Origin of the sequence: Paenibacillus favisporus, from assembly GCF_040545415.1 — a bacterium.
GTDB classification, from domain to species: Bacteria; Bacillota; Bacilli; order Paenibacillales; family Paenibacillaceae; genus Paenibacillus_AQ; species Paenibacillus_AQ favisporus.
In genome coordinates, this window is sequence record NZ_JBEPLV010000003.1 from 1 (window position 1) to 461,373 (window position 461,373).

Here is a 461,373-nt window from a genome sequence, read left to right on the forward strand (position 1 = left end):
AAGATGACCCCCGACGAATTCAGAGGTCACCTGCTTGCTGGTTAAGCTTAGGGCTGTTTCTTTTAAACTGTCCACAATCCGGGTCACAGTTCAGAAGGGCGGGAGCGGCTGTTTTTCTTTATATTGGTGACCGTTATTCCTCGGACGGTCACAGATGAAACCGTTCAACCTGATCCCACTGCTTTTCTTTGCGCAAAATTTCGCGCTGTTTTGGCCCGATCAGGTCAAAATGGGGAAAAGGAGAGCGGTTGTGTATATATTTCGGTGAAAGTCCGTGGCTGACGCACCAGCCGGCGAGCCGGTCCAAATCCGAGCAGCCGACCTTGGTAACCGTCGTCATCCCGGGAAAACGCGGGTCCAGCCAGTAGTGCGTCAAATACGCGATTTCTCCCCGGCTGACCGTCTCCTTCCACCGGTTCAGTTCCATGCGGTTAATTCCAAAAGCCATCCTGTATTCATCCCCATCTATTTCGTCATTCGTCTTCGGATATGATTCGTACGTCTTCGCACATTTCCAGTTATTAGCCTGGCAAATTCCTGCTTGCCGATTAAGCGTCTGCCGTACGCTGCATCAGGCGCTTCAGCTTGGTTTCGGTCGGAGATCCGGCGCACGGCGTATAGATGCTGCAGCGCAAATCGCTGCCGCCCTGTACCTGCAGCGACGTTAAATCGAACAGCATCTTTCCGGCTTTGGCATGCCTGAACTCAATCAGCACCTCCGGCGCCGAGCTGACCTGGCTCTGTTTCCACAGCGTCAGGAATTCGGGGTCGGTATTCTCCATTTCCCGAAGAAACTGCTCATACCATTCATCATCGACGTACTGGCCGTAGTACGCGCGAAAAATCGACAGAAACCCCATAATAAAATGCTCCCAGTTAACCGCCAGCCTCCGCATCTCCTTACGGGTAAACAGAAGGCGGATCAGATTCCGCTCCTCGGGCGGAATCTGGGTAAAGTCGAGAAACACGTGGGCGGCCGCTTCATTCCAGCCGACAATCTGGAAACGCCGGTCGGAGATGATCGTTGGACAGTAGTGGAGCTCGTCCACGATTTTTTGCAGCGCCGGGCTGATCTGCGGGTGCTCCTGCTGAATCGGGGCGGCAGCAGAGCCGCTCTCCAGGGCGAGCGAAAACAAATACTTCCGCTCGTCCGCTGTCAGCCGGAGCGCGGACGCGACGCAGTCGAGCACCGAAGCAGACACTTTGATGTCCCGTCCCTGTTCAAGCCAAGTATACCAGGTGCTGCTGACCCCGGCGAGCTGTGCCACTTCTTCCCGCCGGAGTCCGGGCGTCCGCCGGCGGGTGCCCTGCGGAAGTCCGACTGTTTCCGGCTGCAGCTTGGCCCGCTGGTTTTTCAGAAAAGCGGAAAGCGCATTAAGCCGTGCCTGCTGATTCATCTGTTCTTGCACCTCTTTCAAAGTTAAGACCCATTTGCAGATCCAATTGTAGATCTAGATTCAGTTCTATTTGCAGATCTATTTGCAGATCTATTTGCACATCCAATGATAAGTTCCATCGTAGGTTCCTTCCCATTCGGGTGTTTCTTATGATGGTGTTCATTATGATGGTGTTCATTATGATGGTGTTCATTATGATGGTGTTGCTTATACTAGGATAAACTATAACTTGTAATAGGATAAATGCTATGGAAAGATAATATCATAATTTGAGTTTGGGAGGAATACCAGATGGAGAAGGTTGTCGTTACAGGAATGGGGCTGGTTTCACCGCTGGGCAGCACGGTACCCGGCTTTTGGAATGCCATGATTCGAGGCGAGTCGGGAATATCCCGGATCGATGCGTTTGATACGTCCCGCATGAAGGCTTCCGTCGCCGGCATCGTACGGGACTTTGATGCGGAGGCAAGGTTCGGCCGCAAGGAAGCCCGACGGATGGACCGCTTCTGCCAGTTTGCGCTGGCAGCGGCTGAAGATGCGCTCAAGGATGCGGAACTGGACCTGGACCGCCTGGATAAGGAGCGGACGGGTGTGTACGTCGGCTCCGGTATCGGAGGCATTGGGACATTGATGGAGCAGGGGGACGTTCTTCGTTCCCGGGGACCGGAACGAGTCAGCCCGGTGCTCGTCCCGATGATCATCTCGAATATGGCCGCGGCAACGATCAGCATCCGGTTCGGCTTCACCGGACCTACGATGTCGCCGGTTACGGCATGCTCGATCGGCAATACAAGCATCGGAGAGGCGTTCCGGCTGATCCGCTCGGGCGGTGCGGACGTCATGATCGTCGGCGGAACGGAAGCGGCCATTTCCGAAATTTCGATGGCTAGCTTCGGCAATGCTACGGCCCTATCGGCATGGGACGGGGATCCGAAGCTGGCAAGCCGACCGTTCGATGCTGGCCGCGACGGGTTCGTCATGGGCGAAGGCGCGGGCATCCTGGTGCTGGAGTCACTGTCCCACGCCCGCCGCCGGAATGCTCGCATATATGCGGAGGTAGCCGGGTATGGGGCGACTTCGGATGCCTATCATATTGTCGCTTCCCATCCGGAAGGCATCGGAGCCTACAATGCGATGAGGCTTGCCCTTCAGGAAGCCGCCGTCCGTCCGGAGGACGTCGATGTGGTCAGCGCTCATGCCACGAGTACGGAAGTCGGGGACAAGTCCGAGACGCAGGCCATCAAGCGCTTGTTCGGCGAAGCGGCTTACCGTGTGCCGGTGACGGCGAACAAATCGATGCTCGGGCATATGTTTGGGGCTTCCGGCGGCGCTCAAGCCATCGCTTTGGTACAGATGCTGCTGGAAGGCGTGATTCCGCCGACGATCAATCTGCGGGAAGCGGACCCGGAATGCGATCTGGATTATGTTCCGAATACCGCGCGCACCGCTGAAGTCAAGATCGGCATATCCAATTCCTTCGGTTTTGGCGGTCATAACGCCGTCATCGTTTTGAAGCGATTCGAAGCTTAACCAAGGGCGTATCCCTTCCCGGGCTTCTCTTTGGCGGCCAATCCCTCGAGTCCCGGTCCTCTGGACCGATATGGTATGATGGGGATATCTATCCATAAGTCAGAAACCCATAACTGGAGGGGATGAGAATTGGCCGTCAAAATTTGTCCGAAGTGCGGGGAATCCAATCCGGAGCAGGCGTGGACCTGCGTACGCTGCGGCAGTTCCCTGCAGAATGCCGAAGTGGCCGGAACTCCGGATGCCGACAAAGGGGCGGACATATCGCTCGGACGCGATGAGAGCATCTGCTCTGCATGCGGTGAACAGCTCGAGCCGGGGGCGAGAAAGTGCAAGTTTTGCGGGACGACGATCTATAAAAAGCCCGCTGCTCCGATTTATGAAGAACCGGAAGAAGATCCGTATAGACCAAGCGCGGTGTCCATCATTTTGCTGATTCTGGCGACAGTGGTGTTTCCTCCGGCCGGTCTCATCGTAGGCGGGGTGGCCGTCGTTCTCGGCGATCCGGATAAACGGATCGCCGGGCAGCTTTTGATGGTTCTCGGTCTGATCGTGATTGCCGTGAAGTACTTTCTTTAATGCGTGTCGCCATCATTTTCTAGAAGAAATTCGGCTGCCTGCCTGGTCGGGGGCTCCTTCCTTGGGTATATCTTAAGTAGAAGCTTGTTAACTAAGGAGGCTGGCCGATGACCAAAGAACATTTTGAAGCAGCGAGGGCTTCGGAAGCGGAGTACCATCAGCGCTTTTACGAAGATAACGATCTGTTTGAACAGGGTACCTGGATGGCTCAGCCGGGACCGGTCGTCATGGAAATGCTGGAGCGGCTGCTCCAGCATCGCGAGGATGCGCAGGTGCTGGATCTCGGCTGCGGCGTTGGCCGCAACACGATTCCGGTCGCCGAGCGGTTGCGCGGAACCCGGAGCCGGGTGGTCGGGGTGGATCTATTGGAGGATGCCGCTGCCAGGCTTAAGGAAAACGCAGTGGAATTCGGTGTACAGGAGCTGGTTGAATCTGAGGCCGCCGATGTGGAGCATTACGCGATCGAGGCGAATGCCTACGATTACATCATTGCGTGCTCGGCACTGGAGCATACGTCATCGCGTGACGCCCTGGAACGGGTGCTGGACCGGATGAAGCGCGGGACGCGGACCGGCGGGATCCACTGTATCACCATGAGCACGGACGTAGAGGAAGTCGACCGGGTAACCGGGGAAGTTCGGAAGGGATTAATCGAAACCAATTTGGCGCAGCAGGACGCTATGGCGTTACTTCAGGAGCATTACCGTGATTGGAATATCCTGATCGAACGCGTGGTACCGCAGAGCATCGAGGAAATGAAGGATGGGCGAAGCATCGACTTTCGCTGTTCCCTGATCACGTTTGCCGCACAGAAGATCCGATAAAACCGATGTGCGTGCAGCGGCAGCCCTCATACGCCAATTAACTGTTTGATCAAGATATGAGATCTATCAAATGCCCCATGACAGCCAGCGGCTGACGGGGCTTTTTTTCGCGCAAATACGCTAGGGTTGGAAACGCGATGACATGGAGACGTCAGGAGGGGTTCTGCTTGATCCTGGCCCACCCTGCAGTTTCGGTCCGGTTGAAATTTACGCGCAGACAAGGTACAGTAACGAAACAGAATTCTTTTTGCCATGATAGGGTAGAGCAGTGAATGTGAATTTACAGGAGGCAGAACCTATGCTGTTAAATATCAAAAATTACATACGCAAGCCGGAGACGATGGAGCTCATCTCCTATGCGGTTTTTCCCGATGACCGGTCGATTGAGCAGGCGATCCAGCAGTACGAGGCCAACGACGCCTGGCAGCTGTACGGTTTTGAAGACGGGGAACTTCTTGTCGGGTTGATCGGTTTTGAAAAGATGGATGATACCTTGCTGATCCGCCATATTTCGGTCATCCCCGAAAACCGCGGGCTCGGCTACGGAAGGGGCATGATCCTGGAAGTGCTGGCGCAGGAAAAGCCCGCCAGGGTCGTAGCGGAGACGGATGAGGAGGCGGTCGACTTTTACCGCAGCATCGGATTTGAGGTACACAGCCTGGGCGAACTGTTCCCGGGAGTGGAGCGTTTCCGCTGCGTTTACGAAGCCGAAGAGGAAGAGGAATAAAACTGCATATCGAATGAAAATAACGAGAGCCGGTTCCGGAAAGGGACCGGTTTTTTGGCGTTTTTCCTTTTTTTGCAACCAGAACGGGTTTGGGTGCATCTTTATAGTAGAGGGGAGGTAGCCGTACTGGACGTAATCGGGAGACTGAAGCAAAAAGATGAGGCGGCACTTCAATGGATTATGCGTCAATTCGGTGACGAGCTGTTGCGAACGGCGTTTCTTCTGCTCCGTGACAGGTATGATGCCGAGGAAGCGGTTCAGGACAGTTTTATTCAAGCCTTTCGGCATATCGAACAGCTTCAGGATGAGAGCAAGCTTAAGAACTGGCTGATCCGCATTGTCGTGAACAGATGCAGAATGAAGCAGCGTGCCTGGTCGTGGAGACGGTTCTTGCCCTCGCCGCGGATGGAGGAAATGATGGGAGGACTTCCTATCCCCGGCCCGGAAGAGAAGCTCCTGACGAAGTGGAGGAACGAGGGTCTGAGCCAAGCCATTCATAGGCTGAAATACATCTACCGCGAAAGCATTACGCTTTACTATTTTAATGAGATGAGCGTGTCCGACATTGCCGGTTACCTACAGCTTAGCGAGAACACCGTCAAGGCTCGATTGGCCCGCGGACGCCAACAATTGCAGCAGATGCTGGAACAGGAGGAGCTTGATGCGCAAAACAGAACAGCTTTTGATTAAACGGACTTTGGAGCAGGAGCTATCCGAAATTCGGTTTACCCAAGCTGCGGAAGTACTTAGAGCAACCCATCCACGGAGCTGGAGAGACATGGTGCGGGCTTTTTTGAACAAAGAACTGGAACTGCCGCTTGTCCCGCTGGGGACGGCTCCATTGTTCCTTCTGGCTGCGTTGTTCGTATACCATTTGGCCGAGCAGCCGAAAACTTATCCTGGTGGGCCACAGCAGCATCTTCGTGAATTGATCGAAGAAGGTGGAAGCTATTATTGGAAAGACGAATATGAGCGGAAGGTGAATAGGCATGAAGGTGACCATCAAAGTTAAGCATTTGATTTTGTCCACTGCTGTCTTTCTCCTGCTCGTAGCTGGATCTCTGGTAGCCCTTTCCCGTCAAAGCCCCCCGTCTCAAAACACTGATCAGGCGGTGGGGAGCAACTTGAACAAGCAGGAGGTTTTCAAGCGGATTCGGGAATCGGAGGGTGAACAGAAGTGGACGTATATTCGCAATTACCTGATCGGCAGGGAGGGTGCCGAGCTAACAAACAGCTACGACATATATGTCGGGCCGGGAACATCGGAATGGAGCTCGGTAACGGATGACGGACAGGGGCAGCTGCCCCCCATCACGTTGAAGGAAAAATTCCCCTATTTGGAGGCTTATGTAGAATCGGGGCCCGCTGATTTTCATTTGGCCGGAGCGGCGTTGCTTCTATCTTACTATTACGAAGGAGCGGGGCAATGGCAAAAAACGATCGAGCAGCTGGAACGTACCGAAGAACGGCTGCCTGCTTCACAGATGTATGCTGCTCAGAAGGTGAAAATAAGGATGGCCGAGGTCGCGGGAAACCATGGAGACATGGATCTTTTTCGGCAGATCAGCGCCGATTTATCACGCGAGCTTAAACAAAATCCAGACACTCGCATCGTGGAGAAGTTCAGCTGGCTTCAGGCCAGATATCTGGGCGGAAACGAAAGCATTCAGCAATATTTGAAAGCACTAAAAAAATGGGAAGGATCCCCGGTCGATGGAAGCGGGAAACAACCAACGATGATCTTGGAGCAGCCCGCTCTGCTGAAACAGGGATTACAAAAGCTTGCTGACTCAAGATCGGACCGGCTGCCTGAAGTGTCCGGTACGCTGAAGAGAAGCGACGGTTCACCGATCGCCTATGCTGGCGTTTATTTGCGGACGAAGGACAGTGTACAAGGAAGCCTCCAGTCGGACGAACCTTACCAAACGATGACCAACGGGAAAGGGGAATATATGATCAAAGGGGTGCTTCCAGGAAGCTACCAGCTGTATTTGGGGCTTGAATTGGACCAGATCAGCGGGTGGACTTGGCCTGCGGAATCCAATGAATGGATTCGTGTTGGACTTCAGGATGTAACCCGAGATGCCGTTTTACAGCCGCTGCTGGAATTGGCTTTCCCCGTTAACCAGACGACGGTCCGCGAAGATCGGATCACCTTTGCATGGGAGCCTGTACCGAAGGCAGCTTATTATGATGTATACCTCGGAGTGCAGATTCATTCAGGTTCGTTCAGCCAGCCGGTGAAGACGAAGGTTGACACGACCCGAACAACGATAAAGACCGAGGAACTCTATCATTTGATGGGCGGTATTTCATCCTATTCAGATCAGGACGGGAAGATGATCACGGATCCGCTGTCCCTGCTCGGGTTCTCCAATCCGGAGAACCGCTTCTTCTGGACCGTGAATGCGTATGACAAAGATGGCCATTTGCTCACCCGAAGTGACGGGTATCGCGTCGGAAACGATAAAATCGGAAACCTGCCATTCTTTTATCTGAAGGAGAGAGAATTGACACTGGCGGACCGCACGCTCCTGGCAGGGAATCTGGATCAGGCCATGAAACAATATGAGCAGGCATACAAGGACGATCCGGCCGATACGCACAGCCTTCATATGCTGATCGTAATGATTGATGCACAAATATCCGAACACCGATCCAACGGATCGGATTCCTTCGACCGAGAAAACGCCGAAAAACAGCAAGAGACCTATTTGAAGGAAATGGTTCTGCTTTATCCGACCTCCGGATATTTGTCGAGACTGACAGACTATTACTATAAGAAAAAGGATTGGCAGGCCTACAATGCCTATTTCAAACTTTATGAAAAAGTGGCGGCGGGAGACTCATGGGATGTTGATCTGTCGACCCATGCGATGGCCATGATGAGACAGGGGAAGCTGAAGGAAGCGGAGGCATTATTGGTTCAATCGATGGAGGATGATCCCTCGCATCGAAGGGTCGGACAGTACCTTTCCCTGATTCTGTACCGGGAAGGTTCCTTTAAAACGGCTAGGCAGCTAGCCGGTTCGTACCCTGACCTAGCTTCAAACGAGTCAAACGATTGGGAGCGTATGGTGGAAAATATGGAAGAAGAGGCCGCTTCCAATGCTGATTATGACAAAGCTATACACAAGTATCTTGGATGGTACCTTCAGGATCAGCAGGAACAGTTGGACGCATGGCTGCGAAAAAGGGATCCATCGTACCTGGCTTTGAGGGCATTTATTCAAGCCCTTCAGAACAGCGAGTGAAATATTCGGGGTCCCTTCTCCCTGAAAATCAAAATTCCCGCGCTTGGTCCCGTTTCGCTCCCAGGCCCGGATACATATACTGCAGTAAGCAGCTTATGAGTCAGAAGGGGGGCGAAGGCTTTGGTGTATTCATACACTGCGATAGGGGATTCATTGACCGTCGGTTTTGGAGCCTTGCCGGGAAACGGTTTTGTTCCAGTGTATCGGGGGATGGCGGAACAGCATGTAAGAGAGTTTGTAGCTTATGAAAATTTTGGTGTAAACGGGTTGACGACGTCAGGCTTGTATGAGCACATCTCCAGAAATGGGGCGATGCGGCAGGCGATCAAGCAGGCGGAGATCATTACGATTTCTATTGGGGGCAACGATCTGATCCGGGCGGCCAAGAGCGCACCGTTCGGCTCGAAGGCTTCCCAGCATTTCAACCAAGCGCTGAGCCAGTGCAAAACGAATGTGTCTGGAGTTCTTCGCACGATCAACCAATTAAAAGGCGGGGGCCAGCGCCCTTACATTATTCGCGCCGTAGGCTTGTACAACCCGTACCCGCAGGTTGAAGAGGCGGGTTACTGGGTACAGCAGTATAACCGTTTTTTAAACGGATACGCCGGCGGCAACCTGGGGGTCGCCAACATTTACGGTTCCTTTCAGGGAAGGGAACGGGAGCTGTTGTCGCTTGACCATCTGCATCCAAACGGCAGGGGGTACCGGGTGATTGCGGAACAGCTTAACGCGTTGGGGTACCGGCCTTTGGCCTAAGCAGCCCGGCACAAAAAACAGACCCGTCAATCGGGTCTGTTTTTTGCAGTTCTGGCCCCGCACTCACTTGCGAAACATGCTGAGGACGGCCCACTTTCGTTCTTGGCGCTTTTTGTACTTGGGCAGCGCCCGGTACAGATCGATCGATTCCTGGAACGCCGCTTTGGCATCATGGGTCCGGCCAAGGGATTTGTACATCATTCCGAGCAGGTAGTAGCCCTCACAGGAGGAGGATTGGATCTGCTGGAATTCCTGCACGTAGCTCACGGCCTTGGATTGGTCGGTGCTCTTATAAATATCCGCCAGCCTCAGATAAGGGCGGCCGTATTTGACGCGAGGGTTCAGCTCAAGCGCGCGCAGGATGTGCTGCTCACCCTCCTGAATGCGACCCAGCTTGAGCTTGACGGTACCGAGGTCATCCCAATATTCGGCGGAATCCTCGGACTGGGTTTCGATGGATTCCAGCAGGCGGAGCGCCTCAGGATACTTTTTCCGTTCGATCAGCAGGCGGGCGAGCTCGTGCTTGGAGGAGACATCGCTGGGGCTCATCGTCACGTGGGCTCTCAGCTTGGATATCCGGTTCATCCGTTTAAAGGGCTTGGTCACGCTCGGAAAAATGCCCACAAATTTTCTGTCCAGCAAGTAGACGATGATCAGCAGGACAAGGATGGCCAGGAAGGGGTTCCCGAGCAGCCGGGCCAGTATGAAAAACAGGGCGATTTTAATAAACATAAAGCCTCCTTATGAAAAACGCCGGGCCAGGCTGCAGCGAGCAGCCTATTGGCTCGACAATGCGCTTCGTACGCTTAAAATGTATTTCGATTGATCCAGCGGATTGACGCCCCGTCTCTGGCGGGCGGCATTGGTTTCCGGCGGGGCTTCCTGATATCCGGCAAAAGAGGAAGCCATCACGCCGCGGCCGCCGGTCATGGACCGAAGCTTCACCGGAAATTCGAGCGAAGTCGCCGCCGGAATGATGCCTTCGACCATAAAGCGTCCGTGCAGGATGGAAGGCGGCTCAAATTCCGCGCGCATCTGCACCAGGTCGCTGAGGATCTTGCCCCCGTATTCCTCGGGGGTGGTGATGCGGAACCGAAGCATCGGCTCCAGCAGGGTCGTGCCCGTCGCGGCCAAGCCGTTCATGATGCCCATCGGCGTGGCGACGACAAAATCGAGCGGGTGCGTATGCCATACATGATGCTCTCCTTCAACGAGGGTTACCCTGAGGTCGGTGACCTCCCAACCCAGGAGCCCCTGCTGCAGGGCCTCCGGCACGCGCCGCTCCACCTCGTTCTGGTAGCTCGTCAGAAGATCTTCGCTCCGTACCTGGGAGCTGTATACGAGGCCGCTCCCGCGGGGGAGCGGTTCGATCGTGAACCGGAGCACGGCCCAGCACGGCTTGGGCATCGTATAAGCGATAAAGCCTTCACCGGATTGGCTCGGCGTTTCCTTATAAATTACGGAAGGCTGGCCGAACCGGACCTTCAGGCCAAAACGGCTCTCCAGCTGGCTGGACAATATTTCGAGCTGGATGGAGCCCATCACTTTAAGATGGAGCTCCCGCTCGCTCGGAAGCCACTGCAGATCGAGCAGCGGATCCTCGTCGGTGAGCTCCTGAAGCGCCTCTACCAAGTCCTGATAGCGCGCTTCTTCCTCGGCCTGCACCTGAACGGTTAGCAGCGGTACGGCGATGGAAGGGGAAGGGGGGATGCGCTCGCTGCTGCCCAGAATATCGCCGATCTTGGATTGGGACAGGCCGTATACCGCGGCGATATCTCCAGCATGCAGCTCCCCCAAATCTGCGAATTTGCGCCCGTCCATTTTCCGGATTTGGGTTACCTTTTCCTGAACGTCCTGCGTCAGATTACGGACAGCGTCCCTGTTTTTCAGAGTGCCGTTATAGAGCCGGACGTAGGCGGCGCGTCCCATCGTTTTGTCCCGTTCGATTTTGAACACGACGCCCGACAGCTCGCCCCCATTATCGCCGGTTGGCCCGGGCAGATACGCTGCGGCATGATCCAGCAGCTCCCGGATGCCGATGCCCCTCTGTGATGAGCCGAAGAGTACGGGGAATAACCGGCCCTGACGGGTCAGCCGGGCGAGGATGCTTCGCAGCTCCTCCGGCGCAATCGGCTCCCCTTCGATAACCCGCAAAAGCAGCTCTTCATCCACATCTGCGCAGGCCTCCACCAACTGTACGTACTCCGGACGTTCAAGCTCCCCATCCTTGGCGGGTTCCAGAATGGAATGCATGCCGGCGAAGTCTTCTGCTTCACCTATCGGAGTTTGAAGCGGGACGGCGTGAGGAGAGAGGAGCCGTTTGATTTCATCCAGGACGGAAACGGCGGACACGCCGGTCCGGTCCATTTTGTTCACGTAAATTAACGTCGGGATGTTTAAGGATCGGAGCGCATGCCACACCGTTTCCGTCTGGGATTGAACGCCCTCGGCCGCGGATACGATGAGGATGGCCCCATCCATAACGCGCATCGACCGCTCCACCTCGGATAGAAAATCGACGTGGCCCGGCGTGTCGATGACGTTGATATGTATGCCTTTCCAATGGAGCGTGGTCGCGGCGGCACGCACGGAGATGCCCCGCTCCCGCTCGACTTCGAGCGAATCGGTCAGCGCTGTTCCTTGATCCACGCTGCCCAATGTGCGGATCGTGCCGCTCTCAAAGAGCATATGCTCGGTCGTGGTCGTTTTACCTGCGTCGATATGGGCAAAAATGCCGATGTTTCTCGTTTCTTTGGTCGTCATAGCGCTGATGCCACCCCGTATGCTTCGGATTATAGTGACTCTATTATAGCATGGGGGAACGATCCGCAGCCTTTTTCCCACGAATTCAAGGACTCCGAAAGATTGCAAGCCGTTTTATTTTTTCGAAATTTGAAAGGTGAATTTCCATATGGCCTGGTTTCCCGAATATCGGCCCCGGTTCTCTGTGACCGTCACCTTCATCTCCACCAGCTGGGTTTTCTTTGTCAGCGTGCTGACTTTGATCGATTTCTGGGCTTTGCCTTCGTCCGGGATCTTGTCCTGTTCTTCGGCGTATGCGTTCAGGTTGATCGAACTCACGTTTTTGAGGGTGACGGAACTGCCCTCCTCCACTTCCTTACCGTTCACAGAAGCTGTGTAATACCACTCATTGCCAACATGCTCGTTCTTAACTAACTGAACGCTCACCAGTTTGACATTCCAGCCGGAAGCGGATGCAGCCAAGGCAGGTGTGGCGCCGGCAACCACAAACAACAGAACGGCAGTGATCCATAAGCCTAATTTTTTGATGAATGAATCCATTGTGTACCGCCTTTCGCTCTAGTCCATATAGAACTTCTTTTAATAAGGTAGACCCCTATCGTACTATAACCCCTTTTGTTAAATTGTTCCATATGCAATTTGCGAAATTAGCGGTCAACGGTTTATACGCTGTTTCGTTATAGGCCGCCCTGGTTGGGGTAAGCATAAAAGGATGGAATTCCGCTGCTGAGAGTATGACATTGGCGGTGTATATGCAAAATGGGAGGAATGACGAATATGGAACGCGCGTGGTGGAAAGAAGCCGTCGTGTATCAGATCTATCCCCGCAGCTTTAAAGACAGTGACGGCGACGGGGTCGGCGATATTCAAGGGATCGTGTCGAAGCTGGACTACTTGCAGGAGCTGGGGGTAGACGTCATCTGGCTCTCTCCGGTTTACAAGTCGCCGAATGACGATAACGGTTACGATATCAGCGATTACTTCGAGATCATGGACGAGTTCGGCACGATGCAGGATTGGACGCAGCTGCTGGACGGCTTGCACGAACGCGGAATGAAGCTGCTTATGGACCTGGTCGTAAACCATACCTCGGATGAGCATGCCTGGTTTGCGGAGTCCCGCTCATCCCGGGACAACCCTTACCGCGACTATTATATCTGGCGCCCAGGTAAAAGCGGGAATATCCCGCCGAACAACTGGAGGTCCTTTTTCAGCGGGTCGGCCTGGAAGTATGATGACACGACGGGAGAATACTATTTGCACCTGTTTTCAAAGAAACAGCCCGACCTGAACTGGGACAATCCGAAGCTCAGGCAGTCGGTATACGAGATGATGACCTTTTGGTTGGACAAAGGCGTGGATGGCTTCCGCATGGACGTCATCAACCTGATTTCCAAGGTTCCGGGACTTCCAGACGACGGGGAGGACGGACTTGGAGACGGCAGCCCTTATTTTATGAACGGCCCGCATGTGCATGACTATTTGCGGGAGATGAACGAGCAGGTGCTGTCGAAATACGATGTGATGACGGTTGGGGAGACACCGGGCGTATCGGTGGAAGAAGCTCTGAAATATACCGGAGCGGACAGGAAAGAGCTGCAAATGGTGTTTCAATTTGAGCATATGGACGTCGATGCGGGAGACGGCGACAAATGGACCGTGGTCCCATGGACGCTGCAGAAGCTGCGCGGCGTACTGCATAAATGGCAGACCGGGCTGGCGGAGGACGGGTGGAACAGCCTGTATCTCAACAATCATGACCAGCCGCGGATGGTGTCGAGATTCGGCAATGACGGTGAATATCGGGTTCCTTCGGCTAAAATGCTCGCTACGCTGCTTCACACCCTTAAAGGCACGCCTTACATTTATCAGGGCGAGGAGCTCGGCATGACGAATATCCAATTTAACAGTATTGAGGACTACCGGGATATTGAAATTTTGAACATGTACGAGGAACGGGTCACGCAGGGAAATGCGGATCCGGGAACGATCATGGAGGCGATTCATGCCAAGGGAAGGGACAATGCGAGAACGCCAATGCAGTGGAACGCCGGGCCTAACGCCGGGTTTACGACAGGTACGCCTTGGATCAGGATCAATCCCAATTACAAGGAAATCAACGCGGAAGCGTCGATGAGCGATCCGGATTCGGTCTTCCGCTATTATCAGCGGCTGATCGCTTTGCGCAAGCAGAATCCCGTGATGGTATACGGGGATTACCAGCTCCTGCTGCAGGATCACGAGCAGATTTATGCGTATACCCGTACTTTGGGCGAGGTGATATGGCTTATCGCTTTGAATTTTTCGGAAGCGGCTGCGATCCTTGAATTTGACGACAGGTACAGCGGCATGAAACGGGAGCTGATCATCGGCAACTATCCCGAAGACGGAATGGAACCCGAGCAGCTGCGCCCTTATGAGGCAAGAGTTTACCGGATGTTCACGTAATGTCCGGTGGCTCAAAGAACTAACTTCTCAAAATATACTCTCGCGATGAAGGAAAGCGTCCCGGCCATGGCCGGGAACTTTTTTTGTTTAGGGGAGAAAAAAATGGCCGGGAATCCCGAAGCATGTCCGTTTTGTCATGGGCTGCTGGATATGATATGTTCGTCCTAACGTATAGGAGGTTGTTAGCCATGAATGAACGTTTGAACCGGCAGATCGAGTTTATCAGGGAAATCGACAAGCTGAAGAAGATCTACCGCCAGTCGTACCTGATGGACAAATCCCGGCACGAAAATGATGCGGAGCATACCTGGCATATTACGCTCATGGCCTGGCTGCTCGAGGAGCATTTGGATCAGCGCAAGGTAAACCTGCTTCGGGTCATGAAAATGCTTCTGGTGCACGATTTGGTTGAAATCGATGCAGGTGACACTTTCGCTTATGACGAGCAGGGCCAGGAGGGGAAATTCGAGCGGGAAATGGCCGCGGCCAAGCGGATTTTCGGGCTTCTGCCCGTGGATCAGCGTGATGAAATGCTGGCCCTGTGGCTCGAATTCGAGCAGAGGGAAACCCTGGAATCGCGCTATGCGGCGGCCATGGACCGGATTCAGCCGCTGCTTCACAATTATTTTACCGGGGGAAAAGCGTGGCAGGAACACGGAGTTACGGCAGACCGCGTCCGGACGCGGATCGTTTTTTTGCAGGAGGACCTCCCGGACCTGTATTCGCTGGTTCAGCACTTGATCGACGACGCGGTCAAACAGGGGTATCTCCGCCCCTGATACCGAATAGAATAAGGGACTTTTCGGTATAGACGGTCCCCGCCAATGTGATAGAATGATAGTAACTGCTAAGCGAACTGCGATCTACATATTACTTGCCTGAACGCAAAAAGGAGAGGGACTAAAGCGATGAAGCTGAGCCAAAATGATACATTACTCTTTATTGGGGATTCCATTACGGATTGCGGCCGCGTCCGGCCGGTCGGGGAAGGCGGCTTCGGCCAGCTGGGCAGTGGTTACGTCGCACAAGTCGACGCGCTGCTGAGCGCGGTATACCCGCAGCTTAACATCCGGGTGCTGAATACGGGAATCGGCGGGAATACCGTCCGCCATTTGAAGGAGCGCTGGGAGAGCGACGTGCTCGACCTGAAGCCGGACTGGCTTTCGATCATGATCGGAACCAACGATGTGTGGCGCCAATTCGACCGTCCGCAGAATCCGGATCAGCATGTGTATTTGGACGAATATGAAGCGACCCTGCGGGAACTGGTACAAACGACACGGCCGAAGCTGAAGGGGCTCGTCCTGATGACTCCATATTACCTCGATCCGAACGTGAACGACCCGATGCGGGCAACGATGGACGTCTATGGTGCCGTTGTCAAAAAAGTTGCCGAGGAATTTGACGCCATCTTCGTCGATACGCAGGCTGCTTTCGACGCGTTGTCGGAGCATGTCTACCTGTCTTCGCTGGCTACGAACTGGGACCGTGTCCACCCGGGATCCCGCGGACACATGACGCTGGCCAGAGAATTTTTGAAAGCGGTCGGCTTCAGCTGGTAAGTTAATATTGAAAAAGTTGCCCTGCCTTCCGATATATAGGTTGAGGTGATACGGATGGCCAAGAAGGGGCAAGTTTTTAGCTCATACAGCCTGGATACTAAACGGAAGGCCGTACATATGCGTCTTCAGGGGATGACCAAAAAAGAAGTGGCGGCCGCATTAGGCATCGCCGACATCGGCCGGTTAAAGGTATGGATGAGGAAATACCGCGAGCACGGGGAATCCGGGCTCATGGATCAACGAGGCCGCTCAAGGGAAACGCTGACGATCGATCGGCCCCTGGCGGAACCGATTCAGCATTAAATTTCGGGGAAGAAGCTCTGATTTGACGGGGCTTCTTCTTTTTTTCACGGGAAGGGCCGGGCCGGAGCACATTTTGCAAATGGGTCTGGATTGTCCATACGTTTGTGCATTTATGACATATGGATAAAATAACCTTACAATCAGCCATATATGCCGTAAAGGTAATCCGAATGGAGGTGTTGTCAGTGCAAAGCCGGAGCGCAACCCACGCCAAAGGCATAGATGTGTCGCATTGGCAGGGCATCATCGATTGGAAGAAGGTCCGCGGCGCGGGATATTCGTTTGCCTTTCTTAAAGCGACGGAAGGATCACGGATCGTCGACGACCGCTTCCGGGCCAACGCGCAGGATGCCAAAAACGCGGGGCTTCTCGTCGGGGCATACCATTTTACCCGTGCGGCCTCACCGGATGATGTCAAGAACGAAGTGGATCATTTTCTTCAGGTGATCGAAAGTGCCGGAGGGCTGTCCGCGTTCAAGCTGCCGTTTGTGCTGGATATCGAAACGAAGGAAGGCCAGACCAAGGCGCGGATCAGCCAGATCGTGAATACGTGGGGAACCCAATTCAAGCAGCGGACTGGCCGAACCCTGATGATCTATACGTTTCCAAGCTTTATCGATTCTTACCTGGATTCGTCGCTCGGTTCTTACCCGCTGTGGTATGCCTATTACAGCAGTGGTACGCCAGCCAACAAGGCGGGTTGGAAAGCTTGGGAATTTATCCAGTATACCAACAAGGGCAAAGTGCCGGGGATCAGCGGCGACGTTGACCTGAATGAGTATAAAGGAAGCGAGGCGGAATTAATGGCAGCATACAGCAATCCAACGCCGAACACCAGCGAAACGGCTCCGCAGTGGAAAGAGTCGGGAAGACAATGGCTGATCGACCAGGTGGGAATCAGTTCCGACTGGAAGGCCGAAGATCCGGTTGATATCGGGACGCTGGGCAGCATTTTGCTCAAGTATACCCAGAATGTCCTGGGCAAGAAGCAATCCTGATTGGTTTAACGTACCCTTCGCGTAAAATAGGCTGTGCTCTCGCCATGAAAATTGGGTCTTTGACCAGACCATGGGGAGCGGGCTTTCATACTATAAGAGTATGAACCCGGAGGGAGGGAATGAAATGAGCGGAGTCGTTGGAGGTTATGGCTGCGGCGTAAATCCTTTCGCATCGACAGGTGCAATTTTGGTCCTCTTTATTTTGTTGGTCATCATTACCCGTTCTTTCTGGATATAACGTCAACTGAAATATAGTTCGCTCACCTGTTTTCGGCGTCCTGCCGTAGACAGGTGGCTTTCTTTGGATGCTATAGCCTGTACATACTTTCAGGCGTGATTCATTTTTGGGCAGCCGGGTATTTGTACTCCAAGAGGTGATGAAACATGGACAAGGAGTACAAGGACCGACAGGAGCCCGTAAATCGTGATGAAAACGAAAAACATGCACGCATGGATCATCCGGAACAGTATGCCACCGAGCGCGAAAGCCTGTTCGACCGCTTCGAAAGCGAACGCAACGTGGATCCGATCCCCGTGGAGGATTTAACCGAAAATATGAAGGACGAGCAGAATAAAGAGCACACCAAAGATTCCTCCTCCAGCGAAAAGAAATACCGGCCGTAACAGTCCGGCTTTCCTTACGGACAGGATCAGAAAAAGAAAAAAGCGCAGGTTCCTCCCCTATAAATGGGACAAGCCTGCGCTTTGCTATGCTCTCGGCTGCAGTCATTTGCTCATGGTGCCTGGTGTTGGCTGATCTGGCTTTTATTTTTTAGGAAGAAAAAACAAGAACTTAAGTTGATTGTAACAAGGACTGTTCTAAGGTACGCGGATCCGCGGCTTTTCTGCTTCGGGTTTAATCTTTGGCACCCATCGTGATCAAATTGAGAAGCACCGTTACGGCACCAAGAATAATACTGGTCCATAATGCGCTTGTATCTACGGAATAAACGAAAGGGAATACGATGAACCAAACTCCGGCAAGAAGCGAAATCCAGTTTTGCCAGGAGCCCCATCCCGAACTGGAGAACGCCCACAATGAGGCGATCAGCTGAACGGCACCGATAATGACGCTGGTCCACAATGCGCCGTTATCGTCAGAGAACCCGAAAATCCAGGGAGCGATAATAAACCAAATGCCAATCAGAGCGACAATCGTGTTGTCTACGCTTCTGAGCTTCATACACACACCTCCGGTTATATATTGCCAACATCAGGATACGTAAAAATCATATGCAAATAATTCCAGTTCATGACCCGCTGCACAAATTAACATCTGGAGTCAATTGGATCCTGGAAAATGGTATCCTTACCCCGGACTCGTTCATTGGCTGAAAGGCGGGATGAAGGAATCGCTATCATCCTGCACACTGCCGAATGGTTCGCGATGGCCGCCAGGTCCCCCGCCGTGTCCTCCACCGGGGCCGCCATAGCCTCCGCCACCGTGATAACCTCCATGACCTCCAATGCCCGGGTAGCCTCCATGGCCGCCAAAACCGTCGTAGTGCCCGCCATGCCCGTATCCCCCGTACCCTCCGTAACCTCCGTATCCGCCAAAATAGGGATATCCGGCATAAGGATAGGGATATGGATAAGGAGAGTAGTATGGATAAGGATAGGGATAAGAATAAGGATAATAGGAATAAGGATAAGGATAATAGGAATAAGGGGATCCAGTAGTTATAGACATTCTAACGCCTCCCATTTTCAACTATGGAAACAGCGTATGCCGGAAGGCGAAAATCGTGATAAGTGCCCTGTAAAAATAGGCGCATGCCCCGTAACCAAACAGTCATCAAAAATTAATACTGGCATAATGCTGTTTTAATGTTTCATTCACAAATGGTTTGTATATTTATATATATAACCCCCTTTGATATATATAGTACGGAATGGACCCTGACAGCCTTGGCGCTGTGACAGGGTCATTTTTTTGCGTAAAACGGGAAATACAAAATATTCCATGGGATGAAATAGATACGGGCTGCGGACTGCATAGGTGATATCTCATTTGGGAAACTTACGATTGAAGTCTTATACCTGGAGGTGAAAATGATGAAGAAGCGTATCGCTGCAGCCCTGCTCACAGCTTGCATTTCCATGAGTGTTGCCGTACCTGCATTTGCGTATGGCAATGGTACTGGCACTGGCACTACGGGAACTACAGGAACATACAGCACCAACAACACAAACGGAACCTATGGCACCAACGGTATGAACAATACTTACGGCACCTACGGTACCAACAACGGATATAACAATACGATCCGTACCAACGCAGCTAATGACAACAACGACATGGACTGGGGATGGCTTGGACTTCTTGGCCTGCTTGGATTGATTGGACTCCGCGGAAGAAACCGCGAGCACTCCTAAGCGACTCGGCATCCCATAATCAAGCAAAAGCACCCTTGCAGATTCTGTGATCTGACGGGGTGCTTTTTTTGATTAGGAACAAACCGCACAAGTGCAGCGCGTTCTGATACAAATACAATCGGAATTTAACCAAATAAAATTGGGCGCCCCTTGCGGGACGCCCTCATGGGAGAGGAGAAACCGGACGAAGAGCTTATGGGGAAACGTAAGCTTACTCCGCGGTTGTCTACGACATTCGTTTGATGTCGATAATTTAAGCATTCCCAGGCAGATTGTTTTTATACATTGCTTTTCCAAAAAAGATGAAAAATCCCTCAAGGGCCATTTTTCAAACTTGCGGGGATTGTGGTACGATATCGTCATAATTGCGTATTCCGCAAAATTCGATATCCCTCGCGATATTCGGGCATGATATGACGCCATAGGATGAAGAATAACGGAATACGGACAAGATCAAGTGAAACTGAGGTTTCATCGATAGAATGGGTGAAAAGCAAGTGAGAGTTGTTTCGGGAAGAGCAAAGGGCAGACCGCTGAAGGCGGTGCCGGGCATGGGTACCCGCCCGACGACCGACAAGGTCAAGGAAGCGATTTTCAGCATGATCGGGCCTTATTTTGACGGAGGGACCGTTCTCGATTTATTTGCGGGAACCGGGGGACTGGCGATCGAGGCGCTCAGCCGGGGCATGGAACGGGCGGTGCTCGTCGACATGGACCCGAAGAGCATTGAGACGATTCGGGCGAACCTCAAGGCGACCAAGATGGAGGGACAAGCGGAAGTGTACCGGAACGATGCGGTCCGGGCGCTGAAGGCGTTGGAAAAGCGGGGGCTGGTCCTGGACGCTGTTTTTCTGGATCCGCCGTACCGGATGAAGAACGGGGACGAGCTCATGCTCCTTATGCAGGACAAGCATATGCTGCGGCAAGGCGCGGTCATTGTTCTGGAGCATGAGTCAGGCTACGAATACCCCGCCGAGTTCGGCTCGTTTACCTGCATCCGGCATGCGGTGTACGGTGAAACGGCCGTATCGATCTATAGATACGAAGAACATACAGCAGATTCGTCAGACGACGATCCGCGGGCAGGAGGGCAAGATGAGCGAAACGAATAGCAAGCAGCGCATTGCCGTATATCCGGGCAGCTTCGATCCGGTGACCATGGGGCATCTCGACATCATCCAGCGGGCCGCAAAGCAGTTTGACGTGCTGATCGTTGCTGTGCTCAACAACCGGAGCAAAAACCCGCTGTTTACGGTAGAAGAGCGGATGGATTTGATCCGGCAGGTAACCGGGCATATCCAGAATATCGAAGTGGACAGCTTCCGCGACCTGACGGCCAACTATGTGCGGCAGAAGAATGCCCAGGCTATCATGCGCGGCATTCGCTCCGTCACCGATTTTGAATACGAGATGCAGATGGCGTCGACCAATCATAAGCTGAACCCGGAGGCGGAGACCGTCTTTATGATGACGAATCCGAAGTACTCCTATCTCAGCTCAAGCATCGTCAAGGAGATCGCAGCCTATCATGGAGACGTGACGGATCTGGTTCCGCCGGAAGTGGAGAAGGCGCTGCGCAGTAAATTTTAACGCCGGACCGTTTTGGAACGACGGGGAACCACAATCAGAAGGACGATTAAGGCGCCGAGGATGGAGGCGAGCAGGAGTCCCTGCCACTTCAGCACCTGGGGCATCAGCACCCACAGATCCTCGATCGGGCCGCGGCTGCCGCTGAACGGGCCGCTCTCGGAATAGACGGGATGAATACGGCCCAACAATGCGGCGAGCGGAGCCCAGGCCAACCATGTCAGGGCAAAGGCATACGCCCCGTGTAGAAGCCGGGTCCAGACCATGGGCATAAGCGGAGCCCCGGTTTTGCGGATCAGGGACATGGACTGCAGCAGGGCGCTGATGCCGCTGAATCCGAGGAGAGCGGACAGAACGGACCACTGCAGCCTACCGGAAGCAAACGCGGCGGCACTGATGTCCCGGGCGCCCAAATGGACTTCGAAGAGGCTTGATAATGCGTAATCCGGAATCGGAAGACGGGCGGTCGTCACCCGGCCGGCAATTTGGATGACAACGGAGAAAATAATGATGTAGCCGCCGATCATCATCAGCACCTGGACGGCATGCGTGACGGAGTCGCCCAGCAGCCGGCCGAAGCTGCGTCCGTCTTTGGCGCGCGCTTCCTCCGCCGCTTGAAGAACGCGGGCAGGCAGCGGGGCAGGCTTGCCTTCAAGCCGCTGCTGCCGGGGCTTGTCTGACGCAGCGGCGGCTCCTTTCGTTCTGACGCGCCGGTGGACGGTCAGATAGGCCAGGATGCCGGCGATCCAATGAACGGCGATCAAGCCGTAGCCCAGGGCCGGATCGTGCATCAGACCGGTGGCTACCACGACGAGAATCATCACCGGGTTGCAGAAGTGGGATAAGGCGGCGAGCTTGCCCGCTTCTTCAGCCTGAAGATTGCCTTGGGCGTGAAGCTGCTGAACCGCCTGGGCACCGCCCGGAAAACCGGTCGTCAGCCCCATGGCCATGACCCAGCCGCCGGTGCCGGGCAGTCGGAACAGCTTCTTCATCAGCGGCTCCAGAAAAGCGCCAAGGGCGCTCACCCAGCCGTACGCGATCAGAATTTCCGACAGGACGAGAAAAGGCAAAAGCCCGGGAAACACGATTTTCCACCATAGGTTCAGGCCTTGAAGGGAAGCCTGAAAAGCGGGGGCAGGGGAACTGACGATACCGGCCACGAGAGCTGCTGCGCACGCTCCCAGCATAAGCGTCATGGCTTTGGGAGAAGGACGATGCGTCGTTTTTTTCATGATTTTCACCTCTTAAGAGTAAACATAGCTAGTACCCAATCTATGCGGGGAAGACAACCATAAGACCAGGGAGCAGGGATGGGAATGAAAGATGGCAACAATAAGAGACGGCCGCGCAGAAGAGAGGGCTTGCGCCTTCTGCTGTACATTTTCGTGGTGGCGGTCATGGTGTATGTGTGCGTATATATGCCGACACCATACATTATTTATCAGCCGGGCAGCGCCAACGAGGTGAAGCCGATGCTGTCGATTGCCAAAGGGGATACGGAGGAGCGCGGAACCTTCATGATGACGACGGTGGCGGCAAGTTACGCCAATATCGCCATGCTCGTCATGTCGGTGTTCAACCCGAACGATGAGGTAGCCAAGAAGCAGGCGAGACTCGGGGATATGAGCGAGGATGAGTATGCGGCGGAGCAGGTCTACATGATGAGCGACTCCCAGTCCTCCGCGATGGAGGCGGCTTACAGAGAAGCCAAGGTGCCGTTCAGCATCGTTCCTGAGTATTTGTTTGTGTTCTCGACGCCGGACGATTCGGTGAACAACAAATACTTCAAGCCCGGAGACCGCATTGAGGAAGTCAACGGCAAGCCTGTCCCAGACAATACGGCGCTCGCCGATATTCTGAAACCGATGAACGTGGGCGATGAGGTCACCGTCAAGCTGCTTCGGAGCGGCAAAACGCTGGAGCAGAAGCTGAAGCTGATTCCGATCAAGGATCAGAAAACGGGAAGCACCCGGGCCGGCCTCGGGGTCACCATAGCGACGATGCAGACGGTCAAGACGAAGGATCCGGGCCATCAGGTCCAGTTCAAGGATACGCGGATCGGTGGGCCTTCCGCCGGTCTTATGTTCTCGATGGAAATCGTCAACCAGCTGACGCCCGGGGATCTGACCAAGGGCTATCGGGTCGCAGGCACAGGCACGATCGACAAGAACGGTACCGTCGGGGCGATCGGAGGCGTCCAGCATAAGATTGTGGCGGCGGACCGGGAGAATGCGGATATTTTCTTCGTTCCGAAGGATAACTATAACGAGGCGAAAGCCAAAGCGGATCAGATTAAAACGAAAATGAAGCTGGTTCAGGTCAGCACCCTCGAGCAGGCGATGGACTATATGAACCAGCTGCAGGCTAAATCATGACCGGCGGCTGCATATAGTCGCGGTACCAATCGTCCGGCGACGGCGCGGCGTACGCGTTCGCATATGCCGCCGCCGCGCGGAGGTCCAGGTCCAGCTGGTCATGGGAGAAGGCGGACGGCTTCATTACCACCGGTAGGGAGGCCGTCCTTTTCATTTGCTTGAGCAGAGCCTGTCCCGTCTTGTTGAATCCCAGGATCCTTAAATAGCCGGGGCCTTCCGCAAGACGCGCAGGAGCGAGCTGCTCCTTCGAGTGCCGAAGCAAAATATGAACCAGCATCCGCTGCAGCTTCGTATGGGTGTAGCGCTTTGTCTTTAAGGCGGCGAGCAGGCCGGCCACATCGGCTCCCGTCAGGGCCGGCAGCAGCTTGCCCAGGCGATGCTCGAGCCCTTCCGTCACTTCGTGCAGGGCTGCGAGCTGCTCGGGAGGCGTGGTGAGCAGCAGATGCAGAAGCGGCTGCCGGAACGATTCCCAGGTGATCGGCCCGCGTCCGGCGGCAAATTCCCGCTTCAAAATGGCGAGCGTCGTTGCCGGCACATACGGAGCGGCCTCGTCAGGGGCCGGGCCGAGCAGCATGCGGCGCACCGCGGTAGCGCTGGCTATATACGTATGCCCCGGCACTTCATCGTGATATCCCGCGTGGATGCGCGGGATGGTGTAGGGGCGCATACGGCTGCCAAGGCGCTCGAGCGCGATCAAGTAATGCAGGCCGAGCGTATGGTTCGGCTTATGGAGCAGCTGGAGAATATCCTCCTTCCAGCCGCCGCTTCCCGCCAGAGCCTCGGCGGCTGCCGCGTAGGCGGAAGGATAGCTCATCCCCTGGCCCAAATAGTGCGCGATATGGCCTTGAAGCTCTTCGCTTTCATGCGCCAGCATGCGGGCCAGCGGCTGCAGCACTTCCAGCGTCCCGCTTTCGGTTCCGAAGCAGACGCTGTCGACGACACCGGTGGCGTTCAGCAGCGCGACGGCCCCGTAGGCAAACCATTCGGCGGGCTGAACGGCATATGCGGCCGGCAGCTCGATTACCAGGTCGGCACCCATGGCCAGCGCCATTTCGGCGCGGGCGTATTTGCTGACGATCCCCGGCTCACCCCGCTGCAGGAACGGCCCGCTCAGCACCGCGACGGCATGCTCGGCACCCGTCACTTCCTTGGCTCTGGTATAATGGTGGACGTGGCCGTTATGTAAAGGATTATATTCGACAATCAGGCCGACTGCGGACATGGTCTTCAGCTCCATCGTTTCATTTTGGGCACCCGTGGTTAACGGCTGTTATAAAATATATCATAAAACGAATGGCATCCAGTCACAATAAGGGGGAACGTAAGGTCAAGGTGAAACTATTGACAAAGTTCCCCGGAAATCGGTATAATAATTTTTGTTTGTTTGGAGTGATGTATATGCACTTTCAATTCAGGAAAATGGCAGCCAGCAGCGAGCCGCTGCAGCTCCGTCAGCAAGTGGATGTAAGTCCGCTGCTTAAGGGACTGGGTGACATTAAGGCCGACGGGCCGCTCACAGCGGAACTTACAGCCTCGTATGTCGGTCCCGATACAGTGGTTGTTCAAGGCGAGTTATCCGTACAGCTGGACATGTCCTGTTCACGCTGTCTGACACCGGTGCATGAGCATTTGGATATTCCATTCCACGAGCAGTTCAAGCTTAAGAAGCAGCCTGAGGAAGCCGAGGACGAAGAAGATGAAACCATATATGTGGACAACGAGACTGTGGAGCTCGTCCCTTATGTGGAGGAATCCTTTATCCTAAATCTTCCGATGACCGTCGTGTGCAAGGAATCCTGCAAAGGCCTGTGCCCTACGTGCGGAAGAGACTTGAACGAAGGTGCCTGCGGCTGTAATAATGAAGTGGTAGATCCACGGCTTGCAGCGCTAAAAGACTTTTTCAAATGAGCATGAATGCATTCCTCCGGGCCCTTCGGGACCCCGGTTGATTGAAATAAGGAGGTGGGAACATGGCAGTACCTCAACGGAGAACGTCCAAGACACGTCGTGACAAGCGTCGTACTCACTTTAAACTGGCAGTGCCGGGCATGGTGAAATGTGAACAATGCGGAGAATTGAAGCTTGCTCACCACGTATGCAAAGTGTGCGGAACGTATAAATCAAGAGAAATCATTTCGCAGTAATGCCAAAAACAATCAAGTAGTACTTCATCTTTGGTGAGGTGCTATTTTTTTTGTCACTTTCTTTTTAACCCGTCATGCTTTATACTACATTAGTACCAGGTTCTAATGAAAACTGTCCGGATTGATTCTTTTTTCCTGTGAATTCTATTGACGAACTTCATAGACTGTTTGTGTTCCACATTCATGGACGGACAAGACATGACAGGGAGGTGCCTCACATCGAACGGTTGCCCAAGAAGCAGCGGCATCAGCAGCTTTTGAAGATTATCGAACAAAATCCGTTTGTGACCGACCGCGAACTGACGCGGGAGCTGAAGGTCAGCATTCAGACGATCCGGCTTGACCGGATGGAGCTAGGCATCCCGGAACTGCGGGAACGAATGAAGCAGATGGCAGAGCACTCCTATGATCAAGTTCGCTCCTTGCAGCTTGATGAGGTTGTCGGGGATGTCGTGGATCTGCAGCTGGATAAGAGCGGCATTTCCATTTTTGAAATACGGGAAGAGCATGTGTTCACCCGAAACCATATCGCCCGCGGACATTATGTGTTCGCCCAGGCCAACTCACTGGCAGTTGCTCTCATTAACGACGAGATTGCCTTGACCGCATCGGCAGACATCCGGTTTCTGCGGCAGGTTCATCTGGGAGAGAAGTGCATCGCCAAAGCTTATGTCCGGTCTATGGCCGGCCAGAAGGGGAAGGCCAAGGTTGAGGTGTTCACGTATGTGGGCGAGGAAATGGTGTTCCAGGGGAACTTTCTGATATACAGATCGACGGGCGAGGATAACAGCGAAGGAGGAGTACAGTATGCGGATCGCCATTGATGCCATGGGCGGTGACCATGCGCCGGAGTGCAACGTGGAAGGAGCTTTGGCTGCCGCCGCCGAATGGAAAGATACGCAGATCGTTCTGGTCGGGAACGAGCAGCGGTTGCTGCCGCTCCTGAAGCAAGGCGGAGGGACGGTTCCCTCCAATCTGACGGTCCATCATGCGGGTGAAGTGATCGAAGCCGAGGATGAACCGGTCAAGGCCGTCCGGCGCAAGAAGGATGCTTCCATGGTCGTGGCGGGACGGATGCTGAAGGAGAAGCAGGCGGAAGCCATGATTTCGGCAGGCAACACGGGAGCGCTGATGACGACCGGATTGCTGGTTGTCGGACGGATGGAAGGGATTGAGCGTCCGGCTCTGGCTCCTATGATCCCGACGCTTGACGAAGCCGGCGTGCTGGCCCTGGATCTGGGCGCGAATATGGACGCAAAGCCCGAGCATCTGGCGCAGTATGCGCTGATGGGCAGCCTTTATCGCGAGAAGGTGATGGGCGTGAAGAATCCACGGGTCGGCCTGCTGAACGTGGGCACCGAGCCAGGGAAGGGGAACGAGCTCACCAAGCTGGCGTTCCCGCTGCTGCAGGAGCTTCCGATCAACTTCATCGGCAACGTGGAAGCCCGGGATATTATGCTCGGGAGCTGCGACGTCCTCGTGTGCGACGGATTTGCCGGCAATATCTTGCTGAAGGCTGTGGAAGGAACGGCCGGCGCGATGTTCAAGCTGCTGAAGGAGCAGTTCACCCAGAATATGCGCAGCAAGCTTGGGGCCGCCCTGCTTATGCCTCAGCTGCGTAATTTGAAAGGCAAGCTGGACTACAAGGAGCACGGGGGCGCCCCTCTGCTCGGCCTGAGCGGACTTGTCGTCAAGAGTCACGGCTCGGCGGACGGCAACGCCATCAAGAACGCGGTCCGGCAGGCCCGCGTTGCACTGCAGAATCAACTGGTTGAGAGTATATCCAAGGAAATCAGCGGGAAGTGAGTGACAAGAGAATGGAAAAATTACGTTCAGTAGGCATCATCGGCACAGGCAAATATGTTCCTGAGAAAATATTAACCAACAGAGATCTGGAAAAGATGGTGGAGACGAACGACGAATGGATCGTCTCCCGCACCGGGATCCGCGAGCGGCATATCGCTTCTCCGGAACAAGCGACTTCGGACCTGTGTTATGAAGCGGCCCTGAAGGCGCTGGAGTCCGCCGGGATGTCGGCTGAAGAGCTGGACCTGATCGTTGTCGCAACCATCACCCCGGATACGTTCTTTCCATCAACGGCCTGCATTCTGCAGGACAAGCTCGGCGCCAAGCAAGCCGCCGCGTTCGACCTGTCCGCTGCCTGCTCCGGCTTCGTCTACGGACTTGCGACGGCGAGCAATTTTATCAAGACCGGCATGTACAACAACGCTTTGGTCATCGGCGCCGACACGCTGTCGCGGATTACGGATTATACCGACCGCAACACCTGCGTGCTGTTCGGTGACGGCGCGGGAGCCGTCATCCTGGGCGAAGTTCCCGAAGGCCGGGGATTTCAGTCCTTTGACCTCGGAGCCGAAGGGGCCGGCGGTACGCTGCTGAAACTGGAAGCTGGCGGTTCCAGACTGCCGGCGTCCCAGGAGACGCTCGAAGGCAAGAAGCACTACATTTATATGAACGGGCGCGAAGTGTTCAAATTTGCGGTCCGTGTTATGAATACGGCTACGGAAGACGTCCTGCGCAAGGCCGGCAAAACGAAGGCCGATATCGACCTGTTCGTGCCGCACCAGGCGAACATCCGTATCATTCAGTCCGCCATGGAGCGCCTCGACCTTTCGCCGGATAAATGCGTCATCAACGTAGATAAGTACGCCAATACGTCGGCGGCTTCCATTCCGCTCGCGCTGGTGGAAGCGGCAGAGGAAGGACGGATGAAGGAAGGCGACTGCGTGCTGATGGTCGGCTTCGGCGGAGGATTGACCTGGGGCGCATCCGTGCTGATCTGGTAATCATATGATTCATCTTATGTGAATGATCAATCGATAGCTTACGAAGTGAATTGGCTTAGTCAAGCAATACAATAGAAGCTTTGCATCAAGAAGTATACGAGAGGAGCCTGAGCAATGGGGAAAGTTGCGTTTGTGTTTCCCGGACAAGGGGCCCAATCCGTCGGAATGGGTAAAGATTTCTATGATGCGGTTCCCACTTCCCGCCGCATTTTCGAAAGTGCGGACGAGGTGTTGGGATTCCCGATGACGAATATGATTTTTGAAGGTCCGGACAGTGAGCTGAAGAAGACCTTCAATACGCAGCCTGCGCTCCTGACGGCCAGCGTTGCGGCGTTCGAGGCGGTTCGCGAACAAGGCGTTACTCCTGACTTTGTCGCCGGACACAGCCTGGGCGAATACAGCGCCCTGGTGGCTTCCGGCGTGCTGAGCTTTGAGGATGCGGTAGGAACGGTCCGGGCGCGCGGCGAATTTATGGAGCAGGCGGTTCCGGGCGGACAAGGGGCCATGGCCGCCGTGCTCGGTGCCGAACGCGAAGCGCTGGCCGAGCTGTGCCGCAGCATCACGGCCGAAGGACATCTCGTGGAGCTGGCCAACCTGAACTGCCCGGGGCAGATCGTCGTCTCCGGCTCGAAGGAGGGCGTCGCCCTTGTGGGCGAGCGCGTGAAAGAAGCCGGAGGAAAAAGAGCGATTCCGCTTGAGGTAAGCGGACCTTTCCATTCCTCGCTGATGAAATCGGCTGCCGAGAAGCTGGGCGGGAAGCTTCAGCCGCTTCACTTCGATGAACCGGCCATTCCCGTGATTGCGAACGTGACAGCCCGTCCGGCCGCTTCTGCGGAAGAAATCCGCGGGTTGCTGGTGGAGCAGGTATACTCTCCCGTGCTGTGGGAGGATACGGTGACCTATCTCATCTCCCAAGGGGTGGATACGTTTGTCGAGATCGGTCCCGGAAACGTGCTGACCGGCTTGATCAAAAAGACGGATAAATCCGTCAAGCTGATTAACGTAAGCAGCCTGGACAGCCTGGAGACGCTCAAGGCCAGTCTTGAACAATGATTACGCAATAAACTTTGGGTATACTCTAGGAAAGGAGGAATGGGCATGTCTAAGCCTTTACAGGGACAGACAGCACTCGTTACCGGCGGCTCCCGCGGGATCGGCCGCAGCATCGCGCTTGCGCTGGCCGAAGCCGGGGCTAACGTAGCCGTCAACTATTCAGGCAGCGAAGCCGCCGCCAAGGAGGTTGCGGAGCAGATCCGTGCGCTTGGCGTGGAGGCGATCACCGTTCAAGGCAATGTCGGTAAAAGCGAACAGGCCGAGGATCTTGTTAAAGAGGTCGTTGCAGCGTGGGGCAAAATCGATATTTTGGTCAACAATGCGGGGATTACCCGGGATAACTTGCTGATGCGCATGAAAGAGGAAGAATTCGATCAGGTGATCGAAACGAATCTGAAGGGCGTGTTCAACTGCCTGAAGGCGGTCAGCCGTCCGATGATGAAGCAGCGCTACGGCCGGATCATCAACATTTCATCGGTCGTCGGCGTTCTGGGCAACGCCGGGCAGGCCAATTACGTCGCCGCCAAAGCGGGGGTAATTGGCCTAACCAAATCGTCTGCGCGTGAGCTCGCCTCGCGCGGCATCACCGTTAACTGTGTCGCACCAGGTTTTATTGATACCGATATGACACGAGAGCTGCCTGAGGATCTCCGGGCGAAGATGCTGGAAGACATTCCGCTCGCCCGCCTCGGACAGCCTGAAGAAATTGCCAAAGTCGTGGTTTTCCTAGCGACGGAAGGGGCATCCTACATGACAGGGCAGACGCTTCATGTGGATGGCGGTATGTATATGTAATACCGGAAATCTAGGAAAAACAGCGAGATAACCGTTTTCATTGCCTCTATGGCATTTTGAAAACTTTTCTCGTATAATACCAAAGAGGAGGTGAACCGGATGTCCGATGTATTGGAGCGTGTAAAACGCATTGTCGTCGATCGCTTGGGTGCTGACGAAGCCGAGGTTACACTGGAAGCATCTTTTAAAGATGATCTTGGTGCTGATTCTCTCGACGTTGTTGAACTGGTGATGGAATTGGAAGATGAATTCGATCTGGAAATCTCTGATGAAGATGCAGAGAAAATTACGACCGTAGGTGAAGTTGTAAACTACATACAATCTCATACCTAAGTCATTTGATAAGTCCCGTACTGCTCTTACAGGCGGGACTTCTCCTCATTTTCCAAGTGAATCGGCTTTACAAATAGGATAATTGATTTTGCAGATGCTGTTTATATAGAGGTGAACTTATTGATGCACAGAGTGGTTGTTACCGGGATGGGTGTTGTTACGTCACTGGGCCACGATTTGGACACTTTCTGGAATAACCTGATGGAAGGCAAATCCGGTGTGTCTCAGATCGAATCCTTTGATGTCAGCGACTACCCAACACAGATTGCCGCTTCGGTGAAAGACTTTAATCCCGAGGCGTTTATGGACCGGAAGGATGCGCGCAAGATGGACCGATTTGTCCAGTTTGCCGTTGCCGCCGGCAAATCGGCCCTTGAGCACAGCGGGCTGGATATTCAGAAGCACTCCGATCCGAACCGGGTGGGCGTATCCATCGGTTCCGGCATCGGCGGTCTCGGAACATGGGAAGACCAGCATAACGTTTTGCTGGAGAAGGGACCGAAGCGGGTCAGCCCGTTCTTCATCCCGATGATGATTGCGAACATGGCCTCCGGCCAATTGTCGATCATGCTGGGGGCCAAAGGCCCGAACACGACGCCTGTGACGGCATGTGCGACCGGATCGCACGCTATCGGCGACTCGTACAAGCTGATCCAGCGCGGCGATGCCGACGTGATGATCTGCGGCGGAGCTGAAGCGACCATCCGGCCGACGGGAATGGCCGGCTTTTGCGCTATGCGCGCCATGTCCACCCGCAATGACGAACCGGAGAAAGCGAGCCGTCCGTTTGACACCGGCCGTGACGGATTCGTCATGGGTGAAGGTGCAGGGATTCTCGTTCTGGAATCGCTGGAGCACGCGCAAAAACGCGGGGCCAACATTATCGCCGAAGTGATCGGCTATGGGCTGAGCGGCGACGCTCACCACATGACCGAGCCCGATCCGGACGGACCGGCGCGCTGCATGTCTATGGCGATGCGCGATGCGGGCATTCAGCCGGAGGACGTGGACTACATCAACGCGCATGGCACGTCGACGCCGGTTGGAGACCGTTCCGAGACGATCGCGATCAAGAAAGCGCTGGGAGACCATGCATACAAGGTTGCGGTCAGCTCGACGAAATCGATGACGGGCCACCTGCTGGGAGCCGCTGGCGGCGTTGAAGCGGTCATTTGCGGCCTGTCGCTGCAGAACCAGATGCTGGCGCCAACCATTAACTTGGACAACCCGGATCCGGAATGCGATCTGGATTATGTTCCGAACGTTGCACGAAAGGCTGATTTGGACGTTGTCATGTCTAACTCTTTTGGATTCGGCGGCCACAACGCCACTGTAATCCTGAAGAAATTCGAGCAGTAAGGGGACGATTTGTTGAGTGGAGATCTGAAGCAGTTACAACAGAAACTTCAAATCCAATTTCACAATCGGCTGCTGTTGAAGCAGGCTTTTACCCACGCTTCCTACGTCAATGAGCACCGTTTCAGCCAGCAGCAGGATAACGAGCGCCTGGAATTTCTGGGCGACGCCGTGCTGGAGCTGACGGTTTCCGAGTATTTGTACAACCTGTTTCCGAACCGGCCCGAAGGAGAGCTGACCAAGCTGCGTGCGGCGATCGTCTGCGAACCGTCGCTGGTGAAATTTGCCGAGCAGCTGGAGTTCGGGCAGTACGTTCTGCTGGGAAAAGGTGAAGAGCTGACCGGCGGGAGAACCCGCCCGGCCCTGCTTGCGGATGTGTTTGAATCGTTTGTAGGAGCGCTGTACCTTGACCAAGGCCTGGAAGCGGCGCGGGCGTTTCTGGACCGCTACGTGTTCCCGCTGCTGGAAGAGGGCGGCAAAGTGCACATGAGCGATTTCAAGACAGAGCTGCAGGAGCTGACGCAGCACCATAACATGGGCGTTCTGGAGTACCGGATTGTGGAGGAACGCGGTCCGGCGCATGAACGCGAGTTTGTCTCCGAGGTGTATATGGGGAATGAGCGTGTGGGAAGAGGATCGGGCCGCTCGAAGAAAGAGGCGGAGCAGCAGGCTGCGGCCGAAGCGCTGAAGCAGCTGAAGCTGGCCGGTAACGGCTCCCTGTAAAGCATGGACAAACAAAGAGCAAAGAGCAGTCGCCTTTCGGATGGATGGCAGGAAGAGCCTTCAGACTGCTTTTTGCTCTTTATTCATTGGGAATATGCTTGTCCTCGCAAGCTGCAATGTTGTGGTATTATTAGGTTTAGAGGTGATTGAGGGAATATGTTTTTAAAACGGATCGAATTAGCCGGTTTCAAATCGTTTGCCGACAAAACGGAAATGGAATTTGTCCGCGGGATTACGGCTGTCGTCGGTCCCAACGGCAGCGGCAAGAGCAACATTTCCGACGGCATCCGCTGGGTGCTCGGCGAACAGAGCGCCAAGTCGCTGCGCGGGGGCAAGATGGAGGATATTATCTTTGCGGGAAGCGATGCGCGCAAAGCCGTCAATTTCGGCGAGGTGTCGCTGACCCTGGATAATGAGGATCATGCCCTGTCCCTCGATTTCAACGAGGTGACTGTGACGCGCCGTGTGCACCGCAGCGGAGACAGCGAATATTTTATCAACAAGCAGTCCTGCCGCCTGAAGGACATCACAGAGCTGTTCATGGACACAGGCATCGGCAAAGAGGCATATTCCATTATCGGTCAGGGCCGGATTGAGGAGATTTTGAGCACCCGGTCCGAAGACCGCAGAGGTATTTTTGAAGAGGCATCGGGCATCGTTAAATATAAATCCCGCAAAAAGGACGCCGTCCGCAAGCTGGATGAGACCGAGCAGAATCTGGTTCGGATCCACGACCTGGTCGTTGAGCTGGAAGATCAGATCGGCCCGCTGAAGGAGCAGTCCGAGAAGGCGATCCACTATAAGCAGCTGCGGGAGCAGCTGAAGCATAAGGAAATTTCGCTCTACGTGTACCAGATCGAGCAGATTCATGCTGCCTGGAGCGAAGCGAACGCCAAGCTCGCCGTGCTGCAGGAAGAACAGCTTCAGCTGTCCACCGTCGTGTCGGCGCATGACGCCAAGCTCGAGAGCGACCGCGCCCAGCTCCGCAAGCTGGAGGAAGAGGTGGAGACGCTGCAGGGCGAGCTGCTTCAGTACAGCGAGGCTTATGAGAAAAGCGAAGGCTACGCAGAGGTGCTCCGCGAACGCAAGCGGAACCTGGAAGCGAACCGGGAGCAGCTGGCCGGGTCGCTGACGGCAGGGGACGAGAGATTCGAAGACCGCAAAGCGGAAATCGACCTGCTGAAGGCCAAGCTGGAAGCTTCGCGGGACGAGCTGAAGGCGCTTCGGGATCAGCTGTCGGCCGAAGAATCGAAGCTGGCCGGCGTGACTGGAGGCATCAGCCAGCAGCAGGAAGAAACGTTAAAGGGTACGCTGCTGGAGCTGATGAACCAGATGGCGCAGACCCGCAACGAGATCCGCTATGCGGACCAGCAGCAGGAGGCGCTCTCCCGCCGGATGAACCGCGCCGCGGAGGAAACCGGCAAGTGGGAAACCCAGAAGGAGGAGCTGCTGAAGCGCAAGCAGCAGCTGGATTCGGCCATCGAGAAGCTGGGCGGGGAAATCCGCGAGCTGCGCGGCGGGTACATAAGCGAGAGCGAGCGGTATCAGTCGCTGCAGCGGCTTCTGGACGAGAGCCAGGGCACGCTCCGCAAATGGGAGCAAAAGCGCGAAGCTCAGGTATCCCGCCGGGATACGATGAAAGAGATGGCCGATGATTTTGACGGCTTTATGCTGGGCGTCAAGGAAGTGCTGAAAGCGTCCCGGCGCTCCATTCTGTCCGGCGTGCACGGGGCTGTGGCCGAGCTGATCCGCGTGCCTGAGAAGCTGGAGCTGGCGATGGAAACCGCGCTCGGCGCATCCCTTCAGCATATCGTCATGGATAATGAAGCGGTCTCGCGCCAGGCGATCTCCTTCCTGAAGCAGCGGCAGCTCGGCCGCGCGACCTTCCTGCCGCTCGACGTCATCCGGCCCCGCAACATTTCGGGGGGTGACCGCTCGATGGTGGAAGGCGTGGAAGGCTTCGTCGGTATCGGGGCCGACCTGGTGCAGTTCGACGGCCGGTATGCACCGGTCGTCGGCAGCCTGCTCGGCAACGTTATCATCGCCGAAAGCCTGGAAGTGGCGAACCGGATTGCCGCCAGATGCCAATACCGCTACCGGGTCGTCACGCTGGAAGGCGACGTCGTCAATGCCGGCGGTTCGATGACAGGCGGCAGCCAGCATAAGAAGAACAGCAGCCTGCTCGGCCGCAAGCGCCAGCTGGACCAGCTCGATCAGGAGATCAACGATACGGAGGTTCAGCTGCGCAAGCTCCGCCAGAGCATTCAGGAGGTCAAGGTTCAGCTGACCGAAACACAGGCCAAGCTGGACGAGCTGCGCCAGTCCGGCGACGAGAAGCGCATCGAGGAGCAGCGCTTGTCCAGCGACCTGAAGCAGCTGGAGCATGAGCTGCGGCATGTGCTGGAGCAGGTGGAAGTGGCCGATCAGGAGAAGACCGGCTTTAACGAGGAGAACAAGGAGCTTGAGGAAGCCCGGGCGAATGCTGTCAAGAAGCTGGCCGAGCTGGAGGAAGAAGAAAAGGCGACGCATCAAGCCATCCAGGCTGCCGAATTTGCCCGCAAGGCGAGCGAATCGGCGAAGGAGGAGCTGCAGAGCCAGCTTACCCAGCTTAAAGTCAGGGAAGGCAAGCTGGATCAGGAATGCTTCTCCTTGGAAGAGCAGTTAAAACGAATGCAGAGCGAATTCAATTCGCATGATAAAGAGCTGCGCCAGACGAAGACGCTGCTCGCTTCGATCGAGGCGGATCTGGAGACGAACGCGAAGGAATCCATTCAGCAGATCGAAGATTTGAACCGGTACCGGCTCAAGAAGGAGCAGGCATCCGAGCAGCTGGACTTCAAGCGGGCGGCCCGGACGCAGCTGTCTAAGAAGCTGGAGCTGGAAGAGAGCGAAACGAAAGAGCAGCGGACGCGCCTCAAGGCCGTGGAGGATCAGCTGCGCCAGACCGAAATCGGCGTGAACCGGCTTGACGTGGAGCTGGAGAACATTCTGAAGAAGCTCAGCGACGATTACGAGCTGAGCTACGAGCTGGCCAAGCAGCGCTATCCGATTCCGGAGGACGTGCCTGCGGTCCAGACCGAGGTGCGCGAGCTCAAGCGGGGCATCACTGCGCTGGGCGATGTCAACCTCGGCGCGATCGAGGAATATCAGCGGGTCAACGAGCGGTACGAATTCCTGAATGAGCAGAAGCAGGACCTGGTTGAAGCGAAGACGACGCTCTATGAGGTCATCCGTGAGATGGATGAGGAAATGTCGAAGCGGTTCAAGCAGACCTTTGACGCCATCCGCCGCGAGTTCGGTACCGTCTTCGTGAAGCTGTTTGGCGGCGGCCGGGCGGATCTGGTGCTGCTGGATCCGGAGCATCTGCTCGAGACCGGCATTGACATCGTGGCCCAGCCCCCGGGCAAAAAGCTGCAGAACCTGCAGCTGCTCTCCGGCGGGGAAAGGGCGCTGACAGCGATGGCGCTGCTGTTTGCGATTTTGCAGGTCAAGCCGGTGCCGTTCTGCGTGCTGGACGAGGTCGAAGCCGCGCTCGACGAAGCGAACGTGACGCGGTTCGCACAGTATCTCCGTGAGTTTTCCGAGCAGACCCAGTTTATCGTCGTGACCCACCGCAAGGGAACGATGGAAGAAGCCGACGTCCTGTACGGGGTTACGATGGAAGAGGGCGGCGTATCGAAGCTGGTGTCTGTGCGGCTGGAAGACGACGAAGCGGAAATTGCTTAAGCATATTCAACCTTAGAGATGGAGGAGACCTATGAGCTTTTTCAGAAAGCTGAGAGAGAGCATTTCAAGCAAGACCGAATCCGTAACGAAGCAGTTCCGGGACGGATTGGAAAAAACGCGCAAAGGATTCGTGGAACGGGTCACCGACCTGATGACGCGCCGCAAAAAGATCGACGAGGAGTTCTATGAGGAGCTCGAGGAAATTCTGATCGGCGCGGACGTGGGCGTGAACACGGTCATGGAGCTGATCGACGATCTGCGTGCCGAAGTGAAGAAGCAGCGGATCGAAGACGCGGTGGAGCTGCAGCCGATCCTTTCGCAGAAATTGATGGAGCTGCTGCGCGGCGATGACGACAACGCGCTCCGCATGAACGAAGACGGCATTACCGTCATCCTGTTTGTCGGGGTCAACGGCGTCGGCAAGACGACGACGATCGGCAAGCTCGCCCACCGCTTCAAGCAGGAAGGCAAAAAGGTGCTTCTTGCCGCCGGCGATACTTTCCGTGCCGGGGCGATCGAGCAGCTCGAAGTGTGGGGCGAACGCGCAGGCGTAGAGGTCATCAAGCAGCATGCCGGCTCCGATCCGGCCGCGGTCATGTTTGACGCGGTTCAGGCTGCCAAGCAGCGCCAGGCGGATGTGCTGATCTGCGACACGGCGGGACGCCTGCAGAACAAAACGAACCTGATGGAGGAGCTGAACAAAATTTTCCGCGTTATTCAGCGGGAAATTCCGGGTGCTCCGCATGAGGTGCTGATGGTGCTTGACGCAACGACGGGACAGAACGCGCTCAGCCAGGCCAAGCTGTTCGGGGAGAAGAGCGGGGTCACCGGCCTTGTCCTGACGAAGCTCGACGGTACGGCGAAGGGCGGCATCGTCGTGGCGATCCGCCAGGAGCTCAACCTTCCGGTGAAGCTCGTGGGCCTTGGCGAGAAAATGGAGGATTTGCAGCCGTTTGATTCCCAGCAGTTTGTACATGCCCTGTTCGCCGGACTGATCCAGGAGCAGGAGGCGGAAGGCGCAGCGCAGGATGAAACGCATCACTGATCTGTATTGCGCGGATGTACGCCTAACAATAGAACGAAAAAAGAAGGGTGGCTGCATGCCATCCTTCTTTTTTTGCGTTGGGCCGAGCAAAATGACTCCAGCCTTGCCGCATTTTTAATCCGTCAACACTCTGACAAACTCGACCGACCGGAGCGGCACGATGGCCACATCCCCCGGTGGGCCGTACATAACCGGCGGAACCTTCAGCATCAATGAAGCGTCGTTAACCGAGATAAGCGTGCCGGTGATCATGTCGCCTGGCGTCATGACTTCGACTTCCGAGTTTGTGAAGCCGCGAACCAATTCTTTGAAATCCATGGTCGTTCTCCTTTCGAATCGTATTGATTGTCGTTGGTTACTGAACCGAAGTAATCCGGCTGAACGGAATGATCAGCAGGTCGCCGCCGCTCTCGCGGAGTTCGACCGCGTCTTCGGCTACCGTCAGCACGACGCCCTGCAGGGTAGCGCTGGCCGTATCCACCCGGACCTCGCTGCCGACTTTGCCTGCAAAGTAAGCGTGCAGCTCAGGATTGTCCGTGATGCCCGTCATGACTTCTTCTTCCAGTCTCGCAACGCGGTCCGCCAGCGACTCCAACTCCTCGATCCGTCGGGCCAGGCGTCTGATTTCCTCCTTAAGCTCCTTCCATTCCCATAAGTGCTCATTCAGCTTTGCTTCAATCTGACGCACGTCATCCTTCACATGATGCAGCTCATGGCTCAGATGCAGGATCTGATCATGCAGCTGTCGGATTCGGATTTTCCAATGCTTATGATTCCAGAAAAACATCATGGCTCCCATTCTCCTCCTTTAATTCATTGGCAGTTGCTTTCCCGAAAGGGACTATGATCGGTAAGACTCGATTTCTTCCTTCAGCCGACGCAGCTGATGCAGGCTTTCACGCTCCGCGCGGCGGATCGCCTTTTCCTGCAGCTTTATTTCTCTCGGACTTTCCTTCAGAAACGCGTCGACCCTGTTTTGCAAATCTTCGTAAGGCAGCTTGTAATCGCAGTAGTATTTTTTCATCCCGAACGCATCCAGCAGGCTCTCAACCTTGCGCATCTGGCTCAGGGCGAATACCGGTTTCCCGGCGCGCAGGGCGACCAGGGCGGGGTGGAGCTTGTAGGTGATCAAATAATCGACCGACTGGATATAGCTGTACGTCAGGTCTAATTCCATCAGCATAGGCAGCGTTTCAGCGGATGCCCCCGGGAGGGCCTCCTTGATCCGGTTGAGTATTTGCTGGCAGACCGTTAGGTCCGAGTAAATATTAGTGGGGTGGTTGATCACGGGGATAAACACAAGGTGGTAACCCTGTCGGATCAGGTGGAGCGACAGCTGCAGCATATTTTCAAACGGGAACGAAGGGTAAGCAAACAGGCACAGGCCGATGGTCGGCCGGCTGGAGAATCGTTTGACTGGGTAGTCAGGCTGCCTGTACGCAAATACGATATCGTGGGCCTGCTGAACATGCTGATGGAATCCGGCTCTTTGGGCGATATCGGCCGAACGGCTGTCCCGGAATACGGCCATTTGCGCCGTGCGGATATAATTCCTGTATTTCGCAACCTGGTCCGCAGGCCAGCTGGATTCCGGGTAGTTGTCCACGATGCCTACGCCGTACAGCCATTTGGGGTGGTTCTTGAGCGCATCCGGAAAATAATAAGGGTTAAACGAATACGGCGTGATCAAGTCCCCGCCCCCGATAATGACGTGGTCGGTTTGTGCCGGATCGAGACGGCTGGTCCACGGGTACACCACATGGCCTTCGAATACCTGCTGCAGCGTTCTCAAAAAAAGATCGTCACCGAAGTTGCCCATGCCGTAATAACCGCACACTCCAATGTTCAACGATAAACGCCTCCTTTCATTAAGACTTCGGCTCGCTCTTGCGCCGCAGCGTGTCCACAATGACCTGGTGCGCGGCTTCGCCCCGGTCTTCCCAGCGGTTGCTCCGCGCATATTCGATCCGAGCCAGCCGCTGTTCACGGGAGTCGGGCTCTTCCAGCATCCGGCCCAGCTTGGCGATAAAATCGTCGTGTGTGGTCGCCGTCGTGACATGGGGTTCCATGCGGATGCATTCCGGAAGCGCCGTCGACAGTACAGGCACACCTGATGCCATATATTCATAAGCTTTTACAGGATTGGTTGCCAGGGTAATGGGGTGATACTGAAAAGGGATTAACGCGACGTCGATATGCTGAAGATATTTTTTGAGCTCGGTGTGAGGCTTCTCGCCCAGCACATGAACATTCGGAAGCTTCGCATAGTCGGGGATATCGCCGTAGGCTGCACCGATGGACACGAAATGCACGTCCGGATAGTGCGACGCCATCTTCGCGAACAGATCGTGATCGAGCCAGTAGGCCCAGGCGCCAATATAGGCGGCGACTTTCCCCTGCGGCAGGTCATGAGGGCGCTGGGACGGGGCGGGATCGAAGAAGGAAGCATCAGCTCCGTTCGGGATCAGCGTTACCGGTTTATCAGGATAGGCCAGCTCCAGGCGCATCCGGATGGATTCGGCTGTGCATACCAAATGGTCGGAAGCATCCACCATCTTGACTTCATACTTGGCCCAGTGCGGAAACTCATCACAGCAATCATAGATGATGGCATCCGGACGGTAGAGGGAAGTCAGACGTGTGCGCTGTTTGGCCCAGGTGGTCCAGCCCACGACCGCATGGTCTTCGCGAAGCTTCTTCAGCTTCTTCATAAATGCGTGATGGTCGGTGAACAAAAACACGTTCGGCTCCACTTCTATGAATTCACGGTCCAGCGGCGCCAGGTTTTCAAAGAATACGAGGTGGCCCCTGGCCCCAAGCTGAGTCATGAGCTGCTGCGGTCGCTGCTTCATGTACTTCCAGTTCATCGTTTTCGGATAAATGATGATTGCCATAGTTTACATACCTCCTTTCAACCAGCCGCTTACAATATATGCTTTGATAGCTTTATAGAATTGGATGAAAGGACCAATTACAGCCGAAATGGGGAAAGAGCCCGGCCGACACGGATAACATGTCAGTACATCATGAGCCCCGCCATGGGATAAGCCCAGGGAAAGTGGAAATGCGGGCGGCTTGGAGGTTATAATGAGGAAAATAAAAGGATTGATGAAAGGGTTGTTTATGGCTAATACACACACTTACACCCGGAAGGAAGAAGTGGCGAACGCCATTACCCACGGCTTCGGGGCACTGCTCAGCGTTGCCGCATTGGTGCTGCTGATCGTATTTTCCACCATGAAGGGGACGGCATGGCATATCGCCAGCTTTTCGATCTACGGGACGACGATGCTGATTTTGTACATCAACTCCACCTTGGTACACAGCTTTAAGGAGGGCAAGGTCAAGGATCTGTTCGAAATTTTTGACCATTCCTCGATTTACTTGTTCATTGCGGGCTCGTATACGCCGTTTATGCTGGTTGCGATCCGGGGACCGCTGGGGTGGTCGCTGTTCGCTACCGTATGGGGGATTGCACTGCTCGGCTGCGTGTTCAAGGCATTTTTTACGAAGCGGTTTCTGTTTATGTCCACAATTTTCTACATTATTATGGGGTGGATGGTCGTGGTTGCCTGGGGGCCTCTGACGGCTGCTGTGGCTTCGGGAGGCATCTGGCTGCTGGCTGCCGGCGGGATCCTGTACACGCTCGGTACCATTTTTTACGTGTGGAGGGGCTTTCCGTATCACCATGCGATCTGGCATTTGTTCGTGCTGGGCGGGAGCGTGATGCATTTCTTTGCGGTGCTGATCTATCTGCTTCCTTGGTCGTAAAGATAGAAACAAGAAACTTTTCAAGATGACAAGGATATTTGCTTGACATCTTTCTTTGTTTTCTGTATGATAAGGAACGTTAAAGAACTGTAAAGTGTTTTTCCTTGACGAAGGGAGTGTCCCTCAGTGAGTCAGGAGAATCGGCTCGAGAAGACGAATCGAATCAACCTTTTGTTTGATTTCTATGAACAGCTGCTGACAGAGAAGCAGCAGACGTTCCTTAAATATTACTTTCATGACGATTTCTCCCTCGGGGAGATTGCAGCCGAGTTCGACATCAGCCGGCAGGCCGTCTATGAGCATATCAAGCGGGCTGAGCAGGTGCTGGACATGTATGAAGAGAAGCTGGGACTGCTGCAGAAGCATGAGCAGCGCAGCCAAGAACTTGAGCGGCTGCAGAGCATTACGGAGTCCAGCAGCATGACTGAATCCGATAAAACGAGAATATATCAAATCATAAATCAATTGCAGCAATTGGAATAAAGTGTTAGAAGGAGGTGGCGGTTCATGGCATTTGAAGGATTGACGAGCCGGCTGCAGAACGTATTCAGCAAGCTGCGCGGCAAAGGCAAGGTGTCCGAGGATGACGTTAACGAAGCGATGCGCGAGGTGCGTCTTGCGCTTCTGGAAGCTGACGTTAACTTTAAGGTCGTCAAGGATTTCGTCGCCAAGGTGAAAGAGAAGGCCATTGGTACTGAAGTGATGGAGAGCTTCACGCCGGGCATGGTCATCATCGACATCGTTAATAAAGAACTGACCGAGCTGATGGGCGGAAGCCAGGCGAAGCTGGCAAAGGCGAACAAGCCTCCGACCGTCATTATGATGGTAGGTTTGCAAGGGGCCGGTAAGACGACGACATCAGGCAAGCTGGCGAAGATGCTGCAGAAGCAGAACCACCGTCCGCTGATGGCGGCGGGCGATATTTACCGCCCTGCGGCGATCAAGCAGCTTCAGGTGCTGGGTGACCAGATCGGCGTACCGGTATTTACACTCGGCGACAAGACAAGCCCGGTGGAAATCGCGAAGCAGGCTTATCAGCATGCCAAGGATAACGGGAACGATTATCTGATCATCGATACGGCGGGCCGCCTGCACATCGATGAAGAGCTGATGGAAGAGCTGCGCCAAATCCACAGCGAGGTGAAGCCGGACGAGGTGCTGCTGGTTGTGGACGCGATGACAGGCCAGGATGCCGTCAACGTCGCGGATCACTTCAACAAGCAGCTGGATCTGACGGGCGTCGTGCTGACCAAGCTCGACGGCGATACCCGCGGCGGTGCCGCGCTGTCTGTTAAGGCCGTAACCGGCTGTCCGATCAAGTTTGCGGCGCTCGGCGAGAAGATCGATGCCCTGGAGCCGTTCCATCCGGAGCGGATGGCTTCCCGGATCCTCGGTATGGGCGACATGCTCTCGCTGATCGAGAAAGCCCAGTCGAATATCGACACGGAGAAAGCGAAGGAAATGGAACGTAAAATGCGCAACGCCGAGTTTACGTTCGACGATTTCCTGGAGCAGATGGAGCAGGTGAAGAAGCTTGGCCCGATCGACCAGATCATGGACATGATCCCGGGGATGGGCAAGCTGAAGCAGACCAAGGATCTGAAGGTCGATGAGAAGCAGATGGGCCGCATTGAGGCGATCGTCTTTTCGATGACGAAGGCAGAGAAACAGAATCCGGATATCATCAACCACAACCGCCGCAAGCGGATTGCGACCGGCAGCGGCACATCGCTCGCCGAGGTCAACCGGCTGATCAAGCAGTTTGACGAGATGCGCCGGATGATGAAGCAGTTCTCGGATATGATGGGTCCGAAGGGTCCGAAGGGCAAGGCTTTAAAGCAGCTGAAAGGATTGGCCGGCAAAGGCGGCATGAAGTTTCCTTTCCGTTAATCACTGCATTTCTATATAGACAGCTTTCCCTCCGCCAAGGCGGGAGGCTGTCCCCACACTTATTTTATTGAAGGAGGTGAATTTCGTGGCAGTACGTATTCGTCTGAAACGCATGGGTGCTCATAAAGCTCCTTTCTACCGTATCGTGGTATCGGATTCCCGTTCCCCACGTGACGGCCGTTTTATCGAAGAAATCGGTTACTACAATCCGGTCAACCAACCGGCTGACGTAAGAATCGATGAAGATAAAGCACTGGCGTGGCTGCAAAACGGTGCGCAAGCATCCGACACAGTCCGCAACCTGCTGAGCAAAGCAGGCGTGCTTAAAAAGTTCCATGAGCTCAAGCAGCAGAAATAATGACTGATCGTGAGGGTTATCTATGGAAGAATTAGTTGGTGTTATTGCTAAGGCTTTGGTGGATCATCCTGAAGAGGTGGCTGTGAAGACGGTGGAGAAGGATCACCTGGTTGTCTACGAACTGACCGTGCATCCCGAGGATGTCGGAAAGGTCATCGGCAAGCAGGGCCGGATCGCCAAGGCGCTTCGAACAGTCGTGACTTCTGCAGCAGTCAAAATGGATAAACGCGTGACCGTGGATATCATATCTTAAAGATATACGAAAGGGGGTTAGGATGCATGTCCTAGCCCTTTTTCGTACATGCTGAAGATTATATAACAGATCCGTGCAATACAAGCGCGCCGAAGCGCCGGCGCCACGAAGCTAGGAGGAGAACATGCCGGAAACACTTTATAAGGTTGGCAAAATCGTCAACACCCATGGCATCAAGGGGGAAATCAAAGTGTTGTCGTACACGGATTTTCCCGAGGTCCGTTTCGCCAAGGGGAGCGAGCTCATGATCGTTCCGGAGGACGGGGGCAAGCCGGTCGACGTGACCGTCCATTCTTCCCGCCTTCATAAAAATATGTACATCATCAAATTGGACGGCTACGACAATATTAATGATGTAGAGAAATTTAAAGGCAGCATGCTGAAAGTCGGCAAGGAACATCTCGTGGAGCTTCCGGAAGACGAGTATTACTTCCATGAAATTATCGGCTGCACGGTCGTGACCGATGAAGACAAGGAGCTTGGGGTCGTGACGGAAATTTTGACACCCGGCGCGAACGACGTATGGGTAGTCCAGCCAAAGGGCGGCAAGAGCATCCTCATTCCCGTCATTGATGATGTCGTCCTTGACGTAGACATTCCGAACCAAAAAATACTCGTTCATATTATGGAAGGACTGCTGGACTAATGAGAGTGGATGTGCTGACCCTGTTCCCGGAAATGCTGGATGGGGTTTTCCGGACAAGCATTCTCGGCAAGGCCCAGGAGAAAGGAATCATCTCGCTTCATACCGTCAATTTCCGGGATTACTCCGGGAATAAGCACGGTACGGTTGACGATACGCCTTATGGCGGAGGCGGGGGGATGGTTCTGAAGCCGGAGCCGATCTTTGCGGCTGTCGAGGATCTGCTGGAGAAAGCGGGACATCAGGCCAAGCCAAGAGTCATCCTGATGTGTCCGCAGGGGGAAACCTTTTCCCAGAAAAAAGCAGAGGAACTCGCGAAGGAAGAGCATTTGATCTTCATTTGCGGCCACTACGAGGGATATGATGAGCGGATTCGTGAGCATCTCATCACCGATGAGCTGTCGATCGGCGACTACGTCCTGACCGGAGGCGAGCTTCCGGCGGCGGTCGTGATCGATGCGGTCTCCCGGCTGCTGCCCGGCGTGCTGGGCAACGAAACGTCGGCCGTGACCGACTCCTTCAGCACCGGGCTGCTGGAGTATCCGCACTATACTCGCCCGGTGGAGTTCCGGGGCTGGAAAGTGCCGGACATGCTGCTGAGCGGCCACCACGCGAACATCGAGGCTTGGCGCCGGGAGCAGGCGCTGAAGCGGACGCTGGAGCGGCGGCCGGACCTGCTGGATGAGGTGGAGCTGACCGACCGGGACCGCAAGACACTGGAAAAGCTCCGCAGGCTGAAAGATACCGATGGCGGACTTGAATAACCGAGCTGTAAACCACGACCCCTGGGTTCTGCTAGGGAGTGGTTTTTTAGCGTCAGATGCGTTAGTCTGGATATAAGGTTGTCTGAATGTTGAGCATCAAGAACACGAGCACCAAAGTGAAATTTATCATGACAGGAGGATATTATGGATTATAAAGCATATTTTCAAACCCATCGCGATCAGCATCTGAACGAACTGAAGGAATGGTTGTCCATTCCGAGCATTTCTGCATTGTCCGAGCATAAGCCGGACGTTAAGCGGGCGGCAGAATGGCTGGCGGAGACACTCAAAAAGGCCGGCCTTGAAAACGTGAAAATCCACGAAACAAACGGCCACCCGATCGTCTACGCGGACCATCTGCATGCACCGGGACAGCCGACGGTTCTCGTCTATGGGCACTATGACGTGCAGCCGGTAGACCCGCTGAACTTGTGGGATACACCACCATTCGAGCCGGCCGAACGCGACGGCAAGCTGTACGCAAGAGGGGCAACGGACGATAAGGGGCAGATCTTTTTACATATTAAGGCGGTGGAAGCGATTCTTCAGCAGGAGAAGCAGCTTCCGGTCAACATCAAGTTTTGCGTGGAGGGCGAGGAGGAAGTCGGAAGCCCGAACCTTCCGAAGTTCCTGGAGGCTCAGCAGGAGCTGCTGAAGGCCGATGCGGTTCTCATCTCGGATACGTCCCTGCTGGAAAAAGGAAAACCGGCGATCTGCACCGGTCTTCGCGGTCTGTGCTCACTGGAAGTTCATGTCCAAACGGCCAATACAGATCTGCACTCCGGCAGCTACGGCGGCGGCGTACCGAATGCGCTGCATGCGATGGTCAGCCTGCTCGATTCCCTGCATGATGCCAAGGGCCGCGTGACTGTGGAAGGCTTCTACGAAGGCGTTCCGGAGCTTACGGAGGCCGATCATGCCGAGTTTGCGAAGCAGTCCGGAGACGAGAACAAGCTGAAGCGCGACCTTGGCCTTGACGAGCTGTACGGGGAAGAGGGATACACGTTCGCCGAAAGAACCGGCGCACGCCCGACCCTTGAACTGAACGGCGTCTACGGCGGATTCCAGGGCGAGGGCAGCAAAACGGTCATCCCGAAGGAAGCCCATGCGAAGATTACATGCCGTCTGGTGGGACATCAGGATCCGCAGGACATCTTGAACAAAATCGAAAAGCATATCTACAGCCACGTACCGACGGGCGCCAAAGCAACCGTCATCCAGTTCGAGAAGGGCAATGCATTTACGATTGATCCGTCCACGCCGATTCTGCAAAAGGCGGCGGAAGCCTACGAGGAAGTATACGGCACGCGTCCCGTATTTACGAGAGATGGAGGCTCCATCCCGATCGTGGAGACGTTCTCCCGTGTACTGGCCGCTCCGGTCGTATGCATGGGTTTTGGCCTTCCCGACGAAAACCTGCATGCGCCTAACGAGCACTTTAACCTGGAAAACTTCGATCTTGGCCTGCTGACCATCGTCGATTTCCTGAAAAGAGTGTAACGACCTCCTGAATAAGGAGTCTTGAAAAGGATTATAATGAATGAAATCGCCGGATCGAGAGCTGTCAGCTCGGATCCGGCGATTTTTATATTAGCCTTCAATAAGGAATAGCCTGGATCGAACCGTATGCTGATGAATTCCATGGTAATTCCACTTCACTACGGACAGTGAAACCTGATTATTCTCCATTGAAATTTTATAACACAAAAATTATAATTATTATGTAATAATATTTTATAACGAGACGTATGAATCTTTTTGCTGCAATCCTTATCCCGCTTGAAGAGCAGCAGCTAAAGACGAGTCGAGCTGACATGAAATATCCACCGAGGGACAAGATTTTTTGCAAAACTCGTTTGCATGTACGATTCACTGTAGAAGGAGGAGTTATATTGAAGATCATTCCGATGGATGCCGAATGGCTTGATGCGATGTGTGACCTTTGGAACGGGGAACTGGGCGGCCATTTTCCGATGCGCAGGGAACTGATGAAGCAAAATACTTTTGAAGATGTGAACGTGTATGGTCCCGCTTCCGGGCTGGCCGTTGACGGGGAGGGCCGTCTGCTTGGGTTCGTGATCGCCAAGAAGTGGCAGGAGCCGGCGCGCGAAATGCAGCTGGGTGACGGCGGCGGATGGATACAGGCTATCGTCGTCCGCCGCGATGTTCAGGGTCAGGGCATAGGGTCAGGGCTGCTCAGTCATGCCGAGAGTTTATTGCGCGAAGCCGGAGCGGTATCGGTCAGCATCGGGCGTGACCCGTGGCACTATTTTCCCGGAGTGCCGCTCGCACTGCCGGAGGTTAAGTCATGGTTCGCGCGCCGCGGGTACGAATACCTGTACGAGGTGTTCGACCTGGTGAACGAAACCTCGGACGATGGTCTAGAGCGGCCCGAGTATCGGGATGGTGCCTTCGCCCGCCTGCTTGTTCCGGGAGACCGCGAAGAGATGCTCCGTTTCTTCAAGCGGTGCTTTCCGGGACGCTGGTATTACGAGGCGCAGTGCTATTGGGAGCGGGGAGGGCAGGGACGGGAATTCGTCGGCCTGTTCCTTGGGGACGAAATGATCGGCTTTTGCCGCGTGAACGACGGCGAGTCCCCGCTGATTGCCCAGAATACTTATTGGGCGCCGCTGTTCAGTGAACCGCTTGGCGGCATCGGGCCGCTCGGCGTGGACGACCGGTTCCGCGGGAAAGGCTACGGGCTGGCGATCGTTCAGGACGGGGTCGCGGAGCTGACGGCCAGAGGCGTGAAGCACCTGGTGATCGATTGGACGGAATATGTGGATTTTTATGCCAAACTTGGTTTTCGGACGTGGACTGGATATAATATCGGCAAAAAAGCACTGATGTAGCCCCCAGAAGGAGGATGATGCATGAATCCGGCAAAAGCAATTTGGCGGTTCTTTTTTCCCAAGGAGCGGATCTTGATCTTCACATCTTTCGACGCAGACAGCTATGCAAGGGCCAAGTCCAGACTGCTGAGCGGAGGGATCCGCCACCGCTCGCGCATCGTGAGCCAGACGACCGGCCGGGGTGCCTTTACCGGCCGGGGGATGACGCAGTACGACTTGTACGTGGCCCAAGAGGATGAACATGCCGCAAGGCAGCTCTTGTAGCCCCAACGGATGGCCAGAACTGCGAAGAAGCGGTAACTGCCATTTTCGCAGCTCGGAGACAACCAGCCCCCGGCAAATGGCCGGGGGCTGGTTTTGGCTGTGGTGTATGGGCGGCTCTATTCGTCCAGCTTGGCAATCGTGGTAAATACGTCGTACAGCTTCTGATCCGGGTGCTGACGCTCGGTGTGCTTTTCCACAAACTCCGTCAATTGCTCAAAAAATGCTTTGGCTTCCTCTTCCGTCAAATAGACCTCGGAGTGGGACAGGTTCCCGGCAGGCTCCTCCTGGTTCTGGGCCTTCAGAAACTTACGCTTGCTCTCCTCATACAAGTCTTCCAGCAGCTTTTGCGTTTCGGAACGGAAGATTTTCTGGGCCGCCTCATCAATGTCCTTGCTGCGCTTAATCCGTACGGATCCTTTGAAGGCTTGATAATATTTGGCCGTGATTCCGTTGATTTGCTTGGTGTGCACGAGGACAATTAACCCGATGCTCTCCAGCTTTTTGGCATGATAGTAGACTTTGGCCGGAACCTCGCCGAGTTTGTCAGCGATATCTTTGATCGTCATTGGCTGGTCGGCCTTCTGAAAGCAGCTTAATATTTTCAAACGGTATGGATCGGAATAAATCCGGATCTCCTCGATCGTGCTCAGTTCTTTGGTCTCCAATGTTGTGCACCTCTACATTTCCCGTATCTTGTTTTCCGGATTGTTTATCCCCATTATAAGCCGAGATGGCTCCCGAGCACAAAATGTTTCCATCGCTCTAGATTTTCATAAACCCTTTCTGGCTCCACAGATAGACCCCCGGTATCAGCATCAGCAGGCCAAAAACGAGGTACAGCACGTGGACCCCGACGAATGCTCCGGCCCAACCGGCCAGCAGGCTTCCGACGGGAATGGCACAGGTGCAAATCGTGCTCGACAGCGCCCCGACCCGGCCAAGCATCGCTTTGGGGGTGACTTCCATCATATAGGTGGATACCGGCGTATTGATAAACGAAATGGCGAATCCCATGCCAAAGCAAAAGGCAGCCGCGGCATAGAGAGGATATTCCCTTAGAAGGGCGGGGACGTAGAGAAGGCTGTACGTAACCCCGAGCAGCAAAAATCCGAACACGATCAGACTGCTTTTGCGGTAAGCGGATCCCTTCTGGCTGATCCATAGGCCGCTGATAATCATGCCGGTAATCAGGGCGATGCCGATCAAACTGAGGCCGTATGGGCCCGAGTGGAGTATTTGTTTGACATAAACGGGCTCAAGCACGTTTTTAGGCGTGAGGCACAGATTCACGAATGCGGCCGAAAGCATAGTCATCATCATCAGCTTGTGGCCTTTAACGAACTTCAGGCCGGTCTTAAACTGGCTCCAGTAGGACAAGCTTTCCTCGGCCTGCATAAGACCTGCGTCGTTATCGACTTCCTGCCCTTGATCCCGGTCGATGCGGATCCAGACGTACATCAGGGCGGCCAGCAGGAAGGATAGCGCGTCGATCAGCATCGCTCCGGAAATGCCGAGCATGGCGATCAGGCCGCCGGCTGCGGCCAGACCGGCAAGCTCTGCGGTGCGGGAGGCAGACGACGTCAGCGAGTTGCCGCTGAGCAGCAGCTCCTTGGGCAAAATGCGGGGAACGAGGGACATCTCCGCCGGCGTGGAGAAGCATTCGAGCGTAGAGTTGATGAACGTAAAAATAAACAAGTGCCACGGCTGCAAGTCTCCTATGAAAAAGAGCAGCGCCGATACGGTTACCGTGATGCCCCGGCCGGCATTCGTCACGATCACGACCTTTTTCTTGGACCAGCGGTCGACCAGGACGCCAGTAAACATACTGAAAGCAATGCCTGGAACGAAGTTGATGGCGTAAAGTGTTCCCATTAGCAGCTCGGAGCCGGTAAGCAGGTAGACCATCCAGCTGTAGGCGATGGAATCCACGGAATCCCCGAATCGTGAAATAATCTTGGCGGTGATCATCATTAGATACAACTTGTGTTTCGCCAGCCTGCGCACACCTTGATTCTGCTGAAGCAATACGGTTTCACTCATGAAAGAGCATCTCCATTCAATTTTTATTAACGTTAAAATTATTTTAATGATAAATTTATTTTAACGTCAATTCCGATTTTGGCAAGAAGTTTTTTAAGATTATAGAATTAATAAATTTCAGCGAAGCTGAACCATTCTATAATCGCAAGAAAAACTTCCTTTTAAACGCGGTCTGTCTTCTTTGAAGGTACGTCGATAGACGTTTTTCTTACAATTGGGTCAGCCTATTTTTCGGTGTGCAGTATCTGTCTTTGGGAGAGCGAAGACTTTGCTATTTTTTTAACCGAGGGGCAGCGCAACAACTGGAAGATTTATAGTTGCAAAGGATGAAACAAATATGCTACAATAAATGCTGTTGTGTGGAATACGGTGGTCCGCTGCGGATGATGAAGGAAAACAGAGGGTTTTCCGGAAGAGGCAAGAACACCTGTACGGAAGGAGGAGTCCTAAATGAACATCCTACAAGAGATTACCAAAGAACAGCTTCGCACCGACATCCCTAGCTTTCGTCCTGGCGACACTTTGAAAGTGCACGTTAAGGTTATCGAGGGATCCCGCGAGCGTATCCAGTTGTTCGAAGGTGTTGTGATTAAGCGTCGCGGAGGCGGCATCGCTGAGACTTTTACAGTGCGTAAAATCTCTTACGGTGTTGGGGTAGAAAGAACTTTCCCAATCAACTCGCCAAAAATCGAGAAGATCGAAGTGGCTCGTTACGGTAAAGTACGTCGCGCCAAACTGTACTATCTTCGTGAACTGCGCGGTAAAGCAGCAAGAATTAAAGAGATTCGCCGTTAATCAGCGAACAACGCTAAAGGGCTTGATTTCAAGCCCTTTTCGTTTTAGGATAAAAAAGGCGTCAATAGATGAACGAACCAAGTTGACAGACCGCGAGAAGCGGAGATTTTTCTGGCGATCACGAATGCCTTTTCGCTTCGCTGGTCCAAAGAAAGCATACACGGCTCCGTAATGGGAGCTTTTCTTTTCGGCAAAACTAGGAGAGGGCGGTGGATATATGCAGCAGGACATTCAGAGCGATGCGGTGGAAGTGAAGGAAGAAGATCATAAACCACCTAAAAAAGGGAAAAATGAAGTCGTAGAATGGCTGAAAGCGATCATCATTGCCCTGATTTTGGTGGCACTGATCCGCTGGCTTCTCTTCAAACCGTTTATTGTGGACGGACCCTCCATGCAGCCAAACTTTCATACAGGCGAGCGGTTGATCGTCAATGAAATATTGTACGACATCCGGGCTCCGCATCGTGGAGAGGTTATCGTGTTCCATGTTCCGTCCGAAGGCAAGGATTTTATCAAACGCGTGATTGCCGTCGCAGGCGATACCGTCAAGGTGGAAGGCGACACGGTGACCGTGAACGGCAAAAAAGTCAATGAAACCTACATACAGGGTGCCATCGATGCAAGCCATAAAGCGGGCCAGATGTATAATGACAAAGATTTTCCAAACAGCGCGTTTCCGGATGGCAAGGTTCCCGAAGGTCATGTGTTCGTGATGGGGGATAACCGGTCCGACAGTACGGACAGCCGGATGATCGGTTATGTGCCGCTCGGGGATATCGTCGGACGGGCTGACCTCATCTTCTGGCCGGTGAAGGACATCCATTTGATTAACCATTAATGAACGTGGAATGAGGCTGTTTGCGGACAAGAGAATGAGGTGATGACGGTGACGATTCAATGGTTTCCTGGTCATATGACCAAAGCGCGCCGCCAAATACAGGATAAGTTAAAGCTGATTGACGTCGTGATCGAGCTGATCGATTCGCGTCTTCCGCTGTCCAGCCGCAATCCGATGATTGACGAGATTTTGCAGGGGAAGCCCCGGCTGATCATTATGAACAAGGCGGATTTGGCAGACCCTTCGGTAACGAAGCAGTGGCAGGATTATTTTAAAGAGGAAGGCCATACGGCATTTCCGGTCGATGCGGCTACAGGCACGGGCGTGAAAGAGATTCCTGGACAGCTGAAGCTGCTCCTGAAGGAGAAGATCGATCGCCAAATCGCCAAGGGGATGAACCCGCGGGCGATCCGTGCGCTGATCGTCGGCATCCCGAACGTAGGCAAGTCGACGCTGATCAACCGGCTCGCCGGGCGCAGCATTGCCGCAACGGGGGACCGGCCGGGCGTGACGAAAGGCCAGCAGTGGATTAAGGTAGGCGGAGAAATCGAGCTTCTGGATACTCCGGGGATTTTGTGGCCCAAATTTGAGGACGAGAACGTTGGCTACCGCCTCGCGGTAACCGGCGCGATCAAGGAAGAGATCCTGAACGTGGAGGATGTCGCCTTTTTTGCGGTCAAATACCTGGTCCAGTATTACTGGGACGCCTTCCGGGAGCGCTTCGAGATCGATGCGGACATGCCGCACAACCCGGACGAGAGCGACGAAATCGTCGCCATCATGGAAGCGGTGGGGCGTAAGCGCGGCTGCTTGATGAGCGGCGGACGGGTGGATCTGGAGAAAGCGTCGAAGACGCTGCTGCGGGAGCTTCGTGCCGGCAAAATGGGCCGGTTCTCGATGGAGGCCCCTTACTAATCGGAAAAGAACGCCGGATACGATCCAAGTGTCCCGCGTGTATCAAAGCGAGATGTACAGTATCATAGTGAACGAACAAGCCCAGTTCCGTTATAGGTACTGGGCTTTTTTTGCGTGTTGATTTATGGGAGAGGAAGGCCGTCATATGAAAAAAAGAATGATGGAAATCATGACGATCATCGCGGGGGCGTTTATTTTTGCGCTCGATATCAATCTGTTTGTCATTCCCCACGACCTTGGCGAAGGCGGTGTGACCGGGATTACGATCATACTGTACTACCTGTTTGCATGGTCGCCGGGATTGGTCAACCTGATTTTGAACGCGATCCTGCTGATCGTGGGTTATAAGTTTTTGGACAAAATGACGACGGTGTACACCATCGTTGCTGTCGTGTTTAACTCTTTGTTCCTCCATTTGACCGAAAATTGGACACTTACATCGAACGAACCGATCGTCAATGCGATTTTTGGCGGTGTATTGGCCGGTGTCGGCATCGGGCTGATCGTGAGGGCTGGAGGCACCACCGCCGGTACGGTCATATTGGCGCGGATTGCCCATAAATACTGGGACTGGAACATCAGTTACGCCCTGCTGTTCTTTGATCTGATCGTCGCGTTCTCTTCCTACTTTATCATTGGCGCGGAGAGCCTGATGCTGACGATCATTATGCTGTTCGTCGGCACGAAGGTGATGGAATTCATCATCGAGGGCCTGAACCCGAAGAAGGCGGTGATGATCGTATCGGAGCAGCATGCGGAGATCGCCGAGAAGGTTAACCGGGTCATGGACCGGGGAGTCACCGTGTTTAAAGGGTACGGCTATTACAGCAAGTCGGCTAAGGAAGTGCTGTACATTGTCATCAGCAAGCAGGAGGTGCCTGTCCTGAAAAAGATCGTCAAGGTAGCGGACAAGCAGGCGTTTATTACGATCCATGACGTTCGGGATGTGTTTGGGGAAGGATTTATCGACATATCGAAATAGTGTGTAGCAGAAGATAGACTTAGAATAGAGAATAGGAAAGCTCATGACCTGGGGTCATGGGCTTTTTTGTCGGGATCAATCGTAAGTACGGGCGGCCGCGCATGAAAATACAGCATCGTGGCAAAATAGGTGAAAACGGTTAGAGGAGGAAAAATGTGAGAAGCTGGCGGATTTATTGGGCAATCGTGCTGACGTTGATGCTGGCCGTGACGACGGCGTGCGGCGCAAATACGGGAACGAAGCCGCAGGAAGGGCAAACCGGGGGCGCCCAGGCGGGTAAAAACCTGCTTGAGACGATCAAGCAAAGCGGCAAGCTGCGTATCGGCACGGAAGGAACGTATGCACCTTTTACCTATCATGATGATAAAGGAACGCTGACCGGTTTTGACGTTGACCTGGGCCGGGAGATTGCCAAAAGGCTCGGCGTGAAGCCGGAGTTTATCGAAACGAAATGGGACGGTATGATCGCCGGCTTGGACGCCAAGCGTTTCGACGTGGTGATGAACGAAGTATCCATTAATGCGGAGCGGAAGGCTAAATACGACTTTTCGGACCCCTACATCGCCTCCAAGGCGGTATTGATTGTGAAGGACAATAATCAGGACATTAAAAAGCTGGCCGACCTCAAAGGCAAAAAAGCAGGGCAGTCGCTGACGAGCAATCTGAATCAAATTGCTAAAGACAACGGTGCCACGATCGTACAGGTCGACGGTTTCAACCAAGCGATCGACTTGCTGCTGTCCGGGCGCATCGATGCTACGGTGAACGACAAACTGTCCTATCTCGACTTCAAAACAAGACGTCCCGACGCGCCGATCAAGGTGGTGGACGAAACCGATACGGGCAGCACCAGCGCCGTACTGATGAACAAAAACAACAACGAGCTGCGGGACGCCATTAACCAGGCGCTGGCCGGCATGAAGAAGGATGGAACGTACCTTGCCATCTCCAAAAAATACTTTGGTACGGATGTATCGAAATAAGCGGCAAAAAGGGGGTTAACCGATGAATGACAGAACCGCCCATCTCACCGATATTTTTATCGACTCCTTTGTGCCGCTGCTCATGGCGGGGATCAAGTTCACGATTCCCCTGACGATCATTTCCTTCATTCTCGGTTTCGTGCTGGCGTTCCTTACCGCTTTGGCCCGATTGTCGCGCTGGAGCATTCTCCAGCGGGTCGCCTGGTTTTATGTGTGGATCATCCGGGGGACTCCGCTGCTTGTCCAGCTGTTTATCATTTTCTACGGGCTTCCGAGCATCGGCGTTGTCATCGACGCATTCACCGCTGCGGTGATCGGATTCTCGATCAGTGTCGGAGCCTATGGTTCCGAAATTATGCGCGCCGCGATCCAATCCATCGCCAAGGGGCAGTGGGAGGCGGCGTACTCGGTCGGGATGACCCGTTCCCAGGCGCTGCGCCGGATTGTTCTGCCGCAGGCGGCAAGGGTATCGCTGCCTCCGCTGGCGAACTCTTTTATCAGCCTGTTGAAGGATACGTCGCTGGCAGCGACGGTGACACTCACAGAGCTGTTCCAAAAGGGGCAGCAAATTACGGCGGTCGTGTATGAGCCTTTGCTGCTGTACAGTGAGGTAGCCTTGATCTACCTGATCTTCAGCACTGTCCTGTCGGCGGTCCAGCATCAGCTCGAACATCGGTTTGACCGTTATGCCGCAAGATAGCGAAACGAGGGATGCATCATGATTGAAATCAACGACCTGAGATTAAGCTTTGGCAGCAATGAAGTGCTCAAGGGAATCGACCTGTCGATCGAAAAAGGACAAGTGACGGTCATCATCGGACCCTCCGGTTCCGGAAAAACGACGCTGCTCCGGTGTATCAACCTGCTGGAAATCCCAACGGAAGGAACGCTGCGGATCGGAGACTCCGCCTTGTCGTTCAGGGAAGGAAACAAGCCGGGAAGGGGAGACATTCTGGCTTTCCGGAGGAAAACCGGTATGGTTTTTCAATCGTATAATCTGTTTCCCCATATGACGGCTCTGCAGAACGTGATGGAGGCGCAGGTCATCGTGCAGAAAAAGAGCAGAGCGGAAGCCAAGGCCAGATCACTGGAGCTTCTGGGCAAGGTAGGACTTGCCGCCAAAGCGGACTCCTATCCGCACCAGCTGTCCGGTGGACAGCAGCAGCGGGTCGGTATTGCCCGGGCAATGGGCATCGGTCCGGAACTGCTTTTATTTGATGAACCGACGTCCGCCCTGGACCCGGAGCTTGTCGGTGAAGTGCTGAAGGTCATCAAAGAGCTGGCTGTAGAAGGCATGACGATGGCCATCGTAACCCATGAGATGAAATTTGCGAGCCAGGTGGCGGACCGGATCGTGTTTATGGACGAAGGAATCATCATGGAGCAGGGCAGCTCGAATGAGGTGCTAAACCATCCGGCGCAGGAGCGGACAAGGCAGTTTTTGTCGCTGCTCAGCGAGCCGGTGTAGAATACTTGTGGGTGCTTGCGGGCACGGCGACGATAGCTGCATTGATGCAGCTATTTTTTTGCGTGGGGATCGTGGTGCACGGGTGTTTAACGTTGTAGTGCCTTCTCAAGCAGCTGAATAATCGCATTTGGAAATTTACGAATGGCTGATTGCGGTGGTGTCAAAAAGCTTGTGTAAGGTAGAAGTTGGTTGGGTAACATTCTTCAAAGAGTTTGGCCAGTTCGCGGCGGACTCCGGATTGCCAAAACCACGATGACCCATATTCAAGTCGTTCGATATAGCTGCATCCATGATCAGTCCTCGAAGTACATCCATCTCATCTCCTTACAGCACATTCACCTCATTGCAGTTACATTCTTTTCATTACCACACATTCTCCTCCTAGCTTCGTGAGGCCAGGTTTTTCACCGGTGAATGCTTTCGGACATATCGGCTCGGCACATCTTCTGCACTCCAGCAGTCCACACCCCGATTTTTGGAAGCGTGCCAGATGTCGTTTTTCGTTGGAATCCGCCGCCCGAACATAGTACAATAAAAAGGATAGATTGCGAGTTTGATAGACTTGCCCAGGGGAATGAGCGGGAACACCCCTTGGCTCTTGCAGCACGGAGGAGGAAAGACAGCATGGATACGGAAGAGATCGAGCAGTCCCCGAGGGACCTGCTAAAATATGAGCGCGAATACATAGAAAGAGATTACCGGTACATAGCGGGTGTGGACGAGGTTGGAAGAGGCTGTTTATTTGGCGACGTGGTGGCGGCGGCCGTGATCCTGCCGGAAGGACTCGTTCTGGAGGGCGTCGACGATTCGAAAAAATTGAGCGCCAAAAAACGGGACCTTCTGTACGACGTGATTATGGAGCAGGCGCTTGCCGTCAGTGTCGGGTACGTGGATGCTCGAACAATCGATGAAATCAATATTAAGCAGGCGGCCCGCCTGGCGATGAAAAAGGCGGTGCTTGGCCTGACGATCGCCGCGGATTTTTTGCTGGTGGATGCGGAGCATGTGGACGTGCCCATTCCACAGCTGGCGATCATCAAGGGGGACGCAAACAGCCAATCGATTGCCGCGGCTTCAATCGTAGCCAAGGTTAGCAGGGACCGGCTGTGTGAAGGTGAATGGGAGGCGAAGTATCCCGAGTACGGCATCGCGATCCATAAGGGCTATGCAACCAAACTGCACCGTGAGCAGCTGGCGGCTCTGGGACCGACACCGATGCATCGCCGCAGTTTTTTGAAAAATACGGAAGTTGTGCAGCAGACCCTGTTCTAGGGCTGCTGTTTTTTTGCCAGGTAAAATGGAAACACGGGTGTCGCGATGTAAACTTTTATAAGGAAAAAGATTTGCTGATCAGACTTTTGGAAGGTGCGTTTTCCTGGATAAGCATCTCCAAGCTTTGATTCAGAAAACAGACCAGCCTTAGGTGCAGGCTCGCCGTTTCGCGTCGTCTCTGTTCCTCGCGGACCAAACAGGACGTAACGATGACCCCGGCATCCGAAAAGCTTTTTTTCCAGATTCGTATTTTGTTGGACGGTATTTTAAATTTCATGTTTGAAGAGCCTGAGCATTTGCAGCAATTATGAAGATAAAGGACGATCTTTGGATGAAAAGAAACAACGGAGATCGTGATCGCAGATAGTCGGACTACAGCCCTTGGCTCTTTCGGCCGATAAATAAATAAACGAAGGAATACGGAAGGGGGAGAGGGACATTGAATATCGGTTCACTGCTGCGCAGCATGATGGGAGATACCAAAGCGGGCGATACCAAGCAGCTGGATTTGAAGGAAGGGCAAGTCGTGCGCGGCGTTGTACTGAGCGTCTCTGAGGACGGACAGGAGGCCGTCCTGCAGATCCAAGGCGTCAAAGTACGGGCGGCGCTGGAAACGCCGCTTCAGCCCGGCCAGGCAGCGGTCCTGCAGGTACAGCCGGACAATGGCGGCGGTCTTCCGGTATTGAAAGCGATGGAGGGTTCCTCCTATGGGTCCGGGACTCCGATGTCGCTTGCGGATGTGCTTCAATCGCTCGATCTGCCGGATACGCCGGAGAATCGGGCCATGCTGGAGGCGCTGCGGTCTTCGGGCGTATATGTGACAAAAGAAAACGCAGCCGTTTTCAAAGACGCGCTGGCGTTAAAACCTGCCGGTGTCAGCACAGAGCAGTGGCTTGGCGCCGCATCGATTGCCAATCAGCGCGGACTGCCGCTGACGGCCGAAAGCGTCCGCGGGCTGCAGCAGGCGGTATTCGGCCCGCCGGTGCACCAGCTGCTTCAAGTGCTGGAGGAACAGCTGAATGCGTTCACAGCGCAGGCTGGAGCGAGTTCGGAGGAAGCGGGGGCTGCAGTCAAAAGCGGACAGGGCGTCATTACGCCGCAGGCTTCGGTGCAGCAGCCGCCGACTTCGTTACCCGGAGCGGCTACGCAGTTGGGTGCTGGGAGCATAACGGCTCCCGAAGCGGAGCCAACGGCCGGTGCCCACAGCCCAAAGAGCACCGAGGCAGAGGGGGATGCCGGGAAGGCGGCGGGGCGCGCGGCTGACGGCACATCCGCGGCCGGCACGGCTGCCGCGGCGTCCCATCCAGCGGCGGCGCTTCAGCCGCTGGCTGCCAGGCTGCAGGCGCTGCTGCAGCAGCTGCGCGCGGCACCGCTCACGGGTGCCGCCGCACCAACGCCCGCCCCGGCTGAGCCGGCGGGCGGGCCTGCTGCCGGCGGCTTCGCCGCGCCGGCCGCGGAACCTGCGCCGCAGCAAGCGGCGCAGGGAGGCGAAGGCCCCGCAGGCACGGGGCCTTCGCCCAAGACACCCCTGTCCCACGGTGCGGAGCCGTGGGTGGGGCGTCTCTTGAAGCTGCTCGGTGCGGAGCACGAGCAGCAGGGCGTGCGCGCGGCGCTGCTGCAGCCCGCGCAGGAGGCCCCGCAGGGGCCGGGTGCCGCGGCGGGGAACGCGCGGCAGCCCTTGGCTGCACTGGCCGCAGGCCAGGGTGCAGCGGCAGAAGCAGGCCCGGCACAGCCGGGGCCTGCGCCGGGAGCGGCGAGCGCGGCAGGGGCCGCCGCCGCGCAGCCCGCTCCCCAAGCTGCGGACGGTCCGGAGTTGACCGTCCGGCCGCATGCGGTTCAGCAGCAGCCTCCCGGCCCGGCGCATCACGCCGTCCGGCCGGAGCAGCTGGCTGAGCCCGCTGCGCGGATGGAGCAGGCGCTGCAGGAAACCGGGCAGCGCGACACGCTGAAGGGGCTCCTCCTTCAGCTCGTCCAGGACGACGCTGCGCCGCCGGCCTTGAAGGAGGCGGCTCATCAGGTCATCTCGCAGCTGACCGGCCAGCAGCTGCTCCTGAACACGGACCGGACGGCGCCATTCGCCCAGGTCACGCTGTTCCTGCCCTTGAACGGGCCGGACGGTCAGGAGACGGCGTCGGTGAATGTCCAGTCCAGGCGCGGCCCCAAGGGTGAACTGGACGCATCCAACTGCCGCCTGTGGTTCGACCTTCAGATGAAGCATCTCGGGCAGACGCTGATCGACGTCCAGATCGTCGACCGGATCGTCAGTCTGAAGGTCCACAATGATCAGGAATGGGCTCAGTCCCTGGTGGAAGAGAGACGACCTGAAATCGCTGACGCCCTATCCTCCATCGGCTATCAGCTTCTGACGCTTAAAGCCGCCCCGCTGCCATCATCGGCCGCTGAACAGCCAGCTGGCTTGAGTGCGGTCATGGGCGGTCACCGTGTGGCGGACTTCGTGCCGCAGAGCTACAAGGGGGTGGATATGAGGGTATGAGCAGCAAGCCGCAGGAGCCGTCTCCAAGTTTGAAAAAGGCCGTCGCCCTCAAATACGCGCCCGGTGACAACGATGCCCCGGTCGTCGTGGCGAAGGGCCGGGGGAAAGTGGCGGATACGATTCTCGAGACGGCGAAGGAACACGGGGTTCCTGTTCAGGAGGACGCCGCGCTGGTGGAGGTCCTCTCCAAGCTGGACCTGGACCAGCAGATTCCGCCGGAGCTGTATCACCTTGTCGCGGAGGTTCTCAGCTACATTTACCGGGCGGACCGGCTCGCTCGGGAAAGGCCGTTCGAATGAACGGACGGCAAGGAAAAATGAAGGATAACCGCCGCCAAAAAGGAGCAGCCGCGGAGCATGCGGCCGCCGACCTGCTGCTCTCCACAGGTTACCGCATCCGCGACCGGAACTGGCGCTGCCGCAGCGGCGAACTGGACGTGGTCGCCGAGGACGGCAGCATCATTGTTTTTGTGGAGGTGCGCAGCCGGACCGCCGGAACCTCCTTCGGCACAGCCGCAGAATCTGTGAATTTCCGCAAAATCCGCCAGGTGCGCAGCACGGCCGAAGTGTATCTTCACGCACAGCGGCTGGAGGGCCGCGAGGTACGCTTTGACGTCGTCGCCGTGGAGCTGGGGCGCGATCTAAGCATTGCCGCGATTGATCATATACAGGGGGCGTTCTAGGACGAGCCCTAATCAAAAACTTCCAATACCATGCGATTGGAAGTTTTTTTATTACCCCATTTTCACTAAGTTAGCTCGATCCTCTCGATAGACAACTAACAGCAGCACGGCTTTATCTGAGAAGCGGAAAAGTGGATGTATTTTTTGTAATTATTTACCTTATGGTGAAGGTGATTTGAACTCATCATAGAATAATCTAAGTAAGAGTGGTGTGTGAACTTGCCTAAAATAGAATTTTTCCTAGGTATCAACATTAGAGGATGACAGTAATCATTTTATTGAGATTACCTCAACCCGTTCTTCATACATAAGGGAAACGGCTATTTCGTAGGAGGTATCATGAGGAATATTCTGAATTTTCTTGTTACCTTTTTGGTGTTCTGGATAGGCAATGAGTACTTTAATCCATATCTTTCGATCACAGATACTAAAACTTTGCTGATTGCATCACTTCTGATGTTCATCATTAGTCTTTTATTCAGTTTAGCCATGGTAATGTCGGTTATGCTGATCACTGTAGGGATTGGGTGTTTGACCACTCCGGCTTTAATGTTGGCTTCAATCGTGCTGACACCCATTAAACTTTGGCTTCTGGATAAATACCTGTATGGATTTGAAATACATGGATTGTGGACATATGTCATTCTTACTTTAGTTCTTAGCCTATTCACTGTGAAAGTAAAAGAGAGACGTGATTAATGATATGGCAAAAAGCCTGTGAGAACATTTACAAGGAGGAGCCTGTGTTTAAAAATAGACACTGGAAAAAGTATCTCATTCTGCTTGTCATTACTCTGCCCGTTTTCATTGTATTTATATTTATGCTTCCACATGATAAACGGCCTATTGCACTAGGGATTTGTCCATCAATATTCTGGATATTGTATTATTCATGGATCGCAGTGGAGAATAGAAAAAAGAGAGATAGAACAAATATTTAACTAGATAACGCGAAGTTCTATCCTGCCAATAAGGGCGTTTGACTGCCCGATGATTTACCCTGCCAAGTTTTAAATTAGATCCAGATGACTGGGTTTTAAAAAGAGAATGGATTGACGGAAATAACCTGCCTCAAATGGCAGGTTATTCTTTGTTGTAAACCCCCTTCGGCTTAGAGCGTAGATCATGAAGAAGGATGGCCGAAGGGGTCGAAGGGCAATCTGCCATATTTTATTTTCGTGATAGTACACAAAATATTGACTTAAACCGTGGATCACATTATTAGGGTTTATACCGCAAATTTGCTTCCTTTCACCCCACCCCCGTAATCTGCGGCCGGTCCAAATTCCTGTACTGGATCGCTTCCGCCACATGGTTGAAGGCGATATTCTCCTGGCCGTCCAGGTCGGCGATCGTCCGGGCCAGTTTCAGGATGCGGTCATATGCCCGCATGCTGAGGCCCAGGATTTCGATCGTCTGATGGAGCATGTCGGCTGAAGCGGAATCGAGCCTGACGAAGCGCCGGAGCGCACTGCCGGTCAACTCGCTGTTCCAGCCGCCGTAACCGCTGCCGTATCGTTGTTGCTGACGCGCATGGGCTTCAAGCACCTGACTGCGCATTTCAGCTGATGACAGGCTCGGTGCATCGGTGGACCATTCTTTAGGGCGGGGGACTTCGACTTGAAGATCGATCCGGTCGAGCAGCGGGCCGGAGATTTTGGCGCGGTATTGGGCGATCCGGTTGAAGCTGCATGTGCATTGATGTTCCGGGTGATCGCTTCCGAGGTATCCGCACGGACACGGGTTCATCGATGCCGCCAGCATGAAGTGCGCCGGGAAGGTGTGCACGGCACGCGCCCTGCTGATCGTCACCGTTTTGTCCTCCAGCGGCTGCCGTAGCACTTCGAGCACCTGGCGGTTGAATTCCGGCAGCTCGTCCAGAAACAGGATGCCCCGGTGGGCAAGGCTGACTTCGCCCGGCTTGGGTATCGTTCCTCCACCGATCAGTCCTCCGGAAGAGATGGTGTGGTGCGGGGAACGAAAAGGACGTCTGCGGATCAGGCCGGAGCCGGGTTCCTTCAATTTTCCGGCTGCGCTGAATATTTTGGTCGTTTCGAGCGCTTCCTGCTCGGTCATGAAGGGCAGGATGGTCGGCAGTCGTTTGATGAGCATCGTTTTGCCTGTTCCAGGCGGTCCGATCAGCATAATGTTGTGCATGCCGGCGGCTGCAATCGTGAGCGCCCTTTTGACATGGAGCTGGCCGAGCACGTCGGCATAATCTTCCGCAGGAAGGTGATCGGGTACGGATGTTGCGGCAACAGCCGGTGCCTTTAGCAGCGGGGACAAGTTTTGAATCCGGAGGGGCTGGTCTTTGCCGGGCACGTCAGCAGCCGAGTGTTCTGCGGCCAGCTCACGCAGCTCGTTCAGATGCCGGATGGCATAAATATTCATCTGATCGATTAAGGCGGCCTCACCGGCATTTTCTTCCGGCAGCAGAACGGCGGTGAATCCCTCGCGCTTCGCCCTGTCCACCATGGACAGAACACCGTTAACGGGCCTCAGGCTGCCGTCGAGCGCCATTTCTCCGATGAGAAGCAGCTTCTCACCCTGCGGCAGCAGAAGCTGTCCGCTCGTTACGAGAATGCCAAGGGCAATGGCGAGATCAAACGCGGAGCCTTCCTTTTTCAGATCGGCCGGTGCGAGATTGATCGTGACCCGCTGAAGGGGGAAGGTGAAGCCGCAATTTTTGATGCCGGCCCGGACACGTTCCACTGCTTCCCTGATGGCGGAGTCCGGAAGTCCGATAATGCTCGTCTGCGGCAGTCCGTTGGAAATGTCGACCTCCACCTGAATGATAACTCCGTCAATTCCGTATAAACATGTACTGTACATTTTTCCATACATACAATAAAGCACCCCTATTCCCGGCGGTTTCCCTGGACAAACGAGCACGGGATCGCCGTAGTTGACGGAAAAAAGGTGCTTCCTTATTTTCGCTTAAGTTTACAAAAATTGTAGGACCACTGCTGGCAAAAGTCAAGATGGAAGGCATTGGGGATGGGAAGTAGAGGTATGCTTGTAAGGGAGTGATTCAAGACCGATTTGTTGTTTAAAATTTAAAAGTATACAATGGAATTGTAGAACATCAGTTGCCACTGCAGAAAATATGACGCAATTACTATGATAATGTGACAAAATTATGATAATATTATGACAAGAAGGCAGGTGAAGACGAAAGTGATGAAACCAAGTGAAATGAATCCGCAGCTGCAGCTGGAAAATCAGCTGTGCTTTACCATCTATGCCTGTTCGCGAGAAATCACCAAGCTGTATCAGCCCCATCTGGAGAAGCTCGGTGTGACATATTCCCAGTATTTGGTCCTGCTTGTGCTTTGGGAGCGGGGGCAGTGTACCGTGAAGGAGCTTGGGGAGGCTCTTTTCCTGGACTCCGGCACCTTGACGCCCCTGCTGAAGAGACTTCAGGCCGCTGGTCTGATTCACCGCGAGCGCTCTGCCCAGGACGAACGGAAGGTCATCATCACGTTGACGGACGAAGGAAACAAGCTGAAGGAGAAGGCGCTGAACGTTCCGGCCGCCATGCAGCAGGAGCTGTGCCTGAACGAGAGCGAATTCGGGCATTTGCTGGGCCAGTTCAAGAGTCTGCTGAACCGCGTCCATCACAACAACGAACAGCAAGAGGGCAAGATGTGAAGTGAAGAGCGATTTTTGCAGAACATATCTGCAAATCTGTCGCTCTTTTTTCCCTTGTTATCCATAAAACCATGTTGGAACGATGCAAGGCTGCAATGGATTTAAATCGGACCTAAGAACGTTACTTAGAGGGCGGATTTTACCATCAAATCCCAAATATTCTCTCAAACGGATTAAACCGATATCAAAAAGCTGTCGATGGAAACGCAGTTTCTTAAGGTAAGCGTTTTAAAAACATGTTACAATAGCTTGGGTTTATATTATTTTCCAAGAGATATCAGAACCCGCCTTGTAGCAGTCATGTTGATAGGAGGATACCGTAAATGAATATCCATGAATATCAAGGAAAACAAGTGTTAAAGCAGTACGGCGTTACCGTTCCGAACGGAAAGGTGGCCTACACCGTGGAAGAGGCGGTTGAAGCCGCTAAATCCCTGGGCAGCCAAGTCACGGTTGTCAAAGCGCAGATCCATGCAGGCGGCCGCGGTAAAGCCGGCGGCGTCAAAGTGGCCAAGAACCTCGACGAGGTTCGTGCTTACGCGGAGGAAATCCTCGGCAAAGTGCTCGTTACGCATCAGACAGGCCCGGAAGGGAAAGAAGTCAAGCGGCTTCTGATCGAAGAGGGCTGCGATATCCGCAAGGAATATTACGTCGGCGTCGTTGTTGACCGCGCTACCGGACGTGTCGTGATGATGGCATCGGAAGAAGGCGGAACGGAAATCGAAGAGGTTGCCGCTGCAACGCCTGAGAAAATTTTCAAAGAAGTGGTGGATCCGGCCGTAGGCCTGCAGGTTTTCCAAGCACGCAGACTGGCTTATGCGATCAACATCCCTAACGAACTGGTCAACAAGGCGGTTCAGTTTATGATCGCCCTGTACACCGCTTTTGTTGACAAGGACTGCTCCATTGCAGAAATCAACCCTCTGGTTGTAACGGGTGACGGCAATGTCATGGCACTCGATGCCAAGCTGAACTTTGACTCCAACGCACTGTTCCGGCACAAAGACATTCAAGAGCTTCGCGACCTGGACGAAGAGAATGAAAAAGAAATCGAAGCTTCCAAATACGACCTGAGCTACATAGCTCTCGACGGCAACATCGGCTGTATGGTCAACGGCGCAGGCCTTGCCATGGCCACGATGGACATTATCAAGTACTACGGCGGAGACCCGGCCAACTTCCTCGACGTAGGGGGCGGTGCCACGAAAGAGAAGGTTACCGAGGCGTTCAAGATCATCCTGTCGGATGAGCAGGTCAAAGGCATTTTCGTCAACATCTTTGGCGGAATTATGCGCTGCGACGTCATCGCCGAAGGCGTGGTTGAAGCGGCCAAGCAGCTCGGCCTGACCCGTCCGCTGGTTGTGCGTCTTGAAGGAACCAACGTGGATCTGGGCAAGAAAATTTTGGCCGAATCCGGCCTGAACATCGTGCCTGCCGACTCCATGGCTGACGGCGCCCAAAAAATTGTCTCACTCGTAAAATAGAATCTTTAAAATACGATAGGGGATGTGAACAAACGTGAGTATTTTGGTCGATAAAAATACAAAAGTCATCACACAGGGCATCACCGGCAAAACCGCCCTTTTCCATGCGAAAGGCGCCCTCGACTACGGCACGCAAATGGTCGGAGGAACTTCTCCGGGCAAAGGCGGCACCAAGGTTGACATTACGCTGGAGAACGGCCAAACGGTCAGCCTGCCCGTATATAACACGGTTGTAGAAGCCAAGGAAGCGACTGGCGCGACTGCAAGCGTTATCTACGTACCGCCGGCATTTGCGGCCGATTCCATCATGGAAGCCGTCGATGCGGAAATGGAACTGGTCATCTGTATTACGGAAGGCATTCCGGTGCTGGACATGGTCAAAGTGTCCCGTTACATGGAAGGCAAGAAAACCGTCCTGATCGGACCAAACTGCCCAGGGGTCATTACACCTGGAGAATGTAAAATCGGCATCATGCCTGGGTACATCCATACTCCGGGCCATGTGGGCGTCGTATCCCGCAGCGGAACGCTGACCTACGAAGCGGTTCATCAATTGACGACCCGCGGCATCGGCCAGTCCTCTGCGGTAGGCATTGGCGGCGACCCGGTAAAAGGCTCGGAATTCATCGATATTTTGAGCCGCTTTAACGATGATCCGAACACCTATGCTGTGATCATGATCGGCGAAATCGGCGGAACGGCGGAAGAAGAGGCAGCGGAATGGATCCGCGCCAACATGACCAAGCCGGTCGTCGGCTTCATCGGCGGCGTTACTGCGCCTCCGGGCAAACGCATGGGACATGCAGGCGCTATTATTTCCGGCGGTAAAGGCACGGCGAAAGAAAAGATCGCCAAGCTCGAGGAATGCGGCATCAAAGTCGCTCCGACGCCTTCGGAAATGGGATCTACGCTGGTAAGCGTTCTGGAAGAACGCGGCCTGCTGGAAAAATGCACGACTCACTAATATAAACCGGCGTTATTTACGGTTCAAAGGTAAGCAACCTTTTATTTCTCCATCCGGGGGATAAAGGGTTGCTTTTTTGTGTTTTCAACACCATAAAACTGGAAAATATAAGGAAGGGCGGGATTGGCGTGAAGGACGAACGGTGGCTGTTGATCGCACTGCACGAGACCGAGGGGGTTGGGAGGAAGAGTATTGCCAGGCTGCGCGGGCAGCGTATGTTCTCCGGGGACATGCTCCATTATAATAGTAGAGATTGGGAGGAAGCAGGTTTTCCCGAGGAAAAGGCGAAGCTTTTATCTGAACGAATCACAACCGATTTGATCGAAGAGCTGAAATCCCGTAAGCTTGAGGGAGGCGCCGGCATCCTGACTTTTTTGGATGCGGATTACCCTGCGTATTTAAAGGAGATTGCGGAGCCTCCATGGGTATTGTACTGCACTGGAAAACGGGGATTGCTGCAAACGCCCGGCGTCGCCATGGTCGGGACAAGGGTACCGACGGCCTATGGCCGTAAGGTCGGCCAAGAGCTGGCGGAGGGCATCAGTGCGGCTGGATTCACGATCGTCAGCGGCATGGCCAGAGGCATCGACAGCGTGTGCCATGAAGCCGCTCTTGCCTGCGGAGGCAATACGATTGCGGTGATGGGGACCGGTCATGGCGTGATCTATCCGCCGGAGAACAGAGGGTTGTATGAGCGGATCGCCGAGGATGGACTCATTCTGACGGAGTATCCTTCCGGAACCAAATCGCATCCCGGTTTGTTTCCGCAGCGCAACCGTATCATCGCCGGCTTGACGCTTGGGACGTTGGTCGTCGAAGCGGACTCGCGCAGCGGTTCTTTGATTACGGCGGATCTGGCGCTCGAAGCCGGCAGGGATGTGTTCGCCGTACCTGGGCCGGTCACCTCGCCCAAGAGCCGCGGGGCGCTGAACTTGATTAAACAAGGGGCCAAAATGGTGCTGAATGCCGAAGACGTCATCGAAGAATATGATTCATGGTTGCCAAAAGGGTTTGAAGATACATACAATAGGGAGCGTCAGATGTTGGAGGACACGCGGCTGCCTGCAGATCATTTGACAATGGATGAGCTTGGGATATACCATATATTGGAACAAGGGCCGTCTACATTGGATGAGCTGCTGCAGCAGACCGGATGGGATTTTGGACATTTGCATTCAGTTCTGTTATCTTTAATCATAAAAAAGCAGATTACCCAATTATCTGGTGCTATATACAAGCTTATATAACAAGAGTCTATTGACTAACATTCACAGAATTGTTCGGAAAGGGGGATGAACCTATGGCTGACTCACTTGTCATCGTAGAATCGCCGGCCAAGGCGAAAACGATCGGCAAATATTTAGGCAGCAAGTATATCGTAAAAGCTTCGATGGGTCACGTGCGTGATCTCCCGAAGAGCCAAATCGGGGTTGAGGTTGAGAATGACTTTAATCCGAAATATATTACGATCCGCGGAAAGGGCTCCGTATTAAAGGAACTCAAGGACGCCAGCAAAAAAGTGAAAAAGGTTTATCTCGCAGCTGACCCCGATCGCGAGGGTGAAGCGATTGCCTGGCATCTTGCCCATGCCCTGGAGCTCGACGATACGGATAGCTGCCGCGTCGTGTTTAACGAAATTACGAAGCAAGCGGTCAAGGATGCATTTAAAACGCCGCGCAAGATCAATATGGACCTGGTTAACGCACAGCAGGCCAGACGTATTCTGGACCGGCTCGTCGGTTACAAGATCAGTCCGCTTTTGTGGAAAAAGGTAAAGAAAGGTCTGTCCGCGGGCCGCGTTCAATCGGTTGCGGTCAAGATCATCATCGACCGGGAGAACGAAATCAACGCGTTTATTCCGGAGGAATACTGGTCCATCACGGCCCAGCTCGCCAAGGGAGATTCCGTTTTCGAAGCGAAATTCCAACAGCTGAACGGCCAGAAGAAAGAACTGTCGCGCGAGGATGAAGTAAACGAAGTGCTCGCTGCCATTAAGGGAGCCACCTTTAAAGTCAGCGAAGTAAAGGAAAAGGAACGCCAGCGGCATCCTTCGCCTCCGTTTACGACAAGCTCCCTGCAGCAGGAAGCTGCCCGGAAGCTTAATTTTCGTGCCGCCAAAACGATGTCCGTCGCCCAGCAGCTGTACGAAGGCGTGGAGCTCGGGAAAGAAGGGACCGTCGGCCTTATCACTTATATGCGTACGGATTCCACCCGGATTGCCGGATCGGCACAGGAAGAAGCCAAGGAATTTATCAGCGGGAAGTACGGGGATCCGTTTGTCCCTGAAACTCCTCGGGAGTATTCGAAAAAATCGGCGAACGCCCAGGATGCCCATGAAGCGATCCGCCCGACCTCGGTCATGCGCGATCCCGACTCCGTGAAGTCGTTCATGAGCCGTGACCAATACCGTCTTTACAAGCTGATTTGGGAACGTTTCGTTGCCAGCCAGATGGCTTCCGCCATACTGGATACGCTTTCCGTTGATATTGCGGCAGGGCCTGCCGTATTCCGCGCATCCGGTTCGAAAGTCCGTTTCCAGGGCTTTATGAAGGTATACGTGGAAGGCAACGACGACGGCACGACGGAAGAAGAGAAGTTTTTGCCTGCCCTGGCCGTAGGTGATAAGCTGAAGAAGGAAGATATCGAGCCGAAGCAGCACTTTACGCAGCCGCCTCCGCGCTACACCGAAGCCCGGTTGGTCCGGGCGATGGAGGAGCTCGGCATCGGACGGCCAAGTACGTATGCGCCGACGCTGGAGACGATCCAAAAGCGCGGTTACGTGGCGATCGAAGAGAAAAAGTTCGTTCCGACAGAACTGGGTGAATTGATCATCGAGCAGATGGAACAATTTTTCCCGGAAATTCTTGATGTGGAATTTACGGCCCACATGGAAGACGATCTCGACCATGTCGAGGAAGGCTCGGAGGATTGGGTCAAGGTACTGGCCGAGTTCTATTCTTCCTTTGAAAAGCGCCTGGAAGTAGCCGAGGAAGAAATGAAGGAAATCGAAATCGAGGACGAGGTATCGGACGAGATTTGCGATAAATGCGGCCGACCGATGGTATACAAATTGGGGCGGTTTGGCAAATTCCTCGCCTGCTCCGGATTTCCGGACTGCCGGAACACGAAGCCGATCGTCAAAGATATCGGCGTCACTTGTCCGAAATGCAAGGAAGGGCATGTGGTCGAGCGCCGCAGCAAGAAGGGGCGGATTTTCTATGGCTGCGACCGTTATCCGGAATGCGATTTCGTATCCTGGGATAAACCGTCGCCGAAGCCTTGTCCGAAATGCGGCTCTCTGATGGTTGAGAAGCGCAACAAGCAGGGAGCACGTCTCCAATGCACGGCATGCGACCATACCGAGCCCCTGGAAGAGAACGAAGACAACGAAGAAATGATGTAATTGTAAACAGCAGGGGGTAATGAAGTTGACAGAAGTACAGCAGGTAACCGTCATCGGCGCGGGTCTGGCAGGCAGCGAGGCTGCCTGGCAGATCGCAAGCCGGGGGGTTCCCGTGAAATTATACGAAATGCGTCCGGTCGTGAAGACGCCCGCGCACCATACGGACAAGTTCGCCGAACTCGTCTGCACCAATTCGCTGCGTGCCAACGGACTTACGAACGCAGTCGGCGTCATCAAAGAAGAAATGCGGATGCTGGATTCACTGATCCTGAAGTCCGCCGATAAAAATGCGGTTCCTGCCGGAGGCGCTCTGGCGGTGGACCGCGACGGTTTTTCCGGGGATATTACGAGCACTCTCCATAACCATCCGCTGATTGAAGTCGTAAACGAAGAAATTCAGCATATACCAGAAGAAGGGATTGTCGTCATCGCCACAGGCCCGCTGACCTCGCCTGCGCTCTCCGCCGAGATCAAAGCACTTATGGGCGAAGAGTATTTCTACTTCTATGACGCTGCGGCTCCAATCGTAGAGAAAGACTCCATCGATATGAGCAAAGTATACCTGGCTTCCCGTTATGATAAAGGCGAAGCGGCTTACTTGAACTGTCCGATGACCGAAGAGGAATTCAACGCGTTTTATGACGCGCTGGTCAATGCGGAAGTCGCGCAGCTGAAAGAGTTTGAGAAGGAAGTATACTTCGAGGGCTGCATGCCGATCGAGGTCATGATGAAGCGCGGCAAGCAAACGGCGCTGTTCGGGCCGATGAAGCCGGTAGGGCTGGTCAACCCGCACACGGGTGAGCTGCCTTATGCGGTTGTGCAGCTGCGCCAAGATAATGCCGCCGGCACGCTGTACAATCTGGTAGGCTTCCAAACGCATCTCAAATGGGGAGAGCAAAAGCGCGTATTCTCCATGATTCCGGGGCTGGAAAACGCGGAATATGTGCGCTACGGCGTCATGCACCGCAATACGTTCATCAACTCTCCGAAGCTGCTCCAACCGACCTACCAGCTGAAAACGAATGAGAACCTGTTTTTTGCCGGTCAAATGACAGGGGTAGAGGGATATGTGGAATCTGCCGCATCCGGGCTTATAGCGGGTATTAATGCAGCGAGAAAGGCGCTTGGACAGGACCTTGTCGTGTTCCCTGACACAAGCACCCTCGGCAGCATGGCTCATTATATTACGACCGCGGATTCGGAGCACTTCCAGCCGATGAACGCCAACTTCGGCTTGCTGCCGAAATTGGAGAAGAAGATCCGCAACAAAAAGGAAAAGAACGAGGCGCTGGCCAATCGGGCTTTGGAGACGATTGCCGCGTTTATCAAGGAAGCCGGACTGGCAACCGAACATCAGGAAGTATAGATTAGGAGGTCTGTAGGTATGGATTTATCTTTTCATGCGACAACCATTTGTGCTGTGCGCCATAACGGAAAAGCGGCGATCGCCGGTGACGGCCAGGTGACCTTCGGTGAAAATGTCATTATGAAGCAGACCGCCAAAAAGGTGCGCCGCCTGTACAGAGGCCAGGTCGTTGCCGGCTTTGCAGGCTCTGTGGCGGACGCCATCACCCTTTTTGAAAAATTCGAAAGCAAACTGGAGGAGCATCACGGCAATCTGCAGCGTGCCGCCGTGGAGCTAGCCAAGGACTGGCGCCAGGATCGCGTTCTCCGCAAGCTTGAGGCACTCATGATCGTTATGGATAAAACCGGCATGCTGCTCATTTCCGGAGGCGGTGAAATCATCGAACCGGACGACGACGTGCTGGCGATTGGCTCGGGAGGCAATTTTGCGCTCTCCGCCGGACGGGCGCTGAAGCGTCATGCCCAGGACTTGGAAGCGAAGGATATCGCGCGTGAAGCTTTGAAAATTGCTTCGGAAATTTGCGTATACACCAATGGAAATATCATTGTGGAAGAGCTGTAAGGGTGGAGGAATGCATATGGATAACCAAAGTTTGACGCCAAGACAAATCGTGGCCGAACTGGATAAATACATTGTAGGCCAGAAGCAGGCGAAGAAATCCGTCGCCGTCGCACTGCGCAACCGTTACCGCCGCAACCGGCTTCCCGAGGATGTTCGGGATGAGATTGTACCGAAGAACATCCTGATGATCGGTCCGACGGGTGTGGGCAAGACCGAAATCGCCAGACGTTTGGCGAAGCTGGTCAATGCGCCATTTGTGAAGATCGAAGCCACCAAATTTACGGAAGTGGGATACGTCGGCCGCGACGTGGAATCCATGGTCCGCGATTTGATCGAAACGGCCATCCGCATGGTCAAAGCGGAGCGTACGGAAAAAGTAAAAGACCGCGCCGAGGAGCTCGCCAACGAACGAATCGTGCAAATTCTCGTTCCGCCGGCTGGCAAAAACAAGGCGCAGCGCAACCCGTTTGAAATGCTGTTCGGCAATGGCAACCAGAACGCACAGGATACGGAAGAGGATAAGGAGCAGGACAGCACCGTGACCGAACGCCGGCGCCAGGTGAAGTTTAAGCTTCAGTCCGGCAGCATGGAAGACGACATGATCGAAATCGACGTGGAGGACAACTCGCCGACGATGATGGATATGCTGGCCGGGCAGGGGAATGACCAGATGGGCATGAACATGCAGGAAATGTTTGGCAGCCTGCTGCCGCGCCGGACGAAGAAGCGGAAGCTGCCGATCCGGGAAGCACGCAAGGTGCTGACGCAGGAGGAAGCGACCAAGCTGATCGACATGGACGATGTCATCGCCGAGTCGATTCTTCGCGCTGAGCAGTCGGGCATTATCTTTATCGACGAAATCGATAAAGTTGCCAGCCAGGGCAAAGGCTCTGGGCCTGACGTGTCCCGTGAAGGCGTCCAGAGGGATATTCTGCCGATCGTGGAAGGGTCGACGGTCATGACCAAATACGGCCCTGTGAAGACGGACTTTATTTTGTTTATTGCAGCAGGTGCATTCCATATCGCTAAACCGTCGGACCTCATTCCCGAGCTTCAAGGCCGGTTCCCGATCCGCGTGGAGCTGAGCAGCTTGTCTCTCGACGATTTTGTGTCGATTCTGACCGAGCCGAAGAACGCTTTGACCAAGCAGTATACCGAGCTGCTCAAAACCGAGGACATCGAGGTCGAATTCTCATCTGAAGCGATCCGGGAAATTGCCAAAATTGCCGCAACCGTCAACCAGAATACCGAGAACATCGGTGCGCGCAGGCTGCATACGATTCTGGAGAAGCTGCTCGAGGATTTGTCGTTTGAGGCGCCTGAATTGACCTTGGAGAATATGACCATCACGCCGGAATACGTGCGCGAAAAGCTGGGCGACATCGCCCAGGACCGCGATTTGAGCCAATATATATTGTAAACCGACAACCGTCACGGCGGGGACATGTCTGAAGGATGAAGATCCTTCGGGCATGTCTTTTTTTGTTGTGCTAAGGAAGGGACCGCAGGAAGGAGAGTGCCGACATCGTAAGAACATCTCCGGGAGGTCTAACTACTATCCTGCGCGCGTATGCAAGGGAGAGGTTATTTTACGACACTTTCGCAAATCTGAAATTCTAGGACTATTCAGTCTGAGTTTTTATCGAATTGTGACAACAGGCCTGTCCTATGTAAGCCCACAAACCCTTATCCTGCAAAGATTTAGCAAAAATTTCAGAGAAATTAAGAACAAAGACCTTCTTTATGGTAAAAGATAGGGCTTTTTTCTTATTGTAATATGTCCCAATCTTTAAGAAACTTAGGATATACGACAATATAGTAATTTTTTCTACTTTAGACCTAGAATAAGAAATGTTTCTAAGGACTTTTGTCGAAAAAAAGTGAAAATGGGAAGAAAGTTCCCCACGGACAAATAGTAAAGTTATGGAAAATAAGGGGGATACGGAATGGATTTGCTGAACAGCGTCAGCTTTCAACGTTTGGAAGGCGGACTTCAGGCGGCAAACGCGCGCCAGAGAGTCATTGCGAACAACATTGCCAATGTCGACACGCCTTATTTCAAACGGTCCGAAGTGTCATTTGAAAGCCTGCTCCAGCAGGAAATTAATGGATCTGCACCTCAGCTTCGCGGCAGGGTCACCGATCCCCGGCACTTCGTCATTGGTCCTACGAATTCGGTCCCGGATCCAGTTGTAACGGAGGACCAATCGACAGCGATGAACAACAATATGAACAATGTGGATATTGACCGGGAGATGTCCGCACTGGCTGACAACCAGCTTCAGTACAACGCCTACATCCAGCAGATGAACGACCAGATCAAAATGATGCGGACAGCCATTGAAGGGAGATAATCGCGGGTGAACATGAACAGCAGCTTTGGGATCAGCGCTTCGGCGCTGACGGCACAGCGTTTGCGGATGGACGTCATTTCGTCCAACATTGCGAATGCGGAAACGACGAGAGCGTCGGTGGTTGACGGCAAAGCGGTGCCGTACCGCCGCAAAATGGTTGTGCTTTCGCCGAATGAATCGGATTTCTCCAGCATGCTGGAAGCACAAATGAACGGACAAAGTGCGGGGAAAGGCGTGAAGGTGGCTGCAATCCAGGAGGATCAGACGCCGCTGAAGCCGGTATACAATCCGACTCATCCGGATGCAGATGCGCAAGGGTATGTCTACATGCCTAACGTGGATATCGCCAAAGAAATGATCGATATGATTTCGGCCACGAGATCTTACGAAGCGAACGTCACAGCACTGAATTCCTCAAAAGCGATGATCACGAAGGCCTTGGAAATAGGTCGATAAGCCTAGTTTGAATAAATAAATGCAGGTAAGGAGGGACATTGATGATTCAAAACTCGATGTTTTCGACACAAAGCATCCAACCGCTCGACATGAAGCAAAGCGCATCAAGCGCAAGCAAGACGCCAGCCCAATCCCTTAGCGATTTCGGATCTTATCTGGAAAATGCGCTGAACCAGGTGGCCGGGCAGGAGAAAGCCGCCGAAGAAATGAGCAATCAGTTCATGCTCGGACAAGTTGATGTGGACCAGGTGATGGTTTCTTCGCAAAAAGCGCTTCTCAGCCTGGAGCTGACGACGCAGATTCGGAACAAAGCGATCGAAGCGTACCAGGAGATCATGCGGACGCAAATTTAAAGGCTGCAGACAAAAGAGTGAACGAAGGATTTGGCGGATCGCCTGAACCTATTCATTCATAGATTTATGCTAAGTTTTCGGGTGGGGTGGGTGACGTTGTGAACGAAAGAATCGTCCAGTATAAGGACAAGGTCGTTCAGTACTGGAATCAATTCAGCAAAAAACAGAAAATTTTATTCATTTCTACGATCGCTTTTATTATCATCGCCATTGTCGTGCTGACCATGCAGTTTTCCAAAACGGAGTATGAAGTGGCCTTCAAGGACTTAAATGCCAGCGACTCCGCAGGCATTATGAACTACCTTGATACGAACAACATCCCGTATAAATTGAGTCCTAACGGAACATCCATTTCGGTACCGAGTACGGAGGCGGCCCGCATCAAGGTCGATGTCGGCTCACAGGGACTCATTCAGAACGGATCCATCGGTTTCAAAACGTTCGATCAATCATCGTCGATCGGCACAACCGACAGCGAGTTTAACGTCAAGTACAACAACGCATTGAACGGAGAAGTTGAGCAGCTGCTCACGAGCATGAACGGCATAAGTAAGGCTAAAGTCCTAGTAAACCTGCCGAAAGAAAGCGTGTTTGCAAGCGAAGAAGACCAGGAGAAAGCAAGCGCCTCAGTCGTGCTTACCTTTAAGCCGGGTTATCATCCAAGCCAGCAAACGATCGACGGGTACTTCAATTTGGTTAAGACCGCCGTACCAAATCTGCCGGTAGAGAATATCACCATCACCGAATCAGAGGGCAATACGGAGCTGCTGTCGTCGGCCCAAGGCGGTTCGGGAACGCTGTCCTCGTCCGTCGAAGAAAATTTTGCGCTTCAGAAAAAGTTCGAAAGCGAAGTTCGCCAGAACGTCAAAGAATTTCTGAGCCAGTTCATGGGACCGAATAAAGTCGATGTCCTCGTCGTCTCCAAGCTGAATTTCGATAAAGTTCAGAGCAAGGAAAACATGGTGACACCGGTAGATACGGAGAACATGAAAGGCATTGAAATCAGCGTTCAGGAAATTTCGAAGAATTATACGGGTAAGAGCAATCCGGATAGCGGAGTGGCGGGCACGGGCCAAACCCAGGTGCCGGGGTATCCAAGTAACTCGTCCACAGGTGACGTAACTTCAGAGGATTTGTCTAAGACGATCAATTACGAGGTTAACCATATTACCAAAGACATCGTTGCCAGTCCGTATACCGTAAAAGATTTAACCATAAACGTAGCAGTTGAACCACCAACGGGACAAACCAGTGTAGATCAACAAACCAGAGATGCCATTCAGAATATCTTGGTAAATATCGTAAGGGCATCGCTTGCCGATTCCGGTATTACATATACAGACGCTGATTTGGCTAAAAAAGTTTCGGTTTATTCGCAACCTTTCAGTGGTAATGTTACCCAGCCGAGCGGAATCAAGCTTTCCCAAGGCATGCTGTGGGGAATCGGCCTTGCCGCGCTTGCGCTGCTTGCAGGTGGAGGTTACCTGATTTACCGCCGCCGCAAGAACAAAGAGGAAATCGAAGAAGATCTTCCGCTGCCGCCTGCGGCAGAGTTTCCTTCCATTAATCTGGAGAGCGTGACGAACGAAAGTCAGGTGCGCAAACAGCTGGAGACGCTGGCGAAGAGAAAGCCGGATGAATTCGTCAACCTGCTGCGCACATGGCTCGCGGATGAATAGGGGGTGGATTTATGGCAAAAGCAAACAGCCAGGCACTGAGCGGGCGCCAAAAAGCGGCCATCCTGCTCATTACGCTGGGACCGGAAGTGTCCGCACAAATTTTCAAGCACTTGCGTGACGACGAGATCGAGCAGCTGACGCTGGAGATCGCCAATGTGCGCAAAGTGGACAGTGTGGAAAAGGACCTCATTATGTCCGAATTTCATCAAATCTGTCTGGCCCAGGAATATATTTCGCAGGGCGGCATCAACTACGCCAAGGAAATTCTTGAAAAGGCGCTCGGCTCGCAAAAAGCGCTTGAGGTCATCAACCGTCTGACGGCGACGCTGCAGGTGCGCCCGTTCGATTTTGCCCGCAAAGCGGATCCGAACCAGATTTTGAACTTTATACAGAACGAAAATGCCCAGACGATCGCCCTGGTGCTGTCCTACCTGCAATTTGAGCAGGCGGCCGCAATCCTGTCCTCCCTGCCGCAGGAAAAGCAGGCGGATGTGGCAAGAAGAATCGCGGTTATGGACAGTACGTCACCTGAAGTTATCGCCCAGGTAGAGCGCGTGCTGGAGCAGAAACTGTCGGCGACCGTGACACAGGATTACACGAATGCCGGCGGCATCGAATCGATCGTACAGATTTTGAACGGGGTCGACCGGGGAACCGAACGAACGATCCTCGATTCGCTCGAAATTCAGGATCCGGAGCTGGCCGAAGAAATCAAGAAGAGAATGTTCGTGTTCGAGGATATTGTCAACGTCGACAACCGTTCCATTCAGCGGATCATCCGCGACATCGAGAACGCCGACCTTCAGCTTGCCCTCAAGGTGGCGAGCGAAGAGGTGCGGGACGTCATTTTCCGCAACATGTCCAAGCGGATGGCCGAAACCTTCAAGGAAGAGATGGAATATATGGGGCCAGTGCGGCTGCGTGACGTCGAAGAAGCTCAGACCCGCATCGTAGGCACCATCCGCAGACTGGAAGAAGCCGGGGAGATTATCATCGCCCGCGGCGGAGGAGATGACATCATTGTCTAATTTGATTAAGTCTTCGCAGTACGTACCGGTGGAAGCCCTCAAACGGCTGGATCTGGCAAGGCACTATGCGCTTCCTAAGCAGGATGAGGTAAACAACGAGGTAGAGATTGAAGAGATTCGGGCCCAAGCGGATGAAGAGAGTAAACGGCTCAGCCAGGAAATGCTGCAGGATGCCAAGGAGTTCGCGGAGCGTCACATCCGTGAGGCGTCTGAAGAGGCGCAGCGGATACTGGCCGAGAACGAGGAGAAGATCAACGCCTGGTGGCAGGAACGCAGGGAGCAGGACGAGCATCTGATCGAGGCCGTGAAGTCGGAAGGCTACGCCGAAGGATACCGGGAAGGCGCCGAGAAAGCGGAGGCGGATCTTGCGGCCAAGCTTCAGGAAATGATGGCCGAAGCCCAGTCGGTTTTGCGGCATGCCTATATGATCAAGGAGCAGATCATTCAGGAAGCCGAGCCCTTTCTCGTAGATCTGAGCTGTGCTATCGCAGAGAAGGTGATCGACAGGCAGCTGACCGTGGACCGGGATTATGCGATCGATCTCATCCGGAAGAACTTGTCCCGCAAACGGGAGCAGGGCGTGATTACGCTTTGTGTGGCGCCGGAGCATTTCGCTTTTGTGCAGGCGGCCCGGGAAGAGCTGAGCGTGGCGATCGATTCGCAAGCGGAGCTGCAAATCCTGCCGGATGCTACGGTCCATGATCACGGCTGCGTTATCCGCTCCTCGTTCGGCAGCGTCGATGCACGCGTGGAAACACAGCTGACCGAAATCAAAAAAGAGCTGATACGCATCGCTCTGGACGAAGGGGAACGGAGAGACCAAGATGAAGGTGCTTGACAGCGGACGGTATATGGAGCATTTGCGGAACATCGATCCGGTCCGGATCAACGGGAAAGTCACCCAGGTCATCGGACTGATGGTCGAGTCGGAAGGCCCGGACGCCAGCGTCGGAGACGTCTGCTACATTTATCCGAGCAAAGGAGCCAAGCCGCTGCAGGCGGAGGTTGTCGGTTTCCGCGACAACAAGGTTCTGCTCATGCCGCTCGGTGAGCTGCAGTCGATCGGACCGGGGTGCGATGTGGTCGGCACGGGCAAGCCGCTCAGCGTTCAGGTAGGCTCCGAGCTGCTTGGCAAGGTGCTGGACGGTTTGGGGCAGCCACTCGACGGTTCACTGATTCCGACCCGGATGCCGCACAGCTCAACGTACAACACGCCGCCCAACCCGCTGAACCGGCCCCGGGTGCTGGAACCGATCAGCATCGGTGTACGGGCGATAGACGGTCTGCTGACCATCGGCAAAGGGCAGCGGGTCGGGATTTTCGCCGGTTCGGGCGTCGGGAAAAGTACGCTGATGGGCATGATCGCGCGCAACACCGCGGCGGATGTCAACGTGATCGCGCTCATCGGCGAGCGGGGGCGGGAAGTGCTCGATTTTATCGAGCGCGACCTGGGCCCTGAAGGGCTGCAGCGATCGGTGGTCATCGTGGCCACCTCCGACCAGCCTGCGCTGATCCGGATCAAGGGAGCGCTGATCGCGACGACCATCGCCGAGTATTTCCGGGACCGGGGCATGAACGTCATGCTGATGATGGATTCCGTGACGCGGTATGCGATGGCGCAGCGGGAAGTGGGTCTGGCGATCGGCGAACCGCCGGCGATGCGCGGTTATACGCCGTCGGTGTTCGCGAGCCTGCCGAAGCTGCTCGAACGGGCGGGGACAGGGCCGCAAGGTTCCATTACCGCCTTTTACACCGTGCTCGTCGACGGCGACGACATGAATGAGCCGATCGCGGATGCGGTGCGGGGAATCCTGGACGGGCATATCGTGCTGAACCGGAGCATCGCGAACAAAGGCCATTTTCCCGCGATCGACGTGCTTGCCAGCATCAGCCGGGTGATGAAGGATATTGCGCCGCGCGAGCAGACGGACGCAGCGGATAATTTGAAGCGGCTGATGGCTGTCTATAAAGAGTCCGAGGATCTGATCAACATCGGCGCTTACCAAAAAGGCTCGAACGAGCAAATTGATGAAGCCATCGATTCCATCCAGGCCATCTGGGATTTTACCAAGCAGCGCGTAGACGAAAAAGTGACGCTGGAGCAGGTTCAAGAACGTTTGATTTCCGAATTTTCAAGGAGATGACCTTAAGGGATGAGATTTCAGTACGCGTTCCAAAAAATTGTCGACCTCAAAAGCAACGAACGTACCCAGGCGGAATGGATGCTGTCCAGCGCCATCGGCAAGCTTCAGGCGGAAGAAAAGTCGCTGGGAGAGCTGCTGGATATCCGGGAGAGCATGGTTAAGCAGCTTCAGGAAGCCGCCGGCCAATGCGTTCCTGTCTCCATGATTCAGGAAATTCAGGCGTATGTCGAATATTTGGACCAATGCATACGGATGAAGCATGTGGATGTGAATAGAGCCAATATGAAGGTTCAGATGCAGCAGAAGCATTTGTCTACAAAGATGCTGGATGAAAACGTCTGGTTAAAAGCGCGGGACAAAGCGAAGACAGCATTTCAGCAGCAGGCGCTCCTGCATGAGCAGAACGAGCTTGACGAGATGGCGACCGTACGGTTTGCCATGGGCGCTAGGGCGAGATGAGTGAACGTGATATAGAGCTGCTGGCTTGGGGGTGGAACAACTGTGGCAAGAACAGGTTTTGAAGAATTAGAGAAAGAATCAACAGGGGGATTTGAACGGTTTTTGTTTTTTGTTATACCAATCATCTTTACGGTGGTGCTTCTGGGTGTGCTTCTGATGCTGCTGAACACCAACGTGCGGAACGAAGTGCTCGGCGTTGCCAACAAAATTCCGGTTGTGAAAAACTGGGTCCCTGACCCGGTCAAGGATCCGGAAGCGGCCAAGCTGGACAAAACGAAAGCACAGGTGGAGAGCGCGACCGCTACGATCAAGGAGCTGAAAAGCCAGCTGGAAGCCAAGGAAGCTGATCTTCAGAAGGCAAAGGAAGACAAGCAGCAGCAGGACAGTAAAATCAAATCGCTGCAGACGCAGATCGATCAGCTCCAAGAGAGCAGCGCGCAGGCTGCGGATGCACAGACGGGAAATAACGCCGACGATTACGAGAAGCAGGTCAAAAACTTGGCAAAAATGTACGCCGGCATGAGCCCGAGCAAAGCGGCGCCGATTCTGCAGAATATGACCACGGAAGAGGTCGTTCAGCTGCTTAGCGCCATGGATGCCGACAGCCGAATGAACATCCTCGCCAAGATGGATCCGAAGATGGCAGCGGATATCACGCTGAAAATGAAGGATTCCGTATCGTCCAGCGATTTGGCGATCGCGGCGCTTCAGTCCAGAGTGAACAATGACAGCGCCGCGCAAGCGACACCGTCGTCAACCGGGCTCGACAAGGCTCAAATCAGCCAGACGTTCGGGTCGATGAACGCGGACAGCGCGGCCAATCTGCTGCTGGCCATGTACAAGATCAGTCCGGACAAAGTATTGACGATTCTGGGCGCCGTGGCAGATTCGACACGGTCAAGCATTTTGGATTCGATGAGCAAAACAGACCAGAAGACGAGCGCTGTCATTCTCAACAAGCTGCTAAGCAGCAAGTAGTGATTCTTTTCAACCAGAGCTTCTTTTCAACAGAGTACTTGAATGTAGTACTGCACGCGAAAGGAGGTGAAAACAAAGATGAGCCTGATATTTCAAAACATTTCCGCAGGTGCGTCAGCCGGAGCGAAGACAGCAGGAACAGGCGGCGGTGCGGCAAACGCCTCGGCGGGAACGGCGCTGGTACCGGCATTTGGAGTCTCGTTGACTCAGCTGATGACAGGTACAGCAGGCGGTTCGCAGGAAGCTTCGGCCATAAACGGCGTGGCGTCACTTTTGGAAGGGCTGCTGAAAAATGCTCAAGCGACCGCGGTTCAAGGGAACGGGGACAGTGATGAGCAGAACACCGCAGCTCTGCTGCAAAGCCTTCTTCTGGATGCCGATCAGCTGGATGAAGCGATTGCCGAAGACCCTGAAGTGCTGAGCGCCCTGCAAAGCTGGATTCAGCAGGTAACCACCTTGCTGCTGAACGTTCAAGGAAACGGCGAAGCACAGTCTGAAGGCACCCCGGCTAATGAAGGAGATCAAGCCTTGACGGCACTGGCCAGCCACCCGGCGACGGCACGGTTTGCCGCACAGGATGCATTGGCCCAGCTGATCACGGTGCTGCAGCAGCCTAGTACGGGGGCGGACACCACGGCGCAGGCAGCAGAACTGCTGGAAACGTTCCATAACCTGGTTCAGAACGCCACAGCTCCTGGGAAAAGCAAGCCGGCGGCTCTGGTCAAGGACTCGGATTCGACAGCACCACAGAATGCGGCCCCAATGTTCCAGCCTAAAGCGGAAGGACAAGCCAGCCGCATATCCGCGTTGCTGGAAGCGATCCGGCAGCAGCCGGCAGGCGGCGATACTGCATCCGCTGCAAGCGGCAAGGCCGTGCTGAGTGCGATCTTGACGAGACAGCAGCCGAATGCCGATGCGCAAACAGCAGCATCTGCTGCAAGCCCTTCTTCCGGAGAAGAGGTGGAAGCGGCGGCGAAGCCGGAGGATCCGCTTACCAGCCAGATGACGGTAACGGCAGGGCATCTCGTGATGAAAGAAGGCATTCAGTCGCCTCATAAAGCAGCGGCGCAAGCGGTGCCCGTTACGCAGTTTGCCAAAGAAATAAGCACATTTGTCGTAAACAAGCTGGAAATCGTGAAGCAAGAAGGCATCTCGGAAGCGAAAATATCGCTGTACCCGGAACATTTGGGCCAGGTCGACATTAAGCTGACGATGCAAAACGGACAACTCGTTGCCCAATTTACGACCGAGCACGCCGGAGCCAAGGATTTGCTGGAACAGCAGATGAGTCAGCTCCGCAGTACGCTGCAGTCGCAGGGTGTGCAGGTTGAGAAACTTGTGGTAACGCAAAACCCTTCGCTGCAGTCCCAAATGTATCACGACGGCCGTCAATCCCAATCGGGTCAGCAGCAGCCGAACCGCCGGCAAAAGGATAAGGACGCTTCCTCCGAAGATGCCTTGACCGTGGCTGAGCTGGGAGACGAACTGAATGAATGGCTTGCCCGTCAGCAGGCGGATCAAGGAAATACGTTTACAGCCAAAGCGTAAAAACGGAGGTGAACAACCATGTCAGATATCGTATCGACAAGCAACATTTGGCCTAACTACGCGGCTTCCAATGTGCAGAAGGCCAGCGCGAAGACGCAGACGCTCGGCAAGGACCAGTTTCTGAGCATTCTGGTGACCCAGCTTAAAAACCAGGACCCGATGCAGCCGATGGAGGACAAGGAATTTATTGCCCAGATGGCCCAATTCACCTCGGTCGAGCAGCTGATGAACATATCCAGCCAGCTGAACGCCATGAGTCAGTCCCTTGGCAACGTATCGGGACTGATCGGCAAACAGATCAGCTGGGTCGATAGCGGAAGCAGCTCCGATCAATCAGGCGAAAGTACGTCTGAGATCAAAACGGGCATCGTGGATTCGATTATCGTCAAGGACGGCGTTCAGTACGCTTCCGTCGGGTCGGTAGCGATTCCGATTACGAAGATCGTCGAAATCATGAATGCCAAGCAGGAAGAGGGCACTCCGCCGGCGGATACCGATACGCCATCAACTGACGGTGCGTCGAATGCGGACGGCGCGGCAGAAGGTTCTGCGGGCAGCGGCTCTGAAACCGGAGAGACAGGCGCCGGGGCAACAAGCGCAGCGGCAGGAGAAGGCACAACAGGCGGGAACGGGGAATCGGCATGAACGAACGGATGACGATCGGACAGCTCTATCCCGGAAGGATATATCCGGCCGCACCCGTCAAGACTTCGAAACCGGCCGCAACGCCGGACGCCTCGTCCCAGACGTCATTTGATGAACTGCTGCAGGGAAGCCTGCTCAAGTTCAGCAATCATGCGGCCAAGCGGCTGGAGCAAAGAGGGATCGAGATCAAAGGGGAACAGCTGGACAAGCTGAACCAAGCCGTTGAAAAGGCTGCCGCCAAAGGCAGCAAGGAATCGCTGATCCTGATGAAGGATATGGCGCTCATCGTCAACGTTCCTAACCGGACGGTCGTGACGGCGATGGACGGCAAATCCATGAAAGACAACGTGTTTACCCAAATCGACAGCGCGGTCGTGCTGTCGTAAGCTGGCTGGCCCGAACCGGAAAGCCAGGGAACTGCTGACCGACTGACGCAGTTCATTTCACAAACCTAGGAGGAAACAGACCAATGTTGAGATCGATGTATTCAGGCGTTTCAGGGATGCGCGGATTCCAAACCAAGCTCGACGTAATCGGCAACAATATCGCCAACGTCAACACGACGGGCTTCAAGGCAGGCCGGGTAATGTTTAAGGATGTCATGAGCCAAACCGTATCTGGCGTGACAGCGCCGGTTGAGGGTGAAAACGGCGGTGTCAATGCCAAGCAAATTGGGCTTGGCGTGTCGATCGGATCGATTGATACGTTGCACACCGGGGGAAGCGCGCAGACGACGAACAACCCGACAGACCTGCGAATTGACGGCGACGGCTTTTTTCTTGTAAGCATGACCGAAGATCAGGATCCACCGTTCCTTACCAGAGCCGGCGATTTTCATGTGGATGCGTTGAAGAATCTGGTCACATCAGACGGGATGTTCGTCTGCGATTCAGGCGGAGCTCCGATTAACCTTGGGGATGCCGTATCGTTCTCCATTTCTCAGGACGGGACCATCATCCAAAAGCTTGCAGATGGCGGAACCGATACGTCCCTTAAGATTGGCGTAGGTAAAGTCACGAATCCGGAAGGGCTCGAGAAAATCGGCGGAAACTTGTACCGTATTACGCCAAACGCTATCGCAGACGGGGACTTTGAACCAGGTGAAGCAAATGATGCAACCACAGGTACCGGTGCAATCGTTGCAGGGCAGCTGGAAATGTCCAACGTCGACCTGACCGGCGAATTTACCGAAATGATCGTCGCCCAGCGCGGCTTCCAGGCGAACTCGCGGATCATTACGACCTCCGACGAGGTGCTGCAGGAAGTCGTCAATCTGAAGCGTTAGTAGAGTGAAGTGACGGGGGAGGCCTGTCCTCCTCCGATTTCCATAGGAGGCCTGCTATGATTTTAGTTACCCGGTTAAACGGCTCACCATTATGGCTGAATGCCCTGCTTATCGAAACAGTGGAAGAAACGCCGGACACGTATATTACCCTGGTTACGGGCAAACGAATGATTGTTTTGGAAAAAGCGGCGGAAGTCATTTCCCTGGTGAAGCAATACAATCAGGAAATCGGCGTTCACAACGCAACTATTAAAGTGCAACAAACGGAGGAATCCCCATGAAAAAGATGCTGCCCTGGCTAATAACGATACTGCTGGCGATTACACTGATCGTGCTTGCCGCATTTTTGCTGATGGATAAATATTTCGGGAGCAGTTCAAACGAAACGAAATCGGCCGCCCAAACGATCGAGGCTCCAAAATTATCGGCAGACGAGCTTGTGGAAATCACTTCGGAGATTACGGATATCAAGACCAATCTCGCGGATCAGGATTATATCGTATTGATGAATTTTGCGTTCCAATTGAACGACAAAAAATCGAAGGAAGAATTCGATAAGATCAAAGAATTCGAAATCAAGCCCATCATTATTAAGACGCTCGCCGATACGAGACCCGAGGAACTTAAGGGCTCCAAAGGAAAAGACCAATTAAGCGCAAAATTGATCAATCTGATCAATAAAACCCTGACACGAGGGAAACTGACGCAAATCTCCATCACGAACTTTGTTTTGACGCCGCTGTAACATAACGACCGGAAACCGTAAGGGGGTGAGATGATTGGTTGATGTATTATCGCAAAATGAGATTGACGCCCTGCTCGCCGCACTGTCGTCCGGTGAAATGGATGCGGAGGAACTTAAAAAAGAAGAAACCCAGAAAAAAATCCGTTCTTATGATTTCAAGCGGGCCGTCCGCTTTTCCAAGGATCATATCCGAAGTCTGACACGGATTCATGAAAATTTCGCGCGTTATCTGACGACCTATTTTTCCGCACAGCTGCGGACGTTTGTTCAAATTAACGTCGTTCAGGTCGAGCAGCTTCCTTATGACGAATTTATCCGCTCGATTCCGAAGATGACGATTCTCAATATTTTTGAGGCGGAACCTTTGAAAGGAAGAATGGTGCTGGAGGTACACCCCAACGTGGCCTATGCCATGCTGGACCGGCTGCTGGGCGGAGTCGGAAACGCTCCTTCCAAAATCAACTCGCTCACCGAAATCGAAACGACGATCATGGAGCGGATTTTCAGCCGGGCGTTCGAGAGCTTGGCGGAAGCGTGGAAAACGGTGCTGGATATCTCTCCACGGATGGAAGCGATGGAGACGAATCCGCAGTTTATGCAGATCGTCTCACCAAACGAAACGATCGCCCTGATTTCGCTCAGCACCAAAATCGGCGATACGACGGGCATGATCAACCTCTGTATTCCGCATGTAGTGCTGGAGCCGATCATGTCGAAGCTCTCGGCCCATCAGTGGTTTGTATCGGAGAAGAAGTCCAGCGTGCCGGAGGAAGCCGAGTCGCTCAAAAACCGGATCAGCCAAGCCAAGCTGAGCATGATCGCCGAGCTTGGGGAGTCTTATATCTCCGTATCCGAGTTTTTGGGATTGAATGTAGGGGACGTCATCAGCCTGGCCAAGCCGGTACATTCGGGACTGAAAATCAAGGTTGGTGACCGGTTGAAGTTTATAGGAAGCCCGGGTACCGTCAAAGACCGCGTGGCCGTGCAAATCGACGAAATTGTCAGCGAAGGAGCTGAGGAACTTGACGAGTAAAGATTATTTATCCCAGGAAGAGATCGACGCCCTGCTGAAACAGACCGAAGCGGCCGACTTCTCCCGAAATGCGGGTTCGACGGTAGACGATTATTTAACGCCTCTGGAGCAGGATGCACTGGGTGAGATCGGCAACATTACGTTTGGCAGTGCAGCCACCGCACTTTCGACGCTGCTTGGCAAGAAGGTGGACATTACGACGCCAAAGGTGTCGATCATTACCCGCAGCCAGTTTGAGGAAGAGTTCCCCAAGCCCCATGTGGCTGTTCATGTCACGTATGTGGACGGTTTTGAAGGGATCAACTCTTTGGTTATTAAAACGCGTGACGCGCAGGTCATCGCCGACCTGATGCTGGGCGGAGAAGGTGATCCGCAGGATGCGGAGCTGAACGAAATCCATATCAGCGCGGTTCAGGAAGCGATGAACCAAATGATGGGCTCTTCGGCCACTTCGATGTCGACGATATTTAACCGGTTCGTCAATATTTCGCCGCCAGGCATCGACATTCTGGACATGGCCAACGGCGACGGGGTCAACAGCCTGCCTTCCGAGCAGACGCTGATCAAGATTTCTTTCCGGCTCAAAATCGGAGAATTGATCGATTCCACGATCATGCAGCTGCTTCCGGTCCAGTTCGCCAAGGATATGGTCAGCATGCTGATCCATGGTTCGGACGAGGCGGAGCAGTCGATGCAGCAGGCGGCTCCAGCGGTTGAAGCGCCTGAGCGGCCGGCATCTCAGCCTGAGGCCTCTTACCCGCCTCCGGCAGCCAGTCAGCCGGCTCCGCAGCAGCAGGATTACGGAATGCCGTCCGGTGCGCCGGGCTACGGTGCTCCAGCTGCCGGGATGCCCGCTTCCATGCCGGGGCAAGCGTACGATCCGAACATGCAGAATTCTTATGCGGCCATGCCGCAGCATTACGGGGCTATGCCTAACCGGAACGTCAACGTGCAGCCCGTGCAATTTGCGAATTTACAAGGTGGCTCGTTCGGCCAGGTCGATCAAAATAATTTAAACTTATTGATGGACATTCCTCTTAAAGTCACCGTAGAATTAGGAAGGACCCAGAAGCAAATTAAGGATATCCTGGAAATGTCTCAAGGTTCAATCATCGAACTGGACAAGCTGGCGGGCGAGCCGGTTGACATCCTGATCAACAACAAGCTGATCGCCAAAGGCGAGGTTGTCGTTATCGATGAAAACTTCGGGGTGCGTGTCACGGATATTCTCAGCCAATGGGACCGAATACAAAAATTACAATAGCAAAATTTAGGGAGGATTTTTAATCAATGGCAAATCGAATTCTTATCGTGGATGACGCTGCATTTATGAGAATGATGATCCGTGATATTTTGACTAAAAACGGTTTTGAGGTAGTCGGAGAGGCCCAGGACGGATCCCAGGCGATCGAGAAGTTTAAAGAGCTTCGTCCGGACCTGATTACGATGGATATTACGATGCCGGAAATGGACGGGATCGCCGCGCTGAAAGAAATCAAAAAGATCGACCCGGCTGCGAAGGTCATCATGTGCTCCGCCATGGGGCAGCAGGCGATGGTCATCGACGCCATCCAAGCAGGCGCGAAGGATTTTATCGTCAAACCGTTCCAGACCGACCGCGTTATTGAAGCCATCAATAAGACGCTGGGAGTTTAGGACGTTAGATGAGTAATCCAGATACGCCGCTTCCTGGCTCCGGTAATTACGCCCTCAGCCTGGTTTATGTCATCATCGTCCTGGCGGTGATTATTGCACTCATTATTCTTCTGATCCGTTTTCTCGGCCGGAAAAATAAAACTTGGTTCAGCAGCCGTTCGATCCGGACGCTGGGGGCTGTCGGGCTGGGGCCGAACAAATCGCTCCAGGTCATTGAAATCGGCAGCAGCGTATATTTGGTCGGCGTAGGCGAAGACATTCGCCTCGTCGATAAAATTACCGACCCTGACGAGGTCGCCGTCATCCTGGCATCGTTTGAACAGGATCCGGCATACTCGCAGAACGGGTTATCGCCATTGGTGGCCAAGCTTGCTGCAAAGCTGCGCAAAACGGGACCGGTATCCGAGGAGATCAGCCTGGAGGAAACGCCGGAATTTCATGAAGTATTTGACGAGAAGCTGCGCCGGATGTCAAACCGTAAAGAGAAGATGGAAGAGCTCCTGCGGGAAGACAATACTACAGATCGGTTGAGGGAGCCATGAAAAAGAAGGTTTTGTTCGTTTGTATCATCGTTACATTGATCAGCCTGCTCTCGGTGACGGCCGCCTTTGCGGATCCGATACCGAATATCGATATCCAGGTAGGGGACTCCGGAGGGAAGCCAAGCACCAGCTCGCTCTCGATTCTGCTTCTCATCACGGTCATCAGCATCGCGCCGGCGCTGCTTGTGCTGATGACCAGTTTTACGCGGATCGTGATCGTGCTCGGTTTTGTCAGAACGTCGCTTGGAACTCAGCAGATGCCCCCTAACCAGGTCATCGTAGGGCTGGCTCTTTTTTTGACGCTGTTTGTCATGACGCCAACCTTTTCCTCCATCAATGATGTGGCCCTGCAGCCGTATTTAAAAGGAGAACTGACACAGACGCAGGCTTTGGACAAAGCGGCGGAACCGATGAAAAAGTTCATGTTCTCCAACACAAGGGAGAAGGACCTGCTGCTGTTTATGAAATATACCAAGATCGAAAAGCCGAATACCTACAAGGACATTCCGCTCACGGTCATGGTGCCGGCGTTCGCGATCAGTGAGCTCAAAACGGCCTTTCAGATGGGATTCATGATCTTTATTCCTTTTCTCATTATAGATATCGTCGTATCCAGTACCTTGATGGCGATGGGCATGATGATGCTTCCGCCGGTCATGATCTCGCTGCCGTTTAAAATTTTGCTGTTTGTGCTGGTGGACGGTTGGTATTTGGTCGTCAAGTCGCTGCTGATGAGCTTTAATACCTGAATGAGTATGAAGAAGGGGCGGGATGCTCAGCCATGAATTCGGAATTTATTATCGGTCTCGCCGGCCAGGCGGTATATACCGTGCTGAAGGTCAGTGCGCCCATGCTGCTGCTGGGACTCATCGTCGGTCTGGTGATCAGCATTTTCCAGGCGACAACCCAAATTCAGGAGCAGACGCTGGCATTTGTGCCAAAGATCGTGGCCGTACTGCTGGCGATTCTTTTCTTTGGGCCATGGATTCTGACGACGCTGGTGGATTTCACTTTTAACATTTTGGACAACTTGTACAAATATATCGGATAGGCGGACTTATTCATGAACATGCTGCTGGAAAGTCTGCCGGTTTTTATGCTTATTTTTTGTCGAATTACAGCCTTTTTTGTTGTCGTTCCGGTGCTTTCTTCCAAAGGAGTCCCGAATATTTTCAAAATAGGCATCGCATTTTTCGTATCTGCGCTTGTGTACCTAACTTATGGCGTGCATCAGAGCGTTCCGGCAGATGTGACTTACGTTCTCTTGATCATCAGGGAAGTGCTGATCGGGCTGCTGCTCGGATTCGTCGCCTATGTGCTGTTTATGGTGATCCAGACGGCCGGCTCCTTCATCGACATCCAGATCGGCTTCGGGATCGCGAACGTACTGGATCCAATGACGGGCACCTCAGCGCCAATGCTGGGCAACTTCAAATACATGTTCGCCCTGCTGCTGTTTCTGACGATGAACGGGCACCACTATTTGCTGGACGGCATCATCCGGAGCTATGACTGGGTTCCGCTTTCCAACGAATTGTTTATGAGAATGGCGGACGGCAGCTTGTCGGAATTTTTGATCAAGACGTTCGGCCAATCGTTTGTCCTTGCCTTTCAAATGTCGGCTCCGCTCGTCACGGCGCTGTTCCTGACAGACATTGGGCTGGGATTTCTGGCACGCACCGCACCACAGTTCAACGTATTTGCCGTCGGGATGCCGCTGAAAATTATTGTCGGACTGATGATTCTGTTTTTGCTGGTACCGAGCTTTTCCTATATTTTCGGCGACTTGTTCGGGATCATGTTTGAGTCCATGCAGACGCTTCTGGGGATTATCGGTCACAAGCCTGCGTAATGTGAGGATGGAGGGAAGGAACGTGTCCTACAGGTATCCCCTGGATCTGCAGCTGTTTGGCGGAGAAAAAACCGAAAAAGCGACCCCGAAAAAGCGGCAGGATACCCGGAAAAAGGGCCAGGTCGCCAAAAGCCAGGATTTAACCGGCGCGGTCGTTCTGCTGGCTTCCTTTTTCAGCCTTCTCATGTTCGGTTCATCGTTCAAGGAGAGGCTTGTCGGACTGTTCAAGGACATTTTTCTGAACCGCCTGACCATGGATTTGTCGATTAACAACGTCATGAGCCTCGCCGTGGAATACGGCATCGACATTTTGCTGCTGCTGGCACCGGTGTTTCTTACCGTCGTCGTCATGGCGCTCGCCGCCAATTTGATGCAGGTCGGTTTCATGCTGACGGGGGAATCGCTGAAGCCCAAATTCAGCAAGCTGGACCCGATCAAAGGGTTTAAAAATATATTCTCGGTCCGTTCTCTGGTCGAGTTCGCGAAATCGATCTTAAAGCTGGTGATCATCGGCTTTCTCGTTTATCAAACGCTTAGAGGAGCCATCGCGGATATCGGCAAGCTGTCCGAGGTTAATATTGAGAAGACGTTTCATTTTGTGGCCAGTTTGACGATGACGCTCGGCCTAAAAATAGGGGCCGCCCTGTTTGTGATGGCCGCACTGGATTTTTTGTATCAAAAGTATGAGTTCGAGAAAAGCATTCGGATGTCGAAACAGGACATTAAAGACGAGTATAAAAAAATGGAGGGGGATCCGCTGATCAAGGGGAAGATCAGGGAGCGGCAGCGCCGGATGGCGATGCAGCGGATGATGCAGGAAGTGCCGAAGGCCGACGTCGTCATCACGAACCCGACCCACTTCGCGGTGGCCCTGAAGTACGAGGGCTCGAACATGGAAGCCCCGCAAATCGTAGCCAAGGGGCAGGATTTTGTGGCTCTGCGGATCAAGGAGATCGCCAAGGAAAACGGCGTGATTACGATGGAAAACAAGCCGCTGGCCCGTGCGCTGTTTCAAAGGGCGGAGATCGGGGACTCGATTCCCGCCGATTTGTTTCAAGCCGTGGCTGAAGTACTGGCTTATGTATATAAATTAAAAGGCAAAGTGAGATAAGGGATCGGAGGTAAGGAAGCTTTGAAATTAAAAGAGATAACGATACTGACCGGCGTCATCGGCATTGTAATGATGATGATTCTTCCGATCCCGTCCTGGCTGCTCGACGTGCTGCTGGTCATCAATATTTCGCTCGCACTCATTATTTTGCTCGTCGCGATGAATACGCAGGAAGCGCTGCAGTTTTCCATTTTCCCTTCGCTTCTGCTCATTACGACGCTGTTCCGGCTGGCGCTGAACATTTCGACGACCAAGCTCATCCTGTCCGAGGGCTTTGCCGGCGACGTCGTCAAAACGTTCGGCAGCTGGATCGCCAGAGGGGAAATCGCCGTCGGCTTTATCGTCTTTCTGATTCTGGTCGTCGTGCAATTTATCGTCATCACGAAGGGATCGGAACGCGTGGCGGAAGTCGCCGCCCGGTTCACACTCGATGCGATGCCCGGCAAGCAGATGAGCATTGACGCCGACCTGAACGCCGGCATGATCAATGAGCAGCAGGCCAGGGAGCGGCGCCGCAAAGTAGAACGCGAAGCGGACTTTTACGGCGCGATGGACGGTGCGAGCAAGTTCGTCAAAGGGGACGCGATTGCGAGCATCATCATCCTGCTGATCAACCTGGTCGGCGGTTTTATTATCGGGATCGCCATGCGGGGCCTGTCCTTCCAGGATGCGATGTCCACCTACTCGGTACTAACTATCGGGGATGGTCTGGTCAGTCAAATTCCCGCACTCTTAATTTCAACGGCTTCCGGTTTGATCGTGACGCGTTCTTCTTCGGAAGGCAATTTGGCGAATGATCTGACCAAACAGCTGCTGTCGTACCCGAAGCTGCTGTACATTGTGGCGGCGACGATTGCCCTCCTCGGGCTGTTTACTCCGATTCATCTCATCACGACGCTTCCGCTGGCCGGGCTGCTCGCTTTTGCCGCTTACCGGATGCAGCGGAACATGGACAAAAAGCAGATCGAGGTGGAACAGCTGGAAGAGGAACAGCAGATCGAAGAGGTGCGCAGTCCGGAAAGTGTCATCAACCTGCTGCAGGTGGACCCGATCGAATTCGAATTCGGTTACGGATTGATTCCTTTGGCGGATACACAGCAGGGCGGAGATTTGCTTGACCGGATCATTATGATCCGCAGGCAGTGCGCCTTGGAGCTGGGACTTGTGGTCCCGGTGATCCGGATCCGCGACAATATTCAACTAAAACCGAACGAATATGTCATCAAAATTAAAGGGAATACCGTCGGAAGCGGTGAATTACTATTAAATCACTACTTGGCCATGAGTCCCGGTTACGATGACGAATCGATCACGGGAATTGAAACTTTGGAACCAGCTTTCGGACTCCCGGCTTTGTGGATTGACGAAGCGACGAAGGATCGCGCGGAGCTTTCGGGCTATACGGTAGTGGATCCGCCGTCCGTCGTGGCGACCCATTTGACCGAGCTGATCAAAAAGCATGCCCACGAGCTGCTTGGACGGCAGGAGACGAAAACGCTGGTCGACAATTTGCGCGAAAATTATCCGGTTCTCGTCGACGAGCTCATTCCGTCGGTGCTGTCGATCGGAGATGTTCAGAAAGTATTGGGCAAGCTGCTTCGTGAGAAAATTTCGATTCGGGATTTGGTGTCGATCTTTGAAACGCTGGCCGATTACGGCCAATATACGAAAGACCCTGATGTGCTGACCGAGTATGTGCGGCAGGCATTGTCCCGCCAAATTACGCAGCAGTTCTCCAGGGAAGGCGAGACGCTCAAGGTCATTACGGTAGGGCCGACGCTGGAGAAAAAGATTGCCGACAGCGTCCAGCAGACGGATCAGGGGAGCTACCTGGCGATGGACCCGGTATCTACCCAGACGGTGTACCAGAAGCTCAGCGAGCAGATCAACCGCCTGCTTCAATCGGGACAACAGCCCATTTTGCTTGCCTCGCCGACCATTCGGATGTATTTGCGCCAGGTGATCGAGCGGACCATGCAGGATATTCCGGTTCTTTCTTACAGCGAGCTTGAACCCAATGTAGAAATTCAAAGTGTCGGAGTGGTGAACTTATGAGAGTAAAGCGATATGTGGTCGATACGATGCCTGAAGCTATGCTCCAAATCCGCAATGACCTGGGCAGCGATGCCGTCATTCTGAGCACGAAGGAGACCAAGCTGGGCGGCTTCCTGGGCATGTTTAAGAAGAAAAAAATCGAGGTCATCGCCGCGGTGGAAGCAGACGAACAGGCGAATACAGCAACGAAACAGCGGCAGGCGCAGAGCCCGGCTCCTCAAAAGGCGGCCGTCCCACAGAAGGCCGTGCCGCAGGCATACAAGAAGACCGCCGAGCTGACCCTTGCCGCAACCGGCGCCAAGGTTTCTGCTGATCAAGCCCAGCCGGAGGCAACTCCTGCTCGTCCGGAGCCTCGGGGGGCTGAGATGCCATCCGTTCAAGCCGGCAAGGCCGTGACCCAGACGGCAGGCTATGGGGAATCAGCAGCTGCGAACGAGACGCCACCTTCCAACGTAACGTTCCCTCTTTCGGAACGGGAGCAGATCACCGGAGGGCTCAGCCGCTCTGAACAGCCTCAGCCGGCAGAGGATAGAGAGCCGGAGGCGAGAAACAGCGTGGAGGCCAAGCTGCTGGAAGAGCTGCAGGAAATGAAGACGTGGATGGCCAAAATTTCCCGCCAGTCGATGATGAAGCAGCAGCTTCCGGCTGTGCTGGAGAAGCTGCAGGAGCGGTTGATCCAGCAGGAGGTCGACTTCGACCTGATCGAGGAGTGGATTACCTCCTCCTTCGATCATTGGGAAGAGAGCGGCCGGACGCTCGGGGATGCGGAATTGTTTACACATGTACGCAGCCAGGTGCTGGAGTTCCTTTCGGAGCGGTTTGGCGGAGGCATTTCCAATCGGACACGGATCGTCTATGTCGCAGGTCCTACGGGGGTCGGCAAAACGACGACCATCGCCAAGCTGGCTGCGGAACAGCTGCTGCGTTTTCACCGGAAAGTTGGCCTGATCACATCCGATACCTACCGGATATCGGCGGTTGACCAGCTTCGGACGTACGCCTCCATCCTGAATGTCCCGCTGGAGGTGGTACAGTCGCCCGGTGATATGCAGCGGGCGTTTCAGCGCCTTCAGGACTGCGACATCATCCTGATGGACACGGCCGGCCGCAACTATCGTAACGAACTGCTCGTCTCGGAGCTGCAAAGCCTGTTTTCCGCCATAACGGACCACAGCGAAACCTTTCTGGTGCTCAGCCTGACATCCAAGTGCCAGGATATGAAGAAGATCACAGAACACTTCAGCAAGTATGGGCTGGACAAGGTGATCTTCACCAAGCTGGATGAGACCGGAAGCTGCGGCTCCGTCTTTAACCTGATCCGGGAATACCCGCTGTACTTGTCCTACATGACCAACGGCCAGAACGTGCCTGAAGACCTTCTGCTTCCGGACAGCAAGAAGCTGTGCGGTATGCTGCTTGGAGAAGAGGCGCCATGATGGACCAGGCACAAGCATTAAGGGATTTGATCCGGCAGCAGGGATCCGGCGGGAGAGAAGCCGAAGCCGGAATGGAACCCAGGCTGACCGGGAAGGGGAAAACCGCCAAGCTGATCACCGTCACGAGCGGAAAGGGAGGCGTAGGCAAATCGAACTTTACGCTTAACTTTGCCCTTGCCCTGCAGGCGATGGGACGGAAAGTGCTGGTGTTTGACGCCGATATCGGTATGGCCAATATCGATGTACTGATGGGCATCTCGCCAAAATTCAACCTGTACCATTTACTCCAGCGTGAGAAGTCGGCGAGCGAAATCATCGAGAAGGGACCGCATTCGTTGTCTTTTATTGCCGGCGGCTCCGGGTTATCCGAGCTGCTGTCACTCTCCGAGCAGGATCTTGCTTATTTTACGGAGCAGATTGAAGGACTGGCAGACGAGATGGACTATATCATCTTCGATACCGGCGCGGGGCTGTCCAAAGAGAACCTGAATTTTATCCGTTCGGCGGATGAATGCCTGGTTGTGACCACCCCGGAGCCGACCTCGATCACCGACGCCTACGCTTTAATCAAGGTGGTCAGCGGCGCGGAACCGGGCGTTACCTTCAAGCTGATCATTAATCGGGCGGGCGATGAGAAGGAAGCGGCTCAAACCGCCGACAAAATCGCGATGGCGGCCCGGCGTTTTCTGGGTGTGGAAACGACCATGCTGGGTTACATCGCAGATGACAGTCATGTTGTACAAGCCGTGAAGAAGCAGGTTCCCTTTTCCCTTGCATACCCGAACTGCAATGCAGCGAAGGATCTGCAGCGGATCGCATACCGTTACTTGCTCGTACCGGCTCCCCCGGAACCAAGTGCCTTGACAGGAATCAAAGGGTTTATGCATAAATGGCTTCGTCGTACAAAATGATTTTCTGTACTAAGGAACAGAGGTGAACAAGCGGCATGTCGCCATACAAAGTCATAGTAGTGGACGACTCGGCTTTCATGCGGAAGATCGTATCCGATCTCATTGAGAAGGATCCCGCATTTCGGGTCGTTGATACGGCCGTTAACGGAAAGGAAGCCGTAGACAAAATTTTAAGCCAGCAGCCGGACATCGTCACGATGGACGTGGAGATGCCGGTGATGAACGGACTCGAAGCGCTTACGGTCATTATGCAGGCGCATCCGCTGCCGGTAATCATGCTGTCGGGCATCAATGAGGCCGGCATGAGGGAGACGATCAAGGCGCTTGAAGCCGGAGCGTTTGATTTTATCCGCAAGCCGTCCGTAGCGCATGCGCAGCAGATCGATGACGTTCGGGATGCCCTGCTTGAGCAGATGAAGGCAGCTATGGCGGCCAAGGAACGGAGAGCGCTGTGGAAAGCGGAGGAAGAGAAGCGGAAGAACAAGCCCGCCGCGGCAGCACCGGTTTCAACGCCAGTCCTGCCAAAGCTTGGGCGGAAGCGTCCGCTCCCGGACCTGGCGAAAGAACCCGGCGCTCGTAACGGGGCAGCCGCACAGGAGAGTGCTCCCGATAAGGAGATTGTCCTGCACAAGCCTGACAAGCCCAAGGCGACGAAGCTTTCCAAGCCTGGAGCAGGGAAGAAACATCAGGACTCCCCGAATAGCAGGACAACGCGCGAACTGACGCACCAGGTGCTGGAATCCGCTCCTTCGGCGGAAGAAGCGAAAACAACCAAGCCTGCGGGAACGGATGCCGCCAAGCCCAACCGGACAGCGGAGGGCAGGGCAGCAACAGCGTATAAGCAGCTTGTTGCGGTCGGCTGCTCCACCGGCGGACCGCGGGCGCTGAAGACGCTGCTTGAGGGCATACCGGCCGATTTTCCGGCACCTGTTGTCATCGTGCAGCATATGCCGCCCAATTTTACGAAATCCCTCGCCCAACGGCTGAATACGTTCAGCCCGCTGACCGTAGTTGAAGCCGAGCAGGGAATGGCATTGGAGCCAGGGTTCGCTTATATTGCCCCGGGCGGGTATCATACGAAAATCGTGCCGGATCAGAGCCGGGGCTTAATGATCTCGCTGACGGAGGAGAGTCCGGTGGGCGGCCACCGTCCGTCGGTGGATGTCATGTTCGAATCCCTGCTTGAGCTTCCATCCCTGAAACGCCACGTGGTGCTGATGACCGGGATGGGAAGCGACGGGGCAAAGATGATGAAGCGGCTGTACGATGCCGGGGTTACCAGCACGTTCGCGGAGAGCGAGGAGACCTGTATCGTATACGGCATGCCGCGTTCCGCAGTGGAACTAGGCTGCGTGAGTCATGTGTTACCGCTTCACAATATTGCCGCAGGGCTCGTCCAGGCTGTAGGCAACGGAAAGCAAACTTATTAGGAGGTGTCTCATAATGGACATGAATCAGTATTTATCCATGTTTATCGATGAGTCCAATGATCATCTGCAATCCTTGAATGAAAACATGCTGCTGCTCGAACAGACACCGAATGATCTCTCCATCGTCCAGATTATTTTTCGCTCGGCTCATACGCTGAAAGGGATGGCGGCTACGATGGGCTTCGAGGACCTTGCGTCGCTGACCCACCAAATGGAGAACGTGCTCGACCTGGTACGGAACGAAAAGCTGGTGATGCAGGACTTTATCTTCGACACGCTGTTTAAAGGGCTTGATGCACTTGAGGCCATGGTGGAGGATATTACCCAGGGCGGCGAAGGGAAAGCCGACGTGTCGGCAATCGTTGCCGACCTTCAGGCGATCGTTCGCGGAGAAGCCCCTTCCGCCGGCAGCGCGAAGTCCGCAGGCTCCGCTCCGGCCAAGCAAGAAACCAATACAGCCATCCAGCTTGATGAATTTCAATACTCCGTTTTACAGCAGTCCATAGGGGAAGGGCACCGCGTGCTGTATATTGACGTCGCCATTCGGGACGATTGCCAGCTGAAGGCGGTCCGCGCCTATATGGTGTTTGATTTGCTGGAGAAGTCCGGCGAAGTCATTAAGTCCCATCCAACCGTGCAGGATATTGAGCAGGAAAAATTCGAAAAAAGCTTCTCACTCTACTACATAACACAAAAAGATCCTGCCGAACTCAAACAGCAAATTTTGAACGTTTCGGAGATTGACCAAGCATCAGTAGTAGAACTCGATCACGAATCCCTGCAGCAAATGGCCGAGATGGGGGCGGCATCCGCTCAATCCGCGGCGGCTGTAGCCGAAGAAACGAAACCTGACACTGCCGCTCCGGCAGCCGCTGCGCCAGCGGCAGAGAGCAAGGACAACAAGCCAGCGGCAGCCGCCAAGCCGGCCGCCAAAACCGGCGGTGCCCCGGCCCGCACGATCCGGGTTGATATCGAACGGCTCGATGTGCTGATGAACCTGTTCAGCGAGCTGCTGATCGACCGGGTACGCCTGGAACAGCTGGCTTCAGAGGTGCAGAACCATGCTTTGACCGAGACCGTAGAACACATGAGCCGCGTCAGCTCCGATTTGCAAAATATCGTCCTGAAGCTGCGAATGGTCCCGGTCGATACAGTGTTCAGCCGGTTTCCGCGGATGGTCCGCGACCTGGCCAAATCGCTGGATAAAAAGCTGGAGCTGGTCATTACCGGCGCAGAAACAGAGCTTGACCGGACCGTTATCGATGAGATCGGGGATCCGCTCGTTCACCTTTTGCGCAATGCGGTCGACCACGGCATCGAGTCGCCCCAGGACCGGGTTGCCGCGGGCAAACCGGAGACGGGTACCGTACACCTCCGGGCTTTCCACAGCGGGAATCACGTCTTTATCGAAATTGAAGAAGACGGGCGCGGCATCTATCGCGACAACGTCCTGAAATCCGCGCTGAAGAAAGGCATCGTCACCGAGGAGGAAGCCAAGGGCATGTCGGACGAGCAGGTGCACCAGCTGCTGTTCGCGCCGGGCTTCAGCACCGCCGAAAAAATCTCCGACGTATCGGGCCGGGGAGTCGGACTGGATGTCGTGAAGGCAAAGATCACTTCGCTCGGCGGGCAGGTGACCATTTATTCGACACCGGGGAAAGGAACGAATTTCTCGGTGCAGCTGCCGCTTACCCTGTCCATCATCGCCGCGATGCTCGTGAAGATGGGATCCGAGAAATATGCCATCCCGCTCAGCTCGATCGTGGAAACCGGCATCGTCAAGAAGGAGCAAATCCGCCAGGCGCATGGCAACAAAATGGTGGATTTCCGCGGATCGATGATCCCGCTCATATCGCTGAGCCGCATTTTTGAAGTTCCTGACTTTAATGAAGAGGACGAAAGCGAAACCGAGATCATCGTCATCCATAAGGGAGACCGTTTGGCGGCTTTGGCTGTCGACGAATTTATCGGACAAAACGAAATCGTTCTGAAAAACCTTGGCAAGTATTTGCCGCAAATCAAAGGAATTTCGGGAGCAACCATTCTGGGCGATGGCCAGGTGGCCTTGATCCTGGATCCGAACGTCTTCATTAAATAGGTAGGTTTGCGGTAAAGGAAGGCTTGCGGCGACGATACAGAATTGCAAATACGCCGCATTTAAATAAGGAGGTTTAGGGCATGGGAGAAGATATCAAAGTCATTGTATTTAAGCTGGGCAGTGAAGAGTACGGAATCGAAGTCGACAAAGTCCAAACGATTGAGCGCATGCTTCCCATTACACGCGTTCCGAAGACTTACACGTTTGTTAGGGGCGTCATCAATCTGCGGGGCGTCGTCATTCCGGTGATCGACCTGCGGGGGCGCTTCGGCCTTCCGGAAACCGAATATACGGACCAAACGCGGATCATTATCGTGGTGGTAGGAGAAATGGAAGTCGGCTTTATCGTCGATTCGGCCAATGATGTCATCGATCTGAACAGAGACCGGATCGAGACTCCGCCGGAAGTCGTCGGAGGCATTAAAGCCAGATACCTGGACGGCGTGGCAAAAATCGGCGATGACCGTCTGCTCATCATGCTGAACTTGTCCGAGGTGCTGAAGAAGAGCGAAATTATTCAGCTGGAAAGCCTAGAGGAGTAGTTCGTGGAGGTCTTTAAGCATTTTAAGGAATTCAAAATGGATGTCCTGAAGGAAGTCGGCAATATCGGGGCGGGCAATGCGGCAACGGCGCTGTCCCGCCTGCTCGATAAGCCGGTCGATATGGCGGTTCCCAAAGTGCAGCTGCTTCCCTTTGAAGAGATTGCCGACAGGGTCGGCGGGGCCGAGCGAATCGTCATTGCTATTTTTCTGAGGGTGGAAGGCGACGCTCCAGGCAATTTGTTCTTTATTCTAAGCCCGGAAGCAGCCAAAAGCCTGCTGAAGAGGCTGGCCGGCATGCAGGTCGACCAGGACGGGATGTTCGATGAGATGGAGCAATCGGCACTCTGCGAGATCGGCAATATTTTGGCCGGCTCGTACCTGTCCTCGCTCGCCGACTTTACGAAGCTGGATTTGTCCCCTACGGTCCCTGGCCTGGCGATGGACATGGCCGGCGCCGTTCTGAGCTACGGACTGCTCCAGTTTGGCCAAATGGGTGACGACGCGCTGCTGATCGATACGACTTTTCTCGAGGGCGATCATGAGGTGGAAGGGAAGTTCTTTCTTATCCCCGATCCGGACTCGTTCGCGAAAATTTTTCAAGCCCTGGGAGTGCCTCTAGAGAATGATTGAAGAGCAAAGCATCGTTAAAGTAGGCATGGCCGACATGAACGTCGTGCGCGATCCCGGGGTCATCCGCACGCTGGGCCTCGGATCATGCGTCGGAATTACCCTTCACGACCCTCTGCTCAAAATTGCGGGTATGGCTCATATTATGCTGCCGTCCTCAGACATTGCCCGTGAAGGGCAGCTGAATATCGCCAAATATGCGGATACCGCAGTGCCTGCTTTGCTGGAGCGGCTGGTGGCCATGGGTGCCTCGCCTTCCAGAATTGTCGCCAAGATGGCCGGAGGATCGCAAATGTTCCTGATGGCCGGTACCGGGGATACGATGAGAATCGGCCCCAGGAATGTGGAATCATGCAAAATGATGCTGTCAAATCTTCATATCCCGTTAATCGCCGAAGACACGGGCGGAAGTCACGGACGAACCATTGAACTGGATTCAGGCAGCGGAATCCTGTCCGTGCGCAGTGTACAAATGGGTATAAAGGAATTGTAGCCATGAAAGGAAATTTGTTGTTTAACCTTGTGTTTGGTGCTGTCGGATTCGTGCTGACGCTGCTGATCTCGATGGGAAACAACCTGTTTATGACCAGCTTGATCAGAGGACTGATATCCTTTGTCATCTGGTTTCTGCTCGCCTTTTTGCTCCGCTGGGTATGGGGTGTGGTCAGCGTTCCCGATGCGGAGCAGGAGGCAGCAGCCGAACAGGAGCGGGGTGCCCGGTTCGATGTGACGACCCCGGATGAGAGCGATGAGTTAAATGATCTGTTGACGCCGAAGCCCGCCTCCGTTCAAGAAGATGGGGGAGGCTTTACACCACTCAATCCGCCGAAGCTGGTTTCGGCGAAAGATCCGGAAGAACTGGCGAAAGCCGTTCGACACCTGTCAGAAAAATAGGGGGTGGGGGAAATGAGCGAGCGCAAAGCTTCTCACCTGAATCATGCCGAGCTCTGGGAGCAATGGAAAGAACATGGAAATATTGAAGCAAAAAAGTCCCTGATTGAGAAACACCTCCACATTGTGGATTATGTTTCCAGCCGCCTTGCCATCGGCCTTCCAAGGAATGTTTCCAAGGATGATCTGGCCAGCAACGGCGTCATGGGGCTGATCGATGCTATTGACAAATTTGACTATAAACGCGGACTGCAGTTTGAGACCTACGCTTCTTTCCGGGTAAGGGGAGCTATTCTCGATTCTCTGCGGCAGGGGGACTGGGTGCCCCGTTCCGTCCGGGAGAAGGCAAAACGGATTGAGGACGCCTATCAGCAGCTCGAACAGAGGCACCTTCGGACGGTGACGGACTCGGAGATGAGCGAATATTTAAACGTGTCCGAGAAAGATTTTCACCAAATGCTCCAGGAAGTTGCCGTGATGTCGCTCTGCTCACTGGAAGACCCGATTCGCGAGGAGGAATCCGAGACGCGTCTCTCCGTGATGGTCGACGACAAGGCCAAAAATCCGGATTACAAAGTAAACGAGTTTTATTTGCGGGAGTCTCTCATTAAAGGAATTGAGAAGCTTACCGAGAAAGAAAGAACCGTCGTATCCTTGCTGTATTATGAGGACTTATCTTTAAGCGAAATAGCCGAAGTCATGTCACTTTCACCTTCAAGAATATCCCAGCTTCATTCCAAGGCCATTTTGCGGCTGCGCGCAACGCTGGAGAAGAACCGGGATTTACTGATGCAAAACGATTAACCGTTGCACGAGTAGAAAGGAGGAAAACGATTGACAGCTCCAATCGCGCTTGAAACCTATTTGGATATTACCTTTTCGGAGGATAAAAGCGTCGCCTATCTGCAGTTCTCCAAGCGTTCCGAGGATTTTGAGGTGACAGAGGAAGAGCTTCAGCTCTTTTTGAGGAGCCATCAAGTCCAGTTCGGCATGGACCAGGCAGTCCTGAGCCGGATTTGCAGCCATCCTCAGGAGTACATGTTTGGACGGACCGCGATTGCCTTCGGTGAGCAGCCGGTCAGCGGCAAGGACGGCCGGATCGAGTTTGCCTTCAACCTCAGAGATGACAAGGAGCACAGGCCGCTCGAGACCGAAGACGGCAGAGTGGACTATAAAGAACTGATCAGTCTCAACAATGTCATGAAGGGCCAGCTGATCGCCAAACGGATTCCGCCCGAGCCAGGCAAACCGGGACTCAGCGTTACCGGGGAAATGATTCCGTTCAAGCCCGGCAAAGAAGCCTATTTTAAGGTAGGAAAAAATGTGGTGGTCGACCCGGAAAACACAGCCATGTATGCCGCCATCGACGGCCTGATCGCCACGACGGATAAAGGAAAAATCAACGTTTTTCCCGTCTATGAGGTGAATGGGGATGTGGATTACAGCGTGGGCAACATCGACTTTGTCGGTACCGTGGTCATCCGTGGGAACGTTCTGACCGGATTCCGTGTGAAAGCGTCAGGGGATATCCGCGTGGTCGGCGGCGTAGAGGGCGCGGAGCTGGAAGCGGAGGGGTCCATTGAAATTACGAGCGGGATCATCGGTTACAACAAAGGTTATGTGAAAGCGGGCCAACATGTAAAAAGCTCTTTCATCCAGGACGGCAACGTTATCGCCGGGGAAGATGTCATCGTCTCGCAGAGCATCATGCACTCCAACATTCGGGCAGGAAGAAACGTATTGTGCAACGCTACCAAAGGGCTGATCGTCGGCGGCGTCATTCAGGCGGGAGAGCGGGTCATTGCCAGAACTATCGGCAACAGCATGTCCACCATGACGACGATTGAGGTGGGGGTTCTGCCGGAGCTTAGAAACGAGCTGGCCGACCTGCGTGGCAAGATCAGGCAGCTGGTGGAGGCGCAGGACAAGACGGACAAGGCATTGTATTTGTTGAATCAGCTGGCTGCTTCAGGACAGCTACCGCCCGACAAGATGGCGCTTAGGCTCAAACTGAACGCTACTAAGAAATCGAATGACCGTGAGCAGATGGAAGCGAAAGAACGTATATTGGAAATCGAGAAAACATTGGAAGATTCGGTGCGGGCCCGCGTCGACGTCGTGAAAGTGGTCTACGGAGGCTCTAAAATAGTTATCGGCAGATACACCAGATTTATTAAGGACCCGGCGGAACGGGTTTCATTTTATTACCATGATGGCGATATTACGATGGCTCCGTACATTTAATATAAAGTGCGAGTTCAAAAAGGTGTCAAAAGCGGTCTTTTTGAACAATCTCTAAAAAGAAGCAAAGTACTCTGGATACGATTCCTATCGATAAGAGGGGGAAGACGAATGAGTATGAAGGCGGTTGAAATGCAAATTGCGATCCCACGGACCAGCGAGGCCGGGAAGGTGCAAAACGAGCTCCAGCACCGGCCTGCACAGGATCAGCAGTTTTTGGCCGAACAGCAGCTTAAGAAAACGGCGGAAATGAGCAAGCGCAGTGAATCGGTGGACGAAGCGGCGGACGCCGCCGTTCGGGATGAAGGCGGACGGAACAGGCAACGGCGAAATCATACCGCAAGCACATCGGCAGAGGAGCATGAAGACCTGCAAAATGCGCAGCACCCTTTCAAGGGACATCATCTGGACGTGTCCCTATGATCCGCTGCCCCGTCATGAATATTACAGTCAAAGGAGAGCCGTTACTTGGAACCTTGGTTAATCGTCGTTATATTGGGCGCTGCCGCGTTGGTATATGCCATGATGCTTCCTAAACGGAAGGAGGAGCAGAGCCAGCAGGGCAGCGTGGTCAAGCAGGTCGAGGCTACACTGGAGCAATACATGGCCGAAATTGAAAATGAAAACGTCGAGCTTGTCGAGCTGGTTTCCCAAATGAAGCAGGATATGGCGGCCAAGCAGCTGTCCCAGCAGGAACAGCTGTCGGAGATGCGTCAGCGGCTCGTTTCGCTTGAACAGCAGGTTGCGCAGCAGGATGCCAGGCTTTTGCAAATGGAGAGCCTGCCTGCCGGACAGGCCACGGTTAGCCGTGAAACGGCCGCGGCCGTGGAGCCGGAAGTTTTCCTGGAGTCAGCAGCTGCGGCTGGTGCAGATTCAGAGGGCCAGGATGGAACGGAATCAACGCTGCCTGAGCAGCAGCCATCGATCAAGGACAGGTACCCGGAGCTGTTCGAGTTGTACAGCACAGGCAAATCCATTGATGCGATCGGAAAAATGACCGGCATGCACCGCGGCGAAATCCAGTTGATTCTTCAGCTTGCGAAACAGGAGGAGACGCTGTGATCAGAAATCGGACATTCATGATGGGACTTGGCCTCGGTCTCCTGCTTGGAGCCCTCCTGCTGCAGCTGATGATCCTTGGGCAGGGTACCGGCCGCCCGGCTGGAGAGGCTCCGTCAGCTGCCAGCCTGACGAAGGAAGAGCTTGAGCAGCAGGCGGAGAAGATGGACCTGAAGGTCGTCGGCAAGGAGGATAAGCTGATGACCGAGGAGGAATGGAAGCAGCAGATGGTTGAGCAGAGCTCGGTTCCCAAAGGAGACGCAGCGAAGGCGCCGAAGGCCGCGGACTCGGGTAAACAGCCGGCCCAGCCGGATAAGCCGCAGCAGCCTGCCGCTTCTAAGCAGCCGAAGTCAGTCACTCCGGGATCCGGCGAGGCTTCAACAGCCAAGCAGCCGCAAACGCCTTCTGTGCCGGCGGCCAAAGCGGTTGAAGTGAAAATCGCCAGCGGGAACAACTTGGAAGACGTCGCAGGCAAGCTGGAGAAGGCGGGGGTCATCGCCGACGCCGACCAATTCGTGCAAAAAGGCCGATCGCTCAAGATCAGCACGAAAATCCAGACCGGCCAATACACGTTTTCACCCGGCGAGGAATTCAGTTCCATCATCGCTAAAATTACGACAAAACCGTCACGCTAACGACAATCGGCTGGACGGTTTTTTGCATGTAAAAAAAGCCGTCCCTTAGGCGTTGCATCGAGCTTTTAGATATGGTATATTAAATGACGGTGTTAAAACACACGCTGTCGGATTTCGTAAAGGGTGCTTTCCATATGGAGAGTCTTGACGGGAAATGAAAGCAGCGGAGGACACAATAAAAAACCAAACTTAGGAGGTGTGTGAAGATGGCAGTTATCTCCATGAAGCAGCTTCTCGAAGCTGGCGTTCACTTCGGTCACCAGACACGTCGCTGGAACCCGAAAATGGATAAATATATCTTCACTGAAAGAAACGGAATTTACATTATCGACCTGCAAAAGACAGTTAAAAAGGTCGAAGAAGCTTTTAACTTCGTGAAAAGCGTGGCAGAAGAGAACGGAACAATTCTTTTCGTCGGCACGAAGAAACAAGCCCAAGACTCCGTCAAAGAAGAAGCAGAACGTTGCGGTATGTACTACATCAACCAACGTTGGCTCGGCGGAACGCTGACTAACTTTGAAACGATCCAAAAACGGATCAACCGTTTGAAAGAACTCGAAAAATGGGAAGAAGACGGCACATTCTCCGTTCTTCCTAAGAAAGAAGTCATCCTTCTCCGCAAAGAGAAAGATCGTCTTGAGAAATTCCTGGGCGGCATCAAGAACATGAGAGGCCTGCCAAGCGCCCTGTTCATCATCGATCCGCGCAAAGAGCGCATCGCGGTTGCCGAGGCCCGCAAATTGGGTATCCCAATCGTAGGTATCGTTGACACGAACTGCGATCCGGACGAAATCGACTACGTTATTCCTGGTAATGACGACGCGATCCGTGCCGTTAAGCTGTTGACTGGCAAAATGGCTGACGCTGTGGTGGAAGCTCACCAAGGCGAAGAAACTTCTGCCTAAGTTACAGTTACGTAATATAGACATGAATTAAATGAAAAGGGTGGTTGGTAGGTGGATAACCTCTCACTGCCCTTTTTTTAAGATGAAAACCAAGATCAGGTGTGACGCCTGGCTGAAAAATTAGCATCCTATTTGGAGGGAATATTCGATGGCAGTAAGTGCTAGTGCGGTAAAAGAACTTCGTGAAAAAACAGGCGCAGGTATGCTCGATTGCAAAAAAGCGCTGGAAGAAGCAAACGGTGATATCACCAAAGCAACAGAACTCCTTCGTGAAAAAGGTCTGGCTGCAGCAGCAAACAAAGCTGGACGCGCAGCTACGGAAGGCGTTGTAGAAGCTTACATCCACGCCGGCGGAAGAATCGGCGTTCTGGTTGAAATCAACTGCGAAACCGACTTCGTTGGTAAAACAGACCAGTTCAAAGAGTTCGCTCGCGACATCGCGATGCACATCGCAGCTTCGAACCCGCGTTACGTTTCCCGCGAAGAAGTGCCTCAAGCAGAAGTAGAGAAAGAAAAAGAAATTTTGAAAGCCCAAGCTTTGAACGAAGGCAAGCCTGAAAAAATCGTTGAAAAAATGGTTGAAGGCCGCATCGGTAAATACTACGAAGAGTTCTGCCTTCTGGAGCAATCCTTCATTAAGGATCCGGACAAAACGATTTCTCAGCTGCTGAACGAAAAAATCAGCACTATCGGCGAAAACATCTCCATCCGCCGCTTTGTTCGTTACGAACTGGGCGAAGGTCTTGAGAAAAAAGTCGACAACTTCGTTGAAGAAGTTATGGCGCAAGTTAAACAATAAGAGCCCTTTTTTTTGCGGCATCTATAACTAGAACAAGAGAAGAGCGGAACACGCAGTGTTCCCTCTTTTTTAAAAGAGCAGACGTTTTTTCTGAAGAGAATGACATCGGTTTGGTGTGGTGTTTACCGGATAGGGCCCGCCGAACGTTAGTTGCAGCAACTGGCGCCATATGGTGATGTCTTTAAAGTGGAGGGTAAACATTTGGAACAGCCTGTATTTAAACGAGTTGTCTTGAAGGTCAGCGGGGAATCCCTCGCAGGTCAGAACGGTTATGGTATCGATGCGGAAACGATCGGATCCATTGCAGAGCAAGTCAAAGAAGTGGTGGATCTTGGCGTTCAGGTTGCAATCGTCTGCGGCGGCGGCAACATCTGGCGCGGCATCGCCGGCAGTTCCAGCGGGATTGACCGCGCGACAGCCGACTACATGGGGATGCTCGCGACGGTCATGAATTCGCTGGCGCTTCAGGATGCCCTGGAGCAAATCGACGTGCCGACGCGCGTACAGACATCGATTGCCATGCAGCAAATTGCAGAGCCTTATATTCGCCGCAGAGCGATCCGCCACCTGGAGAAGGGCCGCGTGGTCATTTTTGCCGCAGGAACGGGTAACCCGTTCTTCTCGACCGATACAACCGCTGCCCTGCGTGCGGCTGAAATCGAGGCCGAAGTGATTCTGATGGCCAAAAACAAAGTGGATGGCGTGTACTCCGCCGATCCGTTCAAAGACAGTACGGCCGAGAAGTATGAACAGCTTACTTACATGGACGTGCTGAACAAGAATCTGGGTGTGATGGATTCCACGGCATCATCCCTCTGCATGGACAACAACATTCCGCTGATCGTATTTGCTGTTACCGAGCAAGGGAACATCAAACGGGTCGTTTTAGGTGAAAAAATCGGAACGATTGTTAAAGGGAGCGTAGACTAATGCCAGAAACGGTAAAAAAACACGCAGAAGAACGCATGGAAAAAGCTATCGGCGCTTTGAAGAGAGACCTCGCCACACTGCGCGCCGGCCGCGCCGCCCCGGCACTGCTTGACCGGATCCAAGTGGAGTATTATGGAGCGATGACACCGGTGAACCAGCTGGCCAACATCAGCACGCCGGATCCGCGCACGCTGCTTATCCAGCCTTGGGACAAATCTTCGCTGGCCGATATCGAAAGAGCGATTATGAAGTCCGACCTCGGACTTACGCCGGCCAATGACGGCAACATCATTCGTCTTTCGATTCCGCCGCTGACCGAAGAACGCCGCACGGAACTCGTGAAATTGACGAAGAAGTTCGGCGAAGAGGCGAAAGTGGCGATCCGCAACATTCGCAGAGATGCCAACGACGACATCAAAAAGATGGAGAAAACCGATATTTCTGAGGATGAATCGCACCGTCATCAGGAAGACATCCAGAAGACGACGGATAAATTTATTGCGGAAGTCGACAAGGTGCTCGTAGCTAAAGAAAAAGAGATCATGGAAGTATAAGAGACTTGCGGCCCCTCCTTTTATGGTGGGGTTTGTGTCTTTTTTGCAGAAACCCGCTTGGAGGAACTAGAATGATCAAACGAGTTCGATCGTGGTGGAAACAGAAGGACCCGCAGCTTTTGCCAGAGCGATCCATGGACAACGTTCCTGAGCATGTGGCCATCATTATGGACGGCAACGGGCGTTGGGCCAAAAGTCGCGGGCTGCCGCGAATCGTCGGGCACCAGACCGGGATGAAGGCAGTGAAGCGGGCAACCATTGCTGCCGACGAGCTGGGCATTAAATATTTAACGCTGTATGCTTTCTCTACGGAAAACTGGAAGCGTCCCAAAGACGAAGTCGACTTTCTGATGCGTCTGCCGCAGGAATTTCTGGCGATCGAGTTGGACGAATTGATCCAAAAAAATGTGCAGGTCCGCATGATGGGTGACCGCGATGGTCTGCCGCAGCACACGCTGAATGCCATGGAGGAAGCGATGCGCCGGACGGCTGGCAATGACGGGCTTGTCCTCAATTTTGCCCTCAACTACGGCAGCCGCAAGGAAATGACAGATTGCATGAGGGAGCTGGGTAAACAGATTCAGGAAGGCAGGCTGTCGCCTGACGAGATTTCCCCGGAGCTGATTGACCGTCATTTGCTGTCGGGAGGCATGCCGGATCCGGACCTCATTATCCGGACGAGCGGCGAAATGCGGCTCAGCAATTTCATGCTGTGGCAGCTCGCGTACAGCGAAATGTGGTTTACCGATATTTACTGGCCTGAATTTAACCGAAATCATTTATACGAAGCGGTTGCTGAATACCAGCGCAGAACGCGTCGATACGGCGGACTGACTTAGCCTGATGGGGGATGAATACCGTTGAAACAACGACTGATCACAGGAATTGTTGCGGGTGTCGTTTTTCTGGGATTTTGCCTGCTTGGCGGCCTGCCGTACCACATTCTAGTCCTGGCGATGGCAATGATCGGATATTATGAATTTGTAAAAATGACCCGGGTATCCCCGTTTAGCGGTACGGCCATGCTGGGATATCTGGGCGTGCTTGTGTTTATGTTCCCGTGGAAGTTGCTGGATATCAGCTTTCCGCTTCCTCTCGGGCACGTCATCTGGCTGCTTTTGTTCCTGTTCCTGCTGGTGACCGTCGTTACCAAAAACAAGGTGGGCATTCAGATGACCTCCCTGCTCTTTCTGGGAGCCGTTTATGTGGGCGTCGGCTTTTCGTACATTGCCGAATCCCGCAGTGCCCCGGATGGACACGGAGTGTTTTGGACGTTTTTGCTGCTGGTGTCGATCTGGGCGAGCGATGCAGGAGCGTACTTCGTGGGCAAATGGATCGGCAGCCACAAGCTGTGGCCGGCGATCAGCCCGAATAAAACGATCGAAGGCGCCCTTGGCGGTGTCGTGATCGCTATGTTGACATCGGCGGTCTTTGCGCTTCTGTCGGGCGGTCTCCTCACGTTTGGACGAGCGCTGGCGATCGGCCTGGCATGCGCGGTGGCCGGTCAGCTGGGGGATCTGGTCCAATCGGCGTACAAGCGTGTATACGGCATCAAAGATTCGGGAAATCTGCTGCCGGGTCATGGGGGAATCCTCGACCGCTGCGACAGCTGGATTATCGTATTTCCGTTCGTACATATCATGATGCTGATGCCTTATTAAGACGAGAGAAGGTTCAATATGAAGAAATTAAGCGTTCTCGGCTCTACCGGTTCGATCGGCACGCAGACGCTGGATGTCGTGTCGAAGCATCCGGAGCATTTTCAAATTGAAGGGCTTGCGGCCGGGTCGAACGTGGAGCTGCTGCTCCGGCAGGTTCAGCAGTTCAGACCGAAGAAGGTTTCGGTCGCGACCAAAGAACTGGCTGAACAGGTGAAGACGCAGGTTTCGCCGGGTACGGAAATTTTCTATGGAAATGAAGGGCTGGTGGAGGTAGCGGCCGGCACGGACGCCGATACAGTAGTAACGGCAGTGGTAGGCAGCATGGGGCTGCATTCCACGCTGGCGGCGATCGAAGCCGGGAAGCACATTGGACTGGCCAACAAGGAGACGCTTGTAACCGCAGGGCATCTTGTCACTGAGGCCATTAAGCGAAAAGGCGTAAATATGCTGCCGATCGACAGCGAGCACTCGGCTATATTTCAATGCCTGAACGGTGAACGCCGCGATGACCTAGCCGGCATCACGCTGACCGCTTCCGGCGGTTCGTTCCGGGATTTGACCCGGGAGCAGCTCCAATCGGTGACGGTGGAGGATGCTTTGAAGCATCCTAACTGGTCGATGGGGGCGAAAATCACCATCGACTCGGCGACGATGGTCAACAAGGGGCTGGAAGTGATTGAAGCCCATTGGCTGTTCGGCCTACCGTATGAGCAGATCCACGTGCTGCTTCACCCCGAGAGCATCATTCATTCTTTCGTGGAATTCCGCGATACGAGTATCATCGCCCAGCTGGGCAATCCGGACATGCGCGTACCGATCCAGTACGCACTGACCTACCCGGAACGCTGGGATTCGCCTGCCAAACGGCTGTCGCTGGCCGAAGTGGGCAGGCTGCATTTTAAAGAAATGGACATGGAGCGGTTCCCTTGTTTAAGACTTGCCTTTGAATGTGGTAAAATGGGTGGTACAGCGACCACCGCTTTTAACGCAGCCAACGAAGTGGCGGTAGGCCGGTTTCTAAACAGGGAGATTTCGTTTTTACAAATAGAGGATATTATTGAGGAAGTGCTTGACCGGCACGCCAACATTTCGAATCCGCAGCTGGCGGACATTGAGGAGTGCGACCGGAATACGCGGCTGCTTGCTGCCAAGCTGTAAGCGGGCACGCAAGCGGCATAACAATACATCACTCTACTCCCCTGATTTTAAAAAATGACGAGAATGTGATTCTCTTGTGCGGGACCGGAGAATAATGATAATCTATATAGACTGAATTAAAGACGAGCTTCTTTTCGCGCTGTGGGCTTTAATCCATCTGATGATATAGATGCGACAGAAACTTCGGTCTCAGACAAATTAAGGGGGATGCGACGCTTGGAAATGGTGCAGGTAGTATTTTTGACGGTACTCATGTTTTTCGTCATCGTGACGGTGCATGAATGGGGCCATTTTTACTTTGCCAGACGCGCCGGCATACTGGTACGGGAATTTGCGATCGGTTTCGGTCCGAAACTGTTTTCTTATAAACGGAATGAAACGCAGTTTACGCTGCGGCTGCTGCCTTTTGGCGGTTATGCCCGGATGGCGGGGGAAGATCCTGAAATCGTGGAAATTCACCCCGGCCAGACCATCGCGGTCCGCGTCAGCGGCGGCGAAGTCAAGAAGATATATCTGGATCAGCTGGACAACCGAAAGAACGTGATCCGCGGAGAAGTGGAATTCATCGATATGGTCGATGATTTGAAGGTCCGCCTGAACGTGGACGGCGAGAGCCAGCAGTATCCGATTTATCCGAAGGCGATGCTGGTCGCCAAATCCCATGAGACGCAAATAGCCCCGAGAGACCGCCAGTTTGCCAGCAAGACGGTGGGGCAGCGCGCGCTTTCGATTTTTGCGGGGCCGCTGATGAATTTTATTCTGGCCTTCGTACTCTTCGGGGTCCATTTGCAGATGGCGGGGATTCCGCTGGAAAATCCGACGTACGTGCAGATCGGCGACATCTCCAAAGGAATGCCTGCCTATGAAGCGAACCTGAAGAAGGGCGACATCATCGAATCGATCGATGGCGTGAAGATCGGCGCGGATTATCAGAAAATGATCGATCTGACCTCCAAATCCAAGGACAAGCCGATGGAATGGACGATCCGCCGGGGAGACGAGGTATTTAATGTGACGCTGACTCCGCGTGCAATGGAAGGCCAGGAGGGCGGCAAGGTAGGCATTACGCCGCAGCTGCCAAGCCGCAAGGCGTCGATCGGCGAAACGTTCAGCGGAGCGGGAGTCGCGATGGTCGATACGACCAAGATCATTTTCCAGGGCTTCGGCCAGCTGATCAAGCAGTTTAACATGGACGATCTGGGCGGGCCTGTGCGGACGTTCGAAGTGACGGGTCAGATCGCGAAGCAGGGCATCGTGCAGCTGACGTATTGGGCGGCGATTCTCAGCCTCTACCTGGGGATCTTCAACCTGCTGCCGATCCCGGCGATGGACGGAAGCCGGCTGGTGTTCCTCGGAGTCGAAGCGCTGCGGGGCAAGCCGATCGATCCGAGCCGGGAAGGCATGGTCCATTTTGTGGGCTTCGCCATGCTGTTCCTATTAATGATTGCCGTAACCTACAATGATATATTACGATTGATTAACGGATAACTAATGATGTCCCCGGCTAGAACGGGGTGAACTTGGGAGGAAGTCCATTTTTATGTCAAACGATAAACAATTTGTGACGGAGATTACGCCGCAGGGAGAAGATTTCTCCCGCTGGTATATTGATGTAATCAAGAAAGCCGATCTGATGGATTATTCGCCGGTTCGCGGCTGCATCGTCTTCCGTCCGGACGGCTACGAAATCTGGGAGCACATCCAGCGTGATCTGGACCGCCGTTTCAAGGAAACGGGTCATCGCAACGCCTATTTTCCGCTCTTTATTCCGGAGAGCTTTTTCCAGAAAGAAAAAGAGCATGTCGAGGGCTTTAATCCCGAGCTTCCTTGGGTAACTGAGGCAGGCGGAGACAAGCTGGAGGAGCGTCTGGCGATCCGTCCGACGTCCGAGACGATGTTTGGGCACATGTACGCCAGATGGATCCAATCCTACCGCGACCTGCCGGTGCTCATTAACCAGTGGGCCAACGTCGTCCGCTGGGAGAAGCGCACGCTGCCGTTCCTCCGCACGAGCGAGTTTTTGTGGCAGGAAGGCCATACCGCTCATGAGACGGAAGAAGAAGCGCGCGAAGAAACGATGAAGATGCTGGAAGTGTACCGTCAATTCGTGGAAGAGTTTTTGGCGATTCCGGTCATTACCGGCCAGAAGACGCCTTCCGAGAAATTCGCCGGTGCGGTGGAGACGTTCTCCATCGAGGCGATGATGAAGGACGGCCGCGCGGTTCAGGCGGGAACCTCCCACTACCTGGGCACGAACTTTGCGGTGGCGTTTGACATTCAATACTTAAGCAGAGACAACAAGCAGGAATACGTGCATACGACATCCTGGGGCACAAGCACGCGCCTGATCGGCTCGATGATTATGGTGCACGGCGATGACCGTGGACTGGCGCTGCCGCCTAAGGTCGCTCCGACGCAGGTGATCATGATTCCGATCGGCCCGCCGAAAACATGGGATGCCGTCGTTGGCCGCACGGACGAGCTGTTCGCCGAGCTGAAGCAGGCAGGCATCCGCGTGCGCGTGGACGACCGCAGCGACCTTCGTCCGGGATGGAAATTCAACGAATACGAAATGCGCGGCGTTCCGGTCCGTCTGGAAATCGGTCCACGTGACATGGAGAACGGCGTCTGTGTGCTCGTCTCCCGGATTACCGGCGAGAAGAAGGTTGTTCAGCAGGCCAACCTGGTTGAAGAAGTTCAGACGATGCTGGATCAGGTCCAGAAGGAAATGTTTGATCGTGCGAAGCAGTTTATGAACGACCATTTCTATTCGGTGGACACGCTGGAGGAAATGAAGAGCAGCATGGAACAGCAGCGCGGATTTACACTGGCTGGATGGTGCGGTTCGGAAGCCTGCGAGAGCAAGGTGAAGGAAGAGACCGGGGCAACCAGCCGGAACATTCCTTTCGAGCCTGCGGAAGAGAAGCATACCTGTCTGGTATGCGGGCAGCCTGCCAAGCACACCGTCGTTTTTGCCAGAGCGTATTAATACTGCGGCAGCCAAGCTGCGAGTTTGATTCGTTTCCCGCATAAGCAGGGAAGAACCCGGCGGATCGGTAGAGAGGCCGGATGAAATAATGAATGAGGAGCTTCTGCCAGAAATGAGTCGGTGCACGAGATCGAGACATTTTTGTGAACAGAGGCTCTTCATGTTTATGGATTAGCGCTTTAAAGGGGGAGGAGAGCATGGAAAACGTGGGGGAAAAGAGAAAACGGTTCGAGCTGCTGATGAAGCAGGGGGAAATACCGCCCGCGATCGTGGATCCCTATTTTCTGGATGGTCATATCGAACAGGTGGAGATCAGCCGGAGCAATCAGGAATGGAGAATCACCATTTGGAAGGAAACCTTGGTCCCCGGTGAGGTGTACCGGACGTTCTGTCTGAGGCTTCAGGAGAAAATGCAGCATATTGCAAAGCTGTCGTTTGTGTTCAGATATGCGGAAGGAGTAGACCGCAAAGACATCGTCGGCGCATACTGGAACCTTTTCCTGGAGTGGGTTCACCGCGAAATTCCTTCCGTCAACGGCTGGATGGCCCGGGCTAAGCATGAGCTTGACGGAGAAACCCTGACGGTCACGATGTCCGACAATACGTCGTTGGAGCTGGCGAGAAAGAAGCAGATCGACCAGGCGCTCACCCGTTTCTTCGCGCATTACTTCGAGGTTCCTCTCCGCGTCAAAATTCAAGTTGGCGAAATCCAGCGGGAAATGTACGAGGAGTTCGAGCAGAAGAAGCTCGAGGAAGAGCGTGAGGTCATCCAGAAGATGATTTCCAGCATGGAGGCGGAATCGCGCGCAGCCGAGGGTGACGATGAGGAAGTCTTTCTTCAGGTCGGTTACGATATCAAGGAGCAGCCGGTTCCGATTCAGGAAATCCAGGACGAAGAGAAAAAAATTACGGTTCAGGGCACGATTTTTGGCCTGGACCGCAAAGAGCTGCGCAACGGCAGCACGCTGTTCATGTTTAACCTGACGGACTTTACGGATTCCCTGCAGATGAAAATGTTTGCCAAGACGAAGGAAGACGTCAAAGTTCTGAGCCTGCTCGCCAACGGCAAATGGGTGAAAGCACGCGGTCGCGTCGAGATGGACCGCTTTATGACGATTCCCGAGCTGGTCATGATCCCTTCGGATCTGATCGAAGTCCAAGCGCCACCTACCCGCAAGGATAATGCCCCGGAGAAGCGGGTGGAATTCCATTTGCATACGACGATGAGCACGATGGACGCCGTGACGCCAATCGACCAGTACATCAAGACAGCCGCCAAGTGGGGCCACAAAGCGATTGCCGTGTCCGATCACGGTGGCGTGCAATGTTATCCCGAAGCGGCCAAAGCCGCGAAGAAAAACGGGATCAAAATGATTTACGGCGTCGAGGCCAACGTGGTGAACGATTCCGTTCCGGTCGTCATGCAGCCGAAGCCGATGGAGTTGAAGTCTGCGACTTACATCGTATTCGATATCGAGACCACCGGCCTGTCGATCACGAACAACAAAATCATCGAGCTTGCGGCCGTCAAAATGCATGAAGGCAAGGAAGTCGACCGCTACGCTACGTTTGTTAACCCGCATGAAAAAATACCGTATCACATCCAGCAGCTGACCAACATTAACGACGAGATGGTCAAGGATGCGCCGGAGCTTGAGCCCGTCATCCAGGACTTCGTCAAGTTTGTCGGTGACGGCGTGCTTGTGGCTCACAACGCACGGTTCGACGTGGGCTTTATCCAGGCTGCCTTGAAGGGGCTCGGCATGCCGGAACTGGACAACCCGGCGCTGGATACGCTGGAGCTGGCCAGATTGCTTCACCCGACGATGAAAAACCACCGCCTCAACACGTTGGCGGATAAGTATAAAGTGGCGCTGGAAAGCCACCACCGGGCGATTGACGATACGATTGCCCTCGCCGGCATTCTGGACGGACTGCTGGCCGATGCCGAGAAGATCAAAGGGCTGACCCGCCTGGAACGCCTGAACGATTACGTCGGCAAGGATCTGTCCAATTCTCGTCCGTTCCACTGCGGAATCTACGCACTGAACCCGATCGGCAAGAAAAACTTGTACAAGCTGGTGTCGATGTCGCACACCGAATATTTCAAACGGGTGCCGTGCATCCCGAAATCGAAGCTGGAGGAGATGCGCGAAGGGCTGCTGGTCATCTCCGGCTGCGAGAAGGGCGAGTTCTTCGAAACCGTGCTGAACAAGACGGTGGAGGAGGCGACCGAGGTGGCGGAGTTCTATGACATTTTGGAAATTCAACCGCTGACGATGTACATGCACCTTGTAGAAAAAGGGCTCGTCGGAAGCACGATAGAGCTGAAGAACGCCATCAAAACCGTGTGCGAGATCGGGGAAAAGCTGAACAAGCCCGTGATCGCCACCGGCAATGTGCACTACTTGGAGCCGCGGGACAAGCTGTTCCGGGACATTACGATTCACGGCATCACAGGCTTCAGCCCGCTGAAGGATATCCGCAAGCCGGATGCCCATTTCCGGACGACGGAAGAGATGCTGGAGGAATTCGAGTTCCTTGGTCCGGAGAAGGCGATGGAAGTAGTTGTGAAGAACACTAACGATCTGGCCGACCGCTTTGAGGAATACGAGCTGTTCCCGGATAAGCTGTTTACGCCGATTATCGAGGGGGCGGATGAGGAAATCCGCAACACTTGCTATGCCACGGCGCGGTCGATTTATGGCGAAGACCTGCCGGAAGTTGTCGTCGCACGGCTGGAGAAGGAGCTGGAGCCGATTATCAAATACGGCTTCTCCGCCAACTATCTCATTTCCGAGCGGCTGGTGAAAAAGTCGAACCAGGACGGCTATCTTGTCGGTTCGCGGGGTTCCGTCGGATCGTCCGTCGTCGCGACCTTCCTCGGCATTTCCGAGGTTAACCCGCTGCCCGCGCATTATATTTGCAAAAATCCGGAATGCAAGCACAGCGAATGGTTCCTGGACGGCAGCGTGCCGAGCGGATTTGACCTTCCGGACAAGCAATGCCCGAACTGCGGCCAAATGCTGAAGGGCGAAGGCCAGGATATCCCGTTCGAAACGTTCCTTGGCTTTAAGGGCGACAAGGTTCCCGATATCGACTTGAACTTTTCCGGGGAATATCAGCCGACGGCACACAACTATACTAAAGAGATTTTTGGCGAAAAATGTGTGTTCCGTGCAGGAACGATAGGTACCGTGGCGGAAAAAACGGCATTCGGTTATACAAAGAAATACGAAGAGGAATACCATAAAAAGTGGCGCGGAGCGGAGCTGAACCGGCTCGCCGCCGGATGCACCGGCGTCAAGCGGAGCACGGGCCAGCACCCGGGCGGTATCGTCGTTGTCCCTGACTACATGGAAGTGGAAGACATCACGCCGGTTCAATACCCGGCTGACGATACGAGCGCGGAATGGAAGACGACCCACTTCGATTATCACGCCTTCGACGCGAACCTGCTCAAGCTCGATATTCTGGGGCACGATGATCCGACCATGATGCGGATGCTGCAGGATTTGACAGGGGTCGATCCGACGACGATTCCGATGAACGATCCGAAGGTCATGAGCATGTTCAACTCAACGGAGGCGCTCGGGGTAACGCCCGAACAAATCCGGACACCGGTGGCCACCTACGGCGTGCCGGAGATGGGGACGAAGTTCGTCCGCCAGATGCTGATTGAATCAAAGCCATCCTCCTTTGCCGACTTGCTGCAGATTTCGGGCCTGTCCCACGGAACGGGCGTATGGCTCGGCAATGCGCAGGAGCTGATCAAGAACGGCACCTGCAACATCAAAACGGTGATCGGCTGCCGTGACGACATCATGCTGTTCCTGATTTATAAAGCCGGCATGGATGCGAGCCTGGCGTTTAAAATTACGGAAAGTGTGCGTAAGGGCAAGGGCTTGACGCCAGAGTGGATCGAGGAGATGAAGCGGTGCAAGGTGCCGCAGTGGTATATCGATTCCTGTCTCAAAATCCAGTACATGTTCCCGAAAGCGCACGCCGCTGCATATGTTATCTCTGCGGTGCGCACGGCTTACTTCAAGCTGTACCATCCGATCGAATATTATGCCACTTACTTCTCGGTCCGGGCAGAAGATTTCGATATCGAGCTGTGCTGCCAGGGCTATGAGGCCATCTACCGGCAAATCGAAGAGATCGAGCAGAAGGGCTTCCAGGCGACAACCAAGGAAAAAAGCATGCTCTCGATCCTCGAGATGGCGCTGGAAATGACCGCACGCGGCTTTACGTTCAAGCCGATCGATCTGTACCGTTCCGATGCGACCCGGTTTACGGTGGACGGAGAATCGTTGATTCCACCTTTCTCGGCGCTGGCCGGTATCGGGGATAACGCGGCCAAGAACATCGCCGCCGCCCGCGAATACGGGGAGTTTCTCTCCATTGAGGATTTCCAGCAGAAATCCAAAGCGAGTAAGACGATCATCGAGCTGCTCACGGGAATGGGCTGCTTCAGGGGGCTTCCGGAGAGCAACCAGCTTTCGTTATTTTAATTCCGTCTTTTGCGTGCAATGCCCTAACCCCTTGCTGCACAAGGTTTAGTCAAGGCATCATACTTGTCAGTACTGCCAGACTATGTTATAATTTTTTTGGTAATCATGTAGATAAAACCGTTGTTTAAAGAGTGGGGCGACCCACTCTTTACTCTTTGGTATATAGGATATTTGAAGCCTTGGAGGTTATAATCTTTGAGCACACCGAAGATCAAAGGAATTGTGGAACAAATGGTACAGCCCTATTTGGATGAGCATAACTTCGAGCTTGTCGACGTCGAATACGTGAAGGAAGGCAGCAACTACTTTCTTCGCGTCTTTGTTGACAAGGAAGGCGGCATCGACATTGATGACTGCGGGATGATCAGCGAGTATCTGAGCGGGAAGCTGGACGAGAACGATCCGATTCCCGAAGCTTACTTTCTGGAAGTCTCCTCCCCTGGCGCCGAACGTCCGCTCAAGAAGAAGGAAGACGTAGCCAAAGCCGTCGGCAAAGATGTTTTTGTAACGGTTTACGAGCAGGTAGAAGGCCAGAAGGAATTTGAAGGCCGGCTTCTTTCGTTCGAGGACGACGTTCTTGTCATTTCTGCGGGCAAAAAGGAATACAGCATCCCGTATGCAAAAGTTGCCAGCGCCAGACTGGCGATTATTTTTTAAATACAAGGCTGCACTTTGAAAGGGGGAATTGATTTCCAATGAGTATGGATTTTATTGAAGCGATGAATGAGTTGGAAAGAGAGAAAGGAATCAGCAAGGACATTTTGTTCGAAGCCATTGAGGCGGCGCTGATCTCCAGCTACAAACGGAATTTTAACACGGCGCAGAACGTTCGCGTCGACATGAACCGGAATACCGGGGTTATCAAAGTGTTTGCCCGCAAGCTGATCGTGGAAGAGGTGCTGGATCCCCGCACCGAGATTTCCCTGCCTGCCGCCCGCGAGATCAATCCGCATTTCCAAATTGACGATATTGCGGAAATCGAGGTCACTCCCCGGGATTTCGGCCGGATTGCCGCCCAGACGGCCAAACAGGTCGTTACGCAGCGGATCCGCGAGGCGGAGCGCGGCCTGATTTATAACGCCTTCGTCGACAAAGAAGAGGATATCGTGACCGGTACGGTCCAGCGCCAGGATCCTCGCAACTTCTACGTGGATCTGGGCAAGGTGGAAGCGGTGCTGCCGCTCAACGAGCTGATGCCGAACGAAAAGTTCAAGCACGGCGACCGGATCAAAGCCTACATCACCAAGGTGGAGAATACAACCAAGGGGCCGCAAATCATGCTGTCCCGGACGCATCCGGGGCTTTTGAAGCGATTGTTTGAGCTGGAGGTTCCGGAAATTTTTGACGGTGTCGTGGAAATTCGCTCCGTCGCCCGTGAAGCCGGATTCCGCTCGAAGATCGCGGTGTATTCCCGCAACCCGGAAGTGGATCCTGTCGGCTCCTGCGTCGGGCCGAAGGGCTTGCGTGTGCAGACCATTGTCAATGAGCTGCGCGGTGAAAAAATCGACATCGTCCGTTATTCCGAACAGGTGGAAGAGTATGTGGCCAATGCCCTCAGCCCTTCCAAGGTTCTGGAAGTGATTGTATTTGAAGACGAGAAGATGGCACGTGTCATCGTGCCGGATTATCAATTGTCTCTCGCCATCGGGATCAAAGGGCAAAACGCCCGCCTTGCAGCCAAGCTGACAGGATGGAAGATCGATATTAAGAGTGAGAGCCAGGCGGAACAGGAATTCGGCAGACCGAAAACATCCTCGGGTGAAATGCATCAAGATTCCGTCTCCGTCGATTAATTCCAAACAGGACGGGGGTCGCGGCATGAAACAAAGAAAAGTCCCGCTGCGCAAATGCGTGGCATGCCAGGAAATGATGCCCAAGAAGGAACTGATCCGTATTGTCAAAACGCCGGAAGATGAAGTGCTGATCGACCTGACTGGCAAGAAGTCGGGCCGGGGGGCTTACCTCTGCGGCAAAGTATCTTGCTTTAAACTGGCACAGAAGAACAAATCACTGGATCGGGCTCTGAAGCATCATGTCAAACCGGAAATTTACGAACAGCTCGCAGATGACTTTGTGCTCGTGGAAGACGAATTTTTGGCCGTAAAGGAACGTTCGGTTGATGAGTAAAACTTTATCCCGCCTGGGTCTTGCCATGCGGGCGGGGAAAGTGGTCACCGGCGACGAAATCGTCCTGAAAGCGATCCGGTCTTCCGAAGCGAAACTGGTCATGCTGGCGGCTGACGCCTCAGCCAATACACAAAAAAAGTTCCGCGACAAATGCGGAACATACAACATTCCTCTGGTGATCGGATTTGACCGGGAAAGCCTGGGCACAAGCATTGGAAAGCCCGAAAGGGTTGTGCTCGCCATTACGGATCAAGGATTCGCAGAAATGATCTCCAAAAGTCTTGGAGATAATTCGGAGGTGGAGTATATTGAGTAAACAGGACAGTAAAGATAAGCTGCGCGTGTACGAATATGCAAAATCACTTAATATGAGCAGTAAGGAAATCATAACCATTTTGAAAAGGCTTGATATTCCCGTTAACAATCATATGAGCGTTATGGAGAATGATGCGGTCTCGAAGGTGGAACAATTTTTCAAGGATATTAAGTCGAATGCGGCCGCCAAGCGGGAAGGCGGAGACCGCCAGACCGTGGCGAGCACTTCCGCGGTCAGAAACGAGTCAGGCACTCAGCGTAACCAGGGCGGCCGGGCAGCCGGATCGGACCCATCACAAAAACAACAGGAAAAGCAGGTAGGTATGAATAATAAATTGAATAACACCACACAAACAGGGTCGCAAAGACCACAAGGCGGGCAAGATTCCCGCAGAAGTCACTCAGGATCTCAGCAAAGCAGACCGCAAGGTCAATCGAATGGATCGGGCAACCGTCCGCAAGGCGCGGGTGCCGGATCGAATAACCGGAATCAAGGTTCCCAAGGAGGCCGTCCGCAAGGATCCGGCCAGGGCGGCAATCGCCCCCAAGGATCCGGTCAAGGCGGCAATCGTCCTCAAGGATCGCAACAGGGTGGAGGCCAGCGCTCGGGCGCAGGACGCCCGCAGCAGCAATCCACCGGAAACCGCAGTCCGCAAGGAAACGCCGGCGGCGACAACAGCTTCTCCAGAAGCAACGATAACCGCGGCGGCGGCAATCGCGGTCAGAACCGCGGCAATAGCAACGGTTCGAAACGCTTTGACGACAACCGCCAGGGCGGAGGATTTAACCGGAACAATCGCGGCGGTAAGAACAACCGCGGCAGACAACAGACTCAGCAGCCGCCGCGCGAGAAGATCGACAACACGCCGAAGAAGATTATCGTCCGCGGCAACATGACCGTTGGCGAAACGGCCAAACTGCTTCATAAGGATGCTTCCGAAGTCATTAAGAAGCTGATCCAGATGGGCGTCATGGCAACGATCAACCAGGAACTCGACATCGATACGATTTTGCTGCTTGCCGGTGAATTCGGCGTCGAAGTCGAAGTGAAGATCGTGGTCGAGGACGATCGCTTCGAGACCGTCGAAGAGAACGACGATCCGGCTGATCTGAAGTCGCGTCCGCCGGTTGTCACCATTATGGGTCACGTCGACCATGGTAAAACGACGCTGCTGGATGCCATCCGTTCCACGAACGTAACCGGCGGCGAAGCCGGAGGCATCACCCAGCACATCGGTGCTTATCAGGTGGAAATCAACAACAAGAAGATCACGTTCCTGGATACGCCGGGCCACGAAGCGTTTACGGCCATGCGTGCGCGCGGTGCGCAAATTACCGACATTACGATCATTGTGGTCGCTGCCGATGACGGTGTCATGCCGCAGACGGTGGAAGCTATCAACCACGCGAAGGCGGCCGAGCTGCCGATCATCGTGGCGGTGAACAAAATCGACAAACCGGATGCTAATCCGGATAAAGTGAAGCAGGAGCTGACCGAATACGGTCTCGTTCCGGAAGAGTGGGGCGGAGACACGATTTTCGTCAACGTATCCGCGAAGCAAAGAATGGGGCTTGAGGATCTGCTTGAGATGATCCTTCTGGTCGCCGAAGTGAACGAATACAAAGCGAATCCGGACAAACGCGCCCGCGGTGCGGTGATCGAGGCCGAGCTGGATAAAGGCCGCGGACCGGTAGCCCGTGTGCTGGTACAGCACGGTACGCTGAAAGTCGGGGATGCGTTTGTGGCAGGCAACTGCTTTGGCCGCGTCCGGGCGATGGTCAACGATAAGGGACGCCGTTTGAAGGAAGCCGGACCGTCTACGCCGGTGGAAATCACCGGTCTGACCGAAGTTCCGCTTGCCGGCGATCCGTTCATGGTATTTGAAGACGAGCGCAAGGCCCGTTCGATTGCCGAGAAACGCGCCATCACCCAGCGTCAGTCCGATCTTGGCAGCAACGTCCGCGTTACGCTGGACGATCTGTTCAAGCACATCAAGGACGGCGAGATCAAGGACCTGAACGTCATCATCAAAGGCGACGTGCAGGGTTCGGTCGAAGCGCTGAAAGGCTCGCTCTCGAAGATTGAAGTGGAAGGCGTTCGCGTCAAAATCATCCACAGCGGCGCAGGGGCAATTACCGAGTCCGATATCATTCTGGCAGCGGCGTCCAATGCGATCGTCATCGGCTTTAACGTCCGTCCAGATCCGCAGGCTGGCGCAACCGCCGAGCAGGAGAAAGTGGATATCCGCCTGCATCGCGTCATTTACAACGTCATTGAAGAAATCGAGCAGGCCATGAAGGGCATGCTGGATCCGGAATATAAAGAAGTGGTTATCGGCCACGCGGAAGTGCGCAACCTCTTCAAAATCAGCAAAGTGGGTACGATTGCCGGATGTATGGTTACATCAGGCAAGATCGCGCGTAACGCCGAAGTCCGCCTGATCCGCGACGGCATCGTCATCCATGAAGGTAAGATCGATACGCTCAAACGTTTCAAGGACGACGCTAAAGAAGTGGCACAGGGTTATGAATGTGGCATTACTTTGGAAAGCTATAATGACGTCAAGGAAGGCGACGTTATTGAAGCGTTCATCATGGAAACGGTGGAGCGCAAGTAGAGAGGTGAACAGGCATGGCTAAAATTCGGGCTGGACGGGTTGGAGAACAGATCAAGAAAGAGCTGAGCCAACTTATCCAAAGCGAACTGAAGGACCCGCGCATCGGTTTCGTTACCGTAACCGGTGTGGATGTGACGAACGATTTGTCGCAGGCGAAAGTTTATTTAAGCGTTCTGGGGGATAACGAGCAGAAGAACAACACGCTGAAGGCTCTGGAGAAGGCGAACGGCTTTCTCCGCTCGGAGCTCGGCAAGCGAGTCCGGCTGCGCCATACCCCGGAGCTGATTTTTAAGTTTGACGAATCCATCGCGTATGGCAGTCACATCGAGAAGCTCCTCGGTGAAATCGGAAAAAACGAAGATAACTAAATAAAAGATTTAAAGGAGACGGCCAATGCAGACCTATGAACAATCGCTTGAGCAGGCAAAGGAGTTTTTGCTGACGCATGATGATTATCTTGTAGTGTCTCATATTCAGCCGGACGGAGATGCAGTCAGTTCCACAGTTGCCGTGGGCTGGCTTCTCTCATGTCTGGGCAAAAAATTTACTCTGATCAATGAAGGGCCGATTCCTGAACGGATGAAATTTTTATGCCTGTCAGAGCAGATCGTGAATATGGAGCTTCATCCACCGGAACGTTCATTCAAGCATGTCATTTGTGTGGATTGCGCCGATTTTGGGAGAGTGGGATTGACGCAGCAATGCTTCGCTCCGGATGTCTTGATCTTGAACATCGATCACCACCCGACCAACAACGGTTACGGGAGCGCGACGCTGATCAAGCCGGACGCTGCGGCGACGGCCGAAATTTTGTATGATCTGATCCATGCTTTCGGATTTCAATGGACGAAGGAGATTGCGACCGCGATCTACACCGGGCTGCTGACGGACACCGGCGGTTTCCGTTATTCCAATACGTCCCCTAAAGTAATGGCGGCGGCTTCCGAGCTGCTCGGCTATGGGGTCAACGGGCCGGAGCTGTCGGAGACCCTGCTTGAGGCAATGACCCTGCCCCAGATGAAGGTGCTGGTCAAAGCATTGAACACACTCGAGATGACGCCGGACGGCAAAATCAGCTGGGTATACGTCACTCCCGAGCATATGGTGGAAGCCGGCGCGGCCAACGATGACCTGGAAGGAATCGTGAACTATCCGCGGAATATTCAGGGCGTCGAGGTCGGCATTTTATTCAAAGTGATCAATGACCAAGCGGTCAAAGTAAGCCTGCGTTCTGCAGGCAAAGTTGACGTGGCCGCCCTGGCGCAGACGTTTGGTGGCGGCGGGCATGTCCGTGCAGCGGGGTGCCGGATCGAAGGAACACTGGATACGATTATTCCTCAGGTTATAGAACGGGTGAGACAATTTTTATGAGCAGCTTAGAAGGTGTATTGGCCATCGATAAGCCGGCGGGGATGACTTCCCACGATGTCGTTGCCAAAGCGCGCCGTATATTGAAAATGAAGCGGATTGGGCACACCGGAACCTTGGATCCCGAAGTTACCGGTGTTCTGCCGCTCTGCCTTGGCCGGGCGACCCGGGTGGTGGAGTACATGCAGGAGCTTCCGAAGGAATATGCAGCTACCCTGCGGCTGGGCATTGCCACTGACACCGAGGATTTGACCGGTACGGTCACGGAATCTGTGGACGAGGTCCATGTTACGCCGGAAGATGTGGAGAAGGTGCTCCACTCTTTTGAAGGGACGATTTCACAGGTGCCCCCCATGTACTCTGCGGTCAAGGTCGGAGGCAAACGGCTCTACGAGCTGGCCCGGGAGGGCAAGACGGTTGAGCGCAAAAGCCGCGAGGTGACGATTCACGAAATTGAAATGACCGGTTCGGCCTGGCAAGGGCCTTATCTGGACATTTCCTTTCGGGTTCTGTGCTCCAAGGGGACGTACATTCGGACGTTATGCGTAGATATCGGGCGGGCTCTGCATCTGCCGTCAACGATGGTGAAGCTGGAGCGCACGATGTCGGCAGGAATTCCCGCTTCGAAGTGCCTCACGCTCGAAGATATCGAGCGCCTGACGGCGACGGGGGAGCTGGACGAGCATTTGATTCCGGTCGACGAAGCGGTCCGGCATCTTCCGGCACATACCGTGGCCGAGGATAAGGCGGCTGCCGCCTTGCAGGGTCAGAGGCTCTCGGGCAGAGCGGTAACGCCGGAGGTCATGCTGCCCGGATGCATACGACTGTATAATCCAAAGGGAACGTTTCTAGGCATTTTCGAAAAACAGGCAGAGACGGGGGCCATCGCTCCGGTCAAGGTATTTCTGCCTGAGTCATAATGATTATCTATGGAATTGCAGGTGAAAGAACAGTGAAGACCGTATATTTATCGTACCCGCTGCCTGCGGAGGTCATCCGGGAGCATACCCAGCCGCAGGTCGCAGCCATCGGACAGTTCGACGGAGTGCACCTTGGTCATGCCAGCGTCATCTCTTCTGCGGTGAATCTGGCAAAGGGCAAGCACATCCCTTCGGCCGTCATGACATTCCATCCGCATCCGAAGGACGTGATGAAGAAAGGGGACTACGAGGGCAGCCTGACGCCCCTGCAGGAGAAGCAGGAGCTGCTGGCCGGCCTGGGGGTCGATATCGTATACGTCGTTGAGTTTAACGATTCCTTTTCCCATGTAAGTCCGCAGGAATTTGTGGAAGGTATGCTGTTTCCCTTGGGCATCGAGGCCGCCGTGGTCGGTTTCGATTTCCGCTTTGGCCACAAGGGGGAAGGCAATGCTGAGATGCTCCGCCTGCTGGGGAACGGCCGGCTGGACGTCGAAGTCATCCCGCCGTTCGAGCTGGAAGGCGGCAAGGTCAGCAGTACGGAAATTCGCAAAGCGCTGCAAAGGGGTGATCTGGAGCGGGCCGGCCGTCTGCTCGGCCGCAGCTACCGGCTGCGCGGAACCGTTGTCGGCGGAGAAAAACGCGGCCGCACCATCGGTTTTCCGACGGCCAACCTGAAACTGGACGATAAGTTCGTCATTCCGGTTAAGGGTGTCTACGCGGTACGAGCCTTTTTGAACGGAAGGATTTTTCCCGGCGTCATGAATGTGGGGGTCAAACCGACGTTTCATGAGAACGAAACGGTGCCAAGCTTTGAGGTTCACTTGTTTGACTTTGACCGGGAGATTTATGGCGAGCATGTCACGGTGGAGCTGGTCCATTTTATCCGGAATGAGCGGAAGTTCCCTTCCGTACCGGAACTCATCGCCCAGATCCAGGCGGACGCGGATCGCGCCAGAGAACTTTTGAAGTCGGGCCGCTAAAGCTTACGCGCTGGCGAACATTTACTTTTGCCGGTGAAGTATGCTATACTGATAAACGTTGCTGGATGCCCATGGGCTGAAGGAAACCTTAGCTTGGATACACGATCTCACCGACGGTTTCTAGGCTAACGGCGATTATTTATGTTAAGGAGGTGAACAGGATGGCATTGACTCAAGAACGCAAACAACAACTGATCGAAGAGCACAAAACTCATGAGTCCGATACAGGATCTCCTGAAGTGCAAATTGCTATCCTTACGGAGAACATCGTTAATTTGACAGACCACCTGCGTACGCACAAGAAGGATCATCATTCCCGTCGCGGTCTTTTGAAAATGGTCGGTCAACGCCGTAAACTGTTGGCATACTTGAAAAACAAGGATGTTAAACGCTATAGCGCTCTGATTGAAAAACTTGGATTGCGTCGTTAATAATCCATATTGTTCTACGGAAAGCAGCCTGGTTGTTCACCGTTTGTCCTTCTAGGAGTGACAGCGGGGCAACCGGGTTGCTTTTTATGCAGGACTATATGAATTATCCCCATCTGGGGAATACTGATTGAGTAATAAAGGAGGGATTTCATGGAAAGTCGTGTTGAAATGCAGTTGGGCGGCAGAACCCTGGTCATGGAGACCGGACGCCTCGCGAAGCAGGCTAACGCCGCCGTGATGGTCCGCTACGGGGAAACGGCCGTACTTTGTACAGTGACCGCCTCCAGCGAACCGAAGGATCTGGACTTTTTTCCGCTGACTGTAAACTATGAAGAAAGATTGTATGCCGTAGGTAAAATCCCGGGGGGCTTTATCAAACGGGAAGGCAGACCGAGCGAGAAGGCCATTCTGGCCAGCCGTCTGACTGACCGTCCGATTCGTCCGCTGTTCCCGGAAGGCTTCCGTAACGATGTGCAGGTGCTGAACCTTGTCATGAGCGTGGATCAGGACTGCTCGCCGGATATTGCGGCCATGATCGGTACTTCCGCAGCGCTGAGCATTTCGGACGTGCCGTTTGACGGACCGATCGGCGGTGTCATCGTAGGACGCGTAGACGGACAATTTATTATTAATCCGGACATCGCGCAGCAGGAGAAAAGTGACATTTACCTGGTCGTTGCAGGCACCAGAGACGCCATCATGATGGTTGAAGCCGAGGCGAACGAGGTTCTTGAGGAAACGATGCTGGAAGCGATTATGTTCGGTCACGAGGAGATCAAAAAGATCGTGTCCGTCATTGACGAACTGACGCAAAAAGCCGGCAAACCGAAGATGGAAGTGAAGCTTCATGCGGTTGACGCTCAGGTTAATGCCGAAGTACGCGAATTCGCAGCACAGCGCCTCGTAGAAGCGGTACGCATTGCCGAGAAGCATGCCCGCCAGGATGCGATCGATGCGATCAACGAAGAAACGGTAACTTTCTTTGAACAAAAATACATAGAGACGCCTGAGCTCTTGAAAGATGTCAAAGAAGTGCTGCATGATATTGTCAAAGAAGAAGTAAGACGCCTGATCACCCACGATAAAGTCCGTCCTGACGGCCGGGGTCTGGACGAGATCCGTCCGATCGAATGCGATACGGGCATTCTGCCGCGCACGCATGGTACAGGCTTGTTCACTCGTGGTCAAACCCAGGCTCTCAGCGTATGTACGTTGGGTGCGCTCGGTGACGTGCAAATTCTGGACGGTATCGATTTGCAGGAAACCAAACGCTTTATGCACCATTATAACTTCCCTCCGTTCAGCGTAGGCGAAGCCCGTCCGCTTCGTGCACCGGGACGCCGCGAAATCGGCCACGGCGCGCTGGGTGAACGCGCTCTGTCGAAGGTCATTCCATCGGAGACCGAGTTCCCGTACACGATTCGTCTCGTTTCCGAAGTGCTGGAATCGAACGGTTCCACATCCCAGGCAAGTATTTGCGCAAGCACGCTGGCCATGATGGATGCTGGGGTACCGATCAAGGCGCCGGTTGCCGGTGTAGCCATGGGTCTGATTAAAGACGGAGAGCATGTATCCATTCTGACGGATATTCAAGGGATGGAAGATCATCTGGGCGATATGGACTTCAAAGTGGCCGGTACGGCTGAAGGGGTAACCGCCATTCAGATGGACATCAAAATTGCCGGCATTGACCGCCAGATTTTGAACGACGCTCTGAAGCAGGCCAAAGAAGGCCGGATGTTTATCCTGAGCAAAATGATGGAAGCGATCCAGAAGCCAAGAGAGACGTTGTCTCCTTATGCTCCGAAGATCATCGTCATGAACATCAATCCGGACAAGATCCGCGACGTGATCGGCGCAGGCGGCAAGATCATCAACAAGATCATCGAGGAAACCGGCGTGAAGATCGACATCGAGCAGGACGGACGCGTCTTCATCGCATCGTCCAATGAGGAAATGAACCAGAAAGCCCGCTCTATTATTGAAGGCATCGTCCGTGAAGTCGAAGTCGGCGAAATTTATGTCGGCACCGTCAAACGGGTCGAGAAATTCGGCGCTTTCGTCGAAGTGCTTCCGAATAAAGAGGGACTTGTGCACATTTCCCAGCTCTCGACCGAGCGTGTCGGCAAAGTTGAGGACGTCGTGAATGTCGGGGATACGATCACCGTCAAAGTGACCGAGATCGACCAGCAGGGACGTATCAACCTGTCGCGCAAAGCGGTATTGGTTGCAGAATCCAAGGCTTAAATCAAGCGGAGCGGCTTCGTCAAGAAGCCACGCTTGCTACCATATGCAGTCTAAGAGACAGAAAGTACTCACTTCTGGCTCTTTTTTTATAATATCAGAATGTATAAACTCCAGAGCCATTGCTTCCTGATATTGCAAGAAAAATCACCTTTGAAGGCGGTCTGTCTTCTATGAAGGTACATCGATAGACACTTTTCTTATGAGATCAGAATGTATAAACTCCAGAGCCATGGCTTCCTGCGGCCTCTCATTCATAATCCCGCCCGTCCCCTCATATGATGGGACAAAGTATGTTAAGGGAGATGAGCGGAAAAATGAACGGGAGACGGACAGCCATCGTGCTTGCCTGTTTTGCCACCATCGTCGGGCTCGCGCAGACCGGTGCGGTCGGGGACTATTTCCAGGACGTACGGCACCACCTGACTGCTCAAACCGCGTTTGAGCCCCAGACGGACGAGAAGCAGCTGGATCCGCTGTACAAGCAGATTCAGGAGAAGGCCGAGGCCACACGGATTCCGCCGGTAGATGCGGTGGTGGACCGCGTCTGGAAGGCTATTCCGGGGTACAACGGCCTGGAGATCGACGTAGACGAGACCTATAAGCGGGCTAAGGCCCAGGGAGCCACGGCTCCGATTACATATGTGTACCGTCAAATTCCCCCCAAGGTGAACCTGGGCGATTTGGCGGCTGAACCGATTTATAAAGGGAACCCGAAAAAGCCAATGGTTTCACTGATGATTAACGTCGCATGGGGGGACGAGTACATCGTTCCGATGCTCGATACGCTGGATGCGGAGAACGTGAAGGCAACCTTCTTTTTTGACGGGAGCTGGTTGAAGAAAAACCCGGAGATGGCCAAGGAGATTCAGAAGCGGGGGCATGAGCTGGAGAACCACGCGTATACGCATCCCAACATGAGCCAGCTGAGCCGCGAACGGGCCACGCTCGAAATCAGCAAAACCCAGCAGCTGTTGAAGGATACACTGGGTGTGACGAACAAGTGGTTTGCCCCGCCTTCCGGAGATTTTAATCAGCAGACTGTCCAAATCGCCGCCAGCCTCGGCCTGAAGACGGTGCTGTGGACGCTGGACACGGTGGATTGGCGGAAGCCTTCACCTGATTCCATCGTCAACAAGATCTCGGCCAAGGTGGAGCCGGGCACCTTGATTCTGATGCATCCGACCTCCTCCTCCTCCCAGGCGCTGAAGGGCATGATCCGGGTGATCAAGGCGAAAGGCCTTGTACTGGGCACGGTCAGCCAGACGCTGTCCCCCGAGAGGGTGACGGCGCCCAAGGTTGAGTGAGACGGCTTTTTTTGATAGGATAGGGATTGCACTGGCTGTAGTCAGGAAAGTTACGGCTCGGCCATCATTTGCATGAAACGGATTACTAGTTAGAACTGGACAGGGGCAGCCTGGAGGTTCATTGGATTAATTTTAGGAGGGCCTCTCGCGTGAAAAAAATAAACTTAAGCAACGGCCTTAGAGTAGTCATGGAGAAAATTCCGACGATGCGGTCGGTTTCCTTTGGCATTTGGGTAAAGACAGGCTCCCGCCACGAAACCTTGGCCAACAACGGCATTTCCCATTTTATCGAGCACATGCTGTTTAAAGGGACAGAACGGTTTGACGCCAAGGCGATTGCCGAGGAATTCGATGCCATTGGCGGCAATGTGAATGCCTTTACTTCTAAGGAATATACCTGTTTTTATGCCAAGGTGCTGGATGAGCATCTGCCGATCGCCGTAGACGTGCTCGCCGATATGTTCTTCCGTTCCAAGCTGGACAGCCAGGAGCTGGCCAAGGAGAAGAACGTCATTCTGGAAGAGATTTCGATGTACGAAGATACGCCGGACGACATGGTGCACGACCTGATGGCTAAGGCGGTCTATGGGGATCATCCGCTCGCCTATCCGATTCTGGGAACGAAGGAACAGCTGGAAAGCATGGGATCTTCCGACCTTCGGGCCTACATGGATGAGCACTATACGATCGAGAACACCGTCATCAGCGTGGCAGGTAACATTGACGATAACATTGTGGAGCTGCTGGAACGCCATTTCGGCGGTTTCCAAACCAGCGGGCGGGTGAGCGAATTGACCGTGCCTTCATTCCAGAGCGGGATCTTGTATCATAAAAAGAAGACGGAGCAGAATCATATCTGCCTGTCCTTCCCGGGGTGCTCGATCCACGACCCGCTTCAGTACGCCATGATTCTGCTCAATAACAGCATCGGCGGCGGGATGAGCTCGCGGTTGTTCCAGGAAATCCGGGAAAAGCGGGGGCTCGCTTATTCGGTCTACTCGTACCACAGCTCCAACGAAGACAGCGGTTTGTTCACGATCTATGCCGGAACCGCGCCGAAGCAAACCAATGAGGTCATGGGCTTGACCAAAGAGGTGCTGGCGGATGTGGCTGTTCATGGGATGACCGAGGACGAACTCCGCAAAGGGAAGGAGCAGCTGAAGGGCAGCCTGATCCTGAGCCTTGAGGGGACTGGAAGCCGCATGAACCGGCTCGGCAAAAACGAGCTGATGCTGGGTAAGCATTTTTCGCTCGATGACATGATCGAAAAGATCGAAAACGTGACGATGAACGATGTGAACGCCGTGCTGGACCGGATGTTCAGCCAGCCGTTCGCGCTGGCGATGGTCGGATCGACGGACCGCGCCATTGCAGGGTTAAGGAGGGACGATTTTGTCACACTACGTACAAATTCATAAATTGCCTGGTCACGAGGATGTGCGGCTGCCGGAGAAAATGTCCGGCTCCGCCTCCGGCTATGACCTGTATGCCGCCGTTGAAGAAGAAGTCGTCCTCCAGCCGGGGGAGCGCAGGCTCATCCCGACCGGGTTTGCCATCGCCATGCCCGACGGGCTCGAAGCACAAATCCGCCCGAGAAGCGGGCTGGCGCTGAAGCACGGTATCACCTGCCTTAATACCCCGGGAACGATCGACGCCGACTACCGCGGGGAAATCAAGGTGCTGCTGATCAACCTCGGCCAGGAGCCTTTTGCGATCACCCGTAACGAGCGCATCGCCCAAATGGTGTTCATGGAAGTGCCCCAGGTGACGTTTGAGCAGGTGGACGTGTTGTCCGAAACCGTTCGCGGTGAGGGCGGATTCGGACACACCGGCAAATAATTTATAGTTCAATACAGCCTGGAGTTCGTTCCCGAAAGGGTTCGTTCTCCAGGCTTTTTTACATAGAAGGAAATATAAGCTTCAAAGACCCTGCTTCCTATATCGCAAGGGAAATTGCTGCTCCATGCGGTCCGGCTTCCTGAACAGTGCGCCTACAGACGGTTATTATTTGACGGGCGTCTTTCACCCCTCCTTAGGCAGCGGCATATGATGGATTCATAACAGTGTTTTTGAAAGGAGTGACATCCTTGTGCTGACTGGAGTTCATATTGTGTTCCTAGGCGGGGATGCACGGCAGATCGAGGTGATCCGTAAATGTTCGGAGATGGATGCCACCGTCAGCGTGGTCGGATTCGACAAGCTGAATGAAAGGGTCCTGGGAGTCTCGTGGGAACGCCTCTCTTCTGAACTGCTTTCTGCGGCAGACGTTCTCGTGCTGCCTGTTGTCGGGTGTGATGATACAGGAGCGATCCAGACGCCATATTCTGGAGAGTCCTTAAAGCTGCTGGATGAGCATTTGGCCGCTCTTCCGTCGCATTGTACCGTTTATACGGGAATGGCCAAACCCTATCTGCGCAGCCTATGCGCAAGTCACGAGGTACGCCTGTTGGAACTGCTGGACCGGGATGACGTTGCCATTTTTAATTCGATCCCAACGGCGGAAGGCGCACTGGTGATGGCAATCCAGAATACACCATTTACGATCCACGGTTCGGATTGTATTGTGCTGGGATTGGGGAGAACCGGGTTTACGATGGCGAAAAGCCTGCAGGGACTTGGGGCGAAGGTGAGGGCCGGCGTCAGGTCGGAAAAGGATTTTGCCAGAGCGGAGGTCATGGGCTGGGAGCCTTTCCTGACAAGGGATTTGGAGGATCACGTGCGAAGTGTCGACTTGATTTTTAACACGATTCCGACTATGATAGTCACAGCGCAAATCCTGTCAAGAATGCCCCAAAGCGCCGTCATTATTGACCTTGCTTCGGCTCCCGGAGGTTGTGATTTCCGGTATGCGGAGAAGCGGGGAATTAAGGCCTTGCTGGCTCCCGGATTACCTGGAATCGTAGCTCCCAAAACAGCTGGAATGATTATTGCCAATGCTTTGGTACAGTTGATTTCGGACGAGATCAAGATTCGGGGGGATGGGGAATGAACTTGCAGGGAAAAACGGTAGGTTATGCGATTACGGGTTCACATTGTACGCTTGCTGAAATTATGCCGCAGATTCAACGATTTATGGACGCCGGTGCCAAAGTGGTTCCGATTGTCTCCAATTCGGTGCAGGTAACGGACACCCGCTTCGGCACATCCGCGAGCTGGCTTGAACAGCTGAAGAACATCACGGGGAGCGAGATCATCACCTCAATTGTGGATGCGGAGCCTCTGGGACCGTCCAAACTGCTCGACGTGCTGGTCATTGCGCCTTGCACGGGCAATACGACAAGCAAGCTGGCCAATGCCATTACGGACAGTCCTGTCTTGATGGCCGCCAAGGCACAAATGCGGAATTTGCGTCCGCTGGTGCTGGCGATTTCCACCAATGACGGATTGGGATTAAACGCAGCGAATATCGCCAAGCTGCTTGTGACCAAGAACATTTATTTTGTTCCGTTCGGTCAGGATAATCCGGTGCAGAAGCCCAATTCGCTGGTTGCGAACATGGAGCTGATCCCCGAAGCGTGCGATGCGGCTCTTGAAGGAAGACAACTGCAGCCTATGCTGATTCAACGCATGTTTTCCGCGTAATCCAGATCGGCTGCATTCGTTTCGAGTTCCGGCACCCGAAACTGCATTGTCCAGCCCCTAGCAGATGCTGCGGGCGGTAATTTTTCGCCCCATGCCGTAAGACACGGGGCTGTTTGCATCGTTTATTCCGGGCCGCCGTAATCGGATAAATATCAGTGTACAGGACATAAGTTGAATGATCCAAATGGTCGTAGAGACCAAATAGTAAATGTAGGACGACTCGATCGAAGTGATCGCAGCCTGTTTTGCTTATCCCGGTTGGATGCGGCACCGGATCTTGTTAGGATGCCGATTCGGGCGGGAACAGGAAACTAGGCTGCGATTACGAACTGCTGGCCAAAGCGATGTGTTCATGCTTTGGCTCTGAGGAAGGGTACAGCCGTCATGGCTGTACACGTCACAGGAAATCGACGCAGCTAAACGTTCTGCCGTTCTTATCTAGCATGGGGGAATTGAAATGAGCATCTTAGTACAGAAATTCGGCGGTACATCTTTGTCGACTCCGCAAGCAAGGGAACTCGTCATCAAGCACATCAGACGCGAGCTGGACAACGGTTATCAGCTTGTCGTCGTCGTTTCCGCCATGGGACGCAAGGGGGAGCCGTATGCGACCGACACGCTCCTGGACTGGGTCTCCCAGAACGGGAACGCTCTTCCGTCGCGGGAGCGGGATTTACTGCTGTGCTGCGGTGAAATCATATCGGCTGCCACGCTGTGCAGCCTGCTGGGGGATGAAGGCATCACCTCCACGGTGCTGACAGGGGCTCAGGCCGGATTTGTCACCGATGATCAATACGGCAACGCGCGGATTAAGGACGTGCGTCCGGAGCGGATTGTGAAGGAGCTCGAAACGCATCAGGTCGTCGTCGTCACCGGTTTTCAGGGTCAGACCGAAACCGGGGACTTCACCACTTTGGGGCGGGGCGGAAGCGATACTTCGGCAACGGCGCTGGGTGCGGCGCTGCGTGCCGAAATGGTTGACATCTACACGGACGTCAACGGGATTCTGACAGCAGATCCCCGGATCGTCGAAGACGCCAAACCGCTCTCCGTCGTAAGCTACGCTGAAATTTGCAACATGGCCCAATACGGAGCCAAGGTTATCCACCCGAGAGCCGTTGAAATCGCGATGCAGGCGCATGTGCCGGTGCGGGTGCGGTCCACCTTTTCGGAAGATGAAGGAACGCTGGTTACCCAGCCGGAAGGCTTCAGGGACGTTCAACTGGGCTTCATGGACCGGTATGTGACGGGAATCGCCTACGTGAGCAACGTCACTCAAATCACGGTGGAATGCGAGAACGAAGGAGATAATCTTCAGCTCAGAGTGTTTAAAGCTATGGCTGAAAATTCCATCAGCGTCGATTTTATTAATGTTACCCCGACAGGGGCGGTCTATACCGTTTTTGACCATGATTCGGAGAAAGCGATCCGGGTGCTTCAGGATTTGGGATTCCGGCCTAAGAGCCTTTCTGGCTGCGCCAAGGTTTCCGTCATCGGGGGCGGGATCAACGGAGTGCCGGGTATCATGGCCAAAATCGTCGAATCCCTCAGTGAACAAAATATCCAAATTCTGCAGTCGGCAGATTCGAATACGACCATATGGGTGCTGGTGAAAAAAGAGGACATGGTACAGTCTCTTCGGGCGCTGCACGCCAAATTCGAGCTGCATCGGTAGTCATAAATCTGGAAAACGCACTTTTACGTCCTATTAGGAGGTTGTACAAGATGGATTTCGGTAGGTTGATTACGGCCATGGTGACTCCCTTTGATGAGCAGGGGAATGTGAACTGGACAGAAACCGCCAAGCTGATCGATTACTTAATTGAGGACCAGCGGTCCGAATCACTGGTTGTCTGCGGAACGACCGGTGAGTCCCCGACGCTGACGGAAGAAGAAAAGCTCAAGCTGTTCGAATTTGCGGTGGACCATGCCAAAGGGCGCTGCAAAATTATTGCCGGTACCGGCAGCAACAGCACCGCGCATTCAATCCATCTGACCCAGGAAGCCGAAAAGCTCGGGGTCGATGGCGTTTTGCTCGTTGTGCCTTATTACAACAAGCCGAACCAGGAGGGGTTGTACCGTCATTTCGAAGCCATTGCCCGCAGCACGAAGCTGCCGGTTATGCTGTATAACGTCCCTGGACGGACCGTCGTAGGCTTGAGCACCGAGACGACGCTTAGACTGGCTGAGATTCCGAACGTGGTCGCTACCAAGGAATGCGCTTCGCTCGAGCAGGTAACCCAGATCGCGGCCGGTGCGCCGGCGCATTTCCGGGTTTATTCCGGTGACGATGCAGCGGGTCTGCCAGCCATGGCCGTAGGAGCATACGGTATCGTGAGCGTGGCCGGACATATCATCGGCGCTTCCATGAAGGACATGATTACGGCCTATCTGGAAGGTGAGCAGGCGCAGGCCGCACGGCTTCACCAGAAGCTGTTTCCTGTATTCAAGGGCCTGTTTGAGTCCCCGACTCCGCTGCCGAATCCTGCTGCTGTCAAGTATGCGCTCAATTTGTTGGGTCATTCCGTCGGAGGCGTACGGCTTCCGCTCATCGGACCGAATGAGAAGGAAGCGGAATTTATCGAACGGTTGGTTCATTCGCTTACGGAATAATTGAATCCTCTTATAAGCTGACAGAAACAGCGTCCTTACCAGGGCGCTGTTTTTTTGTGTTTAGGATGCATGCCTTTGGGTTAAGGCCTAAGCAGGGACGCTGCTTTCGAACGGGCTTTTTGTCCATAAGGATATTTCAAATAAACAGCGTGGATTTGGGGAACTCTAATGCCTACTTTCAGGGTGACTTGTGTTTTGACTTTTTTATCATGTATAATGAGGTCAAGTGACTGGGTGCGGTATATTTTTGAAATATAAATATTAAATGGTACGACGTCCAAAACCATAGGAGGGTTAGATTCATTTGTCTAAAAAAAATAATAACGATAAATTGGCGATTTTCGCGTTGGGCGGCGTCGGTGAAATCGGGAAAAACATGTATGTCATCCAATACGGCAATGACATCGTAGTCGTAGATGCCGGATTGAAGTTTCCAGAGGAGGACATGCTCGGGATCGATATCGTCATTCCCGATATTTCCTACCTGACGGAGAATCGTGACAAGGTGAGAGGCATTTTGCTGACGCACGGACACGAGGATCACATCGGTGGATTGCCTTACGTGCTGAAGCATCTGAACGTTCCTGTATACGGAACCAAGCTGACGCTTGGCCTGGTGGAGAACAAGCTGAAGGAAGCCAATCTCCTTGGCGAAACGAAGCGGATTCTGATTCACGAAGATTCCGAAGTGGCGCTCGGCTCCACGCTGAAAGCAACGTTCTTCAGAACCAACCACAGTATTCCGGATTCGGTCGGGATTTGCATCTCAACGCCGGAAGGCAATGTGGTTCACACAGGCGACTTCAAGTTCGATCATACGCCGGTTAACGGACAATATGCGAACTTGCAGCGGATGGCCGCTATTGGAGAAGAAGGCGTATTGGCGCTTCTGTCGGATAGTACCAATGCTGAGAAACCGGGCTTCACGCCATCGGAGAAAAACGTGGGTGTTGTCCTTGAAGATATTTTCCGGAAATCATCCCAGCGCGTAGTTATCGCTACTTTTGCTTCGAATGTTCACCGGATTCAGCAGGTGGTCAATGCGGCGGAATCCACAGGACGGAAAATAACCGTCATCGGACGCAGCATGGTAAACGTCGTTTCCATCGCAGCCGAGCTTGGATACCTTCACGTGCCGGACGGCATGCTGATCGAGCCTGAAGAAGTTAACAAAATGGCCGCTGACCGCGTCGTCGTATTGTGCACAGGCAGCCAGGGAGAGCCGATGTCCGCATTGACGCGGATGGCCCGTTCCACACACCGCAAGGTTGATATTCTGCCGGGTGATACCGTTATCATTGCCGCGACACCGGTACCGGGAAATGAGAAATATGTCGGCCGTACGATCGACGAGCTGTTCCGTCTCGGAGCGGATGTCATCTATAGCGGTTCGAATTCCGGAGTACACGTATCGGGTCACGGCAGTCAGGAAGAATTGAAGCTCATGCTGAATTTAATGAAGCCGAAATTCTTCATCCCGATCCACGGCGAGTACCGCATGCAGCGCCGTCACGCACTGCTGGCCGAGTCTGTCGGCGTAGATCCGGACAATATCTTTATTACGGATATCGGCGAGATCGTCGAAATCCAGAACGGATCTGCCCGTAAAGCCGGTAAAGTAACGGCTGGCAACGTGCTGATTGACGGATTGGGCGTTGGAGACGTTGGCAACATCGTCCTCCGCGACCGTAAACTGCTGTCACAGGACGGAATTCTGGTTGTAGTCGTTACGCTGAGCAAACAAGACGGCACGATCATGTCCGGACCGGACATTATCTCCAGAGGATTCGTATATGTTCGTGAATCGGAAGGGCTGTTGGATGAAGCGAACCGCATTGTTTCCAGTACACTGCAGAAATTGATGAGTGAAAATGTTAATGAATGGGCTTCCTTGAAGACAGGCGTGAAGGATGCACTGGGCCGGTTCCTCTATGAGCAGACCCGCCGCAGACCGATGATTCTGCCGATCATCATGGAAGTGTAATCAATTGAATAAACCAGCGTCTTGAACAGCACACAGTCGCCCCCTTTCCGCAGGCAATATTGGACGGTTTCCTGCGGAAGGGGGCTTTTTGTCGTTTAATGACGATGTAATAGGTGATTTTGAAAGGAACTGGAACCTGAAGAGACGGCCGGGCATAGGCTCTGTGAATAGGGTTATTTTTTTCGGAATAATTCATGTCTTTCCTCCACCATACTACAATGACAGGAAATTATATGGTTAGGAAAGGACGAGGACATGATGACACAAAATACACGCCGTGCGCCGATGAGCGAAACGGAGGCACCGGAACAAGCCCCAGCTGTAAACCCGGAACCGACGGCATTGGATACGCTGAAGCAGCTGGGACAAATGAACGTTCCGCAGGGGACCGAGTCGAACATTTTTTGCCTGACGATCATCGGGCAAATCGAAGGGCATCTGGTCCTTCCGCCGCAGAACAAAACGACGAAATACGAGCACATTATTCCCCAGCTGGTCGCTGCGGAGCAAAGCAAACAGGTGGACGGAATTATGATTATTCTCAATACAGTAGGCGGTGATGTGGAGGCTGGACTGGCCATCGCCGAAATGATCACGTCCCTTACCAAGCCTACTGTCACCGTCGTCGTCGGGGGCGGGCACAGCATCGGTGTTCCGATCGCCGTAGCTTCGACGTACTCGCTCATCGCCGAGAGCGCCACCATGACCATTCACCCGATCCGCCTGAACGGACTTGTGATCGGTGTGCCGCAGACGTTCGAATATATGGAGAAAATGCAGGAGCGCGTCGTCCGCTTCGTCACTTCCCATTCGCGGATTACGGAGGAGCGGTTTAAGGAATTAATGTTCCGCACCGGCGAGCTGAACCGGGATATCGGTACGGCGGTGGGCGGACTGGATGCCGTTAAATACGGCTTGATGGACGAAGTAGGAGGCATAGGCCAGGCTCTGGCCAAGCTGAACAAGCTGATCGATGAGCGTAAACAACCGGTTGAGGCGGAGGGGATTACTCAATGATGCTTCATACGATTATGCCGCTTGATGCTGTGTGGGAGGAGGGCTTTACCCCTGTCCAAACGGCGGAGGTAAGGCTGCAGGGCGTCCTGATGGAAGTCAAACCGCTTGATGCGGGCCGTGCCGAAATCGTCCGGCTCCTCGACTGCCCGCTTGAATCTTACCTCAACCCGGCGTTTGCCCCAGGACAGGTGATACGCTACATTCCGACACTGTAAAATGGACCTTTAGCAGCAGAAACAGAACATAGGTGCCCCACGGTATTATATGGTATAATATTGGCCGGGGGTGACATTTTGGCTAAGCGAAGAAAGAAGAAGAAGGCAGTACTGACCAATGAGCTGAAATACGAAATATACGGAATTATACTGATCACCCTTTCCGTTATCGCCTTATCCGGTGAAGCGACGGTAGGGTGGTCATTATCCAAAATGTTCGGACTGCTGTTAGGGCGGTTTTATTTTGTGATCCCCCTGGTGGGAATCTACTTGGGCCTCAGCGTCATGATTCAGCGAAAATGGCCGAAACGGTGGAATACGCGGAGAAGCGGAATTCTGCTGTTGGTACTGGCCTTGGTACTTATGAGCAGCATTTCTTCATTGGAAAAGAAACTGGGTCCGGTTGGCGCATTGAGCACCGGGAACATATTATCCCAGGTACATACGGACTTGCAGGGAGCACTGCTGTCGTCATCGGCCCGCGGCGACCACTCCATGCTGAATAAGGACATCAGCGGAGGCTACATCGGCGCCATCGAGTTTGCGGCGCTGTATTGGCTGTTTGGGACCTTGGGCTCGAAGCTGATGATGATCGTTATGTTTATTATCAGTTTTATGCTGATTACGAATCTGTCGTATGTCGACCTGATGCGAATCTTCCGCAGCAGGCTGGTGAAGGCCGGCGAGAATGTCCAGAAGCGGATGGACAACCGCCGCCAGTCGGCCAAAGTCGCTTCCAAACGGGCGGCTTCGTCCAGGCAGAAGAAACCGCAGCCGCTCCCGGCTGACGACGATGAGGATGAATTGGACGAGGATTTCGTGCCGCCGAAGCCGAAGCGGAGCGCCCCGGTGTTCTTCCAGCTGTTCGGCAGCAAGTTTGCCAAGAACGAAGCGCAGCCGCCGCTCGCTGATGATGAGCTGGACGGCAGCGATATTCTTGAACCGGTCAGGGACACCCGTTCCGCGGCAGGCGGGCGGTTCAGCGAGGCGGTGGAGCCGGAGGAGAACGATGCATTCGACCTGCACGAGGAGCCGCTGTGGGCGGAACCGAAGCGGAACGAATCTTCGCCGATCATCCGCGACTTTTTCGAGCATGTGAAATCCGAAGGCAACGTCGATCCGGAGGAATCGGACGAAGCTTACGCCGGAGCTGCCGGGGCTACTTTTCCGCCTGAAGGCATCAGCGCGGAATTCCATGAGGATACCGCTGGGACGCCGGACGGCGGGGCGCCGGTAACCACTGCGGATCACCAGGGAGAATCCGCGGGAAGTCCGGCTGAGCCGGCGGAGGCGCTGGAGCTTGCGATGACCCCGCCTGCGCCTCCGCCCAAGCCGTACAAGCTCCCGCCCTTCAGGCTGCTCTCCAAGCCCCAGAATGGCGGCAAGGCAGGCGATCAGAACGATTATAAGCAAACCGCCCGCAAGCTCGAAGCGACGATGGAGAGCTTCGGCGTACGGGCGAAAGTGCTTGAGGTCGTTCGCGGCCCAGCGGTGACGCGGTACGAAATCCAGCCGGATATCGGCGTGAAGGTCAGCCGGATTGTCGGACTGACGGACGATATCGCGCTGGCTTTGGCCGCGAAGGATATCCGGATGGAGGCGCCGATCCCGGGCAAATCGGCCATCGGCATCGAGGTGCCGAACAATGAGGTTTCGCTCGTGACGATGCGCGAAGTTATGGAAACGCCGGTCTTTCAAGACGCCTCGTCGAAGCTGTCGATCGCTTTCGGCCGGGACATTTCGGGGCAGACGATCGTCGGCAATCTGGCAAAAATGCCCCATTTGCTCGTCGCCGGTGCGACCGGTTCCGGTAAATCGGTCTGTATTAACGGCATCATTACGAGCATCCTGTATAAGGCTAAGCCGGATGAAGTGAAATTTCTGATGGTCGATCCGAAGATGGTGGAGCTGAACGTGTATAACGGCATCCCTCATCTCATGGCGCCCGTAGTTACCGATCCGAAGCGTGCTTCCCTGGCGCTGAAGAAGATCGTGGTCGAGATGGAAAAGCGCTATGAACTGTTTTCCAAATCCGGCACGCGCAATATTGAAGGCTATAACAACTTGATGAAGGACAATCCGGCAGCAGTGCTGCCTTATATCGTGGTCATCGTCGACGAGCTGGCCGACCTGATGATGGTCGCCGCGCATGACGTCGAGGAAGCGATCACCCGCCTCGCCCAAATGGCGCGGGCCGCGGGCATTCACCTGATCATCGCCACCCAGCGGCCGTCTGTCGACGTCATTACGGGTGTCATCAAGGCGAATATCCCGTCGCGGATCGCTTTCGGGGTATCGTCCCAGGTCGACTCCCGGACGATTCTCGACATGGCAGGCGCCGAGAAGCTGCTGGGCCGCGGGGATATGCTCTTCATGCCGATGGGAGCGTCCAAGCCGATCCGCGTGCAGGGGGCATTTATGACCGATCAGGAAGTCGAGATCATCGTTAACTATGTCCGCGACCAAGGGGAAGCCAAATACGATGAAAGTCTCGTTCCCGAAGTGGAGGAAACGTCGCAGGATGCCGACGACCAGCTGGACGAGCTGTACGATCAGGCCGTTCAGATCGTGCTGGAATCCAAACAGGCATCCGTGTCGCTGCTGCAGCGCCGGATGCGGGTGGGGTATACCCGTGCGGCCCGTTTGATCGATTCGATGGAAGCGCGGGGGATTATCGGACCTTACGAGGGAAGCAAACCGCGTGAGGTGCTCGTCTCCCTGGAGCAGTATCAGCAGCAGAACCGCATCAGCTCATAGTCCGGTAATTATTCCCGGATGTGCTATATCTTCCTTGGAGGCCTCTCATGATCGTTCATGAGGGGCCTTTTTGGCGGTGATTTGCATAGGAATACGCTTGAAAGCTTACATCGGCGGTACACATTCTTTCTCTTGGGCAGGGTGTATAGGAAATGGGGCCTGTTGTCATAATAACCGTAGCCATCCTGTCAAACCCACAAGAGAAAGGTAGAGCTAACCCATGAAAAACGCAAAATTATGGATCATCATCGGTTTGGTGTTTCTATTGTCTGCGGCGGTCTATGCAGGTGTAAGACCCCATACGGATTCCAAAGCTTCGTCCAAAGCGGCGGTGGAGCCTGCGGAACAAACCATACCTACATTCGGATCAACGGTTTTGAAGTATGGATCCTCAGGCCAGGATGTGTATGAACTGCAGGGGCGCCTGAAATTTTTGGGCTTTTATAATGGAAAGATTGACGGACAATACGGATGGAGCACGCTGAAATCCGTCAAATGGTTCCAGTCCGAATTCGGGATGAAGGTGGACGGAACGGTCGGAGCCAAAACCAAGCTGAAGCTGTACAATGCCACCAAAAATTGGCAGCCATCTGCAGCCGAGTCCGGAAACGCCGCCGGCAAACAACCGAACACAAGCGGCAATCAGAAAAACACAAGCGAACCGATGGCCTCGGCCAACACGATGGGCCTGTCCGAAAACGATCTGAAAATTATGGCTAATGCGGTGTACGGTGAATCCCGCGGTGAACCGTTTGAAGGACAGGTTGCCGTGGCGGCGGTCATTCTGAACCGTGTCAAATCGCCGAGCTTCCCGAATACGCCCCATGGCGTTATATTTCAGCCGGGCGCATTTACGGCGGTAGCCGACGGACAAATTTATCTCACGCCAAACGAAACGGCCCGCAAAGCGGTGCAGCAGGCGTTAAACGGCTGGGATCCGACCGGCGGATGCCTGTACTACTTTAACCCGAAAACAGCCACTTCGAAGTGGATCTGGTCCCGGCCTCAAGTTTTGACGATCGGGCAGCATATTTTCTGCATGTAGAAGGATGGAACGTAAGTTTGGCACCGTAACTTCGTTCGTTCCTTGGAGCAGATTGCGCATGAGGGAAAACAGCAACCGGAGGGTTTGTCTTCGGTTGCTTCTTCACTTTCCAATGGTATAGAATGGAACTTAATCAAAAGCGTGACGCTTTATAAATTCATGGCTAAAGGAGTTTTGGACCTTGAATACAACTGCTTTTCAACATGGAAACGCCAAGCGGATCCGGATTCACGTTCTGCCGACGAAACGCTTTAAGACGTTTGCAATATCACTCTACGCAGGCATTCCGCTTGCAGAGGACACCGTAACGCCTACGGCCTTGACTCCTTTTGTACTCCGCCGGGGTACCGTTACATATCCGGAGACCCGCCAGTTCCGCGAGCAGCTGGAGCAAATGTACGGGGCCGGCTTCGGTTTTGATGTGTATAAAAGAGGCAACTACCAGATGGTGCACTTCCGGATGGACACAATTAACGATTCGTTCGTAAAGAGCCAGGAGAGCCTGCTTGCATCCTCATTCGCTTTTCTCGGCGAAGTGGTGACGCGTCCCGTTTTGGAGGGCGTCCGTTTCCGCAGTTCTTACGTTCAGGCGGAGAAGGAGAACGTCCGCAAGAAGCTGGAATCCATCGTCAATGATAAGATCCGCTACGCCTCCGAGCGCTGCATCGAGGAGATGTGCCGCAACGAGCCTTATCGTCTTCACGCGCTTGGACAGCGTCAGGACCTGGAGAAAATTACGCCGGAGAGCCTGCACGACGGGTACCGCAAATGGTTGAGCGAAGCCAGCATGGACCTGTATGTGGTCGGGGACACGACGCTCGAGGAAGTAGAGAAGCTCGTCAACGCGCACTTTGATCTCGGTTCTGAACCGGGTATTACGTACAAGACCGAGACGCCGGTGCGCCAGTCGGGCGAGCCTCGTACCGTAGTGGAGAAAATGGAAGTGAGTCAGGGCAAGCTGAATCTCGGGCTGCGCACTTCCATCACTTATGGGGATGATCATTATGCGGCAGCATTGATGTACAACGGCATTTTGGGCGGATACCCGCATTCCAAGCTGTTCATGAACGTAAGGGAAAAAGCAAGCCTCGCCTACTACTGTTCTTCCCGCTATGACGGGCACAAGGGAATCGGAACGATCCAGTCCGGCATTGAAGTGCAGAACTACGAAAAAGCGCTCGACATTATCAAGAGCCAGCTCGAGGAAATGCGCTCCGGGCGCATCACCGATCTGGAAATGTCGCAGACGAAGGCGATGATCCGGAATCTGCTTCTTGAAATTGAGGATTCGGCTTTTGAAATGATCGCTTACGACTTCAACCGTCAGTTCTCCGGCAAAGACCGGTCAAGAGAAGAGCTGCTGCAACAGGTGGAAGATATTCAAGTCGCGGATGTTCAGGCGGCCGCGTCGACTTTTGATTTGGATACGATTTATTTTCTGAAGGGTCAGAAGGAGGAATAGCCGGTGGAAAAACTTCAGTACGACAATTTGCAGGAGACTCTCTATTATGAAGTGATGGATAACGGCCTTCACGTCTACGTGCTTCCGAAGCCGGGTTTCCAGAAAACCTATGCGACGTTTGCCACTAAATACGGTTCTGTCGACAACCACTTCCGGGTGGAGGGACAGGACGAAATATCGGTTCCGGACGGGATCGCCCATTTCCTGGAGCATAAAATGTTCGAGGAGCCGGAAGGCGACATTTTCGCCACATTCGCCTCCCACGGCGCATCCGCCAACGCATTTACGAGCTTCGACCAGACCGTGTACCTGTTTTCAGCAACCGAGCACATTCCCGAGAATCTGGAGACGCTCGTGAACTTTGTGCAAAATCCTTATTTCACCGACCAGAACGTCGACAAGGAAAAGGGGATTATCGGGCAGGAAATCAACATGTACCAGGATAACGCCGACTGGCGTGTCTATTTTGGCCTGATCGAAGCGATGTATAAAATCCATCCGGTGCATATCGATATTGCCGGTACGGTGGAATCCATCAGCACAATTACGAAGGAGACGCTGTACACCTGCTATAACGCCTTTTATCATCCGAGCAACATGCTGCTGTTCGTCGTCGGCGGAGTAAAGCCGGAAGAAGTGTTCGACCTCGTCCGCGCCAACCAGGCGAAGAAAGATTATCCGCCTCAAGGTAAAATCGAGCGTATCTTTGAGCCGGAGACGGTCGGTGTTGCGGAAAAACGCCGGGTTAACAAGCTGCAGGTGTCCATGCCGAAATGCTCGTTCGGTTTCAAGGAAAAAGAAGTGGGGCTGACCGGCAAGGAGCTGCTGAAGCGCGACCTGACAACAAAGCTCATGCTTGATCTGCTGTTCGGGTCAAGTACGGAGCTGTACCAAAAGCTGTACGACGAGGACCTGATCTCCGACAGCTTCTCGCATGAATACAGCAGTTCTCCGCAGTATGCCTTTTCGGCCGCGGGCGGGGACACCCGTGATCCCGATCAGCTTCTTGCCCGGATCCGCGAAGAGGTCGACGGCATTCTGGCATCCGGCTTCAAGGAAGAAGATTTCGAGCGCGCCCGCAAGAAAAAAATCGGCGGATACCTGCGCATGCTGAATTCTCCGGAAAATATCGCGCATGAATTCACCCGCTACCAGTTCCGCGGCGGCGACTTTTTCAGCGTGATTCAGCTGTATGAGTCCATTACGCTCAGCGATGTGAACAATCGCCTGAAAGAGCATGTGGACTGGGATCAGCTGGCGGTATCGGTCGTGGTGAATCCTTAATGCAGCATAGGGGAGAGGAGAGCCTGCACAAGCCGATCGGAGAGACGACGGTGCTCGTCACCGGGGCGAGCCGCGGCATCGGTGCCGCCATCGCCGAGCGTTTTGCAGCGGTAGGGATGAACGTAGTGATCCACTACGGATCATCGCACGAAGCCGCCAATGACGTGGCCCGGCGCTGCATGCAGTCCGGAGCCAGGGTCATGACGGTCTCCGCCGATTTGCGGGATAAAGACCAGATTCTGCGCATGCGCGACAAGTTGGACACCCACGGTTTGCTGCCGGACATTTTGGTGAACAATGCGGGCGTCTCTCACTACGGCCTTCTTTCGGACGTGACCGAGGAAGATTGGGACGAAGTGATGTCCGTTAATTTAAAAGGTATGTTTCTGTGTACACAAGCTTTTATGCCGTATATGATTTCTCAGCGTAGCGGCCGCATTATCAACATATCCTCCGTCTGGGGGATTTCGGGCGCTTCCTGCGAAGTGCTGTATTCGACCACCAAAGGCGGTATTAACGCTTTTACCAAAGCGCTTGCCAAAGAGCTTGGCCCTTCTGGCGTCACGGTGAACGCGGTAGCTCCGGGCGCGGTGGATACCGAGATGCTGAACCATTTGGACGACGAGGAAAAACGGATGCTCGAGGATGAAATTCCGGCCGGACGGCTGGCCAGACCCGACGAAATTTCGTCCCTCGTTTATTTTCTCGCGCTTCCCGAATCCGGCTACATCAACGGTCAGGTAATAAGCCCCAACGGTGGATGGATTACCTGAGCCGCCAGGACGGTCTTCCCTGCATAGGCGCGCCCCAAACAGGTTATATTACAACTGTTGATTTCAAATCTCATGCGCCACAGCAAAGGGAGGACTTATCAATATGTCAACAGTAGTAAAGAACTTCGATGCCTGGAAAAAGTTTCTTGGGGAACGCGTCGCACAAGCCGAAAAAATGGGGATGAGCGAAGACACCATCGCCAAGCTGGCTTACGAGATCGGTGATTTTCTCGATGAGAAAGTCGATCCGGCCAACGCTTCCAACCGTGCGCTGAAGGAGCTGTGGGAAGTGGGCAACCGTGAAGAGCGCCAGACGATTGCCCGGCTGATGGTTAAATTAGCCAAGAAAAACGCTTAACTTTAGGAAAAAGCCCCCATTTGGGGGCTTTTCTCTAATGTTTACAGAGTTGACCTTGTTTTTCATATGTATTTTATATATCATTAACGTGACCCATGAAATAAAGGCGATTTTTTGGAAGCCTCACCCGAAAGGGCTGCAGGTTTATTTTATTGGAAAACATGGGAAAAGGTCAGATGGGGTGTCGAAGTGGAAGCGAAACAATGGTACATGGAGTATAAGATACATAAGAACCGTCCGGGTCTGCTCGGGGATATTGCATCCCTGCTCGGTATGCTGGAGGTTAACATATTGACAATTAACGGGGTTGAAGGCAAAACGCGGGGAATGCTGCTGGAAACCAATGATGACGAGAAGATCCAATTGATGGGTGCCATGCTGAAAAAGGTCGACAGCATAACGGTCTCTGCGCTGCGGACGCCGAAGCTTGTCGATATTTTGGCTGTGCGCCACGGCCGGTACATCGACCGCGATTCCGATGACCGGAAAACATTCCGTTTTACGCGTGACGAACTTGGGTTACTGGTTGACTTTTTGGGTGAAATATTTAAGAAGGAAGGAAATCAGGTCATCGGCCTTCGCGGGATGCCCCGTGTAGGCAAAACCGAGTCCATCATCGCGGGCAGCGTTTGCGCCATGAAGCGCTGGACGTTCGTATCCTCGACGCTCCTGCGCCAGACGGTCCGAAGCCAGCTCTCTGAAGACGAAATGAACCGGAACAACGTGTTTATTATCGACGGAATCGTCAGCACGATCCGTTCCAACGAACGCCACTACAACCTGCTGCAGGATATCATGAGCATGCCGAGCACGAAGGTGATCGAGCATCCCGATGTGTTCGTGCAGGAGTCCGAGTATACGTACGATCATTTCGATATTATTATCGAGCTGCGCAACAATCCGAATGAAGAAATTATTTATGACACTTTCACAAGCACATACAACGACGATCTGTAAGTAATTTGATGAGGAGGTGATGGTGTTGTCTGAACTGGGTCAACAGTTAAGAGAAGCCAGACTGCAGAAGGGCATGAGCCTGGACGACGTGCAGGAAATGACAAAAATCCGCAAAAGATACTTGGAAGCCATCGAAGCAGGGGATTACAAGGTGCTCCCCGGCAGTTTTTATGTGAGGGCTTTTATTAAAACATATGCCGAAACCGTGGGACTCGATCCGGACGTTCTGCTCGAAGGCCACAAGAAGGAAGCTCCTCCGGAGCCGGAAGCGACGATGGAGCCGGTCATTCAGAAGCGGTCCAGCAGCCGCTCTTCGTCGCCTGAACGAAACGTGAAGTGGCTGTCGACTGTGCTGATGTGGACGTTCCCGATTCTGATCATAGTCGTTATTTATTTGTATGCGAACAATGCAAGTTCGACAAAGAAAGACAACAGCATCGATCCGGCCAAGGTTACGGAGCAGCAGGATCCGGCAACGGCGCAGAATCAGGATCCGCCCGCTACAACAACTACGCCGCCGGACAATGCCACCAATTCGGGGGATGACGGCAATAAGGACAATTCCGGTAATTCGGATACCACCACGACGGATAACACGAATACCGACAGCGGAAATACCGGAGGCCAAGACACAACCACGCCGCCGGATCAAAATGGCACGGACCCTTCAGGCACCGGGACAGATACAACGGGAACCGGTACGGACTCGACGGATACGACGAACCAAGGCAATCAAGGCGTAACCGTAGCCCAGGACGGCAAGAGGGGCAAAACGACGATCTTTAAGGTTGCAGCAGCCCAGGGAACACCGGTTCAGGTGGAAATCAAAGCGACGGGCAAGAGTTGGCTTGAAGTGTACAAAGGCGAAAATACTTCCGGCGAGAAGCTTTCCTTCGGTAATACGAAGGAGGGGGATACACTGACCTTTACGCTGGATTCTTCCGGAATGTACATTAAATCGGGGTATTCTCCCGCAACGACGATTACAGTAGCAGGGCAGACGGTGGAGGACGGTAAATCGACTTCGCGCATTCTGCTGAAGCTGGACGACTCCGGTACGGGCGGTACGTCGACCGGTAATGATTCGTCGACAGGGGATTCCTCCGATCAATCGGATAGCAGCAACGGCTAAACGGCGGGACAGGCTCGACTGAATAATGCCATACACTCCAGGGGACAATAGTTCTAGCTTCAAGTCCTTCTTATTCCGGATAGAAATGAGGTGTATGGTTATGACAGTCAGCTGGATCACCACGATTGTGGGGATTATCGTCAGCCTGCTCGGTTATTACCTCACTCCCAGCGCTTGGGGGTACGGCATTCTTGGATTTGGACTGGCATGGATCGTATTGGGCATTTTGGATATGTTCCGCCAGCCAACCCGTGACCGCAGCCGATCTTAAAATAAGAACAAGGCATTCCCGGAACCATGTACCGGCGAATGTCTTTTTTTTGAAGTTCACATTCATTGCTTGTAAGCTTCCGCTAATCGCGTCCTGTCTTCTGCCTAAGCCGTGCCTAAGCATTGCCGAACGCCGTGAGATAATATCCGTGAACGGAAGGAACGCTGTTTAGGATTAGACTTGTCCCGGTTAATTTCATATAATATGACATGAAAAGGAACTGAAAGGGCGTGTAATGATGAGTTCGGAAAATTCGTTTGACATTGTTTCCAAATTGGACTTCCAGGAAATGATCAACGCGATCAATCAAACGGAGCGTGAAATCGAAACCCGTTTTGATTTTAAAGGGAGCAAGAGCAGCCTGAAGCTGGAAAAGGAGACGCTGGTCATCACCTCCGATGACGAGTATAAGCTCAATGCGGTGATTGACATTTTGCAGTCCAAAATGATCAAGCGCGGTTTGTCGCTCAAAAACGTGGATTACGGCAAGGTCGAGCCAGCTTCGATGGGAACCGTCCGCCAGCGGATCACCCTGAAGCAGGGAATCGATCAGGACAACGCCAAGAAAATCAACGTGCTGATCCGGGACTCCAAGCTGAAGGTCAAAAGCCAAATCCAAGGCGATCAGATCCGGGTGACGGGGAAGAGCAAAAACGATCTGCAGGCTGTCATGCAGCTGCTCCGCAAGGCGGATCTGCCGCTGGACCTGCAGTTTACCAATCTGAAGTAATGCGGGCGTATACCGCACGGCAAACGGGCGGGAAGAGGAGCTTACTCCTCTTTTGACAGTGTATAAATTGATATATTATACTGTAACTTGTCCCGCTGTCTTGGCGGGGTTGCCGGCCTGCCGCAAGCTGTGCCTGCTGCCCCCAAGTAGAGGATTCATACATAATGGATGGTCCGGGTGCATTATTATTCATTTTCGGCCTGCCGTGCATGTGAATGTCGTTTCTTAGTTTGATTTATCCGGGGAGGGTTTACAGTGAATCTGCCCAACCGTATTACCATTTCAAGAATCTGTTTGATTCCGGTCATGATGGTGTTTCTTCTGGTCGACTTCAAGTTCTATCCGGAACCGATTACCTGGAATTCATTCGAGCTGCCGTACAATCAGCTGATCGCTGTAATTATTTTTATTCTGGCAGCAAGCACAGACGGTATAGACGGTTATTTGGCGCGCAAAAACAACTTGGTTACAAATCTCGGAAAACTGCTGGACCCGCTGGCCGACAAGCTGCTCATTACGGCGGTGCTGGTTTCGCTCGTCGAAATGGGGAAATGCGACTCCTGGATCGCTGTGGTTATTATCAGCCGCGAGTTTGCCGTTACCGGCCTGCGCCAGATTGCGCTGCTTGACGGGGCTGTCGTGGCGGCCAGCAAATGGGGCAAGGTGAAGACAGTCATTCAGATTGTCGCCATCGTGGCAATTCTGATCAACAACTTCCCGTTCGAGATGATCGGCCTGCCGTTCGACGATATTGCCATCTGGGCAGCGGCTTTGATCACCATTTACTCGGGGATCGATTATTTTGTCAAAAATAAAAAACTGCTTCAGCTTTCCAATGTGTAAGGCAATAGGGATATCCTATTGCTTTTTCTTTCCACCAAACGCTGTGGTACGGATAGGCTAAAAACGTGTAAAGTGTTCAATATAGGTATATCCATTCTACTTTACGATAACAGGGAGGCCAATCAAGGATGAAAGCAGAAATCATTGCAGTCGGTACGGAGCTGCTGCTTGGACAAATCGTGAATACCAACGCGCAGTACTTGTCGCAGGAGCTTGCGGCAATGGGAATAGACGTCTATTACCAGACGGTCGTCGGCGATAACGCCTCGCGGCTTCAGGGCGCCATTGAGCTTGCTTCGCAGCGCGCGGATATCCTGATCCTGACTGGAGGCATCGGCCCGACCCAGGACGACCTGACCAAGGATGCCCTGGCCGCGCATGTCGGCCGCTCCCTGCACATTGACCGGCTGGCGATGGATCAAATCGAAAGGTTCTTCGCAGGGCGGGGGATCAACATGACGGAGAACAACCGCCGTCAGGCGCTCGTCATCGACGGCAGCACGCCGCTTCCGAATGAAACGGGATTGGCCGTCGGACTCGCGCTTGCCCAAGAGGATAACTTCTATATCGTTCTGCCTGGTCCTCCGAAAGAGATGAAGCCGATGTTCGACCAGCAGGCGAAACCGTGGCTCCTTCAGCACGCCCTGACCGACGAAATGCCGATTTACTCCAAAATGCTCAAGTTTGCCGGCATCGGCGAATCGCTGCTGGAGGATCGGCTTCTGGACCTGATCGACGGGCAGACCGATCCAACGATCGCTCCTTATGCGAAAGAGGGCGAAGTGACCGTACGCATCTCCACCAAAGCGCCTACGGAGCAGGAAGCCATGGAGAAACTGAATGCGATGCAGGGGCAAATTCAAAGCCGGCTCGCAGACCATATGTACGCCAGCATGGACGTGCCGATCGAACGGATCATCGTTGATATGATGGCGGACCGCGGGATTACGCTGAGCGCCGCTGAGAGCTGCACAGGAGGCATGCTGATGGAGAGCATCACGTCCATTCCGGGCAGCGCCACCATGTTCGTGGGAGGGATCGTCTGCTACTCCAACGAGATGAAGGAGAAGCTGCTGCATGTCCCCCATGCGCTGCTGGAGGGAGACGACGCACCGGGAGCGGTGAGTGCCGAAGTGGCCGAGGTGCTTGCCGAGAACGTCCGGATGATCACGGACAGCGACTTCGGCTTATCCGTCACGGGCGTAGCGGGTCCGGGGTATTCCGAACGCAAACCGGTCGGCCTCGTGTACGTTGGGATCGCCCAGCGCGGACAGAAGACCGAAGTGTTTGAGCTGAAGCTGAACGGCAACCGCGAAACGATCCGGGTCCGCTCGGTCAAAACGCTGCTGTACCGGTTGTGGCAAAGACTGGTATCTACCGATCCGGCCACCGGGGAGTCCAAGGATCAGGTTTGAAGTTGTGCAGCCGCCCGCCAGGCGGTATAATATAACCATACGGAAGAACCGTGCAAAAATAAGTTTGCCGCGGTTCTTTTTCTTATGGTTGGAGGAGGGTGGAAGCCTGTTCCAGTTCGGACTCTAGCATCCGATTATCATAGAAGAACAAACGCCCTCGGGGGACCCAAACATTTGGCGGGCTTTCCTTGCGGCGGTTGGTTTAAGGTACGGCGGCATGATGAAGAGAGGAGAATGCCCGGCAAAAAAAACGAATGTATGTTCGAAAAAATGCTTGGCAAACGTTCCAAAACAAGGTATCATAATAGTATAAACGGTGAAGGATGTGAGTTTATTGTCAGATCGTCGTGCTGCGCTTGAAATGGCGCTTCGTCAAATAGAGAAACAATTCGGTAAAGGTTCAATCATGAAACTCGGTGAGTCGACACATATGCAGGTGGAAGTTGTTCCCAGCGGCTCCCTGGCTCTAGATATAGCACTTGGTATTGGCGGACTTCCAAGAGGCCGCGTTGTTGAAGTATATGGACCGGAATCTTCCGGTAAGACGACGGTGGCCCTCCATGCCATCGCTGAAGTACAGAAAGTCGGTGGACAAGCTGCTTTCATCGATGCGGAGCATGCGCTTGATCCGTCGTATGCCAACAAGCTTGGCGTCAACATTGACGAGCTGCTGCTGTCTCAACCGGACACTGGTGAGCAGGCGTTGGAAATTGCGGAAGCCCTCGTACGCAGCGGCGCCGTTGATATTATCGTCGTGGACTCGGTTGCCGCGCTCGTACCGAAAGCGGAAATCGAAGGCGAAATGGGTGATTCCCACGTAGGTCTGCAGGCTCGTCTGATGTCCCAGGCACTGCGTAAGCTGTCCGGTGCGATTGCGAAGTCGAAGACGATTGCGATCTTCATCAACCAGCTTCGTGAGAAAGTCGGCGTCATGTTCGGGAATCCGGAGACGACTCCGGGTGGCCGCGCCCTGAAGTTCTATTCTTCCGTTCGTCTGGATGTACGCCGTATTGAGAGCATCAAGATGGGCAATGATGTAGTGGGTAACCGGACGCGGATCAAGGTCGTCAAGAACAAGGTGGCTCCTCCGTTCAAGCAGGCGGAGATCGACATCATGTACGGCGAAGGCATTTCCAAGGAAGGCAGCATTATCGATATCGGTACGGAATTGGATATCGTCAATAAGAGCGGTGCCTGGTACTCCTATGAAGGCGAGCGCCTGGGTCAGGGCCGCGAGAATGCGAAGCAGTTCCTGAAAGAAAATCAGCCTATTTCGGAAGCGATCGAGAATAAGATCCGTGAGGCAAGCAATTTGACGACAACGGTGAGCGAGCCGACCGCAGAGGAAGCGGCGGCTGAGGAACGCGAAGAACAGGAATTGTTAGAGCTGGAATAGGGTTGTCGTTTGAAGTCGTATTGTGAATAAAGACTATAATGAGGACGCTCCGTGATGACCTGTCACTGGGCGTCTTTTCTCATATAGAGGGTGCGGAGCTGTTACAGGATGACATTGAACACGTGATGGGATGTGAGAGAGATGCGAAAAGGAAATAGCCATGAACATCAGGAAGGGCAAGGGATTCATGAAGAGCAGGGAATCCATGAAGGACTGGCCGGTTTCCCGGACGATGAAACCCTTTGGATCACGGAGGTAGAGCGTCTGGCCAAGCCTAGAGGGCGTTATTTGATATCGTTCGGACCCTACACCCTTTCCGTCCACGAAGACGTCCTCGTGAAGTACCGGATGGTCAAGGGGAACGCCTTTACGAAGCAGGAGCTGGAGGAAATCGTCGTAGCGGACGAGCGGCAGCAGGCTTATGTCGAAGGCTTAAAGGCGCTGGAGCGGAAGCCGCGGACACGCAAGGAAATTGAAATGAAACTGCGGCAGAAAGGCATTGAAACGGGATCGATTGAGTATGCGCTGAATCGGCTGGTGGAAGAAAGGCTGGTGGACGACGAAAGCTATGCCAGACAGTGGGCGCAGCAGCGAATCAGGAACCACCGCAAAGGCAAGGCTTGGATCAGGCAGGAGCTTCAGCAGAAAGGCGTCGATAAGTCGATTATATCCGAGGCGCTGGCCGAAGTCAGTTCCGATCAGGAATTTGAGGCAGCCCTGGCAGCCGGCCGAAAGAAATGGAACCAGACGAAGGGCGAAGCCGCCGATCGCAAGCGCAAAACGGGGGCTTATTTGATGAGGCGGGGATACTCCGGAGAGCAGGTCCGAAAGGTCATCAATCAGCTGCTCAAGGAAGACGCTTATCCCGATGATGAAGAGGAATATTTTTCATTCGACTGAGGAAGAAGTTGACACAATATGAAATGCCCTCTCTTGACAATATCTTTTCACAAATACTAAAATGAAGAGGAATCTATTCCTGTAAAAAGCTCTTTTTTCCTTCCAAAAAAAGGTTTTTTATTGAAAGATTCTAATTTCTCTCCAATTCATATGAACTACCCCCGCCTTATCCCGCCTCTAGGGTAGCACGGGTTTTGTACAACCTTCCCATGGGGAAGTTGTGCAGATGAAAAATGATTGAAGTACGTATGATGAATTGAAATGAATGGACAACTGTAGAAGATCCCAAGGAATACCTTGGAGGAACCAACGAGGAGGTGAACTGAATGCCTATATGGCTATGGGTCGTTCTCGTTGTTGCCGCATTGTTCTTGGGGTTCGTGATTGGATATTTTATTCGCAAATCTCTTGCAGAGGCTAAAATTTCTAGTGCTGAAGAAGCTGCTGTACAAATCGTGGAAAACGCGCGTAAGGAAGCAGAAGCACTGAAGAAGGAAACGGTACTGGAGGCTAAAGACGAAGTACACAGAATCCGGACCGAAGCTGAAAAAGACACTCGTGAGCGTCGAAATGAAATTCAACGGCAAGAAAGACGATTGTTGCAAAAAGAAGAGTCGCTGGATAAAAAAATTGAATCGCTTGAACGTAAAGAAGAGCAAGTGGCCAACAAGGAGAAACGCATCGAAGAAACTCAACAGCAGATCGATTTGATTTACAAAAGCCAGGTCACGGAGCTGGAACGCATTTCCAGTTTGACCATGGAAGACGCACGAAGCATTATTTTGAGCAATGTAGAGCAGGAAGTTCGCCATGAAACCGCTCAAATGATTAAAGATATTGAGCAGCAGGCGAAAGAAGAAGCTGACAAGAAATCCCGTGAAATCGTAACGCTCGCCATCCAGCGCTGCGCTGCAGATCATGTGGCGGAGACCACCGTATCTGTGGTGACGCTGCCGAATGAGGAGATGAAGGGACGGATTATCGGTCGTGAAGGCCGGAACATCCGTGCACTGGAAACTCTGACCGGTATTGACCTCATTATTGATGATACGCCTGAAGCTGTAATTTTGTCGGGGTTTGATCCGATCCGCCGGGAAATTGCCCGGACCGCTTTGGAGAAATTGGTAGCAGACGGACGCATTCATCCCGCTCGGATTGAAGAGATGGTGGAGAAATCCCGTAAAGAGGTTGATGAGCGGATTCGCGAGTATGGCGAACAAGCGACATTTGAAGTGGGAGTGCATGGTCTGCATCCGGATCTGATCAAAATTTTGGGACGGCTCAAATTCCGTACCAGTTATGGTCAGAACGTGCTGAAGCATTCCATGGAAGTGGCTTATCTGTCCGGTCTGATGGCCGGAGAGCTCGGCGAGGATATCGTATTGGCCAAGCGTGCAGGCTTGCTGCACGACATCGGTAAAGCGCTGGATCATGAAGTGGAAGGCTCACATGTTGAAATCGGCGTGGAGCTGGCCAAGAAATACAAGGAACATCCGGTGGTTATCAACAGTATCGCATCCCATCATGGCGATGTAGAGGCAACTTCGGTCATCGCGATGCTGGTTGGCGCAGCCGACGCCTTGTCAGCTGCTAGACCGGGAGCGCGCCGCGAAACGCTCGAAACGTATATCAAGCGTTTGGAGAAGCTGGAGGAAATCTCCGAATCGTTCGAAGGCGTCGAGAAATCGTTCGCGATTCAGGCAGGACGCGAGGTCCGCGTTATGGTTCAGCCTGAGAAGATCGATGATGCCGAAGCATTCCGGCTGGCTCGGGATATTACGAAGACGATTGAGAACGAACTGGATTATCCGGGACATATCAAAGTGACGGTCATCCGCGAGACTCGCGCGGTTGAATACGCGAAATAATGTAAATGATGAAAAGTGGCCGCTTTGGGGGCCACTTTTCATATTTGTTCATCTTAAGGGGGAGACCAACATTAACGTATTATTTATTGGAGATATCGTAGGCAGTGTAGGCAGAAAGGCGCTTAAAGCGACGCTGCCGTCGTTAAAAACGAAGTATAACCCTCATATCATCATTGCGAACGGTGAAAATGCCGCTTCCGGCCGAGGGATCACGCAGTCGATTGCCAAAGACTTTTTCGATTGGGGTGTCCATGGGATTACGCTGGGCAACCATACGTGGGATAACAAGGAGATTTTTGACTTTATCGACGACGAGCCGCGCATGGTGAGACCGGCCAATTTTCCGCCGGGGACGCCGGGATTGGGACATACGATCATTAAAGCGAACGGCAAAGAACTGGCCATCGTCAATTTGCAGGGACGTACGTTTCTGCCGGCCATTGACTGTCCTTTTCGGGCCAGCGACGAGATTGTCGACCAGCTCCGCAAGAAGCACAAGCATATTCTTGTTGATTTTCATGCCGAAGCCACATCCGAGAAAATCGCCATGGGCTGGCATCTGGACGGCCGTGCTTCAATCGTCGTAGGAACACATACCCACGTGCAGAGCAATGATGATACTATTTTACCGAACGGAACGGCCTATCTCACGGATGCCGGCATGGTCGGTCCTAGAGAAGGCATTTTAGGCATGGAACGCGATGCGGTTCTCCGCAAATTCAAAACACAGCTGCCGGTCCGGTTCCAGGTCGACAACGGAAAATGGCACTTCCACGGCGTATTTGTGCAGCTGGACGATGCAACCGGCAAGGCGCTGAAAATGGAAAAAATTCGGATCCTCGAAGACGATTGGATCATGGATTGACCGAGTTTTCCTCTGAGACTATTGGCGGATTTATGGCTGAAAAATTGTCGGAAAGAAGGAATTATTTCCGGACTCCCGAATAACATCTAGTAAGTGGAAGCTTATCATCATTCCCAGGGGAGGTACTTACCATGGAAGTATTAAAAGTTTCAGCAAAGTCCAATCCAAATTCTGTTGCCGGTGCTCTGGCAGGCGTGCTTCGTGAACGCGGGGCGGCTGAACTGCAAGCCATCGGAGCAGGCGCACTCAATCAAGCGATTAAAGCGGTAGCCATTGCCCGGGGATTTGTAGCACCCAGCGGAGTAGACTTGATTTGTATTCCAGCCTTTACGGATATCGTTATTGACGGGGAAGACCGAACGGCGATCAAGCTGATCGTAGAGCCCAGATAAGGGAAATGGCAGGATATGCCATCATTTGAGGAAACCTGTTTATTGATATAAGCTGAATGAAGCCGGATTAGAGGTGCTCGGCGAGTACCCGGACTTTGATTCAGTTTATATGGGATAGACAGGTTTTTTTGCTTGCGTACCGTGGAAAGGAGAGGCTTAAGCATGACAATTCCGGTGGTGGATTATCATTGTGATGTATTGAGTAAAATGGTGAAGGATAAGAGCATCTCCTTTGCAGACGATCCGAAGCTGGATGTGACCTACAAGCGTCTGCAGGAAGGAGGGGTGGCGCTGCAAACCTTCGCTATCTTTTTGTCCGAGGAACGGGGGATTCCCCGCTTTGAGCATATATTGGATCAGATCGACGTGTTTACCTCCCGCGTCGTTCCCGCGCAGGAAGGCGTCCGGTGGATGAAATGGAGAGAAGATGCAGCCTCGCTGGAACATGCGTTGAAGGCGGCGGAGCAGCTCCCGCTTCAAAGCCACGCCCTTCAGCCGTGGGGGCTGCTGTCCATGGAGGGCGCCGACGGATTCGAGGGGAACTTGTTTTATGTCAAAGTGTGCTATGATCTGGGCGTGAGGTTCCTTGGGATTACGTGGAATCATGCGAACTGGGCTGCCGACGGCGTTATGGAAAAGCGCAAGGGAGGCTTTACCGAAAAAGGGAAACAGCTGATTGAGCTGTGCAACGAAACCGGTTTACTGCTGGACGTCTCACATTTATCGGAGGCCGGGTTTTGGGAGCTTGCCGAACGATCGAAACGGCCGTTTATCGCTTCCCACTCCAACGCAAAGACGGTGTGCCCGCATCCCCGCAATTTGAACGATGAGCAGATCCGGGCGATCGCAGCGATGGACGGGCGCATCGGGATTACGTTTGTGCCGTATTTTGTAAAAGAAGGTCCAGGGCCGGTCGTTCCTGCAGATGTTCTTCCCCATATTGAGCGGATGTGCGAGCAGGGAGCGGGTAACATGCTCATGTTCGGCTCCGATTTTGACGGCATCGAAACTTGGATTCAGAATTTGGAGCATCCCGGACGCTATCCGGCGTTTATCGATCTGCTGCTTGCCCGCTATCCTGAGGATTTGGTCAAAGGATGGATGTCGGGCAATGCGCTCTCTTTTCTGAGCAGGCATCTTCCGGCTAAACCGGTTTGATTTGAGTGGAATTAAACCATGTTTTGGCAATACGAAGCAGACATTTTGACAATCTTGTAGCAGAATGGCAGGAAATGCATGAAAGTTGGAATGAAAGCGGTGACGTCTTTTTCTTTTTTGGGTAAAAGGATGTATAATGAGTCTGGCCTGTACAGAACATAGAGAAAATTTAAGGAGTGATCCACGTGAGTAAAACTGTACCTGTAGGCGTGTCCGCACGACATATCCATCTTACCCAAGAACATATTGAAGCTTTGTTTGGTCAAGGCTATCAGCTGACCGAATTTAAACCGCTATCCCAACCCGGACAATTCGCCGCCAATGAAACGGTGGCCGTTATCGGTCCGAAGGGTCAATTTGATAAGGTTAGAATTTTAGGGCCTGCCCGTTCGGCAAGCCAGCTGGAAATTTCCCGTACGGATTCTTTCGCCATCGGCGTGAAAGCTCCGGTCCGTGAGTCCGGAAATATTGAAGGAACCCCAGGCATCAAGGTAAAAGGGCCGCAAGGCGAGATCGAACTGGAGAAGGGCGTGATCGTTGCTGCTCGTCATATCCATTTTCACACGAGCGACGCGGAAGGCTGGGGCATTGCCGACAAGCAGCAGCTGAAAGTGCGCATCGGCGGCGAGCGCGGCCTGGTGTTTGAAAACGTCATTGCGCGCGTATCCGATTCGTTTGCGCTCGACATGCACATCGACACGGACGAGGCCAACGCAGCTGGCGCCAAAACCGGAGATACGGCTGAAATCATTGACTAACAACGACTGACCAGGCCGGCAGGCTTGTAGAACGGGGGAGCCATCCTCCGTTTTTTTGTTGTTTAACCAGTGGCGTGATGCACGAAAGACGTCTTTCGATTCAACGATTCGGCAATGCTTATACATAGATGGAAGTCCCGGCAATCAGTAGATATGCCATTAGGTTCATGCTATAATTTATTAGAATGTCGTTTAACAGGGGTTCCCTGGATTAAAGGAGTGGTCAACAGCATGGCGAAGGAAACGAAGGATTACTCCAAATATTTTGATTTCTCCGATGCCAAAGTTCTGTCAGAGGACGAATTCGGAAAGAAGATCCGGATCAAGGGCCGTGAGATTCATATTATTTCGGAGCCTAACCATAGACAAAGCAAGAAACGGCGCAAGGAAGACGTTCAAGTGCTGTATGAGAACGCGGTGCCGGAAGAGCTTCAAGGGATTGGAGCAGGGAAGCATTATATCGTATACACGTTCGGCTGCCAGATGAACGAGCATGACTCCGAGACGATCAAGGGCATGCTGGAGATGATGGGCTACACCGCTACCGAAGACCGCAAGGAAGCTGACATCATTCTGCTGAACACATGCGCCATCCGTGAGAATGCAGAAGACAAAGTGTTCGGCGAGCTCGGCCATCTCAAGCACCTGAAGACGGAGAAGCCCGATATGCTGCTTGGCGTTTGCGGCTGTATGTCTCAGGAAGAAGGCGTCGTCAACCGGATTATGCAGAAGCACGGCTTCGTGGACATGATCTTCGGTACGCACAATATTCACCGGCTGCCGATGCTCATCAAGGAAGCGCTGTTCAGCAAAGAGATGGTCGTGGAAGTGTGGTCCAAGGAAGGCGACATCATTGAGAACCTGCCGAAGAAGCGGGAAGGACTGCGGGCGTGGGTCAACATTATGTACGGCTGCGACAAGTTCTGTACATACTGCATCGTTCCGTTTACCCGGGGGAAGGAACGCTCCCGCCGGCCGGAAGACGTGATCGCCGAGGTTCGCGATTTGGCGCGCCAGGGCTTCAAGGAGGTTACCCTTCTCGGCCAGAACGTGAACGCTTACGGAAAGGATTTTGACGATATCCGGTACACGTTTGCCGACCTGATGGACGATATCCGCAAAATCGATATCCCGCGCGTCCGGTTTACTACGTCGCATCCGCGCGACTTCGACGATCATCTGGTGGAGGTCCTCGGCAAAGGGGGCAACCTCGTTGAGCATATCCATTTGCCGGTGCAGTCGGGCAACAACGAAATTCTCAAAATCATGGGCCGGAAGTACACCCGTGAAATTTACCTGGAGCTGGTTCGGAAGCTGAAGGCAACCGTGCCAGGATTGGTGCTGACGACCGACATCATCGTCGGCTTCCCGGGCGAAACCGAAGAGCAGTTCGAGGATACGCTGAGCCTGGTGCGCGAAGTCGGCTTTGACTCGGCTTACACCTTTATTTATTCCCCTCGGGAAGGTACGCCGGCGGCTGTCATGGAAGACAATGTGTCCATGGAAGCGAAGAACGAGCGCCTGCAGCGCCTGAACCGGACGATTGAGGAGTACAGCCGCAAGAGCCACGAAAATCTTCGCGGGCAGATCGTCGAGGTGCTGGTGGAAGGCGAGAGCAAAAACAACGCCTCCATCCTGGCGGGAAGAACGCGCACCAGCAAGCTCGTCCATTTTGAAGGCGGTAAGGAATTGATCGGCAGCTTCGTAAACGTCAAAATTACGGATGCGATGACGTGGTACATCAAAGGCGAAGTCGTGGATGTGCCACAGGCCGAGGCAGCGATAACTTAGTAAATTCCATAACAGAATAGGGGTATTGAACCAAGATGGAGAAGGGTCATATCAATAAATACGGCATGATGTCCTATGATACGAAGGATCTTGTGATCCGCGACGATATTATGTCCAAGGCCAAGGAACTGGCCGAACTGATTTCCGGAAGTGAAGAAGTGCAGCAATTCCAGAAGGCGGAGGAGAAAATCCGCAATCATGAGCGCGTACAAAGCCTCATTGCCACCATCAAGAAGAAGCAGAAAGAGATCGTGGCCTTTGAATCCTTCCAAAATCAGGAAATGGTTGCCAAAATCGAGAAAGAAATCGAAGCGCTGCAGGATGAGATCGATGCGATTCCTCTCGTGAACGAATTTCAGCAAAGCCAAAGCGATATTAACTATTTGCTGCAGCTGGTCATTTCCGTCATCCATGATACGGTATCGGAAAAGGTCAACGTGGAAGCGGGAACGGAAGCGCCTCCTTCCAGCTGCGGCTAACCTTTACAAGGCTGCGGACGAGACGTCCGCGCCTTTTTTTCAAATGCAGATCGCATGGCTTTCGTGGTTTCGCTGAGTACCAGAATAACATCGGAGCGAAGGCCCCACGCCGCTGTGGGGTTCTTTTTCGTCATCATGAAACGCGGGAACTCAAGCCCGGCAGGTTATTCAGCCGAGTCATGGGATAGAGCAGACGAATTTGGTTAAACATGAACGTAAACAGTTATCGCTGACAACATAGAGCAACGAAGGCGGCTCCTCCAGCAAGGGATGCTGGGGGAATACGCGAAAAATGACAGCATGGGGGAGACGACAATGAACGCATTGGAACAAATGGTGGCCCGGGGACAGGATTCGTTCTGGGCGTATCTCGGCTGCGAGCTGGTATCCGCAAGTAAGGAAGAAGTGGTCATTGCGCTGGATGCCAAGCAGCACCACACCAATTCCATGGGCATCATCCATGGGGGCGTGCTGACATCCTTGATGGACCAGGCGATGGGAATGGTAGCGACGGCGGCTAAAAATATCGACAGCTGCGTTACTACCGACATTAACGTGCACTTTATGAATGCGATGGTTCCGGGGAGATTAACGGTGACGGCCAAGGTGCTGCACGAAGCGGGCCGGTCTCTCGTCACCGAAGCAAAAATTAATGACAGTGAAGGCACTTTGGCTTGTATGGCGACGGCTACGTTTCGGGTAGTAAACCGCAAGTAGCCATTAACGGGGGATCCTTGCTTTCTTATGCAGGACCAAACAATCAGAACGCGGCTTACACAACATAGACAGAATGACTTGACTTTTTTTATCTATAGTTCATAATGAAAGTATCAAAAAGATGTTATGTGGTGATAAGATGACTGAAAATGAGAAAGCAAGCGGCAGACCGAAAGAGAAGACCGCCGAGGAGATGGGGTACTCCCCGAAGAAGTACCGCACGCCAGACGGTGTACCCGCGGACATTGTGATGTTTACGCTGACCAAGCGCGAGCGCAAGACCGTGACCAAAACGCTGCCGATCCGGGAGCTCAAGGTCATGTTAATCCGCCGGAAGTCGTGGCCGTTCGCAGGGATGTGGGCGCTGCCCGGAGGATTCTGCCAGGAAAGCGAATCGATTTACGATGCGGCGAAGCGTGAGCTCAAGGAGGAAACCGGCGTAGACGGCGGACATCTCGAGTATTTAGGCGTATACAGCAAGCCGGGAAGAGACCCGCGCGGCTGGATTATCAGCAACGCCTTCTTCGCCCTGGTGGAAGAATGGATGCTGGAGAGCAGACAGGCGGCGGACGATGCCGGCGAGGTTGGCCTGTTCGGCATCGATGAGGTGCTGAACGAGCTGGAGCTGGCCTTTGACCACCGGGAAATTATCCAGGATGCGTACCACCGGATTCAGCAGCAGATGCTGCATTCCACGATTGCGCGCCAATTTTTGCCCGAGCAGTTTACGTTAAGCGAGCTGTACCAGGTCATCCAGACCGTCGTTCCGGAATTCAGCGAGCCGAATTTTATCCGTAAAATTACGTCTACGCGCAGCCGGCAGGGGATCCTCGAAGAAGTACGCGACGAGAACGGAAAGCCGCTGAGCTCCAACCAGTATTCCCAGCGACCGGCACAGCTGTACCGGTTCACCGATTACGTGCCGCTGCTGTCCATTTATACCTAAGGGAGTGAAGGTAGATGAAAGCACTGATCGTTATCGATTTTACGAATGATTTTGTCGACGGAAGCCTGCCTGTAGGCCAGCCTGCGGTGGATATCGCGCCGGCAGTAGCCGCCATCACTAAGGACTTCATCGATCGCGGCGACTGGGTCGTCATGGCTGTGGATCTGCATGAGAAGGACGATCCTCATCATCCGGAGGCGAAGCTGTTTCCTCCCCACAACCTTCGCGGCACGCGGGGAAGGGAACTGTACGGCCAGCTGGAGAAGGTATACAACGACCATCGCGATGCAATTTACTGGATGGACAAAACGCGGTACAGCGCTTTTTGCGGAACGGATCTCGAACTCAAATTGAGGGAGCGCGGCATCACCGAAGTGCATCTGATCGGGGTATGCACCGATATTTGCGTGCTGCACACCGCTGTAGAGGCGTACAATAAGGGCTTCGGCATTACGGTGTACGAAGACGCTGTAGCCAGCTTCAACCCGGATGGGCATACGTGGGCGCTGCAGCATTTTAAAAACAGTTTGGGTGCGCAGGTTGTCAAAGGAGCAGAGCAGTAAAGACGATGGCCCGGGACACCGGGCCTGCCTGATATGACAGGCGTACCAGCAAGGAGGAACTCGGGATGCAGACGATGGGTCTGGCCTTACACACGGATAAATACCAAATCAACATGATGTACGCGCATTGGGTGAACGGCTCGCACCGGCAGAAAGCGGTGTTCGAGGCTTACTTCCGCAAGCTTCCCTTCGGTAATGGGTATGCGGTTTTCGCCGGCTTGGAGCGTATCGTGCATTACATAGCCAATCTCCGATTTACCGATGAGGATATAAAGTATTTATCCGAGCAGGAAGAGAATTACGATTCGGCGTTTTTGGAGGAATTAAAGCAGTTCCGGTTTTGCGGCACGCTGCACTCGATGAAGGAAGGCGCGCTCGTCTTTCCAAACGAACCGTTGGTCCGTGTGGAAGGCACCATTATGGAAGCCCAGCTGGTGGAAACGGCGCTGCTCAATTTCATGAATTTCCAGACGCTGATTGCCACCAAGGCGTCGCGAATCAAGCAGGTTGCGGGCGACGATATTTTGCTTGAATTCGGAACGCGCCGGGCGCAGGAAGCCGATGCGGCGGTATGGGGGGCACGGGCCGCTTATGTGGCCGGTTTTCACGCAACCTCCAATATGCTCGCTGGAGAGAAATTCGGCATCCCGACAAAAGGAACGCATGCCCATTCTTGGGTACAGACCTTCGAAAGCGAACAAGCGGCGTTCGACGTTTATGCCAAGGTTATGCCGGATCAAGTGACGCTCCTCGTGGACACGTACGACACGCTCAAGAGCGGTGTGCCGCATGCGATCGAAACGGCCAAGAAGCTGGAGGCGATGGGCAAGAAGATGAACGCCATTCGTCTGGACAGCGGTGACCTTGCGTATCTGTCGATCAAAGCGCGCGAGATGCTCGATCAGGCTGGATTGAACTATGTGAAGATCGTGGCCTCGAATGACCTCGACGAGAACACCATTTTTAACCTGAAGGCGCAGGGGGCACGGATCGATACGTGGGGCGTAGGCACCCAACTGATTACGGCGGCCGACCAGCCGGCGCTGGGCGGTGTTTATAAGCTGGTGGAACGCGAAATTAAGGGCGAGATGGTTCCGACGATCAAAATATCGGGCAATCCCGAAAAAGTATCGACGCCGGGCAAAAAGAACGTCTACCGGATCGTGGACCGGGTCAGCGGGAAAGCGACAGCGGATTACATCGCCTTTCCTGGCGAGGAGAAGCCGCATGACGGCCTCCGTTTGAAGCTGTTTAATCCGCAGCACCCGTATTTGCAGAAATACGTTAAAAACTACGATGCCATTGAAATGCTCACACCGGTGTTCGAGAACGGCCTGCTGGTGTACAAACTGCCGTCACTGGATGAAATCCGGGAATACCACCGGGAGCAGATGGATTTATTTTGGCCGGAATACTTACGCAAGCTGAACCCGGAAATTTACCGCATCAATATCAGCGAGAAAGTATGGGACTTGAAGCAAAAGATGATGGCCGAATATATGCAGCAGGATGAATAGCTGCGAACGAACCGATGAGGGGAGACCAAGGGTCGCCCCTTTTTTTATATATTAGACTGTATTAGTCTTTGGAGACCGTCAGTCTTACCGCTTAACCAATAATAATATCGAGACGGGTTCTTCTCGTGCGGATATTTAGGGTGGGAAGCAGGGCATTATTTCTCGGGAAAGCGCAGAATCAGGCATACTCCGATGCACTTCCCGATGGTTCGACAGTTGTCGATCGCACGGTAGGTTGATGACTGGCTTGAATATGCCTTACTCTCAACAATTCATGCCATAAACTATTTGGTACTGGGAGGGCAGTGCATCGGGTTGTGTCCTTGTATTTTGAAAGGGACTCTGCTGAGAGGTATAATATGGACAATCTTAAGGAGGGACGACGCATATGGAAAAGTTTCAGGCTTTTATGGTCCGAAAAGACGAGAATGGCGGATTCCGGAGCGGGATCGAAACGCTGACCGAGGGTCAGCTGCCGCCGGGTGATGTGACGATCCGCGTTCATTATTCGGGAGTGAATTACAAGGACGGATTGGCAAGCTTGCCTGATGGGAAGGTCGTCTCCAGGTATCCGATGGTGCCGGGCATTGACCTGGCTGGCGTAGTCACGCATTCGGAGCACCCGGCGTTTAAGCCCGGTGACCAGGTGCTGTCCACAGGGTACGGTGTAGGGACCGACCACTTTGGAGGATTCAGCGAATACGCCCGCCTTAAAGGTGATTGGCTGGTACACCTTCCAGAGGGACTCAGCATGCGAGAGGTCATGGGAATCGGGACGGCCGGGTTTACCGCCGCCTTATCGGTGGACGCTTTGATCCGGAGCGGCCTCACGCCGGACAGCGGGGAGGTGCTGGTGACCGGAGCGACGGGAGGTGTCGGCAGCTTTGCCGTCAGCATATTGTCCCGGCTCGGATATCAAGTGACTGCCAGCACAGGCAAGCTGGAAGCCCAGAAGGATTGGCTCACAGGGCTCGGGGCGAGCGCCGTGGTCGGGAGGGAAGAGATTTCCGCCCCGGTTCAAGGCGTGCTGTCCAAGAGCCGCTGGGCCGGCGTGGTCGACCCTGTCGGCGGTCCACAGCTGGGGACGTTGCTGAAAAGCGTTAAATACGGCGGCGGCATCGCCCTTTCCGGATTGACCGGAGGAACGGCGTTCGACAGTTCGGTTCATCCTTTTATCCTGCGCGGCATCAACCTGTTCGGGATAGATTCCGTGTTCTGTCCGATGGAAACCCGGAGCCGGGTCTGGAAGCTGCTCGGATCGGCGTGGAAGCCAGAGACAGCATTATCCCAGGGATTAACCGAATGCGGATTGCGCGACCTTCCGGACGTCATGGAGGCTATTCTGCTCGGAAAAGCTGTGGGGCGGACGCTACTCCTCTTGGAATCTTAGTCCGAGTGAACCGCGCTGCATAAACCGTATGCTTTGATGGCATTCTAACCCTATATCATCTTAGTGCCGCTACAATCGGCAACAGGAATCTGGAAGGGATGAACCATCATGAAGAAACGGGTAGCGGGAGTTCTGGCCGGTGTGCTGGTTACAGCCGCCATGGCCGGATGCGATTCGCATGAAGTCGTCAAAAAAGAAACCAAACTATATAATATGCAGTCTTATTCGGAGGGAAACCTTCGGGCGCAATCCCAAGGCAAAGGGCTGAACGGCAAGTTTCTGAAGGAGATGCAGATTCAGTTCGGGCATGAAGGGGTCCCTCTGACCCATGAGATGTACGCGGAGGACGGAAGAGGCAATATCAGTTATATGTACATGATCGCCGGCAATCCGCTGCAGTATATTACGCTGCATGTCTTTTCAAACGAAGCGGAGCGGGTCGAGCGGATTCATAACTGGTACGGTGACCAAAAATTGATCGATACGCCGCGGTCCCGGACGGTCATCTATAACTATTCAACCGCCTCGCTGATTTACACGTCCTCCGGCAAAGAGAAGGGCAAATACGACCCGGAAGTAAAAAAGGTGTTTAATTCCCTGATCGAGCGGATGAAATAATTCAGGGAAAAAAACGAAATGCCGGCTCATCTGCGATGAGTCCGGCATTTTTGTGTTTGCGTTTCGTTTACCCGCAGTCTATTCCTTCTTGTAAATTTCCCGCATGACATGCCGGAGCTCCGGCACGATGATCTTTTCCAATGCCAGCTTGACGGCCCCTCTGGACCCCGGCATGGAAAAGACGGCGGTCTTGCCGACCGTACCGGCGATGGCCCGGCTCAGAATCGCTGCCGCTCCGATATCCTCCGTATAGCTCAGGTACCGGAATATTTCTCCAAAGCCGGGCATTTCCTTGTCCAGCAGGGAGGAGACCGCCTCATACGTCGTGTCTCTCGGCGAAATGCCGGTTCCCCCGGTGAGCAGCAGAGCCTCGACATCCGGCCGCGCTGACGCTGCGTGCACCAGCTCGCGGATTCCCTCGTAATCGTCCGCCACGATGGTATAATCGGCAATCCGGTAGCCCGCTTCCTCCAGCAAGGAGATCATCAGTTGTCCGCCGGTATCGGTTTCTTTGGTACGGGTATCCGAGACGGTCACGACCATGCAGGACACGGTCGCTGGTGCCTGGCTTCGATGCTCGTCCACTGACTTCATGTTCATACGTTATCAACTCCTACGATCTTTTCTGCCTATTTCACTAGGATAGTCTTTTCCAGAATGCCTTGCAAGTTGAAGGCGATAACGGCAGTGACTGAGCAGTGGAAAGCTACAGGGGGCGGCAGGTGAGGGGAAAAGGGCGCCTTGCGGCAGTGCTGGGTGCTGTAGTACACTGTGCTAGTCATGCAAGGAAGGATAACGGAGGAGATATCATATGAGCCAAACGACGCCAATTTACATACTGTCCGGATTTCTCGGTAGCGGAAAAACGACATTACTGCAGCAGCTGATAGACCATTGGCAAGGCGAGGGATTGCTGCCGGCCGTCATCATGAACGAGGTCGGTGACGTGAACCTCGACGGGCTGCAGGTGCAGGAGCAGGTCCCGATGACGGAAATGCTGAGCGGCTGCATCTGCTGCTCGATCCGCGGGGACTTGAGCGGGGAAATCGCCGGTCTGATCCAGCGCGAGGCACCGGATGTCATCGTGGTCGAAGCGACGGGCATCGCCAATCCGATGGAAATTTTGGAGGGGGTGTCCGAGGCAGCTCTCTATTTGCCGATCGACCTGAGGGGCATCATGACGGTCGTTGACTCCGCTCACTTGCTGGAGCTTTACAACGTCCAGAAGGGCAAAACCTACCGGCTCATGCAGGAACAGATCCGCTGTGCATCGGCATTGATCCTGAACAAAATGGACAGGGTCAAAGAAGAGGAGGAAGACCTGCTGCAAAGCATTGTTGAACGGTGGAACGGATACGCTGGGGTGTGGAAGGCGGTCCGGTGCCGGGTGGACATCCCAGCGCTGCTTGATGCTCTGGGAGGAGTCAAGGCAGACTGGACTCGCGCGGCGGACAATGAGAGCAAGCAGGCTCCGGGAGAGCTTGTACCGCAAAATGGCCGGGAGCAGAACGCCGAACCGCACGCTGAATCGGCTTCGGATCATGGCGGGGAATCGCAACCTTTGCACCACCCGCATCATGCCCATAAATCGCACAACCATGAATCACATGCCCATGAATCGCATGATCATGTTATGGTTTACACCCATTATTTTAAAGGTCCCGTTGAGAGCCTGGCCTTTGAACGGTTGATCGCCGATCTTCCGCGGGACGTGTACCGGGCCAAAGGTGTGCTGACCTTCAGCGATACGGCCAGCCGCTTCCTATTCCAATATGCCTTCCGGGAGTCCGATTTTATGAAAATCACCCCGCAGGGGAATGTTCCAGATGTTGCGGTTTTCATCGGCGAGCACTTTTCGCGGAGTGAGCTCGAACAGGCTCTGCTCAGCCTCGAACAAGGCGGGCTGCGGGAGACAGACTGAATTTTCCTGGTTATAACGCCTCCTAAACGGTTAATAGATGTGCAGAGCAATAAAACACGGGAGGTAGATCGATCATGATGAATCAGGAACAACAGTACAAGGATTGTATCGAAGCCTGTTTGCAGTGCATGAATGCCTGTAATGTGTGTTATGTGTCCAGTCTGAAGGAGTATGAGCTCGCCATGCTGCGTGAATGCATCCGTCTGGACCGGGAATGCGCGGATATTTGCGATTTGGCGGCGCAGTCGATGCTTCGCCACAGCCCGTTTGTAACGCAGATCTGCGAGCTGTGCATCACGGCCTGCGAAGCGTGCGCCGAAGAATGCAGCAAGCACGAGCACGATCACTGCCAAGCCTGCGCCGAGGCCTGCCGCCGCTGCGCTGAGGCCTGCCGGCAAATGCTCGTCGCGGCCTGACCGATCATTATACAGCATTGAACGACTGCCTGATTGCCGAGGGATGACCCGGCGGTCAGGCTTTTTTCGTTTCAGGGTTACACATCCGTCTATGCGATTGTTTTTCCAATGATCCGGGTAACATATGGATGGTTACTACAACCTGAATCGGCAGAAGGGAGAACAACATGGACAAGCAAAAGACCAAGGAATCTTCAAGTTTCATCCCCTACATACCTGCATCCAGAACACTGCCGGAACTTACGTTGCTGGCAGTCATTCTGGGCATCATCCTGGCGGTTGTATTCGCAGCTGCCAACGCCTACCTGGGACTTAAAATCGGGCTGACGGTCAGCGCATCCATTCCAGCGGCTGTCATATCGCTTGGTGTCCTTCGAGGATTGTTTAAGAGAAAATCGATTCTGGAAAACAATATCGTGCAAACGATGACGACAGCAGGCGAGGCGGTGGCAGCCGGGGCGATCTTTACCCTGCCCGCCCTGTATATGTGGAATCAAGTCCCGGGCATCGGAACCGTCAGCTTCATCGTGCTCGTCGGGGGATTTTTGGGCGTCGCGATGATGATCCCGCTGCGCCGGCTGCTGATTGTCAACGAGCATCAGACGCTTCCTTACCCGGAAGGCACCGCCTGCGCCGAAGTGCTCATATCGGGAGAAACCGGCGGCAAGAGCGCAAAAATGGTGCTGTACGGATTTATCGCCGGCGGCCTGGTGAAAGCGCTGGGTGATGGCTTCAAGTGGTTCAAGACCGAGATCGAAACCGGCATTTACCGGTTTAAAAACGCGGTCATCGGCATGGATACATACCCTGCGCTGCTTGGCGTAGGCTACATTATCGGTCCGGCGATTTCGGGGCAGATGCTTGCCGGCGGGATCATGGCCTGGCTCGTGATGATTCCGATGATCGGCTTTTTCGGTGGAGGCGCACAGGCTGTGCTGTCACCGGCCGAAGCGCCGATTTCTCAGCTGGACGCCTGGGGCATCTGGGAGGGCTACATCCGCTACATTGGCGCGGGCGCAGTGGCGGCAGGTGGATTGATTACGCTGGTCAAAACCCTGCCCATGCTGTTCAGTTCGCTGGCCGCAACTTTGTCCGGCTTGAGCAAACGAAACGAGCAGAAGGTTGCGCTTGACCGCACCCAGTTCGATATTCCCGGCTTTTGGGTGACGATCATGATTGCGCTTCTCGTCATTATCATCGCGTTTGCCCCGCTGACCGACGTGGGGATCATTGGTGCGATCGCCATTGCCATTTTCGGCTTTTTGTTCGTAACGGTCGCTTCCCGGATTGTTGGCCTGGTAGGCAGCTCCTCCTCACCCGTGTCCGGCATGACGATTGCGACGCTGCTCATCGTAACGTTTATTTTTAAAATGACCGGGTTATCAGGTATGGGCGGAATGATCGCCGCACTGACGGTTGGAGCGATCGTCTGCGTCGCGTTGGCTGTGGCCGGGGACATTTCCCAGGATTTGAAAACAGGTTACCTGGTGGGCGGGACGCCTTGGAAGCAGCAGGTGGCCATGATGATCGGGGTACTCGTATCCGGTCTGGTGATCGGCTTCATTCTGTCCGTACTGAACGAAAGCTACGGACTCGGATCCGAGCAGCTCCCAGCGCCGAAGGCCGTATTGATGCGGCTGATCGTGGAGGGGATCATGTCGAACAATTTACCGTGGGAGCTGATTTTTATCGGTGCGGCTTCGGCGGTTGTATTCGAGTTCCTGGGTCTCAACTCGCTGACCGTAGCGGTCGGCATCTATCTGCCGATTCATGTCAGCACCCCAATCATGGTCGGCGGTATCGTTCGCTGGTTTGTGGAATGGCGATCGCGGAAAGATGCCGGATTGCTCAAAGCCCGGGTGGAAACGGGGACGCTGCTGGCTTCGGGCCTGATCGCCGGCGAATCGCTGATCGGGGTGATCATTGCGATCCTGATCTGGCTAGGCGTTCCGATCCCGGGAGACGTCCTGGTCTCTAGCAATGTGCTTCCACTGGTCGTTTTCCTTCTTGTCGTCGTGATGCTGGCCTGGATCTCTCTCCGGCAAAAGAAAGAGTCCGTCGTGTCGAAGCGGGAGGTGTAGCAACATGCTGGGCTACCGGAAAAAGCGGAAGGACACCGCGGGAATACCGATCAACTTGCTGGACTTGGTTCCGGTGCTGCATTCGAAGGTGAAGTGGAAGAAGACCGAAGGGATCGTGACGTTGTCCGTGCCGCGGGAGGGATGGCTGGCCTGCCAGTCGGTCAAATGGCTGAAACAGCCGGCGGTCGTCCAAATCCGGCTGGATGCGCTGGGCAGTGAAGTGGCCGCCTGCTGCGACGGTTCCCACTCGGTGGCGGATATCGCAGGCAAGCTCCATGCCCGGTTCGGCGAGCAGGCGGAGCCGCTGCTGCCAAGGCTGGTCAAGTTTATCGAGCTGCTGGAAATGAACGATTTGGCCGTATGCCGTCCCGGTGATTCCTGCCAACGGGCACAGGATGCATAAGAGGTAACATGAACAGGCAATCCTGCGGCAGGAAATTGGGGTGTTGCATTCTTTGCTGTCCCCCGTGTATACTATTGGAAAATTGAACGTCATGGAACGGGAGAGTAGTGAAGCGTCAGGGCATCAAGCGAGCCGGGGATGGTGGAAGCCGGTATGCCGCGATTCATGAAGCGCACCCGGGAGACGGCCTTTTGAAACTAAAACCGCTAGATGGGTGCGGAGTAGAGAGGTCCGGTTAGCCGCCGTTACAGGCTTCAAGGGAAACGGATACCGTGCTTGCGCATGGACCGTTTACTTAGAGTGGTACCGCGGGAATTCAGCTCTCGTCTCTATATTAGAGACGGGGGCTTTTTTGACTTTTGATAGTCGTTACGATACGGAAAGGATGATTGTTATGTTACAGGAATGGATCGCGTCGGCGCTCGAGCCGCACGTGCCGTGGACGAAGCAGCAAATCGAGGATCTGCTGGAAATCCCGCCGCAGCCGCAGATGGGGGATGTCGCTTTCCCATGCTTTACGCTGGCCAAAACGTTTAAAAAATCGCCTGCGGACATCGCCAAAGAGCTGGCTGCCCACTTTGACGGGCGAAACGGAATACAGGCGGAGGCCGCCGGCCCTTATGTCAACTTCAGGCTGGACCGGAAGCGTTATGAACAGCAAATCATGGACGAGTTAACGGCGTCGGATCATAGACCGAACCTGGGAAAAGGAGGAAAAGTGCTCATCGATATGTCCTCGCCGAACATCGCGAAGCCGATGGGCATCGGGCATCTGCGCTCCACCATGATCGGCGCCGCCCTGTACAACATGTACAAATTGGCGGGGTACGACGTGGCCAGCATCAACCATCTGGGAGACTGGGGCACGCAGTTCGGCAAGCAAATCGCCGCATACAAACGCTGGGGGAACGATGAAGCCATTGCGGCCAATCCGATCAAGGAATCGCTGAAGCTCTACGTTCAGTTTCATGAGGAAGCACCCCATGATGAGACGCTGGAGCCGGAGGCCAGGGACTGGTTCCGGAAGCTGGAATCCGGGGATGAGGAAGCTTACCGGCTCTGGAAATATTTCGTGGACGTCAGCTTGGAGGAGTTTCAGCGGATGTACGATCGCCTTGGCGTCAGCTTCGACTATACGCTCGGAGAAAGCTTTTACAACGACAAGATGGGTGCCGTCGTGGATCAGCTGCGCGACCAGCATCTGCTTGAAGAGAGCGAGGGCGCGCTGGTCGTACGCCTGGATGAGGAGGGGATGCCGCCTTGCCTGATCATCAAAACGGACGGAACGACCATCTACCCGACGCGTGACCTGGCAACCGCCCTTTACCGGCACGATGTCTTGGAAGGTGACAAGCTGCTGTATGTCGTGGGCGGCGAGCAGAGGCTGCACTTTCAGCAGGTATTTGCCGTGCTGCGCCGTATGGGGGCAGACTGGGTGGATCAATGCGAGCATGTGCCGTTCGGCCTGATGCGCTTTGAAGGAAAGAAAATGTCCACCCGCCGCGGCAAGATCGTCTATCTTGAGGAAGTGCTGGATGAGGCGGTTGCCCGGGCATTGCAAATCATCGAAGAGAAAAACAGCAGCCTCGAACATAAGGAGGAGGTCGCGGAGGCGGTCGGCATCGGGGCGATTATTTTCGGGGACTTGAAAAACAACCGCCAGAACGAAGTGGATTTTTCCCTGGAGGAAGCGCTGAATTTCGACGGGGAGACAGGGCCGTATCTTCAGTACACGTATGCGCGTACCCAAAGCGTGCTGTCCAAAGGACGCACGGCCGGGGAACCGGAGAGTGGAACGGCCGGGCCTGCCCAAGCGGTTGACGGCCAGCTCGGAGATTCCGGATGGGAGCTGCTGAAGCTGCTGACCCGCTTCCCGGATCAGCTGAAGCGCGGAATCCAGAACAACGAGCCGTCGGTGATGGCGCGGTATGCGCTGGATGTGGCTCAAGCGTTCAACCATTTTTACAACAAGGAACGGATTGTCACCGAGGACAGCAGCCTGAGGGAAGCGAGACTGAAGCTGACGGAGCTGACGGGCGCTTCATTAGCGAGAACGATGCATCTGCTCGGATTAAAAAGCCCGCAGCGGATGTGACGCCATTTGTTGAACGGGGGGAGAGTTGGTTGCCTGTACAGGAGCAAGGAAGCGGCCGGCGGAACACGCCGGCGGAGATCATCCTCCGGCTGGAGGATGTCAGCAAACGCTACGACCGCCGGGTAGTGATTGAGCATATGACGCTCGAGATCGCCAAAGGGGAGTGTACGGCGCTGGTCGGGAAAAACGGCTCGGGCAAAAGCACGCTGCTGCGCTTGCTGGCCGGATTATCCCGTCCTACCGAGGGAAGACGGCGGGGGGAGGACGTCCGAAGCCCCACGATTGGACTTGTCGCCGAGAAGTTTCCGGCGCTGCCGTTTACGCCGGGCGAGTATTTGATGAGCATGGGCATTACGCGAGGGATGGACAAGCGGACCGTCCAGTCGGAAATATCCGAATGGCTCAAGAGACTGGGTATGGATTCGTACAGGGATGTTCGAATGAGCCACTTTTCGAAAGGCATGCTGCAGAAGATCAATCTGGTTCAGGCGGTGATGGGCAAACCAAGGCTTCTGCTGCTGGATGAGCCTTTGTCCGGGATCGACACCCCCTCGCAGAAAGAGGTGGTCCGCCTGCTGATGGACATCAAGGGGATGGGGACCGCGATGGTCATGTCCGTCCATGAGCCGGAGCTGATCAACCAAATGGCCGATCGTATCGTACTGCTTGAGAACGGAAAGATCGTTAAGGAGGAACGCGGGTTCCGCATAGAAACGGTCCGGTATGCGACTATTGTTTTTCATGGAGATCCGCTGAGCGTCCGCCAGTCTTTAGAGGGGATCGGCGATAGAGAAGTAGCTTGGGTAAAAGAGGGGGCGGAATCCGAGATTCATGTAAGAACGGACTTAAGCGATCATGTGCTGCAGCGGATCCTTAACGGCGGGGGTCATATCGTATCCGTTTCGCAGCACGAACCGTCCGAAGTGGATCTAGGCGAGCTGCTCAAGACTGCGGCGGCTGCCTTAGAAGGAGGAACGTTATGATTCGTCTCGATTCTTTTTTACTTGCCAGCTACATCCGGTCTTACCGATACTTTGCTCCTGTGGGGAGCATGCTGATTGCGATGATGCTTTTGTACTCCTACAAGCCGAACCCGGTGATGGACAGCTATGCGGTCACTTCCGCATTTCTGTTTGTCGGCGGGGCATGGTTGTCGTTCAGCTTCCTGAATCATGCGGGCGCCGTATTGGAACAGCTCAGCGTAATTCACGCAGGGAGCATGCGGAAATATGCTGCAAGCCAAATGCTGGCTCTGCTCGCCGTCATCGTCTTTTTAAGCGCCTTTTTCCTGCTGTATCCTGTGGTGATGAACATGTTCGCTGAAACGGTCAGCGCACGGCAGTGGCTTATCGCTTCTTCCGGGCATCTGGCATTGGGCATGCTGGGCGCAGGCATCAGCTATTTCCTTCAAGCCGCTTACATCCGCAATATCAGCCGCGCGACGGCGATTCTGCTGATCATCGTCATTTTGTCGATTGGGGTAAGGCAGATTGCGGCCAAGCTGCCTGAAGGGTTATCCTGGATCCGCTGGGCCTTCCCTCCGGTGGCTGAAATGATCGACACCCTGATGCGGAGTGATACCGCTCTTCTTACAGGCGTATGGGGAGTAATCGGGTATACGTACCTGTATGCTTTTGCTCTGGCCGCAGCCTATTGGATATTCTCTGCATACCGTGATGCCAGAACATAGGCTGATACATTGGGCTTTTCTCAGAACATTGGAACCGTTGATTTCCTTCTATCTCCGGGTTGTGATTGGACCGTAAGCACGGTAACATGGAAATAGGTCTGTCCGATCAGGAATTTTACATAAGAGGTTGAACCTCGGCAGCAGGAGTCAGGAGGAAAAGCATGAAATCAGTCGGTCTACAAGGTATCGAGCAGCAATCGAAGGAACTGTTCGCGTATTTCGGCTTGGCCGTATACTATTCGCAGGCATTGGAGCAGCAGCTGACCAATCTGCTGATGCTGATGAAGCTGTCGAAGGGGGAGGTTCCCTCCGAAGAGGAACTGACCGAGCTGTACCGCCGCAAGCTCAGCAGTTCCCTGGGCCAGCTCGTCAACGAAATCCGGCATCACTTTCCTTTTACGGAAGAAGAGACGCTTCTATTAAAAGAGGTATGGAAGCAGCGGAATTATATCGTTCACGACTATTTCAAGGAACGGATCAAGGAGACGTTCACGCCGGACGGTCGCGCACGGATGATCCGCGAGCTGACTGCTTTTCGGGATCAAGCCCAGGAGCTCGAGCAGAAGCTGCAGGGGTATACGAATGAATTATACGTCAAGCTGGGGCTGGAGAATGATCAGCCGGGAGTTTCCAATCCGCACTGACTCGTCATAAAATAGGCATTCCGGCCTACGGGCATATTGAAACATTTGCGGGAGGTTCCCCGTCTGAGAGGCTGAGGAGGTGATTTGGATGAAAATCACAAAGAAATGGGCTGCGTTCATGGTAGCGGCAGGCTGTCTGGTGTCGGCGTCTTCCGCGTATGCGTTCTCGGATCTGCCGAATAAGCAGCAGGAGGGTATCGCCGAAGCGCTGCAAACGCAAGGGGTCATTCACGGGATTTCAGCGGACCGGTTCGGTCCGGCCGAGCCGTTGACGGCAGCCCAAAGCGTGCAGATGCTGGTGAAAGCGATGAAGCTTCAGCCGGATGCAGGTGCAGCGAACGCCGGGACGCTGGCGGTTCCATCCACAGCCTGGTATGCTCAAGCAGCCGAAACGGCGCTGGATCACGGGCTTGTGGCAACGACCATAGGCAGCTGGAACGACAAGGTCACGAAGGAAGAGTTCGCGCAGATGCTCTACAAAGCCGTCACCGCTATCGGCGACTACCCGCTGATCAAAATGTACGTCACGGTCCAGGATGAGAACGACATGGCTTCCGGATCGCGGGAAGCCGTCCAGTTTCTGCTCCTTACCCACATAGCCGAACTAGATGCGCAGCAGAAATTCCATCCAAGGGACAACATCACCCGGATGGAGGCGGCGGAGATGGTCTATCACGCCATGAATTTCGTTGCTTCGCATCAGCAGGTAAATCAGCCGGAGAACGATGACCAGGTCGCTGTCAGTGTAGAGAAGGTGAACGACCAGGTGAACCGGATCGTCCTTACCAAAGAGGACATGCCGAACCCGGGATACGGCCTCAAGATCGACCGGATCGAATTCGTCTCGGAAGGGAAGGCGGTCGCCTATTATACCATCACGAAACCCGCCCCCGGCATGATGTATCCGCAGGTGATCTCCACGGCCAAGGCTTCCTTTTACATGGACAGCAAAATTCAGGTCAGCGTCAAGCAAACCGGCGGCGGCCTCGGTACGGGCATTTCCCTGAAGGGATCGCTCGAAGAGATGCCTTCCGTTACCCAATAAACAATGAATCGTATCATCCGCACATCGCGGTGATACTGGATCCCCCTGCTTTCCGGAATACCGGAGACAGGGGGATTTTTTTGCGGATGGATCAAGAATAGGAATATTCCGGTTAAAAGTATCATTTTTCGTTGACGAGGCAAATAGTATCGCGGCACCCATCCCGTTTACAATGTTGGCAAGGGGGGAAGAGGATGTCGCAGCTTGCGAACAGCGTGCCCATCACCGAGAGGAGGAAAAAGCGGGGATTGGCTTACCGGATGCTCAGGCAGTGGGATATTCAGCTGATGGTCATACCGGCGCTCATTTTGATTTTTATTTTTTCATACATACCGATGTACGGCGTACTGATGGCTTTTCAGGACTATAACATTTTTAACGGGTTTTGGAACAGTCCGTGGGTGGGATTCAAGCATTTCAGCATGTTTTTTCATGCACCGGAGTTTTGGACGATTCTGCGCAATACGATCATCATCAGCCTGCTGAAGTTTGGTATCGGGTTTCCCGCGCCGATCATTCTGGCCCTGATGCTGAATGAAGTCAGGCAAATGTTCTTCAAAAGGGTGGTTCAGACAATCAGCTACCTGCCGCACTTTCTGTCCTGGGTGATCGTAGCCGGGTTTGCCATGTCGATTCTGTCCACGGATAACGGCAGCCTGAACATCCTGCTGCAGAAGCTGCATTTGATTAAGGAGCCGATCGGCTTTTTGGGACGGGCGGAGTATTTCTGGGGCATTATCGTCTCGACCAGCGTTTGGAAGGAGATCGGATTCAATTCGATCGTGTATCTGGCGGCGATCGCAGGGATCAACCCCAGCCTGTATGAGGCGGCGTCGATCGACGGAGCGGGAAGGGTCAAGCAGGTATTCATGATCACGATCCCTTCCATCATACCGGTGGTCGTTATCTTTATGATCCTGGCGATTGGCAATCTGCTGAGCGCCGGCTTTGAAGACATTCTCCTGCTCGGGGCAAATCCGGTGCTGCGGGATGTGGCCAGCGTCATCGATACCTATGTGTACCGGGTGGGCATCACCAACCAGCGCTACTCGTACGCCACGGCGGTGGGCTTGTTCAAGGCTGTGATCAGCGTCGGCCTGCTGACCTTTGCCAACTACTTTGCCCGCAGGTCGGGAAACAGCTTGTGGTAAGCGCGGGAGACACCGCAGGAAACAGGGAGGCTGCAGTATTGTGAAATATACAAGTACCGGTGACCGGATCATGATGGTCTTCATTTATTTGCTGCTTATTTTACTGGGATTCAGCACATTCTACCCGTTCTGGAACGGACTGGTCATTTCGCTGAACAACGGCATGGACACGGCACTCGGCGGGATCACGTTCTGGCCGCGGGTATGGTCGCTGGAAAATTACCGGGTCGTCTTTCAGGATGACCGGATTGCCAACGCGTTTTTGATCAGCGTGCTCCGGACGGTCGTCGGTACGATTCTGTCGGTGCTGTGTACCGCTATCTTCGCCTACGGCATGACGAAGAAGGAACTGATCGGCCGCAAGTTTTACATGCTGATGTGCGTCGTGACGATGTATTTCGGCGGCGGGCTCATTCCGACGTTTCTCGTCGTCCGCGGTCTGGGCTTGATGAATTCGTTCTGGGTGTTTATCATCCCGGGACTGATCAGCGTATGGAACATGATCATCTTCCGGACGTTTTTCATGGGGCTTCCCGGAGGCCTGGAGGAATCGGCCAAAATCGACGGCTGCGGCAACTGGGCCACTTTTTTTCGGATTATCCTGCCGCTGTCGGGACCGGTCATCGCCACGCTCGGGCTGTTTACCGCGGTCGCTCATTGGAATGAGTGGTTTCTGCCCAGCATTTACATCACCAACGAGAAGCTGCTGCCGATCCAATCCATGCTTCAGCAGATACTAAGCACGAATATTATGACCGAGCAGATGTCCAAGCTGGACTCGGCTGCCCAGAGCAGGCTCGAAACGATGAAAAGTGTGACGACCAAGTCGCTTTCAATGGCGACGATGATGGTGGCGACGCTGCCGATTATCGCCGTGTACCCGTTTGTGCAGAAATATTTCGTGAAGGGCGTCATGGTGGGATCGTTGAAGGAGTAGGGTTTGGAGCGATTTGCTGCTTTGAACATAAATTTGACAATAGGGAAAAGGGGTTATCACGCATGAAAAGTTGGAGAAGATCGCTGCTCGTGGCCTTGGTGTTCCTGTGCACGACAGCCACGGCACTGGCGGGCTGTTCAGGCGGCGGAGAGAAAACGGCCGACAGTGCTGCACCGAAGGCGGAGAGTAAAACCGAAACGAAAGAAGGAAGCGGCAGCGCCTCGGAGCCCTTCCAGCTCGGCAGCGCGCCAGTCGACTTTACGTTCTACGGACACTATGACTGGTATACGATGCCGAACTGGGGCGGGGACGTTGCAAGCAAATGGATTCAGGATAACAAAAAGGTCAACGTCACGGCCATCAACTCCGGCGGCAATGCGGCCCAAAAGCTCAACACGATGATCGCGTCCAAAGAGCTGCCTGACGTGATCTGGATGGAGCGGGGCGCCGATGTGGAGCGGCTGCGTGCGGCAGGCATGCTGGTGCCTTATGACGACTATCTGGACAAATATCCGAATTTGAAAAAATGGGCCGGTGACTCGACGCTCAACATGCTCCGCTCAAGTGACGGCAAGCTGTACCAATTCCCGAACTGGTATACCTCGCAGCCTGCGGGCAATGCCGGATACCTGATGAACAGCAAGGTGTACAAAGAGCTTGGCTCGCCAAAGCTGGAGACAACTGACGATCTGTATAACTACCTGAAGAGCGTGAAGGCCAAGTATCCGAACATGGTGCCGTTCGAGTCGGATTTGGCCAAGGACGGGCAGGGGCTTGATATTCTGTACGGGGCGTTCGGGGAAGACCATCCGCCGGTGTATTTGAAAGAGAGAGCCGTGCCGGTCGACAATAAGCTGACGTCCATTTTCCAGGATCCAGTCTACCGCGAGTCCATGCAGTTTGCCTCCAAGCTGTTCCGCGAAAAGCTGATGGCCCAGGACGCATTAACCCAAACGAAAGACCAGATTCTTGAAAAAGCTTATAACGGCCGCATTGCCATCGCAGCCGGAGCGAGCCCGACGGAATACGGCAGCAAGGGCGACGTCGAGCTCAAGAAAAAGGACCCGACCTCCGGCTACGAAATGATCTGGCCTGTGCATAAGGAAGGGCTGGACAAAAACAAGATTTGGACGGGAACCTACAATCAGCTGGGCTGGAACGTGGCCGTCATTACGAAGTCCGCCAAGGACCCGGAGAAGATCTTTGCGTTCCTTGACTGGCTGACCGGAGAGGAAGGAAGCCGGGTCATCATGTGGGGACCTGAAGGAACGCTGTGGCAGGGAACGGATGAAGAAGGATATCCGGTCTTTACCGACACATACATTAACGACATCCAAAAGCGCAGCGATATTATGGATGCGACGGTGAATCTCCAGTGGAACGGCAATACCGTCTATATCGACAAGTCCAAGATGAAATTCGAGAAGACACTCCCGCCGGAAAAACAGAATTGGGAGAGCCGCTACCAATCCGAAATTACGTGGAAAACGCAGTATAACGCCACCGCCTTCGTCAACCTGAGCCCGATGCCGGATACCGAAGAAGGTATCATTCAGCAGAGCGTGGACGAAATCTTCTCCGAATCCCGCGCCAAAGCGCTGTATGCGAAGAGCGACGACGAGGTGCTGACGATTCTGGACCAGGCGCAGAAGGACGCATTGGCGGTCGGATACGACAAACTGCTCGAATACAAGACGCAGAAATGGCAGGAGAACCTGAAAAAAATCGGCGGTCAATAATCTAAATCTAGCATGTTCTAGTATAATGATACTAATTCTTCTAATCGCGAGGATGCCGTCCCGACCCGGGGCGGCTGCTCGCTTCTCCAGCGTCCGGGGCGTATTCAGGGTAGATGGCATGATCGCGTGGGACGGATGAACGGCTGTTTGTCTGAAGCCGGGATCTGACCATAGTATTCATTTTAATGATCAGGAGATGAGCTCATGTACAAGGTGTTGATCGTGGATGACGAGATTCTTGATCTGGAGGGTATGCGCTCTTTTATTCCTTGGGCAGAACTGGGGCTGGAAGTGACAGGCGCGGTGAACAATGGGTTTGACGCCTTGGCACTGCTGGAACGCCAGCCGGTCGATATTTTAGTAACAGACGTACATATGCCTAGCATGACAGGCCTGGAGCTGGCCAGAAAGGCACGGGAGTTCGCTGGCCGGCTTCGGGTTATTTTCGTGAGCGGTTACCAGGATTTTCACTATGTCAAAGAGGCGATAGCCCTGAATGCGTTCAGCTACGTGCTGAAGCCGATGGACGATAAGGAGCTGACCGATGCGCTGCGCACCGTCGTGCAGCAGCTTGATCAGGAGAAACGGCGGCAGCAGAACGAACAGGCTTACCGGGAAATCGCCAAAAACGACTATCTGTTGAAGCTTCTCGAAGGCGCGGAAGCCGAAGAGGCTGCCGGGGTGCTGCAGGAAAGCTACGGGTTTGACCGTTTAGGATGGCCGGTGCGTGCGGCCGCCGTCGAGCTGGACGACCTCAGCTGGAAGCTCGACCCGATGCCGGAACACCGCCAGCAGGAATGGTTCAACCGATTTTACGATTCGCTGGTTCCGCTGCTCACCGAGGCCCGGATCCGGCATGTGTGCAAAACTTCGCGACGGCGGATTTTCGTGCTGATCGAGGATGGGGTGGACTTACAAGCGCTGTCGGCTTTGGCGGATCGGATTCAAGAGCTGCATCCCTTCTCCGTCACGGTCGGTGTAGGAGAAGAAGCGGTAAATCTGACCGGGCTGCGCCGTTCTTACGGTGAGGCCTTGGAGGCGCTGTCGTGCAAGCTGATTGCCGGCAAGGGCCGGGTCATCCGCCATGGGGAACTGAAATGGGACGATGCCCTCGAGCAGCCTTCCCAAACCGCTCTGCCGCCAGAGCCGCTGTATACCGCTGTAGTGAACTTCGATCTCGTCACGGTCAGCGACGAAATCGACCGGCTGTTCGCCGCTGCGGCCGGGATGAGGTCGAAGCTAAAAATCCAATATTTCGTCATGCACATCCTGCTTGGGCTCGAGCATCACCTCCGGGCGATCAACGAGAGCCTTGCGAACGCCCTCCAAGAGGAAACGGGAGGCAGTCCGGATGTGATGCTGCAGCTCGAGACGATCGACGATATCCGTTCCTGGCTGCGAAAACGGCTCTTTGCCGCCGCAGAGGTTATTCAGCGCCGTAAGCAGAAGAAAAGCTCGAAGCTCGTTGACGAAATGATCCGGTACGTGAAAGAGCAGCTGCATGAAAATGTGACGCTGAAGGAGGTCGCCGACCACCTATGCTTTTCCCCAAACTATTTGGGAACGCTCTTCAAGGAAGTGATGGGCACGAATTTCAGTGAATACGTCATTCACCTGCGGATGGAGAAAGCGGGCGAGCTCCTCAGGGATCCCAGAGTGAAGGTCTACGAAGTGGCCGACCGGGTCGGGTACCGATATATGCCCTATTTTAGCCGGCAATTTAAAGAGGTGTTCGGCATGACGCCGGGCCAGTTCCGGAGAAACGTATAATGAGGCGCGCGGCAATGAGGCCGCCAGGCGGGAAGCTGTTCCTGCCCTTTGGCGTCAAACTGTTTATCTCCTATTTGGTGCTGATCATCGTGCCGATTTTTATGTTCGGTTATATCGCCAATACAATCCTCGTCAACTCCTACCGCGAGCAAATGAACACGAATTTGACCGGGACGCTGAAGCAGATCCGTGACAACATCGCCTATAAAATGGAGGACACGCAGCGGCTGTCGGACTTGCTGTACTTTGACGAAAGCATGCCCTTGGAGCTGATGCGATACGAGGAGGGCTGGGTCAGCTACCAGACGACAAAAAAGCTTCTGATTCCAAAGTTCCGCCAAGTCACGGATTCGAGCAACCTGCGGATCTGGATGAGCATTTATTTAAAAAACGAAACGCTGCCCGAAATCTATAACGCCGACCCGCAGGGGACGGACCCATTGACCAGGGGGAATCATTGGGATTTGTACCATTTGAACCGGATTCAGAACAAACCGTGGTACGCTGACTTTCCTCCGGAGGAATACGGCAAAACCGTCGTATGGAGGCAGGTGGAAGACGACGGCATGTTCGGGAGAATCTCGCTGCTGCGGCGGCTGGTGGATACCCGCGATCCAATGAAGCTGGAGACGATCGGGTTTATCCGGATCAGCGTTTATTTGTCCGAAATTTTCCGGAGCGTCGATGCGGGCAAAATCGGCAGCGGCAGCATGCTGTCGATCAGCGGGGAGGGAGGCCGGCGAATGTACGCTTCCGGCGAAAGCGGTCTGCTGCTGGCTTCCGAACCCGGGAGCAAGATGGAGATCGATCTGGGCCGCTATACGATGCTGGAGGAAACGCTGCCGGAGCTCGGCTGGAACTTGGCTGCCTACGTACCGAACAGCGTGGTAGACCAGGACACGCGCAAGGTGAACCTGCTTACGCTGATCATTTGTCTGCTCAGCGTCGGATTGATCTCAATTGTCGCCTACGGGGTGTCCCGCTTCTTTTCCAGAAGGGTGTCCAAGGTCGTGTCGGTGCTGCAGCGTTTCCAGCAGGGGGATTTCCACAAGCGGATCCATTACCGGGGGAACGACGAATTTACGATCATCGCCGGCTCGCTGAACAAGCTGGGCGAGCAGACAGAGCATTTGATCCAGGAAGTTTACGTCACGAATCTAAAGAAAAAGGAAGCGGAGCTCGAGACGCTGCAGGCCCAGATCAACCCGCACTTCCTGTACAATACGCTCTCATCGATCAGCCGGCTGGCCAAGTTCGGGCAAGTGGATAAGCAGCATCAGATGGTGATGAACCTGGCGAAGTTTTACCGGTTGTCGCTGAATGAAGGGCAGACCGTCATTTCGATTTATCACGAAATCGAGCAGGCGCAGGCATACATCGATATCCAGCAGGTCAAGTACGGTGAGCGGATGGAGGTGCATTTTGACATCGACCCGCAGATCGTCAAGTTTATGACGGTGAAGCTGATTCTTCAGCCGTTCATCGAGAACGCGCTGCAGCATGCCTGGCGCGGGGACCGGATTTATATCCGGGTTGTCGGGCGGATGGACGCCGGGACCGGCTCGATCGTTTTCCAGATCATCGACGACGGCAGCGGGATGACACGGGAGCGGGTGGAGGAGCTGTCCGGCTCAGGTTCAGGCTCGGCTGCGGGCACGGCCGGGTCAGGCACCTCGCAGCAGCGCAAAGGTTACGGCATCCGGAACGTAAACGACCGGATCAAGCTGTATTTCGGCAGCGATTACGGCGTCTCCCTGTACAGCCGGCCGGGGATCGGAAGCTGCGTGACGATCCGGATTCCGGTGCAGCCGCGCAGCCGGGGCGAACAACGGCAGAACGGTCATGACCATATCGGGAGGACCGGATGAGCAGGAGAGAAACGGGAGATGCAGCTGAGGAAACCGCTGTAACAATCTTGCATAACAGCCGTAAGCCGTACGGGGATGATGGCGGAGCCGGATAAGCGCAAAGCCGAAACGACCGAGAAGAGGCATAGTGGTGTAAGGTGTAACAGCATGTCCGTCCATTATCAGCGAAACAGAAGTAGTAATGGAATGGTTACTTAGTGTATGCTCATGGCATTAAAAAGGGAGCGATCCGATCACGGATTCGCTCCCTTTTTAGTGTTTTTCGTATACGTTCTTTTAATGTTAACCCCATAGTGGTCACATGGCCGTGGGATGACCACGGTCAAGAATCGCTGGATGCAGTCTGTATGGTGTCACCCGGCGAATTACACCGGTGAAGGCGCCTGAACCGGCGGCTGTGCCTTGATCCCGCTGTCCGGGGCAGGTGCGGCTGCACCCGAGCCCTGCTGAAGCTGATACATTTGGTAGTATCTGCCGCCGAGCTTCATCAGCTCGTCATGGCTGCCCTTCTCGACAATCTCGCCCCGATGCAGCACCAGAATCTGATCGGCGCTGCGGATGGTCGAAAGACGGTGCGCGATGATGAACGTCGTACGGCCCTTCTTCAGCACCTCCAGCGCGGATTGGATCAGGCTCTCCGTCTCGGTATCGATGTTGGCCGTGGCCTCGTCGAGAATGAGGATCGCCGGATCGAAGGCGAGCGCGCGCGCAAACGAGATCAGCTGGCGCTGCCCCGCCGAGAGCGTGCTGCCCTTCTCAACGACAGGCTCATCGAAGACCTGCGGCAGATGCGCCAGGATCCGCTCGGCGCCGACATCGCGCAGCGCCTTTTCGATTTGCTCGCGCGATATTTTGGCGTCGCCCAGGCTGACGTTCGAGGCGATCGTACCTGTGAAGAGGTACGGATCCTGGAGGACGATGCCCATATGATGGCGCAGCCATTGCTTCGGCAGTGCGGTCACATCCTGGCCGTCGATGGTGATCGTCCCTTTTTGCGGGTCATAGAACCGGAACAGCAGGTTGATAATCGAGCTTTTGCCGGAACCGGTATGGCCGACCAAAGCAACCGTCTGCCCCTGCTTCGCTTCAAAATTGATGTTCTTCAGGACATAATGGTCTTCCTTGTAGGCAAAGGAGACGTTTTTGAACTCAACGTTGCCTTTGTACCGCGGCATACTTCCGTCCGTCACGTCTTCGCCCGGCTCATCCATCAGCGTAAATACGCGGCCGGCCGAGACCATGGAAGAGTCCAGGGCGGCGAGCTGATTGACCATACCGGTGATCGGCTGGAACAGGCGCCCCAGCACGTCGACGAAGGCGTACAGCACGCCGAGCGACACGGCGCTGCCTCCGGTCAGCGTGCCAAAGCCGAAGTACCAAAGGATCACGGCAAAGGAGAAGCTGCGCAGCACGTTGACCAGATTGTGTGTCGTTAGCGCATTCAAATTGAGCATTTTGTTCTGATGCTTCATATAGTCGTCGTTCAAGGCTTCAAACTCTTCGGATGTCTGCTTTTGCCGGCGGAATATGCGGATAATGGACATCCCTTGAATGGACTCATTGATAATGGCGTTAATTTCGCTTAAGCGCGACCGGATGATCGTGTTGTACTTGGTCGCGAATTTCCGGTAGAGCACGATCCATACGATCAGCAGCGGGACGACGAACAAGCAGACGAGGCCGAGCCGGACATCCAGCAGGAACAAGGCGATATACACCCCGGTAATGTAGATGATCCCCGAGCTGAAGTTCGACAGCACCGCAACGAACAGGTCCTTGACCGCTTCGGTGTCATTGGTAATGCGGGAGACCACCTTACCGGCAGGCAGTGTATCGAAGAAATATACCGGCAGCCGCTGCATGTGCGCATAGACGTCAGTCCGCAGCTTCTGGATGACTTTATTGGCGGAAGACTGCAGCCAGTACGTTTTGCCGAATTCCGTAAAGATGCTGATCACCAGGAAAATACAGTACAGTCCGACGAGCTTCAAAATACCCGGTATTTCCAGCTTGTAGAAGGAATACAGCTCACTCGCGGACAGCTTGGCGGCCGGATAGGTCTCCACAGCGCCGCCGCGGCTGATCGTCAGCTGTCCGTTCTCGAATTTGCGCTCCCCGTCCGGATTGGCTACGGGCTGGTTGACAAAATAAAAGTCCCGTCCGGTTTGCAGCAGCCGGACTTCCTGGCCTTTGGCTTCTCCTTCACCGAAGCGGTCGCCGCGCTTGTAATAATGGCCGTTGTAGGATACGGCGTTTTCAGATGATGTCGTTTCAAAATATGGCTTTTCAATGCCCAGCATATGATCGTCGATCATCGTCTTGGCGATGAACGGGCCGGCAAGCTCGGCGCCGACGCCGATCGCCAGGGCGATGATGGCCGCGATAAAGATGCCTTTGGCGCATAGGGCGTACTGGAACAGCCGCTTGCCTACGCTAGCTTTAGAATTCATAGGTTTACACCTCATTTTTAAGTGGACAAATTGTTTTCGACCTGCTGCCGTTCAAACTGCTCGCGGTACCAGCCGCCCTTGGAGAGCAGCTGCGCGTGGGTTCCTTGTTCGACGATGGCTCCTTCATCCAGCACCACGATCCAGTCTGCATGTTCGATGGCGGACAGGCGGTGCGTGGAGATCAGCGTCGTTTTGCCGGAGCGCTGCTTGCGGATATTTTCGATGATCCGCGCCTCGGTCCGGGCGTCGACCGCGGAGAGGGCGTCATCGAGAATCAGGATCTCCGGATCGGAGATGAACGCCCTGGCAAGCGATACGCGCTGCTTCTGGCCGCCGGAAAGGGATACGCCTTTCTCGCCGACGAGGGTGTCAAGTCCGGCTGCGAGCGTGTGCAGATCGTTGTCAAACGCAGCTGTCGCGATCGCTTCCATAATGATGTCGTCTTCAGCCTGGAATTTGCCGAACTGGATATTTTGCCGGACCGATTTAGAGAACAGGATTTGTTCCTGCGGAACATAGCCGATCCAGCTGTGAAGCTGGTTTTGGGTAATGCGCTCGATCGGAACCTCCGAGATCAGAATATCGCCTGTTCCCGTCGGATACTCGTGCAGCAGCTGCTTCAAGAGCGTCGACTTACCGCTGCCGGTGCGTCCCACGACGCCGAGCGTCTGGCCCTTATGCAAGGTCAGGTTAATGTGCTTCAGATTGTCGACCGATGAGGTCGGATACCGGAACGTGACATCCCGCAGCTCAATCGTGTCGGGACGCTCCACCCGAACCGGATCGGGCGCATCCTGAACGTCCGGCACGACCGATAACGTCTCATTAACCCGGTCGAGGGAGGCGCTGCCCCGCTGCATGACGTTGATCAGCTCACCGATCGCAAACATCGGCCAGATCATCATCCCAAGGTACATATTGAACGATACGAGATCCCCCAGGGTAATTTGATTTTTAAAAACGAGATAAATGCCGAAAGCCAGGCCGATCACGTAACTTGCGCCTACGCATAAGCGGATGGTCGGCTCGAACAGGGCGTCCAGCTTGGCGACCCGCATGTTTTTGCGGTACACATCGTCCGTAATTTCCTTGAACCGGCGCTGGTCCTCACGCTCCTGAACGTACGCCCGGATGACGCGCACCCCGGCGACCGACTCCAGCACCTGGTCGTTCATGTCGCCGAACGCGTCCTGCGCTGCCGTATACCGTTCATGAATGACCTTGCCGTAAATTTTCATGGCCAAGGCGATAAACGGCAGCGGCAGGATGGCGGCGAGCGTCAGCTTCCAGCTGATGAGAAAGCCCATCGCCAGCAGCACGACGCTGAGGTACACCGTCGAGTCTGTCATCACAAGCATGCCGAAGCCCGCCGTGTTGGCGACGGAACGCAGGTCGTTGGTAGCTCTGGCCATCAAATCACCCGTCCGGTTCCGTTCGAAGAACGGAGGGACCATGCGCAGCAGCTGGTTCATGTAGCGGGAACGCAGGATACGCTCCACGAGGTTAGCGCCGCCGAACAGCTTGTGCATCCATATGTAGGTGATGATGTAAATCACGGTGAGCGTACCGAGAATCAGCACAATATACCGTGTCAGCGAAGTCCAGGTAATCGAACCGCGGACGATTTCGTCGATAGCGCTTCCGAGAAAACGCGGGGGAAACAGCTCGCCGATTCCGCAGAGGATCAGCATAATCAAACCGATCAGGTAACGCTTCTTTTCCTGGCGGAAAAACCAGCCCAGGTTTTTAAGTACGGAAAACAAAACTTTCACTTCCTCTCATGTCTAAAATGCCGGCAGTTCTTGCTTGCGGAGTTCATGGAAAATTAAAAAAGGCATACCATCCGTATACGGACGATATGCCTTGCAATCCTACATTTATCATGCGTACGGTTGAGTGTGAGCAGCCGTACCGCGGAAGGTTAACATTCAATGGCTCCAAGAGGCACGACTTCATCGCGCTCCTTAAGAAGGCCTCACCAGCAGGGCTGCTCCAGTATTCAATTGATAAAGATCTTGATGATGGTTGCGTGGATGAAAATTTATCATATTGAACACAGAACTCACCCTTTCTTGTTGATGTTGGTCTTGAGCCCGAACAGGGAGCGCTTGCATATCAAGGACACGACCTTGTCGGGTTCATTTGGGAATAAATTGAAAACGGATCTCGTATGCAGAAAATTTTATCATCGCGTCAAGAGAGCTGTCAATTTATATTTTCAGGAATCCGCAAAAAAATGTTATGATGTACTTATGAACATACAGAATTAGAGAGAGGGAGTGAAACCAGATGGAACTGCGGATCAGCCCAGACGCTGCACGCTGGTATAAACGAGAATTGAATTTGGCAGAGGGCGCGGCGCTTCGCTTTTTTCCCCGCTACAGCTCGGGCGGCGGACTGCATCCCGGATTTTCGCTCGGCATTTCCGTGGAGAACCCGGAGCATCCGGTGCTGAAGGAAGAGCTTGAGGGCGTGGCCTTTTTTATAGAGGAACAGGATACCTGGTATCTGCAAGGATACGATCTGGTCGTCAATTATTTGGCAGCTTACGATGACATTGAATATGTATATGAAGCGGAGCGCGAACATAACACTTCCGCCACTTCATCATGATGCTGAATCGGCCGCACTCGCTAAACCAAGCGAATGCGGCTTTTCTATTTGCGGGCTGCAAGGCATGGAGCCATTCACGTCACTTCTTGGGGGAGCCGGAGGGGAAGGCAATCATGCGGTATTCATAGCGGCCGACCTCCATCCGGCCTGTTGTGAACGCTCGCCGCTCAGCTTGTCGAATCCTTCGCGAGGCAGCGTCACGCTCTCGCCTTCCCCGTTCATGTTGACAATCACCCGTATTTCCTCCGTCTCCGATTCGCGTGGCGCTACGATCGTGCCGGTCGTCACTTCCGCCATCCGCTTTACGTTCGCTTCTTTCCCGTAATGGACCAGCATCCGCTCCAGCATCTCGCTGCCTTCGTCTCCTGCAGGCAGCGAGCCGAGCAGCACGATTCTGCCTTGCCCCCGCTTCATTTCCGTCAGGAAGGACAAGCCCGGCGATGGACCGTCGATGAGCGTGCCGACGCTTTTCGCCTCCGTCGGATATCTTCCCGGACGATTTCGCCGCTCCACAATTCCGGATAAAAAGCCGCGCCGTGATAAAGCTTATTCATCATTTGCGTTCCACCCCATTTCGCTGTATGGTTACCAACCCCACTTTAGAAAGGGGCCGCGCTGAAGGCAATCGGATATTTTTGCAGCGCGAATATGGCGGTATAACACTCTTTTGCCGGCTTTGCACTTTTTTAAAACATGCCGTAAACCCACACTGCAGGAGTCTTCAAAAATGTCTCATTGCCGGAAAAGAAAGTGCTGACTCATAATTAGGCCACAACGCTCGCGAGGCGATGAACACATATGGAGGTGGAAAGCGATGGAGCAGGCGACGGCCCAAGGGAATCTTCCACAAGCGTCCAAGCCGGCGGTTTACCGCACGAGCATCGCGGCCAGGCTGCGCAGGGACAAATGGTTATACCTGTTAATGCTCCCCGGCTTGCTTTATTTTTTAATATTCAAATATGTGCCCATGTGGGGCGTGCTGCTGGCCTTTCAAAACTATCAGCCGTTCACCGGGTTCTGGAAAAGCGAATGGGTGGGCTTCGAGCATTTCCGCCTGTTCTTTGAAAACCCCGAGTTTTTTATGCTGCTGCGCAATACACTGCTGCTGTCTTTTTACAATCTGATTTTCTTCTTCCCGGCTCCGATCATATTGGCGCTCCTGCTGAACGAAGTCAGACTCGCATTCTTCAAGCGGACCATTCAAACGATGATCTACGTTCCGCATTTTATTTCGATGGTCATCGTGGCGAGCTTGACTTACGTGTTTTTGACGACGGAGGGCGGCACCGTCAATGAGCTGCTCTTCCAATATACGGGCAACAAAATCCAGTTTCTGTCCGATCCGTCATGGTTCAGGCCGATGATTATCCTGCAAACGATCTGGAAGGAATGCGGCTGGGGGACGATTATTTTCCTGGCGGCGCTGGCGGCCGTCGACGTGGAGCAGTATGAGGCGGCGACGATCGACGGAGCGAACCGCTGGCGGCAAATTTGGCATGTGACGCTGCCGGCGATCCGCAGCACGATCGTGATCCTGCTGATCCTGCGGATGGGCAGCGTGCTGGATAACGGCTTTGAGCAAATCTATTTGATGCTGAACCCGCTCAACCGCACGGTGGGCGAAGTGTTCGACACTTACGTGTACGCGATGGGCATTACGCAGGGCGCGTTCAGCTACAGTACGGCCGTCGGGCTGTTCAAATCGATTGTCGGCGTCACGCTCGTGCTCGGCACGAACTGGCTGGCGAAAAAATTCGGCGAGTCCGGACTGTACTAACCCATTCAGAAAGGGGAAATCCATCCATGGCCAAGCAATACAGGACCGCGGCCGGCGCTACGTTTGACGTGGCTAACTATATCGTCCTGACGCTGTTCGGGCTGGCCGCCGTGCTACCTTTTGTCTACGTCATTGCGGGTTCCTTCGCCTCGGACGCGGAGCTGACGCAGCGGGCGGTGTTTTTTATCCCGAAAACCTTTACGCTGGCAGCCTATGAGTTTATTTTTTCGACGGGGACGATCGTCAAGAGCATCGGCGTTTCCATTTACGTCACCGTTATCGGTACGCTCGTCAATCTGTTTTTTACGGTCACAATGGCCTATTCCTTGGCCAAGAGGGGACTTTACGGCCGCAATCTGGTGCTCAATCTCGTCATCTTCTCCATGCTGTTCGGCGGAGGGATGATTCCGACGTACCTGGTCGTCAAGGAGCTGCACCTGCTCGATTCGCTGTGGGCGCTCATGCTGCCTGGTGCAATCAGTGCGTTTAATTTGATCATCGTCAAAAACTTTTTTCAGGAAATTCCGAAGGAAATTGAGGAAGCGGGCCGCATCGACGGCTGCTCGGAGCTGGGCCTGTTATGGCGGATTGTGCTGCCGCTCTCGATGCCCGTTCTCGCCACCTTCACCCTGTTTTACGCCGTGGGGCATTGGAACGATTTCTTTGCAGCGCTGCTGTATATTAACGATCCGGAAAAATGGCCGCTGCAGGTCATGCTGCGCCAGATCGTCCTGTTGTCACAGGCGGCCGCGGGCGATTTGAACTCGATGGACCCGAATTTTGTGAAACCGCCGGACCAATCGATCAAAATGGCCGTCATCGTCGTCGGCACCATTCCGATTCTGTGCGTGTATCCGTTCCTGCAAAAGCACTTTGCCAAAGGGGTTCTGCTGGGTTCGGTCAAAGGTTAAAGGTAAAAGTCAGGCGGTTCACCGTGTGATCCCGCCGAAATGCTCCGGAATTTATACACATCTGCACTGATTTTTCGCTTGGAGCCCGGGCGGTTTTGCAATATGATCTAACGTTAAAGGGAGGCTATTTTCGTGAAGAAAAAGAAAAAGCAAGCGAAACGCGTGTCCACATTTCTCATTTTGAGCACGGTTTGCGCCGCAGCGCTCGCAGGCTGCTCATCCGGCAGCGGCGGCAGCAGCGAGGGCGCCTCGGGCGGCTCGTCCGCAGCTCCTTCTGCAAACGCTTCCGCGGAGGCGGAGAAGCCGCTTAAGCTGAACATTATGCTCCCGATTTTTAAAACGAACTATCCGAAGGATGACAGCCCCGTCGCCGCCGAGCTCGAGAAGCTGACGAACACGGACATCCATTTCGAATGGGTGCCGAACGCTTCATACGGCGATAAATTCAACATTACGCTTGCTTCCGGAAATCTGCCGAAAATTATTTACGTGCCGGATTCGAAGGGTCCGAGCTTCGTGAGCGCCGTAAAATCAGGGGCTTTTTGGGACCTGACCGACAAGATGAAAAATTATCCGAACCTCAGCCAGGCCAATGAAGTCATCCTGAACAACTCCTCGATTAACGGCAAAACGTACGGTATTTACCGCGGGCGTGAGCTGGGCCGCAACGGCGTATATTACCGCCAGGATTGGCTGGAGAAGGTGGGCCTGCAGCAGCCGAAAACGATCGACGATTTCTATAATATGCTGAAGGCGTTTAAGGAGAAGGATCCGGACGGCAACGGCAAGGACGACACGTACGGTCTGGTGATGGTCAAATGGACTGCAGGCTGGGGAGCCGGTTTCGACCAGATCAAGCTGTGGTTCGGTGCGCCGAACGTATGGGGTGAAAAGGACGGCAAGCTCGTGCCGGAATTCGAATACGACGAGTATTTCGAAGCGCTCAAGTTTATGAAAAAGCTGTACGACGAGAAGCTCGTCAATCAGGATTTCGCCGTGATGGATTCAGCCAAGTGGACGGATCCGCTGGTGAATGGCCAAGCCGGCGCCATTATCGACGTCGTGGACGGAGCGGCCCGCGCCGACGACAAGATTCATGCCACGCTTAAGGACGCGGGCAAAGAAGATTCCAGGGAGCAGTACGTGGACGTGTTCGGCGCCGTCACCGGTCCGGACGGACAAATTCATACGCTGCCGACTTCCGGTTTTGCCGGCCTGCTGGCCATCCCGAAATCGAGCGTAAAGAGCGAAGAAGAGGTCGACCGCCTCCTGAAGTTTCTCGACCAGCTGAACGAACCGGACCTGCAGACGCTGACCAGCTTCGGGCTTGAAGGCAAACATTACAAGAAGATCGACGACAAGACGCTGGAGAGAAGCTCGGACTCGGTGCTGCTCGAGTCGGAAGTCGAAGGGCTGAATCAGATGGTGCCGTACATTCCGGAAGGCAAAGGACTCCAGGTAGCCCAAACGCCGCTTCGCTTGAAGCAGACGGAGGTTCAATTGAAAAACCGGGACACGATCGTCGCCAATCCGGCGGAGCCTTTCATTTCCGAAGTGTACGCGCAAAAAGGGCAGCAGCTTGGCAACATCATTAACGATGCCCGAATCAAATTTATCGTCGGCCAGATCGACGAGAAGGGCTGGCGCGATGCGATCGAGCTGTGGAAAAAATCAGGCGGCGACGATTATGTGAAGGAAATCAACGAGCTGTACGCCGCCTCGAAGTCCTGACCGGCCCCAGCGTAAATGACCAGAGCGGCTGTCCCAAGAAATCGTCCGCCTAGCGACGGTGGCTGAAGCGGTGACCGGCTGGGGGACTGGAGCTGTATCCTTTAGCCGGGGGCCGTGAACGGATTGGAGAGGCTCCGGCCTCTTTTTTTCGAACATCATTTTTATATTCGGGGTCCCGTAAAACACCTGATTTCGCAGCAAGCAGAAAGCCCCACGTCGTGGGGTTATTTCCCTATCCCCGGTTATTTGAACGATTTTCTCGGATTTCATGCTGGACATACCCGTGGAGCAGAGGGTACTGTTTTCTAAAGGGTTTTTTTAAGTATGGTTAATTGTATACGCTTACATATTTAAAGGGCATTAGGCTCGCCATAAAGGCGGGGACGACAAATTTTGGATATGGTTGGTGAGCTGACGATGAATGGATGGAAGTCGCTAATGGCCCGCTTATCTGGCGGCGGATCGGGCAGCTTTTACAGAAAAAGCCTGGTTATGTTCTTGGTTGTGGCTGGCATCCCCGGGATCATCACCGGGATTTTTGTGTACTCCATGGCTGGCGGGAGGCTGGAGAAGGAACTGCTGAAGCTTCATAATGACCAGATCGAACAGCGGTCGCTGAACATGGATAAGCAGCTGTCCAATCTCGAAATGATGCTGGCGCACTGGGCGTTCGACTCGCGCTTTGATGAATCGCTGAGGGGCCACGACTTCGTGCGCGACTTTGAAAAAACGCGCGACATCACGAACACGCTGCTGGTGATGCAGGGCTCCAATACGATGATCCATAACGTCAGCCTTTATTTGCGCGGAGACCAGCCGATATTGTTTTATCCGGAATACTCCGCCTTGAATGACCGGCAGCTCATCTCCCGATACGAACGTCTGATGGATGCGGGGAAGACGACGTATTGGACACAGCAGGCGCTTGACCCAGATCAGCAGGGGAGGACGGAATTGACGTTTGTGCATCTCATCCCGGGTGGCAGCTCCAATCCGCTCGGGGCCTTGGTCGTCAGGCTGGACAACGATCAAGTCGCAGAGGTGCTGAGGACGTTGACTCCTTATGCTGATGGGGAGAACTTTCTGATGGAAGCGGGAGGCGGCCTCTACGTTTCCGCTAACGGCAACCGGATGGATTCGCCTTTTGTCAAGGCGGTCCGCGGTGATGTGGAATCCGATGGGAAGGCCCGAGGGTCCTTTCTCTTTGAATGGAACGGCAAAACCTATGCGGTCACATACGGTTATTTCGCACGCATCATGGACAACTGGCTGTACGTGTCAGCCTCGCCGATTACGAACATTACGGCCCCGGTCGTGCTGATATCCAAAGTCATTCTGGCGGTCAGCGCGAGTGCTCTCCTGCTGGCGGTGCTGCTGGCATGGCTCGCCTCGAAACGGATGTATTCGCCGGTCAAAAGGCTGATGGCGAATTTGCAGCCGCACGCTTCCTTAGCGGGAATGGGCAGCGTCGACGAATTTGCCATCATCGAGCGGCAGTGGCAGCACTTAAGCCGGGAGAGCCGGGAGCTGAACGCCAAGCTGCTCGAGCAGCTGCCCCACGTGAAGGAAAGCTTTCTCCACCAGCTGCTGCAGGGGTATTTGTACGCCTATTCGGAGGAGGATCTGCGCTCGCGCATGGAACGGTACAGATGGCAGGTGCACGGCAAGCAGTTCGTCGTGCTGTACGTTCATTTGACGGGCATCGCAGCCATGGAGGGGAAATTCAAGTTCGGAGACGAGGGACTGGTCACTTTTGCGTCGGTCAACATGATTGAAGAGCTGGCAGCCGTCCATTTCGAGCAGAGCAGCACGATCAATTTCCACGATCTAGGATCGGGTGTACTGCTGATCCTGCCGGAAGGCGAGCCGTGCGCAGAGCCGATCAAGGTGTTCAGCGAGGAGCTGACGCAAGCGGTCAACCGGCTGCTCAACATGCGCGTCACCATCGCCGTCAGTCGGACCATGAACCGCATCGGCGACATTCCGCTCGCCTTTGAAGGGGTGAAGCATGCCGCAAGCTTCCGCAACTTCGAGCATGACAATCAGATCATCGATATGGAACAGCTGAACTACGAAGACGGGGCCGAGCCTCCGTATCCGTTTACGCTGGAGCGGGAGTTCCTGCAGGCGCTTCGCACCGGACAGGAAGCGGATGCCCGGGCTCTGCTCGCCGACTTTCAGGATGCGCTGTCCGTACAAGGAGCGAAGGCGATCGATGTCCAGCAGGGAATGCTCCATTTGCTTGGATCCGTACAGCATGCGATCCTTGTATCCGGCATCCAGCCGAACCGGCTGTTCAAAGGCGCCAACTTGTATGAGCAGCTCTCGCAGATGAAAGAGCCGGCCGCCTTCCGGGACTGGTTCGAGGCGAAGGTCATCGCTCCGTTCATGCAGGAGCTGACGAACCGGTCGGACTGCCAGGTCAAACAGCTGATGGAGCAGGCGATGATCTACATGCAGCAGAACTACATGCTCGATATTTCGCTCGATAACTGTGCCGACCATATCGGCACGAATCCTTTTTTCCTGAGCAAGTCGTTTAAGCGGGTTACCGGTAAAAACTTTATCGATTATCTGACCGAGCTGCGCCTGGAAAAAGCGAAGGAGCTGCTGCGGGAATCGGAGCTGAAGATCAACACCGTCGCCGAGCAGGTCGGCTACCAGCACAGCTATTTTAACCGGATCTTTAAAAAGCTTGAAGGGATGACGCCAACCCGCTACCGTGAGCTGAGCCGGGCGGAATAGGCGTCAGCGATACAGTTACGGAAGAAGCCGGCAGCGGTTCAACAGGAAACCGCTTCCGGCTTTTTATGCGCTGACAGTTCGCGGAACCCCGCCAAGCACACTATTCAGGATGTATTCCACGGTTGCCCGCCCTCCTTCAAGAATGTGCAAGCCGGGTGAAAACGTGCAATGCTGCCGTATCGGGCCCGCCAAGAAAGTGTCATTGCCGGGAAAATGGCCGTTCTCTACACTGAAGGCGTGATGACAAAAATCGGAAGCAAACGAATTGCCAAAAGGAGATGAGTCCATGAACGAAACCCGAGTAAACGTACGGTGGCTGAAGGACGCCCCGACCGTTCCGGCCGGGGTGACCTGGGGCATGCCGTGGAAGGAAGGACAGCTGCGGAGAGACGAGCCGCTGGCGCTGCATGTGCAGGAGGGCGGTGAAGCTCCCACCCTGCAGAGCTGGCCGGCCGCGTATTGGCCGGACGGCAGTGTCAAATGGACGGCGCATGCGGCGGTTTTTCCCGCGGGAGTACCCTCTAGGTATGCCGTCGGGAAAGGGGAAGCCGGACAAGCGGCATCAGCACCTTCGTTGTCCGTAAGCGAGACGGATGAAGGCATCCATGTGAATACGGGGGTTTTTTCTTTTCATATTCCGAAGAGCGGCAGCCGGATTATAGGCAGCATACACCGGGGCGGAAGCCTCGTCTGCTCCAGCGGGGAATTGGTCGCCATCAAGGAAAGCGTAAGCGAGCTGACCGGCGTGCGCACGATCCGGGAGGAGCGGTATCAATCCCGGATTTATTCAGCGAAGGTGGAGCAGGCCGGTCCGGTGAGAGCGGTCGTCAAGCTGACGGGCCGGCACCGAGCTGTGAACGGGACCGGGGAGTGGCTGCCGTTTTCGCTGCGGCTATACGCTCACGCGGGGCTGGAGTCCATCCGGATCGTGCACACGTTTTTTTACGACGGCAATCCGAACGAAGACTTCGTGAAAGGGCTCGGAATCCGTTTCGCGCTGCCGATGCGGGAGAAGCTCTATAACCGCCACGTCCGGTTCGCCGGCGATACCGGCTTTTTGAGCGAATCGCCGAAGACGCTGCATACGCGCCGGACGAAAGGCAAATATATGGAGCTGTTCAAGCGTCAGCTGGATGGCGAGATGCTGACCGGCGAACAAATGGACGACGATTATTTTATGAACCTGCTGGACGAATCGGCTTGCTGGGACGGCTTTAAGCTGGCGCAGCTCTCGGCCGATCATTACCGGATGGCCAAGCGGACGCAGCCCGGCTGCAGCTGGGTCAAAGCCGCCGAAGGCCGCAGAGCGCGAGGCGTCGCCTACGTCGGCGGTCCAGGCGGGGGGCTGGCGCTGGCCATGCGCCATTTTTGGCAAAAGCACCCCGCCGGCATGGAAGCGCACGGGCTGACGGGAGACGAGGCGCAGCTGACCGCCTGGTTCTGGTCGCCGGAAGCTCCGGCCATGGACATGCGCCATTACGATACGAAGACGCATGTCGAATCGTCGTACGAAGGCGCGGAGGAGATGAGGGCGACCCCTTACGGCATCGCGAACACGAGTGAGCTGACGATCTGGTGCCGCGAATCGACTCCTTCGCCGGCGGAACTGGAGGCTTACGCGGCGTATAACGAATCACCTCCGCAGCTTTCGTGCGACCCCGACTACCTGCACAGTCAGGGTGCATTCGGCATCTGGAGCCTGCCGGACCGGGGGACACCGGTCAAAGCACGTCTGGAAGAGAGGCTGGACGGCATCATCGCTTTCTACCAAAGGGAGGTGGAACAGCGGCGTTGGTACGGGTTCTGGGATTACGGCGATTTCATGCACAGCTACGATCCGGCCCGCCACGTCTGGAACTACGACCTGGGCGGCTGCGCGTGGCAGAATACGGAGCTGGTTCCGAACATGTGGCTGTGGCTGATGTTTTTACGCTCGGGACGCGAAGATATTTTCCGGATGGCGGAAGCGATGACGCGGCATACGAGTGAGGTCGACGTATACCATTTCGGCGAATACGCCGGGCTCGGCTCCCGGCATAACGTCGTGCATTGGGGATGCGGCTGCAAGGAAGCCCGGATCGGTATGGCCGGCCTGCACCGGTACTACTACTATTTGACGGGGGACGAACGGATCGGAGACATGATGGACGAGACGAAGGACGCCGATTATACGACCGTTCACATCGACCCGATGCGGGCCTATTTTCCGAAAGACGAGCACAAAACGCATATCCGGGTCGGCCCGGACTGGGCGGCCTTCAGTTCAAACTGGATGACCCGCTGGGAGCGGCAGGAGGATTCATTCTACCGCGATAAGCTGCTGACCGGCATTGCATGCATCAAGCAGGCCAATTACGGCCTGATTTCCGGTCCGACCTACGGCTATGATCCGCAAACCGGTGTGCTGACGCCGATGGGCGACGACAACTGGGGCCGCCATTTGGCCCTCTGCATGGGCGCGCCGCAGGTGTGGTTCGAACTGTCCGCCATGCTGAAGGATGAAGAATGGAACGAAATGATGGCCGATTTCGGCATTTTCTATAACCTCTCACAGGAAGAAAAGGACCAGATCACAGGCGGGGCCATCAGCACGCAGCGGTTTGAGCATCCGGTGCTGACATTGGCGCTCGTTGCGTATGGGGCATGGTACCGGAAGGATCAACGGACGGCTGATTTTGCCTGGTCGACGCTCCTGGGGCATAGGTTTGCCTGTACGGACCTTGAGAAATACGCCGCGGCGGTCACTTACGTTAACGATCTGCGCGAGTTTGACTGGATGAACACGAACGAGGCGTCGCAGTGGTCGCTGAATACGATCATCAGCCTGGCGCTGATCCCGGACGCCCTGCCGGAAGAGGCGGTATCGGCCGGACAGAAAGCGCAGGTATGACGCTCGATGAGGAGGCCATTCCGGCCTCCCTGGGAAGGAGGTAAGCATATCCGATGCAGACAGATCCATCGACCGGGGACGGGTACACGCAGGACACCCGCAGCCCGCTTATTCCTAAAGGGTGGGACAGGATTTACGCGAATCCGCTCGCGAGGCCGGAGCATGCTGCCGGTTTTCGAATGGAAGGAGAGGCTGCCGTCACGTTTCCTTTGGGCCGGATGCGGCTCGAAAGCGTTCTGGACGAGGCCGAGGGGCAGCGCGCCAATTTTGTGCTGTGGTGCCCGCAGGATTTTCCGGCGGAGGCCGCCGTGTCCTGGGATTTTTGGCCGGTGCGCGAGCCGGGTCTCGCGATCATGTTTTTCAGCGCAAGCGGCAGGGAGGGCATGGATTTATTCGACCCTTCGTTCAAGCCGCGAACGGGAGAATACGATCAGTATCATCATGGCGATATGAACGTCTTTCACGTGTCTTACTTCCGGAGGAAATGGAGGGAGGAGCGGAGGTTTCAGACATGCCATTTGCGCAAAAGCTACGGCTTTCATCTGGTGGCGCAAGGGGCTGACCCCATTCCAGGCGTGATGGATGCGGCAGGCCCTTACCGGATGCTGATCGTCAAGGAGGGGAGGTGCATTACCTTTGCCGTCAACGATCTCCCCTTGTTTGTGTGGGAAGAGGACGGAGTATCCTACGGACCGCCGCTTGGAGGCGGCAAGCTTGGCTTCCGCCAGATGGCGCCGCTGATTGCCGAGTATGCCAATTTAACCGTATATGCCAAAAGCGATCCTTAACCGGCGCATCCTGATAGATCAGGCCGATGGATGCTTCTGGATTCGGCTTTGTGGAGGGCTGTCCGTAAAAAGTGGGGCGGCGCAAATCCAGATAAAACAAAAACTCCTTTCCGCCTGGAAAGGAGTTTTTGCTGCTGATCGAGACTTTATTAAATGTGCTGCGTATAGTTATCGGTTTCCACCGCAAACTGAAAATCCTCGATATCAAAAACATGCACAGGCACAGCAGCCTCGACGATCCGCTGGATCAGCTCGATCTGATCGGTGAGCACCGGGGCTTCTTCCCGCTGCGAGGACAGCAGCAGCTCCGTCTCAACCGGGTCGAACAGCTCGCCATAGGGAGCGGTGTCCATTGCGTTGATGACCGTAATCCGCGCCGATTCGCCAAGGAGGATCGAAGGACTCTTGGCCCAAGGCATATGGAGCGCTTTCTGAATTTTTTTCTTGTTCAGCGGTTCCTCGAAATAGGCGGTCAGCTCCTTGATTCTGGCCTTCACGTACCTGTCATCCTCCGCAGAGCTCATCAGCGGCTCGTCGCTGTCCTGAAGCTCATACAGCTCCAGCAGGCTGGTGTAAGGCACGATATATTCAACCGGGACGCTCGTCTGGAGCAATTCTCCATAGATCGCCACCATGACCGCTTCTGTAACGAATTGTCTAGACATCAAGAACCTCCTGAATCCTAAGTATCTAACCCAAGCTGACCTTGCCGGGATAATGTATAATGATCGATACAGGAACAAAGTCCGATCTTACATTTAAGGATATCTAATCATTGAAGGGGGGAAATGTCAACTCATGAGCGTTAGGAAAAGGCAATTCAGCCCGGATCGGACCGATTATGGCCGCTGCTTTCCCGCCGGACGGGGAGGAGTGCATCGGTTTGCCGCATGCCGCGGCCGGGCGGATGGGATCCTGCGCCAAGCAGCGGATGCGGCTGACCTGAACAAGGTATGATATAAGAGGCGTCCGGATTGCCGGCGCATATTCGCCTCTACCCACGCCATTAGCCTGATTGACAGCCAGAAAGGAGAGGGAATGTTTTTTGGAATATTGGAAAGCTTATTACCGGTTTGTTAAACCTTATACGAAATGGATTATTTGTACGCTGATCATCGGCATGATCAAATTCGGCATCCCTTTGACGCTGCCGATGATTCTCAAATATGTAGTGGATGACCTGCTGCTTAACCCGAAAATGACGGTATCGGAGCAGGTTACCCGGCTGTTTCTCATTTTAGGGGGCGCGCTCGTCCTGTTTATTATCGTGCGGGGGCCGGTCGAATATTTACGGCAGTATTTTGCCCAACTGATCACGAGCCGAATTTTGTTCGACATGCGGAACCGCTTGTATGCTCACCTGCAGCGCCTGTCGCTCCGCTATTACCAGAATACGAAGGTAGGCGAGGCCATCTCTCGTTTTATCAACGACGTGGAGCAGACGAAAAATATCGTTGAGGTCGGCATGATGAACATTTGGCTAGACATGTTTACACTGCTGATTGTGCTGGGGGTGATGCTGTACCTGAACCCTGTGCTGACCCTGGTGTCCATCGCCATTCTTCCGCTTTACGGGATCGCGGTCAATGTGCTGTATAAGCGTCTCAAGAAGCTCACCAAGGACCGTTCTCAGGCGCTTGCCGGCATTCAGGCGTATTTGCATGAACGGATCCAGGGGATTTCCGTGATCCGTAGCTTTACCCTCGAGCGCTTCGATCATAAGCAGTTTACGGGCATCAACCAGAATTTCCTGAACAAAGCGCTGGCGCAGACGAGATGGAACGCGCTGACGTTCTCGATCATCAACACACTGACGGATATCGCCCCGCTGCTTGTGATCGGGTACGGCGGCTACCGGGTGATCCATCATGATTTGACCCTGGGCACGTTTGTCGCCTTTTTCGGCTATCTGGACAGGCTGTATGCGCCTCTCAAGCGTTTGATCAACTCTTCCTCGGTGCTGACGCAGGCCTCCGCCTCGCTGGAAAGAGTGATGGAATTGCTGAAGGAACCGTACGATATTGTCGATGCGCCGGACGCGAAAACCCTTCAGGGGCCGGTTCAGCATATTTCGTTTGACGAGGTGTGGTTTAAATACAACGAGGGCAGCGACTGGGTGCTCAAGGATATCAGTCTCGAAATCAAGCACGGGCAGACCGTCGCTTTCGTCGGTATGAGCGGAGGCGGCAAATCGAGCCTCATTTCACTGATCCCGAGATTTTATGACATTCAGCAGGGCAGCGTGTCCATTAACGGGCAGGATATCCGGAAGCTGACCCTTGAAAGCCTGCGGGGTTCAATCGGTATGGTGCTGCAGGATAACTTCCTGTTCAGCGGGTCGGTGAAGGACAACATTCTGATCGGCAACCCCGAGGCGAGCATGGACGAGATTCAAGCGGCTGCGGTTTCAGCCAACGCCCATGACTTTATCATGAATCTGCCGGACGGGTATGATACGGAAGTCGGGGAACGGGGCGTCAAGCTGTCCGGTGGGCAGAAGCAGCGCCTGGCCATCGCCCGCGTTTTTTTGAAAAATCCGGAAATTCTAGTGCTGGACGAGGCAACCTCCGCACTGGACCTGGAGTCCGAGCATCTCATTCAGCAGGCGCTGCAATCGCTGGCTTCAAACCGGACGACGCTGATCGTCGCCCACCGGCTCTCCACGATCACCCACGCGGACCAAATTGTCGTGATGGAGCACGGGATGATTACGGAACAGGGAACGCATGCCGAACTGATGGCTTTGGACGGAAGTTATGCACGGCTGTATAATGTGCAGCACCTGGAGGTTTAAACAAAAAAAGAAGAAACCCGCGTCTTCAAAAGACCGGGTCTCTTAACATTATGAAGAGGTGTCCATAGCGGGCGCCTCTTTTTTTAACTTTTGCCGATCAGCAGGGACAACAGCCCCGCCGCAATCAAGGGCCCTACCGGAACGCCCTTGAACAAGGCGACGCCAAGTACCGTTCCGACGAGCAGTCCGGCAACGATGGTCGGATTGGCTGACATCAGGGAGGCACCGCGGCCGCCAAGATAAGCGACCAGCATCCCGATGGCGATCGCCAGCAGGGACTTCCAGTTCAGAAAGGAGCTTCCGAGCATTTGCAGGCTCATTTTTCCGCTGGCCACCGGTGTCATGACGCCGATGGTCAGGATAATGATGCCCAGTGTCAAGCCGTACTTCTCCAGCCAGGGAAACGCCTGCTGTAAATGCAGCACCCGCAGCAGCAGCAGGATGGTCATCGCCACGGTGATGGTCGTGTTGCTGCTGATAATGCCGAGGGCGGCGAGAATCAGCAGGATCAGTGATGTAAAATCCGTACGGAACATCTCCTTTCTTTGACAGCCGAAAGTACCGCCGCATTGTGATGTGTATGTCGACGCGGACTGACTTCCGTGAAATGGTTATTGCTGCGAAGCCCGAACGGCGGCGATATGCTCGGCAATCAGCCCGCCGTGCTTGCGGCCGGTTTCGATAAAGACCTCGTTCGCATTGCGGCCGGACGCGATGACGCCTGCCACATAGAGTCCCGGTACATTACTCTCCATCGTTTCCGGGTTAAACAGCGGCTTCTCCATATCTCCGTCCAGCTCGACGCCGCAGGAAGCCAGCAGCTTCCGGTCCGGCCGGAATCCGGTTAAGGCAAGCACAAAATCGTTATCGATTTCGGTCGTATGCCCGTCTTTATCCTGGATGGTGATGGACGATTCCCGAATTTCGGTGACCTTGGATTGCACGTGGACCTCTATTTTCCCCTTTTTCACCATCGCTTCAAACACCGGGCGCACCCACGGCTTGATGTTCTCGGAAACCTCCTCGCCCCGGTAGACCATATGGATGTTCGCCCCAACGCGAATCAGTTCCATGGCCGCGTCAACCGCCGAGTTGCTGCCGCCGATGATCGCCACGTTCATCCCGGTATAAGGATGGGCCTCACGGAAGTAATGCGTAACTTTATCCAGATCTTCGCCAGGGGTACCTATGTAATTCGGGTGGTCGAAATAACCGGTGGAAATCACGACGTTTCTGGCTTCATATTGATGTTTTTGTCCGCTGCGGTCAACGGTATGTACCACAAAGGAATGATCCGGCTGCCGCTCCACGGACAGCGCTTCTTCGTACTGGGAGATGGACAAGTCGTAATGATCCGCTACCTTGCGGTAGTAGGACAGGGCCTCGTACCGAAAAGGCTTCTCGTTCGGGGAAGGGAACGGCACATCACCGATCTCCAGCAGCTCCGCCGTACTGAAAAACTGCATGTGGGTCGGATACAGGTAAATGGAGTGGACCAAGCAGTGCTTCTCAATAATATGTGTCGATAGTCCGCGGCGTCCGCATTCGATGGCGGCCGATAGTCCGCATGGACCGGCTCCGATAATAATGACGTCTTGCATGAATTTCTCCTCCTCTGTCTATAAACCACTCACGTTTTATCGTATCGCAAATTTCCGGTAAAAACCACCATGGACAGCCAATAGAGATCCGCACATGGCGGCTCGCGGCTGATCTTTTTTCGTGAACATGCTGCATATACGGTGATTTTTACATGTGCCGTTGACAAATTGGTTTGATCGACATAATATTAGATACATATCAAATTAGATGTTTATTAAAATTATTGATTTTAGTATTTCGGCGGGCTATCCGGCTTGATGGCAGGAGATCATTTGCAGCCTGGTTCCTTCCGGAAAGCGCTCGGTATATTTTACCCAACCTTTCACGGGATTTATCAAAGGAGGTCCGGCCGAACATCGAATGAGCAATGAAGGGAGCTGGCATGTATATGAGTAAAGCAGACGAAAAGCAGAAGGGAACCTCCGATCCGGTGAACGAGGCCATGAAGGCGGCGGTGTTGAGAAACTTTTTTGCGGCGGACGGGAGGCTGGCGCAAATACCAGCCCAGTACAAGAAGAAATTGATCGCCATGCAGTATCTGGTGGAGAAGCTTGAGCCGGGGCGCCGTTACACGGAGAAAGAAATCAACGCGTTTATACAGCAGTTTCATGATGATTACGCAACGATCCGGCGCGAGTTTATCATTCACCGGTACATGTCTCGGGATAACGACATTTATGAAATGAACCCCCGGGACCAGTGGACGAAGTGGGAGCAGGTTTGAGCTCGTCCGGAAATTAAGGCTTGACATGAAACAAGCATTCCGTATATGATGGCAGCAAATGACAGGAAAGGAGACGATATCAAATGATGAAGAGCATTGTATGGAACTTGACCCCTTTAACATTTTATATATGGTCTCCTTTGACGGCTGGATAATCGATCGGATTTGAGGATTCACGTCTGATCATACGGCATTTCATCAGCAGGCATGGTTTCATGTTTGCCGAATAAGCCGCGGAGACCTACATGGGTTGCCGCGGCTTTTTTGCGTTCGGTAACGTTCGGTATGGCATCACAGATTTGGTGTGCCTTTTCCGGACGTTTCGGTTTGCGCATAAAGGGAAATGCTCTCTGATTGATTCAGAAGTCAAGCCCCCGGAGCCTAAGCTTCGGGGGCTTTTTGTCATTCATTCACGAATTGGAGGGATTTTTACTTGAATTTAGAGCATTATGGATGGAATACGGATTGGCAGCAGAAATGGCTGCAGCGAGATCGCAAACAGCACGTTCCCGGCCGCATCGTCAGCGATTTCGGTCAAATGTACCGGGTCTGGACCTCAGCCGGGGAAGTATGGGGAGAAATATCGGGCAGGCTGAAGCATGAGCATCAGGACCGGAGTGAGCTGCCGGCTGTGGGCGACTGGGTGGAAGTTCAGGTGCTGGAGCAGGAGGAGCGGGTGATCATTCACAGCGTCCTGGAACGTAAAACCTGCATCTCCCGGCAGGCCGCAGGAGTCGCCACCGTTAATGAGCAGATCATCGCCTCCAACGTCGATACGCTGTTTTTGGTCAGCTCACTCAATGACGATTTTAACGTCAGGCGCATGGAAAGGTATTTGATCATGGCCTGGAACAGCGGCGTGACCCCGGTTATACTGCTCAGCAAGGCCGATCTATGCCCGGACGCGGAGCTGAAGGTCGCTGAGATGGAAGGGGCGGCGCCGGGGGTACCGGTTCACGCCATCAGCGCGCTGGAAGATATCGGACGCGACATCGTCTCCGCTTACCTGGGGGAAGGGATCACCGTGGCGCTGACCGGCTCATCCGGCTGCGGCAAATCGACCATCGTCAACTGGTTGTCCGAGGCCGGCGTGCAGAAGACTCAAGGGATCCGCGAAGATGACAGCCGCGGGCGCCATACGACGACGCACCGCCAGCTGTTCCTGCTGCCCCAAGGGGGCATCATGGCTGATACGCCCGGCATGCGCGAACTGCGGCTGTTCGAAGACGAAGGAGGCCTGGCCCAAGCGTTTTCCGACATCGAGGAGATCGGCAGCCGGTGCCGCTTTGCGGACTGCAAGCATGAAGGCGAGGCGGGATGCGCCGTCCGGGAAGCGGTGGAAGCAGGCGTACTGGAGGAACGGCGGCTGTCCAATTACCATAAGACCCAGCGGGAGCTGAAGTTTCAAGCGGTAAAAGAAGCACGAAGCAGGCGCAAGGCTGATCCGAAGGGGCGGGGATCCAAAAGTGGGGCCCCGCGCAAATCCTCATCCTATTGGACGAAGCAGCTGATGGATGAATAAGTCAGCAAAAAACCACGATGGTATCCATCGTGGTTTTTTGGGCTGGAGATCGTTGTCCAGCTTCAATGCAAATCATTCTATAAGCAGATAAGCAGGATTAGAAGTTCTTGGCGGCTTCGGCAGCTTTGGCTACACCGGCTTCAACCAATGCGGCAGCCTGATCCGGAAGCTGGTTATGGCCTTCAACGATAATGGTCGTTACATCTTTGATCCCGAACAGACCCATGCTGCGCGAAACGAAGTTGACGGCCATTTCGCTGGCAGCGGCAGGGCCTTCGGAATAGATGCCGCCTCTCGCATTGAGGATAGCGACCTTCTTGTCGCCAGCCAGACCTACAGGGCCCTCCGGCGTATATTTAAAGGTTTTGCCTGCGCGGTTCAGGTAGTCCAGGTACGAATGAAGCACGGCCGGAACGGTCATGTTCCACAGCGGGAAGCCGAAGACGATTTTGTCGGCGGCCAGGAACTGATCGAGGTAGCGGTCGGCGATCGCTGCCGCTTCACGTTCCTCAGGTGTCGTTTCGATGCCGTTAGCGGTTTTATACAGGCCGGTAATCGTCGTATGGTCGTAATAGCGCGGCTGCTCGGCGAACAGGTCCAGCTCCACGATTTCGTCCTCCGGATAAGCTGCCGTGTAGGAATCCTTGAAAGCATGATACAGCTTCACGCTGATCGCCTGGTCAATGGGACGGTTGTTTGCTTTGATAAAAAGTACAGTAGACATGGTGTGAACTCCTTTAAGTATAAAATAATCACTAACTATGATAAATATAGTAAAAGAAAATGTTTAAAAAGTCAAAAAAATATTTTTTGAGCAGAAACAGATGTCGAATGATGACGAAAATATATTTATTGTAAAAGCGCTTTCTTTCCTGGTCATAATGGGACTAGTCATTCCAATATATAATAGTAAGGAATAGGGAGGTGGGGGAAGGATGGGCTTTTATCATCTGTTTTGGGGATTTTTGTTTTTGTTTGATTTCCAAATCAACGGTTTTGACATTTTACCCGACGTGATCGGCTATCTGCTGTTCTATGTTGGGCTGGCCAAGTTGAACCGGCGCTCCGAGCATTTTCGCAAAGCCGGGAACACGGCGGCTGTCCTGCTTGGTGTGTCCGCTCTTGCCCTTGTTTTGTCGGTCTTGCCCCGGGCTTCCGCAGCGATCGGAATTCCGCTGGACCTGGTCATCCTCCTTCTGAATTTGTATATGGTGTTTCATATTTGTCAGGGAATCGGCGCTCTGGCTGGAAGGAGAGGTCTGTATCAGTTTCAAAGCATGGCTCTCCAGCGCTGGCAGTGGTATTTGCTGCTCGTGCCCGCGATGTTCGTCGTCCTGCTCATCGCTGCCCTGCTTCCAGCTGCGGCGCTCATTCTCGGGCTCTTGCTGATTGTGGCGTCTTTTGTCATAAATGTTCTAATGATGCTGCTGATGAGGGAAGCCGAGCATCACCTGCGCCGCTAGGCGCTGATTAAAGGTGGAAACGGCTGGGTATATATTCAAAACAGGAAGAAACTCCCTGGGTTTATAAGGAAAATTCAATGACAAGGAGAGGATGGGCATGTCCATTGACCGCTTTATTTTAAAAAAATTGGACTCCTGCCAAGAAGAACATACGCGCGCCAATCTAGTGCAGCTGTTCAAAATCCGCATCCAGAAAGCAGAAAGAGCAACCGGTTTCCATACGGGCAGACACTAGTACATGACGATCAGGGGAGCCTTCACGGAATACTGGTTTACGATATCGAACTTTATCCTTTTGCAAGGTCCCCCGAAAATGCCGAAATAGCTTTCATGAAGGAGCCCCACTTTGTGGGGTTATTTTGTGCCCTTTTACCCGTCTGTGCAACCTTTCGATCCACCAAGCCGTCAAACAGATCAGATTGGAAAATATTACGCATGGAGTGGATGCATCGTGAACAAATTGCTGCAGGGAGCCGTTGTGATCGCGGCACTGATCGGCCTGGCCGCTTCACCGTCGCAAATCTACGCGGACGATTCCTTTAAGGATTTAACCGGAGTCCAGGAGAAAGAAAAAATTGAGAGCCTTCATGCCCGTGGATTGGTACAGGGGATGACTGGCGACGAATTCCGGCCGCAAGCCGCGTTGACCGCGTCGCAAGGGGTGACGATGATCGTCAAGTCGCTGAAGCTGAATTTGGATGGCATCGCATTTATTAAGAAGCCGGAGGCAAAAGACGTGTTCACCCGCGTCGCCAATGACGCCTGGTACGCTCAGCCTTTTATCGTCGCCCATTATAATGAACTGGATATCCCGGCTAGCATCGAACCCGGCCGGACGCTGACCCGTGAAGAGTTTATTCACTATCTGGTTCAGGGCATCGAGCGCACCGGAGCATATCCTTTGCCCAAATTATACATTCAAATCAAAGACGAGGCGAGCATTACCCTATCGTACCAGGGAACGATTGAGCGTGCTTTGGTATATAAGGTTACGGCGTTAGACCCGGAAGGGAACATCCATCCAAAGGATCCGATATCCCGTGCCGAGGCGGCAGCCATGATCTATGAGGCGGTTGCTTTTGTGGAGTCCCATCAGCAGGTGAAGTCCCAGCCTTAATATAAAAAAACACCATCCCTCTTAATAGAGGGACAGTGCGAGGGTGTCGTTTTCGCTCTTGCTGTGAAGGATGGCTTCGGAACCTTCGATTTCAATGCTGATCAGCGAATTCAAGCATTTCTGAAGTGCTCTTTTTCCGTTTTGAATTTTGTTTTCCAAGGTGCCGCTCAGCAGCTTCATTATTTTTGAAACAGGTTGTTTGCAGTCGGTTGTAAAATATACGGGTACTACTTTGTTTTGGAAGTTAATTAGTATTCTCATAGAAATCACCTCATTCGTGTTATTCCATACCTGTATTCTACCTGCCAAATATTAAAAAAACCTTAAAGAAAACTTATAAATAGTTAAATTGCACACAATTTTTCGGAAGTGAATATAATTAGAGGCTTCCGATTTTTTGTGTGTTTTCAAAACCTGCGGCCCTAAAAATACGCCAAGGCTATAAATCTTTTAAGAGGGAACTTGCTTTTCTTGAATCAACTTGTGAAACTGGGTATCAGGTATTATTTTCTGAGTGATAAAATAGGACCAGTATCTCCTTAAAAATGGATATAAAATCAGTTACATACAGATAAATCCATCTAAAAATAGTACATAGGAACCACAAAACTCTAGAAGGCCGAGAATTAAACTAGTTAAAATGTCACAAATTGACAGGATTATGCACTGATGTTACATTATCATAAGGTTACAAAGTTTTCATATTTTCGCTTGGGTCTGCTGAAAGTTACTTCAATTACAATAAATGAGCTATTTCTACTATGGCAAGAAGGAGTGGACACCTTTGATTCTAACCGTGATGATCAGCGGCCAGGAAAGAGACTGGTTTGATGTCGAAGTGCCGGATGACTGCCCGGCGGCCCACCTAAAGGACATGCTGGGCGTTCGAATCTATGGGGAAGCTCCGCCTGAAGGGTCGCAATATATATTAGAAGGCAAATTTCCCGAGGGGCTCTGGTTCCCGGTAAAGGATGCCCAGGACGTAGCTGAAGCAGGACTTAGGGAAGGCTGTATGGTCCGAATCCAGCGGGCCTTTTCGACCACGACGGAAGAGGCGCCGAGCTTCGGCAGAAGAAATTTGTTTCAATGTGAATGGAATCGGGTAATGGAAAGTTAAAAATGTTTTTTTTGAATTCCTGAACACTAGTACTTATTGCATGGGTAACCTGAAGGATTTTGGATGCCAAAAGAGGGGTTGACGCATTATGAATGTGTTATATCAACGTTCGCCCAGAATCAAACCGACGATCAAGGAACAGCGGCTGGACATCCTGAGGCCGCCGGGCGAGCCGAGTAAACCATCATTTTCTTTGGTTTCGATCATCCTCCCGGCAGTGATGACCATTTTCAGCATCGGTTTGTTTATCTACATGAACCTTACAGGGAATATAGCGAACAACACGTACGTCATGTTTCAAATGGTTTCTGTTGTCATGATGCTTACATCATATACGATCCCTTTCATCGCTTATCTGGGAAACAAAAGGAAATATAAAGAACAGCTGAACGAACGCATCAGCATGTACTATGCGGAGCTGGACAAGCTCAGGAAGGAGCTTGCCGCAGGGCAGAAGGAACAAGTGGACGTGCTGTACGATATCCATGGAGACCCCGATGTTTGCTTTCATATCGTAAAAAACCGGAACAGTTCCTTGTGGGAACGTTCACCGGAAGACGACGACTTTCTGCATACGCGGATTGGTACCGGCAGCCTGCCGTTTCATACAAAGGTAAAGGCGCCAAAGCCCGAAGGCTACGTCAAGGATCCGCTCCTCGAAGCGGCGCAGTCGCTCGAAGAAGAGTTTCAGACTGTGCCGGGATCCTCTATCGTATTGCCGCTGTTTCAGGCTAAAGTCGTCGGTATCGTCGGCGATCGCGAGTCCGTCATGAACGCGCTTCGGGTGGTCGCCGTCCAGCTGGCCGTGCGGCATTCGCCGGATGAGGTGAAGCTGGCGGCGTTTTATGAGGAGAAGGATGCCGGAGACTGGGATTGGATGAGATGGCTGCCCCATGTCTGGGACGAGGACAGATCATCGCGTTATATGGCGGACCGCCGCAGCAGCGCCCACCAGCTGGCGGATGAATTGTTTCAGCGGCTGGTAAGGCGCAAGACGTCCCGTGCTTTTTCCGGCCGGAAGATCGCAGCCCAGCTGCCGGCCTATGTCGTCGTTCTGGCGGGGAGCGGGCTGATCGAAGAAGAACCGCTCCTGCCGCTGCTGCTGGAGGACGCTGCCGAAGTCGATGCCTGCACGATCATTATATCGGACCGCAAGGAGAAGCTGCCGATGCAGTGCCAGCTGATCGTTGATATGTCCCAGGGGAGCGGCCAGTATTCGCTGAAACGGGAAGACGGTTCTTTTGAACTGCAAAGCTTTGAAGCCGATACGATTACGCTGGAAAAGGCGGACGCGCTCGCCCGCTATATGGCCCCGATCCGGCTTAAGCGTTCGTCGGCTTCGGAGATTCCATCGCTGCTGTCCTTGTTCGACATGCTTGGTCTGGAAGACATCCGGGCGTGGGATGTACGCAGCAGGTGGAGGCACAACCGTTATCCGGAGAGCTTTCCCGTTCCGATCGGCGTCCGGGCCGGGGGCAAAAAAGTCATGCTCAACATTCACGATAAGATCGAACGGAACGGTCACGGCCCTCACGGCCTGATCGCAGGCACGACGGGATCCGGCAAAAGCGAAGTGATTCAATCGATCGTCGCTTCCCTGGCTGCGGAATACCACCCGCATGACCTGGCTTTCATGCTGATCGATTATAAGGGCGGCGGCATGTCCAACACGTTTAATCACCTTCCGCATGTTGTCGGAACGATCACGAATTTGAACAGCAGCCTGATCGAAAGAGCCAAGGTCTCGCTGAAGGCCGAGCTGGTCAGACGCCAGAAAATACTTAACGAATCGGGCAATCTGCAGCATATCGATGAATATTATAAGCTGCTTAGACAGCGGCAGGGACAACCCCTTCCGCATCTGGTCATTATTATAGATGAATTTGCCGAGCTGAAGCGGGACCAGCCCGAGTTTATGGATGAATTGATCAGCATAGCGGCGATCGGCCGCACGCTGGGCGTTCACCTGATTCTGGCCACCCAGAAGCCGGCGGGAGTCGTTGACGAGAAAATATGGAGCAATGCGAGGTTCCGCATCTGCCTCCGCGTTCAGGATGAAAGTGACAGTCGGGATATGCTGAAAATTCCTAATGCCGCCTGGATCACCAAACCGGGCAGGGGCTACCTTCAGGTTGGCAGTGACGAAGTGTTCGAGGAAATGCAGTTTGCATGGAGCGGGGCGCCTTATTTGGACCCTGAGGCCTCCCTTGAGAAACGGGCGGTAAGCGAAGTCGGGCTGAATGGCAAGCGGGAATGCCTGTTGTCCGGGGGCATGACCGCGGCCGAAATGCTGACGCAGCAGCCGAAGCGACAGCTGCAGGTATTTATAGATCAGCTCGCCCGGACTGCGGAAGAAGAGGGGATTATCCGCCTGCAGGGCCCGTGGCTTCCGCCGCTTCCGGAGCATTTGGAGCTGGACGCCGTCATGCAAGGGACGGATGCGGACAAAATTGATGACATCGCCGGCATAGCCGGCCTGATGGACGATCTGCCGAACCAAAGCCAGAGGCTTCTGACCATCCCGATGCAGCAAGGACATTGGGCTGTGTACGGGATGCCGGGCCTCGGCAAATCGACCTTTGTCCAGTCCCTTCTCATGTCGCTGGCAAGATTGTACTCGCCGGCGGATTGGAACGGTTACGTTGTGGACATGGGTCGGGTCATGCGCGATTTTGCGGGGCTTCCCCACATCGGGGCGGTCATGACGGCCGAAGAGGAGGACCGGATCAAGCGGCTCTTCCGGTTTCTGATGAAGACGGCAGCTCACAGGAAAGAATTGTTCGCCGAAGCAGGTGTAAAGACGGCAGCCGCTTACAGACCGTTCCGTCCTGGTTTGCTGCCTCAGCTGGTCATCGTCATTGACGGCTATTTGAACTTCCGCAACATCTACCCGGAGGAAAACGAAACGCTGGAGTTTCTCCTCCGTGAAGGAGCGGCTCTAGGCATGACATTTGTCGTTACGGCCAACCGGATTTCTGATATATTCGAGAAAGTGCGGAGCAGTCTGACGAACGCTTTGACCTTCGAGCTGGCCGACTCCGCCGATTATTATTATGCTGTCGGCAGACCGGGACGGATACCGGGCAGTTTGCCGCCGGGAAGAGGTCTGGTGAAGGGGTACCAGCCGCCGCTGGAATTTCAGGCGGCTTTGCCGGCCGTTGGAAAAGATGAGGTGCAGCGTACGGAAGCGCTCCGAAACCGGATCCAGCTGATCCGCTCCCTGTACCCCGAGCAGCAGGCTCCGGAAATCGGGAAGCTGCCTGACCGTGTCACGCTCAGGGAGCTGCTCCCGCCGGCAGCCGGTTACGACCGGGATCTATTGAACGGCGGCAGCCTCAAGGTGCCGCTCGGGCTGGCAACCGATGACCTGGACCCTTTCGGGGTCGACCTGCAGGAAGGTCCGCATTTTATCGTAGCAAGTCCAATGGAAGGGGGGAAAACCTCCTTCCTGCTGAGCTGGATGCTGTCCCTCGCACACCGCTATCCGCCGGAAATGCTGCAGATGTATACCATCGATACCCGTTATGGGAACCGCGGGCTGAGCCAATTGGCGGAACTTCCGCATATTCAGGCTGGCGCCAGCCGCGAGGAAGAGCTTGGACCGCTGATTCAGCGGTTGTATGAACAGGTCCAAGCCCGGAGTCCAGGCCAGGAAGCGCCGGCTGCCGTGCTTGTGATCGATGATGCGGACCTGTTGGCGAAACAGCTCCAGGATTTTACAGTGAAAGAGCAGCTGACGGCGATCGTCCGCCAGGGACGCGACCGAAATGTGCATGTGATCGTTTCAGGAGTGCCCGCTGATTTACCGACGTTCGGCGCAGACTGGTTTAACGATATTAAATCCTGCCAAAGCGGATTTTTGTTCGGGACTTTAGACCCTAACGATTTATCGTTCTTTCGTATTCCGTTTTCGGAAGCGAGTCATACCCAGGGGAGCTTGAAAATCCTTCCGCCGGGACAAGGGTACTATATTAAACGGAAATATTTCAGGGTTAAGGCCGCAATTCCGTTTGATGACTATTGGAACAGCCATCGCTGGGTTGCCGAAATTCGCGACCGATGGCATGTTGTCGTTTGAGGGGAGGTGGCTCATAATGTTGACGATTCATGCTTCCAGACAGGACACCATTACACTTGATAATAAAGAATTCTTTTTTCTTGCCGGGATTCTCGGTTCGGACCGGCTTCTCGGCGTGGAAGACCCGTTTCAAGGATATCTGGCCGAAGAGATCTCGGAAGAATGGGATATTGTGAAAGCCTCTTTGCTGGAAAAGGGTTACCTCATTGAGGAAGAGAACGGCATAGAATTGTCTATGCCGCCCAAGATCTTTTCCAGAGTGGCGATTGCCGGCTTGGCGCAGCGGTCCTGCTGGCTTAAATATGTTCAAAACGACGAAACGTTTGAAGGCTATCTTCATGTGACCAACGAACGTGTCGTTCAAGTATGCAAATCCGCAGAGGACTGCCAGTACAAACTGGATGAGCTCGGGACCGTCGAGGAGGCCTGCCGCACGCTGGTGGAGGAAATGGACTTGAAAAACTTCGCGCCGATGGAGACGCCGGCTTTGCTTCTCTCTAAAAAGAAGTTTGCCCATCTCTTCAGCCATACCTCGGAAATTCCGTTCGAAGAGCTCGGCGACCAGCTGGTAAAGGCAACAAACGATGTGGAAGGTTCTATCGCGCTTGCCAAATGCATGAAATACCGCACGGGTGAAGGTGAGCTGCAATTGTCGACTTGGACCGGCAGCGGCTGGGAGTCGCAAAATGCGGCGTTTATGGTCAATGACACGATGAACTGGCTCGTACGTATGAGCATCAAAGGGGATCAGGACTGGCTGACGGCCATTCCGGCGAGCAGGGAACAATTTGAGGAAATGCTGCTTCAGTGGCTGAAGCAGCCTGCAGAATTAAATGGAAGGTGAGAGTCCGTGCGTATTTCTGTTGAACCGGAGTCACTCCGGTCTTTAAGCCGTCAGTTAGATAGAGGCAGTGAACAAATTCGGGAAATGACGCTCGCCTTGAATCAGGCGCTTGGGAACTTTAGGGGAGAAGCGGCTTTCCCGCAATCCGTAATGGACGAATGGCAGTCCGCACACCGGCAGGGGGAACAGATCTATGCCATGCTGAAGGATATCGGCAAATGGATCGAATCCAAGGCATCCGAATTTCAAACCGCAGACGAGCAGCATCATTCCATTCTGAACGATACCTTGATGTACTCAAGCCCCGCACTCATGTTCCAGTCGGCGGCCGTCTCCGGGAGAGAACCGATTCTGCCTGGGTATGGGCTGACAGACGGGACGGTCTCCAATCCGTTATCCGCTGTTCAGGCCGTCCATGCCGAAGCGGGGGGCAGTTACTCGGGTTGGAACAGCCATGGGACGGCTGCCGCCGGAGCGGCGGCTGGGTTAGTGACTTTGATGGCTGGAGCTGTACTTCCTGCTGCTAAAGACGCACGCTTGGGTATAAACAAAAACGAGCATGCCGGAAGTGCCAAGTTTTTGCTGGAGCGGGCCGCTAACAATCCTACAGCCTGGAGGTTCGTCGACCCTAAGGCAGCGGGCAAAATCCGAACCCTGGGACAAGGACCGGGCGGCCATTCGGGAAATGAAGGCCCTCCGGGAACCGGAACAAAGCATGAGCTGCAGCAGGAGAGCGGGGAAGAGGACAGGGCTCCCGGCCATCTCATGATCAATAACGGTATAGGTCTGGGTGCGATAGCTGGAAGTACGGCCATCGGGGCTGCGGTCGGATCCGTCGTTCCGGCAGCCGGAACCGCTGTGGGGGCATTTGTCGGTCTGGCCTCGAGTCTCGTCATTTCGGCTGTAACCGACATCGAAGTCGCCGGTAAAACGCTGAGAACGCGTGCCTCAGGCGGGATGGACTTGGTGTCCGACTCCGTCAAGGCGGTTACCCATGGGGCGAGCATACTGGCGGACCAGGTGAAAGACAAGCTGAAGTCGCTGGGCATGCGTTTTGCCTGAAACGGAACCCAGCAGTAGACGTGAAATACCCTGTTATTTCTATCTGCATCTGATTCTATTACCGGATCGTGATTACCGGCTGCTTACCCATGAAGAATACATACTTAAATGAGAGGACGGACAAGCGATGGATAATGGGACTCCTTCACAAGCTTTGCTTCCGCTCGGATCTGTGGTTCTTCTCAGAGGGGCACAGAAGAAGCTGATGATTTATGGACGTAAGCAGATTCATCAGGAAAACAATCAGATGTATGATTATTTGGGGGTCGTTTACCCGGAAGGATATATTGATCCGAATTATACATTTTTGTTTAATCATGAAGATATCGACAGGATTGAGTTCAAAGGCTTTTTTAACAGCGAAGAGGAAAAATTCCAAAAAATACTGTCGGAGGTATCCGCGACAAGCTAAGTCAAATGGCATTTGTGATGTGCAGCTAGAGTTTAAGATACCCGAGGAAAGCATAGGAAACCGATAAAAGGGGAGGGACCATCATGTCAGGACGTATTTTGATTTCACCGGAACAGGTGGAGGCGGTCGCCAATCAATTTAAGCAGAGCGGAGAGCAGAGCCAGCAGCTCGTAGCGAGCTTGTCCCAAGCGATCCAGGGGATGGAGGGGCAATGGGAAGGCCTGACGAAGCAGCGGTTTTTCCAGGAGTTTCAAGAAGCCGGCAGACAGATGCAGTCATTTGTCCAGATTCTGAACAGCATCAGCCATGAGCTTGGGGCCATTGCCCAGAAATTCCGCTCTATCGATGAAACGAGATAATTTTAGCCATTTAAGTTACGGTTCGTTTACAGTAGAATGAGATCGTAGGAATCATCAACCGGGTGTATTTTACTCCCGGTTTTCTTGCAGTCCACAAAGTTTAAGTGAAAGGGGGGTGTCCATGTCTTTTCAACCGAATGCGGGAGATGAGATGGTTATTAACGGGGTGCTGTACCGCGTTGGCCAGCATCCTGCCGCTCCCGGGTTAGCTTATGCGCAGGCAGGAAGGCAGGGAATCGTCTATCAGCTGATTCCTGCCAGCGGGCAGCTTCATGAAGCCAAAGCTTTAAAAGTGTTCTTTCCGAAGTATCGTATTCCTGCGATGGTGTACCAGTCCGAAATGATGGAAATGTACAGTGAAAGTCCGGGTTTGCAGGTCTGCAGACGAGACGTGCTCACTCCCGAAAGAAACGAAAGCCTGATTGCCGAGCATCCGGATCTGCTGTATGCGGTGCTCATGCCCTGGATATACGGGCATACCTGGTTCGATATTATGACCGACCAGCGCCGGCTGCTTCGCGGGGACAGCCTCGCGCTGGCCAAAGGGCTGGCGGCCATCGGATCGGGGATGGAGCAGCGCGGCTTGGCGCACTGCGATTTGTCGGCACCCAATGTCATGCTTCCGTTTTTTTCTGAAGTGGAATTGCCGGAACCGCGAAGCGTGGTCGAACTGGTAGACATTGAGCAGATGTACAGCCCGAAGCTGGACAGGCCTGATGTGCTGCTGGCGGGTTCACCGGGGTATGCCGCGCACCGGACGGTGCAAAGCGGGTTGTGGAGCGGTTATGCCGACCGGTTCGCCGGTGCGGTCATCATTGCGGAAATGCTGGGTTGGTGCGATCCCCAAGTCGTAGAGAAGGCCTGGGGGGAAAGTTATTTTGATCAGCCTGAACTGCAAAATCCGTGCGAGCGGTACTTTATTCTGAAAAATTCCCTGGAACGGAACTGGGGAGCGAGGACGGCGGAGCTGTTTGCGCGGGCCTGGGAAAGCCAGGATTTGAGCAGCTGCCCGACGTTCGGCGAGTGGCTGGTGCTGCTGTCAACGATGACGGAGAACAGCGAAAACGCGGATGAAAGCGTTACGGAGAAACAGGATGCGGTTCAACCGGCGGAGTCTCCGGAGCCGTTGGTTTCCGCTTCCTCCCCAGCTTTGCGGCCGCCGGCGGTGCCTACTGCCAGAAGTTTCGTGGCAGCGGCCGCTGAGCGGGCGGCTGCCCTGACGAAGGGGGAAGAAGCCGCGCCCGGTGATCAGGATGTCGTCAACAGGCTGTTTCACCAGGCCAGAGAGCTCGAATCGAGTGGAAATCTAAGCGGTGCTCTGGAGGTGTACAAGTCCGCCCACCATTTTGTCAGCGAAGGCTCACCGATGGAGATTGAGCTGGAAGCTGCGATACGCGGACTGGAATCCGAGCTGAATCCGCCAGGCCCCGATCGGAAGCCGGACAAGGTCCCTTTTTACCAGTCGCGTAAATGGCTGACTTCGGCGGCGGTTGTCATCCTGCTTCTCGCCGGGACGGCGTTTGCCGTCAACCAAATCGTTGCCGACCATTCGCCAGGGAAGCACATGGAGGCGGGAGCCGGCACGAAGCCAGGCGGCGAGAAAGCTCCTGCGGTCCCGGATACAGCGCAAACGGATCAAAAACAGGAGGAAGCGAACCGGCAGGCCGAGCTGCAGAAGCAGGAAGCCGCGCGGAAAGAGGAAGAAGCACGGAAGCAGGAAGAAGCCCGGAAACAGGCGGAAGCGCAGCGCCTGCAGGCCGAGGCCGAGCAGAAAAAGCTTGAGGAGGCGCGCAAAGCCGAAGAGCGCAAGAAACTGCAGGATCAGTACGCAGTCCAAGCGAAATATGACGCCTATTTGCAGCAGCAGAAGGAAAAAGCAAAGAAAAAGGCTGCCGAGCGGAAAAAGCTGCAGGAAATGTACCAGAAGCAGGCTCAGTACGAAGCCTATCTTGCTTATCAACAGCAGAAGGAAGCGAAGGCGAGGGCGGAAGCGGAAGCGGCCCGTAAAGCAGCCGAGGCGAAGGCGCAGCAGCTGAAGCAGAAGCGCTCCGGCCAGGTCGTCCAGCTGATCGCTTACTACAATCAGGCCTTTAACGCCCAGCGGGGCGGCAACATTGAACGGGCGCGCTCCTACGCCAAGGATTTCGCCCACCTGTATGAGCAGGATGCGGCGTATTTCAAGTCTGTCGGCAAGGTAGGAACGCGGGCGTCGGCCATCTACAAATTCCTTTCCAACGGCGCTTACTCGCTGCCTGACGTTTAGATATAGAAAAGACTAAGGAATTAATCAAAGGGGAGTTGTTTACTGATGAACTATACGATCCAGGCTTCCCAGCGGACTCCGGCGCTGATCATCTATCTGATCGACATCAGCGCATCCATGAATATGCTCATGGACGGCAAACGGCGCATCGACGTGGTGTACGAAGCACTGTCACTTGCGATTCGCCAAATGGTGTACCGGTCCACGAAAGGGAACCGGCTGACGCCCCGGTACCGGATTGCCATCCTGGCTTACAGTGACGACGTGTACGATCTGCTGAACGGGATCAAAGGGATCGACGAAATTGCAGCGGTCGGTTCCCTGCCGGACTTGACCCCGAAGCGGTTTTCGGATTCGGCCAAAGCTTTTCAGCAGGCAGAGAAAATATTGCAGGCCGAGCTGCCGCGCATGCAGGACTGCCCGGCTCCCCTCGTCTGCCACATGACGGACGGAGTAACGACCGGAGAGGATCCCGAGCCGATCGCAAGGCGCATCATGAGCATGAGCGTGCCTGACGGGAACGTGCTTGTGGAGAACATCTTCATTTCCGATCACATGCTCGACCAGCCGATTGCCCAGCCGCGCCGCTGGAGAGGCATCCTGCCGGATACTCTCCTTCACGATGAGCATGCGGTGAAGCTGAGAAACATGTCATCTCCGCTTCCGGAGAGCTATCGGGACATGCTGGTCGAAGCCGATTATCTGCTTGCCCCGGGGGCGCTGATGATGCTTCCGGGAAGTTGTGCGGAGCTGGTATCCATCGGTTTTCAAATGTCGGCGGCCACGCCGGTAAGAGCTTAGGAGGGATCCGCCTGTGAAAATAAACTCGGCAGCAACCGGTGACATGTTTACGTTTATAAGCTCCCAGGCCCAGGAGCAGCCGCTCGCTTCCCATTCGGGACGGGTACTGTGCAGGTACGCTTACGGACGGGCGATGGAGACGCTTCTGCAGGGAGAGAACGGACAGGATTTCGTCGGTGTGCAGACGTACGGTGACGTGTGCAACTTTGTGCTGTGTGACGGCGTCAGTATGAGCTATCAAGGTGATTTTGCCGCCCGTTTTCTCGGCAACACGCTGCTGGATTGGCTGGACCATACGCGGGACTGGTCTTCGGCCGGATTTACGGAGTTCATGACGTCCATCACCGAATCCGCTTCGGCGCAGCTTCGGCGGTTAGCTCCACCGGGCGGGGTTCCCTCCTTACTTCGGGAGGTGCTGGAGGACAAGCAGCGTATGGGCAGCCAATCCATGTATATTTGCGGGCGGATTGAGCTGCCTATAAGCAGAAAGAAGCAGGGAAGACTGTGGATGGCGTGGCAGGGAGACTCGCGGCTGCGCTTTTGGAAGGACGGTCTGGAAGTCAGCGAGCACTTTGATGACACCTTTCGGACCAATGAGCGGTGGTCCACGCTAACCGGTCCGGTCGGCGGCAAACCGCATGTGTACCAAACCCGGCTGGATTACGGCATGCCGATGCGACTGCAGCTGTATACCGACGGGCTCGCCGATCTGGACCCGATCCATCAGGTGCTGCCGGACGAGCTGATCCAGATTTTGCTCGATGCGCCCCATACCGAAGGGCTTCAGGATGATGCCGCTTTTCTTGAATTGCAGTGGTCGTAATGAACCGCTTGCTGCTGGCTGACCCTTTGCGGGTATAAAATTTGTTTGCTGCGCGATGATTAAGCTGACCTCCTTTATGGGTAATCTTGAGACAGATAACTATATTTGATGAGGATGAAAAAGGAGAGATAGCGATGAGTCAGCAGCAATACAACAGACAGCGATTCGAAGGGAAAACGGCGATTGTTACCGGCGCAGGCTCCGGCATCGGGAAAGCGGCAGCGATCAAACTGGCGCAGGAAGGCGCTAACGTGGCCTTATTTGATCTGATTAATGAACGGACTTCCAAGACGGAAGCGGAAATCAACGCGATCCGCGAAGGAGCGGCCCGCGCTTTTGACGTGGATACTTCCGATGCGGCACGCGTGGAGAAGGCGGTACTGGAAACCGCCGAGCTGTTCGGCTCCGTGGATGTGGTGTTCGCAAACGCAGGCATCAACGGCGTGCTGGCCCCGATTGAGGAAATGCAGCTGGAAGACTGGCAGCAGACGCTGAGCGTCAATCTGAACGGTACGTTTTTGACGGTGAAATACGCGATTCCGCATCTGAAAAAAAATGGCGGGAGCGTCATTATCACCAGCTCGATTAACGGCAACCGCACCTTCTCCAACTTCGGCATGTCGGCTTACAGCACGTCCAAAGCCGGGCAGGTCGCTTTCGCCAAAATGGCGGCGCTGGAGCTGGCCAAGTTCAAAATCCGCGTCAACGTTATTTGCCCCGGCGCGATCTCGACCAACATCGATGAAAGCACGGAGAAAACGGAAGAGCTGAAGGAAATCGTCATCCCGGTCAAGTTTCCGGAAGGAAGCCAGCCGCTCGCCGACGGGCCGGGTCAGCCGGAAGACGTGGCGGATCTGGTGGCCTTCCTGGCTTCGGACGAGTCCAAGCATATTACGGGAGCGCAGATCATTATCGACGGTGCGGAATCGCTGTTGGTTTAACAGCTTTTCGGTATATATAAAACGGCAGCTCAAGCGGTGGATGCCCTTGAGCTGCCTTTTTTGTTGCGGCCGTATCGTGAGAACCCTTTAACTTTCGTACAACCGGGCTAGGAGGTCTTCCGTAATGACGATTGGCCCGGCTGGAACGAGGCTCAAATCAAACCGGCCGATCAGCTCCTGGGGAGCGGCCGGATCCGGCGTGGGCACGAGTCCGCCGATCCAGGCCAGCCAGCCGGTGAGCTTGGCCGGGGATACCCCCTGCTCCCGAAGCGCCGCCAGGCTCGTGTTCCCGTGCCGCTTCGCCAGGCGTTTGCCGTCCGTTCCCATAAACAGGGGAACGTGGGCAAAGGCAGGGATCTCCCAGCCCAGCGCCTGGTAGAGCTGCATCTGCCGCGGCGTTGAATCCAGCAGGTCGGCGCCCCGCAGAACGTGCGTGACCTGCATCATGGCGTCGTCCACGACGACGGCCAGCTGGTAGGAAAACATGCCATCCGCCCGCTTGACGATAAAGTCGCCGGTGGCTGCCGGGTCGAAGCTGTGCCGTCCGCTGACGCCGTCGATGAACGCTACCGGCTCCTCCCCGACCCGGTACCGGATGGAAGGCTGCTTCAGCTTGGCCTTGGCCGCCCTCTCTTCCGGGCTGAGATTCCGGCAGGTGCCGGGATAGGCCGGCCCTTCCGCGGCGAGTCCGTGCGGTGCGCTGGCCGCGGATAGGAGATCGGCCCGGCTGCAGAAGCAGGTGTACAAGGCGCCCTGCTTCTGCAGCTTGCCTAAGGCGTCCTCGTAATGCTGAAGCCGTTCGCTTTGCGTATAGGGAGCATAGGGACCACCGACGTCGGGCCCCTCGTCCCAGTCGATGCCAAGCCAGCGCAGATCGTCCAGGATCTGCCGGGCCAAATGCGGCTTGGACCGGGGCTTGTCGATGTCTTCCATACGGAGGATGAAGCTTCCATGCCCGGAACGGATTTGCAGCCAGGCAAGCAGGGCTGTCCAGGCATTGCCGATATGCATTTCCCCGGAGGGGGTCGGGGCAAACCGTCCGCGCAGCTTCGGGTTGGTTGGGTTCATGATGAGCAGTCTCCTTTCCCCAATCATCAGTCAGGTCGGTCAATCCGAATGGATACATTTTATAGCAAACCTGAATAGATATCCAGCGCATGCAGGCTTTATAATAGAGGGATACAGCGTAGTCGGGTGATCGTCTGGGCCCGATCCTTACCTTACATAAAGAGAAAACGGGTGGAATTATGACAGAATTGGAGCTGCCGGTACTTCAGGTGATGCCGGAGCTGAAAGAAATATTGAACCGCCGCACGTCGGCGCTGCTGATTGCCGAGCCGGGAGCAGGCAAAACGACCCAAACCCCGCTCGCCTTCCTCGATGAAAGCTGGCTGGACGGCCAAAAAATCGTCATGCTGGAGCCGCGCAGGCTTGCGGCCCGGTCGGCCGCTGCTTATATGGCCTCGCAGCTGGGCGAAAAGGTCGGCCAAACCGTCGGCTACCGGGTCCGGATGGACAGCAAGACCAGCGCGTCCACGCGGATCGAAGTCGTGACGGAAGGAATATTGACGCGCATGCTGCAGCGCGATCCGGAGCTTGGCGGCGTCGGGATGATCATCTTTGACGAGTTCCATGAGCGCAACATTCATGGCGACCTGGGGCTGGCGCTTGCGCTGGAATCCCAGTCGGTCCTGCGGGAGGACCTGCGCCTGCTGATCATGTCGGCCACGCTGGAAGCGGAGCCGGTAGCCGCGCTGCTGGGCGGAGCGCCTGTCGTTCACTGCGCGGGCAGGCAGTATCCCGTCGAGACGGTCTATGCCCCACCGGCGGCGGGAACCCCGCTTCATCAGGCCGTGGCTGCGGTCGTTACGCGGGCCTTGTCCGCCCATGACGGGGACATGCTCGTGTTCCTTCCCGGAGCGAGGGAGATCGGCCAGGTTCGCCGGGAACTCGAGCAGAGGGGGCTGCCCGCGGGCTGTGTGATCCGTCCGCTGCACGGCCAGCTCCCGCAGCAGGAGCAGGATGAAGCCGTAGCTCCGGACAGGCAGGGGCGCCGGAAGATCATCCTCAGCACCTCGATCGCGGAAACGAGTTTGACGATCCAAGGGGTCACGATCGTGGTCGACGCCGGGCTGATGCGGACGCAGATGTTTTCTCCGCGGACCGGCATGTCCGGACTCACGACGGTCAAGGTGTCCAAGGCGTCGGCGGATCAGCGCAGAGGCCGTGCCGGGCGGACGATGCGGGGGACCGCCTACCGGCTGTGGAGCCGGGAAGAGCAGGACTTTCTGCCGGAGCGGAGCACGCCGGAGATTCTGCAGACCGATCTCGCCCCGCTGGCGCTTGAGCTGGCAGCCTGGGGGGTCAAAGACCCGCTCAGCCTGCTGTGGCTGGACCCGCCGCCCGCAGCGGCGTACGGGCAGGCGGTAGAGCTGTTGAAGCGCCTGGGAGCCCTTGATAGCGGAGGCGGGATCACCGGACTGGGGAAAAAGATGTCCACAGCCGGGATGCATCCCCGTCTGTCGCGGATGGTGCTGCTGGGTGCCGCGCAGGGACATGGGATGCTGGCGGCCGTATTGGCAGCCCTTTTGCAGGAACGGGACCTGTTCCAGGGACAAAGTATGGACCGGGACGTCGATATCCGGAAGCGGGCCGAAGCCGTAGCTGCGTGGATGCGCGGCGGCCGGGGTGCGCTGTCCGGCCTTGCGGACGAAGGGCGAATCCGCCGTATTGAGCAGGAAATCCGCGGTATCCGCGCTACAATGGATTTGGATGCCGATGCGGCGATCAACGAAGAATACGCAGGTCCGCTGCTCTCCTTGGCCTATCCCGACCGGATCGGACAGAACCGGGGTAACGGCAGGTTTCTGCTGACTTCGGGCAGGGGGGTAGAAATCGGGCAGGTTCAGCTGCTGAGCCGTGCGCCGTATATCGTGGCAGCCAGCGTGGATGACGCCAAAGGGGCGGAGGGCCGGGTGCTTCTGGCCGCACCACTTCCGGAGGAGGAGCTGTTCGCTCTTCATCAGGACGGCATCATCCGGGAAGGAGCGATCGCCTGGGACCGGCAAATCCAGGGGGTCAAAGCAAGGCAGGTGACGAGACTGGGAGCAGTCATCCTCCGTGAATCACCGGACCCCGCGCCGCCGTCTGATGCCATAGCGGAAGCACTGCTGGACGGCATTGCCGTCGAGGGTCTGGATATCCTGCCGTGGAACAAGTCGTCAACACAGCTTCGGCAGCGTCTGCAATTCATGCATCTGATGCATGCCGACTGGCCGGATTTTTCCGGAGAGACCCTCTCCGGAACCCTGCGGGAGTGGCTTCAGCCATACCTGCACGGGATGAAGAAAAAGAGCGATCTGCAGCGGCTGCATATGTCCGCCGTCCTGGAACAGAGCCTGACGTGGGAGCAGCGGAAGCAGCTGGATGAGGAGGCGCCGACGCACATCACCGTACCGAGCGGTTCGCGAATCCCGGTGGACTACAGCGACCCGGCCAAGCCGGTGCTTGCCGTGAAGCTTCAGGAAATGTTCGGATGGCATGAAACGCCGCGCATCGGCAGGGGGAAGATGCCGCTAACCCTGCACCTGCTGTCCCCGGCTCAGCGGCCGGTGCAGGTGACTTCGGATCTGGCCAGCTTTTGGAAGCAGGGGTATTTTGATGTCAAAAAGGATCTCAAGGGCCGCTATCCCAAGCATTACTGGCCGGACGACCCGCTCGAGGCTGTTCCGACAAGGAGAACCAGGCCCCAATAATTTATTGGCCTCACATTCGGTTTATTGTTGTTTGCAAACCTCTGGGCAGGGGTAATAGAAGGCATAACAACAATGAATGGAGGGTGAATATGATGGATCATGGCAAAAAAATTGTTGGCGTTTTTGAAAGTGAGCAGGAAGCGTCCCGGGCGATCACCGAGCTGCAGGATTTCGGTTTCCCGCCTGAGGATATTTCCGTCGTAACGAAGGACCGGGAAGATTTACAGACGATTACGGAAGATACAGGTACAAAGGCGCCGGAAGGCGTAGCCGCCGGTGCAGCCACAGGCGGTATGCTCGGCGGTGTGGCCGGGCTGCTGGCGGGGATCGGCGCATTGGCCATCCCTGGAATCGGGCCGATTCTTGCGGCGGGCCCGATTGCCGCGACGCTTGCCGGTGCTGCGGTAGGTGCCGGTGCCGGCGGACTCGTCGGCGGCTTGATCGGCCTGGGCATTCCGGAGGACGAGGCCAAAGAGTACGAAACTTATGTGGATAAGGGTAAAATTTTGGTCATCGTCGATGCCAGAGGACGCGACCGTGACATCTACGACGTGTTCAACCGAAACCGTTCGCTGAATGCCGAGCGCTATAACAGGGATCTCGGGCTGGTGACCGACGATACCGCTTCCTTGACCGATAACGATCACGTTCGCCCGTAATGGCATACAAAAGACGGCTCCTTCAAGGAGCCGTTTTTTACGTTTAGACCATTTTAACGGCCTTATAAGCCCATTTCAGGTCCTGCTCCCACTGCGCCGAAGCGTCCGGCAGAATCCAGGCTTTACGGACGCAGTACTCCGTAAGCCGCTGCAAAAATTCAATAGCCGTTCGCAGCTCGTTGGCTATACTGTCCTGAATCAGCGGCGGATTTTCCAACAGGCACCGGGCAAGTAGAGAGATCCGGACTTGTGTATCCTGCATCAGGTCGGCTGCAATATATTGGTCATTGAGCGCCTTTAGGCCGGTCAGGCTCTCCAGGACGGGGTTCATGGCTGTCACCTGCTTGGAATGGGGATGAAGTCGCTTGGGAATGCCCATAAAAAACGTCGTGAAGCTGTTCGAGCAGCGATTTGCGCATTTGGGCGCTGATTTTCAGCAGATCGATGAGAGCGGAGTCGGAAACGAGCTGCACCAAGGTCTCGGACTTGATGATGCCCAGCGTCTCATGCCTGATCAATTTTTGCAAGGAGGCGTTCGGAGCGGGACTTCCGGCCATCTTATGGCTGCTGTCCATCATTGCACCCCCTGTCTTTTTTGGAATATTGTTGTCTGGATCTTAAGAAGCTATGCATCGGATAGGTTGACTTTGTTTAGACTCCTGAGGACGCGAAGAAACTTGTAAATCGGGTGTTGACAAAAAACGAATTATGAATTATCTTAAATTTAAGATATTTACCAAACAGAAATGAGGCTGATCTAATGCAGCGGTTATGCCGATATTAGCGGGTTGAATGAAGGAAGTTTGTTAGAAGTTACAGCGGAGGGCTGGCAGTTTGGATAAGGATGATGCTTTTTTTTAACCTATTATCTCAATATTAAGAAAATTAAATTTAAAAAAATGGAGGATGGTAAAAATGGTTGCATGGGGATTGTTGATTATTCGTTTGGTGATTGGACTTACGTTTGCCGGGCATGGCGCGCAGAAGCTGTTCGGCTGGTTTGGCGGAGGCGGCTTAAAAGGGACAGCCGGGTGGCTTGCATCGATGAACTTGAAGCCGGCTTTCTTGCTGGCACTGGTAACGGGGATCTTTGAATTTGCAGGTGGATTGCTGTTTGCTGCGGGAATCTGGACTCCGCTTGCGGCGATCATGATTGCTGTAACGATGATCGGCGCCATCGTCACCGTCCATGGCAAAAACGGATTTTGGGCGACCTCGAACGGGTTTGAGTATAATCTGATCCTGATCGCCGCGGTCGTCGGCGTGACATTGACCGGTCCGGGTGCATACAGCCTGTTCCAGTAAGGACAGCTATCGTAAAATATATAATTGTGGTGGTCGGGTGTGTATACTCCATTGAATTGGGTGTTTCGTTAGTAATGGATATGCAAGTCAATCATTTAGATGAATCGTGATGGATGTAAATTTAAAATAAGGTGTGAAAGGATGGGATGAGCATGCATGTACGGCGCTATTTGCCCTCGATGCAGGGACGCGGAGCATTTGACGGAGGAAAGATCACAGAGCAGAAGCCAATCGGTTTCCCTGGGGAGGGATCGGTCATTAACCGGATCGGCCCGCTGTTTTATTGGGCATGGGCCTACACTCCGGAGGAAGGACATATTCCTCTTCATCCCCATTTTGGATTTGAAATTATGACGTACGTCATCCAAGGAAAGGCTGAACACGGGGATTCCCTCGGTACCCGCAGCACGGTTGGTTCCGGCGGAGCCCAGCTCATCCGGGCAGGGTCCGGAGTCAGCCATGAAGAGCGTCTGATCGGTCCGGACATGGAGAGCTTTCAAATTTGGTTTGAGCCGGATCTGAAAGTATCGAACAAGCGGGAACCTTCTTACGAGCAATGGGAGCACGAACAGTTTCCGGTAACGGAAACCGCCGGCGGCACCGTCAAGCAGATCGTGGGTGGAGACGCCCCGCTTAAGCTCAGCGTGGATGCCGGAATGTGGGACGTTCAGCTGGAAGTCGGCGGCACCTACAGCCTCCCCCTTCGTAAGGGCCGGGCGCTGACCGCACTCGCACTTCGGGGCGGCGGCCGCTGGAGCGGTGAGCTTCCGGGCGTACATGACGAAACGTTTGATCCGCGCGACTTTATGCTGCTGAGCACAGATCATGACGAAGAAATCACGGTTCATGCCCAGGAAGGCCCGCTTCGGATGCTGCTGATTGAAGTTCCGGAACGCGTGGATTACGCGCTGCTCCCTAAACGCTATTAACGATGCGGCCTCGGTCGTATTATCAGCCAGGCTGTAAGTATCAAAGAACGCTTTGCCAATTCTTTCTGGCAGGCGTTCTTTTTTTCGTTTAGGATGGAAAAGGGTAAAGTAAAGAAAATGAGCTGTGGTCAGGAAAGTGATCTTTTTAAGCACCAGGAGGAAGGTATGTCAAAGAAAGCGAGAATACAGGAAATAGAGCTGCTGCGAGGGTTGGCCTTCTTGGCTGTGGCCATGCAGCATGCGATCGCCCACTACTCCATCGTCGGCGGGGTGGCTATGGAGGACGGGGTTATTATGACGCTGCTGCTGATGGCGGCTAAGTTTGCGGTGCCCGTTTTCATTTTCATCACCGGGATGGTGCTGTTCTACAATTATGACGGTCCGCTGCGGTACGGCGTTTTTATGCGAAAAAGGTTCAGCGATGTACTGGTTCCCTACATCTTGTGGTCGGCTGTTTATTTTGGCATCAGTCAGCAGTGGAACTTCGGGTCACCCGAACAATGGGGGAAATGGGCGATGATGCTGTTCACGGGGAAGAACAGTTACCATTTATGGTACGTGGTCATGATCATGCAGTTTTATTTGCTGTTCCCTGTCTTTCGGATGCTGATCCGCCGGATTATGCAGGCTGCTTCGCATCGATTGTGGACGGCCCTGCTGGTGCTCAGCGGTTTGGCTTATCTGGTGCTGCTGTACTTCCGGCCGGATATCAGCGCCCTGCTGACACAAGCGGATATCCCGTTTCTGACGCCGTTTTTTACGGCTTACGCCGATCGTAACTTCGTCTACTTCATGTTTTATTTTATTCTTGGGGCGGCAGCGGGGATGTACCCCGAACGGTGGAGATGGGCGGTAGAGAAAGGCGGAGTCATTTATACGGCGGTCTTTTTGATCTTGTTCGGATATTTTACATATAAGCTAGTGGCCAGCTTCCAAACGGCAGACGGGCTGAACATCAATTTTAATGCAGTTTCGCTGCTCCGTCCGTTGATTGCCGTGTTTCTGGTAAGCTCGGTTTTCGTCATTTACAGGTACGCGCTCCAATGGACTCGTCAAGCAGGTCCGCGCGCGCAGCGGGCGATGTCCCTGCTCGGTAAATATTCGTACGGCACTTATCTGGCTCATGCCCTCATGCTGCGCTATACGTATTCCTTTGATGCCTGGTGGTTTGCGGGATGGAACGTGGCAGTGCGGATGCTGATGTCTTTCATCATTTGCGTGCTGCTGTCTTATCTCCTCATCGTTGTTTTATCTTACCTGCCATTCGGCAAGTGGACGGCTGGGGTCTCTTCCTTGAGAAAAAAAACAAGCCCGCCAAAAGCTGCTTGATTCCAGTTAGCTGATCCAGCGATCCACCAACTCGAGTGGACAAGCATCCCAACAGCCCGGCATCGCCAGCGATAAAACGCACCTTGCGACCCAATCGCTTAAACACCTTGTATCGTTAAAAAGCTTTGAATTCTCAAAAAGCCTTGAGTTCAGCCTCGGCGGATCCAAGGCTTATTTATTTGCCAACCGCAACATTACACAATTTCATCATATGAAAAATTCACAATAGAATAAACCAAATACGTACCGCATCTTGCACCTTTGGAGCCATTCTGCCATGCCCCGTGTACTTAACTCATCCAGGTCCATGGTAAAAAGGAAGGCGCAAACCGACTTAGACCGTCCCAGACCGATCTACTCTGATCCAGAACTGACCGGGAAAACGGTTCAATCCCGTTCCACGGTATTCTCAGTAAGCCCGTTCTATTAAATTTGCCGCAGGATTCTCCCAAAGTGAAACCTTCATGCTATGCGATTTGGAAAATAGTCGTTTATAATGGAGGTAAATTGGTTAATGAAGGAAATAGGGAAGAAAGCGAGGAAGCTGGCATGGCCTTTATGATTGCCCAGCGGGCATTTATTAAAGCATACCTGATTACGATGGTGGAGCAGCACCGCGGATATGGTTATCAGATGCTGGAGGAGCTGAGACAGGAGTTTAAGAGCTACGGCTATTCTCCCCCGCAGAGCGAAATTTACCGTGCCCTGCACGAACTGGTGCAGGAGGGCATTTTCTACCGGACCAAGCAGCTGAAGGGCAGCGATCCGCGGGTGGATTTTCAGGAAATCGTATTGTACCACTTTACGGACGATGGAGCCGAGAAGGCCAAGCTGTATAAAAAACAGGTCAAAACCGATCTGGACCGCTGTCTTGGCATTCTGCACAAGGCGGTTAACGACAATTACCAATAAGACCCGGAAGGGAAGGAGGCGTAGGGGATGCAGGAAAAGCTGCGTTTTGGGGTTTTAAGCACGGCCAGTATAGCGAGAAGCGCTTTTATTCCCGGCGTCGAGAACGCCAGACGCGCCGAGATTGCGGCGGTGGCCAGCCGGGATTACGCCAAAGCCAAAGATACGGCGGAACAGTTTGATATACCGAAGGCGTATGGAACCTACGAAGAACTGCTGAAGGATCCCGACATTGATGCGGTCTATATTCCACTTCCCAACCATTTGCATAAAGAGTGGACGATCAAGGCGGCAAAAGCCGGCAAGCACGTGCTGTGCGAGAAGCCGTCTGCGCTCAGCCCCGAAGAAGCTTCCGAAATGGTCGAAGCGTGCAGGGAAGCGGGGGTGATCTTCTCCGAAGCATTTATGTACCGGTATCATCCGAAGCATCGCAGGGTCCGGGAAATCATCGAGGAAGGCGAGATCGGCCAGATCCGGGCCATTCACGGGTGCTTCACGTACAACCACATCGAAAATAAGGAGAACGTGCGGTACAAAAAAACGATGGGCGGCGGGGCCATTTATGATGTTGGCGGCTACCCGATTTCGGCGGCTCGCATGATTCTAGGCGAGGAGCCGCTGGCCGTGTCGGTACAGGCGCTGTTTTCGGAGGAACACGATCATGTGGACGTCATGGCAACCGGTCTGGTGGAGTTTCCGAACGGCGTCGGGCTGACCTTTGACTGCGGCATGTGGGCTGCTCCCCGGTGCACGCTGGAGATCGTCGGGTCGCAAGGACGGATTGAGCTGCCGGTTGCATTTGGCTGGGAGCAGAGCGAGGAGCCGGCCCAGATTATCGTCCATGTCGGGGATCAGCGGCGGGAGGAACGCTTCGGTGTGCTGAGCCATTTCATGCTGGAGGCCGACGCCTTTGCCGCAGCGGTATTGGACGGAACGCCGCTCCCTTATCCTCCGGAAGATGCGGTACGGAACATGAAGGTTGTGGAAGCGTGCCTGAAGTCAGCCGAGACGAAACAGAAGGTCTTCCTGCAGTAAGCGTTCATCTGCAAGCACTTAGGGAGGCAAGACACAAGTCACACGACAATCAAAGCCCCGGGTTCTCTGGTGGAGATCCCCGGGGCTTCGGTTCGTGTGTACCGGCTTTACATGCCTTCATCATAATCGGTGACGTCACGCTTGGCTGCCATGGCCGGCGTGTTAGACGTGCCGTACTCTTCGACGGACTCCCATGCGTCCGCATCATCAAAACGGCCGTCATAGCGCTGCCGGTTTTCGCCTGCGCCGGATGGCGGCGGGGTGATCACCTCTTCTTCGACGGGCCGGTCGCTGCTGACGTCCCGATTCGGCGTATGCTCCACGCAATAAGCGGTGTACGGAATCGCCTGCAGACGCTCGAACGGAATGTCCCGGCCGCATTCGACACATTGGCCGTACTCCCCGCGGTCCATGCGCCCAAGGGCGCTGTCGACCTGGTCCAATTCATCCTGCAGCGTGTCGTTGACGGCCAGGTCCCGGCCGCGTTCGAACACCTCCGTGCCCACATCGGCAGGGTGATTATCGTAAGAGGACAGCTCGCCTGTGGAATCGGCGAGCGAGTCGCCCAGCAGGGCATTGTCCTCACCATTCGCGTGAAAGTGGTGTTCCAGCTCCTTTTTGCGTTCCAGCAGTGCTGATTTGAGCTCCTGCTGCTGATCATGGGTTAAATGACTCATGGATAAGACTCCCTTCTGACAGTAGAATAAGGTATCTGTACTCTTTCCTTACCCTAAAGGCGCGGGGAGCAATCATGCGTGTCCGTCAGTTCCAGCTGAACAGTCTAGACGGTATCCGTTCCGTCCAGAGCGCAGGGCAGATCACCGATCTCGAGCTGTAAGGTGGTATGGCCGATGCCGAATTGCTCGCGCAGCTCGGCGGCTGCCTGCTGCAGAAGTTCATCGCCATTGCAGGGCTCCGTCACCACGAGATGTGCTGTGAGCGCCGTTTCCGTGGTGCTCATGCCCCAAATGTGCAGATCATGCATGCTCTTGACCCAGGGCAGGGAAGTCAAGTAATTCCGGATGGCCGCAACGTCTGTGCCCGGAGGCACGCTGTCGAGAGCCATATTAAGCGAATCCTTCAGCAGCCCCCAGGTGCTGATGCCGATAACAAGCACAATCAGCAGACTGACGACCGGGTCGACCCACAGCCAGCCCGTTGCGGAAATGACGATCCCTGCGATGACTACGCCGAGCGATACGCCGGCATCCGCAGCCATATGCAGAAACGCCCCCCGGACGTTCAGATCGCCCCGGCGTCCGGAAACGAACAGCAGCGCCGTCAAGGCGTTGATGAGGATGCCGACAGCCGCCACCCAGATGACGTCCACGCCGTCGACCGGCTGCGGGTGGATGAGGCGGCTGATCGCGCCCCAAGCGATGAGGGCGATCGCCGCGAGCAGGAACAGGGCATTGAACAGGGCGGCGAGGATGGAGGAACGGCGGTAACCGTACGTGCGCAGCTCCGTCGCTTTCTTTCGGACGAGGAGGCTGGCGACCCAGGCCAGCACGAGAGCGAGGACGTCGCTTAAATTATGTCCGGCATCGGCTACGAGCGAAAGGGAATGGCTGATCAGGCCGTAAGCCGCCTCCAAAATGACGAAGGCCGTGTTGAGCACGATACCGATCAGAAAGGCACGGTTATAATCTGCCGGCCCGTGTGCATGCGAATGCGAGTGTGAGTGTAAATGTTCGTGAGTGGTTGAGTGGGAATGATGGTGATGATGACCGTGTGCCATAAGCGGCTCCTCCTTTTGAATACAAAGCAAATTGCATCCATGTCTTAATTAATATTAACATATGAGCATCTATTCATATAATAACATATTTCACGCCCGTGTCAATTTGTGCCATCCCTTAGGATGGCCATTTTTCTTTGGAACATTCTCCAAAAAAGCGGGGAACGGTTTTCATCCCAGGCAAGGATGTGATATAAAAAATATAGGGTGTGGGAGTAATACAGGACATCCTCCCTTTGCGGGGCTAGAGATTTGGAGGTATTCGTCAAATGGATGAACATATGCAGCGCCGATTGGATAAACAGAAGAAGCTGTTCAAGCAGCTGGGCATTCATCTGGATGCACTTTCCATCCATGAAAAGGTGTTCAGCAACAAGCTTCGGGGTTACGATCCGGAAGAGGTGGATGCCTACCTGGATGAAGTCATAAGCGATTACGAGCGGTTTTATGCGATCATTTCCGATCTGATGGATAAATGGCAGGAGCAGCAAATCACGCTGCGCGACTTGAAAGCAGGCTCACGGCCGGAACCGGACCGTTTTGCCATCGATCCGAAGGTGATAGAGGATATCGTATTGAAAATGGAGTACAACCTTAGACAGCTCAAAAGCAAAATCAGGCCGGATCCTGACTTTTTCGTCGATTAATCCATTACATACAGTCATACTGCGAGAGCCCTTCCGAATAACATGGACAGAAATCCTGGTTCGGAGGGCTTTTTATGTTTGCGCCCCTGTTGAATTCATCCAACCACGCGAAATGTAAAGGAGAGGGACCGTATGAAATTCATCCTTATATTTGGCCCGCAGGCCGTAGGCAAAATGACCGTAGGACAGGAACTCGAAAAAATAACGGAGCTGAAGCTTTTTCACAACCATATGACGATAGAGCTGGTATCGCCGTTTTTCAGCTACGGTTCGGAAGCCGGGAAACGGCTGGTTGGATTGTTCCGGAGGGAAATCTTCGAAGAGGTTGCCAAGAGCGATCTCCCCGGCTTGATTTTCACGTTTGTATGGGCGCTGGACATGAAGGCGGATTGGGATTATGTGGAGGAGGTCTGCGGGATATTCGAATCCAGGGGCGCGGAAGTTTTTCTCGTGGAGCTGGAGGCTGATCTAGACGAACGGCTCTCCCGCAATCTTAGCCCAAACCGGCTGCAGCATAAGCCAACGAAACGGAACACGGAGTGGTCCGAAAATGAGCTGAAGACATCGATGGAAAAATACCGGCTAAATTCATATGATGGCGAAATCAAGCGGGAGAATTATTTGAGAATCAACAATACGGATTTGAGCGCAGAAGAAGTGGCGCGCCAGATTAAGCATGAATTCGGGCTATAGTTTTTCACTACGGCTGCAAGCTGCCGCAATCCAGTAACTTTTTCTTCTCCGTGACGTTCTTTAAATATAAGCAGCATGTTGCTGGAAGGGCGCATGGAAGAAACAATGGTCATGCCGTCGCATAAGTAAAGAATGTACCGCCAAAGCGCCAGAGTACTATGAATAAAACTTGGGGTACGAGAAGGAGGAGGCGGAATGAATCGGAATGCGGGTTTTTGGATCAGGCTTGGGGCATCTTTGGTTGATGGGCTGCTCGTTGGCTTGCCGATCATGATTGTGGTGTGGATGATTACGGGAAAATGGGGAAACGAGGAGTGGATTTCCGATACGATCAGCGGTTTGTATTCACTGCTCGTGCCTGTATTCTGGAACGGTTATACAGTGGGCAAAAGGATATGCAACATCCGGATCCGCAAGGTGAGCGATCACCAGCCCCCCGGAATCGGGACCATGCTGCTGCGGAACGTCGTCGCCGGCCTCGTGTATGGTCTAAGCTTAGGCATTTGCGCGATCATCAGTGCTTTTATGGTGGGGCTGCGTGAAGACAAACGGTCGATTCATGACTTTATTGCCGGGACGGAAGTCGTATATGACTGAACATGTCCTGGCTGAAAAGTAACAGGAAGCACGCCGCTTTGCCGGTGAATTCCGGACCTCTGGCTGATGTGCGGGACAATCATATCATGATAGGGTAAAAGGTAGGATAGGACAGCGTTGTCAGGCGTAAGCAGCCGCAGCCGTCAAATCCTCCTTTTTTCTTATAAAATGACCAAATTACTATTTTGGTCAGTTGGTATTTTTCAGAGCGGTTACCAGTCTGCTGCGCGGTCTGGATTAAAGAGAAAAAACAGGATGATGGAGGGAATAACCATGACGCAAACCATTCAGGTGCCACAACCTAAAACCTACGGACCTCTAGGCAATCTGCCTTTGCTGGATTCCGCCGCACCGGTGCAATCGTTGGTGAAGGTCGCCGCGGAGCTTGGGCCGATCTTTCAGTTCCAATATCCCGGCGGCCGCAGGGAGCTGTATGTGTCCGGCCATGAATATGTGAAGGACGCCTGCGACGAAAAGCGTTTTGACAAAAGGATCTGGGCTCCGCTGCAGAACGTGCGCACATTTGCCGGTGACGGCCTTTTTACGAGCGCAACCCAGGAACCCAATTGGAAAAAAGCCCATAACATTCTGCTGTCCAGCTTCAGCCAGCGGGCCATGCAGGGTTATCATACGAAAATGCTGGATATCGCCATGCAGTTGATTCAAAAATGGGGAAGGCTGAACCCGGACGAAACGGTGGACGTTCCTGCCGATATGACCCGGCTGACGCTCGACACGATCGGTCTGTGCGGGTTTAGTTACCGCTTTAACAGCTTTTACCGGGAAAACAATCACCCTTTTATCGATGCGATGGTACGAGCGCTGGACGAAGGGATGAACCAGCTTCACCGGCTGGGCATCCAGGATATGTTTATGATCCGGAAGAAGCGGCAGTTTCAAGAGGATATCCAGACGATGTTTTCACTCGTCGATGAACTGATCCGGGAGCGCAAGGCGCATGGCGGGGATGAGGATGACCTGCTTGCACATATGCTGGACGGCGTTGATGCAAATACGGGGGAGCGGCTGGATCATGAAAATATCCGCTACCAGATGATCACGTTCCTAATCGCGGGGCATGAAACGACCAGCGGTTTGCTCTCCTTTGCGATCTATTTTTTGATGAAAAACCCCGATAAGCTGCGCAAGGCCGTGGAAGAAGTGGACCGGGTTTTGAAAGATCCCGTACCGACGTATCAACAGGTAAGGGATCTGAAATATGTCCGGATGGTTCTTAGCGAGTCCCTGCGGTTATGGCCGACAGCACCGGCTTTCTCGCTGTACGCTAAAGAAGATACGATGATTGGGGGAACCTATCCGATCCAACAGGGCAACAGCGTGACGGTGCTCATTCCGGGACTTCACCGGGACGTGCGCGTCTGGGGCGATGACGTGGAGGTATTCAAACCCGAGCGGTTCGAGGATCCTAGCAAGGTTCCGCATGATGCGTATAAGCCGTTCGGCAACGGCCAGCGGGCGTGCATCGGCCAGCAGTTCGCCTTGCAGGAAGCCACGCTGGTGCTGGGGTTGGTGCTGAAGTATTTTGATCTGGCGGACGTCGGCCACTACGAGCTCAAGGTTAAAGAGACGCTTACGCTAAAACCGGAAGGGTTCCGGATCCGTGTCCGCAGCCGAAAAGGCGCATTGATCCCGGTGGGTTACGGCAGCGCTGAGACCGTGGGAGCCGCTGTCAGCGAATCCACCAAGCCGGCTTCCCTGGCTGCAAATGAACATCATACGCCGCTGCTTGTCCTGTACGGCTCCAATTTGGGCACCGCGGAAGGCATCGCCAGGGAGGTGGCTGACCGCGCGAGGTACCAGGGATTCGACAGCCAGGTCGGTCCTCTGGACGACTATGCCGGCGCGCTTCCGAAGGAGGGGGCGGTGATTATCGTAACGGCGTCCTATAACGGCCAGCCCCCTTCCAACGCCAAGGCGTTTATGGAATGGCTGGAAACCGCCGATCCTTCCGCCATCCGGGACGTCCGCTACGCCGTATTTGGCTGCGGGGATCACAATTGGGCCAGCACGTACCAGCGGATCCCGCGCCTGATTGATGAGCAGTTGGCCGCCAAAGGGGGAAAGCGGCTCCTTCCGCGCGGGGAGAGCGATGCCAGCGGCGATTTTGAACGGGAAGTGGACGACTGGACGGAGCGCTTATGGCCGGATTTGATGCCGGCGCTGGGACTCCCGGTCTCGGACGTCCGCGACACCAAGCGGAGCACGCTGTCGCTGCGCTTTGTCCAGGGCGTGGCTGCCGTGCCGCTTGCGGAGACCTACCACGCCGTATCCGGGCGGATCGTGCGCAGCTGCAATCTTCAGCACGCAGACAGCGGAAGGGTCACGCAGCACATCGAAATTGCGCTGCCGGAGGGTACGGCTTATCGCGAAGGGGATCATCTGGGCGTGCTCCCGGTGAATCCTGAGCCATTGGTGCGGCGGGTGCTCCGCCGATTCCAGCTGGACGGCTCGGCGCACCTGATTCTGACGGCAGACGGAAAACACAGTGCTCACCTGAAGACAGGAGTGCCGATCCGGCTGGACGAACTGCTGGCACGCAGCGTCGAGCTGCAGGAACCGGCCACCCGTGCCCAAATTCGGGAGCTGGCATCGTACACGGTATGTCCGCCGCATGCTAAGGAACTGGAGGCCATGCTTGAGGAAGACGAGTTCCAATCCAACATTCGGGCGAAGCGGGTTACGATGCTGGACCTGCTTGAGCAGTACGAAGCCTGCGAGCTGCCGTTTGCGCGTTTTCTGGAGCTGCTGCCGGCGCTCAAGCCGAGATATTACTCCATCTCCAGCTCGCCCAAAGTCAGCCCAGGCACAGCCAGCATTACAGTCGGTGTCGTTCGGGGTGAGGCATGGAGCGGTAAAGGAGAGTACTGCGGTATCGCCTCCAACTACCTGGCCGTACAGGAACCTGGGGCCGAAGTCCTGATGTTCGTCCGATCTCCTGAATCCGGCTTTGTGCTGCCGGAAGATCCCGCCACACCGATAATCATGGTAGGGCCGGGCACAGGCGTGGCTCCGTTCAGAGGCTTTATCCAGGCGAGACGGGTCCTGCAAGCGGAAGGAAAGGCGCTGGGCGAAGCTCATCTGTATTTTGGCTGCAGACATCCGGAGCATGATTACTTATACCGCGAGGAGTTTGAGCAGGCGGAAAAGGACGGCGTGGTGACGCTTCATACGGCTTTCTCCAGAGTGGAGGGCAAGGATAAATGCTATGTCCAGCATCTGATGAAACAGGACGGCGAGCTGCTGCTGAAGCTGCTCGAGGCCGGGGCTAAGCTGTACATTTGCGGCGACGGCTCCCGGATGGCACCCCAGGTAGAAGAGACGCTGATGGGCTCCTATCGGGACAAACACGGGGCGAGCCCTGAAGAAGCAGCCGGGTGGCTTGCCGGGCTCGAATCGGCAGGAAACTATGTGAAGGACGTATGGGCAGGTTGAACTCCCGGCGGTTGGATTTCGGGGCAGGCCTCATTTTGCTGATTGCTTCCTTTCCGTCCGCAAATATATGATGAAAGCGATGGTAAGGACGATCAGGGAGGGGCAAACCAGGTGAATTATGAAATCAGAATCGCGAGCACGGATGAAATAGAGCTCGTTCACCAGACAATGATGCTGGCTTTTGAAGAATATCGGGGCCGTCTCCATCCGCCCTCAGGCGCTTTGTCGGAAAATACCGAAACGATCCTGAGCAAAATCAGCGAACATGGGGGCGGAGCCCTTCTGGTTTGGTCCGGTGACAAGCCTGTAGGATCGGCGCAGTATTTCTTACGAGATTCCTTTTTGTACGTCGGAAGGCTATCTGTCATTCCCGAGGCCCGCGGTCAGGGATTGGGCAAGGCCATCATGAAGCATTTCGAGAATCTCGCTGCACAGCTTCGTTATTCCGAGATCCGGCTGGGAGTCAGGTTGTCGCTTCCAGAAAACCTCCGGTTCTACCGGAAGCTGGGCTATGAAATCGCTGAGGAGCATGAATATCCTGAACGAACGGATGGTTGGTACATCATGAGCAAACCAGTGCGGAGTCAACACGGTATGATCAGCAAAGACAACGCGGAGCATTACGTATGGGGAAACGATTGTGACGGATGGCGGCTGGTTGATGAAGAGACGGTCAGCATCATTCACGAGAGGATGCCGCCGGAGACAAGTGAGCAAAGGCATTATCACGCCAGAGCGGGGCAGTTTTTCTTCGTGTTGTTTGGCACACTCGAAATTGAAATCGAAGGTACGGTGCATACGTTATCTGCCCATCAGGGAATGAGGGTGCAGCCGGGAGCGGTGCACCAGGTCATGAACCGATCGGCGGAGCCGGTCGAATTTATGGTCTACTCCCAGCCTAATTCGCGGGGGGACCGGACGCTTGCTTAGGATTACGACTAGAACGGTCATATTACGGACAAGTAATACACGATGAGGAGGAAGCATACGATGTCCCAAAGGAGCATTACGATCCGGGAGGCGGGACTCGAGGATCTGCACGAGCTTGCCGCCATTTTTGACTTATACCGGATATTTTATGGTCAGGAGACGGACGTTGAAGGGGCGGCCGCCTTCTTGTTCGAACGAATGGAGCACCGGGAATCGGTCATCCTGATCGCCGAGGACGTGGAGCAGGGCCGGATCGCTGGGTTTACCCAGCTGTATCCGGTGTTTTCCTCCATCTCCATGAAACGGTCCTATATTTTGAACGATTTGTATGTACGGGAGCAATACCGCAAGCAGGGAATCGCCCGTCTGCTGCTTGAAGCGGCCAAGCGGTACGCCAAGCTGGCCAGGGCGAAGGGGCTGTCCTTGTCCACGGCGGTAACGAATGTACGTGCCCAGCAGCTGTACGAACAAAGCGGATACGTTCGGGACGAACAGTTTATCCATTATGATTTAACAACGCTGGATTAGGATGAATCACGGGACAATAAGGAGGGATCATGAATGGGGCCGTCTACGCAGCATTTCTATGACGGTATGTCAGAATCATACCATTTGATTTACGAAGATTGGAAACGTACGGTGTCCAATCAGGGACAATTTTGGGACCAGTGGATCCGCTCCCGGCTGAATCGTCCGGGAAGCAGCAAGATTCGGCTGCTGGACGCCTCATGCGGCATCGGAACCCAAAGCTTGGGGTTAGCACGGCACGGATTTGATGTGACGGCAACCGACCTTAGTCCGGACTCCGTGGCGCGAGCGAAAAGGGAAGCGGAGGCTATGGGACTGTCGCTCCAATTCGGAACAGCGGACTTCAGGACGCTCGATCAGGATGTCGCCGGTACCTTTGACGTCGTCTTCTCCGCCGACAATGCGGTGCCGCATTTGCTTACGGACGAAGACCTGCTGAACGCCTGCCGGCAATTTTACAATAAATGCGTGCCAGGCGGCATGGTCATCATCACGATCCGCGACTATGACAGCCTGATCCGAGAGCGGCCCCGTGCGACCCAGCCCAGAATTTTGGATCATGGCAAGAGAATCGTGTTCCAGGTGTGGGATTGGTCGGAAGACGGATCGACATATACCACCCGGCAGTTTATACTGCAGGATCAGTTAGAGTCTTGGAAGACGGATAGCTATGCAGCCGTGTACCGGGCAGTTCAGCGAAGCGAGCTGAGCAACTTTTTGCAGCAGGCTGGATTCCAGCGTGTGGAGTGGGTCATGCCCGAGAAGTCCGGTTTTTATCAGCCAATCGTAACGGCAGCCAAAATCTAAATAGAGCGGGTTGATTTCAGTGTTTCGCTAATTTTCTCTTCATAACGGTCATCATCCACAGAATCAGCGGAATGGCGATTGCGCAGACCGGAATGATTATCCGCTCCCACAGCTTCTGAATCATGATAATGGTCTCTTCATTCGGAATCAGCAGCGCGATGATGAAGATGGCTGGTGCACAAAACCATATGAGTTTTTTCCAATTTTTCACTTGAAGCCACTGGGCCATCTCATAGCTCGTGATAAACAAGTAAAGGGAGATCTTGGCGAAGACGCCAAAAATCCAAATGAAAATCACGAGCACATCGACATTTTGAATAAAGTTCAGGATGTTGATGCTGCGTACCAGCATAAAGTAAGAGAACCTCAGCTCCATTCCAACGTAGGGGCCGAACACGAGCAGCACCATGACCGTGGCCAACGTGACCATGATGGCGGTGAACGCGATGCTCGACAGTGCTTTGACGTATATTTTTTTATTGCTGGATATAAACGCGAGAAGAACCAGCAGCATAAACGATTCCCCAAAAAAAGAAGCGGGCGACAGCGATGCTTTGAACACCTCTTGCCAGCTTGTATCGCCGGCGACCGGCAGAATATGAAGAAGCTTCGTGTTCGTGATGTTCAGCAAAAAGGTGAGTACCAGCGCAATGAACGTCACGGGTCCGGCCAGTTCGCAAAATCGGGCGATGCCGGTAATCCCGCTGATGCCGGTCAGATAAACGGCCAAAGCCATTATCATGACCATGAGAATCCAGATGGGAGTCCGGTCCAGAATCGTCAGATGGATAAAATCCGTGAATGATCGGAGCACATCCCCGGATAACAGGAGCCAGGCCACGAAATAGGGAAGGATCATGATTCTTCCGATCCAGCCGCCAAGCAGCTTACGGCTGAACTGCGTTAAGGTTTCTCCGGGATGGAGTAGGCTGACATGCATGACCAGATACGTGGTGGCCAGTCCGATCGCACCCGCAATGATCATGGACATCCACGCGTCCTGCTTGGCTGTTTCAATGGCAGGCGACACTCTTAACCAGACGGCCATGACGACTTCCACTGTGCTTAGGGTCCAAAAGATTTGTGATCCGGTCAGCTTCATCGCTTCTCCTCCTTTCCGATGGGATTCCCCTGATTATTGATGACCTACAGCGAAGAATTGGTTTGCCCCGGATCCCTGTACCGGAGATGAACCGATACAGTGATCGGCAGTTCGGGGAACGTTTCATGCCAATGAGGCTTGAGCGTTTTCCATACCTCCGGATGCTGCCTGTGCACTTGTTCCCCGATTCCAAATATATCGATCTTATATTGGTGCTGCGCTTTATCCACCAGTTTGCGAACCTTCTCCTCCGCTTCCTGGCTCAGCCTGGTCTGAATTGTTTTGAAATCATCGTCCTTGGAAGGATCGAGTGGCGAATTGTTTTCGACTATGCTGCCGGTGCCGTGGAGCGATATGTAAATCTGCGGCTTGTTTTTAACCATTTTTATGTGTGTGCGGTGCTTTAGGGATTGAACGGCTAAGCTGATCGTCTTGTTCTCCTTTCCGATGAGGGTGGTGAACGTGAGGTTTTTTTGCTTACCCATCATCCAGTTATCGTACATCGACTCCTCCGGATCGAGGAAACCGACGAGCTTCAGACCATGATCTTTATTCAGGATGGCCGAACCAGAGTATACGTAACCTCTGGCAGGATCCGCTGTGATGGCAGGCACAATCGGCTGGGTTCCTTCGCTGTAGGCATCGCATAATAACATCCGGAAGTAGTAGGGCTTCATGCCAAGGGCATTTTGCTGACTGCCAAGTGTCGTACTGATGAATGGATCAAATGTAGGCTCGGCTTTGATCACTTCTTTCGCGGTTCCATCTTTAACAACGAGTACGACGGAACGGATTTCCGATTTTGGGTTGCGGACGACCATGTCGAGATACTTATCCACCCCCTCTTCGGCCATACGCTGACCGATCAGAATCGTTTGTCGATGAGCATAAAACAAGGAGCGTGACAGCTCAGCCTGCATATGCTGCCCGGCATCCATAAAATCCTTTCCCTTCGCACTCACGACCGTAAATGTGTTTTTCTTACCCGCACCCGTCACCTGGCTGCTGCCCAAACCCGCGGGAACAGCGATTTCGGAACTGATTTCCAGCTCCTTGTCCTCGGTCATGTCCATTCCGACGCCAATAATAAAAGCACGCTGGTTAGGTTCCTTCAGGTTCCAGCAGCCGGTAGACGAAGCTGACAGAAGCATTAAGCAGAAAATAAGCAGGATTTTTTTCATTGTACCTTCCGCCTTATACATCAAGTTCAAGATTTATCTGCACGTTGTCTCGGCCAACGTAAAAATACATTTTTCACCCTGCTCTTCCTGGTTGGAGCAACGGGCTGAAGATACGGCGTCCCTAACGGACTGAGGTGAATCAGATGGGACAAGATGGCGATCATGCCGATCGCCGTGCCGAAAAGCCCGAAAATTCCGGATAGTACGAGCAGCGGGAAGCGCAGCATCCGCATCGGGTAGCCGAACCGGTAACGGGGGATTACAAACGACGATATGCCGGCAGCGGATACGACGATGACGATCGGCGCCGAGATGATCCCGGCCTGTACCGCAGCCTGTCCAATGACCAGGGCACCGACGATGCTGACGAGCGGGCCGATTTGCTGGGGTAACCGAATCCCGGCCTCCCGCAGCCCTTCAAACATAAATTCCATAATAAATACTTCGATGACGGTTGGAAATGGAGCCTGTTCCCTGAGTCCCGTAATGCTTAGCATCAGCTTGGGAGGGACCATTTCCGGATGAAAGGTGGTCAGTGCAATATAAACCGACGGAAACAGGATGGCGAACAGGGCAAACAAATATCGGATCCACCGATTCATAGTGACATACATAAACCGTTCGTAATAATCGTCAGGGGCTTGCAGGCCGTCCCAGAACGTCATCGGCACGATCAGAGCGATTGGCGACCCGCTCACCAAGATCCCCACCCGTCCTTCCAACAGTCCGGAGGATACGACATCCGGCCGTTCGCTGCTCAGCATTTGCGGAAAAGGGGAGAAGTTGGTGTCCTCAATGGATTCTTCGATGTAGCCTGATTCCAGCACGCCTTGAAGATCGATCTGCTGAACCCTTGAGCGAATTTCATCCAGCATCGAAGCAGACACAATTCCTTCAATATAGGCAAGTACTACCTCGGTTTGGGTCAGTTTACCGATGTGAAAGGATTCCATCTTCAGGTTCGGCGTAACGATGATTCTGCGCAGCATCGTCGTGTTCGTCCGCAGCGTTTCGGTGAAGCTCTCCCGCGTTCCTCGCAGGGATGCTTCCGTAGACGGTTCCTCGATCGATCTTGCTTCAAATTGTGAGACATTTGTTAGAAGGACAGAAGCTTCCCCATCCGCCAGAATGGCCAAGTTACCTTTTAAAATATCATCTGCCGCATCGTGGAACGTGTTGACCTTCTTCGTTTCCAGTACCGCGAACAGCTGCTGATCACACATTTGCGCAATGCTGTCAATGGGGCCGATCCCCTGGGGGATGCCTTCGTACATTAAAGGCTTAAGGATGACGGACTGGATGATATCCTTGTCAATCATGCCGTCCAAATAAATGAGCAGCAGCTTGGTATCTCCTTGCAGGGTAACATCACGGAATATGACGTCCGAGCAGTGCTCGAACATTGTTTTTAGTGTGTGTTCATTGTTGACCAAATGGGGGCTGAGCCGCAGATTCGGATCGATGCTGGTTGATCTCTGGCTGGTTGAATTCATAACATGTTCTTCTCCGCTGGGATAATCACTAATTTTTAGATACTATACCCAAACACCCGATAAGCATACTTTGGCGGTATAAATCCTCCTTGTTGCGGAAAAATTAAGTCGGTATCTTACATTCAACCGTATTAGGGAGGCAGCACTCGTCATATGAAAAAAATCGTTATGATCGCCGTTCTGATATTGATTACAGGCTGCGCGGATCACGGCGCTTCAACGGCGCGCCAGCAGGTGACCACCAAGCAGACAAACCGTGCAAGCCATATCCATCAAGCGGCTCCGACCCGAAAAATCGTCACTTCAGCCTCATCAACGTCTACGGACAGAGCGGGTAAATCCCATTTGACGGTCAAACAAGTCAATCAAAATGACCTGACTTCGGATTTGCTTAATTTGATTCAGCAGCCAGGGGCGGTACCCGGAACTTCACCGCAGCAGCCTGCGGGAACGCCATCCGGGACGCGGACCGGAGCTCCAACCACGCCAGGGGGAACTCCAACGGGAACTCCAACGGGAACTCCAACGGGAACGCCAACCGGTACGCCAGCGGGAACACCAACGGGAACGCCGGCCAATCAGGCCCCTGCGGGTACCCCCAAAAACCAGGCTCCTTCCGCAGGAACCGGGAACCAGGCTCCTTCAGGTACGAACAATCAGCAGACCTCTGCGAGTGGCGATGCCTCGGCATATGCTCAACAAGTGCTCGATCTGGTGAATCAGGAACGCTCCAAAGCAGGTTTGGGTGCACTCAGCATGGATTCCAAACTGTCCAACATGGCGATGGCCAAAGCCAAAGACATGTATGACAACAAGTATTTTGACCATAACTCCCCGACTCACGGATCCCCCTTCGACATGATGAAGGAATACGGGATTACGTACAACTCGGCTGGAGAGAATATCGCGAACGGGCAGACCTCCCCTCAGCAAGTGATGCAGGACTGGATGAACAGCCCGGGACACAAAGCCAACATTTTGAACAAAAGCTACACCCATATCGGGATCGCCTTTTACAATAACGAGTGGGTGCAGGAATTTACAGGATGAGCAGCGGAAGTGAAGCATAGTGCAGTGCACCACAACTCTTCGGGATAATCCGGGGATGCTGCGGCATAGGGTATGGGAAAAACCGGCGGGGCGCTCCGCCGGTTTTTTTGGTGTATAATGGAACGGATGTGAGAAGCAAATCTCCAAAATATTGTCAAAGTTGAGGGATGATGGATGATCCTATGGATAAACGGCGCGTTTGGCGCAGGAAAAACGCAGACCGCCTTCGAGCTTCACCGGCGGATACCGAATTCTTTCGTGTACGATCCAGAGAATGCAGGGTATTTTATCCGCAAAAATATTCCGCCCAGCATCAGGAAGCCCGATTTTCAGGAATATCCGTTATGGCGGGAATTCAACTATGCCATGCTGAAGCACATCGCTTGTGAATACGACGGAGTCATCATCGCTCCAATGACCGTGGTCGATCCGGTATATTTTGAAGAAATCGTCGGCCGGCTGCGCACGGACGGCATGACCGTGAAGCATTTTGCGTTATGCGCTCCGCGCGAAGTCATCCTGCAGCGCTTGAAAAGCCGGGGGGAACGATCAAACTCATGGGGTGCTCAGCAGGCCGAACGCTGTATTGAAGGTCTATCCCAAGACATATTCCGGGAGCATATCGATACCGTTGATCTGTCGGTAAGCCAGGTAGCGGAGCGGATTGCGGACATGGCCCATATTCCCCTGCTGCCAGATCATAGGGGTGCGGTGCGGAAGAAATTCGACCAAATCAAAACCCAGTTGGATCATTTCCGTTTTTTTAACTAGGGGGAGTAGAGGGTATGGAAGCCGTTCTGTTCGACTTGGATAATACGCTGGTGAACCGTAAACAGGCGTTTGAGCAGTTTTCGCGAAATTTTATCGACAGGTTTGCCGCCGCGCACAACCCCGAGCATCGCCTGAGGCTGGTGGAACAGCTGCGTGCCGCAGACCGGAATGGCTATCGGGAAAAAAGGGAGCTGTATGAGGAAATGAGGCGGACACTGCCAATGAGGGAGGAGGGGACGACCGCAGAAGACCTGCTTGCTTATTGGTTCGCTGAATTTCCCTCCTGCACCGTAGCGATGGACGGAGCGGAACTGGTGCTGCGGGAACTGAAGAGCAGGGGAGTCCGGATTGGGTGCGTCACGAACGGCTCGGCCAGAACCCAGTATGCCAAGCTCGACCAGGTGCAGTTCAGAGGCTATTTCGATGCGGTTATCGTTTCGGAAGAGGCGGGGGTCAAGAAGCCGGACCGGCGAATTTACGAAATGGCGCTGAGCAGGCTGCAGGCCCGTCCGGAGAATTGCTGGTTTGTGGGTGACCATCCCGAAAAGGACGCGCAGGGCGCCGCTTCAGCAGGTCTGCGTCCCGTACTGCTGCTCACTACGCCTGCTGAATCGGGTCCGCTCCTGCCGGAAGGGACGCTGACGATAAACAAACTGCAGGAGCTCCTTCCGCTATGCACCGGCCCATTCTAGCGGTTTTGAGGGGACGGTGATACAGCTGGAAGGTTCCTGCAGGAAGTGGTGCATGTCATTCAGGCTGGAGCGTTCTGGTTAGCCGCCTGCGGAGAAGCGGATTTCTGCTTGCGCTCGTTAAACATAAAATAATAGATGGCCGATGCGCTGATGTATAGGATTCCGGTCATGCTGAAAGTCAGCGCATAGCCCCAGTATGTCCCGTATGCGGTGAGCAAATGGGACTGGACAGGTCCCATCGTAGCCCAGCCGAGCAAGAATGCGGTTTGCGTCATCGAGTTGGCGATCCCTCTGCGGGCATCGGAAACCCGGTCAACCGTGATCGAGGACTGGATAGGATTGGCCGCATTCATCAGTGCCTGCCTGAAGAGGAAGCTGAAGCAAGCGACTGCGAACAGGTTGGTGAAACCGGTCAGGAGCAAAAAAGGCAGGGACATCATCTGAAACAGCACCACGGCCTTGACCGGTCCGACGCGGCTTGCCAGCGACGGGCCGATCAGCATCGACACGATCGTCATGATCTGGCCGAGTGAAATCAGGATGCCGACGGCCGTAAGGGATACGGCAAAGCGGTTTGTAAAGTACAGATTGAGATAAGGCACAACCAGTCCCGAGCCAAGGCCGACAATCAGCTGGGCCAGTGTAAATTTGGCGATGGCGCTCCAGTCCTCCCGCGCTGATGATGGGAGCGGATGGGACAGGGCGGGCCCGGCCGAAGCGTCTTTTTGGACAGCCGGCTTCTGCCGGACCAGCAGCAAGGGCACAAAGGCAAGCACGCTCGCGGCTCCCCCTGTGAACAGCACAGCCTGCAGGCTCTGGATTTTGCTCCAGCCGGCGGACTGGAGCACATCGGCCAGGTAACCGCCGCCGCTGCTGCCGATGACCTGGGCGGCCAGCACGAGGGAGAAGTGGTAGCTGAACAGTTTCAGCCGCTGCTTCTTGTCCGAATTCCCGGCCAGAAACGGGACGGCGATCACCTGGAAGAAGGCCGCAAACAGGCCGGCTGCAGCGGACAGGATGATCAGGGCGGATTCACCGCTGGCCAGCGACCTGCCCATGAAGCTCAGACCTGTAAACAAGGCGCCGGTCATTAAGAGCAGCTTATGGCTGGTACGGTCCCCCAGCAGTCCGATCGGTATGAAAATAAGCGCCGTCGCAAACGACTGGACGCTCACCAAGGTGCCGTTCATCGTATCGGGGTAACCCAGCGTTTGCACGTAAAGATTGTAAAGCACCGAGAACATGCCTGTCCCGATCTGATACAGCAAATTGGCAAGAAAAAAGAGCCGGATATTCCGGTTGAGGCGATTCCATTCTGACGAGACCTGATGCAGTAACCGCATGGTTTGATTAATCCTCCGTCCTGATGCATTAGCTTCTCTATTGTAGCAAGCGGCCCCCAGGGTGGAAAGGAAAACTTTACATATAGCATATGCTAATCAGAAGCTTGGCTCATGAGAACGAAGGAGGTGATTTGCAAGATGGAAATAACCATTCAACCATGGGGAATCGGCGAGGAGATTCCCTATGATCTGCTGCTGCTAGCTGATCCATCCAAAGAGATGGTTGAGGATTACGTCGCCAGGGGCAGGGGGTATGGAGCTTACCTGAACGGCGAATTGGCGGGAGAGTATGTGCTGATCGATACGCATCCGAAAACGGTTGAAATCGTCAATATTGCTGTGCGGGAAGACCTGCAGGGCAAAGGGATCGGCAAAATGCTGGTCGAAAACGCGGTCGAAGAAGCCAGGAGGCAGGGAGCGCATGCGGTGGAAATCGGCACAGCCAACTCCAGCTTTCCTCAATTGAAACTCTATCAACGCTGCGGTTTCCGGATCGTGGGCGTAGACCCGGGCTTTTTCATCCGACACTACGAGGAAGTATTCTATGAAGACGGAATCCAAGTGCAGGATATGGTCCGCCTCCGTCTGGATTTGATATAAAGAATAGACCTGCAGAAAGCGGTCAGTATCGTCATTGCAGGGCTGGGGCGTCTATTAAAATGTGTTTCAATCTAGCGGCAAGTATCGTTGCATTGATAGATTTCAAGCATAGGATAATCTATCAAATGGTAAAGGAGGTCATGTCACATGGCTATTTTGTTACCAGAGCAGTTCTACTCGCTAGCCGCTGGTGTCGGCAAGTCGTTCTATGAGAATCTTGCCGGCGGAATCAATGCTGCGGTCACGGTGAATAATACGTCGGCTTTTCCGGTTGACCTTGTCATCACCCGCGTCAACGCCCCTGTTGTCACTTATACGATCCCGGCGGCAAACAGCTTGACGCTGTCAGTGGAACTTCTGCTTGTCGCCGCTCTGCTGGCTTCAGCTGCCGGTCCGGTGTTCGGTACGATTCAAATCGCTACCTCTGATTTCTAATTGGCAATACCAACATCTGCACCAGCTCTTCCCCTTCCCCATGTGATATTGAGCCTCCAGCCGGAATGTTCCGGTTGGAGGTTTTTTTCTGCTGATGGTGCAAGGCCGGGGAAGATTGGCGATCCACAAGTAAATTTTTACTGGGAAAATGAGTTGGGAAAAGTTAATATTAGTAAAAACATTAACCGATGGAGGGTGAATGTGATGATTGTCCGAGAACAACCGGAAGGCTTCGTTCTGATTCGCCAGCATGATCATGCCAAGTTATCGGGACAGATCGCAGAGCATTTGTTGCCGGAGTGGATGCCGACAGGATCGGACCGTGAAGCTGCGGTGCTGGCCATTACCCAGCATGATCGCGGCTGGAGATATTTGGACGAGAATCCGCTATGGGATTCAGACAGCAGCAGCCCGTTTTCCTTTATCAACTATCCGCTTGTACCCAAACTGTCTTCGTACCGAACCGGCCTGGATGAGGCGGAAGCGATGGATCCGTATGCAGGTCTGCTCTGCAGCATGCACTATGCGTCGTTCCAGCAGATCCGTTATGCGGAAGAACCGGAAGCCGCCCGGTTTTACAAGGAAGAGCTCCATCGGCAGGAACGGATTCAAAGTCAGCTCAGCGGATTGGACGCCAGCCGGGTGGAGCGCCATTTTAACCTGCTGAAGCTGTGCGACAGCCTGTCGCTGTACGTATGTCTCAATGAGCCAGGAGCGTCCGAAGATGAGGAGCATCCATGGTACCGTGAAGGGATCGAGACGGAGATCGCCGGACTCGAGCATTTGCAGGCCCGATGGGTGGACGAAGGCTGCGTGGCGGTCAGCCTGCCCTTGTTCCGATCGGAGTTTACCGGGTCGATTACGCTAAAGCGGGTATCGAGACAAGCTATTGAGGAAAAGGGATGGGGTGCAGCCTACGACATGGCCCCGGAAATCACGCAGGATGTTATATTCCGGAATAAATGAGGAAGAGAACATAGAAAAAAGGGAGTGCAAGGAATGGAGACTACCAAAACCGCAGCCGTGGAGGTCGCGCTGTATACGATGTGTCTGGTGCGGGACGGCGACCGTGTTCTGCTTCTGAATCGTCCGGATGACCGCGGTTTTCCCGGATATATCGGCCCCGGCGGCAAGGTGGAATTCCCCGAGAGTCTTTCGGACGGGGCGATCCGCGAGGTATGGGAGGAGACCGGGCTCCGGGTAAAGGATCTGGAGTTTAAAGGAATTGACGAATTTGCCGATCCGGCCAAAAATTACCGCTACATGGTGTTCAATTACGTCGCCAACGATTACGAGGGAGAACTCCTCGCCGATCCGCCGGAAGGCGAGCTCCGTTGGGTAACGATCGAAGATGCGCTGGAGCTGCCAATGCAGCCGTGGTTCCGCAAGAGATTTCCGCTCTTCTTCGAGGAGGGAACCTTTGAAATCCATGATGTGTGGGATCAGGAAAAACAGATTACGATCGCGGAATCCGTCAAGAAGCTGTAGATAGGAGGTGGCTGTATCTCTGTTTCAACCAAATGATCAGTCAGGAGGAAATGATATGATTCTGGAAGCCGCGATGCTGCAGGTGAAGCCGGGGCAGGTCGAAGCATTTGAGCAAGCCTTCCGAGAGGCTTCGGGTATTATATCTGCCATGAAAGGGTACATCGGTCATGAGCTTCAGCGCTGTATGGAGGTTCCAAACAAATACCTCCTCCTCGTGAAGTGGGAAACCCTTGAGGACCATACGGATGGATTCAGGCAGTCCGAATCTTATGCTCGGTGGAAAGGGCTGCTGCATCACTATTACGACCCTTTCCCGGTCGTTGAACATTTTGAGAAAGTAACCTTACCGGGCACATCCTGAAGGGATACTCCTAGAACGTAACGGGAGGAGCCCTATGGTCCAACGCGGCAGCCGAATGAAAAGTTATGTATTACTCAAATAAAGAAACGCGCGGGTCGAGTCCCAAATCATGCACGAGCATGGAATGAAGCTGACCCCGGTGATGGTATACATGCGCCAAAATTTCCAGCAGCCAGCCGAACCGAGTATATGATGCCCCCCAGTAGGAGGAAACCTCTTCCTGAAGCTGGGCTTCCGTCAGCGAGCCGTATTTTTGAACAAGGGATTCATAGTTATCTTGAAAGGCTTGGCGGATGCGCGCGCTCGTCGAATACGATGTCCTGCTGTAAAATGCAGCCATCTCTTCCTGAGAGGCACCGTCTGAAATGATCGAATCGGCGAGCGGCAGCATGGCGAGATGCTCCAGCAGCTCGCCTATGGAAAATTTGCCGGGGGTCGGCCGTTTCGGCAGATCGCTTTCATCCAGACCGTCCATGATCTCGAGAATGGAACGGATTGCAACGTCTATATGATGCAGCGCGCTTTGGCAGCAGGGATGCATGGTTTTATCTCCTCCATTATTACAGGTATGTATGTACATAGCGATGATCGAAGAATTTTGAACGAGAACATTTGTTCTTGTTTTTTATTATAATGGCAAGCCAGACGGTGATCAAGTTTTTTCGAGACTGATTAACGCTAGTGAGAATGGATGCATTGGAATGTGTACTATGCGGAAGGAGATTTTTCGTATGAGCATCAGACAGGCTGCTTATGATGATTACCCGGTGCTGGCCAAGGTCCACGTGGAAAGCTGGAAAACGACCTACAGAGGCATGATCGCAGACGCCTATCTGGACCAGCTGACGGTAGAGAGCCGGCTGGATCGGTGGAAGCAGCTTCTAAGCCGGGGGGACAAGGACTTATGGACATTCGTTTCCGAGGATGAAGCCGGACGGGTGTGCGGTTTTATACAAGGGGGAAAATGCCGGGAAGAAGGGGCCGGGTATGATGCGGAAATCTACGCCTTGTATTTGCTTCAGGAACATCAGGGAAAGGGATACGGGAGGTTGCTGGTGAACACGCTGATCCAAGCCTTCCGGGAGAACGGCTTCGGTTCCATGTACGTATGGGTGCTCAAGGATAATCCGGCGCGTCAATTTTATATAAAAATGGGTGGAAGTCCTGTCTCTGAAAAAACGCTGAATATCGCCGGCCAGGCGGATCTGGAAACCGGTTTGGCTTGGGATAAGCTCTGAAATAGGAAGGACGGGAATCCGTCTATAGAAAGGAAGCGGAAAGATGGGCAGCATAATCGATTACTATAATCAGTTTGATGAATGGGGGAGACTGGAACGGGAGCCGGTCGAATTTATGGTCAACCTCCATTTCATTAAACGGTATTTGAAGCCGGGAACACATGTCCTCGACAACGGGGCGGGGCCGGGCAAATATGCGGTTGCGCTGGCGCAGGAAGGCTATGACGTAACCTTGACCGATTTGTCTCCGCGACTCGTCGGCATCGCGGCCGGCAAGGTGAAGGAATGCAAGCTGGAGGAACGATTCCAGGGGATACACGTGGCCGATGCAAGAAATCTTGGAAGATTTGAAGACGGACGGTTTGACGCTGTGTTGATGCTTGGGCCGCTGTACCATCTTCAGCAGGAGGAAGACCGGAACCAGGCGGCCCGGGAGCTCTTCCGGGTGGTCAAACCCGGCGGACATGTATTTGTCGCCTTTATGTCCCGGACGAGGCACTTGATCAATTCGCTGCTGCATCCGCAGTCCTGGAAGCCGAATGATACGATGGACGGCATTGATGAGTTTATGAGAACGGGTGTATTCAACCACAGCGATGATGGCCGGTTTACTGGAGCTTATTATTTTCCGATTAATGAAATTCGTCCCTTCATGGAGCAGCACGGCTTCGACAGCGTGAAGTTGATCGCATCCGGCAGCGTGGTGCAGTCTATGAACGAGGAACAGTGGGCTTACTGGCGGGGCCGCGGTCCAGAGCAATATCAGCGGTTCCTGAACCGTGTCATGGAGGCTGCAGAAGACCCATATATCCTAGGTGCTTCCTCTCATCTGCTGTATATCGGAGTCAAGCCACAATAACCGAAGGGTACTTCTTACTCCGGAGGATACCGCTCGATTACGAGGAAGTGACGCTTGTCCGTGTTTTTGTCCGGCAAACCGATTATACTGTAACTAACATAGGGTTTTGCGCATACGGGAGGAAGAGCTTTGGAAGACTTGGTGCAAAGGGAGCACGAAATCATGAAGGTATGCCTGCTCGCCGGGCAAATCATGCTGCAGAGCGGAGCGGAGACGTACCGGGTGGAAGATACCATGGTGCGGATTGCCGCTTCTTTTGGCGTGGATAAAACGCATAGCTATATGACCCCTACGGGACTCATTTTTTCTATGGAGGATCCGCAGCCGATCACGAGGCTGAACCGGATTTCGGACCGGACGACGAATTTGCATAAAATCGACCGCGTGAACAGCATATCCCGCCGCATCAGCAAAGGGGAGCTGACCATCGCTGAAGCGCGCCGGGAGCTGGAAAACATCCAGCGGACAGGCGATATTTACCCGCTGTGGCTGCGGTTGCTGATGGCGGCGCTGGCCAGCGGCTGTTTCCTGATCATGTTCCGCGGCATTTGGCCCGATTTCCTGCCCGCGGCTGTGGCCGGAGGTCTCGGATATTACTGCACGCTGATGCTGCAGCGGATGATTCCGGTCAAGTTCTTCGCCGAGTTTTCGGGAGCGCTGGCGATCGGCCTCTGCTCGGTCCTGTTCGTCAAATTCGGCTTCGGGCGGGACCTGGACATTATCGTTATCAGTTCGGTCATGCCGCTCGTACCGGGGCTGCTGATTACCAACGCGATCCGCGATTTGATGGCAGGCCACCTAGTTTCCGGCTTATCGAAGGGGGCCGAGGCGTTCATCACCTCTTTTGCGATCGGGGCGGGCATCGCGTTTATGCTGTCATTTCAATGAGGAGGATGCCGTATGTACATTGAACAACTCGTCACGAGCTTCGTCGCATCGGCTGCGTTTGGCATGCTCTTCAACACCCCGAAAAAGGCGCTGCTGCAGTGCGGTTTTGCCGGGATGGTCGGCTGGCTGCTGTATATATGGCTTCAGGATATGCACGTGCTGCGGATTACGGCCACCGTGGTCGCCAGTTACTGCGTCACGATGATCAGCCATTTGTTCGCCAAAAGGTACCGCACGCCGATCATCGTGTTCAGCGTATCGGGCATCATTCCGCTGGTCCCCGGCGGAACGGCCTATGACGCGATGCGCAACGCGGTCGAGAACCAGTATGACCAGGCCGTCCAGCTGGGAGCCGAAGCCTTTATGATTTCGGGCGCGATCGCCCTTGGCCTGCTATTGTCGGAAGTGACCAATCAGCTCATTCGGAAATGGAAGCCCGCACAACGATAGAAATGCAAAAAAATCAGGCGTCAGCGATTCGATTTGCTTCTCCTTCACGAGAAGCAAATCGAATCGCTGCTTGGCCTGATTTTTTTGTCATCTTCAGGTTTTTCTCACGCCGAGCCTCATCCGGTAGCTGAACAAAACCTGCAGCGTCCTTTCCTGGAAGAAGTCATCGACGATCTGTTTGAAACGCTTAATGTCTTCATCCAGCTCCTTCGGGTTTAGCCGGAGGACCGTTTGAACTCCGCCTTGGCTCATTGCGATGCCGAAATACCTGTCAGCATCGCAATCCTCCGCATGATGGGAACGATGCTCATACGCCTCTTGCTTCAAAGCGCTTCAGAATTTCGATGATGACCTGTACCGACTTCTGCATATTGTCGACGGAAATGTATTCGAACTTGCCGTGGAAGTTTTCACCGCCCGTAAAAATATTCGGCGTCGGCAGCCCCATATAGGAGAGCTGGGAACCGTCCGTTCCGCCGCGGATCGGCTTGACAATCGGCGTGATGCCCAGGCTTTCCATCGCTTCGTAGGCCACGTCGACGATCTCTTTTACCGGCTCGATTTTTTCCCTCATGTTGTAGTACTGATCGCGCATTTCCAGGATGACGCGCTCCTCGCCGTATTTGGCCTGAAGCTGCTTCACGACCTGGGTCAGATGCTCCTTCTTGGCGGCAAATTCCGTCCGGTCAAAATCGCGGATGATGTACTCCATTTTTGTGCGTTCGGTATCTCCGTTCTGCGAGAGCAGATGATAGAACCCTTCATAGCCTTCCGTATGCTCGGGCGCCTGCTCCGGAGGAAGCATGGAATTCAGCTCCATGGCGATTTTGATCGAGTTTACCATCTTGTTCTTCGCCGTGCCCGGATGAACGTTGGTGCCTTGGATCGTGATGCTTGCCTTGGCTGCGTTAAAGCTCTCGTATTCCAGCTCGCCAAGAGGACCGCCGTCCACGGTGTAGGCAAAATCGGCGTTGAAAGCCGCAACATCGAATTTCTCGGGGCCGCGGCCGATTTCCTCGTCGGGGGTAAACGCGACTCTGACCGTCCCGTGCTTGATTTCCGGATGGCCGATCAGGTAAGCCATCGCCGTCATGATTTCGGCAATGCCGGCTTTGTTATCCGCGCCAAGCAGGGTCGTTCCGTCCGTCGTGATCAGCGTATGCCCTTTGTACTGAGGCAGCTCAGGAAACAGCTTTGGGGAAAGGACAACGCCTAGTCCCGCATTCAGAACGATATCGCCTCCGTCATAGTTGTCGACGATTTGCGGATTGACGCCTTTACCGGTAAAATCCGTGGCGGTATCCACATGGGCTAGGAAGCCGATCGTCGGCACGCCATCCTTGTCCGTATTGGAAGGAAGCGTGGCCATGACATAGCCGTTCTCATCCATCGTGACGTCTTTCATGCCGATGGAATTCAGCTCTTCCACCAGCATGCGTGCGAGGGTAAGCTGTCCCGGGGTCGAAGGCGTGGTGCTGCTTTCTTCATTCGATTGAGTCTCCACCCTGGCGTATGAGATTAACCGTTCCGTGAGTTCCTGTTTCAACATCCTTCATCTCCCTTTATGTAAATGGTGTACTACTTGATATGATATCATGGGCAAGGGGCAAAATCACAAGCTTGATCCGAAAAGCCGAAGTGATTAGTGCCCGTCCGGCTGTCTTCCCTGTCCAAAACGATTATAATAGGTTCATGGAGGTGCATTGGAAGTGTCGGTTAACGTGTTCAGCCTTGTATTTTCGCTTGTCGTGATCGGCTTGATCCTTTTGTTTTTCTTCGGCTTGTTCAAATACGTATCCAACGGCAGCAGGCATGTCAGAAATTCCGATGCCGCCTTGAGGAGAGTTGAGGAGAAGCTGGATTACATTATATACAAAATGAATGAGAAACAGGGGGATGAGCGATGACGGCAAGTCCTTTTAAGGCAATCATTCAATCGGAGGAGGAACTTCGATTACTGAACAGTCCTCCCAGCGAGCTGGTCAGGAACAAGGTTATCACGCGTTTGGATTCCCACTGCCGCGAATTTATTTCCAAGTCTCCGCTGCTGTTCCTGTCCACGAGTGACGCGGAGGGCAGCTGCGACGTATCACCCCGCGGCGATGCACCGGGCTTTGTATACATATTGGATGATACGCGGCTGGTCATTCCGGAAAGACCAGGTAACCGGAGGTATGATTCGCTGCTAAATATTTTGCAGAACCCGAGTGCCGGGCTGATCTTTATCATTCCAGGGCTGGAGGAGACGCTCCGGATTAACGGAAAGGCCTGCATTACTGCGGATCCTGAGCTGATGGAGAAACTGTCCGCCCAGGGGAAAATCCCGCAACTAGGCATCGGCGTGGAGGTCGAGGAGTGCTATATTCACTGTGCCAAAGCCTTCAAGCGCTCCAAGCTTTGGGATCCGGAACAATGGCCGAAGCGGGAGAACCTGCCAAATCCTGCCGCCATCATCGCGGATCATGTGCGCGGAATAAAGGTTACAGAGGAGCAGGTCGCACGGTCGCTGGCGGAAAGCTACGAAAAGCGATTATATTAATAGAACGGATATGATCTTTAATAGGGGGGCTGGCTTTGAGTATCATTCCGATGTTGGCCGTTCATGATGCTGCCGCTGCAATTTCTTTTTACCAATCGGTGTTTGGCGCGACGGAAGCGAACCGGATGGTTACGGAAGATGGGAAAACATCGCATGCTGAAATCCGGGTCGGTGATGCGCGGTTCATGGTCGCGGACGAATTTCCGGAGCATAATACCGCAGCGGAAACGCTCGGTGGAACGCCGGTGATTTTGTATATCACCGTTGAGGATGCATTGGAAACAGTGAACAACGCCGTTGCGGCTGGAGCGGCCATCCTCAGGAAGGTTGCCGCACAGCCTCACGGGGACTTGGTTGGGAAGATCAAGGATCCGTTCGGCCATGTCTGGATGGTTGCCGAGCCCTTGAAGACCGTACCGCAGGAAAAATAATTTAAGGAAATTGGAACTGCCAAACAATTTTCCCGGGGGCCCGCCCGGTCGGGGCAAGCGTCGGGTTCATAACATGAACAATGAGCGCAGGAACACTGCGCCAGGAGGAAATGATGAAATCCCTTTTTCTATATAATTGGCAGGTACGCGATGAATGGTTTGATGTCTGCGCACAGTTAAGTCATGAAGAATTACTGAAGGAGCGAACGGGCGGAGTTGGCTCCATCCTGAAAACCTTGTTCCACATCGCTGACGTCGAGTACAGTTGGATGCTGGCTGCCGAAGGCAAGGAGGCTGCAGAACCAAAATTCGAGGATTTCGCGACCCTGAGCAAAGTCAGAGCCTTGTCCGACAGCTACGTGACAGAGCTTCGTCCGCTGATTCTGAGCCGAAGTCCTGAGCGGGACGGGGAAATCGTCAAGGCCGCCTGGCATGCCGAACCCTTGCGTTACGGGGAGGTCGCAAAGCACGTCATCGCCCATGAAATTCATCATATGGGCCAGCTGTCCGTTTGGGCCAAAGAGCTTCATGTGCCAAGGGTTTCGGCCAATTTTATCGGCCGTGGACTTGGTGAGCAGTAAAACTTGAAGGAAGGTAACCATTAGGCATGGAAATACAGATTCAACCGATGACCCGGGAAGCTGCCGCCCGGATATCTACATGGCGCTATCCGGCGCCGTACGACTTCTATAGTATGGCAGCAGATGAAGAAGATATATTGGAGCTGATGAACGGGGATTATGCAGCAGCGTCGGACTCCGCCGGAAATTTGGTCGGTTTTTACTGCACGGGCAATTCAGCCCGTGTTGCCGGAGGTTATGGGGCCGGTCTATATGAAGATGATACCTGCGTTGATTACGGATTGGGCATGAATCCCGAGCTGACGGGGCAGGGCGCCGGCCTGGATTTTGTAAAAGCAGGCATGGCTTATGTTTCCGATAAGTTTCTCGGCAAGGGAATCCGCCTAGCGGTGGCCAAATTCAATCAGCGTGCCGCAAAGGTATACAGCAGGGCAGGATTCAGGGAGACCTGCGAGTTCTCCTCGATGGTGGGGGGGCGGAACGTGCTCTTTATCGGCATGGTTTACAGATTTCCCGAAGATGCCCGGACAACATGATATAATAACTCCGGGGCTGACGGCCCCGGATGGAACGTCGCCGGGCAGCCATTGATATGCGCCCGGAGCAATTACTAAGAAAAATCAGGTGAACAACATGCGAATTGCGCTTTTTGATTCAGGCCTCGGCGGACTGACCGTGCTGTCTGAAGCCGTAAAGCAGCTGCCCAACGAAGACTTTTTATTTTTTGCAGACACGCTTCACGTTCCTTACGGAACCAAGACAAAGGATCAGGTTCTCGATTATGTCCGCCAGTCCGTGGACATGATTCTGCAGGACGAGATCAAAGCGCTTGTCATTGCCTGCAATACGGCGACGAGCGCCGCGGCGGAGGAGCTTCGCCGAGAATACGACATTCCGATCATCGGGATGGAGCCTGCGGTTAAGCCCGCGGTTGAAATGAACCGGCTGACCGGGAAAAGGGTGCTGGTGGCGGCAACCCCGCTGACCCTGCACCAGTCTAAATACACCCAGCTCGTTTCCAGGGTGGATGACCACAGCATCGTAGACTCCCTGCCGCTCCCCGAGCTGGTCGGATACTGCGAATCGCTGGAGTTCGACCCGGACCGGATGACACGTTATTTTCTGGATAAATTCGCCAATTACCGGCTGGAGGAATACGGAACCCTGGTGCTCGGATGCACGCATTATCCCTTCTATACCCGGATCTTGAGGCAGATTCTGCCGCCGCATATTGAGATCATTGACGGGAGCGCCGGGACGGTGCGGAGGCTGGACTATATTCTTAAGAAAACGGGAACGTCCGGAACGCAGCGCGGGGGAGATATCCGTTTTGCCTGTTCTAGCGGGGATCCGGAATATATAGCAAAAATGCATAGAGCTTACGACTACTACAGCACTCAGGTCGCCGGCTGCGAACGGGCCGTTGATCCTTCTTACTAAAGGGAACGCTGCATTCCGCTTAGCTCCAGTAGACGCTGCACAACGGGTCCTTCAAGTTTTCCGCCGTGGTAGCAAATGACGGACGATATGTCGTAGGCGGCCAGTTGGGCGATGGACTGCGTCGCAAGCGGCATATCGACGGTCGTGTCGGCATCCGGCCCATGCAGCTCTCCGTCAACGACCCGGAGGGCGTCGGCCGCGATCAGCGTCCGGGTCGGCCGATGGTATAAACTGATATGCCCGGGAGTGTGCCCCGGTGTGCCAATCACGACGATGCCGCCACAGATGGGGAGCTCTTCCCCTTCATGGATGATTGTATCGACAGGCGACCGGGGTGGATTCTCCAGCGTAGAAATAAAGGCATTACGCCATTCAGCAGGTACTTCCGGAGGCAGACACGCTTTGGCCCGTTCGATCGCCTCCGGGGTTACCTTGATCAAACGCTTTTCACCCTGAATATAGGGCCTTTCTTCTTGACTGGACATGACTTCGACCGGACGAGGGGCGTGCTGGCGTATGGCCGGCAGGCTGCCGATATGATCCAGATCCTGATGCGTAATAATGACATGGGTAATCAAATCGATCGATAGGCCATGGGACTTCATCTCTTCCCGCAAGAGGGGGTACTGACCGGGGTAGCCGGTGTCAATCAGGAGCGTATCGTTTCCATCCGTAATGACCGCAGGGTGAACGGTGTTAACGCTGCCCATCATGACGGCGGATACGTCCAGCATAAACACGCTTGCGGCAGTTTGGTTCGTACTCATCCTTCGATTCCTCCCTAATTCCAACTCATGGATTTCAAGACAGAGTCTATATTACGGACAGGGAACTCGATTGTCAAAATAAATATTTTATTATAACACAAATTTATGGTTTTGTCAACGTTTATTTTTGGCGCTATATGCAATATGGCAATCCGGCGTTTTTAGCGAAAATTTCAACATGAAGGGGGCACAGCGGTGCGTGATGTACAATACCCTGTCCTGCACACGGAGAGGCTGAGGTTGAGGCCGCTTGAGCCGGAGGACCGGGAAGACGTCTTTCGGCTGTTCTCCAACCCGGAAGTCACCCGGTTCATGGATATCGAGCCTTTGGTGAGCCTGGAGGAAGCGGACGAAATTATTGCGCTCACCCGCAGTTCCGGCTGCAGGTATGCCATATTTGACCGTGAGAACGATACGTTTATGGGCACCTGCGGATTCCACTGTTGGGTCCGGGACGGCGAAAGGGAAAGGGCGGAAATGGGCTATGATCTGTCTCCGGAGTATTGGGGCAGCGGTTATATGCCTGAGGCGCTCGAAGAATTGATGAAGGTCGGCTTTGAGGTGATGAAGCTGGATGAGATCGAAGCCCATGTAGAGCGGGATCATCCTCGATCGCAAAAGGTTCTTATGAGGCTCGGTTTTCGGGAAAACCACCTGCGGGACGGCCACTTGATCGTTTTCAGGGCCGGAAGAGAGGATTTTGCCAGGCGCCGCACCTTCAGGAACGCCATAACGCTCCGGCAGTCAGGGAATGCCGAGCAGTCCAGGGAAATTTGGCTTTCCCTGCTGGCGGAACAGCCTGAGCATCCGGTGATCTTGTATCAGACCGCATGGACTCACGACGTACTGGGCTTGGAGAAGGAAGCCGTGCCTTATTATGAAAAGGCGATTTCGCTCGGACTGCAAGGCGAAGAGCTGGCGGGGGCGATGCTTGGGCTCGGCAGTACATACCGTACGCTGGGACGATATGAGGACGCAAAGTCGCTGTTGAAGCAGGCGATGGAGAAGTTTCCCGAACGCAGGGAGTTTTCCGTTTTTTACGCCATGGCTCTGTACAATTTGGGGGAGCACGCCGCTGCAATGGAGGAGCTCCTCGGACAGCTTGCGGAAACCAGCGCGGACAGCGGGATCCAAGCGTACCGGAAGGCGATTGTCTTTTATGCCGATAAGCTGGATCAGGTGTGGGAATAGCCTTGTTAACGGCCAGCTGTGTGGGTACGAAAAAGGCTGAATGCAGGAGGAATCATGAACATACAGGGTGTGAATCATTTTTGTTTTTCCGTTTCGGATCTGGATCGGTCCATCGCTTTTTACAGGGAAGTTCTGGGCGCCCAGCTGCTCGTACAGGGCCGGAAGCTGGCTTACTTTGATCTTGCCGGCCTCTGGATTGCGCTGAATCAGGAGGATGCGGAGCGGGGGGATACACCATCGACTTATACGCATATCGCCTTTACGGTGAAAGATCAGGATTTCGAAGCCTGGCTGTCCCGGCTACAGCGTTACGGCGTTCGCGTACTTGAGGGCAGGCAGCGGGATGAGCGGGACAAGCTCTCGGTATATTTCCTGGACCCGGACGGGCACCGGTTTGAGCTTCATACCGGCACGCTTGCGGATCGGCTCGCCTATTATCGGGAGACGAAGGGCCATATGAAGTTTTATTACAAGGAGGATGTTGGCGAATGACGACGATCGGATTTGTAAGGCACGGCATCACGGATTGGAACATTGAGCGCAGGGCGCAAGGCCAGACGGATATCCCTTTGAACGAAACCGGGCGGGCCCAGGCAAGAGCCTTGGCTGCACGGCTGAAGAACGAGCGGTGGGACGCCGTCTATGCCAGCGATTTGTCGCGGGCGCGGGAAACCGCCGAAACGATTGCGGCCGCGCTGGGGCTCACCGTCCGGGTCGATCCGCGGCTGCGGGAAATCCACTGCGGTCAGATCGAAGGAACGATCGAGGAAGACCGGGTGCTTCGATGGGGTTATGACTGGGCTTCGCTGGATCTCGGGATCGAGACCGACGACTCGATGATTGCCAGAGGAATGGAGGCGGTCATGGACATTTGCGCCAGCCATCCTGAAGATCGCGTCCTCGTGGTGAGCCACGGGGCGCTGATCGGCACGCTGCTCCCTGTTCTGATTCCGCACACGGATACGTCCGAGCATCTGCATAACACATCCATCACCGTCATCCGAAAGATCGAGGAAAGCTGGGAATGCGGGCTTTTCAACTGCGTCAAGCATTTGGAGCAGCTAGCGATCTGAACGAGCCTGCCTGTTAAAGATCGGGTTTTAAGGCTGTGTGTCTCTGAACTTAATGGATATCAGTCTTTCGGTCACCGTGTTAAACCGGACGGTAGCCAGCACAGCTGCCGGCATGCCCTGCCGGCTCAGCAGCAGCTTGAACGTTTCTTCCGCTTCCGTCGGCGACAGATTGATGCGTCCGATATGCAGGTAATCCGTAATTTCCGAGTTGTATTTTTTCTGGGCTTCCTTCACGGCGATCAGGCCCCACTTGGCGTAGGGAGGATCAACGGAAGGGTCCGGCTCGGCAACGAGCAGCGAGAGAGACAGCGCGAGGGACAAGGCGACGGATTTGACGAATACGGCGGACATCCACTTCATAGCTCTATAGCCTCCTGAGTATAAATCTGACCGTTCGCGTGCAGCGAGAAGTGCCGGCATACATAGAGTTCCCATGTTTTGCAGGTCTATGAGGAATGCAGCCATAGTTTATCCGCAATGAAATCGGCAGGTCGTGCTACATAGAGGAATCGTGCTCGTCGTTTCGGGCTCGTCCGAAGCCTGCATTCGTCAACCCCAAGCTGGAACAAAGCTTTCCAAACATTGCAACATGAAGGCAGAAGGCACCACACGGCGGAGATACAGGCATCGGAGCTGCCTTGCGAAATCAAGCCATAGATGGGATGGGATCTTATGATAACGACCGTAACGATGAACGCAGCCATTGACAAAACATACTACTTGCCGGCATTTCCGCACGGGAAGGTATCCCGGGTCAGACAATATCTGGCAGCCCCCGGGGGGAAAGGCATTAATGTGGCGAAGGTCGCCGCGCAGCTCGGGGCGGAGGTTACCGCTTCGGGCATCGTCGGCGGCATGAACGGGGAAATCATCAAGAAGCAGCTCGATGATATGAGCATTGCACATCAATTTGTCGCCGTGGAAGGGGAGTCGAGATTATGCCTCAACATCATCGATGAAGAGACTGGGTCGTCGACAGAGCTTCTGGAGCCCGGTCCGGTGGTTGATAACCAGGCACTTGACGCGATGGAGCAGACGATAGCCGCTCTGGCACGCACATCGAAAGTCGTCTGCATCAGCGGCAGCCTGCCGGCCGGGGCCCCGGCCGATTATTACATCCGTCTTGTCGGGTCCGCCAAAAAGGAAGGCGCGTACGTGATTCTTGACGCCAGCGGTGACGCGCTCCGATTCGGACTGCAGGCGAATCCGGATATGATCAAGCCCAACGAAGAAGAGGTTGCTGCTCTGCTTGGCACGGGCATCCGGGATGAACAGGAGCTGCTCCGGGCGATGGAAGACTTGCTCCGCGAATACCGGATGGAGCGCGTCTGCGTGTCGCTCGGGGGTGCCGGATCGCTGACAGTCACATCGCAGGGACGTTATCGTGCCGTAACCCCTCCGATTCAGGTGGTCAATACGGTAGGCTGCGGCGATTCCTTTGTGGCGGGCATGGCCGTGTCGCTGCTGAAGCAGCTCCCCGCCGAGGAGGGCATAGCTATGGCCGCTGCCGCAGGGACGGCGAACGCCTTATCGGCCATGGCCGGCAGCGTCGATCCGGACACCTTCCGCCGGCTGCTTGGCCAAGTGGAGATCAGCAGAATTTAAGCTACGAATGAAAGCTTTATATTTGTGCACAGGCTGCGGTTCCTGGATCGCGGCCTGTTTGACTACATGGTGATATCAGGGAGGAATAGCCCTGCCGCAAGGCGAATCTATTAATGCGGCTTTACAGCCCATCGACTAAGATAAAGAAGGGGTGAACGGCTTGATTCAAGCATTGATTTTTGATTTTGACGGTCTCATCGTCGATACCGAAACGCCGGCCTATCACGCTTTCTGTGAGATTTACCGGGAGCATGGCACCGAACTGCCGCTGGAGACGTACGCGAAGTGCGTCGGCACCAATTTCGACGTATTTAATCCGTATACGTATTTGTCCGAGTGCCTGGGCAGGGAAGTGGATCCGGCCCTCGTCAAGGAACAGGTCAATGTCATCTACCGGGAGCTGCTTAAGGATGTTGAAGTCAGACCGGGGGTTGAGGACTATTTGGCGGAGGCCAAGCGGCTCGGGCTGAAGATCGCGCTGGCATCAAGCTCTTATTACAACTGGATTGAGCCATATTTCAACAAATTCGAACTGGAATCTTACTTCGACGTTATTTGTACTGCGGACCTCGTGTCCAAGGTCAAACCGGATCCCGAGCTGTACCTGCTGGCATTGCAGAAGCTGGAGGTAACTCCGGATCAGGCTGTGTCTTTTGAGGATTCGCTTAACGGCTTTATTGCAGCCAAAGGAGCAGGCGTACATACGGTGATCGTGCCTAACTCGATGACCCAGACCTTCCCTTTTGAAGGCTATGACATGATGATTTCCAGCATGTCGGAGATGAAGCTGCAGGATCTTGTCCGGGAGCTGGAAGCGTAAGGCCGCAAAAGCCCGGAAAAACCTGTGCTTTTTTGCAACTTATTGATTGACGTATATTGGCAGTGCCCCTTATGATAATGAATAATCCAGTGGTTATTTAATTCTATGAAAAATATCCGGGCAGGCAGTTCATGCACCCGTGTGCTCCGCCTGATACGGTATTTTTCGCACTTATTTACTTTAATGCTTTCGTATATGACAGCGTTAAAGAAGAGAATCGGAAGGGGTTATGAACATGAAAAAGAGAAATTTGCTATTATCCGTCGTGATGTCCGCACTCCTCGTAACCATGGCGGCCGGCTGCGGAAACTCGGGCACCAAATCCAGTGAAGCCGGGTCAGGTAGCGGAACCGGGACCGATGCAGGTAGCACAGACAAAAAGACCTACACCGTAGCCATTTCGCAAATCGTCGAGCATCCTTCCCTGGATGCCACGCGCGAGGGCTTCATCGCCGCATTGAAGGATGCGGGGATTACGGAAGGCGATAATCTGAAGATCGATTTCAACAACGCGCAGGGAGATCCGGCTAACAACCTTTCCATTGCCCAAAAGATCGCCTCCGGCAAAAATGATCTCGTGCTCGGCATTTCTACCGGCTCGGCGCAAGCGCTCGTTCAGCAGGTGAAAGATACGCCGGTGCTGTTCGCGGCGGTTACCGATCCGTTGGATGCCAAGATCGTCTCAAACCTGGATCAGCCAGGGGGCAACGTAACCGGGGGCTCGGACACAAATCCGGTAGCGGTTCAACGTCTGATGGACTTCATTGCTGAGAGCTTCCCGAACGTGAAGAACGTCGGCATTGTCATTAACGAAGGCGAGCCTAACGCGATCGTGATGGCCAAAAATGCCGAGGAAACGCTGAAAAAGCATAACATCAAGCTGGTGCGCGCGGCGGTAACTAACACATCGGAAGTGAAACAGGCAGCCGAGTCCTTGGTGGGACGGGTGGATGCGCTGTTCATTACACTGGACAATACCGTTGTTGACGGCGTCGATTCCATTATCCAGCTGGCGAACGAGAAGCACATTCCGTTCTTCTCCAGCGACCGGGATACGGTCGAGAAGGGCGCCTTCGCTACGGTCGGTTTTAAATACTACGACCATGGCTACCAGGTAGGCCAGATGGCGGTCGATATTTTGAAGAACGGCAAGAAGCCGGGCGACATGAAGGTATCGGTGCAGGAGAAGCTGGACCTGATTCTGAACCTGAAGGCGGCTGAAGCGCAGGGAATCACAGTAACCGACGCCATGAAAGACAAAGTAACGGACAAAGAAAACGATATTATTCAGTAATCGAGCGATGGGGAGTGGCCGGAATCTTCGTCCACTCCCTTCGTCATAAGGGAGGCTGACACCATGCTGGATTCACTACTGGGAGCACTTGAGCTCGGGCTGCTGTACTCGCTGATGGCGCTCGGCGTATATATCACGTATCGCATTCTTGATTTTCCGGATCTGACGGTGGATGGCAGCTTCACCACCGGCGGCGGAATCGCCGCCGTGATGATTACCCACGGCTACAATCCGTGGCTGGCAAGCCTGGCGGCGTTCGGCGGCGGGCTTCTCGCGGGAATTTGTACCGGACTTCTCCATACCAAGGGGAAAATCAATGCACTGTTATCCGGTATTATCATGATGATTGCGCTGTATTCGATCAACATGCGGATTATGGGAAAACCCAACACGTCCTTGCTTGGGGAAAGCACCGTTTTTTCATCAGTGAACGCTTTCATTACGATGCCGATCGCGGTGATCCTGATTTTGCTCCTGCTGAATATGTTCCTGCGGACCGATTTGGGGCTTGCCTTACGCGCGACGGGAGATAACGCACGGATGATCCGCAGTTTCGGCGCCAATACAGACACGACGACGGTTCTCGGCGTCAGCCTGGCCAATGGACTGGTCGCCCTCTCCGGCGCACTGGTTGCCCAGGAGTCAGGATTTGCGGATATTTCCATGGGGATCGGCATGATCGTCATCGGGCTGGCTTCTGTCATTATCGGTGAGGCGATATTCGGAGCGACGAATGTGATCCATACGACCATTTCCGTCGTGCTCGGGGCGATCGTGTACCGGATCGTCGTGGCGCTCGCGCTCCGGGTGGAATGGCTCGATACGTCCGACCTGAAGCTCATCACTGCCATCATCGTGATCATCGCTTTGGTACTTCCAACCGCAAGGCGCGCTCTTCGACAGAAGCAGCTGGCCAAGCGCCGAACCGAAGAGCTGTCCAGCCAGCTGGGCAGCAGAACAAGCCGGACGGTCGGAGGTGATTTCTGATGCTGGAGCTGAGCAGAGTATCGAAGCTGTTTAATCCGGGCACGCCGGATGAAAAAATTGCGCTGCACGACATTTCGCTGAAGCTGAATCCCGGCGACTTCGTCACGGTGATCGGAAGTAACGGGGCGGGCAAGTCTACGCTGATGAACATCATTTCCGGTGTCATGAAGCCCGACGCAGGGGATGTGCGGATCGAGGGAGCGGTGATCAGCCAGCTTCCGGAATTCCGCCGGAGCCGCTGGATCGGCCGCGTATTCCAGGATCCGATGGCGGGCACCGCTCCCCACATGACGATCGAGGAAAACCTGGCAATGGCTTATACGAGAGGCAAGCAGAGAGGATTGGGGCTGAGCATCAAGTCCGGCCGGCGGGCGATGTTCAAGGAAGAGCTGTCCAAGCTCGGTATCGGCCTGGAAGGGCGGCTGCGGGCGAAGGTCGGATTGCTGTCCGGAGGAGAGCGTCAGGCACTCAGCTTGTTGATGGCCACCTTCACCAAGCCGCAAATTTTGCTGCTGGATGAGCATACCGCGGCGCTGGACCCTGCAAGGGCGGAGCTGATCACGCGACTCACCGACCGGATTGTTCGGGAGCTGAACCTGACGACCCTGATGGTCACGCACAATATGGAGCAGGCGATCCGGCTCGGCAACCGTTTGATCATGATGGACAAAGGCAGAATCATTCTGGACATCAACGAACAGCGGAAAAAGACGCTGACCGTCGAAGAGCTGCTGGCTGAATTCGAGCAAATCAGCGGACATAAGCTGTCCGACGACAGGGTTGTCCTGGGATAATATCTTTGAAGAATGAAGGGAAGAGGGCCTTCGCGGTTAAAGCCGCGGAGGCCTCTTTTTTGCTGCAGCAACGTGGGGAATCTATTGAATCCGAGCAGGAGAATCATCGATTAGACGATAATGGACACAGTTGTTATCCATACGTTTTCCATACAAATATACAATGGACTGCTTGGGCGGATCCACTGAAAACCACCTGCAGCGGGCTTCAGCGATGCGGCCCGTCAACGGTTCATCCTGCCTCGAAGATAACTCTAGTTATTGATATTCGTTCCAACAAGTTCTAAAATACTATATTGAATGAACTGGTCACTCTATAGTTATTAGAAGAAAGAGAACACCCGTTGGATGGAGGTTTCGATTTTGTTAGGAAAGATGAGGCTCAGCATTCGGTCCAAGATTATTCTTGGATATATTTTTGTGCTCGTGTGCGTCGTGGTGTTCCTGGGAGTGATTTCGAGCCGGGTTGCTTCGCTGCAGCGGGAAACTGATTTTATCAGCCAGCATGACATCGAGGTCCATGACCTGGCCCACAACATTGAAAAGTCCTTGCTGGACATGGAGACAGGCCAGCGCGGATATATGATCACGGGAGACACGAGCTATCTGGAGCCGTACACGGCGGCCAGCTCGAAATGGGAGAGCGAGTACAACCAGCTGTATCGTTTGCTGGCGGACAACCCTGAGCAGCAGAAAAATCTGGAGGACATCAAGGCGAATATCGACCGATGGATTGAGATCGCAGGCAAGCCGTCCATTGAGATGAAGCGTAGCGGTCAGGATGCTGAAGTTCGGACATTTTTCCAACGTGACCCGGGCAAGCCGGAAATGGACGCCATGCGGGAAAAATTAACGGCGTTTTTGGACACGGAGAAAGGGCTGACAAGCGAGCGGGTGCAGACGCTTGAGGACAATAACCGCAGACTGATCACGATCATCTATCTTCTTTGGATTGTGCTCGCGGCCGTATCCATCTCAGCAGCCGTGCTGATCTCCAGAAATATCGTTACGACGATCAAGGAAGTTACGGGCACAATTCGTGACATCGCCTCAGGCGGCAATTTGAACAAACGCATCCATACCCGCACGCGCGATGAAATCGCAGAACTCGGCAGTGCAACGAACGACCTGCTTCGGGAAGTGCAGCAGCAGAATGAAATGAAGGAACAGATTGCCGCCACCGCTACACTGCTTCAGAACGAAGCGGGCCTGGCCAGTCTAAGCCGCGTGTTTGTCAATCGGCTCGCTTCGATTTTCCAGGTGCCTTATATCGTATTGTACGAAGCCAAGGAGGAGGAGCTGGTGCGGCTCGCTTCCTATGCAGGAGAACACGAGGGTGAGGCAGGCAAATCGGTCATCGCCTGGGGTCAGGGACTTGTCGGTCAGTGTGCCGCCGATCAGAGCATGATCACGCTGGACCGGGTACCGAACAACTACATACACATCTCCTCGGGATTGGGGAGCGCCGTTCCGACCTATATTGCTGTTGCTCCGATCGTGTTCGAGGGAAGGACGCTGGCTGTGATCGAAATTGCCGCGCTGGTGACGTTCAGCAAGCACCAATTGGACATGCTGCAGCAGCTCTTGGATACGGTTGGCGTCACGATGCACAGCGTGATCAACCGAGCGCAAATCCAACGCTTGTATATGGAAGCCCAGACGATGAATGAAGAGCTTCAAGCCCAGTCTGAGGAACTGCAGGTGCAGACGGAAGAACTGCAGGTTCAGTCCGAAGAGCTGCAGATGCAAACCGACGAGCTCCAAAGCTTGAATGACAAACTGGAATATCAGAAGGCTCAGGCGGAGGAAGCGGCGGCCGAGATGGAAAAATACGCGGAACAGGCGAAGCTCAGTTCCAATTATAAATCCGAGTTTTTGGCCAACATGTCGCACGAGTTACGCACTCCGCTGAACAGCATGCTTATTCTGTCTCAGATTTTGTCAGAAAATAAGAACGGAACGCTGCAGGAGGAAGAGGTCAATTACGCCAAGGTCATCCATTCCTCCGGTACAGACCTATTGCGGCTGATCAACGATATTTTGGATTTATCCAAGGTGGAATCGGGACAGATTCAGCTGGATATTAGCTCGATCAACGCGAGTGAGCTGCCGGAGGTCATGTACCGCTACTTTGCCAAAACGGCCGAGGCCAAGTCGCTGGACTTCAAAGTCGAAATCGCGCCGAACGTAGGCGACGTCTTTTTCAGCGACGAGTTAAGACTCCATCAAATATTGCGGAACCTGTTGTCCAATGCGTTCAAGTTTACCGAACGCGGGGAAGTGTCTTTAAGCATATACAAGCTCGACTCGGTTTCGACCCCGCAGTTTTCCATGCCTTATGAGACATTGGCCTTTGCGGTTCGCGATACCGGAATCGGAATTACCGAGGAGCAGCAGCAGGTGATCTTCGAGGCCTTTAAACAGGCGGATGGAGCAACGGCGCGGAAATATGGCGGCACAGGACTCGGACTGTCTATCTCGCTTCAATTTGCCAAACTGCTGGGAGGAGAGCTGGTCGTGGAGAGCGAACCCGGCAAAGGAAGCACGTTCACCCTTTACCTCCCTTACCAGACCGAGTATGTCGATGAGTCGCCGATGCTTGTGATGCAAGCCGAGGCAGCGGCAGCCGTCTCCGGTCCGTTAAGTACGGCTTCGGCGCAAGCTGCGCGTCCTGTGGGGAGTCGGATTTATGCGCAGGAGCCTGCCGCCGATCCGCCGGCCGCAGAGGATATGTTCCTGGAAGACTCGGCCTTGTTCGATGGGAAGAAAATTCTCGTTGTTGACGACGACATTCGAAACGTATATGCGCTGGCCAATGCCTTGGAGAGATATAATATGCAGGTGCTCACCGCACAGAACGGATACGAGTGCCTGGACTTGCTTCAGGCCGAACCGGATATCGATATGATTCTGATGGACATTATGATGCCGGAAATGGACGGTTACCAGACGATGCGGAATATCCGCCAGACGCTGGAGATGACCGATCTGCCGATTGTTGCGTTGACTGCCAAGGCGATGAAAGAGGATCGGGATAAGTGCTTGGCGGCCGGCGCGTCCGACTATTTGAGCAAACCGCTGAACATCAATGAAGTGATTGCCAGAATTAAAGTTTGGCTGACGAGATCAGAAATATGATATTGTAATCGATTAAATAATAAGCGACCCAGCGGGAAGTCTCCGGTTCGGTCGCTTTTTATTTGGTTAAACCGCCGAAATCAGAGCGGTTTTTGAAAAACTTGCCTTGACAATAGGATAGTTAGGTGAGAAAATGTACGCGCGTACATCATTCGGAAAAGGGGGAGTTGCCATCGCATCCCGCAAAGAGGTGGCCGAACTAGCCGGGGTATCGGAAGCGACGGTGTCGCGGGTGCTCAACGGAGTCGGCCCCATGAAAGAAGAAACGAGACAACGCGTCATGGAAGCTGCCAAGAAGCTGAATTACGTTCCCAGTGCACTGGCCCGTAATTTTGCGACCAGCCGCAGCGGCAACATTGGTGTCGTTCTTCCATATGTGCCGAAGGTGCATATGTTTTCGAGCTTTTTCTTCTCGGAAATTTTAAGCGGTATCGGCAGCAAAGCCCGAGAGCTGGGTCATGATATCCTGCTGCTGTTTCAGACGCCCGGCGAGTCCATGGATTATGTCCGCTGGTTTCATGCGCATAAAATCGATACATGCATCATCCTGGGGGCGAAGGATGATCCGGAAGAACTGCTGGCCCTTCGCCGTCTCGCAGAGGAAGGACTGCCTTTCTGCCTGATCAATCAGCACTTTGAAGGCGAGCCCTTCAGTGAGGTCGATGCAGACCATGTACAGGGCAGCTATATGGCGGTCCGCCATCTGATCGAACAGGGATATCGCCGGATCGCGTTCATGAATGGGCCGCTGACCTACTCCAACAGCCGGGATCGCCTTCAAGGCTGCGAGAAAGCGCTGGCCGAGGCGGGTTTGGTGCTGGAGGAGGAACTGATCTTCCGCGGAAACTTCAGCCGCAGCAGCGGCATCACCGCTGCTTCCGAATTAATGAAGGTCATTGATCAGGTGGATGCCGTCTTTGCCGCAAACGACCGGATGGCCATCGGTTTGATGCAGGGTCTCCGGGACCATGGGCTGTCCGAAGAGCGTTTTCCGGCCATGTTCGGCTACGACAATTCGGATGCTTCACAGGTAACGACGCCTGAGCTGAGCAGCGTAAAGGTTCCTTTCTATGAAATGGGGGAAATTGCGGTCGCTGAAGTGCTGAAGCGGCTGGAGCAGGGAGCATCGGCTCCGGGTCAACCCTTTCGGATCATGCTTCCGACGGAGCTGGTCATCCGGGCATCGTCCCAGAATCTGCGGCTCTGATGAGCCAGAAAGTCCAATATACCAAAGAGATGGAGGAATTCGGATGGAAATGAAAGCGCTGCGAATTGGCATGGTAGGCTACAAATTTATGGGGAAGGCCCACAGCAATGCTTACCGGGCGCTGCCCATGTTTTTCCCGGAGGCGCCGATTCAGCCGCAGATGGCTGCGATTTGCGGCCGTGATGCCGATGCGGTACAGCAGGCGGCCGGGCAGTACGGCTGGGCCGAAACGGAGACGGATTGGCGAAACCTGGTTGCGCGGGATGACATCGACCTGATCGACATCAACGCGCCGAGTGATGCGCATAAGGACATCGCGCTGGCTGCAGCCAAGGCAGGGAAGCATATTTTCTGCGAGAAGCCGCTGGCCCTGACGCTTGCCGACTCGCGTGAAATGCTGAAGGCTGCGGAGGAGGCGGGAGTGAAGCACATGGTCGGCTTTAACTACCGGTTCTCGCCTGCGGTCCGGCTGGCGAAAAGTCTGATCGAAAGCGGCCGGCTGGGACAGATCTATCATTTCCGCGCCTGGTTTCTGCAGGACTGGATTCTGGACCCTGCCTTCCCGTTAGTATGGCGGCTGCAGAAAGATATCGCGGGTTCGGGCTCTCACGGCGATCTTGGGGCCCATCTGATCGACTTGGCCCATTACCTCGTCGGCGATATTCAGGAAGTCATCGGCATGAGCGAAACGTTTATCAAGGAGAGACCGCTCGCAGAAAATATGACCGGACTCAGCGCCAAAGGCAGTCTGGGCGGACCGATGGGCAAAGTGACCGTCGATGATGCAACCCTGTTTATGGCCCGGTTCACAGGAGGCGCACTCGGTAGCTTTGAGGCGACCCGGTTTGCGGCGGGACACCGCAGCACGAACTCGTTCGAGATCAACGGCAGCAAAGGCAGTGTCAAGTTTGATTTTGAGCGGATGAACGAGCTGGAAGTGTACTTTACCGATGACCAGGAGGATGTGCAGGGCTTCCGCCGGGTGCTTGCGACCGACGCCGCTCATGCGTATTCGCATGCCTGGTGGCCGGCAGGACACACTATCGGCTTCGAACACACGTTTACGCATGAAATGCTGGAGCTGATGGAAGCGATTCACGAGGACAGACAGCCTTCCCCGAACTTCAACGACGGTGTGAAATGCCAGGCTGTGCTTGAGGCGGTGGAGCGTTCCGTAGAGGAGCGGCGCTGGGTGGAAATTTCGGAAATGTAGGCCAATCAGGCGATGGTATTGAACAACGAATAGCGAGCATATCAAGCATAGACAAGGAGCGTGCCGCATGAAAAAAGCACTGATTGTATGGGGCGGATGGGATGGCCATGAGCCCAAGCAGGTGGCAGAGATTTTTAAAAATGTGCTGGAAGCCGAGCAGTTTGAAGTAGAAGTATCGGATACGCTGGAAGCGTTTGCCGACAAGGAGAAGCTCCTCGGTCTTGATCTGATCGTCCCTTGCTGGACGATGGGAGAAATCCGGAATGAGCTGGTGAGCAACGTGTCGGAGGCCGTGCAGAGCGGCGTGGGCCTTGCCGGCTGCCACGGCGGCATGTGCGACTCCTTCCGGACGCAGGTCGATTGGCAGTTCATGACTGGCGGACAGTGGGTCGCCCACCCGGGGAATGACGGGGTTCGATACATGGTTAACGTGACAGACGAAGAGGAAGGCTCCCTGCTGCAGGGGATTGCGGACTTCGAGGTCGCGAGCGAGCAGTATTACCTGCATGTGGATCCGGCAGTGGAAGTTCACGCCACAACCCGCTTCCCGGTCGTTCATGGCCCGCATTCGGCCAACAAACCGGTTGACATGCCGGTAGTCTGGACGAAGTACTGGGGCGGCGGACGCGTCTTCTACAATTCGCTCGGGCACCATGCGGATATCGTCGACATGCCACAGGTGAAGGAAATGATGAGACGCGGCTTTGTATGGGCCGCCGAAGGCAAAGAAGCCGGCTCCGACTGGAAGCCGGAGACCGCATATAACGGCATGGCAGACAGCCAGTATTAAGGGGAGGGTTATTCTTGGAGCAGATCAAAGTAGGCATTATCGGCTGCGGGAAAATCAGCAGCATTTATATGGAAAACTGCAAAAAATTCGATGTGCTGGATTTGGTAGCTTGCGCAGACATCGATAAGGAGCGTGCCGCAGAAAAAGCAGCCGAATTCGGCATACCCAGAGTGTATTCCCCTGAAGAGCTGCTCGCGGATCCCGAAATTCAAATCGTGATCAACCTGACGATCCCGGCTGCGCACGCGTCGGTCTGCCTGCAGGCTCTTGAGGCTGGCAAGCATGTATACGTTGAAAAGCCGCTGGCCGTCACACGTGAAGATGGGCAGAAGGTGCTCCAGCTCGCCAAAGAAAAAGGCCTGCGCGTGGGCTGCGCGCCCGAAACGTTCTACGGCGCCGGAATTCAGACCTGTCTCAAAGTGATCCAGGATGGGCTGATCGGCCGTCCTGTCGCTGCCACGGCATTTATGCTCGGCGGCGGACACGAGACCTGGCATCCGGATCCCGAATTTTATTATCAGGCCGGCGGAGGACCGATGTTCGACATGGGGCCGTACTACCTGACCGCACTCGTGCAGCTGCTCGGTCCGATCAAGACCATCACGGGTATGACCGGCAAGGCGCTGGAAGAAAGAACGATCACCAGTTCCAAAAAATACGGTCAAAAAATACCGGTGGAAATCCCTACCCACGTCGCCGGGCTGATCCAGTTCGCCGAAGGTGCGATTGGAACGATCATCACCAGCTTTGACGTATTCGGCGGCAGCAATCTGCCAAACATCGAAATTTACGGCACAAAGGGAACGCTGCGCGTACCCGATCCGAACAACTTTGGCGGCAAAGTGCAGTACCGGATTGCCGGCGAAGCCGAGTGGAAGGAACAGCCGCTGCTGTTCGGCTACGCGGAGAATACCCGCGGCATCGCCGCAGCCGACATGGCTTACGCGCTGCAGAGCGGTCGTCCTCACCGGGCTTCCGGAGAGCTGGCGTACCATGTGCTGGAAGCGATGTGGGCGTTCCATGATGCTTCGGATGAGAAAAAGCATTACGAGATGCAAAGCACCTGCACGCCTCCTGCACCGATGCCTACCGGCCTTGCACCTTATACATTGGATCAATAATGAAACAGGCATGAATCATAAAGCCTCCCGTCAGCAGCCTGGACTGCTGGGGAGGCTTGTTTGGTTTATACCATGATCAATGGATAAGCTTGCTTTCCTTAGCCTTCTTGACGAGGCCAGCGGCAAGCTGGTTGATGATCCCTTTCAGCGCAAGACCAATCACGAGTGTGATTAAGACATACACGCACATGATGAGCAGATCGCTGCGGACGACACTCCAGATCATGCCTCCCACCGCTTCGCGCATCATGCTGATGCCGTAGGTGAACGGAAGGAACGGGTGAATCGCCCGGAAGAACGGGGGAGTCGTCTGGATCGGAAAGGTTCCGCCCGATCCGGCCAGCTGCAGCACCAGCAGAACGATGGCAAGCGCCTTGCCGACATTGCCGAACACGGAAACGAGCGTGTAGACGATCAGCATAAAGACAGCACTGTTGACCAATCCGAATAAGATGAACCAGCCTTTGTCCACCACATAGGTTCCCAAGAGGAAGATATCGCCTGCCGTGACGAGGACCGATTGCAGCAGCGCCAGCGTCAGGAAGGTCAGGAACCGGCCGAAATAAATCTGGACGCTGTTATAATCCGTTCCGGCTGCAGGCGAATGCACTTCCGTCGTCACCAGGGATACGAGCAGCGTCGCTCCGACCCAGAGCGCCAGCGTTGAGAAGAAGGGGGACATGGCGGATCCGTAATTCGGTATCGGAAACAGCTGATTCTCCTTCAGCACGACAGGCTCGGCGAAAAACTGTCCTTCCTGCTGGAAATTGTTTTTCAGCAGGTCGATGACTTCCTGCAAGTTTCCCTCCGATTCGAATTTGCGCATCCGGTCCGCCAGCTCCTTGACCTTGGCTTCCACGCCCGGAAGCTCCTTCTGGATGACGGAAATGCCCTGTGTGCCGATCGCCAATCCCTTGGAAGCGTCGGACAGCACCTTCTTGACGTCCGGCAGGCTCTGTACCGCAGAATCCATCACCTTCTTCGCTTCTGCTGCGGACTTGACCGCCTTCTGCAGCCCACTTGCAATCGCCGGCTGAATTTCGCTGTCATACCGTCCGAGGATGTCCCCTAATAGATCGGATACGTCGCCGGAGATGGTGTTCAGCTTATTCACCAGATCCATGGCCGGTTTCTCGCCTTTCTTTACCCCGCTGCGGATTTGATTGACAAGCGTCAGCTGAGACTGCATTTTGTCCCGGACCTGCTTCAGCTTGGAGCTGACAAAATCCAGTCGGCTGCCTGCGGTCTGGTTCAGCCGGTCGAACCAGCTGATCAGCGCTTCCTGCACTTCCAGGCCGGTGGTTAACCTGGAGGATATCCGGTCCAGCGCATCAAGCGCAGTCTGCGGATCGACGTCGGGATCCTTCAGCAGCGCGGTCAGCTGCTCTGTAGCCATGGAAGTCTGCTGCAGAAGCAGCAGATCCTGCTTTACGTTCGGCGCGATATCCTTGGCAGCCGTGGAAGCCTTGCCCATAAAATCGTCCAGACCAGCCGCCAACTGCTGCCCGTTCTTGGCCAGGTCGGTCACGATGGGCAGCGCCCCTTGAGCTTTGGATACCAGCTCGTTGGTCGTATGGATGTCCTGCGCCGCCGTGTTTACGGCTTGGTTGATTTCCGGGAAATTTTTCTCCAGCTCAAACACCAGCGAGCGGACCTTCTCAATGGTCGGCAGCTGATTCTGCAGCTCGATGCCAAGCTCGTTGAAAATTTTAAAAATCGTGCCGTTGGCGGTTTTGACGAAATTTTTGCTGACTTCCTGGATGATGCCGCTGGCTCCGGAAGACGTAATCTTCGGGGATACCGCATTGATCTTTTCGTTCACATAATACAAAATTTCGGCGTGGGTGGGGTTGTCCGACAGCACCGTGGCAATCGAGGCCGAAAAATTGTCCGGGATGATGATGCTCGCATAGTAATCCCCGTGCCGGACGCCTCGCATGGCGTCCGCCTCGGAGACGAACCTCCAGCCCAGCTTATGATTGTCCTTCAGCGAGGCGACGACCTCCTTGCCGAGATTCAGCGACTGTCCCTTCATCGTCGTCCCTTTGTCGTTGTTCGCGACGGCAATCGCAATATCGCCGGTATTGCCGTAGGGATCCCAGGATGCCTTGATGTTGAACCAGGCGTACAGGGAAGGAAGCATAACAAGACCGGCGATGATGACGAGCGCGGCCCAGTTCGTGGCAATGTTTTTCACATCTCTGCCATAGATAGACAAGATTTTACTCATGAGAACACCTGCCTCAATCATACCATTTTGGTTAGTATTTCATTTGAGGAAGGGCGTCATACCGAAGAACCTGAATCCCGCCTTACCAGCCCATTCGTTCTTTGAGGGTCGTGATGTGCGCAAGATGGTGGTTGCCATGCCAAGCATAAGTGCATAGATGCTCGTTCAAATTGGTTTCTCCGTTCGCGGGATGGGTGTAAGTTCTGAGCCACTGGTCACCGTTCAAGCTTTCCAGGACAAGCACAAAACGGACATGCAGCGCCTCCAGCAGGTCCAGGGAAAGCTCCGGATCAGGCAGCGCGGAATCTGCAAGTTCAGCCCATAATTGCTCCTCATAAGGTTTTATCACCGGATTATCCTCGGTTAAAGCAAGTTTAAGCCGAATCAGGCTGTTCATGTGGCTGTCTCCGACATGGTGCACGACTTGACGGACGGTCCAGCCGCCCGGCCGATAAGGCGTGTCCAGCTGCTCCTTGGATAATCCGCTGACAGCTTGACGCAGCTTCGAAGGCAGGCTGCGGATTTCGCCGATCAATGCTGTCTGCTCATCCTCGTTCAGATCTTTCTTCGTATCACAAAGCCCGATAGGATATTTCAAATCATCGATCATAACTAATTCCTCCGTTTGCTCAGTAATATGTATACGGGAAACCGTTGTATTCCAATATGATATAAGCCAGTTTCCCTTGTAACCTTTTCGCTAAGGACTCCTGTCGTTCCTTCAAGCCGGCTTTATGTATGCGCGGAAGTGATCTCGCTGAATTTGATCCACAGCCATTCGTCTTCAGCTCTGAACTTGATCTCTTCCAGATAGGTGTTAATCACGGTGACGAAGCCCCGGATTTCTTGTTCGGGTCCGGCACCGGCAAGGTGCAGGGTTACTTTCAGGTGACGGCGGAGGGATTCCTCCAGCAAGCGGCTGGTCTGTGTCCAAGCAGCCTCTTTCATGGTAGAATTGAAACTCGCCGACGGTTCACAGGATCGGTTGATCATCATTTCACCTCATTTATTAAAAGAGCTATGCATTGTATTATAGGCGAATATATGTTCGGATTCAACCGCGATTGTTCAGAAAAATAAAGCAGCTTGGAGGAAAGCATATGGAGACAAGCCAAATGATTATGGAAGCAAGGGAATACGTGAAGGATCGTTTAAAGTCTGAGCCGTCCGGCCACGACTGGTGGCATATTTACCGGGTGGCGGAGTGGGCGAAGAGGCTGGCGGAGCAGGAAGGGGCCGACCCGGTCGTCTGCGAGCTGGCGGCCCTTTTTCATGACCTGGCCGACGAGAAAATCGTGTCTTCGAAAGAGGAGGGCATGGCAGCTATTTCCTCTTGGCTCACGGACCATGGAGCGGATGCCGCGCTCGTGGATCATGTACAGGAGATCATCGGGACAATGTCTTATGGCGGCGGAGGCGGCAGGCCCATGTCGACTTTGGAGGGGCGGGTCGTGCAGGACGCAGACCGTCTGGACGCCATCGGAGCGATCGGTATTGCCCGCACGTTTGCCTTTGGCGGATCACGGGGAAGACTCATGTATGATCCCGCCGAGCCGCCGCGGACTAGCATGACCCAGGAGGAATACCGCAGCCGGCAGGGGACGACGGTGAACCATTTTTACGAGAAGCTGCTGAAGCTGAAAGATCTGATGAATACGCCGGCGGCCCAGCGGGAGGCTGCTTCCCGCCACGCCTTTATGGAGCAGTTTCTTGCGCAATTCCAACGTGAATGGCCTGGGGAGGAAGCGCCAAAAAAGGGGCGCGTGTAAACGCCCCTCAAGGAATGTTGTACTCTACCAGCTCCGATACGGTAACGAAGCGATATCCGCGCTTCTGCAGTTCAGGCAGGATTTGTTTTAACGCGTCGACGGTTTGGGACTTGCCCTCCACGTGGTCGTGCATCAGGACGATGTCGCCGTTGCGCGCGTTGTTCAGCACCTTGTTCACGATCTTGGCGACGCCCGGCCGGTTCCAGTCCCAGGTGTCCTGATGCCAGGACCACATGACGACGAGATAACCCTCCTTCTTGCAAATTTGGATCATACGGTCGTTATAATATCCTCCGGGAGGGCGAAACAGGTAGGTTTTTTTACCGGTAACCTGGTATATGGCTTCCTGGGTTTCCCGCAGCTCCCGCACGATGACCTCCGGTGAGCTCCGGCGGTTAAAATACATATGGTCGAAGGTGTGGTTGGCAAGCTCATGGCCTTCGGCCACCTGCCGCTTGGCGAGCTCCGGGTGCTCCTGAACCTGTTTGCCGACGACAAAAAACGTTGCCTTTGCGTGATACTGCTTCAGCAGGTCGAGAATCTGCGGCGTATCCTCTGGATCCGGCCCGTCATCGAAGGTCAGTGCTATAATCTTTTCCCGGTTCGGAATCTCCCAGATGACGTCTCCCCTTTGTTCATAGTACTCTCTGCCTTGGTTTACGGGAGAAGCCCCCGCCGCCGGAGCAGCCGTCACCGAAATCGTCAAAAGCAGCATTGATAGCGTTGCATAAAGCCTTGTGCGCATAAGGTCCTCCCGGTTGTTCGTTGTCGATGCTTCCATCCAAACGTCCAAACAAAGACAAGTTCGCTTCGTAGTATGTGACACGAACCGTTCTAACATACGCCGGGCGGGCCGTGATACAATAGAGACAAAGTCTGAATATGCCGGGAGTGCCCGGGGAAGGTGCGGATCAAGGCATGTCCTATAAACAAATCAAGTGGATGATATTGATTATTCCTACACTGGCTGTAGGGATATGGGAATATGCGAGGCATGCGTTTCTGATGCCTTATATATCGATGAAGGTGGGTAATTTTCTTACGCCGGTGTTTCTGTTCTTTATCAGCATGACCCTGCTTAGCATGCTGTTCCGGAGGCTGGAACAGGTGCAGGAGGAGCTGAACCGGGAGCGGGCGGAAAAAGCAGCCCTGGAAGAACGGGATCTGCTTGCCAGGGAACTGCATGACGGCATCGCGCAGTCCCTGTTTCTGCTGTCGGTCAAGATGGACCGGGCGGAGGCGCGCGGCCGGGGAGCCCGGGAATCGGCGGACTTCCAGGAGCTGCGCAAGTCGGTTCATGAAGTGAACCGGTACGTGCGGCAGGCGATCGCCAATCTTCGCTATCCGGAATCGCCGGAGGAGCGGGAATATCAGGCTTCGATGCGTTCAAGGATCGAACATACAGCCAAGGAAACGCTGATCCAGCCCTGGATCGAATGGTCCATTCCGGATGCGGCTTTGAGCGCCAAGGAAAAAGTAGAGCTTCTGGCCTGCATCCGGGAAGCGCTGCTGAACATTCACAAGCATGCCCATGCCACCAAGGTGACGATCAAAGGCACGCTGGACGGCCGGGGCTGGACGGTTTTCGTCGATGACAACGGGCGGGGGATTCATACGGATCCGTTTCATTTGAAGGACCGGTACGGCCTTCGGATCATGAAGGAGCGCGCCGAGGAGCTTGGCTGGAAAATGCTGATTCTGCCGATGCAGCGGGGCAGCCGGGTGGAGATCAGAAAGGAGGCCCATAACCATTGAATACGTTCAGAGTGCTGGTTGCCGATGACTCCGCTCATGCGCGCGAAGCGGTGACCGAAATCCTGTCGGCTGACCCGGCGTTTGAAGTGGTCGGCATGGCCCACAGCGGCGAGGAAGCCGTAAGTATGACCGAGTTATTGATGCCCGACCTGATCCTGATGGACATCCAAATGCAGGGCATTGGCGGGTTGGAGGCGACAAGGCAGATCAAGCTGCAGTATCCTTACGTCAAAATCGTTATGATTACGGTGTCGGACGATGTGACGCATTTGTTCGAGGCGTTAAAGCAGGGAGCGCAGGGCTATCTGCTCAAAAATTTATCCCCGTCGACATGGCTTGAGTATTTACGGGGGATCATGAGCGACGAAGCGCCGCTCAGCCGGGAACTTGCCACGCAAATTTTAAGGGAATTTCCGCTTGCCCCCAAGAGCCCGGAGCATCATGAGACGTTGACCGCGCGGGAGCGCGAAATTTTAAATTGGGTGGCTTCGGGGCTTACCAACAAGGAAATTGCCGCCGAGCTCAAGATTTCTGACCAGACGGTTAAAAACCACCTGAAAAACATACTGCAGAAGCTTCATTTGGAGAACCGGGTTCAGCTGACGCGTTATGCCTTGGAGAAAGGCTTAGTAAGCCGGCGGCAGGGCTTGTTCCAGAAATTGAAAAAAGAGTAGTTGGCGTTTTTGAGCAGCGCAGGGTGTAAACCCTGCGTTTTTTTGTGCTTGCATGGAGACCGACTTGGATGAAATTACCCTGACTTGGAAAGTATAAGCATCATAAATGGACAAGGTGGAGACCCGGATGGTTGGCAAAAAGAAATCCCGCAATGCTTCAACACAACAGCAGCCTTCAAACCGGGCTGGGAAGAACGGCTCACCGTATCAGGAATCCGTGGGGACGGATCCGGCAGAGCTGCACCCGGACAGGCTGTACCGCGATTTGAAAAGTAATCTGGACCGGCTAAACAAGGACATGGGTGGCAGCAATGACCTGGTCATCCGCAAAATTGTTGCCCGGAATTTAGGCCGGAAAGTCGCCTTTGTATATATCGACGGGCTCGTCGACACGTCATCGGTTTCAGAATTTGCGATCGAAACCGTCTTGAATGAAATCAAGCAGTTCGCATCGGAAGCAGAGCTTAACGAGGCGTGGGAACTGGAACAGGACGTCAAGGAAGGAATAGAAGGCGAAGACCCGGAAAAGGGCAAGTTCAGTGAAGATATCAATGAGGATGAGCCGGGTGCAGCGCCGGAAAAGGACGAGAGATTTTTGCGTCTGTTCAAGGAAAAGGCGCTGGCCGTCGGCGAAATTTACGAAATCTCCGAGTGGAGTAAGCTGTATATTCATCTGATGTCCGGAGATACGATTCTTTTTATTGACCGGATTGGCATTGCGGTTATCGCCAGCACCAAAGGGGGGGAACGGCGGAGCGTCAGCGAACCGGAGTCCCAGACGGTCATCCGCGGCCCGCGGGAAGGCTTTACGGAATCGATTCGCACCAACACGGCGCTGCTCAGAAGGAAGATCAAAAGTCCGAATCTGTGGCTGGAAGAAATGCAGCTGGGAAGAGTCACGCAGACCGACGTAGGCATCATGTATATTCACGGCATCGTGGACGAAAAAAATGTGGATGAGGTCCGGAAGCGTCTCTCGGTCATTGATATCGACGGTGTCCTGGAGTCAGGGTATATTGAGGAGCTCATCGAAAATACGAACAAGACGATTTTTCCTACCATCTATCACAGTGAACGTCCTGACGTGATCGCCGCCAGCCTTCTGGAAGGCCGCATTGCTATCTTGGTGGATGGAACCCCATTTGTGCTGCTCCTTCCGACTACCTTCAACATGTTTTTCCAGGCCTCTGAGGATTACTACAACCGGTTTGATGTCGGCAGTTTGATCCGGGTCCTGCGCTTTTCCTCGTTCCTTATTGGCCTGCTGCTTCCTTCTTTTTACGTGGCGATCATCGGATTTCACCAGGAAATGATTCCGACCTCTTGGCTGCTGAAGCTGGCGGTGCAGCGGGAGGGAGTTCCTTTTCCCGCCTTTGTCGAGGCCTTTATCATGGAAACGGTATTTGAAATTTTGCGGGAAGCTGGCGTGCGGATGCCCCGGTCGGTCGGGAACACCATTTCGATCGTGGGAGGCCTCGTTTTAGGGCAGGCTGCGGTCGAAGCGGGGATCGTATCCCCCGTCGTCGTCATCGTCGTGTCGCTGACGGCTATTGCGAGTTTCGTGTCCCCGGCCTATAACATCGGAATTGCCGCACGGATGCTCCGTTTTATTATGCTGATCGCGGCATCGCTATTCGGCATTTACGGGATTGCCTGTACGCTGCTTATGATGGTACTGCATTTGTGCAGCCTAAAGTCCCTAAACGTGCCTTATATGACACCCTATTCGCCGATTATTCTTTCTGAGCTGAAGGATTCAATGATCCGGGCGCCTCAGGATCATATGAAGAAACGGCCAAAGCTGATCAGCAGAAATGATACGGTCCGGTTCCGGGAAGGCACGATGGGCAATCAACAGGCGGACAGGGACGAGAATGAGCCGCATCAAACGCAGGATCCGAACGAAGTGTAACCGGATGTCATGCGAGATTCCAAAAACGGTATTCGAGATTCTGTCATGAAGGGAGAGAGCGATGATATGTTTCAACGAATCTGTCATATCACTTTATGTCTGATGCTCTTGCTGCCCCTGTCAGGCTGCTGGGATATCAAGTTTTTGGACCAGCTCTCCATCGTTTTGGGCATGGGGCTGGACGTAGATCCGGACAATCCGGATAACATTCTCGTGTCTCTGCAGGTTGTGGTGCCCAGCCAGGCTTCGGAGAGCAGTCCGGGCGGCGGAGGGGGAACCAGCGGAATTCCGGTGACGAAATATATCGGAAGGGGCAGGACTATACTGGACGCATTGCAGAATATGGACAATGTCGCGCCGCGCCGCTTTTACTTCGCCCACAACCAAATGATGATTATTGGTGAGGATTTGGCGAAGAAAGGGGTTGATGGCTTATTCGATTTAATTGACCGGGACCCGGAGATCCGGATCGATTTTTCTTTGCTTGTCGCGAAACACGGAACAGCGGCCCAAGTATTGGAAACCTTGACCAATATGGAAAAATTACCGGTCAAGCAGATGTACAAAACGCTAGAAAGCTACAACAAGCGGGCGAGCGCAGCCTATCCCGTTAGTATGAAGGATTTTATTCTTAAATTGAATAACCCCGGGGAAATGGCCGTTACCGGGAGCGTTGAATTCATCGGTGATTCGGAAAAGGCGGGAACTAAAGAAAATGTCGAGAAGATTTCGCCTGACGGCTATTTGCGGATCGGAAATATGGCCGTGTTCAAAAATGGGAAGCTAACGGGTTATTTAAACCAATTCGATTCCAAGGGGCTTGCCATCATCAAAAATAAAGTGCAGCGGCTTGTCGTGCCGATTCCCGTTGAGGACGGAAAGGTGCATGTTGTGGTCCTGCACAGTAAGGCTTCGGTCAAAGCCCGGTTCAGCCGTGGAAAGCCGGAAGTCGTTGTTCGGATCAAACAAAGGGCGAGCGTGTTTGACGTGGACAGCCGCAAAATCAGGGTAGACAAAAAGGAAACGATCAGCTGGCTGGAAAAAGAAGCCGAGCAGCAGGTCAACAAGATGGTGAACGACACCATTTCGACCCTTCAGCATGAACTGGACAGCGATGCGCTGGGTTACGGGAACCTGGTATATAAGGCCAGTCCTTCATACTGGAAAGCTCATAAGAAAGAATGGGAAACGCTTTTCCCTGAAATCCGGACGGTTGTAAGTAGCGACGTGGAGATCTATTCGACGGGAGTACGCAATCAATCCTATCTGCAAAATATGAAGTGAGGTGTTTTTCGTGGGTCCCGATTATATCATCACTGCAGTAATCTTTGTGGCTGTGATCCTGAATTTTATTGCGCTCCGCCGGCAGGCGTCCAAAAAGGATCTATGGAGTTCGACGACAATCTTGCTGTTTGGAGGGTTTCTGTATATGCTGCTGATCACGGACATCCCCCTGCCGTCTTTCGTGATCGTGATGGGCCATATTTTCGGACCTCTCGCCAAGCCAGTCATGAATTGGGTGACGGAGGGCAGGGTGATCCATGGATAAGGGTAAAATTTCGGCTCAACAGTTTGCTTTGATCATGTATTTGTATATTATCGGCACGGCCGCGCTCGTTCAGCCGCATACGCTTGTGTCCATTGCTGGACAAGACGCCTGGTTCAGCGTCATCATCGTCGGAATCATTCAGCTTGGTCTCATCACGCTCTATATGAAACTCGGCTTTCGGTATCCGCAGCAGACGATTATCCAGTACGGCCGCTTACTGACGGGAAAGTGGTTCGGATCAGCTATTGCCGTTGTATACATGTTCTATTTTTTGATTTTGACCGCATATGTGTTGCGGAACATCGGTAATTTTATCGGCTCGGTTGTGCTTCCTCAAACGCCATTGGTTGTTAATATGGTGGTGATCTTGATCCCTGCGATTTACGGCTGCTTTTTAGGAATTGAAGTTATTGGAAGAACAGGGGAAATTTTGTTTCCGTGGGCGATGTCCGTTTTTATTATTACAGCGCTGCTCTTGATCCCTAAAATGCATCCTGGAGAGTTGTTTCCGATGTTTCCCGAAGGGATAATGCCATCGATTAAGGCAGGTTACCCACTGGTGGGGTTTCCCTCGCTAGAAATTGCTATCTGTCTCATGCTGATCCCGTTTGTACAAAACCAGCAAAAAATAAAAAAATATTTTTATATCACCAGCGTGGGTACCCTGATTTCAGGTACACTGCTCAGCTTGATCACGATCATGGTGCTTGGCGTGGACCTGACGGCCCGATCCCCTTATGCAGTCTATGACGTGGCACGTGAGATCCGGATTGAGCGGGTGATGGAACGGGCAGAGGTCATTGTGGGGATTATTTGGCTGATTACATCGTTCATGAAGCTCCTGATCTGCTTCTATATCACCGTGATTGCAACCGTGCAGTGCTTTAACGTGATTAGCTACAAGAACTTGGTGATTCCCTTTTCCTTTTTGCTGCTGCCGTTGTCCCTTTGGGTTCTTCGCAACACGGCGGAGCTGGAATGGTCCGGAATTGTTTACCCGATGATGGCGGTGTTCCCGGGATTCGTTATACCGGCAGTGCTGCTGATCGTTGGGAATTTCCGCAGTCGGAATAAGCAAGGTTCGCAGGCACAGACACAACCGCCTTCGCAGCCGCAGTCAGAGGCGCATTTACAACCACGACCACAGCCTGAGTAACATTCCAGAATAAGAGCATATCGACCAGGATACAAAATTGAATAGATTGGCTATTGACGTATCGCTGTATCTTGTTTTAATATAGGCACATAAGTGAATACTTGAAATTGGCGTGTTACCTTAACATTGGGCATGAGCCAAGAATCGATTCCTGCGAGGAGTCTATTCTTGGCTTTTTTTGTTGGTCTTTTGGGGAGGAGTGTGTGGCATGGGAAGGGAGCTCCCAACGTTTTGAAATCGCTTCCGTTTCAAAGGTTGTGTTCTAGGCAGCTTCCAACCGCAAGCATATAACAGGTTCCCACATAGTTCATCCGTTCCTGGACATAATGGAAAAGATCCTTTTTTCATAGCCCGGATGATGACAACCGATCGGAGATTCACGCAGATTTCGTCAAGGAGGAATGTTCATGTTTTCAAAATGGAAATCCAAAAAACAGCAAACGTTAGAGATTACGTCCCCGCTTACAGGTACGGCTGTACCGCTTGATCAGGTTCCGGATGAAGCTTTTGCAGGCGGACATATGGGCAAAGGGCTCGCCATTGAGCCTGCCGACGGCAAGCTGATCGCTCCGTTTGACGGCGTCGTGGCTCACGTAATCAAGTCCAAGCATGCGGTCATTGTAGAGCATGAGAACGGCCTGCAGTTCCTGTTTCATATCGGCATTAACACCGTAGGGCTGAAAGGCAGCGGATTTACAAGCCATGTCAACACGGGAGACAAGGTGAAGGCTGGACAAACGCTGATCGAATTCGACATCGAGGCGATTCGCGCGGCAGGTCTTCCGACCGTAACGCCGGTCATTATCACGAACAGCGAAGACAAAGTGGAGCAGATGGAAACGAAGCTGGGGGCCGTAACCGCCGGACAGACCGAAATCCTGAGCGTTACGCTTAAATCCTAAAAGCTACTTTCGACGAGAAAGGGATGACAGAACATGCTAGCATTTCTGCAAAAAATCGGGAAGTCGCTGATGCTTCCGGTGGCGACGCTGCCGGCGGCGGCGATTCTGATGCGTTTTGGCAACATCGACTATATTAAGGATTTCCACCTGGGCAACCAGGTGGGATGGTTCCTGAACCACTACATTGCACCGTTTCTGGATGCCGGCGGATCGACGATCTTCGATAACCTGCCGCTCATCTTTGCCGTCGGGGTGGCTATCGGACTGACGGGTGACGCCGTCGCCGCGCTCTCTGCCGTCATCGGCCACATTATTCTTTTAAAGGTGCTGGTTAAGGTACCGCTTGCGTTTACGACTGTTATGGATAAAGGCGCGGAGCTTAACACAGGGGTTCTCGGAGGCATCATCGTCGGTCTGATTTCCGCCTATTTATACAACCGTTTTCATAAAATCAAGCTGCCGGACTGGCTCGGATTTTTCGGCGGCAAACGCTTTGTGCCGATTATTACGTCCGTCACGATGGTATTCGTCGGCATCGTTCTCGGCCTCATCTGGGGGCCTGTCCAGGACGTGCTGGATACGTTCGGCCGCTGGATCGTCAGCCTTGGCGGAATCGGCAGCGCGGTATACTTGATCGCAAACCGACTGCTCGTTCCGTTCGGCCTGCACCATATTATCAACTCGATCGTCTGGTTCCAGATCGGGGATTATACCGACGCGGCAGGCAAGGTCGTTCACGGCGACCTGTACCGGTTCTTTGCGGGAGATAAATCCGCGGGCATGTTCATGACCGGTTTCTTCCCGATTATGATGTTCGGCCTGCCGGCAGCGGCACTAGCTATTATCCATACCGCCAAGAAGGAGAAGCGCAAAGCGGTGGCCTCGATCTTTATCGGTGCCGCAGTCGCTTCATTCCTGACAGGGATCACGGAACCGCTTGAATTTGCATTCATGTTCGTCGCTCCTGTACTATATGGTATACATGCAGTGCTGGCGGGGGTGGCCGGTTACGTGATGTATGCGCTGGGCGTGAAGCTCGGCTTCGGATTCTCGGCCGGTTTTATCGACTATGCGCTGAACTATCCGCTGTCCACCAAGCCGCTGCTGCTCATTCCGGTAGGTCTGGTCTTCGCGGTCGTGTACTACGTCCTGTTCCGGGTGCTGATCGTGAAGCTCAACCTGAAAACGCCGGGTCGGGAGGATGATGTTCAGGTGGCGGACGAAGCAATAGAAGGCGGCGCAGCAGATGCGGGCGTTGCGGCATCGGACAGCAAGGCAGCCAGAGTGCTCGCGAATATCGGGGGCACGGACAACATCGAGAGTATCGATGCATGTATTACCCGTCTGCGTCTTGTCGTCAAAGACGAGTCGGTCGTCAACGATCAAGGGCTGAAGCAGCTCGGCGCCTCCGGCGTCATGCGGCTCGGCAAAGGCGCCGTCCAGGTGGTGTTCGGACCGCAGTCCGAGGTGCTGAAGGATGAAATCCAGAAGCTGATGTAATGACGTCGGCGGTATGACAAAGAGGCTCCCCATGAAGGGGAGCCTCTTTTGGCATTCGGCAGTGCATCAGGTCGTCGTCCATTTTTCTTTCAGATCGTCATAAGCGGCACTCCAGTGATACGGCTGAATTTCCGCCAACGTTTTGAAGACGAGCTCGCCGCCCGGGACCGTGACGGCGCATTTCACGTCTGGACCCCAATAAAATAAACGTTCCTGGCACACCCCGCAAGGAGAGAGCACCTTGTACGGCGACATCTCGTCATCCCGTGCCAAGCAGATCGAATGTGTTACCTTCTTGTTCAGCTTGTGGGCCTCCAATATAGCCCCCGTCTCCATACATAGATGAGTGGAGTCGTTGATGACCTCCGGAGCCACGCTAGTGAGGATCGTTCCGTCTATAAGCCGGACGGCTGCAGCGCCGCCCCAGCCTGTCGGATACCTTTTTCTAATAAGTTCAATAACTTCATCATACATTTGTTGCTCAATACTCATATCGACAGCCTCATTTCAAAAAAATTGCGATCCCCGCATAAGTTGAGACCCACAACGGGTTTAACCGATAATGATTTTCCCTTCCGGATGATTGTACGGCTCCTTCTTGCTGTCCCGTGTCAGCGCGTACGCAAGGGTAAGCGGACCCAATCGGCCCAGGTACATCAGGCAGATCACCCATACCTTGCCGAAGGGGCTGAGCTCGGTGGTCAGTCCCATGGAGATGCCTGTCGTGCCGAAGGCCGAAGCCGATTCAAACAGGATTGACATAAAATCGTGGTCTTCCGTCACCGACAGCAGCATGGCAAACAGGATGATCAGCAGAATGGACAGGAGCGTCAGCGTGATGGCTTTGTACACCACATCCTTGGCGATCCGTTTGCGGAACAGTACGACATCTTCCCGGCCGCGGATCATCGCATGCACCGCACCGAGTAGCAGCACAAACGTCGTAATCTTGATGCCGCCGCCGGTCGAGCCGGGAGCTGCGCCGATGAACATCAACAGGATCATGAAGAACTGCGTTGACTGGTGAAGGCCGCCGATATCGACCGTATTGACACCGCCGGAGCGGGTCGTCACCGATTGGAACAGCGAGGCCCAAATCTTGCCGCCGGTACTAAGTGGACCCAACGTATGCGGATTGGTGACCTCCATCAGGAAAATGACGAGCCCGCCGACGAAGACAAGCACCGCGGTCGCGCTGAGCACAACCTTACTGTGCAGTGAGATTTTGCGGACCTTCGGGTATTCCAGCAGGTCTGACAGCACGATAAAGCCGATCCCGCCCAGAAAAATAAGTGCCATCAGGACGATATTCATAAACGGGTCGCTTACGAAGGAAGCCATACCGCTGAACGGCCCCTGCACGCTTCCCATCAAATCGAATCCTGCGTTGTTAAACATTGAGATGCTGTGATAGATACCGAAATAGACGGCCTTGCCCAGCGGAAGAGAAAGCGAGAACACGTAATGGACCGCAAGCAGCAGCGCCCCCGCCACTTCGATCAGCAGGGAATACAGGATAACCTTCTTGACCAGCCGGACTACGCCGTCGATGGTGCCGTGGTTCAGCGCTTCCTGCAAAACCAGCCGCTCTCTCAGCGAAATCCGCTTGTTCAGCACGAGCGCGATCAGCGTCGCCATCGTCATGAAGCCGATGCCGCCAACTTGGACCAATAGCAGGATGACGGTTTGTCCGAACACGGAAAAAGCCGTTCCCGTGTCGACGACCGTAAGGCCGGTCACGCAGGCGGCTGAAGTTGCCGTGAACAGCGCGTTCAGGGGCCCGATCGAGATCCCGGTAGCCGACGCTGCCGGCAGCGTCAGAAGCAGGGTCCCGGCCGCAATCATAATCAGAAACCCGAACACCAGAATTTTAGGGGGTGTGAGCAGCCGTTTGGACCAATGCCCCCGGGTCATGCTTTTTTGTAAAATGAAACTCACCTCTTGCTGTGACTTAGATAGGTTTGGCAGACGAACGGATCACCAGCTCTGACGGTAAAATCACCTTGCGGGACTCCGGAACGGAGCTGCCCCGAATCCGCTCCACCAGCAGCTGGATGCCCATGGCGCCAAACTGGTAAGCCGGCTGTGCCGCCACCGTCAGAAAGGGGTCCAGCGCCGACGATAGATCGAGGTCGTCGAAGCAAACGACGGAGATGTCCTCCGGCACCCGGAGGCCACGCTCGCGCAGATCCCGGATGACACCGACCGCCAATACGTTGTTGGCCGCAAAAATCGCGGTCGGAGGGGAAGGCTGCTCGAGCAGCTGCTCCAGATGATCATCCGCATGGTAATCACGGTAGTTCTGGTGGATGATGAGCGTCTCATCCAACGGGATGCCCTGAAGGGCCAACGCCTCCGCGTATCCCTCATAACGGAGCCGGGCCGTGGAGACGTCCAGGGAACCGTTGACAAGCGCGATGCGACGATGACCCAGCCCGATCAGGTAATCGACAAGCTTCCGGGCGCCTTCCTTGCTGTCCCCGCAGATCATATCCGACTCGATTCCGGGCACCGCCCGGTCCATAATGACGAACGGGATGTTGTGAGCCCGCAGCTTCTCGAGATTTTTCAGCGACAGGTCCCCGGCCGGAGCAAACAGCACGCCATCGACCCGCGTGGACAGGATCATGTCGACATAATCCTTTTCCTTTGCGTAATCCTCGTCACTGTTGCCGAACAGAAGGCGGTAGCCGTACTGTTTGGCACCGTCTTCGGCACCGCGGGCCAGGCTCGTATAGAACGGGTTGGTGATGTCCGTGATGAGCAGGGACAGAATTTGTGTCTGCTGCAGGACAAGGCTCCGGGCATTTGAATTCGGTATGTAATTAAGCTCTTCCATCACTTTTTTGACTTTGCGGCGTGTCTCCTCACTGATCCGCCCGGTATTGTTGATGACCTTGGAGACCGTCATGGCCGAGACGTTGGCCTTTTGCGCTATATCGTAAATCGTTACCAATGTAAACCCCTCTTTGCTGTATATTCTATCAGAACCGCCCGGATAAAAGAAAATACGGATTGACAGTAATCGCTTTCATTGTTATTTTAAAGTTACCGATAACTCATTATACATTTTTTTGAGCATTTGACCCAGCATCAATGCAGCAGATCCAATTCAAGCAATCATGCAAGGCGTTTTGTACCTGGAGCTTAGGACGATCTAAAGAGCGGACGAGGCAGCGGGACCGGTATGTTATATAGAGCAGCAGCGTTGAAATTTCAGGAAAGCACTTTTCTTTTTTTGAAGAGATCAGCACGTGTTCCGGTTTAGTGACGGTGCTCCGATCAATCCATGTCGCTTTCAAGCCAAGCTTGTTCTGTATTCCAAAAATGCATGCCGATTGACGTTTTTCATAGGAACGACGGATTGGAAGGCTGTATATTTTTTTATTTTAGGGTTACCGGTAACCCCAATCTTAAGCAATGAAAAATGATAAGAAAAGCTGAGGAGGAAACAAACGATGGCCAACCAGAACGAAAGATGGAAGCACGGGTTCCCCAAGATCGGCATCCGGCCGACGATAGACGGCAGACGGAAGGGGGTTCGGGAGTCCCTGGAGGATATGACCATGAATCTGGCGAAGTCGGTCGCTGCTTTTCTTGGCGAACAGCTTCGCTACCCTGACGGTTCCCCTGTAGAATGCGTCATTGCCGACACCTGCATCGGAGGCGTGGCGGAAGCGGCGGCTTGCGCCGACAAATTTGCCAAAGCCGGCGTAGGCGTATCCATCACCGTGACGCCGTGCTGGTGCTACGGAACGGAAACGATGGACATGGATCCTTCGATTCCGAAGGCGGTATGGGGATTCAACGGTACGGAAAGACCGGGCGCGGTCTATTTGGCAGCCGTATTGTCTGCCCATGCGCAGAAGGGACTCCCGGCGTTCGGCATCTACGGCCGGGACGTGCAGGATCTGAACGATCCTTCGATTCCTGCCGATGTGCAGGAGAAACTGCTGCGTTTTGCCAGAGCCGGTCTGGCCGCTGCAACGATGAAGGGCAAATCCTACCTGGCCATCGGCTCGGTGTCGATGGGCATCGCCGGCTCGATGATCGATCCGGACTTCTTCCAGGAATATTTGGGCATGCGCAACGAGTACGTGGACATGTCTGAAATTACGCGGCGGATCGAAGAGGAGATTTACGATCCGGAAGAGTTCAAGCTCGCCATGGCTTGGGTGAAGGAGAACTGCAACGAGGGGCCGGACAACAATCCTGAAGCGATCCGGACTTCGCGCGAGAAGAAGGATAAGGACTGGGAGACCGTTGTCAAAATGACGCAGATCGTACGCGATCTGATGGTGGGCAATCCGCGGCTGGCGGAGCTCGGCTTTGAAGAAGAGGCCATGGGCCATCACGCGATCGTGTCCGGCTTCCAGGGACAGCGGCAGTGGACGGACCACTTCCCGAACGGTGACTTCCATGAAGCGATTCTGAATTCCTCGTTCGACTGGAACGGCATCCGTGCTCCTTATTTGGTGGCTACCGAAAATGACAGCCTGAACGGCGTATCGATGCTCTTCGGCTACCTGCTGACGAATACCGCCCAAATCTTTGCCGACGTCCGTACATACTGGAGTCCCGACGCGGTGAAGCGGGTGACCGGTCATGAGCTGGACGGGGCCGCGGCGAACGGCCTCTTGCATTTGATTAACTCCGGACCGGCGGCGCTGGATGGTACCGGGGAGCAGATGAAGGACGGCAAGCCTGCCTTGAAGCCGTTCTGGGAAATTACACAGGAGGACGCGGACAACTGCCTCAAAGCCACGTCCTGGCGCCCGGCGGCCGTGGAATATTTCCGCGGGGGAGGCTTCTCGTCCGACTTCCTGACGCGCGGCGGCATGCCGGTGACGATGTCCAGGCTGAACCTGGTCAAAGGGCTTGGTCCTGTCCTGCAAATTGCCGAAGGATATACGGTCGACCTGCCTGAGGAAGTGCATGACAAGCTGGATCAGCGGACCGACCCGACGTGGCCGACCACCTGGTTTGCACCGAACCTGACGGGCGAGGGAGCGTTCAAGGACGTGTATTCCGTGATGGATCACTGGGGAGCCAACCACGGTGCGATCAGCTACGGACATATCGGCGCGGACCTGATCACACTGGCTTCGATCCTGCGCATTCCGGTGAGCATGCACAACGTTTCGGAAGAGCAGGTATTCCGTCCGAGAGCCTGGGGGCTGTTCGGAACAAGCGATCCGGAGGGAGCGGACTTCCGGGCCTGCCATAACTTCGGACCGCTGTACAAGTAAGCATTTTCTACGGGCGAGGTGAGGCTAATGGGTTCGCAATCCTTACACATGCTGGCGGTGGATTTCGGGGCAAGCAGCGGACGCGCCGTGACGGGTGCATTCAATGGCCGAACGCTGTCCGTAAGCGAGGTGCATCGTTTCAATAACGAACCGGTTCGCCTCGGGAACCATTTTCACTGGGATTTTCTGCGGCTGTTCCATGAGCTGAAGCAGGGCATTCACGCTTCCCGGCGGATAGCGGGCGGTGCCCCGGTATCGGTGGCGGTGGACACTTGGGGCGTTGACTACGGCTTGGTGGATGCCAAGGGGAGACTGGCCGGCAACCCTTATCATTATCGGGACCTGCGGACAGAGCAGGTCATGTCGGAAGTGTTCTCAGCGATTCCGGAAAAAGAATTGTTCCAACTGACCGGCATCCGCTCCTCCTCGATCAACACGATTTATCAGCTGTATGCCGAGGAGAAGGTCCGCTCCGGCTATGGAGCGGACGGGCTAAAAATGCTGATGATGCCGGATCTGTTTCATTACTATTTGTCTGGCGTCATGGCCAATGAATATACGATCGCCAGCACGAGCGGATTGCTCGATCCGCGCAGCCGTACATGGCACAGCGGCATTCTGAACACGCTGTCCATTCCGGAATCGCTGTTCTCGGAGATCGTGATGCCGGGAACGATGCTGGGACAGCTGCGGCAGGACATCCGCGAGGAGCTGCAGGTGCCGGACATGGCGGTAATCGCCGCGGCGGGCCACGACACGGCGGCCGCGGTGGCGTCCGTCCCGGCGGGGGCTGCCCCGTATGCCTTCATCAGCTCCGGGACCTGGTCGCTGATGGGCATCGAGCTCGATCAGCCGGCGCTCAGCGATTACAGCCGGGACAGCTTCTTCAGCAATGAAGGGGGAGCGGGCGGCAACATCCGGCTGCTCAAGAACATCATGGGGCTGTGGCTGCTGCAGGAGTGCCGTCGCACATGGGCGCTGGAAGGCACGCCGCTCACGTACGACGAGCTGACCGAGCTGGCGCTGTCGGCGCCGGAGAACGGCAGCTATATCGACGCTGCCGACGCCGTCTTCCTGCCGCCGGGCGGCATGCCGCAGCGGATCCGCGAATACTGCCGGGATAGCGGCCAGAAGGTGCCGGAGTCCCGCGCGGCCATCGTGCGCTGCATTGTCGAAAGCCTGGCGCTTCAATACCGCCAGACGCTGGACGAAATCGAGAAGCTCGCCGGAGAGCGGATGGAGCATATTCATATCGTCGGCGGCGGCATCCAGAACCGGCTGCTGTGCCAGCTGACGGCGAACGTCACCGGCCGTCCGGTGATTGCCGGGCCGGTGGAAGCCACGGCCATCGGCAATCTGATGATGCAGGCGCTGGCCCACGGCGAAGTGAAGAACCTTGCCGAGATCCGGCAGGTCGTTCTTGAGTCCTTTCCGCCGGAAACCTACCTGCCGGAGGATGCGGCGATGTGGGAGGAACGCTATCAGCAGTACGTGAATCTTTTTAAACGTCAAGAGACGGTATAAAGTACTTGTTCAAAAAGGTCGGTTTTCAGCACCGAGAAGATTGGATGAAGCTAGGGACTGAGGAGCAGAGCGTACGTGTGGGTACGTGAGCACCGGAAGGCCCGGTTGAATTCTAGATTCGATGCCGAATCAGCTTCCCGATTTACTTCGTGTTAGATATAGGGTTTATTCGTTATCAGCGGAGCTGATGAAATTCTATATCGCAAGAAAACCTACATTTTTAATGGCGGTCACTCATCCTTGATTGGCCTCGATTGGTTTTCTTATCAAAAGCGGAATTTTTGAACAACCTCTATAAAGGAGAGTGGAGAGAAATGACTGTGGAGCTTGAACAGCAAGTCAGGGAAGAGTTGACCCGGTACGCCAGGAAAACGGTAGCCAAAGGGCTGGTAGTGGGGCCGGGCGGGAACATTAGCGCAAAAACGGGTAACATCATGCTGCTGTCTCCGAGCGGGTTTGCACTCGAAGACATTGAGCCGGGGCAGTGGATCCGGGTGGAGATCGACTCCGGCAAAGTGCTGGATCAAGAGGTGCGGCCGTCATCTGAGGTACTGATGCATCTGTTTGCCTACCGGGTCAATCCGGATATCCAGGCGATCGTGCATACCCATCCGGCCCACTGCATCGCGTTGACTCTGGTCTCGAAGGAGCTGCCGATGCTGTTCCCGGACCAGGCCGCGCTTGTTGGCGACATCGCCTTTGTGCCCTACGTGCTGCCGACGACCGATCTGCTGGCCAATGCAGTCGCGGAGAAAGTCGGGGAACACAACTCGATTTTGCTCGAAAATCATGGGCTCGTGACGACCGGGAAAAATCTCCGCGAAGCGTACTACCGGACCGAAGTGGTGGAGGAAAGCGCGAAGGTATACCTCGCCGCCAAGGCGGTGGGCGAGCCGAAAGTGCTGACCGACGCCGAGTACAAAGAGATCCAGTCGCTCGAAAGCGAAGCCTACCGGGTGCAGCTCCTGCAGAAAATGAAGTGATATCCGGCTCTTGACATCGGTCTTGATCATCCTGTAAAGTATGGAAAAAACAAACCATGGTTTGTCAAATTTCCAAAGCGATGAACAAGAGCAACAGTTCATGAGGACCGGCGTTATCCAGAGAAGAAACCCCTGGCTGAAAGGTTTCCGCGCACGGACATGAGCTTCCCGTCTTGTAGCTGCCGTGATGAAAGAATCTGCAGGTTCGAGTATTCATGGCCGGGTGATCCCGTTATATTGCCAATTAAGGACTGCCGTGCATGCGGCGGTTGAATACAGGGTGGTACCACGAACACATTCGTCCCTTCAGGACGGATGTGTTTTTTGTTGTTTGAGATTGAGTTTGTGTTTGTCACGAATATGTGCTGCATTAAAAGATAAGAGGAGGTTGATCGGCGATGAGCCGTTATATTATCAAGCAAACGTCCCTATTGATCCCAACGTTGCGGGAGGCCCCTGCCGAAGCGGAAGCGCGAAGCCACCAGCTGCTGCTCCGGGCGGGCTTTATCCGGCAGCTGGCTGCTGGAATTTACAGCTACCTGCCGCTTGGCTGGCGCGTGCTGCGCCGGATTCAGACAATCGTCCGCGAAGAAATGGACCAGGCCGGGTTCCAGGAGCTGCACCTGCCGGCCATGCAGCCGGCCGAGCTGTGGGAGCGCTCCGGACGGTACGGGGCCTACGGGGCGGAGCTGATCCGCCTGCAGGACAGGCATGAGCGCGAATTTGTGCTCGGACCGACGCATGAGGAGGTCATCACAGCGCTTGCCGCGAGCGAGGTGAATTCGTACCGCAAGCTCCCGCTTCGCCTGTACCAAATCCAGACGAAGTTCCGGGATGAGCGGCGTCCGCGCTTCGGATTGCTCCGGGGGCGCGAGTTTCTGATGAAGGATGCGTATTCGTTTGACCGCAGCTGGGAGGAGCTGGACCGGACCTATCAGGCGGTCCGGGATGCTTACCGCCGTATCTTCACCCGCTGCGGCCTGAAGTTCAGCATGGTGGAAGCGGAGGCGGGAGCCATCGGCGGTGAAGGGGAAACGCATGAGTTCATGGCGCCCGCGGAAATCGGCGAGGATACGATCGTCAGCTGCCTGGCCTGCGGGTATGCGGCCAATCTGGAGAAGGCCGCTGCTGCTGCTGCAGGAGAACATTCGGCGGATGAAGCGGAACGCCAAGCTCCAGCCATCGAAAAAGTCGCCACGCCGAACACAAGGACGATCGAAGAAGTGAGCGCCTTCCTTGGGGTGCCGGCATCACATATTTTGAAGACGATGATTTATAGGGCTGACGATAAGCCAGTCGCTGCTGTCGTACGGGGAGATCATGAAGTCAACGAGAATAAGCTGGCCGCAGCGATTGGGTGCGTGACGCTTGAGCTCGCCGACCCGCAGGAGGTGCTGAAGGTGACGGGAGCGCCTCATGGTTATGCTGGACCTGTCGGCCTTGATATCCCTGTATATTTGGACCGGGATGCCGTGCTGTACGGCGGCGCGGTAGCCGGAGCGGGAGAGGAACATGCGCATCTGCGGAACGTGGTGCCGTCCCGGGATTTTCAGCCGGCGCATATCGGCGATTACCGCAGCGTGCAGGAGGGGGACCGCTGTCCAAACTGCGGGGAGACGCTGCATTTTGCCAAAGGCATCGAAGTAGGCCACGTCTTCAAGCTGGGCACCAAATACAGCAGCGTCCTCAATGCCGGATATACGGACGAAGCCGGCAGGGAGCAGACGATGATCATGGGCTGTTATGGCATCGGCGTTTCCCGCCTCCTTTCGGCAGTGGCCGAGCAATCGCCCGCGGAACAAGGGATGTGCTGGCCGCTCGGCATTGCCCCGTATTCTGTGCATCTGATTCCCGTCTCCGCCCAGGATCCGGATCAGGCGGCGGTTGTGGAGCAGATTGCCAAGGAGCTTGCACGGCAGGGCGTGGAATGCCTCGTCGATGACCGGGAGGAGCGGCCGGGCGTGAAGTTCAAGGATGCGGACTTGATCGGCCTGCCGCTTCGCATTGTCGTAGGCAAACGGGCAGGGGAAGGCATCGTCGAGTGGACAGACCGCAGGGCCGGTGGACGGACTGAGATAGCGTGGCAGGAAGCTGCCCGGCTGGCTGCTGAAATTTGTTCTGCGTCATGGGAAACTCTATAATAGAAGGGATTATGCCTGCTCACGGGAATGGAATTTCCTGGGCAGATTAACCTTATGTATTGCTATGATGGAGGAAGCTATGACAATTAGACCCGCAAAACGAGAAGACGCGCATCATGCCGCCCGGCTGCTGTACGATGCGCTGCATGATGTTGCGAATCAATTAACCGGAGAGGACAGCGAGGAGGCCGTGCTGGCCGCGCTTGAAGCCTATTTTGCCGCCGAGGATGGCCGCCTTAGCTACAAGCAGACGCTGGTGAAAGAACTGGATGAACGGCCGGTAGGCCTTGTGGTGGCATACGGAGGCGACCAGGCAGCGGAGCTGGACCGGCCCATCCTTGCGAGGCTGCGATCCATGAAGCAGAACCCGGATTTGCAGCTGGATAAGGAAGCGGACCTCGACGAATATTACATCGACACGCTTTCGGTCTCGCCGGAGTATGGCGGACGGGGGATCGGCACGTCCCTGATTCGCGCAGCCGAGGAACGGGCAAGTGCATACGGATACGCTAAAATCGCCATGGCGGTTGTAACGGATAACACGAAGGCCCATTCGCTGTACCTGAAGCTCGGATACCAGACCGACAAAAACATTATGATTAACGGCCACGTGTATTATCATATGGTCAAGCATTTGGGCTGAAGGCAGCCTGCGAAAAATGAACAGCAAAAAGGACAGCCGTCGGGCTGTCCTTTGCTGCATTTATATACTGGCGGCGGTCATTTCTGGCACATCAAGCCTTCATTTCCCGGATCGGTTCAAAAATCGCCACCTGCCGCTTGCCGATCTTGAAATGCTGAAGCCGTTTATAACGGGCGTGCCCCAGCTTTTGGCTTTTGTCCGCGATCATCGCGACGACCGCACCTTCGCTGCTGAGCAGCGGATAGATATGCTCGAATAAAGCGGACACCGGGTCGGCGCCGCCGCTTTCCCAACTGACGAGATCCCCGTATGGAAGGTCGGTCAGCACCAGATGAATCGGCTGATCGACGTGATCCAGGTGGTGCGGCTCCGTAATGTTGTCCTGAAAAACGACGCTTGCGTCCAAAGTCAGGCCCGAGACTGCAGACTCAAGGCGGGCCAAGCTCTCCAGCGCTTCCTTATGCGAAGGTTTGCCGTAGTTTTCGTACAGCTCCCGCAGCTGAAGCTCCCGTTCGCTGAGCCCCTGCTTCGTCAGGAGCGCCAAATTTTTGCCCGCGACGGACAGGGCGTTCGGATCGACATCCGAGGCATACATCCGCCGGATCCTAGAACCGTGAAGAAGACCGGTTATGGTCAGCAAGTAGGCTCCGCCGCAGCAGGGATCGTAAAGGGTATAAGGGCCGGAAAATCCCCGCTCCTCCAGAATGCCGAAGCACCGCTGGACGATTTCGCTTCCGAGCCGCACCGGGAAGGAGGTCACGCCGGGGGCATTATATAGTACTCTGCCGCTGGCGTAGTCCTCGTAACTGCCCGCTTTTGTTTCATACAAGTATTCCATATCGTTTACCTTTCAGCCGTTGGTGTGTTTGCGTTTTTTATGTGATCAGAAAGTATAGTAGTTATTCTATATAACTGGTAACATTGTAGCACGGGAAGGGTCTCCGCCCAAACAGCCACACAAAAGAAGCGCGAAAAAGCCTCACGAAAGCCCCCGAGAGCTTCATGAATCCCTCACGACTGCCTCGCGAATTCCTTATGAAAATGCATCACGAATCCCTCACGACTGCCTCACAAATACCTTGCGAAACTCTATGGATAACCTTATTCAGAGCCTTCCCAAGGACTCAAGTTCGTCCGGCAAATCGCAAGTCTTCCTTTTAAGCTCTCAGCTATTCCGCTGCCCGCTCGAGTCCCGGCCATTCCTCCGCTGTCACGGCCAGCAGGACATGGTCCTCCCATACACCGTTGATTTGCAAATACCGCTCCGCAAGGCCTTCCCGGCGGAAGCCTGCTTTTTCCAGCACGCGCAGCGACCGCAGGTTTCGCGGCATGACGCCGGCCTGCACCCGGTGCAGCCCGAGGCTTCGAAACGCATGATCCACGCTCATGCGGACGGCCGCGGTCATATAACCTTTTCCGTTCTGATCCTGCGCCATAAAGTAGCCGATGTTGGCGTTTTGAAATACCCCCCGCGCAAATGCCGTCAAGGCAACCCGGCCGATCAGCCGATCCGATTCCTTTAAAAAGATGCCCAGCACACAAGCCTGGTCCAGCTCAGCGCCCGTGATGCCGTTCCACACGTCCTTGACCTGTCCTTCCAGCGTCCAGAACGAGTCGGGACGAATCGGTTCGAAGGGCTGAAGAAAATCGCGGTTGTTTCGGCGCAGCGTAAAAAGCGCCTCTGCATCCTCTTCCACCAGCTCTCTTAAATAAATGGCCTCATGCTGATCCAGCAGCATTACAATCCCTCCTTAATATAATATCGGTCGATGGCATTCCAACTATATTTCCGGCCGCTTCATACCGGCAGTCTGGATGCCTGCTTACAGTAATATAAGTCTAATTTCCAGGCCTGTCCATGGCAAATGCTGTCGTATCTTCCCGTTTTCATTCCACTTTATTCTGAAAGTTTTTATACCATATCTACCAATATTTAGCGATAAAATCGTCCGCATCTTTTTGATAGGATAAGAGTAAGCATTCTATGAAAGAAAAGAAAATCTATTCTATGAAAAGTGAGGCACCCTCCCTTGATTAAACCGCAAAAGTTAGTAACCTTATTTGCAGCATTCATGCTGGCCGCAAGTACTGGACCGGTATATGCCGCATCCGGCAGCTCGAGTCTGCCTTTTCATGACATTTCGGGGAGCTTCGCCCGGGATGAAATCGTCGACCTCGTTCACGAGGGCGTTGTTGAAGGAACGGGAGGGGGAGCGTTTGAACCGCGCAAAACGGTAACGCGTGCCGAGTTTACCGCCATGACGGACCGATTGCTTAAATTGAAGGAAGTGGACGGGGACATTCCCGCTTTTAGCGATGTTCCGCGTACATCCTGGTATTACGGCTGGGTGCAGGCCGGGCTCAATCTGGGCATTGTTCAGGGGAAAAGCGCCAGCACCTTTGAGCCGAAGGCGAATATTACCCGGGAGGAAGCCGCAGTCCTGATCGTTCGTGCGCTGAAAAAGGAACCCGCAGCGGTCAGCGCTGGGCAGCTGCCGTATCAGGATGCCGAGAGCATTTCCGCATGGGCGCGCCCTTATATCAAAGCCGCGGCTGCATTAGGCCTGATGGAAGGAGCGGACGGAAAATTCCGCCCCAAAGCCAACATGACCCGCGAAGAAACCGCGGCCGTGCTTGACCGCGTGCTGCAAATTTCGTCATGGGATCAGGCGATCCATTCCACGCCGGCGTCCTCTCTGCAGGTCGGATGGCAGAACGGATTGACCATCTCCCAGTTTATCGCCAAGGTGAAGGCATCCAACGTCAACACGATCGTACCCCGCTGGTTTTTTCTGGAGGAGGGAACCGGCTCCTTGTCCAACCACGTGGACGCCAGCCTGCTGAGCTGGGCGAAGCAGAATCATAAAAAAGTGTGGGCGCTTCTCGGCAATCACTCGGATCCTGAGCTGACGGACGATATTTTGACCGATCCTGCGAAGAAAAGCAGCGTGATCAAACAGCTGACCGCTTATGTCAAATCGTACGGGCTGAGCGGCATCAACGTCGATTTTGAAAATGTCAGCCCTCAGGACCGTGAAGCGCTGACGGCGTTCGTGACGGAGCTGGACCAAAGCCTTCGTACCGTGGGCGGCGTCGTATCGATCGACGTGTCGCCGGACCTCGGAACCGACTGGACGGAAGCCTTTGATTACAAGGCGCTGGGACAGGCGGCAGACTATATTATCCTAATGGGCTACGATGAGCATTGGGGCGGTGACCCGATCGCCGGGTCCGTATCTTCTTACCCTTGGGTGGAAAGCGCGCTGGACAAGCTTCTTCGCTCCGTGCCATCGTCCAAGACGATCCTGGCCCTGCCATTCTACACCCGGGACTGGACGCTGAAAGAAGGAGGAGCCACTTCGGAGGAATTGAACCTGGCCCAGCAGGGCGTCCGCACGCGTTCTGTGGCCTATAACCGCAGTTGGGACGAGAGCCTAGGGCAGTACGTTTTCAAATATCAAAAACAGGGATATACCCATAAAATATGGATTGAGGACAGCAGGTCCATCACGAAAAAATATGTTATGGCAGCCGACCGGGGAGTGGCCGGTTACGCTTTCTGGTATATGGGGGCGGAGACGCCTGACGTATGGACGGCGATGTCCAATGCGGAAAGGTATGCTTCCTACTAATCATAACCAGTAAAATAGGTGGAGTCTGATCTTGGGATAGATCAGGCTCTATTTTTATAATATTATTCAGTAAAAATAGAATTTAGTGTTCTATAATTATTGAATTTATGAAGTTGATTGATTAGAATAAAATATATTAGTCCAGATTTTGGAATCCACCGGCACCGATAACATGGAATTTTGGGAGGAGATTAGGGATGAACTTACTGGATCTTTCCTTTAAAAGAACGAGCTATGAGGCCAAAGTGCAGACCTCCATCTGGTATGAGTGCGCGCTGGGTGCAGCCGTGCTGACCTATCCGAAGCTTCACGGGTCGCTGGACAAGCCCGGCGAATATTATGCCCAGCTGCGCCAAGGAGCCAGCAACCGACTCGAAGCCGAGCTTAAGTTCTGCCAGGAACATAACACCTGGAAAATGCTGCTCCAGCTGCTGCATGCCTTGGGCTGCGAGACGATTGAGAGCTTTGCACAGGAGGCTCTTGCTCTAAGCAGGGAGGAGTTCCGCTATCTTGTGCTCCCGTACCTGGAGACAACTTTGGAGCCAGCTCGCAGACGAGCGGCGAAAGGAGACGCTGCTGGTGCGGAAGAGATGATGGATGCCTGCCGCGGACACCGTTTTTTTCCACAATTGATTCATGATGTGATGACCACAGATGCCGATACGCTTAGGGACCATCTGATTGCTCTGCTGCAGCTGTGGGACGCGGAGTTTATGGAACGCGAGCGGGAGATCACGGCGGCCGTGCTGAAGCGGGATGCGGAGGAGAAGGAGGCCTGGCTTCGGACGCTTTCACCTGAGGAGGCTGTCCTGAGGGCAACCGGTGTGGAGTATGCTCCCGAGCCGGGGGTTCAGCAGGTGCTGCTCATTCCTCAAATCATTTATAGGCCGTTTACGGTCGAGGCTTCGCTGCCGCAAACGAAGGTATTCTATTATCCTGTCAGCGAGACCAGCCTGCCGGGGCTCCGGGATCCTTACGACCCGCCAGCCAGGCTGGTACAGATCTACAAGGCGCTGGGAGATGACAAAAGGCTCCGCGCCTTGAAGCTGATCGCCGGGAAGGACCGGACGCTGAAGGAGCTGACCGACGCCTTGGGGCTGGGGAAAACGACGGTGCATCATCATCTGGCCGTTCTGCGCGCAGCCGGGCTCATCCGGGTGAAGGGCGGCAGCTATGCCTGGAATCCGCAGTCGCTGCACTATCATGAACGGGAGCTGAACGAATTCTTGACTGGCAGCCATGATCAATAGGCAGAGCCCGGAACAAGCGGAGGGTGATTCTGCACAGCTGAGGCGGTGGCCGCAAAATTTTGCATGGCTGTATGCGGACCAGCTGCTGTCCGTGTTCGCCGGCACCTGCGGTACGTTCATCCTCTCCTGGCTGCTGTATGAGGTGACAGGCTCCACATTGGCGATGGGAGGGCTGTGGCTGATCAGCTTCGCTTCCCAATGGGGCGTTCAGCTGCTTGCCGGTCCCCTGATCGACCGGTGGAAAAGAACGGCGGTCATGAAGCTGTCGGAAGCCGTCCGGGCAGTGGTTTATCTTGCCGCGGGTCTGATGTGGATAGCCGGGGAAAGACAGTCATATATATTGTATACGGCAGCTTGGATCAGCTCGTTTGTCATGTACGACCTTGCTTCCGGTGCCCTGCTTCCGAAGCTGGTCAGGCCGAAAGAACTGACCCGCAAAAATGCATGGATGTCGGGAAGCGTGCAGCTGATGCGGACCTTTGCCTTCCCGCTGGCGGGTCTTGGCGTGCAGGTCCTTGAGCCGGGATCCCTCCTTCTGATCCTGTCCTTGCTGTTTGCCGGCTCTTACCTGTGCATCTGCTGCATTCGGGAGGGGCAACCTGCCTACGCTGCTTCTGCTGGACAAGGCCGATCAGGCGCGGGAGCGGCTTGGTTGGGTCAGATCCGGGCCGGATGGAGGGTATTTTCGGGCAACCGTCTGCTGGTGGCGCTCGCTTTGTTCGTCTCCGTTACCAGCTTTGGCGTAGCGGCTACGCAGGCGATGTATATCCCGTACGTCTCGGAGGTGCTTGGCGGCGGAGCGGCGGAATATGGCTGGTTTACGGCCGCATTTCCCTGCGGGTATGTGCTGGGCAGCTGGGCAGCCGGCAGAATAAGGGGAACCTCTCCGATGCTTGGCACCATGCTCGCCGCTCTCCTGATCGGCGGGGCGACTTACGTCGGGCTGTCGCTTGTGCGCAGCCTGCCTGCTGCCTTGGTGATCGAGCTGGCTGCGGGGATCGCGATGCCGTTCTGGAATGTCTTCAGCAGTAATGTTTTTTACAGGCTGGTCCCCGAGCAGGTCCTTGGGCAGGTCTTATCGATGCGGCTGCTGCTCGTCAAATCTGCCGGGCCGCTTGGTATCCTCTACGGCACTTTTTGCGCTGCGGCGTACGGAATTCCCCGGCTGTTCCTGACGGTCGGACTGCTGATTATGGCTGTGACGGGAACGGGTGTGGCCTGGACGATGATTTTCAGACATAATCCGGCGGGTGATTTGAGAAAATATCCATAGGAAAACAACCGTTTTACATACCACATGAAGGAAAAGAGGTTGACTATGGAGAAAGGTACCGATCAAGAGCTGTCTTACGGATCAGACTATCATTATATTCCCGCCACCTCGGCGGCCAGCGGTAAGGGCGTGGAGGTTCAACCGGACGTATACAGCTACACGGTGCAAATCGTCAATATTGTGCTGGCCAGTGCCCCGCAGGCGGGATCGTTCGTATTGATTGATGCAGGTATGCCAGGTTCGGCGGACGACATCATCCGGACGGTGGAAGAGCGCTTCGGGTCCGGCCGCCGTCCGGAAGCGATTATATTGACCCATGCCCATTTTGACCACGTGGGCGCACTGATCGATTTAGTGAAGCACTGGGAAGTCCCGGTATATGCCCATAAGCTGGAGATGCCATATCTGACGGGACAGAAGAGCTATCCGAAGCCCGACCCGACCGTGGAGGGCGGAATGCTCGCGAAGCTGTCCTTTGCGTTTCCGAACGAACCTGTCAACGTGGGACCATGGGTCAAGCCGCTGCCGGATAACGGAAGCGTACCGGGCATGCCGGAATATAGGTGGATTCCTACGCCGGGACACTCGCCCGGGCATGTATCCCTGTTCCGGGAAAGGGATCGGACTTTGATTGCTGGGGATGCCTTTACGACCGTCCGGCAGGATGAGCTCTACAAAGTGCTGACCCAGAAGGTGGAAATTAGCGGACCGCCGCGGTATTTTACGCCGGATTGGTTGGCGGCCTGGCAGTCGGTCAAACGGCTGGAGGCCCTGCACCCGGATGCAGCCGTCACCGGGCACGGAGAGCCCGTAACCGGCGAGGTGCTTGCGGCGGGATTGAAGAGACTGGCGGAACAATTCGACAGCCTGGCCATTCCAGATCACGGGACCTACGTGAAACGGTACGAACATTAATCGCAGCTTAGAACCATCAGCCGTACAACGGGGGCCATACTCCTGGAATACGGCTTTTTTTATCAAAATACAACGTTTGAAGAAAGGAAGTGAACTGCACTCTTGTCCGTAAAATCGGTGAAATGGTATGCCGTGCTTGTGCTGCTGTGCGTACTCCTCGTGTATCTCGTCGACCTGACGACCTTTCGTTACAACGGGAGGACGATATCCGGCAACGGTAATCCCGGACTGCTGTTTTTGTTTCCGGCCTGGACGGCCGCGCTGATGCTGATGATCGCGACCTTTATTATGGCCGTCAAATATTTTGACGACCTCAGTGACCATATCGTAAAGAAGGCCTACCGGATCTGGTTACCGCTTTTTTGCCTGCTAGCCCTGCTCCTGTCCGTTTATTTCCAGTACCGCAAAATCATGCAGTGGGTGGACACCTACCGCCAGATGACCGAGAATGCCGGCTCGCCGCTTTTCCTTGGCGCTCTTAATCCATATAATAATTCGCTCTATTACAATGCCCATATTTTGTTATTTTGTGTATCGGCGGCCATGTTATGTGGATGGTGGGTCGTATCCAGGCGTCCGTACTAAACTTTCGGCATGACGGGGCGGAGAAGGCGTGCTACAATAACATGTTGTAACGCACCCAATGTCAGTTGAAAGGAACATCCATGAGAAAAACATCCGCACCCCTACCTACCTTCATTCCATTACTGATCGGCATTACGGCGATATCGTTCTCTTCCATCTTCGTAAAATGGTCATCCGCGCCTGCGTCGGTGCAGGGCATGTACCGTCTGTTGTTCACCGCGATTTTGATGCTTCCCTTCCTGAAGCCCCATTGGAAGGAATTACGCGCGCTTTCCATAAAAAATTGGCTCCTCCTCGGGACGTCCGGCTTTTTCCTCGCGCTTCACTTCCTGCTCTGGATGGGGTCGCTCAAGCTGACGAGCGTCTCCAGCTCAACGATTATATTAGCGCTGGAGCCGGTTTTTATCGTCATCGGGGCGTTCTTCTTTTATAAGGAAAAAACGTCGGCTGGCGCCATTTCGGGCATGGTGGTCGCCATTGCTGGAGCCGTTCTGATCGGACTCGGCGATATCGGCGTTTCCCGTGACAATCTGCTTGGCGATCTGCTATCCGTCCTCGGCACGCTCGCGGTGTCCGTGCACATGCTGATCGGGCAAAAAATGGTCGCCCGCGTGCCATCCTTTGTGTACAGCTTTGTCGTGTTTCTTTCGGCAGCGGCCGTGTTTGCCGTATATAACGCGGCAGCCGGGGTGTCTTTTACGGCATATCCGGGACGGGACTGGGGAATATTTCTGCTGCTGGCCGTCGTGCCGACGGTGTTCGGCCATCTGCTGTTTAACTGGCTGCTGCAGTATGTGCCCGCATCGACGATTTCGATGAGCATCCTGGGAGAACCGGTTGGGGCGAGCCTGCTCGCGTTCCTGATCCTTGGTGAAGCGATCACGTTGTTTCAGCTGGCGGGGGGCCTGCTGGCGATTGCCGGCCTGATCGTATTTCTGAACGCCGGAAAGTTCAAAACCCGGCCGAAAAGTGATATTCCTGTCGAGCCGGCCCATCCGGCCCCATGATTTGACCAACAATGAAGCGGCTCCGACCTATGGTCGGAGCCGCTTTTTTTTGCGCTGAAAACACTTTATGCAGAGAAATATTAATAGTAATTGTTACGATTTACTTGCCAGCTTGGATGTTTTGTGGTTTAATCGTTAAAGCGTAATATTTACGATTAATAGCCCATATACTGTACCGATTTGAATATTTGCCATCATATTCCCGAAAAGATCGGACTGAATGGATGATAAGCAAGATTATAAGCAAGTTACAGGAACGGTAGTCGCTTTGAAACTCCATAAGCTGCAGAAAGGGAAAAAATTTTTGTCTGAAATTAATCGTAATATTTACGAATAAGTCCGAGAGGGAATGATTCATCCCTTGACGATAAGGAGGGAGAAAACGGGATGAATATCGCAGCAATGAACAACGTTGTATACGGTTATGATGGGGTCCCTGTCATACATAACGTCTCGCTTCGGATTGAATCCGGCGAGTTTATCGCGGTCAGCGGGCCGAATGGTGCTGCCAAGTCGACGCTGCTGAAACTGCTGCTGGGCTTGGTGAAGCCGTGGAGCGGCGAGGTCAGCTACGCACCGAATTTTAACCGGAAGGCCATCGGGTATTTGCCGCAGCAGGCAGCCTCGTTCAACAGCGGATTTCCGAGCAAGGTGATCGAGCTGGTCCGTTCCGGCTGCTATCCGAAGCTTGGATTGTTCCGCCGCTTCGGCGCCGAGCAGCATGCGCTCGTGGAATGGAGCCTCCGGCGGGCGGGAATGTGGGAATACCGCAGCAGAAAAATCGGCGGGTTATCCGGCGGTCAGAAGCAGAAGGCATGCATCGCTCGCGTCATGGCCCAGCAGCCCGACCTGGTCGTCCTGGACGAGCCGGTAACTGGCATGGATGCAGGCAGCAGGCTGCAATTTTACCAATGGATGAGGGACTATGTATCCGCGGATGCCAGACGCACGGTGCTCATGGTGACGCATGGACTGGATGAAGCCCGTCCCTATTTAGACCGGGTCATCCGGCTGGAAGGAAAGGAGGAAGACTGCCAATGCTTCACTTCGAATTCATGCAGCGCGCCTTTTGGGCAGGAGGTCTTATTGCATTAATCGCGCCGATCCTCGGCGTGTTTCTCGTCCTGCGGCGGCAGTCGCTGATGGCGGACACCCTGTCGCATGTATCCATGGCGGGCGTGGCGCTTGGGAGCGTCCTGCATATGAGCCCTGTACTGGCGGGATTCCTGTTTGCGGTAATTGGCGGGATTGCGATTGAACAGCTCAGGAGGTCCTACCGCGCTTACAGTGAGGTTCCGGTCGCGATCATTATGACGTCCGGGCTGGCGCTGGCGATGGTGCTGATGAGCATGAAGAGCAACCTGAGCAAAAGCTTCAGCAGCTACCTGTTCGGCTCCATCGTGGCCGTGAATCCATCGCAGCTGATGATCATCGCCGCGGTGACGGCGGGTGGACTGATCTTCTTCGCCGTCCTTCGGCGCCACCTCTATACGCTGACATTCGATGAGGAGACGGCTGCCGTGGGCGGCGTACAGGTCAAGCTGCTGACGTTCGCATTCGCGGTCATGACGGGACTGATCGTGGCTGCGGCGATGCCTATCGTCGGCGTCCTGCTGGTTTCGGCACTGATCGTGCTGCCTTCCGCATTTGCGCTGCGCTTTGCCGGCGGCTTTCTGCAGGCGTGCATCCTGGCGGTTTGTGCCGGCCTGACCGGCGTGTTCGGCGGCCTGTCGGCTTCCTATTACACGGATACTCCGCCAGGCGGCACGATTGCGCTAACGCTGCTGCTGATCCTACTTGCGGGTATTGCCGTCCAGAAGGTCGGCCAGCGCCGCAGACAGCGCCACTTGGGAGAAGCGGTCAGGGCCGTCCCGTCCGCATCCAGGCAGGTAATGAGCACATCCTATCAAGAAGAGGAGACAAACGTATCATGAATAAAAGAACACCCTTTCTATCTGCACTTATCGTAAGTTCGATGATCCTGGTCCTGGCCGGATGCGGATCGGCAGCGAAGAAGGATAGCGCTGAGCCGGCTGCGGCGACCGTGGCCGGCAAGGACAAACTCAAAATCGAAACGAGCTTCTACCCGATGTATGAATTTACCCGCCAGGTTGCCGGCGATTTGGCGGACGTGCATCTGCTCGTTCCTGCAGGCACCGAGCCCCACGACTGGGAACCGACGCCGAAGGATATGGCCGCGATCGAGCAGGCGGACATGCTGGTCTATAACGGAGCCGGCTTGGAGAGCTGGGTGGATCAGGTGGTCTCCGGCTCGGACAGCAAGGGGATGACAGCGATAGAAGCGAGCAAGGGCTTGGAGCTGATCCCGGGAACGGAAGAAGAAGACCACGATCATGACCATGATGCTGCAGATGGAGACGCGCATGCGACTGAAGCGGAAACAGGGCACGAAGAGGAGCCTGCCCATGAGCATGAGCATGAACACGAGCACGATCACGGCGCTTTCGATCCCCATGTTTGGCTGTCGCCGAAGCTTGCCATCGGAGAAGTCCGCACGATCGAAGCAGCGCTGTCTGCAAAAGCGCCGGAGCACAAGGCACAGTTTGAAAAAAATGCCGCTGCCTACATAGCCAAGCTGCAGCAGCTGGATGAGCAGTACACGAAAGAGCTGTCGGGCACGAAGCGCAAAGATTTTGTTACGCAGCATGCAGCTTTCGGATACCTGGCCCACACGTATGGACTGACGCAGGTACCGATTGCCGGTCTCTCTCCCGAGCAGGAACCGTCAGCGCAGGCGATGGCGGAGGTCGTGAAGTTCGCCAAGGCTCATCAGGTGAAGACGATTTTCTTCGAGACGCTGGTATCCTCCAGTGTAGCGGATACGATCGCCAAAGAGGTCGGGGCGAAGTCGGCCGTGCTGAATCCGATCGAGGGGCTGACCGCCGAAGACGAGGCCAATAACCTCGACTATCTCCAGATTATGCAGACAAACTTAACGGCGCTGGTGAAGGCGCTGAATGAATAATCCCATGACAGGAGGACTTGCTCTTATGAACCAATCATCCGTCATTCCGGTCACCGTCTTGAGCGGTTATCTCGGATCTGGCAAAACGACGGTTTTAAACCATGTGCTGAACAACCGCGAAGGCGTCAAGGTCGCCGTCATCGTGAACGATATGAGCGAAATTAACGTGGACGCGCGGCTCGTTCAATCGGAGACTTCCTTGTCCCGTACAGACGAAAAGCTAGTCGAAATGTCCAATGGCTGCATCTGCTGCACGCTGCGGGACGACCTGCTGCAGGAAGTCCGCAAGCTGGCGGAGGAGCGGAGATTTGACTACATTCTGATCGAATCGACAGGCATCTCCGAGCCGATCCCCGTTGCCCAAACGTTTCATTACCAGGACGAAGCCTCCGGGATCGACCTGACGAAATACGCTCGGCTGGACTGCATGGTTACCGTAGTCGATGCGTACCGCTTCTGGCTTGATTTCGCCTCCGGGGAGACGCTGCTCGACCGGAAGGAAGGCGCCGGGGAGGAGGATGACCGCGATGTGGCCGATCTGCTCATCGATCAGATCGAAACCTGTGACGTGCTGCTCCTGAACAAATGCGACCTGGTGGAAGAAGAGGCGTTAAACCAGCTGGAGGGATTGATCCGGAAGCTGCAGCCCTCAGCCAAAATCATCCGGACCGTGAACGGGGAGGTCGCACCGGGTGAAATCATGAACACAGGCCTGTTCGATTTTGATGCGGCGAGCCAGTCTTCCGGCTGGATTCAGGAGCTGCAGCGCGAACATCATACGCCCGAAACGGAGGAATACGGCATCGGCTCCTTCGTGTACCGCCGGCGGGTCCCGTTTCATCCGGAGCGGCTTGCCGCGCTGCTGTCGGACTGGCCGGAGGAGATCGTCCGCGCCAAGGGATTGGTCTGGCTTGCTGTCCGCGGCGACATGGCAGCGAGCATCAGCCAGGCTGGTCCGTCGATCCAATTTGGCCCGGCAGGCTATTGGGTCGCTTCGCTTCCGGAGGCGGAGCAGCGCGAATGGCTGGCACAGGAGCCTGATCTCCGGCGCAGATGGGAAGAAACCTGGGGTGACCGGATGAACGAGATTGTGCTGATCGGGATCGGCATGGACCGGGAAGGCATTACCCGCCGCCTCGATGAGTGCCTGCTGACCAGCGGAGAGATGGAAATGAACTGGGCGGAGTTTCGTAATCCGCTGCCTTGGATCGAAATCCAGTAACATACGTTCCGTAGAGAGCTTGGCCGTCCGAAAAAGGGTTCATTCGGGCGGCTTTTTTTCGTAAATCGCCAAGTTACGCCTTCCGAGGCTCTATGGAGCATCACATGCCCGTCCCGCGTTTGAATTTGCCGGATTGCGTGTAAAGGATAAGGGACTTCACCCTGCCGCCCATGCGTGAAAACGCAGGCTCGGGGAGACACTACGGTCAAATCCAAGGAGGGACGATGCTGGCATGAAAGCTGTAACCTATCAGGGCAAAAAGAAGGTGGAAGTGAAGGAGGTCGGCGATGCGAAGCTTGTCAAGCGGGATGACATTCTCGTCCGGGTGACGAGCACCGCGATCTGCGGTTCGGATCTTCACATTTACCACGGGCTGATTCCGGGGATGTACGACGATTATGTCATCGGTCATGAGCCGATGGGGATCGTTGAAGAGACCGGACCGGACGTTACCCGCGTAAAAAAAGGCGACAGGGTCATCATTCCTTTCAATGTTGCGTGCGGAGAGTGCTTTTTTTGCCAAAACCAGATGGAAAGCCAATGCGACAACGCCAATGACGCCAAGGATACGGGCGGTTATTTCGGCTACTCGGAGACGTACGGCGGTTACATGGGCGGGCAGGCGGAGCTGCTCCGGGTCCCCTTCGGCAATTTTGTACCGTTCAAGGTACCGGAGGATGCGGAGGTGGAGGACGAGAAAATCCTGTTCCTCTCCGATATTCTTCCGACCGCCTATTGGGGCGTGGACAATGCCGGCGTGAAGCCCGGCGATACGGTCATGATTCTCGGCTGCGGCCCGGTCGGTCTGCTGGCGCAGAAATTCGCCTGGCAAAAAGGGGCCAAGCGTGTCATCGCTGTCGACCATGTGGACTATCGGCTGGAGCATGCCAAAAGAACAAACAACGTGGAGACGTACAACTTCGAGAAGACTCATGACATTGACCAAACGCTGCTGGAGGCGACAAAGGGCGGAGCGGACGTCGTCATCGACTGCGTGGGACTGGATGCCAAACGGACTGCTATGGAGAAGGTCGAGACAGCCCTGATGCTGCAGGGAGGATCGCTTGGTGCCTTTAATACGGCTGCCAATGTCGTCCGCAAGTTCGGAACGATTCAGGTAATCGGGGTGTACGGCCTGAAATACAACATGTTTCCATTCGGTCATCTGTTTGAGCGAAACGTGCAGGTGAAAATGGGACAGGCCCCAGTCATTCATTACATGCCCGAGCTGTTCCGGCAGATCCAAACCGGGAAAATCGACCCGACCGACATCATTACGCATCGGCTGCATATTAGTGATGCGCCGCGGGCTTACGAAATTTTCGATAACAAGGAAGAGAGCTGCATCAAGGTCGTGCTGAAGCCCTAGGAAGGTATCAAGCGGGTTGAGAAGCACATGCCGCGATATAAGCGAATCATCGAATCACGCGTCCAAAAAGGAGCGGTGTGCAGGTATGATCCTGCCGCCCTCCTTTTTTTCGTATACCTGTACAGCTTCTGACTCTTGCAGTGAGGAAACGCCCCTGCTTTCAAGTTTTTTGCCGACGTTATAAATTCTTTAGAATTGCCTCCTATACTTCTTGGCAGGAGGAGATCATATGAACGAAATGAACGAGACTAACGTACTGGAAGTATTAAACGTATCGAAAAAAGCGGGGGCGCGTACCTTGGTGGACCACGTGTCCTTTTCCATACAGGCGGGGGACGTATGCGGTTTTGTCGGTCCGAACGGAGCCGGGAAAACGACGCTGATCCGGATGATGACGGGCCTCATCAAACCGGGAAACGGAAGCATCCGTATTGACGGAACCGATGTGGGGCGCGAGCGGGTCAAGGCGCTGTCCCGGGTCGGGGCGATTGTGGAATCGCCGATCTTTTTTCCTTATATGTCAGGCAGGGACAACCTGCTGAACCTGGCAAGGCTGCATCCGAATGTGCCGGGGACAGAGCGGAAAGCGCGTGTGGAGGAGGCTCTGTCGATTGTTGGGCTGAGCGAACGGGGCTCGGACAAAGTAAAAACCTACTCGCTCGGCATGAAGCAGCGGCTCGGCATCGCCCAGGCTTTGCTTGGGGATCCGCGGCTGATCATTCTGGACGAACCGGCGAACGGCCTTGACCCGATGGGCATCCGCGAGCTGCGCCAGCTGATCCAGCGGCTGAACCAGGAGCGCGGGATTACGTTTCTGGTTTCGAGCCACCTGCTGGACGAGCTGCAGCGGATTTGCAGCCGCTTTGTCATTATCAAGGAAGGCAAGCTGGTCTGGGAGGGCACAAGCCGCGAGTGGCAGGAGGCAGCCGGGACGAAGGGGATCGAAGAGCACTTTGTGGAGATGATGACCTCATGAACAAATCCTTATTTCTAAGCGAGTGGGAACGGATGTGGAAGCGCAAAATCACCTGGCTGTTCCTGATCGCCATGCCTGTCGTCGTCGCGGCTACCGCCAAATATTATGCCGGCCACAATCGGGGAATTTCACACGCAAGTGCGGAGTATACCTGGGCGGGGAATTTTCCGGTAATGGCCTTGATCGAGCAGCTGATCGTTGTGTTCAATGTGATGTCTCTGATCCTGCTCACGCTTTCCGTCACGGAGGAATACCGCAGCGGGCAGATCCGGATGGTCATGCTCCGTTCGTTTACGGCGGGGCAGCTGCTGCGCGCCAAATGGCTGGCCCATATGGCGGTGATGGCGCTGTATTTTACCGTATACCTGCTGTTGTCGGTGGCCGCCGGTCTGCTGTTCTTTGAGCCTCATGAACACATTCAGCTGTTTTACCATGACCATACCGTTCCCTTAAAAGGGATGATCGGCTACACCTTGTTGTATTATGGACTTGCGTTTCTGAGCGTGCTGGCGATCGGGAGCGTCTTCATGGCGGCGGCCGTCATTTCGCGAACGACGACGGGCGCCGTCGGTTTGGGGCTCGGATTTCTGCTGTGCTCACTCGGATTTCCGCTGATTTATGAGCTGGCCAACCGGGTTGGCGGCCTGGGCCTGCCGGGGATGCTCAAGTATTTGTCGTTGACCGAAATCCAGTACAGCGGAATTGCGGTTATGCTGGGTCAGGCCCAGGCGGTGAGTTCGGAAGCCGCAGCCCTGACCGCGCTGCCTGTGGGCTTAGGATATGCCGCGGTTTTCGGCGTGGGATCGCTGCTTGTATTTTCAAAATCGGACCGGTGGATGTAAGGGGGATAAATGATGCTTGCTATGATGTTAAGCGACTGGGAACGGATGTGGAAAAGGAAAAAGACGCTCGTCAGTCTGCTGATCTTTGTTTTCATTGTGGGATTTGACTGCTTGTTTTTGAGCATGCAGAAGTTGGGGGCGTTCGATAACGTATCGACCGTTCCGCTTGTGTCGGAAAATTTCGCTTTGTTTTTGTTGAAAGAGGTGTCGTTCTTCCTCGTGCTCATTATCGGACCGATGCTGATCATCGACAGCATGAACGGGGAGTACACATCAGGACAGCTGCGGATGGTGCTGATTCGCCCGGTATCCTTCGCCAAGCTGTTCCTGGCTAAATGGATGAACCTGGCGGGAATGCTGCTGCTGTTCACGGCTGCAACGTTTGCCGTCGGCGAAGCCTTCGGCTATGCTTTTCTGCCCGCCGCGGATACCGTGGTGTTTTTGAATCCGGAACAGCAATACGGCCCGACTGGGGCGTTCTTCTACTGCTTGAAGTCTTACGGCCTTTTTTATCTGATCCTGCTGGCGCAGCTGAGTCTGACCAGCCTGATCTGCACGCTGCTGCCGGGCGTTGTGCTCAGTTATTTGGGGTGGATTGCGGTCGCAGCCGGGTCTTTGTATGTCTCAGGCTCACTCGGGTTCCTTCTGATGGGAATGAATACGATCTTTAAATTGACGGCGGGATTATATCATCATCCTTTTTATTTGCCGCTTCTGGTGTGTCTTGGATTCGGTTTTGCCGTTACAATGGGATTATGGCAGCGGAGAGGCTGGACCAAATAGAGAGAGAAGAAAGAGGTACATGGAATGAGCGACAAAATACTGATCGTGGATGACGAAGCCGAAATTGCCGCCCTGCTGGAGCAGGCGCTGACGATGGAGGGGTACGAAGTGATGACCGCCGCAGACGGGCGTGAGGCGCTGGAACGGATCCACGACCGGCCGGATCTGATTATTCTGGACGTCATGATGCCGCATGTCAACGGTTTTGAGCTGTGCCAAATGATCCGCGAGGAAGTAGGCTGTCCGATATTGTTCGTAAGCGCGAGGCAGGCCGAAGCAGACCGGATCCAGGGGCTGTCCATCGGCGGCGATGACTATATTACGAAGCCGTTCAGCATCCGGGAGCTGAAAGCCCGCGTCGCGGCACATCTCCGGGGGAGCCGGCGGGCTGCCGGCCAGCAGGCGGAGCGGTCCACCTTGCGGTACGGGCTGCTCCACATCGATCTGAAGGGGCGGAGCGTCGCCTACAAGCAGACCGAGATTCCGCTGACTGCGAAGGAATTCGACATTATCGAGCTGCTTGCGCTGCATCCCGGCCAGGTTTTTTCCAAGGAGCAGATCTATGACAAAGTGTGGGGGCTTGAGGCGATGGGCGATGCCAGCACGGTAACGGAGCATGTGAAGAAAATCCGGGCGAAGCTGACCGGTACGGATCCGGAAACCCCATACATCACGACGGTTTGGGGGGTCGGCTATAAATGGGAAAAATCGGCTTTATAGAGCGGCTTTCCATTAAAAAGCAGCTGATCTCTACGTTTATCCTGATCATGCTGCTCAGTCTGGTGCTGACGGCGGTAACCTATATTGTTGGCTTCTGGTGGCTCACGAGCAGCAGCTGGTTCAATCCGGCCAATCACTACGAACAGAAGATTCCGGCGATTGCCGCGTACTCGCGCAGCTTGGGAGAAGCGGTGCTGGATCCGGCCAGCCGGCCGAAACTGGAGGAGAAGATTCCCAGAGAAGGGATCAAGTATCAAGTGATGGACGCCGGGGGCAAGGCGTTATACGGAACGCTGACCGGACCGGTTTTTAAGCAAAAAGGGGATTTGGTCCAACGCTTAAATACCTCTTTTTCGCGGCAGCCCAGCATCGGGTTCGGCGGCGTCATTACGAAGATCGTCCCGGTGACGTCTTCCTCAGGAGAGCTGCGCGGCGCCATCGCGCTGGAGTACAAGCTTGAGGTGACTTCCAACGGTGGCCCAGGGTCAGCGGATATTCTCAAGTTCGCCCTGAATATTTGTTTTCTTGCGGCACCTTTTATTTACATTGCGCTCTTTACTTATATATTTGCATCCCGGTTCGGAAGGCGGATCAGCCGTCCCGTTCACGAACTCATCGATGCATCCGAGCGGATCCGCAGGCAGGATCTTGATTTTACGATCACTTACAAGGCGGCCAATGAGCTGGGGCTACTCACCGATTCTTTTGAAAAGATGCGGGCTGCTCTAAGAGACTCCCTGCTCCGGGAATGGAAGCTTGAGCAGGAGCGCCGGGATATGATGGACGCCATCGCCCACGACCTCCGGACACCGATGACGATTATTCAGGGCAACGTAGAAATGCTGACGGATACCGCGGGAGTGATTCCGCGTGACAAGCTGGAAGAACGCCTGCGCGTGGTGGAGGGCAACATTCAACGGGTCAACCGGCTGATTCAGGATATTCAGGTGGCTTCCGAGAAGGATATGGAGTATTTTCCGCTATATGTGAAGGAAACGGATGTTGCGGAGTTTGCAGGCGCCAAAGAACGGGAGATCCGTTATCTGTGCGCGGGCAAGCAGATCCGGCTGGAATATAAGGTGACCGATGAGCGGCCGGAGCCGTATCCCGTCTATATGGACGTCCAGCGCGTCGGGCAGGTTCTGGATAACGTCATTACGAACAGCCTCCGGTATGTTCCGGAGAAGGGGAGCCTCAGCGTATCCCTCACCATTCGCGAGAAGGACATCCGGTACGAAATCTGTGATACGGGGCCCGGCTTCAACGAAGCGGACATTCCGAATCTGTTCCGAAAATTTTACAAAGGCGACAAGGGACAAACCGGGCTTGGCCTGTATACAGCCCGAGTCATTTGCGATAAGCATGGGGGAGGCATTCAGGCTTCCAACCGGCCGGAGGGCGGGGCCTGCATTACGTTTACGGTTCGGACGGACATGCATAACCGTGAATCGGGGCAATGAACGGAAAGCGTCGATAAGGCACCGGCAAAGACAGGATGCGTTCATCCTGTCTTTTGTTTTGTCGGCGGCGGGTCTCACAACGAAACGGTTAAATGAGATCCCCTAACCGATGTTTATGCGAAAGGATGCTTCCCCTTTTTTCGTCTTAACAGGCTTGAAGTGATGGCGAGCATCCAACGCGTGTTTTTTTGGGATTTGACGGACTTATAACGATCGGCCGATTCCGTAGTTTCTGATACGCGGGCATGTTTGCGGTGATGCTCAGCTTGGCGGTATTCCATCAACTTTTCTTGTACATAATGATGTTCCAGCATGTGTTCTCCTCCTCGAATAAACGTTCCGGTATTGGATGAATCTGTCTTTTCTCTGTCTAATGCCATTATGATCTATTCAAAAGGGGATAAAAAGTGTATACTTGCGCAAAAGGATTTCCTCTTTTATTTGGGACGTCAAGCAAGGAGGGCTGAGTATGCTGTTGGATGAAAGGTATTTGCTGCTGCATGAGCGCTTTGGCGGCGGCACGGAGCTGGGGATACCTATCGAAGTGACGCTGGATGAGCTGGCCGATGCGCTGTATTGCACCAGCCGTAACGCCAAGCTGATTTTAAGAAAACTTGAAAGCGAGCATTTGATTGATTGGCTGCCCGGGCTGGGCCGGGGGAACCGGTCGAGGATCGTGTTCAAAGCTGACAAGGAAGCCTACTTGATCGAGTATTCCCAGCATCTCGTGGAGAACGGCGATTACAAACGCGCCTTCGACCTGATCGGGGGATTTGGAAACGGAACGTACGCCAAGCCGAAATTTCTGGAATGGCTGGATAACCACTTCGGCTACAAAAAAGGGGAAGAAGGCGGCCCCGATGATACGCTGATCTTTCCCGTGCTGAAATCTCCGCATACGCTGGATCCCGCCGATTTGCTGTACTCGTTCGATTCGCATTTGATCCGGCAAATTTTTGACCGGCTGCTGAGGTTTGATGAACAGACCGGCACGATTGCGCCGATGATCGCTCATACCTGGTCTTCGAACGACAGCGCCACGGAATGGACGTTTTATTTGCGCAAGGGGGTTCGCTTCCATAACGGACAGGAGCTGACCTCACGCGATGTGCAGTTCACGCTCGAACGCCTTAAGGACGGGACGGCCAACGGATGGCTGATGCGAGGCGTAGAGTGTGTTGAGACGATCGGACCCCGGGTTCTGCGGGTCAAGCTGAACCGGCCTAACCGGATGATTGACCGGTTCATGTGCTCGGCGGCGGCTTCGATTCTGCCCTTCGGCTTTGCAGGCATGGAAGAGGACAGCTATTGGAGCCATCCGCTCGGAACGGGACCGTTCCGTCTGGTCACTTGGACCAGCGGCCGGATCGGGATGGCGGCGTTTGACGCCTATTTTCAGGGGAGGCCGTATCTGGACGGCGTAGACATCGTGATCATGCCGGAAGACTGCAGCACGGAAATGGACGGAATCGCCAAGGTTCACCACAGTCTGGATACGATGCGTATGGACCGGAGTACGCCGGAGGATACCTGGCAGGAGATCGAGAAGCTGTGCCAGGGCTGTACGCTGCTTACCTGGAACGTGTCACGTGAAGGTGTGCAGCAGTCGGAGGCGTTCCGGCGGGCCGTGCGGATGATCCTGCATCCCGGTGATATGGTGGCGGAGCTGGGCGGCGAACGGGCGCTGCCGGCTTTTGGGTTCCGTCCTGACGCGAGCCGTTCCCATGCGGTGGAACCGACGCGTCCCGATCGCGTCCGGAGGGCGTTGGAAGAATCGGGTTATAACGGAGAGGTCCTCCGCTTTGCATGCCACCAAAAGTATGGGGAAGACGGCATGTGGGTCGTAAACCGGCTGGCTGCCTGGGGAATCCAGATCGAGACCCTGGATTATGACCAGTGGCCGGAATCGGATTTCGTCATCTCCGGCCTGGTATTTCCCGAAGACGAGGTATGCGAAATTGAAGCTTATGAACACCGGGACTGCGTCATGCAGGCTTATTTTGACCGTGAACGGAAGGAGTGGATTACCGGCCGGATCGATGCGGCCGTGGCTGCTGAATCCACGGATCAGCGGCGGATGTTCCTGAAGGAGATCGAGGAGCATCTCCGAGACGAGGCGACGGTTATTTTTCTGCACCACCGGAGGCTGAGCACCTTTTTACATCCCTCGGTACGCGGTGTCAGCCTGAATCCCCTCGGGTGGATCGACTTTAAGGATGTATGGCTGGAACAGGCATGACGAAAGACTGCAAAAGCGAAGCTCATGCTCAAATATGAAACGTTGGTGAGGCGTAGGACATCATCTGTTGCTTAATAATAAAAGCAGGCATGCCGCGGGATGAACCCCTCTGTATGCCTGCTTTATTCATAAATACCGATTAGAATTTAAAAATCTGGATCGTCTTCTGCAGCTGGAACACGGCCTGTCTCATTGCTTCGGTCTCATCGACGACCGCCTCGATCGACTTCATCTGCTCGTTCATGGCGGCGGACACCTGCTCCGTACCGGCAGAGGACTGCTCGGTGATGGCCGAAATATTCTGGATGGCCGCCGATATTTTACGGGCACTGTCCAGCATCAGGTCACTTTCATTTGAGAATGAAGTGATTTGCTCGGTTATGTATTGTACGCTTTCGACGATGTGGGCAAAGATCTGCTCGGCCTCGCGGATCCGTTCATTTTGCTGCTGCACCACATCCTCGTTGATCTTGATGTTGTCAATCGCCTGGTGAATGCTCTGCTCAATGCTTTTAACGAGGCTGAATACTTCCTGCGTAGACGCCGTTGATTCCTCCGCAAGCTTGCGGACTTCCTGGGCCACCACGGCAAAGCCAAGCCCATGCTCGCCTGCCCGCGCCGCCTCGATCGAAGCGTTTAAGGACAAGAGGTTGGTCTGTTCGGCAAGTTCGGAAATCGTCTTGGTGATCTTCGTGATGCCTTGGGCATTTTTGGACAGCGTGTCAATGGTCTTGGCCACATTCTCCGTTGCTTCGACGTTCTGTCGCATCCCTTCCGCCTGCTTCTCCACAGACTGGCGTCCTTTCTCTACGAGGCTGAAGGTAATTTCGGACTGCTGCTTCATTTCCTTGGTAGAGGCCGCATAGTTGCCGACTTTGAGCTCGATGGCCTGGATGGATTCGGTCATGCCGGCGACGTCCGAGGAAATTTCGTTTGCGCCGACGGCCAGCTCGTTGGCCGAAGTGGCGACTGTCGCCATGACGGTTTTAAGCTCCTGATTTTTATCCGCGATACCGCGGCTCGAATCCATCACCTGGCGGGTGATGCTTGACGCGTCATTCAAAATTTTCTTCAGCTTGTCCACCATGCTGTTAAACGATCGGCTGACGTCGCCCATGGAACCCGATTCATCGACACGGCTCGTAAAATCGCCTTTGGCAATGCTGGCGATGGCGTTAGCGATGCTGTCAAACGAGGATGTAAGCGTTTTCTCGATGTAGCGGGCTAAAGGGTAAGTCAGTGCGGCAAAGATGATGACGAACGCCGCGCCGATCAGGATTTCCCCGATCAGAATGAAAATAATCAGGGCTGGGAGTGCGAACAATGCGGCCACCAAGTAACATCCGGCCATGACTCGCTGGGACAGAGGAAGATTCTTCAGCCAAGACATAGGAAAATAGACCTCCTTCAATTGAGCAAATTTTACCATATTATAACATCGATATGAGCAAAAGGTCTATATATGAATATTTTTGTCGATTCACTACATGAAAGTGATTCTATGAAGCCATAATAAACTAAAAAAGTGATTTGTCAGGAGGTTGTTACCCGATGCGTTTGGTATGGATGATGTGCATCATGGCTCTAATCTTTGGAGCTCCGGCAGGAGATGCATCAGCAAGGCCGGCCGATTGCAAAATCGAGAAGAGTCTGTTTAAATCAAACGTCCAGCAGGAAGGAAACGTCTGCAACGTTCATATCAAACGCAGCGATCTGAACGTATCCCTTATGGGCCGTCACCTGTCGCCGGAGCTGATGGATCTTGCCCTGGGTGCCACTTTCGAGCACACGGACCCGCAAGGAGCGAAGGGGGCGGTGACCGGTGAATTCGCGCTGCTGGAGGACGAAGTCAATCCGGTCATTGATGCGCTCCGCAATGGCAAGATCAACATCTCGGCCGTGCATAACCATTGGATGCAGCAGGAGCCGGAGGTGCTGTACCTTCATTTTCAGGCGGAAGGAGACCTCGCCTCCCTCAGTCATACGGTATACCATGCCATGGAAGCGGTGAAACACCAAGGCACGGTCCGTTAAAACTGTTTATTTACCGCCTCCAGATCAGTGAAGGAAGGAACAGCAGGGGCGAAGCGCGGCTTTAACAACTCGGTGCCTGCCGCGGCTGCAATGGATGCCAGGCAAAGAAGCAATCCGGCGGCCGCCACGACGGGCAGCGCTGACCACTCGAAAATGGTGCGGCCCGCGGCGGTCTGAATAGCGACCGCGGCAACGGATACGATCCAAGCGGCGCTGCCTGTATGCAGAAGCAGCTGTGCGCGCCGGGCTTCGGCCCGTGAGCGCTCCAACAACCAGCCGAGCAGCGGCAGAACCTGCAGCGCATGAAAACCAAGGCCGTGCAGGACGATGATATTGCCGCCTGCTCCTGTAAAGCGCCCGTTCAGGGCGATCATCCACAACCCGGCCGCAAAGCTAAGCGTCACCGTCACAAATGAATAGCGGATGCCGAGGATCAGCAGCGGCCGTGCGGCCAAGAGCTTGTGGCGGAAAAAGGCAACGGCAACAACGGTCGTCACGATAATAAGGATGAAGGACGCAAGGCCAAACGCGGTTCCGGCGATCGTATCGATGATGGAACCGGATTGCGAGAACCGCGGGTTCACGCCCCGAAAATGCTGGATCGTTTCTACGGCGTATGCATAGACGACGATCGGAACAAACACCCGGCGGATGGCCGTCCGCGCCCTTGCTTTAAAGCCGGACAGCGGCAGCAGCATGGCAATCGACAGCATAAATACGCCGATCGCCGCATTGAACGAAAAGGCACTGGCGACATTGCCCTCCGGCGGTACAACCGGGCCGAACATGCCGATATAGGCAGCGATGCCCGCGGCAAGGACAAACCCCACAACACCGAGCCAAGCGAGCAGCTTCTCCTCCGCAAAGAGGCGTCCGGCGCCCCGCAAAGCCAAACGAATATAGTTTTCCATCAATCTTCAAACCTCCTGTTTTTTATTTATTGATAAATAAATATATAGGCTACAAAAAAGGCAGTTACAGACTGCCTTTTTGTATTCTCTGTTTTGCTCCAGACCGGCTGGAATTTAAACCATATAGAAGTGTTTAGCGTTTAGTCTCCATGCTCAAATGTTTGCCACTCTAACAGTCCTTGAAGCAAAGCATCTGCGGTAAATCCAGCACTTCAGCCACCGTGATCAGATACCCCATGCCCATAAACTGGCTTGCCGCGGCTTCAGGCTCCGGCAAACCGGCGGCGGTAAATTTCTCCAGCACCGAACTGAATATATTGGAAAAAAGCTCGCGCACATGCTCGCGAATCGCCGGTTCCGGGATCGTATGCGCCTGCATGACGAGCAGCGTTTCTGCCCGATAGCTGCTCATCACGTCATCAAATACTTGCCCCATCGTTTCCATAAGCTGATCGGCGGGCGCTTCTACCTGTGAAAAAGCATCGGCGATCCGCCCGATAGCCCGGTCGATGACGGCGATAAACAGCTCTTCCTTGTTGCTGAAAAAATGAAACACATACGGCTGCGTAACGCCAGCTTCCTTGGCTACCCGCGCCGTTGTTGCTTTGTAATACCCGAGTTCGGCAAATACGTCGACTGCTTTGGCTAAAATTTGTTCTTTGCGATCCTGCCGGATGACCATCTTCGTTGCTCCCTTATTTATTGATAAATAAATAATAGCTTCACCATCACATGCTGTCAACATTTTCTATCTCCGGCTTGTCTTTGACGAGTATGTCCGCTTTACGTACGCAGGTCAGGCGCAGCCTGTTCAGCAGCATCCGGTAAAGGAACAGGGCTGACATGGAAGTACGCAAATAGCGTGCCTTCCAGTCAACCCTGTCACGGATTCCTTGCATTATGTATTGCAGCCCGCATCTACTTTCTTTATTTTCTGCCGGGCAGCACCTTATTTAATACGATCGCCGCAATCGAGGCAGCCAAAATCGGCGACCCCAGCAAATATTGCACGAACGTGGGCAGCGAGTGCAGGAAATCCTGCGGGATCATGACTAAAGCCAAAGTCAGGATCATCGGAATCGCGATGATGTACATTTCCTTTTCGGCGATGCTGACGTTTTTCATCACCTGCACGCCGTTAATGGCGATAATGCCGCAGACGATGGTGAAGACGCCGCCGATGACAGCGGTGGGGATGGAAGAGATCAACGCGGCCAGTTTACCCGAGCAGCCGAAGATGACAAACCATACACCTACGGCCAGGAAGACGCGGCGGCTCGCGATGCCCGTAATGGAAATGATGCCTGCATTGGTGGAATAACCCGTAACCGGCGTCGAACCGAGCAAAGAAGCGATAAGACAGCTGATGCCTTCCCCGATGACACCCCGGTTTAAGTTTTTATCGGTTAGCGGTTTATCGATGACGTTGCTGACGGCAAACCATGTGCCTGTCGTTTCGGCCAACAGGACGAAATAAATAATGACCATGGTAATGATCGCCGAAATGTTGAACGAAAAGCCGAAATCGGCAAACGGGAGCTGCGGCATACTGAACCATTTGGCATCGTTCACCGCAGAGAAATGAAGCACACCCATAAAATTCGCCGAAATACATCCGACGACCAACGCGACCATGACCGAAATGATGCGGAAGATGGAGCCTTTACCGCGGAACAAGGAACCCAGGATGACAAAAATGAGGAGTACAACGCCCGATATGAGGGCCAGCAGCACGTTTTGGTTGATGGTCGCATCTGTCGCACCGTAGATATTATCCCGGATGGCCACAGGCAGTAAAGAAAGACCGACGATGAAAATGATGGTGCCGCCAACGATCGGCGGAATAAACGATTTTACGATTTTATTGAAAATGCCGGTAAAGCCCAAAACAATGACCAAAACCGCGCCAATCAAACCCGCGCCTAAAACGGAGTTCCAGCCTAACTGCCCGCCGCCGCTGGCGGCATAAATGCTGACGATCGCGCCAAGCGGAACGTAGGAAGGGCCTTGAGCGACAGGCAGCTTCATGCAAAAATACGTTTGTACGATCGTAGCCAGACCGGCCGCAATAAAGGTCGCTTGAATCAAAGCGCTGGACTGGCCGGAGGATAAGCCGATCAGCATCGCGATCAGAAACGGCACGACATAGACGTCCATGGCGACGACGTGCTGTAAGCCCAGAATGATCGATTTGTAGACCGGAATTTTATCGTCAGGTGAAACAGTCAATTGTGGAGCTTGTTCTTGAATCTCGGAATGCATAGCTGTTTGTGCCGCTGTTTGTGTGTTCACTCAGGAGTACACCTCGATTTTTTTGGATTTTTTCTAGGAATAGCGAATGGTTTTAAGCAGATAAAGAATGCCATTCATGGCACTGGGCTTTTACTTTTAACGCGAATGGACTTTTTCGCCCTGTACCCAAACTTCGCGGATGTTTTCGGGCCGGGTCAGGTACAACATTTTTTGGAACACGTCGTTCAAATCTTCATTTGGATCAAAGATCGGCAGTTTGGCGGATGGTAGCTTCGTATCAATGATCTGCACATCCCAGGCATAGTTTTCCTGGATCCGGCCGACCGGCAAGCTTAAGCTTTCGCCTCCACCGGCTGTAGCGAGGTAAAACGCCTCGTTGACCGTAATGCGCGATCCCGGCACACCGCGCTCTTCGGCAGGAAGGGCGGGGTTCACGCCATCCTCCAGCATTCTGGAGGACATGACGGCTTGTCTGATATTATCGAACAGGCTTGGAGAAAAACCTCCCGAAATGTCAGTCCCCAGGCCGATCTCTACTCCTTTTTCGTGGAGATGGGCGACGGGGATAACGCTGTTGGCAAAATAGGCGTTAGATATTGGGCAGTGGGCGACTGCCGTTCCGGTTTCGGCAAAAAGGTCTGCGTCATCGTCGCTCAGGAAATTGCAGTGGGCCATGACGGACTTGTCCCGCAGCAGCCCAAGCTCATGCAGGGCGAAGGCGTCGTTTTTCCGAAACCGGTCCCGGACGTAACCATGCGCCCAGTCGCTTTCGCTGCAGTGCGATTGCACGTACGCGTCGTATTTTTTCGCCAGCTCTCCCAAACCTTGCAGCACCTCATCCGTGCAGCTTGGAATAAACCTTGGCGTCACGACGGGAAATACGCCTTGTTTCACCGTTTTGGACAATGCTTTGACGGCGAGAATAAACTCTTCCGTGTCTGCAAGTGCCGCCTTGGTGTCCGCGTCGCGGTAATGTTCCGGATTTTGCTCCGGGTCATCCATGACGACTTTTCCGACGAGTCCGCGCTGGCCCCTTTCGGCGCAAATCCGGGCTAACAATAAACTAGATTCTTTATGTATGGTGGCAAAATATAGGGCCGTCGTTGTGCCGTTGGCGAGCAGGGTGCGGACCAAATCGTCGTAGACCTCATAGGCAAAATCGAGATCCGAAAACTTGGATTCCAGCGGGAAAGTATAGGTGTTGAGCCAATCATAGAGCGGAATGTCCAGTGCCGTTCCGGATTGGGCCCATTGCGGAGCGTGAACATGCAGATCGATGAATCCGGGCAGGATGTACTGGCCTTCGGCTAACGAATAAAAGTTGTCTTTTCCTTGATAAGCGTCCAGCAGAACCTGATAATCGGCATCCTCAGGAGCCACGATTTTTTCGATTTTCCCGTCATCATGGATACAAAAGAGATGGTCTTTTAGGATCTCAATTTCTTTGGATGACTTACTGGAAAATGCCGTTCCTCGGAATAATTGCTTATATTTACTCATAGTTACCGCCTTAATGTTCGTTATTTGATGACACTTTTGTTATTATATGCGCAGAAAAATGATTAGTCTATACTAAAAAGCGAATGATTGCGAAAGTGAAAAACCGCCTCCCATGGAAGGCGGTCACCTATACAAACCCTAAATCATCATGTACACGTCTTGACTTGGTTCTGCCCCAATATGGTCCAAGGGCCGTTGCACCGCTGCAGACTTAATAGCGAAGATAGACCCGGCTGCCGATCCGGGAAGCGGTGATGCCGTTCTCCCTGTAGGGCTGCTGCTGCCAGTTGGCTGGGGCCGGTGGCCCGCCAGCGGCGAATCCGGACAAGTACAGAAAATCCGGATGGATGATCTGGTCGGTTAAATAAGCGGAACGGCTGCTGCCCGGAATCCGGTACCGGTTGAGCGTACTGATGATTTCGCCTGAAGTGACAATACCGACTCCGTGACCGTAGTACAGGTCGTCGTCCATTTGGATCGTATTTTCACCCTGCCATTCGATCCGATGGGGATTGACATCCGGATTTTTAAAATACCGGACGTCGCCCGGATAGGAATCCCGGGAACCCGTTTTTTCAATCAATCCCAGGTCGCTGTCGTAATGCCAGTCGTACAGGAGCAGATTCGCGAACAGACGGTTGAAGTCTTCTTCCCGAATACAATCGAGCACACCCTTGTACAACACGATCACGATCCCCGTCGCGCATTCGAAGCCATACGCCCAGCCGTTCACGAAGATGTCCTGGATTCCCTGGGCAGGCGTAACATGGGGTTTGAGCTCGAAACCGCCGCGCCGGTTCAAGTACCAGTACGCTTCGTTGCAGTGGGAATTTTTGAAGGTTTCAAACTGCACTCCGCTCCGGTTTAAGTCAGCTGCTGCTCTGACGATCGCTTCACGAAGCCTAAGCTCAAAGACCAGATGGGCCGGCGATTCGTAATGATATGAGGTCGTGCTCCTCATCTTCCTGTCGTAAATTTGCCTCCACAAATCCGGCCATCCTGACGGGTTCACCGTTTCCCCGCCGCTTCCAATCGTAATCACCCCGTTCATCCCTCCTTACCGTTTATTGAAGATCGAAAAAGCCCGCGGCATATATCAGCATATGAGCAGGCCGGGCCCGGAAATAACCCCGATTGTCAGATCCAAGCGATTAAGGCTGTCCTTTGTCAAAAATACGGTTTACGTTTGCTTCGGAAGGATGTTCTAATATAATAGGTTGAGAAGGTAACTTTTGAGGATCAGACTGGAGCTTCCATCATGAAAAAATTCAAAAAGTTTTACGTCGAACTGACGAGCAAATGCAATCTGGCCTGTACGTTCTGTCCGCCGACGCACCGGGCGACCAATTATATTACGATTGAACAATTTACGCATACTCTGGATGAGATCAAACCCCACACGGAATATATTTATTTTCATGTCAAAGGCGAACCGCTGCTTCATCCGCATATTGACCAGCTGTTGGATATCGCCCATGAGAAAGGGTTTAAAGTGAACATCACGTCCAACGGCACGCTGCTGCACAAGGCAGGACGGAAGCTGCTGAACAAGCCGGCGCTGCGGCAGATGAATTTCTCCCTGCACAGCTTTGACGGGCATGTCGGTTCCCAGGACAAGAACGGGTATATCTCCAAAGTGCTCTCCTTTGTCAAAGAGGCGGTGTCCCAATCGGGTATGATCGTATCGCTGCGGCTGTGGAATCTCGACCCGGACAACGCAACGAACTTGGAGCGGAGCCGCAATCGGGAAATGCTGGAGTATATTGAGAAGGAGTTTAACCTGGATTACAAAATCGAGGAAAAAATCGTTCCCGGCAAAGGCATCAAAATAGCGGACCGGATCTACATCAATATGGACCATGAATTTAAATGGCCGGACCTGACTGAGGAGGAGGACCTCAGCCGGGGCTTCTGCCATGGTCTCCGAAATCAGGCGGGCGTCCTGGTGGATGGAACGGTGATCCCCTGCTGCCTTGACGGGGAAGGTGTCATTAATCTCGGCAACATCCACAAGACCCCATTTTCCGAAATTATCGAAAGCGAGCGGGCAAACCGGATCGTCGACGGTTTTTCCCGGCGCGAGGTCGTGGAGGAGCTGTGCAGAAAATGCGGCTACCGCCAGCGCTTTAACTATAAAGCGAACGGCATCGCTTCTGACGAACCGCAGCCTGCCCGCTCTGCATTACAGGAGGCGACTGGACTGTGAAACATTCATTTATGTTAAAGGCCGGCTGGAACGGCGGACGGAACAGCGATGGACAGATCGAAGCAGGCAATCTCCGTACGCAAATTTCCATCCCGAAAGAGATGGGGGGTCCGGGCGTCGGGACGAATCCCGACGAAATGCTGCTCGGCGCCGCCGCTACCTGCTACTTAATCACACTGGCGGCTATGATGGAGCGTTCGCACCTTCCGGTTCACGAGCTTTCGCTGGAGTCTGAAGGCATCGTGGACGTGACGGACAACATTTTTACGTACGTCAGCATTAAGCACAAGCCGCATATCGTGCTGGGCCGTGAAGCAACGGCCAAAGACGTGGAGACGGCGGACAGGCTGGCGCATAAAGCGGAAGGCTCCTGCATGATTTCCCGGGCGGTATCCGGGAATGTGGCCCTCGTGACCGAGCCGAAGATCGAAACCGTTAGGGAATAGCGGCGTTAAAGCCTTGGTGAGAGGCGGGCGCCAAACCGCTGAATGTATGAACAGACCGCTCGGGCAGGCTGCCCGGCGGTCTTTCTGTTTGCTTGGACAAACTCAGGAAAGCACCCAGATCACAAATGAATGAAAGCGGGTGAGTCGGCCTCCGGCTTTCGGGCATCCTGAGAAGGAGGACAGCCGAAGCGGTTCGGCGAGAGCCGGTATCATGGCCTGCGGACAAACTAAACCACGCCGGGCCGGAAAACGCCGTCCAGTGGATCTTTTATCAGGCAGCGGTTTGTGTGAAGATAGGTACGGGGGGAATAACGTCATGTTTACGGATTTTAAAATTACAGAAGGCCGGCCGCTGACGGTGCAGGTCAAAGAATACTTGAAGCAGTGGATCACCAAGGGCAAGGGTAGGGTGGACCAGAAGCTGCCGTCGACGCGGGAGCTCAGCACGATGCTGAATATCAGCCGCAACACGCTGGTGGCGGTGTACACCGAGCTCGAGGAGGAAGGGTACATTTATACCGTCCGCTCCAAAGGAACTTTCGTCTCCAAAGTGGGCATCGCTTCGGTGCCTTCCTGGCATGTGGATTGGCAGCAGCATTTGAGCCCGGTGGCAGTAGCGGCCACGGATCTGGATCTGATGAAGCGCGACCTGCGCGGGGAGAAGGGGATGATTAACTTCGCGAGCATCGCCCCCGACGAGAAGCTCTTCGACCTGGCAAATGTGAAGCGCGCTTTTCTGGACCGGATGGCGATCGAAGGGGAGATTTTGCTCAACTATGGCTACGCCAAAGGATACAAACCGTTGATCGAGTATTTGACGGGTTATATGGAAACGAAAGGCGTCGACATGGACGGTAAAGATATTCTGATCACGAACGGGTTCACGGAAGCTTATGATATCATCCTGTCCTCGCTGAACGTGAAAGAAAAGCACATCTTGTGCGAAAACCCGACTCATCATACAGCCATCAAAATTTCCCGGCTTCAAGGATATGACATTACCGGGATCGGGATGGAGCAGGACGGGATCGATATCGGCGAGATGGAGCGGGCGCTGACCGAAAACTCCTTCGGTCTGGCGTTCCTCACACCGTCGTATCACAATCCAACCGGGATCGTAATGTCGGCCGAGAAGCGGGTCGAAGTGCTGCGCCTGCTGGCAAAGCACCAGATTCCATTGATCGAGGACGGTTTCAATGAGGAGCTGCGCTATTCGGGCTCGCACATGGCCCCGCTGGCGGCTTTCGGCGGGGATGGAAACAGCGTCATTTACCTCGGGAGCTTTTCCAAAATATTGTTCCCGGGCATCCGCATCGGCTGGATCGCGGCGGACAGGGAGCTGATCGATGCGCTGGTCAGCGTCAAGCGGGCGAGAAACATTCACACCTCCACGTTGGATCAGGCGGTGCTGTATCAATATTTTCATAACGGCAATTTTGAAAAGTATTTGAAGCGGGCGAAATCTGAATATAAGCATAAGCATGAGCTGGCGGTAGAGTGCTGCCGCAAGTATATACCGCACAAAAGGTTAACCGGAACCGGCGGGCTCCATCTGTTCCTTGAGCTGCAGGACGGCATCCGCTCAAGGGATGTTCTGCGGGATTGTTACGAACAAGGCGTGGTGTTTAGCGCAGGAGATGTGTTCTATACGGACGGTCAGGGCGAGGGAACGCTGCGGATCGGTTTTTCACGGGTGAGCGATGAAGACCTTGTGCACGGCATCCAGGTGATCGGAAAGGCGGTCCAAAGACGAATGGAGGAGAACGGATGTTAAGAGTAGGCGTAATTATGGGCGGAGATTCCTCGGAACGGGAGGTGTCGCTGATGACGGGACGGGAGATCATCTCGCATTTGGATCCCGCCAAATACGAAGTCCGGCCGATCGAAATCACGAGGAAACGGGACTTGCCGCAGCAGTTGGCTGGTATCGACATGGCTGTGATCGCCCTGCACGGCAAATACGGGGAAGACGGAACGATCCAGGGTACGCTCGAGACGCTTGGTGTTCCATACACCGGCAGCGGCGTTTTGGCGAGCAGCTTGTGCATGGACAAAAATACGGCAAAGAAGCTGCTCCGTTACGAGGGTGTAGAGACACCCGACTGGACGCTGCTGACGAGTCCGGATGAGCTGGAGAACGTGCTCGCCTCGGAACCGCTCTATCCGCTTGTCGTCAAACCGAACAGCGGCGGTTCCAGCGTCGGCGTTACGCTGGCGCGGGATGAGCAGAGCTTGCGGGAAGCGGTGGAGCGCGCTTTCCACTGGGACGATGAAGTGATCCTCGAGCAGTACATTGAGGGTGAGGAAATCACGTGCAGCCTGCTGAACGGCGAGTACCTTCCGGTTCTGGCGATCAAGCCGAACGGGGAGTTTTTCGATTACACTTCCAAATACGAAGAAGGGGAGTGCGAAGAAGTTGTCGCAAGCCTGGATCCGGATACCGCCGAACGGGTCCGCCGGGCCGCCGAGCTCAGCTGCCGCGTGCTCAAATGCAGCGTGTACGCGAGGGTGGATGTCATGCTCCACCAGGGCATTCCTTACGTGATGGAGGTCAACACGCTGCCCGGTATGACCCGGACCAGTCTGCTGCCTAAGAGCGCACAGGCCGCGGGGCTGTCCTTCTCCGCCCTGCTGGACCGGATCATCGAGGGGTCATTGGCTGAACGGCGGCGGGAATACGGGCTCGTTGTGTAATCGGTGGATGACAGCAAAGGAGCTGCTTTTAGGGCGGATCGCCCTGAAAGCAGCTCCTTTTGTTGAAGAGATCAAAAATGAGACTGGTCATTTGGTTCCGACGGCATTCGTGATCAGCGATGCCAGCAGTTTGGCTCCATCGGCCTTGAGATGGACCCCGTCGGGTGTAAAGAAGGACTGTCCGCTGCTCGCTTCGTACCAATCGAGCAGCGTCGTATTGTCATGGGCATCGGCTGCCTTTCGGAGCGCCGTATTGACCGTGTTTTCCCAGTTTCTCGGCACCCGGGTGTTCACGAGCACGACCTGCCGGACGTCCTTCAGCGAGTCGAGAAGCCGGGAAAGCTGCTTGGAGCTGAAGGCGCCATTGGTTCCGAGCTCGATCACCACGTAGTCGCCGAGCTTGCCTTCCGCCCGGAGCCGCTCCACGATGTCCGGCGCTTCGGACATTTGCCGGCCGATCTCGGCATCGACGACGATGCCGGGAAGGTACTGCTGCAAATATGGGGCGGCGTCCAGCAGGATGGAATCGCCGATGGCGCTCACCGCCAGATTCCGCTTGACCGGTGGAGGGGCGTTCGTTCCCGCTGCGCCGGCCCCTTGCCCGGAAGCCTTGCCCGAACTTCCTCCCGGTTCGTCGGCTTTGGCGGGAGGCGTGCCAGCCACGCCTACGGGATTCGCGGACGATGTTGCTTTGCCGCCGGCGGGAGGCGGGTCTTCGGCCTGGCCTGTAGTGCCCGAAGCTGCATCATCCGCAGCCTGCTGGCCCTGGGCTGCAGGAGGCGTTTGTGTCTCGGCTGGACTGCCGGCAGTGGTTTCCGCCGGGTCAGCACCATGATGATCGCCGCCTTTTGCGGTTTGCTGGCCGGAGGCACCGGCATCGGCGTTTCCTGTGCCGTCCCCGGCAGCGGAAACCTCCTGTGACACCGGGCTGGAGCCGTCAGCTCCGGAAGCGGCCGGGCCGAGCGCCTGGACGGTGGATGCCACCGCCGGCGTCCGGGCGATGCCCGTGAAGGAGATAATGACCAGCAGCAGTAAGGTAGCCCCGGTAATCCAGCCCTTCAGCGGAATCTGATCTACGCCCAGTTTGCCGGAGCGCAGCTTCCTCCACCCTTTTCCCAATAACCCTTTGCGGATCGGTTCTTCGATCAATGTATACGACAGCGCAGCCAGCGCAATGCTGGCAGCCACCTGAAATACGGCTTTCAGGACGCTCACGTCTCCGGCTCCGTTTGTTGTGGATAAAATGATTACTGGATAATGCCATATGTATATGCCGTAGGAGCGAACGCCGAGCCATCGCAGCGGCTTGCAGCCAATCCATCGGCCGATCCGGCTTGCCGGATGGGCGAGCACTGCCACGGCTGCGGCTGCAGCCAGCGACAGAAGGACTAAGCCGCCGGGATACAGGAATGCGTCGTATTCGTTGGTGGACCAGATCATGACCAGAATTGCTGCTAAGCTGAGTATGCCTATGCCGTCCAGCAAGCGCCTGGAGGACCGGTCGATCCGGGGAGACAGCTTGCGGCTGGGCCAAATAATGCTGAGCGCGGCACCGATCAGGAGCGAAAACGCCCGTGTATCCGTCCCGTAATAAACTCGGCTGGGATCCGTCCCCGGATCGTAGATGACCAGCATCGCCAGGGCCGATACCGCCGCGGCCGAGAGCATGAACAGAAACATTTTTCCCCGCCGCGGGGCGAGCTTCAGACCGATCAGCATAAGCAGCGGCCACAGCACGTAAAACTGCTCCTCAACCGATAACGACCACAGATGTCCGAGCGGCGAGACGGGCCCGAATTTTTCAAAGTACGAAACCTGGTGGTAGATCAGATACCAATTGTTGACATAAAAGAGTGACGAGATCGCGTCGCCCTTTAAAACCGGCATCGTAGACGGCCGCGCCAATGTCACCCAGGCGGTCACGGCAGCGAGCATGACGATCATGGCCGGAAGCAGTCTCCGGCACCGTCTGATCCAAAACTGCTTCAGATCAAGTGTTCCGCTCCTTCGCCACTCGGCGGTAAGAAGATCGGTGATCAAATATCCGGACAGGACGAAAAATATGCTGACGCCAAGCAGTCCCCCTGGCGCCCAGCCGACGTTCAGATGGTACAAAATGACAGCGAAAACAGCCAGGGTCCGGAGTCCGTCCAGTCCCGGCATATATCTTTTTTCATTCGGCGAGAGATGAATCATAGCGGCTTACCCGGCTTTCCAGGCAGGTGAGCGGCGCTGTTGTCATCGGTTATGTATAAGCTTCTCGGGATGTATGTGCTCATTCTTTAGCTGCCTCCAGACATGGATGATCGGTGAAACATAAGTTTACCATGTCATACTTTATCATAGGGCACCGGAGGGAAAGTTACAAAATGATTGCGTTCATTTCACATTTTATTCATTATGTATATAGATCGAACTAAAGCTTTGATGAACTTCCGTTAGATCTGTAGAAAGTGGGGAATGAATGAAAATGAATGTAATCATGAGAAGAATGAGTGAATTTTCGCCTGCCGAGCTTACGGACCTTTGGAACGAAGGGTTTAAGGGGTATTCGGTACCCATCACGATGAGCATGGACGTGCTCCTCAAGAGAAGTGCAGATCAAGGATTGTCGCTCGCACAATCGATCGTCGGCTGCGTGGACGGTATTCCCGTCGGTTTTGTCATGAATGGTCTGCGGAATAACGGCGGCGTGAAGACTGCATGGAACGGGGGAACGGGGATCATCCCGGCGTATCGGGGCAAAGGCATCGGCAAGCTGCTGATCAAGGCCAGCCTTGAGCTGTACAAAGCGGAGGGTGCGGATGTCGCCCTGCTCGAAGCGCTGAGCGATAACAAGCCGGCCATATCGCTGTACGAGCGGATGGGATATGAGGTCATTGACGATCTCTTCTTCTATGAATGCAAAAGCCTGAAAGATGAAGCACTGACCGGCGGCGGTTCCGGGAAGTACGAATTCCGCAGGGGCATTCCGCAGGATATCCAAAGGCTGCACGTGCCGGTCAATAACCAGCCTTGGCAGACGCAATGGGAGAGCGTCGTGAACGGCGAATCGCTGATCGCGTTCGATCCGGAAGGCCAGCCTGCCGGTTACGCATTGTATAAAAGGGGCTTCGATGATCAGGGGACGCATACCTCCACGTCGCTGTTTCAATGCAAGGTTCTGGGCGGGCAAAGCGAAGACGCTTTGGCGCTGATGAAGGGCCTCCTAAGCGAAGTGTTTGGGCCGTCCAGCCTTGGACTGACCCTGCGTACCGTCAATATTCCCGGGTCCGAAACGATGCTGACGGGTGTGCTGAAGGAAGCCGGTTTTGGCATATCGGTCAGCCAGGTACATATGAAACGCGGCGTGTAACGGCTCAAGCGTTTATAAACTATACACAGGCCGAAGCTGCCGGTGGGAGCGGCTGAGTTACTCCCGATCCTCATGGGTACGACTGACGCTTGTGCAGTTTCGCGGTTATTGTTAAGATATGTTGCGGGCGGTTTCGATCCGAAAAGTCAAAAACCGGACGAGCTTTTGGCCTGATTATGGTTCAGCTTATGATAGAATTGCAATCGGTTACAAAGCCGGGTCTTCAGACTTCGGACAAATGACAAATGGCTTTAACAGCACGGGTGACTATTTTTAAACCTTGAATCAGGAGGATGCATCATGGCGAATACGAGTATTATTCTTAGGGTTGAGCTGGATCACGGGAAGGTGACTTTTGGAGATGTCGCAGCTGCGATCAGTAAATCGGGAGGGGACATCACCTCCATCGACGTCATCCGCCCCGGGAAGGATTCTTCTGTGCGGGATATTACGGTAGAAGTGGTCGACACGCAGGAGGACCGCGTCGTTGAATCGCTGAAGCGGCATGACGGCATCAAGCTGATCAACGTGTCCGACCGGACCTTTCTTGTTCACTTGGGCGGCAAAATCAAGGTTCAGCCGACGCTGCCGATCAAAAACCGGGACGACTTGTCGCGTGTGTATACGCCGGGCGTGGCCAAGGTGTGCACTGCGATCCACGAAGACCAGGATAAGGCTTATTCGCTTACGATTAAACGCAATACGGTAGCGGTCATTACCGACGGTACAGCCGTTCTCGGGCTTGGGGATATCGGTCCGCATGCGGCGGCTCCCGTGATGGAAGGCAAGGCGATGCTGTTCAAGCAGCTTGCCGGCGTCGATGCGTTTCCGATCTGCCTGGACACGACGGACACGGAGGAAATTATCCGGACGATCAAGGCGATCAGCCCGATTTTCGGCGGCATCAACCTGGAGGACATCAGCTCTCCGCGCTGCTTCGAAATCGAGACGCGGCTGGCCCAGGAGCTGGATATGCCGATATTCCATGATGACCAGCATGGTACGGCCGTGGTCGTCATCGCCGGTCTCTTGAACGCCCTGAAGGTGGTCAACAAACGGATGGAGAATATCCGGGTCGTCGTGAACGGCATCGGTGCGGCGGGCGTATCCATTTGCAAAATGCTCCTCAGCGCCGGCGTAACGAAGCTGGTTCCGGTTGACCGGGAAGGCGCAATCGTCAGGGGAGGTACATACAGCCATCCGATGTGGCAGTGGCTGGCAGACCAGCCGCAGGTCGAAGCGAACGAAGGCTCGCTTAAAGAGGTTATCAAAGGGGCCGACGTATTCATCGGCGTATCGCGCGGCAATCTGCTGAACGGGGAGGATATCCGCAGCATGGGGCCGGATCCGATCGTCTTTGCGATGGCAAATCCAGAGCCGGAGGTGTCGCCGGAAGAGGCGATTCCGCATTCCCGGGTCTACGCGACCGGGCGCAGCGATTATCCGAACCAGATCAACAACGTGCTCGTCTTTCCAGGCCTGTTCCGCGGAGCGCTTGACTGCCGGGCCCGCTGCATCAACGAACCGATGAAGCTGGCGGCGGCGCGGGCGATCGCTTCGGTCGTCTCGGGCGGGGAGCTGAACGAGCTGTACATCATCCCGAGTATTTTTAACGAGCAGGTTGTGATCGAAATCCGCAAAGCGGTGGTCCAGGCGGCGATCCTGACCGGGGTGGCGCGCAGAATTCCGAAGGACTTCAGATAAAACGCGGAGTTTCCCGGTTTGAAGCCGAACAAAAAGTCATGGCTGATTTGGACGGCTACTGCATGTTAGAACAAAATAATTAAAAACAAGAAGCCGTCCTTTGGTTAAGCAAGTTATGATACCTAGAGGGACGGTTTCTTGCATTATAAATGCATATCATGGGATCCGAGCTGCCAGATTCAAACAAACCCCCGCCTTCAGTGAAGGCGGGGGTTTGTTTATAAGTAGGATCGATTCAATTTAGGCTTGTCCCAACGAGTTGAAATAGAAGGGATTTAAAGGTCAGAGTCTACAACAGATTCGCTTATTTACGCAGCGCTTCCGGATCAATCGGAGGAACCAGGCCTTCGCCGGCCGCCCGGGTCAGCAGCGAAGTGATCGCGGCGTATCCGTCGTCCCCGAGGTTGCGCGTAAAGTCGTTGACATACAGGTCAATATGCTGCTGGGCAACGTCAGGATCCAACTCCTGGGCATGGCTCAGCACGTATTCCCGGGAAGCTTCAGGGTGGGCCCAGGCGTATTCGACGGACTGACGGATCCAGTCTTCGATCGCGTCCAAGTCGAGGGACCGCTTGGCAATGATCGCGCCGAGCGGAATCGGCAGGCCGGTATCGCTTTCCCACCAGCTGCCAAGATCCGTCATCAAGGATAATCCGTAGGACGGATACGTGAATCTGGCTTCGTGAATGACCAGTCCCGCGTCAATCAAGCCGTCGCGGACGGCAGGCATGATTTGGTCGAACGGCATGACCACGATTTCGCCAATCCCGCCGGGTACGTTCTGGGCGGCCCACAGGCGGAAGAGCAGGTAGGCCGTCGATTTTTCGCTCGGGACGGCAACCCGGCGTCCGCTAAGTTCCGAAGGGTCGGCTTGGCCGCCTTTGGTCAGTACAAGCGGTCCGCAGCCGCGGCCCAAGGCTCCGCCGCATGGAATGAGGGCGTATTCGTCCAGAACCCATGGCAGGGCGGCATAAGAAATTTTAAGCACGTCCAGGTCGCTGCCCGGGTTCGATGCCAGGTTATTCGTAATATCAATATCCGCATAGGTGACTTCCAGCTCCGGTGCGGCGGGAATGAGGCCGTGCGCCGCAGCATGGAAGACAAAAGTGTCGTTGGGACAAGGGGAAAATGCAATTTTCATCGTTTTAATACCTCCACTAAGATTGAGCTTGCTGCTTCAAGTGCTTCGAAAGCTTCTTTCATCCGCCAGGCGGAACGGTCCCGGGGACCGATGGCATTCGATATCGTACGGATTTCCAGGCAGGGGAGTCCGAACAGCCGGGCGGCTTCAGCAACGCCAAAGCCTTCCATCGCTTCCGCGGCAGCGTCCTCGTACCGCTGCCTTAACGCGGCGGCGGTTTGCGCCGAGCCGGTCCCGGTCGTGACCGTCAGGATGGCACCGCTGCGAACCGCCAGTCCGGCGGTAGCCATGGCTTCCTTGAGGCGGCGGACGAGCGGAAGATCCGGCTCGAGGCGGGAAGAGCCGAACCCAAGCTCGTCCACGCTGAGAAAGCCGTCCGGCGTCTCCGCGCCAAGATCAGCCGCGATCAGCTGATCGGCAATAACGATCGAGCCGATGCCGGCCCGATCCGTAAATCCGCCGCCGATGCCGGCGCTGATGACCAGGCCGTATTCGTTACCGGCCAGAACGCGAGCCGTACGGGCGGCGGCGGAGGCCGGTCCGACGCCGGCCAGCTCGACGTCGATAAAATCCGGGCTGCCGAGTCCGCGAAGAACCGCCTCCCGCTCGGCCTCGACGGCCGTCATGATCAGCACCCGGGAGTGATTGGTTGTTGGTGAATTCATGTGCGTACCTTCTTATCGTATAGTTTACAGGCCGTATATGCAGCTTCAATATATAACCTTATCCTGATCGGAGCCGTGTGTAAAGTGCAGGGAGGCCGAGAGCCTGACCGTGATCCGATAAAAACACTGATCCCCCTACGCCTTTTTGATGCGCAGAGGGATCGGTGTACCATGCTTTTCATCCGGTGATATAGGTGTTGGAATGCTTAATGATGACTTTTACGCTCACGTCCTTAATATTTATTTTGGGAAGGATCGGCCCCCGGGAGACGTATCGTTTCCAGCTGTCATTATGATGGCGGTATAACCACTCCTCAAGCCCGAACAAGTCGATATTTTTATCTTTCGCATCATTAAACTCCTTCAGGATGTCCTTTTTCAGGATCGACTGGGCCTGCTGCTCCATCTGATGTTCCGACATCCCAGCCTGGGTATGCGTTTCTAATACAGTGGCATTGACCGTAAGGCTGATATTGATGTTTAAGCGGTCAGACGTATCCGGGGCCAACGTGATTTTCGTATGCGGCCCAGTCAAATTCAACGTGTTGTTCAGGCCGTGTTTTTCGGGAATGCTGAACGGATATCTTAACATATGGCTGTACCGGATCAATCTGGCGCCCATCATGTCCTCCTCTGCGACCCGTCCCTCATTCGCTCCTTTGTTGATGACATACACGCCTGTGAGCTCCATCATGGAGGGGGTTTTATCCTTTTGGTTGGCCATCCATTTCCGGTCCGTTACGGACAGGACGGGAAGCAGCACGCTGGTTGCAGGCTCCCGGATGCTGTTGACTAATTTTTGCAGCTGAATCGGCATGATCGCGGATCGCTGCTTATAGGTCTCCTTAGGCTCAAACATTTCGAGCATCAGAGGAGACTGGTTCAGCGTCGTATCTGCCATGAATATCGACTCGATCGGCTTATCGGTTCCGTACACCCAGGATGTATACCGAAGCTCTCTGGAACGCAGGAGGCTGTCGAAAATATCCTCCAGCTTTCCAAGCGCGGAATTCGTCATAACGATCGCTTTAACATGCGTCCACAGCGTATGGTGCTGGGCGGATCTGTAAATATCGTTGATAGCCAATAACACAGTGGGGCCTTCGCCGACCCCCACCCAGGTAGATGCAGGTTTGGAATCCCCGCTGCCTTCCTTTGTCCCGACAGCGGAGAAATCGGTCAGCTTGACGTATACGACATAATGGTCCTTTTTGTAATCGATGCCGAGCGCCGTCACGATATTCATATCCTGTACCGCCTTCAAGTCCCAGCAGCCGGTCAACAGCAGGGAACAGACCAGAACAACGATGATGGCTTTCATTCGTTAATCTCCCTTACGCGTATCGTCCTGCGTCCGCAGCACCCGCGGACGGTACTTGAACAGCTTGACCGGCTTTCGGAACAGTCCTTCCCAGAAATCCCTGGCGATAAAGGGGGAAGCGGGAGCCAGATAAGGAACCCCGAAGTTTTCCAGCGTGGCCAAGTGAAGCAGGACGGAGAACATTGCGATAAAAAAACCGAACATGCCCAGGCAAGAAGAAAGCAGGAGAACATACAGCCTAATAATAGCCGTCGTCCCCGAAAGAATTTGATTGACCAGTGTAAAGGTGGCGATGATCGTCACGGCCACCGCCACAACCATCGTCGGAGACGTAACTCCTGCCCTGATGGCCGCATCGCCGACAATGAGACCCCCGACCACCGTTACGGTCTGGCCGACCGGTTTGGGTAGGCGGGTGCCCGCTTCATGGAACACCTGGAACAGGAACAGCATCAAAAAGCATTCCAGCGGAATCGAGAACGGAAGCCCGATTCTGGAATTCATAATGGTTGCCAGCAGCGGAGTCGGAATCTGCTCAAGGTTGAAGGTGGTCAGCGCCACGTAGAATCCAGGCAGGAACATAGCAATAAAGAGGCCCGATATCCGCAAAAACCTTTGCACCGAGACGATGTGAAAGGGCATATTGGAGTCTTCCGGCGATTTGATCAGGCTGAAGAGCGTGATGGGCGCGATAATTCCCATGGGAGAACCGTCGAACATAATCACGAACCGGCCTGCCAAAAGGCTGGATGCCACATAATCCGGCCTGCCTACATAATCGGTGAGCGGAAACACGCTTTTAAGCCGCCCCTGAACAAGGTCTTCGATTTGTGTGGTGCCGATGATCGCGTCCCCGTTGAAACTTTGAATCTTCTTCCTGATTTCATCAACGATATCCGGGTTAATGATATCCCGGATGTACATCAACGCGATTTGTGTGTGGCCCCGCTCGGAAATGACGAATTTTTCCACGCATAACGACTGGGTCCGAAGCCGCTTGCGGACAAGTGCGAGGCTCATGCTTAAATTTTCGGTAAATCCATCCTGGGGCCCCTTAATGGAAGATTCCGTGGAAGATTCCTCCGGAGACCGGGAAGGGGTGCTGCTGACATTCAATTGGTAGAAGGCATTCATATGCTGGAAGTATAGGATCATCATTCCCTGAAACACCTGGGTATCGAGTTCGGACAGTACATTTTGGGTCTTCATTTCCTTCAGCGGCAGCGATTGATAACCCCGGATGCTGTCTTTGCTGACGAATCCCGTTTCCTTATACATCTGTTCCAGCCTAGGGAGGACAAACTGGTTAATTTGGACCTCGTCCGTCATGCCCTCACAATAAATCAGAAGGATGGACTGCTTCAGGTCTCCTTCTCCTACATAAAAGGGATGAAGGACCACATCGCCGCATGGCTCATAATACTTTTGGAGGAACGGGATATCGATATCTGCCAGGCTGACTTGAGGCTGCTCTGTACTAGTTGTCATGGTGTTCTTTTCCTTTCTTTCCGGTTGAAATGAGAGCCAAAGCAAACAAGATGAGGATTAAAGCCCCCAGGAAGGCGGCAGAAAACGGGAAATAGAAACGTTTTAAAATTTTCAGGAAATTCGTATCGTTCAGTCCGATCAGGCTGATAAGGAGAATCAAGCCAGCAACGGTAACGTATGCGCCAATTCGCGGTAGCTTTTCTTTAATGTTCCAAACATCCACGATAAAATACAGGGCTAGTGAAATCCGGATGAAGGCTCCCGACAGCCATTGATAGATGGAGAAAAAGTCGGTCTGAGCGACATATCTTCCAATGGTGGCCACGCGCCATTCCTCATACGCCGGATACATTTGCCTGGACGCCTCATACGGATCAAAGATCGTGATAGCGCCGATCAGCGGCCCCATGGTCAGCCCGGTCAGGGCCAAGGCAAGAACGTATAACTGCCAGGCTTTCGCGGCCTTCGCCAATTTTGGCTGGAGAAACAGGTACATGATAATTTCAAAGGAACCTGCACATGAATTGGTCAGTCCGGAAAATACAGGTCCCCAGCCTTTGGACAGAACCGGCAGCAGCTGGCTGTAATCCTTGGTTTGAAAATTGACCGTCATGATAAAAAATCCGAGTAGGACGACGAACGGCAGGAGAATCCCGGCGGAGATGGCAATGGGTTTAAATCCCATGATCGCGGCATACAGGCATAAAAGCAGCATAATTATGGTTGTTACAGATATCGGCGTTTCGGTCAAAAAGGTGATTTTGGCCCAAGTGGTCGTATCAAACAACGTATAGAAGCAAATCATGTATAAAAATACGCTCATGATGATGCGCAGAAGAACGGCCGCTGCTAGGCCGTATTCTTGACTCAGCCATTCGTGGATGGAGCGGTTTCCCATTCGTTTGGCTACGTAATACGTCATAGCGGTCACGGCCATCAGCGGCAGAATGGACAAGGTGACCGAGATCCACGCGTCTCTGCCTGAGCTTTGCAGCAGAAACGGAATGATAAATACATGGTTCATCATCCCGATGGACAGCAGGATCATCATGAAGCCTTGCGACAAGCGGGCTTTAAGTACTTTCATACAGTTACCTCCAAGTAAGGCGTGGATCTAGATCCATTATTAACCGGGAGGTTTCCCGCAATACTTCCTATATTTAAAATGACACATGGCGCGAAGACCGACGATATATTAGAATAGATAGGTCTGTATATTTAGTTAGGCTTCTTATGAGGCGCGGATTCCCGATCCAGGGACCGTGCAAAGACAAGAAAGTTGAAAGTGAGAATTTGCCATGATGATTAATAACCGGATGACATTTGAAAATCTGTGCTTGCGGAATGAACCGCTTGCGAACCACTCGTCCTATCAGATCGGCGGAGAAGCGAATTTCTTCGCCATGCCCGAAACGGCCGAAGAGCTGATCACGCTGCTGCAGGGATGCAGGACCCATGGGCTGGACTATTTTTTCTGCGGGATGGGCTCTAATCTTCTGTTTCCCGACAATCCGCGCAAGGATACGCTGTACATTTCTTTGAAAAGGCTGGTTTATTGGGACATTACCCCGGACAAATGGTTTATTTCCTCGGGGACGCCGATGTCCATGCTGTCGATCGCAGGCCTGATGTATAACATCCCGGGTTACGAGTTTACCTATTTGCTGCCGGGCGGCCTGGGGGCCGGCATTTACATGAACGCCAAGTACAACCACCGGCAGATCAGCGACATTATCAAAACGGTGTATTATGTGGACCTGGAGGATCCTTCCCTGTCCGTTCAATCGATTGATGTCAGCCAGTGCAAATATGGCTATAAGCAGTCCATATTCCAGATGAATCCGTGGCTCATTTTGGGTGCGGATATGCTGGCCGTACCGGAGCAATTGGATCCGCAGCAGGCGAACCGTCTGCTGAGCCGCTGGAAGGACAAAGAGGGGATGTCGTCCCTGTCTTCGTTCTATTCGTATATGGCTGAAGAGGCGAAGGCGCTCCAAAGCCGGGGAATCCATCTGCCCGCCCCGATGACCCAGATTGAGGAGTACCGGAACGGAAAGCGCCATTTCGAGTATCCTTCCTGCGGATCCGTCTTTAAAAACAATTACGATTACGGCGTTCCCGTCGGCGCTTTGGTCGACCGGCTTGAATTGAAAGGGAAGGCATACGGCGGCGCCATGATTTCCCCTTTCCACGGGAACATGATCATCAACACGGACCATGCGACCGCCGAGCACATTAAATATTTGATGAATGTGATTATGGAGGGTGTCGACAAGGCATTCGGCTTCATTCCTGAACCCGAGGTCGTCGTCGTCGAGTAGTCTGTTTCAAATCCGAATATGTGAACTTTGTGTGACCATAACCCGCCTTCACCCCCCGATTGGCGGGTTATTTGTGTCACGTTCGTGACCGGGGTGACAATCAAGTTAAAAATCTTTAAATTAAGGTATTGTAATTGGACGAGGGTGTATGTATACTAAAAAAGTAAGTAAGTAACAAAAAGGAGGAAGGTATAAAAATGTCTAAACAGTTTATTGATGCACTCAAGAACAGACGTTCCATATATGGAATCAGCAAGGAGCAGGTGATCTCCGACGAGAAAATTCAGGAGATCGTCAACGACGCGGTGAAATACACGCCGTCTTCTTTCAACTCGCAAAGCACACGCGTTGTCGTTCTGCTTGGCGAGCAGCATGACAAGCTGTGGAATGTAACGGAGGACGTGCTGAAAGCCGTTGTTCCGGCTGACAGCTTTGCACCGACTGCTGAGAAAATGGCTGCTTTCCGCGCCGGATACGGCACGATCCTGTTCTTCGAAGATTATGAAGTCATTGAAGGACTGCAAGCAAGCTTCCCTTCTTATGCAGACAACTTCCCGGTATGGTCCCACCATACTTCGGCGATGCACCAATTGGTCATCTGGACTGCGCTTGAAGCCGAAGGCCTTGGCGCCAGCCTGCAGCACTACAACCCGCTGATCGACCAGAAGGTTGCCGCTGAGTGGAACATTCCTGCGAACTGGAAACTGATTGCTCAAATGCCTTTCGGCAAACCGACAGCACAGCCAGGCGAGAAAGAATTCAAGCCACTTGAAGACCGCGTTAAAGTATTCAAATAAGCAGTACGGAATTTTTATACTTAATCAAAGAGAAGCACCTCACGTCTTATGCGCGGGGTGCTTTTTTGCGTGCCATGCTATTCTGCAGCCGATTTGGAGCGTCCGCCGCCAAGCGTGCGAATCTGCTCCTCCATGATGCCGCTGACCTTGGCTGCAAAGTCAATGAGCAGCTCGATCTGCTCCGCCGTATAGGACGAGCCGAGCCGGATCACGGAATCGTGCAGCGGCTTGAAGGTCTCGCGAACTTCGTCCCTGGCAAAATATTCGGGGACGATCATGACCCGGCGTCTGTCGCTCGGGTCATGCTCCCTCCGCACGTAACCCGCTTTCTCCAGACGGTCGATCAGGGCAGTGACGGTGCCAGTGGAGAGACCGGTAATTTTGGAGAGCTCTCCGGCCGTAATCGGACCGGTTTCCCACAATATATCTACGGATTTCAAATCGGTGTTGGATAAACCGAGGGAACTGGCGACATGCTGTTGGTACAGGACGGTCCTGGTTCCGAGTTTTCTCATTTGCGAAGCCAACCGTTCTTCAGGTGATGTGTTGCCCTCAGCATTTTGACTTGACAAAAGCAAGACCTCCTCTTAGAATCTGAATATCTTGATGATCGAGATACTTGAATTCCGAGATAATGACTTGGCTTCATTTTATCGGAAGGGACAATACATTGTAAAGGAGATAACCAATGGAATCGACGAAAAGCAACATAAAAATGGTCGTAGCAGGGCTGCTGCTGGCCATTTTTATGTCTGCCATTGACAATACCATTGTCGCCACGGCCATGGGAACGATCGTATCCGATCTTGGGGGACTGGACAAATTCGTCTGGGTCACCTCAGCCTATATGGTGACGACGATGGCCGGCATGCCGATCTTCGGCAAGCTGTCGGACATGTACGGGAGGAAGCGTTTTTTCATTTTCGGCTTAACCGTGTTTTTACTGGGGTCCGCGCTGTGCGGCCTGGCTCAGACGATTGAACAGCTGAGCCTGTACCGGGCGATTCAGGGGATCGGGGGAGGTGCGCTCCTGCCGATCGCGTTTACGATTATTTTCGACATTTTTCCGCCGGAGAACCGGGGTAAAATGACTGGGCTGCTCGGAGCCGTGTTCGGATCGGCCAGCGTGGTGGGACCGCTGCTCGGTGCATATATTACCGAATACGCCGGCTGGGAGTGGGTATTCTACATCAACGTGCCGATCGGCATCGTGTCCCTGATTTTCATTTTGCGCAGTTACAAAGAGTCCCCCTCCCATAATAAGCAAAAAATCGACTGGTGGGGTGCCTCGACGCTCGTTATCGCCGTCATCAGCTTGATGTTCGCATTGGAGCTTGGCGGCAAGGAGTATGCTTGGGGCTCCGCACCGATTATTGCTCTGTTTGCCAGCTTTGCGGTGTTCTTCATCATCTTCTTCTTCGTGGAGCTGAAAGCGAAGGAGCCGATATTGCCGTTCTTCCTGTTTAAACGCCGGCTGTTTGCGGCATCGCAGCTGCTCGCGTTTTTGTACGGCGGAACCTTTATCATCATGACGGTATATATCCCGATCTTCGTGCAGGCGGTGTATGGCGGTTCGGCTACGAACGCCGGATTGATCCTGACGCCGATGATGCTGGGATCGGTGGCCGGGAGCGCCATCGGCGGGATTTTCTCCACCAAGACAAGCTACCGGAACCTTATGATCATGTCGGTCATTTTCTATTTGGGCGGCATGTATCTGCTCAGCACACTGACCCCTGATACCGCCCGGATTTATCTGACGATCTTCATGATCATCGTCGGCTTCGGCATGGGCTTCTCGTTCTCGCTGCTGCCGACGGCATCCCAGCATAACCTGGAGCCTCGCTTCCGCGGTACCGCAAACTCGACCAACCAGTTTTTGCGGTCGCTTGGCATGACGATGGGGATCACGATTTTCGGCACCATCCAGAACAATTTATTCACGAACCGGCTTGCCGAAAACTTCAAAGGCATGGGCGGCGGGGCCAATTCGGCCATGGCCAACGTCGGCAGTCCGCAGGAAATTTTCCAATCGGCCAACCGCGCCAAAATTCCGCCGGAAGTGCTCAACAACATCGTGGACGCCATGTCCCATTCCATTTCCCGCGTATTTCTGTTTGCGCTGATTCCAATCGCCATCGCCGCGGTCGTGGTGGCCAGCATGGGAAATGCCAGAGTCACCGTCAGCAAGGAACAAAAGGCCGCTTCGGCAAAACAGCAGAAAACGGTATAAACCGGTTAAAAAATGCAAGGGCTGTTCGTTTCCACGGGCAGCCCTTGCTGATTGAAGGCAAACTTTTAATTACAACACGAATGTGGACATTATTTTTATATAGGACAAGAGCGATATATTTTTTCAAGTATGCACAGGCAAAAAAACGCTAAATGTCGTACCTTGACCGGGTTCACTCACAACGCGGATGAACCCGCCGTGGGCCCGGACTAAATGATGAGCAATCGATAATCCGAGGCCCGTTCCGCCTGTGTGCCGCGAACGGGCCTTTTCCACACGATAAAAACGATCGAACAGGTGAGCCAATTCATCGGCTGGAATACCGATACCGGAGTCTATCACCGAGACACATACATAAAGTGTATTCTGATCCCAAACTTGATCTTCAATGACAACCGAAACCTTTCCGCCTTCCGATGTGTAGCGAACTGCATTTGTCAACAAATTGATGAACACCTGCGTCATTCGTCTCGCGTCTGCCATCACCGTTACCGGCCTTGTGTTTGAAGAGAAGCACATTTCCAGCCCGTTCTCCTCAGCCTCCACGTTTATATCGCCCACGATTTGTTCAAGTCTTGCTGAGAGATCGAGCGGTTTGCAATCCAGCGCCAATCGGCCCGCCTCAGCCAGCGACAAGACATGAAGATCTTCCACAAGCAGTCCTAAGCGGATCACTTCGTCATGGAGTCTAAGCAGCATTTCCGGGGGAACGGATTGACCGGCCTGCTGAGCATTTTCTAGTTTGAGCTGCATGATCGACAGCGGGGTCCGCAGCTCATGAGCGACATCCGCTACCAACCGCCTGCGAGCGTCCTCGGCTTCCCGGAGACGGAGCGTCATGTCATTGAATGTCCGGATGACTTTGCCGTATTCGTCCTTTGATTTTACAGGAACGTTCACGTCCAGATCTCCCTGCGCAACGCGTTCGATCGCGGCAACAAGCTTTCGAAGCGGGATCGTGAGCACCCCCGAAATCCATAAACTGGCTAACAGCCCGGTTGCGATGAAAAAGAACCAATTCCCAAGCTCGAATTTCCGCATTTTTCCTGAAACGTAAGTCTTCAAGTGCTCAATTTGTTCCCCGGGCGTTGCGTTCAAATAAGCTGTACTGATTTCTTCCTTGCGATATTGATCGAACAAAGACTCCATATAAGCCTGCTTGGTAACGGCATGAACACCTCCGATAATAAAAACGAGCAGTCCCATGCAGACAAATATTTTTTGGCGAACCGTGAGCGTCATGATTGTTCACCGAATCGGTAACCGAAACCATAGACCGTTTGAATATAACGGGGATTGGCCGAATCGTCTCCCAGCTTGCGGCGAAGATTCCGGATGTGGGAATCCATCGTTCGTTCGTATCCCATATATTCATCCGCGAGGGCGGCTTTTAACAATTGCAGGCGGCTGAAAACCATTCCGGGACGCGCAGCCAATGTGAGCAAAATTTTGAATTCGGTCGGTGTCAGTTGAATCTCCTGGCCATCCTTGAATACCTGACATTTGGTCTCGGAAATGGTCAGGTTATCTCTTTCAAGCAGTATTGGCTTGTCTTCAGGTCCACGCAAGCGGCGAAGCAACGCCCGGATTCGCGAAGACAGCTCGCGCAAGCTGAACGGTTTCGTCAAATAATCGTCCGCACCGATTTCAAGACCGACGATTTTATCCGTTTCATCCGAACGGGCTGTAACCATAATAATGCCGCAATTCGAGGTTTGTCTGATTTCACGGCACACGTCGATGCCGCTTTTCTCCGGAAGCATCCAATCAAGCACAATGAGATCTGGCCGTTCAGACCGGGCAATCATGAGCGCTTCTTTCCCGGTGTGGGCGATCAATACTCGAAACCCCTCACGATGCAGATAGGTCTGCATCTCCTCTAGCATGCCCGGTTCGTCCTCCACAAGCAACAACTTCGGTTCCATTCGAATCCCATCTTTCCAGTTTAGTCTGCTTCAAGTAGGTGAGCTCCATCACTTACCCCAAATTATACTGTGTTTTAACACGATCATGAATAAATCCATACAAAAGGAGGCGGATCTGCATAAGTTCTCGACATTTATTGTTTACACTGACTGTGCAATGAGAGCGATAGTCGCATAAGAACAAAAATCTTAAATTAACGAAGGCGAGGATTCAAAGATGAGTAATCTACCCGTTAACCGCAGTGAACCTGAAGCCCTGGATCGTACGGTGGAAGCAGCCGATCTTTCACCGCTCGCAGTTAGAACGCGTGTCGTGTACAAGGCAGTGGTGAAGAACGAATCAAAAACAAAAAGGAGCTTTGGCCAATGAAAATAAAGATGGTGATGTTCGCTATATTTTGTGTTTTTCTACTTGTTCCATCAGTTGCTTCCGCTGCAGCGGCCAATGGTAATGTCGGATACGGAGAAGCTACCCCTGGACGAATCTGGGCTTCGTTAGATGCGGTGTTGGGCTTGATCGGCGCGATCCTCGGCGGGCTTTCTTTGGCTCGCTCCGCAGGCCGATTCGGTAAGGGCAGTGGAAGGCGCGGGGCCATCGTGTCCGCGGTGGTCGGGCTGATTGTTATAGCCTACGCCTTGCTGCATTTGACCATTTTTACCGGAGATTTCGGAACCGGCAACGGGCGGGCCGGAGCCATCATTGCCATTGTAATGGGGCTGGTCAGCATCGTCCTTGCCGGGTTGACTTTGGCTCGATCCCGCCATTCGGGCTGATGCTTACTCTTTAAATACCTGATTTCGGCCGACCTGGACCGCTTGCAAGCGGTCTATTTTTATTTGGGATACGAATATGAAGTTTTGCTGGATCTATTTTGAAAAATTTTTCTGTAAGGAATGGCTCGTTTAGACGGAATAAGGGAAAATTCGGATGAATTACCTCTTGACACAAAGGAACCTCCAATATAATATGAATTTATCTTAATTGTTTAAGATAAATAATAAAATAAGATAATTAACCGATTGAGATTAATGTTGACAGCGCTCCAAGATCTACAGAAAGCCAAAATTTTTCTCGAAAGGGGAGAGTGCTTATCGTATGAGCCGAATGGAATCGGCAGGACCGTTTCGATAAAAGGCCTGAGGATCGGGATGGGGTTACAAAAAAAGTCGTTTGAATGATGGAGGATGTTGAGGATGGATTATGGTTTACAGGGGAAAGTGGCAGTGATAACGGGAGGTTCGCGTGGAATTGGCAGAGCGGCTGCAAAGAAGTTCGCTGCGGAAGGGGCTCATGTCTACATCACCTATTTAAGCAACCGAAGCGAAGCGGACCGAACTATCGGCGATATTCAGGCGTCAGGCGGTTCGGGTCAGGCCGTCCAAATGTCCTTAAATGACGAGCAGAGCATTTCCCAGGCCTTCAACCAAGTGAAGAAGGAGAGGGGGCGGTTGGATGTGCTCGTGAATAACGCCGTCTTTTGGGGAGAGGAAGCCGCGGTAGAGGCGTGCGCGACGGAGGCGTGGTTTTCCGTTATCGATCAGACCGTCAAGGGAACGTATATGACAACGAAAGCGGCCGTTCCGCTTATGAAGCAGGGCGGATGGGGACGGTTGATTCACGTCTCTTCCAGCCTGGTATACGCCGGGAAACCGAACGAAACCGCAAACCTGACGGCCAAAGCGGCTTTGCACGGATTCAGCCGTACCTTGGCGGCGGAACTGGCTCCGGATGGAATTTACTCCAATGTTGTCATTCCTGAGCTCACGTTTTCGGAATGGGTCTCGCACGCATTCCCGCAACCGATGCTTGAAGATTATGCTCAATCGTTTCCGACGCGAAGGCTGGGCACTCCGGATGACGTTGCGAATTTGATCATTTATTTGGGATCAACGGCGAACAGCTTTGTCAATGGAGAAGAAATCCGCGTTACAGGCGGTAAATAACATGGGCAGAGTGCTGGTGCAGATCCATAAGAAGGCTACCTCCCAACCCAATGTCGTGTGGTCAGACGTCAGGTTATTTACCGATGGAAAGGAAACAACGTAATGTTCGAAACGATTACAAGTATGATGTTAACCTACGCGGTGACGGCGCTATGGATGATCGTCGGCACGGCGGCCGCGGGGCTTCCTTACGTAAAAGGTATTTTTCAACGGAAGGTCTGGAGAACGTTATTGCTTTGGATCAGTTATATTGGCCTTGCATTAGCCTTGTTATGGTTCATTCTGATGATCAGCCTATGGGTTAGAAACGGCTGGTGGTTCGTTGAAGGCATTGCCAAGACGATTCTGCCCATCATGTTGATTGGCTACGTTCCCTTGGTCCTGTATACACTTCCCCTATTAAGGAGACTACGGGTTTCCACTGCGGACGAATCGTCTTCAGATTCGATGATCACAACAACCGATCCGAGGCTGCTGATTCCGATTTATGCGGCCGCCCTTGCATCCGGCATTGCCGCCTTCCATACGATTTTCTCGCAGCCGACCCTTCCCAGCCTGCTGGAGACGGTGCTGATGATCACGCTATATCTCTTCGTTCTGGTTGTGCCATCCTTTATCGTCATCAGAAGATATTATGCGATCATGAAAGGTACATTTACCGTGGCTCCTTTATGGAAAAGGTTGTTGAAATTCGCCTTAGCGGGATTCACGACGGCCATTGTAGCAATCGGGGTGGTGGCCGTTCAGGCTTGGTCGGACTTTCACGCCTCGAAGCTTCCGGAAGCATCGGATATGATGAATCACCGCTGGCTGGACGAAGGAGGTGGCACGCCGACGATGATGACGGGTCATCAGAATCATGCTGATCATGCCAATATGGTGGAAGTAGCGAAACTGACGGGAGATATTTCCGCTCCTGCGGATATCCATTATGAGCTCGTTGCGCAGAAACGGGAAATTACGCTTGCGTCCGGTGCCAAGATCGAAGCTTGGACGTATAACGGCGAGGTCGCCCCCGAGCTGCGCGCAAGGCAAGGAGAGATGGTGGAAGTGAAGCTGATGAACCGGGATATCGACAAAGGTGTGACGATTCATTGGCATGGATACAACGTGCCGAACGCCATGGACGGCGTACCGGGCATGACCCAAAATGTCGTCAACCCGGGGGAATCGTTCACGTATAAGTTTCGAGCCGAGCAAGCAGGGACGTATTGGTTCCACTCTCACCAGCAGGCTGCAGAGCAAGTACGCAACGGCCTGTTCGGGGCCTTTATCGTCGAACCATCAGAGGAGACGGCCAGCTACGATGAAGAAGTGACGCTCATTAATCATAATTGGAACACCGATCAGGGGGAGAAGACGGCTTTCAAGGACCAGGACCGTGTGCAAAAAATGCAGGTAAAGCCCGGAAAGACCGTATTACTAAGGCTCATTAACGCCAACAATCAATCCCAAAAGTACTTGCTCCAGGGGAGTGAATATAAGATCACGAGTATTGATGGCACTCCTATCCTGCAGCCGGATCGGTTATCGGATCCAACCGCATTCAGGCTTGCGGCGGGCGGGAGATACGACGTCACATTTACGATGCCGAATCATCCCGTACTGCTCAAATTAGGCGATTCCACGGATATGGAGGGACCGAGCGTCGTTTTTTACGGGAATTTACCGCCGGACCCCATAAGCTTTAAAGCGGAATCGGGCTTGTTTGACCCGTCTCAATACGGGAAACCGGCAGATTTAGAACTGACATCCGTGACCAGGTTCGATCGGGAATTTAGGATGGTATTGGGAAACAGGCTGGGATTTTATAACGGGAAAATGAATTATCTTTGGACCATTAACGGAGAAGTGTATCCCCATACGCCTACTTTGGTTGTCAAAGAAGACGAGAAAATCAAAACGACGTTTATCAACAAAAGTCTCTCAGAGCATCCGATGCACCTCCACGGACATCAGATGACGGTTTTGAAGAAAAACGGCAAAAGAGTTCAAACGCCGTGGGTGACCGATACATTGAATGTTAATCCGGACGAAATGTATGAAGTGGCCTTTACAGCCGACAATCCGGGCATGTGGATGGATCACTGCCATATTTTAGACCACGCGGCCGTCGGGATGACCCTGCATCTGATGTATGACCATGTCATGCCCTCCTTTGAAGCGGGAGTGAGATCGGGAAATATGCCGGAATAAACAAATTGAAGGGAAAGATGATGAATGGAAAACCAAGCGAAAGATATTCAATTAATGAAGGAACTGTTTATGTCGTTGAGCGAGGCCTGGAACAAGGGGGACGGAGCGGCTTACGGCGATTGCTTTACGGATGACGCAGATTACGTGACATTTATGGGCCAGCACTTGAAAGGGAAAAAGGAGATTGCGGAGGTTCACCACATGCTGTTCCAGGGTCCGCTTAAAGGCACAACATTGGATTCTACGCTTACGGACGAAGTGCGGCCGCGTTTTTTAACGCCGGACATAGCGATTGTTCACGGGATCGGCGAGGTCAAATTGCCTAATCCAGCGCAGGACCCTAACGACAGAGGCTCAATTAATACGAATGTGGTGATCAGACAAAAAGAGGGATGGAAAATAGCGGCATTCCAAAACAGCCGGATCCAGTCGATGCCAGGCATGAATAAAGCAGGCTTACCCGTACCGCCTGTGATGGGGCCAACAAAAGAAATGCAATAAATAAAAAAATGCTCTCCTTATCGTATAAGGGAGCATTTTTTTATTAGCCAATCTTTAAACAAGTGTATTCAACATCTGAGATGCTGTGTGATGAACAGTGCAGCACGGTCCAGGGCTTGATCGGCTTCATCAAGAATACCTGTGAACGCCTGGAACACATGCGGGACGCCGGCGGTAACGTCAAGGATGACATCAACGCCTGCTGCACGTGCACGATCGGCTAACTGCGTGGAATCGTCAAGAAGCAGCTCGTTGGTTCCGACCTGCAGCAGGATCGGTGGGAATCCGGTAAGATCGGCGAACCTGGCGGGGCTTACGAGTTCATGATTCGGATCCTGTCCTGCGAGGTACATCTCGTCCGTCAATGCAAAGCCCTCACGAGTGAAAAACGGATCGAGCCCCATTTTGCTATCCATACTTGCTCCGGAATGCGTCTTATCGAGCCCCGGCGAGAACGTCACTACCGCTGCTGGCATCGGCAGGCCTGCGTCCCGTGCCATCAGGCAAGTCGAGACAGCAATACCGCCGCCGGCGGAGTCGCCGGCAAACGCAATAGACGATGCCTGGGCTCCATTGTCCAGAAGCTCACGATAGGCTGCGAGAGCATCCTCAAGAGCTGCAGGGAACGGATGTTCAGGGGCGAGGCGATAATCGAGTGAGACGGACCGGATACCGGTCTTGTCGACCAGGTTCGCGGTAAGGGACATAGCGGTGTAGGGGGAACCCATAATATACGAGCCGCCATGGAAATAAAGAATGATTCCTGGGCGGGTATCCTGTGCAGGGTCAACGATCACACCGGGCCGATGACCAATGGTCGTCGGCGTGGTCCGCACGCCCGCAGGTACTAACATAGTTGCCATCATGGCAGCAAAGCTCGCGCGCATCTCCTCGACGGTTTGCGGCTTGGCGGGCTTAGGACGCCGCAGCATTTCATCCAATTTCTTACGTTGTTCTCTAGACATATGAATAATCTCCTTCTCTTTTTTTTATATCGATTTCTACCGTAAATCTCTCCCAACGATCCGGCGTATTCATAGTGTATAATATGAATGTGACAGAACTTGTCACTATAATCTTTTGGGGTGAATATTTATGGGGAAGTCGAGGCGCCTGATTGAATTGATGATGGCGGTCAATCGAAAGCGGAAATTCACCGTCAAAGAGCTTGCCGAAGAATTTGGTGTGTCTACCCGAACCATGCTGCGCGATTTGCAGGAGCTAAGTGGAATGGGAGTGCCTTTATACTCTCAAGTTGGTGCAGGAGGCGGATACCATGTTCTGACTGAGCGAAGCCTTCCACCGATCTCATTTACAGAAAATGAGGCATTCTCCATGTTTTTTGCTTCCCATGCCCTTCGACACTTCAGCTCGCTGCCTTTCGAGGCATCTGCAAAATCCGCACTTCGAAAATTTTACAGGTATTTACCGGAAGATGTGAAAAGTCAGATCGACGAGATGCGAAACCGAATTGACTTCTTTACGCATACACGCCCAGAACGTGCTGACTACCTTGAGTTATTGCTCCAAGCGTCCATTAGAAGGTTGCCCGTAACAATCAATTATGGAATTCGAAAGAATGGTACCCATGAAAGAACGATTCAACCCATCGGTATATATGCCCATGAGGGATATTGGTTTTGCCCGGCTTACTGCTATTTCCGAAAAGCTTTCCGATTATTCCGGGTAGATCGGATAGGGTCAGCCGTCTTGGCGGATGCCGAAGCGTCATCGCCTACAGTGGATGTTTCAGAGTTGGATTTAACGAACTGGGGACCTCATTTCTACAGCACACGGGAAAGCGTAGATGTTAAAGTGAAACTAACGGCAAAAGGGATTGAGTTATTCCGAGAAAAGAGCTGGATTTTCCCTTGGGGAGAAGTACATCGTTCCAAGGACGGCACAGGCATACTGGAAATGGGTATATTCCCGTCGGAAATACCATTTTTTGCTGATTATTTTTTTTCGTTCGGTGCTGAAGCTGTCGTGCTCCAACCGGAAGAGCTAAGAGAAGCGGTCAGAACAAAGCTGGTCCGTGCTCTTGAAGAGTATAAAGTTTAAAAACTGCCAGTCTGCCGATTTCAAGTTTATTGGTGGATCTAGATTTCTTTCGCAAGTTAGATGCGGAGAACATTCCGCATGTTTTCTACCCCATTGTTTCCTGTCCACGGCAATCGATAGAGGTTTGTTGGCCGACTGTGCATATGGAAATCGTGAGGGTCCGCCCGCAATTATAGTATAATAACTTATATGAATAACTGGAGAAAGGGGGAGGACCGTGGCTAGAACGAAGGCTTTTGATACGAATGAGATCCTGCATAAGGCTATGAACATCTTTGGGAATCGCGGCTATGAAGGCACCTCGTTACCGGATTTAATCACTGGACTGGGCATTGCCCGTCAGAGTATATACGATACGTATGGAACGAAGTGGGAGTTGTTTTTCGCAGCAGTCAAGCACTATATGGATCAGAAGAATCAGGAGCTGAGGAAGCATTGTGAAGGGCCTGGAACGGTGGTTGACAAGGTGGAGCTCGTTTTCACTACCATCATTAAGGTCCTAATGGACCCCGAACAGCGCCTGCAATGCTTCATTATTAGCAGCGCGATCGAGCAGGCCCCTCATCATGAGGAGCTGGCTGTTTATTTGCAGGCGAATACCGAACTGTCGGAGCAGATCTTTTACACGATGCTGGAACATGCGGTGACAGAAGGGGAAATAGGCACGGAGGTGAACATCCGAGATCTTGCCCGTTTCCTCGTGCATGAGCGGATCGCTCTGATAACGTCAGCCAAGCTCGGAATGGATGAGCCGAAGCTGCTTGGCATCATGCAAATGGTACTGTCCGTCTTCCGGACGATGCAAGGCAGCTAAACGGTAAGTCTCTTATACAAGTGAATCCCTGAACCCAAAAGGCTCTCCTAGGGTCATCTTAAACGATGATGACAGGAGAGCCTTTTTTCTCAAAGTGCTCTTTGGTTATCCGTTGAAAACCATGCCTTGTTCAGCGAAATGAATTGTTCAAGGGAACGCGGCTCTCGCCCGGTTACGCTTTGGCGCAACGAGTATCCGTGCCCGTGTCCGGCATTCGTGAAGTTCTGCATGAAGTAGGAAGGGCGCAGAACGGCCCATTCGGGGGCATGCTGACGAAGATAATGGTGAACGGCGCCGAAGACGGGTCCATTTTCCGGAATCGAGGCACTGGATAACAGGACGAAGCGCTTAACCGAGGCGTCAAGTGCTCTGCGGATAAAAGGAATCATGACCTCTTCAGGGTGCATACTTGCGGGTGCAACCAAATACACGGCATGAACGTCCTTATTTTTCTGACTGAACAGTCAAATATATTCGGACCAATCGATCAAAAAAAAGATCGATCTGGGCCATTGGCACTGTTTTTTTTGCTTTCGCTAAAGTGTAATTTTTAACTTTTAACTGGCAGAAAAATGACAGATTTTAATCGGCATAGTAGAATAATAGAGAAATCATGTTTACCAGCAATGAACGGTGTAAAATTATGTCGAGAGAGGGATTTGACCATGTCGGATCAGCATTTGAAACCGGATTCGCAAGAGAGCCAGGTTCAGTCCAAGGAACTGCTCGATGCGCTGATGGCTTTTAAAAAGGGAGATTTTACATACCGCATGCCATACGATCAGACGGGCATCGCCGGAAAAATCGCAGACACCTTTAATGAGATCATGGAAATGCAGGAGAGCCTTGTGTCCGAAATCGATACCGTTGCCAGGGTTGTCGGTAAAGAGGGCAAGCTGTCGCGCAGGTTTTCCCATAAAAATACCGGCGGGTCTTGGGAGGCGGCCGTAGAATCGTTAAACGGTCTTGTCAGTGATCTGATCCAGCCGACCAGCGAGATGGTGCGCGTGATCAACGCGGTTGCCCAGGGCGATTTGCGGCAAAAGGTAGATCTGGAGTTTGAAGGGCGGCCGCTGACCGGCGAGTTCAAAAAATCCGCAAACAACATCAACAAGATGGTCAACCAGCTGAGCAAGTTTGCTTCCGAAGTGACCCGCGTAGCCAAAGAGGTGGGGACCGAAGGCATTTTGGGCGGTCAAGCCGATGTTGAAGGCGTCTCGGGGACATGGAAGGATCTGACCGACAGCGTGAACGGCATGGCGGCTAATCTGACGAGCCAGGTCCGCAGCATCGCCGAAGTGACGACGGCAGTGGCCAAGGGCGATCTCACTAAGCAGATCACGGTCAATGCCAGCGGCGAAATTTTGGAATTGAAAAATACGATTAATACGATGGTGGAACAGCTGTCTACCTTTGCGTCCGAGGTCACCCGAATGGCCCGCGAGGTCGGCACGGAAGGAAAGCTCGGCGGGCAGGCGAACGTCAAGGGCGTGTCCGGCACGTGGAGAGATTTGACGGAGAGCGTCAACGACATGGCCACGAATTTGACGGATCAGGTCCGCAATATCGCGGTCGTTACGACAGCTGTTGCCAACGGGGATTTATCGAAAAAAATTACGGCCAACGTTCAGGGTGAAATCCTGGAACTTAAAAATACGATCAACACGATGGTGGACCAGCTGTCCATGTTCGCTTCCGAAGTGACGAAGATCGCCCGCGAAGTCGGCACCGAGGGCATACTGGGCGGACAGGCGGAGGTCAGCGGCGTTGCGGGAACATGGCGTGATCTGACCGAAAGCGTCAACTCCATGGCCAGCAATCTGACCAATCAGGTCCGCAACATCGCCGAAGTGACGACAGCGGTGGCGAAGGGCGACCTGTCCAAACACATTACGGTTAACGCCAAGGGTGAAATTCTCGAGCTGAAAAATACGATCAACACGATGGTGGATCAGCTCAGCACGTTTGCGTCCGAGGTTACCCGCGTGGCCCGCGAGGTCGGAACGCTCGGCATGCTTGGCGGTCAGGCGCAGGTGAAGGGCGTGGCCGGCACGTGGCGCGATTTGACCGAGAACGTCAACTACATGGCCTCGAACCTGACGAACCAGGTGCGCAATATCGCCGTCGTTACGACGGCGGTGGCGAACGGGGACCTGTCGAAGAAGATCACCGCGGACGTGCAGGGCGAAATCCTTGAGCTGAAAAACACGATCAATACGATGGTGGATCAGCTCAGCACGTTTGCATCCGAGGTTACCCGCGTCGCCCGCGAGGTCGGCACCGAAGGGAAGCTCGGCGGACAGGCCGAGGTCCGGGGCGTCGGCGGCACGTGGAAGGATTTGACCGAAGGCGTCAACAACATGGCCCGCAACCTGACGAATCAGGTGCGGAACATCGCCGAAGTGACGACGGCGGTAGCGAAGGGCGATTTGTCCAAGAAAATTACGGTCGACGTCAAGGGCGAACTGCTCGAGCTGAAAAACACAATGAACACGATGGTGGACCAGCTCAGCAATTTCGCGTCGGAAGTAACGCGGGTGGCCAGCGAGGTCGGAACAGAAGGCAAGCTCGGCGCCCAGGCGAACGTCAAGGATGTGTCGGGTACCTGGAAGGACCTGACCGATACGGTGAACAACATGACGCGAAACCTGACGATCCAGATGCGGAACATTGCCGGTGTGACCACAGCGGTCGCCAACGGAGATCTGTCCAAGAAAATTACGGTCGACGTCAGCGGCGAGCTGCTGGAGCTGAAAAATACAGTCAATACGATGGTGGACCAGCTGAACTCGTTTGCCTCCGAGGTCACGCGCGTCGCCCGCGAAGTCGGAACGGACGGCAAGCTGGGCGGACAGGCACAGGTGAGCGGGGTCGGCGGCATCTGGAAGGATTTGACCGACAACGTTAACATTATGGCGAACAATCTGACGGATCAGGTCCGCGGCATCGCCAAGGTCGTGACGGCCGTGGCAAACGGGAACCTGAAGCAGAAGCTGAACGTGGATGCGAAAGGCGAAATTGCCGAATTGGCCGATACGATCAACAATATGACCGAGACGCTGGATACGTTCGCCGATCAGGTCATTACCGTCGCCCGTGAAGTCGGCGCAGAAGGAAAGCTGGGCGGTCAGGCAAGCGTTCCGGGAGCCGCCGGCACCTGGCGGGATTTGACCGACAATGTCAACTATATGGCGAGCACATTGACCACGCAGGTCCGTGCAATCACCAATGTGGCCACGGCGGTAGCCAAAGGGGATCTGTCCCGAACGATCGATGTCGCAGCGGCTGGCGAAGTTGCCGCGCTGAAGGACAATGTGAATGAAATGATCCGGAACTTGAAAGAGACGACCCGCATCAATACCGAGCAGGACTGGCTGAAGACCAATCTCGCCAAGTTTTCGAGATTGCTGCAGGGACAGCGCGACCTGTATGCCATCAGCCGCATGATCCTGTCGGAGCTGGCGCCGCTCGTGTCGATTCAGCATGGGGTCTTCTATATCAACGAGCCGGAGAACGACGAACCGGTGCTGACGCTGTTTGCCAGCTACGCCTACCAGAACCGGAAGCATCTGTCGAACCGCTTCCGTGCCGGCGAAGGGCTGGTCGGCCAGTGCCTCGTGGAGAAGCAGCGTATCCTGCTGACGAATGTGCCGCATGATTATGTCATGATATCTTCGGGACTCGGCGAAGCCGTGCCGCTCAATATCGTGCTGCTGCCGATTATTTTCGAGGAGCATGTGCTTGGCGTGCTGGAGCTGGCGTCCTTCCGGGCGTTTACCGAGATTGATCTGGCTTTCCTGGATCAGCTGACCGAATCGATCGGCATCGTCGTAAACACAATGCAGGCCAACCGCCGGACGGAGGAGCTGCTCATGCAGTCGCAGTCCCTGACGGAGGAGCTGCAGAAGCAGCAGATGGAGCTTCAGCATACGAATGAGGAGCTGGAGGACAAGGCGAAGCTGCTCGTCCTGCAAAAGGCCGAGGTCGAGAGCAAAAATCAGGAGGTCGAGGTTGCGAAGCAGTTCCTCGAGGAGAAGGCGGAGCAGCTTGCGCTGACCTCACGCTACAAATCGGAGTTCTTGGCCAATATGTCGCATGAATTAAGAACGCCGCTCAATTCCCTCCTCCTTCTTGCCGAACAGCTTGCGGATAACCCGGATGAGAACTTGACCGAACATCAGGTCAAATTCGCCAAAACGATCCAGGATTCAGGTCTGGAGCTGCTGAACCTGATTAATGAAATTTTGGATCTGTCCAAAATTGAATCAGGCACCGTAACGCCGGACTTCAGCGAAGTGTCCCTCAAAGCGCTGACGGACAGCCTCGACCGGTCGTTCCGCCCGATGGTGGATAACAGCCTGCTCGAGTTCAGCATCAAGGTGGATCCAAACGTGCCGGATACGGTGGTTACCGATCAGAAGCGGCTGCAGCAGGTGCTCAAAAACCTCCTGTCGAACGCCTTTAAGTTCACGGAGAAGGGCCAGGTTACTTTGGCCCTGCGGCGGGCCAGCGAAGGCTGGAGCAGGGATAACGAATCGCTGAACCAAGCGCCGAACGTGCTGTGCTTCTCGGTCAGCGACACCGGAATCGGCATTCCGGAGGACAAGCAGCAGATCATTTTCGAGGCGTTCCAGCAGGCGGACGGCAGCACGAACCGGGTGTATGGCGGCACGGGGCTCGGATTGGCCATTTCCCGCGAGATCGCCCAATTGCTTGGCGGGGAACTGACGCTTTACAGCGTCGTCGGCAAAGGCAGCATTTTCAACCTCTACCTGCCGGTCGACACGGAAATGGGGCCGCAGGAGGAAACGCCGAAATACGTGCCGGAAGTCATCGATGTCACGCCGCCGGAGCAGAAGCTGACCTTCAGCCGCAAGGCGGATGACGTGAACGACGACCGGGAGCGGATCGAGCCGGGAGATCGCGTCTTTCTCATCATTGAAGACGACGTCAAGTTTAACGAAATCCTGCTGGAGCTGCTGCACCGGAAAAATATCAAGGCCGTCATCACGACAAAAGGATCCGGCGCACTCGAGCTGGCGAGAAAATACCAGCCAGAGGCGATTACGCTCGATCTGCGCCTCGGCGACATGGACGGCTGGATGGTCATTGAGCACTTGAAGAACGACTTGGCAACCCGGCATATTCCGGTCTGCGTCATCACCGTCGAAGAGGATGAAGTTGAACTGCTCCGCAAGGGAGTCTATGAGTATGTCTGCAAGCCGGTCACCAACGAAGACCTCGAGAAGGCGCTGGATCAGCTGAGCCGGTTTGCCGCTGAACAAAGCCGCAGCCTGCTGCTGGCCGCAACGGAAGATGAGCGCTGCAAGGAATGGGCGGCTCTTCTGGGCAGCGAGGACGTGCGGATCGTCATGGCGCAGACCGCCCGAGAAGCGCTCGAGACCTTGAAGAATGAGCATTTTGACTGCGTGCTCGCGGATAACGATTTGGAGGATATGAACGTTCTGCAGTTCGTCCGGGAAATGCAGAAAAATCCAAAGAACAAGCACATGCCATTGGTCTTGAACCGTAGCGTCAAATGGAACCATGACCAGGAGGAGGAACTGGAAGAGCTAACCAAATCCGCGGTCATCAAAGAGGTCAAGACGCCAGCCCAGATGATCGACGAGACAAGCCTGTTCCTGCACCGCAAGCCGGATGACCTGCCAGAACAGGCGGGAGAGCTTGTGCGCAAGCTGTATCAATCCGACGAGATGATTCAGTATAAAAAGGTTCTGGTAGTGGACGACGACATCCGCAACATTTTTGCCCTGACTACCATCCTGGAGCGTCATCAGATGATGGTCGTTCCTGCCGAAAACGGACACGAGGCTATTCAAATTCTGGAGCAGACGCCGGATATCGAGATCGTGCTGATGGACATCATGATGCCGGTTATGGATGGTTACGAAACGACGCGGGCGATCCGCAGCAAGCCGCAGTTCAAAGATCTCCCGATCATTGCTCTGACCGCCAAGGCGATGAAAGGCGACCGTGAGGAATGCCTGGAAGCCGGCGCATCCGACTACATTACCAAGCCGGTGAACAGTGCGCAGCTGTTGTCGATGATCCGCAGCTGGCTCGGAACGACGGCATCTGAGGAGGATGCCGGACCGGACCAGGAGGAGTAGAAGGAACGGACATGTTAGAGATGTTTCCCGCTGTTTGTGGTGGGAGGCATCTCTTTTTCTATTCTCGGAAAAGTCCCTATCACAGTAAGCCCCTGTTCTTTGATCCTGCTTGGCGGGGAGAGCGTGATTTCCAGGGATGTTTTGCCTTTCGGCGGAATGGTTAGACTCTTTATAGAAGGGCCGCGGCCGCTTCATCGGCGCCAACCGTACCCGGAGATGAAGGCAACGACTACTACGCAGAAAGAAGGGCTTTTCAATGAACGAATCTCTCAAATCCGTAACCGACTGGCTGAACGCACATAAACAGCAGACCGTTATGATCCGCAAACAGGAGCTTGAGGACACCGACCAGACACGTATCACGCTGGAGGATGTGGAATACAAGCCGAGCACACCGACAATTGACGAATATACCGAAGGGGATTCGCTGATCCTGCACGGCAGCGGAGCTGTGGTGAACGAGCAGGGAGATGTCCCCCTTCCGCAGAGCACATACCAAATTTACGTTGACGGATTGAAGCACGCGGATGTGCAGGAGCAGCAGCTTTCCATGGAAACGGAACGGGCAAAATATGAAATTTTCATACAATCTTGAAAAATTTCAATAAGTATCTTTGCATATTCCAATAAATGTGGTAAAGTAAAAACTGACCTTATGACTGGAATTGAAAATTGGTCAGTTTTTGCTGATACGCGTTTAGATGGGAGGAGAACATCATAGGATCGGTCGACCGGAAGAAACAGGTGCTGGGCGCGGCTGCCCAGTCCTTTTCCTTGTTCGGGTACAAGGCGACGACGATGGAGCAGGTAGCGAAGATCGCTAATGTGGGAAAAGGAACGATTTATACGTTTTTTGATACGAAGGAACAGCTGTTTGACGAAATTCTGCACGGCGTCATCTCCGAAATGAAAACGATCATTGAGCGGGAAGTGGATCACCGGAAGCCGTTTTTCGACAACCTGTTCCGGGTTCTGGATTCCCTTCTGGAATTCCGGGGGGAGCATGAGCTGCTGATCAAGCTCTCACAGGAGGTCAGAGACTTCGGGACGCCACAGTCCCAAGAGGCGATGAGCCGGGTGGAGGGTGTCATCCTCGGCTATATGGAGAAGGAAGTCCGGTTCGCGGTGGAGCAGCACGAAATCCGTGAATGCGATCCGTCCGTCGTCGCTTTCCTCATGCTGAAAATGTATGTCGCCTTGACGTCCGAATGGAACAAACAGCATCAAGAAACGTTAACCAAGGCGGAAATCAGACAGCACTTCCGGCTGTTTCTGGAAGAAGGGCTGTCTGTGAAATAACCGGGCATGCGTTATATCCCTTTATAAGAGCAGGGACCGCTGCGGCCCTTAACAGGCGCCACGGCGAAGTACCCGAGTACGTCTCGGAGCAATGGCCCCACGATGTGGGGTCCTTTTGTCCGGAGTATTTCCGTATGCGCAAAACTGACCAATTGAAGAAATCAGTCAATGATACTCGGGAGTGTCTGAGTCATACTAAATAACGTAAAGGGGGAAGCCCGGGAACATGAAATCAATAGCCGTGTTTTTTAAAGATTTGGCGGCGGCCGTAAAAAATCCGAAAGTGCTCATTCCGGTCATTGCCGTCATGTTTATTCCGATTTTGTACAGCGGCGTATATCTGGCGGCCTTTTGGGACCCCTACGGTCATCTGGACCAACTGCCGGTAGCGGTGGTCAACAAGGATAAGGGCGCCGAATTCAAAGGCAAGCAGCTGCACATCGGAGACGACTTGGTGGACGAACTGAAGAAAGGCAAGGACTTTGACTGGGAATTCGTCAGTGAAAAAGAAGCTGAGCAGGGAATCAAGGATAACCGCTATTATATGAAAATTACGATCCCCGAGGATTTTTCCAGCAAAGCGACGACGCTGATGGATGAAAATCCGCAGCCGGCCAGCATCGAATACGAGCCGAACGGAGACTACAACTTTGTGGCCTCCCAGATCGGCAATACGGCCGTAAAAGATATCAAGTCCAAAGTATCCGCGAAGGTAACGGAATCGTATACCGACAGCCTGCTGGACAATTTTACGGAGGTATCGGACGGTTTGGCTGAAGCCGGTGAAGGCGCGGGCAAGCTGCACAACGGCACCAATGATCTGGATGAAGGAGCCGTCAAGCTGAAGGAAAACCTCGGCAAGCTGGCCGCAGGCACACTGGAAGCGAAGGACGGTATGGGTCCGCTGGCCAAAGGGGCCAGCGACCTGACCAAAGGTGTTGGCGACCTGGAAGGCGGCGCCAAGCAGCTTGCCGGCGGGCTCAGCCAGCTGAGCAGCGCGCAGGGTCAGCTGACCGCAGGGGCCGTGTCGGCCCAGAAGGGCGGCGAGCAGCTGTATCAAGGGCTGCAGTCTTCGCTCAAGGGCGCCCAAGACCTGAATGCCGGTCTGAAGAGCGCCGATGAGGGCGCGGCCGGACTGGAATCCGGTCTGAAGGCGTCGGAGAAGGGAAGCGCCGATCTGGCGAGCGGCCTTGAATCTTCCGCAGGCAGCGCACAGAAGGTCGCCGACGGCGCCAAAGGCGTGGCCGACGGCCTGCAGCAGCTGGCCAAAGCGAGCCCTGAGCTCGCGGCAAACCCTGAGCTGCAGAAGCTGATCGCAGCCAGCCAGGCGGTAGCCGACGGCAGTGCCCAGCTCGCGCAGGGTCAGCAGCAGCTGCTCAGCGGGGCGAACTCGCTGCATGACGGCCAGAAGAAGCTGGCCAGCGGCGCGGCCCAGCTGCATGCGGGCACGCAGCAGCTCACCGCAGGCAGCGGACAGCTCGTACAAGGCCAGCAGCAGCTCGTGGCCGGCGCATCCAAGCTGAATGCCGGCCAGCAGCAGCTTACGGCCGGCCTGCAAACGTTCGGCCAGAAGCTGTCCGAAGCGGCCGGCGGCAGCCAGAACCTGGTGGGCGGCGCCCAGCAGCTCCTGGCAGGATCCAGCCAGCTGCAGGGCGGCGTGAACAAGCTGGCCAGCGGGCTCGGAACACTTGCTGACGGTTCGCAGCAGCTGAACAGCGGCGCAGGTGACCTGAAGAGCGGCATCAGCAAGCTGGAGGACGGTTCGAAGGAGCTGCAGACGAAGCTGACGGACGCGGCGGATAAAACCTCCGAGCTCAAGAAGACCGATGCGCTTGTGGAAATGTTCGCTTCCCCGGTTGATACGAAGGAAATCGATGACCGCAAGGTGCCGAACTATGGCACGGGCCTGACGCCGTACTTCATGTCGCTCGGCCTGTTCGTCGGAGCGCTCATTTCGACGCTGGTCATTTCGCTCAAAGGAACGACGGTTCCTGGCGCTTCCGGCTTCAGCCGATTTGTCAGCCGCTCGCTGTCCTTCGCAGGCATGAGCTTGTTCCAGTCCGTGGTCGCGGCAGCGATCATTTTGTATGGACTGGGGCTGGAGGTTCGAAGCGTACCACTCTTCTTCCTCTTCTCCTTTATTACGAGCTTGACGTTTATGTTTATCGTGCAGGCGTTCGTCACCTGGCTGGATATGCCGGGACGCTTCCTGATCATCATCCTGCTGATTCTGCAGCTGGCAACCAGCGCCGGAACGTTCCCGCTGGAGCTGATTCCGGATTGGCTGAAGCCGCTGAATCCTTGGCTTCCGATGTCCCACAGCGTGCTCGGATACAAGGCGATTATCGCCAGCGGAGATTTCGATCTGGTGTGGAAGCAGGCAGGCATCCTGGGTATCGATGCCGTGATTTTCCTTGCTTTGACCCTTGTCTACTTCCTGATCAAGGGCCGCAAGGCGAAGGAAGTTCCTGCAGAGCCGCAAACGGCTTAATTGCACCGCGATAACAATCCATTCACAGGAGTTCCGGTTCTTCCCATCGAAGGACCGGAGCTCCTTTTCGCCTTATCACGCATAAGATGATACGGGTAGATTTCGGACATTGACGATATTGGGTATAATAAGAAGATACAGACAGGAATGAGGGTAGATAAAAAGATGATAATTCTGAAGACGAAAGACCAGATCAAGTACATGAAAGAAGCGGGCGAAATTTTGGCTGCCTGCCACCGTGAGATCCGCAAGATGATCGCTCCCGGCATCACCACTATAGAGATTGACCGTTTCGCAGAACAATTTATCCGCAAGCATGGGGCTACACCCGAGCAGAAAGGATACAACGGTTTTCCTTATGCGACCTGTACTTCGGTAAACGACGTGATCTGCCACGGCTTTCCGGGCAAAACGGTGCTGAAGGACGGGGATATCATTACCGTGGATATGGTGGTCAACCTGAAAGGCTGGCTGGCCGACTCTGCATGGTCCTATCCGGTCGGAAACATTTCCGAGCAGGCGCAGCGCCTGCTGGACGTGACGCATGAATCCCTGTACAAAGGAATCGAGAAGGCGGTCATCGGCAACCGGATCGGCGACATTTCGCATGCAATCCAGGTTTATGCCGAAGGTGAAGGCTTCTCGGTCGTACGCGATTTCATCGGCCACGGCATCGGGGAGGAAATGCACGAAGCGCCGCAGGTTCCCCACTACGGGCCGGCGAATGTGGGTCCACGGCTGAAAGAAGGCATGGTGATTACGATCGAACCGATGCTGAATACCGGCACTTACCGGAGCAAGATGGACAGCGACGGATGGACCGCCAGAACGCTGGACGGCGGACTGTCGGCCCAGTACGAGCATACCCTCGCGATTACGGCGAACGGTCCGGAAATTTTGACGGCACAGTAATCGAACTCTCTAGACGGCCTTCAGAAATACAAAAAGAGAAGCATCCTTGTGATGCTTCTCTTTTTTATGTGGAGCATAAGTTATTTCAAATACACCGCAACGCAGATGATGATGGCCAGGACCACGGTCACCACGTACATGGAAGTCAGCTTGGACAAATTCTTCTTCGTACGATGCTCGTATTCCGGGTTACGCTTCTTGTTTTCTGCGGAAAAACCGACCCAGAACGTCCCGACAGCAGCCAGCAGGGCGATGCCGATCACGACGATGTAAATCCACATATACAATCACCTTCCTTGATCCCTGGCTGTGCATGACAGGAACGCATTCTTTGCTTCATCATACCATGCACCGGTGGATCAGTGAACCCTTTGCTTGTACTTTCCGGAGTTCACCATCGTAATGGTGACGTCCACGTTTTTCAGCATATCCTCGGTCAAAATAAAATCGGACTGCTTGCTGAGCTCCCTCCATTTGTCAGGGTATTTCCGGTACAGCTTGTCCTCCAGCATCAGCACGTCGGATTTCAGGGCAACGCCTTTTTTATAGCTCTCGATGACTTCCTTCTTGACCAGTTCAGCGGCCATTTTCTCCAGCGTCGACTCGGGTGTATCCTTGATGAGCAAATCTACGTAGGATTTTAGACCGATCCGGATATTGAAATGTATTTTATCGTTCTCCAATTTGGGTTCGACGACAAAATGCGGCTTCATCAGGATCAGGGTGGCTACGGGAGTCTGACCGATAGGAATGTTGACGGGTGACCGTTCAAGCTGCCGCTGAATCCAGCGGGTTCCCCTCAGGTCATCCTCCGAGAGCCATCCGCGAAGCTCCCTGTTGTCAAAGAAATATGCGCCGGATACCCGGTGCATCGGGTGATCCTTTTTATCCTCATACCAGTCCTTATAGTCGATCGTCAACGAAGGAAGAATTGCTGTCCCGCTTGGTTCTCTCAGCTGGGCCAAAATTTTGAACTCGTAAATGGGCAGGATGAACGAACGCTGCGTATAAATCTGCTGCGGTGATTCCAATACGCTTTCCAGCGGAGAAAAATTCAGGATGGACTTCTCCGTCAAAATGTCTTGAACCGGATCTCTCGTCCCGTACAGCAGCACGTTATAGCGGATCTCCCGGAACCGGTTCAGCATGTCAAACACTTGGTCCATGCCATGCTTGAGCAGCCGCTCGGAACAAACGACCGCTTTCATATGGCCCCAAAATACACGGCGCTGGGCCGTCGAGTAGATGGACGTCAGCGATTCGGTCACGGTCTTCCCTTCTCCCGTACCGATCCAGATCGGCACAACTTTACCGACCTGGGCATTTTGGGATTGAGCAACATTCGAGAAGTTCAGCACCTGAATGTAGCTTTTATATTTTCCATCCACATAATCAAGTCCGATCGCGGTCACATAGGCCATATTCTGAATATCCTTGGAGTTCCAGCATCCCGGCAGGAGAAGCAGCAGCGCACAGCACACGATGGATAGCACTGTTCTTTTCATGTCGGAGATTCCCCTTGATGATCCGGATCCTGCGGATTCAGGAAGGAGGTGCGGCTTTTGACTTTATCCCACGGCAGACGGATGACCGAGTTGATAAAATCCTTGAACCGGAAAGGCGAAACCGGCGCAAGATAGGACTCTCCGAACGTCCGGAGGCGGGATACGTAGATCAGCAGCAGAATCAAGCCGAGAATGAGACCGTACATGCCCAGAAACGAGGCGATCAGGAACAAGGTGAACCGGATAACACTGATGACCGAGGTTAAGCTTTGGTTGACCAGGGTCGCGCCGGTGACGGTCGTAATGGCGCCTACGACGACCGATGACGGAGAGACCAGCCCGGCACGGATGGCGGCGTCACCGATGATGAGACCGCCAATGACGGTCAAGGTCTGGCCGATCGTGGTGGGCAGCCGGATGCCGGCCTCGCGGAAGATCTCAAACAGCAGGAGCAGCAGAAACAGCTCCATCTGAGCGGAAAAGGGCAGGCCCAGACGAGTCACTGATATGGTCGCCAACATCCGGTATGGGAGCTGGTCCTGGTGAAATGCGGTCAAGGCCACCCAGAATCCCGGAAGAGCCACGGACAAGACGAGACTGAGCACGCGAATCAGGCGCACGAAGGAGACATAAATGTAGTTAAAGTGGATGTCTTCCGGCGACTTCATGAGCAGGGACAGCGAGCCAGGACCAGTAAGCGCCATCGGATTGCCGTCTACGATGATGACAAATCTCCCGTTGATCAACGAGCTGACCGCATAATCCGGCCGGCCCGTAAAATCGATCAGCGGCAGCAGGGAATACTTCGAGTCGGACAGCAGTTCCTCCAACTGGCTCGCCGTATACAGTCCGTCCATGTCGATTTTGGACATCCGCTTTTTGACTTCCTCCAGAAGCTTCGGTGAGATGATGTCATCAATGTAAAGAAGCGATACGCGCGTACGCGTTCGTCTGCCCATAATAAATGTCTCATTGCAGAGTGTTGTGCTGCGGAGCCGCTTGCGGATCAGCGCGACGTTTGTGCTGATATCTTCGGTGAAACCGTCTTTCGGACCTTTGACAGAAATTTCAGTGGTAGACTCTTCCGGGGTCCGCTTGGGCATGCTGCTGATGTCCATCGTATACAGCTCGTTGGTATGCGGGAGGAACAGGACGACACTCCCCTGAAAGACCGCTTCTTCCACCTCGCTGCTGGGCGCGTTGTGCTTTAGCGCACTCAGCGGAAGTTTGCCTGCAAGCAGTTCGCCTTTTTTGGATGGAAGGCCGTCTTTCTCATACATGTCGTAGAGCTCCGGCAGAATGACTTTGCCGATCTGCGACGACTCGCACAGACCATCAGCAAAGACCAATACGATTTCCGAATAAGGATTGGATTTGCTGAGCCGATGCATTTGGACTTTAATATCTGCACTTTTCGCAAACAAATCGTTCAGCTTACTGAAATTCCAAAGCGTCGGATCCTCCGAGGGGTTGTCTTCCTTTTGGTCTTTTTGGGACTTGTTATCATCCGACTGGCCGTCTTCTGAAGTTTCGTTATCGGTATTTTCATTTCTACTTTTACCTTTGCCGTTCTCTGCATCTTCATCGTTTCTTTTATCCTTGTCATGCTCGGACCCGCTGTTGTCCCCGTTGTCATCTTCGGTGTCGTCCAGCGGTGCGCGATTTTCCTGGCCCGATTCTTCTGAAGACGGATCTTCCGATGAATGGTCGCGCCGTTTACCTTGATCCCCGCTTTTTTCTTGATCCTGGTCACGTTTATCACCGTGCGGATGACCTTCTAATTTCTGGTCCTCTGCAGGTTCATTGCTCCCTTGGGGCAAGTTACGTTTATTTTCAGTATCCGTCATGTCGTACGTTCCCTCCTTTTCTCCGGAATGAAGGACATGCCAACGCACATCAGGGAATACACGATTCCCAAGATCAGCGATGCCGGAAAATAAAACCGGTACATCATGTTATAAAAGTCCTGCTGGCTGTACGGAAACATGCACAGCACGATGTAACTGAACGTAAGGGCGAGGATAAATCGGTTCCGCATCGTTTGACTGGAGAAAGGCATAATATCCGCAAGCAAAAACAAGGATAGGCTCACCCGTACGGTTGACCCGGCAAGCCACTGATACACCGACAAAAAGTCCACATGTTCCACATAATCGCCGATTTTGACAAGCCGCCACTGCTCATAAGGGGACGTGGCCTGCTTGGCCGCTTCATACGGCCCGAATTCGGTAATGGCTCCTATAACGGGTCCCAGCGTAATCCAAACCATCAACAGCGCAAACACGACCATATGCCAGGGTTTCACATTCGACCGGATCCGGTGCTGCATCGTGACGATGACGATGAGTTCGATGAACGCACCTCCCGCATACAGCATGCCATGAACAGGCGGCACCCAGCCGTGCTCCATCAGGGGGAACAGCAATTTGTAATTTTTGTGCGCCGTATTGGCAACCGAGACGAAAATCCCCAGGAAGACGACAATAGGCAGCAGGACGCCAGCTCCAATAGCCATGGAGCGCAGCCCGGTTTTTGCCATGTACAGGCAAACAAGCGCCAGTACGGTAACGAGCACCAGCTTCGGCGTGGCCGGCAGGTAATTGGTGATCGTCCAGGTGGAGGTATGAAGAAGCGTAAGGCCACCTATTAAATACAAATACAGGCATATCGGGGCCATGAGGACCCAGGAAATCCATGGTTTGGTCCGATCGGCAAGCCACGGCTGCAGCTTCCGGTTTCCGGATCTCTTCATGAACAAGACGAGCAGCAGTGACCAGGGCACGTAAAAGACCGCCGCCATGATGACGGAAACCCAGGCATCTCTGCCGGACGAGTCCAGAATCATGGGATTCACAATGACATGACTGGTCAGCCCGTTCATTAACATGAGGATCATACAGATTTGGGAGAAACTCATTCGATTGACAGAACCCATCGCGCTTATCACTCTATTCCGGTTAGGCTTTGGTAAAGATTATGGATAGTATGGTAAAGAACGGTGGATTTTATGTATTTACATCGATTGAACAAAAGTTTTGCATGGAATAAAAAAAAGACCGTGCCAATACCGGCACGGCCTGTTCCTATTATTTTATTCCTTCCGCAGCAGCGCTTCGCCTGCAATGCCCGGATTGGTCATTTGGTAAGGATCGAGGATGATGTTCAGCTCTTCTTCCGTCAACACGTTGTACAGCAGGCACAGCTCCCGAACCGACTTGCCGGTCGTGATCGCTTCGCGCGCAATGCGGGAGACGACTTCGTAGCCGAGGTGCGGATTCAGTGCCGTAATAATGCCGACGCTGTTCTCGACATACTCCCTGCACCGCTCCACATTAGCCTGAATGCCCTCGACGCAGTGCTCGCGGAACACCCGGAAGCCCTGATTCATAATTTCCAGCGACTGCAGCAGGTTGTAGACGAGAACCGGCTCCATGACGTTCAGCTCCAGCTGGCCGGCTTCGGATGCCAGGCAGATCGTGTGGTCGTTACCGATCACCTGGAACGCGATTTGGTTGATAACCTCGCACATGACCGGATTGACCTTCCCCGGCATAATGGAGGAACCCGGCTGGCGTGAAGGGAGAGAAAGTTCCCCAAGTCCTGCCCGTGGGCCGGAAGCCATCAGCCGGATATCGTTGGCGACTTTGGACATGTTCATCATGCAAATTTTTAAAGCGGCGGACACCTCGGTGTAGGCGTCGGTATTCTGGGTGGCATCGACAAGATGATCCGCTGCCTGCACCGGAAAACCGCTGAGCTCTGCCAGAATTTCGGCCACGCGCTTGATGTAGGTCAAATCGGCATTGAGGCCTGTACCGACCGCCGTTGCGCCCATATTAATATGCAGCAGGTTGTTCTTGGTGGCTTTGACCCGCTCAATGTCACGGCCCAACACGCGGGCGTATGCTTGGAATTCCTGCCCGAGACGGATCGGAACGGCGTCCTGCAGATGGGTTCTGCCCATCTTGATCACCGCGTCAAACTCGTTGGCTTTATTGACGAAGGCCTGGTGCAGATCGGTCATAGTCGCCACGAGCTTGTCAATCATGGTCAGTGTTGCCAGATGGACGGCGGTCGGAAACGAATCGTTGGTCGATTGGGCCATGTTGACATGGTTGTTCGGGCTGATATCGGCGTAGCTGCCTTTTTCCTTGCCCATCAATTCCAATGCTCGGTTCGCAATCACTTCGTTCGTATTCATATTTATCGATGTACCGGCGCCGCCCTGGATCGGATCCACGATAAATTGGTCGAGCCACTCACCGCCAATGATCTCATCTGCGGCTTGTACAATGGCCTCACCTTTGGCTGGAAGCAGCCGTTTGATTTCCATATTAGCCAAGGCTGCAGCCTTTTTGACCATGGCCATCGACCGGATCAGTTCAGGATGCAGACGCTGTCCGGTAATCGGAAAGTTCTCCTTTGCGCGCAGGGTTTGAATGCCGTAGTATGCATGGTTGGGAACTTCTTTGGTGCCTAGAAAATCTTTTTCCAATCTCATGAAAATCAATCCTCCGGGTATCTGTACTGGATAAGTCAAAGAGCCGCATGTAAACGCTGTGATTTGTCGGACTCGCTACCATTATACGCTGGTTGTCTTGAAATTTGCTAGTTTATTGTCAACGAGGGGTGTAAAGATCATTCATTTGTCCACTGAAAACGGACGATACGGACCTGGGGGAAGGTGAATGACGTACTTCTACACATACGATTGAATTTTGTATTGGTGGCAAGGCTTACAAAGAAGGAGCTTTTACACTTCGCACAGCTTGGCACAAAAAAGAGGAGGCGTATCATGTTCATAGTCTGGCAGTCAGCGGTTGTAGCGCTTGCATGTATCCTGCTGCTTCGGATCAGCGGCCGCAAGTCGATTTTCCAGATGACGGTTGAGAACTGGAAAAGATTTGGAAGGCCAATTTCCCGCAGATGCTTGTTCCCGAGCCTCCGGAGGAGAGGAACATGTTCAGAGAAGTCATTGACAATGCCGACCAACCGATGACACAGGATCGTCTTCATTAACATACCCGGAGGATGGCCGTTTATGATTCGTCACATCGAAGAATTGGTGAACAGGCCAAGAAGCCCGGGTATGCGAACAAGCATACCCGGGCTTCTCTATAAAATAAGCGTATAAATCGGTTAAACGGAATGCGGAACCTTTACGTCAGGATTTACGTCAGCTTCATAATCGACGCCATCCGTCTCAAAGCCGAACAGCTGGAAGAATTCACGGCGGTACCCATGAAGATCGGTCAGATCATAGATGTTGTCCGATGTGATGCTGTTCCAGATGTCGGCGACTTCAGCCTGCACATCTTCGCGTAGCTCCCAGTCGTCGATGCGGATTCTGCCGACTTCATCCACAGGCGTTTCGCCGCCGGTATACAGACGGTCGGTAAACAGGCGGTACGTCTGCTCGATGCATCCTTCGTGAATGCCTTTTTCTTTCATGACCTTGTACAAGGCGGAGATGTACAGCGGTACGACTGGGATCGCCGAACTGGATTGGGTCACCAGCCCTTTGCTGACAACGACATAAGCGCGTCCGTTTTTGGCCGCCAGCTGGTCGTTCAGCTTCAGCGCAGTGGCTTCCAGGTGATCCTTGGCTTTGCCGATGGAGCCTTCCCGGTACACGGCCTGGGTGATGTCCGATCCGATGTAGGAGAAGGAAATGGTGGCGGCTCCGTCGGCCAGCACGCCGCCCTGCTCCAGCGCATCGATCCACAGCTGCCAGTCGTCCCCGCCCATGACCGCAACCGTACCGCGGACTTCTTCTTCCGTAGCGGGTTCAATCGTCACTTCGCTGATTTCGCCGGTGTGGAAGTTGACGGTTTTATTCGTATAGGGCTTACCCAGCGGTTTAAGGGTGGAATTGTACACTTCGCCGGTGACCGGATCGGTTCTTCGGGCGGATGCCACACTGTACACCACCAGGTCGACCTGACCGAGTTCGGAACGAATCAATTCCACCGTTTTCTCCTTCGTTTCAGTCGAGAAGGCGTCCCCTGTCACGCTGAAAGATTTAAGCCCGGCCGCCTCAGCTGCTTGTTCAAACGCAGCGGAATTGTACCATCCGGCGGAGGCTGTCCGTTTCTCGGAACCGCTGCTTGGGCGGTATACGCCTACGGTATTCGCTCCGGCCCCGAATGCAGCTGTGATGCGTGCCGCCAAGCCATAGCCGGTCGACGCGCCGATCACGAGCACGTTTTTCGGCCCTTGGACGGCCGGCTTGGATTTGACGTAATCGATTTGGGCCTGGACCTGCGCAGCGCATCCTACAGGATGTGCCGTCGTGCAGATAAAGCCCCGAGTTCTTGGTTTGATGATCATGTGAATGATTATCCTCTCTTTTTAAAGTAAAGTATCGTTTGTTTGGAGTCAGGTTTATGTATCCCATACGGGCAGCCACTGAGGAAACTCCTTTAATGATATTATATCTAAAAACCGAAATACAAGGGTTTAAGTGGTGAACAGTAGAAGCGGAGAGATTTCGGGATGTCCAGCTATTTGACAATGAGAATCATTATCAAGCAAGATGGATACAGTCCGGACATCACGGAGCCGACATGAGGCGATGATTCCGCAGGAATACAGCAATTATATCGATTGACGGGAGGAACCACCTATGTTTATTCAATTAAGAACAATGGCTGTGCAAAAAGGGTACAGCGAACAGGTTGCCGCCAGATTCACCAAGGACGGCCCGATGGACGAGATGAACGGTTTGATCGACAGAACGGTCATGGTCAATACCCGTGGAAGAGAGCAGGACGAAGTCGTCGTCATGATCCGCTGGGAGTCCCAGGAAGATTGGAAAAATTGGGAGAAAAGCGACGCGCATCTTCAAGGTCATCGCGACAAGAAGGGCCAGGAGCCGCCAGCCTATATGATCAGCACAACCGTCAAAATGTATGAAGTGCAGGCTGTGAAGCCGGGCAAGGCTTCTTCCAGCACTAATTAACATTGGGAAACAAGAAAAAACCGCCCATAATGGCGGTTTTTTTGTGGCTTTCACCGATTATTCTGGGGCGTCCTCTCCGGCCGGCTCTGCAGATGCTGCTCGGACTCTGTGCCCGTAAATCCGGTACAGTACAATTCCGAATAGCGTTCCCGCCAGCGACATGCCGGATATCGTCAGAAACAGTGTCCTCCCGCCGAATGCCTCATACAGCGCACCGCCTGCAAAGGAAGCGATAATGCCGGAAACCCCGAAGAACAGCAGCGCCAGCACCGTCTGCCCGGTTGCCCGCCATTCGACCGGAACGATGCGGTACAGGTACTGAATGGCGGCGGAATAAAACACCGGAAAGGTGAGCAGCTGCAGTAACTGCAAATAGGCGAGGAGATGCGGATCCTCAATCCAAGCTGATGCGAAAAAGCGTACAAAGTAAAAGAATCCCGAAAAGGCGATCAGCATCAGCTCGCTGCCTTTGCGAAGCCACCAGAAGCTCAAGGCGAACACGACGATTTCGCTTCCGGCTGCCAGAAACCAGGCTTGTCCCACCAGGCTGGCCGTCCCGCCCAGCTCCTTGATGTAAACCCCTAAATAAGTATCGTTCATCCGCGCGGGGATCGAACTGATAAAGACCAGGATGAGAAAAAGCAGAGTTTCTCTGCTGCTGAGAAAATGCTTCAGGCTGGAAAGGGTGACCGGTTTGCCCGACACCGGAGCGTCCGGCATGAACAGCGTAATGACAAAGCTAACCAGCCCGATGGCCGCAAACAAATACGCCAGGCTGTGCGCGCCGTACGAAGTCATGATATAGCCTGCGAACAATGACATCACTGCATAGCCAAGCGCCCCGTAGGTGCGAAGCGAGCCGTAGCTGATCCCCGCCGATTCGGCGACGCGGAAATTCAGGCTTTCCGTCAGCGGATCGACAGGCATTAGAAAAAAGTAGGTGAGCATGGCAAACAGGATGATCAGGCTGTATGTGCCGGTATGGTACAAGACAAAGCCAGTCATGATAGCGCAAACAAGAAGGAGCAGCAGCACTTTCCGGATCGTTTTGGTCCGGTCGCTGATCATCCCCCACAGCGGCTGGGCCACAATCGTGATAAATCCTCCCGTACCGACGATGAAGCCGATCTGGGAAGGCGATAGTCCCTGCTCATCAAAATATACGGGAAGAAACGGAATGAAAATGGCCAACAGGGCGAAAAACAGAAAATTGAACGCTTTAACAGGAGCGGAAGTTCTCATGGGTACAATAGATCCCTCACGTCATTTTGGAAATAGGTTGAATCGCGTTAGGACATTGTATCATGAATCTATCATTTTCTAAATCACCGATTTGTCACGGAAGGGGCGGACGTAGTATGGTAGACTAGAGTTACAGACTTCAACAACAGCGGGGGAAATGATGATTAAATTGGTATCATGGAACGTGAACGGGCTCAGGGCCTGTGTCAATAAAGGTTTTATACAATATGTAAAGCAAGTGGACGCGGACATCTTCTGCGTGCAGGAGACGAAGCTCCAGGAAGGGCAGATCTGCCTGGATGGTATGGAGGAGTATTACCAATACTGGAATTACGCCGAGAAGAAGGGCTATTCCGGTACCGCCGTCTTTACCAAGCAGAAGCCGCTGTCCGTGTACTCCGGGCTAGAAGAGGACGGGGAGCCGGAAGGGAGAATCCTTACGCTCGAGTACGAAGGCTTTTACTTGGTCAACGTGTATACGCCCAACGCGCGCCGCGATCTGTCGAGACTGGATCTCCGGCTGGAATGGGAGGACCGGTTCAGAAGCTACATTCAGCAGCTGGATGCGCGGAAGCCTGTCATCATTTGCGGGGATCTAAACGTCGCCCATCAGGAAATCGACCTGAAGAATCCGAAGTCGAACCGTGAAAACTCGGGTTTTACTCCTCAGGAACGCGGCAAAATGACAGAACTGCTGAATACGGGGCTGATCGATACGTTCAGACATTTTTACCCTGAGCAGGAAGGCGCGTATACCTGGTGGTCCTACATGCCCAAAATCCGTGAGCGGAACGTGGGCTGGCGGATCGACTATTTTCTCGTATCGGAACGGCTTGCCCCGTCCCTGATGGACGCCCAGATCGATCACCTGATCCTGGGGAGCGATCATTGTCCGGTCAAGCTGCTGATGGACGAAACGAAGCTGTAAACGGTGGATCTTGTCCTTGTAATCCGTCATCCCTTGGCTCACTGCGGCAATAAACATCATCAGACATTGCAGCGGTGAGTGAGGGGCATGATCCCATTTTTTAATACCACCCACAAAGATGGGGTGTTGACAATCCGGTAAACCGTATGCTACTTTATTTCTATAAATTTAGAAATACGAAATCAGGAAGGAGGAGCAGATATGAACGAAGATGTGGAGTCCAAGCAAGCCGTAAAAATATACAAGGCACTGGGCGAACCGACACGTTTGAAAGTGGCGATGATCCTTTCCCGGGAAGGTGAAGCCTGCTGTTCCACGCTTGGGAGCAAGCTGGAATCCGTAGCGGACTCCACGCTGTCCCATCATCTGAAGCAGCTGGCAGAGAGCGGTCTGCTGGATTCCCGTAAGGAAGGCACCTTTATTTTCTACTGCCTGAACCGTGAGGTAGCGCAGAAATATGCGCCATTTCTGTTGAACTAATTTTTTTTGTCCTTTATTTCTATGATTGTAGAAATACGAAAATATTAATCGAAGGAGTTTGATTGCATTTATGACCAGCACCTGGAAGATTTACATTTTGGCTATTATCAGCTTTTTGGTGGGTACCTCGGAATACATCGTTTCCGGTATTTTGGATAAAATTGCGGATTCGATGGGCATTACAGTCGTTGCCGCGGGCCAGCTGATTACCGTGTTCTCACTGACATACGCGATCGCTACGCCTGTTCTCATGGCCCTGACGGCAAGGTGGGACCGCCGCAGGCTGATGATCACGGCCCTCGGCATTTTCGTTGTCGCCAACATCTTGTCGTTCGTGCTGCCCGGATATGAACTGCTGCTGGCGTCACGCATACTGATGGCGCTTGGTGCGGGGATGGTCGTCGTCACGGCGCTTAGCATCGCCGCCAAAATTGCGCCTGAAGGTAAACAGGCTGGCTCTTTGGCCACCGTCATCATGGGCTTTACCGCTTCGCTCATCATCGGTGTGCCGCTCGGAAGAATGGTCGCGGCTGCTTTTGGCTGGAAAGCGGTATTTATCGGGATTGCTCTGCTCGGCATTGTCGCGATGCTCATCATTTCGGTGACCATCCCGCGGATTCAGGGAGACGCGCATGTGCCCCTTCGGCAGCAGTTTTCCCTTCTGAAAAATCCGAAAGTTGCGCTGGGCCTGTCTATCAGTTTCTTTTGGCTGGGCGGCTACTCGGTGGCTTACACGTATTTGTCCCCTTATTTGCTTCAAATATCCGGATTGCAGGAGAGCCTGCTGAGCACGGCCTTGTTAGCTTTTGGCATCGCCAGCCTGGTCGGCTCAAAAGTGGGAGGCTTCAGTGCCGATAAGAAAGGGGTGACCTTCACCTTATTGAGCGGGATGACTCTTCACGTGATCGCTCTTATTCTGCTCAGTCTGGCCGGCCACTCGGCGTTCGCCGTGTTCGCCATCCTGATCTTGTGGTCATTCGCCGCATGGTCGACAGGACCGGCACAGCAGTACAATCTGGTGACGATTAAGCCGGAATCCTCCGGTGTCATGCTGGGGCTCAACCAATCGATGATGCAGCTGTCCATGGCGGCCGGCGCCGGCATCGGCGGCGTAGTCGTCTCGGGCGTCTCGCTGTCGGCGGTTACATGGATCGGGGCTGTGGGGGTACTGGTTGCAATGCTGGCGCTGCTCGGCTTGAATCAACTGTCCGCAAAGCGAAAGGTTGCGGCGACGGAATAAAGGAATGGGTCTTCCTCTCGCATGGAGCAGAGAAACTGTGTTTATATCTAAAAAAGAAAGCGGCCAGTCCTCTTTAGGGACTGACCGCTTTTGTTATTTTTTAACCCACTTGCCCGCGCGAAACACCGGCTCGACGGTGCCGTCCGGCAGCTCACCGTCAATGTCCAATTGGTCCGAACCGATCATGAAATCGACGTGCGTCAGGCTGACGTTGCCGCCTTTGGCGAGCAGCTCCTCTTTGCTCAGCTTGGTTCCGCCCTCGATATTGACCGGATAGCAGCTTCCAAGCGCGAAATGGCAGGAAGCATTTTCGTCCACGCCTGTATTGTAGAAGACACGGTTCATGAGCGAAATCGGGGAGTCATGCGGCACCAGCGCCATCTCGCCGAGGTAGGACGCGCCTTCATCCGTTTGCAGCAGCGATGTCAGGTGCTCGCGGCCCGAAACGGCGTCGTATTCCGTCACTTTTCCGTCTTTGAAGGTTAACTTGATGCCTTCCACCAGCCGGCCGTTCAGGTTGAGCGGAAGCGTGCTGGATACCGTTCCGTTGACTCCGGTCCGCAGCGGCATCGTGTAGATTTCCTCCGTCGGCATGTTCGCCACAAAATACACGCCGTCTTCCTTCAGATCCCCGCCGCCGAGCCACAGATGCCCTTCCGGCATCTCGACCCGCAGGTCGGTGCCTGGCGCACGGTAGTGCAGGCTCTTATACCGCTTGTCGTTCATGTACTGCTGCCGTTTTTTCAGCTCAGCGATATGTTCCCGCCAGGCCTCGACCGGATCCCCGCTGTCGACGCGGTTCATGCGGAATACGGCTTCCCACATAGCCGGGACGCGTTCTTCCTCCGGCAAATCGGCGTAAACCTTGTTCGCCCAGGCACGGGTCGGCGCCTTGATCAGCGACCAACTGACCTTGTTGCTGCGTACGTAGGCCTGATACTTCTCCCGGGCCACCGCCGCCGCTTTCACGGCCGTCGATACTTTGGCGGAATCGATGCCACGGAACAGCTCAGGGTCGGGCACCTTGATGTGCAGTACCGCGCCGCCGCCTTCGGCGAGCTGCTCCATCATGTCGGCCTGCCACTTCGGATAATATGCGAACGAATCGTCAGGCGCTTGTTCATACCGGATGCGGGTCACCTTCTCGTCGTCCCAATCGACCTGAACATATTTGGCGCCAGCCTCATAGGCTTTGGACACGATCTGCCGTGTGAAATCTACGGTTTCCAGCGGGGATTGTACAAGCAGCACCTGGCCGGGCTGAATGTTCACCCCGACCTTGATCACCAGTTCGGCGTATTTCTCCAGCATTTGTTCAAAATGATCCATAACTCAAGTTCCTCCATCATATGTAAAATGGCATTCCTGCCGAGAAAAGAATGTCTGTGTACCAGTGTATCTCTATTCATTTCCTTGATGCAAGCTTATCGGGGCTTCCCGCTTTTTCGAAAAACTTTTTTGCATGCCTACCGGAGTTTAGGTTTTTTTAAGTTTCGGCTGATATCGTGTTTGTCATATGAAGGAAGGGAGAATGGACATGAACAAAGTGGTAAAAAACGTGCTGATCATTTGCGGATGCGTCATTGTGATCGGGGCGGGGGGGACTTATTTTTATCAAAAAAACGCCAGCGCGACGAAAACGGAAACGGCGACCATTACATATGCCGTCGAGAGGGGCGACTTGTCCAAAACAGTAACGTCCTCCGGCAATGTGGAAGCACCCGAATCGGTGAACCTGAGCTTCAGCGGAAACTCCAAAGTGACCAAGGTCAACGTAAGTGTCGGGGAAGCGGTGAAAAAGGGGCAGCTGCTTGCAGCGATGGATGCAACGGCGCTGCAAAACGAGCTGCTGTCAGCCCAGGCGAAGTATGACAGTGCAGTGGCGAAGCTGGACAGCATCCAGGCTGGAACGGACTCGGCTACCTTGAGCGAACAAAAAGCCCAGGTGTCCAAGGCGCAGTCCGACCTGGAGAACGCCAAGACGGCGCTTACGAACGCGAAAAAGGCAGCCAATGCATCGTACCTGCAGGCACAGGTGGACAAGGCCAAGGCTGCCGTCATCAGCACGCAGGCCAAGCTGGACGAAGCGAAGAAGGGGACGGACCCGTCCCAGATTTTATTCGCTCAAGTCGCGGCGGATAATGCCCAGAATGCTTATAAACAAGCGGTATCGCAGCAGAGCAATCTGGATCAGCTGAAAGAAGCGGTTACCAATGCCGAATCACAGGTGGATAGCGCGTCCCGCGCCTATGATCAGGCGGTTTCGCAGCTGGCCAAGCTGCAGGAAGGGCCGGCTGAAAGCGACGTGGCCAGTGCCAAAGCCGACGTGGCCATGGCACTCGCTGCCTTGAACGACGCGAAAGCCAACGCTGCCGGGGCCAAAATTTATGCGCCGTATGACGGGATCATTTCCGCCGTGAACGCCAAGGTCGGAGAGACGGTTGCCGGCGACGCTGCTTCGGCCATCTCCATGTACTCAACCGGCGGGAGCTTCCGGATTTCGGCCTCCATCGACGATACCGATATCACCGATGTGAAGGTCGGCCAGGACGTAAATATAACATTTGACGCGCTCACGGGCGTAACGCTGAAAGGCAAAGTCGTGTCCAAGGCGGTGCTCGGGGAAGCGCAGACCAGCGGCGTCGTGACGTTCCCGGTCGGCATTGAAATCACGGCGGGTCAAGATAACGCAGACAAGCTGATTCCGGGTATCAGCGCGACGATTGCCATTATTACCGACGGTAAGAAAGATGTATTGAAAGTTCCTGATGCGGCGATCAAGTCGTTTGGCGGACGGAAAATCGTCATGGTCGACAAAGGCGGCAAAGAGGAGCAGGTGGAAATTACGACCGGCCTTGATGACGGGGCGAATTCCGAAGTGCTGACCGGATTGTCCGAAGGCGACAAGGTAACCATTACGATGACGACGACAAAGGCGAGCACCGGAACGAGCCAGGGAACCATGGGCGGCTTTGGCGGCATGGGCGGTATGGGTGGCTTCGGAGGTATGAACGGAGGCGGCGAGATGCGTCAGTTTAACCGCAGCGGCGGAACGGGTGGAACCGGAGGAACTGGCGGAGGCGGAGCACGCAGCGGCGGCATGGGAGGTGGCGGACAGTGATCACCTTTGATCAAGTGAAGAAAATCTATGCATCAGGCGAGAACGAGGTCCAGGCGCTGAAGGGCGTCACCCTTCAAATCGATGAGCGCGAGTTTGTCTCCATTATGGGACCGTCTGGTTCAGGCAAATCGACCATGATGAACGTGATCGGCTGTCTGGATAAACCGACTTCCGGCAAGTACATGCTGGACGGCATCGACATCGGTTCAGCTACGGCCAAGCAGCTGTCGGAGGTGCGCAACCGCAAGATCGGTTTTGTCTTTCAAAACTTTAACCTGCTCAAGCGAACCTCTGCCATTGAAAACGTCGAGCTTCCGATGCTGTATGCGGGCAAAAACAAAAAAGAGCGGCGGGAGAAGGCCGAGTACTGCCTTGAGCTGGTCGGCCTGAAAACCCGGATGCATCACAAGCCGAATGAGCTCTCCGGGGGACAGCAGCAGCGGGTGGCTATTGCCCGCGCCTTGAGCAACGACCCAGCCATTATTTTGGCGGACGAGCCGACAGGCAACCTGGATACGGCATCATCCGAGGAAATCATGGGCATATTCCGGAGACTGAACGAAACGGGACATACGATCGTCATCGTCACCCACGAACCGGACATCGCCGCCCATACGAAACGGGTCATTTGGTTTCGCGATGGACTGATCGAGACGGACCGGCTGAATACGGAGCGTGAGCGGGTATGAATGTGGGGGAACTGCTGCGCATTTCAATCCGAAGCCTACGGTCCAACATGCTGCGCTCCTTCCTGACGATGCTTGGAATCATCATCGGCGTGGCGACCGTCATTGCCATGATTTCCATCGGTCAGGGAACGAGCAAGCAGGTGACGAGCCAAATCCAGAGCCTGGGTTCCAATCTGATCACGGTTACCGCAGGCTCGGGGTCGTCAACCGGCACTGCGGCAGGAGGCAACCAAGGCGGAAGCACGGGCACGCTGACCATTTCGGACGCTGACCCGATCTCCAAAATCGATACCGTGAAGTACGTCGCGCCGGTCTCGCAGGTGAGCGCGCAGCTGCTGAACGGATCGAACACTGCCTCTGCTACGATCATCGGCTCGACGCCGGGCTATGCCGACATCAAATCGTGGGAGACGGATATCGGTCGTTTCTTTACTGAGGATGAAGTCAATGACCGGGCAAAGGTCGTGGTCCTTGGCGCAACGACGGCGGAAACGCTATTTGGTGAAGCGGGCTTCGATGCGGTCGGCAGCATGATCAAAATCAACAACATCCCGTTTCGGGTCATCGGTGTGCTCAAAGCGAAGGGTTCTTCGGGTACGGTTGACCAGGACGACACCGTCATCGCGCCGATCACGACGATTCAGTCCCGGTTTCAGACCGGGAGCTCCCGGAGCAGTGTCCGGCAAATTTTGGTCGAAGCCAAATCTACCGACGTGATCAACAGCACCATGGCGCTGATCCAGTATACGATGCGCCAAAGCCATAAACTTGGCGGGGCTGACGATGATTTCAGGGTTCAAAGCCAGGAGGATGTCATGTCCTCCGCCGAAAGTGTCACCAAAACGCTGACCCTGTTTCTTGGCGGCGTAGCGGCGATATCTCTGCTGGTCGGCGGAATCGGCATCATGAACATCATGCTGGTGTCCGTTACGGAACGGACACGGGAGATCGGTATCCGGAAGGCGATCGGGGCCAAGGAAGGGACGATTCTATCGCAGTTTCTGTTTGAATCGGTCACCTTGGCTATCCTGGGCGGTGTGATCGGCGTCATCCTTGGCTTCGGCGGCTCCAAGTTCGTCGGCAAGCTGATGGACGTGACCACCGCGGTGTCCATGAACTCCGTGCTGCTTGCAGTCGGGTTCTCGGCCTGCATCGGCATCGTATTCGGCGTATTCCCGGCCAGACAGGCCGCGAAGCTGGATCCGATCGAGGCGCTGCGGTACGAATAGGCCGCCATTTGTGACGGACGGATTTATGTGAATCGGATACCAGCCGACTCAAGAACATTACAGCTTGGGAGAAAAAAAGGGCATTTCACCGAATGATGTTCGGCGGAATGCCCTCTTGCCATTTATGAAGCCGTTACCCGGCGTATTTGTGATGCCGATACACGGCTTTTTTAAGTGTCCCTTGGAAAACCGGGCCCGATGGCTGGTTTATCCCAGCTGTTTTTCCGCCGCATCCACCGTGTGCTTCAGCAGCATGGCGATGGTTACCGGTCCGACGCCCGCAGGTACGGGGGTAATGGCGCTCGCTTTTTCCAGACATGCCTCATAATCAACGTCCCCGACATTGCCTTCATTGTAGCCTGCGTCCAGAATGACGGCGCCGTCCTGAATCCAGTCTCCCTGAATGAATTTCGGTTTGCCTACTGCTGCAACAACGATCTCTGCCTGGGACACGATATCACCAAGGCCTTTCGTTCTCGAATGGCAGATCGTGACCGTGGCATTGCGGTTCAGCAGCATCAGCGAGACGGGCTTGCCGAGAATCGGGCTGCGGCCGACAACAACAGCGTGCTTGCCTTCTACAGGAATCCGGTAGTAATCCAGGATGGCGATAATGGCCGCCGGGGTACAGGAAGGATATGCGGCAAAGCCGAAAGCATTTTGCGCAAATCCCAGCGTGGTGACGCCGTCGACGTCTTTTTCAATAGCGATCGCGTCGAATGCGGCTCTTTCATCAATCTGATGGGGAACCGGATGCTGCAGCAGAATTCCGTGAACGTTCGGGTCGGCGTTAAGCTTTTGGATTTCACGGATAAGCTCCTCGGTCGTCGTCCCCGCATCCAGTGTGATTTTTAACGACTCCATCCCGAGCCGTCTGCAGGCATTGCCTTTCATGCGCACGTATGTGGCCGATGCCGGGTCGTCGCCTACCAAAATGGTCGCCAGGCAGGGGGTAATCCCCTGCTCGGACAGCCTTTTCACCCTGCTAGCCAAGCCGTCCTTAATGTCCTGCGCCACGCGCGCTCCGTCCAAAATCAGCGTTTGTTCTGTCATTGTCTGCATCTCCTTTAAATCATGGTAAGGTCCAGAAAAACATAAAGAGGCAAGGGGGAATTCCCCTTACCTCTGCCCAGGCGTACGGCTGTTTATATCCATGTGCTCCCTCATGGTTCATCCCATGTTTCCGCCAGTCGCACACAGTCCATCTATGTAGAATGATACCTTATTGTGCTTGCAGGCACAATGGGGAGTTTTGAGAATGATGCTTATGTGCTGCCGTTTCTTTTAAACACGATGTAATCCATTTTGGTCTCAACCAGCACCATCAGCTGCTGCGCCATATAAGACGCTGTGTATTTAAAATCAACCTCTGCCCAGTGCATAATGACCCCCACCGTGGCCGACATCCGGTAGCTCAGCATGATTTCGTAGTCGATCGGCGGCTCGGTCGGTTCCATTTCGATATGCATGTCCTTCCGCATCGACTCCCTGAGCCTGTCATACATGTCCATCGCCAGCTTTCCGCGTTCGACTCGCGATAAGGCCAGGAACACATCTTTATGCTGTTCGATATGTTCAAACAAGCGCAGCCCCGAGGGGTAGGTCATCGAGGCTTCAATTCGCTCCAGGCCTTCATACGGCTCAACGAGCAGTTCGGCGATGCCATGTAGAAACTCGTCGTGGATTTCCTTGAGCAGATCTTCCTTGCTGACGAAATGCCTGTAAAAGGTGCCCCGGTTATAGTCTGCGCGGGCTGCGATGTCCATAATGGTCACCGAATCGAAGCCTTTATCGAGAATTAAGGAAACGAGTGCGGATTTGAGCGCCTGCCGGGTTCTTCTGGCTCTGCGGTCAAGAACTTGTTCGTCTGTCAAATGCAATCTGCCTCCAGCTTGTCGTTTCTCCTATTATAACGCAAGTTGGGCTGCCGCCAAAACGCAGATAATCATCAACAATAAGAAGGTAAATGTTCAAGATTGTCATGGTTCGGTGACATACGGCGTCAACCTGTTGGATAGATGACATTATTTCAAAATATGATTATTGTGTGAACAATTAATAAGGGTGTAACCTATATATGTAGCAGACATGAGCTATAAAGCCCATAAATCATTTTATAAACTTTGTTGAAAAGGAAGCGATTCAGTATGAGTCAAACACAAACGAAAACGGCAGTCATTACCGGCGCGGCCGGCGGAATCGGGAAAGAGCTGGCACGGCGTTTGGCCGAGCGCAAGCTGAACCTCGTCCTGGTCGATTTGAAGGAAGATGCGGTCAAGAGCGTCGTTGAGGAGCTTGGCCTGAACGATACCAATTCACTGGCGATCGCTGCCGACGTATCCAAAGAGCAGGACGTGCAGAACTATGTGAACCGTGCTGTTGAAAAATTCGGCACCATCGATTACTTTGCGAACAATGCAGGAATTGAGGGTCCAACCGGGCTGATCGAAGAGCAATCCGTGGAAGCGCTTGATCTGGTATATAACGTCAATGTCCGCGGGGTGTTCCTGGGGCTGCATTACGTTATTCCAGTTATGAAAAAGCAGAATTCCGGAGCAATATTGAATACGTCTTCGCTTGCAGGCCTGATGGGCGCGCCAGGAGTGGCCCCATACATTATGTCCAAGCATGCCGTGATCGGCTTGACTCGCGTTGCTGCCAACGAGCTGGCTTCGCTGGGCATCCGGGTTAACGCGGTTCTGCCGGGAACGATCAACACCCGGATGATGCGGCAGATCGAGGCGAACTCCGGTAATGCGGAAGCCTACAAAGCCGCCAATGAAGCGGCAACACCGATGGGCCGTTACGGCGAGCCGCAGGAAGTAGCGGCGGTAATGAACTTTCTCCTCTCCGATGAAGCTTCATTCGTTACAGGTTCCCTGTACACGGTAGACGGCGGGATGGTCGGTCAGTAATCACGACAACCGGATTCGGCCAAAAAAAGAGGAACAAATGTTCCAGGAATTTATTGACAACCGTGTGAAATAGCGATATAGTGGGTTCAACATAGTTAATGGAAGCGGGAGAAGCACCCTGCAGGAAAGGCGTCATGCCTTGCTTGCAGGGTGCTTTTTTTTGTCCATTTATTATGAATTTTGATGATTTGGGGGAGATGAAGATGTCGTGTGTAAAAGTTTTATGGAAAAACAGCTTGTTGACGGTTTTATGCTGTACGGTCGTGTTGTTCATGCTGGGTCCGGCTAAGGCGGATGCCGCATCGGACAGTGCTTGGGACGCCGCTTTGCAGAGTATAGGCGTGCTTCATGACAGCTATAAGGCGCTGGATGAGGCCAACAAGCTGAAGAAGCAGCAGATTCAAGTGCTCCGGAAACAGAATGATGACCGGTTAAAGTCTGTCAATGCGAAGGTGCAGGGGATCGACAAAGTCAAGATCGACAAGCTGAAATCCGAAGCTGATCAGGCTCAGAAGAAATATCAGCCGCTGCTTAATGAGTATACAGACCTTGGGAAGAAGGCGGCGGATGCGAGAAAGCGCAAGGACCAGAAGGCCGCGCTTCAGTACGATCTGAAGCGCAACCAGATCAAGGCCTCGGCCAGTGCGGCCCGTGCGGAAATCAAGAGCCGTAAGGATGCGCTCGCTGCCGCCAAGAAGGAAGCCTCGGCCAAAGCCAAGGCAGTGAAGGATACGTTGGCGCAGGTCCAAACGTTAAGGAAGCAGGTGACTGCCGAGAATAAGAAGATTACGGCAGCGAACAGCACCCGGAGCGCGTCGGACAAGCGGTATAAAGCGGCAGTCAAGCTCGGGAACGCGATCACAGCCACGGCTGAGCTGACCGTAATGTATAAGGAGCTTGGTAAAATCAGCGCTTCCCTCAATCAAATTTACCAATGGGAGAAGCAGATCGATTCCGTCATCCGGACAGCGGAAACGAAACTCCCCAAGTCTTAAAGAATAAACGTGATATGTTCTTGAGAAGTACGTTTTGCTAGGGGGAACTACTCCTTTTTCTCCGGTTCGGGTGCTGCGGCTGGCTGCCATAGGATAACATGCCGGGTTTTGCTCCATTTTTCATAGAACAGCTGTGGCTCCTTCTTAAATACGCAGATGACGACATGAATAAAAAAGGCGGTATTCATGGCGAACACGATGAGTCCCAGGATCATGCGAAGGATCGGCGGAACGGTGTCAAGGGAGCCGGCCAGAACCCGGTTGGCTCCAAAAAACAGCCAATAGAGAATTCCATATCGAACCACAAGCGATTTAAGGGAGATTCGCTCCCCTCCATCGGTGAGACGGATGCGGACAAGCCATTTGCCGGGAGTCAGACCTCCCGTCAGCCAAGGTACCAGCATGAAATACATTCCTGTCGCAACCCAGAAGGAAGCCGGTACATGCAGGATATGCAGAATGCCAAGCAGGATCGCCCAGACGATCCCGTCCGCCATAAAGGCGATTCCCCGCCGCGTATAGGTCACCCGTTTGGCGGCCCGGTCGATATTGGCATCCAAATGCTCAATGCGGGGAAGAAGGCCGGATAACCATTCGGCTGCCAAGAATCCAAGCAAACCGCCGAGCGTGTTAGTGATCAGGTCATCTACGTCGAATACCCGGTACGGGTGATCGTAGAACCCGAATATTCCGGTGAGCTGGGTCGTCTCAAACAGCAGCGACAGCAAAAACGACAGCAGAATGGAAAGTTTCCATCCCGTCCGGAAATAATAACGGAGGATCATACCGAACGGAACGGTAAGAAACACGTTGAACACTACTTGAAGGAAGGCGCGTTCCGTCAGCAGCCGCAGGTACGTCGAGGGCTGCGAAGACACGACGGACGTTTCTTTCAGGATGTCGTGAATGAAATTCAGCGGCACCAGCTGAAGCGCCCCTCCGGCCATGGCGGGATTGTGCCGTGAAGACGGCAGCGGAAGGATGACCAGAAACAGTGCGTTGAGCAGGTACAGCAGGAACAGGTACAGTACAAACGCCCTGATTTTATGGATATAACCGTGTCTGCGGTACTGGACGACCATGAAGGGGATAGTAAAAAATAGTGCCGCAAAGGGAAAAGACAGAAATGCATACGAGATTGGAAATACATACGAATGAAACACGACTAAACTGCACCGCCTTAATTTCTTTATGTTTTCTATCGGCCTTGCCATCGGCTGAATGTACATCATAGCATAAGTATGATCGGTTTCTGGTTAAATTTTGTTTAAAAATCATAAAGAATCGTGAAGCAAATGCAGAAATTCGGCTAAATTTCTATCAGGTTGCTTAAGCAAAATGTTATACTTGAACTTATGGTTTTTGTTCTAATACAACAAGATTCAGCAGGAGGATATTTGATGTCACAACCAGATGGGGTTTCATTGCAGAAAAAATTAAAACCAAGGCACATCAGCTTGATGGCCATGGGCGGAGTCATCGGCACCGGTATCTTTAAAGGCAGTGCCGAAACGATCGGTCTTGCCGGACCGGGCGTCATTATCTCTTACGTCTTCGCCGGGCTGCTGCTGCTCGTTGTCATGGGAGCCATGGCGGAAATGGCTACGGTTTACCCGGGTAAAAATATGAAGGACTTCGTCCGTGAGGCCTTTGGCGAGAGAGTATCCTTTATTATGGGGTGGATGTACTGCTTCCTGTGGCTTTCCGTGTGCGTCATTGAGATTATAGCGGCCGGCAGCTTTTTGCAGTATTGGTTTCCCGGGGTACCGTTATGGTTGCTTAGTCTAGCCAGCGCAGCCTTCATTATTTTGATTAATCTGATGAGCGTGGGAAGCTTCGGCGAGTTCGAATTTTGGCTGGCGGGGATCAAAATCGCCATGATTATCGTCTTTATCGTTTTAGGGACATGCTTAATCTTCGGGATCATTCCGAGCGGCAACACGCCGTATCTGCATAACTACTCGGCGGCCGGAGGATTTCTGCCCAACGGATGGACGTCCATCTTTTCCGCTTTGCTGGTGGTTATGTTTTCCTACGGGGGCTCGGAACTGATCGGGTTGACATTGACGGAAACGGAAAACAGCGAAAAGGTGCTGCCCAAAGTGGTGCGCAATTTTATTTTGCGGATCATATTATTTTTCACGCTGCCGATCCTCGTGATATGCGGGCTGATTCCCTGGAACCAGCTTGGCCCCGAGTCGAGTCCTTTTGTCCAGGTACTGACTGCGACCGGCTTGTCCGGAGCGGCGGATCTCATGAATTTTATTCTGGTTACAGCAGTGCTTTCCGCAGCCAACTCGGGAATTTACGGAGCTTCACGCATGCTCCACTCCATGGCTGCAGCCGGTGAAGCATCGCCGGCTCTTGCCCGCACGAACCGGAGGGGTATCCCGGTAAATACGCTGTTATTGTGTGCTGTAATTTTGATATTGGGATCCATGCTCGGCATGTTTGCGCAGGATCAGTTGTTCCGCGTGTTAATGGCTGTTCCGGGATTTTGCGTCCTGCTGGTCTGGATTTGCATCTCCCTGGCACAAATCAAGCTGCGGAAGTCGTATCCGGTGGAGCCATCCTTTAAGGTTTGGGGGTACCCTTATGTTACGTCTGCCGTCGTGGCCTGCTTGGCGGTGATCGCGGCCATGTTTTTGTTCGATGCGCAGAACCGGCTTAGTATCGGCGTATGCATCGTCGTACTTATCGTGCTGATCATTTGGTCGATGATCCGGTTTTCAAGGACTGGAGGAAGAAGCAAGTAAGCGAAAAAGCGAATAATGTGCTTATGAAGCAGCGGGGTTCTGTCTCGTACGACCCGTCCAATTTGATATTTTTATCAAGACTATCGAATTTATTGAAACCTGAAGCTGCCTCCGTCCGTCTAAGATGGTAACGGAGGTGCAGCATGAAGAATACGATTAAAATCAGTTCGATTCTGCTGGCGCTGGCTATAGCTGTTGCGGTAACCGCATGCAGTGACAAACAGGAAACGGCGCCGGGGATGCCAGACCAGACGGATGAGCAGAACAATTCGTCAACCCAGCCCGGGAATGCTGGACAGGTGCCAACCGTGAAGGAAGGAACCGGTACGTATACCGGCCAGGCTGATCCGCATACGGTGGAGATTGTGGTTGACGGCAAGCCTACCGCTTTTCAATTGAGTGACGGGCTGGATCAAGCGATAGCCGATTTGCAGGAGCAGGACCAAGTCCAATACAAATATGAGGAAAAGGCTATTGAAGGCGAGGATACGCTAAAGCAGCTCGTATTGACCGAAATTAAAAAATCGGACAGCGTGCAAGGAACAGGCCAAGGAGCCGAGAGCGATACATCCGGCAAGGATTCATCTTCCAGTGCTTCGACCGGCGGCCAATCTGATTCAGGGGACTCTAAATCATCCGCGAGCAGCGGCAGTGTAAGTAAGCGCCCTGCCGAGGGCAAGCTGGAGGTTACCTTGGAAGGCAACGACGAAGTGCGCCCCGCCAAGCTTGTTCAGGCAGAAGGGTATTCGCTGTATATTCCCGAACAGTTTTCTTTTGATGCGGGCAAGCATCTGCTGTATATGAACGTTGACCACGAGTACTCGGTCCGTATTGAGAAGCTGCCTGCAGATTTCAATTTGGACCAGCTGGAGTCGCAGGGGAAGGAAGAGCTTAAGCCGCATGGCGAAATCAAGAAGCTTGGGGCGGCAGACCTTACCGGTCCGATGAAGGACGCGCTTATTTTTTTGACGGCATTCGATTCTTCGGGAACCCATGAATATATCGTGAAGGAGCTTGACGGCAGCGGATTTGTTTTTCATGTCACACAGCCGCAGAGGGAAGCTTCTGAAGGTTTTGGACCACTGGCGTTTGCAGCGCTGAATTCGATCGAGAACGAATAGCTTTCAAACTGAAATTACCGTTGTTTGCACGGGGATTTGCAGGAACAAGAAGAGAAAAACCGCCATCTGGCGGTTTTTTTCGCTTACGGTTTATTGTTGCCGGCAGAACGCCGGGGACCGGCTGGCCCTGGCCACGCAGTGCGAATAACAAGCTCTGCGATGAGAAGCAGCAAAGGAATCGTAATAAACACGCTGATCCGGTAGCTGACCGGGTACGGACTTCCGGCAAGCGTGCGGATCGTCCACGTGAGGACGTGGACAACCAGGTTTGTAAAGCAGAAAGCATAGCTGCGAACCATCCATTTCCGGTGGCTGGCCATTTGCTTTTTCCGGATCTGAATTACAGCGATCACTGTGAATGCCGGCCATAGCATCGTTAACAGGTTAAAGGCAATGCTGACTGACCTTCCTCCCGTGGCGACTGGTGCCATATAACCTGAGGTGAGGCCAACCAGCATGACGAAAATGACATATAAATATCCGTTGAACCGGTGGAATTTTACGTGTCTGATCCGGATCCGGTCCGCAAAGTTGACGGCTCCGCAGATCATGGCCAAGCAGGCCAATCCGGCATGAATCCTCATGACGATCAGCCACAGCTTAGGGTTCAGGGGATGGTTCAGGTCCGTTTTGAAGCCGAGAAATGCCGAGGCCTGGGGATCCTGAATGATCTGCACATAGGCGACGTATAAAATAAAGGCGATCACAACGATTAGCATCAGGGCATAATAGCGCTTGCTTTTTGACATGGCAAAATACTCCGCTCCGTTTGGCGATAATGTTCGAATCACGGCTGTTCCAGTAGTCGAACTGCGTTCGGAAATTTATGCTATAGGAAAACGCTCTTGGGTGCAACGCATGTTTGGTGTCGTTTTTGTGACGGAATGGATATTATTAGAAAAATAATATTTGACAGAACAGTACAGAATTGATTAAGCTAAGAATCAATCCAATCAAACCTACGAAAGGGATGCCTAAACATGAGTAAAAGCGGTAGACCCCGTGAGTTCAAAGACACAGCCGTCATCGATGCCGCTGTGGAGGTGTTTTGGTCACAGGGATACGGGGCCTGCTCGACAGACGATTTATGCAAGGAAACCGGGCTCGGCAGAGGAAGCCTGTATAATGCCTTCGGGAGCAAGCATGAGCTGTATGAGCAGGCGCTGATCCGGTACCATCAGGTGGGGATTGAGGCGCAATTGGAAATCCTGAACACCGACGCTCCGGTAAAGGAGCGGCTGCAAGAGCTGTTGGAATGGGAAATCCGGGAGGGCTCGACAGCCAAGGACCGTGGATGTTTGCTTATTAACGCGTCGGTAGAGCGTGGAAAGACTGACCCGACTGTTGAGCGGATCTTCAAACAGCATGTGGCGCTGCTGGAGCAGGCTCTCGAGAAAACGATTCGCGAAGGGCAGTCCGCCGGCGAAATTTCCAGTGAACGGGATACATCGGAGCTGACGGCTCTGTTCCTCAGCTGCTGTTATGGCCTGCGTGTGATTTATCCGGGGACCATGAACCGTGCGTTGGCCCGGCAGATTATTGACGGCACGCTTGCGGCCATTTTTTAGCAGAATCTATTATATAGTCTATCTAGATCATTGTTTGCTGTTGTGTTCGTATTAGAGCTGCCGCTTTGCGCTGGACGATGTTCACGCGATTGGCGCGGCTGTGTTTTTTGAATAATTTTGTACTGGTTGTTACAAAAGTGGGATGTAAAATGAGCCGCAAAGTTATAACCGATTGAAAAATGGAGGTGAGGCATAAGCAAGGATGTGAGCAAGAGGAAATACAGTTATGACACAGAGCAGCTGCAGAGGAGACATAGAGGGCTTACAGAAGATGAGAGGATTTGCAGAGGAGATGGAGAGGACATACAAGGGAGATACAGTGGATCTGCAAAGGAAGTACAGAGGAGCATCAGTGGAGAAACCTAGCTGAGATAACAAGATAAGAAGCTCAAGAGATCCCTGCGCCTAATTTTGTACTAATTGTTACAAAAATATTGGATAAAGGAGCTGTTTGCATTGCCGCTTGCGATTTATGTATTGGGACTGATGATTTTCTCCATGACGACTTCCGAATTTATGGTGGCGGGAATCATGCCGTCGCTATCTGATGAGTTTGGGGTATCTGTCGCCGCCATCGGATATCTGATATCCGCTTATGCTGCGGGGATGATTATCGGCGGGCCTCTGTTGACAGTCGGATTGTTAAAAGTGCCGCGCAAAAAAGCCTTCCTTGCATTGTCCACCGTGTTTCTGATTGGGCAGACGTTGGGAGCGCTCGCGCCGAACTATGAACTTATGATGGCGGCCCGGATTATTTCCGGGGTTGCCTCGTCGGCCTGCTTCGGCGTGTCCATCGCGATTGCGCTCACCTTGGTTCGTCCGGAAGCAAGTGGCCGTGCCGCCTCGATCGTCCTTGGCGGATTGATGGTCGCAACCGCCGTCGGGCTGCCCGCCGCCATGCTGTTCGACCAGTATCTCGGCTGGCGGGCGAGCTTCTGGGCCGTCGTCTTCCTTGTGCTGATTTCGGGAATAATGGGTCTCCTGCTGATCCCGAAATCACCCGAGGAAGAGGCTGAATCGATCAGTCTCCGCGGCGAACTCGCTGCATTTAAGAACCGGCATTTATGGGCTGCCTTCGCAACCAGCATGCTGATCATCGGGGCGACGTTTGCGGCATTCAGTTACTTTTCACCTATACTTACCGATGTAGCGGGTTTCAGCGCATCCATGGTGCCGCTTCTACTCGGGGTTTACGGGGTGGCAACGGTCATCGGCAACACCATCACCGGCAGACTGGCCGATCGGTACATGATGCCGATTATGACCATCGGCCTAGTCATGCTTACGGGCGCGCTGCTCATGTTCGGCCTATTTGCCGCACACCAGGTCGTTGCGGTTATCGCCGTCATCGTGATCGGCCTGGTCGGGGTATCCATGAATCCTCCCATGGTGACCCGAGTGGCCAGAGCTTCGAACGGTGGCTCGCTCGTCAATACGTTCCACGTCTCGGTCGTCAATTTCGGCATTGTCGTTGGTTCCACTATTGGCGGGCTGACGATCGATCATGGCTACGGCCTGGCATCACCGTTGTGGGTTGGTGCGGTTCTGGCCGTGCTTGGCCTGCTGTCGCTGATTCCATATTTGAAAAAGACCCCGGCTCCAGCTGATTCTGCAGCGGTTCCGGAAAAAACCTGTGCGTAAGCGTGAAGAACTGGTCCGGTTACGTTGTCTGAGCCTGCAGGTTCCTGCTTCCATCGTTCCTAACGGCTTCAGCCATTTCCATTTATGTCATGAACGGCTACAATAAAGGAAGAGCGAGCACCCGTGATCGTATCTAATTCATATCCAAAGGAGAACCCGTAATTCATGGCAACGATTCGAGAGCTTCTGACGGAAGCGGATCTGCAGGAGGCCGAGCGCAGGAAGCTTCCCATACGCGTATTTAAAGATGACCATTTGATCGATTCAGATACGCGGATCATCCGGTTCACCGACTCCACGGTGATTACCCAGTCCGGTGTGAGTGATGTTACTTACCACTCGCGTAAAGAATGCCAATTTTATGAGATCCGCAAATAGATCCGATTACACTGCCAGATAAACGCTTAGGCAGAGCCACCAGTGCTCTGCACAGGCGTTTGTTTTTTTTTGCATCAACCACCCATAGACCGAAATATATATAGCCATGCCGGAATTGATATTATCTTTCGTCTTCAAGCCGCTATAAGATAAAAGTACCGGTCCGGGTTTACAGGCAGGTTACAGGACACGCGGAAATTTATGAATATGGGGAGAGATCTAGAAATGGAACAATCACACTTGAATATTGGAATCATCCTCGGCAGCACTAGGGAAGGGCGGGTCAGCCCGCAGGTCGGAACATGGCTCAAGGAGCTGGCCGACGGGCGTGGAGATGCGGAGTACCACCTGATCGATTTGGCGGATTATCCGCTGCCGTTCCTCGGACATCCTGGCGGAGAGGACGCCATCCAAAACTGGGCCGCGGTCATCGGCCGCATGGACGGATTTGTGTTCGTCACCGCGGAGTATAATCACAGCATTTCCGGTGTATTGAAAAATGCGATCGACCTGCTGCGGGATGAGTGGGGGAATAAAGCGGCAGGCATCGTGAGCTACGGGTCTACTGGAGGCGCACGGGCGGCCGAGCATCTGCGCGGCATTCTTGGGGAGCTGAACGTGGCGGACGTCCGCATTCACCCGACACTGTCGCTCTTTACCGATTTCGAAAGCTTTAGAACCTTCAAGCCGGCCGAGCTGCATCATAAAAATGTCAACGGCATGCTGGATCAAGTGATTGCCTGGTCCACGGCTTTAAAGACGATTCGGTCATAATCATATCCAATTGATTATAGTGAAAAACGCACAAGGAAGCGATTGGACGCTGCCTGAGTGCGTTTTTTTTGCTGTATCCTCGAAAGTTAAAGGAATTCGCCGCGCTCAGGTGATCATGGAGTATTGGGTGCCGGGAACATGGAGATCGACTTGCTGCGGACGGCTTACAGCTCGGTCTGGGGAATAGTGAACAGCCAAGATGGGCTTACGGCGACTTCTTGACCAACTCGATAAAATCACCGAGTGCCCGGGAGATCCACTTCTTCGGATGGGTCATCAGCTGCAGGCTGAGCCGCAGATCGGGATGGTTGAAGGGAAGTGGGGCGAGCAGCCCTCTGCGGATTTCATCGTCTGCCGCCATGCGGGGCAAGAGGGAGATTCCTGAGCCCGCCATGACGCAGCGTTTGATCGCTTCGGGGTTTCCCAGCTCCAAGCCGAGCCGGCATGGGATTCCATGCTGCTTCAGAAGCTTCTCCAGCATCACCCGGTAATTACAGGTTTCTTCCGGCAGAATCCACTCGGCATCATACAGATCTTGAAGACGGATGATCTCTCGATCTGCCAGGGGATGTCCCGGCCCTGCAATGAGAACGAGCGGTTCCTCGCGGACCGTCTGCCAATGAAGCGCCGGATCCTCCGGTTCGTTATCGAGAATCAGGCCGATGTCCAAATCTCCCTCTTTGACCCTCTGGACGAGAAGGTCCTCCCGGTCCGTCCATAATCGGATGGACAATCCCTCGTACTGCTTGCGCAGCTGTTGGACCAGCGGGGGAAGAAAGTAAGCGGCGAGGGAATCCATCGTTCCGACGGAGATCGTGCCGCCTCCCTCGGTCCGAAGCTTCTCCTTCGATTCATCGAACAAATCAAGCATTTGTACCGTAAGTTTAAGCAGCTCTTCCCCGGAGGAGGTCAGCCGAACCCCCTTGCCGAAACGTTCGAACAGCTGCGTATCGTATGCTTTCTCCAGCTTCTGTATTTGCGCCGTTACACTCGACTGCGCATATCCCAGCTCTTCGGCCGCCCGGGTAAAGCTTTTGCGGTGCGCGACCTCGCGAAAGGTATGAAAGTACGTCAGGTCCATGCTATTCATCTCCATGCTATCAATATTATCGATGATGCTCATCAACTATTATAGATAACACTGATAATAATTCCTATGCTAAATTAGAGGCACAACCTATAGAGGAGGTCATCAAAAATGATCGGAAGAGATGAACTGCATGGCGTTTTGGTTCCTGTGGTCACGCCATTTTTGCCAAGCGGAGAGCTTGATTTGGCATCATACACCCGTTATGTGGAAAAGCTGGCTGAGCATCATATCAACGGCTTGATCATAAACGGGACGACTGGAGAGGCCCCGACGGTACGCTGGGACGAAGTCGTACAGCTCACCCGGGCCACGCAGCAGATTTTGAAAGAAAAGCATCGAAGCATCCCGGTGATCATCGGAACGGGAACCAACGACACGTTGACGACCATACAGCGGACGGAGCAGGCTGCCGCCTTGGGGGCGGATGCAGTCCTCGTTGTGGTTCCCTATTACAGTAAACCGTCGCAGGAAGGGATCATTGAGCATTTTCGCCGTGTGACCGAAGTCGGTGTACCGGTTATTGCTTATGAGATCCCTGCCCGTACCGGGGTCCGCTTAACGATGCATACGGCCAAAACCATTATGGAGATGGAAGGTGTGATCGGTATGAAAGACAGCTCCGACGGCCTGGAACTGGTTACCGAGTTGACTCGTCAAGATGCGGGGGCGGTGTTATGCGGTGACGACCTGTACTACCATGCCAAGCTCAGCCAAGGGGCGAGCGGGGGAATTCTGGCTTCGGCCAACTTGTACACAGATATCTTTATTGAGGTCCATGACCTGGTGCAAAAGGGGAGGGTTATGGAAGGCAAACGATCTTTTGACCGTGTCGTCCCGCTCATCCGCAAACTGTTCCAGGAACCGAATCCCGCTCCGATCAAATGGGTGCTGGCTAATCAGGGTGTGATTGCTTCAGATCACCTTCGGCTGCCGATGACTCGTATATCCCAGCCGCTCCAGAAAGAACTGGCCCAACTGCTGACAGGCATCGAAGCAGCGCTTAACTAATACCACGGACGTTAGCAGGGAGGCGGCCTCCATCCTTCAAAGGATGGGCGATGGCCGCTTTCTTGCTTCCGTATCAGACGCCCGATTCCAGATCCAAGCGCCAGTCATTGCAGTGCATAAAGCTGCCTTTCGGGTACTCAAAATCACATTCCCCCATGAAAGCGAAGCCGAGCTTCCGGCAAATCGCATTGGAACCCGGGTTATCCACGGACGGAAAAGCGTGCATAAATCGGTGCTTCTTCTGCTGTTTCGCCTGCTCGATCACAGCTGCTGTCGCGGCCGATGCAATGCCCCGCTGCTGAAAGGAAGGCAGGACGCCCCAGCCGATCTCATAAATGGTAGATCCCTGCCAACCACTCTCCCAAAATCCCGCATTGCCTATTGGCACCGGATGATCTGCCAGCCATATGCTATACATGCAGCCGCTCCCGAGGGACTGAACCTTAACATATCGCTTATGGCGCTTCTCAACCTGCTCGTCACTTTCCGGGCCGCCCAGATGTTCCAGCATCTCTGGAACATTCAAACGATAGAGCAGCTCCAAATGCAAATGGTCTTCCGACCAGGGCCTGATCTGTACTTGTGAACCCGCCGCATGATTTCCCATGGATGGTTATCCTCCTCGAATATAATCATGGATGAAACTCGGAATAAGAACCTATGTTCCTACTATATATTAAATAAATGGAAGTGTCATGTTTTTTTATACAATACCCAATGCAGGGTATAAAGACCTGTTATCCGGATGCGTCCAAGGTCCTGTGTGCTTTGCGTGCAGGATCCCATATAATTGAAGAGAGCGCCTCCTTCATCAGGAACCCGGCCGGTTTTCGGGGAAGGGCTTTTTTTGTTGCACTCATGGTCCACGGACCATCGGGTAAAAGTCAACAAGCACGCTTCATGCGGGATCAATGGGGTGTCCGGTGTTGAATGGAAGGTGACTATCAAGAGGATGGTGAAGGAAATGAACCATTTATGGAAGGGAGGTGATAACGATGAGTACGATTCACATGCTGGTCGGCATTCCAGGAAGCGGCAAAAGCTTCTATGCCAAAAATCTGTGCAAGCGTGAGCGGGCCGTGGCGGTTTCGACCGATTCCATCCGGGAGCGGCTGTTCGGCAGCGAGTCCAGGCAAAAAAATTCGTATCTGGTGTTTGACGAGGCTTTTGCCGAAATAGACCGTCTGCTCGGGGAGGGCCGAAGTGTCGTATTTGACGCAACCAACGTGAGCCGCGACCGCCGTGTAAAGTTTCTGAAGAAATTCAAGGATGTGCCCGTCGAAGGCCATGTGTGTGATACGCCGTATGCGACGGCCAGGCAGCGGGCGGGGACGCGCAAACGCCGGATCGACGACGCAGTGCTGACGAAATTTGCCAAAAACTTCGAGTTTCCGGTCATGGCCGAAGGCTTTCAAGCGCTGCATATCGTGCACAGCTCAGAGGATGTGAAGCTGGACAGAATCCAATTGGAAAACCTGCTCGCAGAACGCCCAGGTCACGATGAGCTTTTTGCCTATTTAAGCGCCTCCCCGCATTTTTCTGTCATGCTTGGGTACGACCAGGAGAATCCCTATCACTCCAAAACCTTGTCTGAGCACACCTACGCCGTGCTTGCCTATATCAATGCGCAGTACGAAGGGGATGACCTGCTGGCGATGCAGTATGCGGCGCTGTTTCACGATGCGGGCAAACCGTTCTGTAAGGTGTGGAAGGAAACCCGCGGCTATTACTCCTATTTCGGCCACGAGCATGTCTCTGCGGCCATTGCCTGTCATGTACTGAAGGAGCTCGGATATGACGAGGCATTTGTGTTGAAGGTGGTGCATATGGTCAGCTTTCATATGGAAATTCTTCACGGGGGAGACGCAGGAGCGTCAAACATTTATCATTTGCTTGGCGGGGATCTGCTGGCCGGGTTGTATTTTTTCGCGGAAGCGGACACGAACGGCAAATAAAGAGGTGGTTTCATGAAAATCAAATATCCGAAAACGATGCATCTTCCCTGGTCACGAGGATACACCGATGATGACAAAATATTGCGAAGCACGGACCATTTCGTGGGAAAAGAAGTGGTGATCACCGAGAAAATGGACGGCGAGAACACCACGATGTACCCGGATTTCATTCACGCGAGATCGCTGGACAGCAAGGATCATCCTTCCCGGCATTACGTCAAAACGCTGCACGGCGGCATCAGGTACTTGATTCCGGAAGGGTATCGTCTCTGCGGGGAAAATGTGTACGCCAAGCATTCGCTCGCTTACGATGCGCTGCCTGGATACTTTATGCTGTTCTCGGTGTGGAATGAGCAGAACCTGTGCCTTTCCTGGGATGAGACGGAAATCTGGGCGGATCGGCTTGGAATACCTACGGTGCCGCTGCTGTACAGGGGCATTTGGGACGAAGAAGCAGCCAAACGGTGCTACACGAAAAAGTCCTGCTGCGGCGGGGAACAGGAAGGGTATGTGGTGAGGCTGGCATCGTCTTTCCCTTACGAGCAGTTCAGGCAAAGCCTGGCCAAATTCGTGCGGAACAATCATGTCCAAACGGATGAGCACTGGCTCAGCAGACCGGTCGAGCCGAACGGACTTCAATCGTGAGCTGCTGAAGCAGGGGCACAAGCAATGTAAGCTGAGGAGCTTTATGTACAGAGTGTAAGCATGATCTAGATTACTTTAGCGGTGCAGTTTAGGAGCTATATTTGTTGTTTATAGAAAGATAAAATGGATATGAAAGGTGGAGTTGGTCATGTAATTCTCAAGCAGAAGTACCCACATCGGAGGAATTTGACGAGTCCAGAAATTATATTTTTTTGAGCTTTAGCTTTGAATACATATTTGAATACATATATAGAAGATTTAGAATGAGTAAAAAATGCGAACATTCTATCATGGAGGGAACGGTATGCCGGGGTGTGCAGGAGTTGCACTGTATCATACGGAACGGATTGGGGCAATGCAGGCTTTTGCCGCCGGGGAGGCTTTTTTTGAGAAGATCGACATGGCGGTAACAGGGACGAGTTACTATGAGCTTTTGGAGCACGGAGATCATGAAGGCGATCACGATCTGGTGGAAACCTCCCCGGAGCAATTACGGGCGAAAATCGGCACTGGAGAGGCTGAAGCCTTCTGGATGTACAGCCAGCAGCGCGGAACTTTGCCATGGGACGCCGCTTTTACTTATCATACGAGCGGATACGGCAGTTTCCCGCATATCGCCGCTTTTTGCGACAGCCCTCCGGAAGACACATATTCCGTTCTCAAAGAATGGCTGCGCCATATGGCAGAACAGTTCACCTTTCCTTATGCAATCATATACGAGGCGAGAAAAATGACGGATGCGATGAGCTACGCCGCAGGGGACAACGGAAAAACCGCATTCCCTTATGAAAAAGCGTTTGCTTTCAACAAGGAGACCCCCGCCTTATACGACGGACAAGCCCGCTATACCGGCAGCAAGCTGAGAATGGTTTACCCTGCCAATGTACTGAACGGCGAGCATCTCAACATCGGGATTGCGGGGACGAATCTGGAAAACTGGATACAGAGCAGCCATGATCATGGTATACTTTACCGGGTGGGCGAAGAACGGTGGATGTGGGAAGTCGACCCAGCGAAACTTGAACAGGTGAATCAAATCTGTGGAGAGGCGGGTGCCTTGATCGCCTGGCAGCCCCAGCAGTCGAAGAAACCGCGGCGCAAGCTGCCTTAATCGCATCGATCACACTCATTTACATTTCATCAGGACCCGGAGGATGGTATGTCACGACCTTTATTCCCGCGCTTAAAAGGAAACAGCAGGGGCTGTCTCGCCTTTGAGCCTTTTTTTCTTATTCCGTACAGTATGGTGAGCACCTACGCGACGCTGTATATGTACGAGCTTGGCATCGCCGAAACCAGCATCGGCTGGATCACTTCGATCGGCCTGATCGTTCAGGTGTTTTCATCGTTTATCAGCGGTTATTTGACCGACCGGATGGGCCGCAAATCGGCCATCCTGTATTTTGACATGTTCAGCTGGAGTCTGGCCACCATCCTGTGGGCGGTTTCGCACAATGTGTGGTTCTTCCTCACGGCGGCGCTCGTCAACGGGTTTCAGCGCGTGCCGCATACCGCGTTTTACTGCTTGATCGTCGAGGATACGAAGCCCGCCGACCGGACTTACGTCTTTACGCTGCTGCAGATTATTAGCGTGATCGGGGGCCTGTTCGCTCCGCTCGGCGGACTGCTGGTGGATCATTACGGCCTTGTGTCCGGCACGCGCATCATGTACGTGCTTGCGTTCCTGATGATGACGTTTCAGTTCGTGGGGCGGCATCTGACGACGCGTGAAACCGAAATCGGCCAGAGAAAGATGCGAGAAACCCGCGATCTCGGGCTGAAGGAAAGCCTGATCGATTATGGCGGGGCGATTCGCGACATTGTAACGAGCAATTCGCTCATGCTGATCTTTAGCGTATACATTTTGTTCAACTTCCAGGCCACGATGAAAACGACGTATCTGTCGCTGTACATGGCGGATTACCTGCATGTGGACAGCGGGCTGATTTCCCTGTTCCCGGCGGTGTCCTCCGTCATTATGCTGCTGACGCTGTGGCTGCTGATGCCAAAAATTCCGGAGCACGCGGCGAACCGCTCGATGATGGCCGGTTTCATTCTATCGGTCGCTTCAAACGTCATGCTGGTGCTGTGGCCGACGTCGAACCTGGTCTGGATCGGGCTAAGCACGATTTTGGCCGCCGTAGGGCTGATGATCAGCTCGCCCTATTTGGAAGCAGCCGTGCAGAACGCGATCGACGATGACAAACGGGCAAAAGTGTTCTCCATGCTGTCCGTGCTGATCCTGCTGCTTACGTCTCCGGCAGGCATTATCGGCGGTTGGGCGTACAAGCTCGATCCGCGGATTCCCGTGTGGCTTGTGGCGGCTGCGTTCGCAGGCGCCGTTCTTCTGATGATGCTGCATCATCGGCGGGAGAAGAGCCAAGAGACGCAGGCTGCGCTTCGGCAATAAGGCTAACATAACAAAGATCCCCTGCCGTATGTTCGGCAAAGGGATCTTTTTTGAAGAGATCAGAAAGTTTAAGTTTCGGAGGCTCCGCTTCCTGATCTCGCAAGAAAAACTTCCTTTAGACGCGGTCTGTCTTCATTGAAGGTACGTCGATAGACGTTTTTCTTATTCGTTATGAAAAGCACCTAGGGTGCAGTAATATTCGCAGTCGGTTATTTGGACGGTTGTGGCGATACCAAAATTTTGACTTGGCTTTTCTCTTTCAGCAGCGCCTCAAAACCCTGTTCGACGATCTCGCTTAAATCAATGCGCTTCGTAACGAGCTTATCGGCCGCGAAATAGCCCTGCTGCATCAGGCTGATTACAGCCGGGAACACGTCCCGGTAACCGATGATGCCGGCGATATTGCGTTCCTGCATGACGATCTGGTTCGGATGGATCGGGGCTTCCCGTTCGAAAATGCTGACAATCATAATTTGACCGCTGATTTTCGTCGATTGAATCGCTTGGTTCAGGACAGCCGGGACGCCTGTAACTTCATAGGCAACGTCCGCGCCGCCTTCGGTGAGGCGATGGATTTCTTGGACGACGTCAACGTCTGCAGGGTTGAGCGCGATGGCCCCTAGCTCCTGCGCTTTGCTCCGCCGCTCAGGCGATAGTTCCACGGCGTAGATTTCCGCAGCACCCGACGCTTTCAGCGCTTCGATGACAAGCAGGCCGATCGGCCCCGCCCCGAATACGACCGCGCGGTCGCCCACCTTGAAGCGGCTGGAACGGACGGCGTACAGCGCAACTGCCGACGGCTCGACCAAAGCGCCCTGCTCGTAGGAAACGCTGTCCGGAATATGATGAACCATATGCTCATCGGCCGCCACGTATTCGGAGAAGCCGCCCCCGCCGCCGGCGAGTCCCAGGAAGCCCATTTTTTCGCAGAGGTTATATTTTCCCTGCTTGCAGGCGGCACAATGTCCGCAGGCGAACACGGGCTCCACGACGACCCGGTCGCCGGCTTTGAAGCGGGTCACGCCTTCGCCGACTTCCACAACCTGGCCGGAAAATTCATGTCCCATCACGACCGGGGCTTTCTCACCGGTTAATGGATGAGGCGCACCCTCCGGAATGAATATCGGCCCGGCTGCGTATTCATGCAGGTCACTTCCGCAGATGCCGCACCATTCCACCTTGATTTTGACCTTACCTTGGAGGGCCGAAGGCTCCTCAATCGTTTCCACGCGCAAATCTTTCACGCCATGCCATCTCAATGCTTGCATGAATCCGTCATCTCCCTATCAGGCAGTAAATAATATGGTGAGCGATATATCGAAAAATAGGAAACGTTTCCGATCCATATGATGTCACATTCTATTCTGCGTGTCAAATCATTTTTTAGGGCTAAAGCGGGTGTTTTTAACCATGTTGCGAATGGAAGATTTACATGTCTATGTCGTAGAAATAAGCTGTGATTGTGCAGCGAATGCAGCGTCAGGCGGCTAAGCAGGGGCATCGGTATGGCGGGGTATGTTATAATATATACTGAAAAAGAAAAAAATGTCTTCCGGATAGGAAACGATTCCGAATTGAGAGGGATTAATTCGCATGTCCAACAAGAAAAAGGTGACCATTGAGGACGTCGCCAAGCAGGCAGGTGTCGGCATCGCCACCGTGTCCAGGGCGCTCAACAACAGCGGGGGAATCAGCGAAAAGACGAAGGCGAGGATCATGCAGGTGATCGATGAAATGGGCTTTGTCCCCAACACATCGGCCCAAAGCCTCAAAATCCGCCAAACCCACCAGATCGCGCTTGCCGTGCCGGACATCCGCAACGCGATCATTCCGGATATCGCCTGGTCGGTAGAACAAGCCGCCAAGCAGCATGGATACCGGGTGGTGCAGATTAATACGCTTGGCAACGCCCGTCTGGAGCTGGAGACGCTGCGGGAGATCAAGAAGCTTCATGTGGACGGCCTCGTCCTGATGCCGCTGGCGTATCCCAAGCAGTTGGAAAGCCTGATTAACCAGGCCAGCATCCCGGTATCCGTCATCAATTACGGCAAGAAGCTCAGCCCGGATCTAAAGGCGGATATCGTGGGGCTCGCCCGCCAGGAAGGAAGGCTGGTCATGGAGCATCTGCTCCAGATCGGACGGGCACGGATTGCTTACGCAGGCGCGCCCAAGGACAAAATTGAAGAACGGTACCTGGCATACGAACAGTCGCTTAGGCATGTCGATGCTTCGCTGGTTTATTTCGGGGAAGATTTTTCGTTTGAGACCGGACGCCAGGCGGCCGATTATTTTTACAGCCTGAAACATATGCCGGACGCGATTTACGCCGTCAACGACATGGTGGCGATCGGGATCGTTAACCGCTTCAAGGAGCTTGGTATCCGGGTACCGCAGGATGTGGCGGTGGTCGGCATCGACAACAACTTGTGGGCGACCGTAACCACTCCGCAAATCAGCTCGGTGTCCATCATGGGCAGCGAAGTCGGCCGGCTGGCGGCAGAGCTGCTGCTGAAGCGGATCCAGTCGCACAATCCGCCGGATTATGAGCGGGTGGAGTTTGAGCCGCGTCTCATCGTGAGGGAATCCAGCGTTTCAATGACGCAGTATTCGAATAAATAACATAAGTAAATGCTTCGGCACACATGGGAAGGGGACAGGATGATGAACGAAGAAATCGGCGCACCGGGTTGGGACGCCATCGACCAGGAGCTTGAAAGATTATACGGCAGTCAGGAGCCAAAGCATTACGGAACGCTCATTTCGTATGCGCTCGGCGGCCAGGATCCGCTCGACGGAATCAGCGCCTACAAAGCGGAATCGCCGATTCCGCATTGGCATTTTGTCACGTACGGCTTCTCGGAATTGTATGAAAAAGAGTCGGAGGACCAGGAGGTTAGCGGGTTCGGCTTTGAGCTGACATTCCGGCTGCAGCGGGATGCCGATGAGGAGGAGCCGCCGGCGTGGGCTTTGAACCTGCTGCAAAATATGGGCAGGTACGTGTTTGGCAGCGGAAACGTGTTCCGTTCGGGCGATTATCTGGATGCCAACGGGCCGATCTGCCTCGGAGCCGACACGCAGCTGACGGCCTTGGCTTTTGCTGAAGATCCGGAGCTGCCCGCGATCCAGACGCCGAATGGCCAGGTCGAGTTTTTGGAGATGACCGGCATTACGGGAGATGAGCTCGAAGCGATGCAAACCTGGAATACGCTGGGCGTTCTCGGGGCTGCCGAGGAGCATATTCCCTATTACATAACGGATTTAACCCGTGGCTCCCTGCTGCGCATTCCACCCGTCGCGGAGAAAATCCGGCAGGGCGCGGAAGCGGAAGGATCCAGCACCGGATTTTTGTTTGTAGATCAGCTGGCCTGGGAACCGGGAAAGAGCGGTTGGTTCAGCAAGCAGCCTTCCGTCGTGAAAATGGGAGCCAAGCAGGCCGGAATTATTGCCAAGCTGCTGCTTGGCCGGATTTTAAAGGGCCGTTCGCTCACGCTCGTCGGACCTGACACCCGCGTCGTCTTTGAGCCCGGGCAGAAGCCGGAGCTGAAAGCCGAGGGAGGCGAGGTGCGAATTGCGCTGGACGATCAAGCCGCTTCTGAGCTGAGCCGTTTGCTGGCACCGAAGGAAAGCGTCGTTCCGCTGCCTTTTGTGAAGGGGGCTGCTATCCAGATCGTGAAGACGCAGATCAAGGACAGCGAAGGCAATGTAGTCAAAGTCATCGGTTAAGCAGGACCCCGCCCGCGCGGGGCTTGTTTATCATATTAGGAAGTATAAACTCCAGAGCGATTGCTTCCTAATATTGCAAGAAAAATTACCTTTAGACGCGGTCTGTCTTCTTTGAAAGTACGTCGATAGATGTTTTTCTTATGACATGGCTTAAGAAATTCGGGAGGGGAAACGATTGAACGCGAGCGTACAGTTGTTTTTGGATGAGGTGTGGTCCCTGATCAGCGGGATTTATGAGAAAGAAAGCAAGCGTATCCGTGAGATCAAGGAAGTCAGCAGGCTTCAGGCGGGCATCAAGGATTATCTTGGCGTGGCCTGGAGCAATCGCAAAGCCGGCGACGGATACGGCGTAATCAGCATCGATCTGGACCGGCCCTTTGATTGGTCCGACTCCTCGTACCGGCTAAATGCCGGGCCTTACATATGCGATATCACCGACGACTTGATCACCGGGGAGTGGCTTCCTGCATTGCGGACACGGCTTGCGGAAGCGATGAGCGCCGGGACTTACGGCCCCAGGTTTTTCGATTACCGCTTCGAAATCGTGCTCGAAATGGAGAGGGAAGAGGGATTAAGCACGTTCACCGAAGTTTTGATCGATGAGGACAAGCTCGCGGCTCAGAAACAGGAGCTCGAAGGCTTTATCCAGTCCAAAGTTTTGCGGGATCTGCCGGTACGTCCCAAGGAATTGGACGAGTTCTTCTTTGCCCGTCATCTGCTCAATTCCGATCTGTTTGAACAGCGAGAGGCACAATTAGAGCCGCTGATTGGGCGGTTGGAGGAGAAGCACGGTTCGAATCCGGACCGGCTGCTCGGGTGGGTCTCTCAATATACTTCAGCCTTTCGGGAATGGGCGGAGGAGCGTTTTTTGGTCCGTTATTTTGAGCGCACCGGGAGTTTCGGCCAAGACTGGAAGCGCAAAGATGCAGCGGACGGGGTGGTTGTGAATGAGGAAGAGCTGGACTTTTTCGTCTATGCCGCGCTGAAGGTCGGCCGCCGGGAGCCCGAGCTCCGGGCGCGGTATCTGGAATTAGCCGTTCAGCTGGGCTCGGAGAAGGCGGCCGGCTATATAAAAAACGGCAGCGGGCGCTTCCAGCACAGGTTCGAAGGCAACGCGATTCAGGCAGCCGCCAACGACGTTACGGAAACGATCGACATTCGCCTGCATGCGGAGGAAGAGGCCGCATACCGGGAAGCGCTGACGTATATAACGGGGCTGCTCTCGGAGGGGTTTCCCAAAGAGTACAAACTAAACCTGAGGAGCCCATCAAAGGACAAGCACTATCTGCCGCTGAATAAGCTGGCTAAATCGCAGCTGCACCGTTTTTTTGCCGGCGCGCTCCGGTATCCTGGCCTGCATCCGCTGATTGCCAAGTATGCCGAGACAGCCATGGAGGAATTTGCCTGGTATAAGGATGTGGAACCCGGGGAGAAGTCGGTCATGCCGGGAACCTATGCCGTTCTGGGAATAGGCCTCGTGAGCACGGAATATTTTCCGCTGCTGCGACGGTACATGGAAATAGTTGATACGGAGCACCAATCCGCTCAGGACGGGTACGCCGAAGCTTTTATCGAAGCCCACGGGCTGACCCCCGACCGGATGCCGGTGCTTGTGGCGATTCTGCTTGGAGGAAGCGATTCAGCCAAGCCGGTGAAATCCTTCGTTATCAATACACCGGATCTGGCGGACGCTCTGCTGAGTGAGCTGGAGTCCAAAAAGGATTATGAGCGGGAAACGGTGCTGCACCGGATTTTCGGAACCCGCGCCAAGCTGGCGCAGTCCGCGAGAAAAGAGACTTCTCCGATGCAAGAAAAGCTGGAGCGGTTGCTGGCATGGTATCCATAAGTCCAGTCAATACCTGAGAAAGGGGACGATCATTTGGAATGGACGGAGGCCAGCAAGAGCAAGGACCTGAAGATAGTCCGGGCGGTGGTGGACCAGCTGGACCCGAACGAGCGGGACGCCCGCGGAAGAACGCCGCTGATGCTTTTTATCACCAACCGGATGCCTGTGGACGGCATTAAGCTGCTGCTCGAGAAAGACGTCGACCTGGAAGCGGAAGACAAGCTGGGCGATACGGCGCTCAAAAAAGCGGTGAAGTTCAAGCAGCCGGAGACGGTCAAGCTGCTGATCGCGAATGGCGCTCAGCTGAATTCTCCGCACGGCATCTTGGGGACGGCCTGGCAGGCGGCAAGAATGGACAAGGCCATGGCCGATTTGCTCGCTGATACGGACGGGGCGGTACGCCTCACGTTGAACGATGAGGAGCAGAGGACCATCGACGGTATTTTGTATGAGGAGTCGCTGGATGAGGTCACTGTCCGGATCCGCGGGTTATCCTCGCCGGTGCTGCTTCATGCCGTGGTGAATGGCTACAACTGGGACGATGGGCCTGATCCGATGATCGCTGCCCTGGAAAATCCGGAGTGTGCCGAGATCACAATGCTGGATATGTATGAGCTGCTGGATGCCGATTACTGGCTTGGCATGGAAGAAGCCGAAGCGGCAGCCTCGGAAGATGGCCGGAAATGGCGCAGGCTTGCCGAAAGCCTGAAAGAGAAAGTAGGCGCGAAGCTCATTTGATTCTGGGGGTGGGACCCAGGCTTGAAGAGATTTCGCTGGCACAGAAGGCTGACGATAGGAGGAGAATGATGGACAAGGTAACGGTTCAGGAGCTGGCCGGTTCCGAACGGGACGCTTGGGACGAAGTTCAGCAGCTGCTGGCTGACGGTTGTAATGAATACAGCATCGTATCCAGTGACCCGGGAGCGGCGGATGACACGCTGTACCGTTTGCAGGTCAGCACCCGGTCATATTTGGGTACCGTCGCGTATCGGACCGGAGGCATCCTGTTTGACCACGGTTGGATCAGGCTGCTCGGCTCGGGAGGTGCCGGAATCTTCGGCAGCCTGACGGACTGGAACGGGCTGAAGGACGACAGCGACCGGACCGCTCTTGAAGGAATGCTCGTCGTCGCATACGATGCAGCCGGAGGCTTTTTTGCGTTGGACACGGGGCGCTTCGGGCAAACCGGTCATGTATATTATTTTGCGCCCGAAACATTGGAGTGGGGATCTACTGAGCTTGCCTACTCCGGTTTTTTGAACTGGCTTGCCGAAGGCGATTTGGGGCTGTTCTATCCGTCGTTCCGATGGGAAGGCTGGCAAGAAGAAATGAGACGGCAAGGTTTTCGCTTATTACCCGCCGCTCTGGGTGCATGAAGGCAGCGGCGAATCGAGCAGCAAGGCACCAGCGCCTGTAACGGAGGCCTGGCAGGCTGCGAGGAGTTCGGGCTGAATTTGTTACTGAACAGGAGGGGGATCCGCCTGCATGGATGCGAAAGCCAAAAAAATATTAACGAATACGTACTGGCAATCGGGAGGCTGGAGACGCGGAAGTCTTATGTTATCGGCTGAGGATTTTGAGTACGCCAAAAGCAAGGGGCTGATGTTCGATCCGCTCACCGTGTCGCATGATGAGCTGATCCGGCGGATCATTCATCTGCATGAGCATAACGTGACGAAGGAGCGGGTGGCTGCTGCGTTTTTGCATAGCCTTTCCACCCGGAAAGTTCATCTGCGCAGCGCTTTATCAAGCTGGATGTTGACCCGCCATTTACCCTCTCATACTTTCCGTATGCGTGTCGCCGATATCCCCCGGTACAGTGAGTGCTTTTTCTGCGATGACGGCATGCTGATGTCCCAAGAGGAATATGCCGGCGAAGACCTGAACGTGCTTAATTTCGAACGGATCAAATGGGGAGGCGTCCGCCACAATTGGCTCGTTTACTGCTGGCTGGATCTGTTATGCCTGAGCCGTGAGGAGGATCCGTTCCCGGTGCGGGAAGAAGACGTGGATATGCTGAAGGGGATGATCCACGGGATTGAGGCCTGTGGTGACAAGGATGCCGCCCGGCAGCTCGAGAAAAGGTGGAAGGACGTGTTCCCCTCCAATTCGCATGAACGGGATCAGGTCATGGAGATCTGGGGTTACGCAGGCATTTTGGAAACCAAAGATTTTTACCGCAAAGAACGGGGACGGGGCACCGATTTCAATTCCGTTGCCTGCTGGCGCGGGGAAGACGGGTATTCTCGGGAGAAACTGGAGTACTTCTTCGGTCCTTATTTATAGCTGTTTTTACAGTGTTTATATCTTATAAAAAGGAGAGCCGCGGGCTCTCCTTTTAGTTTGGTGATTGTTCTGGATGTTGATCGGTTCTCCGTTCCAGAACGGAAGCCTGACCAAGCACAATCCACTGGTTAACTTCGTCATACCCCTTCACAACGGCTTGAACGACGTGCCGCGGGTACATCCAATGCGGCTTTCCGGACAACTTCAGCTCCCCGGTGTCAGCTAATCCTACTGCTCCGGTGTTCGCAAGCGTAATGAGTGTTCCCTGCGGGAAAAAGGCTTCGATGGCGCCCTCGACCCTTTGTCCTACGGGGTGCAGCGTCTTCTGGCGCTGCCACAGCTCGCCCGTGGACTTAAGGGAAGCGGACCAAACCCCCTCGAATTCTTCCTGGGTGATAAAGATCAACCCGGCTTCAGATGTATCGATCGGCTGCTCGGCCAGCATAAAATGATAGTCTCCGTCTTTCCGGTTCGAAGCGATGCGCTTGCCGTCATCCTCGATGACGAGCTGGCGGTAAGCAACACCCTGCGGGTCAATCTCGAAATACCAGGTGCCCATGCCGGGTTCGGGACAATCTTTAATATATTTCATATACTTCTCCTTATCGAATCCATGCCTGGTCATGCAGATTTGAACCGCAATGACGATTATTCGGTCATCCTTATTTCAGGGGGACCTGCCCGGCCAGCCGCTCGAATTGCTCCAGATGCGGGTTCAGCTTTGGCTGAATGCTTTGCAAATATTTGAGGCTAGCTTCGTTTATACGCTGTTCTGCCGCCGTATCCGCAGGGAAGACCGAGTAGCTCTTGTGGATCGTGCCGCTGCGGTACTCTGCGCTGAACAGGCTGCCGCTTTTGAGCGACGCTTTGAGATGGTCAGCGCTTCCCATGATGACGAGCTGTTCCTGCGGCGATTTGTACGCAAAGTAGAAGTCCGGATCGGCCAGGGCATGAATGACATCATATCCGCTCGTCTGCACGCCGCCGCCGAAAGCACCCGTTTGGATTTCATTCGAGCGGACCGCACCATCTTCCTGGATGACTTTGTGGGTCAGCGTGCCGGTGCCGTTCATCCGGTCCTGCTTCCATTCTCCGTTATAAACGACTTTGTGGCTTTCGCCGTCAACGGCGTACTCGTTGATGTACTTCCCTTTGCCTTCGCGCTGGCCGTTCACGAACTCCCCGGAATATTGTTTGCTGTCGCCCCATTTCATCGTTCCCCTGCCGTTAGGCTTGTCACCGCTGACTTCACCGTAATAGGTGGTTGTATCCGAAATTTGCAGCCATTCTTTGGCCGGCGCTGCTTGTACCGAAGGAGAGATGGGCCAGATCGCCGCAGCCGACAGTGCAGCGCTCAGGACAAGGGATACGGAAAGATTTTTAAGTTTGATCAAATCAATACATCCTTTCAACAAGCTATTCTATGATTGCTCACGGTTTATTGGCAATGCTTGGACAACGTTACGTGAGAAACGTTTTATCAGATGTTAGCCCATAAGGTTCTTCACATGGATTAGACCGCATATTTAAACGTGCAGGCATCGCGCACATAAAATTCGTTACCGATTTTCACGATGTAATCGGTGATTTGAACGATCTTCCCGCTGCCGATCATCTCCTGGCCCAAAAAAACGGCAACAGGCGTTTGCTCAATCATCGCGGTATGGAAGTGAATCGGGGAAGTCAGGGGCTGCATAAATCTTCTGCTTTTCATTGCATTTCACCTCTTCCTGTCATTTTACCAAATTTCAGCAAGGAATGGTGTATACAAAACAGTTTCAAACCGCCTGAAATGGTTGATGATCTGGTCGTGAACAAATCAAAACGTAGAAACTAAACGACCGTTCCCCGGTGAATACCGAAAAACGGTCGCAGCTTTGTATCCGATTTGTCGAATCAGGTGAAAAGTCCGCCTAATCGGTCATCAGCTGGAGGCGGGCAGCCCAGTTGCCTTGCCATGGATACGATTTGGCCTTTGTGATGAAATTCGTGAGTCTCCGTATGAGTTAACAGCAGCAAAGGAGTAGGAGCCTTCGGGTAACCCCGCCAGCTTTCGTCCTGCTTGATCGGTTCATTCCAGCGATCGCGATATTCACTTATGAACCGCTGCACGAGTTCATCCGCATCCGTAAATCGTTCACGGACGTACTTCACATCGGCGCGTTCAATATCTGTTATGGAAATATCCCTATGCTCGTTTCTCTTCATAAACGCGAAAGATCCCAACCACCACCGATAGCAGTCAACGACATGAAGATGGGTTCGAATGATCGTTCCACGCCCAAATTCGGGAACGGGTTGATGCAAAATTTGAGGAGGCAGCTCTTCCAAGAACGCAAACATGTTTTGTCTAACGGATCGGATCCAATCGTATTGTTGCTGCAGCATTTCGAGCAACGCAATCACCTCTAGGATTTCGAATGATACTTATCGTCTTGCCATTTCAATTTCTCAGTGATCGTCAATACGTTGCCGTCGGGATCGATGATCGTAAAATAGAGCGAATTGCCGCGCAGCTCGATCCGGTCAACCACCGCGCCATCGTCAATCAACGTCTGATACGAGCGGAATATCGCATAGGGATCCGCACGGCGAAAACCTTCGACCAACGCTTCGAAAACCTCGATGCTCAGTCCGCCACGCGGAGCTGTAAGCACGGAATCATCCCAATATTCGGGATTGCGTTCAACGGTCTTTTTCAGCCTCGTCCTTGCCCGCCTCAGAGCCGCCTTCACCGAACCCTCGGATTGTCCGAACAGCCTTCCCGTTTCCTTTGCGGTAAAGTGAAATACGTCGATCAGCAAAATCAGAACGACCTGTTTGGGTTCGAGCCGATCGGACAGCAGTTCGAGCGCCTCACGGACATCCCACTTACTCCATTCATCATAGGAACCGATTAAATGCTCTTCGAGTGGTCCGACCTGCGGCTCCCATTTGCGGCTGCGGCATATATCCACCCAAGCGTTGGCAGCAATTCGAAACAAAAATGGCTTCGTTATTTCTCTATTCGGGAACCGGGTATACCAACGATAAGCTTTAATAAGCGACTCTTGGAGCAAATCGTCCGCATCCCACGCCGAACCGGCCTTAGCCAGACAATATCGTTTCAGATCGCTTTGCAGCGGAAGCGTCATTTTAGCAAATGTCTCATATCCTGCGTCTGTTAAGTGATCTCCCTGCGTCACTATTGCTGCTTCCTTATATTATTCTTGTGAGTAAAATACGGCGTTTGCCCCGTTTCTTCCACAATATCCACGGGATTTCCGTCCAGATCGAATGCTTTGAAAAACCTGTACCCATCCTCTTCGTGGATTTCGCTTAATTCCGCTCCTTTCGCCTTAAGCTGGCTATACGAATGGTTAATATCATACGAAGTGAAATTGAAGTATGGCATCATTTCTTTACCGGTATCAAATTGGACAGGCTGCGGTTTTTCCACTTTCCATAACAAAACCAAGGTTTGGCCGTTAGGGAAGGCGAGCCCGACCCGATCATCGGTCTTTTCAATCGTCTCCAGACCGAACATTCGAACGTACCATTCCTCTGAACGTGTAATGTCGGTCACCGGAATAAAAATGCCGGATACATAAGCGATGATTTTTTCCAAAGATAAGCACTCTCCTTTAACCTGATTTTCAATCTAATAACGATAAAAATCCATAATAAGATACGGGGTAGCGAAGAGTCTTTTTAAATTTTAGCCCGGCTTATGGATTGCAGCTTACTGCCGGAGAACGCCAAAGAGGGCCGCAACAGCCTGCCCATCGGCAACCTGTCACAGCCCCCAAACCCGCGTCCGACACGGCTTCCCGGCTTTTACTCTTCCCCCGTAGCAATCGGATTTTCGCTGTACGAAATCCAGTCGCTCCAGCTGCCGGCGTACAGCCGGACATCCGGGTATCCGAGCTCGGTCAAGGCAAGGACATTCGGACAGGCCGACACGCCTGAACCGCAGTAGACGATAATTTCATGGTCCTTCGGCACGTCCTTATAGTACTCTTTGAGCTCATCGAGGGATTTCCATTCCCCGTTGTCCTGCAGGACGCCCTTCCAAAACTTGTTCTTGGCGCCGGGAATATGGCCAGCGGTATGGTCGATCGTCTCGTTCAGACCCAGGTATCGGGAGGATTCACGGGAATCCAGGATAACGATCGATGGATCCTTCATCGCCTGGCGGACGTCTTCCAGGTTTACGAGCATTTCAGGATGCACATCAGCCGTGAAGGTTGTGGGGACCCGAACCGGCTGGTCCTTGCTGACGGGGTAGCCTGCATCCTTCCATGCACTGAAGCCTTCGTTCATGACGAACACCGTCTCATGACCCATGTAGCTCAGCAGCCACCACAGACGCGAAGCGTACAGCCCGCCTTGATCGTCATAAGCGATGACCCGGGTTTCCCGGTTGATGCCGACTTTTCCCAGCTTTGCGGCAAGCTGGCCGGTATCGGGTAGGGGATGGCGGCCGCCATGCTCACTGACAGAGGAAGACAAATCCTTTTCCAAGTCAAGGAATACCGCTCCAGGAATATGGCTCTCCTCATAGGAAATCCTTCCGGCATCGGGCTGTCCCAACATGAACCGGCAGTCGACGATCGTCACGTCGGGCTCGTACATCCGGGCAAGCACCCAAGCTTTGTTCACTAGTACGCTCAATAAAAACACCGCCTTAATTCGATGATAATATCTTGAATGGAATATTGTTCTATTATACCAGCGGGGCGGGGGGTTGTCTCTCCAATCGGTTTCTTCGGCAAGGTCAAGTGTGTTATGATAAACGCGCTGCGGACAAGCCGCCGCAAAATAAAAAAACGGCCGGGTCACCCCGCATGGGGGAGATATCCAGCCGTCATCATTAGAGCCTGAAATGTAGGCAATTCATCATTTATGGTAAACGATTCTCACATGGAGATGGGTGTAAATCTCTTCCGTATAATGGTCATTCGGACAGCTCTTGATGACGCGCAGGTGATCCTTGCTCGAAATCAAAGGCTCGGAGCATGAAGGGCAGCGGTCTACAAACAAGCTTTTTAATTTCGCAAACAAGCTTATTCACCATCCTATTCCCATTGATTTACTTGGGTTTATTATAAACGCTAATATTACATTCGTATAGTGTTAATTTTGAGTTTTTTGCTGCGAACTATTCAGTCATCCAGAGGTGTGTAGTAGATGGATTTAGCAGGACATATCGTTATGTTTATCATCGGGCTGGCAGGATCCTTTTTTTCAGGCCTGCTGGGCATCGGCGGAGCCATTATCAATTACCCGCTGCTGCTCTATGTGCCGGGACTCTTTGGCGTGGAGACGTTCAGCCCGCGGCAGGTTTCCTCGATCAGCATGATCCAGGTATTTTTCTCTTCCCTGGCAGGCATGCTGGCTTTTCTCAGACAGAGCAAAAAAGAAAAGCCGCTGATGCACAAAGGGCTGATCATGAATATGGGGGCGAGTATTCTGATCGGCAGCTTGGTAGGCAGCCTGGGCTCGGCTTATCTGCCCAGTGCAAGCATCAATATTATTTACGGGGTGCTGGCCGTGATTGCTGCCGTCTTGATGATGATCCCCGGCCGTGGCACCCAGGGGGAAGTGCAGCTGGCATCGGTGCAGTATAACCCGTGGATCTCCGCGGTTTCCGCCTTGATGGTGGGCGTTGTCTCCGGGATTGTCGGTGCCGGAGGTTCCTTTATTCTGATTCCGATCATGCTGACCATGCTGCGGATTCCGGTGCGGGTGACGGTGGCTTCCTCACTGGCGATCGTGTTTATCTCAGCCATCGGCGGCGTATCCGGGAAAATAGCCGGCGGGCATATCCCACTGTGGCCCACCTTGTTTACCGTGCTCGGGAGCATCCTTGGCGCACCGGTGGGGACGATGGTCAGCCGCCACCTCAACGTCAAGTCGTTGAGAATCGCCCTCGCCGTCCTGATCGCAGCCACCGCCGTAAAAATTTGGTGGGGCATTATTACAGCAGGCATATAAGGTGAATCCTAAGCATGTATATTTCTGTGCCCGAGGTTAAAGATGAACAAACAGGAAGATCATACCGAGAAAAAGAAGGGTGTGAAGGCTTTGTATAGACTGCTTCGAATCAGCTTGGCATGCGTGATGTCGATCATGCTCGCATCCGGCTGCTCTTTAAATCACGGAGGGAATAACGCATCTGGACAAACGGGTGCAAACGGACAACATGACGCAACGGGGCAAGAGGGGACCGCCGGAGGGAACGGTGAGCCGAATTCTTCTGCGAATCAAGGCGGAGATTCGTCCAATCCCCCAGAGAGCACGTCCAATGGAGACGGAGGCAGCGGCAAGGATACGGGTCCAGACGGATCGAATCCGGGTGACACAAATACAACAGCGGACGATCCGGTCCTTAAGCAGCTGAACCAGCTGACGACCGAAGAGAAGATCGGCCAGCTCGTGCTGGTGGGTATGGACGGGACCGCCACAAGTGCAGAGACCCGCGAGCTCGTGCAGAAGTATTATGTCGGCGGATTTATTTTCTACAAAAACAATATTGACAGCACGAAGCAGGCGCTGAGCCTGTTCAACGGCCTCAAAAAAGACAACCAGGACAATCCCGTTCCGCTGTGGATGAGCGTGGACGAGGAAGGCGGACGGGTGTCCCGGATGCCGGATGAATTCGTCGACATGCCGACAAACCTCGCTATCGGAAGGAAGAACAGCACGGAGTTATCCCATGGCATCGGGCAGATCCTCGGCCGGGAGCTGGCCGGATTCGGGCTGAACATGGATTTTGCGCCGGTGCTGGACGTCAACAGCAATCCGGACAATCCCGTGATCGGGGACCGTTCCTTCGGTGATGACGCCGAACGGGTTGCCAGGCTCGGTAGAGCTACGATGGAGGGAATCCGTGAGGAGCATGTGGTGCCGGTCGTGAAGCATTTCCCGGGGCATGGCGATACGTCCGTTGACTCCCACATCGGTCTGCCTGTCGTGAACCATGACCTGGCGAGATTGCGGAAGCTCGAGCTCGTGCCGTTCCAGGCGGCGGTGAAGGACCAGGCGGATGTCGTCATGATCGCGCATCTGCTTATGCCGAAGCTGGATCCGGACCACCCGGCCTCCTTCTCCAAAACCGTCATTACGGACCTGCTCCGCAAAGAGCTTGGGTTCAAAGGGGTCGTCATCTCGGACGACATGACGATGGGGGCAATCGATAAAAATTACAGCATCGGCAAGGCATCGGTCGGGGCCATCCTTGCGGGCGGGAACATCATTCTCATCGGGCATGATTATGCCAAGGAGAAGGAGGCCATCCAGGCACTGAAGGACGCAGTAAAAAACGGGACGATCTCCGAAGAAGTGCTCAATGACCGGGTATACGCCGTTCTTAAGCTGAAGAGGGCTTATGGACTTACCGACAAACCGGCAAATGGGCCGGATGTGGACCGGATCAATAAGGACGCCCGCAGCCTTCTGGGCAAATACGGCTTGAAATAGAATCAATCACCGCATGCTAGGAAAGGATGAAGCCTGAGCTACTGTGTCAGAGTAGAAGAATTGTTGAGTCAATAGCACGGGGCTTCAATGACAAGCTTGGCATATACTATTCTATCTTCAGGGAAAGGAATGAGAGATATGCCAACATTTGATAGCATGCAGGTGACGGGAAATGCAACGATTGAGCAGGACATGCAGGTTAACGGTAATGCCACCATCGGAACGGATATGCAGGTGAACGGCAATGAAACGGTCATGCAAAATTTTAACGTGATGGGGAACGAGACGATAGCTGGCTCCTTGCAGGTGAACGGCAGCCAAACGGTATCCGGCAATATCGGTGCCGGCAGTACGGTTAGCGCGTTGTTTCGTATGGTCACGCAGTCCCAATCGACTGTGCCGGCAGGAGGTTTTACCTCGCAGCAGGTCCGTTTCTATCCGGCGATCTTGCCGGGCCAGCCAGGGCTTGTGCTCAAGGGCACGGACGGTAATAACTACGTGATGTTCGTTGACGTTTCGAGCGGAACGCCTACACTTGCGCTGATGCGTGCGTAAAACTGAGGTATAAGCTGCCAGTGTGGCTTGGGACCGGGTTCATATGTAAATGAATAAAAGGCGCCGTCTCTGATGAGAGGGGCGCCTTTTTTGTAATATCAGAAAGTACAACCTCCAGAGCCATGGCTTCCTGATATTGCAAGAAAAATACTTTTGCTAAAGTATGTACGGACATTTCATCCGGCAGCCTCGCGGCGCGGCTGCTTCTTCCGGCCCAGCAGTCTGCTGACGTTAAGCTCGGACAGGGCTACGCCGAGCAGAACGAGACCGGCGCCTGCATATCCTTGGACGGACAGCGTTTCGTTCATGAACAGCAGGCCAAAGACGGCGGCCACGACCGGCTCCAGCGCAAAAATGAGGCCTGCTTGGGTTGCGGTCGTATACTGCTGAGCCATGGTCTGTAGGATAAAGCCAAGCGCGCTGCACACGAGGCTGAGCGCCAGCACCGCCACCCAGCCGGAGATGCTGCCGGGCAGGCGCGGGGTCTCCCACAGCACCGTGAAGACGAGCCCGAACGCCCCGGCAAAGCCGAGCTGCCAAATGCCGATGCAGAGCGGATCCGGCGATGTTTTGGCTGCACGGCCCGTCAGCATCATGTGGACGGCGAACAGCAGGGCCCCAAGGATGCACCACAGGTCTCCGAAGCCGATGCCGGACTGGGGCCGCAGCGTGAGCAGACCGATCCCGGTCATCGCCAGCAGAACGCCCAGGACGAGCCGCTTGCTTGGCATGCTTTTACCGAATACGGCCGACAGAACCGGCACGAAGATGACCGTCAGGCTCATCAAAAAGCCCGCATTGGATGTGGACGTTCCTTGAAGCCCAAGCATAATGGAGGCAAACACGCCGAACAGGATGAAGCCTAAAAGCGAGGCATGTTTCAATACAGAGGCGTCCGTATTGCGGCGAAGCCGGCCTGCGAAGAGGCCGCCGGCGGCGATGAACGCCAGCCCGAACCGGAGGGCGATCAGGTTGAAGGGCTGAACCGAATCCAGCCCCATTTTCATGAACAGATAGGAAGAGCCCCAAAAAAGGGTGACGATCATAATCACGACATTTGCTTTAAAAGGTTTCATGGAATGTGAGACCCTGCCTTTACACGATCAAACTTGAACAACAGCTTTCGCCTGATCCAGTATACGTGGTATCTTTGAATAAGAAAATTGAATGTTTTGAATGTGAAGTATGAATGAATTTAATGAAAAAAGGGTGGCGAAGGTGAGCCTGTTTAAGTATGAAGTGTTTCATAAAGTGGTAGAGCTTGGCAGCCTGACAAGGGCTTCCGAGGCGCTGGGTTTGACCCAGTCCGGTGTCAGCCATGCCGTTCACAGTCTGGAAACGGAGTTCGGCTTTTCGATCCTTACGCGAAACCGTTCCGGCGTCCGTCTGACCGATAACGGGGAACGCGTGCTTGCATTCGTACGGGAAATGCTGCAGGTGCAGGAGCGGCTGAAGCAGGAAGTGGCGGCCATTAACGGGCTGGAAACCGGCACGATCCGGATCGGAACCTTTACCAGCATTTCGGTGCAGTGGCTCCCGGGGATTATCCGCGATTTCCTGGCCAGCCATCCCCGGATCGAAGTGAACTTGTATGAAGGGGACTACCATGAGATCGAGGAATGGCTGCTCAGCGGTGAAATTGACTTCGGGTTTGTGTCGATGCCCACCCTCGATTCGTTTGAGGTCATCCCGTTAAAGCTGGACCGGATGCTGTGCATCCTTCCCCCGGGCCATCGCCTGGAAAAAGAGCCCTGCATACGGTTTGGCGACATTGCCAACGAGCCCTTCATCATGCCGAAGGAAGGCAGCGATTACGATGTTCGGCGGGTATTGCGCAAAGGCAGGATCAAACCGCCGGTCAAGTTCCGGGCAGCCGACGATTATGCGATCGTGGCCATGGTGGAGAACGGACTTGGCATCAGCATTTTACCGGAAATGATCCTGCGGGGCAGGCGGAACGAGGTGGTAGCACTGGAGCTGGAGGACGGAAGCTGCCGGTCGCTGGGGATCGCCTTGAACGCGACGAGGAACGTCTCTCCGGCCACGCGGAAAATGATCGATTGCGCCCGAAGCTGGCTCGCCGATGAAGCGCGGGCGGGAGGAGCGAAACCCGCAAGGGGGGAGTAACGTATACACGGGTGGACGCGCCTGAATTTGACAAGAACGACCCGGGCGGTATAACTATAGAAAATGGATCTGGACCATATCATGTAAAGGAAGCGGTGTTACGATGACGGAACATCAATCTGCAATCGGCGGGGCTTCGAAAGAAGCGGCCGCCCCCAAAGGAGACTGGAAGGCGTTCATCCGCCTCGTCATGCAGACGAGGCCGTCGAAATGGCTGCTCGCTGTGGCTTCGGTGCTGAGCGTCATTTCCACGCTGGTCAGCCTGATCGTCCCGTATTTTACGAAAAATCTGGTGGACAGCTTCTCTGTGGAGTCGATCCGTCCGGAGCAGATCGTGCTGCTGGTCGTGACGTTTGTCCTGCAGGCGATTGCCGGCGGCGTCTCGATCTACTTGCTGAACCGGCTGGGGCAGGAGGTGGTGGCCAAGCTCCGCGACAGGCTGTGGAAGAAGCTGTTGACGCTCACCATCCCTTACTATGACAATAACCGGACCGGGGATACCGTGAGCCGGATGACCAATGATACCGCGGTGCTGAAATCGCTCGTATCCGAGCATGTGACCGGATTTTTTAACGGCATCATCTCTATGATCGGTTCGATCATCATTCTGCTGCTGATGGACTGGCAGATGACGCTGATCATGCTCGCCGCCATCCCGGTGGCTTCGGCGGTGCTGGTGCCGCTCGGCCGGACAATGCTGAATATTTCACGGAAAATGCAGGATGAGACCGCCTCGTTCACAGCGGTGCTGAACCAGGTGCTGTCCGAGATCAGGCTGGTCAAAGCCTCGAACGCCGAAGACCGCGAAGAGCGTGTTGGGCGGAGTTCCATTGAGAGCCTGCTGTCGCTCGGCATCCGCGAGGGCAAAGTGCAGGCGTTCATCGGCCCGGTCATTTCGCTGGTCATGATGGGCCTGCTGGTCGTCATTATCGGATACGGCGGCATGCGCGTATCCAGCGGGGCGCTGACCGCCGGGGAGCTCGTGGCATTTATTCTGTACCTGTTCCAAATTGTCATGCCGGTGAACCAGATTACGGCTTTTTTCACGCAGCTGCAAAAATCCGTGGGGGCGACAGAACGCATCGTCTCCATTCTGGAGGATGAGCAGGAGGACGTGCTGCAGGGCCGCACACTGACCGACGCGGCTCAGCCCATCGAAGCGGAAAACTTGACGTTTGCCTACAGTGGTGATGGCGAGGGCGTGCTGCACGGACTTAACTTCACGCTGGAGCCCGGCAAGGTGACGGCCGTGGTCGGACCGAGCGGAGGCGGGAAAACGACGCTGTTCTCCCTGATCGAGCGCTTCTACAAGCCGACCGGAGGCACCATCCGTATCGGCGGGGAAAATATCGAATCTTTCTCGCTGCATTCCTGGCGCAGCCGGATCGGATATGTACCGCAGGAGAGCCCGATCATTTCCGGCACGATCCGCGACAATATTTGTTACGGGCTGGACCGGAAAGTGACGGACGAGGAGGTGGAACGGGCGGCGCATATGGCGTATGCCGATATTTTTATTCATGAGCTGCCGGACGGATATGACACGGAAGTCGGCGAACGCGGGGTGAAGCTGTCCGGCGGCCAGCGCCAGCGGATTTCGATCGCCCGGGCGCTGCTGCGGGACCCGCAAATTTTGATGATGGACGAGGCTACTTCGAGCCTCGACAGCAAGTCGGAGGTGTTCGTCCAGAAGGCGCTCGACAACTTGATGAAGGGCCGGACGACGCTGGTTATCGCCCACCGGCTGTCGACCGTCGTTGATGCGGATCAGATCCTGTTCATCGAGAAGGGCCGCATTACAGGAAGCGGGACGCACCAGGAGCTGTTCGAATCGCATGCCATGTACCGCGAGTTTGCCATGCAGCAGCTGCGCATCGGCGAAGACTCGCAGGCAGGGGAACTGCCTGAGCCGGCATCCGAGCCTGCCCTGAATCTTCCGCCGTCGGCGGAAAGGAAATGAGGTATTGTTTTGTTTCGTATATTCATTATCGAAGATGACGCCAAAATCTCCTCCATGCTGAAGGCGCATGTGGAGAAATACGGGTATGAGGCGGCGGTGTTGGAGGATTTCGACCGGGTGATGGAACGGTTTGAATCTTTCCAGCCGCATATCGTTCTGCTGGACGTCAATCTTCCGAAGTTTGACGGCTTTTATTGGTGCCGGCAGATCCGGCATGTGTCCACATGCCCGGTGCTGTTCATTTCGGCGCGCGACAGTGAAATGGACCAGGTGATGGCGCTGGAGAACGGGGCGGACGATTATATAACGAAGCCTTTTGCTTATGAAGTGGTGATGGCCAAAATCCGCAGCAGCCTTCGCCGTGCCTACGGCTCTTACTCCGGCAGGCAGGAGGAGCGTAAAGTAGAGGAGCCGGGCGGACTGACGCTGTATCCGGAACGGTTTATTCTGTCATCGGCCGGCGCCAGTGTAGAGCTGACGCAGAAGGAATCGATGCTGATTGAAGCGTTGATGAACCGGGCCGGCCGTGTCGTCAGCCGCAACCGCCTGCTGGATCTGCTGTGGGAAGATCATCACTTTGTCGATGACAACACGCTGAACGTCTATATGACCCGGCTGCGCAAGAAGCTGAAGGAGCTGGACATGGAGGAGCGGATCGAAACGGTGCGCGGAGCCGGCTATGTGCTCCGTACCATGGGAGAGGAGACGCCGTGAGGCTGTTTTTGAAAGAGCACATCCCGCTTCTGATCGTATACCTCGTGCAGATCATCCTGGTCGGAACGCTGTTTTGGCTGGGATCGGATACGCATTCCGTCTCCATCTCCCTGTACAGCGCCGTCCTGATTACGGTTCTACTAACCGTTTATTTAACCTACAGGTATCTGAGCCACCGCCGCTTATACCAGCGGTTGTCGGAGCCGGCCGGGACGCTGGATCAATCCCAGAACGAAATCGGGGAGACCCCGCTCGCCGATGCGCTGCATGAGCTGCTGGAGAATCAATTTCAGCTGTATCAGAATGAGCTCTATGATACGAGGCAGCGGCTTGCGCTTCACACAGCTTTTATCAACCGGTGGGTGCACCAAATGAAGACGCCGATCTCGGTCATCCAGCTGACCCTGCAGGATATGGATTTGGACGACGACGAGGTGGAGGGCAGCCTTCAGGAGGAGCTGGACAAGCTGCGCAAGGGATTGGAGATGGCACTGCATACATCCCGGCTGGACCGGTTTGAGCATGACTTTCGGGTCGATGCCATTCCGCTCCGGTCCGCCGTCCAGGAGGCTGTGGCCGACAACCGGCGCTGGTTTATCCGCAATCGTCTTGTACCGGACATCCGGATCGATGAGGAGCTGGCCGTCTACTCGGACGCCAAATGGTTTCATTTCATGCTGGGTCAAGTCATCACGAATGCTGTCACGTACTCGGCCGGCCGCGGTGAGCGCGTAGTGTTTGCGGCCAGCCGCCGCGAAGCCGAAACGGTTCTGGAAATCACGGATCAAGGTGTGGGCATCCGGCCCGAGGATTTGGGGCGGGTATTTGAGCCTTATTACACGGGAAGTACGGGCCGGAACTACCACGAATCGACGGGAATGGGTCTGTACCTGGTCCGTGAGGTGTGCAGCCGGCTCGGTCACCGCGTAGAAATCGATTCTGCGCCCGAACAGGGTACGACGGTAAGGTTCGTTTTTGATGCGCGGCCGGTACGGCTGCCTGTCTAACAATCGCAGAGGGAGGGAGGGCGCTTTGATGAAATGTCATGGCGTCCTTTTTTGCGGTGCGGGACACCGAACATATCCTTACGAAGGTTTAAGATTGGCGTAAGACGAATCCATAGTTTCGGCTGCGGGTGATGCTTTACAGTAGAGGTATCACAGAAGACAGACAAGAAAGGAGCATTCCTGTGACGGATATTTTGAAAGTGACCGGCTTGAGCAAAGTCTATCCGGGCAAAGTAACCACCCGCGCATTAACGAATATTCAGCTGACGATCAAGCAAGGCGAATTTGTCGGCATTATGGGGCCCTCGGGAAGCGGCAAAACGACGCTGCTGAACATGGTGTCGACGATCGATGCGCCAAGCTCCGGGGAGGTGCTGATCAACGGGCAGAATCCCCACAAGCTGAAGAAGAAGGAACTGGCGGGATTCCGCCGGCGCCAGCTGGGCTTTGTTTTCCAGGACTTCAACCTGCTGGATACCCTTACCGTGGCCGAAAATATCGTGCTTCCGCTGACGCTGGACCGGGTGAAGCTGCCGGATATTGAAGCGCGGCTAACGCAGATTGCAGACAAGCTTGGCATTACCGATATTTTAAACAAACGCACCTATGAGATTTCCGGTGGACAGCGGCAGCGTGCCGCCATCGCGCGGGCGATCATCCCTTCGCCGTCCCTGCTGCTCGCCGATGAGCCGACAGGGGCGCTGGATTCCGCATCCTCCCGCAACGTGATGGAGACGATGGAGAAGCTGAATATCGCCGACCGCGTGACGATGATGCTGGTAACGCATGACCCCCAGGCCGCAAGCTACTGCCACCGGGTGGTTTTCATTAAGGACGGCGAGCTGTCGGGAGAAATTCACCGGGGAGAGAGCCGTCAGGCCTTTTTCCAAAAGATCATCGAGATGCTGTCTTTCCTGGGAGGTAACGCACATGAGCTTTCCTCAATTCGCGTTTAACAACGTCAAGCGCAACGCCAGGGCTTATTTCGCTTACTACCTCAGCAGCAGCTTTATGGTGATGGTGTTTTTTACGTATGCCTTGTTTATTTTCCATCCGGACATCAACAAGACCGAGCTCGGACACACCACGATGCTGGTCATGCTGATTATGGAGTACATCATTTACATTTTTTCATTTCTGTTTGTGCTCTACTCGATCGGGGCTTTTCTGAAGGCAAGAAACAAGGAATTCGGCATCCTGACGATTCTGGGGGCGGAGCAGGGCCAGATCAGCCGCTTAGTCTTCATCGAAAATATGATCATCGGCGCATCGTCTATCGTGACCGGGATCGGCAGCGGCCTCATTCTGTCCAAGCTGTTTCTGCTGCTGAGCGCAAAGGTAGTGGGCATGGAGAAGCTGGGGCTGTACCTTCCGGTCAAAGCGGTGCTGCTGACGGTAGCCGCGTTCGCCCTGCTGTTCATCGCGATTTCGGCGTTTACGCTGATCCTGATCCGCCGCAATCACGTCCTGCATCTGCTGCAGGGGTCGAATCGGCCGAAAACCGAGCCAAAGGCGTCCATCCTGATTTCCTTATTCGGGATCGCCCTTCTGGCCGCCGGCTATATGTCACTCCGGGTGAATCTCGTTCTCGCGGCCGTGACCGGGATTGCGGGGACGTATTTCTTTTTCACACAAATTACCGTGCTCGTCATGCGTCTCTTGAAGCGAAGCCGCAGGTGGGTGTGGAAGGGGACGAACCTGATCTGGATTTCGGAAATGGCCTATAAAATGAAAGACAATGCGAGAGTGCTGTTCATGGTGACGGTCGTCACCGCTATTTCCTGTATGAGTGTCGCGTTCGTGATGTCCATCAACGAGACGAATAAAGATAATTACAGGGCGAATCCGTATGCCATCCGGCTGTTGGTGTATGATGACACAAGCTTGAAGGGTGATTTGGCGCTGATCGAGCAATCGCTGAGCCGTCAAGGCATTACTTTTCAGACGATTCGTACGGAGCAATATTTTAGCGTGGTGGAAGATAGAACCTCTTCAGTCTCGGTTATGCCGCAGTCCATGTACAATCAACTGGCAGAAGCCGTCGGTGCGCCGAAGGTCGGCAAGCTGGATTACCATCAGGCGGTGCATGTCATTCCTGCCTCGGAGGTATCCAGGGAGCGTCCGGATTGGTACGACCTCAGGAAGATTACGCTGCGGGATACGAAAGCCGAGCTGGACATCACCGATACGATCAAGCCTGCCGTGAACGTGTCGCCTACACTCTCGGATATGCTGATCATTTCGGATGATGAATATCAGGCGAACAAGAAGCTTCTGTCCTCTGAGCCGAAATCTAACCGAATCCAGGGCAGCGTTGTGTATATCATTCCCGAATGGTCGACAGGAACCGTTCCTGCGGAGGGAGATCCCGAAATCAGCATCGGCATGAAGCTGAAGCAGGAGGGAATCGACCGGGTAATGGATGACAAGACACATAATATTATCAACTCCAGAGGAGGGGATTTCTACTCGCTGAGGCAGTCCTTTGCGATGATGAGCTTTGCCGGTATTTTCATTACGGCGGTTCTGTCCATTTCCTCCGCGAGCTTCCTGTATTTCAAACTCCACCATGAATTGACGCAGGACCAGCGGATGTACCAGTCGATGTCCAAAATCGGCCTGAAAATCCAGGAAATGAGCCGCGCCGCAACGCTGCAGATCGCCGCGCTGTTCTTCGTCCCGATCGTGGTGTCGGTCATACAGACGCTCGTCGTGCTGAATGCCGTCCGTAAAGACTTTGGGGTCGGGGAAGTGAATTCGTCCGTTCTGATCGCTTCGATCGCTTTTGTTATCGTCCAGATGGTGTACTTTCTGATCGTACGCTCGCGCTACGTTCACAAGCTCAAGCGTGTGATGGTGTAAAATGAAGAAAACCGTCTCCCTTCCGGTATATCCGGTGTGGAGGCGGTTTTTTTCTTAAACTCGAAGTCCGGAAAATCATAGCTGAGCTGAGGTCCGTACCAAGTAAACGGACTCAAACGATTTGGGCGCGGGCTCGGCTTGCTGCGGGTGAGCCCTCAGTCTGCTTGCTTTGCCAAGTTCATTTCCGTGCACATCAGAATAAAAGCGCCGGCGCCGTGGAGGTCGTTCTCGCTCGTAGGACGGGCAATGTAGTGGGCGTAGTCCCCAATGCCTGTGCCGATGCAGATTTGACCGATGATCACGCGGCCGTTCTCGTCAAATTTCAGCGTGTCGATAACGCCCTGGTATCCTTTCCAGGCATACTCCAGATAACTTTCGTCCAAATATCCGAACCGCACCGCTTTGGCAATGGCGTGTACATAAAGGGCAGTACAGGAACTTTCCAGCCAGTTGTCCGGGCGGTCGCCCTTGTCGACAACCTGGTACCATAAGCCTGAGGCGGGATCCTGGTATTTCGGCAAAGCCGCGAGCAGATCCTGCAGGATGACCGTTAGCTCAGCTTTGTCTTTATGATCCTCTGGCAGGTGTTCGAACATTTCCAGCAGGGCAACGGGATACCAGCCAATGGCGCGTCCCCAGAACTCCGGAGCGAGCCCCGTTTCCGGATCGGCCCAGGACGCTTCTTTGGTTTCATCCCAACCGTGGTACATGAGTCCGGTATTGGGGTCCTTGGTTTTCTTCGACATCAGGATTGCCTGATAAGCCATCATGTCAAAGTATTCGCTGTCGCCGAACGTCCTTCCGAACTGAACGGCGATCGGTCCAGCCATGTATAAGCCGTCCAGCCACATTTGATTCGGGCAGTGCCCCTTGTGCCAGAATCCGCCCGACGGGTTGGTTCTCCACGATTTCAGCAGCGGTACAAGCGTGTGCAGCGCTTGTTTGTAGCGTTCGTCCCCCGTTTGTTCAAACAGGTTGAAGAGAAGCACGCCAGGCTGGATGTCATCGAGCTCGTCGGGGTTGTACTTTTTGATGCTTCCGTCGGCGAGAATCTGACTGTCCACCCAACGTTTAATGTAGTCAAAATACTGATCTTTACCGGTTTGCCTCCAGCATTTCTCCATGCCCGACAGAAAGACCCCCTGGTGATAATGGAAACGGTCCGGCGGAAGCTGTTCGGGTTCGAATTTGGCCATTAATGCTTCGCAGGCTTGTTCGGCCCATTGAATGGGCGTTCTTTCCTCCTGCAGCTGCTGTTTGGATTGAAGTTCTGACGTGTTCACGGTTTCATTCCTCCTCTTTGTGTTTATGCCTAGATTAGCACAGGAAAATGTACGGTTTTTGCTGGAATGCGCAAATTCTTCTTATATCTTGCGCCAATTCGGAAGGAGCGTATAATATAGGCAAACCGGTGGGGGGGTGGATTAAAATGGGTGAAGTTAACTATGAAAACGCAGAGGGGACCTTCTCGGTGTCCTACCGGAAGGCGTTAAGCCATCATATGCCGTCCAGCCATTTTCACAGTACATACGAAGTTTATTATTTGATGTCAGGCAGTCGCGAATTTTTCATTAAGGACCGGACGATGGTGGTCAGCGAAGGGGATGTCGTCATCGTTCCTCCCAACATTCTGCATCGGACGACCAATGCGGCGATGCCCAGGCATGAACGTCTCGTCGTCAACATTCATGAATGCTTTATGGCACTGAACGGCGCCTATAAGGACATATTGCAGCCGCTGTTCGATCAGGAATACGTTATTGTCAAAAACTCTCCGTATAGCCGTTCCTCCGTTGAGACGATTTCACGGGGCATTATCCAGGAGGTGCAGGACCAGCGACCGGGCTTCGACATGTACGCACAAGCCCTGGTGCTGCAGCTGCTCATCCTTTGCTGCAGGCATGCGGGCCAAGCTCTCCCGGAGAGACCGGAAGCGCCAAGCCCCATGCATGAACGGATCTCGGAAGTCGTCCATTATATCAACCAGCATTATATGCAGGATCTGTCGCTTCATGGGTTAGCGGAGAGATTTTACACCAGCCCATATTATTTGAGCAGGTTTTTTAAGGTTGCTACAGGTTTTACCTTTGTAGAGTATGTGAACAGCGTCAGAATCAAGGAAGCCAAACATCTGCTCGAGCAGACGACTTTGAAGGTGAATCTTATTGCCAGGAAGGTGGGTTTCGGGAGCGTTACGCATTTTGGCCGCGTGTTCAAATCGGTTACGGGACATGCGCCTCTATATTATAGAAAGGGAAAATAGTCAGGATCCTGCATTGACAATTTCCTCCCCGGAGTTATAATCAAATTTGTTAATGACTTATAGAAAATGTTAATGGATGCTTGTCCGATTAGCGCCTTTTGCTGTATGGCGGCACTATGCTGCTGTGAAGCGGCTAAGGACATGATCCCTCGCTACAATATAACCAGGGAGGAAAGCGGATGATTTGGTTGTTGCTGGCAGCCGTTATCGTCATTGGAGTATGGCTGCTCCGGAATATCCTGCCTGTCCATGGTCTTACGCCCATCCATCCCGACGATTTGAAGGTCATCGCCAGGGATCAGGAAGACATCAAAATGCTGGACGTGAGAGATCCGGTGGATTATTTGCGGGAGCATGAGAACGGTACGGTCAATATTTCGCTCGGCCGGCTGCCGTATCTGTGGAAAAAGGAGCTCTCCACCTCCGAGCCGGTTGTGATTCTGGGCGGCAGCAGTCGGCAGAGCAAACAGGCGGCCCGATTCTTGAAACGGGTCGGCTTTCGTCAGCTGTATATCGTCAAGGATGAGCCGGGTCGGAAAAACCGTCAGGGCCAGACTGGGACGGCAGTATGCTGCTCCGATTGCTGCCGCTGATAGGAAATAAGCAATAAACGCGGGCATACGTTAGAATTTCAGCCGGCAAGCCCTCAAAGACAGTGCGTCTTTGAGGGCTTTTTTTGTTTAGAGATATCCGGTTGAATAAACATGGTGGCAAAAAGGGCTCACGTTTCCGACCGGAAGGTCGCTCCCAACGGATCGCCCAGACCGAAGTAGTGACGGAAATTGTAAATGAGCGGATTCCAGCGCCGGGGGTCGATATGATGTTCTCCAATAAGGATGTCGCTATGGGCATGGACCCGGACGGCACGGGTTTCCACGATCGCGAAGAACGGATCGTATTCCGGGACCGTCATCCGCTGAACCTGTGCTTCAATCTGAAGCGGGCATTCGGATATGCGCGATGGCTGCACGACCTCGGAATCGACGGGAGTGAAGCCGCCTGCGGCGAACTTATTCTTTTCGTGCGTAAACCCCATGGCTTTCTTGAACTCAGGGACAACGGTCCTCCCGGTATAAGGGGCGATTCGCTCCACGTTCTCCCACAGCGGGGCGGAAGGAAGATTGATGACGCATTCCGGGTGAAGGGTTAAATTATCATAAGCTTTGCTGCTCGTTGAAATGCCCAGGACGATGTTGTCCCCCAGCGCAAAGGAAGAAGAGATCGGACTGATATTGGTTGTGTGGTCTTCGTTACGCGTGGTGATCAGGATGACAGGCATGCCGTAATATAAAATTTTCGGGGTGATGGCACGGGTTTGCGGGTCTGCTGCAGTCATATGGCAAAACACCTCCTTGTTGATATGTACTTGAACATTGTAACCGGTTCATATTACAATGTTCATCGAAATGTGGAATGCAAAGGAGGGGGAAGGATGAAGGCAGGACCGGTTGCGGCTCATCCCGCGGCCATGATCAGTGATCCATCGCGTGCGGCGATGCTGACCGCCATGATGGACGGACGGTTCCATCCGGCGAGCGAGCTGGCCTATATGGCGGGAGTCACCCCGCAGACGGCGAGTTACCACTTGGCCAAGCTGGAAGAAGCGGGGATGATCGCCATGCACAAGCAGGGAAGGCACCGGTATTACGGCTTGAAGAGCCATGATGTGGCTGCCGTGGTGGAGACGCTGCTATTGCTTGCGCCGCCGGTTGAGATCAAGTCGCTGAGGCAATCCGAGGAAAACCGCCACCTGCGGCGGGCGAGAACCTGTTACGATCATGTTGCGGGAGACCTTGGCATCCGCCTAAGGGACGCGATGATCGAAGCCGGCGTCATCCGAGAGGAAACAGACGCCTTTGCTGTTACCGGGGAAGGGGGCGCCTTCTTCGAACATATGGGCATTGATGTGGAAGCGGTCCGGAAAAAGCGGCGCAGCTTCTGCAGCAAATGCCTCGATTGGAGCGAGCGCACGCCGCATTTGGCCGGCTCGTTGGGCAGCGCGATGCTTGAGCGGCTGCTCGAGCTGCGATGGCTGCGGCGCATGGAAGGAACGCGGGCGCTGCACATAACCGACGAAGGGTCCCGCGGACTGCGGGAAACTTTTCATATCGAGATCCCCTGACCCTGAACTTCAAACGATCCGTGAATTGCGGAGCTTTCACGAGCCGCCGCAGCCGGGTCGTTTTTTTCGTGCTCGGCTCGATGCCGCTGCAAGCTTGTAGACCTTGTAGACATCGGTTTCGATCCCGGCTTGAAGACCTTTCTGACGTTTTTTTCGGAGACCGATGAATTTTCATATCCTGCTGCAACCAGAAAAAACGGCAGTGTTACCACGAATAACGGCGATTGTGAAGAGTGCATGGCCTGTTTACAATTCAGTTTATGACGAACGCCAATATCAACAATCATGGAGGGTGGCAGCGATGAAGCAGGTGAAGGACGAGGACATCAAGAATTCAGGGAGGTATAAGGAGGACTCCGGGCTTACGCGGGAAAGGTGCCTGGAGGCTATGGAATTTATTCGGCGCCAGGTGGACCGGAATCTCCAGACATTTCAGGACACGTTTCCGTCGGAGGCCAGCACGAATCTGGTATACCGGCAGACCGGAAACACGGAGTGGACGCCGGCATTCTGGACCGGGATGCTGTGGCTCGCTTATGAAACGACCGGCGATGCCAAGTACCGCGCCGCCGCGGAAGGCCAGCTGGACAGCTACCGCAGAAGGGTGGAGGAACGGCGCTATACGGACACGCATGATTTAGGATTCCTATACACGCTGTCCTGCGTGGCATCCTACAAGCTGATCGGCAGCGAAGAGGCCAAGACGCTCGCCGTTCAGGCAGCGGATCTTCTGATGGAGCGTTACTGGGACAAAGCGGGAATCATCCAGGCTTGGGGAAATCTCCAGGATCCCAGGCAGCAGGGGAGGATCATCATTGACTGCCTCATGAATCTGCCGCTGCTGTACTGGGCATCAGACGTCACCGGTAACCCCAAATATAAGGCTGCGGCCGAGTCGCACGCCCGGAAATCGGCGGAGCATCTCATTCGGGAGGATGCGTCCAGTTATCACACCTTTTATATGGATATCGCATCGGGACTGCCGAAGTACGGCTCCACCGCGCAGGGGCATGCGGACGATTCATGCTGGTCGCGCGGACAGGCGTGGGGGATTTACGGCTTCCCGCTCTCCTACCGTTACACCGGTGATGACAGGTACCTGCAGTTGACGTCCAGGCTGGCGAATTACTTTCTGAACCGGCTTCCGCAGGACGAGGTATGCTACTGGGATCTCGTATTTACGGAAGGGGATGAGGAGCGGGACAGCTCCGCTGCGGCGATTGCGGTCTGCGGTCTGATCGAGTACGCAAAGCATCTGCCGCTGACCGATCCGCTGAAACGGCTGTACGAAAATGCCGCGCTGCGGATTTTGAAATCCCTGATCGATCATTATATGACCTGGCACGTGCCGGAGTCGAACGGCATTCTGCTGCATGCGGTATACAGCAAGCCGGGCGGAAACGGCGTCGACGAGTGCTGCATCTGGGGCGACTATTACATGTACGAGGCACTGGTTCGCGTAACCCGGGACTGGAAGCCGTATTGGTAGAAGGGGGCAACACGTATGGGAGAGCAAGAAGTGCACAAGAGAAGCGATCCGGCGACAGCATGGTGGACGGATGCGAGGTTTGGCATGTTCATCCACTGGGGACTGTACGCAGCGCTGGCCAAGGGCGAATGGGTCATGTACGCCGATAAGATCCCCGTCCGCGAGTACGAGAAGCTGGCCGGTGATTTTAATCCGCAGCAGTTTGACGCGGCAACCTGGGTACAGCTGGCCAAAGACGCGGGGATGAAATATATTGTTATCACGGCCAAGCATCATGACGGGTTTGCGATGTTCCATTCCAAGGCCGATCCCTTTAACATCGTGGACGCGACGCCGTTTGGGCGCGATCCATTGAAGGAGCTTGCCGAGGCTTGCCGCGAGGCGGGAATCGTACTCTGCTTTTACTATTCGCATGTGATTGACTGGCATCATCCCCATTCGCTGCACAAAGAGCATAACAACACCTGGGATTACAAGCTGGCGGAGAAGCACTTTCCCGAATACTGGGAAGGCAAGGCGAAGCCGCAGCTGAAGGAGCTGCTCACTTCTTACGGGCCGGTCGGCCTGCTCTGGTTTGATACGGCGGGCGGGTTATCGGAAGCGGACAGCCGCGATATCGTAGCCTTTGTGAAAGGTCTGCAGCCGGACTGCCTCATTAATTCCAGGGTGTCGCACTTTATCGGCATGGGCGATTATGTCTCCAAGGGCGATAACGAGATCGGAATGAGCGGTGAAGATCAGCGGCCGTGGGAAACGCCGATGACCCTGAACCAGTCATGGGGCTACACGGACCGGGACCAGGTTTGGAAGAGTGCGGAGGCGGTGATCAAGAAGCTGGTGAACGTCATCGGCAAGGGCGGCAACCTGCTTTTGAACGTCGGTCCAACGCCGGAAGGGACGATTCCGGAGCTGTCCGCGGAACGTCTGCGGGAGGTCGGAGAATGGACGCGGCGGAACAGCGACGCCATTTACGGTACCGAAGGCAGCCCGTTTCCGGCCGAACTGGAATTTGGAGCCGTGACAACCCGCCCGGGACGAGTATATGTGCACGTTCATAACGACAAATGGCCTGCGGACGGCTTGGTAATGCACGGCATCCGCGGCGAGGTATCACGTATATACTGCCTGGCCGATCCGCAGAAAATAGAACTGGCGTTCAGGCAATCGATTGACGAGGGGCTCGATCTGCATGTGCTCAAGGTGGAGCTTCCAACCGAACCGGCTGATGAACATGTGACGGTTATTGCCCTGGAAATGGCCGGAGAGCCTGATTTCGACCGGACGTTAACGCAGCTTGACGGCGGCCGGCTGCAGTTGGATGTCCCCCAAGCGAGCGTAACCCTTGTCAGGGAGGAAGACGAGTCAGCGGGGGTTCCGGCACTGCGGCAGGCGGAGTGGACCTTCAAGCTCGTTCAGCCGGGAACCTATGAACTGATGCTGATCAGCTTCAAGCGACACGATCAGGATTGGCCCGGGCTGTATCCGGAACCGGTCGTCTTGGAGACGGATGGAAGCTGCCTGGTTACCGATCCGGCGGAAGACGGGGAGGATCCGGATTCTCCATCATGCCAGCATCCCTACATCCCGATCCGGTCCCGATTGGGACAAGTGACGTGGCTGGAGCCCGGAATCCATAGACTGACGCTCCGTTCTTCCAAACTGAAGGACCCGTCTCCCAAATTCACGGAAATCTGGCATGCCGACGCGGTAAAGCTGCGTGCCATAAGGCTTGTGCGGGTCCAGGATTAGCCGCCCGGATGAAGAAAAGTTAAGGCAGTATTAAAAAAATCAGTCCGTCATCTTACGAAAATACTGCGCTCCTTTCAAAGCGGCAGTATCGCGGGAACAGGCAGGATCCCTATACTTTGGGTACCGGCAGCTTCACATTAAATCAGAGTCCGGTCAACTGGATTTATTTCAAAAAGGAGGCGCTTACATGAGAAAAAAAGCAGCTAAAAAATGGGGCACTGCGGTGCTTGCAGCTGCCCTGGTTCTGTCGCTTGCGGCCTGCGGCGGCACCTCGGGGAACGATCAGGCGAAAGGGGAGGCATCCACCAGCGGAAAAACAGCCGAACCGGAAAAATTAACCCACCTGACGTATTGGGTCAGCATGCACCCCGCTGCAGCCGCCCAAATGAAAACGTATGCGGAAATGGGCATGTATAAGGAACTGGAACGGATTACTGGCGTTAAAGTGGACTTCCAGCATCCGCCGACCGACTCCACCCAAGCTCAGGAGCAGTTCAACCTCATGATGGTCTCCGAGAAACTTCCCGACGTGATCGAAACTTCATGGATCGGGTATCCGGGGGGACCGGAGAAGGCGATTCAGGACAACAAAATTATTAAGCTGAACGATTTGATCGACCAATATGCACCGAATTTGAAAAAACTGCTGGATGAGCATCCCGACTGGAAAAAGCAGGTGACCACCGACGACGGAAGCCTCTATATGTTCCCGTTCTTCCGCGGCGGCGATAAGGTCCGTGTCTTCTACGGCCCGTCGATCCGTAAGGATTGGCTCGATAAGCTTGGCCTTCAGACGCCGACGACGATCGACGAATGGCATGAAGTGCTCAAGGCGTTTAAGGAGAAGGATCCGAACGGCAACGGGAAAGCCGACGAAATTCCGCTGTATTTTACGAAGGACGATATCGGCACGGATGCGCCTTTCCTTGGCGCATGGGGCATCAACTACGGCTTCTACCAGATCGACAACAGCGTCAAATACGGACCGATCCAGCCGGAGTACAAGGAATTCCTGGCCACGATGAACCAATGGTATAAGGAAGGGCTGCTCGACAAGGATTTCGCCGCTCCGAACGACAAGCTGTTCGATGCCAAAATGACCGGCAACCAGCTGGGCGCCGCTCCAACGTATAACGGCGGCGGCATCGGCAAATACGCCAACCTGATGAAGGATAAGGATCCGAAATTTAATCTGGTGGCCGCTCCGTATCCGGTACTGAACAAAGGCGATAAGCCGATTTGGGGGCAAAAGGATTTCGCCACGAACGGCATCGGCGCCGCCATCTCGACCAGCAATACGAACCCGACCGAAACGGTCAAATGGCTGGACTATGCCTACGGAGAACAGGGCAATCTCCTGTTCAACTACGGCAAAGAGGGTGAAGCATACACGATGAAGGACGGCAAGCCGGTCTTCCTGCCAGAGGTGCTGAACCCGCCTAGCGGCGTCAGCCTCCAGCAATCCTTTGCAAAGCATAACCGTTCGACGTGGAGCGCTCCGTTCGTGCTGAGCGATGAATTCCAGATGCAGTATTTGGCCCTCCCGAACCAGAAGGAGGCCTTGACCGTATGGTCCCAGCCGACCGGGGAACGCAAAATGCCGCTCGTGACGCCGACCAAGGACGAGAGCTCTCAATTCGCTTCGATCATGACGGACATCAACACGTATAAGGACGAGATGTTCCTCAAATTCATCATGGGCGCGGAGCCGATCGACAACTTCGATAAGTACGTGAAGAAAATCGAGGCGATGGGCATTAACGACGCAATCAAAATCCAGCAGTCCGCCCTTGACCGGTTCAATAAGCGTTAATCCAAAAGCATAAGGTGGCGAAGATGCCGGGCAGGGGATGTCCGCTTCCCGGCTCGCCCCTTGTTCCAACACCACATTCCGCAGGAAAGGCAGGGGGTTACATGTGGCAGGTAACCGATAAGAAACTGATGAAGAAGCGCCCGCTGCGCAGCCGGACCGATCTAACCACGGGGCAAACCATCCGTAAGGATCTCCGCCGCAACTGGATCATTTATCTCATGGCGCTCCCCGTCATTGCGTATTACTTGATCTTTCATTACGGACCGATGTACGGTCTCCTGATCGCCTTTAAGGATTACTCGCCGGCACAAGGGATCTGGGGAAGCCCATGGGTCGGCTTCAAGCATTTTGACAGCTTTTTTAACGGCATTTATTTCTGGAGGCTCATCCGCAATACGGTCCTCATCAACTTCTATGATCTGCTGTTTGGTTTTCCGGCGGCGATTCTGCTGGCGCTGCTGCTGAACGAGATCCGCAAAATGGCGTTCAAGCGATTCGTGCAGACGATCTCCTATTTGCCGCATTTCATTTCGATTGTCGTGGTCGCGGGGATGATGTTTGACTTCCTAAGCCGTGACGGATTGATCAATCAGCTGCTGGGATTCATCGGCGTCGATCCGATCGATTTTCTGAAGGAAGCCGGCTGGTTCCGCTTTATTTTCGTATCGTCCGGCATCTGGCAGGGCATCGGCTGGGGCTCCATCATCTATTTGGCATCGATTGCCAATATCGACCCGACGCTGTATGAGGCGGCCAAAATTGACGGCGCAAGCCGCTGGAGACAAACGTTCCATATCACCATACCGGGCATCATGCCCACGATTGTCATCATGCTCATTCTGAATATGGGGCACATGCTGTCGGTAGGCAGCGAGAAGGTGCTTCTGCTGTACAATCCGCTGACTTACGAAACGGCCGATGTCATCTCTACTTATGTATACCGAAAAGGGATTTTGGAGGCGAGCTACAGCTTTACCGCGGCGGTCGGCCTGTTCAATTCCGTCATCAGCCTGATTCTGATCGTGTCGGCAAATGCCATCAGCAAGCGCGTGTCCGAAAACAAACTGTGGTAGGAGGGATCGTCCGATGATTGCACAAACGAACGGCGAAAAGGTATTCGGCGTGATCAATACGCTGCTGATGCTGCTGCTCTGCTTCGTTACACTGTACCCGTTCCTGTATGTATTATTTGCTTCATTGAGCGACGCGGCGAGCTTTATCCAGCACCGGGGCATCCTCCTGCGCCCGCTCGGATTTAACTTTGAGGCTTACAAAGCCGTCTTCAAGAACCCGATGATTACAAGCGGGTACCGGAATACGCTGTTTTACGTAGCCGCGGGAACGGCCATTAACCTGTTTATGACGGCACTGGGGGCTTATGTGCTGTCGCGCCGGAACCTGTATTTTAAAAACCTGATGATGTTTGCGATCGTCCTGACGATGGTGTTCAGCGGCGGACTGATCCCGACGTACATCCTCGTCGGCAAGCTCGGCATGATGAATACGCCTTGGGCGCTGCTGATTCCGGGAGCTATCTCCACATTTAACCTGATCATTATGCGGACGGCGTTCCAGGGCGTACCCGTGTCGCTCGAAGAATCGGCCAAAATCGACGGAGCCGGCGAGATGACCATTCTGTTCCGAATCGTCATTCCGCTGTCGATGCCGGTCATCGCGGTCATGATTCTTTGGTATGCGGTTGGGCACTGGAACTCGTATTTTCCGGCGCTGGTGTATTTGCGTGACCGGACGATGTACCCGCTGCAGCTCGTTTTGCGCGAAATCCTCATCGCCAATTCCACCGATTCCATGTCCACCGGCGTGGCTGCGGACGACAAGTATGCGATCGGCGAAACGATCAAATACGCCACCATCATCGTGTCGACCCTGCCGATTATCTGCCTGTATCCATTCCTGCAGAAGTATTTCGTCAAAGGGGTGCTGATCGGCGCCATCAAGGAATAAAAAACTGCCCGGAGCCCTGTCCCTTGCATTATAATGAACATACAAGTTTCATTGATGCGCATGTCGGTCGATACATGAACAAGGTAGGGGGAATGCTTGGTGAAACGGCTGCTTCGTCCGCTTGGAATCGGTCATCTGCGAAGCGTGTGGATGACGATGCTGATTTCCAATCTGGTTCTGCTGCTCATCCCGGTCTCGATGGGAGCCTTCTTGTACACCAAAGTCGAAGCAAGTTTGGAAAGCGGTGCCAACCGTTCCAATCAAGCGATGCTGGAGCAGCTCAAGCTGTCCCTGGACAGCAAATTAAGCGAAGTTCAAAAGCTGGCCCAGCAGATCATTTTCGATCCGAAGCTGGAGTATTTGCTCAAACTGGACCAGGATGCAGGCGGTCCCGACCGGTACCAGTTCATCGAATTTATGCGGAACACCATGTCAAGACAGGGGAGCCTGACGAACTTTATCCTGGATTACTATGTCTATTTCCGCAACAGCGATCTGGTGCTGAGGCCCGGGCTTCTCACCGATTCGCACAAATTTTACGATATGTATTACAGCTATCAGGGCATGAGTTACGACCGCTGGCGGGAAAGCATGCTCACAAGCTTCCATACGATGGATTACCTTCCATCGGCCACGCTGCTGCGTACCGCCGAGTATGATCCGATGCAGAGCATCGAGAAAACGCCGTTGAACGTCATCACCTTTGCTCAGTCGCTTCCGGGGCGGGACCGGCGCGATATTACGGGGACCTTCGTCATTCTGATCGACGAGAGTCAGATTAAGGAAATGTTTGCCCAGATTGAATCCGTGAGCGACAGCTCGATCTACATCGTGAATTCGGACGGCCGCACGATCATGGCGACGGACCGCCAGCCGCTGCCGGGCGAATTGTTGTCCCGGATCACCGGAACCGGCGGGTTGTTCAACCAAACGATTAATGGCGATCAGAAAATGGTATCGTATACCTCATCGGAAAAAGAAGGATGGAAATACGTGCTCGTTACGCCCAAAAGCGTCTTTATGCAGCAGATCATTCTGATCAAGCAGTGGGCGCTGATCTTGTTCGCCCTTTGTCTGGCCGTGGGATTGACCGCAGCCTTCATCTTCGCTTACCGAAATTACAGTCCGCTGCGTAAAACGGTCAATGCCATTCTCAGGGGCAATGAATGGAGCGGAAGGCCGCAGGTCAACGAATACGAGCTGATCCTGCAGTCCATTGAAGGCTCCCTGCATACCGAAAAAAATTTACGCAGCCTGCTCGCCCAGCAGACGCCCGTCATCCGCTCCAATTTCCTGCTGCGCCTGCTCCGGGGGCAGATGGATGTCGACGCGTCCCGGGAAGGCGGCCAGTCACTGCGGTTTATGGATATTACGTTCGTCAGTGACGACTTCTCGGTCATGGTCGTCCAATTGGACAGCATCGCAAGGTTCAACGCGGAGCCGAGCGAGGAGCAGTGGGCGCTTGCCCGTTTTATCGTATCCAATATCGGCACGGACCTGATCGAGTACCCGCACAAGGCGTTTGCCGTTGAGCTGGACCGGGACCGGGTAGCGATCGTGTGCAACTTTGCCGCGGAACAGGCCGAGGGCGGCGAGAGGGTGACCCGTGAGCTGGCCACAGCGCTCAAAGGCATGATCGAGGAACGCTTCAAGATCGATGTGACCGTGGCGGTGGGCCTGCCTCACAGCGGCGCGAAGAGCATCAGCGAGAGCTATGCGGAAGCGGCGTCTGCCCTAGAATTCCGGATTGTTAAGGGCGGCGGGACGATTATTTATTTTCAGGACATTACGGATGTGCACTCCCATTATTACTACCCGGTCGATATTGAGGTACAGCTGATTAATTTCGTAAGGAGCGGCGACGCCGACCATGCCCTGCAGCTGCTGGACACGATTTATGCGATGAATTTCGAGTCGGGCAGCATTACGCCGGAATACGGGAAATGCCTGTTCTTTAACATCACCAGTACATATTTAAAAATCATGAACGCCACGGGCATGGACCAGAATGACATTCTCGGACCCGATATCGATCTGGTGAAGGACATCTTCTCCTATGAAACGGCCGAAGGAATGCACAAACGGATGAAGCGGCTGTATGAAATTTTGGCGGAGAGCATGGTTGCGGACAAGAGCGGCCACAGCGCCCAGCTTTTGCAGGACATGGATCAGTTCGTGGATGAGCACTTCACCGATTCGAACATGGGGCTTGGCATGGTGGCGGATCACTTCGACATGACGCCGCAGTACGTCTCGACCTTTTACAAAAAACAGAGCGGGATCAATCTCAGCGACCATATCGCCAAGAAACGGATTGAGCTTGCCAAACGCCATATGGCTGACAAGGAATTCACAAACGCCCAAATCGCGCAATTGGTCGGGTATACGAGCGACGTTGTCTTTATCCGGGCTTTTAAAAAGATCGAGGGCGTCACGCCGGGGAAATACCGGGAGCTGGTGATGTCGTGCGTCTCGGATGAGACCGGGTGAGCTGTAAAAAAAGGCAGGGGAACAGCCTCTGCCTTTTTTTCGTTTTTCTCCATAATTGGTGGAAAAGCCCGGAAAAGCTGGTTGACATTCTTCTCCATCCCTGAATATAATGACCTTAACAAGTTTATATATGAATATATGCTCATATTATATTCGTGATTGGATCGGAGGCATTTAGATGACTGAAACCGTCTCTAAGGTGAAGCGCGAGCTGCTGCTCGAAGGCTTGGATTGTGCAAACTGTGCCATGAAGATCGAGGATGGAGTCCGGAAGATGGACGGGGTTTCTTCCTGCTCCGTCAATTTCGTCAAGCAGACGCTGACGTTTGAATCCTCAGAAGATCAAGGCCAGCTGATATCGGAGATTTCGAAGAAAATCAAAAAATTAGAGCCGCATGTGAGCGTGCGCGAGCTGGTTCCGAAAGCGGCAGGAAATCATCCGCAAAGGTCCCGCGGCCATCATCATGATGGGCACGCGCATGATCACGGTCATTCCCACGAAGGTCATGACCACGGAGCGGGCGGTCATTCACATGATCATGCCCACGGCCATGATCACGGTCATTCGCATGATCACGGCAGTTCCGGCATCCGGGTCATGTCGATCCGCCTGGCTGCAGGGGCGGTGATCACGGCAGCCGCGATGCTGCTGCCGGTCACGGGGTGGGCCGAGCTCGCCATGTTTCTCGTGGCCTATCTTATTACCGGAGGAGACATCGTTCTGCAGGCGCTCCGCAACATCCTTAGGGGCCAGGTGTTTGACGAGTACTTCCTGATGTCGGTTGCGACGATTGGGGCGTTCTGTGTAGGACAGTATCCCGAAGGGGTTGCCGTCATGCTCTTCTACCAGATCGGCGAAATGTTTCAGGGCATTGCGGTTAACCGTTCGCGCAAATCCATCAGCGCCATGATGGATCTCCGGCCGGATTATGCGAACCTGAAGACGGGGGACAGAACGAAACAGGTGACGCCCGAGGAAGTCCAGGTCGGCGATTTGATCATCGTCAAACCGGGAGAGAAGATCCCGCTCGACGGCAAAGTGACCGAGGGCCGGTCGATGGCGGACACTTCGGCGCTGACCGGCGAGTCCGTACCGCGTGAGCTGGAAGCAGGCGATGAGGTGCTGAGCGGGTTCATCAATAAAAATGGCGTCCTTACGATTGAGGTGACCAAGATTTATGGGGAGTCCACCGCGGCCAAAATTTTGGACCTGGTCCAAAACGCCAGCAGCAACAAGGCCCCTACCGAGAACTTCATCACGAAATTCGCCCGTTTGTATACGCCGGTCGTCGTTATCGTCGCCTTGCTTCTTGCGCTTGTACCCCCGCTCGTTGTGAGCGGCGCGACGTTCTCCGACTGGATCTACCGGGCGCTGATCTTTCTCGTCATTTCGTGTCCCTGCGCGCTGGTCGTATCGATTCCGCTCGGATTTTTCGGAGGGATCGGCGCTGCTTCCAAAGCGGGCATCCTGGTTAAGGGGAGCAATTACCTGGAAGCCTTGAATGATGTGAAGTACGTCGTGTTCGACAAGACCGGCACGCTGACCAAGGGGACGTTCCGGGTGACCGAAACCCGCCCGGCCCACGACGGAATCAGCCCTGAACAGCTGCTGGAATATGCAGCCTTCGCCGAACTTCATTCGAGCCATCCCATTGCCGAATCGATCAGGGAAGCCTACGGGAAAGAAATAGATGCGTCACGCATACAGGACTATAATGAAGCTGCGGGACACGGCGTTCACGTGAAATTGGACGGCGTGGAAGTATTGGCCGGCAACGCGAAGCTGCTCAAGGAGGAAGGCATTGCGGCTCAGCAGCCGGATGCGCCGGGCACCGTCGTGTATGTGGCCGTGAACGGAGAATACGCCGGTTATCTGCTCATCTCGGACGAAGTGAAGGAAGATGCTGCGCAGGCGGTCGGCGCGCTTCAGCAGCGGGGCAAACAGACGGTTATGCTGACAGGCGATGCACGCCCTGTGGCAGAGAAGGTCGGGAAGCTGCTTGGCGTCAACGAGGTGCATGCCGAGCTTCTTCCACAGGATAAGGTAGAGCATATGGAACGGCTGAGCCGGCTGAAGCAGCCCAAGGAAAAAATCGCTTTTGTCGGGGACGGCATGAACGATACGCCGGTGCTGGCGAGAGCCGACGTGGGGATCGCGATGGGCGGCCTGGGATCGGACGCTGCCATTGAAGCGGCGGATATCGTCATTATGACCGATGAGCCGTCCAAGATTGTCACCGCGCTCGGCATTGCGGGGCGTACGCGCCAAATCGTATGGCAGAACATCGTTTTTGCGCTGGCAGTCAAAGGGATTTTCCTGCTGCTTGGAGCCTTTGGCATCGCAACGATGTGGGAAGCCGTCTTCTCCGATGTCGGCGTCACTCTGCTGGCCGTCTTAAATGCGATGCGGGTGCTGAAGCTGAAATAAATAACGAGTCGATATGAACGGGCGGTCCGCTGTGTGCGGTGCCGCCCGCTGCCGTTTGAGGAGCTCCTGCTAGTCCCCCGATATTCTTGTCACTTCTCCATAACGCTGCAGCCTGCGCTCCACCTGTTTGGAGACCGCTTCCAGTGAAGCTGGAATGTAGATATTTGAACCGCCGTTTCGCTGTTCTAACGCCTGAAGGGTTTCCCTTGGAATGAAAAACCGCTTTACGAAAAGGAGGGAGCCCTCTTTTTCTTGCAAAAGGCGGAGCATAGAGGATGAGAATGGCTTTTGTTCCAAGGGGAGCATGATCACGGCTCGGTTATGTTTGCCGGACAGCTGTGCCGTATATGCATCCACTGCTCCCGCCAGAGCTTCGGGCGCCGCAGCCTGAATTCGCTCGGTGCGGAGGCCCAGCCTGCGGAGCTGATCGATAACCCGCTGATGTATGTCGCCCGCTGCAATCACCTGCACACCGCTTTGCGAAACAAGACCGGAAGGACGAAGCCGGACAAGCTCGATTAGGGTGGCCTCCGGTGTTACATATCTGCCTGTAAACAGCATGGTTCCGTTCTTTGAGGAAAGCAGGAGACGGCTTGCCGCAAGTGCGGCTGGTTTATCCTGGGGATCGGCCAGAATGACGACGTCCGGGCTGTTATTCATGCTTCCGTCCGGCCATTGGGTCCTGGAAAACTGCACCGCGGCTTGTACGGGATCCTTTGCCAGCAGCATTGCCGATAAAAGGGACGGATCCAAGGAAGGGTTTCGCCCGGTTTGGCCGTCGCTCCCGTTAACAACCTTAGGTTGTTGAATAGAATCATGACCGAAGAGCGTATCGGCACGTTTTGCATCAGCCACTCCAGCAGGCCATACAAAGCTCCATCCGGCATAAAAGGTTACCGAGAGAAAGAGGAATACGGATATCAGGCTTCTGTTCGTTCTGTTCATAAGGAGCTGCCTCCTGATCAATGGATTACTTGTTATCAGCATTGACTTTTATTGGAGCCGGCAACCCTTGGTTTCTTCTCAGGAAAAAAAGAGGGATGGCGTCGGATGGTTCGGTTGGCCGCGAAAGCAAAAAAAGAAAAGACCCTTCCGCCAAAGGCAGAGGGTCTTGGGTTAGAAATATTTATCCATGCTGGGTATGCTGCAGCGTCTGCAGGAAAATCTGTTCGATGTGCGTATCGTCAAGCGAGTAATAGGCCGTTTTGCCTTCTTTGCGGCGTTTGACGATCCGCAAATTGCGCAAGTACCTCAGCTGGTGGGACACCGCGGATTGGCCCATGCCGAGCAGGGTGGTCAGGTCATGCACGCACAGTTCTCTTTGCAGCAGCGCGTCGATCAGCTTGACCCGCGTGGGATCACTAAAGGCTTTAAACCAATCGGCGACCTGCGAGGCAGCTTGATCATCGATCAGCGCTTCTTTGATTTTGCCCAATTCATTGTCTGAGCCCGTGCAGGTTGCGTCGCATTCCTGAGACGGATGGATGGACTGTTCCATGGCAATCACCTTTCTGTGAAAATCCGGAATAAAGGTTAGATACCTGTATTATATCAAAACGGCACCTTAAACGGAATAATTACTGTTAAGAAAATGTCCATGCCCCCGCCGGTACTCGGGTCTGACATGATCAGGCACTGTGACCTGCTGCGAAGTCATCCGAATTTATTTATCCGGCAAGCGGCATGGTATACTATGTAAAATGGACAACTATCAAAGGGGAGATACATGATGATGGGCAGTAAAGCAAGGTTATCTGTGCTCGGAATCGTCCTGGGCGGGCTGCTGGTATCCGGCTGCTCGGATAAAGGCGGCCCAGATTCGGCGGAGCAGACGATGCAGCATGATCACGGCGCACACCAGCAGATGGCCGCAAACGGCGATCTGCAGGAGACGACCGGCGGGAAGGAGCAGCTTCCTTCGTTTCTGCAGCCGGCGAACGATACCGTCAGAACGGCCTATATGGCAGCAGCAGGCGTCAAGGAAGTGCTCAACCAAATTCCATGTTACTGCGGCTGCGGGGAAAGTGCCGGTCACAAGAGCAATTTGAACTGCTTTATTAAAGAAGTCAACCCGGACGGAAGCGTGGTTTGGGACGATCACGGCACCCGCTGCGGCGTGTGCGTCGAGACGGCGCTTACGGCAGCTTCGCTGGTCAAAGAGGGCAAAAGCGTGAAAGAGATCCGCGGCATCATCGACCAGACGTATTCCAACGGGAAATACGCGGCGCCGACGCCAACGCCGGAAGTATAGCCGCGGGATAGGGATCTGGATTCCGGCAGCGCCGGATATGGACGACCATACCAAAATACGGGCAACATATGTGCTGAATGCCGAATGGGAGCCCGACCGTGCCTAGGTATAATGCAACCTGTTGACAGGCGCGAGAGTGAGCATGACAAAAAAACAGTCCCGGCCAATATATTCGGCCGGGACTGTTTTTTAATGAGGTTGTGATTCATCCGTAGAACTGCGGACGTCACTTGCTTCCCGCTGCATTTCCGGCGTCCAGGACCAGTCGCTGATCTGCGCGGCATCCGTCACGTGATGCACTTTGCTGGCACCGATGATGGCGGCTGTAACCGCGGGCTGATTAAGCACCCACGACAGTGCGTATTGGGAAAGGCTGACTTCGTATTGACCGGCAAGCACCGCGTATTTTTTGACAAGCTCATAATTCCGCTCGGTAAAATACTGCTGCAGCGGCTTCTCCCCGCTGGCGGCGCGGCTCTCCGGGGGGGCATCCCCTGGCGCTTTGTACTTGCCGGAGAGCATCCCGCGCGCCATCGGACTGTATACCATTACGCCGACGTCCTCCGAGGCGCAGAACGGCAGAAGTTCCTGTTCGATTTCCCGGGAGAGCAGGTTGTACTGCGGCTGCACGGAAATGAACTTTTCGAGGTTCATCCGCTCGCTGATCGCATGCGCTTTGGCAATCTGCCAGGCGGCATAGTTGGAGCAGCCGATGTACCTTACTTTTCCCTGGCGAACGAGGTCGTCCAGAGCCCGCAGCGTTTCTTCCAGCGGCGTGTGCGGGTCGAAGATATGTACCTGATACAAGTCGATATAATCCGTCTGAAGGCGCTGCAGCGACTTATCGACTTCGCGCAAAATATGGGTCCGCGACAGGCCGCTGTCATTTTTCCCGAACCCCGACCGGATGCCCACTTTCGTCGCCAGAACGACCTGATCCCGTCTGCCCTTCAGGGCACGGCCGATAATGTCCTCACTTTCGCCTGTTCCGTGCGGAACGTCGGCATCCTGCCCCTTGCCGTAATAGTTGGCGGTGTCGATAAAATTGATTCCCTGGTCGATCGCGTGATCCAGGATCCGCACCGACGCTTCCTCATCGATCCATCTTCCAAAAGCCATCGTGCCCAGGCAAAGATTAGATACTTCCAAGCCTGTGCCGCCCAATCTGCGGTACTTCATGACATGTCAGCCTCCCATCTTGATTTGGTATCAGGGATTATAATAGCACAGCAGGACAGGGTCAACGCAAGGTGATAAAGGAGTCCGATTGTAAGCGGAAACAAAATGCTTGAAATTGCTATGCGGCTGCGGTACGTTTGTAACGAAAGGGGTGTGAAACCATGGAAAATACAAGCCTGCAATTACCAAGAAGCAGACCGGAAGCGCTGGGTATTCCCGGGGCGGCCATCCTTGATTTTCTGGACGAGGTACAGGCCAAGGGCATTGAGCTGCACAGCTTTATGCTGCTTCGCCGCGGACAGGTGGCTGCGGAAGGCTGGTGGGGGCCTTATGCCCCGGAGCTGCCGCACATGCTGTTTTCGCTGAGCAAGAGCTTTACTTCCACAGCCATCGGTCTCGCGGTACACGAGGGTCTGCTGTCTCTGGAAGACAAGGTCGTTACGTTCTTCCCGGACGACCTGCCGGAGGAAGTCAGTCCGAATTTGGCTGCCATGAGCATCCGGCATCTGCTGATGATGGGCACGGGGAATGACCAGGATACGATGGGGGCCATTGACCGCTGCACGGACGGGAATTGGGCCAAAGCCTTTCTCGCGGCTCCGGTGGAGCATACGCCCGGCACCCATTTTGTGTACAACACGGGTGCAACCTATATGCTGTCGGCCATTCTGCAATCCGTGACCGGGCAGACGCTGCTTCAATTTTTGCAGAAGCGGCTGTTTGAGCCGCTGGGCATTCACAACCCCACATGGGAGTCCTGTCCGCGGGGAATCAACACTGGAGGTTTCGGACTGAGCATCACGACGGAAGACATCGCCAAGTTCGGCCAGCTGTTATTGCAGCGAGGGGCATGGAACGGCAGCCAGCTGATTCCGGAAGCGTGGGTAGAGGAGGCGACCTCGAAGCAGATCTCCAACGGAGACGGCGGGGAAAGCGACTGGGCGCAGGGATACGGCTACCAATTCTGGAGATGCCGGCACGGCGCCTACCGCGGAGACGGAGCCTTTGGCCAGTTCTGCATCGTCATGCCGGAGCAGGAGGCGGTGCTTGCCGTCACGAGCGGAACGAACCAGATGCAGGAAGTGATGAACGCCGTCTGGGAGCATCTGCTGCCAGCGATGGCCGGAGAGGAGCTCCCGCTGGACGAGGAAACACAGGACCGATTGCAGGAACGGATCCGCAGCCTGCAGCTTGCTCCGCTCGCGTACAGCATTCAACCGGAATTGGAATCCGCCGTCAGCGGCAAAAACTATGTGCTGGACGACAACGACATGAACTGGAGCCGGATTTCGGTCCGTTTCGAGGCCGATCAGGCGGTGGTTGACCTGTATGAGACCGGAGGGAAGCATTTTGCATTGCCTTTGAGTCGCGGGAAATGGCTGAAAGGCAAGTCTGATCTGATCATGCCCCGCGAGACCGCAACGGTGTCAAGCTTTACATGGAAGTCCCCGGATACGCTGGAGCTGAGCATCCGCTTCATTGAGACGCCGTTTCATATTACGACGGACATCCGGTTTGAAACGGAAGACGCCGTCGTGCTGGATCACCGGATCAATGTATCCTTTGGTCCCAATGAGGCTCCGCCCATTACTGGGAGAGCTTGAATCCCGCATTGAATCGTTCCAATCATACGCCTATGAACATATTTTGAAATCAGGCATGCTCCTCTTCGAAGGGCATGCCTTTTTGCTGTGGCGCGATCCGGTAAGCGGCCGGGGGAATGCCGGCGGCAGCCGAGAACATCCTGGTAAAATAGTGAACGGAGCCGAATCCTGTTAGGTCGGCGATTTCCTTGACGGAGCGGTCCGTCTCGCGCAGAAGGTACGCCGCAAGCCGGATCCTTTCCTGGCGGACGAATGCCGTGAAGGTCATTTTGAGCTCCTTCTGGAACAAACGGGCCAGATGTCTTCCCGATATATGAAAATACCGTGCCACATCTTCCAGCTTTAGCGGCGACTCCAGGTTATCACGGATGAATTGGAGCGCCTGCCTCAGAGAAGCGGAGCGGGGAGGAGGCAGCGTCGGCTTGTGCAGCTGGCGGTCCGGCGTAAAGGTTTGCGGCAGCGCAGCCACAAGCGCAAGCACCAGCCGGTCCAGCGGAAACCGGGCGGTATCCAGTTCGGCGGCCGCTTGAATAATCGCTTTCCAGAGCAGGACGGCCGGGCTGTTTTCAGCTCCGTGAAGAATATAGCAGTCCGACTGCGCCAGCCGCGCAAACTGACCGTTCCAGGGAGCTGAGGTGCGCCCGGCATCCACATCGAAGGCGAGCCATATGAGCTGCATCCCTGTGCTTTCAATACGGTGCATGCGGTAGGGATTGGAAATGAACAGCGTTCCTTTTGCTAACGGATGGATCCGGCCTTCATCCACATACGTTCCTTCACCGCCCGCGACATAACACATTTCAAAAAAAGAATGCTTATGCTCTAAGTTGCTCCGGTGCTCCGCAAGGGCTCCCCAATAATGTATGCGGATGCATAAATCCTCTTCGGTCAGCTCTCCGACGGTTGAATGCAGTTTAGACAGGGCGGCTCCCCAGACGAGATGATCCATTTCAAGTCCTCCTCATCCATTCGTGTCCGAATCCGACAAAAACAGGTTCCAATCCGGCAAAGACGTCAGGTGTCCGTTATCCCTATAATGAAGGCGTATTCACGATTTGTCATTCAAATGTTACGGGAGGGAACGGGAAGATGATTAGCAGAGAAGACGTCGAATTTTATAACGAAAACGGTTATTTGCTCGTCCGTGGCGTGTTCAGCACAGAGGAAGTCAAGGATATGCAGTATGCGGTGGAGCGTACGATTGCCAAGGCGGCTGCAGCCAAGCAGGACGTCAACCATACTTGGCAGGGGGATTACATTCCCCAGGACGAATTGAAGAAGCTGGTGCTCAAAGGCTTTCACGATCTGCAGTTTCACGCCGCATGCTTCACCCGTGCCGTAGCGCATCCGCGTATGACGGGCGTTCTGACGCAGCTGATCGGTCCCAACGTTCAGCTCCATCATACCAAAATGCTGGTCAAGCCGCCGGAGCAGGGCGCCGCTTTTCCGATGCACCAGGATTATCCGTATTTCCCTCATGATCGCCATACGATGCTTGCCGCCAGCGTTCATCTCGACGATGCGGATATGGAAAACGGCTGCCTGTGCGTCGTTCCCGGATCCCATAAGCAGGGACCGCTTCCCCATGTAGGCAGGTACTACCTTGATCACCGCGATTACCCGGTGAGCATGGGCACGCCCTGCCCGGCAAGCGCAGGTGATGTGCTGTTCTTCAACTACCTGACGATTCACGGGTCCGACCGCAACAAGAGCAGCCGGCCGCGCAGAAACGTCCTGTTCCAATACCGCGATCCTGCCGATCCGCCTAGCCGGGAAACTCATATCGATTGGGGCATGGGCATGATGGTCGCCGGGGAGGACCCGCAGTACCGTCAATATCATGCCAAGCTGGAGCTGAATGTGTAAGCTCACTCCAATTTCGAAAAGGCATGGATTCAAAAAAAGGCTGCCGCATTGCGGCCGTCTTTTTTTGCGTTATTGCGACATTTTTGCAAAACCCCGCTATACAAAATCCGCTATTCAATATAACATATATAATATATCAAATTAAGGAATCAGACGAATAGACCATTTTTTTAGTCAGGATGAATGTTGCGAACCCATGTTCCAGCCGATAATATATATAACAAAATCTCAAATTAAAGTATGGTGATCCTGTTGAATGTTACCGCACGGACCCCGCTGTATCAGAAGATACAGCAGTACATCCGGGAACTGATCGAATCGGAAGGCCTGAAGTCCGGTGATCGTATCCCGACGGAGAAGGAACTCATGGACCGCTTTGATGTAAGCAAAATTACGGTTGTGAAAGCACTGACCGGCCTCGCGAACGAAAACGTCATCAGCCGGGTTCCCGGAAAAGGCAGCTTTGTCAGCGAGCCTGCGGCTGCGGAAGAAGCTGAGGTACCGCGTCCGGTCTTTGGCCGGGCTCCAGAAGAGGTGAAGCCCAAAACGGGGCTCATCGGGCTCGTGATGCCTTCGATTTACGATTATTTTGCCGTCCGGCTGATCGACGGTGTCCGCAGAGGCCTCAGCAGCAAAGGATACCGGACCATGATTCTGCTGTCCGAGGGGGATTTGGAGCACGAAAAGGAAGCGATCAAAACCTTGAAACAGATCGGTGCGGAAGGAATTCTGGTGTTCCCGGTGGATGAGGAGCATTACAACGACGAAATTTTGAACCTGAAGTTCTCCGGCTTTCCTTTCGTTTTGATCGACCGGTTTCTGCCGGGTGTCGAAACCAATTACATCGCGGCCGACGGGCGGCTGGGGACGCGGCTTGCCGTAGAGCATTTGTGGGAGCTAGGCCACCGTGAAATCGCCATTTGCTCCGATTCTCCGCTGCAGACCGTCACCGTCCAGGAGCGCATCGAAGGCTACATGGACGCCTTGAAGGACAAGGGCGCGCTGATTAACCCGGCCCATATCATTACGGGCTTTCGGATTCATGCTTCAGATGAGCCGGAGAAGCACCCGCTGTACCGGTATATCCGCAGCGGTCTGGCGACCGCCTACATCACGCTGAACGGCAAGCTTGGCGTGCAAATCCAGCAGATGGCGAAGAGAAACGGGCTGTCCATACCGGACGACCTGTCGATCGTCAGCTTTGACGACCCGACCTCCGTCGTGGAAGAGCTCAGCGTTTTTACGCATATCAAGCAGTTTGAGTATGAAATGGGCTTACGCGCGGCGGAAACGCTGGTGGACATCATTGGGGAGGGGGCGGACCGGAGCGGAGGCTACACGAAGACGCTGCTCGTTCCCGAGCTGGTTGTCGGACAGACAACCGGGCCCGTAAAACCGCGTTAATTTTCCATCGGAAGAAGCGATGCAGTATAGAAAAAAGACCTTTTCACTTCGAAAAGGTCTTTTTTATTTTTATTAACATATTGAATATGTTAAATATTTATATTATATTATGGTTAATCCAAGAGCTTCCATGAATCGACAACGCTTCAAGGGAGGTCAAGTAGATAAGAGAACAGCTGAATATGTTGTGTAATCGCTTACAAAGATTTGAGGGGAGGAAGACTGAGAAACAAGCGCTTTGCCGAAACCTGGAACGTCCAACACTATCCGAAAACAGAGGTGGAGCTTATGAGTTCGTCAACACTGTGGAAGCGGATCTGGAAGCATAAGTTGTTTTATTTGTTCATGCTTCCGGGGATCATCTGGTTTTTTCTGTTCTCCTACGTTCCGCTTTACGGGATTCAGGTCGCTTTCCGCGATTATACGTTCGTGGGCGGTTTTACCGGCAGCCCATGGGCGGGATTGAAATACTTCAAGCAGTTTTTCGATTATTACCAATCGACAGACATTATCCGCAACACCATCATCATCAGCCTGATGAAACTGATCATCGGATTTCCGATGCCCATCATCCTTGCGATCCTCCTCAACGAAATCCGAAACATGAAATTCAAGAAAACCGTTCAAACTTTATCTTATTTGCCTTATTTCATTTCCTGGATCGTCGTCGTCACCTTGATGCAGCGCCTTTTCGCTACCTATGGCGGCCCGGTCAACGACCTGCTGTCGTCAATGGGCGTAGAGCCGATCCAATTTCTGTACAACACTTCCTGGTTTTATGAAGTCATTATCGGCTCGGATGTTTGGAAGAACATCGGCTGGAACTCGATCATCTACATGGCGGCCATTGCGGGCATTGACCAGCAGCTGTATGAAGCAGCGAAAATCGACGGCGCCGGCCGTTTCCGCCTGATTTGGCACGTGACCCTGCCGGGCATCCGCAACGTTGCGGTCATTCTGTTTATTCTGGCGACGGGAAGCTTGATGAGCGCGGGCTTCGAACAGCTTCTGCTTCTGAACGGGCCTTCCACCGCAGCCATCGGCAGCGTGCTCGACGTCCATGTAATCACTCAGGGCATCCAGCAGGGGCGGCTAAGCTATGCGGCGGCTGTCGGCTTGTTCCAGAGCCTGATTGCGCTGGTCCTGATCGTCACCGTCAACAGGATTGCACGGAAGGTCAGCGACGTATCACTGTTCTAAGGAGGGAACCTATATGGAAAAACGATCGTTTTCCTGGTTTACCGCATTGAATTATTTCCTGCTTACGCTGTTCGCCTTTTCCATGATTTATCCGTTCATTTACGTGCTTGTGTACTCGCTTAATGACGGTAAAGATTCCATGATGGGGGCTCTGTATTTCTTTCCGCGGAAATTCACGCTGGACAATTACGCCCAGGTGTTCGATAATCCGCAGATTTGGCAGGCTTACAAAATCACGATTTTACGGACGCTGCTCGGCACGGTGCTTAGCGTGCTGCTCAGTACGCTGATGGCCTATGCCTTGGCCAAAAAAACGCTGCCCGGGCGCACGTTTTTCACCTTTTACATTTTTCTGCCCACGATTTTCAGCGCAGGCTTTATCCCGTATTTCATCACGCTGCAGAAGCTTCACCTGATCAACAACTTCTGGGTGTATGTCATTCCGTTTCTGTTCAATTTTATGCATATCGTCATCATTCGGACGTTTATACAAGGCATTCCCGAAGAGCTGGAGGAAGCCGCCCGGATTGACGGCTTGGGCGATTTCCAGATCTTCATGCGTATCATACTGCCGCTGTCCGGTCCGGTACTCGCGACCATTTCGCTGTTCGTCGGCGTGATGCACTGGAACGACTGGTTCACCGGCACCTATTACGTGTCCAACAAAAGCCTCATCCCGGTGCAGACCCTGCTTCAGCAAATGCTGACCGAAGCGGAGGCGTTGTCGTCCTCGATGCAGCGGGCTGCGCAGCAGGGTGGACAAACCGTCAATGTCAGCGCGGCGGGGGCCACGCCGGAATCGCTCCGGATGGCACTGCTCGTCATTACCGTGTTTCCGATCCTGTGCATCTATCCGTTCCTGCAGCGCTATTTTGTCAAGGGAACGATGATCGGATCCGTCAAAGGGTAAGGATAGATGTCCTGCATGCGGGACTATATCATATACATTCATTCAAATTGGGAGGGTTCATATGAGAAAAAAGCGGTTTAAATTGGCAGCTTCTCTGATGGCGTTTACCCTGATATCCGGCATGCTGTACGGCTGCAGCAGCAGCGGCAGCGGCGACAGTGCGGACGGGGGAGACAAAGGCGCGGACTCCAAGACGGTTACGCTCACGGTGCTGAATAACTGGAACGGTTCCTCAGGCTCCGATTCGGAAACGAACCCTGTACTCAAAGCGATCGAGGAGAAAACGGGAATCAAGGTAAAAATCGACTACACGAAAGGCAGCGAGGCCGAGAAAGTCAACACGATTTTTGCGACACAGGACCTGCCGGACATTTATACCGGCCCTGCCTGGGGCGGCGAGCTGGACGGCATCATCAAGGCAGCTAAAGAAGGCCAGCTTGTGGATTTGACGGATAAAATCGACCAGTATCCGAACCTGGCCAAGGCGATCGCCAAGGAAAACGTGCCGCCGGCGCTGTACGAAAAAGCGATTGGCGGGATTGACGGCAAGAAGTACATGCTGTACCAGAACCAGCCGGCAACCGACAAGGACGTCAACGACTGGCTGTACGGATTTTACGTGCGGAAGGATATTGCCGATAAGATCGGAGTTGATCCGCAGTCCGTGAAGACCAAGGACGATTTCTACAATTTCCTGAAAAAGATCAAGGATGCCAATCTGAGCGAAAACGGCGCACCGGTTATTCCGCTCGGCGGCTTCCATGACGGATGGGCGGTAGGCATCGGGAATACAATGTTCTACGGGGCCGATTATCAGGATAAAGGCGACGGCACGCTGGAGCATGTGTTCTTCACAAAGGCTTACGAGGATTACACGCTGTATTACCGCAAGCTGATTTCTGAAGGACTGCTGGATCCGGATGCTTTTACGCAGACCGACCCGATCGCGAACGAGAAAATCAAGCAGGGGCGCATCGCTGTACTGTCGGCGCACTACCCAGCCATTCTGGACGCTTCCAAGGAATATGTGAAAGCGCATCCGGGCAGCGATTACGTCCCTGTCGGACCTCTTGAGCGAGCCGGAGCAGAGCCGAACCGTCCGGTCGACCTGAACATTCAAGGAAATAACGTTACCGTCATCACGAAAAAAGCCAAAAACGTCGACGCCGCGCTGAAGCTGCTCGATTTCCTCGCTTCCGACGAAGGCTTCATGCTGGTGCATTACGGCATTCAGGGGACGCATTGGGATATAGTTGACGGCAAACCGGCCGCCAAGCAGGAATGGTTCGACAAGTTTACGGCGGACACGACGGGCAAGGCGAAGAAGAACGAAGGCATCAGCATCGGTCTGGAAAATATGACCGGCATGGACCGTATTAATTCGGTCGGCGGCGGAGACATTTGGGCAGACCAGGAACGCCTGAAAGCGATGGACAACGCACGTAAAATTTTGCGT

The 461,373-nt window shown here is 54.1% G+C and carries 439 protein-coding genes, 1 riboswitch and 1 other annotated feature (1 of these 441 only partly in view); of the genes, 343 read left to right on the forward strand and 96 right to left on the reverse strand.

Features of this window, described 5'->3' with window-relative positions; translation table 11 throughout:
* Positions 1-148: 148 nt before the first annotated feature.
* Both ABID47_RS13085 and ABID47_RS13090 read right to left on the reverse strand, forming a co-directional pair.
* Positions 149-448: a hypothetical protein gene (locus ABID47_RS13085; protein ID WP_354497326.1), complete on the reverse strand. Its 300-nt coding sequence runs from the start codon at positions 446-448 to the stop codon at positions 149-151.
* A 100-nt stretch (positions 449-548) separates the two neighbouring features.
* Complete coding sequence (locus tag ABID47_RS13090; protein WP_076168387.1) at positions 549-1,397, reverse strand: helix-turn-helix transcriptional regulator; 849 nt, start codon at positions 1,395-1,397, stop codon at positions 549-551.
* A 291-nt stretch (positions 1,398-1,688) separates the two neighbouring features.
* Here ABID47_RS13090 and fabF (ABID47_RS13095) point away from each other — a divergent pair, with 291 nt between their 5' ends.
* The 8 genes from fabF (ABID47_RS13095) (at position 1,689) to ABID47_RS13130 (ending at position 9,064) form a co-directional block, all read left to right on the forward strand.
* Positions 1,689-2,927 carry a beta-ketoacyl-ACP synthase II gene (gene fabF, locus ABID47_RS13095; protein ID WP_116231295.1) on the forward strand — a complete coding sequence of 413 codons (1,239 nt, stop codon included), beginning with the start codon at positions 1,689-1,691 and terminating at the stop codon, positions 2,925-2,927.
* 129 nt (positions 2,928-3,056) lie between these two features.
* Positions 3,057-3,503 carry a zinc ribbon domain-containing protein gene (locus ABID47_RS13100; RefSeq protein ID WP_354497329.1) on the forward strand — a complete coding sequence of 149 codons (447 nt, stop codon included), beginning with the start codon at positions 3,057-3,059 and terminating at the stop codon, positions 3,501-3,503.
* A gap of 107 nt (positions 3,504-3,610) precedes the next feature.
* Positions 3,611-4,327 (forward strand): class I SAM-dependent methyltransferase, encoded by a 717-nt coding sequence (locus tag ABID47_RS13105; RefSeq protein ID WP_354497331.1) that lies wholly within the window; start codon positions 3,611-3,613, stop codon positions 4,325-4,327.
* A 298-nt stretch (positions 4,328-4,625) separates the two neighbouring features.
* The gene (locus ABID47_RS13110; protein ID WP_116231292.1) at positions 4,626-5,054 is read left to right on the forward strand and encodes a GNAT family N-acetyltransferase; all 429 of its coding nucleotides are present in this window, start codon (positions 4,626-4,628) and stop codon (positions 5,052-5,054) included.
* A 180-nt stretch (positions 5,055-5,234) separates the two neighbouring features.
* Positions 5,235-5,744: a sigma-70 family RNA polymerase sigma factor gene (locus ABID47_RS13115; protein WP_354497332.1), complete on the forward strand. Its 510-nt coding sequence runs from the start codon at positions 5,235-5,237 to the stop codon at positions 5,742-5,744.
* Entirely contained in the window at positions 5,716-6,066 is a 351-nt protein-coding gene (locus ABID47_RS13120; RefSeq protein WP_354497334.1) for a hypothetical protein, read from the forward strand. Before ABID47_RS13115 ends, ABID47_RS13120 begins: the two co-directional genes overlap by 29 nt.
* 112 nt (positions 6,067-6,178) lie before the next feature.
* The gene (locus tag ABID47_RS13125; protein ID WP_354497336.1) at positions 6,179-8,308 is read left to right on the forward strand and encodes a hypothetical protein; all 2,130 of its coding nucleotides are present in this window, start codon (positions 6,179-6,181) and stop codon (positions 8,306-8,308) included.
* Positions 8,309-8,431: 123 nt separating this feature from the next.
* Positions 8,432-9,064: a GDSL-type esterase/lipase family protein gene (locus tag ABID47_RS13130; protein ID WP_349774542.1), complete on the forward strand. Its 633-nt coding sequence runs from the start codon at positions 8,432-8,434 to the stop codon at positions 9,062-9,064.
* Between the two features lie 63 nt (positions 9,065-9,127).
* Here the strand turns inward: ABID47_RS13130 and ABID47_RS13135 are convergent, their stop codons facing one another.
* The 3 genes from ABID47_RS13135 to ABID47_RS13145 form a co-directional block, all read right to left on the reverse strand.
* The gene (locus ABID47_RS13135; RefSeq protein WP_354497338.1) at positions 9,128-9,796 is read right to left on the reverse strand and encodes a tetratricopeptide repeat protein; all 669 of its coding nucleotides are present in this window, start codon (positions 9,794-9,796) and stop codon (positions 9,128-9,130) included.
* A 45-nt stretch (positions 9,797-9,841) separates the two neighbouring features.
* Positions 9,842-11,827, reverse strand: a complete 1,986-nt coding sequence (locus ABID47_RS13140) for a translation factor GTPase family protein (protein ID WP_354497340.1) — start codon at positions 11,825-11,827, stop codon at positions 9,842-9,844.
* A gap of 114 nt (positions 11,828-11,941) precedes the next feature.
* Entirely contained in the window at positions 11,942-12,367 is a 426-nt protein-coding gene (locus tag ABID47_RS13145) for a hypothetical protein (protein WP_354497342.1), read from the reverse strand.
* Between the two features lie 237 nt (positions 12,368-12,604).
* Between ABID47_RS13145 and ABID47_RS13150 the strand changes: the two genes are divergently transcribed.
* From ABID47_RS13150 to ABID47_RS13180, 7 genes are all read left to right on the forward strand, one after another.
* On the forward strand, positions 12,605-14,275 hold the full coding sequence (locus ABID47_RS13150) for a glycoside hydrolase family 13 protein (RefSeq protein ID WP_354497344.1): 1,671 nt from the start codon (positions 12,605-12,607) through the stop codon (positions 14,273-14,275).
* Positions 14,276-14,463: 188 nt separating this feature from the next.
* On the forward strand, positions 14,464-15,054 hold the full coding sequence (locus ABID47_RS13155) for an HD domain-containing protein (RefSeq protein ID WP_354497346.1): 591 nt from the start codon (positions 14,464-14,466) through the stop codon (positions 15,052-15,054).
* Between the two features lie 129 nt (positions 15,055-15,183).
* On the forward strand, positions 15,184-15,837 hold the full coding sequence (locus tag ABID47_RS13160; RefSeq protein WP_116231287.1) for an SGNH/GDSL hydrolase family protein: 654 nt from the start codon (positions 15,184-15,186) through the stop codon (positions 15,835-15,837).
* Between the two features lie 54 nt (positions 15,838-15,891).
* Entirely contained in the window at positions 15,892-16,140 is a 249-nt protein-coding gene (locus ABID47_RS13165) for a helix-turn-helix domain-containing protein (protein ID WP_116231286.1), read from the forward strand.
* A 185-nt stretch (positions 16,141-16,325) separates the two neighbouring features.
* Positions 16,326-17,138 carry a glycoside hydrolase family 25 protein gene (locus tag ABID47_RS13170; RefSeq protein WP_251674501.1) on the forward strand — a complete coding sequence of 271 codons (813 nt, stop codon included), beginning with the start codon at positions 16,326-16,328 and terminating at the stop codon, positions 17,136-17,138.
* Positions 17,139-17,262: 124 nt separating this feature from the next.
* Complete coding sequence (locus tag ABID47_RS13175; protein ID WP_192714767.1) at positions 17,263-17,376, forward strand: sporulation protein YjcZ; 114 nt, start codon at positions 17,263-17,265, stop codon at positions 17,374-17,376.
* Positions 17,377-17,522: 146 nt separating this feature from the next.
* Positions 17,523-17,762, forward strand: coding sequence for a hypothetical protein (locus tag ABID47_RS13180; protein ID WP_145022011.1), 240 nt, complete (start codon positions 17,523-17,525; stop codon positions 17,760-17,762).
* A gap of 232 nt (positions 17,763-17,994) precedes the next feature.
* Here ABID47_RS13180 and ABID47_RS13185 read toward each other — a convergent pair whose 3' ends face one another.
* Positions 17,995-18,321: an SPW repeat protein gene (locus tag ABID47_RS13185; protein ID WP_105443685.1), complete on the reverse strand. Its 327-nt coding sequence runs from the start codon at positions 18,319-18,321 to the stop codon at positions 17,995-17,997.
* 141 nt (positions 18,322-18,462) lie between these two features.
* Positions 18,463-18,828, reverse strand: coding sequence for a hypothetical protein (locus ABID47_RS13190; RefSeq protein WP_354497350.1), 366 nt, complete (start codon positions 18,826-18,828; stop codon positions 18,463-18,465).
* Between the two features lie 362 nt (positions 18,829-19,190).
* Between ABID47_RS13190 and ABID47_RS13195 the strand changes: the two genes are divergently transcribed.
* The 3 genes from ABID47_RS13195 to coaD all read left to right on the forward strand — a co-directional run bounded on the left by ABID47_RS13195 (position 19,191) and on the right by coaD (position 21,104).
* Entirely contained in the window at positions 19,191-19,514 is a 324-nt protein-coding gene (locus ABID47_RS13195) for a WGxxGxxG family protein (protein ID WP_234489603.1), read from the forward strand.
* 497 nt (positions 19,515-20,011) lie between these two features.
* Positions 20,012-20,626 (forward strand): 16S rRNA (guanine(966)-N(2))-methyltransferase RsmD, encoded by a 615-nt coding sequence (gene rsmD, locus ABID47_RS13200; RefSeq protein WP_354497353.1) that lies wholly within the window; start codon positions 20,012-20,014, stop codon positions 20,624-20,626.
* The gene (coaD, locus tag ABID47_RS13205; protein ID WP_116231281.1) at positions 20,610-21,104 is read left to right on the forward strand and encodes a pantetheine-phosphate adenylyltransferase; all 495 of its coding nucleotides are present in this window, start codon (positions 20,610-20,612) and stop codon (positions 21,102-21,104) included. The genes rsmD and coaD overlap by 17 nt, the downstream gene beginning before the upstream one ends.
* Here the strand turns inward: coaD and ABID47_RS13210 are convergent.
* The gene (locus ABID47_RS13210; protein ID WP_354497355.1) at positions 21,101-22,333 is read right to left on the reverse strand and encodes a nucleoside recognition domain-containing protein; all 1,233 of its coding nucleotides are present in this window, start codon (positions 22,331-22,333) and stop codon (positions 21,101-21,103) included. The two genes, coaD and ABID47_RS13210, sit on opposite strands and share 4 nt — an antisense overlap.
* An 84-nt stretch (positions 22,334-22,417) precedes the next feature.
* Here ABID47_RS13210 and ABID47_RS13215 point away from each other — a divergent pair, with 84 nt between their 5' ends.
* Entirely contained in the window at positions 22,418-23,476 is a 1,059-nt protein-coding gene (locus ABID47_RS13215; protein ID WP_354498730.1) for a SepM family pheromone-processing serine protease, read from the forward strand.
* Here ABID47_RS13215 and ABID47_RS13220 read toward each other — a convergent pair.
* Positions 23,466-24,698 carry a nucleotidyltransferase gene (locus ABID47_RS13220; protein WP_251674510.1) on the reverse strand — a complete coding sequence of 411 codons (1,233 nt, stop codon included), beginning with the start codon at positions 24,696-24,698 and terminating at the stop codon, positions 23,466-23,468. The two genes, ABID47_RS13215 and ABID47_RS13220, sit on opposite strands and share 11 nt — an antisense overlap.
* Before the next feature lie 176 nt (positions 24,699-24,874).
* Here ABID47_RS13220 and ABID47_RS13225 point away from each other — a divergent pair, with 176 nt between their 5' ends.
* The 12 genes from ABID47_RS13225 (at position 24,875) to ftsY (ending at position 37,458) form a co-directional block, all read left to right on the forward strand.
* On the forward strand, positions 24,875-25,384 hold the full coding sequence (locus tag ABID47_RS13225) for a YceD family protein (protein ID WP_354497357.1): 510 nt from the start codon (positions 24,875-24,877) through the stop codon (positions 25,382-25,384).
* Between the two features lie 62 nt (positions 25,385-25,446).
* Positions 25,447-25,620 carry a 50S ribosomal protein L32 gene (gene rpmF, locus ABID47_RS13230; RefSeq protein ID WP_036645943.1) on the forward strand — a complete coding sequence of 58 codons (174 nt, stop codon included), beginning with the start codon at positions 25,447-25,449 and terminating at the stop codon, positions 25,618-25,620.
* 227 nt (positions 25,621-25,847) lie between these two features.
* On the forward strand, positions 25,848-26,444 hold the full coding sequence (gene fapR / locus ABID47_RS13235) for a transcription factor FapR (RefSeq protein WP_076168257.1): 597 nt from the start codon (positions 25,848-25,850) through the stop codon (positions 26,442-26,444).
* Positions 26,428-27,426: a phosphate acyltransferase PlsX gene (gene plsX / locus ABID47_RS13240; protein ID WP_354497360.1), complete on the forward strand. Its 999-nt coding sequence runs from the start codon at positions 26,428-26,430 to the stop codon at positions 27,424-27,426. The genes fapR and plsX overlap by 17 nt, the downstream gene beginning before the upstream one ends.
* 11 nt (positions 27,427-27,437) lie before the next feature.
* Positions 27,438-28,427 carry a beta-ketoacyl-ACP synthase III gene (locus ABID47_RS13245; protein WP_354497363.1) on the forward strand — a complete coding sequence of 330 codons (990 nt, stop codon included), beginning with the start codon at positions 27,438-27,440 and terminating at the stop codon, positions 28,425-28,427.
* A gap of 114 nt (positions 28,428-28,541) precedes the next feature.
* Entirely contained in the window at positions 28,542-29,480 is a 939-nt protein-coding gene (gene fabD / locus ABID47_RS13250) for an ACP S-malonyltransferase (protein WP_354497365.1), read from the forward strand.
* A 45-nt stretch (positions 29,481-29,525) separates the two neighbouring features.
* Entirely contained in the window at positions 29,526-30,275 is a 750-nt protein-coding gene (gene fabG, locus ABID47_RS13255) for a 3-oxoacyl-[acyl-carrier-protein] reductase (RefSeq protein ID WP_076168247.1), read from the forward strand.
* Positions 30,276-30,374: 99 nt separating this feature from the next.
* On the forward strand, positions 30,375-30,608 hold the full coding sequence (acpP, locus tag ABID47_RS13260) for an acyl carrier protein (RefSeq protein WP_019638123.1): 234 nt from the start codon (positions 30,375-30,377) through the stop codon (positions 30,606-30,608).
* A 120-nt stretch (positions 30,609-30,728) separates the two neighbouring features.
* The gene (fabF, locus tag ABID47_RS13265) at positions 30,729-31,967 is read left to right on the forward strand and encodes a beta-ketoacyl-ACP synthase II (protein WP_116231276.1); all 1,239 of its coding nucleotides are present in this window, start codon (positions 30,729-30,731) and stop codon (positions 31,965-31,967) included.
* Between the two features lie 12 nt (positions 31,968-31,979).
* Positions 31,980-32,687, forward strand: a complete 708-nt coding sequence (gene rnc, locus ABID47_RS13270; RefSeq protein ID WP_076168242.1) for a ribonuclease III — start codon at positions 31,980-31,982, stop codon at positions 32,685-32,687.
* Positions 32,688-32,843: 156 nt separating this feature from the next.
* Entirely contained in the window at positions 32,844-36,413 is a 3,570-nt protein-coding gene (gene smc, locus ABID47_RS13275; RefSeq protein WP_251674516.1) for a chromosome segregation protein SMC, read from the forward strand.
* A gap of 31 nt (positions 36,414-36,444) precedes the next feature.
* Complete coding sequence (gene ftsY / locus ABID47_RS13280; RefSeq protein ID WP_354497369.1) at positions 36,445-37,458, forward strand: signal recognition particle-docking protein FtsY; 1,014 nt, start codon at positions 36,445-36,447, stop codon at positions 37,456-37,458.
* Positions 37,459-37,572: 114 nt separating this feature from the next.
* Here ftsY and ABID47_RS13285 read toward each other — a convergent pair whose 3' ends face one another.
* Genes ABID47_RS13285 through ABID47_RS13300 form a run of 4 tightly spaced genes read right to left on the reverse strand, consistent with a single transcriptional unit; the run spans position 37,573 to position 40,352 of the window.
* The gene (locus ABID47_RS13285) at positions 37,573-37,776 is read right to left on the reverse strand and encodes a hypothetical protein (RefSeq protein ID WP_105443649.1); all 204 of its coding nucleotides are present in this window, start codon (positions 37,774-37,776) and stop codon (positions 37,573-37,575) included.
* Between the two features lie 37 nt (positions 37,777-37,813).
* Positions 37,814-38,248: a hypothetical protein gene (locus ABID47_RS13290; protein WP_354497371.1), complete on the reverse strand. Its 435-nt coding sequence runs from the start codon at positions 38,246-38,248 to the stop codon at positions 37,814-37,816.
* 51 nt (positions 38,249-38,299) lie between these two features.
* Positions 38,300-39,307 carry a polysaccharide pyruvyl transferase family protein gene (locus tag ABID47_RS13295; RefSeq protein ID WP_354497373.1) on the reverse strand — a complete coding sequence of 336 codons (1,008 nt, stop codon included), beginning with the start codon at positions 39,305-39,307 and terminating at the stop codon, positions 38,300-38,302.
* A gap of 19 nt (positions 39,308-39,326) precedes the next feature.
* Complete coding sequence (locus tag ABID47_RS13300) at positions 39,327-40,352, reverse strand: glycosyltransferase (RefSeq protein ID WP_354497375.1); 1,026 nt, start codon at positions 40,350-40,352, stop codon at positions 39,327-39,329.
* Positions 40,353-40,581: 229 nt separating this feature from the next.
* Here ABID47_RS13300 and trhA point away from each other — a divergent pair, with 229 nt between their 5' ends.
* From trhA to ABID47_RS13350, 10 genes are all read left to right on the forward strand, one after another.
* Positions 40,582-41,229 (forward strand): PAQR family membrane homeostasis protein TrhA, encoded by a 648-nt coding sequence (trhA, locus tag ABID47_RS13305; RefSeq protein ID WP_354498732.1) that lies wholly within the window; start codon positions 40,582-40,584, stop codon positions 41,227-41,229.
* Positions 41,230-41,355: 126 nt separating this feature from the next.
* Positions 41,356-41,712: a putative DNA-binding protein gene (locus tag ABID47_RS13310; protein ID WP_354497377.1), complete on the forward strand. Its 357-nt coding sequence runs from the start codon at positions 41,356-41,358 to the stop codon at positions 41,710-41,712.
* Between the two features lie 24 nt (positions 41,713-41,736).
* On the forward strand, positions 41,737-43,119 hold the full coding sequence (gene ffh, locus ABID47_RS13315) for a signal recognition particle protein (protein ID WP_076168228.1): 1,383 nt from the start codon (positions 41,737-41,739) through the stop codon (positions 43,117-43,119).
* 85 nt (positions 43,120-43,204) lie between these two features.
* The gene (rpsP, locus tag ABID47_RS13320) at positions 43,205-43,477 is read left to right on the forward strand and encodes a 30S ribosomal protein S16 (RefSeq protein ID WP_076168226.1); all 273 of its coding nucleotides are present in this window, start codon (positions 43,205-43,207) and stop codon (positions 43,475-43,477) included.
* A gap of 22 nt (positions 43,478-43,499) precedes the next feature.
* Entirely contained in the window at positions 43,500-43,730 is a 231-nt protein-coding gene (locus ABID47_RS13325; protein ID WP_354497380.1) for a KH domain-containing protein, read from the forward strand.
* Between the two features lie 124 nt (positions 43,731-43,854).
* Positions 43,855-44,376 carry a ribosome maturation factor RimM gene (rimM, locus tag ABID47_RS13330; protein WP_116231268.1) on the forward strand — a complete coding sequence of 174 codons (522 nt, stop codon included), beginning with the start codon at positions 43,855-43,857 and terminating at the stop codon, positions 44,374-44,376.
* Positions 44,376-45,137, forward strand: coding sequence for a tRNA (guanosine(37)-N1)-methyltransferase TrmD (gene trmD / locus ABID47_RS13335; RefSeq protein ID WP_192714759.1), 762 nt, complete (start codon positions 44,376-44,378; stop codon positions 45,135-45,137). Before rimM ends, trmD begins: the two co-directional genes overlap by 1 nt.
* Before the next feature lie 144 nt (positions 45,138-45,281).
* Complete coding sequence (locus ABID47_RS13340) at positions 45,282-46,637, forward strand: dipeptidase (protein ID WP_212969088.1); 1,356 nt, start codon at positions 45,282-45,284, stop codon at positions 46,635-46,637.
* A gap of 392 nt (positions 46,638-47,029) precedes the next feature.
* Positions 47,030-47,989 (forward strand): GNAT family N-acetyltransferase, encoded by a 960-nt coding sequence (locus tag ABID47_RS13345; protein WP_354497383.1) that lies wholly within the window; start codon positions 47,030-47,032, stop codon positions 47,987-47,989.
* 21 nt (positions 47,990-48,010) lie between these two features.
* The gene (locus tag ABID47_RS13350) at positions 48,011-48,253 is read left to right on the forward strand and encodes a hypothetical protein (RefSeq protein WP_116231264.1); all 243 of its coding nucleotides are present in this window, start codon (positions 48,011-48,013) and stop codon (positions 48,251-48,253) included.
* A gap of 116 nt (positions 48,254-48,369) precedes the next feature.
* Here the strand turns inward: ABID47_RS13350 and ABID47_RS13355 are convergent, their stop codons facing one another.
* Entirely contained in the window at positions 48,370-48,918 is a 549-nt protein-coding gene (locus tag ABID47_RS13355; protein WP_145021968.1) for a helix-turn-helix domain-containing protein, read from the reverse strand.
* A gap of 97 nt (positions 48,919-49,015) precedes the next feature.
* Positions 49,016-50,293, reverse strand: coding sequence for an MFS transporter (locus ABID47_RS13360; RefSeq protein ID WP_354497387.1), 1,278 nt, complete (start codon positions 50,291-50,293; stop codon positions 49,016-49,018).
* A 450-nt stretch (positions 50,294-50,743) separates the two neighbouring features.
* Between ABID47_RS13360 and rplS the strand changes: the two genes are divergently transcribed.
* The 12 genes from rplS to ABID47_RS13420 all read left to right on the forward strand — a co-directional run bounded on the left by rplS (position 50,744) and on the right by ABID47_RS13420 (position 61,421).
* On the forward strand, positions 50,744-51,088 hold the full coding sequence (gene rplS / locus ABID47_RS13365) for a 50S ribosomal protein L19 (RefSeq protein WP_076168209.1): 345 nt from the start codon (positions 50,744-50,746) through the stop codon (positions 51,086-51,088).
* Between the two features lie 217 nt (positions 51,089-51,305).
* Positions 51,306-51,926, forward strand: a complete 621-nt coding sequence (gene lepB, locus ABID47_RS13370) for a signal peptidase I (protein WP_354497389.1) — start codon at positions 51,306-51,308, stop codon at positions 51,924-51,926.
* 48 nt (positions 51,927-51,974) lie between these two features.
* Positions 51,975-52,841 carry a ribosome biogenesis GTPase YlqF gene (ylqF, locus tag ABID47_RS13375; protein WP_076169548.1) on the forward strand — a complete coding sequence of 289 codons (867 nt, stop codon included), beginning with the start codon at positions 51,975-51,977 and terminating at the stop codon, positions 52,839-52,841.
* 145 nt (positions 52,842-52,986) lie between these two features.
* A complete protein-coding gene (locus tag ABID47_RS13380; RefSeq protein WP_076168205.1) occupies positions 52,987-53,823 on the forward strand; it encodes a YitT family protein in 837 nt (278 codons plus the stop codon).
* Positions 53,824-54,020: 197 nt separating this feature from the next.
* Entirely contained in the window at positions 54,021-54,806 is a 786-nt protein-coding gene (locus tag ABID47_RS13385; RefSeq protein WP_354498734.1) for an amino acid ABC transporter substrate-binding protein, read from the forward strand.
* Positions 54,807-54,828: 22 nt separating this feature from the next.
* Entirely contained in the window at positions 54,829-55,506 is a 678-nt protein-coding gene (locus tag ABID47_RS13390; RefSeq protein ID WP_145948930.1) for an amino acid ABC transporter permease, read from the forward strand.
* Positions 55,507-55,524: 18 nt separating this feature from the next.
* A complete protein-coding gene (locus ABID47_RS13395) occupies positions 55,525-56,274 on the forward strand; it encodes an amino acid ABC transporter ATP-binding protein (RefSeq protein WP_354497392.1) in 750 nt (249 codons plus the stop codon).
* Between the two features lie 414 nt (positions 56,275-56,688).
* Positions 56,689-57,546, forward strand: coding sequence for a ribonuclease HII (locus ABID47_RS13400; protein WP_354497394.1), 858 nt, complete (start codon positions 56,689-56,691; stop codon positions 57,544-57,546).
* A gap of 439 nt (positions 57,547-57,985) precedes the next feature.
* The gene (locus ABID47_RS13405; protein ID WP_354497396.1) at positions 57,986-60,040 is read left to right on the forward strand and encodes a hypothetical protein; all 2,055 of its coding nucleotides are present in this window, start codon (positions 57,986-57,988) and stop codon (positions 60,038-60,040) included.
* Positions 60,037-60,339: an EscU/YscU/HrcU family type III secretion system export apparatus switch protein gene (locus ABID47_RS13410; RefSeq protein ID WP_076168193.1), complete on the forward strand. Its 303-nt coding sequence runs from the start codon at positions 60,037-60,039 to the stop codon at positions 60,337-60,339. The genes ABID47_RS13405 and ABID47_RS13410 overlap by 4 nt, the downstream gene beginning before the upstream one ends.
* Entirely contained in the window at positions 60,336-60,722 is a 387-nt protein-coding gene (locus ABID47_RS13415) for a YraN family protein (RefSeq protein WP_354497398.1), read from the forward strand. The genes ABID47_RS13410 and ABID47_RS13415 overlap by 4 nt, the downstream gene beginning before the upstream one ends.
* Positions 60,723-61,061: 339 nt before the next feature.
* Positions 61,062-61,421 (forward strand): phage holin family protein, encoded by a 360-nt coding sequence (locus ABID47_RS13420; protein WP_251674534.1) that lies wholly within the window; start codon positions 61,062-61,064, stop codon positions 61,419-61,421.
* 552 nt (positions 61,422-61,973) lie between these two features.
* Here ABID47_RS13420 and ABID47_RS13425 read toward each other — a convergent pair.
* Positions 61,974-63,566 carry a YifB family Mg chelatase-like AAA ATPase gene (locus ABID47_RS13425; protein ID WP_354497400.1) on the reverse strand — a complete coding sequence of 531 codons (1,593 nt, stop codon included), beginning with the start codon at positions 63,564-63,566 and terminating at the stop codon, positions 61,974-61,976.
* Positions 63,567-63,902: 336 nt separating this feature from the next.
* Between ABID47_RS13425 and ABID47_RS13430 the strand changes: the two genes are divergently transcribed.
* The 103 genes from ABID47_RS13430 (at position 63,903) to ABID47_RS13940 (ending at position 169,560) form a co-directional block, all read left to right on the forward strand.
* Positions 63,903-64,373, forward strand: coding sequence for a MarR family winged helix-turn-helix transcriptional regulator (locus ABID47_RS13430; RefSeq protein ID WP_089546539.1), 471 nt, complete (start codon positions 63,903-63,905; stop codon positions 64,371-64,373).
* Between the two features lie 323 nt (positions 64,374-64,696).
* Complete coding sequence (gene sucC, locus ABID47_RS13435) at positions 64,697-65,857, forward strand: ADP-forming succinate--CoA ligase subunit beta (RefSeq protein WP_076168179.1); 1,161 nt, start codon at positions 64,697-64,699, stop codon at positions 65,855-65,857.
* Between the two features lie 34 nt (positions 65,858-65,891).
* Positions 65,892-66,821 (forward strand): succinate--CoA ligase subunit alpha, encoded by a 930-nt coding sequence (sucD, locus tag ABID47_RS13440; protein WP_076168177.1) that lies wholly within the window; start codon positions 65,892-65,894, stop codon positions 66,819-66,821.
* 128 nt (positions 66,822-66,949) lie between these two features.
* A complete protein-coding gene (dprA, locus tag ABID47_RS13445) occupies positions 66,950-68,068 on the forward strand; it encodes a DNA-processing protein DprA (RefSeq protein WP_354497403.1) in 1,119 nt (372 codons plus the stop codon).
* Positions 68,069-68,121: 53 nt separating this feature from the next.
* Complete coding sequence (gene topA / locus ABID47_RS13450; protein WP_145134945.1) at positions 68,122-70,224, forward strand: type I DNA topoisomerase; 2,103 nt, start codon at positions 68,122-68,124, stop codon at positions 70,222-70,224.
* A gap of 25 nt (positions 70,225-70,249) precedes the next feature.
* Positions 70,250-71,590 carry an FADH(2)-oxidizing methylenetetrahydrofolate--tRNA-(uracil(54)-C(5))-methyltransferase TrmFO gene (gene trmFO / locus ABID47_RS13455; protein WP_089546541.1) on the forward strand — a complete coding sequence of 447 codons (1,341 nt, stop codon included), beginning with the start codon at positions 70,250-70,252 and terminating at the stop codon, positions 71,588-71,590.
* 18 nt (positions 71,591-71,608) lie between these two features.
* The gene (gene hslV / locus ABID47_RS13460; RefSeq protein WP_076168171.1) at positions 71,609-72,151 is read left to right on the forward strand and encodes an ATP-dependent protease subunit HslV; all 543 of its coding nucleotides are present in this window, start codon (positions 71,609-71,611) and stop codon (positions 72,149-72,151) included.
* Positions 72,152-72,167: 16 nt separating this feature from the next.
* Positions 72,168-73,571 (forward strand): ATP-dependent protease ATPase subunit HslU, encoded by a 1,404-nt coding sequence (gene hslU, locus ABID47_RS13465; RefSeq protein ID WP_354497406.1) that lies wholly within the window; start codon positions 72,168-72,170, stop codon positions 73,569-73,571.
* Positions 73,572-74,097: 526 nt separating this feature from the next.
* A complete protein-coding gene (gene flgB / locus ABID47_RS13470) occupies positions 74,098-74,505 on the forward strand; it encodes a flagellar basal body rod protein FlgB (RefSeq protein WP_105443631.1) in 408 nt (135 codons plus the stop codon).
* A gap of 12 nt (positions 74,506-74,517) precedes the next feature.
* A complete protein-coding gene (flgC, locus tag ABID47_RS13475) occupies positions 74,518-74,961 on the forward strand; it encodes a flagellar basal body rod protein FlgC (protein ID WP_234489631.1) in 444 nt (147 codons plus the stop codon).
* Between the two features lie 41 nt (positions 74,962-75,002).
* On the forward strand, positions 75,003-75,314 hold the full coding sequence (gene fliE / locus ABID47_RS13480; protein WP_076168164.1) for a flagellar hook-basal body complex protein FliE: 312 nt from the start codon (positions 75,003-75,005) through the stop codon (positions 75,312-75,314).
* Positions 75,315-75,412: 98 nt separating this feature from the next.
* On the forward strand, positions 75,413-76,993 hold the full coding sequence (fliF, locus tag ABID47_RS13485; protein ID WP_076168162.1) for a flagellar basal-body MS-ring/collar protein FliF: 1,581 nt from the start codon (positions 75,413-75,415) through the stop codon (positions 76,991-76,993).
* A gap of 11 nt (positions 76,994-77,004) precedes the next feature.
* Complete coding sequence (gene fliG, locus ABID47_RS13490; RefSeq protein ID WP_076168160.1) at positions 77,005-78,021, forward strand: flagellar motor switch protein FliG; 1,017 nt, start codon at positions 77,005-77,007, stop codon at positions 78,019-78,021.
* A complete protein-coding gene (locus ABID47_RS13495; protein WP_354497410.1) occupies positions 78,014-78,859 on the forward strand; it encodes a FliH/SctL family protein in 846 nt (281 codons plus the stop codon). The genes fliG and ABID47_RS13495 overlap by 8 nt, the downstream gene beginning before the upstream one ends.
* Positions 78,846-80,165, forward strand: a complete 1,320-nt coding sequence (gene fliI / locus ABID47_RS13500) for a flagellar protein export ATPase FliI (RefSeq protein ID WP_354497412.1) — start codon at positions 78,846-78,848, stop codon at positions 80,163-80,165. Before ABID47_RS13495 ends, fliI begins: the two co-directional genes overlap by 14 nt.
* Positions 80,166-80,174: 9 nt before the next feature.
* Complete coding sequence (fliJ, locus tag ABID47_RS13505; RefSeq protein ID WP_105443629.1) at positions 80,175-80,624, forward strand: flagellar export protein FliJ; 450 nt, start codon at positions 80,175-80,177, stop codon at positions 80,622-80,624.
* Between the two features lie 42 nt (positions 80,625-80,666).
* Positions 80,667-81,602 (forward strand): MotE family protein, encoded by a 936-nt coding sequence (locus tag ABID47_RS13510; RefSeq protein WP_354497415.1) that lies wholly within the window; start codon positions 80,667-80,669, stop codon positions 81,600-81,602.
* A 78-nt stretch (positions 81,603-81,680) separates the two neighbouring features.
* On the forward strand, positions 81,681-83,150 hold the full coding sequence (locus ABID47_RS13515) for a flagellar hook-length control protein FliK (RefSeq protein WP_354497417.1): 1,470 nt from the start codon (positions 81,681-81,683) through the stop codon (positions 83,148-83,150).
* An 18-nt stretch (positions 83,151-83,168) separates the two neighbouring features.
* A complete protein-coding gene (locus tag ABID47_RS13520) occupies positions 83,169-83,795 on the forward strand; it encodes a flagellar hook capping FlgD N-terminal domain-containing protein (RefSeq protein ID WP_354497419.1) in 627 nt (208 codons plus the stop codon).
* Positions 83,792-84,181 carry a TIGR02530 family flagellar biosynthesis protein gene (locus tag ABID47_RS13525; protein ID WP_116231250.1) on the forward strand — a complete coding sequence of 130 codons (390 nt, stop codon included), beginning with the start codon at positions 83,792-83,794 and terminating at the stop codon, positions 84,179-84,181. The genes ABID47_RS13520 and ABID47_RS13525 overlap by 4 nt, the downstream gene beginning before the upstream one ends.
* Positions 84,182-84,264: 83 nt before the next feature.
* Positions 84,265-85,080: a flagellar basal body rod protein FlgG gene (flgG, locus tag ABID47_RS13530; protein WP_354497421.1), complete on the forward strand. Its 816-nt coding sequence runs from the start codon at positions 84,265-84,267 to the stop codon at positions 85,078-85,080.
* A gap of 56 nt (positions 85,081-85,136) precedes the next feature.
* A complete protein-coding gene (locus ABID47_RS13535) occupies positions 85,137-85,361 on the forward strand; it encodes a flagellar FlbD family protein (protein WP_076168142.1) in 225 nt (74 codons plus the stop codon).
* Entirely contained in the window at positions 85,358-85,825 is a 468-nt protein-coding gene (locus ABID47_RS13540) for a flagellar basal body-associated FliL family protein (protein ID WP_076168140.1), read from the forward strand. The genes ABID47_RS13535 and ABID47_RS13540 overlap by 4 nt, the downstream gene beginning before the upstream one ends.
* Positions 85,826-85,859: 34 nt before the next feature.
* Positions 85,860-86,858, forward strand: coding sequence for a flagellar motor switch protein FliM (gene fliM / locus ABID47_RS13545; RefSeq protein WP_076168138.1), 999 nt, complete (start codon positions 85,860-85,862; stop codon positions 86,856-86,858).
* Positions 86,848-88,122: a flagellar motor switch phosphatase FliY gene (gene fliY / locus ABID47_RS13550; RefSeq protein ID WP_354497424.1), complete on the forward strand. Its 1,275-nt coding sequence runs from the start codon at positions 86,848-86,850 to the stop codon at positions 88,120-88,122. The genes fliM and fliY overlap by 11 nt, the downstream gene beginning before the upstream one ends.
* Positions 88,123-88,148: 26 nt before the next feature.
* Positions 88,149-88,514 (forward strand): response regulator, encoded by a 366-nt coding sequence (locus ABID47_RS13555; RefSeq protein ID WP_076168133.1) that lies wholly within the window; start codon positions 88,149-88,151, stop codon positions 88,512-88,514.
* A gap of 8 nt (positions 88,515-88,522) precedes the next feature.
* Positions 88,523-89,056, forward strand: a complete 534-nt coding sequence (locus tag ABID47_RS13560) for a flagellar biosynthetic protein FliO (RefSeq protein WP_076168131.1) — start codon at positions 88,523-88,525, stop codon at positions 89,054-89,056.
* Complete coding sequence (gene fliP, locus ABID47_RS13565) at positions 89,053-89,805, forward strand: flagellar type III secretion system pore protein FliP (protein WP_089546549.1); 753 nt, start codon at positions 89,053-89,055, stop codon at positions 89,803-89,805. Before ABID47_RS13560 ends, fliP begins: the two co-directional genes overlap by 4 nt.
* A 32-nt stretch (positions 89,806-89,837) precedes the next feature.
* Positions 89,838-90,107, forward strand: coding sequence for a flagellar biosynthesis protein FliQ (fliQ, locus tag ABID47_RS13570; RefSeq protein ID WP_076168126.1), 270 nt, complete (start codon positions 89,838-89,840; stop codon positions 90,105-90,107).
* Between the two features lie 12 nt (positions 90,108-90,119).
* Positions 90,120-90,908 carry a flagellar biosynthetic protein FliR gene (fliR, locus tag ABID47_RS13575; protein WP_089546550.1) on the forward strand — a complete coding sequence of 263 codons (789 nt, stop codon included), beginning with the start codon at positions 90,120-90,122 and terminating at the stop codon, positions 90,906-90,908.
* Positions 90,909-90,930: 22 nt separating this feature from the next.
* The gene (gene flhB / locus ABID47_RS13580; protein WP_240913006.1) at positions 90,931-92,019 is read left to right on the forward strand and encodes a flagellar biosynthesis protein FlhB; all 1,089 of its coding nucleotides are present in this window, start codon (positions 90,931-90,933) and stop codon (positions 92,017-92,019) included.
* A 21-nt stretch (positions 92,020-92,040) separates the two neighbouring features.
* Positions 92,041-94,074, forward strand: coding sequence for a flagellar biosynthesis protein FlhA (gene flhA / locus ABID47_RS13585; RefSeq protein ID WP_116231248.1), 2,034 nt, complete (start codon positions 92,041-92,043; stop codon positions 94,072-94,074).
* Positions 94,071-95,510: a flagellar biosynthesis protein FlhF gene (gene flhF, locus ABID47_RS13590; protein ID WP_354497429.1), complete on the forward strand. Its 1,440-nt coding sequence runs from the start codon at positions 94,071-94,073 to the stop codon at positions 95,508-95,510. Before flhA ends, flhF begins: the two co-directional genes overlap by 4 nt.
* On the forward strand, positions 95,507-96,421 hold the full coding sequence (locus ABID47_RS13595; protein ID WP_145948949.1) for a MinD/ParA family protein: 915 nt from the start codon (positions 95,507-95,509) through the stop codon (positions 96,419-96,421). The genes flhF and ABID47_RS13595 overlap by 4 nt, the downstream gene beginning before the upstream one ends.
* Positions 96,422-96,456: 35 nt before the next feature.
* A complete protein-coding gene (locus tag ABID47_RS13600; RefSeq protein WP_354497431.1) occupies positions 96,457-97,851 on the forward strand; it encodes a protein-glutamate methylesterase/protein-glutamine glutaminase in 1,395 nt (464 codons plus the stop codon).
* Positions 97,852-97,864: 13 nt separating this feature from the next.
* Positions 97,865-99,949, forward strand: coding sequence for a chemotaxis protein CheA (locus ABID47_RS13605; RefSeq protein WP_354497433.1), 2,085 nt, complete (start codon positions 97,865-97,867; stop codon positions 99,947-99,949).
* 80 nt (positions 99,950-100,029) lie between these two features.
* Positions 100,030-100,491 carry a chemotaxis protein CheW gene (locus ABID47_RS13610; RefSeq protein WP_076168106.1) on the forward strand — a complete coding sequence of 154 codons (462 nt, stop codon included), beginning with the start codon at positions 100,030-100,032 and terminating at the stop codon, positions 100,489-100,491.
* 36 nt (positions 100,492-100,527) lie between these two features.
* Positions 100,528-101,121, forward strand: a complete 594-nt coding sequence (locus ABID47_RS13615; protein ID WP_285855177.1) for a chemotaxis protein CheC — start codon at positions 100,528-100,530, stop codon at positions 101,119-101,121.
* Complete coding sequence (locus tag ABID47_RS13620) at positions 101,114-101,611, forward strand: chemotaxis protein CheD (protein WP_076168100.1); 498 nt, start codon at positions 101,114-101,116, stop codon at positions 101,609-101,611. Before ABID47_RS13615 ends, ABID47_RS13620 begins: the two co-directional genes overlap by 8 nt.
* A gap of 2 nt (positions 101,612-101,613) precedes the next feature.
* On the forward strand, positions 101,614-102,012 hold the full coding sequence (locus tag ABID47_RS13625; protein WP_251674563.1) for a hypothetical protein: 399 nt from the start codon (positions 101,614-101,616) through the stop codon (positions 102,010-102,012).
* 12 nt (positions 102,013-102,024) lie between these two features.
* Complete coding sequence (locus ABID47_RS13630; protein ID WP_116231242.1) at positions 102,025-102,813, forward strand: FliA/WhiG family RNA polymerase sigma factor; 789 nt, start codon at positions 102,025-102,027, stop codon at positions 102,811-102,813.
* 30 nt (positions 102,814-102,843) lie between these two features.
* Positions 102,844-104,253 (forward strand): DUF342 domain-containing protein, encoded by a 1,410-nt coding sequence (locus tag ABID47_RS13635; RefSeq protein WP_354497437.1) that lies wholly within the window; start codon positions 102,844-102,846, stop codon positions 104,251-104,253.
* 108 nt (positions 104,254-104,361) lie between these two features.
* A complete protein-coding gene (locus ABID47_RS13640) occupies positions 104,362-104,673 on the forward strand; it encodes a hypothetical protein (RefSeq protein WP_354497439.1) in 312 nt (103 codons plus the stop codon).
* A gap of 45 nt (positions 104,674-104,718) precedes the next feature.
* Positions 104,719-105,312, forward strand: coding sequence for a hypothetical protein (locus tag ABID47_RS13645; protein WP_354497441.1), 594 nt, complete (start codon positions 104,719-104,721; stop codon positions 105,310-105,312).
* Positions 105,309-105,944: a hypothetical protein gene (locus tag ABID47_RS13650; protein ID WP_251674569.1), complete on the forward strand. Its 636-nt coding sequence runs from the start codon at positions 105,309-105,311 to the stop codon at positions 105,942-105,944. The genes ABID47_RS13645 and ABID47_RS13650 overlap by 4 nt, the downstream gene beginning before the upstream one ends.
* Before the next feature lie 206 nt (positions 105,945-106,150).
* The gene (gene rpsB, locus ABID47_RS13655) at positions 106,151-106,849 is read left to right on the forward strand and encodes a 30S ribosomal protein S2 (protein ID WP_076168084.1); all 699 of its coding nucleotides are present in this window, start codon (positions 106,151-106,153) and stop codon (positions 106,847-106,849) included.
* Between the two features lie 148 nt (positions 106,850-106,997).
* Entirely contained in the window at positions 106,998-107,648 is a 651-nt protein-coding gene (tsf, locus tag ABID47_RS13660) for a translation elongation factor Ts (protein ID WP_116231238.1), read from the forward strand.
* Between the two features lie 201 nt (positions 107,649-107,849).
* Positions 107,850-108,578 carry a UMP kinase gene (pyrH, locus tag ABID47_RS13665; RefSeq protein WP_076168079.1) on the forward strand — a complete coding sequence of 243 codons (729 nt, stop codon included), beginning with the start codon at positions 107,850-107,852 and terminating at the stop codon, positions 108,576-108,578.
* Positions 108,578-109,132 carry a ribosome recycling factor gene (gene frr / locus ABID47_RS13670; RefSeq protein ID WP_076168076.1) on the forward strand — a complete coding sequence of 185 codons (555 nt, stop codon included), beginning with the start codon at positions 108,578-108,580 and terminating at the stop codon, positions 109,130-109,132. The genes pyrH and frr overlap by 1 nt, the downstream gene beginning before the upstream one ends.
* A gap of 71 nt (positions 109,133-109,203) precedes the next feature.
* Complete coding sequence (locus ABID47_RS13675; protein ID WP_354497445.1) at positions 109,204-109,971, forward strand: isoprenyl transferase; 768 nt, start codon at positions 109,204-109,206, stop codon at positions 109,969-109,971.
* 21 nt (positions 109,972-109,992) lie between these two features.
* Positions 109,993-110,793: a phosphatidate cytidylyltransferase gene (locus ABID47_RS13680; RefSeq protein ID WP_354497447.1), complete on the forward strand. Its 801-nt coding sequence runs from the start codon at positions 109,993-109,995 to the stop codon at positions 110,791-110,793.
* Between the two features lie 18 nt (positions 110,794-110,811).
* Entirely contained in the window at positions 110,812-111,951 is a 1,140-nt protein-coding gene (locus ABID47_RS13685) for a 1-deoxy-D-xylulose-5-phosphate reductoisomerase (protein WP_354497449.1), read from the forward strand.
* Between the two features lie 216 nt (positions 111,952-112,167).
* Entirely contained in the window at positions 112,168-113,439 is a 1,272-nt protein-coding gene (rseP, locus tag ABID47_RS13690; RefSeq protein WP_105443611.1) for an RIP metalloprotease RseP, read from the forward strand.
* Positions 113,440-113,491: 52 nt separating this feature from the next.
* Entirely contained in the window at positions 113,492-114,940 is a 1,449-nt protein-coding gene (gene proS, locus ABID47_RS13695) for a proline--tRNA ligase (protein ID WP_354497451.1), read from the forward strand.
* A 197-nt stretch (positions 114,941-115,137) separates the two neighbouring features.
* The gene (locus ABID47_RS13700) at positions 115,138-119,454 is read left to right on the forward strand and encodes a PolC-type DNA polymerase III (RefSeq protein ID WP_354497453.1); all 4,317 of its coding nucleotides are present in this window, start codon (positions 115,138-115,140) and stop codon (positions 119,452-119,454) included.
* 195 nt (positions 119,455-119,649) lie between these two features.
* Positions 119,650-120,111, forward strand: coding sequence for a ribosome maturation factor RimP (rimP, locus tag ABID47_RS13705; protein ID WP_116231232.1), 462 nt, complete (start codon positions 119,650-119,652; stop codon positions 120,109-120,111).
* Positions 120,112-120,149: 38 nt separating this feature from the next.
* A complete protein-coding gene (nusA, locus tag ABID47_RS13710; protein ID WP_076168058.1) occupies positions 120,150-121,247 on the forward strand; it encodes a transcription termination factor NusA in 1,098 nt (365 codons plus the stop codon).
* A 25-nt stretch (positions 121,248-121,272) separates the two neighbouring features.
* Positions 121,273-121,581: an RNase P modulator RnpM gene (gene rnpM, locus ABID47_RS13715; RefSeq protein ID WP_076168056.1), complete on the forward strand. Its 309-nt coding sequence runs from the start codon at positions 121,273-121,275 to the stop codon at positions 121,579-121,581.
* A complete protein-coding gene (locus tag ABID47_RS13720; protein WP_076168054.1) occupies positions 121,574-121,897 on the forward strand; it encodes a YlxQ family RNA-binding protein in 324 nt (107 codons plus the stop codon). The genes rnpM and ABID47_RS13720 overlap by 8 nt, the downstream gene beginning before the upstream one ends.
* On the forward strand, positions 121,890-124,514 hold the full coding sequence (gene infB, locus ABID47_RS13725; protein WP_354497457.1) for a translation initiation factor IF-2: 2,625 nt from the start codon (positions 121,890-121,892) through the stop codon (positions 124,512-124,514). Before ABID47_RS13720 ends, infB begins: the two co-directional genes overlap by 8 nt.
* Positions 124,515-124,528: 14 nt before the next feature.
* A complete protein-coding gene (gene rbfA / locus ABID47_RS13730) occupies positions 124,529-124,882 on the forward strand; it encodes a 30S ribosome-binding factor RbfA (protein WP_076168050.1) in 354 nt (117 codons plus the stop codon).
* 25 nt (positions 124,883-124,907) lie between these two features.
* On the forward strand, positions 124,908-125,885 hold the full coding sequence (locus ABID47_RS13735; RefSeq protein WP_354497459.1) for a DHH family phosphoesterase: 978 nt from the start codon (positions 124,908-124,910) through the stop codon (positions 125,883-125,885).
* Positions 125,882-126,802 carry a tRNA pseudouridine(55) synthase TruB gene (truB, locus tag ABID47_RS13740; RefSeq protein WP_354497461.1) on the forward strand — a complete coding sequence of 307 codons (921 nt, stop codon included), beginning with the start codon at positions 125,882-125,884 and terminating at the stop codon, positions 126,800-126,802. Before ABID47_RS13735 ends, truB begins: the two co-directional genes overlap by 4 nt.
* Positions 126,802-127,782, forward strand: coding sequence for a bifunctional riboflavin kinase/FAD synthetase (locus tag ABID47_RS13745; protein WP_432807098.1), 981 nt, complete (start codon positions 126,802-126,804; stop codon positions 127,780-127,782). The genes truB and ABID47_RS13745 overlap by 1 nt, the downstream gene beginning before the upstream one ends.
* Before the next feature lie 161 nt (positions 127,783-127,943).
* Entirely contained in the window at positions 127,944-128,213 is a 270-nt protein-coding gene (gene rpsO / locus ABID47_RS13750; protein WP_076168040.1) for a 30S ribosomal protein S15, read from the forward strand.
* Between the two features lie 150 nt (positions 128,214-128,363).
* Positions 128,364-130,460 (forward strand): polyribonucleotide nucleotidyltransferase, encoded by a 2,097-nt coding sequence (gene pnp / locus ABID47_RS13755; RefSeq protein ID WP_354497464.1) that lies wholly within the window; start codon positions 128,364-128,366, stop codon positions 130,458-130,460.
* Between the two features lie 314 nt (positions 130,461-130,774).
* Positions 130,775-131,764: a polysaccharide deacetylase family protein gene (locus tag ABID47_RS13760; RefSeq protein ID WP_212983226.1), complete on the forward strand. Its 990-nt coding sequence runs from the start codon at positions 130,775-130,777 to the stop codon at positions 131,762-131,764.
* A 188-nt stretch (positions 131,765-131,952) separates the two neighbouring features.
* Positions 131,953-133,182 carry a M16 family metallopeptidase gene (locus ABID47_RS13765; protein ID WP_435530632.1) on the forward strand — a complete coding sequence of 410 codons (1,230 nt, stop codon included), beginning with the start codon at positions 131,953-131,955 and terminating at the stop codon, positions 133,180-133,182.
* Complete coding sequence (gene dut, locus ABID47_RS13770; RefSeq protein WP_076168030.1) at positions 133,157-133,603, forward strand: dUTP diphosphatase; 447 nt, start codon at positions 133,157-133,159, stop codon at positions 133,601-133,603. The genes ABID47_RS13765 and dut overlap by 26 nt, the downstream gene beginning before the upstream one ends.
* Before the next feature lie 250 nt (positions 133,604-133,853).
* Positions 133,854-134,753: a dipicolinate synthase subunit DpsA gene (dpsA, locus tag ABID47_RS13775; protein ID WP_076168027.1), complete on the forward strand. Its 900-nt coding sequence runs from the start codon at positions 133,854-133,856 to the stop codon at positions 134,751-134,753.
* Entirely contained in the window at positions 134,750-135,346 is a 597-nt protein-coding gene (locus tag ABID47_RS13780) for a dipicolinate synthase subunit B (protein WP_116231223.1), read from the forward strand. The genes dpsA and ABID47_RS13780 overlap by 4 nt, the downstream gene beginning before the upstream one ends.
* A gap of 457 nt (positions 135,347-135,803) precedes the next feature.
* Positions 135,804-137,021: an aspartate kinase gene (gene dapG / locus ABID47_RS13785; protein ID WP_116231222.1), complete on the forward strand. Its 1,218-nt coding sequence runs from the start codon at positions 135,804-135,806 to the stop codon at positions 137,019-137,021.
* A 50-nt stretch (positions 137,022-137,071) separates the two neighbouring features.
* Positions 137,072-137,959, forward strand: a complete 888-nt coding sequence (gene dapA / locus ABID47_RS13790) for a 4-hydroxy-tetrahydrodipicolinate synthase (protein WP_251674586.1) — start codon at positions 137,072-137,074, stop codon at positions 137,957-137,959.
* 304 nt (positions 137,960-138,263) lie between these two features.
* Positions 138,264-139,943, forward strand: coding sequence for a ribonuclease J (locus tag ABID47_RS13795; RefSeq protein ID WP_076168017.1), 1,680 nt, complete (start codon positions 138,264-138,266; stop codon positions 139,941-139,943).
* A gap of 255 nt (positions 139,944-140,198) precedes the next feature.
* Positions 140,199-140,960, forward strand: a complete 762-nt coding sequence (locus ABID47_RS13800; protein WP_145134879.1) for a ClpP family protease — start codon at positions 140,199-140,201, stop codon at positions 140,958-140,960.
* Entirely contained in the window at positions 140,957-141,175 is a 219-nt protein-coding gene (locus ABID47_RS13805; RefSeq protein ID WP_116231218.1) for a YlzJ-like family protein, read from the forward strand. The genes ABID47_RS13800 and ABID47_RS13805 overlap by 4 nt, the downstream gene beginning before the upstream one ends.
* A gap of 78 nt (positions 141,176-141,253) precedes the next feature.
* Positions 141,254-143,932 (forward strand): DNA translocase FtsK, encoded by a 2,679-nt coding sequence (locus tag ABID47_RS13810; RefSeq protein ID WP_435530623.1) that lies wholly within the window; start codon positions 141,254-141,256, stop codon positions 143,930-143,932.
* A 220-nt stretch (positions 143,933-144,152) separates the two neighbouring features.
* Positions 144,153-144,977 (forward strand): spore cortex-lytic enzyme, encoded by an 825-nt coding sequence (gene sleB / locus ABID47_RS13815; protein WP_354497471.1) that lies wholly within the window; start codon positions 144,153-144,155, stop codon positions 144,975-144,977.
* Between the two features lie 181 nt (positions 144,978-145,158).
* Complete coding sequence (gene yfmF, locus ABID47_RS13820; protein WP_354497473.1) at positions 145,159-146,439, forward strand: EF-P 5-aminopentanol modification-associated protein YfmF; 1,281 nt, start codon at positions 145,159-145,161, stop codon at positions 146,437-146,439.
* 3 nt (positions 146,440-146,442) lie between these two features.
* Positions 146,443-147,723, forward strand: coding sequence for an EF-P 5-aminopentanol modification-associated protein YfmH (gene yfmH, locus ABID47_RS13825; RefSeq protein WP_354497475.1), 1,281 nt, complete (start codon positions 146,443-146,445; stop codon positions 147,721-147,723).
* Entirely contained in the window at positions 147,723-148,496 is a 774-nt protein-coding gene (ymfI, locus tag ABID47_RS13830; RefSeq protein ID WP_251674590.1) for an elongation factor P 5-aminopentanone reductase, read from the forward strand. Before yfmH ends, ymfI begins: the two co-directional genes overlap by 1 nt.
* Before the next feature lie 103 nt (positions 148,497-148,599).
* On the forward strand, positions 148,600-148,854 hold the full coding sequence (locus tag ABID47_RS13835; protein WP_076167995.1) for a DUF3243 domain-containing protein: 255 nt from the start codon (positions 148,600-148,602) through the stop codon (positions 148,852-148,854).
* A gap of 189 nt (positions 148,855-149,043) precedes the next feature.
* Positions 149,044-149,811 (forward strand): DUF3388 domain-containing protein, encoded by a 768-nt coding sequence (locus ABID47_RS13840; protein WP_116231212.1) that lies wholly within the window; start codon positions 149,044-149,046, stop codon positions 149,809-149,811.
* A gap of 25 nt (positions 149,812-149,836) precedes the next feature.
* Entirely contained in the window at positions 149,837-150,943 is a 1,107-nt protein-coding gene (locus ABID47_RS13845; protein WP_354497478.1) for a helix-turn-helix domain-containing protein, read from the forward strand.
* Positions 150,944-151,043: 100 nt separating this feature from the next.
* On the forward strand, positions 151,044-151,214 hold the full coding sequence (locus ABID47_RS13850; protein WP_163872676.1) for a hypothetical protein: 171 nt from the start codon (positions 151,044-151,046) through the stop codon (positions 151,212-151,214).
* A gap of 238 nt (positions 151,215-151,452) precedes the next feature.
* A complete protein-coding gene (locus ABID47_RS13855) occupies positions 151,453-151,944 on the forward strand; it encodes a YajQ family cyclic di-GMP-binding protein (RefSeq protein WP_076169539.1) in 492 nt (163 codons plus the stop codon).
* 255 nt (positions 151,945-152,199) lie between these two features.
* Positions 152,200-152,787 carry a CDP-diacylglycerol--glycerol-3-phosphate 3-phosphatidyltransferase gene (pgsA, locus tag ABID47_RS13860; protein ID WP_076167990.1) on the forward strand — a complete coding sequence of 196 codons (588 nt, stop codon included), beginning with the start codon at positions 152,200-152,202 and terminating at the stop codon, positions 152,785-152,787.
* A gap of 128 nt (positions 152,788-152,915) precedes the next feature.
* A complete protein-coding gene (locus ABID47_RS13865) occupies positions 152,916-154,202 on the forward strand; it encodes a competence/damage-inducible protein A (protein ID WP_192714727.1) in 1,287 nt (428 codons plus the stop codon).
* A gap of 334 nt (positions 154,203-154,536) precedes the next feature.
* Positions 154,537-155,598 (forward strand): recombinase RecA, encoded by a 1,062-nt coding sequence (recA, locus tag ABID47_RS13870; protein WP_354497482.1) that lies wholly within the window; start codon positions 154,537-154,539, stop codon positions 155,596-155,598.
* 141 nt (positions 155,599-155,739) lie between these two features.
* Positions 155,740-156,498, forward strand: coding sequence for a regulatory protein RecX (locus ABID47_RS13875; protein WP_354497484.1), 759 nt, complete (start codon positions 155,740-155,742; stop codon positions 156,496-156,498).
* A 326-nt stretch (positions 156,499-156,824) separates the two neighbouring features.
* On the forward strand, positions 156,825-158,366 hold the full coding sequence (gene rny, locus ABID47_RS13880) for a ribonuclease Y (protein WP_076167981.1): 1,542 nt from the start codon (positions 156,825-156,827) through the stop codon (positions 158,364-158,366).
* A 70-nt stretch (positions 158,367-158,436) separates the two neighbouring features.
* On the forward strand, positions 158,437-159,231 hold the full coding sequence (locus tag ABID47_RS13885; protein WP_145023162.1) for a TIGR00282 family metallophosphoesterase: 795 nt from the start codon (positions 158,437-158,439) through the stop codon (positions 159,229-159,231).
* A 131-nt stretch (positions 159,232-159,362) separates the two neighbouring features.
* Positions 159,363-159,623, forward strand: a complete 261-nt coding sequence (locus ABID47_RS13890; RefSeq protein WP_006286829.1) for a stage V sporulation protein S — start codon at positions 159,363-159,365, stop codon at positions 159,621-159,623.
* A gap of 162 nt (positions 159,624-159,785) precedes the next feature.
* Positions 159,786-160,781: a dipeptidase gene (locus ABID47_RS13895; protein WP_354497486.1), complete on the forward strand. Its 996-nt coding sequence runs from the start codon at positions 159,786-159,788 to the stop codon at positions 160,779-160,781.
* Positions 160,782-160,966: 185 nt separating this feature from the next.
* Positions 160,967-161,539: a phosphate propanoyltransferase gene (gene pduL / locus ABID47_RS13900; RefSeq protein WP_354497488.1), complete on the forward strand. Its 573-nt coding sequence runs from the start codon at positions 160,967-160,969 to the stop codon at positions 161,537-161,539.
* A 231-nt stretch (positions 161,540-161,770) separates the two neighbouring features.
* Entirely contained in the window at positions 161,771-163,330 is a 1,560-nt protein-coding gene (gene miaB, locus ABID47_RS13905; RefSeq protein WP_354497490.1) for a tRNA (N6-isopentenyl adenosine(37)-C2)-methylthiotransferase MiaB, read from the forward strand.
* A 35-nt stretch (positions 163,331-163,365) separates the two neighbouring features.
* Positions 163,366-163,809 (forward strand): YlbF/YmcA family competence regulator, encoded by a 444-nt coding sequence (locus tag ABID47_RS13910; protein ID WP_076167971.1) that lies wholly within the window; start codon positions 163,366-163,368, stop codon positions 163,807-163,809.
* A gap of 315 nt (positions 163,810-164,124) precedes the next feature.
* A complete protein-coding gene (locus ABID47_RS13915; protein WP_076167968.1) occupies positions 164,125-164,526 on the forward strand; it encodes a PaaI family thioesterase in 402 nt (133 codons plus the stop codon).
* 193 nt (positions 164,527-164,719) lie between these two features.
* The gene (locus tag ABID47_RS13920; RefSeq protein ID WP_076169533.1) at positions 164,720-165,472 is read left to right on the forward strand and encodes an NUDIX hydrolase; all 753 of its coding nucleotides are present in this window, start codon (positions 164,720-164,722) and stop codon (positions 165,470-165,472) included.
* A 14-nt stretch (positions 165,473-165,486) separates the two neighbouring features.
* Positions 165,487-166,035: a cysteine hydrolase family protein gene (locus ABID47_RS13925; RefSeq protein ID WP_354497493.1), complete on the forward strand. Its 549-nt coding sequence runs from the start codon at positions 165,487-165,489 to the stop codon at positions 166,033-166,035.
* Positions 166,036-166,100: 65 nt separating this feature from the next.
* Positions 166,101-167,552 carry a nicotinate phosphoribosyltransferase gene (locus ABID47_RS13930; protein ID WP_354497495.1) on the forward strand — a complete coding sequence of 484 codons (1,452 nt, stop codon included), beginning with the start codon at positions 166,101-166,103 and terminating at the stop codon, positions 167,550-167,552.
* 388 nt (positions 167,553-167,940) lie between these two features.
* Complete coding sequence (locus ABID47_RS13935) at positions 167,941-168,942, forward strand: acrylyl-CoA reductase family protein (RefSeq protein ID WP_354497497.1); 1,002 nt, start codon at positions 167,941-167,943, stop codon at positions 168,940-168,942.
* Between the two features lie 108 nt (positions 168,943-169,050).
* A complete protein-coding gene (locus ABID47_RS13940) occupies positions 169,051-169,560 on the forward strand; it encodes a hypothetical protein (protein WP_105443586.1) in 510 nt (169 codons plus the stop codon).
* Between the two features lie 78 nt (positions 169,561-169,638).
* Here the strand turns inward: ABID47_RS13940 and ABID47_RS13945 are convergent, their stop codons facing one another.
* The gene (locus ABID47_RS13945; RefSeq protein WP_105443585.1) at positions 169,639-170,160 is read right to left on the reverse strand and encodes a MogA/MoaB family molybdenum cofactor biosynthesis protein; all 522 of its coding nucleotides are present in this window, start codon (positions 170,158-170,160) and stop codon (positions 169,639-169,641) included.
* A 211-nt stretch (positions 170,161-170,371) separates the two neighbouring features.
* Here ABID47_RS13945 and ABID47_RS13950 point away from each other — a divergent pair, with 211 nt between their 5' ends.
* The 14 genes from ABID47_RS13950 (at position 170,372) to ABID47_RS14015 (ending at position 187,320) form a co-directional block, all read left to right on the forward strand.
* Positions 170,372-171,481 carry a CobW family GTP-binding protein gene (locus ABID47_RS13950; protein WP_354497499.1) on the forward strand — a complete coding sequence of 370 codons (1,110 nt, stop codon included), beginning with the start codon at positions 170,372-170,374 and terminating at the stop codon, positions 171,479-171,481.
* A gap of 77 nt (positions 171,482-171,558) precedes the next feature.
* Positions 171,559-171,897, forward strand: coding sequence for a four-helix bundle copper-binding protein (locus ABID47_RS13955; protein ID WP_076169531.1), 339 nt, complete (start codon positions 171,559-171,561; stop codon positions 171,895-171,897).
* 167 nt (positions 171,898-172,064) lie between these two features.
* On the forward strand, positions 172,065-173,978 hold the full coding sequence (locus ABID47_RS13960; RefSeq protein WP_354497501.1) for an OPT family oligopeptide transporter: 1,914 nt from the start codon (positions 172,065-172,067) through the stop codon (positions 173,976-173,978).
* A gap of 4 nt (positions 173,979-173,982) precedes the next feature.
* Entirely contained in the window at positions 173,983-174,381 is a 399-nt protein-coding gene (locus ABID47_RS13965; protein ID WP_354497503.1) for a PqqD family protein, read from the forward strand.
* Positions 174,382-174,464: 83 nt separating this feature from the next.
* Positions 174,465-174,715: a binding site (T-box leader), on the forward strand.
* A 60-nt stretch (positions 174,716-174,775) separates the two neighbouring features.
* Positions 174,776-176,476, forward strand: a complete 1,701-nt coding sequence (argS, locus tag ABID47_RS13970; RefSeq protein ID WP_354497505.1) for an arginine--tRNA ligase — start codon at positions 174,776-174,778, stop codon at positions 176,474-176,476.
* A gap of 29 nt (positions 176,477-176,505) precedes the next feature.
* Positions 176,506-177,459, forward strand: coding sequence for an ABC transporter ATP-binding protein (locus ABID47_RS13975; RefSeq protein WP_354497507.1), 954 nt, complete (start codon positions 176,506-176,508; stop codon positions 177,457-177,459).
* Entirely contained in the window at positions 177,456-178,166 is a 711-nt protein-coding gene (locus ABID47_RS13980; RefSeq protein ID WP_354497509.1) for a hypothetical protein, read from the forward strand. The genes ABID47_RS13975 and ABID47_RS13980 overlap by 4 nt, the downstream gene beginning before the upstream one ends.
* Positions 178,167-178,327: 161 nt before the next feature.
* Positions 178,328-178,810: a hypothetical protein gene (locus ABID47_RS13985; protein WP_105443582.1), complete on the forward strand. Its 483-nt coding sequence runs from the start codon at positions 178,328-178,330 to the stop codon at positions 178,808-178,810.
* Between the two features lie 88 nt (positions 178,811-178,898).
* Complete coding sequence (locus ABID47_RS13990) at positions 178,899-179,855, forward strand: protease complex subunit PrcB family protein (protein WP_354497511.1); 957 nt, start codon at positions 178,899-178,901, stop codon at positions 179,853-179,855.
* Positions 179,856-180,115: 260 nt separating this feature from the next.
* Positions 180,116-181,006, forward strand: coding sequence for an ABC transporter permease (locus tag ABID47_RS13995; RefSeq protein WP_354498739.1), 891 nt, complete (start codon positions 180,116-180,118; stop codon positions 181,004-181,006).
* Between the two features lie 70 nt (positions 181,007-181,076).
* A complete protein-coding gene (locus ABID47_RS14000) occupies positions 181,077-181,943 on the forward strand; it encodes a carbohydrate ABC transporter permease (protein WP_089550132.1) in 867 nt (288 codons plus the stop codon).
* A gap of 62 nt (positions 181,944-182,005) precedes the next feature.
* Positions 182,006-183,682 carry an extracellular solute-binding protein gene (locus ABID47_RS14005; protein ID WP_354497513.1) on the forward strand — a complete coding sequence of 559 codons (1,677 nt, stop codon included), beginning with the start codon at positions 182,006-182,008 and terminating at the stop codon, positions 183,680-183,682.
* Positions 183,683-183,886: 204 nt separating this feature from the next.
* Positions 183,887-185,452 carry a response regulator gene (locus ABID47_RS14010; RefSeq protein ID WP_354497515.1) on the forward strand — a complete coding sequence of 522 codons (1,566 nt, stop codon included), beginning with the start codon at positions 183,887-183,889 and terminating at the stop codon, positions 185,450-185,452.
* A complete protein-coding gene (locus ABID47_RS14015) occupies positions 185,452-187,320 on the forward strand; it encodes a sensor histidine kinase (protein ID WP_354497517.1) in 1,869 nt (622 codons plus the stop codon). The genes ABID47_RS14010 and ABID47_RS14015 overlap by 1 nt, the downstream gene beginning before the upstream one ends.
* Positions 187,321-187,685: 365 nt before the next feature.
* Here ABID47_RS14015 and ABID47_RS14020 read toward each other — a convergent pair whose 3' ends face one another.
* On the reverse strand, positions 187,686-189,770 hold the full coding sequence (locus ABID47_RS14020) for an ABC transporter ATP-binding protein (protein WP_354497519.1): 2,085 nt from the start codon (positions 189,768-189,770) through the stop codon (positions 187,686-187,688).
* 17 nt (positions 189,771-189,787) lie between these two features.
* Entirely contained in the window at positions 189,788-191,533 is a 1,746-nt protein-coding gene (locus ABID47_RS14025; RefSeq protein WP_251674633.1) for an ABC transporter ATP-binding protein, read from the reverse strand.
* A 526-nt stretch (positions 191,534-192,059) separates the two neighbouring features.
* Here ABID47_RS14025 and ABID47_RS14030 point away from each other — a divergent pair.
* Positions 192,060-192,383, forward strand: coding sequence for a HesB/YadR/YfhF family protein (locus ABID47_RS14030; protein ID WP_145948987.1), 324 nt, complete (start codon positions 192,060-192,062; stop codon positions 192,381-192,383).
* Positions 192,384-192,494: 111 nt separating this feature from the next.
* Here ABID47_RS14030 and ABID47_RS14035 read toward each other — a convergent pair whose 3' ends face one another.
* Positions 192,495-192,896 (reverse strand): hypothetical protein, encoded by a 402-nt coding sequence (locus tag ABID47_RS14035; RefSeq protein ID WP_354497522.1) that lies wholly within the window; start codon positions 192,894-192,896, stop codon positions 192,495-192,497.
* Positions 192,897-193,197: 301 nt separating this feature from the next.
* Between ABID47_RS14035 and ABID47_RS14040 the strand changes: the two genes are divergently transcribed.
* The 6 genes from ABID47_RS14040 to ABID47_RS14065 all read left to right on the forward strand — a co-directional run bounded on the left by ABID47_RS14040 (position 193,198) and on the right by ABID47_RS14065 (position 203,225).
* Positions 193,198-194,160 carry an ABC transporter permease gene (locus ABID47_RS14040; RefSeq protein WP_354497524.1) on the forward strand — a complete coding sequence of 321 codons (963 nt, stop codon included), beginning with the start codon at positions 193,198-193,200 and terminating at the stop codon, positions 194,158-194,160.
* A gap of 26 nt (positions 194,161-194,186) precedes the next feature.
* Positions 194,187-195,071: a carbohydrate ABC transporter permease gene (locus ABID47_RS14045; RefSeq protein WP_105443577.1), complete on the forward strand. Its 885-nt coding sequence runs from the start codon at positions 194,187-194,189 to the stop codon at positions 195,069-195,071.
* 132 nt (positions 195,072-195,203) lie between these two features.
* Entirely contained in the window at positions 195,204-196,802 is a 1,599-nt protein-coding gene (locus tag ABID47_RS14050; RefSeq protein ID WP_354497527.1) for an extracellular solute-binding protein, read from the forward strand.
* A 399-nt stretch (positions 196,803-197,201) separates the two neighbouring features.
* Complete coding sequence (locus tag ABID47_RS14055; protein WP_354498741.1) at positions 197,202-199,547, forward strand: helix-turn-helix domain-containing protein; 2,346 nt, start codon at positions 197,202-197,204, stop codon at positions 199,545-199,547.
* A 286-nt stretch (positions 199,548-199,833) separates the two neighbouring features.
* Positions 199,834-202,437 (forward strand): exo-rhamnogalacturonan lyase family protein, encoded by a 2,604-nt coding sequence (locus ABID47_RS14060; RefSeq protein WP_354497529.1) that lies wholly within the window; start codon positions 199,834-199,836, stop codon positions 202,435-202,437.
* A 53-nt stretch (positions 202,438-202,490) separates the two neighbouring features.
* Complete coding sequence (locus ABID47_RS14065) at positions 202,491-203,225, forward strand: DUF1961 family protein (RefSeq protein ID WP_354497531.1); 735 nt, start codon at positions 202,491-202,493, stop codon at positions 203,223-203,225.
* A 149-nt stretch (positions 203,226-203,374) separates the two neighbouring features.
* Here ABID47_RS14065 and ABID47_RS14070 read toward each other — a convergent pair whose 3' ends face one another.
* A complete protein-coding gene (locus tag ABID47_RS14070) occupies positions 203,375-203,890 on the reverse strand; it encodes an ADP-heptose synthase (protein ID WP_076167894.1) in 516 nt (171 codons plus the stop codon).
* Positions 203,891-204,023: 133 nt separating this feature from the next.
* Here ABID47_RS14070 and ABID47_RS14075 point away from each other — a divergent pair, with 133 nt between their 5' ends.
* Together ABID47_RS14075 and ABID47_RS14080 are read left to right on the forward strand one after the other, a co-directional pair.
* Positions 204,024-204,182 carry a hypothetical protein gene (locus tag ABID47_RS14075; protein ID WP_354497533.1) on the forward strand — a complete coding sequence of 53 codons (159 nt, stop codon included), beginning with the start codon at positions 204,024-204,026 and terminating at the stop codon, positions 204,180-204,182.
* Between the two features lie 88 nt (positions 204,183-204,270).
* Complete coding sequence (locus tag ABID47_RS14080) at positions 204,271-206,019, forward strand: ABC transporter ATP-binding protein (protein ID WP_116231184.1); 1,749 nt, start codon at positions 204,271-204,273, stop codon at positions 206,017-206,019.
* Between the two features lie 83 nt (positions 206,020-206,102).
* Here the strand turns inward: ABID47_RS14080 and ABID47_RS14085 are convergent, their stop codons facing one another.
* Together ABID47_RS14085 and ABID47_RS14090 are read right to left on the reverse strand one after the other, a co-directional pair.
* On the reverse strand, positions 206,103-206,555 hold the full coding sequence (locus tag ABID47_RS14085; protein WP_076167888.1) for a DUF441 domain-containing protein: 453 nt from the start codon (positions 206,553-206,555) through the stop codon (positions 206,103-206,105).
* Between the two features lie 75 nt (positions 206,556-206,630).
* Positions 206,631-207,620, reverse strand: coding sequence for a YpdA family putative bacillithiol disulfide reductase (locus tag ABID47_RS14090; RefSeq protein ID WP_354497536.1), 990 nt, complete (start codon positions 207,618-207,620; stop codon positions 206,631-206,633).
* A 389-nt stretch (positions 207,621-208,009) separates the two neighbouring features.
* Between ABID47_RS14090 and ABID47_RS14095 the strand changes: the two genes are divergently transcribed.
* On the forward strand, positions 208,010-208,345 hold the full coding sequence (locus ABID47_RS14095; RefSeq protein ID WP_354497538.1) for a DUF2087 domain-containing protein: 336 nt from the start codon (positions 208,010-208,012) through the stop codon (positions 208,343-208,345).
* 433 nt (positions 208,346-208,778) lie between these two features.
* Complete coding sequence (rsgA, locus tag ABID47_RS14100) at positions 208,779-209,867, forward strand: ribosome small subunit-dependent GTPase A (protein ID WP_354497540.1); 1,089 nt, start codon at positions 208,779-208,781, stop codon at positions 209,865-209,867.
* 97 nt (positions 209,868-209,964) lie between these two features.
* Here rsgA and ABID47_RS14105 read toward each other — a convergent pair whose 3' ends face one another.
* Positions 209,965-210,591: an FMN-dependent NADH-azoreductase gene (locus ABID47_RS14105; RefSeq protein ID WP_354497542.1), complete on the reverse strand. Its 627-nt coding sequence runs from the start codon at positions 210,589-210,591 to the stop codon at positions 209,965-209,967.
* A 211-nt stretch (positions 210,592-210,802) separates the two neighbouring features.
* On the opposite strand from ABID47_RS14105, the gene ABID47_RS14110 reads away from it, so the two are divergent.
* From ABID47_RS14110 to ABID47_RS14120, 3 genes are all read left to right on the forward strand, one after another.
* Positions 210,803-211,330 (forward strand): hypothetical protein, encoded by a 528-nt coding sequence (locus ABID47_RS14110; protein ID WP_354497544.1) that lies wholly within the window; start codon positions 210,803-210,805, stop codon positions 211,328-211,330.
* Positions 211,331-211,427: 97 nt separating this feature from the next.
* The gene (locus tag ABID47_RS14115) at positions 211,428-211,565 is read left to right on the forward strand and encodes a hypothetical protein (protein ID WP_167527256.1); all 138 of its coding nucleotides are present in this window, start codon (positions 211,428-211,430) and stop codon (positions 211,563-211,565) included.
* Positions 211,566-211,781: 216 nt separating this feature from the next.
* Positions 211,782-212,447 (forward strand): S-layer homology domain-containing protein, encoded by a 666-nt coding sequence (locus ABID47_RS14120; protein ID WP_354497546.1) that lies wholly within the window; start codon positions 211,782-211,784, stop codon positions 212,445-212,447.
* Between the two features lie 21 nt (positions 212,448-212,468).
* On the opposite strand, the gene ABID47_RS14125 is transcribed toward ABID47_RS14120, so the two are convergent.
* Positions 212,469-212,708, reverse strand: coding sequence for a hypothetical protein (locus ABID47_RS14125; protein ID WP_076167876.1), 240 nt, complete (start codon positions 212,706-212,708; stop codon positions 212,469-212,471).
* A gap of 523 nt (positions 212,709-213,231) precedes the next feature.
* Here ABID47_RS14125 and ABID47_RS14130 point away from each other — a divergent pair.
* The 10 genes from ABID47_RS14130 to ABID47_RS14175 all read left to right on the forward strand — a co-directional run bounded on the left by ABID47_RS14130 (position 213,232) and on the right by ABID47_RS14175 (position 225,147).
* Entirely contained in the window at positions 213,232-213,564 is a 333-nt protein-coding gene (locus ABID47_RS14130; RefSeq protein WP_116231179.1) for a hypothetical protein, read from the forward strand.
* An 88-nt stretch (positions 213,565-213,652) separates the two neighbouring features.
* Positions 213,653-217,642, forward strand: coding sequence for a type VII secretion protein EssC (gene essC / locus ABID47_RS14135; RefSeq protein ID WP_354497549.1), 3,990 nt, complete (start codon positions 213,653-213,655; stop codon positions 217,640-217,642).
* 16 nt (positions 217,643-217,658) lie between these two features.
* The gene (locus ABID47_RS14140) at positions 217,659-218,486 is read left to right on the forward strand and encodes a hypothetical protein (RefSeq protein WP_116231177.1); all 828 of its coding nucleotides are present in this window, start codon (positions 217,659-217,661) and stop codon (positions 218,484-218,486) included.
* Between the two features lie 6 nt (positions 218,487-218,492).
* A complete protein-coding gene (locus ABID47_RS14145; protein WP_354497551.1) occupies positions 218,493-219,548 on the forward strand; it encodes a WXG100 family type VII secretion target in 1,056 nt (351 codons plus the stop codon).
* 127 nt (positions 219,549-219,675) lie between these two features.
* On the forward strand, positions 219,676-219,960 hold the full coding sequence (locus tag ABID47_RS14150; protein WP_145948999.1) for a DUF4176 domain-containing protein: 285 nt from the start codon (positions 219,676-219,678) through the stop codon (positions 219,958-219,960).
* A gap of 83 nt (positions 219,961-220,043) precedes the next feature.
* Complete coding sequence (locus ABID47_RS14155; protein ID WP_076167864.1) at positions 220,044-220,319, forward strand: WXG100 family type VII secretion target; 276 nt, start codon at positions 220,044-220,046, stop codon at positions 220,317-220,319.
* 121 nt (positions 220,320-220,440) lie between these two features.
* Positions 220,441-222,582 (forward strand): hypothetical protein, encoded by a 2,142-nt coding sequence (locus tag ABID47_RS14160; protein ID WP_354497554.1) that lies wholly within the window; start codon positions 220,441-220,443, stop codon positions 222,580-222,582.
* Between the two features lie 45 nt (positions 222,583-222,627).
* Positions 222,628-223,383 carry a vWA domain-containing protein gene (locus tag ABID47_RS14165; RefSeq protein ID WP_076167860.1) on the forward strand — a complete coding sequence of 252 codons (756 nt, stop codon included), beginning with the start codon at positions 222,628-222,630 and terminating at the stop codon, positions 223,381-223,383.
* A 13-nt stretch (positions 223,384-223,396) separates the two neighbouring features.
* Positions 223,397-224,206, forward strand: coding sequence for a hypothetical protein (locus tag ABID47_RS14170; protein ID WP_354497556.1), 810 nt, complete (start codon positions 223,397-223,399; stop codon positions 224,204-224,206).
* Between the two features lie 134 nt (positions 224,207-224,340).
* Positions 224,341-225,147, forward strand: coding sequence for an SDR family oxidoreductase (locus ABID47_RS14175; protein WP_116231172.1), 807 nt, complete (start codon positions 224,341-224,343; stop codon positions 225,145-225,147).
* Positions 225,148-225,234: 87 nt separating this feature from the next.
* Here ABID47_RS14175 and gluQRS read toward each other — a convergent pair whose 3' ends face one another.
* Entirely contained in the window at positions 225,235-226,215 is a 981-nt protein-coding gene (gene gluQRS, locus ABID47_RS14180; RefSeq protein ID WP_354497559.1) for a tRNA glutamyl-Q(34) synthetase GluQRS, read from the reverse strand.
* 179 nt (positions 226,216-226,394) lie between these two features.
* On the opposite strand from gluQRS, the gene hrpB reads away from it, so the two are divergent.
* Together hrpB and ABID47_RS14190 are read left to right on the forward strand one after the other, a co-directional pair.
* Positions 226,395-228,902, forward strand: coding sequence for an ATP-dependent helicase HrpB (hrpB, locus tag ABID47_RS14185; protein WP_354497561.1), 2,508 nt, complete (start codon positions 226,395-226,397; stop codon positions 228,900-228,902).
* Between the two features lie 89 nt (positions 228,903-228,991).
* Positions 228,992-229,561 (forward strand): general stress protein, encoded by a 570-nt coding sequence (locus ABID47_RS14190; protein WP_397334130.1) that lies wholly within the window; start codon positions 228,992-228,994, stop codon positions 229,559-229,561.
* A gap of 43 nt (positions 229,562-229,604) precedes the next feature.
* On the opposite strand, the gene ABID47_RS14195 is transcribed toward ABID47_RS14190, so the two are convergent.
* Positions 229,605-229,892 (reverse strand): hypothetical protein, encoded by a 288-nt coding sequence (locus tag ABID47_RS14195; RefSeq protein WP_354497563.1) that lies wholly within the window; start codon positions 229,890-229,892, stop codon positions 229,605-229,607.
* Positions 229,846-230,139, reverse strand: a complete 294-nt coding sequence (locus tag ABID47_RS14200; RefSeq protein WP_354497565.1) for a hypothetical protein — start codon at positions 230,137-230,139, stop codon at positions 229,846-229,848. The genes ABID47_RS14195 and ABID47_RS14200 overlap by 47 nt, the downstream gene beginning before the upstream one ends.
* A gap of 337 nt (positions 230,140-230,476) precedes the next feature.
* Here ABID47_RS14200 and ABID47_RS14205 point away from each other — a divergent pair, with 337 nt between their 5' ends.
* The 5 genes from ABID47_RS14205 (at position 230,477) to ABID47_RS14225 (ending at position 235,068) form a co-directional block, all read left to right on the forward strand.
* Positions 230,477-230,866, forward strand: a complete 390-nt coding sequence (locus tag ABID47_RS14205) for a DoxX family protein (protein ID WP_354497567.1) — start codon at positions 230,477-230,479, stop codon at positions 230,864-230,866.
* Positions 230,867-231,012: 146 nt separating this feature from the next.
* Positions 231,013-231,795: a pirin family protein gene (locus ABID47_RS14210; protein WP_435530624.1), complete on the forward strand. Its 783-nt coding sequence runs from the start codon at positions 231,013-231,015 to the stop codon at positions 231,793-231,795.
* A 165-nt stretch (positions 231,796-231,960) separates the two neighbouring features.
* Complete coding sequence (locus tag ABID47_RS14215; RefSeq protein ID WP_354497569.1) at positions 231,961-233,124, forward strand: acyltransferase; 1,164 nt, start codon at positions 231,961-231,963, stop codon at positions 233,122-233,124.
* A 549-nt stretch (positions 233,125-233,673) separates the two neighbouring features.
* Entirely contained in the window at positions 233,674-234,036 is a 363-nt protein-coding gene (locus ABID47_RS14220) for a helix-turn-helix transcriptional regulator (RefSeq protein ID WP_076169519.1), read from the forward strand.
* A 27-nt stretch (positions 234,037-234,063) separates the two neighbouring features.
* A complete protein-coding gene (locus tag ABID47_RS14225; RefSeq protein ID WP_354497572.1) occupies positions 234,064-235,068 on the forward strand; it encodes a Gfo/Idh/MocA family protein in 1,005 nt (334 codons plus the stop codon).
* 107 nt (positions 235,069-235,175) lie between these two features.
* On the opposite strand, the gene ABID47_RS14230 is transcribed toward ABID47_RS14225, so the two are convergent.
* Positions 235,176-235,745: a TraR/DksA C4-type zinc finger protein gene (locus ABID47_RS14230; protein ID WP_354497574.1), complete on the reverse strand. Its 570-nt coding sequence runs from the start codon at positions 235,743-235,745 to the stop codon at positions 235,176-235,178.
* Positions 235,746-235,849: 104 nt separating this feature from the next.
* A complete protein-coding gene (locus ABID47_RS14235) occupies positions 235,850-236,806 on the reverse strand; it encodes a cation diffusion facilitator family transporter (protein WP_354497576.1) in 957 nt (318 codons plus the stop codon).
* Positions 236,807-237,075: 269 nt separating this feature from the next.
* On the opposite strand from ABID47_RS14235, the gene ABID47_RS14240 reads away from it, so the two are divergent.
* From ABID47_RS14240 to ABID47_RS14270, 7 genes are all read left to right on the forward strand, one after another.
* Positions 237,076-237,453, forward strand: coding sequence for a DivIVA domain-containing protein (locus ABID47_RS14240; protein ID WP_076167836.1), 378 nt, complete (start codon positions 237,076-237,078; stop codon positions 237,451-237,453).
* Positions 237,454-237,585: 132 nt separating this feature from the next.
* Positions 237,586-238,146, forward strand: a complete 561-nt coding sequence (locus ABID47_RS14245; RefSeq protein ID WP_116231162.1) for a DEAD/DEAH box helicase family protein — start codon at positions 237,586-237,588, stop codon at positions 238,144-238,146.
* A gap of 195 nt (positions 238,147-238,341) precedes the next feature.
* Positions 238,342-238,743: an RDD family protein gene (locus ABID47_RS14250; protein ID WP_116231161.1), complete on the forward strand. Its 402-nt coding sequence runs from the start codon at positions 238,342-238,344 to the stop codon at positions 238,741-238,743.
* Positions 238,744-239,016: 273 nt separating this feature from the next.
* Positions 239,017-242,196: a bifunctional cytochrome P450/NADPH--P450 reductase gene (locus ABID47_RS14255; protein WP_354497579.1), complete on the forward strand. Its 3,180-nt coding sequence runs from the start codon at positions 239,017-239,019 to the stop codon at positions 242,194-242,196.
* Positions 242,197-242,307: 111 nt separating this feature from the next.
* On the forward strand, positions 242,308-243,126 hold the full coding sequence (locus tag ABID47_RS14260; protein ID WP_354497581.1) for a GNAT family N-acetyltransferase: 819 nt from the start codon (positions 242,308-242,310) through the stop codon (positions 243,124-243,126).
* 75 nt (positions 243,127-243,201) lie between these two features.
* The gene (locus ABID47_RS14265; RefSeq protein ID WP_435530633.1) at positions 243,202-243,654 is read left to right on the forward strand and encodes a GNAT family N-acetyltransferase; all 453 of its coding nucleotides are present in this window, start codon (positions 243,202-243,204) and stop codon (positions 243,652-243,654) included.
* 33 nt (positions 243,655-243,687) lie between these two features.
* Positions 243,688-244,461, forward strand: a complete 774-nt coding sequence (locus ABID47_RS14270; protein ID WP_354497585.1) for a class I SAM-dependent methyltransferase — start codon at positions 243,688-243,690, stop codon at positions 244,459-244,461.
* A gap of 16 nt (positions 244,462-244,477) precedes the next feature.
* Here the strand turns inward: ABID47_RS14270 and ABID47_RS14275 are convergent, their stop codons facing one another.
* From ABID47_RS14275 to ABID47_RS14285, 3 genes are read right to left on the reverse strand one after another with little or no spacing between them, the layout of a single operon-like run.
* On the reverse strand, positions 244,478-245,563 hold the full coding sequence (locus tag ABID47_RS14275) for a GerAB/ArcD/ProY family transporter (protein ID WP_354497587.1): 1,086 nt from the start codon (positions 245,561-245,563) through the stop codon (positions 244,478-244,480).
* A gap of 44 nt (positions 245,564-245,607) precedes the next feature.
* Positions 245,608-246,744, reverse strand: coding sequence for a Ger(x)C family spore germination protein (locus tag ABID47_RS14280; RefSeq protein WP_354497589.1), 1,137 nt, complete (start codon positions 246,742-246,744; stop codon positions 245,608-245,610).
* A 26-nt stretch (positions 246,745-246,770) separates the two neighbouring features.
* A complete protein-coding gene (locus ABID47_RS14285) occupies positions 246,771-248,237 on the reverse strand; it encodes a spore germination protein (RefSeq protein WP_354497591.1) in 1,467 nt (488 codons plus the stop codon).
* Between the two features lie 153 nt (positions 248,238-248,390).
* On the opposite strand from ABID47_RS14285, the gene ABID47_RS14290 reads away from it, so the two are divergent.
* The 3 genes from ABID47_RS14290 (at position 248,391) to ABID47_RS14300 (ending at position 250,750) form a co-directional block, all read left to right on the forward strand.
* A complete protein-coding gene (locus tag ABID47_RS14290) occupies positions 248,391-249,287 on the forward strand; it encodes a CAP domain-containing protein (RefSeq protein ID WP_354497593.1) in 897 nt (298 codons plus the stop codon).
* 174 nt (positions 249,288-249,461) lie between these two features.
* The gene (locus ABID47_RS14295; RefSeq protein WP_354497595.1) at positions 249,462-250,058 is read left to right on the forward strand and encodes an AAA family ATPase; all 597 of its coding nucleotides are present in this window, start codon (positions 249,462-249,464) and stop codon (positions 250,056-250,058) included.
* 14 nt (positions 250,059-250,072) lie between these two features.
* The gene (locus ABID47_RS14300; RefSeq protein ID WP_354497597.1) at positions 250,073-250,750 is read left to right on the forward strand and encodes an HAD family hydrolase; all 678 of its coding nucleotides are present in this window, start codon (positions 250,073-250,075) and stop codon (positions 250,748-250,750) included.
* Between the two features lie 59 nt (positions 250,751-250,809).
* Here ABID47_RS14300 and ABID47_RS14305 read toward each other — a convergent pair whose 3' ends face one another.
* Positions 250,810-252,105: an MFS transporter gene (locus tag ABID47_RS14305; RefSeq protein WP_435530634.1), complete on the reverse strand. Its 1,296-nt coding sequence runs from the start codon at positions 252,103-252,105 to the stop codon at positions 250,810-250,812.
* A gap of 126 nt (positions 252,106-252,231) precedes the next feature.
* Between ABID47_RS14305 and ABID47_RS14310 the strand changes: the two genes are divergently transcribed.
* From ABID47_RS14310 to ABID47_RS14330, 5 genes are all read left to right on the forward strand, one after another.
* Positions 252,232-252,693 carry a GNAT family N-acetyltransferase gene (locus ABID47_RS14310; protein ID WP_354497599.1) on the forward strand — a complete coding sequence of 154 codons (462 nt, stop codon included), beginning with the start codon at positions 252,232-252,234 and terminating at the stop codon, positions 252,691-252,693.
* A gap of 147 nt (positions 252,694-252,840) precedes the next feature.
* Positions 252,841-253,128 (forward strand): hypothetical protein, encoded by a 288-nt coding sequence (locus tag ABID47_RS14315; protein WP_354497601.1) that lies wholly within the window; start codon positions 252,841-252,843, stop codon positions 253,126-253,128.
* A gap of 204 nt (positions 253,129-253,332) precedes the next feature.
* The gene (locus tag ABID47_RS14320; RefSeq protein WP_354497603.1) at positions 253,333-254,094 is read left to right on the forward strand and encodes a DUF3891 family protein; all 762 of its coding nucleotides are present in this window, start codon (positions 253,333-253,335) and stop codon (positions 254,092-254,094) included.
* Positions 254,095-254,127: 33 nt separating this feature from the next.
* Entirely contained in the window at positions 254,128-254,616 is a 489-nt protein-coding gene (locus ABID47_RS14325; RefSeq protein WP_145021663.1) for an 8-oxo-dGTP diphosphatase, read from the forward strand.
* A 55-nt stretch (positions 254,617-254,671) separates the two neighbouring features.
* Entirely contained in the window at positions 254,672-254,977 is a 306-nt protein-coding gene (locus tag ABID47_RS14330; protein WP_354497606.1) for an antibiotic biosynthesis monooxygenase family protein, read from the forward strand.
* 70 nt (positions 254,978-255,047) lie between these two features.
* Here ABID47_RS14330 and ABID47_RS14335 read toward each other — a convergent pair whose 3' ends face one another.
* On the reverse strand, positions 255,048-255,518 hold the full coding sequence (locus tag ABID47_RS14335) for a DinB family protein (RefSeq protein WP_354497608.1): 471 nt from the start codon (positions 255,516-255,518) through the stop codon (positions 255,048-255,050).
* A gap of 190 nt (positions 255,519-255,708) precedes the next feature.
* Between ABID47_RS14335 and ABID47_RS14340 the strand changes: the two genes are divergently transcribed.
* From ABID47_RS14340 to ABID47_RS14355, 4 genes are all read left to right on the forward strand, one after another.
* Positions 255,709-256,215 carry a GNAT family N-acetyltransferase gene (locus ABID47_RS14340; RefSeq protein ID WP_354497610.1) on the forward strand — a complete coding sequence of 169 codons (507 nt, stop codon included), beginning with the start codon at positions 255,709-255,711 and terminating at the stop codon, positions 256,213-256,215.
* A gap of 43 nt (positions 256,216-256,258) precedes the next feature.
* A complete protein-coding gene (locus ABID47_RS14345) occupies positions 256,259-257,074 on the forward strand; it encodes a class I SAM-dependent methyltransferase (RefSeq protein ID WP_354497612.1) in 816 nt (271 codons plus the stop codon).
* 129 nt (positions 257,075-257,203) lie between these two features.
* A complete protein-coding gene (locus tag ABID47_RS14350; RefSeq protein WP_354497614.1) occupies positions 257,204-257,962 on the forward strand; it encodes a threonine/serine exporter family protein in 759 nt (252 codons plus the stop codon).
* 12 nt (positions 257,963-257,974) lie between these two features.
* Complete coding sequence (locus ABID47_RS14355) at positions 257,975-258,412, forward strand: threonine/serine exporter family protein (protein ID WP_200633311.1); 438 nt, start codon at positions 257,975-257,977, stop codon at positions 258,410-258,412.
* Positions 258,413-258,505: 93 nt separating this feature from the next.
* Here the strand turns inward: ABID47_RS14355 and ABID47_RS14360 are convergent, their stop codons facing one another.
* Both ABID47_RS14360 and pepT read right to left on the reverse strand, forming a co-directional pair.
* Complete coding sequence (locus tag ABID47_RS14360; protein WP_354497616.1) at positions 258,506-258,739, reverse strand: hypothetical protein; 234 nt, start codon at positions 258,737-258,739, stop codon at positions 258,506-258,508.
* On the reverse strand, positions 258,720-259,958 hold the full coding sequence (gene pepT, locus ABID47_RS14365; RefSeq protein WP_354498748.1) for a peptidase T: 1,239 nt from the start codon (positions 259,956-259,958) through the stop codon (positions 258,720-258,722). The genes ABID47_RS14360 and pepT overlap by 20 nt, the downstream gene beginning before the upstream one ends.
* A 163-nt stretch (positions 259,959-260,121) precedes the next feature.
* Between pepT and ABID47_RS14370 the strand changes: the two genes are divergently transcribed.
* From ABID47_RS14370 to murI, 6 genes are all read left to right on the forward strand, one after another.
* Complete coding sequence (locus ABID47_RS14370; protein WP_076167781.1) at positions 260,122-260,319, forward strand: hypothetical protein; 198 nt, start codon at positions 260,122-260,124, stop codon at positions 260,317-260,319.
* Complete coding sequence (locus tag ABID47_RS14375; RefSeq protein ID WP_354497618.1) at positions 260,316-260,951, forward strand: pyridoxamine 5'-phosphate oxidase family protein; 636 nt, start codon at positions 260,316-260,318, stop codon at positions 260,949-260,951. Before ABID47_RS14370 ends, ABID47_RS14375 begins: the two co-directional genes overlap by 4 nt.
* A 35-nt stretch (positions 260,952-260,986) precedes the next feature.
* Positions 260,987-261,382: a VOC family protein gene (locus ABID47_RS14380; protein WP_192714680.1), complete on the forward strand. Its 396-nt coding sequence runs from the start codon at positions 260,987-260,989 to the stop codon at positions 261,380-261,382.
* A 113-nt stretch (positions 261,383-261,495) separates the two neighbouring features.
* Entirely contained in the window at positions 261,496-261,963 is a 468-nt protein-coding gene (locus ABID47_RS14385; RefSeq protein WP_076167774.1) for a DinB family protein, read from the forward strand.
* Between the two features lie 26 nt (positions 261,964-261,989).
* On the forward strand, positions 261,990-262,499 hold the full coding sequence (locus ABID47_RS14390) for a GNAT family N-acetyltransferase (protein ID WP_354497621.1): 510 nt from the start codon (positions 261,990-261,992) through the stop codon (positions 262,497-262,499).
* Between the two features lie 97 nt (positions 262,500-262,596).
* Positions 262,597-263,403 (forward strand): glutamate racemase, encoded by an 807-nt coding sequence (gene murI, locus ABID47_RS14395; protein ID WP_354497623.1) that lies wholly within the window; start codon positions 262,597-262,599, stop codon positions 263,401-263,403.
* Here the strand turns inward: murI and ABID47_RS14400 are convergent.
* Positions 263,400-264,170 (reverse strand): MBL fold metallo-hydrolase, encoded by a 771-nt coding sequence (locus tag ABID47_RS14400; RefSeq protein ID WP_354497625.1) that lies wholly within the window; start codon positions 264,168-264,170, stop codon positions 263,400-263,402. The two genes, murI and ABID47_RS14400, sit on opposite strands and share 4 nt — an antisense overlap.
* 195 nt (positions 264,171-264,365) lie before the next feature.
* On the opposite strand from ABID47_RS14400, the gene ABID47_RS14405 reads away from it, so the two are divergent.
* Genes ABID47_RS14405 through ABID47_RS14415 form a run of 3 tightly spaced genes read left to right on the forward strand, consistent with a single transcriptional unit; the run spans position 264,366 to position 266,434 of the window.
* The gene (locus tag ABID47_RS14405; RefSeq protein ID WP_354497627.1) at positions 264,366-265,361 is read left to right on the forward strand and encodes a tetratricopeptide repeat protein; all 996 of its coding nucleotides are present in this window, start codon (positions 264,366-264,368) and stop codon (positions 265,359-265,361) included.
* Between the two features lie 54 nt (positions 265,362-265,415).
* Positions 265,416-265,853 (forward strand): metallothiol transferase FosB, encoded by a 438-nt coding sequence (gene fosB, locus ABID47_RS14410; RefSeq protein ID WP_354497629.1) that lies wholly within the window; start codon positions 265,416-265,418, stop codon positions 265,851-265,853.
* Positions 265,850-266,434: a histidine phosphatase family protein gene (locus tag ABID47_RS14415; protein WP_251674705.1), complete on the forward strand. Its 585-nt coding sequence runs from the start codon at positions 265,850-265,852 to the stop codon at positions 266,432-266,434. Before fosB ends, ABID47_RS14415 begins: the two co-directional genes overlap by 4 nt.
* A gap of 27 nt (positions 266,435-266,461) precedes the next feature.
* Here ABID47_RS14415 and ABID47_RS14420 read toward each other — a convergent pair whose 3' ends face one another.
* Positions 266,462-266,794 carry a DUF3889 domain-containing protein gene (locus tag ABID47_RS14420; protein ID WP_076167758.1) on the reverse strand — a complete coding sequence of 111 codons (333 nt, stop codon included), beginning with the start codon at positions 266,792-266,794 and terminating at the stop codon, positions 266,462-266,464.
* 312 nt (positions 266,795-267,106) lie between these two features.
* Here ABID47_RS14420 and pfkB point away from each other — a divergent pair, with 312 nt between their 5' ends.
* From pfkB to ABID47_RS14470, 10 genes are all read left to right on the forward strand, one after another.
* Positions 267,107-268,039, forward strand: a complete 933-nt coding sequence (gene pfkB / locus ABID47_RS14425) for a 1-phosphofructokinase (RefSeq protein WP_251674709.1) — start codon at positions 267,107-267,109, stop codon at positions 268,037-268,039.
* A gap of 160 nt (positions 268,040-268,199) precedes the next feature.
* Positions 268,200-268,859 (forward strand): HAD family hydrolase, encoded by a 660-nt coding sequence (locus ABID47_RS14430; protein ID WP_152402455.1) that lies wholly within the window; start codon positions 268,200-268,202, stop codon positions 268,857-268,859.
* Between the two features lie 235 nt (positions 268,860-269,094).
* The gene (locus ABID47_RS14435; protein ID WP_116231127.1) at positions 269,095-270,153 is read left to right on the forward strand and encodes an ABC transporter substrate-binding protein; all 1,059 of its coding nucleotides are present in this window, start codon (positions 269,095-269,097) and stop codon (positions 270,151-270,153) included.
* Positions 270,154-270,216: 63 nt separating this feature from the next.
* Positions 270,217-271,140 carry an ABC transporter permease gene (locus tag ABID47_RS14440; protein WP_116231126.1) on the forward strand — a complete coding sequence of 308 codons (924 nt, stop codon included), beginning with the start codon at positions 270,217-270,219 and terminating at the stop codon, positions 271,138-271,140.
* Positions 271,140-271,934 (forward strand): ABC transporter ATP-binding protein, encoded by a 795-nt coding sequence (locus ABID47_RS14445; RefSeq protein ID WP_076167745.1) that lies wholly within the window; start codon positions 271,140-271,142, stop codon positions 271,932-271,934. Before ABID47_RS14440 ends, ABID47_RS14445 begins: the two co-directional genes overlap by 1 nt.
* A gap of 363 nt (positions 271,935-272,297) precedes the next feature.
* Positions 272,298-275,072, forward strand: a complete 2,775-nt coding sequence (locus ABID47_RS14450; protein ID WP_354497633.1) for a CHASE3 domain-containing protein — start codon at positions 272,298-272,300, stop codon at positions 275,070-275,072.
* A gap of 133 nt (positions 275,073-275,205) precedes the next feature.
* A complete protein-coding gene (locus tag ABID47_RS14455) occupies positions 275,206-276,279 on the forward strand; it encodes a LacI family DNA-binding transcriptional regulator (RefSeq protein WP_152402461.1) in 1,074 nt (357 codons plus the stop codon).
* Between the two features lie 49 nt (positions 276,280-276,328).
* Positions 276,329-277,492, forward strand: a complete 1,164-nt coding sequence (locus ABID47_RS14460; protein WP_116231749.1) for a Gfo/Idh/MocA family protein — start codon at positions 276,329-276,331, stop codon at positions 277,490-277,492.
* A 67-nt stretch (positions 277,493-277,559) separates the two neighbouring features.
* On the forward strand, positions 277,560-278,282 hold the full coding sequence (locus ABID47_RS14465) for a ThuA domain-containing protein (RefSeq protein WP_076167741.1): 723 nt from the start codon (positions 277,560-277,562) through the stop codon (positions 278,280-278,282).
* A gap of 14 nt (positions 278,283-278,296) precedes the next feature.
* A complete protein-coding gene (locus ABID47_RS14470; protein WP_076167738.1) occupies positions 278,297-279,403 on the forward strand; it encodes a Gfo/Idh/MocA family protein in 1,107 nt (368 codons plus the stop codon).
* A gap of 76 nt (positions 279,404-279,479) precedes the next feature.
* Here the strand turns inward: ABID47_RS14470 and ABID47_RS14475 are convergent, their stop codons facing one another.
* From ABID47_RS14475 to ABID47_RS14485, 3 genes are all read right to left on the reverse strand, one after another.
* On the reverse strand, positions 279,480-281,633 hold the full coding sequence (locus tag ABID47_RS14475) for a YhgE/Pip domain-containing protein (protein ID WP_354497636.1): 2,154 nt from the start codon (positions 281,631-281,633) through the stop codon (positions 279,480-279,482).
* A gap of 82 nt (positions 281,634-281,715) precedes the next feature.
* Positions 281,716-282,240 carry a YfiT family bacillithiol transferase gene (locus tag ABID47_RS14480; RefSeq protein ID WP_354498751.1) on the reverse strand — a complete coding sequence of 175 codons (525 nt, stop codon included), beginning with the start codon at positions 282,238-282,240 and terminating at the stop codon, positions 281,716-281,718.
* A 125-nt stretch (positions 282,241-282,365) separates the two neighbouring features.
* Positions 282,366-282,629, reverse strand: coding sequence for a YolD-like family protein (locus ABID47_RS14485; protein ID WP_354497638.1), 264 nt, complete (start codon positions 282,627-282,629; stop codon positions 282,366-282,368).
* Between the two features lie 104 nt (positions 282,630-282,733).
* Here ABID47_RS14485 and ABID47_RS14490 point away from each other — a divergent pair, with 104 nt between their 5' ends.
* Positions 282,734-283,402, forward strand: coding sequence for an HD domain-containing protein (locus ABID47_RS14490; protein ID WP_354497640.1), 669 nt, complete (start codon positions 282,734-282,736; stop codon positions 283,400-283,402).
* A 7-nt stretch (positions 283,403-283,409) separates the two neighbouring features.
* On the opposite strand, the gene ABID47_RS14495 is transcribed toward ABID47_RS14490, so the two are convergent.
* Entirely contained in the window at positions 283,410-284,147 is a 738-nt protein-coding gene (locus ABID47_RS14495) for a polysaccharide deacetylase family protein (protein WP_089546638.1), read from the reverse strand.
* Between the two features lie 173 nt (positions 284,148-284,320).
* On the opposite strand from ABID47_RS14495, the gene ABID47_RS14500 reads away from it, so the two are divergent.
* The 8 genes from ABID47_RS14500 (at position 284,321) to nagE (ending at position 292,850) form a co-directional block, all read left to right on the forward strand.
* A complete protein-coding gene (locus ABID47_RS14500) occupies positions 284,321-285,157 on the forward strand; it encodes a sensor histidine kinase (RefSeq protein WP_354497642.1) in 837 nt (278 codons plus the stop codon).
* Positions 285,154-285,831 carry a response regulator gene (locus tag ABID47_RS14505; protein WP_116231118.1) on the forward strand — a complete coding sequence of 226 codons (678 nt, stop codon included), beginning with the start codon at positions 285,154-285,156 and terminating at the stop codon, positions 285,829-285,831. The genes ABID47_RS14500 and ABID47_RS14505 overlap by 4 nt, the downstream gene beginning before the upstream one ends.
* Positions 285,832-285,958: 127 nt before the next feature.
* Complete coding sequence (locus ABID47_RS14510; RefSeq protein ID WP_354497645.1) at positions 285,959-287,743, forward strand: spore germination protein; 1,785 nt, start codon at positions 285,959-285,961, stop codon at positions 287,741-287,743.
* A 66-nt stretch (positions 287,744-287,809) separates the two neighbouring features.
* Positions 287,810-289,027, forward strand: coding sequence for a Ger(x)C family spore germination protein (locus tag ABID47_RS14515; RefSeq protein WP_354497647.1), 1,218 nt, complete (start codon positions 287,810-287,812; stop codon positions 289,025-289,027).
* Between the two features lie 10 nt (positions 289,028-289,037).
* Positions 289,038-289,292, forward strand: a complete 255-nt coding sequence (locus tag ABID47_RS14520; RefSeq protein ID WP_354497649.1) for a hypothetical protein — start codon at positions 289,038-289,040, stop codon at positions 289,290-289,292.
* Positions 289,285-290,448 carry a GerAB/ArcD/ProY family transporter gene (locus tag ABID47_RS14525; protein ID WP_354497651.1) on the forward strand — a complete coding sequence of 388 codons (1,164 nt, stop codon included), beginning with the start codon at positions 289,285-289,287 and terminating at the stop codon, positions 290,446-290,448. Before ABID47_RS14520 ends, ABID47_RS14525 begins: the two co-directional genes overlap by 8 nt.
* Positions 290,449-290,855: 407 nt before the next feature.
* Positions 290,856-291,350: a PTS sugar transporter subunit IIA gene (locus ABID47_RS14530; protein ID WP_145134720.1), complete on the forward strand. Its 495-nt coding sequence runs from the start codon at positions 290,856-290,858 to the stop codon at positions 291,348-291,350.
* A 33-nt stretch (positions 291,351-291,383) separates the two neighbouring features.
* Positions 291,384-292,850: an N-acetylglucosamine-specific PTS transporter subunit IIBC gene (nagE, locus tag ABID47_RS14535; RefSeq protein ID WP_145134718.1), complete on the forward strand. Its 1,467-nt coding sequence runs from the start codon at positions 291,384-291,386 to the stop codon at positions 292,848-292,850.
* Positions 292,851-292,916: 66 nt separating this feature from the next.
* On the opposite strand, the gene ABID47_RS14540 is transcribed toward nagE, so the two are convergent.
* From ABID47_RS14540 to ABID47_RS14550, 3 genes are read right to left on the reverse strand one after another with little or no spacing between them, the layout of a single operon-like run.
* Positions 292,917-293,342 (reverse strand): cytidine deaminase, encoded by a 426-nt coding sequence (locus ABID47_RS14540; protein WP_354497655.1) that lies wholly within the window; start codon positions 293,340-293,342, stop codon positions 292,917-292,919.
* A 60-nt stretch (positions 293,343-293,402) separates the two neighbouring features.
* A complete protein-coding gene (locus ABID47_RS14545) occupies positions 293,403-294,764 on the reverse strand; it encodes a TrkH family potassium uptake protein (protein ID WP_354498753.1) in 1,362 nt (453 codons plus the stop codon).
* 37 nt (positions 294,765-294,801) lie between these two features.
* A complete protein-coding gene (locus ABID47_RS14550; RefSeq protein ID WP_116231111.1) occupies positions 294,802-295,806 on the reverse strand; it encodes a LacI family DNA-binding transcriptional regulator in 1,005 nt (334 codons plus the stop codon).
* A gap of 502 nt (positions 295,807-296,308) precedes the next feature.
* On the opposite strand from ABID47_RS14550, the gene ABID47_RS14555 reads away from it, so the two are divergent.
* The 5 genes from ABID47_RS14555 to ABID47_RS14575 all read left to right on the forward strand — a co-directional run bounded on the left by ABID47_RS14555 (position 296,309) and on the right by ABID47_RS14575 (position 303,390).
* Positions 296,309-298,099: an L-fucose isomerase gene (locus ABID47_RS14555; protein ID WP_354497657.1), complete on the forward strand. Its 1,791-nt coding sequence runs from the start codon at positions 296,309-296,311 to the stop codon at positions 298,097-298,099.
* A 27-nt stretch (positions 298,100-298,126) separates the two neighbouring features.
* Positions 298,127-299,623: a rhamnulokinase gene (locus ABID47_RS14560; protein ID WP_354497659.1), complete on the forward strand. Its 1,497-nt coding sequence runs from the start codon at positions 298,127-298,129 to the stop codon at positions 299,621-299,623.
* A gap of 314 nt (positions 299,624-299,937) precedes the next feature.
* On the forward strand, positions 299,938-300,606 hold the full coding sequence (locus tag ABID47_RS14565; RefSeq protein ID WP_354497661.1) for a class II aldolase/adducin family protein: 669 nt from the start codon (positions 299,938-299,940) through the stop codon (positions 300,604-300,606).
* A 413-nt stretch (positions 300,607-301,019) separates the two neighbouring features.
* Positions 301,020-302,747 carry a proline--tRNA ligase gene (locus ABID47_RS14570; protein WP_354498755.1) on the forward strand — a complete coding sequence of 576 codons (1,728 nt, stop codon included), beginning with the start codon at positions 301,020-301,022 and terminating at the stop codon, positions 302,745-302,747.
* Positions 302,748-302,826: 79 nt separating this feature from the next.
* Positions 302,827-303,390, forward strand: coding sequence for a GNAT family N-acetyltransferase (locus ABID47_RS14575; protein ID WP_116231107.1), 564 nt, complete (start codon positions 302,827-302,829; stop codon positions 303,388-303,390).
* 91 nt (positions 303,391-303,481) lie between these two features.
* Here the strand turns inward: ABID47_RS14575 and ABID47_RS14580 are convergent, their stop codons facing one another.
* The gene (locus tag ABID47_RS14580; protein WP_354497664.1) at positions 303,482-304,228 is read right to left on the reverse strand and encodes a hypothetical protein; all 747 of its coding nucleotides are present in this window, start codon (positions 304,226-304,228) and stop codon (positions 303,482-303,484) included.
* Between the two features lie 331 nt (positions 304,229-304,559).
* Complete coding sequence (locus tag ABID47_RS14585) at positions 304,560-305,129, reverse strand: GNAT family N-acetyltransferase (RefSeq protein WP_251674731.1); 570 nt, start codon at positions 305,127-305,129, stop codon at positions 304,560-304,562.
* A gap of 291 nt (positions 305,130-305,420) precedes the next feature.
* Between ABID47_RS14585 and ABID47_RS14590 the strand changes: the two genes are divergently transcribed.
* The 16 genes from ABID47_RS14590 (at position 305,421) to ABID47_RS14665 (ending at position 322,410) form a co-directional block, all read left to right on the forward strand.
* A complete protein-coding gene (locus tag ABID47_RS14590) occupies positions 305,421-307,022 on the forward strand; it encodes an S-layer homology domain-containing protein (protein WP_354497666.1) in 1,602 nt (533 codons plus the stop codon).
* A gap of 197 nt (positions 307,023-307,219) precedes the next feature.
* A complete protein-coding gene (locus ABID47_RS14595) occupies positions 307,220-308,272 on the forward strand; it encodes an ArsR/SmtB family transcription factor (protein WP_354497668.1) in 1,053 nt (350 codons plus the stop codon).
* Positions 308,262-309,545, forward strand: coding sequence for an MFS transporter (locus tag ABID47_RS14600; protein WP_354497670.1), 1,284 nt, complete (start codon positions 308,262-308,264; stop codon positions 309,543-309,545). Before ABID47_RS14595 ends, ABID47_RS14600 begins: the two co-directional genes overlap by 11 nt.
* Before the next feature lie 45 nt (positions 309,546-309,590).
* Entirely contained in the window at positions 309,591-310,460 is an 870-nt protein-coding gene (locus ABID47_RS14605) for an MBL fold metallo-hydrolase (RefSeq protein ID WP_354497672.1), read from the forward strand.
* 102 nt (positions 310,461-310,562) lie between these two features.
* Positions 310,563-311,045, forward strand: a complete 483-nt coding sequence (locus tag ABID47_RS14610) for a hypothetical protein (RefSeq protein WP_354497674.1) — start codon at positions 310,563-310,565, stop codon at positions 311,043-311,045.
* An 80-nt stretch (positions 311,046-311,125) separates the two neighbouring features.
* A complete protein-coding gene (locus ABID47_RS14615; protein ID WP_354497676.1) occupies positions 311,126-312,052 on the forward strand; it encodes a DMT family transporter in 927 nt (308 codons plus the stop codon).
* 387 nt (positions 312,053-312,439) lie between these two features.
* Entirely contained in the window at positions 312,440-313,147 is a 708-nt protein-coding gene (locus tag ABID47_RS14620; protein ID WP_116231099.1) for a metal ABC transporter ATP-binding protein, read from the forward strand.
* Positions 313,084-313,986 carry a metal ABC transporter permease gene (locus ABID47_RS14625; RefSeq protein WP_354498757.1) on the forward strand — a complete coding sequence of 301 codons (903 nt, stop codon included), beginning with the start codon at positions 313,084-313,086 and terminating at the stop codon, positions 313,984-313,986. Before ABID47_RS14620 ends, ABID47_RS14625 begins: the two co-directional genes overlap by 64 nt.
* The gene (locus ABID47_RS14630) at positions 313,983-315,038 is read left to right on the forward strand and encodes a metal ABC transporter solute-binding protein, Zn/Mn family (protein ID WP_354497678.1); all 1,056 of its coding nucleotides are present in this window, start codon (positions 313,983-313,985) and stop codon (positions 315,036-315,038) included. The genes ABID47_RS14625 and ABID47_RS14630 overlap by 4 nt, the downstream gene beginning before the upstream one ends.
* A 25-nt stretch (positions 315,039-315,063) precedes the next feature.
* Positions 315,064-316,260 carry a GTP-binding protein gene (locus ABID47_RS14635; protein WP_354497680.1) on the forward strand — a complete coding sequence of 399 codons (1,197 nt, stop codon included), beginning with the start codon at positions 315,064-315,066 and terminating at the stop codon, positions 316,258-316,260.
* 232 nt (positions 316,261-316,492) lie between these two features.
* Entirely contained in the window at positions 316,493-317,629 is a 1,137-nt protein-coding gene (locus tag ABID47_RS14640) for a zinc-dependent alcohol dehydrogenase (RefSeq protein WP_354497682.1), read from the forward strand.
* A gap of 238 nt (positions 317,630-317,867) precedes the next feature.
* Entirely contained in the window at positions 317,868-318,605 is a 738-nt protein-coding gene (locus tag ABID47_RS14645; protein WP_354498759.1) for an ABC transporter ATP-binding protein, read from the forward strand.
* Positions 318,602-319,447 carry an ABC transporter permease gene (locus ABID47_RS14650; RefSeq protein ID WP_354497684.1) on the forward strand — a complete coding sequence of 282 codons (846 nt, stop codon included), beginning with the start codon at positions 318,602-318,604 and terminating at the stop codon, positions 319,445-319,447. Before ABID47_RS14645 ends, ABID47_RS14650 begins: the two co-directional genes overlap by 4 nt.
* Positions 319,448-319,456: 9 nt before the next feature.
* Complete coding sequence (locus tag ABID47_RS14655; RefSeq protein ID WP_354497686.1) at positions 319,457-320,230, forward strand: hypothetical protein; 774 nt, start codon at positions 319,457-319,459, stop codon at positions 320,228-320,230.
* A 24-nt stretch (positions 320,231-320,254) separates the two neighbouring features.
* The gene (locus ABID47_RS14660) at positions 320,255-320,950 is read left to right on the forward strand and encodes a response regulator transcription factor (RefSeq protein WP_354497688.1); all 696 of its coding nucleotides are present in this window, start codon (positions 320,255-320,257) and stop codon (positions 320,948-320,950) included.
* Complete coding sequence (locus ABID47_RS14665) at positions 320,929-322,410, forward strand: HAMP domain-containing sensor histidine kinase (protein WP_354497690.1); 1,482 nt, start codon at positions 320,929-320,931, stop codon at positions 322,408-322,410. Before ABID47_RS14660 ends, ABID47_RS14665 begins: the two co-directional genes overlap by 22 nt.
* Positions 322,411-322,523: 113 nt before the next feature.
* Here ABID47_RS14665 and ABID47_RS14670 read toward each other — a convergent pair whose 3' ends face one another.
* The gene (locus tag ABID47_RS14670; protein ID WP_354497692.1) at positions 322,524-322,724 is read right to left on the reverse strand and encodes a hypothetical protein; all 201 of its coding nucleotides are present in this window, start codon (positions 322,722-322,724) and stop codon (positions 322,524-322,526) included.
* A 155-nt stretch (positions 322,725-322,879) separates the two neighbouring features.
* Between ABID47_RS14670 and ABID47_RS14675 the strand changes: the two genes are divergently transcribed.
* The gene (locus ABID47_RS14675) at positions 322,880-324,649 is read left to right on the forward strand and encodes an SgrR family transcriptional regulator (protein WP_354497694.1); all 1,770 of its coding nucleotides are present in this window, start codon (positions 322,880-322,882) and stop codon (positions 324,647-324,649) included.
* Between the two features lie 139 nt (positions 324,650-324,788).
* Here the strand turns inward: ABID47_RS14675 and ABID47_RS14680 are convergent, their stop codons facing one another.
* Positions 324,789-326,039, reverse strand: coding sequence for a methyl-accepting chemotaxis protein (locus ABID47_RS14680; protein WP_354497696.1), 1,251 nt, complete (start codon positions 326,037-326,039; stop codon positions 324,789-324,791).
* 161 nt (positions 326,040-326,200) lie between these two features.
* Here ABID47_RS14680 and ABID47_RS14685 point away from each other — a divergent pair, with 161 nt between their 5' ends.
* Positions 326,201-326,683 (forward strand): DUF1259 domain-containing protein, encoded by a 483-nt coding sequence (locus tag ABID47_RS14685; RefSeq protein ID WP_354497698.1) that lies wholly within the window; start codon positions 326,201-326,203, stop codon positions 326,681-326,683.
* On the opposite strand, the gene ABID47_RS14690 is transcribed toward ABID47_RS14685, so the two are convergent.
* The 6 genes from ABID47_RS14690 to ABID47_RS14715 form a co-directional block, all read right to left on the reverse strand.
* Positions 326,680-327,594 (reverse strand): hypothetical protein, encoded by a 915-nt coding sequence (locus ABID47_RS14690; protein WP_354497700.1) that lies wholly within the window; start codon positions 327,592-327,594, stop codon positions 326,680-326,682. The two genes, ABID47_RS14685 and ABID47_RS14690, sit on opposite strands and share 4 nt — an antisense overlap.
* A 169-nt stretch (positions 327,595-327,763) precedes the next feature.
* Complete coding sequence (locus ABID47_RS14695; protein ID WP_354497702.1) at positions 327,764-328,276, reverse strand: TetR/AcrR family transcriptional regulator; 513 nt, start codon at positions 328,274-328,276, stop codon at positions 327,764-327,766.
* Between the two features lie 46 nt (positions 328,277-328,322).
* Positions 328,323-328,451 (reverse strand): hypothetical protein, encoded by a 129-nt coding sequence (locus tag ABID47_RS14700; protein ID WP_354497704.1) that lies wholly within the window; start codon positions 328,449-328,451, stop codon positions 328,323-328,325.
* 70 nt (positions 328,452-328,521) lie between these two features.
* Complete coding sequence (locus ABID47_RS14705) at positions 328,522-329,856, reverse strand: uracil-xanthine permease family protein (RefSeq protein ID WP_354498761.1); 1,335 nt, start codon at positions 329,854-329,856, stop codon at positions 328,522-328,524.
* Positions 329,857-329,982: 126 nt separating this feature from the next.
* Positions 329,983-331,347, reverse strand: a complete 1,365-nt coding sequence (guaD, locus tag ABID47_RS14710; RefSeq protein ID WP_354497706.1) for a guanine deaminase — start codon at positions 331,345-331,347, stop codon at positions 329,983-329,985.
* 211 nt (positions 331,348-331,558) lie between these two features.
* A complete protein-coding gene (locus ABID47_RS14715; protein ID WP_354497709.1) occupies positions 331,559-332,389 on the reverse strand; it encodes a protein-glutamine gamma-glutamyltransferase in 831 nt (276 codons plus the stop codon).
* A 216-nt stretch (positions 332,390-332,605) separates the two neighbouring features.
* On the opposite strand from ABID47_RS14715, the gene ABID47_RS14720 reads away from it, so the two are divergent.
* From ABID47_RS14720 to ABID47_RS14735, 4 genes are all read left to right on the forward strand, one after another.
* A complete protein-coding gene (locus ABID47_RS14720; RefSeq protein ID WP_354497711.1) occupies positions 332,606-333,553 on the forward strand; it encodes a radical SAM/SPASM domain-containing protein in 948 nt (315 codons plus the stop codon).
* Positions 333,550-333,999, forward strand: a complete 450-nt coding sequence (locus ABID47_RS14725) for an OsmC family protein (protein WP_354497713.1) — start codon at positions 333,550-333,552, stop codon at positions 333,997-333,999. Before ABID47_RS14720 ends, ABID47_RS14725 begins: the two co-directional genes overlap by 4 nt.
* 316 nt (positions 334,000-334,315) lie before the next feature.
* Entirely contained in the window at positions 334,316-335,773 is a 1,458-nt protein-coding gene (locus tag ABID47_RS14730) for an aminotransferase-like domain-containing protein (protein ID WP_116231082.1), read from the forward strand.
* Complete coding sequence (locus ABID47_RS14735; protein ID WP_145156884.1) at positions 335,767-336,693, forward strand: D-alanine--D-alanine ligase; 927 nt, start codon at positions 335,767-335,769, stop codon at positions 336,691-336,693. Before ABID47_RS14730 ends, ABID47_RS14735 begins: the two co-directional genes overlap by 7 nt.
* 87 nt (positions 336,694-336,780) lie before the next feature.
* Here the strand turns inward: ABID47_RS14735 and ABID47_RS14740 are convergent, their stop codons facing one another.
* Entirely contained in the window at positions 336,781-338,889 is a 2,109-nt protein-coding gene (locus tag ABID47_RS14740; protein ID WP_354497717.1) for an acyltransferase family protein, read from the reverse strand.
* A 268-nt stretch (positions 338,890-339,157) separates the two neighbouring features.
* On the opposite strand from ABID47_RS14740, the gene ABID47_RS14745 reads away from it, so the two are divergent.
* Both ABID47_RS14745 and ABID47_RS14750 read left to right on the forward strand, forming a co-directional pair.
* On the forward strand, positions 339,158-340,048 hold the full coding sequence (locus ABID47_RS14745; RefSeq protein ID WP_354497719.1) for a GNAT family N-acetyltransferase: 891 nt from the start codon (positions 339,158-339,160) through the stop codon (positions 340,046-340,048).
* Between the two features lie 300 nt (positions 340,049-340,348).
* On the forward strand, positions 340,349-341,752 hold the full coding sequence (locus ABID47_RS14750; protein ID WP_145156888.1) for an NAD-dependent malic enzyme: 1,404 nt from the start codon (positions 340,349-340,351) through the stop codon (positions 341,750-341,752).
* A gap of 304 nt (positions 341,753-342,056) precedes the next feature.
* Here the strand turns inward: ABID47_RS14750 and ABID47_RS14755 are convergent, their stop codons facing one another.
* From ABID47_RS14755 to ABID47_RS14775, 5 genes are all read right to left on the reverse strand, one after another.
* Positions 342,057-342,893 (reverse strand): 1,4-dihydroxy-6-naphthoate synthase, encoded by an 837-nt coding sequence (locus ABID47_RS14755; RefSeq protein WP_089546679.1) that lies wholly within the window; start codon positions 342,891-342,893, stop codon positions 342,057-342,059.
* The gene (locus ABID47_RS14760; RefSeq protein WP_354497722.1) at positions 342,890-343,558 is read right to left on the reverse strand and encodes a futalosine hydrolase; all 669 of its coding nucleotides are present in this window, start codon (positions 343,556-343,558) and stop codon (positions 342,890-342,892) included. The genes ABID47_RS14755 and ABID47_RS14760 overlap by 4 nt, the downstream gene beginning before the upstream one ends.
* Before the next feature lie 178 nt (positions 343,559-343,736).
* Positions 343,737-344,879: a Ger(x)C family spore germination protein gene (locus tag ABID47_RS14765; protein ID WP_354497724.1), complete on the reverse strand. Its 1,143-nt coding sequence runs from the start codon at positions 344,877-344,879 to the stop codon at positions 343,737-343,739.
* Between the two features lie 3 nt (positions 344,880-344,882).
* Positions 344,883-346,367 carry a spore germination protein gene (locus tag ABID47_RS14770; protein WP_354497726.1) on the reverse strand — a complete coding sequence of 495 codons (1,485 nt, stop codon included), beginning with the start codon at positions 346,365-346,367 and terminating at the stop codon, positions 344,883-344,885.
* A complete protein-coding gene (locus ABID47_RS14775) occupies positions 346,357-347,454 on the reverse strand; it encodes a GerAB/ArcD/ProY family transporter (protein WP_354497728.1) in 1,098 nt (365 codons plus the stop codon). The genes ABID47_RS14770 and ABID47_RS14775 overlap by 11 nt, the downstream gene beginning before the upstream one ends.
* A gap of 211 nt (positions 347,455-347,665) precedes the next feature.
* Here ABID47_RS14775 and ABID47_RS14780 point away from each other — a divergent pair, with 211 nt between their 5' ends.
* Positions 347,666-348,688, forward strand: a complete 1,023-nt coding sequence (locus ABID47_RS14780) for a UDP-N-acetylmuramate dehydrogenase (protein ID WP_244867293.1) — start codon at positions 347,666-347,668, stop codon at positions 348,686-348,688.
* A 197-nt stretch (positions 348,689-348,885) separates the two neighbouring features.
* Positions 348,886-349,485, forward strand: a complete 600-nt coding sequence (locus tag ABID47_RS14785) for a nitroreductase family protein (protein ID WP_251674798.1) — start codon at positions 348,886-348,888, stop codon at positions 349,483-349,485.
* Positions 349,486-349,562: 77 nt separating this feature from the next.
* On the opposite strand, the gene ABID47_RS14790 is transcribed toward ABID47_RS14785, so the two are convergent.
* The gene (locus tag ABID47_RS14790; RefSeq protein WP_435530635.1) at positions 349,563-350,000 is read right to left on the reverse strand and encodes a MarR family winged helix-turn-helix transcriptional regulator; all 438 of its coding nucleotides are present in this window, start codon (positions 349,998-350,000) and stop codon (positions 349,563-349,565) included.
* A gap of 173 nt (positions 350,001-350,173) precedes the next feature.
* Between ABID47_RS14790 and ABID47_RS14795 the strand changes: the two genes are divergently transcribed.
* The gene (locus tag ABID47_RS14795) at positions 350,174-351,718 is read left to right on the forward strand and encodes an MDR family MFS transporter (RefSeq protein WP_354497733.1); all 1,545 of its coding nucleotides are present in this window, start codon (positions 350,174-350,176) and stop codon (positions 351,716-351,718) included.
* A gap of 123 nt (positions 351,719-351,841) precedes the next feature.
* Here ABID47_RS14795 and ABID47_RS14800 read toward each other — a convergent pair whose 3' ends face one another.
* Entirely contained in the window at positions 351,842-352,960 is a 1,119-nt protein-coding gene (locus ABID47_RS14800) for a sensor histidine kinase (RefSeq protein ID WP_354497735.1), read from the reverse strand.
* The gene (locus tag ABID47_RS14805; RefSeq protein ID WP_354497737.1) at positions 352,957-353,643 is read right to left on the reverse strand and encodes a response regulator transcription factor; all 687 of its coding nucleotides are present in this window, start codon (positions 353,641-353,643) and stop codon (positions 352,957-352,959) included. The genes ABID47_RS14800 and ABID47_RS14805 overlap by 4 nt, the downstream gene beginning before the upstream one ends.
* 366 nt (positions 353,644-354,009) lie before the next feature.
* Here ABID47_RS14805 and ABID47_RS14810 point away from each other — a divergent pair, with 366 nt between their 5' ends.
* The 4 genes from ABID47_RS14810 (at position 354,010) to ABID47_RS14825 (ending at position 358,284) form a co-directional block, all read left to right on the forward strand.
* Positions 354,010-354,417 carry a DUF6223 family protein gene (locus ABID47_RS14810; protein ID WP_354497739.1) on the forward strand — a complete coding sequence of 136 codons (408 nt, stop codon included), beginning with the start codon at positions 354,010-354,012 and terminating at the stop codon, positions 354,415-354,417.
* 420 nt (positions 354,418-354,837) lie between these two features.
* Positions 354,838-355,587: an SDR family NAD(P)-dependent oxidoreductase gene (locus ABID47_RS14815; RefSeq protein WP_354497741.1), complete on the forward strand. Its 750-nt coding sequence runs from the start codon at positions 354,838-354,840 to the stop codon at positions 355,585-355,587.
* Between the two features lie 102 nt (positions 355,588-355,689).
* Positions 355,690-357,783: a multicopper oxidase domain-containing protein gene (locus ABID47_RS14820; RefSeq protein ID WP_354497743.1), complete on the forward strand. Its 2,094-nt coding sequence runs from the start codon at positions 355,690-355,692 to the stop codon at positions 357,781-357,783.
* Between the two features lie 24 nt (positions 357,784-357,807).
* The gene (locus tag ABID47_RS14825; RefSeq protein WP_354497745.1) at positions 357,808-358,284 is read left to right on the forward strand and encodes an SgcJ/EcaC family oxidoreductase; all 477 of its coding nucleotides are present in this window, start codon (positions 357,808-357,810) and stop codon (positions 358,282-358,284) included.
* 68 nt (positions 358,285-358,352) lie between these two features.
* Here ABID47_RS14825 and ABID47_RS14830 read toward each other — a convergent pair whose 3' ends face one another.
* A complete protein-coding gene (locus tag ABID47_RS14830) occupies positions 358,353-359,249 on the reverse strand; it encodes an alpha/beta hydrolase (RefSeq protein WP_354497747.1) in 897 nt (298 codons plus the stop codon).
* A 130-nt stretch (positions 359,250-359,379) separates the two neighbouring features.
* Here ABID47_RS14830 and ABID47_RS14835 point away from each other — a divergent pair, with 130 nt between their 5' ends.
* On the forward strand, positions 359,380-360,345 hold the full coding sequence (locus tag ABID47_RS14835) for a helix-turn-helix transcriptional regulator (protein WP_354497749.1): 966 nt from the start codon (positions 359,380-359,382) through the stop codon (positions 360,343-360,345).
* Positions 360,346-360,562: 217 nt separating this feature from the next.
* A complete protein-coding gene (locus ABID47_RS14840) occupies positions 360,563-361,159 on the forward strand; it encodes a TetR/AcrR family transcriptional regulator (RefSeq protein ID WP_354497751.1) in 597 nt (198 codons plus the stop codon).
* Between the two features lie 89 nt (positions 361,160-361,248).
* Here the strand turns inward: ABID47_RS14840 and ABID47_RS14845 are convergent, their stop codons facing one another.
* Positions 361,249-361,590: a Rossmann-fold NAD(P)-binding domain-containing protein gene (locus tag ABID47_RS14845; protein ID WP_354497753.1), complete on the reverse strand. Its 342-nt coding sequence runs from the start codon at positions 361,588-361,590 to the stop codon at positions 361,249-361,251.
* A gap of 234 nt (positions 361,591-361,824) precedes the next feature.
* Here ABID47_RS14845 and ABID47_RS14850 point away from each other — a divergent pair, with 234 nt between their 5' ends.
* The 5 genes from ABID47_RS14850 to map all read left to right on the forward strand — a co-directional run bounded on the left by ABID47_RS14850 (position 361,825) and on the right by map (position 371,992).
* Positions 361,825-367,290: a HAMP domain-containing protein gene (locus ABID47_RS14850; RefSeq protein WP_354497755.1), complete on the forward strand. Its 5,466-nt coding sequence runs from the start codon at positions 361,825-361,827 to the stop codon at positions 367,288-367,290.
* 256 nt (positions 367,291-367,546) lie between these two features.
* Positions 367,547-367,885 carry a hypothetical protein gene (locus ABID47_RS14855; protein ID WP_354497757.1) on the forward strand — a complete coding sequence of 113 codons (339 nt, stop codon included), beginning with the start codon at positions 367,547-367,549 and terminating at the stop codon, positions 367,883-367,885.
* A 122-nt stretch (positions 367,886-368,007) separates the two neighbouring features.
* Complete coding sequence (locus ABID47_RS14860) at positions 368,008-368,589, forward strand: TetR/AcrR family transcriptional regulator (protein ID WP_105443472.1); 582 nt, start codon at positions 368,008-368,010, stop codon at positions 368,587-368,589.
* 226 nt (positions 368,590-368,815) lie between these two features.
* Positions 368,816-371,080 carry a YhgE/Pip domain-containing protein gene (locus tag ABID47_RS14865; RefSeq protein WP_354497759.1) on the forward strand — a complete coding sequence of 755 codons (2,265 nt, stop codon included), beginning with the start codon at positions 368,816-368,818 and terminating at the stop codon, positions 371,078-371,080.
* A 165-nt stretch (positions 371,081-371,245) separates the two neighbouring features.
* Positions 371,246-371,992: a type I methionyl aminopeptidase gene (map, locus tag ABID47_RS14870; protein WP_076169476.1), complete on the forward strand. Its 747-nt coding sequence runs from the start codon at positions 371,246-371,248 to the stop codon at positions 371,990-371,992.
* A gap of 80 nt (positions 371,993-372,072) precedes the next feature.
* On the opposite strand, the gene ABID47_RS14875 is transcribed toward map, so the two are convergent.
* From ABID47_RS14875 to fabV, 6 genes are all read right to left on the reverse strand, one after another.
* Positions 372,073-372,273 (reverse strand): hypothetical protein, encoded by a 201-nt coding sequence (locus ABID47_RS14875; RefSeq protein WP_076167546.1) that lies wholly within the window; start codon positions 372,271-372,273, stop codon positions 372,073-372,075.
* Between the two features lie 78 nt (positions 372,274-372,351).
* A complete protein-coding gene (locus ABID47_RS14880) occupies positions 372,352-373,497 on the reverse strand; it encodes a Ger(x)C family spore germination protein (RefSeq protein WP_116231054.1) in 1,146 nt (381 codons plus the stop codon).
* A complete protein-coding gene (locus tag ABID47_RS14885) occupies positions 373,494-375,344 on the reverse strand; it encodes a spore germination protein (protein ID WP_354497762.1) in 1,851 nt (616 codons plus the stop codon). The genes ABID47_RS14880 and ABID47_RS14885 overlap by 4 nt, the downstream gene beginning before the upstream one ends.
* On the reverse strand, positions 375,341-376,414 hold the full coding sequence (locus ABID47_RS14890; RefSeq protein ID WP_354497764.1) for an endospore germination permease: 1,074 nt from the start codon (positions 376,412-376,414) through the stop codon (positions 375,341-375,343). The genes ABID47_RS14885 and ABID47_RS14890 overlap by 4 nt, the downstream gene beginning before the upstream one ends.
* Before the next feature lie 174 nt (positions 376,415-376,588).
* The gene (aspA, locus tag ABID47_RS14895; RefSeq protein WP_354497766.1) at positions 376,589-377,998 is read right to left on the reverse strand and encodes an aspartate ammonia-lyase; all 1,410 of its coding nucleotides are present in this window, start codon (positions 377,996-377,998) and stop codon (positions 376,589-376,591) included.
* 638 nt (positions 377,999-378,636) lie between these two features.
* Entirely contained in the window at positions 378,637-379,827 is a 1,191-nt protein-coding gene (gene fabV / locus ABID47_RS14900) for an enoyl-ACP reductase FabV (RefSeq protein WP_076167533.1), read from the reverse strand.
* 295 nt (positions 379,828-380,122) lie between these two features.
* Between fabV and ABID47_RS14905 the strand changes: the two genes are divergently transcribed.
* Positions 380,123-380,458 carry an antibiotic biosynthesis monooxygenase gene (locus ABID47_RS14905; protein ID WP_076167530.1) on the forward strand — a complete coding sequence of 112 codons (336 nt, stop codon included), beginning with the start codon at positions 380,123-380,125 and terminating at the stop codon, positions 380,456-380,458.
* Between the two features lie 57 nt (positions 380,459-380,515).
* On the opposite strand, the gene ABID47_RS14910 is transcribed toward ABID47_RS14905, so the two are convergent.
* The gene (locus ABID47_RS14910) at positions 380,516-381,700 is read right to left on the reverse strand and encodes an MFS transporter (protein WP_354497769.1); all 1,185 of its coding nucleotides are present in this window, start codon (positions 381,698-381,700) and stop codon (positions 380,516-380,518) included.
* 163 nt (positions 381,701-381,863) lie between these two features.
* Here ABID47_RS14910 and ABID47_RS14915 point away from each other — a divergent pair, with 163 nt between their 5' ends.
* From ABID47_RS14915 to ABID47_RS14925, 3 genes are all read left to right on the forward strand, one after another.
* Positions 381,864-382,628, forward strand: coding sequence for an exodeoxyribonuclease III (locus ABID47_RS14915; RefSeq protein ID WP_354498763.1), 765 nt, complete (start codon positions 381,864-381,866; stop codon positions 382,626-382,628).
* Positions 382,629-382,829: 201 nt separating this feature from the next.
* Positions 382,830-383,108: an ArsR/SmtB family transcription factor gene (locus ABID47_RS14920; protein ID WP_105443464.1), complete on the forward strand. Its 279-nt coding sequence runs from the start codon at positions 382,830-382,832 to the stop codon at positions 383,106-383,108.
* A 70-nt stretch (positions 383,109-383,178) separates the two neighbouring features.
* Complete coding sequence (locus tag ABID47_RS14925) at positions 383,179-384,348, forward strand: MFS transporter (protein ID WP_354497772.1); 1,170 nt, start codon at positions 383,179-383,181, stop codon at positions 384,346-384,348.
* A gap of 93 nt (positions 384,349-384,441) precedes the next feature.
* Here ABID47_RS14925 and ABID47_RS14930 read toward each other — a convergent pair whose 3' ends face one another.
* Positions 384,442-385,677, reverse strand: a complete 1,236-nt coding sequence (locus tag ABID47_RS14930; protein ID WP_354497774.1) for an aminopeptidase — start codon at positions 385,675-385,677, stop codon at positions 384,442-384,444.
* 208 nt (positions 385,678-385,885) lie between these two features.
* Here ABID47_RS14930 and ABID47_RS14935 point away from each other — a divergent pair, with 208 nt between their 5' ends.
* The 3 genes from ABID47_RS14935 to ABID47_RS14945 are packed head-to-tail and all read left to right on the forward strand — an operon-like array spanning position 385,886 to position 389,387.
* The gene (locus ABID47_RS14935) at positions 385,886-387,469 is read left to right on the forward strand and encodes an efflux RND transporter periplasmic adaptor subunit (protein WP_354497776.1); all 1,584 of its coding nucleotides are present in this window, start codon (positions 385,886-385,888) and stop codon (positions 387,467-387,469) included.
* Positions 387,466-388,158: an ABC transporter ATP-binding protein gene (locus ABID47_RS14940; protein ID WP_354497778.1), complete on the forward strand. Its 693-nt coding sequence runs from the start codon at positions 387,466-387,468 to the stop codon at positions 388,156-388,158. Before ABID47_RS14935 ends, ABID47_RS14940 begins: the two co-directional genes overlap by 4 nt.
* Positions 388,155-389,387: an ABC transporter permease gene (locus tag ABID47_RS14945; protein ID WP_354497780.1), complete on the forward strand. Its 1,233-nt coding sequence runs from the start codon at positions 388,155-388,157 to the stop codon at positions 389,385-389,387. Before ABID47_RS14940 ends, ABID47_RS14945 begins: the two co-directional genes overlap by 4 nt.
* 207 nt (positions 389,388-389,594) lie before the next feature.
* Here ABID47_RS14945 and ABID47_RS14950 read toward each other — a convergent pair whose 3' ends face one another.
* Positions 389,595-390,440 (reverse strand): bifunctional 5,10-methylenetetrahydrofolate dehydrogenase/5,10-methenyltetrahydrofolate cyclohydrolase, encoded by an 846-nt coding sequence (locus tag ABID47_RS14950; RefSeq protein ID WP_145156916.1) that lies wholly within the window; start codon positions 390,438-390,440, stop codon positions 389,595-389,597.
* Positions 390,441-390,507: 67 nt separating this feature from the next.
* Positions 390,508-390,591, reverse strand: a riboswitch (ZMP/ZTP riboswitch).
* Between the two features lie 61 nt (positions 390,592-390,652).
* On the reverse strand, positions 390,653-391,261 hold the full coding sequence (locus tag ABID47_RS14955) for a TetR/AcrR family transcriptional regulator (protein WP_354497783.1): 609 nt from the start codon (positions 391,259-391,261) through the stop codon (positions 390,653-390,655).
* 273 nt (positions 391,262-391,534) lie between these two features.
* Here ABID47_RS14955 and ABID47_RS14960 point away from each other — a divergent pair, with 273 nt between their 5' ends.
* Together ABID47_RS14960 and ABID47_RS14965 are read left to right on the forward strand one after the other, a co-directional pair.
* A complete protein-coding gene (locus ABID47_RS14960; RefSeq protein ID WP_076167506.1) occupies positions 391,535-392,302 on the forward strand; it encodes an SDR family NAD(P)-dependent oxidoreductase in 768 nt (255 codons plus the stop codon).
* A gap of 203 nt (positions 392,303-392,505) precedes the next feature.
* Complete coding sequence (locus ABID47_RS14965; protein ID WP_354497785.1) at positions 392,506-393,297, forward strand: hypothetical protein; 792 nt, start codon at positions 392,506-392,508, stop codon at positions 393,295-393,297.
* Between the two features lie 47 nt (positions 393,298-393,344).
* On the opposite strand, the gene ABID47_RS14970 is transcribed toward ABID47_RS14965, so the two are convergent.
* A complete protein-coding gene (locus tag ABID47_RS14970; protein ID WP_354497787.1) occupies positions 393,345-394,460 on the reverse strand; it encodes a VanZ family protein in 1,116 nt (371 codons plus the stop codon).
* 237 nt (positions 394,461-394,697) lie between these two features.
* On the opposite strand from ABID47_RS14970, the gene ABID47_RS14975 reads away from it, so the two are divergent.
* Together ABID47_RS14975 and ABID47_RS14980 are read left to right on the forward strand one after the other, a co-directional pair.
* Positions 394,698-396,053, forward strand: coding sequence for an amino acid permease (locus tag ABID47_RS14975; RefSeq protein ID WP_251674830.1), 1,356 nt, complete (start codon positions 394,698-394,700; stop codon positions 396,051-396,053).
* Between the two features lie 143 nt (positions 396,054-396,196).
* Positions 396,197-397,174, forward strand: coding sequence for a hypothetical protein (locus ABID47_RS14980; protein ID WP_354497789.1), 978 nt, complete (start codon positions 396,197-396,199; stop codon positions 397,172-397,174).
* An 83-nt stretch (positions 397,175-397,257) separates the two neighbouring features.
* Here ABID47_RS14980 and ABID47_RS14985 read toward each other — a convergent pair whose 3' ends face one another.
* Entirely contained in the window at positions 397,258-397,923 is a 666-nt protein-coding gene (locus tag ABID47_RS14985; protein WP_354497791.1) for a DUF2306 domain-containing protein, read from the reverse strand.
* 231 nt (positions 397,924-398,154) lie between these two features.
* Between ABID47_RS14985 and ABID47_RS14990 the strand changes: the two genes are divergently transcribed.
* The 4 genes from ABID47_RS14990 to ABID47_RS15005 all read left to right on the forward strand — a co-directional run bounded on the left by ABID47_RS14990 (position 398,155) and on the right by ABID47_RS15005 (position 401,535).
* Positions 398,155-398,742 carry a TetR/AcrR family transcriptional regulator gene (locus ABID47_RS14990; RefSeq protein ID WP_354497793.1) on the forward strand — a complete coding sequence of 196 codons (588 nt, stop codon included), beginning with the start codon at positions 398,155-398,157 and terminating at the stop codon, positions 398,740-398,742.
* Between the two features lie 456 nt (positions 398,743-399,198).
* Positions 399,199-400,383: an MFS transporter gene (locus ABID47_RS14995; RefSeq protein ID WP_354497795.1), complete on the forward strand. Its 1,185-nt coding sequence runs from the start codon at positions 399,199-399,201 to the stop codon at positions 400,381-400,383.
* Between the two features lie 165 nt (positions 400,384-400,548).
* Positions 400,549-400,761, forward strand: a complete 213-nt coding sequence (locus ABID47_RS15000) for a hypothetical protein (protein WP_076167490.1) — start codon at positions 400,549-400,551, stop codon at positions 400,759-400,761.
* 225 nt (positions 400,762-400,986) lie between these two features.
* A complete protein-coding gene (locus ABID47_RS15005; RefSeq protein ID WP_354497797.1) occupies positions 400,987-401,535 on the forward strand; it encodes an NADPH-dependent FMN reductase in 549 nt (182 codons plus the stop codon).
* 205 nt (positions 401,536-401,740) lie between these two features.
* On the opposite strand, the gene ABID47_RS15010 is transcribed toward ABID47_RS15005, so the two are convergent.
* On the reverse strand, positions 401,741-402,616 hold the full coding sequence (locus ABID47_RS15010; RefSeq protein WP_354497799.1) for a LysR family transcriptional regulator: 876 nt from the start codon (positions 402,614-402,616) through the stop codon (positions 401,741-401,743).
* 117 nt (positions 402,617-402,733) lie between these two features.
* Between ABID47_RS15010 and dapA (ABID47_RS15015) the strand changes: the two genes are divergently transcribed.
* On the forward strand, positions 402,734-403,633 hold the full coding sequence (gene dapA / locus ABID47_RS15015) for a 4-hydroxy-tetrahydrodipicolinate synthase (RefSeq protein WP_354497801.1): 900 nt from the start codon (positions 402,734-402,736) through the stop codon (positions 403,631-403,633).
* A 73-nt stretch (positions 403,634-403,706) separates the two neighbouring features.
* Here the strand turns inward: dapA (ABID47_RS15015) and ABID47_RS15020 are convergent, their stop codons facing one another.
* Positions 403,707-404,240, reverse strand: a complete 534-nt coding sequence (locus ABID47_RS15020; RefSeq protein WP_354497803.1) for a GNAT family N-acetyltransferase — start codon at positions 404,238-404,240, stop codon at positions 403,707-403,709.
* A 388-nt stretch (positions 404,241-404,628) separates the two neighbouring features.
* Here ABID47_RS15020 and ABID47_RS15025 point away from each other — a divergent pair, with 388 nt between their 5' ends.
* The 4 genes from ABID47_RS15025 (at position 404,629) to ABID47_RS15040 (ending at position 408,643) form a co-directional block, all read left to right on the forward strand.
* On the forward strand, positions 404,629-405,588 hold the full coding sequence (locus tag ABID47_RS15025) for an AAA family ATPase (protein WP_354497805.1): 960 nt from the start codon (positions 404,629-404,631) through the stop codon (positions 405,586-405,588).
* Between the two features lie 12 nt (positions 405,589-405,600).
* The gene (locus ABID47_RS15030) at positions 405,601-406,233 is read left to right on the forward strand and encodes an RNA ligase family protein (protein WP_354497807.1); all 633 of its coding nucleotides are present in this window, start codon (positions 405,601-405,603) and stop codon (positions 406,231-406,233) included.
* Positions 406,234-406,537: 304 nt separating this feature from the next.
* Positions 406,538-407,344, forward strand: coding sequence for a hypothetical protein (locus tag ABID47_RS15035; RefSeq protein ID WP_354497809.1), 807 nt, complete (start codon positions 406,538-406,540; stop codon positions 407,342-407,344).
* 48 nt (positions 407,345-407,392) lie between these two features.
* Positions 407,393-408,643, forward strand: a complete 1,251-nt coding sequence (locus tag ABID47_RS15040; RefSeq protein WP_354497811.1) for an MFS transporter — start codon at positions 407,393-407,395, stop codon at positions 408,641-408,643.
* Positions 408,644-408,852: 209 nt separating this feature from the next.
* Here ABID47_RS15040 and ABID47_RS15045 read toward each other — a convergent pair whose 3' ends face one another.
* Entirely contained in the window at positions 408,853-409,911 is a 1,059-nt protein-coding gene (locus ABID47_RS15045; RefSeq protein ID WP_354497813.1) for a 2,3-butanediol dehydrogenase, read from the reverse strand.
* Positions 409,912-410,236: 325 nt separating this feature from the next.
* On the opposite strand from ABID47_RS15045, the gene ABID47_RS15050 reads away from it, so the two are divergent.
* The 6 genes from ABID47_RS15050 (at position 410,237) to ABID47_RS15075 (ending at position 416,498) form a co-directional block, all read left to right on the forward strand.
* Complete coding sequence (locus ABID47_RS15050; protein ID WP_076167468.1) at positions 410,237-411,262, forward strand: LacI family DNA-binding transcriptional regulator; 1,026 nt, start codon at positions 410,237-410,239, stop codon at positions 411,260-411,262.
* 42 nt (positions 411,263-411,304) lie between these two features.
* A complete protein-coding gene (locus tag ABID47_RS15055; RefSeq protein ID WP_354498765.1) occupies positions 411,305-412,366 on the forward strand; it encodes a suppressor of fused domain protein in 1,062 nt (353 codons plus the stop codon).
* Between the two features lie 175 nt (positions 412,367-412,541).
* The gene (locus ABID47_RS15060) at positions 412,542-414,212 is read left to right on the forward strand and encodes a DUF6138 family protein (RefSeq protein ID WP_354497816.1); all 1,671 of its coding nucleotides are present in this window, start codon (positions 412,542-412,544) and stop codon (positions 414,210-414,212) included.
* Between the two features lie 33 nt (positions 414,213-414,245).
* A complete protein-coding gene (locus ABID47_RS15065; protein ID WP_354497818.1) occupies positions 414,246-414,950 on the forward strand; it encodes a DUF4274 domain-containing protein in 705 nt (234 codons plus the stop codon).
* A gap of 68 nt (positions 414,951-415,018) precedes the next feature.
* On the forward strand, positions 415,019-415,588 hold the full coding sequence (locus ABID47_RS15070; RefSeq protein WP_354497820.1) for a DUF2625 family protein: 570 nt from the start codon (positions 415,019-415,021) through the stop codon (positions 415,586-415,588).
* A gap of 109 nt (positions 415,589-415,697) precedes the next feature.
* Complete coding sequence (locus tag ABID47_RS15075) at positions 415,698-416,498, forward strand: hypothetical protein (RefSeq protein ID WP_354497822.1); 801 nt, start codon at positions 415,698-415,700, stop codon at positions 416,496-416,498.
* A gap of 52 nt (positions 416,499-416,550) precedes the next feature.
* Here the strand turns inward: ABID47_RS15075 and ABID47_RS15080 are convergent, their stop codons facing one another.
* The 7 genes from ABID47_RS15080 to ABID47_RS15110 form a co-directional block, all read right to left on the reverse strand.
* Entirely contained in the window at positions 416,551-417,090 is a 540-nt protein-coding gene (locus ABID47_RS15080; protein WP_354497824.1) for a hypothetical protein, read from the reverse strand.
* A 70-nt stretch (positions 417,091-417,160) separates the two neighbouring features.
* Entirely contained in the window at positions 417,161-417,892 is a 732-nt protein-coding gene (locus ABID47_RS15085) for an MORN repeat-containing protein (protein WP_251674866.1), read from the reverse strand.
* A gap of 119 nt (positions 417,893-418,011) precedes the next feature.
* Positions 418,012-418,212 carry a hypothetical protein gene (locus tag ABID47_RS15090; RefSeq protein ID WP_234489624.1) on the reverse strand — a complete coding sequence of 67 codons (201 nt, stop codon included), beginning with the start codon at positions 418,210-418,212 and terminating at the stop codon, positions 418,012-418,014.
* 182 nt (positions 418,213-418,394) lie between these two features.
* Positions 418,395-418,895, reverse strand: coding sequence for a DinB family protein (locus tag ABID47_RS15095; protein ID WP_354497827.1), 501 nt, complete (start codon positions 418,893-418,895; stop codon positions 418,395-418,397).
* Positions 418,896-418,906: 11 nt separating this feature from the next.
* Positions 418,907-419,683 carry an RNA polymerase sigma factor gene (locus tag ABID47_RS15100; RefSeq protein ID WP_354497829.1) on the reverse strand — a complete coding sequence of 259 codons (777 nt, stop codon included), beginning with the start codon at positions 419,681-419,683 and terminating at the stop codon, positions 418,907-418,909.
* On the reverse strand, positions 419,683-420,105 hold the full coding sequence (locus ABID47_RS15105) for a VOC family protein (protein WP_251674872.1): 423 nt from the start codon (positions 420,103-420,105) through the stop codon (positions 419,683-419,685). Before ABID47_RS15105 ends, ABID47_RS15100 begins: the two co-directional genes overlap by 1 nt.
* 209 nt (positions 420,106-420,314) lie before the next feature.
* Complete coding sequence (locus ABID47_RS15110) at positions 420,315-421,151, reverse strand: sulfurtransferase (RefSeq protein ID WP_145946384.1); 837 nt, start codon at positions 421,149-421,151, stop codon at positions 420,315-420,317.
* 516 nt (positions 421,152-421,667) lie between these two features.
* Here ABID47_RS15110 and ABID47_RS15115 point away from each other — a divergent pair.
* The 3 genes from ABID47_RS15115 to ABID47_RS15125 all read left to right on the forward strand — a co-directional run bounded on the left by ABID47_RS15115 (position 421,668) and on the right by ABID47_RS15125 (position 424,514).
* Positions 421,668-422,474 (forward strand): sulfite exporter TauE/SafE family protein, encoded by an 807-nt coding sequence (locus ABID47_RS15115; RefSeq protein WP_251674874.1) that lies wholly within the window; start codon positions 421,668-421,670, stop codon positions 422,472-422,474.
* 42 nt (positions 422,475-422,516) lie between these two features.
* Positions 422,517-423,959, forward strand: coding sequence for a beta-N-acetylhexosaminidase (nagZ, locus tag ABID47_RS15120; protein WP_354497832.1), 1,443 nt, complete (start codon positions 422,517-422,519; stop codon positions 423,957-423,959).
* A 138-nt stretch (positions 423,960-424,097) separates the two neighbouring features.
* Positions 424,098-424,514, forward strand: a complete 417-nt coding sequence (locus tag ABID47_RS15125) for a hypothetical protein (protein ID WP_354497834.1) — start codon at positions 424,098-424,100, stop codon at positions 424,512-424,514.
* 176 nt (positions 424,515-424,690) lie between these two features.
* Here ABID47_RS15125 and ABID47_RS15130 read toward each other — a convergent pair whose 3' ends face one another.
* Positions 424,691-425,590, reverse strand: a complete 900-nt coding sequence (locus ABID47_RS15130; RefSeq protein WP_354497836.1) for a DMT family transporter — start codon at positions 425,588-425,590, stop codon at positions 424,691-424,693.
* A gap of 142 nt (positions 425,591-425,732) precedes the next feature.
* On the opposite strand from ABID47_RS15130, the gene ABID47_RS15135 reads away from it, so the two are divergent.
* The 6 genes from ABID47_RS15135 (at position 425,733) to ABID47_RS15160 (ending at position 433,184) form a co-directional block, all read left to right on the forward strand.
* On the forward strand, positions 425,733-426,641 hold the full coding sequence (locus tag ABID47_RS15135) for a LysR family transcriptional regulator (RefSeq protein WP_354498767.1): 909 nt from the start codon (positions 425,733-425,735) through the stop codon (positions 426,639-426,641).
* Between the two features lie 103 nt (positions 426,642-426,744).
* On the forward strand, positions 426,745-428,601 hold the full coding sequence (locus tag ABID47_RS15140; protein WP_354497838.1) for an ABC transporter ATP-binding protein: 1,857 nt from the start codon (positions 426,745-426,747) through the stop codon (positions 428,599-428,601).
* A 9-nt stretch (positions 428,602-428,610) separates the two neighbouring features.
* Positions 428,611-429,315 carry a response regulator transcription factor gene (locus ABID47_RS15145; RefSeq protein WP_354497840.1) on the forward strand — a complete coding sequence of 235 codons (705 nt, stop codon included), beginning with the start codon at positions 428,611-428,613 and terminating at the stop codon, positions 429,313-429,315.
* Complete coding sequence (locus tag ABID47_RS15150) at positions 429,312-430,322, forward strand: sensor histidine kinase (RefSeq protein ID WP_354497842.1); 1,011 nt, start codon at positions 429,312-429,314, stop codon at positions 430,320-430,322. Before ABID47_RS15145 ends, ABID47_RS15150 begins: the two co-directional genes overlap by 4 nt.
* Positions 430,323-430,504: 182 nt before the next feature.
* On the forward strand, positions 430,505-431,278 hold the full coding sequence (locus ABID47_RS15155) for an ABC transporter ATP-binding protein (protein WP_435530625.1): 774 nt from the start codon (positions 430,505-430,507) through the stop codon (positions 431,276-431,278).
* Positions 431,253-433,184: an ABC transporter permease gene (locus ABID47_RS15160; RefSeq protein ID WP_354497846.1), complete on the forward strand. Its 1,932-nt coding sequence runs from the start codon at positions 431,253-431,255 to the stop codon at positions 433,182-433,184. The genes ABID47_RS15155 and ABID47_RS15160 overlap by 26 nt, the downstream gene beginning before the upstream one ends.
* A 155-nt stretch (positions 433,185-433,339) precedes the next feature.
* Here ABID47_RS15160 and ABID47_RS15165 read toward each other — a convergent pair whose 3' ends face one another.
* Positions 433,340-434,467, reverse strand: a complete 1,128-nt coding sequence (locus ABID47_RS15165) for a glycoside hydrolase family 88/105 protein (RefSeq protein ID WP_354497848.1) — start codon at positions 434,465-434,467, stop codon at positions 433,340-433,342.
* Positions 434,468-434,613: 146 nt separating this feature from the next.
* Here ABID47_RS15165 and ABID47_RS15170 point away from each other — a divergent pair, with 146 nt between their 5' ends.
* Positions 434,614-435,447, forward strand: coding sequence for an AraC family transcriptional regulator (locus tag ABID47_RS15170; protein ID WP_354497850.1), 834 nt, complete (start codon positions 434,614-434,616; stop codon positions 435,445-435,447).
* 179 nt (positions 435,448-435,626) lie between these two features.
* Positions 435,627-436,040 (forward strand): rhodanese-like domain-containing protein, encoded by a 414-nt coding sequence (locus ABID47_RS15175; RefSeq protein ID WP_251674892.1) that lies wholly within the window; start codon positions 435,627-435,629, stop codon positions 436,038-436,040.
* 128 nt (positions 436,041-436,168) lie between these two features.
* Here the strand turns inward: ABID47_RS15175 and ABID47_RS15180 are convergent, their stop codons facing one another.
* On the reverse strand, positions 436,169-436,783 hold the full coding sequence (locus ABID47_RS15180; RefSeq protein WP_354497852.1) for a flavin reductase family protein: 615 nt from the start codon (positions 436,781-436,783) through the stop codon (positions 436,169-436,171).
* A gap of 96 nt (positions 436,784-436,879) precedes the next feature.
* Between ABID47_RS15180 and ABID47_RS15185 the strand changes: the two genes are divergently transcribed.
* From ABID47_RS15185 to ABID47_RS15220, 8 genes are all read left to right on the forward strand, one after another.
* Entirely contained in the window at positions 436,880-437,569 is a 690-nt protein-coding gene (locus ABID47_RS15185; RefSeq protein ID WP_354497854.1) for an ArsR/SmtB family transcription factor, read from the forward strand.
* 301 nt (positions 437,570-437,870) lie between these two features.
* On the forward strand, positions 437,871-439,058 hold the full coding sequence (locus tag ABID47_RS15190) for a glycoside hydrolase family 88 protein (protein WP_354497856.1): 1,188 nt from the start codon (positions 437,871-437,873) through the stop codon (positions 439,056-439,058).
* Between the two features lie 15 nt (positions 439,059-439,073).
* Positions 439,074-440,807, forward strand: a complete 1,734-nt coding sequence (locus ABID47_RS15195) for an alpha-L-fucosidase (protein WP_354497858.1) — start codon at positions 439,074-439,076, stop codon at positions 440,805-440,807.
* 187 nt (positions 440,808-440,994) lie between these two features.
* Positions 440,995-442,620 carry a type 2 periplasmic-binding domain-containing protein gene (locus tag ABID47_RS15200; RefSeq protein WP_116231007.1) on the forward strand — a complete coding sequence of 542 codons (1,626 nt, stop codon included), beginning with the start codon at positions 440,995-440,997 and terminating at the stop codon, positions 442,618-442,620.
* Positions 442,621-442,748: 128 nt separating this feature from the next.
* Positions 442,749-443,693 (forward strand): ABC transporter permease, encoded by a 945-nt coding sequence (locus ABID47_RS15205; RefSeq protein ID WP_116231734.1) that lies wholly within the window; start codon positions 442,749-442,751, stop codon positions 443,691-443,693.
* 13 nt (positions 443,694-443,706) lie between these two features.
* Positions 443,707-444,585, forward strand: coding sequence for a carbohydrate ABC transporter permease (locus ABID47_RS15210; protein WP_105443428.1), 879 nt, complete (start codon positions 443,707-443,709; stop codon positions 444,583-444,585).
* Between the two features lie 99 nt (positions 444,586-444,684).
* The gene (locus tag ABID47_RS15215; protein ID WP_354497861.1) at positions 444,685-447,075 is read left to right on the forward strand and encodes a helix-turn-helix domain-containing protein; all 2,391 of its coding nucleotides are present in this window, start codon (positions 444,685-444,687) and stop codon (positions 447,073-447,075) included.
* Between the two features lie 178 nt (positions 447,076-447,253).
* Entirely contained in the window at positions 447,254-449,503 is a 2,250-nt protein-coding gene (locus tag ABID47_RS15220) for a heavy metal translocating P-type ATPase (RefSeq protein ID WP_354497863.1), read from the forward strand.
* Between the two features lie 69 nt (positions 449,504-449,572).
* Here ABID47_RS15220 and ABID47_RS15225 read toward each other — a convergent pair whose 3' ends face one another.
* A complete protein-coding gene (locus tag ABID47_RS15225; RefSeq protein WP_116231005.1) occupies positions 449,573-450,448 on the reverse strand; it encodes a hypothetical protein in 876 nt (291 codons plus the stop codon).
* Positions 450,449-450,629: 181 nt separating this feature from the next.
* Positions 450,630-451,001, reverse strand: a complete 372-nt coding sequence (locus ABID47_RS15230; RefSeq protein WP_076167400.1) for an ArsR/SmtB family transcription factor — start codon at positions 450,999-451,001, stop codon at positions 450,630-450,632.
* A 228-nt stretch (positions 451,002-451,229) separates the two neighbouring features.
* On the opposite strand from ABID47_RS15230, the gene ABID47_RS15235 reads away from it, so the two are divergent.
* A complete protein-coding gene (locus ABID47_RS15235) occupies positions 451,230-451,754 on the forward strand; it encodes a PCYCGC motif-containing (lipo)protein (protein WP_354497866.1) in 525 nt (174 codons plus the stop codon).
* A gap of 189 nt (positions 451,755-451,943) precedes the next feature.
* Here the strand turns inward: ABID47_RS15235 and ABID47_RS15240 are convergent, their stop codons facing one another.
* A complete protein-coding gene (locus ABID47_RS15240) occupies positions 451,944-452,933 on the reverse strand; it encodes an aldo/keto reductase (RefSeq protein WP_354497868.1) in 990 nt (329 codons plus the stop codon).
* Positions 452,934-453,094: 161 nt separating this feature from the next.
* Between ABID47_RS15240 and ABID47_RS15245 the strand changes: the two genes are divergently transcribed.
* Positions 453,095-454,537 (forward strand): serine hydrolase domain-containing protein, encoded by a 1,443-nt coding sequence (locus ABID47_RS15245; RefSeq protein ID WP_354497870.1) that lies wholly within the window; start codon positions 453,095-453,097, stop codon positions 454,535-454,537.
* Between the two features lie 49 nt (positions 454,538-454,586).
* On the opposite strand, the gene ABID47_RS15250 is transcribed toward ABID47_RS15245, so the two are convergent.
* Positions 454,587-455,486 carry an AraC family transcriptional regulator gene (locus ABID47_RS15250; protein ID WP_354497873.1) on the reverse strand — a complete coding sequence of 300 codons (900 nt, stop codon included), beginning with the start codon at positions 455,484-455,486 and terminating at the stop codon, positions 454,587-454,589.
* A gap of 140 nt (positions 455,487-455,626) precedes the next feature.
* Between ABID47_RS15250 and ABID47_RS15255 the strand changes: the two genes are divergently transcribed.
* The 5 genes from ABID47_RS15255 to ABID47_RS15275 form a co-directional block, all read left to right on the forward strand.
* Positions 455,627-456,403, forward strand: a complete 777-nt coding sequence (locus tag ABID47_RS15255) for a phytanoyl-CoA dioxygenase family protein (protein WP_354497875.1) — start codon at positions 455,627-455,629, stop codon at positions 456,401-456,403.
* A gap of 240 nt (positions 456,404-456,643) precedes the next feature.
* Entirely contained in the window at positions 456,644-457,807 is a 1,164-nt protein-coding gene (locus tag ABID47_RS15260) for a GntR family transcriptional regulator (protein WP_435530626.1), read from the forward strand.
* A gap of 288 nt (positions 457,808-458,095) precedes the next feature.
* The gene (locus tag ABID47_RS15265) at positions 458,096-459,007 is read left to right on the forward strand and encodes an ABC transporter permease (protein ID WP_251674915.1); all 912 of its coding nucleotides are present in this window, start codon (positions 458,096-458,098) and stop codon (positions 459,005-459,007) included.
* 13 nt (positions 459,008-459,020) lie between these two features.
* A complete protein-coding gene (locus ABID47_RS15270) occupies positions 459,021-459,917 on the forward strand; it encodes a carbohydrate ABC transporter permease (RefSeq protein WP_145946355.1) in 897 nt (298 codons plus the stop codon).
* A gap of 61 nt (positions 459,918-459,978) precedes the next feature.
* A protein-coding gene (locus ABID47_RS15275; RefSeq protein WP_354497880.1) for an extracellular solute-binding protein crosses the window boundary here: on the forward strand, positions 459,979-461,373 show its 5' portion. Its footprint extends 264 nt past the window's final position; 1,395 of the gene's 1,659 nt are visible here — the first part of the coding sequence; the start codon lies at positions 459,979-459,981; the stop codon falls past the right edge of the window.

Excerpts from the sequence above, each read along its gene's own strand:
- ABID47_RS13085 (WP_354497326.1), bottom strand. The coding sequence starts at position 448 with ATGGCTTTTGGAATTAACCGCATGGAACTGAACCGGTGGAAGGAGACG.
- ABID47_RS13090 (WP_076168387.1), bottom strand. The coding sequence starts at position 1,397 with ATGAATCAGCAGGCACGGCTTAATGCGCTTTCCGCTTTTCTGAAAAAC.
- fabF (WP_116231295.1), top strand. The coding sequence starts at position 1,689 with ATGGAGAAGGTTGTCGTTACAGGAATGGGGCTGGTTTCACCGCTGGGC.
- ABID47_RS13105 (WP_354497331.1), top strand. The coding sequence starts at position 3,611 with ATGACCAAAGAACATTTTGAAGCAGCGAGGGCTTCGGAAGCGGAGTAC.
- ABID47_RS13110 (WP_116231292.1), top strand. The coding sequence starts at position 4,626 with ATGCTGTTAAATATCAAAAATTACATACGCAAGCCGGAGACGATGGAG.
- ABID47_RS13115 (WP_354497332.1), top strand. The coding sequence starts at position 5,235 with ATGCGTCAATTCGGTGACGAGCTGTTGCGAACGGCGTTTCTTCTGCTC.
- ABID47_RS13120 (WP_354497334.1), top strand. The coding sequence starts at position 5,716 with ATGCGCAAAACAGAACAGCTTTTGATTAAACGGACTTTGGAGCAGGAG.
- ABID47_RS13135 (WP_354497338.1), bottom strand. The coding sequence starts at position 9,796 with ATGTTTATTAAAATCGCCCTGTTTTTCATACTGGCCCGGCTGCTCGGG.
- ABID47_RS13140 (WP_354497340.1), bottom strand. The coding sequence starts at position 11,827 with ATGACGACCAAAGAAACGAGAAACATCGGCATTTTTGCCCATATCGAC.
- ABID47_RS13145 (WP_354497342.1), bottom strand. The coding sequence starts at position 12,367 with ATGGATTCATTCATCAAAAAATTAGGCTTATGGATCACTGCCGTTCTG.
- ABID47_RS13150 (WP_354497344.1), top strand. The coding sequence starts at position 12,605 with ATGGAACGCGCGTGGTGGAAAGAAGCCGTCGTGTATCAGATCTATCCC.
- ABID47_RS13155 (WP_354497346.1), top strand. The coding sequence starts at position 14,464 with ATGAATGAACGTTTGAACCGGCAGATCGAGTTTATCAGGGAAATCGAC.
- ABID47_RS13160 (WP_116231287.1), top strand. The coding sequence starts at position 15,184 with ATGAAGCTGAGCCAAAATGATACATTACTCTTTATTGGGGATTCCATT.
- ABID47_RS13165 (WP_116231286.1), top strand. The coding sequence starts at position 15,892 with ATGGCCAAGAAGGGGCAAGTTTTTAGCTCATACAGCCTGGATACTAAA.
- ABID47_RS13175 (WP_192714767.1), top strand. The coding sequence starts at position 17,263 with ATGAGCGGAGTCGTTGGAGGTTATGGCTGCGGCGTAAATCCTTTCGCA.
- ABID47_RS13180 (WP_145022011.1), top strand. The coding sequence starts at position 17,523 with ATGGACAAGGAGTACAAGGACCGACAGGAGCCCGTAAATCGTGATGAA.
- ABID47_RS13185 (WP_105443685.1), bottom strand. The coding sequence starts at position 18,321 with ATGAAGCTCAGAAGCGTAGACAACACGATTGTCGCTCTGATTGGCATT.
- ABID47_RS13190 (WP_354497350.1), bottom strand. The coding sequence starts at position 18,828 with ATGTCTATAACTACTGGATCCCCTTATTCCTATTATCCTTATCCTTAT.
- ABID47_RS13195 (WP_234489603.1), top strand. The coding sequence starts at position 19,191 with ATGATGAAGAAGCGTATCGCTGCAGCCCTGCTCACAGCTTGCATTTCC.
- coaD (WP_116231281.1), top strand. The coding sequence starts at position 20,610 with ATGAGCGAAACGAATAGCAAGCAGCGCATTGCCGTATATCCGGGCAGC.
- ABID47_RS13210 (WP_354497355.1), bottom strand. The coding sequence starts at position 22,333 with ATGAAAAAAACGACGCATCGTCCTTCTCCCAAAGCCATGACGCTTATG.
- ABID47_RS13215 (WP_354498730.1), top strand. The coding sequence starts at position 22,418 with ATGAAAGATGGCAACAATAAGAGACGGCCGCGCAGAAGAGAGGGCTTG.
- ABID47_RS13220 (WP_251674510.1), bottom strand. The coding sequence starts at position 24,698 with ATGTCCGCAGTCGGCCTGATTGTCGAATATAATCCTTTACATAACGGC.
- ABID47_RS13225 (WP_354497357.1), top strand. The coding sequence starts at position 24,875 with ATGCACTTTCAATTCAGGAAAATGGCAGCCAGCAGCGAGCCGCTGCAG.
- rpmF (WP_036645943.1), top strand. The coding sequence starts at position 25,447 with ATGGCAGTACCTCAACGGAGAACGTCCAAGACACGTCGTGACAAGCGT.
- plsX (WP_354497360.1), top strand. The coding sequence starts at position 26,428 with ATGCGGATCGCCATTGATGCCATGGGCGGTGACCATGCGCCGGAGTGC.
- ABID47_RS13245 (WP_354497363.1), top strand. The coding sequence starts at position 27,438 with ATGGAAAAATTACGTTCAGTAGGCATCATCGGCACAGGCAAATATGTT.
- fabD (WP_354497365.1), top strand. The coding sequence starts at position 28,542 with ATGGGGAAAGTTGCGTTTGTGTTTCCCGGACAAGGGGCCCAATCCGTC.
- fabG (WP_076168247.1), top strand. The coding sequence starts at position 29,526 with ATGTCTAAGCCTTTACAGGGACAGACAGCACTCGTTACCGGCGGCTCC.
- acpP (WP_019638123.1), top strand. The coding sequence starts at position 30,375 with ATGTCCGATGTATTGGAGCGTGTAAAACGCATTGTCGTCGATCGCTTG.
- smc (WP_251674516.1), top strand. The coding sequence starts at position 32,844 with ATGTTTTTAAAACGGATCGAATTAGCCGGTTTCAAATCGTTTGCCGAC.
- ftsY (WP_354497369.1), top strand. The coding sequence starts at position 36,445 with ATGAGCTTTTTCAGAAAGCTGAGAGAGAGCATTTCAAGCAAGACCGAA.
- ABID47_RS13285 (WP_105443649.1), bottom strand. The coding sequence starts at position 37,776 with ATGGATTTCAAAGAATTGGTTCGCGGCTTCACAAACTCGGAAGTCGAA.
- ABID47_RS13290 (WP_354497371.1), bottom strand. The coding sequence starts at position 38,248 with ATGATGTTTTTCTGGAATCATAAGCATTGGAAAATCCGAATCCGACAG.
- ABID47_RS13300 (WP_354497375.1), bottom strand. The coding sequence starts at position 40,352 with ATGGCAATCATCATTTATCCGAAAACGATGAACTGGAAGTACATGAAG.
- trhA (WP_354498732.1), top strand. The coding sequence starts at position 40,582 with ATGGCTAATACACACACTTACACCCGGAAGGAAGAAGTGGCGAACGCC.
- ffh (WP_076168228.1), top strand. The coding sequence starts at position 41,737 with ATGGCATTTGAAGGATTGACGAGCCGGCTGCAGAACGTATTCAGCAAG.
- ABID47_RS13325 (WP_354497380.1), top strand. The coding sequence starts at position 43,500 with ATGGAAGAATTAGTTGGTGTTATTGCTAAGGCTTTGGTGGATCATCCT.
- rimM (WP_116231268.1), top strand. The coding sequence starts at position 43,855 with ATGCCGGAAACACTTTATAAGGTTGGCAAAATCGTCAACACCCATGGC.
- trmD (WP_192714759.1), top strand. The coding sequence starts at position 44,376 with ATGAGAGTGGATGTGCTGACCCTGTTCCCGGAAATGCTGGATGGGGTT.
- ABID47_RS13340 (WP_212969088.1), top strand. The coding sequence starts at position 45,282 with ATGGATTATAAAGCATATTTTCAAACCCATCGCGATCAGCATCTGAAC.
- ABID47_RS13350 (WP_116231264.1), top strand. The coding sequence starts at position 48,011 with ATGAATCCGGCAAAAGCAATTTGGCGGTTCTTTTTTCCCAAGGAGCGG.
- ABID47_RS13360 (WP_354497387.1), bottom strand. The coding sequence starts at position 50,293 with ATGAGTGAAACCGTATTGCTTCAGCAGAATCAAGGTGTGCGCAGGCTG.
- rplS (WP_076168209.1), top strand. The coding sequence starts at position 50,744 with ATGAACATCCTACAAGAGATTACCAAAGAACAGCTTCGCACCGACATC.
- lepB (WP_354497389.1), top strand. The coding sequence starts at position 51,306 with ATGCAGCAGGACATTCAGAGCGATGCGGTGGAAGTGAAGGAAGAAGAT.
- ABID47_RS13380 (WP_076168205.1), top strand. The coding sequence starts at position 52,987 with ATGAAAAAAAGAATGATGGAAATCATGACGATCATCGCGGGGGCGTTT.
- ABID47_RS13385 (WP_354498734.1), top strand. The coding sequence starts at position 54,021 with ATGCTGGCCGTGACGACGGCGTGCGGCGCAAATACGGGAACGAAGCCG.
- ABID47_RS13390 (WP_145948930.1), top strand. The coding sequence starts at position 54,829 with ATGAATGACAGAACCGCCCATCTCACCGATATTTTTATCGACTCCTTT.
- ABID47_RS13395 (WP_354497392.1), top strand. The coding sequence starts at position 55,525 with ATGATTGAAATCAACGACCTGAGATTAAGCTTTGGCAGCAATGAAGTG.
- ABID47_RS13400 (WP_354497394.1), top strand. The coding sequence starts at position 56,689 with ATGCTTTCGGACATATCGGCTCGGCACATCTTCTGCACTCCAGCAGTC.
- ABID47_RS13410 (WP_076168193.1), top strand. The coding sequence starts at position 60,037 with ATGAGCAGCAAGCCGCAGGAGCCGTCTCCAAGTTTGAAAAAGGCCGTC.
- ABID47_RS13415 (WP_354497398.1), top strand. The coding sequence starts at position 60,336 with ATGAACGGACGGCAAGGAAAAATGAAGGATAACCGCCGCCAAAAAGGA.
- ABID47_RS13420 (WP_251674534.1), top strand. The coding sequence starts at position 61,062 with ATGAGGAATATTCTGAATTTTCTTGTTACCTTTTTGGTGTTCTGGATA.
- ABID47_RS13425 (WP_354497400.1), bottom strand. The coding sequence starts at position 63,566 with ATGTATGGAAAAATGTACAGTACATGTTTATACGGAATTGACGGAGTT.
- ABID47_RS13430 (WP_089546539.1), top strand. The coding sequence starts at position 63,903 with ATGAAACCAAGTGAAATGAATCCGCAGCTGCAGCTGGAAAATCAGCTG.
- sucC (WP_076168179.1), top strand. The coding sequence starts at position 64,697 with ATGAATATCCATGAATATCAAGGAAAACAAGTGTTAAAGCAGTACGGC.
- topA (WP_145134945.1), top strand. The coding sequence starts at position 68,122 with ATGGCTGACTCACTTGTCATCGTAGAATCGCCGGCCAAGGCGAAAACG.
- hslV (WP_076168171.1), top strand. The coding sequence starts at position 71,609 with ATGGATTTATCTTTTCATGCGACAACCATTTGTGCTGTGCGCCATAAC.
- hslU (WP_354497406.1), top strand. The coding sequence starts at position 72,168 with ATGGATAACCAAAGTTTGACGCCAAGACAAATCGTGGCCGAACTGGAT.
- flgB (WP_105443631.1), top strand. The coding sequence starts at position 74,098 with ATGGATTTGCTGAACAGCGTCAGCTTTCAACGTTTGGAAGGCGGACTT.
- flgC (WP_234489631.1), top strand. The coding sequence starts at position 74,518 with ATGAACAGCAGCTTTGGGATCAGCGCTTCGGCGCTGACGGCACAGCGT.
- fliE (WP_076168164.1), top strand. The coding sequence starts at position 75,003 with ATGATTCAAAACTCGATGTTTTCGACACAAAGCATCCAACCGCTCGAC.
- fliG (WP_076168160.1), top strand. The coding sequence starts at position 77,005 with ATGGCAAAAGCAAACAGCCAGGCACTGAGCGGGCGCCAAAAAGCGGCC.
- fliI (WP_354497412.1), top strand. The coding sequence starts at position 78,846 with ATGAAGGTGCTTGACAGCGGACGGTATATGGAGCATTTGCGGAACATC.
- fliJ (WP_105443629.1), top strand. The coding sequence starts at position 80,175 with ATGAGATTTCAGTACGCGTTCCAAAAAATTGTCGACCTCAAAAGCAAC.
- ABID47_RS13515 (WP_354497417.1), top strand. The coding sequence starts at position 81,681 with ATGAGCCTGATATTTCAAAACATTTCCGCAGGTGCGTCAGCCGGAGCG.
- ABID47_RS13520 (WP_354497419.1), top strand. The coding sequence starts at position 83,169 with ATGTCAGATATCGTATCGACAAGCAACATTTGGCCTAACTACGCGGCT.
- ABID47_RS13525 (WP_116231250.1), top strand. The coding sequence starts at position 83,792 with ATGAACGAACGGATGACGATCGGACAGCTCTATCCCGGAAGGATATAT.
- flgG (WP_354497421.1), top strand. The coding sequence starts at position 84,265 with ATGTTGAGATCGATGTATTCAGGCGTTTCAGGGATGCGCGGATTCCAA.
- ABID47_RS13535 (WP_076168142.1), top strand. The coding sequence starts at position 85,137 with ATGATTTTAGTTACCCGGTTAAACGGCTCACCATTATGGCTGAATGCC.
- ABID47_RS13540 (WP_076168140.1), top strand. The coding sequence starts at position 85,358 with ATGAAAAAGATGCTGCCCTGGCTAATAACGATACTGCTGGCGATTACA.
- ABID47_RS13555 (WP_076168133.1), top strand. The coding sequence starts at position 88,149 with ATGGCAAATCGAATTCTTATCGTGGATGACGCTGCATTTATGAGAATG.
- ABID47_RS13560 (WP_076168131.1), top strand. The coding sequence starts at position 88,523 with ATGAGTAATCCAGATACGCCGCTTCCTGGCTCCGGTAATTACGCCCTC.
- fliP (WP_089546549.1), top strand. The coding sequence starts at position 89,053 with ATGAAAAAGAAGGTTTTGTTCGTTTGTATCATCGTTACATTGATCAGC.
- fliQ (WP_076168126.1), top strand. The coding sequence starts at position 89,838 with ATGAATTCGGAATTTATTATCGGTCTCGCCGGCCAGGCGGTATATACC.
- fliR (WP_089546550.1), top strand. The coding sequence starts at position 90,120 with ATGAACATGCTGCTGGAAAGTCTGCCGGTTTTTATGCTTATTTTTTGT.
- flhF (WP_354497429.1), top strand. The coding sequence starts at position 94,071 with ATGAGAGTAAAGCGATATGTGGTCGATACGATGCCTGAAGCTATGCTC.
- ABID47_RS13595 (WP_145948949.1), top strand. The coding sequence starts at position 95,507 with ATGATGGACCAGGCACAAGCATTAAGGGATTTGATCCGGCAGCAGGGA.
- ABID47_RS13600 (WP_354497431.1), top strand. The coding sequence starts at position 96,457 with ATGTCGCCATACAAAGTCATAGTAGTGGACGACTCGGCTTTCATGCGG.
- ABID47_RS13605 (WP_354497433.1), top strand. The coding sequence starts at position 97,865 with ATGGACATGAATCAGTATTTATCCATGTTTATCGATGAGTCCAATGAT.
- ABID47_RS13610 (WP_076168106.1), top strand. The coding sequence starts at position 100,030 with ATGGGAGAAGATATCAAAGTCATTGTATTTAAGCTGGGCAGTGAAGAG.
- ABID47_RS13615 (WP_285855177.1), top strand. The coding sequence starts at position 100,528 with ATGGATGTCCTGAAGGAAGTCGGCAATATCGGGGCGGGCAATGCGGCA.
- ABID47_RS13620 (WP_076168100.1), top strand. The coding sequence starts at position 101,114 with ATGATTGAAGAGCAAAGCATCGTTAAAGTAGGCATGGCCGACATGAAC.
- ABID47_RS13625 (WP_251674563.1), top strand. The coding sequence starts at position 101,614 with ATGAAAGGAAATTTGTTGTTTAACCTTGTGTTTGGTGCTGTCGGATTC.
- ABID47_RS13630 (WP_116231242.1), top strand. The coding sequence starts at position 102,025 with ATGAGCGAGCGCAAAGCTTCTCACCTGAATCATGCCGAGCTCTGGGAG.
- ABID47_RS13640 (WP_354497439.1), top strand. The coding sequence starts at position 104,362 with ATGAGTATGAAGGCGGTTGAAATGCAAATTGCGATCCCACGGACCAGC.
- rpsB (WP_076168084.1), top strand. The coding sequence starts at position 106,151 with ATGGCAGTTATCTCCATGAAGCAGCTTCTCGAAGCTGGCGTTCACTTC.
- tsf (WP_116231238.1), top strand. The coding sequence starts at position 106,998 with ATGGCAGTAAGTGCTAGTGCGGTAAAAGAACTTCGTGAAAAAACAGGC.
- frr (WP_076168076.1), top strand. The coding sequence starts at position 108,578 with ATGCCAGAAACGGTAAAAAAACACGCAGAAGAACGCATGGAAAAAGCT.
- ABID47_RS13675 (WP_354497445.1), top strand. The coding sequence starts at position 109,204 with ATGATCAAACGAGTTCGATCGTGGTGGAAACAGAAGGACCCGCAGCTT.
- ABID47_RS13685 (WP_354497449.1), top strand. The coding sequence starts at position 110,812 with ATGAAGAAATTAAGCGTTCTCGGCTCTACCGGTTCGATCGGCACGCAG.
- proS (WP_354497451.1), top strand. The coding sequence starts at position 113,492 with ATGTCAAACGATAAACAATTTGTGACGGAGATTACGCCGCAGGGAGAA.
- ABID47_RS13700 (WP_354497453.1), top strand. The coding sequence starts at position 115,138 with ATGGAAAACGTGGGGGAAAAGAGAAAACGGTTCGAGCTGCTGATGAAG.
- nusA (WP_076168058.1), top strand. The coding sequence starts at position 120,150 with ATGAGTATGGATTTTATTGAAGCGATGAATGAGTTGGAAAGAGAGAAA.
- rnpM (WP_076168056.1), top strand. The coding sequence starts at position 121,273 with ATGAAACAAAGAAAAGTCCCGCTGCGCAAATGCGTGGCATGCCAGGAA.
- ABID47_RS13720 (WP_076168054.1), top strand. The coding sequence starts at position 121,574 with ATGAGTAAAACTTTATCCCGCCTGGGTCTTGCCATGCGGGCGGGGAAA.
- rbfA (WP_076168050.1), top strand. The coding sequence starts at position 124,529 with ATGGCTAAAATTCGGGCTGGACGGGTTGGAGAACAGATCAAGAAAGAG.
- ABID47_RS13735 (WP_354497459.1), top strand. The coding sequence starts at position 124,908 with ATGCAGACCTATGAACAATCGCTTGAGCAGGCAAAGGAGTTTTTGCTG.
- truB (WP_354497461.1), top strand. The coding sequence starts at position 125,882 with ATGAGCAGCTTAGAAGGTGTATTGGCCATCGATAAGCCGGCGGGGATG.
- ABID47_RS13745 (WP_432807098.1), top strand. The coding sequence starts at position 126,802 with ATGATTATCTATGGAATTGCAGGTGAAAGAACAGTGAAGACCGTATAT.
- rpsO (WP_076168040.1), top strand. The coding sequence starts at position 127,944 with ATGGCATTGACTCAAGAACGCAAACAACAACTGATCGAAGAGCACAAA.
- pnp (WP_354497464.1), top strand. The coding sequence starts at position 128,364 with ATGGAAAGTCGTGTTGAAATGCAGTTGGGCGGCAGAACCCTGGTCATG.
- ABID47_RS13760 (WP_212983226.1), top strand. The coding sequence starts at position 130,775 with ATGAACGGGAGACGGACAGCCATCGTGCTTGCCTGTTTTGCCACCATC.
- ABID47_RS13765 (WP_435530632.1), top strand. The coding sequence starts at position 131,953 with ATGGAGAAAATTCCGACGATGCGGTCGGTTTCCTTTGGCATTTGGGTA.
- ABID47_RS13780 (WP_116231223.1), top strand. The coding sequence starts at position 134,750 with ATGAACTTGCAGGGAAAAACGGTAGGTTATGCGATTACGGGTTCACAT.
- dapG (WP_116231222.1), top strand. The coding sequence starts at position 135,804 with ATGAGCATCTTAGTACAGAAATTCGGCGGTACATCTTTGTCGACTCCG.
- dapA (WP_251674586.1), top strand. The coding sequence starts at position 137,072 with ATGGATTTCGGTAGGTTGATTACGGCCATGGTGACTCCCTTTGATGAG.
- ABID47_RS13800 (WP_145134879.1), top strand. The coding sequence starts at position 140,199 with ATGATGACACAAAATACACGCCGTGCGCCGATGAGCGAAACGGAGGCA.
- ABID47_RS13805 (WP_116231218.1), top strand. The coding sequence starts at position 140,957 with ATGATGCTTCATACGATTATGCCGCTTGATGCTGTGTGGGAGGAGGGC.
- sleB (WP_354497471.1), top strand. The coding sequence starts at position 144,153 with ATGAAAAACGCAAAATTATGGATCATCATCGGTTTGGTGTTTCTATTG.
- ymfI (WP_251674590.1), top strand. The coding sequence starts at position 147,723 with ATGCAGCATAGGGGAGAGGAGAGCCTGCACAAGCCGATCGGAGAGACG.
- ABID47_RS13835 (WP_076167995.1), top strand. The coding sequence starts at position 148,600 with ATGTCAACAGTAGTAAAGAACTTCGATGCCTGGAAAAAGTTTCTTGGG.
- ABID47_RS13850 (WP_163872676.1), top strand. The coding sequence starts at position 151,044 with ATGACAGTCAGCTGGATCACCACGATTGTGGGGATTATCGTCAGCCTG.
- ABID47_RS13855 (WP_076169539.1), top strand. The coding sequence starts at position 151,453 with ATGAGTTCGGAAAATTCGTTTGACATTGTTTCCAAATTGGACTTCCAG.
- ABID47_RS13865 (WP_192714727.1), top strand. The coding sequence starts at position 152,916 with ATGAAAGCAGAAATCATTGCAGTCGGTACGGAGCTGCTGCTTGGACAA.
- ABID47_RS13875 (WP_354497484.1), top strand. The coding sequence starts at position 155,740 with ATGCGAAAAGGAAATAGCCATGAACATCAGGAAGGGCAAGGGATTCAT.
- rny (WP_076167981.1), top strand. The coding sequence starts at position 156,825 with ATGCCTATATGGCTATGGGTCGTTCTCGTTGTTGCCGCATTGTTCTTG.
- ABID47_RS13890 (WP_006286829.1), top strand. The coding sequence starts at position 159,363 with ATGGAAGTATTAAAAGTTTCAGCAAAGTCCAATCCAAATTCTGTTGCC.
- ABID47_RS13895 (WP_354497486.1), top strand. The coding sequence starts at position 159,786 with ATGACAATTCCGGTGGTGGATTATCATTGTGATGTATTGAGTAAAATG.
- miaB (WP_354497490.1), top strand. The coding sequence starts at position 161,771 with ATGGCGAAGGAAACGAAGGATTACTCCAAATATTTTGATTTCTCCGAT.
- ABID47_RS13910 (WP_076167971.1), top strand. The coding sequence starts at position 163,366 with ATGGAGAAGGGTCATATCAATAAATACGGCATGATGTCCTATGATACG.
- ABID47_RS13915 (WP_076167968.1), top strand. The coding sequence starts at position 164,125 with ATGAACGCATTGGAACAAATGGTGGCCCGGGGACAGGATTCGTTCTGG.
- ABID47_RS13920 (WP_076169533.1), top strand. The coding sequence starts at position 164,720 with ATGGGGTACTCCCCGAAGAAGTACCGCACGCCAGACGGTGTACCCGCG.
- ABID47_RS13925 (WP_354497493.1), top strand. The coding sequence starts at position 165,487 with ATGAAAGCACTGATCGTTATCGATTTTACGAATGATTTTGTCGACGGA.
- ABID47_RS13930 (WP_354497495.1), top strand. The coding sequence starts at position 166,101 with ATGCAGACGATGGGTCTGGCCTTACACACGGATAAATACCAAATCAAC.
- ABID47_RS13935 (WP_354497497.1), top strand. The coding sequence starts at position 167,941 with ATGGAAAAGTTTCAGGCTTTTATGGTCCGAAAAGACGAGAATGGCGGA.
- ABID47_RS13940 (WP_105443586.1), top strand. The coding sequence starts at position 169,051 with ATGAAGAAACGGGTAGCGGGAGTTCTGGCCGGTGTGCTGGTTACAGCC.
- ABID47_RS13945 (WP_105443585.1), bottom strand. The coding sequence starts at position 170,160 with ATGAACATGAAGTCAGTGGACGAGCATCGAAGCCAGGCACCAGCGACC.
- ABID47_RS13950 (WP_354497499.1), top strand. The coding sequence starts at position 170,372 with ATGAGCCAAACGACGCCAATTTACATACTGTCCGGATTTCTCGGTAGC.
- ABID47_RS13955 (WP_076169531.1), top strand. The coding sequence starts at position 171,559 with ATGAATCAGGAACAACAGTACAAGGATTGTATCGAAGCCTGTTTGCAG.
- ABID47_RS13960 (WP_354497501.1), top strand. The coding sequence starts at position 172,065 with ATGGACAAGCAAAAGACCAAGGAATCTTCAAGTTTCATCCCCTACATA.
- ABID47_RS13965 (WP_354497503.1), top strand. The coding sequence starts at position 173,983 with ATGCTGGGCTACCGGAAAAAGCGGAAGGACACCGCGGGAATACCGATC.
- argS (WP_354497505.1), top strand. The coding sequence starts at position 174,776 with ATGTTACAGGAATGGATCGCGTCGGCGCTCGAGCCGCACGTGCCGTGG.
- ABID47_RS13980 (WP_354497509.1), top strand. The coding sequence starts at position 177,456 with ATGATTCGTCTCGATTCTTTTTTACTTGCCAGCTACATCCGGTCTTAC.
- ABID47_RS13985 (WP_105443582.1), top strand. The coding sequence starts at position 178,328 with ATGAAATCAGTCGGTCTACAAGGTATCGAGCAGCAATCGAAGGAACTG.
- ABID47_RS13990 (WP_354497511.1), top strand. The coding sequence starts at position 178,899 with ATGAAAATCACAAAGAAATGGGCTGCGTTCATGGTAGCGGCAGGCTGT.
- ABID47_RS13995 (WP_354498739.1), top strand. The coding sequence starts at position 180,116 with ATGCTCAGGCAGTGGGATATTCAGCTGATGGTCATACCGGCGCTCATT.
- ABID47_RS14000 (WP_089550132.1), top strand. The coding sequence starts at position 181,077 with ATGATGGTCTTCATTTATTTGCTGCTTATTTTACTGGGATTCAGCACA.
- ABID47_RS14005 (WP_354497513.1), top strand. The coding sequence starts at position 182,006 with ATGAAAAGTTGGAGAAGATCGCTGCTCGTGGCCTTGGTGTTCCTGTGC.
- ABID47_RS14010 (WP_354497515.1), top strand. The coding sequence starts at position 183,887 with ATGTACAAGGTGTTGATCGTGGATGACGAGATTCTTGATCTGGAGGGT.
- ABID47_RS14015 (WP_354497517.1), top strand. The coding sequence starts at position 185,452 with ATGAGGCGCGCGGCAATGAGGCCGCCAGGCGGGAAGCTGTTCCTGCCC.
- ABID47_RS14020 (WP_354497519.1), bottom strand. The coding sequence starts at position 189,770 with ATGAATTCTAAAGCTAGCGTAGGCAAGCGGCTGTTCCAGTACGCCCTA.
- ABID47_RS14030 (WP_145948987.1), top strand. The coding sequence starts at position 192,060 with ATGGAACTGCGGATCAGCCCAGACGCTGCACGCTGGTATAAACGAGAA.
- ABID47_RS14040 (WP_354497524.1), top strand. The coding sequence starts at position 193,198 with ATGGAGCAGGCGACGGCCCAAGGGAATCTTCCACAAGCGTCCAAGCCG.
- ABID47_RS14045 (WP_105443577.1), top strand. The coding sequence starts at position 194,187 with ATGGCCAAGCAATACAGGACCGCGGCCGGCGCTACGTTTGACGTGGCT.
- ABID47_RS14055 (WP_354498741.1), top strand. The coding sequence starts at position 197,202 with ATGGTTGGTGAGCTGACGATGAATGGATGGAAGTCGCTAATGGCCCGC.
- ABID47_RS14060 (WP_354497529.1), top strand. The coding sequence starts at position 199,834 with ATGAACGAAACCCGAGTAAACGTACGGTGGCTGAAGGACGCCCCGACC.
- ABID47_RS14065 (WP_354497531.1), top strand. The coding sequence starts at position 202,491 with ATGCAGACAGATCCATCGACCGGGGACGGGTACACGCAGGACACCCGC.
- ABID47_RS14070 (WP_076167894.1), bottom strand. The coding sequence starts at position 203,890 with ATGTCTAGACAATTCGTTACAGAAGCGGTCATGGTGGCGATCTATGGA.
- ABID47_RS14075 (WP_354497533.1), top strand. The coding sequence starts at position 204,024 with ATGAGCGTTAGGAAAAGGCAATTCAGCCCGGATCGGACCGATTATGGC.
- ABID47_RS14085 (WP_076167888.1), bottom strand. The coding sequence starts at position 206,555 with ATGTTCCGTACGGATTTTACATCACTGATCCTGCTGATTCTCGCCGCC.
- ABID47_RS14090 (WP_354497536.1), bottom strand. The coding sequence starts at position 207,620 with ATGCAAGACGTCATTATTATCGGAGCCGGTCCATGCGGACTATCGGCC.
- ABID47_RS14095 (WP_354497538.1), top strand. The coding sequence starts at position 208,010 with ATGAGTAAAGCAGACGAAAAGCAGAAGGGAACCTCCGATCCGGTGAAC.
- ABID47_RS14105 (WP_354497542.1), bottom strand. The coding sequence starts at position 210,591 with ATGTCTACTGTACTTTTTATCAAAGCAAACAACCGTCCCATTGACCAG.
- ABID47_RS14110 (WP_354497544.1), top strand. The coding sequence starts at position 210,803 with ATGGGCTTTTATCATCTGTTTTGGGGATTTTTGTTTTTGTTTGATTTC.
- ABID47_RS14115 (WP_167527256.1), top strand. The coding sequence starts at position 211,428 with ATGTCCATTGACCGCTTTATTTTAAAAAAATTGGACTCCTGCCAAGAA.
- ABID47_RS14125 (WP_076167876.1), bottom strand. The coding sequence starts at position 212,708 with ATGAGAATACTAATTAACTTCCAAAACAAAGTAGTACCCGTATATTTT.
- essC (WP_354497549.1), top strand. The coding sequence starts at position 213,653 with ATGAATGTGTTATATCAACGTTCGCCCAGAATCAAACCGACGATCAAG.
- ABID47_RS14140 (WP_116231177.1), top strand. The coding sequence starts at position 217,659 with ATGTTGACGATTCATGCTTCCAGACAGGACACCATTACACTTGATAAT.
- ABID47_RS14150 (WP_145948999.1), top strand. The coding sequence starts at position 219,676 with ATGGATAATGGGACTCCTTCACAAGCTTTGCTTCCGCTCGGATCTGTG.
- ABID47_RS14155 (WP_076167864.1), top strand. The coding sequence starts at position 220,044 with ATGTCAGGACGTATTTTGATTTCACCGGAACAGGTGGAGGCGGTCGCC.
- ABID47_RS14160 (WP_354497554.1), top strand. The coding sequence starts at position 220,441 with ATGTCTTTTCAACCGAATGCGGGAGATGAGATGGTTATTAACGGGGTG.
- ABID47_RS14165 (WP_076167860.1), top strand. The coding sequence starts at position 222,628 with ATGAACTATACGATCCAGGCTTCCCAGCGGACTCCGGCGCTGATCATC.
- ABID47_RS14175 (WP_116231172.1), top strand. The coding sequence starts at position 224,341 with ATGAGTCAGCAGCAATACAACAGACAGCGATTCGAAGGGAAAACGGCG.
- gluQRS (WP_354497559.1), bottom strand. The coding sequence starts at position 226,215 with ATGAACCCAACCAACCCGAAGCTGCGCGGACGGTTTGCCCCGACCCCC.
- hrpB (WP_354497561.1), top strand. The coding sequence starts at position 226,395 with ATGACAGAATTGGAGCTGCCGGTACTTCAGGTGATGCCGGAGCTGAAA.
- ABID47_RS14190 (WP_397334130.1), top strand. The coding sequence starts at position 228,992 with ATGATGGATCATGGCAAAAAAATTGTTGGCGTTTTTGAAAGTGAGCAG.
- ABID47_RS14195 (WP_354497563.1), bottom strand. The coding sequence starts at position 229,892 with ATGAACCCCGTCCTGGAGAGCCTGACCGGCCTAAAGGCGCTCAATGAC.
- ABID47_RS14200 (WP_354497565.1), bottom strand. The coding sequence starts at position 230,139 with ATGATGGACAGCAGCCATAAGATGGCCGGAAGTCCCGCTCCGAACGCC.
- ABID47_RS14205 (WP_354497567.1), top strand. The coding sequence starts at position 230,477 with ATGGTTGCATGGGGATTGTTGATTATTCGTTTGGTGATTGGACTTACG.
- ABID47_RS14210 (WP_435530624.1), top strand. The coding sequence starts at position 231,013 with ATGAGCATGCATGTACGGCGCTATTTGCCCTCGATGCAGGGACGCGGA.
- ABID47_RS14215 (WP_354497569.1), top strand. The coding sequence starts at position 231,961 with ATGTCAAAGAAAGCGAGAATACAGGAAATAGAGCTGCTGCGAGGGTTG.
- ABID47_RS14220 (WP_076169519.1), top strand. The coding sequence starts at position 233,674 with ATGGCCTTTATGATTGCCCAGCGGGCATTTATTAAAGCATACCTGATT.
- ABID47_RS14225 (WP_354497572.1), top strand. The coding sequence starts at position 234,064 with ATGCAGGAAAAGCTGCGTTTTGGGGTTTTAAGCACGGCCAGTATAGCG.
- ABID47_RS14230 (WP_354497574.1), bottom strand. The coding sequence starts at position 235,745 with ATGAGTCATTTAACCCATGATCAGCAGCAGGAGCTCAAATCAGCACTG.
- ABID47_RS14235 (WP_354497576.1), bottom strand. The coding sequence starts at position 236,806 with ATGGCACACGGTCATCATCACCATCATTCCCACTCAACCACTCACGAA.
- ABID47_RS14240 (WP_076167836.1), top strand. The coding sequence starts at position 237,076 with ATGGATGAACATATGCAGCGCCGATTGGATAAACAGAAGAAGCTGTTC.
- ABID47_RS14245 (WP_116231162.1), top strand. The coding sequence starts at position 237,586 with ATGAAATTCATCCTTATATTTGGCCCGCAGGCCGTAGGCAAAATGACC.
- ABID47_RS14250 (WP_116231161.1), top strand. The coding sequence starts at position 238,342 with ATGAATCGGAATGCGGGTTTTTGGATCAGGCTTGGGGCATCTTTGGTT.
- ABID47_RS14255 (WP_354497579.1), top strand. The coding sequence starts at position 239,017 with ATGACGCAAACCATTCAGGTGCCACAACCTAAAACCTACGGACCTCTA.
- ABID47_RS14270 (WP_354497585.1), top strand. The coding sequence starts at position 243,688 with ATGGGGCCGTCTACGCAGCATTTCTATGACGGTATGTCAGAATCATAC.
- ABID47_RS14275 (WP_354497587.1), bottom strand. The coding sequence starts at position 245,563 with ATGAAGCTGACCGGATCACAAATCTTTTGGACCCTAAGCACAGTGGAA.
- ABID47_RS14280 (WP_354497589.1), bottom strand. The coding sequence starts at position 246,744 with ATGAAAAAAATCCTGCTTATTTTCTGCTTAATGCTTCTGTCAGCTTCG.
- ABID47_RS14285 (WP_354497591.1), bottom strand. The coding sequence starts at position 248,237 with ATGAATTCAACCAGCCAGAGATCAACCAGCATCGATCCGAATCTGCGG.
- ABID47_RS14290 (WP_354497593.1), top strand. The coding sequence starts at position 248,391 with ATGAAAAAAATCGTTATGATCGCCGTTCTGATATTGATTACAGGCTGC.
- ABID47_RS14295 (WP_354497595.1), top strand. The coding sequence starts at position 249,462 with ATGATCCTATGGATAAACGGCGCGTTTGGCGCAGGAAAAACGCAGACC.
- ABID47_RS14300 (WP_354497597.1), top strand. The coding sequence starts at position 250,073 with ATGGAAGCCGTTCTGTTCGACTTGGATAATACGCTGGTGAACCGTAAA.
- ABID47_RS14310 (WP_354497599.1), top strand. The coding sequence starts at position 252,232 with ATGGAAATAACCATTCAACCATGGGGAATCGGCGAGGAGATTCCCTAT.
- ABID47_RS14315 (WP_354497601.1), top strand. The coding sequence starts at position 252,841 with ATGGCTATTTTGTTACCAGAGCAGTTCTACTCGCTAGCCGCTGGTGTC.
- ABID47_RS14320 (WP_354497603.1), top strand. The coding sequence starts at position 253,333 with ATGATTGTCCGAGAACAACCGGAAGGCTTCGTTCTGATTCGCCAGCAT.
- ABID47_RS14325 (WP_145021663.1), top strand. The coding sequence starts at position 254,128 with ATGGAGACTACCAAAACCGCAGCCGTGGAGGTCGCGCTGTATACGATG.
- ABID47_RS14330 (WP_354497606.1), top strand. The coding sequence starts at position 254,672 with ATGATTCTGGAAGCCGCGATGCTGCAGGTGAAGCCGGGGCAGGTCGAA.
- ABID47_RS14335 (WP_354497608.1), bottom strand. The coding sequence starts at position 255,518 with ATGCATCCCTGCTGCCAAAGCGCGCTGCATCATATAGACGTTGCAATC.
- ABID47_RS14340 (WP_354497610.1), top strand. The coding sequence starts at position 255,709 with ATGAGCATCAGACAGGCTGCTTATGATGATTACCCGGTGCTGGCCAAG.
- ABID47_RS14345 (WP_354497612.1), top strand. The coding sequence starts at position 256,259 with ATGGGCAGCATAATCGATTACTATAATCAGTTTGATGAATGGGGGAGA.
- ABID47_RS14355 (WP_200633311.1), top strand. The coding sequence starts at position 257,975 with ATGTACATTGAACAACTCGTCACGAGCTTCGTCGCATCGGCTGCGTTT.
- ABID47_RS14375 (WP_354497618.1), top strand. The coding sequence starts at position 260,316 with ATGACGGCAAGTCCTTTTAAGGCAATCATTCAATCGGAGGAGGAACTT.
- ABID47_RS14385 (WP_076167774.1), top strand. The coding sequence starts at position 261,496 with ATGAAATCCCTTTTTCTATATAATTGGCAGGTACGCGATGAATGGTTT.
- ABID47_RS14390 (WP_354497621.1), top strand. The coding sequence starts at position 261,990 with ATGGAAATACAGATTCAACCGATGACCCGGGAAGCTGCCGCCCGGATA.
- murI (WP_354497623.1), top strand. The coding sequence starts at position 262,597 with ATGCGAATTGCGCTTTTTGATTCAGGCCTCGGCGGACTGACCGTGCTG.
- ABID47_RS14400 (WP_354497625.1), bottom strand. The coding sequence starts at position 264,170 with ATGAGTACGAACCAAACTGCCGCAAGCGTGTTTATGCTGGACGTATCC.
- fosB (WP_354497629.1), top strand. The coding sequence starts at position 265,416 with ATGAACATACAGGGTGTGAATCATTTTTGTTTTTCCGTTTCGGATCTG.
- ABID47_RS14415 (WP_251674705.1), top strand. The coding sequence starts at position 265,850 with ATGACGACGATCGGATTTGTAAGGCACGGCATCACGGATTGGAACATT.
- ABID47_RS14420 (WP_076167758.1), bottom strand. The coding sequence starts at position 266,794 with ATGAAGTGGATGTCCGCCGTATTCGTCAAATCCGTCGCCTTGTCCCTC.
- pfkB (WP_251674709.1), top strand. The coding sequence starts at position 267,107 with ATGATAACGACCGTAACGATGAACGCAGCCATTGACAAAACATACTAC.
- ABID47_RS14435 (WP_116231127.1), top strand. The coding sequence starts at position 269,095 with ATGAAAAAGAGAAATTTGCTATTATCCGTCGTGATGTCCGCACTCCTC.
- ABID47_RS14440 (WP_116231126.1), top strand. The coding sequence starts at position 270,217 with ATGCTGGATTCACTACTGGGAGCACTTGAGCTCGGGCTGCTGTACTCG.
- ABID47_RS14445 (WP_076167745.1), top strand. The coding sequence starts at position 271,140 with ATGCTGGAGCTGAGCAGAGTATCGAAGCTGTTTAATCCGGGCACGCCG.
- ABID47_RS14455 (WP_152402461.1), top strand. The coding sequence starts at position 275,206 with ATGTACGCGCGTACATCATTCGGAAAAGGGGGAGTTGCCATCGCATCC.
- ABID47_RS14460 (WP_116231749.1), top strand. The coding sequence starts at position 276,329 with ATGAAAGCGCTGCGAATTGGCATGGTAGGCTACAAATTTATGGGGAAG.
- ABID47_RS14465 (WP_076167741.1), top strand. The coding sequence starts at position 277,560 with ATGAAAAAAGCACTGATTGTATGGGGCGGATGGGATGGCCATGAGCCC.
- ABID47_RS14475 (WP_354497636.1), bottom strand. The coding sequence starts at position 281,633 with ATGAGTAAAATCTTGTCTATCTATGGCAGAGATGTGAAAAACATTGCC.
- ABID47_RS14485 (WP_354497638.1), bottom strand. The coding sequence starts at position 282,629 with ATGATGATCAACCGATCCTGTGAACCGTCGGCGAGTTTCAATTCTACC.
- ABID47_RS14490 (WP_354497640.1), top strand. The coding sequence starts at position 282,734 with ATGGAGACAAGCCAAATGATTATGGAAGCAAGGGAATACGTGAAGGAT.
- ABID47_RS14495 (WP_089546638.1), bottom strand. The coding sequence starts at position 284,147 with ATGCGCACAAGGCTTTATGCAACGCTATCAATGCTGCTTTTGACGATT.
- ABID47_RS14500 (WP_354497642.1), top strand. The coding sequence starts at position 284,321 with ATGTCCTATAAACAAATCAAGTGGATGATATTGATTATTCCTACACTG.
- ABID47_RS14510 (WP_354497645.1), top strand. The coding sequence starts at position 285,959 with ATGGTTGGCAAAAAGAAATCCCGCAATGCTTCAACACAACAGCAGCCT.
- ABID47_RS14515 (WP_354497647.1), top strand. The coding sequence starts at position 287,810 with ATGTTTCAACGAATCTGTCATATCACTTTATGTCTGATGCTCTTGCTG.
- ABID47_RS14525 (WP_354497651.1), top strand. The coding sequence starts at position 289,285 with ATGGATAAGGGTAAAATTTCGGCTCAACAGTTTGCTTTGATCATGTAT.
- ABID47_RS14530 (WP_145134720.1), top strand. The coding sequence starts at position 290,856 with ATGTTTTCAAAATGGAAATCCAAAAAACAGCAAACGTTAGAGATTACG.
- nagE (WP_145134718.1), top strand. The coding sequence starts at position 291,384 with ATGCTAGCATTTCTGCAAAAAATCGGGAAGTCGCTGATGCTTCCGGTG.
- ABID47_RS14540 (WP_354497655.1), bottom strand. The coding sequence starts at position 293,342 with ATGAGTATTGAGCAACAAATGTATGATGAAGTTATTGAACTTATTAGA.
- ABID47_RS14545 (WP_354498753.1), bottom strand. The coding sequence starts at position 294,764 with ATGACCCGGGGGCATTGGTCCAAACGGCTGCTCACACCCCCTAAAATT.
- ABID47_RS14555 (WP_354497657.1), top strand. The coding sequence starts at position 296,309 with ATGGCCAACCAGAACGAAAGATGGAAGCACGGGTTCCCCAAGATCGGC.
- ABID47_RS14560 (WP_354497659.1), top strand. The coding sequence starts at position 298,127 with ATGGGTTCGCAATCCTTACACATGCTGGCGGTGGATTTCGGGGCAAGC.
- ABID47_RS14565 (WP_354497661.1), top strand. The coding sequence starts at position 299,938 with ATGACTGTGGAGCTTGAACAGCAAGTCAGGGAAGAGTTGACCCGGTAC.
- ABID47_RS14575 (WP_116231107.1), top strand. The coding sequence starts at position 302,827 with ATGACAATTAGACCCGCAAAACGAGAAGACGCGCATCATGCCGCCCGG.
- ABID47_RS14580 (WP_354497664.1), bottom strand. The coding sequence starts at position 304,228 with ATGGAATACTTGTATGAAACAAAAGCGGGCAGTTACGAGGACTACGCC.
- ABID47_RS14585 (WP_251674731.1), bottom strand. The coding sequence starts at position 305,129 with ATGCTGCTGGATCAGCATGAGGCCATTTATTTAAGAGAGCTGGTGGAA.
- ABID47_RS14595 (WP_354497668.1), top strand. The coding sequence starts at position 307,220 with ATGAACTTACTGGATCTTTCCTTTAAAAGAACGAGCTATGAGGCCAAA.
- ABID47_RS14600 (WP_354497670.1), top strand. The coding sequence starts at position 308,262 with ATGATCAATAGGCAGAGCCCGGAACAAGCGGAGGGTGATTCTGCACAG.
- ABID47_RS14605 (WP_354497672.1), top strand. The coding sequence starts at position 309,591 with ATGGAGAAAGGTACCGATCAAGAGCTGTCTTACGGATCAGACTATCAT.
- ABID47_RS14615 (WP_354497676.1), top strand. The coding sequence starts at position 311,126 with ATGAGAAAAACATCCGCACCCCTACCTACCTTCATTCCATTACTGATC.
- ABID47_RS14620 (WP_116231099.1), top strand. The coding sequence starts at position 312,440 with ATGAATATCGCAGCAATGAACAACGTTGTATACGGTTATGATGGGGTC.
- ABID47_RS14630 (WP_354497678.1), top strand. The coding sequence starts at position 313,983 with ATGAATAAAAGAACACCCTTTCTATCTGCACTTATCGTAAGTTCGATG.
- ABID47_RS14635 (WP_354497680.1), top strand. The coding sequence starts at position 315,064 with ATGAACCAATCATCCGTCATTCCGGTCACCGTCTTGAGCGGTTATCTC.
- ABID47_RS14640 (WP_354497682.1), top strand. The coding sequence starts at position 316,493 with ATGAAAGCTGTAACCTATCAGGGCAAAAAGAAGGTGGAAGTGAAGGAG.
- ABID47_RS14645 (WP_354498759.1), top strand. The coding sequence starts at position 317,868 with ATGAACGAGACTAACGTACTGGAAGTATTAAACGTATCGAAAAAAGCG.
- ABID47_RS14650 (WP_354497684.1), top strand. The coding sequence starts at position 318,602 with ATGAACAAATCCTTATTTCTAAGCGAGTGGGAACGGATGTGGAAGCGC.
- ABID47_RS14655 (WP_354497686.1), top strand. The coding sequence starts at position 319,457 with ATGATGCTTGCTATGATGTTAAGCGACTGGGAACGGATGTGGAAAAGG.
- ABID47_RS14660 (WP_354497688.1), top strand. The coding sequence starts at position 320,255 with ATGAGCGACAAAATACTGATCGTGGATGACGAAGCCGAAATTGCCGCC.
- ABID47_RS14665 (WP_354497690.1), top strand. The coding sequence starts at position 320,929 with ATGGGAAAAATCGGCTTTATAGAGCGGCTTTCCATTAAAAAGCAGCTG.
- ABID47_RS14670 (WP_354497692.1), bottom strand. The coding sequence starts at position 322,724 with ATGCTGGAACATCATTATGTACAAGAAAAGTTGATGGAATACCGCCAA.
- ABID47_RS14675 (WP_354497694.1), top strand. The coding sequence starts at position 322,880 with ATGCTGTTGGATGAAAGGTATTTGCTGCTGCATGAGCGCTTTGGCGGC.
- ABID47_RS14680 (WP_354497696.1), bottom strand. The coding sequence starts at position 326,039 with ATGTCTTGGCTGAAGAATCTTCCTCTGTCCCAGCGAGTCATGGCCGGA.
- ABID47_RS14685 (WP_354497698.1), top strand. The coding sequence starts at position 326,201 with ATGCGTTTGGTATGGATGATGTGCATCATGGCTCTAATCTTTGGAGCT.
- ABID47_RS14690 (WP_354497700.1), bottom strand. The coding sequence starts at position 327,594 with ATGGAAAACTATATTCGTTTGGCTTTGCGGGGCGCCGGACGCCTCTTT.
- ABID47_RS14695 (WP_354497702.1), bottom strand. The coding sequence starts at position 328,276 with ATGGTCATCCGGCAGGATCGCAAAGAACAAATTTTAGCCAAAGCAGTC.
- ABID47_RS14705 (WP_354498761.1), bottom strand. The coding sequence starts at position 329,856 with ATGCATTCCGAGATTCAAGAACAAGCTCCACAATTGACTGTTTCACCT.
- guaD (WP_354497706.1), bottom strand. The coding sequence starts at position 331,347 with ATGAGTAAATATAAGCAATTATTCCGAGGAACGGCATTTTCCAGTAAG.
- ABID47_RS14720 (WP_354497711.1), top strand. The coding sequence starts at position 332,606 with ATGAAAAAATTCAAAAAGTTTTACGTCGAACTGACGAGCAAATGCAAT.
- ABID47_RS14730 (WP_116231082.1), top strand. The coding sequence starts at position 334,316 with ATGTTTACGGATTTTAAAATTACAGAAGGCCGGCCGCTGACGGTGCAG.
- ABID47_RS14735 (WP_145156884.1), top strand. The coding sequence starts at position 335,767 with ATGTTAAGAGTAGGCGTAATTATGGGCGGAGATTCCTCGGAACGGGAG.
- ABID47_RS14740 (WP_354497717.1), bottom strand. The coding sequence starts at position 338,889 with ATGATTCATCTCTCGCCGAATGAAAAAAGATATATGCCGGGACTGGAC.
- ABID47_RS14745 (WP_354497719.1), top strand. The coding sequence starts at position 339,158 with ATGAAAATGAATGTAATCATGAGAAGAATGAGTGAATTTTCGCCTGCC.
- ABID47_RS14750 (WP_145156888.1), top strand. The coding sequence starts at position 340,349 with ATGGCGAATACGAGTATTATTCTTAGGGTTGAGCTGGATCACGGGAAG.
- ABID47_RS14755 (WP_089546679.1), bottom strand. The coding sequence starts at position 342,893 with ATGAAAATTGCATTTTCCCCTTGTCCCAACGACACTTTTGTCTTCCAT.
- ABID47_RS14760 (WP_354497722.1), bottom strand. The coding sequence starts at position 343,558 with ATGAATTCACCAACAACCAATCACTCCCGGGTGCTGATCATGACGGCC.
- ABID47_RS14765 (WP_354497724.1), bottom strand. The coding sequence starts at position 344,879 with ATGAAAGCCATCATCGTTGTTCTGGTCTGTTCCCTGCTGTTGACCGGC.
- ABID47_RS14770 (WP_354497726.1), bottom strand. The coding sequence starts at position 346,367 with ATGACAACTAGTACAGAGCAGCCTCAAGTCAGCCTGGCAGATATCGAT.
- ABID47_RS14775 (WP_354497728.1), bottom strand. The coding sequence starts at position 347,454 with ATGAAAGTACTTAAAGCCCGCTTGTCGCAAGGCTTCATGATGATCCTG.
- ABID47_RS14780 (WP_244867293.1), top strand. The coding sequence starts at position 347,666 with ATGATGATTAATAACCGGATGACATTTGAAAATCTGTGCTTGCGGAAT.
- ABID47_RS14785 (WP_251674798.1), top strand. The coding sequence starts at position 348,886 with ATGTCTAAACAGTTTATTGATGCACTCAAGAACAGACGTTCCATATAT.
- ABID47_RS14790 (WP_435530635.1), bottom strand. The coding sequence starts at position 350,000 with ATGAGAAAACTCGGAACCAGGACCGTCCTGTACCAACAGCATGTCGCC.
- ABID47_RS14795 (WP_354497733.1), top strand. The coding sequence starts at position 350,174 with ATGGAATCGACGAAAAGCAACATAAAAATGGTCGTAGCAGGGCTGCTG.
- ABID47_RS14800 (WP_354497735.1), bottom strand. The coding sequence starts at position 352,960 with ATGACGCTCACGGTTCGCCAAAAAATATTTGTCTGCATGGGACTGCTC.
- ABID47_RS14805 (WP_354497737.1), bottom strand. The coding sequence starts at position 353,643 with ATGGAACCGAAGTTGTTGCTTGTGGAGGACGAACCGGGCATGCTAGAG.
- ABID47_RS14810 (WP_354497739.1), top strand. The coding sequence starts at position 354,010 with ATGAAAATAAAGATGGTGATGTTCGCTATATTTTGTGTTTTTCTACTT.
- ABID47_RS14815 (WP_354497741.1), top strand. The coding sequence starts at position 354,838 with ATGGATTATGGTTTACAGGGGAAAGTGGCAGTGATAACGGGAGGTTCG.
- ABID47_RS14820 (WP_354497743.1), top strand. The coding sequence starts at position 355,690 with ATGTTCGAAACGATTACAAGTATGATGTTAACCTACGCGGTGACGGCG.
- ABID47_RS14825 (WP_354497745.1), top strand. The coding sequence starts at position 357,808 with ATGGAAAACCAAGCGAAAGATATTCAATTAATGAAGGAACTGTTTATG.
- ABID47_RS14830 (WP_354497747.1), bottom strand. The coding sequence starts at position 359,249 with ATGTCTAGAGAACAACGTAAGAAATTGGATGAAATGCTGCGGCGTCCT.
- ABID47_RS14835 (WP_354497749.1), top strand. The coding sequence starts at position 359,380 with ATGGGGAAGTCGAGGCGCCTGATTGAATTGATGATGGCGGTCAATCGA.
- ABID47_RS14850 (WP_354497755.1), top strand. The coding sequence starts at position 361,825 with ATGTCGGATCAGCATTTGAAACCGGATTCGCAAGAGAGCCAGGTTCAG.
- ABID47_RS14855 (WP_354497757.1), top strand. The coding sequence starts at position 367,547 with ATGAACGAATCTCTCAAATCCGTAACCGACTGGCTGAACGCACATAAA.
- ABID47_RS14865 (WP_354497759.1), top strand. The coding sequence starts at position 368,816 with ATGAAATCAATAGCCGTGTTTTTTAAAGATTTGGCGGCGGCCGTAAAA.
- map (WP_076169476.1), top strand. The coding sequence starts at position 371,246 with ATGATAATTCTGAAGACGAAAGACCAGATCAAGTACATGAAAGAAGCG.
- ABID47_RS14875 (WP_076167546.1), bottom strand. The coding sequence starts at position 372,273 with ATGTGGATTTACATCGTCGTGATCGGCATCGCCCTGCTGGCTGCTGTC.
- ABID47_RS14880 (WP_116231054.1), bottom strand. The coding sequence starts at position 373,497 with ATGAAAAGAACAGTGCTATCCATCGTGTGCTGTGCGCTGCTGCTTCTC.
- ABID47_RS14885 (WP_354497762.1), bottom strand. The coding sequence starts at position 375,344 with ATGACGGATACTGAAAATAAACGTAACTTGCCCCAAGGGAGCAATGAA.
- ABID47_RS14890 (WP_354497764.1), bottom strand. The coding sequence starts at position 376,414 with ATGAGTTTCTCCCAAATCTGTATGATCCTCATGTTAATGAACGGGCTG.
- aspA (WP_354497766.1), bottom strand. The coding sequence starts at position 377,998 with ATGAGATTGGAAAAAGATTTTCTAGGCACCAAAGAAGTTCCCAACCAT.
- fabV (WP_076167533.1), bottom strand. The coding sequence starts at position 379,827 with ATGATCATCAAACCAAGAACTCGGGGCTTTATCTGCACGACGGCACAT.
- ABID47_RS14905 (WP_076167530.1), top strand. The coding sequence starts at position 380,123 with ATGTTTATTCAATTAAGAACAATGGCTGTGCAAAAAGGGTACAGCGAA.
- ABID47_RS14910 (WP_354497769.1), bottom strand. The coding sequence starts at position 381,700 with ATGAGAACTTCCGCTCCTGTTAAAGCGTTCAATTTTCTGTTTTTCGCC.
- ABID47_RS14920 (WP_105443464.1), top strand. The coding sequence starts at position 382,830 with ATGAACGAAGATGTGGAGTCCAAGCAAGCCGTAAAAATATACAAGGCA.
- ABID47_RS14925 (WP_354497772.1), top strand. The coding sequence starts at position 383,179 with ATGACCAGCACCTGGAAGATTTACATTTTGGCTATTATCAGCTTTTTG.
- ABID47_RS14930 (WP_354497774.1), bottom strand. The coding sequence starts at position 385,677 with ATGGATCATTTTGAACAAATGCTGGAGAAATACGCCGAACTGGTGATC.
- ABID47_RS14935 (WP_354497776.1), top strand. The coding sequence starts at position 385,886 with ATGAACAAAGTGGTAAAAAACGTGCTGATCATTTGCGGATGCGTCATT.
- ABID47_RS14945 (WP_354497780.1), top strand. The coding sequence starts at position 388,155 with ATGAATGTGGGGGAACTGCTGCGCATTTCAATCCGAAGCCTACGGTCC.
- ABID47_RS14950 (WP_145156916.1), bottom strand. The coding sequence starts at position 390,440 with ATGACAGAACAAACGCTGATTTTGGACGGAGCGCGCGTGGCGCAGGAC.
- ABID47_RS14960 (WP_076167506.1), top strand. The coding sequence starts at position 391,535 with ATGAGTCAAACACAAACGAAAACGGCAGTCATTACCGGCGCGGCCGGC.
- ABID47_RS14965 (WP_354497785.1), top strand. The coding sequence starts at position 392,506 with ATGTCGTGTGTAAAAGTTTTATGGAAAAACAGCTTGTTGACGGTTTTA.
- ABID47_RS14975 (WP_251674830.1), top strand. The coding sequence starts at position 394,698 with ATGTCACAACCAGATGGGGTTTCATTGCAGAAAAAATTAAAACCAAGG.
- ABID47_RS14980 (WP_354497789.1), top strand. The coding sequence starts at position 396,197 with ATGAAGAATACGATTAAAATCAGTTCGATTCTGCTGGCGCTGGCTATA.
- ABID47_RS14985 (WP_354497791.1), bottom strand. The coding sequence starts at position 397,923 with ATGTCAAAAAGCAAGCGCTATTATGCCCTGATGCTAATCGTTGTGATC.
- ABID47_RS14990 (WP_354497793.1), top strand. The coding sequence starts at position 398,155 with ATGAGTAAAAGCGGTAGACCCCGTGAGTTCAAAGACACAGCCGTCATC.
- ABID47_RS15000 (WP_076167490.1), top strand. The coding sequence starts at position 400,549 with ATGGCAACGATTCGAGAGCTTCTGACGGAAGCGGATCTGCAGGAGGCC.
- ABID47_RS15005 (WP_354497797.1), top strand. The coding sequence starts at position 400,987 with ATGGAACAATCACACTTGAATATTGGAATCATCCTCGGCAGCACTAGG.
- ABID47_RS15010 (WP_354497799.1), bottom strand. The coding sequence starts at position 402,616 with ATGGACCTGACGTACTTTCATACCTTTCGCGAGGTCGCGCACCGCAAA.
- dapA (WP_354497801.1), top strand. The coding sequence starts at position 402,734 with ATGATCGGAAGAGATGAACTGCATGGCGTTTTGGTTCCTGTGGTCACG.
- ABID47_RS15020 (WP_354497803.1), bottom strand. The coding sequence starts at position 404,240 with ATGGGAAATCATGCGGCGGGTTCACAAGTACAGATCAGGCCCTGGTCG.
- ABID47_RS15025 (WP_354497805.1), top strand. The coding sequence starts at position 404,629 with ATGAGTACGATTCACATGCTGGTCGGCATTCCAGGAAGCGGCAAAAGC.
- ABID47_RS15030 (WP_354497807.1), top strand. The coding sequence starts at position 405,601 with ATGAAAATCAAATATCCGAAAACGATGCATCTTCCCTGGTCACGAGGA.
- ABID47_RS15035 (WP_354497809.1), top strand. The coding sequence starts at position 406,538 with ATGCCGGGGTGTGCAGGAGTTGCACTGTATCATACGGAACGGATTGGG.
- ABID47_RS15040 (WP_354497811.1), top strand. The coding sequence starts at position 407,393 with ATGTCACGACCTTTATTCCCGCGCTTAAAAGGAAACAGCAGGGGCTGT.
- ABID47_RS15045 (WP_354497813.1), bottom strand. The coding sequence starts at position 409,911 with ATGCAAGCATTGAGATGGCATGGCGTGAAAGATTTGCGCGTGGAAACG.
- ABID47_RS15050 (WP_076167468.1), top strand. The coding sequence starts at position 410,237 with ATGTCCAACAAGAAAAAGGTGACCATTGAGGACGTCGCCAAGCAGGCA.
- ABID47_RS15055 (WP_354498765.1), top strand. The coding sequence starts at position 411,305 with ATGAACGAAGAAATCGGCGCACCGGGTTGGGACGCCATCGACCAGGAG.
- ABID47_RS15070 (WP_354497820.1), top strand. The coding sequence starts at position 415,019 with ATGGACAAGGTAACGGTTCAGGAGCTGGCCGGTTCCGAACGGGACGCT.
- ABID47_RS15075 (WP_354497822.1), top strand. The coding sequence starts at position 415,698 with ATGGATGCGAAAGCCAAAAAAATATTAACGAATACGTACTGGCAATCG.
- ABID47_RS15080 (WP_354497824.1), bottom strand. The coding sequence starts at position 417,090 with ATGAAATATATTAAAGATTGTCCCGAACCCGGCATGGGCACCTGGTAT.
- ABID47_RS15090 (WP_234489624.1), bottom strand. The coding sequence starts at position 418,212 with ATGAAAAGCAGAAGATTTATGCAGCCCCTGACTTCCCCGATTCACTTC.
- ABID47_RS15115 (WP_251674874.1), top strand. The coding sequence starts at position 421,668 with ATGGATTTAGCAGGACATATCGTTATGTTTATCATCGGGCTGGCAGGA.
- nagZ (WP_354497832.1), top strand. The coding sequence starts at position 422,517 with ATGAACAAACAGGAAGATCATACCGAGAAAAAGAAGGGTGTGAAGGCT.
- ABID47_RS15125 (WP_354497834.1), top strand. The coding sequence starts at position 424,098 with ATGCCAACATTTGATAGCATGCAGGTGACGGGAAATGCAACGATTGAG.
- ABID47_RS15130 (WP_354497836.1), bottom strand. The coding sequence starts at position 425,590 with ATGAAACCTTTTAAAGCAAATGTCGTGATTATGATCGTCACCCTTTTT.
- ABID47_RS15140 (WP_354497838.1), top strand. The coding sequence starts at position 426,745 with ATGACGGAACATCAATCTGCAATCGGCGGGGCTTCGAAAGAAGCGGCC.
- ABID47_RS15160 (WP_354497846.1), top strand. The coding sequence starts at position 431,253 with ATGAGCTTTCCTCAATTCGCGTTTAACAACGTCAAGCGCAACGCCAGG.
- ABID47_RS15170 (WP_354497850.1), top strand. The coding sequence starts at position 434,614 with ATGGGTGAAGTTAACTATGAAAACGCAGAGGGGACCTTCTCGGTGTCC.
- ABID47_RS15175 (WP_251674892.1), top strand. The coding sequence starts at position 435,627 with ATGATTTGGTTGTTGCTGGCAGCCGTTATCGTCATTGGAGTATGGCTG.
- ABID47_RS15180 (WP_354497852.1), bottom strand. The coding sequence starts at position 436,783 with ATGACTGCAGCAGACCCGCAAACCCGTGCCATCACCCCGAAAATTTTA.
- ABID47_RS15185 (WP_354497854.1), top strand. The coding sequence starts at position 436,880 with ATGAAGGCAGGACCGGTTGCGGCTCATCCCGCGGCCATGATCAGTGAT.
- ABID47_RS15190 (WP_354497856.1), top strand. The coding sequence starts at position 437,871 with ATGAAGCAGGTGAAGGACGAGGACATCAAGAATTCAGGGAGGTATAAG.
- ABID47_RS15195 (WP_354497858.1), top strand. The coding sequence starts at position 439,074 with ATGGGAGAGCAAGAAGTGCACAAGAGAAGCGATCCGGCGACAGCATGG.
- ABID47_RS15200 (WP_116231007.1), top strand. The coding sequence starts at position 440,995 with ATGAGAAAAAAAGCAGCTAAAAAATGGGGCACTGCGGTGCTTGCAGCT.
- ABID47_RS15205 (WP_116231734.1), top strand. The coding sequence starts at position 442,749 with ATGAAGAAGCGCCCGCTGCGCAGCCGGACCGATCTAACCACGGGGCAA.
- ABID47_RS15210 (WP_105443428.1), top strand. The coding sequence starts at position 443,707 with ATGATTGCACAAACGAACGGCGAAAAGGTATTCGGCGTGATCAATACG.
- ABID47_RS15220 (WP_354497863.1), top strand. The coding sequence starts at position 447,254 with ATGACTGAAACCGTCTCTAAGGTGAAGCGCGAGCTGCTGCTCGAAGGC.
- ABID47_RS15225 (WP_116231005.1), bottom strand. The coding sequence starts at position 450,448 with ATGAACAGAACGAACAGAAGCCTGATATCCGTATTCCTCTTTCTCTCG.
- ABID47_RS15230 (WP_076167400.1), bottom strand. The coding sequence starts at position 451,001 with ATGGAACAGTCCATCCATCCGTCTCAGGAATGCGACGCAACCTGCACG.
- ABID47_RS15235 (WP_354497866.1), top strand. The coding sequence starts at position 451,230 with ATGATGATGGGCAGTAAAGCAAGGTTATCTGTGCTCGGAATCGTCCTG.
- ABID47_RS15240 (WP_354497868.1), bottom strand. The coding sequence starts at position 452,933 with ATGAAGTACCGCAGATTGGGCGGCACAGGCTTGGAAGTATCTAATCTT.
- ABID47_RS15245 (WP_354497870.1), top strand. The coding sequence starts at position 453,095 with ATGGAAAATACAAGCCTGCAATTACCAAGAAGCAGACCGGAAGCGCTG.
- ABID47_RS15250 (WP_354497873.1), bottom strand. The coding sequence starts at position 455,486 with ATGGATCATCTCGTCTGGGGAGCCGCCCTGTCTAAACTGCATTCAACC.
- ABID47_RS15255 (WP_354497875.1), top strand. The coding sequence starts at position 455,627 with ATGATTAGCAGAGAAGACGTCGAATTTTATAACGAAAACGGTTATTTG.
- ABID47_RS15260 (WP_435530626.1), top strand. The coding sequence starts at position 456,644 with ATGGTGATCCTGTTGAATGTTACCGCACGGACCCCGCTGTATCAGAAG.
- ABID47_RS15265 (WP_251674915.1), top strand. The coding sequence starts at position 458,096 with ATGAGTTCGTCAACACTGTGGAAGCGGATCTGGAAGCATAAGTTGTTT.
- ABID47_RS15270 (WP_145946355.1), top strand. The coding sequence starts at position 459,021 with ATGGAAAAACGATCGTTTTCCTGGTTTACCGCATTGAATTATTTCCTG.